This window comes from Vreelandella sp. DA03-1M (assembly GCF_055725665.1).
In genome coordinates, this window is sequence record NZ_CM146798.1 from 1198255 (window position 1) to 1659627 (window position 461373).

Annotated in this window: 397 protein-coding genes, 10 tRNA genes and 6 pseudogenes (2 of these 413 cut by a window edge); 263 read left to right on the top strand and 150 right to left on the bottom strand. The window is 53.9% G+C overall.

Annotated features, from left to right (window positions below; translation table 11 throughout):
* Window positions 1–2979, top strand: partial view of an efflux RND transporter permease subunit gene (locus ACXUPB_RS05530; RefSeq protein ID WP_472955820.1) — the 3' portion only. 204 nt of this gene lie to the left of the window's left edge; 2979 of the gene's 3183 nt are visible here — the last part of the coding sequence; its start codon lies off the left edge, out of view; it ends in the stop codon at window positions 2977–2979.
* Here the strand turns inward: ACXUPB_RS05530 and ACXUPB_RS05535 are convergent.
* Window positions 2952–3911: a sodium-dependent bicarbonate transport family permease gene (locus ACXUPB_RS05535; protein WP_472955822.1), complete on the bottom strand. Its 960-nt coding sequence runs from the start codon at window positions 3909–3911 to the stop codon at window positions 2952–2954. The genes ACXUPB_RS05530 and ACXUPB_RS05535 overlap by 28 nt on opposite strands.
* Before the next feature lie 109 nt (window positions 3912–4020).
* Between ACXUPB_RS05535 and ACXUPB_RS05540 the strand changes: the two genes are divergently transcribed.
* From ACXUPB_RS05540 to ACXUPB_RS05550, 3 genes are all read left to right on the top strand, one after another.
* A complete protein-coding gene (locus ACXUPB_RS05540) occupies window positions 4021–4980 on the top strand; it encodes a LysR family transcriptional regulator (protein WP_472955824.1) in 960 nt (319 codons plus the stop codon).
* Window positions 4981–5185: 205 nt separating this feature from the next.
* Window positions 5186–5656 (top strand): GFA family protein, encoded by a 471-nt coding sequence (locus tag ACXUPB_RS05545; RefSeq protein WP_472955825.1) that lies wholly within the window; start codon window positions 5186–5188, stop codon window positions 5654–5656.
* 146 nt (window positions 5657–5802) lie between these two features.
* Window positions 5803–6132 carry a four-helix bundle copper-binding protein gene (locus tag ACXUPB_RS05550; protein WP_472955828.1) on the top strand — a complete coding sequence of 110 codons (330 nt, stop codon included), beginning with the start codon at window positions 5803–5805 and terminating at the stop codon, window positions 6130–6132.
* A gap of 104 nt (window positions 6133–6236) precedes the next feature.
* Here ACXUPB_RS05550 and ACXUPB_RS05555 read toward each other — a convergent pair whose 3' ends face one another.
* The 3 genes from ACXUPB_RS05555 to ACXUPB_RS05565 all read right to left on the bottom strand — a co-directional run bounded on the left by ACXUPB_RS05555 (window position 6237) and on the right by ACXUPB_RS05565 (window position 9139).
* Window positions 6237–6890, bottom strand: a complete 654-nt coding sequence (locus ACXUPB_RS05555; protein ID WP_339933987.1) for a phosphoribosyltransferase — start codon at window positions 6888–6890, stop codon at window positions 6237–6239.
* Between the two features lie 25 nt (window positions 6891–6915).
* On the bottom strand, window positions 6916–8253 hold the full coding sequence (locus ACXUPB_RS05560) for an erythromycin esterase family protein (RefSeq protein ID WP_472955831.1): 1338 nt from the start codon (window positions 8251–8253) through the stop codon (window positions 6916–6918).
* Window positions 8254–8410: 157 nt separating this feature from the next.
* Window positions 8411–9139, bottom strand: a complete 729-nt coding sequence (locus ACXUPB_RS05565) for a CDP-alcohol phosphatidyltransferase family protein (protein WP_472955833.1) — start codon at window positions 9137–9139, stop codon at window positions 8411–8413.
* On the opposite strand from ACXUPB_RS05565, the gene ACXUPB_RS05570 reads away from it, so the two are divergent.
* The 5 genes and pseudogenes from ACXUPB_RS05570 to ACXUPB_RS05590 all read left to right on the top strand — a co-directional run.
* The gene (locus ACXUPB_RS05570; protein ID WP_472956779.1) at window positions 9111–9293 is read left to right on the top strand and encodes a hypothetical protein; all 183 of its coding nucleotides are present in this window, start codon (window positions 9111–9113) and stop codon (window positions 9291–9293) included. The genes ACXUPB_RS05565 and ACXUPB_RS05570 overlap by 29 nt on opposite strands.
* Before the next feature lie 208 nt (window positions 9294–9501).
* Entirely contained in the window at window positions 9502–10557 is a 1056-nt protein-coding gene (locus tag ACXUPB_RS05575; protein ID WP_472955835.1) for a zinc-dependent alcohol dehydrogenase, read from the top strand.
* A gap of 33 nt (window positions 10558–10590) precedes the next feature.
* On the top strand, window positions 10591–10989 hold the full coding sequence (locus ACXUPB_RS05580; RefSeq protein WP_035559443.1) for a 6-pyruvoyl trahydropterin synthase family protein: 399 nt from the start codon (window positions 10591–10593) through the stop codon (window positions 10987–10989).
* Window positions 10986–12950 carry a glycosyltransferase gene (locus ACXUPB_RS05585; RefSeq protein ID WP_035559446.1) on the top strand — a complete coding sequence of 655 codons (1965 nt, stop codon included), beginning with the start codon at window positions 10986–10988 and terminating at the stop codon, window positions 12948–12950. Before ACXUPB_RS05580 ends, ACXUPB_RS05585 begins: the two co-directional genes overlap by 4 nt.
* 4 nt (window positions 12951–12954) lie before the next feature.
* Window positions 12955–13875, top strand: a pseudogene (locus tag ACXUPB_RS05590) (lysylphosphatidylglycerol synthase transmembrane domain-containing protein); the annotation flags it as partial.
* 60 nt (window positions 13876–13935) lie between these two features.
* Here ACXUPB_RS05590 and ACXUPB_RS05595 read toward each other — a convergent pair.
* On the bottom strand, window positions 13936–14802 hold the full coding sequence (locus tag ACXUPB_RS05595; protein WP_472956693.1) for a RibD family protein: 867 nt from the start codon (window positions 14800–14802) through the stop codon (window positions 13936–13938).
* 139 nt (window positions 14803–14941) lie between these two features.
* Between ACXUPB_RS05595 and ribA the strand changes: the two genes are divergently transcribed.
* Entirely contained in the window at window positions 14942–16045 is a 1104-nt protein-coding gene (gene ribA / locus ACXUPB_RS05600) for a GTP cyclohydrolase II RibA (RefSeq protein ID WP_472955837.1), read from the top strand.
* Between the two features lie 48 nt (window positions 16046–16093).
* On the opposite strand, the gene ACXUPB_RS05605 is transcribed toward ribA, so the two are convergent.
* The 3 genes from ACXUPB_RS05605 to ACXUPB_RS05615 are packed head-to-tail and all read right to left on the bottom strand — an operon-like array spanning window position 16094 to window position 19252.
* Window positions 16094–16867 (bottom strand): creatininase family protein, encoded by a 774-nt coding sequence (locus tag ACXUPB_RS05605; RefSeq protein ID WP_472955838.1) that lies wholly within the window; start codon window positions 16865–16867, stop codon window positions 16094–16096.
* A 21-nt stretch (window positions 16868–16888) separates the two neighbouring features.
* On the bottom strand, window positions 16889–17695 hold the full coding sequence (locus tag ACXUPB_RS05610) for an FkbM family methyltransferase (RefSeq protein ID WP_035559456.1): 807 nt from the start codon (window positions 17693–17695) through the stop codon (window positions 16889–16891).
* Window positions 17696–17743: 48 nt separating this feature from the next.
* Window positions 17744–19252: an OpgD/OpgG family glucan biosynthesis protein gene (locus ACXUPB_RS05615; protein WP_035559696.1), complete on the bottom strand. Its 1509-nt coding sequence runs from the start codon at window positions 19250–19252 to the stop codon at window positions 17744–17746.
* A gap of 307 nt (window positions 19253–19559) precedes the next feature.
* Here ACXUPB_RS05615 and ACXUPB_RS05620 point away from each other — a divergent pair, with 307 nt between their 5' ends.
* Together ACXUPB_RS05620 and ACXUPB_RS05625 are read left to right on the top strand one after the other, a co-directional pair.
* The gene (locus tag ACXUPB_RS05620) at window positions 19560–21236 is read left to right on the top strand and encodes an alkaline phosphatase family protein (RefSeq protein ID WP_035559458.1); all 1677 of its coding nucleotides are present in this window, start codon (window positions 19560–19562) and stop codon (window positions 21234–21236) included.
* A complete protein-coding gene (locus ACXUPB_RS05625; protein WP_035559460.1) occupies window positions 21233–22642 on the top strand; it encodes a mannose-1-phosphate guanylyltransferase/mannose-6-phosphate isomerase in 1410 nt (469 codons plus the stop codon). The genes ACXUPB_RS05620 and ACXUPB_RS05625 overlap by 4 nt, the downstream gene beginning before the upstream one ends.
* Before the next feature lie 18 nt (window positions 22643–22660).
* Here the strand turns inward: ACXUPB_RS05625 and ACXUPB_RS05630 are convergent, their stop codons facing one another.
* From ACXUPB_RS05630 to ACXUPB_RS05645, 4 genes are all read right to left on the bottom strand, one after another.
* On the bottom strand, window positions 22661–23011 hold the full coding sequence (locus tag ACXUPB_RS05630; protein ID WP_035559462.1) for a DUF4870 family protein: 351 nt from the start codon (window positions 23009–23011) through the stop codon (window positions 22661–22663).
* Between the two features lie 12 nt (window positions 23012–23023).
* Window positions 23024–23959: a lysophospholipid acyltransferase family protein gene (locus tag ACXUPB_RS05635; RefSeq protein ID WP_035559465.1), complete on the bottom strand. Its 936-nt coding sequence runs from the start codon at window positions 23957–23959 to the stop codon at window positions 23024–23026.
* A gap of 2 nt (window positions 23960–23961) precedes the next feature.
* Window positions 23962–24351 carry a DUF4870 family protein gene (locus tag ACXUPB_RS05640; RefSeq protein WP_035559468.1) on the bottom strand — a complete coding sequence of 130 codons (390 nt, stop codon included), beginning with the start codon at window positions 24349–24351 and terminating at the stop codon, window positions 23962–23964.
* Window positions 24352–24461: 110 nt separating this feature from the next.
* Window positions 24462–24845: a VOC family protein gene (locus tag ACXUPB_RS05645; RefSeq protein ID WP_035559469.1), complete on the bottom strand. Its 384-nt coding sequence runs from the start codon at window positions 24843–24845 to the stop codon at window positions 24462–24464.
* On the opposite strand from ACXUPB_RS05645, the gene ACXUPB_RS05650 reads away from it, so the two are divergent.
* The 13 genes from ACXUPB_RS05650 to ACXUPB_RS05710 all read left to right on the top strand — a co-directional run bounded on the left by ACXUPB_RS05650 (window position 24844) and on the right by ACXUPB_RS05710 (window position 37307).
* Entirely contained in the window at window positions 24844–25530 is a 687-nt protein-coding gene (locus tag ACXUPB_RS05650) for a class I SAM-dependent methyltransferase (RefSeq protein WP_082072615.1), read from the top strand. The genes ACXUPB_RS05645 and ACXUPB_RS05650 overlap by 2 nt on opposite strands.
* 181 nt (window positions 25531–25711) lie before the next feature.
* Window positions 25712–27085 carry an MFS transporter gene (locus ACXUPB_RS05655; protein ID WP_035559473.1) on the top strand — a complete coding sequence of 458 codons (1374 nt, stop codon included), beginning with the start codon at window positions 25712–25714 and terminating at the stop codon, window positions 27083–27085.
* A gap of 123 nt (window positions 27086–27208) precedes the next feature.
* On the top strand, window positions 27209–28996 hold the full coding sequence (locus ACXUPB_RS05660; protein WP_035559476.1) for an acyl-CoA dehydrogenase: 1788 nt from the start codon (window positions 27209–27211) through the stop codon (window positions 28994–28996).
* A 137-nt stretch (window positions 28997–29133) separates the two neighbouring features.
* Complete coding sequence (locus ACXUPB_RS05665) at window positions 29134–30762, top strand: acyl-CoA synthetase (RefSeq protein WP_035559479.1); 1629 nt, start codon at window positions 29134–29136, stop codon at window positions 30760–30762.
* A 70-nt stretch (window positions 30763–30832) separates the two neighbouring features.
* Window positions 30833–31681 (top strand): 3-hydroxybutyryl-CoA dehydrogenase, encoded by an 849-nt coding sequence (locus tag ACXUPB_RS05670; RefSeq protein ID WP_035559481.1) that lies wholly within the window; start codon window positions 30833–30835, stop codon window positions 31679–31681.
* A gap of 117 nt (window positions 31682–31798) precedes the next feature.
* Window positions 31799–32572 (top strand): enoyl-CoA hydratase-related protein, encoded by a 774-nt coding sequence (locus ACXUPB_RS05675; RefSeq protein WP_035559484.1) that lies wholly within the window; start codon window positions 31799–31801, stop codon window positions 32570–32572.
* 100 nt (window positions 32573–32672) lie between these two features.
* Window positions 32673–33290, top strand: a complete 618-nt coding sequence (locus ACXUPB_RS05680; protein WP_035559487.1) for a LysE family translocator — start codon at window positions 32673–32675, stop codon at window positions 33288–33290.
* A 50-nt stretch (window positions 33291–33340) separates the two neighbouring features.
* A complete protein-coding gene (locus ACXUPB_RS05685; RefSeq protein WP_035559491.1) occupies window positions 33341–34036 on the top strand; it encodes a glutathione S-transferase family protein in 696 nt (231 codons plus the stop codon).
* 69 nt (window positions 34037–34105) lie between these two features.
* Window positions 34106–34645 carry a YaeQ family protein gene (locus tag ACXUPB_RS05690; RefSeq protein WP_035559495.1) on the top strand — a complete coding sequence of 180 codons (540 nt, stop codon included), beginning with the start codon at window positions 34106–34108 and terminating at the stop codon, window positions 34643–34645.
* Window positions 34646–34895: 250 nt separating this feature from the next.
* Entirely contained in the window at window positions 34896–35888 is a 993-nt protein-coding gene (locus tag ACXUPB_RS05695; protein WP_045812155.1) for a lipid A deacylase LpxR family protein, read from the top strand.
* A gap of 60 nt (window positions 35889–35948) precedes the next feature.
* Complete coding sequence (locus ACXUPB_RS05700) at window positions 35949–36269, top strand: hypothetical protein (RefSeq protein WP_035559498.1); 321 nt, start codon at window positions 35949–35951, stop codon at window positions 36267–36269.
* A 100-nt stretch (window positions 36270–36369) separates the two neighbouring features.
* On the top strand, window positions 36370–36891 hold the full coding sequence (locus ACXUPB_RS05705) for a DUF421 domain-containing protein (RefSeq protein ID WP_035559501.1): 522 nt from the start codon (window positions 36370–36372) through the stop codon (window positions 36889–36891).
* Between the two features lie 101 nt (window positions 36892–36992).
* Entirely contained in the window at window positions 36993–37307 is a 315-nt protein-coding gene (locus tag ACXUPB_RS05710) for a DUF6693 family protein (RefSeq protein ID WP_035559504.1), read from the top strand.
* 74 nt (window positions 37308–37381) lie between these two features.
* Here the strand turns inward: ACXUPB_RS05710 and yghU are convergent, their stop codons facing one another.
* Window positions 37382–38254, bottom strand: coding sequence for a glutathione-dependent disulfide-bond oxidoreductase (gene yghU, locus ACXUPB_RS05715; protein WP_035559507.1), 873 nt, complete (start codon window positions 38252–38254; stop codon window positions 37382–37384).
* Between the two features lie 106 nt (window positions 38255–38360).
* Here yghU and ACXUPB_RS05720 point away from each other — a divergent pair, with 106 nt between their 5' ends.
* A complete protein-coding gene (locus ACXUPB_RS05720) occupies window positions 38361–39050 on the top strand; it encodes an aspartate/glutamate racemase family protein (protein WP_035559510.1) in 690 nt (229 codons plus the stop codon).
* Window positions 39051–39072: 22 nt separating this feature from the next.
* Here ACXUPB_RS05720 and ACXUPB_RS05725 read toward each other — a convergent pair whose 3' ends face one another.
* Together ACXUPB_RS05725 and ACXUPB_RS05730 are read right to left on the bottom strand one after the other, a co-directional pair.
* Window positions 39073–39504: an organic hydroperoxide resistance protein gene (locus tag ACXUPB_RS05725; RefSeq protein WP_035559514.1), complete on the bottom strand. Its 432-nt coding sequence runs from the start codon at window positions 39502–39504 to the stop codon at window positions 39073–39075.
* 142 nt (window positions 39505–39646) lie between these two features.
* Complete coding sequence (locus ACXUPB_RS05730) at window positions 39647–40090, bottom strand: MarR family winged helix-turn-helix transcriptional regulator (RefSeq protein WP_035559517.1); 444 nt, start codon at window positions 40088–40090, stop codon at window positions 39647–39649.
* Window positions 40091–40325: 235 nt separating this feature from the next.
* On the opposite strand from ACXUPB_RS05730, the gene ACXUPB_RS05735 reads away from it, so the two are divergent.
* The 6 genes from ACXUPB_RS05735 (at window position 40326) to ACXUPB_RS05760 (ending at window position 45909) form a co-directional block, all read left to right on the top strand.
* The gene (locus tag ACXUPB_RS05735; RefSeq protein WP_035559519.1) at window positions 40326–41399 is read left to right on the top strand and encodes a TRAP transporter substrate-binding protein; all 1074 of its coding nucleotides are present in this window, start codon (window positions 40326–40328) and stop codon (window positions 41397–41399) included.
* Window positions 41400–41469: 70 nt separating this feature from the next.
* Window positions 41470–42063, top strand: a complete 594-nt coding sequence (locus ACXUPB_RS05740) for a TRAP transporter small permease (protein ID WP_035559522.1) — start codon at window positions 41470–41472, stop codon at window positions 42061–42063.
* Between the two features lie 2 nt (window positions 42064–42065).
* Window positions 42066–43346: a TRAP transporter large permease gene (locus ACXUPB_RS05745; RefSeq protein ID WP_035559525.1), complete on the top strand. Its 1281-nt coding sequence runs from the start codon at window positions 42066–42068 to the stop codon at window positions 43344–43346.
* Window positions 43347–43375: 29 nt separating this feature from the next.
* Window positions 43376–43903 (top strand): gluconokinase, encoded by a 528-nt coding sequence (locus ACXUPB_RS05750; protein WP_035559529.1) that lies wholly within the window; start codon window positions 43376–43378, stop codon window positions 43901–43903.
* Between the two features lie 91 nt (window positions 43904–43994).
* Window positions 43995–44990: a gluconate operon transcriptional repressor GntR gene (gene gntR, locus ACXUPB_RS05755; protein ID WP_035559532.1), complete on the top strand. Its 996-nt coding sequence runs from the start codon at window positions 43995–43997 to the stop codon at window positions 44988–44990.
* A gap of 70 nt (window positions 44991–45060) precedes the next feature.
* Window positions 45061–45909 (top strand): MOSC domain-containing protein, encoded by an 849-nt coding sequence (locus tag ACXUPB_RS05760; RefSeq protein WP_035559537.1) that lies wholly within the window; start codon window positions 45061–45063, stop codon window positions 45907–45909.
* Here ACXUPB_RS05760 and ACXUPB_RS05765 read toward each other — a convergent pair.
* Window positions 45863–46768 carry a DMT family transporter gene (locus ACXUPB_RS05765; protein ID WP_035559540.1) on the bottom strand — a complete coding sequence of 302 codons (906 nt, stop codon included), beginning with the start codon at window positions 46766–46768 and terminating at the stop codon, window positions 45863–45865. The two genes, ACXUPB_RS05760 and ACXUPB_RS05765, sit on opposite strands and share 47 nt — an antisense overlap.
* Before the next feature lie 208 nt (window positions 46769–46976).
* On the opposite strand from ACXUPB_RS05765, the gene ACXUPB_RS05770 reads away from it, so the two are divergent.
* Window positions 46977–47399 (top strand): OsmC family protein, encoded by a 423-nt coding sequence (locus tag ACXUPB_RS05770; protein WP_035559544.1) that lies wholly within the window; start codon window positions 46977–46979, stop codon window positions 47397–47399.
* Between the two features lie 182 nt (window positions 47400–47581).
* Here ACXUPB_RS05770 and ACXUPB_RS05775 read toward each other — a convergent pair whose 3' ends face one another.
* Window positions 47582–48007 (bottom strand): PRC-barrel domain-containing protein, encoded by a 426-nt coding sequence (locus ACXUPB_RS05775; protein WP_035559548.1) that lies wholly within the window; start codon window positions 48005–48007, stop codon window positions 47582–47584.
* Window positions 48008–48430: 423 nt separating this feature from the next.
* Between ACXUPB_RS05775 and ACXUPB_RS05780 the strand changes: the two genes are divergently transcribed.
* Window positions 48431–49387 carry a L,D-transpeptidase family protein gene (locus tag ACXUPB_RS05780; protein WP_035559552.1) on the top strand — a complete coding sequence of 319 codons (957 nt, stop codon included), beginning with the start codon at window positions 48431–48433 and terminating at the stop codon, window positions 49385–49387.
* Between the two features lie 3 nt (window positions 49388–49390).
* Here ACXUPB_RS05780 and ACXUPB_RS05785 read toward each other — a convergent pair whose 3' ends face one another.
* Entirely contained in the window at window positions 49391–50059 is a 669-nt protein-coding gene (locus ACXUPB_RS05785; RefSeq protein WP_035559555.1) for a 2OG-Fe(II) oxygenase, read from the bottom strand.
* Window positions 50056–50727 carry a CoA pyrophosphatase gene (locus ACXUPB_RS05790; protein WP_179915240.1) on the bottom strand — a complete coding sequence of 224 codons (672 nt, stop codon included), beginning with the start codon at window positions 50725–50727 and terminating at the stop codon, window positions 50056–50058. The genes ACXUPB_RS05785 and ACXUPB_RS05790 overlap by 4 nt, the downstream gene beginning before the upstream one ends.
* A gap of 94 nt (window positions 50728–50821) precedes the next feature.
* Between ACXUPB_RS05790 and ACXUPB_RS05795 the strand changes: the two genes are divergently transcribed.
* Window positions 50822–51379 carry an NUDIX hydrolase gene (locus ACXUPB_RS05795; protein ID WP_035559562.1) on the top strand — a complete coding sequence of 186 codons (558 nt, stop codon included), beginning with the start codon at window positions 50822–50824 and terminating at the stop codon, window positions 51377–51379.
* Window positions 51380–51407: 28 nt separating this feature from the next.
* On the opposite strand, the gene ACXUPB_RS05800 is transcribed toward ACXUPB_RS05795, so the two are convergent.
* Complete coding sequence (locus ACXUPB_RS05800) at window positions 51408–51719, bottom strand: YqfO family protein (RefSeq protein WP_035559567.1); 312 nt, start codon at window positions 51717–51719, stop codon at window positions 51408–51410.
* A 128-nt stretch (window positions 51720–51847) separates the two neighbouring features.
* Between ACXUPB_RS05800 and ACXUPB_RS05805 the strand changes: the two genes are divergently transcribed.
* The 12 genes from ACXUPB_RS05805 (at window position 51848) to ACXUPB_RS05860 (ending at window position 64410) form a co-directional block, all read left to right on the top strand.
* On the top strand, window positions 51848–52798 hold the full coding sequence (locus tag ACXUPB_RS05805; protein WP_035559572.1) for a sugar-binding transcriptional regulator: 951 nt from the start codon (window positions 51848–51850) through the stop codon (window positions 52796–52798).
* Between the two features lie 159 nt (window positions 52799–52957).
* On the top strand, window positions 52958–54280 hold the full coding sequence (locus ACXUPB_RS05810) for an ABC transporter substrate-binding protein (protein ID WP_035559575.1): 1323 nt from the start codon (window positions 52958–52960) through the stop codon (window positions 54278–54280).
* Between the two features lie 109 nt (window positions 54281–54389).
* Entirely contained in the window at window positions 54390–55280 is an 891-nt protein-coding gene (locus tag ACXUPB_RS05815; RefSeq protein WP_035559578.1) for a carbohydrate ABC transporter permease, read from the top strand.
* Window positions 55281–55309: 29 nt separating this feature from the next.
* A complete protein-coding gene (locus ACXUPB_RS05820; protein WP_035559581.1) occupies window positions 55310–56176 on the top strand; it encodes a carbohydrate ABC transporter permease in 867 nt (288 codons plus the stop codon).
* Window positions 56177–56188: 12 nt separating this feature from the next.
* Window positions 56189–57340, top strand: coding sequence for an ABC transporter ATP-binding protein (locus tag ACXUPB_RS05825; RefSeq protein ID WP_035559584.1), 1152 nt, complete (start codon window positions 56189–56191; stop codon window positions 57338–57340).
* A complete protein-coding gene (locus ACXUPB_RS05830; protein ID WP_472955857.1) occupies window positions 57337–58047 on the top strand; it encodes an HAD family hydrolase in 711 nt (236 codons plus the stop codon). The genes ACXUPB_RS05825 and ACXUPB_RS05830 overlap by 4 nt, the downstream gene beginning before the upstream one ends.
* 2 nt (window positions 58048–58049) lie before the next feature.
* A complete protein-coding gene (locus ACXUPB_RS05835) occupies window positions 58050–58835 on the top strand; it encodes an L-iditol 2-dehydrogenase (RefSeq protein WP_176303761.1) in 786 nt (261 codons plus the stop codon).
* Window positions 58836–58842: 7 nt separating this feature from the next.
* Window positions 58843–59463: a nucleoside/nucleotide kinase family protein gene (locus ACXUPB_RS05840; protein WP_176303760.1), complete on the top strand. Its 621-nt coding sequence runs from the start codon at window positions 58843–58845 to the stop codon at window positions 59461–59463.
* A 71-nt stretch (window positions 59464–59534) separates the two neighbouring features.
* Window positions 59535–61022, top strand: a complete 1488-nt coding sequence (locus tag ACXUPB_RS05845) for a mannitol dehydrogenase family protein (RefSeq protein ID WP_176303759.1) — start codon at window positions 59535–59537, stop codon at window positions 61020–61022.
* Window positions 61022–62509: a xylulokinase gene (gene xylB, locus ACXUPB_RS05850; protein WP_176303758.1), complete on the top strand. Its 1488-nt coding sequence runs from the start codon at window positions 61022–61024 to the stop codon at window positions 62507–62509. Before ACXUPB_RS05845 ends, xylB begins: the two co-directional genes overlap by 1 nt.
* 20 nt (window positions 62510–62529) lie before the next feature.
* Window positions 62530–63483 carry a transaldolase gene (gene tal / locus ACXUPB_RS05855; protein ID WP_176303757.1) on the top strand — a complete coding sequence of 318 codons (954 nt, stop codon included), beginning with the start codon at window positions 62530–62532 and terminating at the stop codon, window positions 63481–63483.
* 87 nt (window positions 63484–63570) lie between these two features.
* Window positions 63571–64410 (top strand): fructosamine kinase family protein, encoded by an 840-nt coding sequence (locus ACXUPB_RS05860; protein WP_176303756.1) that lies wholly within the window; start codon window positions 63571–63573, stop codon window positions 64408–64410.
* A gap of 28 nt (window positions 64411–64438) precedes the next feature.
* Here ACXUPB_RS05860 and cynS read toward each other — a convergent pair whose 3' ends face one another.
* Window positions 64439–64879, bottom strand: coding sequence for a cyanase (gene cynS, locus ACXUPB_RS05865; RefSeq protein WP_176303755.1), 441 nt, complete (start codon window positions 64877–64879; stop codon window positions 64439–64441).
* Window positions 64880–64938: 59 nt separating this feature from the next.
* The gene (locus tag ACXUPB_RS05870) at window positions 64939–65751 is read right to left on the bottom strand and encodes a formate/nitrite transporter family protein (protein WP_008958187.1); all 813 of its coding nucleotides are present in this window, start codon (window positions 65749–65751) and stop codon (window positions 64939–64941) included.
* Window positions 65752–66125: 374 nt separating this feature from the next.
* Here ACXUPB_RS05870 and ACXUPB_RS05875 point away from each other — a divergent pair, with 374 nt between their 5' ends.
* The 5 genes from ACXUPB_RS05875 (at window position 66126) to ACXUPB_RS05895 (ending at window position 75207) form a co-directional block, all read left to right on the top strand.
* On the top strand, window positions 66126–68096 hold the full coding sequence (locus ACXUPB_RS05875) for a sigma-54 interaction domain-containing protein (RefSeq protein WP_472955859.1): 1971 nt from the start codon (window positions 66126–66128) through the stop codon (window positions 68094–68096).
* A 242-nt stretch (window positions 68097–68338) separates the two neighbouring features.
* Window positions 68339–69811: a TolC family outer membrane protein gene (locus ACXUPB_RS05880; protein ID WP_295708668.1), complete on the top strand. Its 1473-nt coding sequence runs from the start codon at window positions 68339–68341 to the stop codon at window positions 69809–69811.
* A gap of 76 nt (window positions 69812–69887) precedes the next feature.
* A complete protein-coding gene (locus ACXUPB_RS05885) occupies window positions 69888–71159 on the top strand; it encodes an efflux RND transporter periplasmic adaptor subunit (protein WP_295708666.1) in 1272 nt (423 codons plus the stop codon).
* Window positions 71159–74347 carry an efflux RND transporter permease subunit gene (locus ACXUPB_RS05890; RefSeq protein ID WP_472955862.1) on the top strand — a complete coding sequence of 1063 codons (3189 nt, stop codon included), beginning with the start codon at window positions 71159–71161 and terminating at the stop codon, window positions 74345–74347. Before ACXUPB_RS05885 ends, ACXUPB_RS05890 begins: the two co-directional genes overlap by 1 nt.
* Before the next feature lie 173 nt (window positions 74348–74520).
* Window positions 74521–75207 carry a hypothetical protein gene (locus ACXUPB_RS05895; RefSeq protein WP_339934024.1) on the top strand — a complete coding sequence of 229 codons (687 nt, stop codon included), beginning with the start codon at window positions 74521–74523 and terminating at the stop codon, window positions 75205–75207.
* A gap of 21 nt (window positions 75208–75228) precedes the next feature.
* Here the strand turns inward: ACXUPB_RS05895 and ACXUPB_RS05900 are convergent, their stop codons facing one another.
* Together ACXUPB_RS05900 and ACXUPB_RS05905 are read right to left on the bottom strand one after the other, a co-directional pair.
* Complete coding sequence (locus tag ACXUPB_RS05900) at window positions 75229–76164, bottom strand: alpha/beta fold hydrolase (protein ID WP_339934025.1); 936 nt, start codon at window positions 76162–76164, stop codon at window positions 75229–75231.
* A 75-nt stretch (window positions 76165–76239) separates the two neighbouring features.
* Window positions 76240–76851 (bottom strand): TetR family transcriptional regulator, encoded by a 612-nt coding sequence (locus tag ACXUPB_RS05905; RefSeq protein WP_472955863.1) that lies wholly within the window; start codon window positions 76849–76851, stop codon window positions 76240–76242.
* Window positions 76852–77066: 215 nt separating this feature from the next.
* On the opposite strand from ACXUPB_RS05905, the gene ACXUPB_RS05910 reads away from it, so the two are divergent.
* Window positions 77067–78098, top strand: coding sequence for a succinylglutamate desuccinylase/aspartoacylase family protein (locus ACXUPB_RS05910; RefSeq protein WP_472955864.1), 1032 nt, complete (start codon window positions 77067–77069; stop codon window positions 78096–78098).
* 206 nt (window positions 78099–78304) lie between these two features.
* On the top strand, window positions 78305–79777 hold the full coding sequence (locus ACXUPB_RS05915; RefSeq protein ID WP_339934027.1) for a catalase: 1473 nt from the start codon (window positions 78305–78307) through the stop codon (window positions 79775–79777).
* 62 nt (window positions 79778–79839) lie between these two features.
* On the opposite strand, the gene dusA is transcribed toward ACXUPB_RS05915, so the two are convergent.
* A complete protein-coding gene (gene dusA / locus ACXUPB_RS05920) occupies window positions 79840–80853 on the bottom strand; it encodes a tRNA dihydrouridine(20/20a) synthase DusA (protein ID WP_339934028.1) in 1014 nt (337 codons plus the stop codon).
* A gap of 722 nt (window positions 80854–81575) precedes the next feature.
* On the opposite strand from dusA, the gene ACXUPB_RS05925 reads away from it, so the two are divergent.
* Entirely contained in the window at window positions 81576–82931 is a 1356-nt protein-coding gene (locus ACXUPB_RS05925) for a ParB N-terminal domain-containing protein (protein ID WP_144408604.1), read from the top strand.
* Here the strand turns inward: ACXUPB_RS05925 and ACXUPB_RS05930 are convergent.
* The 4 genes from ACXUPB_RS05930 to ACXUPB_RS05945 all read right to left on the bottom strand — a co-directional run bounded on the left by ACXUPB_RS05930 (window position 82928) and on the right by ACXUPB_RS05945 (window position 85901).
* Complete coding sequence (locus tag ACXUPB_RS05930; RefSeq protein WP_035559709.1) at window positions 82928–83788, bottom strand: DNA adenine methylase; 861 nt, start codon at window positions 83786–83788, stop codon at window positions 82928–82930. The two genes, ACXUPB_RS05925 and ACXUPB_RS05930, sit on opposite strands and share 4 nt — an antisense overlap.
* 546 nt (window positions 83789–84334) lie before the next feature.
* Window positions 84335–84505: a hypothetical protein gene (locus tag ACXUPB_RS05935; RefSeq protein WP_158414217.1), complete on the bottom strand. Its 171-nt coding sequence runs from the start codon at window positions 84503–84505 to the stop codon at window positions 84335–84337.
* Window positions 84486–84989, bottom strand: a complete 504-nt coding sequence (locus tag ACXUPB_RS05940) for a hypothetical protein (protein WP_339934030.1) — start codon at window positions 84987–84989, stop codon at window positions 84486–84488. Before ACXUPB_RS05940 ends, ACXUPB_RS05935 begins: the two co-directional genes overlap by 20 nt.
* Before the next feature lie 105 nt (window positions 84990–85094).
* On the bottom strand, window positions 85095–85901 hold the full coding sequence (locus ACXUPB_RS05945) for a sulfite exporter TauE/SafE family protein (RefSeq protein ID WP_035563041.1): 807 nt from the start codon (window positions 85899–85901) through the stop codon (window positions 85095–85097).
* A gap of 146 nt (window positions 85902–86047) precedes the next feature.
* On the opposite strand from ACXUPB_RS05945, the gene ACXUPB_RS05950 reads away from it, so the two are divergent.
* The gene (locus ACXUPB_RS05950; protein WP_035563044.1) at window positions 86048–86644 is read left to right on the top strand and encodes a hypothetical protein; all 597 of its coding nucleotides are present in this window, start codon (window positions 86048–86050) and stop codon (window positions 86642–86644) included.
* A 5-nt stretch (window positions 86645–86649) separates the two neighbouring features.
* On the opposite strand, the gene ACXUPB_RS05955 is transcribed toward ACXUPB_RS05950, so the two are convergent.
* Window positions 86650–87174: a helix-turn-helix domain-containing protein gene (locus ACXUPB_RS05955; RefSeq protein WP_035563045.1), complete on the bottom strand. Its 525-nt coding sequence runs from the start codon at window positions 87172–87174 to the stop codon at window positions 86650–86652.
* A 309-nt stretch (window positions 87175–87483) separates the two neighbouring features.
* On the opposite strand from ACXUPB_RS05955, the gene gltX reads away from it, so the two are divergent.
* The 3 genes from gltX (at window position 87484) to ACXUPB_RS05970 (ending at window position 89346) form a co-directional block, all read left to right on the top strand.
* Window positions 87484–88968, top strand: coding sequence for a glutamate--tRNA ligase (gene gltX / locus ACXUPB_RS05960; protein WP_179915251.1), 1485 nt, complete (start codon window positions 87484–87486; stop codon window positions 88966–88968).
* A gap of 160 nt (window positions 88969–89128) precedes the next feature.
* Window positions 89129–89204, top strand: a tRNA-Ala gene (locus ACXUPB_RS05965).
* A gap of 66 nt (window positions 89205–89270) precedes the next feature.
* Window positions 89271–89346: transfer RNA gene (locus ACXUPB_RS05970), tRNA-Glu, on the top strand.
* A gap of 671 nt (window positions 89347–90017) precedes the next feature.
* On the opposite strand, the gene gltA is transcribed toward ACXUPB_RS05970, so the two are convergent.
* A complete protein-coding gene (gene gltA, locus ACXUPB_RS05975; RefSeq protein ID WP_035563050.1) occupies window positions 90018–91304 on the bottom strand; it encodes a citrate synthase in 1287 nt (428 codons plus the stop codon).
* Window positions 91305–91815: 511 nt separating this feature from the next.
* Here gltA and sdhC point away from each other — a divergent pair.
* From sdhC to sucD, 9 genes are all read left to right on the top strand, one after another.
* Window positions 91816–92193, top strand: coding sequence for a succinate dehydrogenase, cytochrome b556 subunit (sdhC, locus tag ACXUPB_RS05980; RefSeq protein ID WP_200897104.1), 378 nt, complete (start codon window positions 91816–91818; stop codon window positions 92191–92193).
* Window positions 92187–92534, top strand: coding sequence for a succinate dehydrogenase, hydrophobic membrane anchor protein (gene sdhD, locus ACXUPB_RS05985; protein WP_035563055.1), 348 nt, complete (start codon window positions 92187–92189; stop codon window positions 92532–92534). Before sdhC ends, sdhD begins: the two co-directional genes overlap by 7 nt.
* 4 nt (window positions 92535–92538) lie before the next feature.
* Complete coding sequence (gene sdhA / locus ACXUPB_RS05990) at window positions 92539–94311, top strand: succinate dehydrogenase flavoprotein subunit (protein WP_035563058.1); 1773 nt, start codon at window positions 92539–92541, stop codon at window positions 94309–94311.
* Between the two features lie 27 nt (window positions 94312–94338).
* On the top strand, window positions 94339–95049 hold the full coding sequence (locus tag ACXUPB_RS05995; protein WP_008958564.1) for a succinate dehydrogenase iron-sulfur subunit: 711 nt from the start codon (window positions 94339–94341) through the stop codon (window positions 95047–95049).
* A gap of 350 nt (window positions 95050–95399) precedes the next feature.
* Window positions 95400–98234, top strand: a complete 2835-nt coding sequence (locus ACXUPB_RS06000) for a 2-oxoglutarate dehydrogenase E1 component (RefSeq protein WP_035563102.1) — start codon at window positions 95400–95402, stop codon at window positions 98232–98234.
* Between the two features lie 38 nt (window positions 98235–98272).
* The gene (odhB, locus tag ACXUPB_RS06005) at window positions 98273–99865 is read left to right on the top strand and encodes a 2-oxoglutarate dehydrogenase complex dihydrolipoyllysine-residue succinyltransferase (protein ID WP_035563063.1); all 1593 of its coding nucleotides are present in this window, start codon (window positions 98273–98275) and stop codon (window positions 99863–99865) included.
* A 122-nt stretch (window positions 99866–99987) separates the two neighbouring features.
* Window positions 99988–101427 (top strand): dihydrolipoyl dehydrogenase, encoded by a 1440-nt coding sequence (gene lpdA / locus ACXUPB_RS06010; RefSeq protein WP_035563066.1) that lies wholly within the window; start codon window positions 99988–99990, stop codon window positions 101425–101427.
* A 177-nt stretch (window positions 101428–101604) separates the two neighbouring features.
* Entirely contained in the window at window positions 101605–102771 is a 1167-nt protein-coding gene (gene sucC / locus ACXUPB_RS06015; protein ID WP_008958560.1) for an ADP-forming succinate--CoA ligase subunit beta, read from the top strand.
* A complete protein-coding gene (gene sucD / locus ACXUPB_RS06020) occupies window positions 102771–103643 on the top strand; it encodes a succinate--CoA ligase subunit alpha (protein ID WP_035563069.1) in 873 nt (290 codons plus the stop codon). The genes sucC and sucD overlap by 1 nt, the downstream gene beginning before the upstream one ends.
* An 81-nt stretch (window positions 103644–103724) precedes the next feature.
* On the opposite strand, the gene ACXUPB_RS06025 is transcribed toward sucD, so the two are convergent.
* Together ACXUPB_RS06025 and ACXUPB_RS06030 are read right to left on the bottom strand one after the other, a co-directional pair.
* Window positions 103725–104747: a lysylphosphatidylglycerol synthase transmembrane domain-containing protein gene (locus ACXUPB_RS06025; protein WP_045812153.1), complete on the bottom strand. Its 1023-nt coding sequence runs from the start codon at window positions 104745–104747 to the stop codon at window positions 103725–103727.
* Window positions 104725–105843 carry a glycosyltransferase family 4 protein gene (locus tag ACXUPB_RS06030; RefSeq protein WP_035563072.1) on the bottom strand — a complete coding sequence of 373 codons (1119 nt, stop codon included), beginning with the start codon at window positions 105841–105843 and terminating at the stop codon, window positions 104725–104727. Before ACXUPB_RS06030 ends, ACXUPB_RS06025 begins: the two co-directional genes overlap by 23 nt.
* Window positions 105844–106038: 195 nt before the next feature.
* On the opposite strand from ACXUPB_RS06030, the gene ACXUPB_RS06035 reads away from it, so the two are divergent.
* The 7 genes and pseudogenes from ACXUPB_RS06035 to ACXUPB_RS06065 all read left to right on the top strand — a co-directional run.
* The gene (locus tag ACXUPB_RS06035) at window positions 106039–106455 is read left to right on the top strand and encodes a CopG family transcriptional regulator (protein WP_035563075.1); all 417 of its coding nucleotides are present in this window, start codon (window positions 106039–106041) and stop codon (window positions 106453–106455) included.
* 58 nt (window positions 106456–106513) lie between these two features.
* Window positions 106514–107731: an extracellular catalytic domain type 1 short-chain-length polyhydroxyalkanoate depolymerase gene (locus ACXUPB_RS06040; protein ID WP_035563078.1), complete on the top strand. Its 1218-nt coding sequence runs from the start codon at window positions 106514–106516 to the stop codon at window positions 107729–107731.
* Window positions 107732–108057: 326 nt separating this feature from the next.
* Complete coding sequence (locus ACXUPB_RS06045) at window positions 108058–108903, top strand: ABC transporter ATP-binding protein (protein WP_082072613.1); 846 nt, start codon at window positions 108058–108060, stop codon at window positions 108901–108903.
* Window positions 108900–109736 carry an ABC transporter permease gene (locus ACXUPB_RS06050; RefSeq protein WP_035563081.1) on the top strand — a complete coding sequence of 279 codons (837 nt, stop codon included), beginning with the start codon at window positions 108900–108902 and terminating at the stop codon, window positions 109734–109736. The genes ACXUPB_RS06045 and ACXUPB_RS06050 overlap by 4 nt, the downstream gene beginning before the upstream one ends.
* A 64-nt stretch (window positions 109737–109800) precedes the next feature.
* A complete protein-coding gene (locus ACXUPB_RS06055; RefSeq protein ID WP_035563085.1) occupies window positions 109801–110781 on the top strand; it encodes an ABC transporter substrate-binding protein in 981 nt (326 codons plus the stop codon).
* Between the two features lie 117 nt (window positions 110782–110898).
* On the top strand, window positions 110899–112170 hold the full coding sequence (locus tag ACXUPB_RS06060) for an amidase (RefSeq protein ID WP_035563088.1): 1272 nt from the start codon (window positions 110899–110901) through the stop codon (window positions 112168–112170).
* Window positions 112171–112307: 137 nt separating this feature from the next.
* A pseudogene (locus tag ACXUPB_RS06065) lies at window positions 112308–113262 on the top strand (IS3 family transposase); the annotation flags it as partial.
* A 95-nt stretch (window positions 113263–113357) separates the two neighbouring features.
* On the opposite strand, the gene ACXUPB_RS06070 reads toward ACXUPB_RS06065, so the two are convergent.
* From ACXUPB_RS06070 to ACXUPB_RS06100, 7 genes are all read right to left on the bottom strand, one after another.
* On the bottom strand, window positions 113358–114248 hold the full coding sequence (locus ACXUPB_RS06070) for a nitrilase family protein (RefSeq protein ID WP_082072611.1): 891 nt from the start codon (window positions 114246–114248) through the stop codon (window positions 113358–113360).
* 23 nt (window positions 114249–114271) lie between these two features.
* Complete coding sequence (locus ACXUPB_RS06075; RefSeq protein ID WP_045812152.1) at window positions 114272–115672, bottom strand: amidase; 1401 nt, start codon at window positions 115670–115672, stop codon at window positions 114272–114274.
* Window positions 115673–115990: 318 nt separating this feature from the next.
* Entirely contained in the window at window positions 115991–116665 is a 675-nt protein-coding gene (locus ACXUPB_RS06080; RefSeq protein ID WP_035563093.1) for a cysteine hydrolase family protein, read from the bottom strand.
* Between the two features lie 376 nt (window positions 116666–117041).
* A complete protein-coding gene (locus tag ACXUPB_RS06085; RefSeq protein ID WP_045812151.1) occupies window positions 117042–117776 on the bottom strand; it encodes an ABC transporter ATP-binding protein in 735 nt (244 codons plus the stop codon).
* The gene (locus ACXUPB_RS06090) at window positions 117773–119602 is read right to left on the bottom strand and encodes a branched-chain amino acid ABC transporter ATP-binding protein/permease (RefSeq protein ID WP_082072610.1); all 1830 of its coding nucleotides are present in this window, start codon (window positions 119600–119602) and stop codon (window positions 117773–117775) included. Before ACXUPB_RS06090 ends, ACXUPB_RS06085 begins: the two co-directional genes overlap by 4 nt.
* Window positions 119595–120431: a branched-chain amino acid ABC transporter permease gene (locus ACXUPB_RS06095; RefSeq protein ID WP_035563099.1), complete on the bottom strand. Its 837-nt coding sequence runs from the start codon at window positions 120429–120431 to the stop codon at window positions 119595–119597. The genes ACXUPB_RS06090 and ACXUPB_RS06095 overlap by 8 nt, the downstream gene beginning before the upstream one ends.
* A gap of 87 nt (window positions 120432–120518) precedes the next feature.
* Window positions 120519–121679, bottom strand: coding sequence for a substrate-binding protein (locus tag ACXUPB_RS06100; RefSeq protein ID WP_218927572.1), 1161 nt, complete (start codon window positions 121677–121679; stop codon window positions 120519–120521).
* Window positions 121680–122257: 578 nt separating this feature from the next.
* Between ACXUPB_RS06100 and tnpA the strand changes: the two genes are divergently transcribed.
* From tnpA to tnpC, 3 genes are read left to right on the top strand one after another with little or no spacing between them, the layout of a single operon-like run.
* Complete coding sequence (tnpA, locus tag ACXUPB_RS06105) at window positions 122258–122575, top strand: IS66 family insertion sequence element accessory protein TnpA (RefSeq protein WP_035565170.1); 318 nt, start codon at window positions 122258–122260, stop codon at window positions 122573–122575.
* Window positions 122575–122943 carry an IS66 family insertion sequence element accessory protein TnpB gene (tnpB, locus tag ACXUPB_RS06110; protein ID WP_035565167.1) on the top strand — a complete coding sequence of 123 codons (369 nt, stop codon included), beginning with the start codon at window positions 122575–122577 and terminating at the stop codon, window positions 122941–122943. The genes tnpA and tnpB overlap by 1 nt, the downstream gene beginning before the upstream one ends.
* A gap of 45 nt (window positions 122944–122988) precedes the next feature.
* Window positions 122989–124623, top strand: a complete 1635-nt coding sequence (tnpC, locus tag ACXUPB_RS06115) for an IS66 family transposase (protein WP_035565164.1) — start codon at window positions 122989–122991, stop codon at window positions 124621–124623.
* 143 nt (window positions 124624–124766) lie between these two features.
* Here the strand turns inward: tnpC and ACXUPB_RS06120 are convergent, their stop codons facing one another.
* Window positions 124767–126707 carry an exoribonuclease II gene (locus ACXUPB_RS06120; protein WP_035555970.1) on the bottom strand — a complete coding sequence of 647 codons (1941 nt, stop codon included), beginning with the start codon at window positions 126705–126707 and terminating at the stop codon, window positions 124767–124769.
* 173 nt (window positions 126708–126880) lie between these two features.
* On the opposite strand from ACXUPB_RS06120, the gene ACXUPB_RS06125 reads away from it, so the two are divergent.
* From ACXUPB_RS06125 to ACXUPB_RS06165, 9 genes are all read left to right on the top strand, one after another.
* A complete protein-coding gene (locus tag ACXUPB_RS06125; RefSeq protein WP_035555967.1) occupies window positions 126881–127678 on the top strand; it encodes a Cof-type HAD-IIB family hydrolase in 798 nt (265 codons plus the stop codon).
* A gap of 319 nt (window positions 127679–127997) precedes the next feature.
* Window positions 127998–129749 (top strand): KAP family P-loop NTPase fold protein, encoded by a 1752-nt coding sequence (locus tag ACXUPB_RS06130; protein ID WP_082072609.1) that lies wholly within the window; start codon window positions 127998–128000, stop codon window positions 129747–129749.
* Window positions 129750–129777: 28 nt separating this feature from the next.
* Entirely contained in the window at window positions 129778–130347 is a 570-nt protein-coding gene (locus ACXUPB_RS06135) for a hypothetical protein (protein ID WP_035555965.1), read from the top strand.
* A gap of 197 nt (window positions 130348–130544) precedes the next feature.
* Entirely contained in the window at window positions 130545–131270 is a 726-nt protein-coding gene (locus ACXUPB_RS06140; RefSeq protein ID WP_035555963.1) for a response regulator, read from the top strand.
* Window positions 131267–132778 (top strand): ATP-binding protein, encoded by a 1512-nt coding sequence (locus tag ACXUPB_RS06145; RefSeq protein WP_035555961.1) that lies wholly within the window; start codon window positions 131267–131269, stop codon window positions 132776–132778. The genes ACXUPB_RS06140 and ACXUPB_RS06145 overlap by 4 nt, the downstream gene beginning before the upstream one ends.
* Before the next feature lie 111 nt (window positions 132779–132889).
* Window positions 132890–134149, top strand: coding sequence for an ABC transporter substrate-binding protein (locus ACXUPB_RS06150; RefSeq protein WP_472955876.1), 1260 nt, complete (start codon window positions 132890–132892; stop codon window positions 134147–134149).
* Window positions 134150–134284: 135 nt separating this feature from the next.
* Complete coding sequence (locus ACXUPB_RS06155; protein WP_101146077.1) at window positions 134285–135211, top strand: carbohydrate ABC transporter permease; 927 nt, start codon at window positions 134285–134287, stop codon at window positions 135209–135211.
* Window positions 135204–136082, top strand: coding sequence for a carbohydrate ABC transporter permease (locus ACXUPB_RS06160; protein WP_290696493.1), 879 nt, complete (start codon window positions 135204–135206; stop codon window positions 136080–136082). The genes ACXUPB_RS06155 and ACXUPB_RS06160 overlap by 8 nt, the downstream gene beginning before the upstream one ends.
* Window positions 136083–136119: 37 nt before the next feature.
* Window positions 136120–137241, top strand: coding sequence for an ABC transporter ATP-binding protein (locus ACXUPB_RS06165; protein WP_472955880.1), 1122 nt, complete (start codon window positions 136120–136122; stop codon window positions 137239–137241).
* 97 nt (window positions 137242–137338) lie between these two features.
* On the opposite strand, the gene ACXUPB_RS06170 is transcribed toward ACXUPB_RS06165, so the two are convergent.
* From ACXUPB_RS06170 to ACXUPB_RS06190, 5 genes are all read right to left on the bottom strand, one after another.
* The gene (locus ACXUPB_RS06170; RefSeq protein WP_472955882.1) at window positions 137339–138979 is read right to left on the bottom strand and encodes a BCCT family transporter; all 1641 of its coding nucleotides are present in this window, start codon (window positions 138977–138979) and stop codon (window positions 137339–137341) included.
* Between the two features lie 108 nt (window positions 138980–139087).
* The gene (locus tag ACXUPB_RS06175) at window positions 139088–140125 is read right to left on the bottom strand and encodes a YcjF family protein (protein ID WP_295708572.1); all 1038 of its coding nucleotides are present in this window, start codon (window positions 140123–140125) and stop codon (window positions 139088–139090) included.
* Window positions 140122–141525, bottom strand: coding sequence for a YcjX family GTP-binding protein (locus tag ACXUPB_RS06180; protein WP_472955885.1), 1404 nt, complete (start codon window positions 141523–141525; stop codon window positions 140122–140124). Before ACXUPB_RS06180 ends, ACXUPB_RS06175 begins: the two co-directional genes overlap by 4 nt.
* A gap of 109 nt (window positions 141526–141634) precedes the next feature.
* Complete coding sequence (locus ACXUPB_RS06185; protein WP_035555947.1) at window positions 141635–141826, bottom strand: hypothetical protein; 192 nt, start codon at window positions 141824–141826, stop codon at window positions 141635–141637.
* A 61-nt stretch (window positions 141827–141887) separates the two neighbouring features.
* Window positions 141888–142757 (bottom strand): D-hexose-6-phosphate mutarotase, encoded by an 870-nt coding sequence (locus tag ACXUPB_RS06190; protein ID WP_472955888.1) that lies wholly within the window; start codon window positions 142755–142757, stop codon window positions 141888–141890.
* Between the two features lie 174 nt (window positions 142758–142931).
* Between ACXUPB_RS06190 and ACXUPB_RS06195 the strand changes: the two genes are divergently transcribed.
* From ACXUPB_RS06195 to ACXUPB_RS06210, 4 genes are all read left to right on the top strand, one after another.
* The gene (locus ACXUPB_RS06195) at window positions 142932–143174 is read left to right on the top strand and encodes a GlsB/YeaQ/YmgE family stress response membrane protein (protein ID WP_035555944.1); all 243 of its coding nucleotides are present in this window, start codon (window positions 142932–142934) and stop codon (window positions 143172–143174) included.
* A 154-nt stretch (window positions 143175–143328) separates the two neighbouring features.
* A complete protein-coding gene (locus ACXUPB_RS06200) occupies window positions 143329–145794 on the top strand; it encodes a DUF1266 domain-containing protein (RefSeq protein WP_472955890.1) in 2466 nt (821 codons plus the stop codon).
* 93 nt (window positions 145795–145887) lie between these two features.
* A complete protein-coding gene (locus ACXUPB_RS06205; protein WP_472955893.1) occupies window positions 145888–146520 on the top strand; it encodes a C40 family peptidase in 633 nt (210 codons plus the stop codon).
* 26 nt (window positions 146521–146546) lie between these two features.
* A complete protein-coding gene (locus ACXUPB_RS06210) occupies window positions 146547–147737 on the top strand; it encodes an MFS transporter (RefSeq protein ID WP_335597462.1) in 1191 nt (396 codons plus the stop codon).
* Here the strand turns inward: ACXUPB_RS06210 and ACXUPB_RS06215 are convergent.
* The 5 genes from ACXUPB_RS06215 to ACXUPB_RS06235 are packed head-to-tail and all read right to left on the bottom strand — an operon-like array spanning window position 147734 to window position 152602.
* Window positions 147734–148348, bottom strand: coding sequence for an ABC transporter ATP-binding protein (locus tag ACXUPB_RS06215; protein WP_339934047.1), 615 nt, complete (start codon window positions 148346–148348; stop codon window positions 147734–147736). The two genes, ACXUPB_RS06210 and ACXUPB_RS06215, sit on opposite strands and share 4 nt — an antisense overlap.
* On the bottom strand, window positions 148341–149174 hold the full coding sequence (locus tag ACXUPB_RS06220; RefSeq protein WP_472955895.1) for an ATP-binding cassette domain-containing protein: 834 nt from the start codon (window positions 149172–149174) through the stop codon (window positions 148341–148343). Before ACXUPB_RS06220 ends, ACXUPB_RS06215 begins: the two co-directional genes overlap by 8 nt.
* Before the next feature lie 34 nt (window positions 149175–149208).
* Entirely contained in the window at window positions 149209–150045 is an 837-nt protein-coding gene (locus tag ACXUPB_RS06225; RefSeq protein WP_472955896.1) for an ABC transporter permease, read from the bottom strand.
* Complete coding sequence (locus ACXUPB_RS06230) at window positions 150042–151022, bottom strand: ABC transporter permease (RefSeq protein ID WP_472955897.1); 981 nt, start codon at window positions 151020–151022, stop codon at window positions 150042–150044. Before ACXUPB_RS06230 ends, ACXUPB_RS06225 begins: the two co-directional genes overlap by 4 nt.
* Window positions 151013–152602 carry an ABC transporter substrate-binding protein gene (locus ACXUPB_RS06235; protein ID WP_472955898.1) on the bottom strand — a complete coding sequence of 530 codons (1590 nt, stop codon included), beginning with the start codon at window positions 152600–152602 and terminating at the stop codon, window positions 151013–151015. The genes ACXUPB_RS06230 and ACXUPB_RS06235 overlap by 10 nt, the downstream gene beginning before the upstream one ends.
* A gap of 101 nt (window positions 152603–152703) precedes the next feature.
* Here ACXUPB_RS06235 and nikR point away from each other — a divergent pair, with 101 nt between their 5' ends.
* On the top strand, window positions 152704–153105 hold the full coding sequence (gene nikR, locus ACXUPB_RS06240) for a nickel-responsive transcriptional regulator NikR (protein ID WP_179915270.1): 402 nt from the start codon (window positions 152704–152706) through the stop codon (window positions 153103–153105).
* Between the two features lie 69 nt (window positions 153106–153174).
* Here the strand turns inward: nikR and ACXUPB_RS06245 are convergent, their stop codons facing one another.
* A complete protein-coding gene (locus tag ACXUPB_RS06245; RefSeq protein WP_008958526.1) occupies window positions 153175–153657 on the bottom strand; it encodes an FKBP-type peptidyl-prolyl cis-trans isomerase in 483 nt (160 codons plus the stop codon).
* A gap of 176 nt (window positions 153658–153833) precedes the next feature.
* Between ACXUPB_RS06245 and ACXUPB_RS06250 the strand changes: the two genes are divergently transcribed.
* Entirely contained in the window at window positions 153834–154115 is a 282-nt protein-coding gene (locus ACXUPB_RS06250; RefSeq protein ID WP_035555924.1) for a hypothetical protein, read from the top strand.
* A 102-nt stretch (window positions 154116–154217) separates the two neighbouring features.
* On the opposite strand, the gene ACXUPB_RS06255 is transcribed toward ACXUPB_RS06250, so the two are convergent.
* The 9 genes from ACXUPB_RS06255 to ACXUPB_RS06295 form a co-directional block, all read right to left on the bottom strand.
* Window positions 154218–154688 (bottom strand): outer membrane lipoprotein, encoded by a 471-nt coding sequence (locus ACXUPB_RS06255; protein ID WP_035555921.1) that lies wholly within the window; start codon window positions 154686–154688, stop codon window positions 154218–154220.
* 292 nt (window positions 154689–154980) lie between these two features.
* Complete coding sequence (locus ACXUPB_RS06260) at window positions 154981–156579, bottom strand: isocitrate lyase (RefSeq protein ID WP_472955901.1); 1599 nt, start codon at window positions 156577–156579, stop codon at window positions 154981–154983.
* 393 nt (window positions 156580–156972) lie between these two features.
* Window positions 156973–157398 (bottom strand): GNAT family N-acetyltransferase, encoded by a 426-nt coding sequence (locus tag ACXUPB_RS06265; protein WP_472955903.1) that lies wholly within the window; start codon window positions 157396–157398, stop codon window positions 156973–156975.
* Complete coding sequence (locus ACXUPB_RS06270) at window positions 157398–158588, bottom strand: JmjC domain-containing protein (RefSeq protein ID WP_472955905.1); 1191 nt, start codon at window positions 158586–158588, stop codon at window positions 157398–157400. The genes ACXUPB_RS06265 and ACXUPB_RS06270 overlap by 1 nt, the downstream gene beginning before the upstream one ends.
* 63 nt (window positions 158589–158651) lie before the next feature.
* The gene (purB, locus tag ACXUPB_RS06275; protein WP_472955908.1) at window positions 158652–160037 is read right to left on the bottom strand and encodes an adenylosuccinate lyase; all 1386 of its coding nucleotides are present in this window, start codon (window positions 160035–160037) and stop codon (window positions 158652–158654) included.
* An 81-nt stretch (window positions 160038–160118) separates the two neighbouring features.
* Window positions 160119–160760, bottom strand: coding sequence for a high frequency lysogenization protein HflD (gene hflD, locus ACXUPB_RS06280; protein WP_035555910.1), 642 nt, complete (start codon window positions 160758–160760; stop codon window positions 160119–160121).
* Window positions 160757–161887 carry a tRNA 2-thiouridine(34) synthase MnmA gene (mnmA, locus tag ACXUPB_RS06285; protein ID WP_339934053.1) on the bottom strand — a complete coding sequence of 377 codons (1131 nt, stop codon included), beginning with the start codon at window positions 161885–161887 and terminating at the stop codon, window positions 160757–160759. The genes hflD and mnmA overlap by 4 nt, the downstream gene beginning before the upstream one ends.
* A gap of 73 nt (window positions 161888–161960) precedes the next feature.
* Window positions 161961–162401, bottom strand: coding sequence for an NUDIX domain-containing protein (locus ACXUPB_RS06290; protein ID WP_035555906.1), 441 nt, complete (start codon window positions 162399–162401; stop codon window positions 161961–161963).
* The gene (locus tag ACXUPB_RS06295) at window positions 162398–163021 is read right to left on the bottom strand and encodes a pseudouridine synthase (RefSeq protein WP_035555904.1); all 624 of its coding nucleotides are present in this window, start codon (window positions 163019–163021) and stop codon (window positions 162398–162400) included. Before ACXUPB_RS06295 ends, ACXUPB_RS06290 begins: the two co-directional genes overlap by 4 nt.
* A gap of 214 nt (window positions 163022–163235) precedes the next feature.
* Here ACXUPB_RS06295 and ACXUPB_RS06300 point away from each other — a divergent pair, with 214 nt between their 5' ends.
* The 3 genes from ACXUPB_RS06300 (at window position 163236) to clpA (ending at window position 168505) form a co-directional block, all read left to right on the top strand.
* On the top strand, window positions 163236–165470 hold the full coding sequence (locus ACXUPB_RS06300; protein WP_035555902.1) for an NADP-dependent isocitrate dehydrogenase: 2235 nt from the start codon (window positions 163236–163238) through the stop codon (window positions 165468–165470).
* Between the two features lie 310 nt (window positions 165471–165780).
* Window positions 165781–166089, top strand: coding sequence for an ATP-dependent Clp protease adapter ClpS (gene clpS / locus ACXUPB_RS06305; RefSeq protein WP_008958433.1), 309 nt, complete (start codon window positions 165781–165783; stop codon window positions 166087–166089).
* A gap of 139 nt (window positions 166090–166228) precedes the next feature.
* On the top strand, window positions 166229–168505 hold the full coding sequence (gene clpA / locus ACXUPB_RS06310; RefSeq protein WP_035555901.1) for an ATP-dependent Clp protease ATP-binding subunit ClpA: 2277 nt from the start codon (window positions 166229–166231) through the stop codon (window positions 168503–168505).
* Between the two features lie 197 nt (window positions 168506–168702).
* On the opposite strand, the gene infA is transcribed toward clpA, so the two are convergent.
* The 3 genes from infA to aat all read right to left on the bottom strand — a co-directional run bounded on the left by infA (window position 168703) and on the right by aat (window position 170571).
* Window positions 168703–168921: a translation initiation factor IF-1 gene (gene infA / locus ACXUPB_RS06315; RefSeq protein WP_007111068.1), complete on the bottom strand. Its 219-nt coding sequence runs from the start codon at window positions 168919–168921 to the stop codon at window positions 168703–168705.
* Window positions 168922–169053: 132 nt separating this feature from the next.
* Window positions 169054–169788: an arginyltransferase gene (locus ACXUPB_RS06320; RefSeq protein ID WP_035555898.1), complete on the bottom strand. Its 735-nt coding sequence runs from the start codon at window positions 169786–169788 to the stop codon at window positions 169054–169056.
* A gap of 36 nt (window positions 169789–169824) precedes the next feature.
* A complete protein-coding gene (aat, locus tag ACXUPB_RS06325) occupies window positions 169825–170571 on the bottom strand; it encodes a leucyl/phenylalanyl-tRNA--protein transferase (RefSeq protein ID WP_035555895.1) in 747 nt (248 codons plus the stop codon).
* Window positions 170572–170741: 170 nt separating this feature from the next.
* On the opposite strand from aat, the gene ACXUPB_RS06330 reads away from it, so the two are divergent.
* On the top strand, window positions 170742–173918 hold the full coding sequence (locus ACXUPB_RS06330) for a DNA translocase FtsK (RefSeq protein WP_472955915.1): 3177 nt from the start codon (window positions 170742–170744) through the stop codon (window positions 173916–173918).
* A gap of 251 nt (window positions 173919–174169) precedes the next feature.
* Window positions 174170–174835, top strand: coding sequence for an outer membrane lipoprotein periplasmic chaperone LolA (gene lolA, locus ACXUPB_RS06335; RefSeq protein WP_179915280.1), 666 nt, complete (start codon window positions 174170–174172; stop codon window positions 174833–174835).
* Between the two features lie 71 nt (window positions 174836–174906).
* On the opposite strand, the gene ACXUPB_RS06340 is transcribed toward lolA, so the two are convergent.
* Window positions 174907–176241, bottom strand: coding sequence for a replication-associated recombination protein A (locus tag ACXUPB_RS06340; RefSeq protein ID WP_035555889.1), 1335 nt, complete (start codon window positions 176239–176241; stop codon window positions 174907–174909).
* 237 nt (window positions 176242–176478) lie between these two features.
* Between ACXUPB_RS06340 and ACXUPB_RS06345 the strand changes: the two genes are divergently transcribed.
* From ACXUPB_RS06345 to ACXUPB_RS06365, 5 genes are all read left to right on the top strand, one after another.
* On the top strand, window positions 176479–177024 hold the full coding sequence (locus tag ACXUPB_RS06345; protein ID WP_008958426.1) for a hemerythrin domain-containing protein: 546 nt from the start codon (window positions 176479–176481) through the stop codon (window positions 177022–177024).
* A gap of 151 nt (window positions 177025–177175) precedes the next feature.
* The gene (gene murI / locus ACXUPB_RS06350) at window positions 177176–177973 is read left to right on the top strand and encodes a glutamate racemase (protein ID WP_339934058.1); all 798 of its coding nucleotides are present in this window, start codon (window positions 177176–177178) and stop codon (window positions 177971–177973) included.
* Window positions 177974–178023: 50 nt separating this feature from the next.
* Complete coding sequence (trmA, locus tag ACXUPB_RS06355) at window positions 178024–179145, top strand: tRNA (uridine(54)-C5)-methyltransferase TrmA (RefSeq protein ID WP_339934059.1); 1122 nt, start codon at window positions 178024–178026, stop codon at window positions 179143–179145.
* Between the two features lie 172 nt (window positions 179146–179317).
* Window positions 179318–184141: an NAD-glutamate dehydrogenase gene (locus ACXUPB_RS06360; RefSeq protein WP_472955917.1), complete on the top strand. Its 4824-nt coding sequence runs from the start codon at window positions 179318–179320 to the stop codon at window positions 184139–184141.
* Between the two features lie 134 nt (window positions 184142–184275).
* Window positions 184276–185292, top strand: coding sequence for a quinone-dependent dihydroorotate dehydrogenase (locus tag ACXUPB_RS06365; RefSeq protein ID WP_339934061.1), 1017 nt, complete (start codon window positions 184276–184278; stop codon window positions 185290–185292).
* A 123-nt stretch (window positions 185293–185415) separates the two neighbouring features.
* Here the strand turns inward: ACXUPB_RS06365 and rmf are convergent, their stop codons facing one another.
* Window positions 185416–185625: a ribosome modulation factor gene (rmf, locus tag ACXUPB_RS06370; RefSeq protein WP_007111057.1), complete on the bottom strand. Its 210-nt coding sequence runs from the start codon at window positions 185623–185625 to the stop codon at window positions 185416–185418.
* A gap of 351 nt (window positions 185626–185976) precedes the next feature.
* On the opposite strand from rmf, the gene rlmKL reads away from it, so the two are divergent.
* Window positions 185977–188214, top strand: a complete 2238-nt coding sequence (gene rlmKL / locus ACXUPB_RS06375) for a bifunctional 23S rRNA (guanine(2069)-N(7))-methyltransferase RlmK/23S rRNA (guanine(2445)-N(2))-methyltransferase RlmL (RefSeq protein WP_472955920.1) — start codon at window positions 185977–185979, stop codon at window positions 188212–188214.
* A gap of 27 nt (window positions 188215–188241) precedes the next feature.
* Window positions 188242–188577: a glutaredoxin family protein gene (locus tag ACXUPB_RS06380; protein WP_472955922.1), complete on the top strand. Its 336-nt coding sequence runs from the start codon at window positions 188242–188244 to the stop codon at window positions 188575–188577.
* Between the two features lie 42 nt (window positions 188578–188619).
* Here the strand turns inward: ACXUPB_RS06380 and ACXUPB_RS06385 are convergent, their stop codons facing one another.
* On the bottom strand, window positions 188620–188901 hold the full coding sequence (locus ACXUPB_RS06385; RefSeq protein WP_472955923.1) for a hypothetical protein: 282 nt from the start codon (window positions 188899–188901) through the stop codon (window positions 188620–188622).
* 99 nt (window positions 188902–189000) lie between these two features.
* Here ACXUPB_RS06385 and pdxB point away from each other — a divergent pair, with 99 nt between their 5' ends.
* Entirely contained in the window at window positions 189001–190143 is a 1143-nt protein-coding gene (gene pdxB, locus ACXUPB_RS06390) for a 4-phosphoerythronate dehydrogenase PdxB (protein WP_472955926.1), read from the top strand.
* Window positions 190144–190315: 172 nt separating this feature from the next.
* On the opposite strand, the gene htpX is transcribed toward pdxB, so the two are convergent.
* From htpX to ACXUPB_RS06430, 8 genes are all read right to left on the bottom strand, one after another.
* On the bottom strand, window positions 190316–191221 hold the full coding sequence (htpX, locus tag ACXUPB_RS06395) for a protease HtpX (RefSeq protein WP_035555870.1): 906 nt from the start codon (window positions 191219–191221) through the stop codon (window positions 190316–190318).
* Between the two features lie 117 nt (window positions 191222–191338).
* Window positions 191339–192586 carry a pyridoxal phosphate-dependent aminotransferase gene (locus ACXUPB_RS06400; RefSeq protein WP_035555868.1) on the bottom strand — a complete coding sequence of 416 codons (1248 nt, stop codon included), beginning with the start codon at window positions 192584–192586 and terminating at the stop codon, window positions 191339–191341.
* A gap of 106 nt (window positions 192587–192692) precedes the next feature.
* The gene (gene ylqF / locus ACXUPB_RS06405) at window positions 192693–193649 is read right to left on the bottom strand and encodes a ribosome biogenesis GTPase YlqF (protein WP_035555865.1); all 957 of its coding nucleotides are present in this window, start codon (window positions 193647–193649) and stop codon (window positions 192693–192695) included.
* A 66-nt stretch (window positions 193650–193715) separates the two neighbouring features.
* Window positions 193716–194114 carry a peptide-methionine (R)-S-oxide reductase MsrB gene (gene msrB / locus ACXUPB_RS06410; RefSeq protein ID WP_035555862.1) on the bottom strand — a complete coding sequence of 133 codons (399 nt, stop codon included), beginning with the start codon at window positions 194112–194114 and terminating at the stop codon, window positions 193716–193718.
* A 136-nt stretch (window positions 194115–194250) separates the two neighbouring features.
* Window positions 194251–195837, bottom strand: coding sequence for a gamma-glutamyltransferase family protein (locus ACXUPB_RS06415; protein ID WP_035555860.1), 1587 nt, complete (start codon window positions 195835–195837; stop codon window positions 194251–194253).
* A 40-nt stretch (window positions 195838–195877) separates the two neighbouring features.
* The gene (locus ACXUPB_RS06420) at window positions 195878–197203 is read right to left on the bottom strand and encodes a TRAP transporter large permease (RefSeq protein ID WP_035555858.1); all 1326 of its coding nucleotides are present in this window, start codon (window positions 197201–197203) and stop codon (window positions 195878–195880) included.
* A 3-nt stretch (window positions 197204–197206) separates the two neighbouring features.
* Window positions 197207–197716, bottom strand: a complete 510-nt coding sequence (locus ACXUPB_RS06425; RefSeq protein ID WP_035555856.1) for a TRAP transporter small permease subunit — start codon at window positions 197714–197716, stop codon at window positions 197207–197209.
* A gap of 1 nt (window position 197717) precedes the next feature.
* Window positions 197718–198821: a TRAP transporter substrate-binding protein gene (locus ACXUPB_RS06430; protein ID WP_035555854.1), complete on the bottom strand. Its 1104-nt coding sequence runs from the start codon at window positions 198819–198821 to the stop codon at window positions 197718–197720.
* A gap of 333 nt (window positions 198822–199154) precedes the next feature.
* Here ACXUPB_RS06430 and ACXUPB_RS06435 point away from each other — a divergent pair.
* From ACXUPB_RS06435 to ACXUPB_RS06505, 15 genes and pseudogenes are all read left to right on the top strand, one after another.
* Window positions 199155–199230, top strand: a tRNA-Glu gene (locus tag ACXUPB_RS06435).
* An 86-nt stretch (window positions 199231–199316) separates the two neighbouring features.
* A tRNA-Gly gene (locus tag ACXUPB_RS06440) sits at window positions 199317–199391 on the top strand.
* 95 nt (window positions 199392–199486) lie between these two features.
* Window positions 199487–199562: transfer RNA gene (locus ACXUPB_RS06445), tRNA-Glu, on the top strand.
* 46 nt (window positions 199563–199608) lie between these two features.
* Window positions 199609–199683: transfer RNA gene (locus tag ACXUPB_RS06450), tRNA-Gly, on the top strand.
* Between the two features lie 101 nt (window positions 199684–199784).
* Window positions 199785–199860 (top strand) — tRNA-Glu (locus ACXUPB_RS06455).
* A gap of 27 nt (window positions 199861–199887) precedes the next feature.
* Window positions 199888–199962: transfer RNA gene (locus ACXUPB_RS06460), tRNA-Gly, on the top strand.
* An 810-nt stretch (window positions 199963–200772) separates the two neighbouring features.
* A complete protein-coding gene (locus ACXUPB_RS06465) occupies window positions 200773–202164 on the top strand; it encodes an NAD-dependent succinate-semialdehyde dehydrogenase (protein WP_035555850.1) in 1392 nt (463 codons plus the stop codon).
* Between the two features lie 386 nt (window positions 202165–202550).
* Entirely contained in the window at window positions 202551–203519 is a 969-nt protein-coding gene (locus ACXUPB_RS06470) for an ABC transporter ATP-binding protein (protein WP_035555846.1), read from the top strand.
* Window positions 203516–204289, top strand: coding sequence for an ABC transporter permease (locus ACXUPB_RS06475; protein WP_035555844.1), 774 nt, complete (start codon window positions 203516–203518; stop codon window positions 204287–204289). Before ACXUPB_RS06470 ends, ACXUPB_RS06475 begins: the two co-directional genes overlap by 4 nt.
* 36 nt (window positions 204290–204325) lie before the next feature.
* Complete coding sequence (gene queF, locus ACXUPB_RS06480) at window positions 204326–205159, top strand: NADPH-dependent 7-cyano-7-deazaguanine reductase QueF (protein WP_035555842.1); 834 nt, start codon at window positions 204326–204328, stop codon at window positions 205157–205159.
* A gap of 73 nt (window positions 205160–205232) precedes the next feature.
* Window positions 205233–205793, top strand: coding sequence for a nitroreductase family protein (locus ACXUPB_RS06485; RefSeq protein WP_035555840.1), 561 nt, complete (start codon window positions 205233–205235; stop codon window positions 205791–205793).
* A gap of 2 nt (window positions 205794–205795) precedes the next feature.
* Window positions 205796–206304: pseudogene (locus ACXUPB_RS06490) on the top strand (YiiD C-terminal domain-containing protein).
* A 106-nt stretch (window positions 206305–206410) separates the two neighbouring features.
* A tRNA-Ser gene (locus ACXUPB_RS06495) sits at window positions 206411–206498 on the top strand.
* Window positions 206499–206652: 154 nt separating this feature from the next.
* Window positions 206653–206850: pseudogene (locus tag ACXUPB_RS06500) on the top strand (helix-turn-helix domain-containing protein); the annotation flags it as partial.
* 137 nt (window positions 206851–206987) lie between these two features.
* The gene (locus ACXUPB_RS06505) at window positions 206988–207116 is read left to right on the top strand and encodes a hypothetical protein (protein ID WP_374730585.1); all 129 of its coding nucleotides are present in this window, start codon (window positions 206988–206990) and stop codon (window positions 207114–207116) included.
* 90 nt (window positions 207117–207206) lie between these two features.
* Here ACXUPB_RS06505 and ACXUPB_RS06510 read toward each other — a convergent pair whose 3' ends face one another.
* Window positions 207207–208571, bottom strand: a complete 1365-nt coding sequence (locus ACXUPB_RS06510) for an aminotransferase-like domain-containing protein (RefSeq protein ID WP_179915283.1) — start codon at window positions 208569–208571, stop codon at window positions 207207–207209.
* Between the two features lie 235 nt (window positions 208572–208806).
* On the opposite strand from ACXUPB_RS06510, the gene ACXUPB_RS06515 reads away from it, so the two are divergent.
* The 5 genes from ACXUPB_RS06515 (at window position 208807) to ACXUPB_RS06535 (ending at window position 213676) form a co-directional block, all read left to right on the top strand.
* A complete protein-coding gene (locus ACXUPB_RS06515) occupies window positions 208807–209568 on the top strand; it encodes an SDR family NAD(P)-dependent oxidoreductase (protein ID WP_179915284.1) in 762 nt (253 codons plus the stop codon).
* Window positions 209569–209590: 22 nt separating this feature from the next.
* A complete protein-coding gene (locus ACXUPB_RS06520; RefSeq protein WP_179915285.1) occupies window positions 209591–210451 on the top strand; it encodes an isocitrate lyase/PEP mutase family protein in 861 nt (286 codons plus the stop codon).
* 185 nt (window positions 210452–210636) lie between these two features.
* On the top strand, window positions 210637–211749 hold the full coding sequence (dctP, locus tag ACXUPB_RS06525; protein ID WP_472955932.1) for a TRAP transporter substrate-binding protein DctP: 1113 nt from the start codon (window positions 210637–210639) through the stop codon (window positions 211747–211749).
* A 98-nt stretch (window positions 211750–211847) separates the two neighbouring features.
* Window positions 211848–212351 carry a TRAP transporter small permease subunit gene (locus tag ACXUPB_RS06530; protein ID WP_179915287.1) on the top strand — a complete coding sequence of 168 codons (504 nt, stop codon included), beginning with the start codon at window positions 211848–211850 and terminating at the stop codon, window positions 212349–212351.
* The gene (locus ACXUPB_RS06535; RefSeq protein WP_179915288.1) at window positions 212348–213676 is read left to right on the top strand and encodes a TRAP transporter large permease; all 1329 of its coding nucleotides are present in this window, start codon (window positions 212348–212350) and stop codon (window positions 213674–213676) included. The genes ACXUPB_RS06530 and ACXUPB_RS06535 overlap by 4 nt, the downstream gene beginning before the upstream one ends.
* 223 nt (window positions 213677–213899) lie before the next feature.
* Here the strand turns inward: ACXUPB_RS06535 and ACXUPB_RS06540 are convergent, their stop codons facing one another.
* The 4 genes from ACXUPB_RS06540 to ACXUPB_RS06555 all read right to left on the bottom strand — a co-directional run bounded on the left by ACXUPB_RS06540 (window position 213900) and on the right by ACXUPB_RS06555 (window position 217934).
* Window positions 213900–215363, bottom strand: a complete 1464-nt coding sequence (locus ACXUPB_RS06540) for an alpha/beta hydrolase (RefSeq protein ID WP_246361703.1) — start codon at window positions 215361–215363, stop codon at window positions 213900–213902.
* 287 nt (window positions 215364–215650) lie between these two features.
* Window positions 215651–216397 carry a Crp/Fnr family transcriptional regulator gene (locus ACXUPB_RS06545; protein WP_035559758.1) on the bottom strand — a complete coding sequence of 249 codons (747 nt, stop codon included), beginning with the start codon at window positions 216395–216397 and terminating at the stop codon, window positions 215651–215653.
* 386 nt (window positions 216398–216783) lie between these two features.
* Window positions 216784–216984, bottom strand: a complete 201-nt coding sequence (locus tag ACXUPB_RS06550; RefSeq protein WP_144408599.1) for a hypothetical protein — start codon at window positions 216982–216984, stop codon at window positions 216784–216786.
* A 50-nt stretch (window positions 216985–217034) separates the two neighbouring features.
* The gene (locus ACXUPB_RS06555; protein WP_052703778.1) at window positions 217035–217934 is read right to left on the bottom strand and encodes a LysR family transcriptional regulator; all 900 of its coding nucleotides are present in this window, start codon (window positions 217932–217934) and stop codon (window positions 217035–217037) included.
* 149 nt (window positions 217935–218083) lie between these two features.
* On the opposite strand from ACXUPB_RS06555, the gene ACXUPB_RS06560 reads away from it, so the two are divergent.
* From ACXUPB_RS06560 to ACXUPB_RS06575, 4 genes are all read left to right on the top strand, one after another.
* Window positions 218084–219841 (top strand): acyl-CoA dehydrogenase family protein, encoded by a 1758-nt coding sequence (locus ACXUPB_RS06560; RefSeq protein ID WP_472956696.1) that lies wholly within the window; start codon window positions 218084–218086, stop codon window positions 219839–219841.
* A complete protein-coding gene (locus tag ACXUPB_RS06565; protein ID WP_179915290.1) occupies window positions 219834–221030 on the top strand; it encodes a CaiB/BaiF CoA transferase family protein in 1197 nt (398 codons plus the stop codon). The genes ACXUPB_RS06560 and ACXUPB_RS06565 overlap by 8 nt, the downstream gene beginning before the upstream one ends.
* A gap of 100 nt (window positions 221031–221130) precedes the next feature.
* Window positions 221131–222258, top strand: coding sequence for a TAXI family TRAP transporter solute-binding subunit (locus ACXUPB_RS06570; RefSeq protein WP_035559752.1), 1128 nt, complete (start codon window positions 221131–221133; stop codon window positions 222256–222258).
* Window positions 222259–222291: 33 nt separating this feature from the next.
* On the top strand, window positions 222292–224205 hold the full coding sequence (locus ACXUPB_RS06575) for a TRAP transporter permease (RefSeq protein ID WP_045812147.1): 1914 nt from the start codon (window positions 222292–222294) through the stop codon (window positions 224203–224205).
* Between the two features lie 60 nt (window positions 224206–224265).
* On the opposite strand, the gene ACXUPB_RS06580 is transcribed toward ACXUPB_RS06575, so the two are convergent.
* Both ACXUPB_RS06580 and ACXUPB_RS06585 read right to left on the bottom strand, forming a co-directional pair.
* Window positions 224266–225045: a CLCA_X family protein gene (locus ACXUPB_RS06580; protein WP_035559749.1), complete on the bottom strand. Its 780-nt coding sequence runs from the start codon at window positions 225043–225045 to the stop codon at window positions 224266–224268.
* Entirely contained in the window at window positions 225035–225166 is a 132-nt protein-coding gene (locus ACXUPB_RS06585; protein WP_281372546.1) for a hypothetical protein, read from the bottom strand. The genes ACXUPB_RS06580 and ACXUPB_RS06585 overlap by 11 nt, the downstream gene beginning before the upstream one ends.
* Before the next feature lie 73 nt (window positions 225167–225239).
* On the opposite strand from ACXUPB_RS06585, the gene ACXUPB_RS06590 reads away from it, so the two are divergent.
* Window positions 225240–225926, top strand: coding sequence for a type 1 glutamine amidotransferase domain-containing protein (locus ACXUPB_RS06590; protein ID WP_472955937.1), 687 nt, complete (start codon window positions 225240–225242; stop codon window positions 225924–225926).
* A 154-nt stretch (window positions 225927–226080) separates the two neighbouring features.
* Window positions 226081–226818: a MauE/DoxX family redox-associated membrane protein gene (locus ACXUPB_RS06595; protein ID WP_035559742.1), complete on the top strand. Its 738-nt coding sequence runs from the start codon at window positions 226081–226083 to the stop codon at window positions 226816–226818.
* A gap of 107 nt (window positions 226819–226925) precedes the next feature.
* Here the strand turns inward: ACXUPB_RS06595 and ACXUPB_RS06600 are convergent.
* The 4 genes and pseudogenes from ACXUPB_RS06600 to ACXUPB_RS06615 all read right to left on the bottom strand — a co-directional run.
* Window positions 226926–227150: pseudogene (locus tag ACXUPB_RS06600) on the bottom strand (MipA/OmpV family protein); the annotation flags it as partial.
* Window positions 227151–228189: 1039 nt separating this feature from the next.
* Entirely contained in the window at window positions 228190–228405 is a 216-nt protein-coding gene (locus tag ACXUPB_RS06605) for a hypothetical protein (protein WP_472955939.1), read from the bottom strand.
* A gap of 388 nt (window positions 228406–228793) precedes the next feature.
* On the bottom strand, window positions 228794–230149 hold the full coding sequence (locus tag ACXUPB_RS06610; RefSeq protein WP_472955941.1) for a M20/M25/M40 family metallo-hydrolase: 1356 nt from the start codon (window positions 230147–230149) through the stop codon (window positions 228794–228796).
* A 106-nt stretch (window positions 230150–230255) separates the two neighbouring features.
* A complete protein-coding gene (locus tag ACXUPB_RS06615) occupies window positions 230256–231140 on the bottom strand; it encodes a LysR family transcriptional regulator (RefSeq protein WP_335597715.1) in 885 nt (294 codons plus the stop codon).
* 159 nt (window positions 231141–231299) lie between these two features.
* Between ACXUPB_RS06615 and ACXUPB_RS06620 the strand changes: the two genes are divergently transcribed.
* The 6 genes from ACXUPB_RS06620 to ACXUPB_RS06645 all read left to right on the top strand — a co-directional run bounded on the left by ACXUPB_RS06620 (window position 231300) and on the right by ACXUPB_RS06645 (window position 238834).
* Window positions 231300–232265 carry a TAXI family TRAP transporter solute-binding subunit gene (locus ACXUPB_RS06620; protein WP_008957253.1) on the top strand — a complete coding sequence of 322 codons (966 nt, stop codon included), beginning with the start codon at window positions 231300–231302 and terminating at the stop codon, window positions 232263–232265.
* A gap of 21 nt (window positions 232266–232286) precedes the next feature.
* Window positions 232287–234197: a TRAP transporter permease gene (locus ACXUPB_RS06625; protein ID WP_246362423.1), complete on the top strand. Its 1911-nt coding sequence runs from the start codon at window positions 232287–232289 to the stop codon at window positions 234195–234197.
* Window positions 234194–235600, top strand: a complete 1407-nt coding sequence (locus ACXUPB_RS06630; RefSeq protein WP_035555340.1) for an acyclic terpene utilization AtuA family protein — start codon at window positions 234194–234196, stop codon at window positions 235598–235600. Before ACXUPB_RS06625 ends, ACXUPB_RS06630 begins: the two co-directional genes overlap by 4 nt.
* The gene (locus ACXUPB_RS06635; protein ID WP_008957250.1) at window positions 235587–235940 is read left to right on the top strand and encodes an AtuA-related protein; all 354 of its coding nucleotides are present in this window, start codon (window positions 235587–235589) and stop codon (window positions 235938–235940) included. The genes ACXUPB_RS06630 and ACXUPB_RS06635 overlap by 14 nt, the downstream gene beginning before the upstream one ends.
* A 138-nt stretch (window positions 235941–236078) precedes the next feature.
* Window positions 236079–237302, top strand: a complete 1224-nt coding sequence (locus ACXUPB_RS06640; protein WP_035555343.1) for a YbfB/YjiJ family MFS transporter — start codon at window positions 236079–236081, stop codon at window positions 237300–237302.
* A gap of 68 nt (window positions 237303–237370) precedes the next feature.
* Window positions 237371–238834 (top strand): sodium-dependent transporter, encoded by a 1464-nt coding sequence (locus tag ACXUPB_RS06645; protein WP_472955945.1) that lies wholly within the window; start codon window positions 237371–237373, stop codon window positions 238832–238834.
* On the opposite strand, the gene ACXUPB_RS06650 is transcribed toward ACXUPB_RS06645, so the two are convergent.
* Together ACXUPB_RS06650 and ACXUPB_RS06655 are read right to left on the bottom strand one after the other, a co-directional pair.
* A complete protein-coding gene (locus tag ACXUPB_RS06650) occupies window positions 238796–240151 on the bottom strand; it encodes a Y-family DNA polymerase (protein WP_179917284.1) in 1356 nt (451 codons plus the stop codon). The two genes, ACXUPB_RS06645 and ACXUPB_RS06650, sit on opposite strands and share 39 nt — an antisense overlap.
* A 485-nt stretch (window positions 240152–240636) precedes the next feature.
* Window positions 240637–241548, bottom strand: a complete 912-nt coding sequence (locus ACXUPB_RS06655) for a LysR family transcriptional regulator (protein ID WP_034821484.1) — start codon at window positions 241546–241548, stop codon at window positions 240637–240639.
* 118 nt (window positions 241549–241666) lie between these two features.
* Between ACXUPB_RS06655 and ACXUPB_RS06660 the strand changes: the two genes are divergently transcribed.
* The 5 genes from ACXUPB_RS06660 (at window position 241667) to ACXUPB_RS06680 (ending at window position 246197) form a co-directional block, all read left to right on the top strand.
* The gene (locus ACXUPB_RS06660; protein ID WP_007105035.1) at window positions 241667–242488 is read left to right on the top strand and encodes a DODA-type extradiol aromatic ring-opening family dioxygenase; all 822 of its coding nucleotides are present in this window, start codon (window positions 241667–241669) and stop codon (window positions 242486–242488) included.
* Between the two features lie 42 nt (window positions 242489–242530).
* Complete coding sequence (locus ACXUPB_RS06665) at window positions 242531–243328, top strand: SDR family NAD(P)-dependent oxidoreductase (RefSeq protein WP_007105034.1); 798 nt, start codon at window positions 242531–242533, stop codon at window positions 243326–243328.
* Between the two features lie 63 nt (window positions 243329–243391).
* Window positions 243392–244342, top strand: a complete 951-nt coding sequence (locus ACXUPB_RS06670; protein WP_007105033.1) for an aldo/keto reductase — start codon at window positions 243392–243394, stop codon at window positions 244340–244342.
* 18 nt (window positions 244343–244360) lie between these two features.
* Window positions 244361–244960, top strand: a complete 600-nt coding sequence (locus tag ACXUPB_RS06675) for a cytochrome b (RefSeq protein ID WP_013786621.1) — start codon at window positions 244361–244363, stop codon at window positions 244958–244960.
* Window positions 244961–245090: 130 nt separating this feature from the next.
* Window positions 245091–246197 (top strand): FUSC family protein, encoded by a 1107-nt coding sequence (locus ACXUPB_RS06680; protein ID WP_007105030.1) that lies wholly within the window; start codon window positions 245091–245093, stop codon window positions 246195–246197.
* A gap of 401 nt (window positions 246198–246598) precedes the next feature.
* On the opposite strand, the gene ACXUPB_RS06685 is transcribed toward ACXUPB_RS06680, so the two are convergent.
* The 8 genes from ACXUPB_RS06685 to ACXUPB_RS06720 form a co-directional block, all read right to left on the bottom strand.
* Window positions 246599–246739 carry an ATP-binding cassette domain-containing protein gene (locus tag ACXUPB_RS06685; RefSeq protein WP_013786620.1) on the bottom strand — a complete coding sequence of 47 codons (141 nt, stop codon included), beginning with the start codon at window positions 246737–246739 and terminating at the stop codon, window positions 246599–246601.
* Between the two features lie 582 nt (window positions 246740–247321).
* Window positions 247322–248484, bottom strand: a protein-coding gene (locus tag ACXUPB_RS06690) for an IS3 family transposase (RefSeq protein WP_472955951.1) whose coding sequence is annotated in 2 segments (ribosomal slippage) — window positions 247322–248229 and window positions 248229–248484 — 1164 coding nt in all. Because the reading frame shifts where the segments join, the coding sequence is not laid out codon by codon here.
* A 128-nt stretch (window positions 248485–248612) separates the two neighbouring features.
* A complete protein-coding gene (locus ACXUPB_RS06695) occupies window positions 248613–250607 on the bottom strand; it encodes a hypothetical protein (protein ID WP_013786618.1) in 1995 nt (664 codons plus the stop codon).
* 141 nt (window positions 250608–250748) lie between these two features.
* Window positions 250749–251911, bottom strand: a protein-coding gene (locus tag ACXUPB_RS06700) for an IS3 family transposase (protein WP_472955951.1) whose coding sequence is annotated in 2 segments (ribosomal slippage) — window positions 250749–251656 and window positions 251656–251911 — 1164 coding nt in all. Because the reading frame shifts where the segments join, the coding sequence is not laid out codon by codon here.
* A 62-nt stretch (window positions 251912–251973) separates the two neighbouring features.
* Complete coding sequence (locus ACXUPB_RS06705) at window positions 251974–253599, bottom strand: hypothetical protein (RefSeq protein WP_472955953.1); 1626 nt, start codon at window positions 253597–253599, stop codon at window positions 251974–251976.
* Window positions 253586–254878: a tyrosine-type recombinase/integrase gene (locus ACXUPB_RS06710; protein ID WP_013786616.1), complete on the bottom strand. Its 1293-nt coding sequence runs from the start codon at window positions 254876–254878 to the stop codon at window positions 253586–253588. The genes ACXUPB_RS06705 and ACXUPB_RS06710 overlap by 14 nt, the downstream gene beginning before the upstream one ends.
* Before the next feature lie 395 nt (window positions 254879–255273).
* Window positions 255274–255417 carry a CppA family protein gene (locus ACXUPB_RS06715; RefSeq protein ID WP_472956698.1) on the bottom strand — a complete coding sequence of 48 codons (144 nt, stop codon included), beginning with the start codon at window positions 255415–255417 and terminating at the stop codon, window positions 255274–255276.
* 167 nt (window positions 255418–255584) lie between these two features.
* Entirely contained in the window at window positions 255585–256028 is a 444-nt protein-coding gene (locus ACXUPB_RS06720; RefSeq protein WP_472956700.1) for a LexA family protein, read from the bottom strand.
* Window positions 256029–256213: 185 nt separating this feature from the next.
* On the opposite strand from ACXUPB_RS06720, the gene ACXUPB_RS06725 reads away from it, so the two are divergent.
* From ACXUPB_RS06725 to ACXUPB_RS06775, 11 genes are all read left to right on the top strand, one after another.
* A complete protein-coding gene (locus ACXUPB_RS06725; protein WP_045812105.1) occupies window positions 256214–257263 on the top strand; it encodes an IS110 family RNA-guided transposase in 1050 nt (349 codons plus the stop codon).
* 460 nt (window positions 257264–257723) lie between these two features.
* Entirely contained in the window at window positions 257724–258989 is a 1266-nt protein-coding gene (glyA, locus tag ACXUPB_RS06730) for a serine hydroxymethyltransferase (protein WP_035555357.1), read from the top strand.
* 518 nt (window positions 258990–259507) lie between these two features.
* Window positions 259508–260449, top strand: a complete 942-nt coding sequence (locus ACXUPB_RS06735) for an HAD-IIB family hydrolase (RefSeq protein WP_035555360.1) — start codon at window positions 259508–259510, stop codon at window positions 260447–260449.
* 50 nt (window positions 260450–260499) lie between these two features.
* Entirely contained in the window at window positions 260500–261720 is a 1221-nt protein-coding gene (locus tag ACXUPB_RS06740) for a glycosyltransferase family protein (RefSeq protein ID WP_035555363.1), read from the top strand.
* 268 nt (window positions 261721–261988) lie between these two features.
* A complete protein-coding gene (locus tag ACXUPB_RS06745; protein WP_035555366.1) occupies window positions 261989–262855 on the top strand; it encodes an MBL fold metallo-hydrolase in 867 nt (288 codons plus the stop codon).
* A gap of 29 nt (window positions 262856–262884) precedes the next feature.
* On the top strand, window positions 262885–263352 hold the full coding sequence (locus tag ACXUPB_RS06750) for a YeeE/YedE family protein (RefSeq protein WP_179916259.1): 468 nt from the start codon (window positions 262885–262887) through the stop codon (window positions 263350–263352).
* Window positions 263353–263363: 11 nt separating this feature from the next.
* Window positions 263364–263783, top strand: coding sequence for a DUF6691 family protein (locus ACXUPB_RS06755; RefSeq protein WP_179916258.1), 420 nt, complete (start codon window positions 263364–263366; stop codon window positions 263781–263783).
* A 125-nt stretch (window positions 263784–263908) separates the two neighbouring features.
* A complete protein-coding gene (locus tag ACXUPB_RS06760) occupies window positions 263909–264625 on the top strand; it encodes a response regulator (RefSeq protein WP_035555376.1) in 717 nt (238 codons plus the stop codon).
* A complete protein-coding gene (locus tag ACXUPB_RS06765) occupies window positions 264622–265941 on the top strand; it encodes an ATP-binding protein (RefSeq protein WP_035555378.1) in 1320 nt (439 codons plus the stop codon). The genes ACXUPB_RS06760 and ACXUPB_RS06765 overlap by 4 nt, the downstream gene beginning before the upstream one ends.
* Window positions 265942–265968: 27 nt before the next feature.
* A complete protein-coding gene (locus tag ACXUPB_RS06770) occupies window positions 265969–266634 on the top strand; it encodes a c-type cytochrome (RefSeq protein ID WP_035555381.1) in 666 nt (221 codons plus the stop codon).
* Window positions 266631–267641: a c-type cytochrome gene (locus tag ACXUPB_RS06775; RefSeq protein WP_035555383.1), complete on the top strand. Its 1011-nt coding sequence runs from the start codon at window positions 266631–266633 to the stop codon at window positions 267639–267641. The genes ACXUPB_RS06770 and ACXUPB_RS06775 overlap by 4 nt, the downstream gene beginning before the upstream one ends.
* 89 nt (window positions 267642–267730) lie before the next feature.
* Here ACXUPB_RS06775 and dsbG read toward each other — a convergent pair whose 3' ends face one another.
* From dsbG to ACXUPB_RS06790, 3 genes are all read right to left on the bottom strand, one after another.
* Window positions 267731–268513, bottom strand: coding sequence for a thiol:disulfide interchange protein DsbG (dsbG, locus tag ACXUPB_RS06780; RefSeq protein ID WP_035555386.1), 783 nt, complete (start codon window positions 268511–268513; stop codon window positions 267731–267733).
* Window positions 268514–268578: 65 nt separating this feature from the next.
* Window positions 268579–269394: a TlpA family protein disulfide reductase gene (locus ACXUPB_RS06785; RefSeq protein WP_281662372.1), complete on the bottom strand. Its 816-nt coding sequence runs from the start codon at window positions 269392–269394 to the stop codon at window positions 268579–268581.
* Window positions 269395–269513: 119 nt separating this feature from the next.
* Window positions 269514–271280, bottom strand: coding sequence for a sugar phosphorylase (locus ACXUPB_RS06790; RefSeq protein WP_035555392.1), 1767 nt, complete (start codon window positions 271278–271280; stop codon window positions 269514–269516).
* Between the two features lie 211 nt (window positions 271281–271491).
* Here ACXUPB_RS06790 and nrdR point away from each other — a divergent pair, with 211 nt between their 5' ends.
* The 11 genes from nrdR (at window position 271492) to ACXUPB_RS06845 (ending at window position 284316) form a co-directional block, all read left to right on the top strand.
* Window positions 271492–271995, top strand: coding sequence for a transcriptional regulator NrdR (gene nrdR, locus ACXUPB_RS06795; RefSeq protein ID WP_035555395.1), 504 nt, complete (start codon window positions 271492–271494; stop codon window positions 271993–271995).
* The gene (gene ribD, locus ACXUPB_RS06800) at window positions 271992–273158 is read left to right on the top strand and encodes a bifunctional diaminohydroxyphosphoribosylaminopyrimidine deaminase/5-amino-6-(5-phosphoribosylamino)uracil reductase RibD (RefSeq protein WP_035555398.1); all 1167 of its coding nucleotides are present in this window, start codon (window positions 271992–271994) and stop codon (window positions 273156–273158) included. The genes nrdR and ribD overlap by 4 nt, the downstream gene beginning before the upstream one ends.
* 110 nt (window positions 273159–273268) lie before the next feature.
* Window positions 273269–274435 carry a bifunctional 3,4-dihydroxy-2-butanone-4-phosphate synthase/GTP cyclohydrolase II gene (gene ribBA, locus ACXUPB_RS06805; protein WP_035555401.1) on the top strand — a complete coding sequence of 389 codons (1167 nt, stop codon included), beginning with the start codon at window positions 273269–273271 and terminating at the stop codon, window positions 274433–274435.
* Window positions 274436–274508: 73 nt separating this feature from the next.
* Window positions 274509–274997: a 6,7-dimethyl-8-ribityllumazine synthase gene (gene ribH / locus ACXUPB_RS06810; protein WP_035555404.1), complete on the top strand. Its 489-nt coding sequence runs from the start codon at window positions 274509–274511 to the stop codon at window positions 274995–274997.
* A complete protein-coding gene (gene nusB, locus ACXUPB_RS06815; protein ID WP_007114491.1) occupies window positions 274994–275488 on the top strand; it encodes a transcription antitermination factor NusB in 495 nt (164 codons plus the stop codon). Before ribH ends, nusB begins: the two co-directional genes overlap by 4 nt.
* A gap of 36 nt (window positions 275489–275524) precedes the next feature.
* Complete coding sequence (gene thiL / locus ACXUPB_RS06820; RefSeq protein ID WP_179916250.1) at window positions 275525–276526, top strand: thiamine-phosphate kinase; 1002 nt, start codon at window positions 275525–275527, stop codon at window positions 276524–276526.
* Complete coding sequence (locus ACXUPB_RS06825) at window positions 276523–276996, top strand: phosphatidylglycerophosphatase A family protein (protein ID WP_035555410.1); 474 nt, start codon at window positions 276523–276525, stop codon at window positions 276994–276996. The genes thiL and ACXUPB_RS06825 overlap by 4 nt, the downstream gene beginning before the upstream one ends.
* 99 nt (window positions 276997–277095) lie before the next feature.
* Window positions 277096–278349: a DUF945 family protein gene (locus ACXUPB_RS06830; protein ID WP_035555413.1), complete on the top strand. Its 1254-nt coding sequence runs from the start codon at window positions 277096–277098 to the stop codon at window positions 278347–278349.
* 223 nt (window positions 278350–278572) lie between these two features.
* Window positions 278573–281071: an endopeptidase La gene (gene lon, locus ACXUPB_RS06835; RefSeq protein ID WP_179916249.1), complete on the top strand. Its 2499-nt coding sequence runs from the start codon at window positions 278573–278575 to the stop codon at window positions 281069–281071.
* Between the two features lie 287 nt (window positions 281072–281358).
* Window positions 281359–283203: a dihydroxy-acid dehydratase gene (gene ilvD, locus ACXUPB_RS06840; RefSeq protein WP_035555418.1), complete on the top strand. Its 1845-nt coding sequence runs from the start codon at window positions 281359–281361 to the stop codon at window positions 283201–283203.
* Window positions 283204–283257: 54 nt separating this feature from the next.
* Window positions 283258–284316: an oxidoreductase gene (locus ACXUPB_RS06845; protein WP_035555421.1), complete on the top strand. Its 1059-nt coding sequence runs from the start codon at window positions 283258–283260 to the stop codon at window positions 284314–284316.
* Between the two features lie 187 nt (window positions 284317–284503).
* Here the strand turns inward: ACXUPB_RS06845 and nudE are convergent, their stop codons facing one another.
* The gene (gene nudE, locus ACXUPB_RS06850; protein WP_035555457.1) at window positions 284504–285145 is read right to left on the bottom strand and encodes an ADP compounds hydrolase NudE; all 642 of its coding nucleotides are present in this window, start codon (window positions 285143–285145) and stop codon (window positions 284504–284506) included.
* 77 nt (window positions 285146–285222) lie between these two features.
* Here nudE and yrfG point away from each other — a divergent pair, with 77 nt between their 5' ends.
* The 5 genes from yrfG (at window position 285223) to ACXUPB_RS06875 (ending at window position 290590) form a co-directional block, all read left to right on the top strand.
* Window positions 285223–285912 (top strand): GMP/IMP nucleotidase, encoded by a 690-nt coding sequence (gene yrfG, locus ACXUPB_RS06855; RefSeq protein WP_008959675.1) that lies wholly within the window; start codon window positions 285223–285225, stop codon window positions 285910–285912.
* Window positions 285912–286301 (top strand): ribosome-associated heat shock protein Hsp15, encoded by a 390-nt coding sequence (gene hslR / locus ACXUPB_RS06860; protein ID WP_008959676.1) that lies wholly within the window; start codon window positions 285912–285914, stop codon window positions 286299–286301. Before yrfG ends, hslR begins: the two co-directional genes overlap by 1 nt.
* A 98-nt stretch (window positions 286302–286399) precedes the next feature.
* On the top strand, window positions 286400–287275 hold the full coding sequence (gene hslO, locus ACXUPB_RS06865) for an Hsp33 family molecular chaperone HslO (RefSeq protein ID WP_008959677.1): 876 nt from the start codon (window positions 286400–286402) through the stop codon (window positions 287273–287275).
* A 310-nt stretch (window positions 287276–287585) separates the two neighbouring features.
* Window positions 287586–289139, top strand: a complete 1554-nt coding sequence (locus ACXUPB_RS06870; protein ID WP_035555426.1) for a phosphoenolpyruvate carboxykinase — start codon at window positions 287586–287588, stop codon at window positions 289137–289139.
* A 206-nt stretch (window positions 289140–289345) separates the two neighbouring features.
* Window positions 289346–290590 carry an alpha-hydroxy acid oxidase gene (locus ACXUPB_RS06875; RefSeq protein ID WP_045812146.1) on the top strand — a complete coding sequence of 415 codons (1245 nt, stop codon included), beginning with the start codon at window positions 289346–289348 and terminating at the stop codon, window positions 290588–290590.
* A gap of 140 nt (window positions 290591–290730) precedes the next feature.
* Here ACXUPB_RS06875 and ACXUPB_RS06880 read toward each other — a convergent pair whose 3' ends face one another.
* Complete coding sequence (locus ACXUPB_RS06880; RefSeq protein WP_035555429.1) at window positions 290731–291387, bottom strand: histidinol-phosphatase; 657 nt, start codon at window positions 291385–291387, stop codon at window positions 290731–290733.
* A 217-nt stretch (window positions 291388–291604) separates the two neighbouring features.
* Between ACXUPB_RS06880 and rppH the strand changes: the two genes are divergently transcribed.
* Both rppH and ptsP read left to right on the top strand, forming a co-directional pair.
* Window positions 291605–292096, top strand: a complete 492-nt coding sequence (gene rppH / locus ACXUPB_RS06885; RefSeq protein ID WP_008959681.1) for an RNA pyrophosphohydrolase — start codon at window positions 291605–291607, stop codon at window positions 292094–292096.
* A gap of 88 nt (window positions 292097–292184) precedes the next feature.
* Window positions 292185–294446 (top strand): phosphoenolpyruvate--protein phosphotransferase, encoded by a 2262-nt coding sequence (gene ptsP / locus ACXUPB_RS06890; RefSeq protein WP_035555432.1) that lies wholly within the window; start codon window positions 292185–292187, stop codon window positions 294444–294446.
* Window positions 294447–294453: 7 nt separating this feature from the next.
* Here ptsP and ACXUPB_RS06895 read toward each other — a convergent pair whose 3' ends face one another.
* A complete protein-coding gene (locus ACXUPB_RS06895) occupies window positions 294454–295245 on the bottom strand; it encodes an NRDE family protein (protein ID WP_035555436.1) in 792 nt (263 codons plus the stop codon).
* A 207-nt stretch (window positions 295246–295452) separates the two neighbouring features.
* Between ACXUPB_RS06895 and ACXUPB_RS06900 the strand changes: the two genes are divergently transcribed.
* The 28 genes from ACXUPB_RS06900 to ACXUPB_RS07035 all read left to right on the top strand — a co-directional run bounded on the left by ACXUPB_RS06900 (window position 295453) and on the right by ACXUPB_RS07035 (window position 327268).
* A complete protein-coding gene (locus tag ACXUPB_RS06900; RefSeq protein WP_035555438.1) occupies window positions 295453–296652 on the top strand; it encodes a response regulator in 1200 nt (399 codons plus the stop codon).
* A gap of 177 nt (window positions 296653–296829) precedes the next feature.
* Window positions 296830–297624 (top strand): prolipoprotein diacylglyceryl transferase, encoded by a 795-nt coding sequence (gene lgt / locus ACXUPB_RS06905; RefSeq protein ID WP_035555440.1) that lies wholly within the window; start codon window positions 296830–296832, stop codon window positions 297622–297624.
* Window positions 297625–297741: 117 nt separating this feature from the next.
* Window positions 297742–298560, top strand: a complete 819-nt coding sequence (locus tag ACXUPB_RS06910) for a thymidylate synthase (RefSeq protein WP_339934449.1) — start codon at window positions 297742–297744, stop codon at window positions 298558–298560.
* Window positions 298557–299096, top strand: coding sequence for a dihydrofolate reductase (locus ACXUPB_RS06915; RefSeq protein WP_472955968.1), 540 nt, complete (start codon window positions 298557–298559; stop codon window positions 299094–299096). The genes ACXUPB_RS06910 and ACXUPB_RS06915 overlap by 4 nt, the downstream gene beginning before the upstream one ends.
* Before the next feature lie 20 nt (window positions 299097–299116).
* Window positions 299117–299908, top strand: a complete 792-nt coding sequence (locus tag ACXUPB_RS06920; protein WP_472955969.1) for a ProQ/FINO family protein — start codon at window positions 299117–299119, stop codon at window positions 299906–299908.
* A 264-nt stretch (window positions 299909–300172) separates the two neighbouring features.
* The gene (locus ACXUPB_RS06925; protein WP_179916238.1) at window positions 300173–301246 is read left to right on the top strand and encodes a porin; all 1074 of its coding nucleotides are present in this window, start codon (window positions 300173–300175) and stop codon (window positions 301244–301246) included.
* A 259-nt stretch (window positions 301247–301505) separates the two neighbouring features.
* Window positions 301506–302525: a porin gene (locus tag ACXUPB_RS06930; RefSeq protein ID WP_281662371.1), complete on the top strand. Its 1020-nt coding sequence runs from the start codon at window positions 301506–301508 to the stop codon at window positions 302523–302525.
* A gap of 355 nt (window positions 302526–302880) precedes the next feature.
* Window positions 302881–303969, top strand: a complete 1089-nt coding sequence (locus tag ACXUPB_RS06935) for a Wzz/FepE/Etk N-terminal domain-containing protein (RefSeq protein ID WP_281662139.1) — start codon at window positions 302881–302883, stop codon at window positions 303967–303969.
* A gap of 44 nt (window positions 303970–304013) precedes the next feature.
* A complete protein-coding gene (locus tag ACXUPB_RS06940; RefSeq protein WP_035566840.1) occupies window positions 304014–305297 on the top strand; it encodes a flippase in 1284 nt (427 codons plus the stop codon).
* An 11-nt stretch (window positions 305298–305308) separates the two neighbouring features.
* A complete protein-coding gene (locus ACXUPB_RS06945) occupies window positions 305309–306250 on the top strand; it encodes a nitroreductase family protein (RefSeq protein WP_350359578.1) in 942 nt (313 codons plus the stop codon).
* Window positions 306251–306264: 14 nt separating this feature from the next.
* Window positions 306265–307365: a polysaccharide pyruvyl transferase family protein gene (locus ACXUPB_RS06950; protein ID WP_035566836.1), complete on the top strand. Its 1101-nt coding sequence runs from the start codon at window positions 306265–306267 to the stop codon at window positions 307363–307365.
* A 131-nt stretch (window positions 307366–307496) separates the two neighbouring features.
* Complete coding sequence (locus ACXUPB_RS06955) at window positions 307497–308738, top strand: hypothetical protein (RefSeq protein ID WP_035566834.1); 1242 nt, start codon at window positions 307497–307499, stop codon at window positions 308736–308738.
* Window positions 308735–309982: a glycosyltransferase family 4 protein gene (locus ACXUPB_RS06960; RefSeq protein WP_052703774.1), complete on the top strand. Its 1248-nt coding sequence runs from the start codon at window positions 308735–308737 to the stop codon at window positions 309980–309982. The genes ACXUPB_RS06955 and ACXUPB_RS06960 overlap by 4 nt, the downstream gene beginning before the upstream one ends.
* 14 nt (window positions 309983–309996) lie before the next feature.
* A complete protein-coding gene (locus tag ACXUPB_RS06965; RefSeq protein ID WP_179916234.1) occupies window positions 309997–310917 on the top strand; it encodes a glycosyltransferase family 2 protein in 921 nt (306 codons plus the stop codon).
* Between the two features lie 58 nt (window positions 310918–310975).
* The gene (locus ACXUPB_RS06970) at window positions 310976–312358 is read left to right on the top strand and encodes an undecaprenyl-phosphate glucose phosphotransferase (RefSeq protein ID WP_179916233.1); all 1383 of its coding nucleotides are present in this window, start codon (window positions 310976–310978) and stop codon (window positions 312356–312358) included.
* A 645-nt stretch (window positions 312359–313003) separates the two neighbouring features.
* Window positions 313004–313420 carry a DVU3141 family protein gene (locus ACXUPB_RS06975; RefSeq protein WP_179916232.1) on the top strand — a complete coding sequence of 139 codons (417 nt, stop codon included), beginning with the start codon at window positions 313004–313006 and terminating at the stop codon, window positions 313418–313420.
* Entirely contained in the window at window positions 313420–315147 is a 1728-nt protein-coding gene (locus ACXUPB_RS06980; protein WP_472955973.1) for a polysaccharide biosynthesis/export family protein, read from the top strand. The genes ACXUPB_RS06975 and ACXUPB_RS06980 overlap by 1 nt, the downstream gene beginning before the upstream one ends.
* A 150-nt stretch (window positions 315148–315297) precedes the next feature.
* Window positions 315298–316107 (top strand): ABC transporter permease, encoded by an 810-nt coding sequence (locus ACXUPB_RS06985; protein WP_472955976.1) that lies wholly within the window; start codon window positions 315298–315300, stop codon window positions 316105–316107.
* A gap of 3 nt (window positions 316108–316110) precedes the next feature.
* Window positions 316111–317208: a KpsE/RkpR family capsule polysaccharide export protein gene (locus ACXUPB_RS06990; RefSeq protein ID WP_472955977.1), complete on the top strand. Its 1098-nt coding sequence runs from the start codon at window positions 316111–316113 to the stop codon at window positions 317206–317208.
* Between the two features lie 120 nt (window positions 317209–317328).
* Window positions 317329–318720, top strand: a complete 1392-nt coding sequence (locus ACXUPB_RS06995; RefSeq protein ID WP_339934441.1) for an MBL fold metallo-hydrolase — start codon at window positions 317329–317331, stop codon at window positions 318718–318720.
* Between the two features lie 67 nt (window positions 318721–318787).
* A complete protein-coding gene (locus ACXUPB_RS07000) occupies window positions 318788–319954 on the top strand; it encodes a nucleotide sugar dehydrogenase (protein ID WP_472955979.1) in 1167 nt (388 codons plus the stop codon).
* Window positions 319955–319988: 34 nt separating this feature from the next.
* Entirely contained in the window at window positions 319989–321152 is a 1164-nt protein-coding gene (locus ACXUPB_RS07005; RefSeq protein ID WP_472955981.1) for an ABC transporter ATP-binding protein, read from the top strand.
* Window positions 321149–322216: a dTDP-glucose 4,6-dehydratase gene (rfbB, locus tag ACXUPB_RS07010; RefSeq protein ID WP_472955983.1), complete on the top strand. Its 1068-nt coding sequence runs from the start codon at window positions 321149–321151 to the stop codon at window positions 322214–322216. Before ACXUPB_RS07005 ends, rfbB begins: the two co-directional genes overlap by 4 nt.
* Window positions 322217–322316: 100 nt before the next feature.
* A complete protein-coding gene (gene rfbD / locus ACXUPB_RS07015) occupies window positions 322317–323207 on the top strand; it encodes a dTDP-4-dehydrorhamnose reductase (protein ID WP_472955985.1) in 891 nt (296 codons plus the stop codon).
* A gap of 419 nt (window positions 323208–323626) precedes the next feature.
* The gene (gene rfbA, locus ACXUPB_RS07020; protein WP_472955988.1) at window positions 323627–324517 is read left to right on the top strand and encodes a glucose-1-phosphate thymidylyltransferase RfbA; all 891 of its coding nucleotides are present in this window, start codon (window positions 323627–323629) and stop codon (window positions 324515–324517) included.
* A gap of 207 nt (window positions 324518–324724) precedes the next feature.
* Window positions 324725–325273, top strand: coding sequence for a dTDP-4-dehydrorhamnose 3,5-epimerase (gene rfbC / locus ACXUPB_RS07025; RefSeq protein ID WP_472955991.1), 549 nt, complete (start codon window positions 324725–324727; stop codon window positions 325271–325273).
* Window positions 325274–325306: 33 nt separating this feature from the next.
* On the top strand, window positions 325307–326179 hold the full coding sequence (locus ACXUPB_RS07030) for an NAD-dependent epimerase/dehydratase family protein (RefSeq protein WP_472955993.1): 873 nt from the start codon (window positions 325307–325309) through the stop codon (window positions 326177–326179).
* A gap of 3 nt (window positions 326180–326182) precedes the next feature.
* Window positions 326183–327268, top strand: coding sequence for a hypothetical protein (locus ACXUPB_RS07035; RefSeq protein ID WP_472955996.1), 1086 nt, complete (start codon window positions 326183–326185; stop codon window positions 327266–327268).
* Between the two features lie 3 nt (window positions 327269–327271).
* On the opposite strand, the gene ACXUPB_RS07040 is transcribed toward ACXUPB_RS07035, so the two are convergent.
* Window positions 327272–328434, bottom strand: a protein-coding gene (locus ACXUPB_RS07040) for an IS3 family transposase (RefSeq protein ID WP_472955951.1) whose coding sequence is annotated in 2 segments (ribosomal slippage) — window positions 327272–328179 and window positions 328179–328434 — 1164 coding nt in all. Because the reading frame shifts where the segments join, the coding sequence is not laid out codon by codon here.
* A gap of 90 nt (window positions 328435–328524) precedes the next feature.
* On the opposite strand from ACXUPB_RS07040, the gene ACXUPB_RS07045 reads away from it, so the two are divergent.
* Window positions 328525–330504, top strand: a complete 1980-nt coding sequence (locus ACXUPB_RS07045; RefSeq protein ID WP_472955998.1) for a rhamnan synthesis F family protein — start codon at window positions 328525–328527, stop codon at window positions 330502–330504.
* A 5-nt stretch (window positions 330505–330509) separates the two neighbouring features.
* Complete coding sequence (locus ACXUPB_RS07050; RefSeq protein WP_472956002.1) at window positions 330510–331532, top strand: hypothetical protein; 1023 nt, start codon at window positions 330510–330512, stop codon at window positions 331530–331532.
* A 324-nt stretch (window positions 331533–331856) separates the two neighbouring features.
* Here ACXUPB_RS07050 and ACXUPB_RS07055 read toward each other — a convergent pair whose 3' ends face one another.
* The 4 genes from ACXUPB_RS07055 to ACXUPB_RS07070 all read right to left on the bottom strand — a co-directional run bounded on the left by ACXUPB_RS07055 (window position 331857) and on the right by ACXUPB_RS07070 (window position 337413).
* Window positions 331857–333218: an IS1380 family transposase gene (locus ACXUPB_RS07055; protein ID WP_074210231.1), complete on the bottom strand. Its 1362-nt coding sequence runs from the start codon at window positions 333216–333218 to the stop codon at window positions 331857–331859.
* A 702-nt stretch (window positions 333219–333920) separates the two neighbouring features.
* Window positions 333921–334766 carry a TolC family protein gene (locus ACXUPB_RS07060; RefSeq protein WP_197746125.1) on the bottom strand — a complete coding sequence of 282 codons (846 nt, stop codon included), beginning with the start codon at window positions 334764–334766 and terminating at the stop codon, window positions 333921–333923.
* 284 nt (window positions 334767–335050) lie between these two features.
* Window positions 335051–335779 carry a TorF family putative porin gene (locus ACXUPB_RS07065; RefSeq protein ID WP_062363658.1) on the bottom strand — a complete coding sequence of 243 codons (729 nt, stop codon included), beginning with the start codon at window positions 335777–335779 and terminating at the stop codon, window positions 335051–335053.
* Window positions 335780–336219: 440 nt separating this feature from the next.
* A complete protein-coding gene (locus tag ACXUPB_RS07070) occupies window positions 336220–337413 on the bottom strand; it encodes a transposase (protein WP_172416275.1) in 1194 nt (397 codons plus the stop codon).
* Between the two features lie 131 nt (window positions 337414–337544).
* Here ACXUPB_RS07070 and ACXUPB_RS07075 point away from each other — a divergent pair, with 131 nt between their 5' ends.
* Entirely contained in the window at window positions 337545–338666 is a 1122-nt protein-coding gene (locus ACXUPB_RS07075) for a hypothetical protein (RefSeq protein WP_472956005.1), read from the top strand.
* Between the two features lie 2 nt (window positions 338667–338668).
* Window positions 338669–339931, top strand: a complete 1263-nt coding sequence (locus tag ACXUPB_RS07080) for a hypothetical protein (protein ID WP_472956007.1) — start codon at window positions 338669–338671, stop codon at window positions 339929–339931.
* Window positions 339932–339933: 2 nt separating this feature from the next.
* On the opposite strand, the pseudogene ACXUPB_RS07085 reads toward ACXUPB_RS07080, so the two are convergent.
* Window positions 339934–340116, bottom strand: a pseudogene (locus ACXUPB_RS07085) (IS30 family transposase); the annotation flags it as partial.
* A gap of 847 nt (window positions 340117–340963) precedes the next feature.
* Here ACXUPB_RS07085 and ACXUPB_RS07090 point away from each other — a divergent pair.
* From ACXUPB_RS07090 to ACXUPB_RS07160, 15 genes are all read left to right on the top strand, one after another.
* Window positions 340964–341335 (top strand): hypothetical protein, encoded by a 372-nt coding sequence (locus tag ACXUPB_RS07090; RefSeq protein ID WP_472956010.1) that lies wholly within the window; start codon window positions 340964–340966, stop codon window positions 341333–341335.
* A gap of 5 nt (window positions 341336–341340) precedes the next feature.
* A complete protein-coding gene (locus ACXUPB_RS07095) occupies window positions 341341–341712 on the top strand; it encodes a hypothetical protein (protein ID WP_472956012.1) in 372 nt (123 codons plus the stop codon).
* A 284-nt stretch (window positions 341713–341996) separates the two neighbouring features.
* Window positions 341997–342941: a sulfotransferase family 2 domain-containing protein gene (locus ACXUPB_RS07100; protein ID WP_472956014.1), complete on the top strand. Its 945-nt coding sequence runs from the start codon at window positions 341997–341999 to the stop codon at window positions 342939–342941.
* Window positions 342942–343192: 251 nt separating this feature from the next.
* Window positions 343193–345286 (top strand): glycosyltransferase family 2 protein, encoded by a 2094-nt coding sequence (locus ACXUPB_RS07105; protein ID WP_472956016.1) that lies wholly within the window; start codon window positions 343193–343195, stop codon window positions 345284–345286.
* A gap of 108 nt (window positions 345287–345394) precedes the next feature.
* Entirely contained in the window at window positions 345395–346498 is a 1104-nt protein-coding gene (locus ACXUPB_RS07110) for a glycosyltransferase family protein (RefSeq protein WP_246361974.1), read from the top strand.
* 213 nt (window positions 346499–346711) lie between these two features.
* Entirely contained in the window at window positions 346712–347671 is a 960-nt protein-coding gene (locus tag ACXUPB_RS07115; protein ID WP_052703773.1) for a glycosyltransferase, read from the top strand.
* Window positions 347664–348464: a beta-1,6-N-acetylglucosaminyltransferase gene (locus tag ACXUPB_RS07120; RefSeq protein ID WP_472956019.1), complete on the top strand. Its 801-nt coding sequence runs from the start codon at window positions 347664–347666 to the stop codon at window positions 348462–348464. The genes ACXUPB_RS07115 and ACXUPB_RS07120 overlap by 8 nt, the downstream gene beginning before the upstream one ends.
* Before the next feature lie 7 nt (window positions 348465–348471).
* A complete protein-coding gene (locus ACXUPB_RS07125) occupies window positions 348472–349506 on the top strand; it encodes a hypothetical protein (protein ID WP_472956021.1) in 1035 nt (344 codons plus the stop codon).
* 67 nt (window positions 349507–349573) lie between these two features.
* Window positions 349574–350695, top strand: a complete 1122-nt coding sequence (locus tag ACXUPB_RS07130) for a polysaccharide pyruvyl transferase family protein (RefSeq protein ID WP_472956023.1) — start codon at window positions 349574–349576, stop codon at window positions 350693–350695.
* A 24-nt stretch (window positions 350696–350719) separates the two neighbouring features.
* On the top strand, window positions 350720–351727 hold the full coding sequence (locus tag ACXUPB_RS07135) for a glycosyltransferase family 2 protein (RefSeq protein ID WP_350359591.1): 1008 nt from the start codon (window positions 350720–350722) through the stop codon (window positions 351725–351727).
* Between the two features lie 2 nt (window positions 351728–351729).
* Window positions 351730–353871 (top strand): beta-1,6-N-acetylglucosaminyltransferase, encoded by a 2142-nt coding sequence (locus ACXUPB_RS07140; RefSeq protein ID WP_350359592.1) that lies wholly within the window; start codon window positions 351730–351732, stop codon window positions 353869–353871.
* Window positions 353872–353918: 47 nt separating this feature from the next.
* Window positions 353919–354914 carry a UDP-glucose 4-epimerase GalE gene (galE, locus tag ACXUPB_RS07145; RefSeq protein ID WP_281662163.1) on the top strand — a complete coding sequence of 332 codons (996 nt, stop codon included), beginning with the start codon at window positions 353919–353921 and terminating at the stop codon, window positions 354912–354914.
* 47 nt (window positions 354915–354961) lie between these two features.
* On the top strand, window positions 354962–356542 hold the full coding sequence (gene pgm / locus ACXUPB_RS07150; RefSeq protein ID WP_035566772.1) for a phosphoglucomutase (alpha-D-glucose-1,6-bisphosphate-dependent): 1581 nt from the start codon (window positions 354962–354964) through the stop codon (window positions 356540–356542).
* 173 nt (window positions 356543–356715) lie between these two features.
* On the top strand, window positions 356716–358392 hold the full coding sequence (gene pgi / locus ACXUPB_RS07155) for a glucose-6-phosphate isomerase (protein ID WP_179916203.1): 1677 nt from the start codon (window positions 356716–356718) through the stop codon (window positions 358390–358392).
* 31 nt (window positions 358393–358423) lie between these two features.
* Window positions 358424–359278 carry a sugar phosphate nucleotidyltransferase gene (locus ACXUPB_RS07160; RefSeq protein WP_179916262.1) on the top strand — a complete coding sequence of 285 codons (855 nt, stop codon included), beginning with the start codon at window positions 358424–358426 and terminating at the stop codon, window positions 359276–359278.
* A 12-nt stretch (window positions 359279–359290) separates the two neighbouring features.
* On the opposite strand, the gene ACXUPB_RS07165 is transcribed toward ACXUPB_RS07160, so the two are convergent.
* Window positions 359291–361018 (bottom strand): SLC13 family permease, encoded by a 1728-nt coding sequence (locus ACXUPB_RS07165; protein WP_035566768.1) that lies wholly within the window; start codon window positions 361016–361018, stop codon window positions 359291–359293.
* A gap of 140 nt (window positions 361019–361158) precedes the next feature.
* Between ACXUPB_RS07165 and ACXUPB_RS07170 the strand changes: the two genes are divergently transcribed.
* From ACXUPB_RS07170 to cysQ, 4 genes are all read left to right on the top strand, one after another.
* Window positions 361159–361929 carry a helix-turn-helix domain-containing protein gene (locus ACXUPB_RS07170; RefSeq protein ID WP_179916202.1) on the top strand — a complete coding sequence of 257 codons (771 nt, stop codon included), beginning with the start codon at window positions 361159–361161 and terminating at the stop codon, window positions 361927–361929.
* Window positions 361930–362015: 86 nt separating this feature from the next.
* Entirely contained in the window at window positions 362016–362918 is a 903-nt protein-coding gene (gene cysD / locus ACXUPB_RS07175) for a sulfate adenylyltransferase subunit CysD (protein WP_179916201.1), read from the top strand.
* A complete protein-coding gene (gene cysN, locus ACXUPB_RS07180) occupies window positions 362918–364822 on the top strand; it encodes a sulfate adenylyltransferase subunit CysN (RefSeq protein ID WP_035566760.1) in 1905 nt (634 codons plus the stop codon). Before cysD ends, cysN begins: the two co-directional genes overlap by 1 nt.
* Before the next feature lie 91 nt (window positions 364823–364913).
* Window positions 364914–365681 (top strand): 3'(2'),5'-bisphosphate nucleotidase CysQ, encoded by a 768-nt coding sequence (gene cysQ, locus ACXUPB_RS07185; RefSeq protein WP_472956030.1) that lies wholly within the window; start codon window positions 364914–364916, stop codon window positions 365679–365681.
* Between the two features lie 36 nt (window positions 365682–365717).
* On the opposite strand, the gene rfaH is transcribed toward cysQ, so the two are convergent.
* From rfaH to ACXUPB_RS07220, 7 genes are read right to left on the bottom strand one after another with little or no spacing between them, the layout of a single operon-like run.
* Window positions 365718–366236 (bottom strand): transcription/translation regulatory transformer protein RfaH, encoded by a 519-nt coding sequence (gene rfaH, locus ACXUPB_RS07190; RefSeq protein WP_179916199.1) that lies wholly within the window; start codon window positions 366234–366236, stop codon window positions 365718–365720.
* 42 nt (window positions 366237–366278) lie between these two features.
* Entirely contained in the window at window positions 366279–367604 is a 1326-nt protein-coding gene (locus ACXUPB_RS07195) for an aminotransferase class I/II-fold pyridoxal phosphate-dependent enzyme (RefSeq protein WP_472956033.1), read from the bottom strand.
* Window positions 367601–375013: a type I polyketide synthase gene (locus ACXUPB_RS07200; RefSeq protein WP_472956036.1), complete on the bottom strand. Its 7413-nt coding sequence runs from the start codon at window positions 375011–375013 to the stop codon at window positions 367601–367603. The genes ACXUPB_RS07195 and ACXUPB_RS07200 overlap by 4 nt, the downstream gene beginning before the upstream one ends.
* Entirely contained in the window at window positions 375010–376644 is a 1635-nt protein-coding gene (locus ACXUPB_RS07205; protein ID WP_472956038.1) for an LTA synthase family protein, read from the bottom strand. The genes ACXUPB_RS07200 and ACXUPB_RS07205 overlap by 4 nt, the downstream gene beginning before the upstream one ends.
* Window positions 376637–377434: an SDR family NAD(P)-dependent oxidoreductase gene (locus tag ACXUPB_RS07210; RefSeq protein ID WP_472956040.1), complete on the bottom strand. Its 798-nt coding sequence runs from the start codon at window positions 377432–377434 to the stop codon at window positions 376637–376639. The genes ACXUPB_RS07205 and ACXUPB_RS07210 overlap by 8 nt, the downstream gene beginning before the upstream one ends.
* 20 nt (window positions 377435–377454) lie before the next feature.
* On the bottom strand, window positions 377455–378696 hold the full coding sequence (locus ACXUPB_RS07215) for a capsule biosynthesis protein (RefSeq protein ID WP_335598517.1): 1242 nt from the start codon (window positions 378694–378696) through the stop codon (window positions 377455–377457).
* Window position 378697: 1 nt separating this feature from the next.
* Window positions 378698–380704 carry a capsular polysaccharide biosynthesis protein gene (locus tag ACXUPB_RS07220; RefSeq protein ID WP_035566745.1) on the bottom strand — a complete coding sequence of 669 codons (2007 nt, stop codon included), beginning with the start codon at window positions 380702–380704 and terminating at the stop codon, window positions 378698–378700.
* A gap of 517 nt (window positions 380705–381221) precedes the next feature.
* Here ACXUPB_RS07220 and ACXUPB_RS07225 point away from each other — a divergent pair.
* The 14 genes from ACXUPB_RS07225 to ACXUPB_RS07290 all read left to right on the top strand — a co-directional run bounded on the left by ACXUPB_RS07225 (window position 381222) and on the right by ACXUPB_RS07290 (window position 397556).
* Window positions 381222–383135 carry a sensor domain-containing diguanylate cyclase gene (locus tag ACXUPB_RS07225; protein ID WP_246361751.1) on the top strand — a complete coding sequence of 638 codons (1914 nt, stop codon included), beginning with the start codon at window positions 381222–381224 and terminating at the stop codon, window positions 383133–383135.
* Window positions 383136–383281: 146 nt separating this feature from the next.
* On the top strand, window positions 383282–384229 hold the full coding sequence (locus ACXUPB_RS07230; protein ID WP_035566740.1) for an AEC family transporter: 948 nt from the start codon (window positions 383282–383284) through the stop codon (window positions 384227–384229).
* 65 nt (window positions 384230–384294) lie between these two features.
* Window positions 384295–384371, top strand: a tRNA-Arg gene (locus tag ACXUPB_RS07235).
* A gap of 794 nt (window positions 384372–385165) precedes the next feature.
* Window positions 385166–386104, top strand: coding sequence for a sugar ABC transporter substrate-binding protein (locus ACXUPB_RS07240; protein ID WP_035566738.1), 939 nt, complete (start codon window positions 385166–385168; stop codon window positions 386102–386104).
* A gap of 235 nt (window positions 386105–386339) precedes the next feature.
* Window positions 386340–387287, top strand: coding sequence for an ABC transporter permease (locus tag ACXUPB_RS07245; protein WP_218927602.1), 948 nt, complete (start codon window positions 386340–386342; stop codon window positions 387285–387287).
* Between the two features lie 16 nt (window positions 387288–387303).
* The gene (locus ACXUPB_RS07250) at window positions 387304–388263 is read left to right on the top strand and encodes an ABC transporter permease (protein WP_179915489.1); all 960 of its coding nucleotides are present in this window, start codon (window positions 387304–387306) and stop codon (window positions 388261–388263) included.
* The gene (locus ACXUPB_RS07255) at window positions 388260–389816 is read left to right on the top strand and encodes a sugar ABC transporter ATP-binding protein (protein ID WP_179915488.1); all 1557 of its coding nucleotides are present in this window, start codon (window positions 388260–388262) and stop codon (window positions 389814–389816) included. The genes ACXUPB_RS07250 and ACXUPB_RS07255 overlap by 4 nt, the downstream gene beginning before the upstream one ends.
* Before the next feature lie 72 nt (window positions 389817–389888).
* Window positions 389889–390968, top strand: coding sequence for a maleylacetate reductase (locus tag ACXUPB_RS07260; protein ID WP_035566731.1), 1080 nt, complete (start codon window positions 389889–389891; stop codon window positions 390966–390968).
* Window positions 390965–392350 (top strand): amidohydrolase family protein, encoded by a 1386-nt coding sequence (locus ACXUPB_RS07265; protein WP_035566728.1) that lies wholly within the window; start codon window positions 390965–390967, stop codon window positions 392348–392350. The genes ACXUPB_RS07260 and ACXUPB_RS07265 overlap by 4 nt, the downstream gene beginning before the upstream one ends.
* On the top strand, window positions 392347–393285 hold the full coding sequence (locus ACXUPB_RS07270; RefSeq protein ID WP_045812141.1) for an NAD(P)-dependent oxidoreductase: 939 nt from the start codon (window positions 392347–392349) through the stop codon (window positions 393283–393285). Before ACXUPB_RS07265 ends, ACXUPB_RS07270 begins: the two co-directional genes overlap by 4 nt.
* A gap of 1 nt (window position 393286) precedes the next feature.
* Window positions 393287–394150 carry an intradiol ring-cleavage dioxygenase gene (locus ACXUPB_RS07275; RefSeq protein WP_035566727.1) on the top strand — a complete coding sequence of 288 codons (864 nt, stop codon included), beginning with the start codon at window positions 393287–393289 and terminating at the stop codon, window positions 394148–394150.
* Between the two features lie 59 nt (window positions 394151–394209).
* On the top strand, window positions 394210–394800 hold the full coding sequence (locus ACXUPB_RS07280) for a malonic semialdehyde reductase (protein WP_179915487.1): 591 nt from the start codon (window positions 394210–394212) through the stop codon (window positions 394798–394800).
* Between the two features lie 123 nt (window positions 394801–394923).
* Window positions 394924–395661: a sulfite exporter TauE/SafE family protein gene (locus ACXUPB_RS07285; RefSeq protein WP_179915486.1), complete on the top strand. Its 738-nt coding sequence runs from the start codon at window positions 394924–394926 to the stop codon at window positions 395659–395661.
* Window positions 395662–395774: 113 nt separating this feature from the next.
* Window positions 395775–397556 carry an ABC transporter substrate-binding protein gene (locus ACXUPB_RS07290; protein ID WP_472956050.1) on the top strand — a complete coding sequence of 594 codons (1782 nt, stop codon included), beginning with the start codon at window positions 395775–395777 and terminating at the stop codon, window positions 397554–397556.
* Window positions 397557–397629: 73 nt separating this feature from the next.
* Here the strand turns inward: ACXUPB_RS07290 and ACXUPB_RS07295 are convergent, their stop codons facing one another.
* Entirely contained in the window at window positions 397630–398433 is an 804-nt protein-coding gene (locus ACXUPB_RS07295) for an SDR family NAD(P)-dependent oxidoreductase (RefSeq protein WP_179915484.1), read from the bottom strand.
* 394 nt (window positions 398434–398827) lie between these two features.
* On the opposite strand from ACXUPB_RS07295, the gene ACXUPB_RS07300 reads away from it, so the two are divergent.
* Entirely contained in the window at window positions 398828–398929 is a 102-nt protein-coding gene (locus ACXUPB_RS07300; protein ID WP_235272397.1) for a 3-keto-5-aminohexanoate cleavage protein, read from the top strand.
* A 189-nt stretch (window positions 398930–399118) separates the two neighbouring features.
* Window positions 399119–399607 carry a CreA family protein gene (locus ACXUPB_RS07305; RefSeq protein WP_472956053.1) on the top strand — a complete coding sequence of 163 codons (489 nt, stop codon included), beginning with the start codon at window positions 399119–399121 and terminating at the stop codon, window positions 399605–399607.
* A 15-nt stretch (window positions 399608–399622) separates the two neighbouring features.
* Here ACXUPB_RS07305 and ACXUPB_RS07310 read toward each other — a convergent pair whose 3' ends face one another.
* Entirely contained in the window at window positions 399623–399946 is a 324-nt protein-coding gene (locus ACXUPB_RS07310) for a CAP domain-containing protein (protein WP_472956056.1), read from the bottom strand.
* Between the two features lie 610 nt (window positions 399947–400556).
* Between ACXUPB_RS07310 and ACXUPB_RS07315 the strand changes: the two genes are divergently transcribed.
* Both ACXUPB_RS07315 and ACXUPB_RS07320 read left to right on the top strand, forming a co-directional pair.
* Window positions 400557–400745 (top strand): hypothetical protein, encoded by a 189-nt coding sequence (locus ACXUPB_RS07315; protein ID WP_179915482.1) that lies wholly within the window; start codon window positions 400557–400559, stop codon window positions 400743–400745.
* Between the two features lie 198 nt (window positions 400746–400943).
* The gene (locus ACXUPB_RS07320; protein WP_179915481.1) at window positions 400944–401204 is read left to right on the top strand and encodes a putative hemolysin; all 261 of its coding nucleotides are present in this window, start codon (window positions 400944–400946) and stop codon (window positions 401202–401204) included.
* A 46-nt stretch (window positions 401205–401250) separates the two neighbouring features.
* Here the strand turns inward: ACXUPB_RS07320 and ACXUPB_RS07325 are convergent, their stop codons facing one another.
* Complete coding sequence (locus ACXUPB_RS07325) at window positions 401251–401568, bottom strand: hypothetical protein (protein WP_179915480.1); 318 nt, start codon at window positions 401566–401568, stop codon at window positions 401251–401253.
* A 185-nt stretch (window positions 401569–401753) separates the two neighbouring features.
* On the opposite strand from ACXUPB_RS07325, the gene ACXUPB_RS07330 reads away from it, so the two are divergent.
* Complete coding sequence (locus ACXUPB_RS07330; protein WP_179915479.1) at window positions 401754–402722, top strand: GlxA family transcriptional regulator; 969 nt, start codon at window positions 401754–401756, stop codon at window positions 402720–402722.
* A 105-nt stretch (window positions 402723–402827) separates the two neighbouring features.
* On the top strand, window positions 402828–403784 hold the full coding sequence (locus tag ACXUPB_RS07335; protein WP_045812140.1) for an ABC transporter substrate-binding protein: 957 nt from the start codon (window positions 402828–402830) through the stop codon (window positions 403782–403784).
* Between the two features lie 71 nt (window positions 403785–403855).
* Here ACXUPB_RS07335 and ACXUPB_RS07340 read toward each other — a convergent pair whose 3' ends face one another.
* Genes ACXUPB_RS07340 through ACXUPB_RS07355 form a run of 4 tightly spaced genes read right to left on the bottom strand, consistent with a single transcriptional unit; the run spans window position 403856 to window position 406987 of the window.
* Window positions 403856–404674: an alpha/beta hydrolase gene (locus ACXUPB_RS07340; protein ID WP_281662173.1), complete on the bottom strand. Its 819-nt coding sequence runs from the start codon at window positions 404672–404674 to the stop codon at window positions 403856–403858.
* Between the two features lie 14 nt (window positions 404675–404688).
* Window positions 404689–405144: a thioesterase family protein gene (locus tag ACXUPB_RS07345; RefSeq protein WP_281662174.1), complete on the bottom strand. Its 456-nt coding sequence runs from the start codon at window positions 405142–405144 to the stop codon at window positions 404689–404691.
* Window positions 405144–406097, bottom strand: a complete 954-nt coding sequence (locus tag ACXUPB_RS07350; RefSeq protein ID WP_179915476.1) for an L-carnitine dehydrogenase — start codon at window positions 406095–406097, stop codon at window positions 405144–405146. The genes ACXUPB_RS07345 and ACXUPB_RS07350 overlap by 1 nt, the downstream gene beginning before the upstream one ends.
* Window positions 406094–406987: a beta-keto acid cleavage family enzyme gene (locus ACXUPB_RS07355; RefSeq protein ID WP_179915475.1), complete on the bottom strand. Its 894-nt coding sequence runs from the start codon at window positions 406985–406987 to the stop codon at window positions 406094–406096. The genes ACXUPB_RS07350 and ACXUPB_RS07355 overlap by 4 nt, the downstream gene beginning before the upstream one ends.
* A gap of 272 nt (window positions 406988–407259) precedes the next feature.
* On the opposite strand from ACXUPB_RS07355, the gene ACXUPB_RS07360 reads away from it, so the two are divergent.
* Both ACXUPB_RS07360 and ACXUPB_RS07365 read left to right on the top strand, forming a co-directional pair.
* On the top strand, window positions 407260–408537 hold the full coding sequence (locus ACXUPB_RS07360) for a PQQ-dependent sugar dehydrogenase (RefSeq protein WP_179915474.1): 1278 nt from the start codon (window positions 407260–407262) through the stop codon (window positions 408535–408537).
* Window positions 408538–408636: 99 nt separating this feature from the next.
* On the top strand, window positions 408637–408954 hold the full coding sequence (locus ACXUPB_RS07365) for a c-type cytochrome (protein WP_179915473.1): 318 nt from the start codon (window positions 408637–408639) through the stop codon (window positions 408952–408954).
* A gap of 69 nt (window positions 408955–409023) precedes the next feature.
* On the opposite strand, the gene hutC (ACXUPB_RS07370) is transcribed toward ACXUPB_RS07365, so the two are convergent.
* From hutC (ACXUPB_RS07370) to hutH, 9 genes are all read right to left on the bottom strand, one after another.
* Window positions 409024–409779: a histidine utilization repressor gene (hutC, locus tag ACXUPB_RS07370; protein WP_179915472.1), complete on the bottom strand. Its 756-nt coding sequence runs from the start codon at window positions 409777–409779 to the stop codon at window positions 409024–409026.
* 70 nt (window positions 409780–409849) lie between these two features.
* Window positions 409850–410968 (bottom strand): histidinol-phosphate transaminase, encoded by a 1119-nt coding sequence (gene hisC / locus ACXUPB_RS07375; RefSeq protein ID WP_179915471.1) that lies wholly within the window; start codon window positions 410966–410968, stop codon window positions 409850–409852.
* Window positions 410968–411834 (bottom strand): amino acid ABC transporter ATP-binding protein, encoded by an 867-nt coding sequence (locus ACXUPB_RS07380; RefSeq protein WP_246361749.1) that lies wholly within the window; start codon window positions 411832–411834, stop codon window positions 410968–410970. Before ACXUPB_RS07380 ends, hisC begins: the two co-directional genes overlap by 1 nt.
* A 13-nt stretch (window positions 411835–411847) precedes the next feature.
* The gene (locus ACXUPB_RS07385) at window positions 411848–412510 is read right to left on the bottom strand and encodes an amino acid ABC transporter permease (RefSeq protein WP_179915470.1); all 663 of its coding nucleotides are present in this window, start codon (window positions 412508–412510) and stop codon (window positions 411848–411850) included.
* The gene (locus tag ACXUPB_RS07390; protein WP_144814498.1) at window positions 412507–413166 is read right to left on the bottom strand and encodes an amino acid ABC transporter permease; all 660 of its coding nucleotides are present in this window, start codon (window positions 413164–413166) and stop codon (window positions 412507–412509) included. The genes ACXUPB_RS07385 and ACXUPB_RS07390 overlap by 4 nt, the downstream gene beginning before the upstream one ends.
* 79 nt (window positions 413167–413245) lie before the next feature.
* Entirely contained in the window at window positions 413246–414079 is an 834-nt protein-coding gene (locus ACXUPB_RS07395; protein ID WP_035578074.1) for a transporter substrate-binding domain-containing protein, read from the bottom strand.
* A 219-nt stretch (window positions 414080–414298) separates the two neighbouring features.
* Window positions 414299–415687, bottom strand: coding sequence for an FAD-binding oxidoreductase (locus tag ACXUPB_RS07400; protein ID WP_218927601.1), 1389 nt, complete (start codon window positions 415685–415687; stop codon window positions 414299–414301).
* Entirely contained in the window at window positions 415684–416952 is a 1269-nt protein-coding gene (locus tag ACXUPB_RS07405; RefSeq protein WP_179915469.1) for an alpha-hydroxy acid oxidase, read from the bottom strand. Before ACXUPB_RS07405 ends, ACXUPB_RS07400 begins: the two co-directional genes overlap by 4 nt.
* A gap of 1 nt (window position 416953) precedes the next feature.
* Window positions 416954–418486 (bottom strand): histidine ammonia-lyase, encoded by a 1533-nt coding sequence (hutH, locus tag ACXUPB_RS07410; RefSeq protein WP_179915468.1) that lies wholly within the window; start codon window positions 418484–418486, stop codon window positions 416954–416956.
* A 455-nt stretch (window positions 418487–418941) separates the two neighbouring features.
* Between hutH and ACXUPB_RS07415 the strand changes: the two genes are divergently transcribed.
* The 3 genes from ACXUPB_RS07415 to hutC (ACXUPB_RS07425) are packed head-to-tail and all read left to right on the top strand — an operon-like array spanning window position 418942 to window position 421273.
* The gene (locus ACXUPB_RS07415; protein ID WP_179915467.1) at window positions 418942–419913 is read left to right on the top strand and encodes an isopenicillin N synthase family dioxygenase; all 972 of its coding nucleotides are present in this window, start codon (window positions 418942–418944) and stop codon (window positions 419911–419913) included.
* Window positions 419914–419936: 23 nt separating this feature from the next.
* On the top strand, window positions 419937–420524 hold the full coding sequence (locus tag ACXUPB_RS07420) for a HutD/Ves family protein (protein WP_179915466.1): 588 nt from the start codon (window positions 419937–419939) through the stop codon (window positions 420522–420524).
* Between the two features lie 35 nt (window positions 420525–420559).
* Entirely contained in the window at window positions 420560–421273 is a 714-nt protein-coding gene (gene hutC / locus ACXUPB_RS07425) for a histidine utilization repressor (RefSeq protein ID WP_179915465.1), read from the top strand.
* Between the two features lie 18 nt (window positions 421274–421291).
* On the opposite strand, the gene ACXUPB_RS07430 is transcribed toward hutC (ACXUPB_RS07425), so the two are convergent.
* Window positions 421292–422653, bottom strand: a complete 1362-nt coding sequence (locus ACXUPB_RS07430; protein ID WP_179915464.1) for a formimidoylglutamate deiminase — start codon at window positions 422651–422653, stop codon at window positions 421292–421294.
* Between the two features lie 260 nt (window positions 422654–422913).
* On the opposite strand from ACXUPB_RS07430, the gene hutU reads away from it, so the two are divergent.
* The 6 genes from hutU (at window position 422914) to hutG (ending at window position 429359) form a co-directional block, all read left to right on the top strand.
* Window positions 422914–424581 carry a urocanate hydratase gene (gene hutU / locus ACXUPB_RS07435; protein WP_179915463.1) on the top strand — a complete coding sequence of 556 codons (1668 nt, stop codon included), beginning with the start codon at window positions 422914–422916 and terminating at the stop codon, window positions 424579–424581.
* Window positions 424582–424614: 33 nt separating this feature from the next.
* Window positions 424615–425268: a flavin reductase family protein gene (locus ACXUPB_RS07440; protein ID WP_179915462.1), complete on the top strand. Its 654-nt coding sequence runs from the start codon at window positions 424615–424617 to the stop codon at window positions 425266–425268.
* 61 nt (window positions 425269–425329) lie between these two features.
* Window positions 425330–426658, top strand: coding sequence for a YjiH family protein (locus ACXUPB_RS07445; RefSeq protein ID WP_179915461.1), 1329 nt, complete (start codon window positions 425330–425332; stop codon window positions 426656–426658).
* A gap of 12 nt (window positions 426659–426670) precedes the next feature.
* The gene (locus ACXUPB_RS07450) at window positions 426671–427324 is read left to right on the top strand and encodes an aromatic amino acid lyase (protein WP_179915460.1); all 654 of its coding nucleotides are present in this window, start codon (window positions 426671–426673) and stop codon (window positions 427322–427324) included.
* An 8-nt stretch (window positions 427325–427332) separates the two neighbouring features.
* The gene (gene hutI / locus ACXUPB_RS07455; RefSeq protein WP_179915459.1) at window positions 427333–428541 is read left to right on the top strand and encodes an imidazolonepropionase; all 1209 of its coding nucleotides are present in this window, start codon (window positions 427333–427335) and stop codon (window positions 428539–428541) included.
* Complete coding sequence (gene hutG / locus ACXUPB_RS07460; protein WP_179915458.1) at window positions 428538–429359, top strand: N-formylglutamate deformylase; 822 nt, start codon at window positions 428538–428540, stop codon at window positions 429357–429359. The genes hutI and hutG overlap by 4 nt, the downstream gene beginning before the upstream one ends.
* 32 nt (window positions 429360–429391) lie before the next feature.
* Here the strand turns inward: hutG and ACXUPB_RS07465 are convergent, their stop codons facing one another.
* The 7 genes from ACXUPB_RS07465 to cysP all read right to left on the bottom strand — a co-directional run bounded on the left by ACXUPB_RS07465 (window position 429392) and on the right by cysP (window position 437787).
* Window positions 429392–430579 (bottom strand): lipocalin-like domain-containing protein, encoded by a 1188-nt coding sequence (locus ACXUPB_RS07465; protein ID WP_179915457.1) that lies wholly within the window; start codon window positions 430577–430579, stop codon window positions 429392–429394.
* A 10-nt stretch (window positions 430580–430589) separates the two neighbouring features.
* The gene (locus tag ACXUPB_RS07470) at window positions 430590–433070 is read right to left on the bottom strand and encodes an ABC transporter permease (RefSeq protein ID WP_179915456.1); all 2481 of its coding nucleotides are present in this window, start codon (window positions 433068–433070) and stop codon (window positions 430590–430592) included.
* A complete protein-coding gene (locus tag ACXUPB_RS07475) occupies window positions 433067–433732 on the bottom strand; it encodes an ABC transporter ATP-binding protein (protein ID WP_179915455.1) in 666 nt (221 codons plus the stop codon). Before ACXUPB_RS07475 ends, ACXUPB_RS07470 begins: the two co-directional genes overlap by 4 nt.
* 245 nt (window positions 433733–433977) lie before the next feature.
* A complete protein-coding gene (locus ACXUPB_RS07480) occupies window positions 433978–435072 on the bottom strand; it encodes a sulfate/molybdate ABC transporter ATP-binding protein (protein WP_179915454.1) in 1095 nt (364 codons plus the stop codon).
* On the bottom strand, window positions 435069–435896 hold the full coding sequence (cysW, locus tag ACXUPB_RS07485) for a sulfate ABC transporter permease subunit CysW (protein WP_179915453.1): 828 nt from the start codon (window positions 435894–435896) through the stop codon (window positions 435069–435071). Before cysW ends, ACXUPB_RS07480 begins: the two co-directional genes overlap by 4 nt.
* Window positions 435896–436750 (bottom strand): sulfate ABC transporter permease subunit CysT, encoded by an 855-nt coding sequence (gene cysT / locus ACXUPB_RS07490; RefSeq protein ID WP_179915452.1) that lies wholly within the window; start codon window positions 436748–436750, stop codon window positions 435896–435898. Before cysT ends, cysW begins: the two co-directional genes overlap by 1 nt.
* A 26-nt stretch (window positions 436751–436776) precedes the next feature.
* Window positions 436777–437787, bottom strand: a complete 1011-nt coding sequence (cysP, locus tag ACXUPB_RS07495) for a thiosulfate ABC transporter substrate-binding protein CysP (protein ID WP_179915451.1) — start codon at window positions 437785–437787, stop codon at window positions 436777–436779.
* A 253-nt stretch (window positions 437788–438040) separates the two neighbouring features.
* On the opposite strand from cysP, the gene rpe reads away from it, so the two are divergent.
* Window positions 438041–438733: a ribulose-phosphate 3-epimerase gene (rpe, locus tag ACXUPB_RS07500; protein WP_281662176.1), complete on the top strand. Its 693-nt coding sequence runs from the start codon at window positions 438041–438043 to the stop codon at window positions 438731–438733.
* 14 nt (window positions 438734–438747) lie between these two features.
* Here the strand turns inward: rpe and ACXUPB_RS07505 are convergent, their stop codons facing one another.
* Entirely contained in the window at window positions 438748–440046 is a 1299-nt protein-coding gene (locus tag ACXUPB_RS07505) for an NAD(P)/FAD-dependent oxidoreductase (protein WP_281662177.1), read from the bottom strand.
* A gap of 103 nt (window positions 440047–440149) precedes the next feature.
* Here ACXUPB_RS07505 and ACXUPB_RS07510 point away from each other — a divergent pair, with 103 nt between their 5' ends.
* Window positions 440150–440875, top strand: coding sequence for a phosphoglycolate phosphatase (locus tag ACXUPB_RS07510; RefSeq protein ID WP_281662197.1), 726 nt, complete (start codon window positions 440150–440152; stop codon window positions 440873–440875).
* A gap of 32 nt (window positions 440876–440907) precedes the next feature.
* On the opposite strand, the gene ACXUPB_RS07515 is transcribed toward ACXUPB_RS07510, so the two are convergent.
* Window positions 440908–441828 (bottom strand): metal ABC transporter substrate-binding protein, encoded by a 921-nt coding sequence (locus ACXUPB_RS07515; protein ID WP_472956072.1) that lies wholly within the window; start codon window positions 441826–441828, stop codon window positions 440908–440910.
* Between the two features lie 381 nt (window positions 441829–442209).
* Between ACXUPB_RS07515 and ACXUPB_RS07520 the strand changes: the two genes are divergently transcribed.
* Genes ACXUPB_RS07520 through trpC form a run of 3 tightly spaced genes read left to right on the top strand, consistent with a single transcriptional unit; the run spans window position 442210 to window position 444744 of the window.
* Window positions 442210–442845: an anthranilate synthase component II gene (locus ACXUPB_RS07520; protein WP_045812138.1), complete on the top strand. Its 636-nt coding sequence runs from the start codon at window positions 442210–442212 to the stop codon at window positions 442843–442845.
* 37 nt (window positions 442846–442882) lie between these two features.
* Complete coding sequence (gene trpD, locus ACXUPB_RS07525; protein WP_281662179.1) at window positions 442883–443902, top strand: anthranilate phosphoribosyltransferase; 1020 nt, start codon at window positions 442883–442885, stop codon at window positions 443900–443902.
* A 38-nt stretch (window positions 443903–443940) separates the two neighbouring features.
* On the top strand, window positions 443941–444744 hold the full coding sequence (gene trpC / locus ACXUPB_RS07530) for an indole-3-glycerol phosphate synthase TrpC (RefSeq protein WP_281662180.1): 804 nt from the start codon (window positions 443941–443943) through the stop codon (window positions 444742–444744).
* Window positions 444745–444756: 12 nt separating this feature from the next.
* On the opposite strand, the gene ACXUPB_RS07535 is transcribed toward trpC, so the two are convergent.
* The 4 genes from ACXUPB_RS07535 to ACXUPB_RS07550 all read right to left on the bottom strand — a co-directional run bounded on the left by ACXUPB_RS07535 (window position 444757) and on the right by ACXUPB_RS07550 (window position 453046).
* The gene (locus tag ACXUPB_RS07535; RefSeq protein WP_472956076.1) at window positions 444757–447900 is read right to left on the bottom strand and encodes an efflux RND transporter permease subunit; all 3144 of its coding nucleotides are present in this window, start codon (window positions 447898–447900) and stop codon (window positions 444757–444759) included.
* Between the two features lie 18 nt (window positions 447901–447918).
* Window positions 447919–448977, bottom strand: coding sequence for an efflux RND transporter periplasmic adaptor subunit (locus ACXUPB_RS07540; RefSeq protein WP_281662182.1), 1059 nt, complete (start codon window positions 448975–448977; stop codon window positions 447919–447921).
* 250 nt (window positions 448978–449227) lie between these two features.
* The gene (ydiJ, locus tag ACXUPB_RS07545; protein WP_281662183.1) at window positions 449228–452329 is read right to left on the bottom strand and encodes a D-2-hydroxyglutarate dehydrogenase YdiJ; all 3102 of its coding nucleotides are present in this window, start codon (window positions 452327–452329) and stop codon (window positions 449228–449230) included.
* 126 nt (window positions 452330–452455) lie between these two features.
* Window positions 452456–453046 carry a DUF4202 domain-containing protein gene (locus ACXUPB_RS07550; RefSeq protein ID WP_281662184.1) on the bottom strand — a complete coding sequence of 197 codons (591 nt, stop codon included), beginning with the start codon at window positions 453044–453046 and terminating at the stop codon, window positions 452456–452458.
* A gap of 184 nt (window positions 453047–453230) precedes the next feature.
* Here ACXUPB_RS07550 and serS point away from each other — a divergent pair, with 184 nt between their 5' ends.
* The gene (serS, locus tag ACXUPB_RS07555) at window positions 453231–454508 is read left to right on the top strand and encodes a serine--tRNA ligase (protein ID WP_281662185.1); all 1278 of its coding nucleotides are present in this window, start codon (window positions 453231–453233) and stop codon (window positions 454506–454508) included.
* Here serS and ACXUPB_RS07560 read toward each other — a convergent pair.
* Window positions 454453–455307 (bottom strand): SIMPL domain-containing protein, encoded by an 855-nt coding sequence (locus ACXUPB_RS07560; RefSeq protein ID WP_281662186.1) that lies wholly within the window; start codon window positions 455305–455307, stop codon window positions 454453–454455. The two genes, serS and ACXUPB_RS07560, sit on opposite strands and share 56 nt — an antisense overlap.
* Before the next feature lie 217 nt (window positions 455308–455524).
* On the opposite strand from ACXUPB_RS07560, the gene ACXUPB_RS07565 reads away from it, so the two are divergent.
* Window positions 455525–456628, top strand: a complete 1104-nt coding sequence (locus ACXUPB_RS07565; protein ID WP_281662187.1) for an AI-2E family transporter — start codon at window positions 455525–455527, stop codon at window positions 456626–456628.
* A 66-nt stretch (window positions 456629–456694) separates the two neighbouring features.
* Here ACXUPB_RS07565 and trxA read toward each other — a convergent pair whose 3' ends face one another.
* A complete protein-coding gene (gene trxA / locus ACXUPB_RS07570) occupies window positions 456695–457018 on the bottom strand; it encodes a thioredoxin (RefSeq protein ID WP_008959554.1) in 324 nt (107 codons plus the stop codon).
* Between the two features lie 372 nt (window positions 457019–457390).
* Here trxA and cysB point away from each other — a divergent pair, with 372 nt between their 5' ends.
* Window positions 457391–458365 (top strand): HTH-type transcriptional regulator CysB, encoded by a 975-nt coding sequence (gene cysB / locus ACXUPB_RS07575; RefSeq protein ID WP_281662188.1) that lies wholly within the window; start codon window positions 457391–457393, stop codon window positions 458363–458365.
* Window positions 458366–458378: 13 nt separating this feature from the next.
* Here the strand turns inward: cysB and ACXUPB_RS07580 are convergent, their stop codons facing one another.
* The gene (locus ACXUPB_RS07580; protein ID WP_179915438.1) at window positions 458379–459011 is read right to left on the bottom strand and encodes a phosphoadenosine phosphosulfate reductase domain-containing protein; all 633 of its coding nucleotides are present in this window, start codon (window positions 459009–459011) and stop codon (window positions 458379–458381) included.
* A gap of 115 nt (window positions 459012–459126) precedes the next feature.
* Entirely contained in the window at window positions 459127–460482 is a 1356-nt protein-coding gene (gene pabB / locus ACXUPB_RS07585; protein WP_281662189.1) for an aminodeoxychorismate synthase component I, read from the bottom strand.
* 233 nt (window positions 460483–460715) lie between these two features.
* Here pabB and ACXUPB_RS07590 point away from each other — a divergent pair, with 233 nt between their 5' ends.
* A protein-coding gene (locus tag ACXUPB_RS07590) for a GntR family transcriptional regulator (protein ID WP_472956085.1) crosses the window boundary here: on the top strand, window positions 460716–461373 show its 5' portion. It continues 83 nt past the right edge of the window; only the first 658 of its 741 coding nucleotides appear in the window; the start codon lies at window positions 460716–460718; the stop codon falls past the right edge of the window.

Sequence of the window (461373 nt, forward strand, 5' to 3'; positions counted from 1 at the left end):
GAAGCCATCAATGGGGTCGAGGACATGATGTACCTCAAGTCCGTGGCGGGTTCTGATGGCGTGCTGCAGATGACCGTCACCTTCCGTCCCGGTACCGATGCTGAGCAGGCCGCCGTTCGCGTACAGAACCGCGTTAGCCAGGCAGAGGCTCGGTTGCCGGAAGCCGTGCGCCGTCAAGGTGTCACCACCCAGAAACAGTCGCCGACGTTTCTGATGGTCGTTCACCTGACTTCTCCCAGTGGTGAATACGACACTCTCTACCTACGTAACTATGTGCGGCTGAATGTTCGTGACCGCCTGGCCAGGCTCGAAGGGATAGGTGATGCACAAATCTTCGGCGGCGGGGATTACGCCATGCGGGCCTGGCTGGACCCTGACCGCATAGCCGCCCGTGGCTTAACGGCCAGCGATGTGGTGGGGGCTATGCGAGAGCAGAATGTCCAGGTGTCCGCTGGGCAGTTGGGCGCCGAACCCATCGCGGATAGTGATTTTCTCACCCTGATTAACGCCCGTGGGCGGCTTGAAACGGTGGAAGAGTTTGGTGACATCGTGCTGAGCCGCGGCGACAGCGGCGAGATACTCAGGCTTGCGGATGTGGCCCGGCTGGAAATGGGCGCCGGGGACTATACGCTACGCTCGCAGTTGGACGGCAACAACGCGGTGGGGGTGGGCATATTCCAGGCACCGGGTGCCAATGCGCTGGATATCCGAGAGCAGGTAATCGCCACCATGGAGGAGCTGTCTGAGCAGTTCCCTGAAGGCGTTGAGTACGAAGCCGTCTACGACACTACGATCTTTGTTAACGACTCTATAAAGTCAGTGATAGCCACTTTACTGGAAGCCGTGCTGCTGGTGGTGTTGGTGGTCACGCTGTTCCTACAGACCTGGCGTGCTTCCATCATCCCATTGCTTGCGGTACCGGTCTCTGTAATAGGCACCTTTGGCGCGCTCTACCTGCTGGGTTACTCCATTAACACGCTGACCCTGTTTGGTTTGGTGCTCGCCATCGGTATCGTGGTGGACGATGCGATAGTGGTAGTGGAAAACGTGGAGCGGAACATCGAGGAGGGCCTAAAGCCCCAGGCCGCCGCGCATCAAGCCATGCGGGAAGTCTCCGGCCCTATCATCGCCGTGGGGCTGGTGCTGTGTGCGGTGTTTATTCCCATGGCCTTCCTGTCGGGGGTGACCGGTCAATTCTATAGCCAGTTCGCGGTGACGATTGCCATCTCCACGGTGATCTCAACCATCAACTCGCTGACCCTGTCGCCCGCACTGGCCGCGATGTTGCTCAAGCCGCATAACGCGCCCAAAGATCGCCTCACCCGTGTGATTGATGCGCTGTTCGGCTGGATTTTCCGTCCCTTCAACCGTTTCTTCAATGCCAGCTCCCACAAGTACCAGGGCGGTGTGGCCCGCTCCCTGAAGCATCGTGGCGCGGTGTTTGTGGTCTACGCGCTGTTGCTGCTGGGTACCGGCGTGATGTTCAAGGCGGTACCGCCTGGCTTTATTCCAGTGCAGGACAAGCTTTATCTGATCGCGGGCGTGATTCTGCCGGAAGGCGCGTCGCTGGAGAGAACCGACCAGATGCTTCAGGACGTGGTGGACATCGCCATGGAGACCGAAGGGGTGGAGCACGCCATTGCCTTTCCTGGCCTGAACGCGCTGCAGTTCACCAATACTTCCAATACCGGGGTGGCCTTTCTTACCCTCAGCGCCTTTGGTGAGCGCAGCCTTAGCGCAGCGGAGATAAACGCCCGCATTAATCAGGGCATTGGCGGCCTGAAAGAAGGCTTCGCATTCTCCTTCATGCCACCGCCGATTCTGGGGCTAGGCAATGGGTCGGGCTTCCAGCTGTTCATCGAGGATCGCGGCAATCTTGGCTACGGGGCGCTGCAGCAGGCGGTTAACCAACTCCAGGGAGCGATTGCGCAAACGCCAGGGATGGGCTTTCCGATCAGCAGTTATCAATCCAACGTGCCGCAGCTGGATGCCGAGGTGGATCGGCTGAGGGCTAAAGCCCAAGGTGTCCCGTTGACCGAACTGTTCGACACCCTGCAAACCTACCTTGGCTCGACCTATGTGAATGACTTCAACCGCTTTGGCCGCACCTGGCAGGTGATCGCCCAGGCGGACGCCCCCTACCGGAGCAGCGTGGAAGACATCGCCCGCCTGCGCACCCGTAATGACCAGGGGGAGATGGTGCCCATCGGTACGATGGTGGATATCCGGCAAACCTTCGGCCCGGACCCGGTGCTGCGCTACAACGGCTATCCGGCAGCGGACCTGGCTGGCGAATTTGAGCCCCGCGTGCTCTCTTCCACACAAGCAATGGATACCATCAGCGCCCTCGCCGAACAGATACTTCCTCCGGGCATGGCGCTGGAGTGGACCGACCTGAGCTATCAGCAATCCACCCAGGGTAATGCGGCGCTGGTGGTCTTTCCGCTGTCGATCCTACTGGTATTTCTGGTATTGGCGGCCCTTTACGAGAGTTGGACGCTACCGCTAGCGGTGATTCTGATCGTGCCCATGTCGATGCTCGCGGCGCTGATCGGTGTTTGGTTTGGTGGGGGTGACAACAACATCTTCGTACAGGTGGGTCTGGTGGTGCTGATTGGCCTGGCGTGTAAGAACGCTATCCTTATCGTGGAATTCGCCCGCGAGCTGGAAATGCAGGGCAAGGGCATAGTGGAAGCAGCCCTGGAAGCCTGCCGGCTGCGGCTGAGGCCGATCATCATGACTTCGATTGCTTTCACGGCGGCAGTGTTGCCATCGGTGGTTGCCACCGGCGCAGGCGCCGAGGTACGCGCGGCGCTGGGTACGGCGGTGTTCGCGGGTATGATTGGCGTCACCCTGTTTGGCTTGTTCCTCACGCCGGTGTTCTACGTGGCGCTGCGTAAACTGTCTGGCCCATTGGTCAGCCATCACAGCGCTACGTTGGATACTTCACCTCATCCCACCAGCCATGCCCAAAGTTGATGATAGAGCGGAATGCCGATTAGCACGTTAAAGGGGAAGGTCAGTCCTAATGACGCCAACATGGCCAGGCCAATGTTGGCGTCTGGGATAGCGGCGCGAATGGCAACGGGGGCGGCAATGTAAGAGGCACTGGCGGTAAGGCTTGCCAGAATAACCGCTGAGCCAGCGGGTAGTCCTAGCCAGTACGCCATTAGCAGGCCAAAGCAGGAAAGCACGATAGGTGCCGCTAGCGCGAATATAATCAGACGGCTGTGCCCCCAGCGCAGGCTGCGCAGTGTTTCTGCCGCGACCAGGCCCATCTCCAGCAGGAACAGCGCCAGAATGCCATGGAAGGCGTTGGTGTATAGGCCAGTGACAGACTCCCCTGCGTTCGGGCCGTATAGCCAGCCAATCAGCACACCGCCCACCAACAGGATCACGCCGCGATTGGTCAGAGTCTCGTGCCACAGCCCGGACGTTTTGATCGGCTCTGACGTTGTGTCAGCGGTCTCTTTACGGCTGAAGCGCCGGTAGAGCAACAGGCCCAGCATGATGGCCGGGAGTTCGAGCAGTACCAGGTAAAGTGTCACCTGGCCACCTGTTATTAGGTTATGCGCTTCGGTATACGCCAGGGCCACGGCGAACGTGCCGGCGCTAACTGAGCCGTAGTGGGCCGCAAGGCTGGCGCTGTCGGCAATGGATAGCCTCACCAAATAGTGAACCACCGGAAAGATAATCAATGGAATGATGATCCCCAGCAGAGTGACACCAGCTAACTCGACCAGCAGCGATAAGCTCAAACTGCCATGCAGCGCCATGCCGCCTTTAAGGCCAATGGTCAGCATCAGCAGCAGGCTCAATATGTCATAAGCGGCTTTGGGAATACTGAGATCGGAGCGCACCACACCGGCAACCACACCTAGCACAAAGAACATGACCACAATATCCGGCACGGAAGATCTCCTTTACAGGGTTTTAAAGCGGCTACTTTAGCGACCTAAAGAGATTGATGAAAACAAATAAACTTTATACAGTCATAGATAATTATCTATGGTGCTGGTTATGAAAGTACGACAACTCACTTTTCGCTTGCTACAGGTCTATGCCGACGTGGTTCGTACAGGCTCACTGACGGCCACGGCAAATCGACTCCACCTGACCCAACCCACGGTGTCTCAGCAGCTAAAGCGGCTGAGAGAGATTGTCGGTGAACCGATTGTGCGCCACGAGGAAGGGCGTTTGGTGCCCACTGAGGTTGGTCAGGCGCTTTATCAACTCAGTCAGGACTTGCTGAGCCGTGCCGATGTGTTTAGTCAGTACCTGGAGGAGTACAACCGCGGAGGGCGCGGACACTTCAGTATCGGCTTGGTGAACACCGCGCAATATGTACTGCCACGGCTGTTAGGGCCGTTTGGTCAGGCTAATCCCCAGGTAGATGTCACGGTGGAGATAGGTAATCGCCAGCAGATGCTCAATCGTTTTGAGCGCCATGAAGATGATATCTACGTATTTAGCCACCCGCCCATTGATGACGATGTGTTAGCCGCGCCTTTTCTGAGCAATCCATTGGTAGTGGTGGGGCCGCAGCATTGCCGCTGGGCAGGCGTAGAAGGTCTCAGCATGGACGCACTCAAAGAGGAGCGATTTCTGCTGCGCGAACCGGGCTCAGCGACTCGGCATACCTTTGAAGCCTGGCTGTACAGTGCGGGTATCGAGCTACGCTCTACCCAGCAGATCGCCAGTAACGAGGCGATTCGGCTAGCGGTGGCGTCAAACATGGGCCTAGCGGTGCTGTCTCGCCACGTTGTTGCGGATTCGCCCAACGGCGTCCAAGAGCTGCCGCTGCAGGGCTTTCCGCTGAAAAGTCGTTGGCACTTTGTGGTCAGACGACAACGCCGCTTACCCCCCGCCGCCATTCGTTTTTTGAGCTATGTACAAAGTTCGCTGGCACAAGCGTTTGACGAGCCCGAAGGGGAGGTGGCCGTGGCTGAATTGCTCCAAGCCTTAAAGGCTGAACGCTGATGCATTGACTCACAAACAGCGTCAATTATCCCCGTTGAAAGCGACGTAGATCCTATGCGCTAAGCTAAGATATTAAGATAGAGCTTGAGCGAGAACTTAAGAGCGTACTTAAGGGGGCACTTAAGAGAGAACTTAAGATCGCACTCGGTTCATGCAGTCGCGCCTCGATATTCGTCTTGGGTAACCGCTGCAAACGGAGGTAACTATGCTGCTCAAAGGATCATGCCACTGCCAGGCAGTGACGTTCAGTGTGAAGTCAAACTACCCCTATCCTTTTAATCGCTGTTACTGTTCTGTGTGCCGCAAAACGGCTGGCGGGGGTGGGTACGCAATCAACCTCAGTGGAGAAAGCAAAACGCTCAACGTTAGCGGCGAAGAGCATATTACTGTCTACCGCGCCTTTATTAAGGGGGAGCAGAGCACGGGAGAGCGGCATTTCTGCAAGCACTGCGCATCGTCGCTGTGGGTTTATGACCCCGAATGGCCCGAGCTGGTACACCCTTTCGCTTCGGCGATTGATACGGACTTGCCGACCCCTCCCCGGAAAACGCACATGATGCTGGGAAGTCGGGCCGACTGGGTCGAGGTCAATGGGCAGTTCCAAGATAAATGCTTCGACGAATACCCCGATGAAAGCCTTGCTGAGTGGCACCAGCGCCTGAGGTTGGAGTGTTAGAGTTAAGTGACGCCGCTTGCTGCGCTTGTGTTGCAAGCTCTCTGTTCTACTCTATTAGACGAGTTCTTCAGGAACTCAACATAAGGCTTGTCACGCCTGTGCAGGAGTAGGCCGAGTGCTCGTTTGATGACAAGGAGGGTAGAAAGATGGAATTTGAAAAATATAAGCCATGTATTGAAGCGTGCAATGTATGTGCGGTTTATTGTGACTCTTGCGCAACGGCCTGCTTGCAGGAAGATGATGTGAAAATGATGGCTGAGTGCATCCGTTTGGATCGTCAATGTGCACAGATATGCCGCTTGGCAGCTTCCTTCATGGCCCAGGGGAGTGAATACGCCAAGGACATCTGCCGAGTATGCGCTGATATTTGCAAAGCGTGCGGTGATGAGTGTGCCAAACACGATGCCGAGCATTGTCAGGAGTGCGCTAAAGCGTGCCATCATTGCGCCAATGAGTGTGCTGCGATGGCTGCCTAAGCCCGCGTAAAAGCCTAGATTAAACAAAGCCAGCTTTCATACGTCGTGAAAGCTGGCTTTTTTGTATTTTACTCTATATCACAGAGAGCGTTAAAAAGAGGGTATTAAAAAGAGGGAGCCTTCTGCAAAAGGGTGATCACTTCGTCATCGCTGGTTTGGGTAAAATCGTGATAGTGAAGGCCAACGGCGATAAAAGGCTCGGGAGTAGCTAAACAGACCAAATCGTCAACCTCGGTAGCTAACTCATCCAGTGTGGACTGCGGGGCGACAGGCACAGCCAGAGTAACGGTAGCGGCGCCTGCCTGGCGTAGCGCCCTGGCGGCTGCTTTGGCGGTTCCGCCGGTGGCGATACCATCATCCACCAATAATACATGACGTTCGCTCACGTTAATGGGCGCCCGGTTACCAATATAAGCCTGACGGCGGCGGGTTATCTCGCTTAGCTGGCGCTCTACTTCAGCTTCAAGATAACGTTCAGAAGGCTGAAAAACCTGCAGCACATCCGCGGTCCATACCACCTGAGGTGGGTCGCCATCGACGACAGCGCCTAGCCCAACCTCGGGTTGCCCAGGTGCGCCAATCTTACGCACGATGACCACATCCAGCGGAAGTTTAAGGGCTATCGCTACCTCGTAGGCAACGGGCACACCCCCACGAGGTAGTGCCAGCACTAGGTCATATCGCGCCCCGGATAATGCGTGGGCAAGCTTTTGTCCTGCTGCTCGTCGATTATCAAAAAGTGCTTGTTGCGTGTGCATGTGTGGCTCCTAAGCGCCAAGCGGCCTAAACCCCAAAAGGATAAGTGTCAGGTACTCCCTGGGGTCTGGCGCTCGGCAGTGGCGTCACGGCGGTGGTCTCATCGAACCACACATAGGCATCAAACTGCTCCGCTAGCGAGGCCTTGAAGTAATGGCTGTAGTACTCGCTTTCCGGACGATAGATAACGCCAATAGCACGCTCCAGGCGTTTTTGGGTTAGCTGTTCTCGAACCTCAGAGTGTTGAGGGTTGCGCAGCTCAATTAAGGCGCGTGGCAGCTGCGTTTCATGAAAAATTCGTTCGAAGGAGTCTGCCCGTGACGGCACAATCTGCTTGATTTTCATTGGCGAATCCCAGTTGTCAGCCGCTGCCACATTCCCCGCGTGTGTGCCGAAACCGATTAAAACAGCTTGTTCGCCATAGGCAGTGCGGCACAGCTCGCCGATATTGAATTGACCCTGCCAGCCCATTTCAGTGGCAGACGCATTACCGATATGGGAATTATGCGCCCAGACCACCACCTTAGCGTCTGCTCCTTTGGCTTCTATCACCTGCTGCAACGTATCAAACATATGGCGATCTCGTAGGTTCCATGACTGGGTGGAACCACGGTACATAAGGCGATAATACTGTTCGGCGGCTCTCACTACGCGGGCGTTCTGAGTGGCATTGAAATAGGCTTCTTCGCTCTCCTTGGCCATGTACTCAATGCGGTGTTCCAGTAGCGCCTGAAGTTGCTCAACCACCGCCTCTTCGCACGTATCTTGTTTTTCTTGCAATACGGCGTGACCGTACAAGGCTGGTTCGCTTTGCCAGGGCGTTAAACAACCATAACGTTGACGGGCCGCTTTAGCGGCTTCCGGGTCGATTCGATCCAGGTAATCAAGCACGGCGAAAAGGGACGCGCGCAGTGAGTAGATATCCAGCCCACGAAAGCTGGTATGTTGGCTGAAAGGCAGCTCGGCATTGTGTTGGCGCAACCATTCGGTGAAAGTCGCCACCTCTTCGTTGTGCCACATCCAAGCGGGAAACCGTGTGAAAGCCTGTCGGTCGTCACTTGTTGCAGCGCGATGCCGAACATAGCGGTCGATATAGGCAGCATCCGGCCAATCCGCTTCAACCGCTACAATATTGAAATTGTGCTGTTCGATAAGTCGTCGCGTAATGGCGGCCCGGGCGCGATAGAATTCAGAAGTTCCGTGGGACGCCTCGCCTAGCAGCACAATCTTGGCATCGCCGAAGCGATCAAAATGGGCGCCGAATGCGTCTTCCTCTTGCAAACTTGGCAGCGGTTCACAAGCAGCAGCGATGGCCTTGGCTGTTTGCTGAGCGGACGCATAGGGTGCTGTTGTCGAGTGATCCATAGGAATCTCCCAGGACACGAATAGGCGAAAAAGCAGCTTAAAAATACTTAAAATTTGAAGTTACGAATATCTTGAAAGTAACTATAGTAAGGAAGAAACAGCTTATCCAAGCGTTTATCGCTAAGCTGCGAAGCGGTTCGCTATAAGACGCAGTAGGTTAGGAGCGGTGTGTTTTTCGAGATAGCCACCAAACGTCAATGCCAAACGAATATAGCAATGAAAGCAACGCACTAATGGCCAGCAGGCTGGCAGTAAGGTGGGAGGTAAGTGGCGTTAACGCCAACAGCAGCGCAACCACCTGCCAGACACATACGGCTTTACGGCGAAAGCTTTCGAACAGCGGTTCTGCAAGCCAGGGGAACGGCCAACTGGCGGCCACAAACAGGTAGCGCATCCCCCCAATCATCAGCACCCACAGGCCCAGAGACTCTAACCGCAATAAGCCCGCACACAGCAGCAATATCAGTAGGGCATCCAGCTCCATGTCAAAGCGCGCGCCGAACAGGGAGTGGCTTTTGGTGCGCCTGGCAATCCAGCCATCAACGCCATCCAACAGTAGAGCGATCACCGCAATTGCCAACCATTGCCAGATGACCTCTACAAACGCATTGGCGGCGAGCGCACCTGCCAGCAGCGCGACTAATACCGCGCGGGCCAGCGTTACCCGGTTTGCCCAACCCAGTGAACCGTGGGGCCAGAACACCATCACTAAGATAGATATAAACGTGTAGAAGGCCAAGGCAACCCACCAATTGGCCGAGGTAGCCATTAATTGAGGTAATCCTTTACCTACAGTCATTAGCACCAAGCCGCCCAGCAGTAGCTCTGCAGCGCTATAAAGCCGTTTGGGTAGTGTCATGGATGAGGCATTTGAAAAAAACGGCATGGTGGCTCACGAAGCGGCATCGCTGTCCGCAGTTGAAATAAATGATGCAAGTATTTTTATATGTACCATTCTTGTAGAAGAAGGTAGGGTTGTCTATATGATCAAGAAAAATAGCCTAGTTAGCTTCAAGTGTTGCACATTGTTAATCGAATAATTTCTCTTCAACCGCTACGCTAAAGATGGTGAGCCATTAATGACTGTTCTGCATGAGGCCATTCAAGAGGTGGCCGTCCAGTTTGGTAAGGGGCCAAGTCACATAACGACCAACCTCGCCTTAATGTGCAGCGCCATGGCCCCACACTACTTTCAATGGAATGAAATAGAGCTCGGTTTAGTTGAGCTTGTAACGAAAAGGATCGCTCATGTCGACGCCTGACGATGTTGGCAAAAATCTATACGCTGGCAAAAACCTATACGTTGGCGAAAGCCCGGACGCTGGCAAAAACCGCTGCGCCACTGCCTTCTGGGTGACCAGCCCAGCCCAAGGCGAGCTGCGGGGTGAGCCTCTGGCGACGCCCGCTCAGAATGAAGTGCAGGTGCGCACCTTGTACAGCGGTATTAGCCGTGGCACCGAATCGCTGGTGTTTAACGGTCGCGTGCCTGAAAGCGAATTTTCGCGCATGCGCGCCCCTTTTCAGTCGGGTGAGTTTCCCGCCCCGGTCAAGTACGGTTACTGCAGCGTTGGTCGCGTTGAACAAGGGCCGGACGCGCTGTTAGATAAAACCGTCTTTTGCCTGTTCCCCCACCAAGACTACTACACCGTGCCTGCTTCAGCGGTGCTTGAAGTGCCCGCCAATGTGCCCGCTCAACGCGCTGTATTGGCCGCCAATATGGAAACGGCCATCAACGGCGTGTGGGATGCCGAGCCCATGCTGGGCGAGCGGATTTGCGTTATTGGTGCCGGTGTCGTCGGTGCGCTAGTGGCGTACCTGTGTGCCCAGGTACCCGGCGTCGATGTACATTTGGTCGATATCAACCCAGCGCGCCGTCAGCTCGCCGAGCAGCTCGGCGTTGTCTTCGCCACACCTGAACAAGCCCCCCATGATCAAGATTGCGTGATCCATGCCAGCGGCCACTCGGCTGGCTTGCGCCAGGCCTTGGAGTTAGTGGGTAGCGAAGGGCGCATTATCGAAATGAGCTGGTTTGGCGAGGGCGACGTCTCGATTCCTATGGGCGGCGCTTTTCACTCCCAACGGCTGACGCTTAAAGCCAGCCAGGTAGGCCAACTGCCACCAAAACTTCGCCCTCGTTGGGACTACCAGCGCCGCCTTAGGCTCGCGTTGAGCTTACTGGTGGATGAGCGGTTGGATGCACTGATCAGCGGTGAAAGCGACTTTAAACAATTGCCTACGCTTGCTAATACGTTGTTTGGGCGCGGTAGTGTTGAGCTCTGCCATCGGCTGCGATATTCCGCATAACTTGTGTTTTTAAAATTTTAATCAGGAGTTTTTATGTTTCGTTTATGCGTTCGTGACCATTTTATGATTGCCCACAGCTTTAACGGCGAGATCTTTGGCCCCGCCCAGCGTACCCATGGCGCCACTTATGTGGTGGATGTGGTTTTCCAGCGCCCTGAGCTGGATGAGGATGGCTTAGTGATCGATATTGGCCTTGCCAGCGAAACTGTCAAAGAAGTATTGGCAGGCTACAACTTTCAAAACCTGGATGAAGTAAGCGAATTTAAAGGTAAAAACACCACCACCGAATTTATGGCTAAGGTGATTTTCGACCAGCTAGCCAAAGCGATCGGCGAAGGCAAAATGGGCACCACCGCCCAGGGCATTACCCATATGGAGATCAAACTGCACGAGTCTCATGTGGCCTGGGCTAGTTACGAAGGCGCGCTATGAGTCGGCGTTTTACTCTGATCGTTGCCGGTGACCCTGCTCAGCGCACCGGTGGCTATATTTACGATGCGCGTATTGTCTCGGCCCTACGTGACCAGGGTTGGGAGATTGACGTCGTGGGCCTTGCAGGCGTGTTTCCCGATGCGGACGCCGAAGCGGCAGCGGCCCTAGCTCAAGCGCTTGAGACACTTCCCGACCATGCGGCGGTGGTGATCGATGGCCTGGCCATGGGGGCGTTGCCTGACGTAGTTGCCCAGCATGCGACGCGGCTGGATATTACCGCGCTGCTGCACCATCCCTTAGGCGATGAACTGGGCCTTGATGAGGCTGATCAGCAGCGCTTTCATCGCAGCGAGTTAACCGCGCTTGCTTCTGTGGCGCGCATTATTGTCACCAGCCATTTTACCGCTCGGCGTTTGCCGGAACTGGCGGCGCACTACGCCATACCCATCAATGCAAGTGTCACCGTAGTGGAGCCGGGCGTGGCCCAGGCACCGGTTAGCCCAGAAGCTGAGCCAGGTGGAACACTGCGCCTGCTGTGTGTGGCAACGCTAACGCCGCGCAAGGGGCAAGATGTTCTGGTTCAAGCGCTGGCAGGTGTGGCCGGTGATCACTGGCAGTGCGACTGCTATGGCGGCGCGCGAGACGCGTCGTTTACGCAACGCGTGCAGCAGCTGATTGATCAGAACGGTTTGCAAAGCAGCGTGTATCTCCGTGGCGAGTGCGATAGCGAGACGCTGGAAGCGGCTTACCAACACGCGCACGCGCTGGTGCTGCCTTCCTGGTATGAGGGCTATGGCATGGTGGTCACCGAAGCCCTGGCCCATGGTCTGCCGGTGATTACCACCACCGGTGGCGCGCTACGCGACACCTTGCCAGAAGGTGCCGGGATAAGCGTTGAGCCGGGCGATGTTGCGGCACTTCAAGACGCGTTGAGCCAATTTTGTAACGATGCAGAACTGCGCCAGCAACTGCGTCATGGCGCTGCGCAGGCCCGTGGCCAGTTAAGCGATTGGCAGGCAGCGAGCGAGGCCTTCGCCGCGGCGTTAACAGCGCAAAACCATGCCGCCAATGATTCGCTAACCTTGCGCGCTGGGAGTCAGTTTGAATCCGATTGGCTAACGCTGCGCGAGGCCGCTGATTTCGCTTCTCGCAGTCAGCGGTTAGCTACGTTCGCCGCTGAGTGGCTGAGCCCACTTAGCTCAGCGCCGGTAATAGCGGATCTTGGCTGTGGCCGGGGGAGCAATATGCGCTTTCTGGCTCCGCGCTTTTGCGCTCACCAGCGCTGGGAGTTGATTGATCACGATGCCCTCTTGTTAGCGCAGGCGCGCCAGTGTGCCGCCGGGTTAAGCGATAGCCAAGGGCAGCCTGTGGCCGTTGAAACGCACTGTGTATCGCTGGAGCCGATTACCGATTTACCGCTGGGCGATGCGCACCTAGTGACGGCGTCGGCGCTGCTTGATCTGGTTTCTCAGCAATGGATCGAGGCATTAGTGGGGCGCTGTGCCGAGCGGCAACAAGCGCTTCTAATCGCGCTGAGCGTGACCGGAGAGTGGCACTTTATCGATGCCCAGGGCGAGCCGGTGCTGGATGACGAAGACCACTGGCTGTTGGCTATGTTTATTGCCCACCAACAGCGCGATAAAGGCTTGGGCGATGCGCTGGGCGGTCAGGCTCAAGAGGTGTTAGTAGCTACCCTTGAGAAGGCCGATTATCGCATTGAGCAGGACGATACCCCATGGCAGCTTGCTGCTGGCAACCATGACCAGCAGCCGCTAATGATGGCGCTGTTGGAAGGTTGGGCCGAGGCCGCCACCGAACAAGCCCCTGACGCCGCGGCACGCATTGCCAGCTGGTTGGAGCAGCGCCAGCAGGCGGTGGCCAACGGCGAGCTGGGGATTTGGGTGGGGCACCGTGATCTCTTTGCCATCCCCCCGTTTGCCAAGCCTCAGGAAGAGGCCTAAGCCGATGGGGTTTGCTCAGACGTTGTGCACCCGGCTAGGCGCGTACATTCGCCCATGCCTGCAAAGCCCATGGCTACGGCGGGTGGTGCTCAGTATTGCCTTGCTGGGGGCCGTGTTGTTGTGGGTCGACCCCCGGGCCATCGTGGCGGAAGTGCAGCGCTTCTCGGCTGGGTGGGTAGTGCTGGCGTTAGTCATCAGTACGCTGCAGATCATGCTCTGCGCTTGGCGTTGGCAGTTTACCGCTGGGCTGATTGATGTACCGCTGCGGTTTGCTTATGCCCTGCGAGAGTACTATTTGGCGCTGCTGGTTAATCAGCTGTTGCCCGGTGGAGTACTGGGCGACGCCGGGCGGGCACATCGTCATGCTGCTCAGGCGCAGTCACGCGGTCGCGCTTGGCGAGCGGTAATTATTGAGCGCGCCTCGGGCCAGGTGGCTGTGGTCGTGCTAACGCTCGCGGCATTACTGCTATCACCGCTCTGGCATGCCGCGTTGGGAGTGTCAGTGCTTACTGCGGTGGGCTTAGGCGTCGTGGCTGCTCTCGCGGTGATTATCGCCAGCGGCCTGCTGTTACGCCAACATATAAGCCATCGGTTGGCACGGCTGCCGCATTGGTGCCAAGCCCTGGCGCGCGATGTTAAACGTGGCTTATGGCGGCGTAATGTATGGCCTCAGCAACTATTCTCGTCGCTGGTCATTGTGCTGAGCTACGGCCTAGTGATGGTGTGTGCGGCGCGGGCAATTGGCGTTGAGCTAGCGGCATTGGATGTGCTGGCGCTGGCACCGGTGCTGCTGTTGGCGATGTTGGTGCCCTTTTCCGTGGCCGGATGGGGTTTACGGGAGGGCGCTGCGGCTGGTGTTTGGGCGCTGGTAGGACTGCCGCCCGCCCAAGGCGTGGCGGTGTCGTTGGCCTACGGTGTGCTGGTGCTGCTGGCGAGCCTACCGGGTATTTGGGTGGCGCTGAGCCGTCGCGAGAAAGCGCAGCCCTCAGGCGGTGGTATCCCGCAGATGCAGGTCGAACAGCGTGTCGTCTCCACAGCGGAAGGTGCGCGTGGGCGGGCGCAGCGCACTCTCAAGCGTCTGGATGGGCGTCATTTGAAGCCCTGGCCTGCCGGAGCCGATCAGCAGCGGGGCGACCAGCAGGTGCAACCGGTCAACGGCGCCTGCTTCGATAAACTGAGATACCGTGATGCCGCCGCCTTCAATCAGCACACGGGGCAGGCCTTTATCGGCCAGCAGGGTGATGACATCAAGCGGCGTGAAGTGGCCGTTGGCACCCAGTGGCAGCACGCAACGTTGAACGTGGGCAGGCAGCGTCGTGTTCGCTACCCCAGGCCCCACAATCAGCAGTGTCGGCGCGGCACTGTTACACAGCAGCGCCAAGTCATTAGAGATACGGCCGCGTGGGTCCAGCACCACCCGCGTCGGGTTAGTACCGCTTACGTGTCGCACGGTCAGTTGAGGATTATCGGCGCTGGCGGTACCCGCGCCCACGACCACCGCGTCGACCAGGGCGCGCAGGCGGTGCAGGTGAACCAAACTTTCATGGCCATTGATGTAATGGGAGTGGCCGCTTTCCGTCGCGATGCGACCATCAAGGCTTTGGCCCAACTGAGCCACGACCCAGGCCGGGCAACTGGCCAACGGGGTCAGGCAGTCGAGCAGCTCACGCGCCTCAACACTGACCGGCTGATCCGTTTGCCACTCACCGCTTGGCGTCACGGTGAGCGCCACCTCGCAAGGGCGCCGATGACGCAGAGCCGAGAGCCATTGCCAAGCATCGGCCAGCGAAATAGTGCCGCTAGTATTCATAACACTGCTATTAACACCCGTATTGACATGGGAGTCGGGCATGACGCCTCCGCGCTAATAAATCCGCTTCATCATGCGGGCTCTACTTGGTCTAGGGCAAGTAGTTCAGAACCAGTAGCCCGAGCAACTCGTTCAGCGCGAGCGCGTAATAACCCCCACGCCAGGAAGCCAGGAGGCCTACATGTACCAGATTGAACGAGCTATTTTCGATATCCGTCGCGGATTGCCAGTGGTGGTAAATGCCGGTGAGCAGCGTTTGCTAGTGCAGGCACTGGAAGGCAGTGAATCAGTCGAAGCGCTTGCTCGGTTAGCGGGTGAAAGGCCTTCGCTGGTGCTTACCCGCCACCGCTTGGCAGCCATGGGCGTAACGTTAGCCGCTGAAGCAGCCAGCTTGCCGCTCGCGACCAGGATAAGCACCAATGAGCTGCATGGCTTAGCCACGGCGGAGGCGCTTTCACAACCTGCGGGTGGGCTGCTAAGCGGCTTAAAGCCAGCGGGGTTAGCCGAGCTAGGGGCCGTTACGCTGATGCGTCGTGCGCTGTTAATTCCAGCAGCGCTATGTGCTTTTGTCAGCAAAGAGGCCGCTGCGAATATTGAGCAACAGCTAGCAGAAGGGCAGCTACTGCAAGTCACCGCTAAAGATGCTGAACACTGCTTGGCCGGTGCGCCGGGCATGCTGAAGCGCGTTAGCGAAGCACATATTCCCTTGGAGGATGCCGCTGAAAGCCGCTTTGTGCTTTTCCGTGAGCCGGACGGCTTACGCGAGCATGTTGCCGTCGTTATTGGTAAACCGGAGAGGTGGGAAGGTGCGGTGCCATTGCGCATGCACTCGGCGTGTTTAACTGGAGACCTGTTTGGCAGTTTGCGCTGTGACTGTGGGGAGCAATTACGCAACGCAGTCGCCGATATTCAGGCCATGGGCGGCGGAGTGCTGCTTTATTTGGCGCAAGAGGGGCGGGGCATCGGTTTAGCCAATAAGCTGCGCGCTTACACCTTACAAGATGGTGGCCTGGATACGGTGGATGCCGACCAAGTGCTCGGTTTCGGGGACGATGAGCGCCAGTACGCGGTAGCGGTGGATATGCTTAACGCCCTCGATATTGAGCAAGTGCAGCTGCTGACCAACAACCCGCTGAAAATGGAAGCGCTGCGCCAGGGCGGTATCGAGGTCGTCTCGCGCCAGGCGCTGTACGGCAGCGTTACCGATCACAACCAGCGCTATCTAAATGCCAAGGCCACCCGCGGCGGGCATCTGTTAGAAGACGTACTAAGCGGGCAGCGCTAACCGCCGCAAACGGTCGCAAGCTCAAGCTGCTCCAATCGTGAAGTAGTTTTAATTAGTTAGCGGCGGTAGCTGGGCAGTTTCTGTCACGACTGCCGCTAACTGGCGGGCATAATGCATCACCAGCCGCTCACCTAATTCGGCGCTGGCGTGGCTGGCATCACCGGCCACGCCATGGGAGCTTAAATCCTCCGCTAACCAGGCAAACGCTGCTGCACCCTCTGCACTCACTAAGGCATCGCCAGCGGGCGCCGCAGGCGGTGTGGCTTGATAGTTATCTAGCTGGACAAGCATTGGTGCCAAATAGCGCATCATGGCAGTTTCGAGTAGCCCACCGTGTAACCCGTAACGCAGCTCATCGGCCTCAATGGCGCCTTCCAGTGCGGGTAGTCGCGTGTAAGTGGCTTTGACCACACGCATCCCGTGGCGTCGCCGCAGGGTTAGCCCGGCTAAATCCATCACCGCTTTATTGCCGCCATGGCTGTTAAGCAGCACCAGTCGACGTATGCTGGCGCGAGCCAAGCTATCGCCATAAGCCTCTAACGTGGCAATGGCCAGCGGCGCTGGCAGGCTCAGCGTGCCTGGGAAACTGGCATGCTCGTCGCTTGCGCCGACGGCAATGGCGGGCAGGCAGATGACATTAAGGCTCGGATCAAGCTCCTCCAGCATGGCGGCTTGCAGGCCTTCACCAATCGTAAGGTCGGTCGCCAAAGGAAGGTGAGTGCCGTGTTGTTCAATGGCGCCGAGTACCAGCACTGCTACCGGGTCGCGTTGGGCGAACTCGGCTAACTGCGGTGCGGTGAGCGTTTGCCAATGGTGAATCATGAAATGATAAGCCTTTAGGGTTTAAACATTGTTGTGGATATTGTTGTGAACATTGTTCTGAAGTAACCGATGATCCGAGCGGCAGGCGTAAAGATCGCCCGAAGGTAACGCTTCGGCACCCGCATTGAGCCACTCGGTCATCGCTTGCGGCGTTTGCCACTCGGCCCAGCGGAAATGGCGCTGCTCACCAGCGACGATGTTGTAGCGATACTCGCCAAGACGACTCAAATGGTTGATGCAGCTATGATTAACCTCTAACGCACCGGATACAAACTCTACCGAAAGCGCGGCCACCGGGCTGCTTAGTCCTGCCAACACCTCAGCTTCAAAGCCCTCTACGTCAATTTTGATAAAGCTGGGCTCACCATACTCTTCAATTAACGTATCCAGCGTGGTGACCGGTACCCGCAAGCGCTGTTCCCAGCGCACTTGGCTAAAGCCTGCATTGCGCTCGCCAATCTGCTCGCGCCATTCAGTGGCCAGGGTGGAAAGCGTCGGGTTGCCGGGGCTAATAGCGATGTCGGCAAAGCCCTCCGTTGGGCCTGCTGCCATGGGGAGCAGCGTGATGCTGGTGGGCCGAACCAATCGCTTGAACCACTTGGCGAGATCGGGCTGGGGCTCCAGGGCAATTACTTTTGCGCCTAGCGCATGAAAAGCCGCGCTGCGGTCACCTAAATGAGCGCCAATATCGAACGCGGCAGCACCGGGCTGAATAAACGGCTGATAAAGTCGCTGGAGCCCTCGCTGACGACCCGGTCGCCAATAGATGAACAGTGAGCGGGCAAGCCCGCCCACGCTACGCAGCCGTTGTAACGCCATGCGCCGCATTAATTGGGTTTCCTTGACGCTGGGGGGAAGAGGTTTGCTTTAACAGCGTTATTTTGCATCGGGATACCACACGTAATTCCATGTTTCACTCACCGGTTCATGGTTTAAGGTGAGCCTTAAACGAACATCGCTGGGTTGACCGTTAGCGGGCACCCGGAAACTCGCACGCCAGCCATTATTGGGCAGCGCGGTGACCTGGGGCAGCAGCACCTCGCCTAACTGAGCGCTAATATCTAATTCGACGGGTTGATCTGCGGCGATCTCATCTAACGCGCCCCCTTGGAAATCGACAATAAATTGACGTTGCTCGCTGGCCGAGGAATCGGTTTGCCCTGGCCCCGCTGCACTGCCATGCCGGGTACGAATTGCACGCCCCAGCGTATGAGCTTCTGGGTCATTGTTCAGGGTATGGGTGAGGTAATGGAGGCGGCGTGACTCACCAGCCTCTAAAGCATCGTCCGCTACCCAGTAGGCAACGATATTGTCGTGAGTTTCATCGGGGGTAGGAATTTCGACAAGCTCTACGTGCCCTGGGCCCCACTCATCCAACGGAACCACCCACTGGCTTGGACGCCGGTGGTATTGAGCTTCGGTATCCAGGTAACGGTTAAAATCTCGCTCTCGTTGCATCAAACCAAAGCCTTGCGGGGAGCTATCCGTAAACGTTGAGATGCGTAGCTGTTCAGGGTTGGTTAACGGCCGCCAGAGCCACTCGCCGCTACCGGTGTGCATTAATAGGCCATCTGAGTCGTGCACCTGGGGGCGAAAGTCGTCCGGGCGTTGGCGGCTTGCTTCACCGTAGGTGAACATGCTGGTAAGCGGTGCGACACCCAGCTTGGCAATATCTTCCCGCGCAAATAGCTCGGCTTCTACTTCAACCTCTGTATCTTCACCGGGCTGGATGATAAAGCGATAAGCGCCGCTGACGGAGGGGCTGTCCAGCAGTGCTAACAGCTCAAACTGTTCGGCATTGGCGTCGGGTTTATACATCCAGAATTCACGAAACGCCGGAAACTCTTCGCCATCGGGCGAGGCGGTGTCGATCGCCAGCCCGCGGGTGGATAGTCCGTACGCTTGGTCTCGTCCCACAATACGGAAGTAGCTGGCACCGAGAAAAACCGCAAACTCGTCAGCGTACTCTGCATTGTTGAGTGGGTAGTGGAGACGAAACCCAGCGTGATCACTACCGGAAAGATCGTACTCTTTCAGCTTTTCGGCATTGCCATCATAGGAGTAGTTTTCTGACGAAAAGGGCAGCGGGGTGGCGGTGTCGTTTTCAATCACGTTGAGCGCAATCGGTGTTTGAAACAGAAAGCCGCTGTGAAATAGCTGGAGGCTAAACGGGCTTTCATCTTTCCAATAGGCGTGGTCGGGATCAAAGCGAATTTGCCGGTAGGTATCGTAGTTGAGTTCACGTAATACCTCAGGCAGTGATTCTTCAGGGGCTTGATAAGGCGTTTCTGCAAGCTGTTGGGCGCGTTCAATGACCGCATTGAAATGTTTATCGTCTTCAGCAAAGGCGGTAGAGGCGAGCATCGAATAGCCAAGTAAAACCATCCACCTACCAGCATGCCCTTTATTGGCATGCCCTCTGTTGAAATAGTTGAAATGCATGGGCGAGATCCTTTCGAGTGAAGACCTGCTAAACGCATGGCATTAGGCCAGGCAAAACGTGAAATTTTTGAACAATAGCTATACGATTGATCGCAACAGTACATGATTATTGCGTTTTTCAGCAGCCTTATTCCTTGCTCTCTTCTCTTTAAAACGTCAATAGCTTCTCTTCGAGGCTGAGCACTGACAGGCCTTAACTAACACACTACCTAAGACACTGTAAGCTAAAGCAGGTACCAATGAGAATGCGATGAGTCGATTATTATTAACGTTGCTAATGCTGAATTTCCTGCTCGTCGCGCCGCTATGGTGGCGGTTTGGAGATTTGAGTGCGCATTTGATCGCTTGGGAAGCGTTCATCATTGCGCCTCTTATGCTGCTGCTTCCGGCCGGCCAAGTGCGCCGCTTAGTGGGGATTGGATTAGTCAGTTGGGTCATGCTGGCAACCGCGGCTAACCTGGGGACAGCGGCAACCCATATGGCATTTGCTCGGCCACTCAACCTCTATCTCGATGTACCCTTGCTGCGCTCTATTTATCACCTGCTAGTCGGTAATGTTGGCCAGTTATTGGCCGTCTTCGCCATGCTGGCAGGCGTTGCCTTACTGCTCGGCATTACCCTGGGTTTAACGCGACTGCTGCTTCCCCCGGTAAGTTACCCACTCAAACGGCTGCCCGGCATAGTGGCTTTTACGCTGTTGATCGTTGCCACTACCTGCGCGGTGCTCGAAATTAACGGCGTTCGATGGGTGGATAGTGCCCGTTTGCCAATGGTAAACAGCACGCGTTTTCAGTGGCAGCAAATTACCGATACCCACGCCGCACGCCTTGCCTTTACCGCTCAGTTGGAGGCTGCGCCATTAGAGCGTCAGCCGCTACCGGGGCTTGAAGGGCGCAATGTGTTGCTAACCTTTGTCGAGTCCTACGGTGTCTCGGCACTGGATGATCCGCGTTATGCAAGCATCCTCCAGCCCACGCTGGCCGATATGCAGCAGCGGTTAGCAGCGCGCGATCTCCACGTGGTATCCGGAATGTTGCAGTCGCCGATTCGGGGCGGACAGTCCTGGCTGGCCCACGCAACGGCGCTAAGCGGGCGATGGATCGATAATCAGCTGTGGTATCAATTGATGCTAGACAGCAGCCACTCCACGTTGATCGACGACTTCAGCGCCACCGGGCAGCGCACGCTGGCCGTGATGCCGGCTATCTCTATGGCATGGCCGGAAGGGGAGGCTTACGGCTTCGATCAAATTGCAGCGGCAAAGGATATCGACTACGCCGGGCCTGTACTCAACTGGGTGACCATGCCCGATCAATTTACCCTCGATTACACTCAGCGCCATTTGATCGGTGATTCCCCCCTGTTCGCCCAGTTGGCGCTGATCTCCAGCCACGCCCCCTGGACGCCCATTCTGCCCGTGTTGGATGATTGGTCATCCATCGGCGATGGGCGTATTTTTGCGCCTTGGGAAAAGGCCGGCGACCCGCCAGAAGTGCTATGGCAGGACATCGAGCGCATTCGTGATCACTATGCGTGGTCGGTGGACTACGCTGTTAAGGTAACGGGACGCTGGGCTGAGCGCGTAGTGGACGACAACACGCTATTGATAGTGCTTGGCGATCATCAGCCAGCGCCGTTGATCACCGGCGACAGTGCCAGTGCGGCGGTGCCGGTGCATATTATCAGCGGAGATCCAGCTTTATTGGCACCATTTTTGGCACGCGGTTTTGTTAATGGCACGCTGCCACCGCTCGCCCAAGCGCCGAACGCTCCCAGGATGAGCCAACTGCGCCACTGGCTGCAGGAGGATTTTGGCGAGTTAGCGACTGAACTAAGCGTTGATGAGCAAACAGGGACGACGTTTGAGACAGAAATTCCCCCAGATTTAGGGGCCGTGACAAGGACTATGACAAGGACGCAGCAATGATTCAGCCAGTGATTTTAAGCGGCGGTAGCGGCACGCGGCTCTGGCCGCTCTCGCGAGAGCAGATGCCTAAGCAGTTTTTGCGCTTAACCTCTTCACAGAGCCTGCTGCAGCAAACCCTCGGCCGCCTAGCCGGATTAACCGATACCGCACCGATGCTGATGGGCCACCATAGCCACCGCTTTTTAATGGCCGAGCAGCTACGGGAAATCGATCAAGATGCCACCATTGTGCTCGAACCCGAAGGTCGTAACACTGCCCCGGCCATTGCCTGTGCGGCGCTGTTAGCCCGCCTTTCGGGAGAGGATCCGCTACTGCTGGTGCTTCCCGCAGACCATGCTATTGGAGATGTCATGGCGTTCCAACATAGCGTGTCACTTGCCCAGCCGCTAGCCGAAGCGGGTTATCTTGTTACCTTCGGAGTAGTCCCGACCCAGCCTGAAACCGGTTATGGCTATATTGCCTGCGGCGAGCCGCTGGAAGGCGGCCATCATCTTGCGGCTTTTATTGAAAAACCGGACGCCAAGCGTGCTGCTACGCTAGTCGAAAGCGGCGATTACCTGTGGAACAGCGGGATGTTTTTGCTGCGTGCCTCAAACTATCTGGATCAATTACAGCGGCTACAGCCGACAATGCTGAAAGCCTGCCAAGAAGCGGTTAACAGCGCGCACCGTGACTTGGATTTTCTGCGCCTGGGCGAAGCAGCGTTTGGTCGTTGCCCGACTGACTCCATTGACTACGCGGTGATGGAGCATTGTGATCGCGCCGCCGTGGTGCCTTTGGCCGCCGAGTGGAGTGATATCGGCAGTTTTGACGCGCTGTGGGCTACCGTTGAGCCTGATGCGGCGGGCAATGCCAGCAAAGGTGATGCCTGGCTAACCGATACCCAGGGTTCACTGGTGTTTGCCGAGCACCGCCTTGTGGCGACGCTAGGTGTGCAGAATCTCATCGTCGTTGAAACATCGGATAGCGTGTTGGTGGCCCATCGTGATCAGGCGCAGCAGGTCAAGCAACTGGTGGCTTCGCTTACTCAGGCGGGGCGCAGCGAGCCCTGCTCGGCGCCTCAGGTGCAGCGCCCTTGGGGCAGCTTTCAGGCGATGGACAGCGGCGAGCGCTATCAGGTCAAACACATTACCGTGAAGCCCGGCGGGCGGCTCTCGTTGCAGCGCCATCATCACCGCGCTGAGCACTGGATTGTGGTGAGGGGAACCGCGCGCGTAACGCTTGAGGAGCGCAGCTTCCTGGTGAGTGAAAATCAGTCGACCTATATCCCCATTGGCGCGCTCCATCGTCTGGAAAATACCGGCAAGATTCCTCTTGAGCTGATTGAAGTGCAGTCGGGTAGCTACCTGGGTGAAGACGACATCGAGCGCTTAGATGATGTTTACGCCCGACATAGCAGTGAATGACGCCTAGCTCACCAGCACTTACCAGAGCCAGCTGGCAGGGCGCGCCGGTGGGCGGCCTTTGCGTACATCGACCCAGCCGAGCACACAGCGCACGCCCAACCATACCGCTAGCAGTGGCCAAAGCAGGGTGCCAACGATGACAATGCTGAGCAAGAAGGCAATGCAGGCGTACAGCGTGCCGATCCAGAACGTGCGGATTAGGTAACGGTAGTGCGGCTGTAGCCATGGCGCTGCATCTTTGCGGTAGACGTAGGCAATCACTACACCGATCAGCAGGGTGATATTGGCGGTCACAATGCCCGCCAGGTAGAGCGCGTAAATAATTTGCGGCGGGCGGGTCTCATCGCCGGGTAGGTCGTTTTGCATCATAAGTAAGCCTTGTTAATAAAGCCGATAGTCGCGGTAGTTAGCTAATTTCTGCTGCTCCTGAACCACTTTACGGTAGCGCTTGTACTCCCACTGATACTGGGCAGGGTCCAAGCTGATTGCGGCCTCCACACTGGCGTTGACCCCCGTCGCAGACTGCACATCATCGTCGCTATACACGCGCTCATCGGCTTCCAGGAAATGAATCTCGAACCCTTTGCCAGGTACCCGCAGCGCCACGCCGGTGACTACCCTTGCCTGGGTACGGGCTACCAGTTTCGGCAGTAGTGTGGCGGTATAAGCGTCGCGGCCAAAAAAGGGCGCGAAAACGCCGCTGCCCCAGTCGGGCTCCTGGTCGGGCAGCATGCCAATCGCTTCGCTGCGTTTAAGCGCTTTGAGCAGTGCTGCCACCCCGCGCGGGTTGGTGGGCACCAGACTCGCCCCCATGCGCTCGCGGCCATGTCGAATCACAGGATCGAGATCAATGATTTTGGGTGGTTCGTACATGGCGGTAAACGGGAAGTGGCTCGATAGCCAGAAGTTAAGCACTTCCCAATTGCCAAAGTGTGGCGCGAGCACAATCACGCCGCGGCTCTCGGTGCGGGCGTTGTCGAGTTTGTCGCGACCGTATACCGCTAAAATATTGGTTTCTACTTTTTGTGGTTCCGCCATCCAGGCGTGACCCAATTCCAGCATGGTAGCGGTCGAATGTTTCAAGCTCTGCTTTGCAAGAGCTTGACGTTCAGCGTTAGAGAGAGCTGGATAAACGGCCGTAAGATTGCGCTCGGTTACCCAACGCTCACGCTTATTGAGACGGTAAACGACTGGGCCCAGCACCGAGGAAATGCGCCATAGGCGCGTGACTGGCCAGCGTGATAACTGACGCCACAGCCAACTGATGGCACTGGCCTTGGAAAAAAGCCTGCTGGTGTTACCCGTTGGTTGCGTCATCACTAAAACAGCCAGGAATCTACGTTGGAGGGCGCGCGCTTCTCCTGCAGCCCTTTGAAGCCTTTAACGCAGCGGATAATTAGCCAGACAGCAAGGGCCAGGAGTAGCGGGAAACCGATTAGTATCAAGGTCAATATCGAAAACACAATGCCGTAGACTAATCCTATCCAGAACGTACGAATCTGATAGCGGTAGTGCTCGTCTAACCAAACCGGACCTTTGTCTTTATAAACGTAGGCGATGACCACGCCGATAATAGACGTAAAGCCGAGGATAAAACTGGCTAGATAGAGCGCATAGATCACCATCGCCATCGTGGTGTCCGGCTGTTGGCTTCGCTCTTCGCTAACAACGTCGCCTTCTAGTGGCGCATCATGGGCGTTATCACGCATAACGGTTCCTTTCGATAAATCCTGTATTGGCGCTGGTACGCCTCGATAGGCGCTTCATGTGCTCTATGACAGCGTGCGCTCTTCGCCATCTCATTAATGGCCACGGGGTGTTAACGAGCAGCGGGGCGGCATATTTCCAGCAGGTTGCCGTCTGGGTCGCGCAGGTAGATTGATTCGATCGGCCCATTAGCGCCTTGGCGAGCAACGGGGCCTAGCTCTATATCAATTGCCAGTGCCTCCAAGTGCTGTTTGAACTCATCAAGCGGTAACTGGCAACGCAGGCATAAATCCAGGCTGCCAGGGGTAGGCGTCGCAGAGATGGGGGCGATGTCGGTATCGGTTTGATGCAGGCGTAGCGCCGTATCACCGAGCATTAAATCGACCCGCTGGGCGTCGCGGTAACGTACGTCTAACCCTAACACCCGTGAGTAAAAGTCGACGGCGCGACCCATGTCGGTCACGGTAACTACAAGATGATCCAGACCTGATAGCATGCCACTTTCCTTAATTCGTAACGATAAGCCAGAGAATACGATGATGCGCCGCTGTCCGCTCTGCGCGGAATCCACTATTGCGCTCTACCACCGGGATCGGCGTCGTGACTACTACCAGTGTGCCACGTGCAAACTGGTATTTGTCCCCCCTGAGCAGCATTTGAGCGCCGCTGCAGAAAAGGCCGAATATGATAAACATCAAAACTCGCCGCATGATACGGGATATAGACGCTTTCTAGGGCGTTTATTTACCCCGCTGTCGGCGAAGCTCGCTCCTAATGCGCGTGGGCTTGATTTTGGTTCCGGGCCGGGGCCGACGCTGTCAGTTATGTTTGCCGAGCAAGGTTTTCAGGTGGTGATTTACGACCTCTTTTATGCCCCTGATACCGCGGTGCTTACTCAGACGTTCGATTTTATCACTGCCACAGAAGTGGTGGAGCATTTGTCGCAGCCTGGCCAAGTGCTGGCTCAACTGGCCGGACAGCTCGCGCCCGGTGGTTATCTTGGGCTGATGACCAAGCGCGTTTCCACCCCTGACGCTTTTGCTCGCTGGCACTATATTAGCGACCCCACCCATATCAGCTTTTTTAGCGAAGAGACCTTCCGTTGGTGGGCTCAAAAGAATAATTTAGTAGTGGAATTTCCTGGGCCAGACACGGTTATTCTACACAAAACGCTAAGGTGAATAATTGTAACCTTAGAAAAGCATTGACTTTGCCCCCTTGAGGGCAATAATTGCGCGCCGCTATCCCCGCCTGACTCGCTGTGCCAGGTGAGATAACGGATCTTGAGAAGTCGCTTGGAGGCGTTTCTCTCAACTGTTTTCCGCCCCTGTTTTCAAAACGTTAAGTCAAGACGAGGTTTTCATGTCGCGGCAACTGCTAGCCATGGCGCTGGCGCCCCTTTTAGGGCTCTTCATTCTCGGGATAGGCAACGGTTTTCTTGCCACCTTAATTACCGTGCGCCTCGATGCCGCCGGTGAGTCAGCCACGGTGATCGGGATTGTCTCGTCGGCTTACTTTATCGGCTTAGCCTTAGGCGCAATGGTGAATGACCGCCTGCTGCTGCGCATTGGCCATATTCGCGCCTACGGTAGTTTTGCCTCTTTGGTGGCCGTCACGGTACTGCTGCAAGGCTTGTTTTTCGACCCCTGGGCGTGGTTTGCGCTGCGCTTGGTCGGCGGCTGGGCCACGGTCGGGGTTTATCTGGTCATTGAAAGCTGGCTGCTCACTTCGGGCGACCAGAAGGTTCGTGGCCGCCTGTTGGCGCTGTATATGATTTCGCTGTATGCCGCCGGTGTATTGGGCCAACTACTACTCGGTGTGACCAACGCCATGGGCGTCACTGCGCCCTTTATGGTGATTGGCCTACTGGCTTCGCTCTCTGTGCTGCCCATGGCGATGATTCCCCGCGTATCACCGATTATGGAGCACGCCGAACCGCTGCCCCCGCATCGTTTGATTACCCTGACGCCCACTGGCGTGATGGGTAGTTTAGGCTCGGGTATGGTTGTCGCAGCGGCCTACACGCTGTTGCCACTCTATCTGCAGCGTAATGGTATGAGCGTGAGTCAGGTGGGGCAGATGATGGCGGTCCTCATCATGGGGGCCATGTTGCTGCAATACCCCATTGGCCGCTGGTCGGATCGCCATGACCGCCAGATGGTACTGATCGCCATCAGCGGTTTCTGTGTGCTTATCTCCGCGGCGATGCTCTGGCTACCCCTTTCGACACCGCTATTGGCAGTGCTGCTGTTCCTGCTCGGCGGTGGCGTCTTTGCTCTTTATCCAGTGGCCGTAAGCCACGCCGCCGACCGTGCGCCCGCAGGGGCGCTGGTGCGCATGAGCCAGGGCCTGCTGTTGATTAACTCGATTGGCGCCACGATCAGCCCGCTGATGATCTCCCCGGTGATGACCGTAATGGGCGATGCGGGCCTGTTCTGGGCTTTCGGCTCACTAAGTCTGTTCTTTGTGATGTTCTTCTCCTGGCGCCGTAGCGTGCGCCCAGCGCCTGTGCCCGTGGCGCCCTTTACACCGACTACGCCAATGACCGCCGCCGGTGCCGAGCTAGTGGTCACCGAAGAGTTGATGCAGGGGGCACTGGAGCACGAGCACTTGGAGGATCTTTCCGATGCCGTATGGGACGTTGACGCCGCCGAACCGGTGGTAGGGCCGCCCGCTGAAGATGAGAGCCATATCACTTATTATGATGATGTGGAGCAAGCAATTGAGCGAAAATAAAACGGCGTGGAGACGTTATCGGTAACGGGTGATACCTTGGGCTAATGGTGTAGGCAGGAGAGTGTTACTACTATCTATGGCACACTTTCAAACAATTGTTTAATTTTCAGCCCGAGGTTCGCCATGAATGTTTACGCCGCGCCGGTACGCGATTTGCGCTTTGTGCTCGAAGAGCTGCTAGCGCACCGCTCGCTTAGCCTACCGGGCTTTGAAGAAGCCACGCCCGATTTGGTCGAGGCGGTACTCGAAGAGGCCGCAAAGCTGGCCGGTGACGTCTGGGGGCCGCTAAACAAGAGTGGTGATCTGCAGGGGGCCAAGCGCCACGCCGATGGCAGTGTGACGACACCGGAAGGCTTCGCAGCGGCTTACCAGGCGTATGTCGAGGGTGGCTGGAACGGCATCGGTGTATCAGAAGCGCTAGGCGGTCAGAACCTGCCCGAAGTGGTGGCTAGCGCGGTTCAGGAGATGCTTCACGGCGCCAATATGGCGCTGGGGCTCTGCCCCATGCTGACCGCTGGTGCTATCGAAGCACTGGCGCATCACGGCAGCGATACCCTCAAAGCGACCTACTTGCCCAAGCTGGTGGAAGGCACCTGGACGGGCACCATGAACCTCACCGAATCCCAAGCGGGGTCGGATCTCTCCCAAGTGCGCACCCGCGCAGTGCCTGAAAGCGACCACTACCGCATCAGCGGCCAGAAGATCTATATCACCTGGGGCGAGCACGACGCCGCCGAGAATATTATCCACCTGGTACTGGCCCGCAAGCCCGATGCACCGGCAGGCAACAAAGGCATCTCCCTATTCTTGGTGCCCAAGTTCCTGGTCAATGACGATGGCTCATTGGGCGAGCGCAACGATGTCACCTGCGCCTCTATTGAGCACAAGCTGGGCATTCACGGCTCGCCGACATGCACCCTCAGTTTTGGCGAAAATGGCGGCGCGATTGGCTACTTGGTCGGTGAAGAGGGGCGTGGTCTTAATCACATGTTCACCATGATGAACGAGGCGCGCCACAAAGTCGGCATTCAGGGGATAGGCGTGGCCGAGCGAGCCTGCCAGCACGCCTTTGCCTATGCGTTGGAGCGTCGCCAGGGTCGCTCTCCAAAATCGCGTGGCGGCGCTGAATGCACCATCAGCGATCACTTGGACGTACGCCGTATGCTGCTCTCCATGCGTGCCCGCACTGATGCGCTGCGCGCCCTGGCGTTATACTGCGCCGCCGAGTTGGATGCCGCCCGCCACGCTGAAAGTAATGAAGCCCGCCAAGTCGCCCAGGCCCGCGCCGATATCCTGATTCCGGTGATCAAAAGCTTCTCTACCGATCAAGCGGTGGAGATTGCCTCCATGGGCATTCAGGTACACGGCGGGATGGGCTACGTGGAGGAGACCGGCGCGGCACAGCTGCTGCGCGATACCCGCATTGCCCCCATTTACGAAGGCACTAACGGTATTCAGGCGCTCGATTTGGCGGGGCGGAAGCTTCAGCGTGACAACGGCGAAGCGCTCACCGCGTTGCTTCACGACGTTGCCGCCACTGTGGAGCAGCTAAACGTCGACCCCGCACTAAAAGCGTTGGGCCGTGGCTTGGCCGCGGGCTTAGAAGACCTAAAAGCCGCCCAAGCGATGGTGCTGGAACAAGGCCGCGACCCTGGAAACGGGGCAGATGCGGTGCAGGCTTATGCTACGCCGTTCCTTAACTTGGCGGGCCACGTGCTGTGTGCTTGGCAGATGGGGCAGGCGGCGCTTAGCGCCCAGGCAGCCCTTAACAACGGAAGCAATGATCCCTTCTATACTGCCAAGATGCGCAGCGCCGAATTTGCCATCACGCAATGGCTGCCGGTAGGCCGCGCTCAACGCGCGGTGATTGAAGCAGGTATGCAGTGTTTAAGCGAATTTGAGGTTCACTAACGTTAATTTCAGCCCGTATCGCCGCCCCTTTGGGCGGCGTTGTTGTTTCTAGGCGATCAAAACAACTATTTTAAACGAACCCTTAAAACGAACGCTTTCAATAACAATGTCCTCAATAACAAGACCAGGAGCCGATTATGACCGCTATCTTTGAGCAAGGCTTGCCCAAAACCGTTGCCAACCACGTGCCGCTTTCACCGCTGACCTTTATCGAGCGCTCGGCCTCTATCTATCCTGATTACCCAGCGGTGGTTCATGGCCGCACGCGCCGCACCTGGGGAGAGACCTGGTCGCGTTGCCGCCAGCTTGCCTCTGCGCTCAAGCAGCGAGGCATTCAGCCGGGTCAAACGGTGGCGGCGATGCTGCCTAATATCCCGGCAATGTTTGAGGCGCACTTCGGCGTGCCGTTGGCGGGCTGCGTGTTGAACACGCTGAATATTCGCCTGGACGCCGAGGCGATCAGCTATATGCTGGAGCACGGCGAGGCGAAAGCCATTTTGGTCGATCCCGAGTTTGCTGAGGTCATCCAGCAAGCCGTTGCCAAGCTAACCCACAAGCCGCTGATCATTGATGTTGCCGATGTAGAGTTTCTCGGCGACACGCAAGGCATTGGCGAGATTGAGTACGAAGCGCTGCTTAACGAGGGCGACGCCAATTTTGCCTATCAACTGCCAGCGGATGAGTGGGACGCGATCTCGCTTAACTACACCTCTGGCACCACCGGTAAGCCCAAGGGCGTGGTTTACCACCACCGCGGCGCTTATCTCAATGCGGTGAGCAATATTATGGAGTGGGCAATGCCCCACCACCCGATCTACCTGTGGACGCTACCGATGTTTCACTGCAACGGCTGGTGTTTCCCCTGGACCATTGCCGCCAACGCCGGAGTTAACGTGTGCCTGCGTCGCGTCGACCCGAAAAAGATCATGCAGCTCATTGCCGAAGAGAAGGTCACTCACTTCAGCGGAGCGCCTATTATTCTTAATGGCTTAGTGAACCTGCCCGCGGAAGATAAGCGCCAGTTCGATCACCCCGTCAAGGTCACCACCGCCGGAGCCGCGCCGCCAGCCTCTGTAATTGCCGGGGTCGAGAAGCTGGGCATTGAAGTGACCCACGTGTATGGCCTAACCGAAGTGTACGGGCCGGTGACCGTATGCGCCTGGCGGGAAGCGTGGGATGAATTGCCGCTGGAAGCACGGGCCAAAATCAAAGCCCGCCAGGGGGTGCGTTACCACATGCTCGAAGCGCTGTGCGTGGCAGATCCGCTCACCATGGAACCAGTACCCAAGGATGGCCAAACCATGGGTGAAATACTGATGCGCGGTAACAACGTCATGAAGGGCTATTTAAAGAACCCGGAGGCCACCGAGCAAGCGCTGGAGGGCGGCTGGTACCACACCGGCGATTTGGCGGTTTGGCATCCGGATGGCTATATCGAAATCAAAGATCGCTCGAAAGACATCATTATTTCCGGTGGAGAGAATATCTCGACCATCGAAGTGGAAGACGCTATATACGGCCATCCCGCCGTTGAAGAGGCAGCAGTGGTCGCCAAGCCAGACGAGAAGTGGGGCGAAACGCCCTGTGCGTTTGTGAAGCTCAAGGTGGGCTACGGCGAAGTCACCGAGGCCGATATTATCGCCCACTGTCGCGAACATTTGGCGGGCTACAAAGTCCCTAAAACAGTCATTTTCAGCGAGCTACCGAAAACATCAACGGGCAAGATACAAAAATTCGTCTTGCGTGAAGAAGCTAAAAATCATTAATCATTCCTAATAGTAATAAGCACTAGCGGTGATAACCGCCAGTAGTGATAATCAATAGGGGAGAGCGTGCATGAGTGACCAACAAATTGGCGTGGTGGGAGCCGGTACCATGGGGCAGGGGATTGCCCAGGTAGTGGCTGCCAGTGGCTTTAACGTGCGCCTTTACGATGTGGCCGAAGAGCAGCTTGGCCGCGCCAAGGCGAATATCGATAAAGGCTTGGGTAAATTGGTCACTAAAGAGAAGATCAGCGAGGCGGATAAAAGTGCCGCTCTCGCCCGTCTATCGACCACTACCACACTCAATGACCTAAGCGACTGCGCGATCATTATCGAGGCGGCCCCCGAACAGCCTGAACTCAAAGAGAAGCTGTTTCGTGATCTTAGCCAAATGAGCACCACGGCTATCTTAGCCTCCAACACCTCGTCGCTGTCGCTCACCCGGCTGGCGGCGGTGTGCGAGCATCCCGAGCGCGTGGTAGGCATGCACTTCTTTAATCCGGTGCCGGTGCTCAAACTGGTGGAAGTGATTCGCGCCGAGCAAACCTCGGACGCTACCGTGGCCGAGATTGAAACGCTAGCAAAGGCGCTGGGCAGAACTGCCGTGCCGGTAGGCGATGCGCCGGGCTTTGCTGTGAACCGACTGCTGGTGCCAATGATCAATGAGGCAGCGTTTATCGTGCAGGAGGGCACCGCAACGCCAGAAGCGGTTGATAACGCTATGAAACTAGGCGCGGCTCACCCCATGGGGCCGCTAGCGCTGGCGGATTTGATTGGGCTGGATGTGTGCCTGGCGATCATGGAAGTGCTTCAAGAGGGCTTTGGTGACCCGAAATACCGTCCCTGCCCACTGCTCAAACGCATGGTCGCCGCGGGTTATCTAGGCCGTAAAAGTGGTCGCGGTTTCTATCACTACGACTAACTTGCGCTGACGAAATCAGCTCGGCATAAAGAAGTCATTGCCACTCAACCAAGCGTTCGCTAGGGTTGAGTGGTATTCACTTTCATATTCAATAATAAATCGAATAAGGAGTCCGCCATGAGCGAAGCAGTGATCGAGAAGGTTGATAACGATGGGATGGTGCGACTGACCATCAATCGTCCTAAAGCGCTGAATGCCCTTAACAGCGAAGTGCTTGCCGCGCTGGAAGCGCATCTGGTTGAGCTTGAAGCCCACCCGAACCTACGCGCCGTACTGATTACCGGTGCGGGCGAGAAGTCCTTCGTGGCGGGTGCGGATATCACTGAAATGCGTGAAAAAACACCCGAAGAAGCGCGGGCCTTCGCCAGCCAAGCGCTGCGTACCATTAAACGCCTAGAGACACTTCCCGTGCCGGTGGTCGCGCTGGTGAACGGGTTTTGCCTTGGCGGCGGCTGCGAACTGGCACTGGCCTGCGACTGGGCTGTAGCCAGCGACAACGCGGTGTTTGGTCAACCGGAAGTGCTGCTGGGCGTCATTCCTGGCTTTGGCGGCACCCAGCGCCTACCGCGCCGCGTTGGCCCTGCGATGGCGATTGATCTGGTTACTACCGGGCGCAAAATCGATGCCCAAGAAGCGCTGCGTATCGGCCTAGTGAACCGGGTAATGCCGCAAGCGGAGCTCGAGAGCTACGTTGAAGAGCTCACTAAGCAACTCAAAGGCAACGGCCCACAGTCAGTGCGCGGCGCCAAGCAGGCAGTTCACGACGGTATGGATCAAGACCTTGATAGCGCACTAGCGCTGGAAACCAGCCTGTTCGCCTTCTGCTTTGCCGGTGACGAGCAAAAAGAGGGCATGGCGGCATTTGTCGAGAAGCGCAAACCGAACTTCTAAGGTTTGATTAATTACAGTTTTACTTATTTAGGGGGTGGCGCTTGCGTCACCCCCGTTTTATTCTCGAAAACTAACGATTACCTTCAAGAGAACTGCCACTATGCAATGGGCCGCTTTTATCCTCGCTGCGCTTGGTTTCGCCTATTTACCTGGGCCTGCAATGCTATATACCGCAGCGCAGACGTTGGGGCGCGGCCGACGGGCTGGGTGGCTAGCGGTCATCGGTGTGCATATGGGGTGTTATGTGCATGTGGTGGCCGCCGCGCTAGGATTAGCGCTGCTGTTTGCAGCGATTCCACCTGCCTACATCGCCATGAAAATCATCGGTGGGCTCTACCTGCTCTGGATGGGGCTGCGGCTATGGCAGCAGGGCATTCGCGCCCACGGCGAAGAGGTGCCGCTGGCAACCACGAAACGCGTGCTGCGCGACAGCTTTCTGGTGGAGATGCTCAACCCTAAAACCGCGCTTTTCTTTGTCGCGTTTCTGCCTCAATTTGTGCAACCCGAGAGCGCTATGCCCGTAGCATGGCAGCTGCTCTGGCTGGGTATCGCCACCAATGCGCTGTTCTCATCGGCGGATGTCGTGGTGGTGCTGCTGGCCAGCCCGTTGCGTGAGTGGTTACAAAAATCCCATGGCTCCTCCCGGCTCATTCAGCGCATTGGGGGCAGCGTATTAATGGGACTAGGCGGTAATACGCTGGCTCAGGCAACACGTTAAGGGTGCTTACTTACACCGGCTAATCCAATTCCCCACATAAGGAGCGCTGCATGTTTGATCTCTATATTGCCAACAAGAATTACTCTTCTTGGTCGCTGCGCCCTTGGGTGTTGATGAAAGCGCTGGAGATTCCGTTTAACGAACACCTGATGCCGTTTGAAGGCGGCTTTGGCGCTAGCCATGACGTTTACACCCGCTTTTCGCCATCGGGCTTAGTGCCTTGTTTAGTGGATAGGGAGAGTGATCTGGCGGTGTGGGATTCGCTGGCGATTGTTGAATATTTGGCCGAGCAACATGCCGACGTATGGCCGAGTGATAAAACCGCCCGCGCCTGGGCGCGCTCAGCTACTGCTGAAATGCATAGCGGCTTTGGCGCCCTGCGTGATGATTGTTCAATGAACTGCGGTGTGCGGGTGGCATTGAATAGTTTATCGTCCAATCTCAAGGCCGATGTGAACCGCTTAGATGCGCTATGGCAGCAGGGGCTTGAGCGCTTTGGCGGGCCGTTTTTAGCGGGTGAACAATTCTCAGCGGTAGATGCGTTTTATGCCCCTGTGGCGTTTCGCGTACAGACATTCAACCTGCCGATAAGTGAGAAATCCCAGTCCTATGTCGAGCGCCTGTTAGCACTGCCTGCCATGCAGGCCTGGTATCAAGCCGCGCTAGCAGAAACGTGGCGCGAACCTATGCACGAAGCTGAAACGCTAAAGAATGGCACGCTGGAAGTTGATTACCGCACGTCTTAACCTTGGGACAATTCACCAGCGACACTCGGCATCGGGTACACTAGCGCAAATTTTCGTTTGGAAACGTCCATGGCTCTTAGCGCAACGCCCTACAAAGTTGATATTAATCTGACCGACCTGGATCGCGGGGTATATGAAACGCTGCGCTTTACCGTGGCTCGTCATCCCTCAGAGACCGAAGAGCGCATGACCGCCCGCTTACTGGCTTATGTGCTGTGGTACAGCGAAACGCTGGCCTTCGGGCGCGGGCTTTCCGATGTGGACGAGCCAGCGCTATGGGAGAAAAGCTTAGATGGGCGTTTGCTGCACTGGATTGAAGTAGGCTTGCCGGATGCTGAGCGTATCACCTGGTGCTCGCGCCGGGCCGAGCGCGTGACGCTGCTAGCCTACGGTCGGGTAGACCTATGGGAGAGCAAAGTACTCGCCAATGTGGCATCGCTGAAAAATGTGCACGTGGCGGGGCTGCCCCAAGAGGCGCTCGCAACCATCGCTAAAGATCTGCCACGGGCTATCAATTGGGCGGTAATGATCAGCGAAGGCTCGCTGTTTATTACCGATGAAAACGGTCAGCATGAAATTACCCCGCAGTGGCTGCTGCGTGACAGATAGTGATTATTCTTGATCATTAGCCTACCAACTTTCGTCTAGTCGACTACGCTATAAATCTAAGCAATCAACAGCATAAGGGTGGCCTATGAGCCATCCTTAATTTTTAGTGTCTTAGCCTTTTTGTGTAGAAATTTGCAAAAGTATGCTTGCTATCTTTTTGCACAATTACATACAATCAACAATGTTTGTTGATGTTCATCAAAAAGCAGCCTCCAAAAACGCTCCCTAGAAAAACCTCAAGGAACGAGTAATGAAAGCAATGACCCCTTTACGATGGCAGCTCTTCCCGCTAGTGGCTGTCGTAAGCTTGCTGTCGACGCTGGCGCAGGCCAACGATAGCGTCCTCTCGATTAAGCACGAAAATGATGGCATGGCCAGTAGTGATGATGGCCACTTTACCAGCGGTTTTGAGCTCAATTGGGCGTTTGAACCCGAAGCGCAAAGCTGGACACAGCGCCTGGCGACTGCTTTGCCCGATAGCCTGATAGGCAACGCTGATATGGCCGCTTTCCGGCTCGTGCATCAAATTTATACGCCCAACAATATTGAGCAGCGTGGGTTGATAGAAGATGATCGCCCCTACGCAGGGATTGTTTACGGCGGTATATCGCTCTATGAAGATGTGCCCATGGGGAGCTGGCGACAAGCGACTGACCTGCATCTGGATATTGGTTTGGTTGGGCCCTCGTCACTTGCCGATAGTATTCAGCGTGAGGTACACAGGGTGACCGATAGTGATCGCCCCAATGGCTGGAAGAATCAGCTTGGCGATGAAGCGATCGTCAACGTAGCCATGCGGCGCCAGTGGTGGCACAGCTCCCCATTAATCGGCAAGCAGTTTGCCCATGGCCCTAGTGTCAGCGCCGCTTTGGGCAACCTCTACACCTACGCAAGTGCTGGGTATAGCGTTCGCTGGGGCGATGAGGCGCCCGGCATACCTACGCTGACCCCAAACCCTAGTAGTCGCTACCACATGACTGGAAATAATGGCTGGCAGTGGTATCTGTTTGCGAGCGTAGACGGCTATTACATGGCACAAAATCTGACGCTGGATGGCAATACGTTCAGAAATAGCCGCCACTCGGTTGATCGTAAAGAGTGGGTAGGTGACGTTTCTGCAGGACTGGCGCTGGCTTGGGAAGATTGGCAGGTTACTTACGCCGCAGTGCAGCGCTCGCGTGAATTCGACGGTCAGGAAGAGCAGGATAAGTTTGGGTCCATCACGCTATCTAAGCGCTTCTAAAATTAGTTAAGCTTTGGGCGCCTTTCAGAAGGAAAGTGTGTAGGTGGGAGGAAACAATTCATGGCCAAACAATATCCCCATACCCCTGATGGGCGCTACTTTGTGGCCAAAAATCGCCTGTGGCGCTGCACTGATCCGCGCTTAGATGAAGAGCAAAAGCGCACTCATATCAAAGAGTTGATGAAAGCACGTCGAGCCGTCAGAACGGCCCAGCAGCACGGTGATGACGACGCGCTTCGTCAAGCCCGTGACGCGGTTCAGGCTGCTAAAGAAGCATTAGGTGAGCGTGGCCCGGTGTGGTGGGATGATAATGCCCCTGATGAAGGCGGCTTTGCGCCCCATAACAGTTCCTATGCCAAGTGGTGGGAGAGCCAACTCTAAATATCTTTCTAGCGTACACAATAGGCTCGGAGCTGTTAGCCTAAGCAGGGCGGCAAGCAAACTCTTTGCCTATCGCTAAGTGACCAAGGATAAAGCGCATATGGAAATGGTATTTTTTAATGGCTGGGGCAGCGTGTTACGTATTCTGATTATCGGATTATTGGCGTACGCCACGCTGATTCTCTTCTTACGCCTTTCAGGCAACCGCACGCTGTCGAAAATGAACGCCTTCGATTTAATTGTCACGGTGGCACTGGGTTCCACGCTGGCGACCGTACTGCTGTCTAAAAATGTGGTATTGGCGGATGGAGCTGTCGCGTTAGCGCTGCTGATTTCACTTCAATTTATAATTACGTGGACCAGTGTGCGGTTTCGATGGGTACGTCGATTAGTGACCGGTGAGCCACTGATGCTGCTCTATCAGGGTGAGTTTCTATTAACTTCACTGCGAAAAGCGCGGGTAACCCAAGACGAAGTGCTTTCCGCTATCCGTAGTAGTGGGCTTAGTGATGTAGCCGACGTAGAGGCCGTTGTTATAGAAACAGATGGCTCACTAAGCGTTGTTAAGCGTCATGCAGAGAGCAGTCATTCGAGTTTAGAGGGTGTTCGTGGCCCCCGGTGAAGCCCATGCAAAACTCATTTTTCTAAGTTAAATTAATTTTTACGTTCACGTTTGTGCCTGGCAGTGGTATTCTTCGCCACTGTTAATTTTAAGGACGCAAAGTGAATATCAAAGCAGATCTTTCCATTCTTGATATTATTGGCCATCTGATTATTTGGGTGGTACTCAGTATCGTTACTTTTGGTATAGCGCTATTTTTCTTCCCTTATTCGTTTTCGCGGTTTGTTATTAACCGTACTTCGGTAGTGGATGCTGCTGGGGTAGAGCGAAAAATGGTTTGCGATATCAACCTGTTCAGCAACATCGGCCACATTATCCTCTGGATGTTGATTTCGCTGGTCACCTTTGGGCTGGGATATATTTTCTACTTCTACCGGGTATGGAATTACGCCTTGAATAACTCACGGGTTGAATAATCTTAGCCTTTGAGTTGAAAGCGACCAAGAGCCTACGCTGAGAGATCAAGCGTAGGCTCTTTCTTAGCGGTTAATTACTCGTTATCAGCCAGTTTATCTTGAGTACGAAGCTCAAAGTCGCTGGCATCATGACGTTCGTGCAGCTGCTCGTGAGGTTCGCCCCAGGTGCGATTTACCATGCGCCCGCGTTTAACGGCGGGGCGCTCATCGAGCTCTTCGGTCCAGCGTAGAACGTTTTTGTAGGTGTGTGCCTCCAAAAACTCCGCCGCTTCGTAAACGCGGTTTTTCACTAGCGCGCCATACCATGGATGAATCGCCATATCGGCAATGGTGTACTCATCGCCTGCCATAAAGCGGTTATCCGCCAAATGGCGATCAAGTACATCAAGCTGACGCTTCACTTCCATGGTGTAGCGGTCAATCGGGTACTGGTACTTTTCAGGTGCGTAGGCATAGAAATGACCAAAACCGCCGCCTAACATTGGCGCGCTGCCCATTTGCCAAAATAGCCAAGAGAGGCATTCGGTCCGTTTCGCGGGGTCATGGGGTAGGAAAGCGTCAAACTTCTCAGCCAGATAGAGCAGAATCGCCCCCGACTCAAATACCCGCTGGGGTGGAGTGGTCGAGTGATCCATCAGTGCGGGAATTTTAGAGTTGGGGTTCACCTCGACAAAGCCGCTGCTGAACTGATCGCCTTCGCCAATTTGAATCAGGTAAGCGTCGTATTCGGCGCCCGTTATGCCTTTCTCCAGCAACTCTTCCAGCATCACGGTGACTTTGACACCGTTGGGTGTGGCGAGGGAGTAAAGCTGAAGAGGATGTTTGCCCACCGGCAGGGCCTTGTCATGAGTAGGGCCAGCAATTGGGCGATTGATATTGGCAAACTTACCGCCGTTGCCAGGTTCCCATTTCCAAACGCTCGGGGGAGTATAGGTGTTGTCGCTCATTCGTTTCCTCGCTATAAATATTTTATCGGTGTCAAAGCGGCTACTAGATTTGGCTGGTGATTAGCCTGTTAATAAAGTAGTCCATTTTCCTAAATTGAGGTGGCGGATGCGTATCATTGGTGTGCTAGGTGGTATGAGCTGGGAGTCGACCCAAGGCTACTACCGAGCCCTAAACGAGGGCGTAAAAGCGGCGCTAGGTGGTTTTCATTCGGCTAAGATCGTGATGGTTAGCGTCGATTTTGCCGAGATTGAAGCATTACAGCAGCAGGGCGATTGGCAGACCGCTGGCGAACTGCTGGCCAACGCTGCCCAAAGCGTCGAGCGAGCGGGCGCAGACTGCCTGTTGATTGCCACCAACACCATGCATAAGGTGGCGCCCGCTATTGAGCAGGCGATTACCATTCCGCTGCTGCATATTGCCGATGCTACGGCTGAGCAGCTCACCGCCGACGGTATCACGCGCGTCGGCCTATTGGGTACGCGCTTTACCATGGAGCAGGACTTTTATATCGGCCGCTTAAAGCAGTTCGGTATTGAGGTCGTGGTGCCCGATCAGTCTGAGCGCGACACTATCCATCGGGTGATCTTTGATGAACTTTGCCAGGGCCGTGTAGAAGCTGCATCGCGGCAACGCTACTTAGCAATCATTGATTCTCTGCATGCTCATGGCGCCCAGGCGGTGATTTTAGGCTGTACTGAAATTGCCATGCTGGTAAGCCAGCAAGATACCGCGGTGCCGCTTTATGACACCACCGCTCTGCATGTGGAGAGAGCGGTGGTGTGGGCACTAACATGATGACTTAAATGAATAACGACGCTTAGACCAACGTCAGAGTGACATTGATGTTGCCACGGGTGGCGTTTGAGTAGGGGCATACGATATGGGCTTTATCGACCAACTGCTGAGCGACTTCCTGCTCTAGGCCTGGAAGGCTGATTTTTAGCTCAACTTCAATGCCAAAGCCGGTTGGGATGGCGCCAATACCTACATGCCCATCAATTTTGGTTTCTTGGGGCAGTTTTACTTTTTCCTGGCTCGCCACGTGCTTCAGTGCGCCTAGAAAGCAGGCAGAGTAGCCTGCTGCGAAAAGCTGTTCGGGGTTAGTGCCATCACCGCCAGCACCGCCTAACTCTTTCGGCGTGCTGAGTTTGACATCGAGTGCGCCATCAGAAGATTTGGCATGGCCTTCACGGCCGCCAGTAGCGGTTGCGTGGGCACGATAAACAACGTTTTCGATAGTGGTCGTCATATTGATTCTCCTGTCAGCGTTATTAATTATGAACCTACGCTTTTAATTTAGTGCAGCTTTATTTTGTGCGCAAGATAAATGGCGAATTAATTTGGTTGCACTTTGCCAAAGACGAAAATCGAATGACGCCAAAGGCAAAGGGCTACTGACTTTTTTGTAAGCTATCGCGCAGTCGCACCAGATCTTCTTTTAGCGTGGTCAATGCTTCGATTGATTGTTCGCTCGCATGCACCACGCAGCTAGGGATGTGGTAAGCCTGTTCACGCAGCTCCTTACCTTTATCGGTAAGGTAAAGCTCTACTACACGCTCATCATGATGACTGCGTTTGCGATTCAACAAGTGGTCGGCTTCCAGGCGCTTAAGGAGCGGCGTAAGCGAACCAGGATCAGTGAGTAGGCGCTTACTCATCGTGCCAACGGTAATGCCATCGTTTTGCCATAAAACAAGCATGGCAAGGTATTGCGGGTAAGTAAGCCCCAACTCTTTGAGCAGAGGTTTATACACCTTGGTCATCATTAACGAAGTTGAATAGAGCGCAAAGCAGAGCTGATGATCAAGTTCTAGTTCGCTACAAGATGGTTGCACAAGTATGGGTTCCGATCCGAAATATGTAGGGTAATGTAGCGCGCGAAGCAGTAAGTGGCTATCCCTAGACGTTGGTCGTAAGTTGGCAGTTTTGTTTTGACACGCACTTGGCAGCTAGCTAGCCTTCGCATCATTAATGTTACCGGTAACAATTTGGTGCTCATTAAATTAGCCAGTAACAACTCAATTCTTACCCATTCACCGTTAACAACAACGAATATTTGGAGATCACGCGATGACAACTATTTGGCGCAGCACGCTAACCCTGGTCGGTGCGACCACACTGACGTTTGGTATGGCGCATGCTCAAAGCCCAGAACTCTCTGATCCGCCTGAGATCGAGGGCGAGGTAGTCGGCGATCATGGCTCGCATACACTACGTATGGGCATCGGCCTTGCGGAAAGCTCGCCACAGTTCTTGTCTAGCCAATATTTTGGTGAGATTTTGGAGCAGCGTACCGACGGTCGCATTAAGGTTAACGTTTTCCCTAACAGCCAGTTAGGTGACGACGTTCAGATGTTGGAAATGCTGCAAACCGGCACGCTGGATATGACTTACCCGTCTAGCTCCGCCACTACTGGCTACGTTGAACAGCTTGCCGCTTTTGACCTGCCGTTCCTGCTGCCTAGCCGTGAAGCCGCGGTAGCCGTTATGCAGAGCGATGTGGCCCAAGGCATGCTGGACGCCTTTGATGGTACCGGCCTGAAAGCACTTGCGTTCTCTGAGAATGGCTATCGCCAGCTCTCTAACAGTGCTCGCCCGGTGGCAAGTCCTGACGACGTAGCAGGTCTTGATGTGCGCGGTTTAAGCGTTCGCACCATGGAAAACCCGGTGCATCTAGCGATTTGGGAAGCCTTAGGCGCTAACCCAACGCCGATGGCTTTTGGTGAGCTTTTCTCGGCGATGGAGCAGGGCGTGGTAGATGGCCAGGAAAACCCTTGGAGCACCATCCTGACCTCGAATTTTAATGAAGTACAGGATTATGGCACCGAAACACGCCACGTCTATACTCCCTTTATCATGATGCTTTCTGAGCGTACTTGGGAGCGCATGGCACCCGAATATCAGGAACTGGTACTGGAAGCAGCGCGTCAGTCAGCCGACTATGAAATTCAGCTGTCAGCTGAGTACGATGACTGGTCACGTGATCAGTTGGCAGAGCGTGGTATGGAAATTACCCGCTTGGACGATGAGCAGTTAGCCGCTTTCCAAGAAGCCACTCAGCCGGTTTATGAAGAGTGGGCGCCGCGCATTGGTGAAGACCTGATCGCGGACATTCAGAAGATCGTTGAAGAGAGCAGCAACTAAACCTTACGTTTAGCGCACCGTTGGGCAGGCCATCGAGCCTGCCCAACGTGTCAGTGCCCCTGGAGCTCCTATGTCACTCTCCTCTACACCCCCTAATACTCCTACGCCGATTGAAGATCCCTCGGTGTATCTGGACGACCCAAATCGCAAGTTGCTGGAAATCGATACCGATACCCGCCAAGGCCCAGTAGTGTTCCGCTGGCTGACCTTAGGCATGGAGTATCTGATCGGCGCCATTTTAGTGGCGTTGATCGTGTCCGTTTCATGCAACGTGGTGGGGCGTGCGCTGTTTAATTACTCCCTGCCCTGGGCAGATGAGTTGGCTCGTATGCTGTTTATATGGCTGGTATTTATCGGTGCCGCTGCAGCATTTTCCCGTTACGAGCACATTGCCGTTGATGCTTTGGTGCGGCGCTTGCCGCTGCGCTTGGCGCACATGCTCTATTTGCTGCAGCACCTGATTATCACCGCCCTCATGGTGGTCATGATTTGGGGTGGCTACCAAGTGCTGTCGCGTTCAAGCGGGCGCTCAGCGATTATGGATGTGCCATTGAGCTTCATTAGCCTTTCGCTGGTGTTGTGCGTCATCTTTATTGCGGTGGTATCGAGTTGGCGGATGTGGGTCAGCCTAAACGTTATTCGCCATCCTGAGCGGGAGCGCTAATCATGCTATGGATTTTTCTGGCTATTTTATTGGCCTCTATCGTTATTGGGTTACCTATTGCCTTTGGCTTGGGCGTGGCGGCGCTGGTCATGGCGGTGCTATCTGATATTCCGCTGTCGATCATGATCGAGCAGTCGATTCGTGGTGTAAACAGCTTCCCGCTGCTCGCTATCCCGTTCTTTATTTTAGTCGGTGAGGTGATGAGCAATGGCGGTATCGCTCGTCGCTTGATGGAGCTGGCTGGCGCTTTGGTCGGCTTTATGCGCGGCGGGCTAGGGCAGGTTGCCATTACCGGTTCGATGTTCTTTGGTGGCATCAGTGGGTCAGCGGTGGCCGATACGGCTGCTACCGGCGCGATGATGATTCCCTCCATGAAAGAGCAGGGCTACACCGCGGCTAATGCTACCGCGATCAACACCGTGTCCTCGGTGATCGGGATCATTATTCCGCCCTCCATCCCGCTGATTCTGTACGGCATCGTCACTGAAACCTCGATTAGCCGCCTGTTTATCGCCGGTATCATTCCGGGTCTGTTGATTGGCTTTGCGCTGATGGTGACCACCTATATTCTTGCTAAAAAGGATGGCGGCGGTGTGCAGCAGTTCCGCTGGGATCGCCTCTGGAAAGCCTTCAAAGATGCCTGGCTTGCGCTGGTACTCCCGGTCATCGTAATTGGCGGTATTATTGGAGGTGTATTTACCGCAACCGAAGCGGCCGTAGCGGCATTGCTTTATGCGCTGGCTATTTCGCTGGTGGTTTACCGTGAGTTCAAGCTCAAAGAGCTCGGCGGTATGCTGATTCGTACTGCTCGTTTGACCGGTATGGTGATGATGCTGCTAGCGTTTGCGACGGTGATTGCTTGGTTCCTAACCATTAATATGGTGCCGCAAACCCTGGTCAGCCAAGTGCAGGCGATTACCCAAGACCCGTTCCTGTTACTGCTGATTGTGGCAACGTTGCTGTTGTTGGTGGGCTTTGTCATGGACTTGACTCCGGCCATGGTCATCATGGCGCCGATGCTAGCGCCTATTGTCACCTCGGTGGGCGTTGATGCGGCTTACTTTGGCGTACTAATGGCCTTTGTATTGGGCATCGGGCTGCTAACCCCGCCGGTTGGCACCTGCCTTTACGTCGGTTGTGGTGTGGGCAAAGTCTCCATGGAGTCTTTGGTCAAAGCGATGCTACCTTACTACGTAGCGCTCCTCGTCGTGCTGGTGATCCTGATCGCCTTCCCGGGTATCGTTACCTGGCTGCCTGATCTTACCGCTGTGCGCGGCAACTGAGGTTCTTGGTAATGAATAGGAGAGCTTCTGTGAAGACCCTCTCGCATCGTATTTTAGTGATGGGTGTGTCTGGCTCTGGGAAGTCGCACATTGGCCGCCAGTTGGCCCAAACCGTAGGGGCGACGTTCATTGATGGCGACGATTACCATTCGCCCGCCAATGTAGCCAAAATGGCCAGCGGCACACCGCTCAATGACGATGACCGGAGCGAGTGGCTCGATACGTTGGCAGCGCTATTCGCCGAGTATCGGGCCAGAGATGCGTCGTTGGTGATTGCCTGCTCAGGGTTGAAAAGGCGCTACCGTGACCGGCTGCGCCAAGGCGACTCAGCGCTGCAGATTCTCTACTTAGAGGGCACGCAAGAGCTGCTGCTTGAGCGGCTAGAAACCCGAGCAGGGCACTTCTTCAAAGGCGATACCATGTTGGCCAGTCAATTGGCTGATTTAGAACCGCCTGATGAAGAGGAGGCGTTTAACGCCTCCATTGCCCTGTCGCCCATGCAAATCGTCGATCAATTTGCTGCCACGCTGCCGCTACCCAGCCGCACACTAAGCTAACGCTCACTAGGCAAAAGAGTTAATAGGTATTGAGGCCGCTGATTGAAGGGGCGGCCTCAATGCTCCCCCACTGCATAAGGCAGTTACCCCTTTGAAGAAAAAACGCCCCACCCTACAGGACATTGCCGACCACGTAGGGGCTACCAAAATGACGGTAAGCCGCTGCCTGCGTGAACCTGAAACGGTTTCGGAAGGGCTTCGTGAGCGCATTTTCTCGATTGCCGAACAGATTGGCTATATTCCCAACCGTGCGCCCGATTTACTTTCCAGGGCCACCAGTCATTCGATTGGCGTGCTGGTGCCGTCGCTGACCAACCAAGTGTTCGCCGATATCATTGTCGGCATTGAGGCGTTAACGGAACCAGCGGGCTATCATTTAATGCTCTCTCACTATGGCTATAGCCCTGAGCTTGAAGAGCGCAGCCTAGCTTCATTGCTTTCCTATAACGTCGATGGCGTTATCCTTTCTGACCGTGATCACACGCCGCGTAGCCTGCGTATGCTGGAAACCGCCGGGATCCCGATTGTCGAAATCATGGACACCCATCGCCCTCCGCTACAACAGACCGTGGGCTACGACAACGTACAAGCCGCCTATGACATGGTGAGTGAGATGATCCGCCGCGGCCGTCGCCAAGTGATTTATCTGGCGGTTCGTTTGGATGAACGTACCCGGCAGCGTGAGTTGGGCTACCGCCGTGCCATGGAAGAGCACGGATTGCCGCCGGTGACGCTGCAAAGCACCCAACGCTCTTCTTATAGTGTGGGAGCAGCCCTACTCAAGCAGGTGTTAGTCGACTACCCAGCAGCGGATGGCCTGTTTTGTACCAATGACGACGTTGCCGTAGGCGCTTACTTTGAATGCCAGCGACGCGGTATTGAGGTGCCTGGGCGCATGGCCTTGGCGGGCTTTCATGGCCACGATGTGGGCCATGTGATGACACCACGCTTGGCCAGCGTGGTGACACCGCGCCAGGCCATCGGCGAAGCAGCAGCGGGGCAGCTGTTAGCGCGTATTCGCGGTGAGCCACTGACCCAGAAAGTGGTGGATTTAGGCTACCGTATCGAAACAGGCATGACGCTATAGGCCATGCTTTTGAGTAGCGATCACCATTGTGAGTGGCTAAAGTAGCCTTTTTACTTGTCGCGAGGCTGCCGTGCAGATTACCCAACTCAACATCTACCCCGTAAAGTCGCTAAAAGGCATCAGCGTTAATCACAGCGAGCTACAAGAGCACGGGCTCGCCTGGGATCGCCGCTGGATGTTGGTGGACGCCCAGCAACGCTTTATTACCCAGCGACAACTCCCTGCGCTCGCCACCATTGAGGTCGCTCTCACCGATGAGTACTTGGTGCTATCTCACCCTGGCGTTGACCCAATGAACATACCGCTGGCAGAACCCGCCGGTAATTTGCGCCTGGTCAGCGTGTGGAATGATCACTGTAAAGCTCTGCCGGAGAGCGAAGATGTTTCTCGCTGGTTAGTCGCTGCCTTGGGCGCACAGGCCCAAGGGCTGAGTTTGGTGCGTTTTGCGACTGAATTTACCCGGTCAGTCGAAGAGGATTTTCTTGACGGTGGAGCGGCGCATACCTACTTTTCCGATGGTTACCCGTTTCTGATAACGTCCACGGGCTCGTTGGACGCACTTAATCAAGCGTTGGTGGCAAAAGGGGGCACGCCAGTGCCCATGAACCGTTTCCGGCCCAATATTGTGGTAGAGAGCGATGAAGCGTGGGCTGAAGACCGTTGGGCGACGCTTTCTGAACAAAAGGGAGCTTTCCAACTAGCGTTGCGCAAGCCCTGTAAGCGCTGCAAAATCACTACCATCGATCAGTATACGGCGACAGTACCAGCTCCTGCTGAGCCGCTAAAAACCTTGATTGAGCTTAATACTCAGCCCGCCTTGAAAGGCGCCCACTTTGGCCAGAACGCCACATTGCTCGAAGGCGCAGGCAGCATTATTCGTGTGAAGGATAGACTGGCGGCGGCGTCTCGCGACGCTTGACGCGTAGCAGTTTAGTGGCGATTGCCGTGCCGATCAGGGTAATGACCATACCCGCGATAATCTGAACGTTTAGCGTCTCTCCCAGCAGTAGATAACCCCATATTAGCGCGCTCACCGGCACCAGGAACGTCACCGTTGAGGTGGCGGTGGCGCCCGCGCTGGCGAGTAAGCCGAAGTAGAGCAGGAAGGCCAGGGTGGTGCTTAGCGCTGCCAGTGCCAGTGCGTTTCCCCAGGCCAGAGTGCTAATGGGCTCGCTTGGCCATAATAGAATGCCAGGAATCAGCAGCACTAACGCTGACATGGCACTGCTGCCTGCGGCGAGTACACGTGTGGGCAGATGGCCAAGGCGCGTTTTCGAGTAGTTGCCTGCAATGCCATAGCAAAAAGTGGCGCCTAAGACAGCCAAAATAAACCAGCCGTCACCGCCCAGGGCGAAATCAAGTCGATCCGCTGAGAGCACATAGACTCCCAGCAGTGCCAGGGCGAGGCCTAAGTACTGCTGGCGCTGTATGGCGGTAGCGAAAAACAGTGCGCCGATCAGTGCAGTAAAAATCGGCGTGGTAGCGTTAATTAATGAGGTAAAGCCCGCCTCTAGTCGCGTAGTGGCAAGTGCCAATAACGAAAAGGGCAGTACGTGATTCACAATACCTAAAAAAAGCAGCGGGCCCTTATGCTGCCAGATCAATCGCAGGTAATGCAGGCTGATCAACAGCGGCATCAATAGCAGTGCGCCAATTCCCATACGTACCAACACTAACGGTACCGCCCCGAATTCGGGGGCGGCCACGCGCATAAAGATAAACGAAAGGCCCCACAGGGAAGAGAGCAGAATCAAGCGCAGCGCATCAGCTGATGACATGGCGTGTCCTTAACAGTAACGCAGTTAGGTAGCTAACTAGCTTACGGCTGAACGAGAGTCGATGGAAGCGATGGAAGTACGGGGGCGGCAGAGAAACAAAAAATCAGCTACGCTGGTGAGGTGGTCAAGCGGCAACCGTCGCCGGGCCCACACAGACATTTACACTTGACAATATGTTTACGCATATTGGCACACACAAGGAGTTGTTATGGATCGTACAGCTAGCGCACGTTGGGAAGGTGGTCTTAAGGATGGCAAAGGCACCATTTCAACCGAAAGTGGCGTTTTAGATGCCAGTTACTCCTTCAGCAAGCGCTTTGAAGATGAAAAAGGCACTAATCCTGAGGAACTGATTGGTGCAGCACACGCCAGCTGCTTCTCCATGGCGCTCTCCATGATTTTAGGTGAGAAAGGCTATACTGCTGATTCTATTGAGACCAGCGCTAAAGTAACCCTTTCCCAGAGCGATGTAGGGTTTGATATTTCTAAAATCCATCTGGATGTAGTCGCTGCCATCAGTGGCGCCGACGACGCAGCTTTCCAGGAAGCAGCGGAAACGGCGAAAGCTAATTGCCCTGTTTCCAAAGTCCTTAATGCGGATATCAGCATGACGGCCAAACTGAAAGCCTAATTTTTATTTAGGCTATAGTTTGCTCATAAGTAGGTGGTTTTCTTAACATAGATGGCTTGCGTACAAGCAGTGTGCGCGAGCCATTTTGCTGCCTGAGTTGATTAGAATCTTTTAAATATTTTTTAATGGCAAACATTAAAAAGCCTTGGCCATTGCCAAGGCTTTTAGTAACTAATGAGCGCTTATTCGTCGTTATCGTTGTCGCGGTTATACTCTTCAGCTGCTTCAAGCGCATCTTCTGACGCATTAACGGAAATGACATAGTCTTCGCCATCTTCGTCTTTTGTCAGCTCAAGTGAGTCCCATTCGATAGCGACGTTTTTCTCGCCCATACCGAGGAAGCCACCAACGCCCACCACGACAGCGTTGATTTGACCGTCTTCATCAATTACTAGATCGGTGATGGTGCCGATATCTTCGTCATCTTCAACGCTGCTTTTGACTTGATTGCCAGTTAAGGCATCAGCATGGAAAGTGTTTTCTGGCGCTTCTGTTAAGTAAGTCGCTTCCATGGTGGTGGTATTCTCTTCAGCATTCACACTGCCAGCGGCAAACATAAAGGCTGGAACCATGAGAGTACCTAGAATAGCGGGTTTAATATTTTTCATTTTGCTTGCTCCTTGCGATTTTATTGAGCTTAACGACTCCGCGTAACAACCCGAATAAATCAATAGTGTCGATTTTGGCTTCGTTTAAAATAAACGATAGCTACCCCGATACTATTATTCCTGAGTGTGTTAATTATCCTGGCGATGTAATGCATCAGGATAATTGACGCTATCTTGCGCTTCACTGCGCTAAGACAGCTATCAGGTTAGTTGCTGTGTTCAAAAATACAACCTTTCAATTGAAACTTTTAGGTAACACGATCGTTTCAGTTTCACGCCCATTGGCCTAGGCCCGTGCCCTAGTGCGACAGTCTGTCGAGTTGACCCGCTCCCGCCCAGTGTTCATATTCGTCTCCAAATGACTCGCTTTTTGTCCACGGTTTGATAAAAAGCGAGGTCGCATAAAAAGGAGAATCCCTGACCATGACATCTCGCCCTTTGCAGTATTTAAAGCAGTTCTGCGTCAGCAGCGTTGCGCTAGGCGCTTGGCTATTAGCCTCAAGCGCTGTAGCCGATAGCAGCGAACTGCCCAAAGGCCATTTTCTGCTGCCTGAAGAGGGCAATATGGTGGGCCAAGTGTATACCGTTACGGCAACCGAAGAGGATACGCTGCTGGACATTGCCCGGGCGCACAACGTGGGCTACGAAGAAATTCGTATGGCCAACCCGGATACCAGCCTCTGGGTACCGGGAGAAGGTACCGCGGTGACGATCCCTGGGCAGTATATTCTTCCCGATGAGGCGCGCAGCGGCATTGTGATCAACGTAGCGGAGCTGCGCCTTTACTACTACCCCGAGGTAGCCGAGGGCGAGACGCCGCGGGTCGAAACATACCCTATTGGTATCGGCAGGGATGCTTATAACACCCCGCTGGGCATTACCGAAACCACCATGCGGCTTGAAAACCCTGCCTGGTATCCACCTGAGTCTATTCGCCGTGAAGCCGCTGAACGGGGCGACCCAGCCCCTGCAGTGGTTCCCCCTGGTGCCGATAATCCCTTGGGTGAATACGCTATTTTGCTGGATATTCCCGGTTACCTGATCCATGGCACCAACCAGCCCGATGGTATTGGTATGCGGGCTAGCCGAGGCTGTATCCGCATGCACCCGGAAGACATCGAGTCGGTCTTCTGGCGGGTGCCGGTAGGCACTCAGGTCAACATTATCGATTCGCCGATCAAAGTAGGCTGGGGTGAAGGGAAAGAGAGTTACATACAGGCCTTCACAGCAACGGATGAGCAAGCATTTGGTATGGAAACGCTGTTAAACGTTGTTGGTTTAATTGAACAGCATGACGGTGGAAACACTGCCAGCATCAACTACGAGCAGGTAAGTGAAATATTAGAGCGAGCGAATGGCCAGATCGTGCCGATTAGCTAAATGCTAGCGTGCTGGATCCAGCACCCCACCCAGTGATGCATTGCTCCGAAACCAGCCCGCAATGCTAGTACGCGGGCAGCGGGTAGGTAGCACTTCGTGGGGAATGGTTTCAGATAAGAAGCAGGCGAAGGTGCCTGCTTCGGGTACCACCCGGGCGACCTCTTGGCTGGGGTCGTCAGGGTGGTAGATCACCATCTCACCGCCACCGTCGCTGGGCCAGTCTGGCGTCAAATAGCCGACCGTAGATATCACGCGGTTGGCACGGCCGCGAAAGCTATCCAGGTGACGTTGATAAAAAGCCCCCGGTGGATAGTGGGCAAAGTGGGCCTCGTACTCAAATAAGCCCAAAAACAGCGCGTGGTTAAGCGCCTGCTGTAGCTCGCTCATGGCGTCTAAGTATCGCCGTTGGGCAGCGCTTTCTCGATCGAGCCAATGAATAGCGTCACCGCGGATATCTTTACGCAGCAGGTGCTGTTGGCCGCGACCAATGCCCGCTTCATCCAGTCCATTATAGGCCGCCCGGTGTAGAAGCTCATTATTTAGCGCGTCGCACAGTGCCAGGTCAATAACTCCGCGGCCCACATACCAGCCCTGTTCAACCAGCGCATCGACAAGAGCGACCTGCGTCGCGGGCTGAAGCGCAGGTGATGACGTAGCAACACTGGGAGTCATTGGTTGGATCTCGATGGCGCCGAACTGGAAACGGTCGTAGAGGATGTAGAAAGACGGTTTTTGCGCTCAGGGTGGTGGCGCAGCGGCCCCTGGGGGCGCTGATATAAATCAATTGGCATGCCAAAGCCTTCCGCCAGCAATTCCACCAGCATCATCGCCGAAAGCCCCCAAATCACATGGCCGTCCACATGATAGCTGGGCACGTAGTGGGCAACGCCATCCACGGTAATTACGTCGGTATGCGTACGGTGATCGTCTAGAAAGTGACTTAGCGGCACTTCAAAAATAGCGTCTAGCTCGCCGGGGTCGGCAATCAGCGGTAAATCCGGCGGAATAATGCCCACCCAGGGGGTAACGCGAATACCGTGCAGGGAAATAACGTCCGACAGCCGCCCCAGGGGTTGCACCAGAGCGGGGTCGAGGGCAATCTCCTCTTCTGCCTCGCGCAGCGCGGTGGCGTAAAGGTCGCTATCAAAGGGCTCGCGCTTGCCGCCTGGGAACGCAACCTGACCGCTATGAGTGCTCAAATGGTTGGCCCTGCGGGTAAACAGCAAGGTAGGCGCTGGGCGTTCGACAATCGGCAACAGCACGGCGGCCTCGGGCATCACGATGTGATCCAAGCGTTGAGGGGTTAGCTGTTGCAGCTGTTTACGCAGTTTCTCTAACATGGGGCATCCCGTTACTTTGTTCTCTTTTACCCAGCAGCGGTCGTTGACGTCAAGCGCGTCGAGGCTTCTATTCACTAGCCGTTGAGAATACGCGATGAACTTTTGCAGCCAGTGTGGTGATAAAGTACGTTTTGCCGTCCCTGAAGGCGATGACCGCCCGCGCTACCTGTGCGATGCCTGCGGCACGATTCACTATCAAAACCCACGCATTGTGGCCGGTACGCTGCCCGTTAGCGGTAGTAAAGTGCTGCTCTGTAAGCGGGCGATTTCACCGCGCAAAGGCTACTGGACGCTGCCCGCTGGCTATATGGAAAATGCCGAATCAACCCAGCAGGCAGCTTCTAGAGAGACACGTGAAGAGGCCTGTGCCGAAGTCGAACTGGCCAACCTCTACACCTTGATTGACCTGCCGCATATCAATCAGGTGTATATGATTTTCCGTGCCGAGCTAGTCGGTGGCTTCAGTGCCGGGCCGGAGAGCCTGGAAGTCGCGCTATTTGAAGAGCATGAAATCCCCTGGGATGAATTGGCTTTCACCACCATTGAGCGCACCCTACGTCACTTTTACGCTGATCGCGCCCTCAATGAGTTTCCGCTGCATATCAGCATGGTGACCCCAGAAGACCGCGAACGCTATTTTGGTAGCGCGTGAGTCATTCATGCCCCGTCGAAAAATCCACTTACAGATCGGCCAACTGCCATACATCATAAGCGACTTCTTCGTAGGGGTGAGCAAGCTTCAAGGCCGCGATGGCGCCGTGAATATGCGCTTCATCGCAGAGCAGCTCGACTTTAAACTCTTCGACCTTTTCCAAGCTGCCCACTGAGCCGATATGCGGGTGGGCGCCCTCCGTTGGGCGGAACTGCCCCGTACCACGAGTTTGAAAACAGACATTTTCGTATGCCCCGATCCGGCCAGCACCGGCTTCAAACACCGCCTGCTTAACGCTTTCGGCATCTTCTATGGGGACAAAAAAAGCGAGTTTATACATGCTGTCTCTCCAAGCAGTCTATCCATTGTGAAACGCTGAACTCAGGCTATGTTAGCGGATAGACGACTACTGGTCGCGGGCTTAGCTTTGTATGATGATGTTTCAGTACTCATTAAGTGAGCCATTGTATGGATAAATTTGAGGTAAAGCTGGACCAGGCGGCCAGAGCCGCCTGGATGTCTTACGTGGGGGGAATGACCCAAGATGAGATCGCCAGCCAGTTGGGTGTTTCACGGCCAGGCGTGCAGCGCTTGTTGGCCTTGGCCCGCCAAGAGGGCCTGGTTAAAGTGCATATTGATCACCCAATCTCTAACTGCATGGCGCTGGGCAGCACGTTGCGTGATCACTTTGGTTTGACCTACTGCGACGTGGTTCCTGCCGATAACCACGCCGCCGAAAGTGCCGCTTCTTACCTAGCCGTGGCAGCCGCTGAGCGGGTGGCGCAGTTGGTTGAACGCAGCGAGCCGTTGACGCTTTCGCTAGGCACCGGGCGTTCGGTGCGGGCAGCGGTAGAAGCGCTTAGCCGACTTGAACGACCCCAGCATCGCTTTGTATCGCTAGTTGGTAATGTCGCCCGGGATGGTTCGGCTAACCGTTATGACGCGGTGATGGTAATGGCGGATAAAACCGGCGGTGAGCGTTTTTTACTGCCCGCGCCAGTGGTCGCTGAATCGCTGGCTGAAAAAGAGGCGATGCTGGCGCAGCGTCTTTTTAAGGCAATTGCCGATGTGGCACGGGAGTCAGAAGCGGCGTTTATTGGCATTGGGCGCATCGATCGTCAGGCCACGCTGTTTCAAGATCATTTCATTAGTGAAAGCGAGCTGAATGAGCTGCTGGGCCTGAAAGCGGTGGGTGAACTACTGGGTTGGCCACTGAACCGAGACGGCGAAGTGATCGACTGTTCGATTACGCGTCGTGTCACGAGTCTTCCCCTTGAGCGCTTTGGAAAGCACCATATGGTGGCGATAGCGGGTGGCCGCGATAAAGCCCCGGCGATACATGCGGCGTTGCGCGGCCGCTGGCTGAAAGGGTTGGTTACCGACGAAGTGGCCGCCCGCCAGATAGTGGAAGCACTCTAATTGCGTGCGCTGCAACATGCAGTAAAAGAGATAAGTTAGCGTAAAGTCTAAGTTAATCGGCTTTGCTTTTTTTTGGCTTACGTACGATCATTTGTTCGATAGGTGATCAATAAGATCAAGGCGACAACAATGCCAATACCAGCCCACTAGGAGTTCTTTATGCGACTCGCACGTCACTTGCCCGTCTCAACGCTAGCGGCCGCCATTGCCATGTCAGGCCACGCCCAGGCGCAAACTGAAATTACCGTGGCCACGGTTAATAACAACGACATGGTGATAATGCAGAGCCTCACCGATGCCTTTGAAGAAGCGCACCCCGATATCACTCTGGACTGGGTGGTGCTGGAAGAGAACGTGCTCCGCCAGCGCATGACGACTGATATTGCCACCGGTGGTGGCCAGTTTGACGTCATGACCATTGGTACTTACGAAGTGCCTATCTGGGCAGAGCGCGGCTGGCTTTCACCGCTGGATAACCTGCCCGACGACTACAATGAAGACGACCTGCTAGCCTCTGTTCGCGATGGTTTAAGCTACGACGATACGCTTCACGCACTGCCGTTTTATGCTGAAAGCTCAATGATGTACTACCGCACGGATCTATTCGAAGAAGCGGGCATTGAGATGAGCGAGCAGCCCACCTGGGAAGAGGTACGCGAGTGGGCAGGCGAGCTGCACGGCAGCGAAGAGGGGTTGGCGGGTATCTGCCTGCGCGGCAAACCCGGCTGGGGCGAGAACATGGCCTTTGTTTCCACCCTAGTAAATACCTACGGTGGCCGCTGGTTTGACGAAGAGTGGAATCCCGAGCTCAACTCTGAGGCGTGGGTTAACGCTATCCAGTTTTATGTCGACTTGCTCAATGACTACGGCCCGCCAGGCGCAAGCTCCAATGGCTTTAACGAGAACCTGGCGCTGTTCTCCCGTGGCAACTGTGCGATGTGGGTCGATGCCACCTCCGCAGCGGGCAAACTGTATGACGGCAATGAATCCGCTGTGGCGGATAGCTTAGGCTTTGCTCCAGCACCCGTGGCCGAAACACCGAAAGGTTCACACTGGTTGTGGTCCTGGGCATTAGCGATCCCGGCTTCTTCAGAAAACCAGGAGGCAGCGCTTGAGTTTATTACCTGGGCCACTTCGCAAGAGTACATTGAGCTGGTCGGTGAAACCCAAGGCTGGACCAGCGTGCCGCCAGGCACCCGTGAGTCGACCTACGCCAACGAGCAGTACACCGAAGCAGCCCCCTTTGCTGACTTCGTGCTAAAAGCTATCCAGGACGCCGACCCCACCGATTCGACTCTGGAACCTAACCCCTATGTTGGCGTGCAGTTCGTCGGTATCCCGGAGTTTCAGTCGATAGGCACCCAGGTTGGCCAAACCATTGCCGCGGCGCTAACCGGTGACACCACGGTGGAGCAGGCATTAGACAGTGCCCAGCGTGCCACCGAACGCACCATGCAGCGGGCGGGCTACATCGAACGATAAACGAGACCAGCGCCTGCTTGTTCACTTAGTTACTAACAGTGAGGGCAGGCGCTTTATCGATGTTCTCTAGCCGTTTTCGTATCAAGCCTCGTATTTCGCAGGTAATCCCATGAATAAAACCCGTGCTTCCGGCCGTACTGTTGGCGGGCTGAGAACGCTTGCACTTCAAGCACCAGCCGTGACGCTACTGTTGCTCTGGATGATTGTGCCGTTAGGCATGACGCTATGGTTCTCCTTCCAGTACTACAACCTGCTAATGCCCGACATGACCGGCTTTGCCGGGGTGGAAAACTACGAGTACCTTCTCACAGACCCAGCTCTGTGGGCTGCCATGGGCAACACGCTGCTGCTGGTAGGTTGGGTGCTGGCGATTACCGTGGTGGGCGGCACCCTGCTGGCGGTGCTGTTCCAACAGGAGTTCGCGGGCCGCGGGATCGCCCGTGTGCTGGCGATCTCACCGTTTTTTGTGATGCCCACCGTTAGTGCTCTGGTGTGGAAAAATATGATGATGCACCCTTCAAACGGGGTGCTGTCATGGCTGTTTGAGTCCGTTGGGCTGCCTGCGTTGGACTGGTTTTCTGCGCTACCGCTGACCTCGATTGTAATCATCGTCGCGTGGCAGTGGCTGCCCTTTGCACTGTTGATTCTTCTGACGGCGATGCAGTCGTTGGATGAAGATCAAGTCGAAGCCGCCCGCATGGATGGCGCAGGCCCTATCGCCATCTTCTTCTTTATTACCCTGCCGCATTTAAGGCGCGCGATCAGTGTGGTGATCATGATTGAAATGATCTTCCTGCTGACTATTTTCGCGGAAATTTTTGTGACGACGTCGGGGGGGCCTGGTTTAGCAACAACGAACCTGGCCTATCTGATTTACATCCGTGCGCTACTCGATTTTGACGTGGGCACTGCGTCCGCCGGTGGGGTGATAGCGATCATCCTAGCCAATATCGTGGCGATCTTCCTGGTCCGTATGGTGGCCAAAAACTTGGAAGACTAGACCGGCACTTGTGTCCTGGGAGCACTTCGATGACAACTTTAGGTTCCAAAACAGCTGCACCACGCTCGGTAACGGGGTGGCGGTCAGCACAGGCCAAACGGGCCATTATCACGGTGCTGGGCTGGTCGGTTGCCCTGGTCATCTTCTTTCCGATTTTCTGGATGATATTGACTGGGTTTAAAACGGAAACGGCGGCGATCGCTGACCCAACGCTGATTTTTTCGCCCACTCTGGAAAGCTACCAAGCAGTCCACGAGCGTTCGGGCTATGCGCGGTTTGCGCTTAATAGCGTTGCGGTCGCCTTTGGCTCTACCTTCTTCGCGCTGTTAATTGCCATTCCCTGCGCCTACGCCATGGCCTTTTTGCCGACTAAACGTACCAAGGGTACGCTGCTATGGATGCTTTCCACCAAAATGCTGCCCTCAGTGGGCGTACTGGTGCCGATTTATCTGATCTTTCGCGATGTTGGCCTATTGGATACCCGAACGGGGCTGATTATCGTCTACACATTAATGAACCTGCCGATTGTGGTGTGGATGCTCTACACCTTCTTCAAGGATATGCCCAAAGATATTCTTGAAGCAGGGCGTATGGACGGCGCCTCCACGCTCCAGGAAGTGTTTTTTCTGCTGTTGCCACTCACGCTGCCGGGCATCGCCTCAACGGGCCTGCTCTCGGTCATTTTGAGTTGGAACGAGGCGTTCTGGAGTCTCAACCTGACGACCTCAAATGCAGCGCCGTTAACCGCTTATATTGCCTCATTCTCAAGCCCAGAGGGGCTGTTCTGGGCCAAGTTGTCCGCTGCTTCCACCATGGCGATTGCGCCGATTTTGATACTCGGTTGGATGACACAAAAACAGATGGTGCGTGGCCTGACCTTTGGTGCCGTCAAGTAAAGGATCTTCCTCATGGCAACACTACAACTACACAATATTACCAAGCGTTTCGGCGACACCGAGGTCATCAAGGGTATCGACCTTGAGGTGAATGACCGAGAATTTGTCGTTTTTGTTGGTCCTTCTGGCTGCGGTAAATCTACCCTTATGCGCATGATCGCCGGGCTGGAGAGCGCTACCGACGGCGATATTTTGATCGACGGTCAGCGTATTAATGACGTTGGCCCAGCGGACCGCGGCCTCGCCATGGTGTTTCAGAGCTACGCGCTTTATCCGCATATGACGGTGGAAGGCAACATGGGCTTCAGCATGCGCCTGGCGGGGGTTCCCAAAGAGGAGCGCCGCGCCAAGGTGCTGGAAGCAGCCAAGATTCTGCAGCTAGAGCCGCTGTTAGACCGCAAGCCCAAAGCGCTCTCCGGCGGTCAGCGTCAGCGGGTGGCGATAGGGCGTGCGATTGTACGTAACCCCAGCATCTTCTTGTTTGATGAGCCGCTCTCCAACCTGGATGCCGCGCTGCGTGTGCAGATGCGAATCGAGCTGGCGCGTCTGCACGATGAGCTGGATGCCACCATGATCTACGTCACCCACGACCAGATCGAAGCGATGACCATGGCGGATAAAATCGTCGTGCTCCACGACGGTGTGGTCGAGCAGGTGGGCTCGCCCATGGCGCTCTACCATCACCCCTGCAATCGCTTCGTGGCGGGGTTTATTGGCTCACCGAAAATGAACTTCCTGCCCGTAACGCTGACCGGCGTAACGCCTGGCGGGGTGGCTATTCGCTTGCCCGGTGGCGGTGAGCGCAGCGTGCCCGTTGACGGACAGCATCTGGCGTCCAACGCCGCCCTTGAGCTGGGTGTTCGTCCCGAACACTTGTTGCTCGATGAACAGGGACCGCTGAGTGGGCAGATCAAAGTGCTTGAGCGCCTCGGCGGCCAAACTTCGCTCTACGTTCAGATGGATGACGAGCTCATTACCATCATGGCCGATGGCGACGTGGCTTACCGGGTTAACGATACCGTGCGTTTCGGTTTCGCCCCTGAGCGTGCCCACCTGTTTGACGCAGGCGGTCTGGCGCTGACGAGCTTGCAGCAGCATCCGCTGGCAGGGCTGACGCGCCATGATAATCGCGCGCCGGGTTCGCCTGCCGAGGAGCCTGCATGAGGACACTCATCTTTGACTGTGATGGTGTGCTGGTTGATAGCGAAGCCATCGCTGAAGGCACGCTGATGGAGTACCTCTGCCGCTGGCTGCCCGATCTAAATATCGACCAAGAGCTTGGCCAAGCCTTGGGCATGACCACTGAGGATATCCTGCATCATCTCGAAGCGTTAAGTGCCCACACGCTGCCAACCGACGCCACAGAGCAGGTGGACACCGCCATTGAAGCGCGTCTGGCACGGGAGCTTAAAGCCATAGACGGTGCCGATAAGGCGATTCGAGGCATCAGCTTGGAGAAGGCGGTGGTTTCCAACAGTCGGCGCAGTCGCGTATTGGCGTCACTGGCAAGTACGGGGTTGGCCAAAGCCTTAGGTGAGGTGCCTATTTTTACCGCAGATCAGGTGGCGCACCCAAAGCCGGACCCCGCGCTCTATCGCTTGGCAGCTTCCCACTTAGGCCAAGTGCCGCGGGACTGCCTGGTGGTGGAAGATAGCGTTGCCGGCGTGACTGCCGCCCATGCCGCAGGCATGTGCGTGATCGGTTTTGTCGGCGCCAGCCACTTGGATGCTGAACAGTCGGCGCGCCTTACCCAGGCCGGTGCCTGGCGCATTTTAGAGCACATGCACGGCTTGGCAGCGTTGGTGGACGAATGGCAGACCCATGGCGCCAGCTTGCCACATGCTAACGGCGTGCCTATTCATCGGAGATAGCTATGAAACTGATCGATAAAACCGCAGTGATTACCGGTGGCGCTCGCGGCATCGGCCTGGCCATTGCCCAGCGTTACCTTTCAGAAGGCGCCAATGTCGTGGTGGCCGATATTGACCGTGGCGCCATCGACGATGCCGTAGCGACACTGCAGCAGCTGGGGCTCGCCGAGAAGGTGATGGGAGTGGCACTAAATGTCTGCGATCAGAGTTCGATTGATGCCATGGTAGAGGCGGTGATGCAGCGCTTCGGCGGTATCGATATTTTGGTCAATAACGCCGCGGTATTTGATATGGCGCCTGTGCTTGAGGTGACCGAGGCGAGCTTCGACAAGCAGTTTGCGGTTAATACCAAGGGCATGTTTTTTACCCTGCAAACGGTTGCCCGTTCCATGGTAGCCCGTGGCCAAGGCGGGAAAATTATCAATATAGCCTCCCAGGCGGGGCGTCGTGGTGAAGCCCTAGTGAGTGTTTACTGCGCCAGCAAGGCAGCCGTCATCAGCCTCACTCAATCCTGCGGGTTGGATCTGATCAAACACGGCATCAACGTCAACGGCATTGCTCCCGGTGTGGTGGATACGCCGATGTGGGAGGAAGTCGACGCACTCTTTGCCCGTTACGAGAACCGTCCGCTTGGCGAGAAGAAACGTCTGGTAGGCGAAGCGGTTCCATTTGGGCGCATGGGCCTGCCGGAAGATCATACCGGCGCAGCGGTGTTTCTGGCCAGCCAGGACAGCGATTACGTAGTTGCCCAGACGCTTAATGTCGATGGCGGCAATTGGATGAGCTGAGGTGGCCATGACGCCTGATCTTGATGCCTTAGCACAACAGATTATTAGCGCCGCTGACGGTGCATCGCGCTACTTGGTAGCGCTGGCAGGGCCGCCAGGGGCGGGGAAATCCTATCGCAGCGCCCAGCTCTGCGATGCCATTAATCAGCGTTTGCCGGGCCAAGTCGGTCTGGTGCCCATGGACGGCTATCACTTCGATAACGCCGTGCTGGGCGAGCAGCAGGTGCCGCTTAAAGGCGCGCCTCACACCTTCGATGTGGAGGGGCTGCGCTGCGACCTTGAACGCATCCGTCAGGCTATCCATCCGGTAGCGGTACCGGTCTTTGATCGCCCGCTGGATCTCGCTCGTGCAGGTGGGCGGCTGATCACGCTTAAGCAGCGCATCGTGATCGTCGAAGGCAACTATTTGCTGCTGGATCGCACTCCCTGGCGCGACCTGCGCCCACTATTTGATTGGACGCTATTTATAGACGTCGATGACGACGTGTTGGTTGAGCGATTGATCAATCGCTGGCTTGAGATGGGCCAGGACCGCGCCGGGGCGCTGGAGCGGACCCACCACAAAGATATGCTCAATGCGCAATTGGTAAAACGCTGCTGTTTAACGCCTGACCAGCGCTGGCGCTAGCGTTTTTGTAACCGTTTTAGTCACTTTTATTATCCCCATCGCGCCAAGTAGGCCTTGGCTGGAGAGTACCCATGACCCAACTTAACAATCACAACCTGGGCAATCTAACCGCCGATGTTGCTGTGCCTCACTATGACCGCAAGGCGCTCACCCCCGGTATTGTGCATATCGGCGTAGGCGGCTTTCACCGTGCCCATCAGGCGATGTATCTGGATGCACTGATGAACCAGGGCGAAGCGCTGGATTGGGGGATTGTTGGCGTGGGCGTGATGCCCGGCGACAAACGTATGCAGCAGGCCTTGGCAGCACAGGACTATCTCTACACCCTGGTGGTCAAGCACCCTGACGGCCAGTACGAGCCGCGGGTCATTGGCAGTATGGTGAATTACCTGTTTGCACCGGACGATACCGAGGCGGTGATTGAGCAGATGGCCGACCCGGCGATTCGTATCGTGTCGCTGACAGTGACCGAAGGCGGCTACAACTTTCATCCGGTGAGTGGCGAGTTCGATCTCGATAATCCTCAGGTATGCGCCGACCTTGCTAACCCCACCCAGCCGACCACCAGCTTCGGGCTCGTGGTGGAGGCGCTGGCCCGCCGCCGTGCACGCGGCATTGCACCCTTTACCGTTATGTCCTGCGATAATATTCAAGGTAACGGCGATGTCGCTAAACGTATGTTCGGCGCCTATGCCCAGGCGCGGGATTCCGAGTTAGGTGCCTGGCTGGAAGCCGAGGTGGCGTTTCCCAACGCCATGGTGGATCGCATTACCCCAGTGACATCACCTACCGATATTGATGAGCTTAATCAGCGCTTTGGCGTCGAGGACGCCTGGCCAGTGGTTTGCGAACCCTTTACGCAATGGGTGCTGGAGGACCACTTTCCCCTTGGCCGCCCAGCGTTTGAAAAGGTAGGCGTTCAAGTTGTTGAGGATGTCGAACCCTACGAGCTGATGAAGCTGCGCCTACTCAACGCCAGCCATCAGGCGCTGACCTACTTTGGTTATTTAGCGGGATACCGCTACGCCCATGAGGTATGCCAAGATCCGCTGTTTGTTGATTTTCTCTTGGGCTATATGCGCGAGGAGGGCACACCAACATTGGCGCCAGTGCCGGGGGTTGATCTTGAAGATTATCGCTTAACGCTGATTGCGCGTTTTGCCAACCCGCAAATCAAAGATACCCTGGCACGGCTCTGCGCCGAGAGCTCTGACCGGATTCCCAAATGGCTAGTGCCGGTGATTCGCCAGCAGTTGGCCCAGGGTGGCGAGATAGAGCGCAGTGCCGCCGTGGTGGCCAGTTGGGCGCGCTACGCTGAGGGGGTGGACGAGCAGGGCGAGCCGATTGAGATTGTTGATCGTTTGAAGGCACCGCTAATGGCCATTGCCGCTGAGAACCGCACTCGACCCACGGCCTTTATCGAAAACCGCGAGTTGTTTGGTGATTTGATCGACAGCGCCCGCTTTGTTGAAGCCTATATAGCAACTCTAAGTTCACTGCACGAACGTGGCGCACGCGCTACGCTAGAGGGTCTGGCGTCATCCAAAGGAACAGTGTGATGTATATCGGGGTAGATTGCGGTACCCAAAGTACCAAGGTGGTGGTGGTCGACGTTGAACGAGGCATGATTCTGTCGGAAGCAAGCCGCCCCCATCGCTTGGAAGAGGGCGAAAATGGCCGCCGCGAGCAGGTACCGGCCGAGTGGTTGGCGGCCCTGAAAGGCGCATTCTTTGCCGCCCTCGATAAAGCCGGGGTCTCGGCGAGTGAGGTGCGTGGTATCGGCGTTTCCGGCCAGCAGCACGGCATGGTGGCGCTCGATGCGGATGGTGCGCCGGTCTACCCCGCCAAGCTGTGGTGCGATACCGAAACCAGCGCGCAGAATGCCGAATTAGTTGCCCGCCTGGGCGGTGAAACGGGCTGCCTGGAAAAACTGGGGTTAGTGCTGCAAACCGGCTATACCGCCTCAAAGGTTGCCTGGCTGCGTGAGCATCACCCAGATGCGTACCACCGCATCGAAAGCCTGCTGCTACCCCACGACTATCTCAATTTCTGGCTTACCGGCGAGCGGGTCACCGAAGCGGGCGATGCCTCGGGTACCGGCTACTTCGATACCCGCAAACGCTGCTGGCAGTTGCAGGTATTTGAGGAAATAGCTCCCGAGCTAGACCCAGCGCGGGTGCTGCCCCGTTTGTTGGAAGCCCATGAGCCGGTTGGCGTGGTGCGCCAGGTAGTCGCACGTGAGCTGGGCCTTGGTGATCAGGTTGTTGTCTCTTCCGGTGGCGGCGACAACATGCTGGGCGCCATTGGCACCGGCAATATTACCCCAGGGTTGATCACGCTGAGCTTGGGCACCTCCGGCACCGTTTGCGCTTACTCGGCCACCCCCGTCGAGTGTGACAACGCCATGGTTGCGAACTTCTGCTCCAGCACCGGTGGCTGGCTGCCGTTGATCTGCACCATGAATGTCACCTCGGCCACCACGCGGGTACGCGAGCTGTTCGGCCTGGACCTAGCCGCGTTTGGCGAAAAAGTAGCCAGCGCGCCCATCGGCGCCGAAGGCGTTACCGTGCTGCCTTTTTTCAATGGCGAGCGGGTGCCAATGTTGCCCAACGCCTCAGCAGACTTTCTTGGCCTGACCAGTTTGAATACCACCCAGGCTAATTTATGCCGCGCCGTGGTGGAAGGCGCCACTTTCGGGCTACGCTATGGGCTGGAATTATTGGGTGATTTAACCGCAGGGGCTAGCCAGATCCGCCTGATCGGCGGAGGTGCGAATAGCCCAGTATGGCGACAGATGGTGTCGGACATTACCGGTACCCAAGTGATTTGCCCCGAAATTACCGACGCGGCTGCCCTAGGGGCGGCGATACAGGCGGCCTGGTGCGACCAGCGTGCAGAAGGCGTAACCCTGGAAGCGCTGTGTGAGAAATTAGTTCACCTGGATGCCCAGTCACTGGCTGACCCCCATCCTGACCGTGTGGCCGCGTACCAACCGATTTATGCACGTTATTGCGCAGCACTTGAACAACGCCATGGCGGCGCTTAAAAGCATATCAAGGAGATTTTATGACCAGCCAGCTGCAACAGTTAAAGCAACATTCGCTTGTCGTCGCCGACACCGGCGATCTTGAGGCCATTCGTCGTTATCAGCCACAAGATGCCACGACCAACCCCTCACTGCTGCTCAAGGCATTTAGTTTGTCCGGTTATCAAGCGCTAATCGACGAAGAGCTGAGCACTGTAAAAGCCTCTGGCGGCAGCCGTGAAGAGCAAGTCAAACACGCCGTTGACCGCCTGGCGGTGGCCATGGGCAGTGAGATTTCAGCGGTTGTGCCGGGACGTGTTTCCACCGAAGTGGCTGCTCGTTTGTCGTTTGATACCCAGGCCAGTATCGCCAAGGCCCATGAACTCATCGAGCTGTACGATGCCCGTGGAGTGTCACGCGATCGTGTGTTGATCAAGCTGGCATCTACCTGGGAAGGCATTCGTGCCGCCGAGGTACTTGAGCGTGAGGGCATTCAGTGCAACCTGACGCTGCTGTTTAGCGATGCCCAGGCCCAGGCATGTTTCGACGCTGGCGTGTTTCTCATCTCACCCTTCGTGGGCCGAGTGACCGATTGGTACAAAAAAGAGACCGGCAGTGAGTACACGCCAGAAAACGACCCGGGTGTTCAGTTTGTGCAGGGCGTGTGTGAGCGAGCCAACCAGGGTGGTTACGACACTGTGGTAATGGGTGCGAGCTTCCGCACCACCGGCCAAGTGCTCGCGCTGGCAGGTTGCCCACGGCTGACCATTTCGCCGGCGTTACTGGAAGAGCTAGAGGCGACGGAAGGCAGCGTTACTGCGCAAATCCGTGCCGGGGAAGGTGCGGGTAAACCCACTGCGCCGCTTAACGAAGCCGCTTTCCGCTGGGGGCATAACCAGGATGCCATGGCCAATGACAAGCTAGCTGAAGGTATCCGCCGCTTCCACGACGACCAGCTGGAACTTGAATCGTTGATTGATAAACGGCTAGGCTGAAATATACGTTAGTCATGGTTTAAGTGCGTCGGGGTTAGGGTAAGCCCTGACGCTGGCGACGTTATATTCAGATATGGGGAGTGTGTCATGGATGCCACTCTGCGGCAGTTGCTGGAGTCTATTAAACTGACCCCGAGCGGTGATTTGCAGCCGCTAAGTGGCGGCGATATCGCTGCTGTTTATCGCCTTGAGACGCGCCAGGGGCAGGTGGTGATCAAGCATGACGACGCTGCTCGGTTGCGTGGTGAAGCAGAAGGGTTGCGTACCCTGCGCAATGCCTGTGCGAAGCTAGTGGTGCCGGAAGTGCTCGGACTGGCAGACGGCTGGCTGGTCATTGAGTCGTTAGACACGGTGCCCGGGCCGCAGAACGCAACTGCGCTTGGCGAAGGGCTGCGCAGCTTGCACGAAGTGATTGGCGATGCCCACGGTTGGCATCAGGATAATGCCTGTGGGCTCACTCCCCAGCCTAATGCGCCGCTTAGTGATGGGCGGGCTTTCCAGCGTGAACGCCGCCTGCTCCCCCTTAGCGAGGCGTGCTACCAGCAAGGGCTGCTGGATAGCCAGCTGCGCGAGCGCATCGAGCGCTTGGCCGAAGATCTAGAGCGCTGGCTGCCCGATGCACCACCCAGCCTGCTGCATGGTGATTGTTGGTCGGGGAATGTACTCACCACCCCGCAGGGGCCCGCTCTGATAGACCCCGCGGTATATCGCCACTACCCGGAAGTGGATTTAGCGATGCTGACTCTGTTTGGCTCGCCCGGCGAGGCGTTTTTTGACGCCTACTGGAACGGCGACGCCCCGACCGACTGGCCGAGGCGTGAAGCGCTGTTTCAGCTTTATCCGCTGTTGAATCACCTGCTGCTGTTCGGTGCCGGTTACCGGTCAGCGGTTGAGCGCAGCGTGGCGAGGGTCGAAGCTTCCACCTAATGCCTTAACAATGCTTAGGTCTTACGTTTTACCAGGATTTATAAGGTAAAAATTTGCCATTCAAGGTGAGTAATACCCGATCACCTTTGGGGTCTTCGATTTTGTCGACTTCCATGGTGAAGTCGATGGCGCTCATGATGCCGTCGCCAAACTTCTCCTGCACGACGTCCTTCAAGGTTTCCCCATAAACGCCGACCACTTCATACAGGCGGTAGATGAAGGGGTCCTGGGGAATTGCTTCGTCCCAGGCTTTGGTGGGAAACGCCACTAACGCTTCGGCGACGTCGCTTTCCACGCCCAGCGTATCGCATATTTGATGAGCCACATCGCTGCTGGCGCTATTCATGCCGTAGCAGGCGGAAGCGACCCAGACCGGCGACATGCCAACCGTTTTACCAATGTCGTCCCAGCTCATTTTTTTACGCGCTTTGGCGGCGAGCAGAGTATGACGCATTTCGAGCTTATCCATGATGGTTCTCCTTTAGAGTTAAGGGCGTTTGACGCCCTTTTTTGCCTAATAGGCTGCGATCAAGAAAAGACTTTTTTGGCCTGAGTGCGGACGTGGGTGGTGTAGAGAACCAAGCCAACCAGCGTCAAACCGCCTACCAAGTTGCCTAGTACGGTGGGGATTTCGTTCCACATAATGTATTGATACAGAGTGAAGTCAGCGCCCATCATCAGACCAATCGGGAACAGGAACATGTTGACAACGGAGTGCTCAAAACCGAGATAGAAGAAGACAATAATCGGCATCCACATGGCCATGATTTTGCCGGAAACCGTTGTAGAGATGGCAGCACCCACCACGCCCATGGACACCATCCAGTTGCAGAACATGCCTCTTAGGAAGAGCACGATCCAACCGGCAATGCCGGCATCCTGATAACCCACCGTTCGGCTTTCACCGACGGTCATCATCGTTTGGCCGACAGCGTTGATCTCTTCAGTGCCGCCCATGGTGAAGTTCAAGTAACCGAAGGTGGCGATAAATAGGGCACCCCCAAGATTGCCGAGCCCTACCAGCCCCCAGCACTTCAGCATTCGGGGTAGTGTGACGCCAGGCCGCTTGTCGAGCCATGCAAGAGGCACCAGTGTGAAAACACCAGTGAGCAGGTCATAGCCCATCAGGTAAAGCATCACAAAGCCGACCGGAAAGAGCAGCGCCCCTATCAAGAAGTTGCCTGTTTGTGTCGCTATGGTAATGGCGAAAATAACTGCCAACGCCAGGGTAGCTCCCGCCATAAAGGAGCGAATAAGTGTATCCCGGGTGCCCATATAGATTTTTGATTCACCCTGATCCACCAGCTTGGTGACAAATTCACTGGGCATTAGATAAGACATAAGCATGTCTCCTGTGTCATTTCGGTTAATTAACGCTTAACCCAAGAGTTTTAGAGTTTCCTGCTAGGAGCAATAAATAGGAGCAATAAAACCGATGGCTGCGCCTTCCTGGTGCAAAAGAGATTAAGCGTGTGGCGCTATCGCACTATCACTGTTTGTATTGCGATTTATGTGCCAACTCTTGATTGTGCTGATTAACCGTTTGTTTTTAATTGATTAATTTATTTTTTTGGCATTGGTTTTGAATCACTCGAATAGTTACGAAAAATCGTAAATAACGATATTTCGTTGTTTTATTAACGAAAAATCGTAACTGGCGTGGGAATTGAATGGTTCATTAGTGAAGATCACCTTGAATCCTGAGGTAGTAGCTAATGCTTATGCAGGAAACCAAGCACGCCACAGCCTCTGCACTCATGGGCGGCTACTCACCGCTTGCCATGATTGTGATCGACCCCTTTACCGATCAGCTATTGGCTGCCAATCCGGCTGCCTGTGAGCTGCTATGCATTGAACAGCTATGTACTGAGCAAACAGGTATTGAGCAAGGCATGCCTCTAGCGGCTCCCTTTAGCCACCGTTTGAGTGCGTCACTGCCGCTATGGGTGAGCTTTACGGATGAGGCGCTGGTGCAAAAAACCGCCTGGTCGGATGATTTGGTGATACTCGATATGCTGCGCCAGCCCTACCGGGTAGAGGTTTATGCCCAGTGCATTGAAGACTCTGAACAGCTTCTGTTAACGCTGATTGATCGTAATAAAGCCGAGCAGCGACGTGCCAAGGCAGAGCTTGGTCGCCAGCACCGCCAGGGTGAAGTGGGCTGGCAGCGTGTCGAGCAGGTCTTCGAGCGCATTGAGAAGCAGAACCAGCTGATTCTCGGCGCGGCAGGCGAGGGCATTTATGGCCTGGATGCCGAGGGTAAAACCACCTTTGTTAATCCCGCCGCGGAGCGCATTTTAGGCTGGAGTACCGAGGACATGGTGGGCCACGACGCGCATCTGATGTTCCATCACACCCACGCCGATGGCAGCCAATTTCCGGTGCAGCAGTGCCCGATTCATGCCTCGTTTAGTGATGGCCAGGTCCATCACGTCGATAACGAAGTGTTTTGGCATAAAAACGGCGAAGCGATCCCGGTCGAGTACACCAGTACACCGATTTTCGAGATGGGCCGTTTGGTCGGGGCAGTAGTGTTGTTTCGTGATATTCGTGAGCGTAAGCGCGCCGAGCAGCAGCTGCGCGATGCGCTGGCTGAGGTGGAGTCTCTCAAGCAGCGCCTAGAGCTAGAGAACGAATACCTCCAAGAAGAGATAAAAGCGGAGTTAAATCACCGCGATATCGTGGGTAATAGCCCGGCGGTGGCACAACTGATTAAACAGATAGAGATGGTCGCGCCCACTAGTGCCAACGTCTTGATTAGCGGCGAATCCGGTACTGGCAAAGAGCTGATCGCCCGGGCTATTCATGCGGGCAATGCGCGCAGCGATCGGCCGCTGATCCGCGTGAACTGCGCCGCTATCCCGCGAGATCTTTTCGAGAGTGAGTTTTTCGGCCATGTCAAAGGCGCCTTTACCGGTGCCGTTCAGGACCGGCCAGGACGTTTTGAACTCGCCCACGGCGGTACGCTGTTTTTAGATGAAGTCGGTGAAATTCCCTTGGAGCTGCAGAGTAAGCTGCTGCGTGTATTGCAGGACCAGCAGTTTGAAAGGGTGGGTGACAACCGCACACGGGAAGTCGACGTGCGGGTCATTGCCGCGACCAACCGTGAACTGCGCGACATGATTGAGGTGGGGCATTTTCGTGAAGACCTCTATTTTCGCCTTAACGTTTTCCCCATCGATTCGGTGCCCTTGCGCAAACGGATTGAGGATGTGCCACTGTTGGCTCGGCATTTTTTGCACCGAGCCTGCCTTAAATTCAATAAACCGGGGGTGCGTATCCCACCCGCGCAATTAGAAATTCTCCAGCGTTACCCATGGCCCGGCAATATTCGTGAGCTTGAAAACGTCATCGAGCGTCAGGTGATCGTCACCCAGGACCGGCGTCTGGTGTTCGATGATCTCCTGCTGGGGGAGCCGCCCCGCTCGTTAAGCCGCATAAGCAACGAGCCCACGGCGGCCCATGACCGCGGCCAGCAAAATGAAACGACGCTGCTGACCGAGCATGCGCTGAGCCAGCGCCAACGCGAGAGCACGCTAGCCGCGCTCGCCCAGGCAGGCGGCAAAGTGTCGGGGGCGGGTGGCGCTGCGGAGCTGCTGGGGATCAAGCCGACGACGTTAGCGTCACGGCTAACCAAGTGGGGGATAGATCCACGCGAATTTCGTAAAAGAAAACCGAGTGGATAGTCGTCCCTTCCTGCATTGGACTAAGGTAAGCTGGATGCGGCTTGACAATAGGCTGTACACACATTTTTAGATTGTTCAAGGCTAGCATACATACATGAATGTAACTATAATGCTCATCTTTCTGAGTGGCTCAATGCACCAAGTGTCTTTAAAAGCTGAGAGACTTTGTAAGTTGATCGACCTGGCAGACAGATAAGCTTAGTTCGTTCGCCATCCTGACGCTGATACTGAGAGGCAATCCCATGCGACTGGCACACTGGGCAGTCAATGCCCCTTTACGACCCTTACTGGTAGCGGTATTCACAGCTTCATTTGTGTTGCCTGCTCAAGCGGCTGACCTCCTCACGATTACCCGTGACGCATTAGACAATAACGCGGCGTTAGCGTCGGCACGCGCTGAGTATTTAAGCGTTGAGGCTAGCCGAGATGTGGCACGCAGTGGGTTGCTTCCCCAAATCAACGCCACCGGTAATGTTGCCCACAACCAGCAGTACGAAAGCCAGACATCCTCGCGAGTGGGCACTGGTGCAGGAGGGGTTAACAGAAATTTTAGTAGCGCAAGCGATGACCGCTACAACACCGTATCGCTCTCTTTAGAAGCCACTCAAGCGCTCTACGATGAAGTAACGCGTCGGGAGGTCACTCAAACCGAACGCCAAATTGACCAGCAGGTGTATCTGCTTGCGGCCACCGAACAGCAACTGCTGATCGACACTGCCAGCGCTTATTTCGATATTCTGCGCGCTCACGAAATCCTAGAGGCCCGTCTTGCTCAAGAGCGGGCGATTGGGCGCCAGCTCGAACAAGCGGGCGAGCAGTTTGAGGTCGGCTTGATTGCGATTACAGAAGTCGAGGAAGCGCGCGCGACCTTCGACCAATCACGAGCTGATCGCATTGCCGCAGAAAGTAACCTTCAAGTGGCTTTCGAGGCATTGGAGCAGCTGACCGGCCAACGCTATGCCAGCATTGAAGCACTTGGCGACAGCATGCCCGTTGGCCTTCCCGAACCCAGCAGCCGCGACTACTGGGTGGAACAGGCTCTTGAGCTCAACCCGCAGGTATTGGCTCAACAGGCCGGTATCGAAGTAGCGCGCACCGGTGTGGAAATCGCCCGTGCAGGCGGCCTGCCGACACTTCAAGCGTTTGGTAATTATCAATACGGCGACAGTGATATCGATAACACCGCCGGTGAATACTCCTCGAGCCAGGTGGGCTTGAGCGCTAACCTGCCCATTTACACCGGTGGCCGCACCAGCGCAAGCATCCGCCAAGGGACCTATCAACTGGAAAGTAGCCAGTACGATTTCGAGTCCCAGCGTCGCTCCTCCATCCAGCAGGTTCGCTCGCTGTACACCCAAGTGAGCAATGACGTGGAAACCGTCGAGGCGCGCCAGCAGGCCATCGTCTCCAATCGCAGCGCTTTAGAAGCCACCCGTGCAGGGTATGAGGTAGGCACCCGTAACATCGTGGATGTGTTGAACGCGGAGCAAAACCTTTACAACGCGATCGCCAACTACGCCGAAGCCCGTTACGACTATGTGGTGAACTTGCTTTCGCTGCGCCAGCAGGCCGGGCGCCTGGACGTCGACGCCATCGAGGAAGTCAACGCGTGGTTAACCGGCGATGAGGTGAACTTTATCTTGCCCGAGAATGACGGCGACGACCGTTATGACAGCGCTCTCGACATCGGTGCTCCGCCCCAGCCTGGCAGTTAATGGCTGCCAGTGGGGGATGACCCAGGTGCGCACGTGCTACCAGCCGACTTTTAAAAGATACATGGGAACTCAACGTATGAAGAAAATGATTCACTCACCGCGAGCGAGTCTAGTGACGCTGATAGCCGCGCTAGCACTCACGGCCTGTGGTCAAGAGGAAGCGGAGGCACCTCAGGAAGGTGCTCAGCAGGAATCCCCACCTCATAAAGTCGAAGTGGTTGAAATGTCGCGTCAGGACATACCGCTGGATAAATCCTACCCTTCCTTACTCCGCAGCGATGATGAAGTCACCCTGGTGGCGCGTGTGAATGGCTTTCTGGAAGAGCGCCACTTCGAGCCCGGCCAAATGGTCGAAGAGGGCGATCGGCTCTATACCATCGAACCGGATCTTTACCAAGCAACCGTTAACCAGCGTGAAGCTGACCTGCAAAGCGCACGGGCTGAGCTTTCCCGCGCCCAGCGTGATGCGCAACGTTTCGAGCAACTACTCAGCCAAAACTCGGTGAGCCGCCAGCAGTACGACCAAGCGCTGGCTGACCAGCGCGTCGCCCAGGCAAGCGTAGCGCAGGCAGAGGCGGCATTAACTAGCGCTAACCTGGACTTGGGGTATTCACAAGTTACTGCACCTGTCTCTGGAATGATCGGTTTAAGCCAAATTAATGTGGAAAATTTGGTCACTTCCGGTACCGAGCTGGCCACGATTACACCACTAGATCCGTTAGAGGTGCGTTTTCAACTGCCTCAGCGCGATGCCTTTGAGCTGCGTCGCCAACTGAGCAATGGCACTGAACCATCGGATATTCGTGCTCGTTTGAGCATACCTGGTGTCAGCGGAGGTGGCGATTCTGAGCTAGAAGGGTACTTAGACTTTCTGGGCTCTAGCGTTGATCGAGACACCAGCACCGTGCAAGCCGCTGCGACGTTTGAAAACCCTGACGCTACCGTACTGCCGGGCCAATTTGTGCGCGTACGTCTTGACGGCTTGAAGCGTTTTGACGTAATGGCGGTGCCAGAGATAGCGGTGACGCAAGGCCTAATGGGCCCCCAGGTGTTTGTCCTGGATGAAGAGAATAAGGCTCGTGAGAAAACTATCTCACTGGGTGAGATAGCGGGGCCGTGGCAGATCATTCGTGACGGCCTGGAGCCGGGTGACCGGGTAATTGTCGGTGATCCAGCCGGTTTAGAGCCAGGCATGACGATTGATCCACAGTCGTTTGATGGCAACGCGGAGGCTGTTAACGAAGGTGTCGAGCAAGAAGAGGCGGAAGAACAGGCCGAGGCGGCTCAAGCAATGGAAGAGGGGGCTGCCGATGGCCAGCCCGCTGAAGGAGAAGAGGGTGCACCATAATGAACTTCTCTAATTTTTTCATCAGCCGCCCGATATTTGCCACAGTGTTGGCGATTATCGTGACGCTAGTGGGCGTGATGTCGATGCGCATTCTGCCTATTGAGCAGTATCCCAGCGTAGTGCCGCCCACCGTGTCGGTTCAGGCGACGTTCCCTGGAGCGGATGCGGAAACCGTCGCACAAACGGTGGCGGCCCCAATCGCGGAGGCCATCAACGGCGTTGAGGATATGCTGTACATGACCTCTAACAGCGCTGATAACGGCAGTATGAGCCTGAGTGTTGCTTTCAATATCGGTACCGATGGCGATATCAATACCATCAACGTCAACAACCGGGTGCAAGGGGCGCTGTCGCAGTTGCCTGAAGCCGTCCAGTCCCAAGGTGTTACTGTTTCGCTACGTTCTGACTCTATTTTGATGTTATTAGCGTTGACCTCACCGGACGGCGACTACAACAACGTCTATATGCAGAACTACGCCACCCTGAACGTGCTTGACGCACTGCGCCAAGTGCCCGGGGTAGGTAACGCCGAAGTACTAGGCGGCGGCGAGTTTGCCATGCGTATCTGGATGGATCCGGATAAGTTGGCACAGTACGACCTGACGCCCAGCGAAGTGGCCAGTGCGATCAGGGCGCAAAATACCGAGATTCCGGCGGGTAGCCTTGCTTCTACGCCTCAGAGTGAACCGCGCGCCTACACCTATACCATGACCGCAGGCGGTCGACTGAATGATGTCGATGACTTCCGTGAGATTTACTTACGTACCAATAGCGACGGTTCATCACTACGTTTGGAAGACGTTGCACGTATCGAACTGGGGGCATCTTTTTACGGTATCGACGCGCGGTTGAACGGTTCCACCATGACGCCGATTATTATCAATCAACAGCCTGGGGCTAATGCCTTAGCAACGGCTAATGCTGTGCGCGCGACGATGGATGATCTGGAAAGCCGCTTCCCTCCAGGGCTTGAATATGTCTCCCCTTACGACACCACGCTGTTTATTGATGCTTCGGTAGAGACGGTGATTAAGACGTTTATTGAAGCCTTCCTGATCGTTATCGTCATTCTGTTTATCTTCCTGCAGAACTGGCGCTTTACGGTGATCGCCATGTCGGTCGTGCCCGTTGCGGTGGTGGGGACGTTTGCCGGCTTTTACCTGTTTGGGTTTTCGATCAACCTGCTAACGCTGTTTGCCTTGGTGCTCTCGATAGGGATAGTGGTCGATGATGCCATACTAGTGGTGGAAAACGTCGAACGCGTGCTGAGTGAAGAGGATGACATCAGCGTAATGGATGCCACCATCCGAGCGATGAAAGAAGTCGGTGGGCCGGTTATTGCGACCTCACTGATTATGGCGGCGGTGTTTGTTCCAGTGGCTTTCTTGGGTGGCTTCACGGGGCAGATTTATCAGCAGTTTGCGATTACCGTGGCGATATCGGTAGCCCTCTCGGCGGTAATGGCGTTGACCTTTACGCCTGCTCTGTCAGCGATTTTTATCAAGCATAAAATTGCCGGCGCCGGACAGTCTAAGTTCAAGCGTGCCTTGCATACCCCGCTACGCCTGTTTGACCGCATGTTTGCAGGTATTACTGCGGCCTATATGTGGGTAGTAAAGGGCTTAGTGCGTTTTTGGGTGTTAGCGTTAGCGTTAACGATAGCTACAGGGGCGGGCTCTTTCTGGTTATATGCCAATACGCCTTCAACGCTGGTACCCGAGACTGATCAGGGCATCGTGTTAGTGAGCGTTTCGCTGCCGGATGCGGCCTCACTTGACCGTACCCAGCGCTATATGGAAAAACTCAGTGCTGAGGTTGAAGCAATTCCCGGTGTGGAATACTCCTCGGCTATTGCCGGTTACGATATTCTCTCAGGCGCTGTTAATACTGCGCGCGGGATTATGTTCGTCAATATGCATCCCTGGGCAGAGCGTGATCTGACGGCTAGCGATCTCGTAGGCCAAATTATGGGTTTGGGCGCGAGTATTGATGGTGGCTCCGCAATGGCCTTTAACGTGCCGCCCATTATGGGGCTTTCGACGACGGGCGGTTTTACCGGTTATTTGCAGTCTTTTGAAGGGGCAACGCCGCGGGAGCTGTACGAAGCGTCGCTGCAAATTATGCAGCAGGCTAACCAGCACCCTGCGTTAAGTCGGGTTTTCACCACCTTCAATGTCAATGTACCCTCTTACCGGGCTAACATCGACCAGCAGAAAGCGCTGAGTTACGGCGTTGGGCTTGAAAACATTAACTCAGCCCTGGCCAATACGTTTGGTAACGGCTTTGTGAACTACTTTAGCTATCAAAATCGTAACTTCCAGGTGTACCTGCAAAACGAGGATGAATTCCGTAAAACGCCGGAGGACGTGAGCCGCGTTTATGTTCGCGGCGGTAATGGCGAGCGTATTCCGCTTTCGGAGTTTGTCGAGCTTGAGCGTCAAACGGGACCAGCCGTGGTATCGCGCTTCGGTGTTTATGCCGGTGCACAGTTCCAGGGTAACCCGGCTGAGGGCTATAGTTCCGCTCAGGCTATTGAAGCGATGGAGCAGGTGGTCCAAGAAACGTTGGGAACCAACTGGGGCATGGGCTGGACCGGTACGGCGTATCAAGAGTCGAACCTGGGTAATGCTGCGACCCTGGCGATTGTCTTCGGGCTATTGATGGTGTTCCTGATTCTGGCGGCTCAGTATGAAAGTTGGTCTTTACCGCTGGCGGTACTGACAGCAACGCCCTTTGCTTTCCTCGGTGGTATAGGTGGCATCGTGCTGCGCGGGCTGGACACCAGTGTGTATGTACAGATCGGTATGCTAGTGGTGGTCGGGCTTGCCGCGAAAAACGCTATTCTGATCGTAGAGTTCGCCGAACTTCAGCGTAAAGAGCAGGGTAAAACCATTCGCGAAGCGGCAGTTACCGCAGCAGAGCTACGTTTCCGCCCCATCGTGATGACCTCTTTAGCGTTTATCTTCGGTACCTTGCCGTTGGCTTTAGCGACCGGCGCCAGCGACATTAGCAGCCATCACATTGGTACCACGGTGGCGATGGGTATGTTCTCTGTTGCCACTTTGGGCAGCCTGTTTATTCCCAGTTTTTACGCCATGATTGCGACAGCTTCTGATTGGTTAGCTCGCAAAATGAAGGGGAAAAAGCATGCTTCTAACCAGCCAGCGCTGGAGCATGATCACCACTAAGGTTTACGCCTAAGCCGATAAACCAACGTGTAAAGAAACGGGTGCTCCCTGCGGGGAGCACCTTTTTTTGTCGTGATAATTTAAATCAAAGTAAAATTGGTGCAGAAAGGCTAACGTCGACTAAGCTAAAAGAATAATACATCGTCGGCTAAGTACCGATGGAGGAGGACGTCATGAACGAGCTACTGCACGCAGCGATGCAATTCCCAAGCGTTGTGTTTACGTTTCTACTCGGGCTGTTAGCGCTCTACTGGCTATTAGTTATTATCCGTTTAGCCCCCTTGGAACTGTTTGAGCGCGATAGCCTAAAAGAGGATCATCTGGCAAGTACGTTAGTCTCTTTAGGCTTTGCGGGCGTACCCGCGACGCTGGCATTAACGGTCATCCTGGCGATTGCTGCAGCACTCACCATCGCGATCGAACTGCTGGTGTTGCGCTGGTTGCCGCTGGGTTTAATACGTATTCCTGTCGGCGTGCTGGTGCTCTGGGGTTCGCTGGTGATTGCTTCGCCCGTGTCAGCTGGGCTTTGCCACGTTTTACACCGCGGACTACATCGCTATCACCCCTTTACCCGGCGGTGTTTGCTGGGCCAAACGGTGGTGGTGACCGAGCGCCAAGGCGAGGGCGAACAGGCTTATGCAGTGATCGACAATGAGCCCAGTAGCGCGGTGAAGCTGCTAAGTAAGCAAGATGCACTGCCTGCAGAGGGCGAGCGTCGGGTGCTAGTGAAGTACTTACCTGAAGAGGGGGCATACCGCAGTGTTTCTGAGCAAGAGTACCTGGAGGCACGCATACGTTTGAACAGACTGCGGTTAAGCAAAAAGCGTCACACTACTAGCCATTATTCGGCTTCTCACTGAGGAGACACGCGCAGAGAGTGTTTACTTCAATCGCCGCCACTGCTGAGCCAGCCACTGCACCACGTGCTGCCAGCCAGTGGCGGTGTGTGTTGAACTGGCAAGAGGGGAAGAGGAGCCTGGATTGGGGCGTTTTAAAAAGTGCCGAATAGGGTTTACCTGGGCAGGCTTATCCAGCATGGGCGCATGACCACAGTTAGGCACGGTCAAGGTGACAAGCGTTGGCTGTGTTTCAGCCATTCTCGGCAGTGTTTCTGCATCTAGCAGCGTCGATTCCTCGCCACGAATAACCATCACTGGGCAGCGAATGTTGGCCCAATCGCTCCAGGTGTCGCGTGGTGTATCATGCACAAACTGCTCGCCAATACGCGGATCAAAGTGATAAGTCCAACTGCCGTCAGGTAGTCTACGGGCGCTACTGAGCGCGAGTTCGCGCCAAGCGGCTTCACTGGTAATCCCAAAGCTGGCGTAGTGCTGATTGAGTTCTTGCTGAAGTTCGCTAAAGCTAGAGAAGCGATGTGCAACGCCAAAGTAGCTGGAAAGCGCCACCAGGCCCTGTTTGTTCAGTTCAGGCCCTACATCGTTCAGGATTAGCCGAGAAATGCGCGCGCTGTGTTCTGAATCAGCAGCGATCAGCATGCCTAAAAGGCCACCCATCGAAGTACCCAACCAATCAACATGGTCGAGGTTAAAGTGATCCAATAGCGCAATGGCGACCGTTACGTAATGGCTATAAAGATAGTCGTGAGCCGGGAATAACGACCAGCTTGATAACCCGCGGCCTGGCGTGTCTGGGGCAAGAATACGCCATTCGCTGCCCAGTTCACGCGCCAGTGCACTAAAGTCGCCGCCGTGGCGAGCAAGACCATGCCAGGCGATAAGCGTGCGGGGGGCAGAGGGGTTCCAGATGCGTACGGCGACTTCTAATTCGCGTACGCGGACAAACTCCAGGGCATCCATAGTGTGCTCACACGTCTATCAATAGTGCCAGTATTAGCATACTTGCTGCATTGCAGCGATAGCGTGATTAACTTTTTAGCGCTGCATCATTCGGATGAAGGTGTCGATTAGTTCTCCGCCGCGTTCACGAATGGAAAAGGCCTCGGGATTGCGCAGCCAGTCATGGAAAAGTCCCCCCAACATCGATTGCATTAGCCGTGTTGCGACTTCTGGGCTTAGATCTTCACGCAATAGTTGCTGCTCTTCAGCCAGTACAAAGACCAGCAGCATTTCCTGGAAACACTCGTTGCCGATCTCTTCTTGCATATCAAGCGGATTAATGTCGCTGAAGAACTCGCAGCGGTGCAGTAAAATCGACAGTATCCGTTGGTACGACGGTTGTTCGAGGCGCACTAAGCCCGCATGGCAGGCAAGACGTATCGCTTCTAACGGTGATAGGGCGGTGTCCGTTTTGTCGACTTCATCCATTAACGACTGGAAGGGCATGCGTACCTGTTCAACCAATGCCATGAACAGGTCGCCTTTATTCTTGAAATGCCAATAGACGGCACCGCGGGTGAGGCCCGCATGGCGAGCAATTTGCTCAAGCGATGTGCGTGCCACGCCTTTGGCAAAAAATACCTCTTCTGCAGCTTCAAGCAACGCTTCGCGAGTAGCGGCGGCTTCAGCTTTGGTCTTTCTTGCCATGTAAACGCAACCTCTTGATTGACACTGTATGGTCACATTTTAACCTAAGCGCGTGCGTATTTACATTCAAAACTGTATGGATAAATGACTCAACGCATAACGTAAGTTAACAAATTCGTCATTTTGCCAGTGAAAGCGTATAAACAGTCATTGACACTAGGCGCTAATCGCACGAACGTCGCGAAGATAAACGATTAAAAAACAGGACATAAAGCATGGCGCGAGCTCCTTTTCAGTTGGGCGAACATACCATCATGCCCGGCCAACGCTTACAAGTTGATGTACCGGTCGCGCGTTTATATACCCATACGCCGCTGCACATTCCTGTGGAAGTGGTTCATGGTCGTAAGGATGGCCCTGTACTGTTGGTATGTGGCGGCATTCACGGCGATGAAATCAACGGGGTGGAAATTGTTCGCCGGGTGCTACGCGCGAAAGCGATTAATAGCATTCGCGGCACTTTAATCGCTGTGCCGGTGGTGAATGTGTTTGGTTTCTTACAGCAAACACGCTATTTACCCGATCGGCGCGATCTCAATCGCTGCTTTCCAGGCAGTGAGTCGGGTTCGCTAGGCGGGCGCATTGCCGCGCTGTTTCGCGAACAAATCGTCGATCACGCCACCCATATTATTGATCTACACACAGGCGCCATTCATCGCACTAACCTGCCGCAAATCCGCGCTCAATTGCGTCCAGGCAGTGAAACCGAGCGTATGGCCGATGCCTTCGGGGCGCCCGTGGTACTCAATGCTGAACTGCGTGAAGGCAGCCTTCGCCATTACGCCCAGACTCGCGGCATTCCGGTATTGACCTATGAAGCAGGCGAAGCGCTGCGTTTTGACGAGTGGGCAATTGCCCCCGGGGTGCGCGGCGTACTGCGGGTTATGCGGCGCCTAGGCATGCTGACCGGCGAGCAGCGCCGGCGCACGCCAGCACCCGCGGAACTGGCCAATGGTTCAAGCTGGGCGCGGGCGCCGATCGATGGCATTTTGCGCCCCAAGGTGCGCCTGGGCGCGCGGGTTGCCAAAGGCGAAGTGCTGGGCAAAGTGGCAGACCCCTTTGGTAATGACGAGGGCGAAGTTCGCTCCGTTGCTGACGGTATCGTGATTGGTATGAGCCGTTTGCCGCTGGCTAATGAAGGCGAAGCGCTATTTCACATTGCCCGTTTTGATGAAATTGAAGAGGCCGAAACCGCCGTTGAAAGCTTTAATTCCAGCTTAGTGCCACCCACTGATTCGTTCTCTTAATGCCTGTTAATAAGTGAAAACTATTGAGCTAATAGGCAAGCGATAGCCTTTGCGAATGGCAAGTTAGCGACTCGTTGACTATACCTATGATGGGCTTTGTTAGCGGCTATGAAAATGACAACAATGAGGATAAATAGCCAAGCTTTCATCGTACTAGAACGAGTGGCGATCATATGCCACGTCTACCGTGACATGGAGGAAAAGCGATGACGAGCGATAAACCAAAACACACCACAACGGATGCGGGTATACCGGTTAGCAGTGATGAACATTCACTTTCAGTAGGCCCCGATGGGCCGATCGTTCTGCATGATCACTATTTGATGGAGCAGATGGCTGCCTTTAACCGGGAAATGATTCCGAATCGTCAGCCCCACGCAAAAGGGAGTGGCGCCTTTGGTCACTTCCAAGTAACTCACGACGTTAGCCAATACACCAAGGCGGACTTTCTCCAGCCGGGCAAGAAAACCGAGATGTTGGCTCGTTTCTCGACGGTGGCCGGTGAGGCAGGTAGTCCGGACACTTGGCGCGATCCTCGTGGCTTCTCGCTGAAGTTCTACACCGAAGAGGGCAACTTCGACATGGTGGGTAATAATACCCCTGTGTTTTTCGTTCGCGATCCGCTCAAATTCCAGCACTTTATTCACTCACAAAAGCGTCGAGCGGATAACGGCTTGCGTGATCACGATATGCAGTGGGACTTCTGGACGCTTTCGCCGCAATCTGCCCACCAGGTGACCTGGCTAATGGGCGATCGTGGTATCCCTGCCAGTTGGCGCCACATGAACGGCTATTCAAGCCATACCTATATGTGGGTCAACGCTGCAGGCGAGCGCTTTTGGGTGAAGTACCACTTCAAGACGGACCAGGGCATTAAGTGCATGACCCAGGAACAGGCCGATAAGATGGCGGGGGCGGATGCCGACTACCATCGCCGCGACCTGTTCGATGCCATCAAACGCGGGGATTATCCCACCTGGACGCTGCAAGTTCAGATTATGCCGTTTGAAGATGCCAAGACCTACCACATCAACCCCTTCGATTTGACCAAGGTATGGCCGCACGGCGACTACCCGCTGCAAGAAGTCGGTAAGATGACGTTGGATCGCAACCCCGTCGATTTCCACAGCCAAATCGAACAGGCAGCGTTTCAGCCCAGCAACTCGGTACCGGGCACCGGTTTCTCGCCGGATAAAATGCTCTTGGCGCGGGTAATCTCCTACGCTGATGCGCACCGCGCGCGTTTAGGGGTGAACTACCAACATATTCCCGTTAACGCACCCAAGGTCCCGGTTAACAGCTACAGCCAAGGTGGTCAGATGCGTATTGCCCACTCCACCGACCCGGTGTACGCACCTAATAGCAAAGGGGGCGCGCACGCCAATCCGGAAAGGTATCCGGAAGAGGCGGTTTGGGAGACGGACGGCGAGTTGGTTCGCGCCGCGTACACGCTGCGCCCGGGCGATGGCGACTTCAATCAAGCCAATGACCTAGTCAATAAGGTAATGGATGATGCTGCCCGCGACCGATTGGTAAACAACATTGTGGGTCACGTTTCCGATGGCGTTGAAGAGCCGGTGCTATCACGGGTATTTGAGTACTGGAAAAACGTCGACCAAACGATCGGCGAGCGTGTCGAGCAGGGCGTAATGGCGAACCGCCGGGAAAACGGTCAGTAAGCTTACGCTAGTAGGAAAACGAACCCGCTACGCTTGCGTAGCGGGTTTTTTATACAATGCACTTATACAACGCACTCGGGCTCGTTTACCAAGCTAAGCGCGTCATCAAATAGGCGCAATCCTGCGCCCTCTTTATGGGCGTGTTCCGACAAATGACGCCGAAAGCGCCTGCCGCCAGGGCAACCCTGAAACAATCCCAGCAGGTGGCGGGTAATATGATTCAGCTTCGCGCCTTCATCCAAGCGCTGCTGAATATAAGGCCGAAAAGCCTTCGCGGCACCCAAGCGGCTCGCTGCCGGGCCTTGCTCACCAAACAGCTGTTCATCGACGCCTGCCAGTAGCCAAGGGTTTTGATACGCCTCACGCCCCACCATCACGCTATCCACCTGGGTGAGCTGTTCACGGCACTCGGCCAGCGTTTTAATGCCGCCGTTAATACCGATATGTAGCTCGGGCCGGCTCTGCTTTAAACGATGAACGCGTGGGTAGTTAAGCGGCGGCACATCGCGGTTCTGCTTAGGCGACAACCCCTGTAGCCACGCCTTACGGGCGTGAACGGTAAACACCTCACAGCCTGCGTCCGCGACGATCGCGATAAACCGCTCGAGGTCAGCGTCCTCATCCTGGTCATCGATGCCAATACGGCACTTCACCGTGACCGGAATAGACACCACCGCCTGCATCGCCCGCACTGCATCCGCGACCTTTTCGGGGTAACCCATCAAGCATGCGCCAATCATATTGTTCTGCACGCGGTCGCTCGGACAACCCACGTTCAGGTTGACCTCGTCATAACCCCACGCCTCGGCAATCGCCGCGCACTCCGCCAGCTCACCGGCATCGCTGCCGCCCAACTGCAGCGCAAGCGGATGCTCCACTTCGCTGTAGCCCAAAAAGCGCTCACGGGGCGTTCCGTGCAAAATAGCACCGGTCGTCACCATCTCGGTATACAGCAGCGTCCGCTTGGTTAAGGTACGTGCGAAAGCTCTGTAGTCGCGGGTCGTCCAGTCCATCATCGGGGCCACAGAAAAAAGCCGCCCACGATCTTCACTATTTTCTTTAATTAAATTAGTCATTTAATAACACTGTTGGCTGCACTGGATGCAGCCCTATTGCCTCTTAAAACCGTAATTAACGCACCTGATGTACCAAGCAGTGAGGGCAGCTGATGCCTAAAAAACCTAGTACACCTTGAGAGCTTTCTCACAAGTAGCGTGTTGTATGCGCGCTATTGTACGTAAGAAAGGGCGCCCAGCACATAGCAGGGTAGTTGCCAGAGCGCTTGCGCCGCAGATTAGGTTGGTTATCACCCAGCAATGCCATGAAATAGCGCTGTAAATGTGCCTTTGGAGAATGGTGCTAGCCTTATTGATGGGTTAGGCTTTCTTAAGGTTAGTAAATGGTTGGTACAAAAATGCCGCGTCCCAAAATAGGAAGGCGTGTTCATACTGCTGGTAAGTGGCGAGCGACGGATCTGACGAGTACAGCGCCTGGCGGGCGGTGCGCTGTACCTAATCAGCGTCAACGACCACTACCAGCCGGAAATTATCAAGCCGCCTGGATATGCATAATATGGAGATTCTGGGGCGGTGTGAGATTCGGATTGGGCGGGTGGTTTGATAAATAACCGTTGAGCAAGTCTCAAAGTCTATTTTAATCATTATATTAAAAATATCGGGGGCAAAGTGAGTAGACGTAATTTTACTAATAAAGAAATTTCTGTTGATGATTTGTTGCTAGACGTTGGAAATGCACGTATCAGAACCGGAGCTGATCAGCGAGACTGTATTGAAAAATATTGGCCAAAGAAGAGCAAATGCTTACGCTGATACAGGATATCGCTGAAAATGGATTAACAACTATGCCCATTTTGGTTCAGCCTTTAGATAATGGGGAGTGGTTAGTATGGGATGGTAATAGGCGTACGACAGCACTTAAGCTGCTAAGGCACCCTGAAAGATGCCCTGTAGAATACTTGAAGCTGAAAATAAAAAGAATTGCAGATGAATTCAAAGATAACATATTAGATAAAGTTGAGTGTCTTTCAAGTGGTGATATACAGTCTTTAGAGAAGGAGGTTATTGCAAGACACTCTGGAGCTATGGGAGGAGCTGGGCAACTCTCTTGGGCTGCTTATATGAAAGCTGTTTTTTCGTTGAATCATAATGGTTCAACAGATTATAGACGAGCTGGAAAATATTTACTTTGGGCCGAATCCAAGGGCTTAATTGTTGAGGATGATTTTCCAATAACTAGTTTGCACAGGTTTTTTACAAAAGAAAATATGAATTTTTTAGGCTTTGAAGTGCAAGATGATGATGCTTTAAAGCTGATGGTTCCAGAAGCTACTGCAAAGTTAATGGCAATTAAAGTTATTTCGGACTTTAGTAGTGGTAAGCCTGTAAGGGATGTTTTTTCACCAGACAGTGCTAAATCATACCTATATGAAGTAAGAGGAAGTGTTGGCCTAAACGCTAATTTAGAAAATGAAGCTGATAGCAATTCTAATACGGGAGCAAGAGCAGAAGGAGAGTCAGAGATAAATAATCAAGAAAGTTCAGACTCAAATGAAGCAACAGGTAATAGTCGCGAAAGTGCATCTAATAATAGTCAGTCTACTAGCTCTGATGATGCTGAAATTGAAAAGCCAGCTGGAACCGGTTCACAAGTTAAAGGTACTCGTTCTGCCTCATGGGAACGCCCCGGGCTGTTTCCGAGAGGGAAGGATGGAATCCCAATTCCTACCGTTAATACAAAGGCTAAGAATATCGTAGCGGAGCTTCGACGTTTAAAAACTAACGGTAGCAGAAGTACCCCGGGAACGCCAATTGCAGTTGCAATGCTATTAAGGGCTTTAATTGAAATTAGTACAGAAAATTATTGTAATAATTTTAGTGATGTTAAAAAAGATCAAGATTTTCATAAGCAAGTTGCTAAAGTCGCTGACCATATGCTGGAAAATGGGTTTATAGCTAAGGATGAGTATGAAGTTGTGATGCGTCAAACCCGTACTGCCGAAAGCATGCTCCACATAAAAACTATTCAGAAGTATGTTCATTCAGAATCATTTCATCCCACGGGACAAGTTCTAAATAGTCTATGGGATGAAGTTTCATTTTATATAGGAATTTGTTGGAGGGCTAAGCCTTCCTAACGACGGAGTGTAGGGCTGTTGTGCAATGTTAAGTTGTCATAAAACATGATTTCAGTTGCATTTGGTCTTGATAAGTGCGTAGAATAATGTAGCGAAAATTCAACATTCCGTTCTTGAGAGTATAGAGCCCTTATAGGATCGCAGTTGTCATAAGTTACTAGCCAGGGATGGCGGATTTTTCTTACTGTGTCTGCAATTTTAGCGTGATCTTCAGGTTGATAATGGTTTCTATATAATTGACTGCCCTTGACATAATAAGGGGGGTCGAGATAAACAAGGCATTTGCTGTTTTCTTCATGGAGTTTTTTTGTTACTAATTCTAACGCGTCCAAGTTGTAAACAGTTATGTGATTTTTGAGGGAGTTTATGCTCTTTATTCTTTTCAAAAGCTTTTCTTTGTTATAACGAGCGTCAATCTTATATTTTCCTTCTTGTTTTTTTCCCCCAATGACACCTGCTGATATTATTCCAGACCTATTGGTTCTGTTTAGAAAAAAGGTGGCAAATCCGAGTTCGGTTATACTATGTTCATCCGGATTGTTAACTATATTTTTTTGCTGATACCAACTTTCCATGTTGATTTCAGTTTTCTCAAAAAGATCGAAGAAAAACTTGTCATCATTTAAGATCGACCACCAGAAGGCATAAATTGCTGGATCAGCATCATTTATAATTATGTTGTTAACATAACCATGTGTTAACAAGTAGATAGCAGCACCTGCACCCCCTGCATAAGGCTCTACATATGAACCGCCACTGATGCCATTGTGCCGCATTAAACTACCCAACCATTCACCAAGGCGAGCCTTTCCTCCCGGGTAGCGTAGGGGAGTAACGAATGAGCGGGGCGAAGACATATTGACTCTCAATTTAGTGTATTTGGCAATTTCGAATTTGAAGCCCATTTTCACGGATTTTTATGCAAAATAATAGGTGTTTCATTGTTATAGCCCAATCTAGATTTTTGCAACTTGATGTTTTTTCAACTAAATATTTCTTACTGCTTGTTTCGCCGCCCCCTCATTCGTATACGCCACCATCAACTCATCCCAATTCGTCGTATAGCGCGTCCATGGTGGCCATTAGCTGTTGGCTGCGCTGGCGTTCCTCTTCCATTTGTGGTTTGTCTATCTGGTTGGGCTTCCGTTGCCGCCAATTGTCGGCCGAGGTAGTTAGGGCTGTTTTGCGACTGTGCAGCAGTTTAAGGGGGGAGTTAGGCAGGCGAGGCGTTGGATGGTGCAGGTGGTCATTACATTGCGTAACGGGAAATAACTTGCTGGCAACTTTGCCATATTGAAGGTGTCGCCTAAGAGCACGCGTTGCGGAAACGTTTCGCCAGATTAATGCGGCAATAAAAATCCCCGACCATGTGGAGTGGTCGGGGGGGGGGTTGAAGCTAACAATTAGGACAGGCGAAAAACGGACTTCTGAGCGCGTTTCTGCGCTTCCTCAGCGCTCAGGCTGATTTTTACATTGCCTTGCCGTTGTGCGGCAAGATAGCGCTTACGTGCGGCCTCAATGGTTGCTGCCTTGCGCTGCTGCTGTGTGATGTGTTCATCCGCGTATAAATGCATAGCATGTTCCTCTCTGGGAGGTATAGGGCGTTAGACCGCTAGCTAGGAAATAAGCTCCATAGCGTCGATAAAGCCTTCTGTAATAGTGGCACAGCTGAGTATTGTCATCAACGGCACAGCCATAATAGCCCGAGCCATGCATATCATAATCAAACAGGCTAATGGACTCTAGCAAGCCAGAGCCGAGTAGATTCAACTCAGTTAAGGAGTAAGGGGCTAGACCTAACTGATATCGAGTACGGTAGCCATGGGCTGGGTTGTCATCCAATAGGCTATCAAGCGTATCAAATTTGATCTCGTAGGCATCTTCTGGGATCTGAACGCCTAGTTCCTGGGTCACTTTAAGAGCGGTGTTATCGTCCCATGCGGGACGAGGAATAAATAACGCGCCGTAGTTAGTCCCAGCTAGCGAAAAATGCTGAACCTGTGCCCCTGGGAGAGTGGTTTCGTCAATAAATTCCCGATTACCAAAAATAATGCCCATGCCGCCTCCTACAAACGGGCCGAATATTATGGCACGGAAATACGCTGCTTTCCTTTCATCTGGCAATGCCTTACAGCGTCTCTATCCTAATACTGCAGGTATAGCTCACGCCGTAAACACCGCATACACCATCTGCAGCGCCAGTCCCATCAACATAAACGCGAATACGCGCTTGAGTAGCGCGACGGGCAGCTTGTGGGCGAGCTTGGCACCAATCGGAGCGGTTATAATGCTGAACGGCGCCATTAGTAGAAACGCGGGAAGATAAACATAGCCTAGCGCGGCACTAGGCAGCCCGGCTGTACTCCAACCATTAATGATGTAACCCAGCGCCCCAGCGACGGCAATGGGTAGCCCAACGGCTGCCGAGGTGCCAATCGCGCGGGGGAGTTTGACGTTGCACCAGGTGAGGAAGGGCACGGTTAGTGAGCCGCCACCAATCGCCACCAGCGCTGAAATACCACCGATGCCCAGGCCCACACCGCTTACTCCCATTGGGCTAGGTAGGCCGCGGTTCGGTTTGGGCTTGATGTTTGCCAACATCTGGAGCGACATTAGCACCATAAAACAGGCGAAAAAGATGGCTAGGCTACGGGTGGGGATCAGCGCGGCGATAAAGGTAGCTAAAAACGTGCCGACTAAAATGCCGGGGGTAATATACCGCACGATGTCCCAGCGTACCGCCTTGTGCCGATGGTGGGAAAGCAGGCTGGCGGTAGACGCAGGAATAATAGACGCCATGGCAGTGCCTAACGCCAAGTGGGCGAGATGTTCATGGGGCACACCTTGAAGTACAAATAGCGACGTTAAAATCGGCACCATAATGCCACCGCCGCCAATCCCTAATAAGCCTGCCATCAAGCCAACAAAGCCGCCCAGTGCTACATATGCCAACCACCAGATGATGTCCAAATCCGCTGCTCCTAAAAGTGTCTTGTTAGCACGATAAGCACATTGTACCGGAAGCGGCGCGTGTAGCGGGACCAAAGTCGAGTATTCGACTGTGGTAGCGGCGATGCAGTGGTAAGCTGCAGGACAAGTAATGTTTCGGAGTTCGTATGCGCAAGGTAATAGGCAATGTTGGCGTTTTGGTAGTGGTAGTTGCGCTATTGGCAGGCTGTAGCGACATGGAGGAGCCGTCAACTGACACAGTTTCCTCCGCGCAACCTGAGGCCACCCCTGAAGCCCCGGTGACTGAGTCGGAAATTGCTGAGGTGGAAGTAGAGCCGCTTGTTGTCGAGATATCGACGCAGGTCGCCTTACGCAGCGATCGGCGCTTAATGGTGGAAGGTAAAAGCAACTTACCGGATGGCACCCAGGTACGCATTGTAGTCGAGCGTGAGATCAGCCGGGTGCGTTGGCAGGCAAGAACGCAAATCGAAAATGGCCAGTTTGCAGCCGGCCCGTTTGGTTCTGGCAGTGGGCTGCCCGATGGCGGCTACGATGTCCGCGTGGAAGTCTCGGAAGGCAGCGTGCAGCCAGTCGCCGTGCAGGCGCGTATTGGCCACGAGGGCCAGCACCTGGCGGGAGAGCTTGTCAGCCAATCCCGCCATGGGCTGGGCCAAGTGGCCACCTACTCACAGCGTTTCTTGGTGGGGAGTGAACCAAGGCAAACGCGTGACCAGGTGGAGGTGCTAGAGAGTCCGGGGAGGTAGACGCTTTAGGCAGGATGCCAATGGGCTAATAGTACTGCATGAATCGATGTGTCACTGGGGGCTTTGGCGAAGTGCTCAATGACGAAACGATCATCGCGTTGCACCACGTAGTGGCCCGCTTTATGAAACACATGGGTAGGCCCGAGCAGCAGTAAATCACCAGCGTTAACGGGCGAAAAATCCGTACCTTGGCCAGGGGTTGCCATCACACATGGTGCTTTCCAGTCGATGTTCAACGGCAAATGGCTGGGCACTTTAATGGTGGTTGCCTGTACCTGTTCCCAGGGGAGGGGACCAGTATGAGTCAACGTTAATAGCTCGGGTGCGCTATCACCTTCCAATAGTGTTGCCAGGGAACAGTCGAGGGCGTCAGCGAGCGCAACTAAGCGTTCGTGACCGATCTGTTTGATCGCCCCGGATTCCCAATAAGAAATGGTGACATCTGACACGCCAACTTTGCGTGCAAGGGCAGCTTTGTTGAGCTTGGCCCTAAGCCGCAGTTGCTTGATCCGTGAGCCTAGCGATTCCATTTCGTTTTCCTGATGATGAGCTAAAAAGCTCGTGAATGTCTTCCACTATAGTCGTCTTTTTCAATATAAAATATAAATAGTGGCGCTACGAACATACGTTATTGCTCTGCTTCAGTCTTGAGGTATGCGCTCAAGGGGTTGCTACAGTGCCATACTAAGCGATTGTGCTTTAGCGCGCATTAGTGGACAAATAACGTTGAGTTAATTTCTCTGACGCTTTCTTGCGCGAGTTGTTCCCTGGGTGCCGCTGTTGGTTGCGCCTAAGGTGCGTATAATAACGCTATGCATTTTTGCCAATAGGACGTTTTCATGACCGTACGTACTCGCATCGCGCCTTCTCCGACAGGGGACCCCCACGTTGGTACGGCTTACATCGCGCTTTTTAATCTATGTTTTGCTCGTCAGCATGGCGGCCAATTTATCCTTCGTATTGAAGACACTGATCGGGTGCGTTCTACGCCTGAATCAGAGCAGATGATTCTTGATTCATTGAGCTGGCTGGGTCTTGAGTGGGATGAAGGCCCTGATGTGGGTGGCCCCTATGGCCCATATCGGCAAAGCGAGCGTGGCGACATTTATGCCCAACACGCTCAACAACTTTTGGATGCCGGTCATGCGTTTAAGTGCTACCGCACCAGTGAAGAGCTGGATGAGCTGCGTGAGACACGCAAAGCCGCAGGATTGCAGCTGGCCTTAAAACCTGCAGATTTAGCGCTGGATGCACAAGAGCAAGCGCGCCGTGAGCAAGAGGGCTGGCCTTATGTAGTGCGCATGAATGTGCCCGCCGAAGGCGTGTGCGTTGTTAAGGACATGCTGCGTGGCATAATCGAGGTGGAGTGGGCGCAGGTAGACGCGCAAATTTTGCTCAAATCAGATGGCATGCCTACCTACCATTTAGCCAACGTGGTCGACGACCATTTAATGGCAATCACTCATGTGTTGCGTGGGGAGGAGTGGATTAACTCCGCACCAAAGCACCAGTTGCTGTATGAGTATTTTGGTTGGGAAATGCCGCAACTTTGTCATATGCCGCTGCTGCGCAACCCGGATAAATCCAAACTCTCCAAGCGCAAGAACCCAACGTCGATCAACTATTACCGTCGAATGGGCTTTTTACCCCAGGCCGTCACCAACTATTTGGGGCGGATGGGCTGGTCAATGCCCGATGAGCGCGAGAAATTCAGTCTGCAAGAAATGATGGCAGAATTTGATGTGCAGCGTGTCTCGTTAGGCGGCCCTGTATTCGACCTGGAGAAGCTGACCTGGCTGAACGGCGTCTATATTCGTGAAGACCTGGACGACGATGCGCTGTTAAGCGCGCTGCGTGAGTGGGCCTTCAATGAAGCCTATATTAAGCAGATTCTGCCGCAGGTACGGCCGCGGGTAGAAACGCTCTCCCAGGTCATGCCGTTGGCAGGGCACTTCTTCTCGGGCTTGCCAGCACTGACTAAAGAGTCGTTTGAGAGTGTGAAGCTTGAGGAAGAGGAGCTGGTAAAACTGCTCCAGTTCCTTGTTTGGCGATTTGAAGGCGTCTCCGCTTGGAATAAAGAGGCGCTACTGAGCGAAGTTAAGCTGCTGTCCGAGCATTTTGATTTGAAAATGAAAGCGTTCCTGGCGCCGGTGTTTATTGCGATTACCGGCAGTACGTCCAGCACCTCGGTTATGGACGCCATGGCGATTCTTGGCTCCGACGTTACCCGGGCTCGCCTGCGCAGCGCGATAGAGGTGTTGGGTGGCGTCTCTAAGAAACAGGCGAAGCGCTTTGAAAAAGAGTTTCGTGAAATAGCTTCGTGAAAGAGCTCTGTGAAAGAGCTCTGTGAAAGAGCTTAGTAACATCAGCTAACCGCAATTGAGATAGTGCTAGCGCCAATTTCTTATCTTTAAGTAATTGGCGTTTTTCATGTTGACGAAGGCCAGGGGAATCAGTATTATACGCTCCGTCTTCGCGACATGTGGGGCCTTAGCTCAGCTGGGAGAGCGCAACACTGGCAGTGTTGAGGTCAGCGGTTCGATCCCGCTAGGCTCCACCAATTCAGCAGCATGTGAATAGTTGCTCGGGAAGACACGCTTTTAGCGTTATATGTCTAGTGTTATACGTCCCATTCGTCTAGTGGTCTAGGACACCGCCCTTTCACGGCGGTAACAGGGGTTCGAACCCCCTATGGGACGCCACTACTTACTACTCCCTTTCTAATGTTTTTTCTGGCAATGAGTCTTCTCATCTGCTGGATTTCTGCGTTCCTGCCGTTCACAAAAAAGCTACAAATCGCCACTTTTTGGGCGATTTTATGCTTGACTTGTCCACTTTTGCGATTCTGATTTCAAGGTTGTGCACAACCCCTTGTTGTTGACGCAAAAAATATTGAACAGAACTTAAATCATTAAAAAACAATGACTTACATTAGATCAAAAAATGACCAATTTAAGGCTGGCCCACTGCCCATGGCGATTGTGGGACGTTTTGAAGTGGTTGTGAACAGGGTTATCCACAGATAGTGTGGAAAACCCTGAGCGAAGCCGAGAGGCAAAAATGTCAAGCGATATTAGGGGTGCTCAGGTGTTTTAATGGTGGTGATTTAGCGCAATGGTTGATTCAAAATTGACTAAGTAATGGAGATACCCAGCGAAGTCAGCTGGTGTTGGTTGCACGGGCATTATAGTAGCCCGTCAGGCGGTGAACTTGCTCAAGCCCTCGTTGGTGTAGCGGTGCGAACGACAGGCGAGTAGAGACCTTTGTTGGCTCAAGTCGCTGGCAGGTGACTGGCGTAATGCCAGCCCAGCGTGAAAGGGACCTTACGCAAAAGGCCACCCGAAGGTGGCCTTTGATCAAGCGGGGTGTTGATTTATTTTTTCGGGTAGTCGCGCTGGTCATGACCAATATAGAGCTGACGCGGACGGCCGATTTTGTAGCTTTCGCTGAGCATTTCGTGCCAATGAGAGATCCAGCCAATGGTGCGCGATACCGCGAAGATCACGGTGAACATATTGGTGGGGATACCCATCGCTTTCAGGATGATGCCTGAATAGAAGTCTACGTTCGGGTATAGCTTACGCTCGATGAAGTACTCGTCTTCAAGGGCGATCTGCTCAAGACGCTTGGCGATTTTAAGCTGTGGGTCGTCGGCCATGCCGAGTTCTGCAAGTACTTCGTCGCAGGTCTCTTTCATTACCTTGGCGCGCGGATCGAAGTTGCGATATACGCGGTGGCCAAAGCCCATTAGCTTGAATGGGTCGTCTTTGTCCTTGGCTTTATCGACAAAGTGCTGGATGTTCTCTTCGGAGTCTTCGCCGATTTCGTCGAGCATCGCCAGTACGGCTTCGTTAGCGCCGCCGTGAGCGGGGCCCCAAAGTGCCGCGATACCAGCGCTGATACAGGCGAATGGGTTAGCGCCCGTGGAGCCTGCAAGGCGTACCGTAGAGGTAGAGGCGTTCTGCTCGTGGTCCGCATGTAGCATAAAGATGCGGTCCATGGCTTTCGCGAATACCGGGTTAATTTTGTACTCTTCGCACGGGTTGCTGAACATCATGTAGAGGAAGTTCTCTGCATAGCTCAGGTCGTTGCGCGGATAGTTGAACGGCTGCCCCACATTATACTTGTGCGACATGGCCGCCAGCGTCGGCATTTTAGCAATCAGACGGATCGCACTAATCACACGATCTTCTTCTTGAGTAATGTCCATATGGTCATGATAGAAAGCGGCTAGGCCGCCGACTACGCCACACAGGATAGACATCGGGTGCGCGTCGCGGCGGAACCCTTTAAAGAAGTTGTTGATCTGATCGTGAACCATGGTGTGGTTACGAATGCGCGATTCAAAATCTGCGTATTGCTCGTCGTTAGGTAGCTCACCAAATAGCAGGGTGTAGCACACTTCTACGAAATTAGACTCTTTGGCCAGCTGGTCGATGGGGTAGCCGCGGTGAAGCAGTACGCCCTTGCCGCCATCAATATAGGTGATGGCAGATTGGCAGGAAGAGGTGGCCATAAAGCCGGGATCGTAGGTGAACAGGCCTTCAGCGCCTAAGCCGCGTACGTCGATGACGTCGGGGCCAAGTGTGCCGGAATACATGGGTAGCTCGATCGGTTTATCAAGACCGTCTACCGTCAATGTCGCTTTCCTGTCAGCCATGCTGGCCTCCTTTCGAATTCGGGTTGGGACGTAAAGTCGTTGCTGCGCATACCGCGCCGGCGAAAAGGCCTGCCCACTATAGAAGTGTGCGACATTTTGTCAATTAGCCTAAGCGCTAGCTGTGTATTGTACAAAAATTGTTATTATGATGAGTGTTGTATAAGATTTAAAAGTCTACAATATGACAAAGCGTTAAAAGACCGGCGATATTTTAACAATAGTTTAACATGAGATGTTAACAGGCTTATCAAATTGCTACTCTATCGTCACTATAGCGATGCTGCAGCGCAAAATCGAATCCGAATGATGGTAATTTTCTTGCACCATAGTCGAGTTAAGCCTGAGTTCGGTTTGTAAGCGAGGGCGAAGGTTCTTATAATCCACGGCGCGCGACCGGCAGGTAGGTGGTCGTGCCCGACTTGGCAACGGCCGAGCCCCTTCCAGCAACCACCGCCCGCTCGGGCCATGCCCGACCTGTCGCAGAGCGGGCCAAGAGAGTGTGTACAAAGCCGTGAATAGCAAACGACCCGTAAACCTAGACCTTACTACGATCCATTTCCCACTGCCGGCCCTGACGTCGATCGCACACCGTATTACGGGTGTCATCCTGTTCATTGGCCTGATTTTCGCTTTTTGGGCGCTGGGTAAATCCTTGTCATCTCCGGCGGGTTTTGACGCCGTTAGCGATGTGCTGGCCAATAATTTCTTGGCTAAGTTAATCGCTTGGGGGCTGTTGTCCGCCCTGGCATTCCACTTTGTAGCAGGCATTAAGCACCTGCTGATGGATGCCGATATTGGGGTAACCCTTGAAGGTGGCGTACAAAAAGCGCAGATCACCGTCGTGGTCAGTGCCGTTCTGATTATTCTGGCAGGAGTTTGGGTATGGTAACTAACATCACAAGTTTTGGCCGTAGTGGGCTTTCTGACTGGCTGATGCAGCGCGTTTCGGCGGTAATTCTGGCCATCTACACGGTCTTTATCGTTGCCTTCCTGCTGTTTAATCCCGATCTCGATTACTACGCGTGGAGCGGCCTGTTCAACCAGACGTGGATGCGGATTTTCTCGCTACTGGCGTTCGTCGCCTTAGCCGCGCACGCCTGGATCGGCCTATGGACCGTCACCACCGACTATCTCAAGTCCACTCGCCTGCGCGTGGGTGTCCAAGCTGTCATCATCCTGGGCATTTTCGTGTACTTGGTGTGGGGCATTCAAATTCTGTGGGGAGCTTGATTACATGTCTAATCTGCGTAGCCTGACGTTTGACGCCATTATCATTGGTGGCGGTGGTGCTGGCCTGCGAGCCGCGCTTGAACTTGCCAAGTCCGGCAAAAAGACGGCCGTGTTATCGAAAGTTTTCCCGACCCGCTCTCACACCGTTTCTGCTCAGGGTGGTATCACCTGTGCAATCGCGTCTGATGACCCGAATGATGACTGGCGCTGGCACATGTACGACACCGTTAAAGGCGGCGACTATATCGCTGACCAGGACGCGGCTGAGTATATGTGTTCTGAAGGCCCGAAAGCGGTCTTTGAGCTCGAACACATGGGCCTGCCGTTCTCGCGTTTAGATAACGGCCGTATTTATCAGCGTCCGTTCGGTGGTCAGTCAAAGAACTTCGGTGAAGGTGGCCAGGCGGCACGTACCTGTGCGGCGGCTGACCGTACCGGCCACGCGCTGTTGCACACGCTTTATCAGAATAACTTGAAGAACGACACCGTGTTCCTCAACGAGTGGTACGCGGTTGATCTGGTCAAAAACGCCAGCGGTGACGTGGTCGGTTGTATCGCCATGTGCATCGAGACGGGCGAAGTAGTTCACGTTAAATCGAAGGCCACGGTACTCGCGACCGGTGGTGCAGGCCGTATTTACGCCTCCACGACTAACGCCTTGATCAATACCGGTGACGGCATCGGTATGGCGCTGCGTGCGGGCTTCCCGATGCAGGACATGGAAATGTGGCAGTTCCACCCGACCGGCATTTACGGTGCGGGCACGCTGGTCACAGAAGGCTGCCGCGGTGAAGGCGGCTACCTGATCAATAAAGACGGCGAGCGCTTTATGGAGCGTTATGCACCGAACGCCAAAGACTTGGCCGGCCGTGACGTTGTTGCTCGTTCAATGGTCATGGAAATTCTGGAAGGTCGTGGCTGTGGCGAGAAGGGCGATCACGTCTTCCTGAAGCTTGATCACCTGGGCGAAGAAGTGCTTGGTAAGCGCCTGCCCGGTATCGTTGAGCTTTCTAAGACCTTTGCTCACGTTGACCCGGCAAAAGATCCAATCCCGGTCGTGCCGACCTGCCACTATATGATGGGCGGTATTCCAACCAACATTCATGGTCAGGCGATTACCATGGACGAAAGCGGTAACGATCATATCGTTAACGGACTGTTTGCCTGTGGTGAAGCGGCGTGTGTATCGGTTCACGGTGCCAACCGCTTGGGCGGTAACTCACTGCTCGATCTGGTAGTGTTTGGGCGTGCCGCGGGTATGTTTATCGAAGGCGCGCTGAACGCAGGCATTGAGTACCTGGACGCTTCTGAGTCTGACATTGAGTCGGCCATGAAGCGGATCACGCGCTGGAATGAGTCTGAGGGTGGTGAAAGTATTCCTGAGCTGAAGGCTGAGCTTCAGGACATCATGCAAACTTCCTTCGGCGTATTCCGTGAAGAGAAAAACATGCTGGAAGGCGTCGACAAGCTAGCGCTACTGCGTGAGCGTATCGCCAATGCCCACCTGCCTGACAAGTCCAATGCCTTTAACACTGCCCGTGTAGAAGCGCTGGAACTCGATAACTTGATGGAAGTGGCTGAAGCGACGGCGATCGCTGCCCTTGAGCGTAAAGAGAGCCGCGGCGCCCACTCGCGCTACGACTATCCAGACCGTGATGACGTCAACTGGCTGAAGCACTCGCTGTTCTTCCCTGCGACGAAAGAGCTGAAAAAACGCGACGTTAACTTCAAGCCGAAAACTGTTGATACGTTCGAGCCTAAGGTTCGTACCTACTAAACGCCGCATAGACGAGAGGGAGTCACTATGTCCAATCTTCAGGTATCCGTATACCGCTACAATCCGGAAACCGACTCCGCACCTTACATGCAGGAGTTTCAGGTCGATACCAAAGGCCGCGATGTGATGGTGCTGGATGTTCTTCATATGATGAAAGAGCAAGACAGCGGTTTGGCGTTTCGCCGTAGCTGCCGTGAGGGTGTTTGCGGTTCTGACGGCATGAACATGAACGGCAAAAATGGCTTGGCGTGTATTACGCCTTTGTCAGACGTTGTGAAGAACAACAAGCTGGTGCTGCGTCCGCTGCCAGGCTTGCCGGTTATTCGCGATATGGTGGTCGATATGGGCTTGTTCTATAAGCAGTACGAGCGTATTCAGCCGTATCTGCAAAACGACACGCCGCCGCCTGCCATTGAGCGCCTGCAGTCGCCGGAAGAGCGCGACAAGCTTGATGGCTTGTATGAGTGTATTCTGTGCGCCTGCTGCTCAACGTCTTGCCCGTCGTTCTGGTGGAACCCAGAGAAGTTTGTTGGCCCAGCCGGTTTGCTGCAGTCTTACCGTTTCCTGGCCGATTCACGTGACACGGCTACCAGCGAGCGGTTGAGCAATCTGGAAGATCCGTTCTCGGTGTTCCGTTGCCGTGGCATAATGAACTGTGTGGCGGTTTGTCCAAAAGGCCTAAATCCCACTCGGGCGATTGGTAAAATTCGCGAAATGCTTCTCGCTGATGCTACCTAAGTTCATGACATTTGAGTAAAAAAGCGTGTGCCACTTAAGTTGGGTAACAATGCCACTTAAATCATGGCGCTTCGCTTGTTATCATAGGGTTTGTCACGTGGTGCGGCGTCACGTCGCACCGCTGGTCAGACAAGTTTGAAAGCCGGTGCCTTGGGTACCGGCTTTCGAGCATGAACTGAAGACGAAACACCGTATGACGCGTTAGATAATGAATAGTTAGATGAATAGGGTTTCCGGCCGTTGGCCGGCGCCGCCGGCAAACGTCCCGCCCCGCCGGCAGGGCAATAGCGATGTCGCCGCACGTTTGCGACGATACCGATACCACCCCATCAGTGCAGGGTGACCGAGAGATGCAACAAGGCATAATGGAGTTGATGTGGCGTTCCTCTCACGTTAGTGGCGGCAATGTTCACTACGTGGAGGCGCTTTACGAGCAGTACCTCGCCGATCCTGAGTCTGTCCCTGACGAATGGCGCAGCTATTTTGATGAGTTGCCGCGTCCCGAGGGCAGTGCCTCCCACGATGTTCCACTAAGCCCAGTCCGTGATCAGTTCTACCAGCTGGGGCGCGAAAGTCGTCCGGGCCGTGTAGTCGCCGCTGCCGATAGCGGTGAAAACAAAAAGCAGGTAAAAGTCCTGCAGCTGATTAACGCCTACCGCTTCCGTGGCCATCAAAAGGCCAATATCGACCCGCTAGGACTGCGTAATCCCACCCCCGTCCCCGATCTTGATCTGTCCTTTCATCAGCTCTCAAAAGCTGATTTGGACACCGAGTTCCAAACCGGTTCTTTCTTTTTAGGTATCGACAAAGCGCCACTGCGTGACATCGTTGATGCGTTGGAGCGCACATACTGCCGCTCCATCGGCTGCGAGATCATGCATATCGTCGATACGGAAGAGAAACGTTGGTTACAGCGACGTTTCGAGTCGGTACGCAGTGCGCCTGATTTCAGTGCTGATGTGCGTAAGCACGTACTGGAGCGTTTGACGGCCGCTGAAGGTTTGGAGAATTACCTGGCATCCAAGTATCCAGGTACCAAGCGCTTTGGTCTTGAAGGCGGTGAAACGTTTGTGCCAATGATGGATGAACTCATCCAGCGTGCCGGCGGTTATGGCACCAAGGAAGTGGTCATTGGCATGGCACACCGTGGGCGACTCAACCTATTGGTCAATATTTTGGGTAAAAACCCAGCTGACTTGATCGATGAGTTTGACGGCAAGAAAGTGATTGAGCGTGGCTCAGGTGACGTGAAGTACCACCAGGGCTTCAGTTCGAACGTCATGTCCCCGGGCGGCGAAGTCCATTTGGCGATGTCGTTTAACCCATCGCACCTGGAAATCGTTGCACCCGTCGTGGAAGGTTCGGTGCGTGCCCGCCAAGATCGCCGTAACGACGAAGAGGGTAGCAAAGTGCTGCCGATCAACGTCCACGGCGATGCAGCGTTTGCCGGTCAAGGCGTGGTGATGGAGACATTCCAGATGTCCCAGACCCGTGCTTTTAAAACCGGTGGCACGGTCCACATTGTGATTAACAACCAAGTGGGCTTCACCACCTCGCATCCGCTGGATGCACGCTCCACAGAATACTGCACTGATATTGCCAAGATGGTTCAAGCGCCTATTTTCCATGTTAATGGCGATGACCCGGATGCAGTGCTGCACGCCACTCAAGTAGCCCTTGATTACCGTCAGCAGTTTAAGAAAGACGTGGTGATCGATCTGGTCTGCTACCGTCGCCGTGGCCACAACGAAGCTGATGAGCCGTCAGGCACGCAGCCGATGATGTATGCCAAAATAAAAGATCACCCCTCTGCGCGCTCGCTTTATGCCAAGCGCCTGGTTGATCAGGGTGTGCTCTCTGAAGAGTCCGCCAAAGCGATGATAGAGACCTATCGTGATGACCTGGTGGCGGGTAACCACGTAGCCAATGCGTTGGTGCAAGAGCCCAATGCCTCTCTATTCGTTGATTGGGCGCCTTACCTGGGCCACGAGTGGACCGGCGATGCAGACACGACGATTGATATGAAGCGTCTGCAGCAGTTGGCTGCCCGTATGTGCGAGGTGCCGGATGGCGTCGACGTTCAGCGTCAAGTCGCCAAGATTTATGAAGATCGCCGTAAAATGCAGGCCGGTGGTTTGGCACTGAACTGGGGCTTTGCGGAAACGTTAGCCTACGCCACGCTGTTAGAGCAGGGTCACCCGATTCGGATTACCGGGCAAGACGTGGGCCGCGGCACTTTCTCCCACCGCCATGCGGTGGTGCATAACCAGAAAGATGGCACCACTTATGTTCCGCTGCAGAACATGGCCGATGGTCAACCGCGCTTTACTATTCATGACTCCTTCCTCTCGGAAGAAGCCGTGCTGGCGTTCGAGTATGGCTACTCCACCACAGCACCGAATGATTTAGTGATCTGGGAAGCCCAGTTTGGTGACTTCTTTAACGGCGCACAGGTCGTCGTTGACCAGTTCATCTCCTCCGGTGAGACGAAGTGGGGCCGGGTGTGTGGTTTGACCATGCTGTTACCACACGGCTACGAAGGCCAGGGTCCGGAGCACTCTTCGGCACGCTTGGAGCGTTTCCTGCAAATGTGTGCTGAGCACAATATGCAGGTGTGCGTACCGACGACCCCCGCGCAGATTTATCATCTATTGCGTCGTCAGGTGATTCGTCCGCTGCGTAAGCCGCTCATCGTAATGACGCCTAAATCGCTGCTGCGTCATAAAGAAGCGACGTCGAGCCTTGAAGATCTGGCCCACGGCAAGTTCCATATGGTGCTCGCTGATCAAGCCGATCTTGCGCCGGAGAAGGTCACCCGCGTTGTACTTTGTGCTGGCAAGGTCTACTACGACTTAGCCGCTTGGCGCGCCGAGAATGAGCGCCATGACACGGCAATCTTGCGTGTTGAGCAGCTTTATCCCTTCCCGAAAGAAGAGCTTCTGGAAGCGCTGCAAGGCTATACCAATGTAGAAGACATTGTGTGGTGCCAGGAAGAACCGCTTAATCAGGGCGCTTGGTACTCCAGTCAGCACAATATGCGTGCAGTGGCCGATATGCTGAAAGATGGCTTCGGACGCGAGTTGAAATTTGCAGGACGTCCTGCCTCTGCTGCACCAGCAGCTGGCTATATGTCCGTCCATACTGAACAGCAGCGCCAGCTGGTGGAAGACGCTTTTAATTTATAAGCGGCCACCGGATTTAGAGAACACATAAGGGAAACGACATGGCTACTGAGATCAAAGCGCCAACCTTTCCGGAATCCGTTGCCGAAGGCACAGTGGCGGCGTGGCATAAAAAGCCGGGTGACAGCGTTGAGCGTGACGAGCTGATTGTTGAGATTGAAACCGACAAAGTGGTGCTTGAAGTCGTCGCACCGGAAGCGGGTACCCTGACCGACGTCATGGCCGAAGAGGGCGATACCGTTCAGTCAGAGCAGGTGCTGGGCAAAATCGGTGAAGGCAGTGCGTCAGGCAGCAAGGAAGAGAAATCTTCTAGCGATGATAGCGCTGAAAAATCCGAAGAGAAGTCTGACGTTAAGGCGTCTGAAGAGAAGCAAGAAAAGCCTGCCAGTAGCGGTGGCGGCAAGCAGCACGACGTAAAAGCCCCGAGCTTCCCTGAGTCGATTCAGGAAGGCACCGTGGCCACTTGGCACAAAAAAGTCGGCGAAGCGGTCAAGCGCGATGAGGTGCTGGCCGACATCGAAACCGATAAAGTCGTACTGGAAGTGGTTGCGCCGGCCGATGGCGCCCTGGCTGAAATTAAAGCCGAAGAGGGTAGCCAGGTCGAATCCGAAGCGATTCTCGCGACCTTTACCGAAGGCGCCGGTGGCGACAGCAGTGGTAGCGAAAGCGGCGGCGATGCAGCGCCTGCTAAAGCTGACACCAGCAGCGACGACGATGGCGCCGATGAGAAAGTCGGTGACAAGATCCTCGCTCCGGCTGCGCGTAAAATGGTGGCTGAGCACGACCTGGACGTTGCCAAGATTAAGGGCACCGGAAAAGGTGGCCGCATCCTGAAAGAAGACGTACAGAAAGCGGTCAAAGACGGTTCCGCCAAGAAAGCAGCCAAATCAGCGGCACCGGCGAAATCGGCTGCTGCACCGGCGGCCGAGGGGGAGCGCATCGAGAAGCGCGTGCCGATGAGCCGCCTGCGTCAAACCATCGCCAAGCGCTTGGTTCAGGCGCAGCAAACGGCGGCGATGCTGACGACCTATAACGAAGTGGACATGACCGAGATCATGGCCCTGCGTGCGCAGTACAAAGAGACGTTCTTAAAAGCTCACGATATCAAACTGGGCTTTATGGGCTTCTTTGTCAAAGCAGCTTCAGAAGCGCTCAAACGTTATCCGGACGTGAACGCCTCTATCGACGGCACCGACATCGTTTATCACGGTTACCAGGATATCGGCGTTGCCGTTTCCACCGACCGTGGTCTGGTCGTGCCGGTACTGCGCGACACCGACAGCATGAAAATTGCTGACGTCGAGCGCAAAATTGTCGATTTCGGCAAGCGTGGTCGTGACGGTAAGCTGGGCATGGACGACATGATCGGCGGCACCTTTACCATCACCAACGGTGGTACTTTTGGCTCGTTGATGTCGACCCCGATCATCAACCCGCCGCAAACCGCCATTCTGGGCATGCACAAAATCCAGGATCGTCCGATGGCAGTTAACGGCAAGGTCGAGATTCGTCCGATGATGTATCTGGCGCTCTCTTACGACCACCGTATGATCGACGGCAAAGACGCCGTTCAATTCTTGGTTACCTTGAAAGAATTGCTGGAAGACCCGGCTCGTCTGCTGCTGGATGTCTAAAGTATAAGCGTCATCTTTATTGAGTACGCTACTGCTTAAACCAGGATTTAACTGCACTCGCACACAGCCTCCCACCCAGTCGCGTTAAAATGGGGGGAGGCCAGCAAGCTAAAGGAGCCAACATGGCTGATAAGTTTGATGTGATCGTTATCGGTGCCGGCCCTGGCGGTTACGTTGCCGCCATTCGTGCTGCACAGATGGGCCTGAAAGCGGCCTGTGTTGAAAAATGGATTGGTAAAGAAGGCAATGTCGTTCACGGTGGCACCTGCTTGAACGTGGGCTGTATCCCGTCTAAAGCGCTGCTTGAAGCCTCCCACAAGTTCGTTGAAGCCAAGCACGATTTCGACGATATGGGTATCCAGGCTGGCGACGTTTCCATGGACGTTACCAAGATGATGGCCCGCAAGGACAAGATCGTTAAGAACTTGACCGGCGGCATCTCTGGCTTGTTCAAGGCCAATGGCGTAACCGCCATCGAAGGTACCGGTAAAGTGGTTTCCGGCAAGCAGGTTGAAGTCACCGATACCGATGGCAACACCACTACTTACGACGCCGACAACATTGTGATTGCAGCGGGTTCAGTGCCGGTAGAAATTCCGCCGACGCCACTGACTGAAGGCCTGATTGTTGATTCAACCGGCGCGCTTGAGTTCACTGAAACACCCAAGCGTTTGGGTGTGATTGGTGCCGGTATCATCGGCCTTGAGCTGGGCAGCGTATGGAACCGTCTCGGCTCTGAAGTTACCGTACTTGAAGCTATGGACTCGTTCCTGCCCATGGTGGACACCACCGTCGCCAAAGAGACGCAGAAACTGCTTAAGAAGCAGGGGCTGGATATCAAATTGGGCGCTCGCGTGACCGGTTCTGAAGTCAAAGGCGACGAAGTCGTTGTGAAGTACAGCGATGCCAACGGCGAACAAGAGATGACATTTGATAAACTCATCGTTTGTGTCGGCCGTCGCCCATACACCAAAGGCGTGATTGCCGACGGTGTTAGCGTTGAACTGGATGAGCGTGGCTTTATCTTTGTTGACGACCAGTGCCGTACCAACGTCCCGGGCGTTTACGCCATTGGTGACTGTGTACGCGGACCAATGCTGGCGCACAAAGCCTCTGAAGAGGGCATCATGGTGGCGGATATCATCGCTGGCCATAAAGCCGAGATGAACTACGACGCGATTCCTAGCGTCATTTATACCTACCCGGAAGTGGCATGGGTCGGTATGACTGAGCAAGACGCTAAAGCGAAAGGCATCGAAGTCAAAACCGGTACCTTCCCGTTCGCGGCAAGCGGCCGTGCGATGGCTAACAACGCCACCGAAGGCAGTGCCAAAATTATCGCCGATGCGGAAACTGACCGTATTCTCGGTATGCACATCGTGGGTCAACACGCTGGTGAGATGATCGCCCAAGGCGTGATTGCCATGGAATTCGGCTCTAGTGCCGAAGACCTGGCCCTGACCTGCTACGCGCACCCGACCATGTCGGAAGCTGTTCACGAAGCAGCGCTTGCGGTAGATGGCCATGCGATTCATATGGCCAATCGCAAGAAGCGTAAGTAATTTAGTTAAACAACGAAGCGCCACCTTTTATGGGTGGCGCAAACTTTCGGCTTTGTGGTAACAAACAAAGATCGAAAGAACGGGGATGACCAGTTCTTTTAAGACCGTTTTTGTAAGACTGCTCTTAAAAAAGAACTGATCATCGTTCGAGTCACATGCAACCAATGGCATGAATCGATGAATCTTCACGAGTATCAAGGTAAACAGCTGTTTGCCGATTATGGTCTACCAGTGTCTAAAGGCTTTGCAGTCGACACTCCCGAAGAAGCGGAAGAGGCTTGCAAAAAAATCGGTGGTGACATGTGGGTGGTTAAAGCCCAGGTGCACGCCGGTGGCCGTGGTAAAGCGGGTGGCGTTAAGCTGATCAAAGACCCGGCTGAAGCCAAAGCATTTGCTGAAAAGTGGCTAGGCAAGAACTTGGTCACCTTCCAGACTGACGAAAAAGGTCAGCCGGTTGCCAAGATTTTGGTTGAGACCTGCACTGACATCGCCGACGAGCTCTATCTCGGTGCCGTTGTCGACCGTACTACCCGTCGTGTGGTCTTCATGGCCTCTACCGAAGGTGGTGTAGAGATCGAGACGGTTGCAGAAGAGACGCCGGAAAAGATTCTCAAAGCTGAAATCGATCCGCTGGTCGGCGCACAGCCGTACCAAGCGCGTGAGCTAGCCTTTGCGCTGGGCCTGAAAGGCGACCAGATCAAGCAGTTCACCAAGATTTTCTTAGGTCTGTCTCAGTTGTTCCACGACAAAGACCTGGCCCTGTTGGAAATTAACCCGCTGGTCGTCACTGAAGAAGGCAATCTGCACTGCCTCGACGCCAAACTGGGTCTGGATAGCAACGCGCTATACCGTCACCCTGACCTGCAGGCCATGCGTGATCCTTCGCAAGAAGATCAGCGTGAAGCCGATGCGGCGAAGTGGGAACTTAACTACGTAGCGCTTGATGGCAACATCGGCTGCATGGTGAACGGCGCAGGTTTGGCCATGGGCACCATGGACATCGTCAACCTGAGCGGCGGCAAGCCCGCTAACTTCTTGGACGTTGGCGGCGGCGCCACCAAGGAGCGCGTGGCAGAAGCGTTCAAAATCATCCTGTCGGATGACAATGTTAAAGCCGTACTGGTTAACATTTTCGGCGGTATCGTACGTTGCGACATGATTGCTGAAGGCATTATCGGTGCCGTTGAGCAAGTGGGCGTCAATGTGCCGGTAGTCGTACGTCTGGAAGGTAACAACGCCGAACTGGGTGCTGAAAAACTAGCATCTAGCGGTTTGAACATTATCGCGGCTACTAGTCTGACCGACGCGGCTCAGCAGGTCGTTAAAGCGGCGGAGGGCAAGTAATGAGCATCCTGATCGATAAGAACACCAAGGTCATCTGCCAGGGCTTTACCGGTGGCCAGGGCACGTTCCACTCCGAGCAGGCGATTGCCTATGGCACGAAAATGGTCGGTGGTGTTACACCGGGCAAAGGCGGCCAAGAGCACCTCGGTCTGCCCGTTTTCAATACCGTGAAAGAAGCGGTAGCGAAAACCGGCGCGGAAGCCAGCGTTATCTACGTACCGGCGCCGTTCTGTAAAGACTCAATCCTTGAAGCGGCGTTTGCCGGTATCAAGCTAATTGTGTGCATCACTGAAGGCATCGCTACGCTCGACATGCTCGAAGCGAAAGTGAAGTGTGACGAGCTGGGCGTACGCCTGATCGGCCCGAACTGCCCGGGTGTTATCACTCCTGGCGAATGCAAAATCGGCATCATGCCGGGTCACATTCACCAGCCGGGCCGCGTAGGTATCGTATCTCGTTCTGGTACCTTGACCTATGAAGCCGTTAAGCAGACCACTGATCACGGTTTCGGTCAGTCTACCTGTGTGGGTATCGGCGGTGACCCGATTCCGGGCTCTAACTTCATCGACATCCTCGAAATGTTCGAGAAGGACCCGAAAACCGAAGCCATCGTGATGATCGGTGAAATCGGCGGTACGGCTGAAGAAGAAGCGGCAGCTTACATCAAAGCCAACGTTTCCAAGCCCGTGGTTTCCTACATTGCCGGTGTGACTGCACCTCCTGGCAAGCGTATGGGCCACGCGGGCGCCATCATCTCTGGCGGTAAAGGCACCGCTGACGAGAAGTTTGCGGCCCTGGAAGACGCCGGTGTTAGAACCGTGCGCTCTTTGGCTGAAATCGGTGATGCGCTGAAAGAAGTGACTGGCTGGTAAGCCATGAACGTTTAGCTGCACGCTATAAGGGCGCCCCTCGGGGCGCCCTTATTTATTTCTGCGTGCTATTTAATAATACTGCTATGGCGCCGAGCGACGCAGCATTCGGTAGCTATACAGCACAAACAGCGGTGCGCCTGCCGCCAAGTAAAGATGGTAGCTGACCAATCGCCACACCAATACCGCTGCGGCGGCCTGTTCGCGCTCCATTAGCGGCAGCAACAGACCACCCACGCCCACCTCCGCAGCGCCCGCGCCACCAGGCAGAAAGCTAAGCTGACTCGCGGCCATCGCCAGCATTTGAGTCAAGAAGGTCCACATCCAGTCTGCATGGCCGCCTACTCCCAGAACCGCCAAATAGAGCAAGCTGTAGCGCATCAGCCAATGGGCGGTGGTCAATAGCATCATCGCAAGAAGCGTCGTGCGCGGCAGCTCTAGCGTCACCTTGAGTGCATGCCGACAGCGCAAAAGGCGCCGTGCAAGCCAACGTCGGCGATACTGGCTTGGCCACGGCGTGTTCACGCCGGGTGAGCGCAGTAGACTTGGTAGATAGCGCATGACCACACTCACCAGCGTCGCCATGAACGCTAACCCCACCAGCGCCCATTGTACGAGAGATTGGTGTGGCCACTGGGTATCGCTGAGCGCCGAAAAGAGCACCAGGCCGCTCAACATGGCCAGGAAAAACAGTAAGTCACAGCCTTGATCAATCAGAAACACTGCCGCGCCTTTGGCAGGCGGAAAGCCGCGCCGTGCAAGCAGCAACAGCAGGGTCGCTAGGCCACCGCTGCCGCCTGGGGTGGCGCACAGCGCAAACTTAGAAGCTAGTTCAATCCCTAGCGCGCCGCGCTGGCCGAGCCTGCCTGCACGGCCCCCCAGCATCAAACGTAGCCTAGCTGCATTCAGGTTCCAGCACAGAACGGCCATCACCAGCATCAATAGCAGCAACCCCAGTGGGAAGTGTTTGACGCGCTGCAGCGCCTCGGCTCCACCCAGCCAGGCGGTGAGCACCAGCGGCGCAATCAGCGCCAAGGCAATCATTACGCCGTGGATAGGCCGCCACTTCAGTAGCTGGCGACGACTAGTGGTGTTGGTGGAGTGCATAGGGTTGGCTGCCGTGGCAAAGCTGCTGATAGTGCTCAAGCAGCGAGTGCATAACACCATCCCAGTTGAAATGGCGCTCGACATGGCGACGCGCATAGCGCCCGCTAGCAGCGATATCATTACTAAACAGCGCTAGACAGGCCTCAGCCATGGCAGTGGGGTCGAGCGGTTTGCATAAAATACCCGCTCCCAACGGCACGTTTTCGGCCAGCGCCCCGGCCCTGACTGCTACCACTGGAATGCCGCAGGCCATGGCTTCCTGGGCAACTAAGCCGAAGGTTTCGCGGGTGCCTGCGTGCAGCAGAGCGTCGCTACTGGCCAGTGCTTTGGCGACCTCGTGGGCACCACAGCAGCGATCCACAATGGTGACATTGCTGGGTACGTGATGCGGCATACCGGGGCCCATCAACAGCAAATGGTAATCGCTGTCTAGCTGACGCATCGTTGAAAGCAGTACATCAAGATTTTTCTCGCGTGAGTTACGTCCCACAAAGATCAGCAGCTTTTTATCGCTGGGTATGCCCATGGTCTGGCGGAACGTCGGGTCACGCTGCTGGGGATTAAATTGCGCTAAATCGACACCCAACGGCTGCACGCGAACATTGTCGACGCCCCAGTCGCGCAGCCGATCTGCCATCGCGTTACAGGGCGCCAATACGCTATCGAACCGACTATAAAGGTCCGCTACATAGCGGGTTAAGCGCTTCTCAACGTAGCGCCCTAAGCGATCACCCATCAAACGTGGAAGATCAGAGTGATAGAAGCCGACCACCGGCACGCCGAGTCGCTGCCCCGCGGCTAACGCCGCCCATGCGGTTACGTACGGGTCGCCAGCCTCAATAAGATCAGGCTTTAGATCAATCAGGGCATCCCGCCAGGGGGAGCCACGTAGTGGGAAACGATAGCCCTGGCCTAGAGGCAGGTGTAGCGCCGGTAAGGTGTGGTGGTCACCCAGGCTATCGCGCTCCGCCCCCGGCACCAGCAGGCTGGTACGCAGCTGTGGGATACGTGAAAAAACACGGTGTTTGGCCTGTAGATAGGTACGTACACCGCCGCTGGCGGGTGCATGGAACATCGTCACATCGGCAATGTGCAAGCTAACCTCCAACCACAAAGAGTGTCATCGTTTCACCATAAAGGAGAAATAAGTCAGTTCAGCGACAGTGGCTTTGCAGGGGGCGGGGTGAGCGTTTATTTACGCTATTAGCTGGACTATTGCTGATTAATGTCTATTATTACCATCCATATGGATGGTGTATGGATTATTTCGCTGCAAAAGAGGCAATGACACATGAGCGTGCATGAACTGCGTCGTAAAAGCGGTGACTCCAGCGAGAAGATCACCATTAATCTGGGCTTGGTTGACTTAGGGCAGATCGACCTGCTGGTGCAGGAAGGGTTTTACTCCAACCGAACGGATCTAATCCGCACGGCCATTCGTAATCAACTGGCGACTCATGCGGAGGTGGTCAAGGAGACCGTGTCCCGAAAGTCGTTTGTACTCGGGCTTGAGCACTATAGCCGTGCAGATTTGGAAGCCCTGCAAGCGACAGGCGAGACGTTACAAATCCAGGTGCTGGGCATGGCCAGCATAGCCGATGACGTAACGCCTGAGCTGGCTCTCGCCACTATCGAATCCGTGGTAGTTCTGGGCGCCTTGCACGCCAGTAAAGCGGTTAAGGCCGCTCTGGCAGATCGCATCCACTAAGGGCTCAGGCTCACTCAATAAACACTGACTACGCAATCATTGAATAAGGATATTGAAAATGATCGATGCCACGATGACTAAGCGAATGGAAGAAGCGACGCGGCTAACCCGTGCGGGAAAACTGCAAGAGGCGATGGCGGTTCTCCAGGGTAGCGCACCCGAATCGAGCGGCGTTGAAACGCCGAATACATCCTACCAGGAAGGCAATACCTTCGACGGTACCTACGAGGTCATCGACGAAGAAGCCTCCGAATCAAAGCCAGAGCCTGCTGAGGCGCCAGCCGGCGCATTCTTGCCCGGCGCTATTAAGGTGCCTGCTGCATGGCGGGATAAGTGGATGAAGTTTCGCGGTGGAATGGCGCAACCCGAGCAAGCACCGAATACCAGCGAGGAGCCACAGCCCGGGGCGTTTACTGCAGGCCGGTTTACCAACCCTGTGGGTTCGCGTGATTACAAACTGTATATCCCTAGCGGCTATACTGGTCAAGCGCTGCCGCTGGTAGTGATGCTGCATGGCTGCACACAGAACCCTGATGACTTTGCTGCCGGAACCGAGATGAACCGGCTGGCCGAAGAGCAGCTGTGTTATGTGCTCTATCCAGCCCAGCCGATGACCGCTAACAGCTCGAAATGCTGGAACTGGTTCAAAGCCGAAGACCAGCAGCGCGAGGGCGGTGAACCCGCGATTATTGCGGGCATGACCCGCCAGATCATTGATACCCATGGCCTTGATGGAACCCGAATCTATGTCGCAGGCCTGTCGGCAGGCGCCGCCATGGCAACCACTCTGGCGATGACCTACCCGGATCTATTTGCGGCGGTGGGCGTGCACTCCGGGCTACCCCACGGCGTGGCCCAAAGTCTTCCTGATGCCTTAGGCGCCATGCAAGGAGGCACAGGGCCTCTTGGCGGTGGTAAAGCGAAAGGGGCCGGTTGGGCATCGGAAGTGCCCGCGATTATCTTTCATGGGGATCTTGACACCACCGTGCACCCCAGCAATGCGGATCGCGTGGCCGCCCAGTACAGCACATCGCGTCAAGAAAGTGCGACGGTAGAGCAGGGAAAGGTGGCTAATGGCCATGCCTATACGCGTACCACGCATCACAACGAGAAGGGCGAACCACACATGGAGCAGTGGCGCATTCATGGAGCTGGCCACGCCTGGTCGGGCGGCAGCGCGAAGGGAAGCTATACCGATTCCAAGGGCCCCGATGCCACCAAGGAAATGCTGCGTTTTTTCTTACAGCATCAGCAGTGTGAACGTGACATGAACTGAGGTGTGACTTGTCGGGCGGCGAAAGCCCGACGCTTCTAGCTGGTACCCCCAGCGCCGCCACGGTCGATAACCGTGGTGGCGTTCTTACTTTTCAAGCGGATACAAGGTTAAGGTGGTAAGAGTGTATGTAACAACAAAGTGCAAAATGCATTCATTATGGTGCATACAATTAATAGTGAAGGTGGTTTCACAACGCTGTTAACAAGATAACTAAAAAATAGCGCTGCTCGTTTTTCTGGAATCATATTGATTTTTTATAATTAAATCGATTTTTGGCACATTAAATGCAGTTGCTAGGGGACCCAGGCAGCCCAAAGGCTCTAACGATGAACTCGTCAATCGCCGTCCCCATCTCTCCAAACGCTAAGCTGAATGACCAAGAAATGCTCCGTCAGAGTGTGATTTCTCTGAGCGGTGTTAAAAAGGCCTTCACAAGCCCCAGCGGTGAATCAATTCCTGTTATCGAAGATATCACTTTAGACATCAAGCAAGAGGAGTTCATCAGCATCGTAGGGCCAAGCGGCTGTGGTAAGAGCACGATGTTCAATATTATCGCCAGTTTGCTCGAACCCAGCGATGGCAGTATTACCTTACGTGGTCGAGATCCAGCATGCGGTGCGCGTATTGGATATATGTTGCAGCGTGATTTGCTCTTTCCATGGCGCACCATTATCGACAACGTGTGCTTGGGGTTGGAAATTCAAGGTGTAGCCAAAGCCAAGCGTTATGCAATGGCCCGCGAACAGTTGGCTCGTTATGGTCTTGCTGATTTCGCTGATCAATACCCCAGTACGCTGTCAGGTGGTATGCGTCAGCGGGTGGCACTGATTCGTACGTTAATCACTGATCCAGACCTTATTCTGCTTGATGAACCATTCTCAGCGCTCGACTACCAGACACGTTTGGTGCTTGAAGAAGAGATCGTCTCAATTCTTAAAGAGCACCATAAAACGGTGGTGTTGATTACCCACGATATTGGCGAAGCTATTGCTATGTCAGATCGAGTGGCGGTAATGACACAACGTCCTACGTCAGTAAAGAAAATCTATGATGTAGGCCTATCCCGCGAGCTCGGTTCCTGTTTAAAAGCGCGAAGTGATACCCGTTATCAGCGCTACTTTGACAGCATTTGGGATGATTTAGATATCCAAATTTCGGGGGCCGAGCAATGAGCGAAGCACAGTTCTATACCCATACCATTCGTGCCGGGAGTATTAAAGAGAACGATGAGCAGCGCACACGAAGTAGCTTTATCACTGACAATTTATGGCGTGTGACTGGCATAGGGTTAGTGGTGGTCCTATGGCAGATAGGCGTTATGACTGACTGGATTAATCCCTTTTTGATGGGGTCCCCTGTTGGTATCGCGGGCGAAGCTTGGCGGCTGATTCAGTCTGGCCAGTTACTAAATGACACCATTGCGACGGTTTATGCCACCGTGGTGGGGTTTCTGCTAGGCAGTATTCTCGGTTCTATCAGTGGGTTGCTGCTGTGGTTCTCGCGGACTACCGCTCGTATTATTGACCCCTTCATGGTGGCACTTAACGGCCTACCCAAGATTGCTCTGGCGCCGATGATTATCATCTGGTTTGGCTCCGGCATGCTGTCCAAAATTGCTCTTGCCTTTGTGGCCACCTTTGTTGTCGCTCTGCTCTCTGCCTATCAAGGGACGCATCAAATAGATCGCAATCTTATTAACTTGATGCGCTCGATGGGTGCCAGTCGCCGTGAAGTGTTTACCAAAGTAGTTGCGCCAGCGTCGTTGCCTTGGATCATCTCTGCTTTCCGCTTAAATATTGGATTTGCCTTGATTGCTGAAATTGGCGGTGAGTTTATCTCTTCCGATCGGGGGTTGGGCCGCATGATTTTTGTCGCCGGCAACCTGTTTAATCTTAACGTCGTTTGGGTGGGCGTAATCACACTAATGATTGTGGCCATCGTGCTGTACGTCATCGTATCTCAGGTTGAGAAGCGCTTATTGCCATGGGAACAAGGCCAACGATAGATGCAGCGAAGTAGGTAGTGCATCACCACTGTTCGTCAATCGATAACCTCAAGAGGCAGACAAGATGAAATTTTCTTCCGTCTATAAGCATGCTGTTTTCGGTACTGGGCTACTCGCACTAAGCGCAGCGGCTCCGCTCCACGCCGATGATATGGACACTATTTTAATTAATGAAGCCTTCCATTCGCTGCTCTATTTACCAGTCTATGTCGCTAAACATGAAGGCATTTTCAATAATCATAATATTGATGTGCCAGTGGTGCGCTCAGCGGGATCGGGACCTGCTGCGTTAGCATCAGTATTAGCGGGAGAATCACAGTTTTCAGTTCATGGTCCTGAGCACGTTGGTTTTGCTCAGGAGCAGGGGGGCAGCGGAAAAGCCATCAGTGCCGTAGCCAACAGTGCGCCTGTATGGGTTTTGGCTCATCCAGATCTCGACTACGACTCTCCTGCGGATTTGGCAGGCAAAGAGGTGGTCGTTGGGTTGGCGCCTGGTACCTCGAATACACTGATACGCAGATTGATCGCCGATGCAGGTCTTGAAGGGGAAGTGGATGTCACCGAAGTACAGAATGGCTCTGAGTTGGGCCCTGTGCTCTCAGGGCGCGGTGATATTGCGGTTGCTTATCAGCCACAGGTTGAGCAAGGCATATCTCAAGGTTTGGAGATTATTCATGCTTTTACCGATGACTATCCTGAGTATGCCTTTTCAACTATTAACACTTCTCAAGAGATGATTGATGAAAACCCTGATTTAGTAAAACGATTTGTGATGTCGATTAATGATTCACTGGCGTTGATTCACTCTGATGCCGACATTGCAAAAGCAGTCGCGCGGCTTGAATTTGGTGACTTGCAAGGAGAGGTGGTGGATGCGGCCGTCCAGCGTATGATTGAAAATAGTGTCTACCCTGAAAGCGTAATGATTACTGAAGATGCTTTTACCAACGCGATTGAAATGCAGCAGTTCGTAGGCAATATTAAAGGCGAGATGTACTACGAGGATATTGTGGACGCCTCATTTGCCAATGAAGTAGTCCAATAGTTTTATTATTTATAAAAAGGATAGGGGCAATCAAGTAGTGCTAGCGTAGTGCCACTTGATTTGTTTACAGGTGTGAATTGTTAGTCATAGTCTTTGATAGTTTTACAGGAGAGTGTTGTGACCCTTGATCCCCATTTGACCATCGAGAACTATCAAACTGCTTTAAAAGAGGGCAGTGCCGAGCCTTATGACTGGTGGCATTACTGCGCGGCCTGTATAGAAAAACGCGAGCCCGAGGTACAAGCCTGGGAGGCGCTGGCACCACGCTTGCCAGCGTTGCCTTCAGAGGTAGATGTTGGCAGCGTGCCACTATATGGAGTGCCGGTAGGTATTAAGGACATTATCGACACCACGGATATGCCCATTACCTGGGGCACTCGCGGTTATCTTAGCTCTCCTGGTGCACAACTAAATGCCGCGCTGGTCACGCTGTTGGAGGAAAACGGGGCATTGATCATGGGTAAAACGGTGTCCACGGAGTTCGCCTATTTTACGCCGGGCAAGACCCATAATCCCCATGACCCGACGCGCACCCCCGGAGGTTCTTCAAGCGGTTCGGCTGCGGCCGTGGCGGCTGGGATGGTGCCGCTGGCGTTTGGTACACAAACGGCGGGTAGCATGATTCGGCCAGCGAGTTATTGTGGCGTGTTTGGCTTTAAACCCACCTTTGGCACGCTTAGCTGTGACGGTGTTAAACCCTTTGCAGCCTCATTAGACACGTTAGGCTGGTTTGCCCGCCATATCGACGATGTCTGTACGACATTCTCGGCGCTGACCAAGGCGCCCCCCATCCCCGCGCTGGATAACCTCAAAGGCGTTCGCGTCGGTATACGTAGCTTGCCGGTGGATGAACCACTGGCACCGGATGTTAAGCAAGCCCTGGCAAATGCCCAAGAACGCTTTGAAAACGCGGGGGCTGAGATAGTGCCATTAAGCCTGGATGCGCGCTATGAAGCGCTAGTGGAGCACCAAAAAGTAGTCATGGCTTATGAGGCATCTCAAGCACTGGCGAGTGAATATCACCACTACGCTGCGCAGATGGGTATCAAGCTGGTTGAGCTAATCGAGGAGGGTAGGGCGACAAGCTTTGAACGCTATATTGAAGCCAAGCGCGCCACCAGTCAGATGCAGCAGACGCTCTCGCAGGTATTTAGCGAGCAGGTAGATATCATCCTCGCCGCTAGTGCTCAAGGCGAAGCGCCGAAAGGCCTCGATGCAACTGGCGACCCGATTTACTGTCGGGCATGGACACTGTTGGGAGTGCCGTGCCTCAATTTACCGTCGAGCCAAGGTAGTGCCGGCATGCCGGTCGGTGTCCAGATAATCGCCGACCGCTGGCAGGATAAGAAGCTTTTACAGGTCGCACGTACGTTGATGAAGATGAGCTAATCCTCACCCGCACAATCGAAACAACAACGGCGCCCTAGGGCGCCGTCAAGACTGCTGAAAAAGCACTGGCTTTTACAAGCGCTTTACTTTTATTGGCACGAGCTAAAAGATCCTTCCCCCACCACTTTGAGCTTGATATGAACCGTCCCCGTTACACTGAAGAATTCAAATTCGAAGCCGTTAAACAGGGGGAATAGCGCGGCCATCGCATTGCAGCAGTCTCTGAGCGTTTAGGCGTGACAGGCCACAGCTTGTAACACTGGATCAAACGCTACAATAAGCCGGTAGAGCAGCAGCAAGAAGATGACGATCTCCAGCGGAAAATCGTCTTTTGAAGGCTGAGCTAGTACGCATATCAGAAGAGCGAGATATATTAAAAAAGGCTACCGTCGGAATGCCGCCCAGAACTTCGCCAGGGAATCCGACTGAGGTACGCGTTTATTCAAAAGCATGCGAGCCAATATCCGGAACGTCGCTTGTGTCAGATGATGGCTGTGCATCCCAGCGGTTACTACTCATGGTGTAAAAAGCGATTTCTAATCGAGCTCGGGAAGATAAGCGCCTGCAGGGATTGATCAAGCATTCCTGGCTTGAGAGCGGTGGTGTATACAGGGCTATCGCAAGATCCATCAAGATTTGCGTGAGGCTGGTGAAACCTGTGACAAACACCGTGTGGCCCGTCTAATGAGTAGGGAAGGCCTACGTTCTCATACAGGCTATCAACGACGCCCTGGCTGCTATGGTGGTTTAAAACCGGCTGTTGTATCACCCAACCATTTAGATCGTCAGTTTATAGTAACAGTGCCAAATGTTGCTTGCGTGACGGACATTACGTACCTCCGAACCTACGAAGGCTGGCTTTACTTAGCGGTAGTTATCGATCTGTTTTCTCGTCAAGTGGTTGGCTGGTCGATGAAGTCTCGTATGACCACGGAGTTGGTGCTTGATACTTTGTTATCAGCAGTCTGGCGACGCAAACCACAAGGATCTGTGATGGTACATTCGGATCAAGGAAGCCAATTCAGCAGCGGATATTGGCAAAGTTTTCTGAAAGCCAATCACTGGGTGGGCAGCATGAGTCGTTCAGCCAACAAAGTAGCCCTGGAATGCAAAATGCAAATTCAATAGCTATAAATCTGAACGCCATTTACAGTGATTATTCGCGATGACTATTTGTTACAGTGAAACTAATGCCAGCCAACAGGGTGCTGACTTCCCAGCATCCTGCCATAAAAATCGTCTCTACGGTCCCTGAGGGGTTGGTTGTATTCGTTCCAGTTTCGCTTTCGCCGGGCGTCAGCAAGGTTCAGATCGGCATATATTATTTCCTCTTTGTCCGGGCTGGCTGGGCCGCCAATTGGCCAACCCGTATAGCTGACAATCAGGCTTTGGCCAATGAATGGTTGCCCGCGCTCGGTACCGACTCTATCCGCTGCAGCGATGAAAACAGAGTTGCTATGTGCTGATGCCATACACAGAATGTTCGCCATGGCTTCCCGGTCTGGATCCTGGCCGGGAATCGGTACCCAGTTGGTAGGAATGCATATGATGTCTGCACCCTGGAGGGCCGCGATCCGAGAACTTTCAGGGAACCAGAGGTCGTAGCAAATGCAGCTGGCGAGGCGTCCCAAGGGGGTATGCCAAACGGGGAAACCTAGATTGCCAGGTTCAAAAAATAGATTCTCTTCATTCCAAAGATGCATCTTGCGGAAGGTGCCTACATGGCCATTTGGGCCGAAGCACACAGAGGCATTGTAAAGTCTGTCTCCATCTCGTTCTGCCATGCCTGCGATAATCCAGCAGTTATGCTCTTTACATAATTTCATCCAGGCGACTGACGCAGGGCCAGTACCGACTACTTCTGCGCATGAAAAGGCTTCCTCTCTCGATTTGAATACATACCCTGAATTGGCTAATTCAGGCAGTACAATAAGTCTGGCTCCCTGATTAACTACGGCCTCCTCAATAAGTGCGATACTTTTATTTATGTTGCCTGAGATATCCCCTACATGAGGCTCCATCTGTATGCAGGCAACTCTTACCAAGGATTCCTGTCTGTTATTTCGACCGTTGCTCATTTATTTTTCCCGTTTGGCTAAATTTAATTGAACCCAACTGGCTTATCTTCAGCATGTGGGTGCTCTGCCTCAAAAGCAGCGGCAAATGTAAGCACTTTTCGTTCGGACAGGGGAGGGCCTGCAATCTGTAGCCCTATTGGTAGACCCTTTCCGTCAAACCCCGAAGGCACACTAATTGCCGGCATGCCGGTTAGGTTGAAGGGGTAGGTAAAGCGCCATGAAGCGGCGAGGACACTTTCTAGGGAACCTTCAATATCTAATTCCCATTGGCCTGAGTTCCATGCGGTGATTGGGCTAGTTGGAGAGATTACCAAATCCACCGTATTGAAGATTCTTGCGAAATCCTTACATAGCTCAGAGCGTAGCTGTTCCGCATGTAGGTAATCCACAGCGGAAACCAGTCTACCCATTTCTACTAGATCTCGTACGTCACTTTGGAAGCCGCTTGTCAAGCCACTCTGTAACGCCTGTTCATGATAAGCTGAGGATGACGCTAATTCGATGGCGAAAATTGCTCCCAAGCCATAGTCTAGATTAGGGACATCGAATTCCTGAATCTCCACCCCCTTGTGTTTTAGCCACTCTTGTACCGTGGCAAAGTTGTCTGCCACGTCAGCGGAGATGCGCTCCGAGAAATGATTGCGGATCACTCCTATGCGAAAGCCTTTTATTGTGGGGTTAGCTGACGGTTGATATCTGATCTCTGGAGCACTCAATGAGGCAGGGTCATCGGCATCACTTCCCACCAACGCTTCGAGAATCAGGGCTGCATCGGTTACCGTTCGGGTTAGAGGTCCGGCATGGTCTAATGACCAGCTATGCGGAACAATCCCCGTTCGACCAACTAATCCGAAGGTAGGCTTGAGCCCCACAGTGCCGCATAGAGTGGCAGGAATGCGCACTGAACCACCGGTGTCGCTGCCCATGGCCGCGCTACAGAGCCCAGCTGCTACGGCTGCGGCAGAGCCGCCACTGGAACCTCCGGGAACGCACTGAGTATTCCAAGGGTTTCGGGTTGGTGGAGTGATATTACCCCATGCGAACTCGTGCATCCGAGTCTTACCCAGGATGATGGCCCCAGCTTTGCGCAGCTTAGCCACCACATGGCTGTCTGTCTCAGGAAAAGATATCTCAGCGACGTCAGTGCCTGCCCGTGTGGGCATATTATGAGTCAGGTAGTTATCTTTGACTGAAATACAGGCGCCTGCCAAGGGGCCGAGCTTTTCCCCCCTGGCGAGCGCTTTGTCGATTGCCGCGGCTTCTTCCAGTGCGGAGTTGCTAAGAGTTACATGGGTTGCTAACTGACTGTCATAAGCTTCAAGACGCTCGGTGTAGGCAAGGACAAGATCACGTGCGGAGAGGTCGCCGCTGGCTATTGCCGCCACTTGTTGGTGCAACGGCCAGTAGCTAGGAGAGTTACTCATTGTTTTTATCCTCTGCGCTATAGGCGGCTAGTGGGCTAAAATGGACAGCTGGGTAGGTTGAATTGAGATTAAGCGTGCGCAGTTTTTCAATCTCGTTCAGGATTGGTCGGTAAGCGTTTATAACATGCTCTAAGCGCTCGTCGTCTAGTTGAATTCCGGCAAGAGTACGTACAGTGTCCATAAGCAAGCTTCCATAGTGGCGTTTGAAAGTTGGGATCCGCATCATCTCGGCGAATAATTTTCGAACTATAAGTAATGCATCACTTGTATCAATTTATGTTTTCGCAAAGTCAGTTGTAGGAAAGAGAAAACATAAGTTCATCGGTTAATCTGATATATGTGATCAACCACCTTTTTAGTTGATTCAACACAGCAGTAAATGCCTTCTAGTATCTCCACAGATGCTTGATGCAACGACTCGTGGAAAGCTGCACAGGCATCCGTAACCAGTACCACGTCATATCCACGGTCGGCTGCATCTCTGACAGCAGTATCAACACACTGGTTGGTTAGTACACCAGTTATAATTAAGTTATCTATTTTGAGATTTCTTAATTTCTGGTCTATATTTGAACCATTAAAGACCCCTGAGCAGGTCTTCTTGAAAACCATTTCATCATGCATCGGTCTTAATTCTTCAATCACTTCACCCTCTTTAGAGTTGGGGCTAGCATGAAGGTTTGCTTTTTTATGTTCTTTGCTTCTGTCACGCCCGTCCTTTGTCATAGATTCAATGGTACAATAAATTACTTCCAGGCCATTTTCGCGACATGCTTTCAGTAAGAGTTGTATGTTTTTAATGGCTACCTTGAGGCGGTCTTCATAATATTTTGTGTCAATTCCATGCTGTTTTGCAATTTGGATAAGCCCATATTCAGGGTGAGCGTCTAAATACTGCATATCAACAATTAAAATTGCAGAGTTGTTGTTATGCAGTTGAGCCATCTTTAGGGGTGAAAGTATTTGTTTTAGTGGGTCGGCTACGAGGCTCATGCGTCCAGTCCTTGATGTAAATAATGTTATTATTAAAGAGTAATATGCGCATATAAGTTTCGCTAAATTATATGCCGAGATTTCAGATAGCTGCCTATGAAAACTTTAAGATGTTTAATTACTCTCGGTGAACACTAGAACATCGCATTAGGTATTGATACCTTTCGCTCCGCCTTTTCTTGGCAGCCTAAAAGCTGAAGTAGACGAACAGGGATGTAGTCAATAGCGCCAATATCCCTAGCTTTTTGAATTACACGTAGGGGTAGTGGGTCTTCGTTAATTGATTCGTTACGGCCTAGGAGGCCGTCGTCCGGCAGGAGATGGGAAAAGATGCGTAGAGTATTCATTAACGAGTCTCCTTTCGATGTGGGGGTGATCAGACGCGCATCATCTCGGTCAGTGCTAGCTCGTTGTCAGCCCCATCATCTAGCTGCATTTCTTGCACGATGCGGCCAATCTCCAGTAACGCCACCGAATGAGCAACGCGAGTGACCAATCGTACATTCTGCTCCACTAAAAGAACGCTAGTATTTTCTTTCGCCGCCACCTGTCCGAGAACCTGCGTGATATTCTCCACCATAGTGGGTTGCAGCCCCTCGCTGATCTCGTCTACCAGCATCAGCTTGGGATCGCTCATGAGTGCCCGGGCCATCAGCAACATCTTTTGCTCGCCACCACTTAAGGTGCCTGCAAATTGCTTGCGTCGTTGGGGGATAATAGGGAAATAGGCAGCAACCTTTTCCATACCGCTTGGCAGCAAGCGATCACTCGGCAGGCCAAGGCGGAGATTTTCCTCTACGGTCAGATCCTGGAAAATGGCGGCTTCCTGAGGAATGTAGGCGATGCCACGCCTTGCGAGCACTTGAGGCTCTAAGCCGCCTATGGGCTGATCAGCATAATAGATTTCCCCATTTATGGGTTTAAGAAAGCCCATAATGGTCTTTAGCAAGGTGCTTTTGCCCATGCCATTCTTGCCTAGAATGCCGAAGACTTGGCCCTCGGTGATTTGAATGTTGATATTGTCGATGACAGTCGCATCATCGTAGCCGCTACTCAGTTGACGGCACTCCAGGACAGTAGCTTTATCGGATTTCTTCGTATTTTCGCTCATTCGACATGCCCCGAATAAATCTCTTGTACTAGGTCAGAGTTGACTACCTCCTGAACCTCGCCATCTAAGACCAGTTCCCCGCGGTGAAGCACTACTAGCCGCGAGCAGACCTGTTTGACGAAATCAAAATCGTGTTCAATTAGCACGATAGCGAGACCGAGTCTAGTCTGTAAATCCGTAAGAATGTTGCCAATCATGAGGCGGTCTGCTTTTGTCAGTCCGGCCGTAGGCTCATCAAGCAGCAGTACGTTTGGCTCTAAAGAAAGTACCATCGTCAGCTCTAAGGCACGCTTCATGCCGTGAGGGAGGTTGTTTACTTTTCCGTCCAGCTGTGAAGTCAATCCAGTGCTCTCTAAAACCTCCATCGCAGCGGTGGGTAGCCCGATGCGGTCTGCCGTATCAGTTTTTGATGGCTGCCAATGTCGGTAGCGAGCAAGACGCAAACACTCGGACACGCTAAGACTTTCAAATAAGCTAGTATTTTGGAAGCTTCGCCCAAGCCCCAGTGTCGTAATGGCTGCGGGTGATTTTTGGCCAATATCCTTGCCGTTGACCTTGATGACTCCACTGCTGCGCTCCAGCCCATCGCTGATACAGCGCATTAGTGTTGTCTTACCTGCGCCATTGGGGCCTACAATACCCACAAGCTCTCCCGGCATTACGGCAATATCGATGCCCTGCAATACCTTCAAGTGTCCGTAGCGCTTGGTAACACTGCTCAAATCAAGTGCGGGCTGGCTCATGTTGGCTGGAAAGGTCTTAATGTCACTCTCAGCAAGCGGGTAGAATGTGATTGCTCCCTTACCTTTAGCAGCTTTAGCCAAACGAGATGGTAGCTTTTTCGACAGTGTCCGCCAGATTGGAGGAAGCAGCCCTTCTGGCATAATTACGATAACTACAACGAATATGGTCCCGATGATGATGGTCCATACAAACGGTAGAATGCTACTGATATAGGCACTAGCCCACTCCAGCCCAATAGTGCCTATGACGGGCCCCAGGACCGTGCCGCGTCCACCTAGGGCGACGTAGATCACCAATTCGGTACCAAAGACGAAGCCGGCATGTTCTGGCGCAACAATAGTGCCCACACAGGCATAAATGAAACCTGCCATTGAAGCCAGCGCAGCCATGGCCATCATCAGAGTGATCTTTATGTGACTTGTTGGGATGCCTAGGTAACGGTTGCGTGTTTCGTTATCACGTATTGCATTTAGCATGCGGCCGTAATCACTGCGGATGAAAACCCAGGCGCAAGCCGTCAGCAAAACCATCAGGGTACCGGTAAACCAGAACCAGCCACTCATGGATAATGATGGCGCATCAAAACCTACTAGCCCGCTACTGGAGCCGGTGAAAGAGCCTCCAGAATAGATTAACTGCACCACGACTATCGGCAATACAAGTGTGACTACCGCCACATAAAGTGAGGTTGCACCTTGCCAGAAGGCTAGCCAGCCTACAAAGGCAGCAACCAGCATAGATACGGTAATTGCCGCCAACAAGGCAAACAATACTGTCCCTGCTGTGTAGCCGACATGGGTAAACATGAGTCCGGCTGCATAGGCGCCGATGCCGAAAAACGCGCCTTGAGCGAAAGTCAGGATCCCGGTTGTGCCCCATAGCAGATCTACGGTTAAGGCAGTCACTGCTAGCAGGAAAGCTCTTACCAGGACACTCTGAGTATAGGGATCCAGAACAAACGGGCCGATGAGAACGACTATCAAGGCCAGGGCCGTCAATATACACACTGCTCTGAAGCGAACATGAAGTGGCAGAACAAGATAACCGTGGTCGGCTTCAACGCCGCCGATAAACCTAGTCATATGCAAACCCCTTGGGACGAAGCCTTAACAGGAGGGCGGCCAGGACGGCGATTGTCAAACCACCTATGATTGGGTTGATGTAGGTACTTGCCAGCACTTGGGCGCCCCCAAGCACTAGGCAGGCAATAGCCAAGGCAAGGAATGAATTGCCGGATACCAGAACCAGCATAAAGGCGCTAACTAGCCATGGCAGCCCCATGTTGGGGTCTACGCTGGACAATGGCGTTATAAAAGCACCCGCTAGACAGGCCAGGCCAGCCCCAAATGAAAAAGTGATCAGGCGTACACGCGAGCTATTGATTCCCAGACCACGCGCCAAGGGTTCATTCATGATGACAGCGCGGGTTTGCAAACCAATGCGAGTACCCTTCAGAAGCAGCCACATGGCTGCAGCTACCAGCACTGCGAAGATAATCAAGAGTAGTCGGTATTGCGAATAAAAAGCGCCTAGCAGCTCCACGGCCCCAGACACTGGTCTATCGGCAAACTGCACCTCGCGACCGAAGGCGATGATGATCAACTGTCCTAGAACGATACCAAGTCCCCAAGTCGCCAAGATGGCATCTAAGGGGCGATGGTAAAGAAAACGCAGTATAGCGCGCTCTATGAATGCGCCGAGTAGGCAACCGACCACAAAGGCCAACGGCATGCTAAACCAAGGGTCCCAGTCGAATCGAGTCACCACCAATGATGAATAACCGCCAATGGTGAGGAATACACCATGTGCGAAATTAATGACTTTCATCACACCAAAGATAATGAGTAAACCAGAAGATATAATGAAGAGGATCGCTGCGGTGGTAATGATATCAAGAAACAGATAATTCACTTTTTTTGTTCCTTGCTGGCGACCACCACACAGTCACCCAAACCTCGGGGTTAGCTGGTTGTGACGGTCGCGTGGGCTAAAGCGTGATTAGCTGGTCGGGCACTGCTCGCCGGGATCTACGCCCTCGAATATTTCTACCACTTCTACACTACCGTCACCTTGGACCCGGCCGAGATGCATAGTGAGTGGCGCATGGCGTTGAGCGTTCATCTGCACGGTCCCACGAGGACCGTCATATGAGACTTCCGCCAGTGCTTCGATAACCGCGTCAGCATCCGTGGTGCCAGCCATTTCTACAGCGGCTTTGTAGAGATAAATGGCATCGTACTGTGGTACAGAAAGGTCGTTTGGGGTGCGAAGATCGCTCCCGAAGTGAGTTTCTATACGCTCAAGGAAGTCTCTATTAGCCGCGCTATCAATGGCCGTAAGATAAGAGGCTGAAATATAGATTCCCTCAGCGTCCTCGCCCATACTCTGTGCGGTTAACTCATCTACGCTCAGATTGCCCACCAATGCTTGCATACCTGCCGCCTTGTACTGGCGCTGCAAGGTAACATTTGGTGCTCCTCCGGCGGTGGACATGATGACTGCATCGGGATTATTACGACGCATCTGACTGATGATGGATGTCCAGTCGGTTGCGTCCATAGGTTGATACTCCTCAGCGACAACTTCTCCTCCACGCTCTTCAATATAACTGCGCGTAAACTCAAGCATGCCTCGCCCAAAAGCGTAGTCACTGCCTACTAGGAAGAAGCGTTCTGAACCTTCTTCATCCATGAAATAGTCCACGATAGGACCTACCATCTGCTCTGGTACAGCACCGTTGGCATACAGGTAAGGGCTGCAGGAACGACCTTCGTATAGCGAGGTATATATGTAAGGCACTTGATGTCGTTCGACGATGGGAATGCCAGCATTCCGAGCGGCACTGGTTTCCATAGTGATTATAGCGTCAGCATTTCGGTTACTGATCAGGTCGTCAAAAGCGCGTTGAGCACCGGAAGCACCACTGCCATCATCTGCAATTTCCAAAACTACTTGGCGTCCTAAAATACCACCGCTGTCATTTATCTCCGCTACCGCCAGTTCAGAGGACTGAACCACTGCGGGTGCTACGGTGCTGTTTGCTCCACTTAGACCCGTCGGGACGCCGATTATTATTGGTTCGGAAGCCGTAGCCGATGATGTGATCGCCGATAGGCAGGCTGCACCTGCCATCGCGGCAACTTTTTTAGAAATATTCATGCATGTTTCTCCAACTTTTTTGTTTAAGAACGTGGTGAAGGCATCAATAGTCTATTGATCAAAAAGGTAGCAATTTCCGGAATACTGTTAATATTCTGCAAAAGTCAGTCCATTTTTTAAAAAAAATATTTAAAACAGTTATTTGAGTTTGATTGTTTGCATTAGAAAAGAATATTGTATTCATATTGAGATTTTATTTGCTCCATATTGAGGCAAAATTCATCATTAGCCATCCGAGTTTTCTCTAATAGAGGTATTACGACAAAATAATTATTTCCTGCAGACTTCGCTGATTGAGTAGGGAGGGATGATGAGTATTAATTTATTTTTAGAAGCTAAGCGTGCTACCCAATAGATGTGCCAGGCGCTCTCAGATTTTCAGGCCTACCCTCTCCCCGTTATTGGTTGGCCGTTTGTAAATTTGCTGTTAAGCCAACGTGGCGTATGAAAGCCATTAAGAAAAATTAGTCGTAGGATGAGAAGCGTGTTTTAGTTGTAAGCGCCCATAAATCGGCACCTACAGCCACGCCCTGAAATTGCCCACACTGATTTCCTCATAAACACCAGGAGGAATCAGCATGACACACGCCGAACGCAAACGTCTCTGGCAGCAGCATATCGAGGACTGGCAGGCGTCGGGTTTGTCCGGCATGGCCTACTGCCAGCAGCAATCACTGACTTATTGCCGCTTTGTTTACTGGCGCAAAAAGCTGGCCGAACCGGAGACAGCGGTTCCGGAGCAACCCGTGTCGTCGCCTGGGTTTGCCAAGGTATCGGCAGTGCCTGGTCCGGAGTCGTCAGAAGGATTAACGGTGTCATTGCCCGGCGGCGTCTCGATCACCGGCCTGCACGCTGGCAATGTGGAGTTGCTCGGTGCCGTGCTGAGGCAACTGTAATGCGCCACCGCTATCTGCGCCCCTCCTGGGACCTGCCGGAGATATACCTGTATCGACAGCCTGTCGATTTCCGCAAGCAGGCCAATGGGCTGGCGCTGATTGTCGAGCAGGAGCTGGGGCACAGCCCGTTCTCCGGCGCGCTTTATGCGTTCACCAACCGGCAGCGCAACAAGATTAAGTGTCTGATGTGGGAAGACAACGGCTTTGTGCTTTACTACAAGTCTCTGGCCGAGGAAAAATTTAAATGGCCGGGCCCGTCGGATGAGCTGATGCCGCTGAACGGCGAGCAGATCAACTGGTTGCTGGACGGCTACGACATCACCCTGCTGCAGGGCCATAAAACCCTGCATTATGAGAGCGTTGGGTAGCACTTTTTAAGTGTGTCAGGGCGTTGTTTTTGCTATCATTTCGCCATGAAAACAATGCCTGATAACACGCCCAAAACACCCGATTTCAGCGGTCTCTCGCCCGCTGAAATGGCGGCGGTTATCAACGATTTGCAGGAACAACTGGCCGCGAAAGAAGCGGCTCTGCAGAGTCAGTTGCAGCAGCATGATGAGGCCCTCCGGCGTCGCGACAATTACATCGCCATTCTCGAAGAGCTGCTGCGTCACAAGAAGATCCAGCAGTTCGCCGCAAGCAGTGAAAAACAGCCCAACCAGATCGTGTTGTTCGATGAAGCCGAGCTGGAAGTGGCGATTGACGAACTACGCGACGAACTCCCTGACGATGTGGAAGAAGCCGATGCGCCGCCTCGCTCCCGCAAGCGCCGCCAACGCGGCTTCTCCGACACGCTTTTGCGTGAGCGTATTGAGCTGACCCTCAGCGACGACGAGAAAGCCGGCGCCAGCAAGACCTTCTTCACCAAAGTGAAAGAAGAGCTGGAGTATATCCCGGCCCAACTGAAAGTCCTGGAGTACTGGCAGGAAAAGGCGGTGTTCGAACAAGACGGCCAAGAGCATGTCATTGCGGCCGCCCGGTCCAAGCACCCACTGGGCAAGTGCATTGCCACACCGTCACTACTGGCTTACCTGATCACCTCCAAGTACGCCGATGGCCTGCCACTGTACCGGCAGGAGCAGATGTTCAAGCGCCTGGGTCATGACCTGAGCCGCACCAGCATGGCCCACTGGATCATCCGCCTGAACGACGTGTTCAAACCGCTGATGACCCTGATACGTGAAACCCAGAACGGCAGTGACTACCTGCAGGCCGATGAAACCCGGATCCAGGTGCTCAAGGAGGATGGCAAAAAAGCCCAATCGGACAAGTGGATGTGGGTGACCCGGGGTGGTCCACCGGGAAAACCCTCGGTGCTGTTCGAGTATGATCCATCACGAGGTGGCAAGGTGCCGGTGCGCCTGCTGGATGACTTCCAGGGCATCCTGCAAGCCGATGGCTATTCCGGCTATGGACAAGTCTGCCGTGAAAACGGCCTGACCCGCATCGGTTGTTGGGACCATGCCCGACGCAAGTTCGTGGAAGCCTCCCGGGCCGCGCCAGCCAAGGGCAAAAAAGGCCAGCCATCGAAAGCCGATGTGGCCCTCAGCCACATCCGCAAACTGTACGCCGTCGAGAAAGCCGCGAACGAACTGAGCGACGCCGAGCGCTATCGCGTGCGCCAGGAAAAAAGCCTGCCGCTGCTGAATGCCTTCAAGGCCTGGCTGGATAAAAACACCAGCAAAGTACTGAAGGGCTCGCTCACCCGCAAGGCGATGGATTACACCCTGAACCAGTGGGATACCCTGGTGGGCTACTGTGAACGTGGCGACCTGAAAATCAGCAACGCGGGTGCCGAGAATGCCATCCGCCCGTTCGCTCTGGGAAGAAAAGCCTGGCTGTTCGCCGATACCTCGCAGGGCGCGAAAGCCAGCGCCACCTGTTACTCGCTGATCGAAACGGCCAAGGCCAACGGACTGGAGCCGTCGGCTTACATCCATCATGTGCTGACGCACATCGCCGATGCAGTTACCCTCGAACAACTCGAAACGCTCTTACCCTGGAATGCAGAGCTGCCAGCTTTAAAAAATGTGGCTCAATACGGTTAGGGCAAGTGGGTCGGTTTAATGGCGCTTACTTTTAGTTCGCCCGCAACATGAGTAAGGCTGAGTAGATAACTTATGCCCGCACAAAAACAACAACGGCGCCCAAAGGGCGCCGTTGTTAACGATTACTAATGGTTTAGTGAGGACTAAACTGCTGGCTTTGCTACCAGCGAGCGGGTCTCTTCGCGGGCTTCGGTCAAGATGACGCGAAGCGGGTCGCCTAGCTTGTAACGCTCTTCGCCTTCTATCTGGATACGTCCCTCTTTATCATCAATCACCACTTTGCTGCGGTCACTGTGCATTAAAGGGGCTGGAACAAAGGCGGTCGCGCCATTTTCCAGCAGACGAACGCGCATACCGCCACGGTTGATGGCCATGATTTCGGCCTCAAACGTATCCTGGTTCTGCGCGGCGGGTGTTAGGTAGCGCACGTAGAGCCAATCTTTCACATCGCGCTCGGCCATACGATTCAGGCGGCGACGCTCCGTCAACTGCTCGGTGAGCTGCTGGGTAGCTTCGGCGGGCGCCTGTTCGCCTTTCAGCACGCGTTTGATCAGGCGGTGGTTGACCATATCGCCATACTTACGGATTGGCGAGGTCCAGGTGGCGTAGGCGGCCAGACCCAAACCAAAGTGCGGGCCAGGCTGTGCGGACATCATGGTGAAGCCCTGGAAGCGGCGTAGGCGCGCATCCAGCCAAGCGTCGTCGCGGCTTTCCAGTGCACGCTTCAGCTCGGTGTAGCGGGCAAGCTCAGTCAGCGCTTCGCGTTCGACCACAATCTCCTGGCCTGCCAGGAATTCCTGGGCAGCTTCGGCTTTCTCTGGCTCGAAGGCGCGATGCACGTTAAAGATACCGTGACCGATATGCTGGGCCAGGAAATCCGCGCAGCAGGCGTTAGCCACAATCATCGACTCTTCGATCATGCGGTTGGCAATGCGGCGCTCTTCGGTGCGCACGGCCAATACGTTGCCAGCGGGATCGAGATCAAACACGTAGTCAGGGCGGTCTTTAAACACCAACGCGTGTTCGTTGCGCCAGGCGGTACGTGCCTCGGTCAAATCACGCAGCGCGGTGAGCTGCTCGGCAATCTCATCTGTGGGCGCCCAGTCGCCTTGACCTTCGATCCAGTCGGAGACGTTGTCATAAACAAGCTTGGCGTGAGACTTAACGTTCGCCGCAAAAAAACGATACTCGCCCAGGCTGCCGTCGGCATTGATATTCAGCGTACAGGCCAGCGCGGGGCGATCCTTGCCTTCCCATAGCGAGCAGAGATCATCCGCTAGCTGCTCGGGCAGCATGGTGACGTTCTGACCGGGCAGGTAAACGGTGAAAGCACGGGTGCGGGCTTCTAAATCAGCCGCATGGCCCTCTTCCACATAAGCGGTGGGGTCGGCAATCGCGACACTCAACTGCCAGCCGCCTTCAGCGCGAGGTGTGATGTGCAGCGCATCGTCCATATCGCGGGTCTTCTCGCCATCGATGGTGAAGAAGGGCGTGGCGGTTAAATCTTCGCGAGCCAGGCCTTCATCCATCAGCGGCCAGTCGGTGCCTGCATCGGGGCACTCTTGCTCCAGCGCATGGCGGGCAAGCGTGACGCGCCATGGTACCGCCGGATCATCACTTTTAGCGACCAGCTCATCAATCTGGGCAAAGAAAGCGCGGTCATCGGCTTTTAGCGGATGACGCACCAAGCGGGCAACGACCCAGTCGCCGTCAGCAATGGTGTCTTCATCAAGGCTGTTCTTAATCCGTGCCTTGATCACATTTTTAATCGACGGATGGTCGGGTACGACGGACAGGCGGCCTTCGCGCTTCTGCACGCGGGAAACAAACCGATCCAGCCCCGCTTCAATCAGCTTTTCAGGCTCAACGGATTTTTTGTCACCGTTCTCGTGGATAACCGCTTCCACACGATCACCATGAAGCACTAACTTCATGGCGGGCGGCGGCACGAAATAGGATTCACCGTCGTCAGTTTCGAGAAATCCGAAACCTTTGTCGGTGGCTTTGATCACCCCTTCAGCACGGGGGGTGGTTTGACGAATCTGTTGCTTGAGCTGGGCAAGCATGGCGTTATTCTGAAGCATGAGCTCAATCAGTTGGCGAGAGTTAGGGTGCCACTATACGGATTCCCGCTTGCCACGCCAATTGCCGCCATGCGAAGTCGGCCCTAATGTTAGCGTTGGTAACGGCACGTCAAAGGCTTACATGCGTCCAAAAGAATCGGTTAAGCTAAACGCCCATGGATATGGAGCGCGTTATGACACCCCGCCTGATTGTTTCTGACCTGGATGGCACTCTTTTAGGAAGCGACCATACCCTGCACGAAAGCACGGTTGAAGTGCTGCGGGTGCTGGCGAAGCAAGGCCACCATGTCGCGCTTGCCTCGGGGCGCCACTATCACGATATGAAGGTATTTCGCGATCAGTTGGATATACCAGCGCACTTGATCAGTACCAACGGCGCCTATGTGCACGACCCGAAAGGCACCTTGCTGGCCGCTACTCATGTTGACCCTGAGCATGCAAAAACGTTGATAAATCTCCCGCGTCCGCCTCAGGTGCGCTTGAACCTCTACCGTGAAAGCGGCTGGCATATTGATGCCGAAGCCCCACATCTATTATCTCTTCACGCCTCTACCGGGTTTAGTTATGACGTCGTGCCGCCTGATCAGATGGACATTAACGGCGTGGGTAAAGTGCTTTATCTAGGCGACCCGGAGGCGCTGAAACAGCTGGAAGAGCAGGCTCATAAGGCCCATGGCGCTGCGCTGCATATCACCTACTCGACGATTGACTCCCTGGAGATCATGGCCGGTGGGGTCAACAAAGGTGTGGCGCTGTCATCACTGCTTGAACGGCTGGGCTTAACGCCCGCAGATTGCCTAGCATTTGGCGACAATCTTAACGATACCGAAATGCTCGTTTTAGCCGGGGAAGCCCAGGTAATGGCCAACGCCCACCTTGATCTATTCGACCGTATAAAAGGCGCCGAGCGTATCGGTCATCACGGTGAAGCGGCTGTTGCCGAATGGTTGAAAAAACGGTTTGGACTGTAACGCTTACCTCAACCAGCCTAGTAGACAGCTGTTCGCGTTAGGTAGGGCGCTCCACTTCACCTTTATCTAGCTACTATAAAAGATAATAACTTAGTGGACGCTTTTCACGATGACAATCACGCTTGCTACCATTGTCGCCGATGATGGGTTGGACGATCTTGAGCTACTGGCGATTTACCCAGGTCAGCAACTAACTCACATACCTTTATCAATAAGGTAGCCCCAAGTACTGAAGTTGTTCTATGAGCCTCGGTAAATTATAGATAGCTCCGATAACAAGCGATATAGATTGTTTGAGCGAACTTGACTGGATGACAAAATGACAACGCAATTGGACTCTGATCGAGCACTGGAGAACGAAACAAAGGACAAATTTGGTTTTGCTGGTATGGCAGAGAGGCTGGCTCCTTCACTCGTTGAGGCATCGAAAGGTGATGGCATAGTCATTGGATTGGAGGGGAAGTGGGGTTCAGGTAAGACTTCGCTTCTAAATTTTCTTCGGCATGAGCTTGTTGCCGCTCAAGATGAGGAAATTTATACCATCACAATTGCCCCTTGGTTAAATGGAGATACATCATCATTAGTAGCTTCATTGTTGGAGCCGATGAGTGGGATATTAAATAAGAAAGAATATGAGATAGCTCAAGCTCATAGCGGGCAGGCCAGAGAAACAAGGGAAAGGATGGCTGAAGTCAGTCAATTGCTCCGTAACTACGGCCCAAAGACAGCGCGAAGAGCCGCATCAATTGCAAATGTTGTAGGGTACCTTGTCCCAGGAGCTCAGCTTGTTGGCGGTGCGCTTGAAGCAGGTGCAAACGCGGCAGAACAGGTGTTGCCGACAGAAAAGACACCTTCAGAACTAAAGCAAGAAATAGGGCAAAAAATCCGAGATTTGGATATTGGGTTTGTTGTCATCCTAGATGATCTTGATCGTCTTGAACCGGCACAAGCAGTTGAGGTAGTGCGCTTAGTTCGTTCTGTCGCTGATTTTCCAAGAGTTGCTTATTTAATGTGCTATGACCGGGAAGTATTGGCACAAGCACTTAAAACCGGCCTGAAAATAGATGATGGTGATCTTTTCTTACAAAAAATTGTGCAACTCACATTCAGTATACCACTTCCAGAGCCATTTGATCTTCGAACACAATTCTTAGAGGAAGCGCAATTAATCTATGAAGAAGTGATGGGTAACAAGATCGCAGGTGAGTTACTTGTTGACTTGAAAACTGCTGTTGACCGGCAAGGAAGCAAGCTATCTACTCCACGTGAAGTAAAGCTCGCTCTGAACGGTATTCGTTTTGTGTTTCCTCAGATTAAAGACGATGTATATTTTCCTGATTTCTGTCGCCTACATTTGATCAAAACTACACATTATAAATTGTATCAATGGTTGGAGTCATACCTGTCTGTACGTTCAGTTTTAGTGACCGGTGATGCAACTGTTGCAAGTGATGAAAGAGCTGAAATGGGTAAAGTTCTAAAAAAACTTTTACCGTCAGAGGGCGTTGGTTCAGCTCAGTCAATTTGGAGCTTGCAACGATTTGTTCCCGGTGTGTCTAACCAAAAAAAGCCTGAAGAGAGTGTTTTTAATCGAGCTGGCACCATGTCGGTTTCAAAGACCATAAGCTTAAAAAGGCTAGGTAGCCCGCTACATTATAGGTTTTATTTCGCTCTCACTGGCCCAAAGACTGTCATGTCTGATAATGATTTCAATAGCCTTTTAGAGTTGGCAAGATCTGATGTTGAAAAACTGGTATCACGCCTTTCTGAAGAAGTTGAAAAACGGCGGGGCTCTGGTAAAACTTGGTTTGAGCATGTGTTAGATAGACTGGATGATGGGTGCATATCAAATCTTGATGAGAAGCAGTTGGAGGGGTTCCTTCTAGCATTTGCCGATATGATGGACACTGCAATTTCTGTTGGGAATAATCAAGATTTCTTCTTTGTTACAGTAGATCAGGCCGCTGATTCTGCTGCACAGTGTTGTCTTAGGTTTTGTACGAAAAGTCGGCGAGCGAAGACTAGACAAGGCAAAATTAACGAGAAAGCGGAGTTTACGAGGTGTAAATGAGCATTTCGAGGCGATTTTTAACGCCGTATTGTCGAGCGCAGGCAGTTTTCGTACAAAGCCTAGTCGGTTACAAGTCTTAAACCCTGATAAGCAAGCTGAAACTGTTCGAAAAATCGCAAGTGACGGAAAAGCCATAAACTGGTTAGTTGGCTATTTTTTTCGAAACCAGCTTTTTCGCCACGGTAAGGTAGGCGATAAGGCTGAGCATCCAGATCAATGGGAAATTTCGGAAAAGGTGCTTGATCAAGCAATCGAAATTCTGAGAGAGCGCGTTCGTCAGCCAGATATTAAAGAGATCATACCAAGCTTGCCTGATGTTTCAGCCTATCTATATGGCTGGATTAACATATCTGAAAATGATGATGCCGTCGCGTGGGTACAAAAATACTGCGAAAGTGACGAAGGATTTCTCAAAATTTTGGATCACCTTAGAGGCTGGGCGATGAGTGATAGGGTTTATTATCCTCTGTCAGCCGAATCCGTTTCACGATTTCTTGACTGGAACGAAACCACTATGCGTTTGAAACAGTTGAAAGATGGTGAATTCAGTGAAAAAGTTGCTGAGCTGGAAATGGCAATTAAGCAGTCCCGACACTAATTTCTAACTTATACGTTCAATTGATGTTACTGCGAAGCCTGCATTGCCGCATGGTTAAAAACGCGGTTTGATATCCTGAATTCATTTTAAATTGCGACACTAATGCAACCTTGGTCGTAGCGGTATTGCTACTGCCTAGCCCCTCGACCATCATCAAGGCCCAATAAAGACAACAATGTAGGGCTGAACCCGCTGCGATGACGACAACCCCTGCTACTTTGATTGTGGTCGACGATGACCCGGAAATTTGTGAACTGCTCGCTGACTACCTGGGGCGGCACGGTTACCGGGTATTGACGGCGGATGGTGCCCAAGCGCTGCATTCGCTGCGCGCTGAACATACCCCCGACTTGCTGATAGTCGATTTAATGCTCCCCGGTGATGACGGCTTTACCATCTGCCGCGACGTCCGAAAGCACAGCGATGTGCCGATTATCATGTTGACCGCCAGTGCCGATGAGACCGACCGTATTCTAGGCCTTGAACTGGGTGCGGATGACTACTTGGGCAAGCCGTTTAATCCCCGCGAACTGCTGGCGCGCATCAAAGCGGTGCTCCGCCGTACCCGCAGTGCTCCGCCAGCGTTGCCCGCCGGGCAGGCGCGCTGGGTCACTTTCGGCAATTGGCAGCTCGACCGTATGACTCGCGAGCTGATTGACCTGGAGGGCGAGCGCGCCGCGCTGTCTGGGGCTGATTTTCAGCTATTGCAGGTGTTTTTAGAGCATCCGGCGAAGGTGCTCACTCGGGATGATCTCTACGCGCTTACCCGTGGGCGGGACGCGCCGCCGCTTGATCGCTCCATTGATGTCCACGTTTGCCGCCTGCGCCAACGGCTGGGGGAAGATGCTCAGCACTCGCAGTTAATTCGAACGGTGCGCGGGGCAGGCTATGTGTTAACCGCTCAGGTCGATGCATTAACGTGAAACAAGTGGGCTGGGCCGAGACCAGGCGGCGTTTATCCAGACGAGTAGCCCGCTGGCTGCCGGCGTCGCTGCGCGGGCGCTTCGTGATCATCATGATCGCCGGAGTGCTGGTCGCCCAAGGGGCCAGTTACGCGATCTGGACTTCTCAGGTGCGCTCCAGCCACTTGGCTCAGTTGGATGAGCTGTCCACCAATATGGCGTTTAGCATCGCCTCCACCATGAAGTTTTTCCGCTCACTGCCCGTTGACTACCGCCACATCGTGCTGGATCAGCTGCGTAATATGGGCGGCACGCGCTTTTTTGTCAGCGTCAACGAACGCAGGCTCACTATCGACGATATCGGCTCGGGGCCGGAAAAAGAGGTGGTGGTAAACAACGTGCGTTCGGTGCTCACCCAGCAGCTCAATATTAACGATGTGATTGTCGAGTTCTCCCGCCCGGAAAACCTGCGGGTGCTTAATAACGAAGTGCTGCTTTACGACCTGCCGCCCCGCTGGGGGCAGCACAGCCTGCTGATGGAGCCACTCTCCCCACCGATTTTAGTGGTTCAACTGGAGCTTGCCCCGGACACCTGGCTGTATGTCGCCACGCTGCTAGGCGTACCGGATATTTTCAGCGGCTATCGCTGGCTTTCTGAGGAGCGTTTGCTGGTCGGGTTACTGGTGCTGCTGAGTGTGCTGGCGCTTTCGCTATTGGGCATAACCAGCGTGACCCGGCCATTGGCGCGGCTTTCACGGGCAGCGAATCAGTTGGGCGATGATTTGGATATGCCGCCGCTAAAAGAGAGCGGCCCCAAAGAGGTCGCTGCCACTGCGGCGGCGTTCAACCGTATGCAGCGGCGCATCCGCGAGCAGATTGAGGAGCGCGAGCGGCTGTTTTCGGCGATTTCCCATGATTTAAAGACCCCCTTAACCCGCATGCGCCTGCGCGCTGAAATGCTCGAAGACGACTATCAGCGCGAGCGTTTTTGCGCCTCACTGGATGAGCTGGATAGTTTGGTTAAAGGCGCCTTGGCCTCAGTGAAAGGCTTGGATCTGCACGAAGAGCCCGCGCCCGTTGATCTAACGAACATGGTCGAAGAGCTGGCCGAGGAGCTTAGCCTTCAAGGCGGTAAGGTCACTATCGAGACTAAAAGCGGTAACCCTATTCCACCGCTGATTGCCAAACCGCTGGCGCTTAAGCGCTGCCTGGCAAACCTGCTTGAGAACGCGGTGTTCTATGGAAAGCAGGCCGATGTGCAGCTAATCGATCACGGCAATGTTGTCACCATGCGTATTCGTGACCACGGCCCAGGTATACCCGAAGAGCAGCTGGGGCGGGTGTTTTCGCCCTTTGTGCGCTTAGAACCCTCACGCAGTCGACATACTGGTGGTAGTGGCCTCGGGTTGGGCATTGCCCGGCATATTGCCCGTGCCCATGGCGGCGATATCACGCTCGCCAACCATGCTGATGGTGGGCTGGTGGTGACTCTCTCGCTACCCCGCCAGGAAACTATTACAGGTTTGTAATAAAACCCCAACACTATGCAGTACTCGGTAACTCCCGTTGACGCACACCTTGGCGTAACCTCTTGGATGTCGCACGTCCGAGAGGACAATAACAATATAAGGAGTGACTCCATGTCGACGTTTAAGAAGACAACCCTCGTGCTTGCTCTGGCAGGAGCCTCGCTCGCCAGTACCGCCCAGGCCAATGAAGTCGAAGTGCTGCACTGGTGGACGTCCGGTGGTGAAGCTCGCGCTGCCAACGTGCTTAAAGAGTTAATGGAAGCTGAAGGCTACGGCTGGCAGGACTTTGCCGTGGCCGGTGGCGGCGGTGAAACCGCCATGACGGTGCTTAAATCTCGTGCCATGTCGGGCAACCCACCCTCTGCCGCCCAAATCAAAGGCCCCGAAATTCAGGAGTGGGGTGAGCTTGGTTTGCTCGGTGACCTGAACGGCGTTGCCGAGGCGGAAGGCTGGGATGAGCTGCTGCCGGAAGTCGTGGCCGATATCATGCGCCATGATGGTCAATACGTGGCGGTACCCGTCAACGTACACCGGGTAAACTGGTTGTGGGCCAACCCCGAAGTGCTCGAAGCGGCAGGGGTAGAGATGCCTACCACGCTAGATGAGCTATTCGAGGCAGGCGAGGCGATCCGCGAAGCGGGCTTCGTACCGTTGGCTCACGGCGGTCAAGCTTGGCAGGACGCGACCGTATTTGAAAGCGTGCTGCTGGGTGGCCAGGGCAGCGAGTTTTACCAGCAGGCATTGGTAGATTTGGATCCTGAAGCCCTGGGTGGCGAACAGATGATCGATGCCCTTGAAGACTTCAAGCGTACGCGTGAACTGATGGATGAGGGCATGCCAGGACGCGACTGGAACATTGCCACGGCCATGGTGATCGATGGAGTGGCCGGCTTTCAGCTGATGGGCGATTGGGCGAAAGGCGAATTCACCGCGGCAGGGCTGACCGCCGGGGAAGATTACCTGTGTGCAGCAGCGCCGGGCACCGAAGATGCGTTCACCTTCAACATCGATAGCCTGGCCATGTTCCGGGTCACCGACGACGAAGAGCGCGAAGCGCAGCAAGCGTTAGCCCGACTAGTGCTTGAGCCTACCTTCCAAGAGGCGTTTAACCTTGCCAAGGGCTCAATTCCTGCGCGGCCTGATCTGGACATGAGCGAATTCGATAGCTGTGCCCAGCAGTCGTTGGCTGATTTCCAGCGCACCGCCGAAGAGGGTGGCTTAGTGCCCAGTATGGCTCACGGTATGGCCGTACGCGCGGATATTCAGGGCGCCATTTTTGACGTGGTGACTAACTACTTCAACGACGCCGATATGCCCGCTGAAGAAGCGGCAGAACGTATGGTGAGCGCCGCCGAAGCGGCCTCTTTCTAGGCTTTTCTAGCGTTAGCGTTCTCCAGGCGCCGCCGCAACGGCGGCGCCTATTTTGCTTAGCAAAGACACTATGTTGCTTAGCAAGGACACTATGTTGCTTGGCAAGGATACTTCTCCATGAGAGATTCCCTCCCCATGAAAAATACCTCTGCGACGCCTTTAGGGGCTGGCGCTAAGCGGTCGACGCCCTCCGGTGGTTTGCAGGCGTGGCTGCCTCGCCTGGTGCTGGCACCGTCGGTGGCCATTTCGCTGTTCTTTGTTTACGGCTTCATGCTGTGGACGTTTGTGCTCTCGCTAACCAGCTCGCGCATGCTGCCCAGCTACGACTTTGTCGGCTTTGGCCAGTATTCACGCCTGATGGCCAATGAGCGCTGGTGGGTCGCCTCGACCAACCTGATGATTTTTGGCGTGCTGTTCGTGGTGATATGCCTGGTGATTGGTTCGCTGCTGGCCATTCTGCTCGACCAGAAAATTCGCCAAGAGGGGGCGCTGCGCACGATCTATCTCTATCCCATGGCGCTGTCGTTTATCGTGACCGGGGTGGTGTGGAAGTGGCTACTCAACCCGCAGTTGGGTATCCAGGCCATGGTCCAGAGTTGGGGCTTTGAATCGTTTCGCTTTGATTGGATCACTGACCCGGATATGGCGATTTATACCCTGGTGATTGCTGCCGTATGGCAGGCGTCAGGCTTTGTGATGGCGCTCTTTTTAGCCGGTCTGCGGGGCATCGACGACAGTATTGTGAAAGCAGCCCAGTTGGACGGTGCCAGCCTGCCGAGGATTTATTGGCGCGTAGTGATGCCTTGCCTTCGCCCCGTGGTGTTCAGCGCGGTGATGATTTTGGCCCATATTGCGATTAAGAGTTTTGACCTAGTCGTCGCGCTCACTGGCGGCGGGCCTGGCTACGCAACCGACTTACCCGCCACCTTTATGTACGCTCATGCCTTTACCCGGGCGCAGATAGGTTTGGGCTCTGCCAGCGCCATGCTGATGTTGGGCGGCGTGTTGGCGATTCTGATTCCTTATCTCTATTCCGAATTAAGGAGCCGCAAGCATGGCTAATGTGATTCGTCGTCAGACGCCCGCTGCGCGGCTTTTTCGTGGTCTGCTTTACGGCGTGCTGATCCTCGCCGCGCTGTTCTATATCTTGCCACTGGTAGTCATGCTGATGACCTCGGTGAAGCCGCTGAGCGAAATCAGCGCCGGGTCGCTGCTCTCGTTTCCGCAAAATCCGACCCTGGCGCCATGGACGAAAGCCTGGGGCGAAGCCTGTACCGGCATGCGCTGTGATGGCGTCGGCGGCTACTTCTGGAACTCCTTTGCGATTGTGATTCCCGCGGTGCTGATCTCCACCACTATCGGAGCCCTTAACGGCTATGCACTGACCAAATGGCGCTTTAAAGGCTCTGAATTAGTCTTCGCGCTGATGCTGTTTGGCTGCTTTATTCCTTTTCAGGTGGTGCTGCTGCCCATGGCGCAAACCCTCGGCTGGCTGGGGATCTCCAGCTCCCGCGCCGGGTTGATCCTGGTTCACGTGGTCTTTGGTATCGCTTTCACCACGCTGTTTTTCCGCAACTTCTACGTGGGTATTCCCAATGAGCTGGTCTCTGCTGCCAAGCTGGATGGTGCCGGATTCTTCCGCATCTTCTGGCGCATTCTGCTGCCGGTTTCCGCGCCTATCATCGTGGTGTCGGTAATTTGGCAGTTCACCCAAATCTGGAACGACTTTCTGTTTGGCGTAGCGTTTTCAGCCCACAACACCCAGCCCGTTACCGTGGCGCTTAACAACCTGGTGAATACTTCCACCGGCGTTCGCGAGTACAACGTGGATATGGCGGCGGCAATGATTGCCGCGCTGCCTACCCTGGTGGTGTACGTGCTGGCGGGAAAATACTTCGTGCGCGGGCTGACAGCGGGTTCGGTTAAAGGTTAGTTATTTTAAAAGCCTAACAAAAATAGGGTTCCTTATTATGGCAGCGTTAGAAATCCACAATGTACGCAAAGAGTTCGGCAGCGAGCGGGTGCTCAAAGATGTCAGCATTTCGATCGATTCTGGCGAATTCCTGATTCTGGTTGGCCCCTCGGGCTGCGGCAAGTCCACGCTGATGAACGCCATTGCCGGGCTAGAGCCGGTGACGTCCGGCAATATCTATATCGATGGCGAAGACGTCACCTGGCGCACCCCCGCGGATCGGGACATCGCCATGGTGTTTCAGTCCTACGCGCTTTACCCCAGCATGACCGTACGCCAGAACATCAGCTTCGGGCTTGAGATACGCAAGGTGCCCAAACCCGAGCGGGAAGCAGCCGTGGAGCGGGTAGCCGACTTACTGCAAATTACCCACCTGCTGGAACGCAAGCCTGCGCAGCTCTCCGGCGGCCAGCGTCAGCGGGTAGCCATGGGGCGGGCGCTTGCTCGGGAGCCCAAGGTCTACCTGTTTGACGAGCCGCTCTCTAATCTGGATGCCAAGCTGCGTGTGGATATGCGTACCGAGATCAAAAAACTCCACCAGCGCCTGGGTACCACCATCGTTTACGTTACCCACGACCAGGTCGAAGCCATGACCCTGGCCGACTGCATTGCGGTGATGCGCGACGGCTATATTCTGCAGCTCGGCTCCCCGGATGAGGTCTACAATAACCCGGTGGATATGTTCGTAGCAGGCTTTATGGGGTCGCCATCGATGAACTTCATTCGCGCCACGCTGGAGGATGACAATGGTGGGTATCAACTACGTATTGCTACACCGGAAGAGGCGGACTTGGTTCTGCCCTGGCCGGAAGCGCGTATCGACGCAGACATGGCTGAACGGCTTAATCAGCCGGTCATCCTGGGGCTGCGCCCAGAGCACTTCAGCGAAGAGGATGAGCGGTTAACGTCCCAAGCCGAAGGAACGCTGCTGAGCGCTAGTGTGGCGGTAGTCGAACCTACCGGGGCGGATATCCTGCTGCGTTTACCCCTGGGCGAACAGGAAGTAACAGCCCGTGTTGGGCCGAAATGCGCGGTGGCTGCTGGGGAGCGACTGGCGCTAAGGGTAGATATGGGGCGGGCGATCTTATTCGATGCTGAGACCGAGCAGCGTATTGCGTAAACCACGTGGTTCGAACCTGTTGTGAAATAGTAAGGCCCTCTGCTGGTTTCAGCAGAGGGCCTTTTTTACAGTTGCCTAAAGGTTTTAGCGGCAGGTATCACTTTCGGATAAGCCGCAACTCGCCATTGAGCGCCTTGATGATCGAGTAGCACATTAGCAACATCACAATCGAGAACGGAATAGCGGTGGCGGTGACCCCTGCCTGAAGCGCGGTCAGACCCCCACCGATAAGCAGCACAATCGCGATGAGGCCCTCGATGACCGCCCAGAACATCCGCTGTGGCCGCGGAGCATCGATTTTGCCACCGGCCGTGATGGTATCGATGACCAGGGAGCCGGAATCCGAAGAGGTGACAAAGAAGATTAGCGCCAGGATGATGCCCAGGGTCGACATCAGGCCAGTCAGCGGTAGCTCGTTCAGCATGCCGAACAGCGAAAGCTCGGGTCTGTAGTTGTCGATGACATACTCTTTCACCAAGCTGCCCGCCGGGTCAGCGTAAAGCTGCTCAAGCGCCGTCGAGCCAAACACGCCCATCCAGACAAAGATAAACAGGCTAGGCACCAGCAAGACGCAGAGGACAAACTCACGCACCGTACGGCCCCGTGATACGCGGGCAATAAACATCCCCACGAAAGGTGCCCAACTGATCCACCACGCCCAGTAGAAAATCGTCCAGGACTGGCGATAGGCATCGTCGTCACGACCGAAGGGCGCGGATAGAGGAATAAAGTCCGTCACATAGGTAGTAAGCCCCGACCAGAAGCCGCTTAGTGCCAAAAGCGTGGGGCCAGCGAAGAGCACGAAAAAGAAGAACAGAACGGCCAGAATCATATTGATCTCGGAGAGCTTCTTCAAACCGCCCTCAAGACCGCGCCAAACCGACACCAGCGCCACTGCCGTTACCAGAATGATGACGATGACCTGGGTTAAGGTGCTGACTTCCAGGCCGAAGACAAAGTTCATCCCCGCATTGGCCTGCTGAGCACCCAGCCCAAGGGAGGTCGCCAGCCCGAAGAGGGTGGAAAACACCGCCAATATGTCGATGACGTGCCCCCACCAGCCCCAGACTCGCTCGCCGAGAATTGGGAAAAAGGCCGAGCGGATCGAGAACGGCAGTCCCTTGTTATAAGTAAAGATGCCCAGCGCTAACGCCATGACCACATACACTGCCCAGCCATGGATCCCCCAATGGAGGTAGGTGCCAGCCAGTCCTAAGGCACTGGCATCGGCAATAGCGGCTGGATTTAACTCACCGTCAGCACCAAACGGAGACTCGACGCCTAAGGGCAGCGAGACGTTGGCGTGATAAACCGGTTCGAGTACACCGAAGAACAGCAGGCCGATACCGATGCCCGCCGTAAATAGCATCGCGAACCAGGAAAGATAGCTGTGATCCGGCCGGGCATCGGCACCGCCCAGCCTGACTGAGCCATAAGGCAGCACCACCAGTGCCAAGCAAAACAGAATAAAGAAATCGACCAGAATCATGAAATACCAGTCCAGTGTTCCCGTCGAGAAAGAAACAATGGACTGAAAGGTGCTCCCCGCCTGCTCTGGGAACAGCAGGGTGAGAACGATGAATATGGCAGAGGCAAGCGCGGAGACAACGAACACACGGTTGTGGATATCGAAGCCGATGGGGCCAAACTGGCCCTTGATATTGTCCTGACCGACGACATAGTCGGTCTGCATGTCGCTCCCTGCCGGGGGCGACTCTGACTCATTGGGGTGATTCATGCACTACGTCTCCTCATTGGAGAATGCTATGTTAAACCCCCATCATGAGCATAATCAGCGTTGAATCCCATCTTGTGATCAAAAAGAGCGCCGCCACCGTTTACACGCTTAGCGATTCTGCGGCACTTTATCTTTATCCAACTGTTTGATTTGACGCCACAAATCTTGACGCAGATCGGCGATCTTGGGTTGCTCATCGGCAGTGAAGGGCACAGGTCGGCAGAGGCGCTGGGCGCGTAATCCAAGGCGGGCGCTAAGCAGCCCGGTGGCGAGCCCTTGGCCTGCACGGGCGGAGAGACGCCCGGCCAAATCGAGCGAGAGCATGTCCATGCTGGCGTCGGCGGCCAGTTCACTGGCACCGGCAAAGGCCATGTTGTGCAGCACGTTACGAAACAGCCGCAGGCGGCTGGCATAGCCCAGCTCAAGGCCGTACAAGCGGCAGAGGCGATCTACCATCGCCAAACTACGCCAGGCCACCAGCGCCATGTCCACCAGCGTTAGCGGGCTGATGGCGACCATGATCGCGGTTTCCCCGGACATGCGGGTAATCAAGCGTTGGGCTTCGCGGTCGCGTGGTGCCAGCAGGTGATAGCGCAGCAACGTTTGAATCTCTTCCCCGCTATGGTGCGGCTGGCTGGCGCGTTGAAAGGCTAGCCAGTGGGGATCATCGTCGGCGAGCTTTAGCTGGCGCCTGAGTTGCTCGGCCATCGCCCGAGCCTGTTTGGGGGAGCGCAGCGGCAGCTCGGCGAGATTGCCGCGCAACTTATCGTGGCGTTTCAGGCGGCGCAAACGTCCCAGCTCTTTGAGCAACGAGAAAGCGCCCAAGCCAATCAAACTGATCCCGAACAGCTGCCAAGCCATCTCGAGCCAGTGAGATTGTGCCAGTGCGTCGGGTATTCCGGTCACCAGCTCAGCGGTGCCCAGGGCCGCGCCCCCTGCCAGGGCGAACAGCAGCCCCCAGCGGCGCTTGCGTGGCGCGCCTAGGCTGGCGGCGGGCAGCGCTTTCTCTTCGGCCAGCGGTGCCAGGGGATGGTGCTCGCTGGTGCCTGCAAACGCTTCCCGTTGGCGCAAGGGCGCCTCGGCATCCACCGCCGCTTCCGGTGTGTCATCCAGCGTAAAGTGGCGCCGTGGCTGTGGGGTGGTCATGTTAGTTTGTCTCCAAGCAGCCAGTCGATGGCGGCGTCCATGCGGATATGATCAAGCGCTTCCGAAGTGGCTTGCATCGGGCGAAAACCAGGAAAATCGAAACCTTGCTGCTGCCAAAAATCGGCAGTGGGGAGCCGGGCAGGCACATCGCCTGGGTAGACCAACACCTCTTCGCCTTCCAGTGTCGTACCGCGCAGTGCGGGTGAGCGCTTACCTTCGTGTGTTACTTCGCGAGCTTCAGTGGCGCGAATCGAGGCCAGTGAGAGCGCTTTGACCGGAACATTGGCAAAGCGTAGGTCTTTCAAGGGCTCCGCCAGTAAGGCTTCCAATAGCTGCACCACGTTGCCGTGTTGGTCGGGGGTGACATGATCGGCTTTGGTCGCCGCAATCGCCAAGCGGTCAATCTTGGGCGCGAACAGCCGTGTCAGCAGGCTGCGCTTGCCGTAGTCGAAGCTGTGCATTAACTGGCGCAGCGCACGGGAAAGGTCTTCAAACCGTTCCGGCCCGGCGTTTAGCGCCCCCAGCACGTCGACCAGTACGATCTGGCGGTCAAAGCGACGGAAGTGATCGCGGTAGAAGGGCTTGACGACCTGTTGCTGGTAGTAGCGAAAGCGCGCGGCCAGCGTGGCGTAAAGGCTGTTGGCAGGTAACGCGTCCAAGGCTTCTTTCGAGGTGGCGTGATGGGAAGAATTCAGCTGTGGCAGCGGGAAAAACTGCAGCACCGGCGCGCCTTCGAGCTCGCCAGGCAGCAAAAAGCGACCCGGCTGTAAGTCGGAAAAGCCGGCCTGTTTAGCGCGCCGTAAACCTTGGGCATACTCTTCTGCCAGGGCAGCCAGTTGAGCCTCATCGGCTTCGCCTGCCGGGTCGAGCTTCTCCACCGCCGCTAGCCACTCGCTAAACAGGCCACGGCGCTGTTCGCCTGCGTACAGCGCCTGAGCCTGGCTCCAGCTATAAAAGTCGTGCTGCAGTAGTGGCAAATCGAGCAGCCACTCGCCGGGGTAGTCGAACAGGTCGAGAGTGAGGTGGGCAATTTCTGGGGTTAACCAGCCGCTGCGGGCAGGGCGGTAGCGTAGCTGTAAGCGTAACTCGCTGATCCCGCGGGTGGGCTCCGGCCAACGCGGGGGCGTATCGCGCAGTGCAGCCATGCCGGGGTCGTAGGGAAAACGCGGCACGCCCAGGTCGGGCTGGTTAAGCCGCTGGGCGCCGAGCAGGCGGCCTTCCCTGGCAGCGGGCAGCAAATCGAGCCGCGCCTCAACGCCAGCGTGACGCAGTTGATTGACCAGCGAGGTCAAAAAAGCGGTTTTGCCTGCTTGCGAGAGGCCCGTTACCGCTAAGCGCAACTGGCGATCCCGCCCCCGCTCTAACAAATTGCTCAGTTCGCGACTTAACGGCTGACGCATCCTTTCGATCCTTTTATGGCTCTTGCCAACTTAACGCGGTCCCGTCTCTATTCAAAACTGGGTCTCTTCATAATCAGCCCAGTTCAAAACAAGCCGGGCTGTATGACCATTACTGGCGAAACATTAATAGTAGCTGTGAAAGCATCGGTAGGGTGGCAATCAAAAAGCCGATCCCCGCCAACGTGTAGCCCGGCCAGCGGCGAGTCATTTTTTGCGCCAAGGTAAGACCCACTAAACACACCACCATGCCGATTAAATTAAAGGCTAGCGTAGCGGCCTCTAGCCATTGCTGCGGATCCATTGGATCTCCCTAGCTCAAATGAAAGTGAGCGCATGATAGCAAAATATTGATGAACCGAAGGTTAACCGCGGCTGAGGGTGGTGCCTAACAGGTGCTGTGCTCCGGGCACCAGCCAGACCGGGTCTAGGCGCGTATTGGCCGCTTCAACGCAGATAAACTGGCGTGCTACCTCGGCGGGAGTGTCGCTGGGCAGGTCGTGGTTGGGATGCCACACCACGGTGGAGTCGCTGGACTGTTTGCCGATGCGCAGGCTGCGCTCGCCATCGTTGAGCAGCACGGCTTCATTGGTGTGATAAATGCGGTCAACGGCGCCCTGAACGGCCAGCGTGCCCTGCTGCTCACTCTCAGCAAAGTCGCGTAGTTTGTCGAGATAGCGGGCGCCGGAAAGGCCTTCCAAGCGGCACTGATGGGTGTCAGCAACGGCTAAATAGGTGTGCAGCGCACCGCTGGTTTTGATCGGCGTTTCGCCGATGTTTTCGCTAATCAGCTCAACGTTTAAGCGTTGGGCGTTGGCTTGTACCACCAGGCGCGCGGTGAGCATTGTATGCAGGGGCTGCGCCGGGGAGAGGTGGAGTTCAATTCCCTCGGCGTGCTCATCGACGGCGTCCAAATGCCATTCAGCGTGGCGGGCAAGGCCATGGAAGGGACCGTCGTGGTTGGGGCTCTCATCGGCATAGCGCTCGTCGGCGAACCACGGCCAGCAGAGCGGAATACCGCCCCGGATAGCGCCTGGCAGCGCCTGGGGCGTTGGCGTCAGCCATAGCCAGTCGGTGTCGCCTACAGGGCAGAAGTGCAGTACTTGAGCGCCCTGGAGGCTAATTACCAACTCGCCCCACGGCATATTGAAAAGCACCACGTCTCGGCCTTCCCACTGGGCCGTTTGTTGCCCTTGAGTGCTTTTAACCAGTTGATTGAGCGAGTCGGGGATCATGAATTTTCCTTTAAGAGTTGCCAAGCAGCTATACCGGTAGGCGCCGAACACTAACGCTGTGTGCTATGGTAGAACAAGCGTGACTAGTAGGTAAAACGCCTACTAACATACGTAGTGGAGATACATAGCTGAAATACGTACTTGAAACCCGTCATTAAATAGTAAGGAGACTATATGGGCTTTATTGCATGGTTAATTATTGGTGGTTTAGCTGGTTGGATTGCTGGCAACATCATGCGCGGCGGCGGTTTTGGCATCCTGGGTAATATCGGTGTCGGTATCGTTGGTGCGGTCGTGGGTGGTTTTTTGTTCAGCCTTCTTGGCCTCTCTTCCGGTGGCTTTATCGGTTCGCTAGTCACCGCGACCGTGGGTGCTGTGGTACTGCTTTGGGTAATCAGTAAGGTTAAAAAAGCGTAGCGATTGAGTTGCTACCTGTAAAACACCGCCCGGCCTTGTGCCGGGCGATGTCGTTTTATACTGACGCTATCGGTGTTTCGCGCCACTTCCGTTACACTGGGCGGCCTTATTCCGGCGCTTTGTCGGTGCCACTGTGTTTTTTTCGAGGTGCTTCTTGATCGACGCGTTAAATGCCTGGTGGGCCCAACAGCTCGTGCTGTGTGATTGGGCGTTTACTCCTCATCCGCTGGCGGTCGATGCAGGCGCTGCTGAGCAGCGTTTGCTGCAACTGGGAATTACCGATCGGGGAGAGCTGGCCGAACAGCTGTTTCACGGCCTGGGTGCACCTGCAGGTCGTGCCGATCGTCTATTAGGCGCGCTCGAGTGGGCTGCGCTTGCCGGAGCAGCGGGTTGGTTAGAAGCAGATCAGTCACGCGCCTGGGCGCACCATTTAACACGTCGTATTACCAGTGATTACAGCGATCTGCGTGCATGGCTCGCCGATCTGCGTCGTGCCTTGGGTGCCAGAGGCTGGGAAAGTGGCGCTGATGATCGCTTTATCGATGCCTGCCAGGCGCTGGCCAATCTCGAAACCGATGGCGAAGGCGTTACCTGGGAAGCACTTGAAAATGCCCTGGCTAAACTGCCTGCCCCTGCTTCCCTATGGCCGCAACAGCCAGCGGCTCAGAGCTGGCGACTATGCGCGCTGTTTCGGCCGATCATCGTCTATCCTGCAAGCCAAACCGACTGGCCCGACGCCGCTGAGTGGCTGGCCCACGTGTGGGATGTCCACGACCGCGATGCGCTGCTGGGGGTAATGTTGTGGCTAGGCGCCCAAGGCGAGCGCCAGCGCTGGGATATCGAAGCCCGCGAACTATTGAGTATGGACGGCGCTCAGCGTATGGAGTGGCAGCGTAGCGTAGTAGAAGAGTCGCCCTATGCGCCCGTATTGAATAAATTTGTGACTCAGGGTGAGCCGCTGGAGTGGGCCGCCTGGGATTGGCTGCGGCTTGTCGAGCTTGCCTGGGCGGGCGCCTGCTGCGGTTGGCTCAGCCAGGACGAAGCCGATGACTTGGCGGGGCACGCCGCCGATTTGATCAGCCGTCGCTACCATGACTGGTACGCGGTCCTTAACGCCTACGGTCGGGGGCAAAGCCTGTTTGATGGCATTGACCGGCGAGGCAAAACACCCAGCGAGCGGCATCAGCTACTGCTGCACAGCACTTACAGCCCCTGGAAACGGCCGCCGGGCGAACTCTTGGACGAACCCACGCGGAAGGCCTCTCAAACGCGTATTCGACAATGGCGCAACACGTCCCATCACTGGCTGTTGGCCTTGGCCAGCGTTCGCGAACCGGATGTAATGTTGCGTCAAATAGACCCGTCAGCTGCGCTTCCAGAAGAGCAGCGTGCCGATGCGGCGCTCTATTTGCAGGAGTCGCTGGGCCTGCACGCCGATGAAGGTGCTCATGCGTTGGCGCGCTACTGGCTACCCGCTCAGGCGCATCATCTTAACCAGCTGGCGGCTGACGCGGTACATGGCGTTTTGCCACCCTCGCAAAGTTGGTTTGGCCAACCGACTCCGGAAGAGCTTAAACAGCGTAATGCGGTTAAAGGGGTGAGCCGCCATGCGGCCACTATCCATATGGCCGAAAAATTCGCTTTCTATCTGCATATGTCCCTCGATAGCGGCTTGCTGGATCGTGGGCCATTAATGGAGTATGCCAGCGCGCTGCGCAGCTGCCTGTGCCGGTTTTACCCCAATCCCAAGCGCTTGTTAGACGCCTGGTTTGCGTGGGAGAGCTGCCTGCCTGAGCCCGAGCATGCATCGCTAATTAACGAAATTATTTGGCATATCGAAGACCCCGGTAGCCTGTTCCACTGGCTGGATTGGCGCCACGATGCTTGGCGTGAGCCGGGCAGTCGGCCCACCTTAAGCCACTTCACGGCCATGTCACTGGTCGGGCCTTTAAACAGTGCCGTATGGAGTGAACCACAGCCCGAAAGCGCCCGTGAGTGCGCTGAAATCCGCGAGTGGGTAGAGAGCCATTATCACTTGAGCAGCGCTGGGGATATGCAGGAATTTTTGACCTACATGCTCGAGGCGGGGGATCGCCAGGAGTATCAGATTAACTACGCTCCTTACACCCTCAATACCGAACGTTTAAGCGCTGAAATCGCCATTCTTGAATCTGGCGATTGTGCTGAAGACGAGCGCCACCATCTGCTTCGTTTACGTCGGGTACGCGACAACGAAGATGGCTGTAATGAAGTCGATATGGCGGCCTGGGATATTGCCCAACTGGTCGATCTGGCGATTGCCGCGCGGCAGCTAGGCTGGCTGGATAGCGCTGCTTTCGCTAAGGTGCTGGATCGTGCTTACCAATTGGCGGCGGATCACTACGCCGGATGGCAGGAGTACGCCATGGGCATGTACGCTGGCTTCTCGTTTTTTATGGGCGAAACCCCAGAGCGGGAAAGCTTTTTAGCCGGTTTTCGGCAGGCGCTGGTGGCCTGGATATGCGGCGCGCCGGTCTTGGCCGGGCCGTGGGTTAGCATCGATTTTCCAGGCAATAAACCGCGCCATTTTGCGCCACTGCATATTGATACCCTGCCGGGCGATCAGCGCACCTTACATTAGGCTCGCCAAACATAGGATAACTAGCTTATAGTCGTGCGTGGAAAAATGAGTTTTGTCATACCGACCCCTTATCAATGTCACGAGGTTAATCGCATGGTTGCGTTGCCACGCCCCGCTGTGACCGCTGTTCGTGTTGTAAGTGTTTGTTTTATAGTTACATTGGTGGCTGGCTGCGCAGGTTCTACTCGACAGAGTAATATTCAGGCCCCAGAGAACTACTTCTCAATGACGTTGCCGGGAATGGGGGCGAATCCGCAAATGTCCCCGGTTGATCCCATCGATGCGCATCTGCGCAGTTTGCAAGTACCGCCGCCAACAGTGATTCGCGAGGCGCTGCTGGCCCAGCACCAGCGCTGGGCAGGAACGCCATACCGAATTGGCGGCACCTCTGAGAGAGGAATCGATTGTTCGGCCCTGGTTCGCAATGTTTACCGTGACACTTTCAATTTAGAGCTTCCACGCTCCACTCGTGGGCAAATACACGAGGGACGCTCGATCGACCGCCAAGAGCTGCAGGCGGGCGATCTGGTGTTCTTCAGCCCCCCAGGTCGATATAACCATGTCGGCATTTATGTCGGTAATGGCTATTTTCTGCATGCCTCGACCTCGAAAGGGGTGATTATTTCCAGCTTGGATAATAGTTACTGGCGGCGTTACTACTGGCAGGCGCGTCGCGCGCTGGAGCCAACGCATCTGGCCCAACTGGGCGGTAGCGTTTTCCAATAGCCAAACCGACCACTTTTAGGAATGGCATGATCGAAGCCAAAACGCGCGCCTGGTGGCGCGCCACCTTGGCGCTTTGCCTCGGCTCATTTCTTGTTTTTATTAATCTCTATGCACCGCAGCCGCTGTTGCCAGGGTTAAAGGAGACTTACGATGTCTCGACCCTGGGTGTCAGCCTGCTCATGTCGGTCTCGACCCTCTCCTTAGCCATCGCGCTGCTGGTTTTCGGCCCGCTTTCGGATGCCATTGGTCGCGAAGGCATTATGCGTATTACGCTACTGCTGGCAGGCGGGTGCTCCCTTGCCTTGGCCTTTGCGCCCACGTTTGAAAGCCTGTTACTGCTGCGCCTTGTGCAGGGCTTCGTGTTGGGTGGCTTGCCAGCAGTGGCTATCGCCTGGATGGGGGATGAGTTTGAGAAGCCAGCGCTATTAAGTGCGGTAGGGCTCTATATTGGCGCTAATTCGCTCGGCGGAATCAGTGGGCGTATTGTCGGTGGGGCCGCTGCCGAAATAGGTGGCCCCACCGCGGCATTTCTAGCGGTAGGTATCATGACGCTAATCGGCTGCGTGATATTTTGGCGATTGTTGCCCAATAGTCGCGCCTTTACTCCCCAGCGCTTCGAGCTGCGCAAAGCGGCAAGCGATTTAGGCAATCATCTGCGTAACCCGGTGCTGCTGGCCGCTTACTGCTTGGGCGGCATCAACTTTCTGATCTTTATTAACCAGTACAGCTATATCACCTTCCGCTTAGCGGCGGTGCCATATCAACTGGCGGCCAGCGGTTTGGGGCTGATTTTCTTAACTTATCTAGGCGGCACTTTTGGCTCGATGATTTCCGGTCGGTTGGCAGGACGTTTTTCGCCGGCGGCATGCATGATGGTGGGGGTGTTAATTTTAATGCTGGGCACGGCGATCACCTTATCTGAGTCGCTAGTGCTGATTATTGTCGGCTTAACTGTCAATGCCTTTGGCTTTTTCCTGGCGCATTCGTTGGCTTCCAGCTGGGTCGGTCGTTATGCCCAGGGGGCACGGGGCAGTGCCTCGGCGCTCTATCTGGTGTTCTACTATATGGGCGCTAGTTTAGGTGGCTTCTGGCTGGAGCCTTTCTGGCAGTGGGCTGGGTGGTCAGGTGTGAGCATTGGTTCTTGGCTACTGCTAAGCATTACGCTAATGATCGCCTTCGGCCTCTGGCGCTTTGAACGTCGCCAAGCGGTTAGTTAGGCGCGCATCAATTTGCCCTTACTTAAGTGCAAGCGCTTTGGGCAAAGCCGTTCTAGCAGTGCGCTGTCGTGACTGATCACCAGCACGCCCAGCTGGCGTTGTTCCGCCTCCCGTTTTAGCGCCTGCCACAGCTCAAGTTGAGTGATGGGGTCGAGCATCGTTGATATTTCATCGGCGATTAGAAAGCGTACCTCTGGTGCAAGGGCACGCAATACGCAAACGCGCTGTAGCTCTCCCCCTGATAACGATTGTGGAAAACGAGATAGCCAGCTTGGCTGCACGCCAAATGCTTGGCACTGCGCGTTAGAAGGCGTCCACGCTTCGCGTAAAATCTTGCCGACTCGCCAGCGGGGGTTAACCGCCAGCTCCGGCGATTGCGGCAGCCATTGAACGGGCTGTAACCCGCTTTTCGGCAGGGCCATACCATCTAAGCTTACCTCTCCTTCAAACGGAGCTAAGTAGCCTGCCAGTAGTTTTCCCAATGTCGATTTGCCTGCCCCTGAGTCACCGCTCAATCCTACCCACAGGCCCGCGTTCAGCGTGAGTGAAACGGAATCAAACAAAGGCGCATCGGGTGAGAAATGAAAGCTAAGTTGGCGCGCTTCAAGCAACGGTGGCCTCCTGTTCAGTCTGTGGAGCATGGCTTACCGCGTGGCTCGAAAAGCCATTGTCGGGCAGTGCTAACCACAATGCCTGGGAGTAAGTGTTGGTAAGCGAAGCGCCGCCGTCTTGAAAGGCGCGGGCCGGGGCCGTTTCGACCTGCTGGCCGTCACGCATAATGGTAACGCGATCAGCAATCGGCAGGGCGTGGCGCAGGTCGTGGGTAATTAATATCACCGTTTTTCCTTGGTCGGCCAGTCCGCGCAGTGCATCTAAAACACGCTGGCGCTGGAGAGGGTCTAGGCCCACGGTGGGCTCATCTGCAATCACTAACGGTGCCTGACTAACATGAGCCATCGCCGCCAGTACGCGACGTGCCATGCCGCCGGAAAGCTCATGGGCGTAGGCCTGCTGGGCGCGAGCATCTAGCTGGTAGTGGTCTAAGGCACGTTGGGCGGAGTGTCGAGCGTGACGTGACGAGTGTCCGGCGCGCTGGGCCGCCCAGGCCACTTGGCGTTTGGTGCGCGCCAGTGGGTCTAGTGCGTTAAGCGACTGAGGAATAAGCGCCAGCTCCCGGCCGCGAAGCTTGCGTTGACGTGATGCATTCAGCGGTTCGCCCTTGTAGCCAATTTGCCCACTCAAACGAGCAGGTGTTGGTAGTAACCCCATCACTGCGTAGGCCAAGAGACTTTTTCCAGCTCCTGAAGCGCCGACCACTGCATGCACTTCACCCGCGGAAAATTTTAGTGAACATTCATTCAGGCAGGTGGCCCATTCACGCTTCCACCAGGAGACATATAACGGTAGCTGTAGCGACAGCTGATCAATCGTTAACACGGTAAACCTCCCATCAGTAATCTCCTTGAAAGCGCTAAAGGGCTCGGCGTAGATGATTGGAAAGACGCTCGAATCCCAGCACCATCAACAGCAGCCCCAGGCCGGGAAATACCCCCAGCCACCAGTAGCCGCCGCTTAAATAGCGCATTGCATCAGCCAGCAGTACGCCAATAGCGGGCTGGCTGGGGCTCAAGCCAAAGCCCAAAAAGGTCAATGCCGCTTCGTGGAGGATGGCGTGAGGGAACAGCAGCAGGGCACCGACTAAGCAGTGGGGAACAAGATGGGGTAATAGATGGCCGTGGAGCACAAACCAGCGTGATTTACCTAGCGCCCGGGAGATTCGCACATAGGGGGCCTGGCGTAACTGCCATAGCTCGGCGCGCAGCACTCGGGCAAGGCTTGGCCAGTGGGTCACCGCCACGGCAATAATCACCGCCTGGGTGCCGCCGCCCAGCGCAAAGGCGATCAGTATTAATAAAATGAGATGCGGTACGCTAAGCAACGTATCAATCAGTAAGCTCACCAGTGCATCCAGCCGAGACGACAGCGAGGCTAGGACGGCCAAGCTCAGCGCAATCAGCGTGCTCAGTAGAGCGGCCAGGCAGCCCACCCAAAAGCTAAGTGCTAGCCCTGCCAGTGTGCGCGCCCAGAGCTCCCGGCCTAACGCGTCAGTGCCGAGCCAGTGATCAACGCTGGGCGGCGCTAGTCGAGCATCAAACTGCATCTGCTGGGGCGAATCGCCCAGCAGCCACTGGCTAGCGATTAACCCCATCACCAGCAGGGTGGTAACGACCAGGCTGAGTGCGGCACGAAGACGTGGCTGTGAATAGATACTGGGTGGTGGATAGCTGGGTGGTTGGCCTGAGTTCATAGGCCACCTGACGTAATGCGCGGGTCGATAGCGCTATACAGGCTATCGGCGATCATATTGCCGACGCTAACAAACAGCGCGGTAAAGAGCGCAATACCCAGCAGTAGGGGAACGTCGCTACGCAAGCCCGCTGCTACTGTGGCTTGCCCTAAACCGGGGTAAGCAAAGACTTGCTCGATTAGAATCGAGCCGCCAAAGAGCTCGCCCAGCGAGGCAAACGCAAGCGTAATCGCCGGTAAGCTGGCGTGACGGAGGCCGTGCCGCCACGCGATATCAAACCGGCTAGCGCCCTGGGCGAAGGCGTGGGTCGCCACCTCAGAGCGCATTAGTTCCAGCATGCGGGCACGGGTATGCAGAGTGATATTGGCGATGCCCAGCAGTGCCAGAGTGATGACGGGCAGCAGCAGATGATGCAATCGGGAGGCGAGGGTGACATCTTGATTCAAGACACCAGCGGGGCCCGCGCAGCAGGTGGGCGTCCAGCCCAGGGTCACCGAAAATAGCAGCACGGCGACTATTGCCAGCCAAAAAGCAGGCGTGGAGGCGGTAATATAGGCGTAGGTACTAATAAGGTTATCCAGCGTGGAGTTCTCTTTAACACCTGCCACAACGCCGAGACTAAATCCGAGCAACGCTGCGAGTAGCCAGGCACTGCCCAGCAGCATGATTGAGCGCTGAAATCGCTGACCAATAACCTCGCTGACCGGCTGGTTATACACATGGCTCCAGCCTAAATCACCGCTTACCAGCTGGCGCAGCCAGTGGCCAAACTGAACGGCGGGTGGCGCATCGAATCCCCAGCGTTCGGCAATCAGTGCACGCTGCTCAGGGCTTACCTGCGCCATCTGCGGGCCGAGGTAGGCATCCACAGGGTCGACGGGCGAGACCATCATCAGCCCAAATGACACCAGGGCGACGCACAGCAGCACCAGCGTCAGGCGGCCCAAGCGCCTTGCAATACGCAGGATCAGTCGCACGTCCAGCGCCACTCAAGCAGATTAGCGGTGATGGGCCAGCCGTGACCATGGGGCGCTACGCCAAGCTCGCCAACGTCTAAACAGGTGTTGGCGAAGTAAACGTGTTCAAGGTTAACCAGCCACGCCCAGCTGCTATCGCCGCGTACGCCATAGCCAGTGGTGCCATCCCACTGGGCAGCGCGCCAGTACTGGTTAGCAGTTTCGACACTCTCCGCGGCCTGAGCGGCATCTAAGTGTGTATCCACTTCAGCGTTGGCGTAGAGGCCGCTGTTATAAAAACCGTTGCCCCCATGCTGGCTGTGAAAAAGGTAATAAACCTCTTGGGGGCTGTGACTGCCAAAGCCGAACATGATGGCGTCCTGGTGAATCGCTTCACGCTGGATTTCATCCCAGTGGCGGCCTGTCGGCTGCATCTCGATGCCCAATGGGCGAACCATCTCGGTACTCACTTCCGCAAGCAGTTGTCGGGTGGTATCGCTTGAGGGGTAGGTAAGCCGAAAGCGAGCGGGCAGGCCATCTTTATAGCGCAGGCCATCGTCCCTCAGTTTCCAGCCAGCGGCGTCAAGTAGCTCATTCGCCTGGGCAAGGTCAGGTGCGTCTATCCGCTCTTCATCACTACTCCAGGGAAGGCCGTCTGCCGGGCCAAAGGCGGGGCGACCAAAGCCGTGCAGTGCTACTTCCACCAGCGTATCGCGATCAACGGCCAAATTGATCGCTTGACGAATGGCGGGGTCAGCCGTGACATCGTTGCCAATCGGTGCGCCGGAAGTGGCATGCTCGCCGTTGGCTGGCTGCATGGGAAAAAGAATGCCACGATTATCGACACTCTCCATTATCACTCGTTGCATGTGCGCCGGTATATTGGCCGCCAATGCTGGCGGAATGGCGGCAATATCAACCTGACCTGCGTAGGCAGCGCTGAGCGTGGCGTCTTCGCCGGTAAATAAAAACACCAGACGTTCAAAGGCCGGGGCAGGGCCGTAGAAGTAGGGATTGCGTTCAACAATTAGCTGTTCGCCTTCCTGCCACTCCACCAGTTGATAGGGCCCAGAGCCTAAGGGGTGTCGGCCGTATTGCTCGTTATAGCCGTTATCCCGCTCGGCGTGGGGCACAATGCCCAGCGTCATCAGTTGGTCTATAAAGGTAATTCGCGGGGCGTGAAGGCGAAGGGTGACGGTCTGATCATCAATGGCGCTCGCCTCGGCAAGCGCGCTTAAGTCTGCCCGCCCACCTGCCTCTGCCGCGGTATTAAAGGTGTAGGCCACGTCTTCGGCGGTCAACGAGATACCGTCGGCAAAGCGGGCGTCTTCACGTAGCGTTAGCGTCCAGGTGAGGCGATCTTCAGAGAGCGACCACTCAGTGGCTAATTCTGGCTGCGGCGCAAGATCTTTTCCCCGCGAGAGCAGCGTCGACTGAAACAGCGGAGTGCCATACTGCCCCCAACCCAAAAGTGGATCGAAGCCCTGTTCGGGTTCGCCACCAATGGCCAGAATTAACCGCTCTTTTGCCTCGGCGGTGCTGATGGCAGCTAAACAACTTAGCGCAATACCCAGTAAGATAGGCCGAGTTGGTGGAGCCATCGCTTTATCCTTTACGCTATTTAGTATGATGTTTTTACAATAACATCATACTAACGGTGGCGGCAGCACATGGAAAGCAGGTCTTATGAGAGGAGGCGTGAATGCAGCGTGTAACGGTAACGCTTGATGAGGAACTGGTGGCAGAGGTAGATGCGTTGATGCATGAGCGTGGCTACCAAAATCGCTCAGAAGCGATTCGTGATTTAACCCGTAGTGGCTTAAAGCAGGTGAGAGAAGAGGCTGCACCGGATTCGCCCTGCATGGGCGCGCTGGTGTATGTCTACGATCATGCCGCTCGTGAGCTGTCCAAGCGCTTGACTCGCCATTCCCATGACCATCATGACCTCACGCTTTCGACCCTGCACGTGCATATCAATCATGACAGTTGCCTGGAAGTAGCGCTGCTCAAAGGTCGGGGGCGTGTGCTTAAGCAGTTCGCCGCTGAAGTTACCTCGTCGCGAAGCGTGCGCCACGGGCAGCTAGTGCTGATACCCGATGAATAAGCCCGCTTTTCGGATGCCAAAAAAAAGGTGACCCGGAGGCCACCTTTTTTGATCGGTAGCGTGAGCGTCTTAGTGCTCTACGCCGCCTTCGCCGTGCACGTGGCCGTGCTCAACTTCTTCACTACTCGCTTCACGTACTTCAGCGATCTCAACGTCAAAGTTGAGCTGCTGGCCAGCCAGCGGGTGGTTGCCATCGACAACAACCGTATCGCCTTCGACTTTCTTGACGGTAACCATTAGCGGGCCACCTTGCGTCTGGGCTTGGAATTGCATGCCCGGCTCAATGCTTTCAACGCCCTGAAACGCATCGCGCGGTACTTCTTGCATTAGCTGCTCTTGCAGCTCGCCATAACCTTCTTCAGGAGAAACGCTAACGTTCAGCTTTTCGCCAGCAGCACGACCTTCCAGCTCTTTCTCAAGGCCCGGAATAATGTTACCGGCGCCATGGAGGTAGGTAAGCGGCTCACGGCCTTCGGAACTGTCTAGCACTTCACCTGCATCGTTGGTCAGAGTGTAGTGAAACGCGACAACCGAGTTTTGCGCAATTTGCATGGAATAACCTTTCGGTGAGTGCATGTTCCAATATGGTAACGCGTGTAGGCTGACTTGTCAGGGGGGGTAGCGGCGCTTTTTCCTACCCACCACTTTCGGCGGTATTGCGCGCCAGGGTGACCAGGGATACCCTACGGCCATCACTTTTTCTTTGCCCTATCATTTTGGAGCATGCAATGACGATCTTGATTATTTGGCTTATCGCCTTTTGCCTGATTGCTTATTTTGTCAATGACCGCTGGAACAAGGGTGTTAGCCAAGGGTTGGATAAGATGTTGCCCAGTGTGCTGAAGAGCCATGGCAACAATCGCTACTTATGGGTGATTTCGCTGGCAGTACTGGGAGCCACCACTCTGATCCAGCCCGTAGAGATGCTGTTGGTGGTCATTCTGCTAGCTCTTATTGGCTGGGCCATCATGGCTCTAGCTAATTGGGCAAGTAACAAGACTCATCATTAAGTTATCCGCCATAAAAAGTCAGTTGCCATAAAAAAGCCCGGCCATCTAATAAGATGGCCGGGCTTTTTTGATAACAAAATACTATTGAACGATAGCAATCAATTAATAAGGTGCAACACTCATGCTGGCGCCGCTACCGATTAAGCGTACCCGCTGACCAGCCTGGAACTGGCGGTCTGCACGTTGTACAACGATAACGTCGGTACCGTCGTCACGACGAATTTCCATTTCCAATGCGTCAACGCGGTTAGTCGCGTCTTCAGCTGCAGTGCCAGCTACGGCACCACCGAGAGCGCCTGCCACGGTTGCTAGCTGGCGACCTGAACCACCACCCACTTGGTTACCCAGAAGGCCGCCGATAATGGCGCCACCGCCGCTGCCTAAAAGGCCTCCAGCGCGGCTATCGGCTTGAATCTGTACCGGGCGAACCGCCACGATAGTGCCGTAGGTAACGCTTTGGCCGGTTTTTGCTTGGTTGCCGCTATAGACATCACCCGAGTATCCCGAGGTGTTGGCACATCCAGCCAACGTGAGAATACTTAAAGCTACAGCCGGTAGAAGAAGACGTTTCATTAAAACCTCCAGAGTGTCTATTGAGTTAACTGTCGCCCACACTGCCGTCGTTAAAAGCAAAGTGAAGAGCGATTATAGTTATAGAACGGTGTTCGCTAAAGATAGCTGATGTAAAGCGTTTTGACCAGCAATCAATGGAAAAGGTCAAAGCTGACAAAAAAGTAGTCAAGAAATATCATAACGGAGAGTGTAACAGCGTATTAAGAAAACAGTGTGCAAATACTCAGAGCGAACCAAAACAGGAGGCCGTTAGGCCTCCTGTGCAGGGATCAGAAAGTAACGTGGGCGATTACTAACCAAATTGATTCATGGTGTTGTCTTTGCCCCCGGCTTTGAGCGCGGCATCACCGTGGAAGAACTCTTTATGATCATCACCGATATTGGAGCCTGCCATATCCTGGTGGCGAACCGTGGCGATGCCTTGACGAATTTCCTGGCGCTGTACGCCTTTCACGTAAGCCAGCATACCTTCATCGCCAAAGTAGCCTTTCGCCAGGTTGTCGGTCGAGAGGGCGGCCGTGTGGTAAGTCGGCAGCGTAATTAAGTGGTGGAAGATGCCTGCGTCGCGAGACGAATCGCGCTGGAAGTTGCGCGTCCACTCATCGGCCAGCTGACCCAGTTCGGTTTCGTCGTACTCGGCGCTCATTAACTTGTCACGCTGGTAGGCAGAAACATCCTTACCCTCTTCCTGCCATGCATCGAACACCTGCTGACGGAAGTTCAGCGTCCAGTTGAACGACGGTGAGTTGTTGTAAACCAATTTGGCATCCGGCACGACATCGCGAATCCGGTTAACCATGCTGGCGATCTGGCCAACGTGGGGCTTCTCGGTTTCGATCCACAGCAGGTCGGCGCCGTTCTGCAGGCTGGTGATGCAGTCAAGAATCACGCGATCTTCACCAGTGCCGGGTTTGAACTGGTAGAGGCCCGAAGCGAGACGCTTGGGTTTCACCAGCTTGCCGTTCTGCTTGATGACCACGTCGCCGTTGTTGATGTCGGCGGCATTTTCGATCACATCCCCGTCGAGGAAGCTATTGTACTGATCGCCGAGATCGCCCGGTTCATTGGTGACGGCAATTTTTTGCGTCAAACCCGCACCGAGTGAGTCGGTACGCGCAACGATAACGCCATCTTCAATGCCGAGTTCCAAAAAGGCATAACGTACGGCGTTAATTTTGGCCAGGAAGTCTTCATGGGGCACGGTGACTTTACCATCCTGGTGACCGCACTGCTTCTCATCGGAGACCTGGTTTTCCAGCTGGATACAGCAGGCGCCCGCTTGAATAAACTTCTTGGCTAGCAGGTAGGTGGCTTCTGCGTTACCAAAGCCGGCGTCGATATCAGCAATGATCGGGACGATATGGGTTTCGTAGTTATCGATTTTACTGATCAGTTCCTGCTCTTTGCCGCTGTTACCAGCCTCTTTGGCTTCGTCCAGGTCGCGGAACAGGTGGTTGAGCTCCCACGCATCGGCTTGCTTCAGGAAGGTGTAGAGCTCTTCGATCAAATCCGCGACGGAGGTTTTTTCGTGCATTGACTGGTCGGGCAGCGGGCCGAATTCGGAGCGCAGCGCGGCGACCATCCAGCCTGACAGGTAGAGGTAGCTACGTTTGGTGGTGCCAAAGTGCTTTTTGATCGAGATCAGCTTCTGCTGACCAATAAAGCCGTGCCAGCAACCCAACGACTGGGTGTACTGTGAGGTATCAGCGTCATAGGCGGCCATATCCTCGCGCATGATTTTGGCGGTGTAGCGAGCGATGTCCAGGCCGGTGTGGAAGCGGTTTTGTGCACGCATACGGGCGGCGTATTCCGGTTTGATGGCTTCCCATTTGCCGTCTTGAGCTTCGCGTAACTGGGCCATTGCTTTGATATCGTCGAGCAGTCCTGTCATGAGCTTATCCTCTTCGGTCGTGAACGTATTTTGCAAATCAGCACTTGCTTATGCTGCACCTGCGAGGTTGTATTTAGCATTATTGAATTTCGTGATTGTGTCTCTAGGCCAATCGTCTCTCATGCAAACGTCTTGAAAGCTGGAAGCTGTAACGCTAGAGACCTCCGCTACAGCGTTGAGCGGGCTTTATGGATTGACCAAATCGGCTTAACGCTGCAATGCAATAACTATCCACGAGGATGGCGCCTTCAACAATTGACACTTGGGGGCAGAGGCCGTTGTAACCCGACGACAGGGAGGTAGAGGAAGGGAGGGTTTGTGTAGTGGTTTTTCGTCAAACAGGCATAAAAAAGCACTGCCGAGGCAGTGCTAGAGAACCATTAAGAGGGCTTATTAATCGAGCGAAAGTGTCATTTCTCGATGGGGAATGCCCGCATCCAAGAATTCATCGCCATGAGCGACGAAGCCCAGCCGTTCATAAAACGCCAGAGCATGCACTTGAGCGCTGAGGGCGACCTGGAGGTGGCCCGCATGACGTGCCGCCTCAATCGCAGCCTGCATCAGCAGTACGCCAATACCGGTGCCGCGGGCAGTAGCGAGTACAGCGACACGGCCAATGTGCGCATCGGGTAGCAGGCGTGCGGTGCCCACTGGCTGGCCGTCAAGCATAGCGAGAAAGTGCTGGCACGCGGGGTCCAGTCCATCCCACTCCTCATCCTGAGGCACGTTCTGCTCGTCGATAAACACCTGGCGGCGGATCTCGCTAGCCGCCGAGCCAAGTATCTCCCAATCGCCAGTGCTAATGTGGGTTATGGCCATTAATACTCCTCGTCGTCCTCACCCTCATCACTCATAAAGCCCAAGCTGCCGGTGTTGACTAACTGGGTGATGAGCGCTGCGGCACCGTCAAGCTCAAGGTCTTCGGTGTAAAGGGGCTTGGTGTCGGCTAGGCGCTTGGCTAATTCAGTTGAACAGGCGTGGCCGTCACCATCCACAAATAGCGTGGTACCGCTGGCGTCGTGTCGCCAAGCGAAGCGTGAGCCAGGCATATGGTAGAGCGGTTCACCCTCTTGTAGTTGAGCAACAAGCGCCGCTTCGGTTAGCGGTGTTTCAAGCGGCACTACTTGATCCACATACTTTGGCTGGGTCATCACCCGACCAAACCACTGGGCAACCTGGGTTGGGTTATCCAGCGTCGACATGATCAACTGGCGCATACGCTCAACGGCGGCATCGTCCAGCTCACCGACCTGCTCGGCAGGCGCCATGCCCGCATCACTGTAACGCTGTGAGGCAGGAAGCTGCTCGCCCAAATAATCCGCATAGGAAGTAATCGCCTCATCAGCGGAGGGCGCGCGGAAGCCAATCGAGATGGTCATGCAATCATCGCTTTGGCTCACACCGTGATGTGCCCAGCCGGGGGGGAGATAGAGCATGTCGCCAGGGTCAAGCACCCAATCCGAATCTGGTTCTACGGTGAATTCTTTCAGGATGCGGAGATCGATACCTTGGATGATCGGCGCATCTTCCGTGAGCTTGCCGCCCAACTGCCAGCGTCGATGGCCGCTGGCTTGGAGTAAAAAGACATCGTATTGGTCGATATGCGCGCCCACATTGCCGCCAGGAGGCGCGTAGCTGATCATCACGTCATCGAGCCGCCAACGCGGCAGGAAGTCAAACTCGTCCATTAGCGCGGCGACCGCAGGCACGTAATGGTCAACGGCCTGCACGAGAAGACTCCAGTTGTTCTCTGGCAGCCGTTCAAAGGTGGCTTCATCAAAGGGGCCGTGGGAGACCTGCCAAGGCCCATCGGGGCCTTCTTCTTCGACCAGGCGCGCCTCTACGCCAGGCTCGCAGGCGAGTCCCGCCAGCTCATCAGCTTCAATCGGGCTAATGAAGTCGGGCATTGCGCCACGAATCAGCAGCGGCTTTTGCTGCCAATAATTGGCCAGAAAGTCTGCGGCGGTAAGATCACCCAGCAGTGTTAGCGGCTTATCGTGATGGTTCATGGCGTGTCCTGGTGTAGTGGTCGCAGCAACGTTGGTTACAGCAAGTTGGTCACAACAAATGGGTTACAGCGAGTTTAGCTGATGCGTCAGTGCTTCGGCTTGTGCCTGGGCATTACCAATATAGTTGGCCGGTGAAAGCGCCTTCAATTCGGTTTTGACGTCGCTGGGTAGTTCAAGGGTATCAATAAACGCCGCAAAGCCTGCTTGGTCAATACGTTTGCCCCGGGTCAGCTGCTTGAGTTTTTCGTAGGGCTTCTCAATGCCGTAGCGGCGCATTACCGTTTGAATCGGCTCGGCGAGCACTTCCCAGCTGTTATCCAGATCAGCGTCTAAACGTTCAGGGTTGGCTTCAAGCTTGCTGATGCCTTTGAGGCTGGCGTGATAAGCAATTAAGCCATACGCCAAGCCCACGCCTAGATTGCGCAGCACGGTGGAGTCAGTCAGGTCGCGCTGCCAGCGGGAGATCGGCAGTTTTTGCGCTAGGTGGCTAAGCACTGCATTGGCCAGGCCCAGGTTACCCTCGGAGTTCTCAAAATCGATTGGGTTAACTTTATGCGGCATGGTGGATGAGCCAATTTCGCCCTCGACCGTGCGCTGCTTAAAGTAGCCCAGTGAGATGTAACCCCATACGTCGCGATCAAAATCGATCAGGATCGTATTGAAGCGGCAAATGGCATCAAACAGCTCGGCGATATAGTCGTGAGGTTCGATTTGAGTCGTGTAAGGGTTGAACGTTAACCCCAAGCCTTCCACAAAAGTGCGCGCATTGGCTTCCCAGTCGATCTCTGGGTAGGTAGTCAGGTGGGCATTGTAGTTGCCCACGGCGCCATTGATTTTGCCGAGCACTTCCACCGCTTCAATTTGCTTGAGCTGGCGCTTGAGGCGGTAGGCGACGTTGGCCATCTCTTTGCCTAACGTGGTCGGGGTGGCGGTTTGACCATGAGTACGCGACAGCATTGGCTGGGCGGCATGGGTAATTGCCAGCTTGGCGATTTCGTCAGCCACTTCATGCATGGTGGGCAGCATGGCTTTTAAGCCGTCGCTGAGCATCACACCGTAAGAGAGGTTGTTGATATCTTCGCTGGTGCAGGCAAAGTGAATGAACTCGGTCACTGCGTGGAGCTCGGCCTGACCTGCGATCTTCTCTTTCAGGAAGTACTCAACCGCTTTGACATCGTGATTGGTGGTGCGCTCGATCTCTTTGATCCGTTCGGCATCGGCAATCGAAAACTCACGAATCAACTGTTCAAGAAACGCCGTCGCTTCAGCGGAGAGGGGCGGCACTTCGACGATTTTCGTGTGCTCGGCCAAGCGCTGCAACCAGCGAACTTCCACAATCACACGGGCGCGGATCAGGCCGAATTCGCTGAAGTGTTCGCGCAGGGCGGCGGCTTTAGAGGCGTAGCGGCCGTCAACGGGGGAGAGGGCGGTCAAAGCAGAGAGTTGCATGGCATCTTTTCCAGGAAGTTCGAAAGAAAATTAGTCGAGAGCAGATTAATCGAGAACAAGTCGGTCAAATAGATTGGCGGACTAGTTGAGGCTGTCCAGCGCCCGGCGTAGCGCTTTGCGCTGGAAGACCAGCTTCCAGCGCCGCCCGCCTTGCTGGTGCCACAGGAGTCCAAAGCGAATGCCGGCCATTAAACAGGCGCGAACGCGTTCAGGCATCATGCGGCTTTGCAGCAGGGATGGGTCGCCTTGTACCACAATGCGGGTTTTAAAGGTGGAGATCGTCTCTTGGTACGCTTCCCCTAGGCTGGCGACCACGTTTTCATGGGTGGGACCGAAGTGCTCGGCCTGACCCTGGATACGGGTAAGCTTTTGGCCCAGGGAATCCATCATGTTGGTATTGGTGCGCAACTTGTTCATCAGCATGAGCAGCGAGAAGCCGTAACGCAGCACCACCGGGTTCGCCTGTTTGCGCCCTACTAAGGCTTCCAGCGTATCCAGGCCGCGGCGCAAGTTGTTGGGGTGGCCACCATAGATGGCTTCGAAGCTTGCCGGATTGGTATCCACGGTGGCTTCAATCAACGTTTCCCAGGCGCGCGGGTCTACCTGACCGGTGCGGGCGAGTTCGTCCACCAGACTGGCGGCTTGAAACACACCGGCCAGCGCCAGCGCTTGGCGAGCTGCCGGGGAATCAGGCGCGCGATGAATCGGCGTAGTGGGGTTCATGCAGCAGCCTCCGCGGCTTTCTTCCAGGTGGCGCGAATAACGCCGCCACCCAAGCAAATGTCGCCATCGTAAAGCACCAGCGACTGGCCAGGCGTGACTGCCCACTGAGGATCATCGAAGGTGATCTCTACGCCGCCGTCGGGCAGCGCGCGCATTTCACAGCCGCAGTCACTTTGCCGGTAACGCGTTTTGGCGGTAAAGCGGCCCTGCTGAACCGGCGGCTCGCCTGCCACCCAGTCCATCGCCTCGGTGGCCAAGGTGTCGGAGTAAAGCAATTGATCGTGCTTACCCTGCACCGCGATCAGTACGTTGCGATCTAAGTCTTTCGCCGCCACGTACCAGGGCTCTTCTGAGTAGTTGGCAAGCCCGCCAATGCCTAGCCCCTGGCGCTGGCCCAGGGTGTAATACATCAGGCCCATATGTTTGCCGATGACATCGCCATCCGGCGTTTCAATGGTGCCGGGCTGGGCGGGTAGATATTGCTGAAGGAAGTCGCGAAAGCGCCGCTCGCCGATAAAGCAGATACCGGTAGAATCTTTTTTCTTGGCGGTAATCAGTCCATGCTCTTCTGCCAGCGCACGCACGGCAGGCTTTTCCAGTTCACCCACGGGGAACAGAGTGCGGGCAATGGCGGCTTCCGGCACCGCATGCAGGAAATAGCTTTGGTCTTTATTACCGTCGAGCCCTTTCAGCAGGCGCGGTCGGCCTTCACGAACCCCTTGTCGAACATAGTGGCCGGTAGCGATTTTGTCGGCCCCAAGCATTTCGGCGTACTCAAGGAACACCTTAAACTTGATTTCGCGGTTACACAGAATATCCGGGTTGGGCGTGCGGCCCGCTTTGTATTCGGCTAAAAAGTGCTCAAATACGTTATCCCAATACTCGGCGGCAAAATTAGCGGTGTGCAGCTTAATGCCCAGCTTTTCGCAGACAGCCTCGGCGTCGGCGAGGTCCTCTTTGGCCGTGCAATATTCGGTGCCGTCGTCTTCATCCCAGTTTTTCATAAACAGGCCTTCCACCTCATAGCCTTGCTGCATGAGGAGAAGGGCAGAAACAGATGAGTCAACGCCGCCGGACATACCGACAATCACTTTGCCGTTAGCGTTTGGCGCAGTAGTGGATGGCATAAGCATCCTCAGTAGATGTAGTGTGCAATTGGGGAAGGATTATACACGATGGGGGGTAATGGCTTCGAGTGCTTCACTCGCGAATCACCGTCAGCGGATAACACGGCCCGCTGAGGGCATCTTCGATACGTTTGAGTACCAGTGGGCTACGCAGGCGTGACTGTTGATCTAATTCGCGCAGTTGCTCAAGTGTCAGCCAGTGTGTGGCCATGATGTCGGGGTCCAAAGCAAGGTCGAGTTGACGCAGAGGCGCGGCACTAAAACCGTGGCTATGAAACGTTTGTCCGGCATCGGTATGAAAAATATATAGCCCAAGGTAGCTGGTAAGCGACACGCGCCAGGCGGTCTCTTCCTGCACCTCGCGCAGAATGGCTGCGATGGGTCCCTCACCGGGCTCGATATGTCCGGCGGGCTGGTTGAACACGCTATGCGGCCCGCCGCGCTGCTCTTCCACCATTAAGAAGCGCTCGCCTCGCTGTATAACACAGGCCGCCGTGCTGTGAATAAGGCTCATGATGGCTTCCTGCGTTTAGCGGCGGGTCGCGCTCGTTGAGCTGTTCGCTTATTTGCAGCTGTATTCGCCGGTCGGGGTGCGTGCAGGGTCTCTTTACGCCACTCGCCAGGCGCTAACCCTTCCAATGTCCAGGGGCCAATGGAGACGCGAATCAAGCGCAGCGTAGGAAAGCCTACGTGAGCGGTCATGCGGCGAACCTGGCGATTGCGCCCTTCGCTAATGGTTAGCTCCACCCAGCTAGTCGACGGGTGGCGCTTGGGGTCGATAGGAGATTGGCGCAAGGCGGTGGTGGGAGGCTCCATTTGGCGAGCCTTCGCTGGCTGGGTCGGGCCATCTTTGAGGGTAATGCCCTGACGCAGCGCCTTGAGGGCCGTGTCATCTATTTGCCCTTCGACCTGCGCCCAGTAGGTTTTGGGCTGTTTGTGGCGTGGATGAGAGATGCGATGAATCAACTCGCCGTCGTCGCTGAGCAGCAGCAGGCCTTCAGAGTCGTAGTCAAGCCGCCCTGCGGGGTAAATGTCTTTGACATCAATATATTGAGCCAGTGTTTGGCGCCCTTCGCGGTCGCTGAACTGGCTTAATACTTGAAACGGCTTATGCAATAAATAGAGGCGGCTCATGACATCTCGTTACTCTTTTTACTTTTTATGCGCTCTTGGGACGGGACATGTCGACAATGCGCATGGCGGACAGCGCTGGTATACTCCGGCCTAGCTGCTGGGGCGCGCTGGGGGCGTCATCGTTATAAAACAGGCTAGAGACCCGGCCATTAGTGAACTCGCGCTCCGCTCAAGATTTCTTGCAATCGTAGTGACAAGAGAGGTTAACGCAAAAATGACCAAAACGCCGAAGATCATCTACACGCTCACCGACGAAGCCCCCGCGCTTGCGACGTACTCCCTGTTGCCGATTATCGATGCCTTCACCGATTCAGCGGGTATTCAGGTAGAGACGCGCGATATTTCGCTGGCCGCTCGGATTATCTCTCAGTTTCCTGATTACCTGAGCGAAGAGCAACAGATCGGCGATCACCTGGCCGAGCTTGGCGAACTGACCAAGACCCCAGAAGCTAACATTATCAAATTACCCAACATCAGTGCTTCACTGCCCCAGTTGAAAGCGGTGATTAAAGAGCTGCAGCAGCAGGGCTACAAGCTTCCCGACTACCCGGAAGCGCCCCAGGCTGACCAAGAGAAAGACATTCAGGCGCGTTACGACAAAGCCAAAGGCAGTGCCGTTAACCCGGTGTTGCGTGAAGGTAACTCAGATCGCCGCGCACCGCTGTCGGTTAAAAATTACGCACGCAAATATCCGCACCGCATGGGCGAGTGGAGCAGTGACTCCCAGTCCCACGTGGCGCATATGAGTGAAGGCGATTTTTACGGCAGTGAGAAGTCGGCGCTGATTGAAAAAGCCACTGATCTTAAGATTGAGCTGGTCGCTAACGATGGCAGCACAACAGTGCTCAAGCAGAAAACGCCAGTACTCGAAGGCGAAGTGGTTGACGGTGCGGTCATGAGCCGTAACGCGCTGCGTCGTTTCGTGGCTGACGAAGTTGCTGACGCCAAAGCGAAAGATGTACTGTTCTCGCTGCACCTCAAAGCGACCATGATGAAAGTCTCTGATCCGATTATGTTCGGCATGGTGGTTAGTGAATTCTATCAGGACGTGTTGAGCAAGCACGCTGATGAGCTGAAGCAGGCAGGCTTTGATCCCAATAACGGCATTGGCGATCTCTACTCGGCGATCAAGTCGCTGCCGGAACAGCGTCAGACTGAGATTGAAGGTGAGATCCAAGCGCTGTATGCCGAGCGCCCACGCCTTGCAATGGTGAATTCTCATAAAGGCATCACCAACCTGCACGTGCCCAGCGACGTGATTATTGATGCTTCTATGCCGGCGATGATTCGTGACTCTGGCAAGATGTGGGGCGCCGACGACCAGCTGCACGACGTCAAAGCGGTAATTCCTGATCGCTGCTACGCCGGTATCTACCAAACGGTGATCGAAGACTGCAAACAGCACGGTGCGTTTGATCCGACCACCATGGGCAGCGTGCCTAACGTCGGCCTAATGGCGCAGAAAGCTGAAGAGTACGGCTCTCACGACAAGACCTTCCAGATTCCCACCGACGGTACCGTGCGGGTCACGGATGCCGACGGTAACGTCGTGCTTGAGCACAGCGTAGAGCAGGGCGACATCTGGCGTATGTGTCAGACCAAAGATGCCCCGGTTCGCGATTGGGTGAAGCTGGCGGTGAACCGCGCCCGTGAAAGCGGCACTCCGGCTATTTTCTGGCTGGACGCGCAACGCGCCCATGATGCTCAGCTGATCCAGAAAGTAGAAAGCTACTTGAAAGATCACGATACCGTTGGCCTGGATATTCGCATCATGACGCCGGAAGACGCGATGCGCTTCTCGCTGGAGCGTATTCGCAAGGGCGAAGATACTATCTCCGTTACCGGTAACGTATTGCGCGACTACCTGACCGATCTGTTCCCGATCATGGAGCTGGGTACCAGTGCCAAGATGCTTTCGATCGTACCGTTAATGAATGGCGGTGGCCTATTTGAGACTGGCGCAGGCGGCTCTGCCCCGAAGCACGTTCAACAGCTGTTGGAAGAGAACCACCTGCGTTGGGATTCCCTGGGTGAATTCCTTGCTCTGGCGGCTTCCCTTGAGCACCTGGGCAGCACGTTCGATAACGCCCGAGCGAAAATGTTAGCCAAGGCGCTCGATCAGGCCAACGGTAAGTTCTTGGACAGTAACAAGTCGCCTTCACGTAAAGTGGGTGAACTCGACAACCGCGGTAGCCATTTCTATTTAGCGCTATACTGGGCAGAAGCCTTGGCTGAGCAGAGTGGTGATACCGAGATGCAAGAACTGTTCGGTCGCTTAACCGAAGCGTTAAAAGCTAAAGAAGCGACGATTGTCGATGAGCTTAATAGTGTGCAGGGCCAGCCTACCGATATTGGTGGCTACTACCACCCTGACCACGAGTTGACGGACAAAGTGATGCGTCCCAGCAAGACCCTCAACGAGACATTGTCCATCGTCGCAAAAGGCTAATCGCTCCCGTATTCGATTAAGCCTGAACCCCCGCCCGCTTGGCTTGGTAGGCGGGGTTTTACACTGCCTTCACTATTGCATCCTGTGATATTTTACTTTTTCCATGAACCCTTACTGATCAGCAGCGTCTTACGTTCTAGTAAATTCGTTATAGCTGTAAATTCGCCATCGCTGTGGATTAGCTATAGTGAAACGTAAGCGATGCTTACATCGGTCAGTCTTGAGACAACCAACCGTGCTGCTTATGTCCAACCTAGAGAGTTCATACCTGGTCGATTTTCCCGTATACGCGGGAATGACACGTCCAGATATGCCCGATGAAGATGGCGATATAGCGGTGCAGCCGGCAGAACCAGCGCTGGCGCAACCGCCACTTTATAAGGTGGTGCTTCATAATGACGACTACACGCCGATGGAGTTCGTTATTGAAGTACTACAAGGTTTTTTCAACATGGATAGCGAGACTGCCGTTCAGGTTATGCTCGCGGTACATACCCAAGGAAAGGCCACTTGCGGCGTGTTTACGCGGGATATAGCGGAAACCAAAAGCTATCAGGTAAACGAGTACGCCCGTGAGTGTGAGCACCCGTTGATAAGTGATATTGAGGCCGCCAATTAAAAGCGTTGAGAAATAATTGGTGGTGAGGCTTGCAACCGTGCCATTTGTACCCGATGTTGAGAGTGCCGGTCGATTAAACTGATCCGACGCAAGCCCTAGGTGGCGATACGCCCTAGGTAGTAGCGAAAAGGGGACTGCCATGCTGAGCAAAGAACTTGAAATGACCCTGAACACGGCCTTTACCGTGGCCCGCTCCAAGCGCCACGAGTTTATGACCGTTGAGCACCTGCTGCTAGCGTTGCTGGATAATGCCTCAGCGGTAGACGTACTGAAGGCATGCGGGGCTAACCTCGACAAGCTGCGGTCCGATCTGCAGGATTTTATCAACTCGACCACCCCGCTGATCCCCGAGGGTCAGGGTGATCGTGAAACACAACCCACGCTCGGATTTCAACGCGTTTTACAGCGTGCGGTTTTCCATGTTCAGTCATCGGGTAAGAGCGAAGTATCCGGCGCGAATGTGCTGGTGGCTATCTTCTCTGAACAAGAGAGCCAGGCGGTTTACTTCCTTAAACAGCAAAACGTAGCCCGCGTTGACGCGGTGAATTATATTGCCCACGGTATCTCAAAAGTGGCTGGTCATGGCCCATCTCCTTCGCCCTCTTCATCAGAAAATGAAGACGCGGAAGAGGGAAGCAACGAAGGTGCTGCACACCCGCTTACTGGTTATGCCACTAATTTGAACGAGCAGGCGCGGCTGGGCAAAATCGATCCGTTGATTGGCCGGGATCACGAGCTTGAGCGCGTCGTTCAGATACTGGCGCGGCGGCGCAAAAATAACCCGCTGTTGGTCGGTGAGGCGGGCGTAGGTAAAACCGCGATTGCTGAAGGTTTGGCCAAGCGTATTGTTGAAAAAGACGTGCCCGATGTCATTGCCGATGCAGTGGTTTACTCGCTCGATATGGGCGCGTTGCTAGCAGGCACCAAATATCGCGGTGATTTTGAAAAACGTCTTAAGAGCCTGCTGGGTGAGCTGCGAAAGCAGCCCAATGCGGTGTTGTTTATCGATGAAATTCATACCGTCATTGGTGCGGGCGCCGCCTCCGGCGGTGTGATGGATGCGTCGAACCTGCTTAAGCCGCTGCTCTCTTCGGGCGAGCTACGCTGCATTGGTTCAACCACGTTCCAGGAATTCCGCGGTATCTTTGAAAAAGACCGTGCGTTAGCGCGCCGCTTCCAGAAAGTGGACGTAATGGCGCCGTCGGTGGATGACACCATCAAGATCCTCAAAGGTCTACGTTCACGCTTTGAAGAGCACCATGAGCTTAAATACACCGACGGTGCATTAGAAAGCGCAGCGCGGTTGGCGGACCGCTATATCAATGATCGCTTCCTGCCTGACAAAGCGATTGACGTGATTGACGAGGCAGGCGCTCACCAGCGGCTATTACCGCCGGAAATGCGCGCTAAAACGATCGACGTTGAACAAGTAGAAGCCGTTGTGGCCTCTATTGCGCGTATTCCACCGAAGAGTGTTTCAAGCTCTGATCGTAAGCTGCTTGAAAAGCTCGACCGTGACCTGAAAATGCTAGTGTTTGGTCAGGATGAAGCGATTGATAGTCTCTCTGCGGCTATTAAGCTGTCCCGGGCAGGGCTTAAAGCGCCCGACAAGCCGGTGGGTAGCTTCTTGTTTGCTGGCCCCACTGGGGTGGGTAAAACCGAAGTGGCCAAGCAACTCGCGCATATTATGGGCATTGAGCTGGTTCGCTTTGATATGTCGGAGTACATGGAGCGTCATACCGTATCGCGTCTGATTGGTGCGCCCCCAGGTTATGTTGGTTATGACCAAGGTGGCCTGTTGACTGAAGCGGTCACTAAACAGCCGCACTGTGTGCTGTTGTTAGATGAGATTGAAAAAGCGCACCCGGAAGTCTTTAACCTGCTACTGCAGGTGATGGATCACGGTCGCTTAACGGATAATAACGGGCGCGAAGCGGATTTCCGCCACGTTATCCTGATTATGACCTCTAACGCCGGTGCCGAGCAGGCCTCGCGTCGTTCGATTGGTTTCCAGCATCAAGACCACTCGACCGATGCCATGGAAGTAATCCGTCGCACGTTCTCGCCAGAGTTCCGCAATCGCCTGGATAGCATTATCCAGTTCCACTCACTGCCGGTTTCTGTTGTACGCAACGTGGTCGACAAGTTCTTGATAGAACTGCAGGCACAGTTGGATGAGAAGCGTGTTCAGTTGGATGTGGACGACATGGCGCGGGATTGGCTGGCTGACAAAGGCTATGATCCTGATATGGGTGCACGCCCAATGGCGCGCCTCATTCAAGAGAAGCTGAAGAAGCCATTAGCCGAGATGATTCTGTTTGGTGAGTTGGCTGATCAGGGTGGCATTGTTCATGTCAGCCTGGAAGAAGGCGAACTGCATCTTGCCACAGAAACGGAAATGGCTGATGCGCCCTGAAAAGGGCGCTAAGGCGCTCTAAAGTCAATCACGCTTGTTTACAAGCAGCCAAAACGCAGCGCCCTGTCATTGACGGGGCGTTGTCGTTTTTAGTGAACAGCCATTGACGCTGATCGGCGCTGTCGTTAAAAGCTGTCATTAAAGACAGTCTAGCGGGAACAGTTGAGATCAGCCGAACGCGTTAACGGTGCAACGACTTAGCGCGAACGGTATACGATACGGCCTTTAGAAAGATCGTAAGGTGTTAGCTCTACTTTTACCTTGTCGCCGGTCAGAATGCGGATGTAGTTTTTGCGCATTTTGCCAGAGATGTGAGCGGTAACAACGTGACCGTTTTCCAGCTCAACACGAAACATGGTGTTCGGAAGGGTATCGACGATAACGCCTTCCATTTCAATATGATCTTCGCGTGCCATATAGGCATGTCCTCACTTATGAGTTAGTAATGTAATAATCGGTCAGAAATTGAGGGCCGCATAGGTGGGCACCCAAGAAACAGCGCTATATTGTGCCGTAAGCCTGCCGTCAAGGCAAAAAAGCTGACGTCTTTAGCGAATTAATTGCCGCCAATGGCGCCCATCAAGAATTTCTAGTGGCGCAAAAGCCTGTTTGTAGCGCATCTTACGGCACTCTTCGATCCAATACCCTAAATATAGGTGCGGAAGCGCTTTTTGTCGGCTGAGCTCTACCAGTTGGAGAATGGCAAAAGTACCGAGTGAGCGCTTATCCAGTTCCTCGCTAACGGCAAAGAAGGTGTAGATGGCGGATAGGCCATGTTCCAGTTGGTCAAAGGCAGCCACGCCCACCAGTTCGTCGTGAAGGTACATTTCCATGAGATGAGCATAGGGCTCATCAAGAGTGAGAAACGTGCGGTACTGTTCACGACTGGGCGGATACATATCACCGTCAGCATGGCGCTGACGAATATAATCAGCGTAAAGCGAGTAGTGGGTGGATGCAAAGTAAGCGGGCATGATGCGGATGCTAATATCGGCATTGCGACGCCAGATTTTACGCTGTGTGCGATTGGACTCAAACTGCTCAACCGGAATGCGCACCGAGCGGCAGGCGTTGCATCCTTCGCAGTGAGGACGGTATAGATGACGCCCGCTGCGACGAAATCCTAGCAGTGCCAGCGAGTCATAGACGCCAGGCACAGGTGACTCCTGAGGGTCGAGGAACAGCGTCGTCGCTTCTCTGCCGGGTAAATAGCTGCAAGAATGAGGCACGGTAAGGAAGAAGCGCAAATCCCGCACCGGGCGACGCGGAGTGTTACTACTCACAGCTTGCCTCCTGGGTGAAACAGAATGAGTTCATCTCTAATCGTTAGCCTCAGTAGCAATCGCCTTCAGCCACAGCGATGCAGGAACAGGCGGTATTTCAACGGGTGATGAGGGTAACGTAAACGCCTTATCGGGTAACCAGTTTTTAAGATAGTTGATGAATGCCTCGCGAGCGACTGTAATAGCGCCCAGGCTGGCCAAGTGAGGGGTATGCATTTGGCAGTCGATGAGCTTACCATCATGCTCGCGCATTGCTCTGGCTAGGTGGGCTAGCGCTACCTTGGAGGCATCTGGCGCGCGGGAGAACATCGATTCGCCAAAAAACACCGGCCCCATTGCGATACCATACAGGCCACCTACCAACTGTCCGTTTTGATGGACTTCAATGCTATGGGCAATGCCGAGCGCATTTAGCTGGCTGTAAGCGTCGCGCATTTCGGCAGTGATCCAGGTGCCGCCTGCTTCTTCGCGTGGGGCGGCACAGGCATGAATAACCTGATCGAAGTGTTGATCCAGGGTGATATGGAAGCCACCATGGCGTAATCGCTTGGTCAGGCTACGACGCTGCTTAAATTGCTCGGGTAGGAGTATCATGCGCGGGTCTGGACTCCACCATAAAATGGGGTCGTTGTCGCTGAACCACGGAAAGATTCCCCGCCGGTAGGCTTCTACCAGCCAAACGGGGGAAAGCTCTCCACCGGCTGCCAGCAGGCCGTTGGGGGAATCCAGGGCCTTAGTGGTGGTTGGAAAATTAGGATATGGCGAGGAAAGCCAAGGTAGCATTACTTGCTCCTGTTGCTACGTGCTTTTACTAAGCTCTTGAGATGAGTTCTTGTACTGAGCTCTTGTATTGAGCGCTTAGATAACAGCTCTGTGACGGCGGAAGGATGCTCGGTATCATGCAAACTCGCAAGTGGATTAAAGACGCCATTGAGGTGTAAAGGGAGAGTCGCTTGAAAGTGAATAAAGCAGTCAACAAGCGAACGCAGCGTAGCGCGCGTCAAACACCACCATCGGCTTCTTCTGCGCGTGTTAACGCCGCAAAGGATCAGGCTCGCCGTTTTGGTCTGCGCTTACAAGGCTCCGTGCGCGAAGGCGTAGTGGTGTTACTGCTAGCGCTGTGTGTGTTTTTATTATTAGCCTTATTTAGTTACCACCCCTCTGATCCAGGCTGGTCTTACCAAGGGCCGGAAACGGAAATCCGTAACTGGATGGGGCAGGTGGGGGCCTGGTTAGCCGATGTTCTCTATTCACTACTAGGGGCCAGTGCGCTGTGGTGGCCGGGGATGTTTGGTTTTGCCGCCTGGTGGCTGATTCGCTCACGTCAGGTGCGCTTTGAACTCGACCCGGTCGCGATTGCTGTGCACGCGGGTGGCTTAGTACTCCTTATTTTTGGCACCACCATGTTAGGTGCGCTGCACTTTTATCATCCTGACAGCATGCTGCCCTATGCCTCTGGCGGCATTTTAGGGGAAGGCTTGGTCGGTGCATTAAGACCTTTAGTAGGCAGTGGCGGCGTTGGGTTAATCGCCGCGGCGCTTATTTTAAGCGGCTTTCCGCTGTTTAGTGGCGTGTCATGGTTGCAGGTGGCGGATGAGCTCGGTAAGCGTATATGTTGCCTGGGCGGCTGGCTATCGGCTCGTCGGCAGACAAAACGCATGCGCGCAGCGCAGCGAGCGGCCGCGAAAACCGCCCCTGCGGCGAAGTCTCAAGTAAAACCCGAGCTAGCTCCCAAAGCTTCATATGTTGAGGATAAACCTGCTGAAGCCAAGCCTGCTGACGTTAAGCCTACGGAAGCTAAGCCGACTGCTGAATCGGTAGGTGTAGGTAAAAGTGCCACGGGTCGCGAACGGCGCGAGCCAGGTTTCTCCATGCCGTTTGATAACAGTGTCACCGACCATTCAGCCGCTACTGAACACAGCAGCGAGACCACCGATACCTCGATTCCCTGGGAAGCCGCGGCTTTTTCAAGCAATAAGCACGTGCCCGCTAAATCACCGGCCGCTACCGAGGAGCCAGCAGTGTCGGCGCCTGCAAAGGCGTCAGTGCCGCCAGTAGATAAATCCGCAGAAGAGGCGGAGGTGCCGGCACCCCCTGCGCCGCGAGAAAATGCCTTTGTCCAGGCAGAGGAGCCGGCAGCAGTGCCTGAGCCCGTTCCCAAGGAAAACGATGAGCCCAAGGAAGCCGACGTCTCCTTCCCACTACGCGCCTCGCGTCAGGAAGAGTCGCCAGCATCTGCTGCAAGTAACTTCTTTGTCAGCGACGAAGCGCCTGATGAGAAAACGCATACTCAGTCAGCGCCTGCTGAACGCCGCAGTGAGCCGACACTCAGCGAGTCACCTGAGCCTGTTTCTAGGCGCGCCATGGAGCCTGAGCCCGCACGTAAACCGGAGCGTGTGGCTGAAGTCGTCCCGGAGCCAGTGTGGGACGACGAAGAGCTGGACGACGAGTTGTACCAGCCAGAGGAGCCAAGCGAACCAGCACCAGTGCCTACGCCAGCAGCACGCCAAGAGCCCACTTTCTCGCCCGATGTTCAAGCGCAAGAATCTGACGAAGGCCCCGCGCTGTGGACCGTGGAGCATTTGCAGAGCCAGCGGCCTGCCTTTGAGACCCTGGACGAGCCCGAAGGCGATGTACCGAGCTTACAACTGCTGACTCCTGCTGAACCGCATCAGCCTAATTACAGCGATGAACAGTTGGCCGACATGGCCGAGCTGCTTGAAGTGCGGTTGCGCGAATACGGTGTTAAGGCGGAAGTCGTCGATACCTGGCCTGGGCCGGTGATTACCCGCTTTGAGATTAAGCCGGCGGCGGGTGTGAAGGTTTCCAAGATCAGCAACCTTGCCAAAGATTTGGCGCGTTCGCTGATGGTCAAGAGCGTGCGAGTGGTCGAGGTTATTCCTGGCCGTCCCACGGTGGGTATTGAAATACCTAACCCCAATCGGGCCATGATTCGTCTGCGCGAAGTGATCGATTCTGACCGCTACCAGCAGGAAACCTCGCCGCTGACCATGGCGCTGGGTCAGGATATTGGCGGCAGCCCCGTGGTGGCCAACCTGGGTAAGATGCCTCATTTATTGGTAGCCGGTACCACTGGGTCAGGTAAGTCAGTGGGCGTTAACGCCATGCTGATCTCGATGCTGCTCAAGGCGAAGCCCAGCGAGCTGAAGCTGATCATGGTCGACCCCAAAATGCTGGAGCTGTCGGTCTACGATGGTATCCCCCATTTGTTGGCGCCAGTGGTCACCGATATGAAAGAGGCGGCCAACAGCCTGCGCTGGTGTGTGGCTGAGATGGAGCGCCGCTATAAGCTGATGGCGGCGATGGGGGTGCGGAACATCGCGGGCTTTAATGGACGCTTGGATGAAGCAGAGCGCGCTGGTGCCCAGGTGGCGGATCCTTTATGGGAGCCACAGCCCTGGGAAGTGCACCAGCCGCACCCCGTGCTGGAAAAGCTGCCCTATATCGTGGTGGTAATCGACGAATTTGCTGACATGTTCATGATCGTCGGCAAAAAGGTCGAAGAGCTGATTGCCCGCCTGGCACAAAAGGCGCGAGCCGCGGGTATCCATTTGATTCTGGCTACCCAGCGGCCCTCGGTGGATGTTGTAACGGGTCTGATCAAAGCCAACATTCCTTCGCGGATGGCGTTTCAGGTTTCCTCGCGCATCGATTCGCGCACCATTCTTGACCAGGGCGGTGCTGAAAGCCTGTTGGGGCATGGTGATATGCTCTACCTGCCTGCGGGCTCTGGGCCACCTAATCGTATCCACGGAGCCTTTGTCGATGATGATGAAGTGCACCGGGTGGTCGATGACTGGAAGCGTCGGGGCGCACCGGAGTATATCGAAGAGATCCTCTCAGGGGGCGTCTCAGCCGATGCCTTGACCGGCCTTGAAGCCGAAGGGGGCGATAGTGACGATGCCGAACAGGATGCGCTTTATGATGAAGCTATCCAGTTTGTCACTGAAACACGCAAAGCCTCGATTTCTGCCGTCCAGCGCCGCTTCAAGATCGGCTATAACCGGGCCGCTCGTTTAGTGGAGGCGATGGAGGGTGCCGGTGTGGTGACCTCCATGGGCTCTAACGGCGCACGCGAAGTACTTGCGCCGCCGCCGGTAGGCCACTAGGCCAGCCGAATGGTCGCGAGCCAATGCTACCTCCCAAGGGTGCAAGTGGCTGGTTTTAAACGCCGGGTTGAATGGTGACAATTATGCAATAAGCGTGAAAGCCTTGCCGCGGGTGAAACCCTGCGGCGTTTTTTACGTCTTAACAACACATGGATGGTTAAGCCGACCTCACTGCTTGATTATTGAGCACTAATTTTTGAGCAACCGTTTTGAATAGCCGTAATTTGGCAACGGTTGCCTAGGGAGATCACATGCGCGATACGCAAACAAAACGAACTTCATCGCTGGGCGCTTCACCCCTGGCATTAGCGGCAAGCGCCTTGGGTCTAACCTTTGGCGCCCCCGCATGGGCGGATGATGCAGCTGAGCGTTTGACCGAGCGATTAGATCCGCTTGAGCGTTATCAGGCCAATTTTGAGCAGCAGATTTTAGATGGCAGCGGCGATCGTCTTCAAAGTGCGCGCGGTGAAATGTGGCTTTCTCGCCCTGGTATGCTGCGCTGGGAAGTAGAAGCACCCTATTCCCAGACTGTGGTTTCCGACGGAGACGATGTTTACATGTACGATCCCGACCTTGAACAAGTCACCGTTCAAGAGATGGATGATCGCGTCACCCATACCCCTGCGTTACTGCTGTCAGGAAGCGTGAACGATTTAACCGAAAGCTATGAGGTGTTTTACGAGCAGGAGGGGGGAGAAGATGTGTTTACCCTGGTACCTATCTCTGCCGATACGCTGTTTGAAGAGTTAAGCATGGTGTTTGATGCTGACACGCTAACCGAACTATGGATGATGGATAGTACCGGCCAGCGTACCGCGATTACCTTTAGTAATATTACCCTCAATGGGGAGATTGCTTCAGACGTGTTTGATTTCGAGATTCCCGAAGGCACTGACGTTATCCGCGAAGAGCTTTAATGGTGAAGGGGTAGTGGTAAAGAGTCAGCGGTTGATTGAGATTCGTAGTTAGGTAATAACCATCAGGCGCCTTAGGGCGCCTGATCTGCTTCCTGGTCACGATTTTCCCGCCACGCCATAATTTCACCAAAGCGTTTCTCCTGACCAAAAGGGCTCGGCTTGAAGAAAGTAGTTTTAGGCAACTCTTCAGGCCAGCAGTCGTGGGCGCTACCTGCCGGGTAGCCGTCTGGCTCGTTGTGGGCGTAGCGATAGCCTTCACCATGCCCCAGCTGCTCCATTAGCTTGGTGGGGGCGTTGCGAAGGTAAGTTGGCACCTCCACCTGGGGTTGCTGGCTTACAAACTTTTTGGCCTCACTCCAGGCGCGATCAATGCGGTTGCTTTTGGGCGCCACCGCCAAGTGTATCGCTGCATGGGCAATTGCCCGCTGGCCTTCGTAATCTCCTAAACGCAGGTAGGCGTCCCAAGCGGCAATGACCAGCGGTAGGGCGCGCGGGTCGGCATTGCCGACGTCTTCTGAGGCAATGGCAGTCAATCTGCGTACCACGTCCAGCGGGTCGCCACCGCCCTGCATAAAACGCGCCATATACAGTAGTGCGGCATTAGGGCGTGATGAGCGTATCGATTTATGAATGGCCGAGAGCAGATCATAATAAGCGTCACCCTGCTTATCGAAAGCGCTGGCTTGGTGGCCAATCACATCCGCCAGTACGTCCTTATGGAGTACTTCACGGCCCGCTTCCTGGGTGGCGAAATCACACGCCGTTTCTAATAGCCCCAGCGCCCGACGGGCATCGCCTGCGCTGGCATGAGCCAACGCGTTTAACACCTCATCGTCAACGTGAATATCGCGTTTTCCCAGCCCTCGCTCAGCGTCATTAAGCGCTTGACGCATCACTGTAATCAACTCATCCTGAGTGAGAGATTTCAACACGTAAACCCGTGCACGGGAGAGCAGCGCCGAGTTGACCTCAAACGACGGATTTTCGGTAGTGGCACCAATCAGCGTGAGCAGCCCCGACTCTACATGGGGCAGGAGGGCATCCTGCTGGCTCTTGTTGAGGCGATGGATCTCATCTAAAAAGAGGATGACCTTGGATGACATTTGCTGGGCACGTTCTACGACGGCACGAATCTCTTTCACCCCGGCCATCACCGCGCTGAGGTGCTCCAGGTGGGCTTGAGAGGCCCGGGCTAAAAGCTCTGCCAGCGTGGTCTTGCCCACCCCCGGCGGCCCCCATAGAATCATCGAACGCACAACGCCTGATTCCGCCATACGGCGTAGCGGTTTATCCGGCCCCACCAACGCCTGTTGGCCTACGTAATCGTCCAATTGGCGTGGGCGCATACGAAAGGCTAGCGGGGCGTCTTCTGAAGGTGCTGCGTGGGCGCTATCAAAAAGGTCCATGTAAACTTCCGTTGTCAATCGGGGCGTAGAACTACTTATTGGTTACAAGTGTCTGTGGTAAAGCGCAGCTTGTCGAACTACCTTTGGCGTAACCTAACAGAAAGATGCGCTTGCTAGGATAACGCCATAGAGGCATTGTTAATGATAACCCCTGTTAGTTGCTATGCCCCTATGATTGCATGCCGTCAGCTTAATTAGGCAAAACGGCAGGCATGACACGATAAAGGAGACGGCTCAATGTTAAACCAACTGCGTCTAGATCATGCCAACATGGCCCGGATGCTTCATGTGCTACAGCTGAAGCAAAAAACGTTAGCACAGGGAGAACGGCCCAATTTCAAGCTGATGCGTGAGGTAGTCGATTACATTTTATCTTATATGGATGGTTTTGCCGCCCCGCTGGAAAAGGTCTGCGTTGAGCGGTTGCAGGCTAAAGCGCCCGACCATAGTGCGCTTACCGAACAGATGGCCAATGATTATCGTGAGTTAAAGCCTCGTCTGCAGCGTCTCTCCAGCGATATCGATATGATTCTGATGGACAATGTGCTGCCCATGGATCGTTTTGCTGAAGATCTAAAAGATTATTTAGAGGCGCATCGGGCCTACTTGCGCCACGAGCGTGAAGGGCTGTTCCCGCTAATTGATGAGCACTTTAGTCAAGAAGATATGGAAAAGCTTCGCGAGGCGCTTCCCGCCGGTGCGGAACAAGAGTTAGAGCGCCTGCAGCAAGCCTACCCCGAACTCTACGCCGAACTGCGAGGGGCTGATGTGCCCGCGGTATAGCCAGGAAAAACGACTTAAGCGGGTAGCGACAATCAATAAATTCATAGGCGGGGCATGCTAAACTGGCGGCCCCGTTTTTATTGGGTGTCAGTTTAACCATCGACCAGCTCGGCGCTGATGAATGAAGCAGGATAGTGATGCAAAGAGAGTCATGAAAGGCCCCGTATTAGTTTTTGATTCCGGTGTCGGCGGCCTGTCGGTGGCCCAATCGCTGCGTCAACACTACCCTGATGCTGCTATGTGCTACACCTGCGATAATGCTTGGCTGCCTTATGGGCTTCGCGAAGACGCCGCACTAACCGAGCGTATCGTGTCGGTCTGTCAAGCGGCTGTTGACGCTTGCCAACCGAGCGTGTTGGTTGTCGCCTGCAACACCGCAAGCACCTTAGCGTTGGAGCATCTTCGCCAACAGTTAGCTATTCCTGTGGTAGGTACCGTGCCTGCTATCAAGCCTGCGGCTGCGATTAGCCAAACGCGGCATATCGGTTTGTTGGCCACCAGGGCCACGGTGGCGCGGCCCTATACCCAGCGCTTAATTGATAGCTTCGCCAGTGACTGTGTCATCACGCGCGTTGCCGCCGATGCCTTGGTGGTGGAAGCAGAAGCCTACCTGGCTGGCATCACGCCCAATACAGAGCGTATGCAGGCGGCATTGGCACCGTTATGGCAAGTCGTCACTGCTCCTACCGAGCATTCCAAACTAGATACCGTGGTGCTCGGCTGCACCCATTTTCCGCTGTTAAAACCCTGGCTAGAGCAACTTGCCCCTGCGCCTTTATATTGGATTGATTCTGGTGATGCTATCGCTCGGCGTGTGGCGCAAGTGGTTGCTGAGCTATCCAGCGATCATCACGATGGTCGCTGTTATACGACTGCGCCCGCTGCGAATCTGACCGCGGGTTTAGCGCGCTACGGGTTTAAAGCGCCCCAATTGCTAAACGTGCGTTAATAAACATTATTTGTCGCTACTATTTCTGAACCCATTCAAGAGGAGCAGCTTTGGCTATCCCCGTCGTAGAACCTGAACGTTATGCCGAGCAGCTAGCCGCCAAACGCGACTATCTGGAGAGTACCTTTGCCGCTTTTAAGCCACCGGTGCTGGAGGTGTTTGAATCGCCGCCGGGCTACTACCGCCAGCGCTGCGAGTTTCGCATATGGCACGAAGAGGATGATCTCTTCTACGCCATGTTCGAGGTTGATCCCGAGAACCCGAAAAATAAGCGTGTGATTCGCTTGGATCAGTACGCTGTCGCCAGCGAGCGAATTAATCAACTCATGCCGCAACTGCGCAAGGCCTGCCTTGAGTCTGATGAGCTGCGTCGTAAGCTGTTTCAGGTTGAATTTTTAACCACGCTCTCCGGCGAAGCGCTGGTCACGCTGATTTACCACCGCCCGCTAGGCGAAGAGTGGGAACACGAAGCACGAGCGCTTGAAGCCGAGCTCGGCATCATGATTATTGGCCGTTCCCGCAAGCAGCGCATCGTGCTGTCCCGTGACCATGTCTGGGAGCGCCTAGAGGTGGATGGCCGCACGTTGCACTATCAACAGGTCGAAAACAGCTTCACTCAGCCCAATGCGCATATCTGCCAAAAAATGCTCAGCTGGGCGCGGGAAGTGACCGCTAAGCAACAAGATGAGGGTGCGAAGAAAGATCTGGTCGAGCTCTACTGCGGGAACGGCAATTTTACCATTGCCTTAGCCGAGAACTTCCGCCGCGTGTTGGCCACGGAAATTTCCCGCACGTCGGTAGCCAGTGCCAACGTCAACTTAGAGGCCAATGGCGTCACGAACGCGCAGATTGGTCGCATGTCAGCAGAAGAGTTTGCGCAGGCGCTGAAGGGCGAAAAGGCCGGGCGTCGCGTGGCGGAAATGGGACTGGATGATTACGATTTTTCCACTGTGCTGGTAGACCCGCCCCGCGCCGGGCTAGATGAACAGAGCTGTGCACAGCTCAGCGAGTACGCTCAGATCGTCTATATTTCATGCAACCCGGCCACATTGGCTGAAAACTTGACCATACTGACCAACACTCATCGGATAGAGCGCTTTGCGCTATTTGACCAGTTTCCGTTTACCGATCACTGTGAATGCGGGGTGTTGTTAACGCGGCGGGATGTTTAAGCAAAAGTTAATGTTCTAACGGCCTAATGCGTAAACGGTATGTGCCATGAACAACTTGTCATGTGATTAGGGACGCGACGATAGGTAGCGTAAGCTAGCCGTTATGTTGGCCTAAAGGCCTATTGTCCTTCGTTTTTTGGCCGATTAATGGCCTAGGCAGTCGAGGTGATGGATGCACTACGTTGCGATTGAAGAGAGTCGTCAGGATCTTTTGAAGCAGCTTCAGGAGCGATTATATGCGCGTCTGGAGCCTGCTCGAGCCGCGACAATTGACGCCTTTGCTCGACACTTTTATGCCACCGTGCCGGTGGAAGACCTTGTGGATCGTCGCCTGGACGACCTGTATGGTGCAACGCTGTCAATCTGGCAGTTTTTACAGCACCACGACCCAAAAAGCCCTAAAGTGCGCGTTTTTAATCCAGATTTTGAAGAGCATGGCTGGCAATCAACGCATACCTTTGTGGCCGTGCTGCATGAGGATATGCCGTTTTTGGTCGACTCGGTGCGTATCGAGCTCAACCGTCGCGGTTTAACAGTACACGCGATTCAAAACGCCGTGCTGGCGGTTGCTCGTGATGACCGCCACCAGTTACAGGCGCAGACCTCACCTCGCGATGAGAACGCGCCGGAAGCCCGCGAGTCGCTAATTGTTATTGAAGTCGATCGACACACCGACGTGGCGTTGCTTGAGAAAATCGAAAGCAACCTGAACGACGTACTACGTGATGTGCGCACCGCCGTGCGCGATTACGACGCTATGTGCGCGCAAATTACCGCGTCGATTCAAGAGCTTGAAAAAAATTGCCCGCCGCAGATCGACCCTGACGACCACGAGGAAGCGATTGCCTTTTTAGAGTGGATGCTCAAGGATAATTTTACCTTCCTGGGTTACGACGAGTACCTGCTGGAAGGCAGTGAACTACAGCGCGATGCCGAGAGCGTGCTGGGCGTGTTCCGTCTGGATCAGCCGCGCTACTGCGAGCGGATCCGCACTGAAGAGGGCGTGGATGAGCACAATGAGTATGTGCTGGTGCCGCAGCTACTATCGTTTGCCAAGAGCGCCCATCACTCCCGCGTGCATCGCCCCACTTATCCCGATTACATCACCGTTGATCGCTACGATGACGATGGCAATGTGATTGGCGAGCGGCGCTTCTTTGGTTTGTTTACCTCCACGGTCTATAACGAGTCGCCGCGCAATATTCCGCTGCTGCGCCGCAAGCTCAAAGCGGTGATGGATATCGCTGGGTTTAATCCCCAGGGCCACAACGGCAAGCAGTTGCTGCAGGTGCTGGAAGTTTACCCCCGCGACGACCTGTTCCAAATCGATACCGAATCGCTGGCCAGTACCTCGCTGGGCATTCTCAATATCCGCGAGCGCCGTCAGGTGCGGCTGTTTATCCGCGCCGATATCAGCGGCAAGTTTTACTCCTGCTTAGTATTTGTGCCCCGCGACGTATTCTCGACGGACCTGCGTCAGCGAATTCAAAATGTGCTGTGCGATGAGTTGGATGCCCACTTTGGCGATTTCAATACCTACCTATCCGAGTCGGTACTGGCGCGCATTCAACTGATTCTGCGCTTCAATGGCGATGCGCCCAGCGATTACGATCTTAAGCGTCTGGAAAGCAAAGTGGCGCGGCTGGCGCGTAGCTGGCGCGATGACCTGCACAACGCCATGGTGGAAGGGTTTGGCGAAGAGCGTGCCAACCACCTGATGGATCACTTCCGCGAAGCATTCTCAGCAAGCTATCGTGAAGACTTTTCCGCACGCACCGCGGTGTTTGATGTGCAGCACTTGTTAACGCTGAACAACGGCGACGACTTATCGCTGTCGCTCTACCGTCCGCTGGAAGAGCAGGGCGGCGGCGTTAATCTAAAGCTGTTCCATCGCGGCACCCAGATTCCGCTTTCCGACGTGCTGCCGATGATGGAAAACCTCGGCCTGCGCGTGATTGGCGAACGCCCCTACGATATTAACTCCCCTGAGCAGCGCTACTGGATTCACGATTTTGAGCTAGAGCATAGCGGTGCGGATGTCAGCCTGGGCGATATGCGCGATGTATTCACGGAAGCCTTCAAACGCATCTGGACCGGCGAAGCCGATAACGATGCCTTTAACCGCCTGATTATCGGCGCAGGTCTGGATTGGCGTGAAGTGGCGATGCTGCGTGGCTACGCCCGCTACCTCAAGCAGATTCGCTTTGGTATGTCTCAAGACTATATTGCCGCGACGCTGGCCAACTACCCGGCCATCACCCGCGAATTAGTTGAGCTATTCCGCCTGCGTTTTGATCCTGAGCAGCAGGACCACGCCACCGATGAATGCATCGCTAGCTTAAACGAGCGACTGGAAGGCGTTGCCAGCCTTAATGACGACCAGCTGCTGCGTCGCTTTATGGAGCTGATTCTCGCTACGCTGCGTACCAACTATTACCAGCTCGCCGAGGGTGGCCGCTTTAAAGACTATATCGCTTACAAACTCGAGCCTTCCAAAGTGACCGGCATGCCCAAGCCGCGCCCGATGTTTGAGATTTTTGTCTGCTCTCCGCGCGTGGAAGGTGTCCACCTGCGGGGCGGCAAAGTGGCACGCGGTGGTCTGCGCTGGTCGGATCGCTTTGAAGATTACCGCACCGAAGTGCTGGGGCTAGTGAAAGCCCAGCAGGTGAAGAACGCGGTTATCGTACCGGTCGGCGCCAAAGGCGGTTTCGTGTGCAAGCGCATGCCGGAAAACGCCAGCCGCGATGTGGTGCAGAAAGAGGGCATCGCCTGCTATCAAATTTTTATCCGCGCGCTGCTGGATGTTACTGACAATCTGGTGGGTGGCGATGTGGTGCCGCCGGAAAACGTTGTTCGCCACGATGAAGATGATGCCTATTTGGTCGTGGCTGCCGATAAAGGCACGGCGACCTTCTCGGATATCGCCAACGAAATTTCCATCGAGTATGGCCACTGGCTGGGCGATGCCTTCGCCTCTGGCGGTGCCAACGGCTACGACCACAAAAAAATGGGCATCACCGCCCGCGGTGCCTGGGAGTCGGTTAAACGCCACTTCAAAAACCTCGATGTGGATACCCAGCGCGACCTGTTTAGCGTGGTGGGAATAGGCGACATGGCCGGCGATGTGTTCGGTAACGGCATGCTGTTGTCTGACAAGATTCAGCTGGTGGGCGCCTTTAATCACCTGCATATCTTTGTCGATCCCAACCCGGATGCAGAGGCCTCTTTTGCCGAGCGCAAACGGTTGTTCGCACTGCCACGCTCCAGCTGGGAAGACTACAGCCAGGAGTTGATCTCTGCCGGTGGCGGTATCTTTAGCCGCAGTGCTAAATCAATCGCTATTACCCCGGAAATGCAGCAGGTGTTTGGCATTCAGGAAACCCGCCTGTCGCCGAACGAATTGATCCGCGCGATGCTCAAATCCAAGGTGGATTTGATCTGGAACGGTGGTATCGGTACCTATGTGAAGGGCTCCGATGAAACCGATGCCGATGTCGGCGACAAAGCCAATGACACCCTGCGTATCAATGGCAACGATCTTAACTGTCGCGTGGTCGGTGAAGGCGGTAACCTCGGTTTGACCCAGCGTGGCCGTATGGAAGCCGCCGCCAAAGGCGTGCGTGTCTACACCGACTTTATTGACAATGCCGGTGGGGTGAACTGCTCCGACCACGAGGTCAATATCAAGATCCTGATCGATGAAGTGGTCAAGCGTGGCGACATGACCGACAAGCAGCGTAATCAGCTGCTGGCGGAAATGACCGATGAGGTGGGCGATCTGGTGATCCTGGATAACTATCGCCAAAGCCAGGCGCTGGATCTGTCGGCTATCCTGTCCAATCAGGCAATGGGCCCTTACCGCCGCTTTATTAGTGAGCTGGAAGCCTCAGGGCAGATTGATCGTGAGCTGGAGTTCCTGCCCACGGATGATGTGCTCAAAGAGCGAGCCAGCAACGATCAAGGTATGCGCCTGCCTGAGCTGTCGGTACTGATCTCTTACGCCAAGAGCACCTTGAAGGGCGACTTGATCACCTCTGACGTGCCAGATGACCCGTATATTCACCGTCATCTGGAGCGGTTGTTCCCCTCGGTGCTGGTGGAGCGCTTTAAAGACGAAATGTACGAACACCGTCTTAAGCGAGAAATCGTCGCTACCCAGGTAGCCAACGATCTGGTTGATCACATGGGTATCGTCTTTGTACGTCGCCTGATGGACTCCACTGGTGCCGGGCGTGCCGACATCGCTCGCGCTTATATTGTGGCCCGCGATAGCTTTAACTTGCCCGGTCTATGGGCGCAAATTGAAGCGCTCGATAATCAAGTACCGAATCGCATCCAGTACTCAATGATGCTTGACCTGATGCGCCTGATCCGTCGCGCCACGCGCTGGTTTGTGCGTCAGCATTTAGGGCTCTCGACGCTGGACACTATCGAGTATTTTGCTCCTCGCCTGGCGCAGCTGCAGGAAGGTATTGGTGAACTGCTCAGCGGTGAGGAGCTGAGCGCTTGGAATAGCCGTCGTGACGAGCTGCTGGAAGCAGGTGTGCCGGAAGCCTTGGCGTCCACTGTCGCGGCGTCATCCAGCCTTTACGCCGGGCTAGGTATTATCCAAGCGGCACGCCTGACCAATGAAAAACCGCAGCGAGTGGCAGAGGTGCTGTACGAAATTGGCAGCCGCCTGGAGCTGCCGTGGATGATTCAGCAGGTAACCCATCTGGAAGTGCGCGACGCCTGGCAGGCCCAGGCGCGGGAAACCTTCCGTGACGACATTGAGCGTCAGCAACTGGCACTGACCACTAGCGTATTAAAGCTCGACGCCGGCAGTCGCGATACCCAGGAGCGGGTGGCGCAGTGGTTGGATCAGCATGCCGATTTGCATCGCCGCTGGTGTCGTTTGATTGAAGAGGTGCGTGGCGGCAGTGAAGGGGGCTTTGCGCTCTTCGCCGTAGCGGTACGCGAACTGGTAGATCTGGCTGAAAGCGATAGCGAAGCCTAAACGTACCTAGGCTGATTAAAGCGGGTCTATTTAATTAAATAGGAGTATGAAAGCGCGTCCTGGTTCTCCACCAGGGCGCGCTTTATTGCGTTATACTGGCGCCCGTTTTCAGCCTCCGCTTCAAGAGACCCGCTATGTACAACCTCGCCCGCTCACTGTTCTTTCGCGTTGACCCAGAAACCTCTCACGGTATGGCGCTGGGTGCGTTGGATGCACTGCATCGGGTCGGGGGCGTTACACGGCTATTTGGCCAGCGGGTTGAGGACCCCGTCGAACTGATGGGGCTTCGCTTTGCCAATCGAGTAGGTCTCGCCGCCGGGTTGGACAAGAACGCCGATCACCTCGATGCGCTGGGCGCGCTGGGGTTTGGCTTTGTCGAAGTGGGTACAGTGACGCCTAAGCCGCAGTCAGGCAATCCTAAGCCTCGGCTATTTCGCTTAGCGCAGCATGAGGCGATCATCAACCGCTTTGGTTTTAACAACAAAGGGGTTGCGCACCTGGTTCAGCAGGTCAAGCAGCGTCACTACGGTGGCATTGTAGGCATCAATATTGGTAAAAACCTGACGACGTCCGTAGAGGACGCACTGGATGACTACCTGGTATGTCTAGATGCGGTGCACCCTTATGCGGATTACATTGCCGTGAACGTCTCTTCACCAAATACCCCTGGGCTGCGCACCCTGCAGTTCGGCGAACAGCTGGACGCGTTGCTGGGGCCTATTCGTGCTCGCGCCAACGAGCTTGATGCCCAAGCGGGCCGAAAAATTCCATTACTGATTAAGATTGCCCCGGATATGAGCGCGGAAGAAGTGGCGTTGATGGCAGAAAGTATTGAGCGCAATGCACTTGATGGCGTGATTGCTACCAATACGACGGTTTCCCGCGCCGGAGTAGAGGGTGACTCACAAGCGGAGGAGGCGGGCGGGCTTTCTGGAAAACCAGTTTTCGAGGCATCCAATCGCGTTATTCGCCAACTGCGTGACCACTTACCATCGCTACCTATCATCGGTGTCGGTGGAATCGATAGTGCCGCTGCTGCCCAGGCCAAAATCGCGGCGGGAGCAGATTTAGTGCAACTCTACTCGGGGTTGATCTATCAAGGGCCTAAATTGGTCGGTGAATGCGCAAGGGCACTGAAAGCTAACGGTTGACGTGCAGATGATTAGCGAAGCAGTATGGGTATCAATGCGCACTAAAAAGCCCACTTGAAAAAGTGGGCTCATTGAAAACCTCTCGTTTAAAATCTTTCTTTTAATACCTTGAAAAATAAAACGTTAGGCCATGACTAAGGGGTTTTTGTGGATGCCCGAGATGCCGGTCATCCCATCCCACTGGTCACCGCGGCCTTCACGCCAACCGCTCATCCAGTATTCACGTAAATTGATATCTTGACTGGGACAGTCGTCACGAGAACGACCCGATACACCCGCTTTGTAGCCGTGGACATAAGCCCGCTGGAAGCGATCACGTTTTTGCCGTTTCATTGGCTAACCTCTTTTCACGAAAGCCTTTGATAAGAAATAGGGTGTTATCGACTTATGTTATCAACAACAGCCACTATTCCGAGAGCTTGCTTCAAGAGCGAGACGCCGCTCCAACCCTTTTGTTTGGCACTCACGGGCTGAACGAGCCGAGCGGCAATCTCTTACAAAGAACACTTGTAGTCCATAGGTCTAGTTTTGAACCGACCCTGACAAGCAACGCATGCGTTTTTCAGTAGCTACTCTCTTATTGTTAGACCATGATGGTGTCATCTGTCGACTATCAATTTGTCATAAAACGTAAACTCATTTGCTATATATAGGAATTTCGCGCCTTTACGCGCCGCTATTATCATGACCGAGTCGAATCAAAACGCCCCCTTGAGTCTGCTAGCCACTTGCCCGAAAGGCATTGAAGGCTTGCTCCACGATGAACTAGTGGCACTGGGCGCCACGCCGGGCAAAACCACGGTGGCGGGTGTTTACTTCACCGCCAGCCAAGCCATCGCCTACCGGGTATGCCTGTGGTCGCGATTGGCCAACCGGGTTATCTTAACCCTGGTACGCGAGTCGATGATCGATACCGCCGAGCAAGTGCGTGATGTGGTTGCCCGCATTGCCTGGACTCAGCACTTGGCGCCGGGCAATACGCTGGCAGTTGATTTTCACGGCCGCAGCGAACATATTCGCCACACCCGTTTTGGTGCGCAAACCGTTAAAGACGGCGTGGTTGATGCACTCCAACTGGCGGGGCAGGAACGCCCCAATGTGGATACCAAAACGCCACATTTGCGCATCTACGCCCACCTGCACCGGATGAATTTAACCATTGGGTTGGACCTCTCTGGTGAAAGTCTCCACCGCCGTGGTTATCGTCGTGACGTTGGCCACGCGCCGCTAAAAGAAAATCTGGCGGCGGCACTGCTGGTGCGCGCAGGCTGGCCCGAGCGCCTCAAGGCCGGTGAACCGTTGATCGATCCGCTTTGTGGTGCAAGCACGCTGCTGATTGAAGCCGCCATGATGGCCGCTGACCAAGCGCCTAACCTGAACCGTGATCGGTTCGGCTTTCACGGCTGGGCAGGGCACGATGATCTCGCTTGGCAGGAACAGAAGCGCGAAGCCGACGCGCGCGCGTCGATTGGCCGCAAGCGCTGTAAAGCCCAGCTACTCGGCTTTGATCAGAGCCCTGCAGCACTGACGGCAGCGAAATCCAATGCCATGCGCGCGGGTATTCCAGCCTTGATTAGCCTGCATGGTCAGAGCCTTGCCCAGTTAACCCGACCCGAAACACTGACGGCTGAGAGCGGGCTGTTGATCACCAATCCTCCTTACGGCGAGCGGCTGGGTGAGTTACCGGAACTGGTGCGTCTATACGCCCAGCTTGGTGAGAAAGCCAAAGCGCTATTCCCCGGCTGGACCCTGGCGGTATTTACCGGCAACCCGGATCTAGGCCACCGGCTGGGCATGCGTGCGCACAAGCAGTACGCGCTTAAAAACGGTGCGCTAGATGCCAAGCTGCTGCTTATGGAGATTGGTGGCGCTGAGCATCCGCCTGCCGAGAGCGATACAAAGCCCGTCCAGAGCGAGAGCAGTGCAGTGGTGACGCCTAGTGAAACGGCGAGCGAAGAGCAAGCCGCCCACAAAAACCAAGACAATGCGCAGATGTTTGCCAATCGACTGATTAAAAATCAGAAGCGCTTGAAGAAATGGCTGAAGCAGAGCGGTGAAACCAGCTATCGCGTTTATGATGCCGATATGCCGGAATACGCCCTGGCGGTGGACCGCTACGGTGATCGGGTACATGTACAAGAGTACGCGGCGCCTAGTTCGATCAATCCGGCCCAAGCGCAAAAGCGCTTGTACGACGCCTTGGAAGTCATGCCCGAGGCGCTTAACGTTGACGCCAGCAAAATCTATATCAAACGGCGCGAACGCCAAACCGGCAGCGCCCAGTACCAGAAGCGGGCCGCCAGCGGCGAACGCTTTGAGGTGCAGGAGGGCGCAGCACGGCTATGGGTCAACCTGCGTGACTACCTGGATACCGGGCTGTTCCTTGACCACCGCCCGGTACGGCGCATGCTGGGCGAAATGGCCGGCGGTAAGCGCTTTTTAAACCTGTTCTGTTATACCGCCACAGCGACCGTACAGGCGGCCTTAGGTGGCGCCAGTGACAGCGTGAGCGTGGATATGTCCAACACCTACCTCGAGTGGGCCAAGGACAACTTTGCGCTGAACAAACTCGATACACGGCTGCACCGTGTGGTTCGTGACGACTGTTTCCGCTGGCTGGAAACGGCCAACGCTGAATTTGATCTGATCTTTATGGATCCGCCGACCTTTTCCAACTCCAAGAAGATGCGTGACACGCTCGACGTGCAGCGAGATCACCCGCGGTTAGTGGAGCTCGCCATGGCGCGCTTGGCACCCGGTGGCACGTTAGTGTTTTCTAATAACCAGCGGCGCTTTAAACTCGATGAAGCACTTAGCGAGCACTACGCGATTGAGGATATTACCGGGCGCAGTTTTGACCCCGATTTCCAGCGGCGCACTAACCTGCACCACGTATTCCTACTTCGTCATAAGGTGTCATAAGAGAGCTAGTATGAAGAGAGCTTCAGCATGATTCAGCTATCGCTATACACAACCATGGGCTGCCACCTGTGCAGCCAATTAGAGGCACTGGTGACAGCGCTGGCAAATCAAAAGGTGTGGCTGCACCACATCGAGATTAGCGAAGATGATGCGCTGGTGGAGCGCTACGGCGTGAGGATACCGGTGCTGGTGGATAGCGACGGCAATGAGCTGGATCGTGGCTTTGAGCTTGAGCGATTAAGCGCTTGGTTGCGCGAACGCGGCTGGCTGGATGAAGCGGCACTGGCGGGGTTTACTGCCCTGCCGGACACCACAGCACCCATAGGCGCCTATGAGCGTGGTGGAAGGCGCTTCTTAAGTTAATAAGTGCATGGTTAGCAAAAAAGCATGGGGCCAGCGCGAAGCTTAAAGCACATCCAGTAGCGATAGTTGGCGCATGGCTTCCTTGCCTTCGGGAGTGTGGTCGGCCACTTCCAGCACCTTGCGAAACCCCCGCGAGGACTGGATGGTGGTTTCGTCCTCAAGCCACATATGGGCTTGATCCAGCGTATCGGCTAGCTGATGTTTCAGGCCGCCAAATTGGGTGCCGATTTGGCCCCAGGCGCGGCTGAAAATCCAGTCACCAAACATATCCTGGTGAATATGAACCAACACATAGTCATGGTTGGTTTCCCAGCGTACGATCACAACACTCTCCTTACTTAGCCTTTAAAAGATAGCCTTTAAACACGCCTGCCCATCAAGCCGTCGCGGGCGGTATTGTAAAGCCCGGATACCCAAACGCCTATGAAACTTGTCATCGACGCCAATATCCCCGCTGCCGAGCACTGCTTCGGCCATTTCGGTACGCTCACCCGCGTGCCAGGGCGGGAGATCCACGCCTCCCACCTTCAGGATGCCGACGCGCTCATCGTGCGCTCCATTACCCAGGTCAATGATCAGTTGCTTGCCGATAGCCCCGTTCGCTTTATCGGCACCTGCACCATCGGCACCGATCATATTGACCAAAAAGCGCTTGCCCAGCGTGATATCGATTTCGCCAGCGCGCCAGGCTGCAACGCCGAAGCGGTGGTTGATTATGTGCTGAGTAGCCTGCTAACGCTGGCGGAGCGCAATGGTTGGGTGCTTAGTGAGCGCACCGTGGGTATTGTGGGGGTGGGCAATGTCGGCAGCCGACTGCAGGCGCGGTTAACCGCCATGGGCGTGTCAACGCTGGCCTGTGATCCGCCCAGAGAAGAAGAGGGGGCTGAGGAAGGCTTTCACTCCTTAGACGCTCTGATCGAGCGCTGTGACGTGCTCTGTCTGCATACACCGCTAACCCGCGAAGGCCCCCACGCGACGTATCAGCTACTCAACGATCAACGTATCGAGGAGCTGGCACCGGGGTGCGTGCTGCTCAATGCCGGGCGCGGCGACTGCGTGGATGGTTTAGCGCTACGCAGCCGCCTTGCGGGCAAGGGCGATATCAGTGCCATATTGGACGTGTGGGAGGAAGAACCCGATATCGATGCTGGGCTACGTGATCTGGTCTCCTTGGCAACACCGCATATTGCCGGGCATAGCCTGGATGGCAAGCTGCGCGGCACCTGGATGATTCAGCAGGCGATAGCTCGCCACTGCGGACAGCCTAGTGGCCTAACATTCGCCGATATTTGCCCGCCACCTGCGCTGGCGTCCCTGCATTTGCAGCACGCACTGCCTCCTGAAGATGCGCTAAGGCTCTGCATGAGAGCGGTGTATGACGTACGCCGCGACCACGATGCGCTACAGCGCCAAACCCAACATCACGGAATGCGCAAAGGCTTTGATGACTGCCGTGCCAACTACCCGCTGCGGCGTGAATTCGCCACCCTCAACGTGCAGCTGTCAGGGGAAGCGGTAGCGCTGGAAAGCGTATTACGTGGGGCAGGGTTTTCCCTGCAGTCATAGTGAGGATCTCTGACTATTGTCATTGGAGACGCCCCGTCTCATGTCATAACGAGGAGCCCCTCTTGTCATTGAGAGGAGCGAAGCGACGCGGCAATCTAAAACGACCCCAGATTGCTTCACTACGCTCGCCATGACATAAAAAAGCCACCGGCTCGCGGTGGCCCCAAGCGACTTACTGACGATAAGCGGCTTCTTTCAGCGCGCGGATGCGCTCATCCAACGGCGGGTGGCTGGCAAATAGCTTTTCCACCAGCGAGCGCGTTTGGCCTTTGGTGATGGCCATGGCGCGCAGCGTGTCTGGCATTTGATCAGGCATTTCAGTTTCGGTTTTCAAGCGCGCCAGTGCGCTGACCATGGCATTAGTACCCGCTAAGCGTGCACCGGCTTCATCGGCGCGGTATTCGCGGTAGCGCGAGAACCAGGCGACGATAGCCGAGGCCAAAATACCAAACACAATCTCAGCAACCATCACCACTGCAAAGTAGCCCATAAAGCCTAGACCGCCGCCGCCATCGCTGCGGCTGCGTAGGAAATTATCAACTAAATGCGCCACTACCCGTGCAAAAAACATCACAAAGGTGTTCACCACGCCCTGAATTAGCGCCAGGGTGACCATATCGCCGTTAGCGACGTGGCCAATTTCGTGAGCCAGAACCGCGCGCACTTCTTCTGGACGCATGCGGTTGAGTAGGCCTGCCGAGACGGCCACCAGCGCATCGTCTTTGTTCCAGCCTGTGGCAAAGGCATTGGACTGCTGAGCCGGGAATATGCCCACTTCCGGGGTTTTGATGCCTGCCTCGCGGGAGAGCTCAGCGACCGTCTCCAGCAGCCACCGTTCGGTGGAGTTGGAGGGCGTTTCGATAATCACCGTGCCAGTGCTGCGTTTGGCCATCCATTTGGAGATAAACAGCGAGATAATGGAACCTGCCATACCGAAAATAAAGCAGAAAATCAGCAGGCTGGTGAAGTTGATGCCCTGGCCGCGCAGATAGCCCTCTACGCCTAGCAGGCGCAGGGTAATACTGGCGACCAGCAAAACCGCTATGTTGGTACCTAAAAACAGCAGAATTCGCATCATGGTGCAGGTTCTCCCCTAAAGTTCATCGAAGCATTACTAGATTAATGGCTTAGATACGTGCTGTTCATGGCAGTTTCAAGTCATGGCGGTGTCAATGAGTCGATTTAATTACCGGACTCACTGGCGATAGCGCGACAAGAAATTGGCAAAGCGGTCGAGTGCATCGCCTAGCTGGTCTGCCCAGGGCAGTGTCACAATGCGCACATGGTCGGGTTCTGGCCAGTTAAAGGCAGTGCCCTGTACCAGTAATATTTTTTCCTGCAGCAGCAGATCCAGCACCATCTGCTGGTCGTCTTTGATATTAAAGACCTTGGGGTCGAGCCGCGGAAAGGCGTACAGCGCGCCTTTCGGTTTCACGCAGGAAACCCCGGGGATCGCATTCAACTTTTCCACGGTAATATCGCGCTGGGCCAGCAGCCGCCCGCCGGGCAGGATTAAATCGTTGATCGATTGATAGCCCCCCAGCGCGGTTTGAATCGCGTGCTGGGCGGGCACGTTGGCACATAGCCGCATGGAAGCCAGCATATTCAGCCCCTGGATATAGTCCTGGGCGTTTAGCTTGGCCAAGTTGCCGGAGATAATCATCCAGCCCGAGCGGAAGCCGGCGCAGCGATAGCTTTTGGAGAGCCCGTTCATGGTGATGACTAATTGGTCATCGTCCGCCAGCGCGCCCGTGGCGGTGTGCTCGACGCCGTCATACAAGATCTTGTCGTAGATCTCGTCAGAGAACACCACCAGGTTATGCTGCTTGGCGATCGCCAACACCTCTTTCACCACGGCAGGCGGATACACCGCGCCGGTCGGGTTGTTGGGGTTGATCAGCACAATGGCCCGCGTGTGGCTGGTGATCTTGGCGCGAATATCCGCCATGTCAGGCGTCCAGTCGGCCTGCTCGTCGCACAGGTAGTGCACCGCGTGGCCACCGGAAAGGTGAGCGGCTGCGGTCCATAGCGGGTAGTCCGGCGCTGGAATCAGTACCTCATCGCCGTCATTCAGCAGCGCCTGCATGGCCATGACGATCAGCTCAGACACACCGTTGCCGATGAAGATATCCTCAATCCCCACGCCGGGAATCTGCTTGCGCTGGCACTCCTGCATAATCGCTTTACGGGCGGAGTAGAGACCTTTGGAATCGCAGTAGCCCTGGGCCGTTGGTAGGTTACGCATCACATCCTGAAGAATCTCTTCCGGCGCCTCGAAGCCGAAGGGCGCGGGGTTGCCGATATTCAGCTTGAGAATTCGTTGGCCTTCCTCTTCCAAGCGCTTGGCGTGGTCGAGCACCGGGCCACGAATGTCGTAGCAGACATTGTGCAGCTTATGAGATTTCTTTAACGGTTGTGATTCGTGCGACTGCAGGGTATCCATGAGGTGTCTGTCCAAAAGTAGCTAGAGGCCCAAAAGTGTCCAAAAAAACATGAGTGCTTAAAAAATGTCCGTAAGCCGTGTCTTTGGCTAAAGAGCAGTCAGGCCATTATGCGTCGGAAAGCGCTTGATTGTCTTCGTCGTTTTGCACGGGCGGCGGAGGAATATCCGCAGGAGTTTCAAGCGTTAGCCTGCCCAGCTTGCCGTCGCGTAGTTCGTGAAGCAGTACTTCGGCGCCACGGTGCAGATCCACCGCGCCACCAGGGCGCAGGCCGCCTCGGCGGGCAGCAATATCTTTTAAGATGGCGTTGCCGTCAAAGCCAGCAATAGCGAGAAAGTCAGGCTTTTTGGGGCCGTCCGCATCAATGTCGTGGGGAATGTCGGGTGCCGCGTAGGGCGGCAGCTCTTTGAGCTTATAGCGCTCGATGAGCGCTTCAGGGTAGCGTTTGGCAAGCTCCGCGCTGGTCACAATCGCCACGTCCGTGTATTCAATGGCCGTGTCGCGAATGGCACCGGTGGCGGCGAGGCGATAGGCGCTGGCCTGGTCTTCGATTTTGGGCCACAGCACGCCTGGGGTGTCGGTAAGGGCTACACGCCCATCAATACGCACCTTTTGTTGGCGCTTGGTCACCGCAGGCTCGTTGCCGGTTTTGGCGATTTTTCGCCCTGCTAAGCCGTTAATCAGCGTGGACTTACCGACATTCGGTATGCCCATTACCATTACGCGGACATCGCGATCAGCACGCACGGCACCGGCCAGCTCATGGCATAGCTTGGGGATTTTCTTTAGTTCGCGGGTATTGGTGGTGGTGACAGCTAGAGCGCGCATATTCTCTTGGGCATCGAAAAAAGCCACCCACTCGGCCGTTCGCTCAGGGTCGGCGAGATCGGCGCGGGAGAGAATTTTCAACACCGGCTTATGGCGGGTTAGCTCGGCCAACATCGGATTGGCGCTGGAGTAGGGCAGACGCGCGTCGAGTACCTCGATCACGACATCGATCTCTGGCAGCACCTCCGCAATCTGGCGGCGGGCCTTGTTCATATGTCCTGGAAACCAGCCGAGCATGAATCTCTCCTACAAGCACAAAAAAAGCGGGCTGCCATTATAGCAGCCCGCCGGACTTAACGCTGATTACTCGTCGGGGTGAAACTCCAACGACACCGAGTTGATGCAGTAGCGTAAGCCGGTGGTATCGGGTGGCCCATCGGGGAATACATGACCCAGGTGGGCATCGCAGTGGGAGCAGACCACCTCGGTGCGCTGCATGCCGTGCGTGGTGTCGGTATGCTCCTCCACACAGCGGGTGCCCAGCGGCCGGTCGAAGCTTGGCCAACCGCAGCCAGCGTCAAACTTGTGCTCGTTCTCAAACAGTGGCGCATTACAGCACACACAGTGGTAAATGCCCTGCGCATCGCGCACCTGATAGTCGCCGGTGAACGGTCGTTCAGTGCCTTTTTCACGCGCAACACGGTACTGCTCTGGGGTTAGCTGTTGTTGCCATTCGTCGGGGGATTTTTCTATTTTCGCCATGGGGTTCTCCTTTCCCTCTGGTTTCAATCATTCAGAGGCTTATTAGGCAGACTAGCTTATCACTTGTGTAAGTGACAGCTAGCCACCTGCCCAAGTTCAGCCTGTGCGAAGGCTGAGAAAGCCGCCAGTCTGCTTCTTATAAGCTTGCCGCCCCGCCATTACTGCGCGGGTCGTGGGCGCTTTCTATTAATCCATCGGGGTGGTGCACAATCCCACCTGCATGCCCCATGGTGTCGCTGAATGCCTCTGGGAGTACTTCCACATCATGGCCCGCCGTGACTAAGGCGGTGATCAGCGCGTCGTCAAAGCGCGCTTCCAGCTTTAAGTTAGTGCTGCTTTCACCCCAGGTACGACCCAGCAGCCAGCGGGGGGCGGTAATCGCCTGCTGGAGCGGCATGTCGTGCATTGCATAGCGTGAAAATACGGCCGCCTGGGTTTGCGGCTGGCCTTCACCGCCCATAGTGCCATAGACCATGGTGCGGCCATCGTTAAATTTGGCCAGCGCCGGGTTTAACGTGTGGAAGGGTTTGCGACCAGGGGCTAAGCCGCGCAGGTCGTCGGGGTTAAGCGAGAAGCTGATGCCGCGGTTTTGCCACAGCACGCCGCTTTCCGGCAGCACCACGCCGCTGCCAAACTCCCAGTAGATGCTCTGAATAAAGCTCACCGCACGCCCTTCGCTATCCACGGTGCCCATCCAAATGGTGTCGCCCGGCGCTGGTTTGTGGGGCCAGGGTAGGGCGTGCTGCGGGTCGATCTGAGCCGCTTCTAAGCCAATGTTCTCTTCGCTGAGCAAATTTTGCAGCGGTGTTGGCACACGGCCGGGGTCGGTGACGTTTTGGTCGCGCAGGATAAAAGCGCGTTTGGTGGCTTCGATGAGCCCGTGCAAGTGGTCAAAACCGTTTGGTTTGTCGGCCTTCAAGCGCTCGTAAATAGCTAAAATCATTAGCGACGCCATGCCCTGGGTCGGCGCCGGCAGGTTATACAGCGTGGCATCTTGCAGCGTTACTTCCAGCGGCGTGACGCGCTGGGCGCGGTAGGCGTGAAAGTCAGCCAAGCGCAGGGGGCTGCCCACTGCTTCCAAGTCTTTCGCCATGCTAGCGGCCAGTTTGCCGCGATAGAAATCATCTAATCCGGCTTCCGCCAAGCGCTTGAGGGTGGCCGCTAAACGTGGCTGACGCAGCCGCTCACCTTCCCGGGGCAGCTGGCCGTTAAGCAGCAGGGAATCACTAAAGCCAGGGCTTTGAGAAAGGCGCTCAACGTGTTTGGCGGTGAGGGCTTCCTGGCTTTGTGTGACCGAAATGCCCGCTTCGGCATGACGAATAGCGTCGGCCAGCAGCGTGGTGAGGGGAAGCTGTTTACCCCATGTTGACGCTACCTTCAGCGCTTCATGCCAGCCGCCAATGGTGCCCGCCATGGTGAGGGCGGCCTTTGGGCCTCGCTCAGGTATGTGCGATTCACCGGCGTAGAAATCCGCGTTGGCCAAGCCTGCCGCCGGGCCGCAGGCGTCGATGGCAATAGGCGCTTTGCCCGGTTCATGAATCAACCAAAAGCCATCGCCTCCCAGGGCGTTCATATGCGGATAAACGACCGCAATAGCGGCAGCGGCAGCGACCATGGCCTCCACCGCGTTGCCGCCCTGCTTAAGCACATCGCGCCCGGCGCTAGCGGCTAGGTGGTGAGGAGCGACGCAGCTGCCGCCGTAACTACGTTGAGTATGAAGCATCTTTGATTCCTTATTATTAAGTAAGTGCTAAAGCAGGTCGTTACCAGCCAATGGCTTGGGGCAACCAGGTAGCAATGCTGGGAAAGATAAATACCAGCGCCACGGCAACAAACTGGAGGCCGATAAACGGCAGCGCACCTTTGTAAATATCCAGCGTCGAGACTTCTTTCGGCGCCACGCCCTTGAGGAAAAACAGCGACCAGCCAAAGGGTGGGGTAAGAAACGAGGTTTGCAGCACCAGCCCCACCAGAATGCCCAGCCACACCATATCGACGCCCATCTGGACAAAGAAGGGCAAAAACAGCGGTAGGGCAATATAGCTGATCTCAATCCACTCAAGAAAGAAGCCCAGCACAAACATCAGCAGTAGCATAAACAGCATCGCGCCTAACTCGCCACCGGGCACCCAGTCGAACATACGGGCCACCAAGTGCTCGCCGCCCAAGCCACGAAATGCGAGACCAAATACCTGCGCGCTGATCAGAATAAAGAACACCATGGCCGAGATCACCAGCGTGGCCTTGGCGACCTCTTTGAGTAGCGCAAAGGTTAACCGGCCGGAGCAAGTCACAATTAATAACGCCCCTAGTGCGCCCATGGAGGCCGCCTCAGTTGGCGCGGCAATGCCGCCAATAATCGAGCCTAATACCGCAAACACCAAGCCCACCGGCGGGCCCACCACGGTGATGACTTTGCGAAACAACTGGCGCCGCCCCATATCCGCACGCTCTTCAGCTGGAATGGGAGGCATCAGGTGAGGATAAAGTTTAGCGATCACCAGAATGGCAATAATATACACCGCCGCCAGCGTCAGCCCCGGCACCATGGCCGCAGCGAACATGGTGCCGACCGATTCACCCAGGATTTCAGCGAGTAGAATCAGCACTAGGCTGGGAGGAATAATCTGTCCCAAGGTGCCAGAGGCGCAGATCATGCCGGTGGCCAGGGTCTTGGGGTAGCCGCGGCGGAGCAGCGTGGGCAGGGTGAGTAAGCCCAGGGTGACGATCGTGGCGCCGACAATGCCCGTAGCGGCGCCTAACAGCACACCAACCAAAATAATCGCCACGCCCATGCCGCCTGATAGGCCGCCGAACAAGTGGCCAATCACATCAATCAGTTCTTCGGCCAGCTTCGACTTTTCCAGCATCACCCCCATAAATACAAACAGCGGAATAGCCATAAAGGTGTAGTTGGTCACCACCCCATAGATGCGGGATGGCAGCAGGTTAAACAGCATTGGGCCAAAGCCAATATAGCCAAAGAAAAAAGCCGTGGCCGCGATGCTGATACCCACCGGAATACCAATCAGCAGGAACACGAAAAAAGCCACGATCATGCCGATCGCTAGCCATTCATTGGGAGACATGCGTTATTCACCTCGTGTGGGTAGGGCAAACGCTTGACGCAGCGCGTGGGCCAACCCTTGCAGCGCGAGAAGGACAAAACCGAACGGAATGAGCGACTTGAGCAGCCAGCGAAGGGGGAGTCCGCCTGGGTTGGGCGATGCTTCGCCGCGGGCGAACGACTGGGCGATCCAGGGCAGCGTCAGCCAGGCGATATACAGCCCCATGACTAGCAGTAATAGCCCGCCGATCACCTCAATTACTCGCTGCAGATTCGCGGGGAAGCGTTCGTAGAAGACGTCTACGCGAACTTGCTCACCCATCAGCAGTAGATACGACATGCCAAACAGTGCGATAGGTGAGATCAGGTGCCACTGCAGCTCCTGCAGCCATACCGCGCCAACGCTAAATGCATAGCGCATCAATACGTCACCAGCGACTAATCCGACTAATACCACGCAGGTCCAGGCGGCGATCCAGCCAAAAAGCCGAACCACCGCCTCAACTCCGTGGACAAAACATGCCACGGCGCGCATATCAGACTCCGATAATGTCGTTTAACCAGGCGCGTTCACTGGCGCCTGCCCAGCGGTCATGATTGGCTTTAAACGCCATATAGCTATCGTGCACTTTGCGCACCAGCGGATCGGCGTTGGCCTCTGTCGCCAGGGTATCTTGAGTGGCTTCACGCAGCGCATCGACAACGGGGGTGGGGAGCATGCTGGCAGTGACGCCTTCGTTCTCAACCAGATCGGTCATGGCTTCACCGTTAACGGCTTCGGACCAAGTGACGCTCTCCAAACAGGCCGCCATACAGGCGGTTTTGACAATCATCTGCAGGTCTTCCGGCAGGCTATCCCAGTGGGTTTTCGAGATCAGCAGTTCGCCTGTGGTGGAGGGTTCGTGCCAGCCAGTGGTGTGGTAGAACTTGGCAGCGTTATGCAGACCCATGCGACGGTCTTGGAAAGGGCCAACGAATTCAGCTGCGTCAATCACGCCACGCTCCAACGCTGGGAATATTTCGCCACCGGGCAGGACGCGGGCATCCACACCAAGCGAGGAGTAAACCTGACCCGCTAGGCCAGGAACGCGCATGCGCAGCCCGTTGAGCTGGCTAATATCTTCAATGGGCTCGCGGAACCAGCCGGTCATCTGCACGCCGGTATTGTTCAGCGGGAAGGCCACCATGCCGTAGGGCTCATACACTTCGTGCCACAGCTCCAAACCACCGCCGTGGTAAAGCCACGCCATATGCCCCATAAAGCTCATACCAAACGGTACGGTAGTGAAGTATTGGGCAGCAAAGGTGGTGCCTGACCAGAAGTAACTGTTAGCGGCGTTCATCTCAATCGTGCCGCTTTGAACGGCTTCGAAACCTTCAAAGGCTGGAATCAGCTCGCCGGAAGAGAAGTGCTGAATATTGAGGCGTCCGCCGGACATGGCGTTGATTTTGGCGATTACATCAGTAGGGCTGCCAGGCCCTTCCACGTAAAAGGGTGAGCCAGGCGGATAGGCATTGGTCATACGCCAGTTGAAGCTCTCGGCGGACTGCGCACGGGCGATAGAGGGGGCGCCCAATATAAGGCCAGCAGTGGAGGAGACGGCTGCCGTGGTGAGAAACTTGCGGCGGGATAAGGACATAGCACACCTCATTAAGTGGGAAGTAGTCAGCAAGGGAACACAATGAGGTAGCAAGGGGTGTGCCATAAAAATCGATTTTATTGTAAATAAAAGATTTTTAACGATTTTATAGGTGGGTGGGGGAGGGCGCAGCACTAAGCGAAATAAGCGTTTGCACCGGTATGACGCCGAATTATAATGCTGAGCACTTTCAGCGTGCATGGCTATGTCGTAACCCCCACGCTTTGCTTGCAGGTAATTGAAAGCTAGCCAATTAGATTGGTGAAGGTAGAGAGCTTGACAGCTCAATAAGGTCTGAGTAACATACGCGCCACCTCGACGAGGCATTGCAACGTCCCATTCGTCTAGTGGTCTAGGACACCGCCCTTTCACGGCGGTAACAGGGGTTCGAACCCCCTATGGGACGCCACTTATTTTTGAGGCCCAAGTCCTTTAAAGGTAAGTCCTTTAAGGAAGAGCGTTTTTAAGAGTAAGCGGTCGTCAGGTTATCGGAATGCGGGAATAGCTCAGTGGTAGAGCATCGCCTTGCCAAGGCGAGGGTCGGGAGTTCGAATCTCCTTTCCCGCTCCAATTAGGTGTGTGGTAAGTCAGGCGAGGTCGGGAGCTGGAACGCCAGCCCGGTCGAATCTACTTTCCCGCTCCAAAGTAGTTGAAGTAATTACAGTGTCCCATTCGTCTAGTGGTCTAGGACACCGCCCTTTCACGGCGGTAACAGGGGTTCGAACCCCCTATGGGACGCCACTTCCGATAGATTAGGTAAAAAGCTAAGTAAGCAAGTGTTCTATAAGCGGGAATAGCTCAGTGGTAGAGCATCGCCTTGCCAAGGCGAGGGTCGGGAGTTCGAATCTCCTTTCCCGCTCCAGTTTTGATGGTGTGGTAAAGAGTATTGCCTTATCAGGGCGAGGGTCGGGATCTGGTGCGCCAGCCCGGTCGAATCTCCTTTCCCGCTCCAGTTTTGATTTAGTCCCATTCGTCTAGTGGCCTAGGACACCGCCCTTTCACGGCGGTAACAGGGGTTCGAACCCCCTATGGGACGCCATCTAGCGTTACACGTCGTTTTTGCGTTGCGGGAATAGCTCAGTGGTAGAGCATCGCCTTGCCAAGGCGAGGGTCGGGAGTTCGAATCTCCTTTCCCGCTCCAGTTTTGATGGTGTGGTAAAGAGTATCGCCTTACCAAGGCGAGGGTCGGGATCTGGTACGCCAGCCCGGCTGGGGGCAGCCCCGTCAATCTATTTCCCGCTCCAGTTAAACAGTATCAGGTAGCTATGACAGCGTCGGGAACTGGAATGTCAGTCCTGCAATATGACAGCCTATAGCTCACCTTCTCCGCTAAGCTTCTAGTATCCAAAACTTCTTCCATTTCACTGCTTTATATGCAGTTTTCGTCTATGTTCTTTTTGCTGATACTGAGTCAGTGGCTTTTAGCCTAATAGGGCTCTGGCTAAACGTCTTGGATGACCACGGGCTGGTTTTCTTTGGTTTTTTGTCCAAGCTCAGCTGGTTCGTCAGTGCTCCCTCCCGTCAGGCTATCATCGTCGTTCTAAATCATATGAAGCTTGCCGCTTTCATATTGGCAGTTAGGCATCTTATTAATTTGAAGATAAGCCAGTAACTGACGCTGTCACTTACTATTAGCGCACGTAGACGTGACCCACGACAATATGCAAATGCGTAACCTTAGCTATGATGGTGACCCAACGGTGCATGGCCTTGGGTACATTTGCCACTCAGATCGCGATGACCAATGCGCGCTGGCTTTGATTCCTACATGCAGCGAGGCTTCGATGACCGACGATCACAGGCAGCTGCCGGGCGCTTGAAGGCTAGGACGGGGATGCCTACCAGAACGGGGGTAGCCCTGGGTAATCGTTTCTTTTCACAGTGATTTAGGGTGCCCTGCGCGCGCGAAACTGATGCCACACAGATAACCCGGTTAACAGAGGATTAAAAAATGGCTTATGCAACGACCAATCCCTATACCGGGGAGACGATCAAAAATTTCCCCAACGCAACCGATGCAGAGGTTGCTCTGGCGCTGGATAGCGGCGATAAAGCATTCCGCAACTGGAAGAACACTCCCGTCCAGCAGCGGGTCACTATCCTGCAGAAAGCGGCCGACTTGCTGCGAGCCAATAGCGAGGAGTATGCAAAACTGCTGACCCTGGAGATGGGCAAGCTGCTGGGCGAGGCGCAGGCGGAGGTCGAGCTGTCAGCTGCGATCTTCGAGTACTACGTCGAGAACGCCGAGCGGCAGTTGGCACCTGAGAAGCTGCCGTCCAAGGATCCGGTGGTGACCGAGGCCTGGCTGGTGCACGAGCCCCTGGGCATTATCCTTGCGATAGAGCCGTGGAACTTCCCCTATTATCAGATCGCCCGCATCATCGCTCCTCAGCTTGCCGCCGGTAACGTGGTCGTGCTCAAGCATGCATCCAACGTCCCGCAATCGGCTGCGCTTTTCGAGAAGCTGATGCTTGACGCTGGCTTGCCAGTTGGCGGATTCAAGAATCTCTATGCAACGCGCGAGCAGCTGGAAACCATCATTAACGATCCACGCGTTCACGGTGTTGCTTTGACCGGTTCTGAAGCAGCTGGCGCGGTAGTTGCTGCACAGGCTGGCAAGGCGCTGAAGAAGTCAACGATGGAATTGGGCGGCGCCGACGCGTTTGTCGTGCTGGATGATGCCGACATCGACAAGGCCGTGAAATGGGCCGTGTTCGGCCGCCACTGGAACGCTGGGCAGGTATGCTGTTCGTCCAAGCGGATTATCGTCGTCGAGGAGGTCTATGACGCCTTCCTGGAGAAGTACAAAGCCAGCGTCGCCGTGCTCAAAGCAGGAGATCCCATGGATCCGACGACGACATTGGCGCCTTTGTCGTCTCAGAGCGCAGCGGACGATGTCCAAAAGCAAGTGGAAGATGCAATTAAGCATGGTGCTACGGCGACCGTAATCGGCGCCGCAATACCCGAGCGCGGTGCATTCGTACAGCCTGTGCTGCTGACGGACTTGACGAAGGACAATCCTGCTTACTACTGGGAGTTCTTTGGTCCGGTATCTCTGGTGTTCAGAGCCAAGAGCGAGTCCGAAGCCATCGAGATCGCCAACGATTCTCCCTTTGGGTTAGGCGGATCAGTGTTCACGCAGAACATTGAGCGAGGTCGCCAGGTGGCGGCTCAGATATCCACCGGCATGGTTTACATCAATCACCCAACGGCAGTGAAGGCCGACTTGCCTTTCGGCGGCGTTCGTCGCTCCGGCTATGGTCGCGAGTTGATTGGCCTCGGACTGAAGGAATTCGTCAACCACAAGTTGATTGGCGTTACCGACATCGACGGTCAGTTCTGACCGTCATGCTCGGGAGTACATTGTTAATGTGAGTTTTCTTGCCAGCACGCACGAAGTTGGGTTCTCGGCCACAGCCTGTTTTCAAGGTTTTGAAACAGGCTCTAAACGACTCTCAGGGGCATGCGACTGTTGATCTTGCACTCCGCAGGGCAGACGAGCTAACGCACGACTGCTGTATCATTGAAAACCTTGTTGAGGGGGGGCCGCAAAGGTTCCCTTTCCCACTCAAAGCGCTTCTAGTCTCAATTGCTTCCCTGATGCATCAGCTATTGCTGGACGCTATTTTTCTGCGTGTCTAGCGCTCGGCTCGATTGTTCGCCTTGAAAAAAGTCGTTTGCGCCCTAATGTTTTACCTTCTCTTCTTATTTTGCTGACAGGACATGTTCATGGCCGAACCGGCATTGTCGATCCGTGGCCTTACCAAAGTGTATGGCAACGGCTTTCAGGCGCTCAAAGGTATTGATTTAGACGTCCAGCAGGGCGATTTTTTTGCTCTCTTGGGACCCAATGGCGCCGGTAAATCCACCACCTTGGGGGTGGTTTGCTCGCTGGTGCAAAAAACAGCGGGCAAGGTCTCCATCTTTGGCATTGATGTCGATAAAGATTTCGCCAAGGCCAAATACCAGTTAGGTGTCGTGCCGCAAGAGTTCAACTTCAATCAGTTTGAAAAAGTGCTCGATATCGTATTGGCCCAGGCGGGTTACTACGGTATGACGAGCCGCGAAGCCTTGCCTCGCGCTAAACAGCTGCTAACTGATCTGGGCCTATGGGAAAAGCGCAACGGCAGCGCGCGGATGCTCTCCGGCGGGATGAAGCGCCGCCTGATGATCGCCCGGGCGCTGATGCATCGCCCCAAATTGCTGATTCTGGATGAGCCAACCGCTGGGGTGGATATTGAATTAAGGCGCAGCATGTGGGAATACATGCGGCGGATTAATCAGGATGAAGGCACCACTATTATTCTTACCACTCATTATTTGGAAGAGGCCGAGAGCCTTTGCCGCAATGTGGCGATTATCAATAATGGCGACATAGTGCGGAATACGAGTGTGCGAGGCCTGCTGGCTGAACTGAATACCGAGACCTTCCTAATTGATACCTCAGAGGCCATTACAGACATACCCAAGATAGAAGGGTTTGAGGTAAAGCAGCTGGAATCTACTCAGCTATCACTCGAGGTGCACCGCGGGCAACGTTTAAATGATGTGTTTAGTGCGCTGAGCGAGCAGGGCATCCAGGTGGTTTCCATGCGCAACCGGGCCAATCGCCTAGAGGAGATGTTTGTGTCAATGGTGGAAGGGAGTGGTCAAGGGGCGATAGACCAGCGCGTCGAGAAGCAGGAGGAGCGCGTATGAACGCTACGCAAACATTGATCGCTCTATGGACGCTGGTGCTCAAAGAGATCAAACGCTTCACCCGTATTTGGCCGCAAACGCTGCTGCCACCTTCGATCACCATGGCGATGTACTTCATCATCTTCGGTAATCTCATTGGTTCGCGGATTGGCGACATGGACGGCTTCAGCTACATGGACTTTATCGTCCCGGGGCTGATCATGATGTCGGTGATTACCAATAGTTACTCCAACGTGGCGTCGAGCTTCTTCTCTAATAAATTCCAGCGTTCGATTGAAGAAATGATGGTTTCGCCAATGCCCAACTGGGTCATTTTAGCCGGCTTTATTCTAGGCGGCATGGCCCGTGGTCTGGGCGTCGGGCTGATTGTGACCATCGTTTCGCTGTTCTTTACCCGTCTCACCATGGAGCATCCACTGCTCACCGTGTTGGTGGTGGTGCTCACCTCGGCCCTGTTCTCCATTGGCGGGTTTATTAACGCTTTGCTGGCCAACAAGTTCGACGATATTTCTATCGTGCCGACGTTTATTCTCACGCCGCTGACCTATCTGGGTGGGGTATTTTACTCTATCTCGATGTTGCCCGAGTTCTGGCAGGGCGTTTCCATGCTCAATCCGATTTTGTACATGGTTAACGTTTTCCGTTACGGCTTCTTAGGCGTGTCGGATATTCCCGTTGGCTGGGCGCTCGCTGCTATTTTTGCCTTTATCATTGTGCTGTTTAGCATTGCGCTTGCGATGCTGGAGCGCGGTAAAGGTATCCGCAGCTAGACGCATCAATCCGCTTGAAAAGAGAGCTTTTATCACATGGTACATCGCCCAGACACGTTAGAGCACGCGCCGTTAGGGCGCGATTCTGCCTACCCTGAGCAGTACGATGCGGGGTTGTTATATCCGATTCCCCGCGCAGCCAACCGGGTGCCACTGGGTATTGAAGAGGGCGCTTTGCCGTTTGAAGGCGAGGACGAGTGGCACGCCTTTGAAGTCTCCTGGCTGAATAGCCGCGGCAAGCCCATTGTCGCCGTGGCGCGCTTTCGGCTGCCCGCGCATTCGCCCAACCTGATTGAGTCCAAATCATGGAAGCTCTATCTCAATAGCTTCAATCAAACCCGCTTTTATAGTCGTCAGGAAGTGATGGAAACGCTTGCCAATGACCTCGCGGTAGCGGCAGGGGCTGAGGTGAGCGTTGAGTTGTTTGATGTGGATGCCCCCGAGCTTTCAGCACAGCATTTGCCGGGCGAATGCTTGGACGATTTGGATATCGCAGTAAGCGATTACACACCTAGCAGCGCACATCTCACGGTGGGGGAAGAGGTCGTAGAAGAGACGCTTTACTCCCATCTATTGAAATCTAACTGCCCCGTTACCGGCCAGCCGGATTGGGGAAGCGTGTTAATTCGCTACCAAGGGCCCAAAATCGATCGCGAAGGGTTGCTGCGTTACCTGATTGGGTTTCGTCAGCATCAGGATTTTCACGAACACTGCGTTGAACACATTTTCACCGACCTAATGACCCATGCAAAACCAACGCAACTGCTGGTGCTGGCGCGTTACGTGCGTCGCGGTGGATTAGACATTAGCCCCTGGCGCGCAACGCCGGGTCTAACGCCGCCCACACCGCTGCGCCTAGCAAGGCAGTAAGAGGCAGTGTTATAAATGGCGATGCTATCAATGGCGGTACTAAGTAGCCCACCGATTGAATTTGGAGTTATTAATGGATGCACTCACGCTACTTCACGAACGCAGCTCGATGGGCAAGCTGATTGAGCCAGCGCCTAGCAGCGAACAGCTAAGCGACATATATCAAGCTGCGTTGCGGGCGCCTGACCATAAAGAGCTGCGCCCCTGGCGCTTTATAGAGTTCAGCGGGGAAGGGCGTGAGCGTCTGGGCGAACTATTTGCCGAGGCGGAGTTCCAGGAAAATCCTAGCGCCGACGACGATACGCTCAATTCCGCGCGCAAAAAGCCGCTTCGTGCACCGATGATTATCGCGGTGATTGCCAAGGTCACGCCTGAGCTCGCTAAAGTGCCTAAAATGGAGCAAGTGATTTCTGCTGGCTGTGCCGCCCACGGCATTCTACTGGCCGCTCACGCACTCGGCCTGGGGGCTATGTGGCGCAGTGGAAAGTACGCGTTTGACCCGGTGGTACGCAAAGGGCTAAGCCTGGATGAAGATGATGAAGTCGTTGCCTTTATCTATCTGGGTACCCTGGGTGGTCGTCATAAACCGGTGGCGCAGCATAACGTTGCTGACTTTGTGGAGCGTTGGGACTAACCATGAGCGTATCCCGTCAACCAGGTTCCCCTCACCCACGTTTGCCGTTGCCAGAAGGCCAGCCAGACGACTTGGCCGCTTTCCAGCAGTGGCTGAGGACGCTATTCCCATGGTAAGTGCGTTAGGCATTAGCGAGATGACGCGTCACGACGATTCACTCACGTGGCAGTTGGCACTTGAACCCAACCTAAACGATAAAGGCACAGGCTTTGGCGGCGCTCTCTCGGCGCAAACCACGCTGCAAGGCTGGTGCTGGGTAACGCTATGGTTACGTGAAAGAGGTCTGGCAAGGGATGTGGTGGTTGCAGAAGCCAGTCAGCGCTTTCTTGCGCCAGTAACCAACGATTACCGTCTAGTGTGTAAGCCAACAGAGCTAAATGGGCCTGAGCAACTTGCCAACAAGCTCGCTGACCGCGGTAAAGGGCGCATTGCGTTAACCCACCAGCTCTATTGCGGCGAGACCCTCTGCCTGGAAGCCAGTGGCAATTACGCGGTGTTGCCGTCACGCTAACCGAAGGGATAATCGGCCTGAAAAGGCTTGCTATTTCGAGGCTTAGCCAATAGTATATGCGCCGTTCTGTTGCGAAAGGTTTAGCCTCTCAACAGAGCTAAAACGCGGAGGGGTGTCCGAGTGGTCGAAGGAGCACGCCTGGAAAGTGTGTAAGCCGCAAGGCTTCGAGGGTTCGAATCCCTCCCCCTCCGCCAAGAATTTAGATTAAGCCGCTGATTTCAGCGGCTTTTTTGTGTCTGTATTTTGAGCAGCCCATACTTTGATTTTGGCTTCCCCTGAAATGTATGGGATGCCTGTGGACAATCTTTCCCTGACTAGCTGGGCTACCAGAATTTTGACGCTAAACATGCTCGCGTGCCTCGTACGACGTGTCCTGAACATGGCGTCAAACGTATAGAGGTGCCCTGGGCTCGGCCGGGCAGCGACTTCACCCTGCTGTTCGAGCAAGCGGCCATGTCACCGGTCAAGGAGAAGCCGGTGCTGGCCGTCTCACGGCAGTTGGAGATTTCCGGCAAACGACTATGGCGCATTGTGCATCACTACGTGGGCCGCATGCTCAAGGCCATGCAGGCGGCGGTTTCTGAAAAGCCATTACTGAAGCCAATGGAAAAGGCCCTGGCAACGCTTGAGCTGCATGCCGACGCGGTGGTCAGAGCTGCCTGACGAACGCAAGACTGGAGGGGATGAACGGCCTGTTTCAGGCGGCTTGGTCACGCGCACGCGGCTACTGGAACGAGGCTAACTTCATCGCCATGATCTACCTGATTGGCAGCCCGGCGGGCCGCCTGTTCGATCAGGCTAAATCTACATGAAGTGACGAAGGACCATAAATATCAGGTTAAAAGTTGTAATGTTTGAAAAACGGTTTTCCCTGCTCAATATTTCTTAATTTCTGTTTTTAATTATTGAGAGAGTGTAGCTAGCCATTCAATGAAGCGTGGATCACTTCCGTATGCGACGTTCACACGCATACCTAATGCCGGGGCATCTGAGGTCGTAAATGCTCCTGACGGTGCTATAAAAATGCCTGTTTGAGCGGCTTCGGCTACAAGGTCTCTTTGCTGCATTGAAGGCGTAAGTTGTATCCAGACGTAATAGCCGCCACCCAGTGGGCGCGGCACGCTGTAACCGATGTTTTCCAGGCAGCGTACCGTCTCCGCCGTTGCTTCATGAATGCGGTCATGTAGCCGACGAAGATATTTCAGGTATTGGGCTCCCTCAATCAGCGAATGAACCAAGCGCTCATTTTGTGCTGATGTAGAGACAATGGAGATAACTTTCATTTCGTTCAGCTCCTGCGCCAGCTCAGGTGCCGCAGCGATATAACCGACCCTAACGCTACCTGGCAGTGTTTTCGAGAAGGAGCCGATATAAATAACCCGATTTAGTTGATCCAAAGCTGCCAGCCGGGGAGCGGTATAGGGAAGGATGTCGGCAAAAGGATCGTCTTCAACGAGAAGCATGTCATGCTCTTCAGCGATTTTCATGACCCCATACGCGATGCCTTGCGTGATTGATCCCCCGGTGGGGTTGTGCGCAAGAGATTGAGTGAAGAAAAGCCGGGCACCGGTTAGACGTGCTTTTTCACTAAGGTCTTCAAGATCAGGACCATCATGACGTCTACGGACACCTACAATGCGCGCTCCCGCCACACCGAGTTTCCAAAACAGCGGGTAATAGCCGGGGTCGTCAACGAGTACAGCGTCACCTGGCCTGACATAGCAACGTATAACTAGATCCATGCCGTGGTTTCCGCCGTAGGTCGTGAGTACCTGGTTAGGTTGACACTGAATGCCGCGTTCGGCGAGCGTGCCGCACAGGCGTTCACGTAGCGGTAATAATCCCCAGGCCGTGTTGTACGTATCGTCGGCATTCATCCGAATGACTGAAATGGGGCGCCGCATCTCATTAGACTCTAGCCAGTCAGGGGGTAACCGGCCATCACCAGGTCGAATCGGTAAGCGGCGCTCGAGCTGCTCAGTGAGGAGTTCTGTGGGTCTGACCGCACCAGGGATTGAAGGAAGAGCAGGGCTTTTCTTCCGAGTCGACGTGCGAGACACATAGTATCCCGACCCTGGACGAGCAACGACTACACCTCGGGCCACGAGGCGAAGGTATGCCTCCACCACCGTGTTCTTGGACACACCCATGACGGTCGCCTCTTCCCGGATCGAACGCAAACGGTCACCGGCTCGCAGGGTGCCATTGTGCATCCGTGCCATCACCCCATCGATAATACACTCAATCTTCGAATCGGAATTTTGCATATTTTACTGTACCACCCTGCCTACTGGTACGGTAACTAAAAAATTGTCCGTAATTGTACCATCTAAGTGCGGGCTTAACCCGCTATAGTCAAAAACAGGTGGAATCAAAAGCAGTGAATAAAAAAATAAATGGATAGCTTCTGGTGACCGGAAGTCATCATCAAAATAGAGTCGAGACGACTAGGTAGAGCGCCCAAAAGTTTGCTTCAACACAACAATAAAGGATGCCAGTTTCATGAACGAGACAGTACGCAAATTGGACGGACAAACAGCCGTTGTGACGGGTGCCGCGCATGGTATCGGCTATGCAATCGTGGAACGTTTCGCAAGTGAAGGCGCCAATATTGTACTGGCGGACATTGATATAGACGGGGTCGAGAGTGCAGCGACAGACGTTGCCATTCGTTTTGCTGTAGACACGCTACCAATGCAAATTGATGTTGCATCCGAAAACGATAATGCGCGCATGATAAATGAGGCCATCAAGGTATTTGGCCGGCTCGATATTCTTGTGTGCAATGCGGGCATCGTCAGACCAGCCTGCCCGATTGAAGACATTAAACCTGACCAGTGGCGACAGGTCATTGATATCAACTTAATGAGCTGTGTCTACGCTACGACAGCATTTATTCCTCATGCAAAGGCCAATCGTAGCGGTCGCATTATTTACATGGCCTCGGTGGCAGGACAGGTTGGGGGCGTTGCCTCAGAGGTAACCTATCCGGTAACGAAGGCAGGTGTCTTATGCCTTACCAAAGCTGTTGCGCGACAACTTGGGCCATTTAACATCACGGTCAATGCAATCGCGCCAGGTGCTATCCAAACGGCAATGACCGAGATTCTACAATACTCACCTGAAGTCAAAAAAAGTATCCCACTCGAACGTTACGGTGATGTCTCAGACATCGCTGCTGCTGCCCTTTACCTCGCGAGTGAGGATGCTCGCTATGTGACGGGCTCCACCCTTGATGTCAATGGCGGCATAGCAATGCGCTAACAAAAAACCAAAGAGAACAATTATGGACATGTATGAAAAACGGCTTCGATTACGCGAGCTTCTTCACGAGACAGGCTGCACGCCCCTGATGGGTGCCTACGACCTGCTCAGTGCGAAAATTATTGAGCAGACTGGTTTCCCAGCGCTCTATACCGGCAGTTTCGTGACAGGCGCTAGTGCTTATGGACTTCCCGATGTAGGGCTCGTTCAAATGCATGACCTGCTTGGCTTGGCTCGGGAGATCGCCAAGGAGACAAACCTTCCCCTAGTTTGTGACGCAGATACAGGCTGGTATCACGCTGCCAATATTTGGCGAACGGTTCACGAGTTTGAGTCGGCCGGTGCCTCTGCAATACATATTGAAGATACTGTGTTTGGGAAACATACCGAACACCCAGCCGTATTACTCGACTCAACAGTCATGTGTCAACGCATCAAGGCATGTGTAGACGCACGCAAAGACCCTAACTTCCTCATCTTCGCCCGCACTGATGCTATATATCTAAAAAATGATCCCGAAGAAGCCATCTCACGAATCAACGCCTATCTAGCCGCAGGAGCCGATGCTGGTTTTATACCCTTTAAAGGGTCGGTAGCTGCGCTAGCTGAATTTCGGAAAAGAATTAACGGCCCTTTGGTTGTAACCAGCGTTGACTTCCAAGATTCGGTGGCAGAAGAGGCTGTAGCAGGGGCAAACATGTCAATTTATTGGCCTTTGACTCTTTTCGCTGCATTTAAGGCGGTTAAGCAGGTATGTGAGGAGTTTTACCAGCATCAGGACGCGACCAGGCTTCATGAGTTCTGCTTTGATGAAGGGTTGATCAACAAGACCATTTCCTACGATCGATTCGAAGACAACCTTCGTCGGTTTGGTGCCGTATAGCTTTAAAGAAGGTGTACGTAACATTCATATAACGATTAGTGGCAGCTTTCCACTGATGGTAGAAGTTTTAGATCCCACTAAGTGTGAAAAGCAAAAAGCCTCAATGTAATGGTCTGGTCACTTAAACTTGTTCTTAAAAAGTTTTACCAACTAACTATTAAATAACCGTAACAGGAATCATCGCCATGTCTTACAAGTCTAAAAAATTTTTCGGTGGAATCGCCATTTCTCTTACAGCCATGGGAGCTCTCAGCTCACAAGCTTTGGCCCAACAGAGCTGGACAATGACATCTACCTGGCCAGACAGCATCTCCCTTGTTGAAATCGATCGTCGCTGGGCAGAGACCGTAAATAAGCTGGTTGGGGATGAGCTGCAAATCAACTTCCGAGCTGGTGGCACGTTAATGCCCAGTACGGAAGTATTCGACGCTATTGAGACTGGCGGCATCGAGGCTGCAGGTGACTCGCCTGTCTATTGGGCCGGAAACAGTCCCGCATTTTCGCTATTAGGTACGACCCTTAGCCTGTTCACTGCGGTCGATTATCTCAACTGGATTCAAGAGCGGGGTGGGTTCGAGCTCTACCAGGAAGTCTATGGTCAATATGGCATGGTGTATTTGCCACATGGCGTCGTCAATAACGAGGCTGGCTTCATGGGGCGTACCGAGATCAAGAGTCTGGCAGACCTTGATGGCAAGCGCTTGCGTATCTCTGGGCGGGATCAAGGTCGTGTACTGGAGCAGCTGGGGGGCTCCCAAGTCACCCTAGCTGGTGGGGAGGTCTACCAGGCGATTGAGCGTGGCGTGGTCGATGCAGCTGAGTTCTCTACTCCGGGTGTCAACTATAGTGCTGGTTTTGAAGAGGTAGTGGAGCACTGGGCTGTGCCAGGCTGGCATCAGTCGGCCAGTGTGGTTGGCGTTATGATCAACAAGCAGGCGTGGGATGCCTTGTCCGAAGAGACCCAGGAAATCTTAAAGATTGCCGCCGAGTCCAACTTAGCTTGGTCGCTATCACGCTCAGAGATGGAGTCCACAGAGGCAACCGCCAAATTCTTAGAGTCTGGTGTGACTATTAATCGGTATTCGGACGAGGATCTAGAGAAAATCCAAAACGTCGCCAATGAGGTGTTTTTACGTGGCGCCTGTGAAGACCCCAGCTATGCCAAGGTTATCCATTCCATGATCAAGTATGTTGATGAGTATGCGGTTTGGCGGGATGTCTCGGTGCCCTTTAATATGAGTCGCGTCAATAACAACCTTCCGTCATTAGAAGAAATCGAGTCCTGCATGGATCAATAAGCATGTCAGGGGTGGGTTCGGCATGGATCCACCCTTCGAACTAACTGAAGACAACCAAGCCATGCTGTTATGGTTCCGACCGCCTCGAGATACTTCCTATGAATGCTATTGTCAGAACTATTGATGCCCTTAATGAGGGATTTGGACGCCTAATTGCACCACTTCTTGCGATAATTACACTGATTGTAATCTATGACATCGCTATGCGCTTTTTCATTGGTCGACCTAGTGACTGGGCCTTCGATGTTACCAAGATGTTGTTTGGAGCCCATTTTATGCTGATGGCGGCATACGGGCTGCGTCATCACGTCCATGTTGAAGTCGATGTGCTCAAACGCCTGCTATCCCGTCGCAAGCAGGCAGGATTGGAACTTTTTGGTTACCTTTTCTTCTTTTTACCCTTTATCTGGATGCTGGGCACGCTGGGCTGGAGCTTTTTTATCCGCTCCTTGGGTCGTGATGAGACCACATACGGCATGGTGTCATTGCCTGTTTACCCAGTGAAGGGAGTCATTGTTATCACTGCCTTTCTACTTCTGCTGCAGGCCATCGTTATTGTTAGCCGTGCCGTGCAGCAACTGCACCAGGAAGAAGCCGTATGAGCCCCGAATTACTCACCCTGTTCATGTTCGGTGGCCTGTTGATCGGTTTGTTTATGGGGCATCCGCTGGCCTTTGTACTGGGCGGTATTGCCGTGCTCGGTGCTTGGCTGGGTCCAGGCGCGAACACATTAAGTCTCCTCATTAACAACATCTACGGCAATTCCATGGACAACTATGTCCTGGTGGCTATTCCACTGTTCATCCTAATGGCGCGCTTTCTCAACGACTCGGGCGTTACTGAGAAAATGTTTGAAGCGATGCGTTTACTGATGGCAAACCTGCGCGGTGGCCTGGCTTTGACAGTCGTTGTTGTTTCGGTATTGCTCGCCGCCACCACCGGTATTGTCGGTGCCTCCATCGCCGTGATGGGAATGATCGCGCTGGTGCCTATGCTCAACTATGGCTATAACAAGCAACTGAGCACCGGTGTCATTATGGCGAGTGGCTGCCTAGGCATCCTTATCCCACCGAGTATCATGCTTATCCTCATGGCTAGCTACTCGCCGGTTTCAGTAGGATCACTGTTTGCTGGTGCCTTAGTTCCGGGCCTGATGTTGGGTATGATGTATGCTATTTACGTGCTGGCGATTTGTCATTTCAAGCCAAGCTATGGTCCACCGGTACCGGCCGAAGAGCGTGCCAAGGTCTCTACTCGCCAATTGCTGGGGATGCTTGGCAAGTACGTTTTGCCGCCAATGTCCTTGATTCTCGGTGTGCTGGGATCGCTGTTCACTGGCATTGCTACCGCCACGGAAGCATCCGCCATTGGTGTAGCCATCGCCTTCCTGCTATTCCTTATCTTCGGTGATCGCAAGCTTTCGACGTGCTATTGGACTCTGATCGAAGCCAGTAAGACCACCACTATGGTGATGCTAGTGCTGGTCGGCGCCACCGCCTTCACCGGCGTGTTCTCAATTGGTGGAGGCATGCAGGTCATCCACGAGGTCGTGATGGCCATGCCGGGCGGCACCACCGGAGCGCTGATCTTAATGTTCTTCTTGGTCTTCATCTTGGGCATGTTCTTAGACTGGACCGGCATCGTGCTGCTCAGCTTCCCGATCATGTTGCCTATCGTCGATAGCATGGGAGTCGATGTGCTGTGGTTCGTGGTGATGGTTGCCGTGGTGTTACAGACCTCGTTTCTGACGCCCCCGTTCGGCTATGCACTTTTCTATCTCAAGGGCGTATCACCCAAAGGCGTTGAGACTGTTGATCTCTATAGGGCCGTAATTCCTTTCTGCGCGCTGATTGTACTCGCCTGCATATTAATGGCACTGTTTCCTGTATTGATAACCGGCCTGCCGTCACTGCTATTAAATAGCTGACATTTGGCCAACCACGAGCGTTTGCGGTTCCCTTAAGACGGGCATTAACCTATGTTAGAAGAAAGGGGTAAGCAATATGGTGCATTGCCTTAAACTAAGTTTTGTTAAATTAAAATTCTCAACCTAAAAAAAGATATTTACTAATAATGTAGCTGCCCACTTGGGCAGCCTGAAGCCCGCCGAAGGGGGCTTGGATCTATCAGTTCATGAGAAAGCGAGTAGATTATTCCAACTGCCATTCAGCAAGCGGTACTTCGTTTTGGCAGCTGGTGTCCACCTGCGCGAGTGGGTCGCCAAGAAATTCGTTAATCACGGTGGATCGACACTCATTGACCGGACTGTGCCCCAAGGCCTGCATCTCAATAGCCTGGAGGTTAGGCATTGTTTCGGCAAGTTCTTCACTCCAGCGAGTACCGCAGCAAGGGTCCATCTGACCATGGATCGCCAGTGCGGGCGTTTCTGCAGTGACTATGTCGTTATGTTCGGGGGGCACATCGCCATCTCCACCCCACCAGGCACAAAGCCAGATAGGTTCAAAACCAATAATGGCGGGTTCTCGTTGCACTGCTGCAATCGAGTCTTGTGGTGTCGGGCGGTTGGTTCCCATGTCGTTACAGGCCTGAGCCAGAAACGCGCCCATGGCATAGTTGGGTGCTTCGGTAACCGGGTTATATTCGTCAATCATGAAGAAGTCATGAAGCGACGAGTAGTCACCCTCAGACACTTCGGAAACAATGCGGGGCAGTTCGCCGTAATATTGCGGTAGCATCAGGTAGAGCGTGTCGAGGAAAGCGGCACCGTCAAAGTATAGCGTTTTCTGCTCAACTCCTGATTCAACCTGGGCAATATAGGGTTTGTTGTCCAGTGCGCGACGCGCTCTATCAATGGCCAAGAACCATGCCGGGATCTGTTCTCGGCAAGCTTCACTCTCTTCAACGCACATGGCCAGGACGTCGGTGAATCGACGTTTTAATGTATAGAACTCATCTAACGGGGCTCTATTGCGAAGGCTGGCGTACCAGGGCCAACCAAGAATGGCGGATCTCACACTGTCGGGGTAATAGCGAACATAAGACAGCGCTGTGCCACTGCCGGTCGAGGAGCCGAATATATTCACGTTATCGTAATCAAGCAGGTTACGAATTTCTTCGAGGTCGCGTGAGGTGGCGCTTTCCGTATATTGGGAAATCTCAACGCCCTCATCTTCAAGCTTTTGATAGCAGGCGGCTACTTCTTCAGTGATGTGTGCCATCCGCTCCATGGGATCGAGCGAAGAGGTTAGCGCCGGTGTATGAATAATATTGTGGTATGGCGACACGGCTGCGTAGCCAGGACACTCCAATGAAGGGGTGGAATGCTTAAAGCCGCGAGGATCAAACACCACTAACGAGCGGTTGCCAATATCCTTACGCAGTTGTTCTATGTAATCAGCATTACCGAGGATGGAGTATCCTGGGCCACCGGGGAAAAAGACCACGGGATCACTTTCTGTATCGGCTTCATTTTCAGTCTCGGGATCGATGACGCCTACGGGGAGTTCAACTGTATTCCCGTTTGGATCGTCCCAGTTTTCTTGACCGTAGAAGGTGTAGCAACTGGCATTGAGGTCTTCGAGCACTTGAGTTGCGCAGGCTGTGCTTTCTAGCCGAGGGATCGTGTCTTCATCTTGGTCTTGTGCGTGAGCCATTCCAGCACCTAATGCAGCCATAAGGCATAGGCTCCTCAGTGCTTTATGCTTGTTGGGTGGCATGACATCTCTCCATTCACAGATAATTTTGTTAGCGAGAAAGACAGCAAATGCTTTACCGTAAAACCACTATTACACCCCGTAAACTCCGTTTTCTCGTTAATTTTTGCCTTGTCTAGTCTTCGCTCGCCGACTTTTAGTACAAAACCTAACGAAAAGGTTTACAGGTCAGGTTTAACTCTTGAATCCGCCTTTCATGGCTATTGCATCAAAAGTAAAAAATTACTTTACCCTATGACTTTTTTATCAAGATGAAGGTAAAGCGAATCAAACTCGCCAGCCTCCTTTAGTTTCTGCCAGTCAGGTATGGTTACCTTTCTTTTGTTCGTAATTATCAAGCCATCGTTACGAAGGGCCTGTAGTACTCGGTTTACGTGTACTGGGGTCATCCCCGTTGCATCTGCCAGCTCTGCTTGGGTGATAGGCATATCAAAAATGTTTTCATTTTCTACCAATCCCACCGCTTTAAGGCGTAGCAAGAGCTCACAGATAATATGAGCGATCCGTGAATAGCCTTCACGTTGCCCTACATTCAACAACCATTCCCGGAAAATGGAAGCATCCACCAACGTCTCATGCCAGAAACCCGCAGTGAGCCGAGGGTGACGCTCAAATAAAAGCGATAAATCTTGGTGCTGTATGAAGCCGAGTTTGCATGGGCTGAGTGATGCAATATTGATATCAATAACTTGCAAGTGCAGGCTTTGCAAATCTGGCATATCGCCAGGAATATGCAACGCCATTATTTGCCGTTTGCCCTCAAGGGTTAATTTGTAGACACACGAAAAACCTTCCAGCAGTAAGCAACATTGACGAGGTTGGTCGCCCATTTTAACGATGTCTTGGTTAGACTTGACGTCTTGTGTTTGTACCGGTAATTCCTGGAGCGCCCGCTTTTCCTCGGCAGTAAGGGTGAAGTTACTTTCTAACTTGCGAATCATCAGGTGGGTATGAGGAAGCAGGGCAGTCGGCATGTTTGCTCCAGATTTGGCAGGAATGAAGCCCTTCGCAACAGTGTCTCTGCTTGAGTGCTAATAAAAATAATGTTTAGACATATAAGTAGATCTTCTTGACAAGAATATTTTAAATACGAAATTATAAAAAGCTTATTTAAATTATTTAAGAAAATAAAAATTACCCAGCCGCCTAGAGCGCTTAGATAAAATTAACCATATGATTTTGGTGCCTGTATCTAATTGAAAATAATAATTATTTTATTTGTTTTTTGTGCATGACATAAAACTAGCCTTTGGTAGGCTAGTTTTTAAACTTAAGGTTTTAACTTTTGTTAAATTCTTGCGAGCTGGGCATGGGTGTGATGCGCGCTTAGGCACCCTACGTTAACCACTTCTACGAGCGATTAAAAAGGCAGCACACCGCCGAAGCCAATACCCAGCACGGCAACGATAACAACAACGATAACGACGATAGTGGTAGTAGACATATTCTCTTCCTTTGAATAGTGAGCGTTGCTATAGCGTAGTCGCGAAAGCGCTATTTCGCACGTTGGCGAAAACGACTGCCCTACGGTTTCCTCACGACGGAATGAAGTGACCAGCATGCGCCAGCAGGAGTAGGGCCGGTAGGGGGCTGCTGGGCTTGTCGGCGTGCTTACCTGACGTGCTGTTGTTCTTTTAGGCAGTTAAGCAGCAACTGACGGATTTCTTCATGTGTCTCCGCGTCGCCGCGCCATATGCAGTGCGACTGATGGCGTGTCGTTGAATCGGTCAGAGGAAGAAAGCTCACATTGGAAAAACCGGCTTTGGCAAGTGATTGGGGAACTAGAGCAACCCCCATCGCATTAGCTACTAGAGCAAGAATGGTCAACCAGTGGGAGACTTCGTGGCAGATATGAGGTTTAACATCGGCGTGGTGAAACAGTCCGATGATCCTATCGTAATAGTGAGGGGCAAGGTCGCGACCAAACAGGATGATGGGCTCATTGGCCAGTTCCTTGACCGCCAACTCGCGTCGGCCTGCCAGGTGGTGATGCGCTGGCAAGCAGCACAGGAAGGGTTCGTCCGATAGGATGACCGACTCGATTCCCACGGGTAACGGCATTGAGTGGATGAAGCCGATATCAAGTTGCTCTTGCATCACTGCTTCTACTTGATCTGCCGAGTTGCGTTCGATCAATTGTATTTCGATGCCGGGATAGCGGGATTGCAGGCGTTTGAGCAGTTCCGGCAGGCCGCGAAAGAGCATGGCAGGCGTAAACCCGACGCGCACCAGGCCGGTGGCGCTTGAGGCAATGCGCTGCACCAGCGTTTGCGAGTCTTCTAGCTGCTCGAGAATCCGGCGTGCCTGGCGCTGGAAGGCTTCTCCGGCAGGCGTGAGGGTAACGCGTTTGCTATTGCGCAGCAGCAGCTTGACCTTTAGCTCCTCTTCCAGTTGACGCAGGCTGGCACTTAGCGGTGGTTGAGAAATATGCAGGCGCTGCGCTGCTCTGCCGAAATGCAGCTCCTCCGAGAGCACCAGAAAGTAACGCAGCTGTCGAAATGTCAGTGCCATTGGCTTCGTTCCTTATTGTTTCTTGTTCTTCAATCATACATAAAACTGAATCAATGAATCCTAAAACAGTATTGGAGACGGCCTCTATACCCGCCTAATGTGACGATAAAACATATAATAAGTCCAAGAGGTACGCCGTCGTGAATGACATGATACACCGCAATATCCCCGATTCCTGGGGGCAGAACAGTTACCATAACGACCCCACCCTTTCCCAGCTTCTGGATCTCTATTTGCCGACGGCGCTACGTCAGCACCTGGAGCACCACTTCAACGAGATGGGAGCCCTTGCTGGCGGTGAACTGGAAACGCTGGCCATCGAGGCTGACAAGCATCCGCCTGAACTTGCCCTGCGCAGCCGAAATGGCACCGAGCGTCAGCAGATTCTCAAGCATCCCGCCTATCAACGCCTGGAAGCGTATGCCTATGGGCAGTTCGGGCTGGCGGCCATGTCGCACCGCGGTGGCGTGCTTGGCTGGTCGGAACCCATGCCGCCGGTAGTGAAGTATGCGCTGACGTACCTGTTCGTACAGGCAGAATTTGGCCTTTGCTGTCCGCTTAGCATGACCGATGCACTGACTCGCACGTTGCGCAAGTTCGGCGACGACGCCTTGGTGAACCGCTACCTGGAAGCGTTGACCTCACAGGATATGGATCTGGCCTATCAGGGAGCCATGTTCATGACCGAGCAGGATGCAGGCTCTGATGTTGGGGCGATTACCACGGAAGCGAGGCAGGAAGAGGGCAAGTGGCGCCTTTATGGCGACAAATGGTTTTGCTCTAACCCCGATGCCGCGCTGGCGATGGTATTGGCGCGCCCCGAGCAGGGGGAGCGGGGCACTCGCGGCCTCACGCTGTTCCTGCTGCCCCGGTATCTGGAAAATGGTGATCTTAACCATTACCGCATCGTACGCCTGAAAGACAAGCTGGGTACTCGCTCCATGGCGAGCGGTGAGATCCTGCTCGAAGGCGCCGAAGCTTATGTGGTGGGAGAGCCGGGGCAGGGCTTCAAGCAGATGACAGACATGATCAACATGTCTCGTCTCTCGAACGGGGTGCGGTCGGCGGGGTTGATGCGGCGCTCACTCAATGAGGCGCTTTTCATTGCCCGCCACCGTCAGGCGTTTAGTAGCCAGCTCATCGATCTGCCGCTTATGCAGCGTCAGCTCAGCAAGATGATGCTCACTGCCGAGCAGGGGCGCACGATGGTCTTCCACACGGCCGAGTGCCTGCGGCGTGCCGATGCGGGGGATGCCCAGTCAGCCAAGCTATTGCGTATCCTGACGCCTATGATCAAGTTCCGTACCACGCGGGATGCACGCAAGGTGGCTGGGGATGGTATGGAAGTACGTGGTGGATGTGGCTACATCGAGGAGTGGTCGGATGCCCGCGTGCTGCGCGATGCCCACCTTGGCTCAATATGGGAAGGCACCAGCAATATCGTTGCCCTGGATGTTTTCCGGGCGGTTCGGCGTGAACAGACCTTGCCGGTACTGGCTGACTACTTGCACCAGCAGTTGCAAGCGTCCGCCCTTGAGGAGCACGAGCGCCACCTGTTGCAGGTGCTCCTCGACAAGGCAGTGGCGAGCGCGAATGCACTGGCAGAGGATCCTGCCTGCGAGCACGACGCGCGGCGGATCGCCAGCGGTCTCTATCACATTACCTCCGCCATTCTTATGGCCTGGGAGGCGTCCAGGATCACGGGAGACAGGCGGCGTTTGGCACTCGCCTGGCTGGTGGTACACCACAAGTTACTACCCCCCGATCCGCTATCGGTCAGTCGCGCGTCGCCGGAAGCGCTGGCGACGCTGCTCAGCGAAACGCCGATGACCGACGAACAGGTCGCTGCGGTGGTGAATACCCAAGCACTGGCGCGTTCCCACGGGCTGGAGGTGGGGCATGGATAAGCCCAATGGCGCACTGAGCGGAATCAGGGTGATTGATCTTAGCCGTGTGTTGGGAGGCCCGTACTGCACCCAGGTGCTGGGGGACTACGGTGCGGATGTGATCAAGATCGAGCCTCCCGGGGGGGATGAAACCCGCGGCTGGGGGCCTCCTTTCGAAGGCGATGCAGCTTCCTATTTCCACGGTTTGAACCGCAGCAAGCGCGGGATGGCGCTGGATCTTCGTCATCCTGACGGCAAGGCACTGCTACTGCAGTTGCTGGAGGGGGCCGATGTGCTGGTGGAAAACTTCAAGCCGGGAACCCTGGAAAAGTGGGGGCTGAGCTATGACATTCTCAGCGCGCGCTTTCCCCGTCTGATCCAGTGTCGAATCAGTGGATTTGGTGCTGATGGTCCGATGGGCGGTTTGCCTGGCTATGACGCCATCATCCAGGCAATGGCAGGGCTGATGAGTGTCAACGGTGAGAAACAGGGGGAGCCACTGCGAGTGGGGCTGCCCATTGTCGATATCGTGACTGGCCTGAATGCCGTCATCGGTATCACCTTGGCTCTCCATGAGCGTACGCGCAGCGGACGTGGGCAGTTTGTCGAGACAGCACTGTTCGACTCTGGGCTGTCCTTGATGCACCCCCACTTTCCCAACGTATTCTACGGTGGGCCGCCGCCGCGCCGCACGGGAAATGAGCATCCCAATATTGCCCCTTATGAGGTCTACCGGACGGCGACACAGCCGATTTTTCTGGCAGTTGGCAATAATGTGCAGTTCGCGCGCTTATGCGAGTTGCTCGAATGCCACGACGTTAGCCAGGATGAACGCTTTGCGACCAATGGTGCCCGTCTGGGTAACCGCGATGCACTGCGTGATGTGCTGGAGAGTGCCATGGCCAGGTGGGAAGGGGACAAGCTCGCCGACCGGTTGATGCGTATCGGCGTTCCCTGCGGGCCCGTACTCGATACCACGCAAGCGCTGGCGCATCCGCATACCCAGCACCGCGATATGATCGTCAAGATCGGCCATTACAAGGGCACTGGCTCGCCGATCAAGCTAGCTCGAACACCCTCGCGCTATGAAACGCCACCGCCACGCTTTGCCGAACATACCAATGCAATCCTTCATGAAGCAGGGTTGACTGAGCAACAAATAGAGCACCTGAGAGCGAAAGGCGTGCTGCCGGATGTACCGGTGGCTTAGCCCCAGTGCACCATTGTGTGCCTGACTGCCCAGCCGAATGGGCTGATAACAATCACCAATGACGTTGATGCCAATAACAACACAACATGAGAGCAAAACCATGAAACGCACGCCCCTGGCCACTGGCCTTATCTCCACCGTTTTTGCCGTACTAGCCAATACGGCCTCGGCCGCAGAGCTTCCCAGCACCATGACATGGACCGCCTATGATGTGGGCTCGCAAGGGCACTCGGAGGCCTCCGCCATCGCCGATGCCTTTGGCAAGGCCTACAACACCCGCATCCGTATCCAGCCTGCGGGATCGGCCATTGGGCGGCTGCAGCCCCTGGTGAGTGGCCGGGCGGACTATGCCTACCTGGCCACGGAGTCCTTCTTTGCAACGGAAGGAATTTACGACTTCAGCGAGCGCCGCTGGGGGCCCCAAGACCTCAGAGCCGTTGCCGGAAGACCATCTACCTTTGGTGTGCCATCGGCTGCCGACGCCAATATCCACACGCTTGATGACTTGCGGGGGCAACGGGTTGCCTACGTGGCAGGCAACCCTTCGGTCAATGTGAAATGTGATGCGATCTTGGCCTTTGCAGGGCTGAGGCGCGACGATGTGGAGGCGGTGATGTTCCCGACTCACGGCGCCGCCATGAGTTCGCTGGTCGAGGATCGGGCCGATGCTACTTGCACCACCACCACCGCCAGCCAGCTTTATGAGCTGGAAGAGTCGTCTCGTGGTATTCGCTGGGTAGATATTCCTGCCGATGACGAAGAGGGCTGGGCGCGCATGAACCAGGTGGCCCCCGTCTTCCAGTCATTCCGTGAAACCATTGGCGCCGGGCTAAGCGAAGAATCTCCCGCCAACATGCTTGCCTACCGTTACCCGATCATCGTGGCCATGGCTGATCGTGACGAAGAAGAGGTCTACCAGTTCATCAAGAGCCTGGATGAGAGTTATGACCTTTACCGTGACGCGACCGCTGCCATTCACCGCTGGGCAATCGAGGACGCCGGTGTGCCGCCTATCGATATACCTTTTCACCCTGGGGCTATCCGCTACATGCAAGAAAAAGGGCTATGGAGCGAGGAGATGCAGACATGGAACGATAACCGCCTCGCCCGCCTGGAAGCACTGAAGCAAGCTTGGGATGGCCTGCTGAACGAGGAGCCAGACCTCGAAGGGGAGGCGCTTGCCGAACGTTGGGAAGCTCGCCGGCAAGAAGTGATAGGCGCGCTTTGACCACGGGGTGGATATGTCACTGGGAGCGACAGCATGAGCAATTCAAGTCAAGAGCGATTGGAAGGTTCGGCAAGGTGGATAGTGATGGGGCTGGGGGCCGTCGGTCTGTTGATGACGATCAACCAAACCTTTGCCCTCAAGCTGTTGGGGTTCTATCCGATCGGTAATGCCTTCATCTACTATCTGATAGGGCTGTTCCTATCGGCGGCACTACTGATCTTTCCGGCTCGCAAGGCTGATACCGAACGCCTCCCCTGGTATGACTGGGTGCTGGCGGGGGCTGCTCTTGGTGGCGCCATCTACCTTGGCCTTAATGGCCTGCGCATGACCCAGCAAGGGTGGGAGTATTTCGCCCCGCTCGAAGCAACGCTGGTGGCAACGATGATGCTGCTACTGGTGCTGGAGGGCGTTCGCCGCTGTGGTGGCTGGGCGATTTTTGCCGTGGCACTGCTGTTTGGGCTCTATCCGCTCTATGCAGGCCACATGCCTGGTTTCCTGTGGAGCAATGGCTTTGGCTTGGGGGAAACTATTCGAGCCCATGTCATGGGGGCGGAGAGCATTGTGGGCGTGCCGATGCAGGTCGTCGCCAACCTGATTATCGGCTTTGTCGTGTTCGGGATAGCGCTGACCATCACCGGTGGCGGTGAGTTCTTTATGAATTTCGCCACTGCATTGATGGGCCGAAGCCGCGGCGGGCCTGCCAAGGTGGCCGTCGTTTCCAGTGCCTTCATGGGCAGCTTATCCGGTAGTGCGGTATCCAACATCCTGACCACAGGGACGATTACCATTCCTGCCATGAAGCGCAGTGGCTATTCCCGCGAGTATGCCGCCGCCGTAGAGGCGTGCGCCTCCACGGGGGGTACCTTGATGCCGCCCGTTATGGGGGCCGTTGCCTTCATCATGGCTTCCTTCCTAGGCGTCAGTTACGGTGAGGTCATGATGGCGGCGCTACTGCCTGCGTTGCTCTTCTACCTGGCCCTGCTGCTTCAAGTGGATAACTATGCCGCCCGCAAAGGCCTCACGGGTATGCCCGCCAAGGATATCCCCAGAGTGCGTGAAACGCTGCTTTCTGGCTGGCCGTACCTGCTTAGCCTGAGCGTGTTGATCTATATGTTGCTTGTCATGCGCCTGGAAAGTCAGGCGCCTTACTATGCCACCCTTATGCTGCTGGTGATTTCGCTGGTTCGCCGTCAGCAGCGCCTGCGTATCAGTCAAGTGCTGGATTTTTTCTATCAGCTGGCACATGGGGTAGGGAGTCTTGTTGCTGTGCTAGCCGGTATCGGTTTGGTGGTCGGTGGGCTTTCCTATACGGGGGTTGCAGGGGCTTTCTCTCGCGAACTGCTGCTGTATGCAGGTGATAGCATTCCCCTAATGCTGGCGGCGGGGGCGATTACCAGCTTTATCCTCGGGATGGGCATGACGGTCAGCGCGTGCTACATCTTCCTGTCGATCCTGCTTGCGCCAGCGCTGGTGGGGGCTGGTCTCAATCCTCTTGCCAGCCATCTGTTCATTCTTTACTGGGGAATGCTCTCCTATATCACGCCACCCGTGGCGCTGGCGGCCATTACTGCGGCCGGTGTTGCCGGTGCCAACAGTACCCTAACAAGCCTGCATGCCGTGCGGCTGGGAGCCGTGCTGTTCGTGCTGCCGTTCCTGTTTGTGCTCAACCCATCGCTGATTTTGCAGGGCCCCCTGTTGAGCGTGATAGCCTCCGCTTTTACCGCCATGACTGCGATCTGGCTGGTGGCAGCGGCGATGGAAGGATATCTTTATCGGATAGGTTCGGTGGGAGTGCGCATGCGTTGTGCGCTGCTGATACCTGCCGCGCTGATGATCTATCCCGAATGGATCAGTGACCTACTGGGCTTTCTAGCGCTTGCATTGTGCTATCTGATAGCGGTGATGCGCACTACGAAATGCGCAGGTATTACGAAGTGCTCTACCTAGGTTAATCTGCTTTATAAGCCCACGGTGTTCGGCAGCAAAGCCTGTCGAGCGCCGTGATGCTTACTCTGCATCACGCAACGCTTTCCCCAGCCCGCCAAAATAGTCGCTAAATGCCACGTTAATCCGTTCCCGCTGCTCACCCTGGGGATAAAGCCCGCGTTCGGCCTCGGGTGAAGCTTTGGTGCCTTTGACCAGGAAGTGATTAGTGATGTCCGCATCCTGCACAAACGCCTCAAAGGCGCGTGCACAGAGTTCTTCGGGTTTGCTGTAATAGAGCTGGCCAAGCTTTTTATCCATCTGCACCGAGCTTTGAAACAGATCGCTAGGCTGGTCGCCTTCGGGCTGCAGTAATACGGCTTTGAAACAGCGCATAAGCAGTTGATTCAGAGGGTGGGCGATGGGCGTTGCATCGGCAAGCCAAGCAGTAGAGGCGAACATACCGGCAGGCGTGCCGCGAAAACACTTACTGGCGATATAGTGGTCGAAAGCATGAAACCACTCGTGGGCAATGCTGCCGGGGCCTGCGTTTTTGGCCAGCGCAAAACTGCGTTGGCTGGGGTCGTAGTGGGCAGAAACGCCAGGTCGGCCACCGCTGCCGTATTGCAGGGCGATTGAGCCGCGTAACGAAATCAGCGCCTCTGGCCCCTGTAGAATCACCATTAGATCGCACAGCGCATCGTGAAACAGCTCGGCGGCACGGTCGCGCTCAGCGCTGGTGACCCAGCGGCCAATCTCAATGGAGCGAAAATCAAACTGACGCCGGATCAAGGCAAAGCTGCTGGCTTGCCCTTGGCGGTGATCAGGGCCGCTGCGGTAAAAATCCCGCGCTTCAATACTCACTGGTCGCTTCACCTGGCAATGACTGAATGACGCCATGATAAAGCGCCATTAACGGATTGACACTACTGGTGATCAACTGCCGTTTGAGCCAGTGATGACGATCTTGGATATCTCCTTGCATTCCACCTCAGAGGCCCCACTAAGAAACAACAAGGACTTTTAATCGCCTCCTTTTCCACCGCCAGGAGAAAGATATGAGCAAGCGTATTTTAGTGGTACTGACATCTCACGATCAGCTGGGCGACACCGGTAATAAAACCGGCTTTTGGCTGGAAGAGTTGGCCGCCCCATACTATGTCTTCAACGACGCAGGGGCCGAGGTAACCCTGGCATCGCCTCAGGGTGGCCAGCCGCCGCTGGACCCCAAGAGCGACGCTGAGGATAGCCAGACCGATGAAACGCGCCGTTTCAAGCAAGATGAAAAGGCCAATGCTGAGCTTGCAGCGACCCATCGTTTGGGCGATATGAAGGCCGATGACTTTGATGCGGTGTTCTACCCCGGCGGTCATGGTCCGTTATGGGATCTTGTTGACGATAAAGACTCCATTCGCCTGATCGAAACATTTATTGCTCAAGGCAAGCCGGTCGCTACCGTTTGCCATGCGCCAATTGTCTTAGTGAATGCCAAGAACAGCGAAGGCGAGCCGCTCGTTAAAGGCCGCCAAGTAACAGGCTTCACCAATGGCGAAGAAGATGCGGTTGGCCTGACTGACATCGTGCCGCATCTGGTCGAAGATGCGCTGCAACAGTGTGGCGGTATCTACACCAAGGCAGAAGATTTTACCCCTTACGTGCGTGAAGATGGCCAGCTGATTACCGGGCAAAACCCGCCTTCTTCAGCGCTAACGGCTGAGACGCTGATGGCGTGGCTGGAGAAATAACCGCTAGGTGGTAACGCAGGCTCAATGATAACGGCGAGGCTATCCTCGCCGTTTCTATTTTGGTCACAGACCATATTCTGACTACCTTTATAAGGTAGAGAGGGGAATTTGCTTAATAGGTAGTTTTCAGACACGCATCAAGGAGGTGGTTAACATGGAGACGGCACATGTTTATCGGATGAAGACGGCAGAGCACCGTTGCCCGTTTGGTATGAAAACGGTCGATTTGTTAAAGCGTAAAGGATATGAGGTTGACGATCACCCGTTAACCTCCCGAGATGAAATAGAGGCGTTCAAGGCTCAGGAAAATGTCGATACCACGCCGCAAACCTATATCGGCGATAAGCGTATTGGTGGTTATGAAGAGGTGCGCAAGCATCTTGGGATGAGCGTGCCGAATGCAAAAGAGACCACATATCGACCGGTAATCGCGATTTTTGTTACCGCCTTGCTGATCGGTCTGGCGGTTAGTTGGGTCGCCAATGGTACCTTGTTGGCCGCGCGGATGCCTGAATACGCAGTGGCAACGGCGATGGTGCTGTTGGGGTTACAGAAACTTCAGGATGTAGAGAGCTTCAGCTCTATGTTCCTTAACTACGACCTGCTGGCTCAGCGCTATGTCCCCTATAGTTATGTATATCCTTACGCTGAAACCCTGGCCGGGGTATTAATGCTGGCAGGCGCTTTGATTTGGCTGGCGGCGCCGTTGGCACTGTTTATCGGTACGGTGGGGGCGGTGTCGGTGGTTAAAGCCGTGTACATCGATAAGCGTGAATTGAAATGCGCGTGTGTTGGCGGTAGCAGCAATGTACCACTAGGCTTTATATCGTTAACGGAAAACATTGCAATGATACTGATGGGGCTATGGATGCCGCTTAAAATGTGGTTTTGAGCAGCACTGCCAGAACAACATCACTAGAACCATCCACTAAACGCAAAAGCGCCCTAAACGTGAAGGGCGCTTTTATGTTGTCCAGGCTTTCTAGCGGCTTAATACGGCTAGAAATGATAATTGAGCGATACACCCGTCACGGTCTGCCATTCGCTGCCTAAATCGTCAACGATGGGGCTGTCAGACGCATTGTCAGTCAGGTAGCCGGTGCCAACAAAACCAGTGGCCGACCATTGCGGCGTTAGCGCATAGGTTAGGCTGGTGCTAACCCCTAAACGCCAGGAGCCGCCATCAGGGTTATAGCTGGCAATGCCGCTACGTAGGCTGTCACGTGTAGAAACCCCACTCTTCGTCGGTTAGGCCACATTCGGGGTAAGGGTAAAGAATGTACGCTCATTGAGAGGCAATCGCCAAGCAGTCGATGCTTCCAACTCGGCGCCATCCACATCGCCCGTTACCGGCGTGCTTCCCGCCAAGCTTGGAAGCTTGGCAAGCCGCTTGATAAAATGGCAAACGAACGTTTAATAATAATTTATTTTCTATTAACTAACACAGGTTAAATAAACATACTTCTATAAGGCTCATTGTGTGCTCAGCGAAAGGAAATCGCGAAAAGGAAGACCAAGCAAGGATTGCTTGAGCAGTACAAGGATGCACAAATAGGATATTTGTAGTGTGCGGTTATGGAAGACCTAATAAGGCTCAGCCAAAAATGGTTGAGCTTTATTTTTTTGCTGAAGATAGTAAAAAAATTAATCAATCGTTTGTTTGACTTTTCATGGGTAGCTGGCTAGTTTTAATTGCTTTCCTATAAATATCAGGAATTTAAAATTTTTTATAACCGCTATGCAAGCTTAAGTCAATGACGAATTTGCTTTTTATTGAAAGTTGGATTTACCTAACGTAAGGCCAGTGTTGCTTGGGTCCTTTAATCAAAAATGCCTCAATTTAGAGGGCTATATGTCGTTTTTGTAACATAGCGATGACAGGTTAAGAATAGCCTTAAAGCGCGTAGTCGTCACTAAAAAACACTTAGCTTAGTGTAAAAACTATTTTCTCATTAAATAACCTAGGTTAGGTAAAATCGTCGTTAAAAGGCGCATCCTAATCATCAAGCACAAGGATGTGGTGACAAGGAAGATAGTGCCAGGACGGCTTAAGCTCTCATGGACGCGCAAACAGGATGTTTGTGAGGAAGAAAGATGCGGTAATTAAGCCCTAGCCAGGGAATGGCTGGGGCTTTTTATTCGGTAATAAATGACGTGAAAGTGACAGAATTGTGTATTTTTCATTTATTTTAAATAGCTTGCTAAGAAAAAGGGCAGATGTGTTAGCCATCTACCCCTTCTTTTTTATTAACCAGCCTGCCCATTAACACGCATGGTGATAATAGAGCGTGCTTAGTTCATTCAAGGGCACTTCAACTGCTGTTTGGCAGTTAAGGCAGCGCACCGTCGCCGTGTTTTTCCCTGTGCCTTCTAAACGAAAGCGATTAAAAAATGGTGACTTGGCTGTCTCTGAATTGCCGCAATGACGACAGATGATATCTAATTCATTGATTTTATTGCTGATTATAATGTCGCGCACGCTGACCTCCTACCATTAGGGTTGATGATGGTTCAGGCGTGGTAACCTCCCTGTTGATCCGTGTCGTTACCGACACGGTTTAAGTATAAGTGTCAATTCATATATTCGCCATGCGAAACGTATTGCAAACGTGCATTAAATCGACGCAACAAGGCTGTTTTAATATTAAACCAATATTTTTTTGATTTAATAACCTGGGATAGATAAACACAGCGCTATAACGTCCATTGTGGGCATACACCACAAGGAAGTGGAAACAGGGAAGGCAACGCCAGGAAGGCTAAACGCTCTCAGGGAAGCACAAACAGGATGTTTGTGAAGAAAATCAAGGAAGGTTTGATAAAGCCCCGGCCAAGGAATGGCTGGGGCTTCTTTTTATACGCGTGTTTTATTTTTTCGCTTTTTTCTTGGTTTTCTTACTAGCAACTTCATTGCTGTTGGCACTGTTTTCCTTACTTTCCTTACTCTCTTTGCTTACCTGGCTCTCTTTGCTGTCATCACCCTCACTGTCGGGCTTGTCGCTGCCCTGGTGGGTCAGTGGGCTCGCTTGGTCTAAGCGTGGATGATTATCCAGGAACTCACGCGGTAGATCCGGCATGGCATCCATGGCTTGCAGGGTTTGGGTGAGGGCGTGAATAGCTGCCAGCACATCCTGGGTATGGCCGGTTTCCGAGATCGTGTGCATGTTGCGGATAGGGAAGCCGATCGAGGTAGCAGCACTATCGATAGACGCCAATACACCCGCCATACCATCGGTACCGGTGTCCACGCCCACGATATCGCGCTGTAGCGGAATATCCTGCTCTTTAGCGGCTGTCGCGATAATCCGGTTGAGCTGTTCGCTGGCAATCGAACCCACCGCCATGGTGAAGCCCTTGCCCATTTCCAGCGGCTGCATGCGCTTGTCGCCGATGCCTGGCGCGCCCACGTAGTCGTGATTGACGTCAACGCCAATCAGCGCATCCGGCTTCATTTCCCCGGCCATCACGCGGCTGCCGAAGCGGCCAATTTCCTCATAGCTGGCAATCGCAAACAGTACGCGCACGTTTTTAGTGCCGCCTGCTTCAGCGATCAAACGCGCCACTTCGGCAGCCACAAAGCAGCCTAGGCCGTTATCCAGGTAAGCGCCATAGAACGTATTAGGGCTAAAGCCCGGGCGGATAGGGCGGTCAAAGATAATCGAATCACCAGGGCGCACGCCCAGATTCAACACCTGCTGTTTCTTGTTGTCGCCGTGAATCTGTAGATCCAGGTAGATCTGCTCTTTCTTGATCCCTTTGCTGCCATCACGCTGGGCAGGGTCAGAGAAGTGGATCGCGCCAAGTGCTTCTACCGTGCCGCCTTCAATGCAGCGATAGCTGCCAGGGGCATCCGGGTCTTCGCTGAACAGCTTCACTTCATGGCCGATCAGTACGGTGGGCAGGAAGGAGTCGGTGTTGATCCAGATCTTGCCGTCTTCACCAATCGAGCGCACCTGCATACGGATTTTATCCGCATGGCCGATCAGCATGACCTTGAACATATCGTCACGGCCGGGGTGGGTGTCCAGCACAACACCAGCGTTGCCCTTGAACTGGTGCAGGTGCCAGCCTTTAGGCGCAAAGCTTTCAAAATGCGGCTTGAGCACACCGTAGGTCATTGCGGCTTCAAGGCCCACGGGGCTAGGCGCAGCAAGAATATCGCGCATCAGTTTGAACTGCGCGTCGGGCATGGGTTGTGTCCAGGGTTTTGCTGTATCGCTCATCGTATCGCTCACTTAGTAAGGTGGATGTTCATCGCCTCTAGTCTGCCAGATTCCCACCCCAGGTGTAGAGAAAGCCGTACCGAAAACGCTTATTTGTGGAAAGTCCTCATTCGTGCTCACGAATCAGTTGGCACAGGGCGCTGGCGGCGGCGGAAGGGGGGTGGCGTCGGCTCAATATCATGCCCAGCTCGCGACGGATAGTCGGTTCGACCAGCGGGCGGTGTTCAATGCCATCGGTGGCAATCTGGCGAAAGCTGAGCGAGGGCAGCACGCTAATACCCAAGCCCGCCGCCACCATGCGGCCGACGGTAGCGATCTGGCGGGCATCGCACAAGATATCCAGCCGTTCCCCGACGCTCTGCATAATGCGGTCAATATCCTGGCGTGAACTGGAAAGACGATTGATGCCGATAAACGGGTAGGCGGCGAGCTGCCCCCACGCCACAGCCGGTTGTGCCAGCAGTGGGTGCCCGCAAGGGAAAACCGCCACGTAGCTATCTTCGAGCACGGGTTCAAACGTGAGGTCGTCTGCGTCACCGGGAGGTACGGAAAGTCCCAGGTCGGCACGGCCTTCGCGCACCATCTGGTTGATCTGTTCGGCCAGCACATCGTGCAGGCTGAGGTTGATGCGAGGGTAAGCCTCGTGGAAAAGCCGGATGACCTGCGGGAACAAGCCCGCCGCCAGGGTGGGTAAGGCGGCGATCGTTACCTTGCCGCGCTGCTTGGAAAACTGGTCGTTGAGATCCTCAAAAGCTTCGTTCCAGTCATTTAACAACCGCACGGCAACCGGTAGGAAAGCGTCGCCTTCCGGGGTCAAGACAAGCTGGCGTGATGTGCGGGCAAATAGCGCACCGCCTACGTTCTCTTCCAGCTTGCGTAGTGCAATCGAAATCGCCGGTTGGGAAAGGTGTACTCGCTCGCTGGCCTCCGCAAGGCTGCGGGAGTGGGCGACGGCAACAAAAACACGCAACTGCTGGATGCTTGGATTCATTTAGAAAGTAAAACATAAATTAAAAACTATTCAATATACAAAATTAAAATGGCAGACCATGCTTGTTTTATCGCATGCAAACCGCGTCGCGATCACCGTTATAGATAAAAAAACCGCTCTACAATAACAATAGCTCGCCTTGCGAGCTTCGGAGACACGATGAAAACGCTACTTACCGCCATGGTGGCAAGCGCCGCGGTGCTGGCTGCTGCCACTTCCCATGCCGATGAGCGCCTGCTGATTGGTTCTACCTCCAGCTCCTCCAGCCACTACAGCTACTTTGTTGCGGTTAATCAGATCATCAACAACCAGGTCGAAGGTGTGAGTTCTTCTGTCGCTGAAACCGGCGCTACGGTAGATAACCTGCGTCGTTTGGGGCGCGATCAGATTGATATGGGGCTGGTGACGACCAATACCGGCTATCACGCCTACGCCGGTGAGGAAGATTTTGAAGGCCGCCCAGTGGATAACCGCCTGCTGTGGGTCTACACCGTGGCGCCCCAAAACGCAGTGATGCGCCAGGATGCCAACGTCGCCACCTTCGCTGATTTGGATGGGGTGCGTTTCAACCCCGGCATCACCGGCTCAGCCACTGAGAAAACCACTGAAGCAGTGATGCGTACCCTCGGCATAGAGCCGGATTACGTGCGTGGTTCCACCACCGATATGGTCGACGCCATGAAGGATGGCCGGGTGATGGGCTCGGTGAAATCGGGCGTCGGCGAGCGTCTGGATGGCTCCTCTATGGATATCGCGACATTTACCCCCATTAGCGTGCTGTCTCTCGATGACGCGCAGGCCGACACGCTGCGCAGCGAAATGCCCGACGTGGCGATTGTCGATGTGCCCGAAGGTGCCGCAGACGGTATCCCCGCCTATACCACCTGGGCGTTTGGGGTTGCCGTACATGCGCACCCGGATATGGATGAAGAGACCGCCTATCAAATCGTCAAAGCCGTGATGGAAAACCCCGAACCGCAGGTTAACGCCTTTGCCGCGATGAAAGATGCCGATATGGCGAAGATGACTCTGGAAGTTGGCACTGTGCCGCTGCATGCCGGTGCGGCGCGCTATTTCGAAGAGCAGGGGTATGACATCCCTGATGCCTTGCAGCCTGTCCAGTAGGGCCATTCGGAGAAGATGATCATGCGCGAGACAGTCACCAAAGGCTTGGCGCTGCTGTTGGGCGGTCTAATCCTTTATACCTCCGCCACTGGGCCGTTTGAGAGCTTGATTCAGCGGAGTATCTTTCTCGCGCTGGTCATCCTGCTAGGGCTTGCCGTCTACCCATTAGGGGAGGGCAAGCGCTGGCGGCCGCTGGGCATCGCCATTGATGTCGTACTTGGAGTAGGTGTGTTAGGCGCCTGCGGCTATGTGGCACTTAACCATGAGCAAATCCTGGTGGAGCTCCCCTGGGCTACGCCCCGCGACATGTTGCTAACCGGCGTGCTGTTAGTGGCGATTTTGGAGCTTTCGCGACGCGCTATCGGGGCTATTTTCCCACTGCTGGTAGTCGCGGGGTTAGCCTACGCGTGGTTCGGGGCCGCGATTCCAGGGCCGCTCGGCCACCGGGGGTTTGATCTCTACTACATGACCGAAACCATCTACCTGGGTGATCTAGGCGTGTGGGGCATGCTGGTCGGCGTTGCCGCCACTACCATTGCGGCTTTCGTGCTTTTCGGCTGTTTGCTACTGCACACCGGGGGCGGCAATACCTTTATGGATTTGGCGCTGCGTATTAGCGGCCGTTCGCCGGGCGGTGCAGCCAAAGTAGCCACGGTAGCCTCCGGGCTGTTTGGTATGGTCAGTGGCAGCGCGGTGGCCAATGTCGCCACGACGGGCAATTTCACCATTCCCATGATGAAACGCTTGAACTACCCAAGCCCGTTTGCGGCTGGGGTAGAAGCGGTCGCCTCCACCGGCGGTCAAATCGCACCGCCGATCCTGGGCGCTGCGGCATTTATCATGGCGGAAATTCTCGGTGAGAGTTACCTGCGTATCGCCTTGGCGGCCTTGCTGCCGGCGATACTTTTCTACCTGGGTGTGTTTGTCACGATTCACCTGGTGGCCAAGCGCCGTCAGTTGCAGGTGGTACCCGATGACGAGCTGCCCAGCTGGTCAGACGTGATACGCGCTGAACGGATCATTCCCATTCTGGCTGCGTTGGGTGGGCTGTTTTACGGTGTGCTTAGCGGCCGTTCGATTCAGATGTCCGCTTTTTACGGCATCCTGATGACCGTGCTGACCTTTGTACCCTTTGCGCTAATGGCCAAGATGCCGTTGCGCGAGATTCTCGGCAAGCTGGTGGCGGGCCTGGTCGATGCCGGTAAAGGCATGGTGATTATCGGCGTGCTGCTGGCTGGGGCGCAGATTCTGGTGGCGATGATTGGCATGACCGGCATCGGCGTAACGCTGGCGAGCTTGATCGTCACGGTCGGTGGAGAGTCCCTTTTCCTGGTCGCCTTTATCGTTGGCGGCGTCTGTCTGATTCTGGGCATGGGTATTCCGACCACGGCAGCGTATGTACTCGTCGCCTCCGTATTGGCTCCGGCGCTTACCACCATCGGTGTTGAGCCACTGATTGCCCACTTGTTCGTTTTCTACTTCGCGACACTTTCAGTCATTACACCGCCTGTCTGTATTGCGGTATTCGTGGCCTCAGGCATTGCCGACACCAACTGGCTGCCTGCCGCCGTCGAATCGGTGCGTTTGGCAGCGGCGATCTATGTCATTCCTTTCCTGCTGCTGATCTACCCAGCCCTGGCGGGGTTTGGGACTCCCCTGGAGATCGTCTTGGCCAGTTGTCAGGGTGTCGTGTTCGTGATGGCCTTCGCCGCGCTGATGTCTCGGGTCGCCATGACGGGTAAGCGCGTGATTGATGTGGTGGCGCTGATCGCGGTGATTGGGCTTGCGCTGACGCCAGGCTGGCTGACCACGCTGGCAGCGCTCGTCTTGATCATTGGGCTATTTATACGCCGCCGCTCGCTGCTGGATGACGAGCCGGTAGTTGCCTCCGGCGACCACCACTCCCTTCAGGCCAAGGAGACACATTTATGAGTTTTTTACTGGGCAGCGGGGCAGGCTTTTCCGGTGACCGTACCGATGCGGCCGTGGCGGTGGTGGCAGAGTTGATCAAGCGACAGCAACCCTCTGCCTTGGTATTCGAAACCCTGGGTGAGCGGACATTGGCGGCCGCCCACCGGGCGATGCGTGAGGACCCCGAAAGCGGGTTTGAACCGCTGCTGGACGAGCTGCTGGCGCCAGTGCTTCGCGATTGCCTGGATCACGGCATTAAAATTCTAGGCAACTTCGGTGCAGCGAACCCTGGTGGCGCGTGCCAGGTCATTGCGGAGCTAGCCGCACAGCTTGGTCGTCCAGAGGTGCGGATTGCCCAGGTGCATGGCGATGATATCCGCCAGCAACTGCATGGCCTGGACTTGCAGCGTTGGGAGGCCGAACGGTTGGAGATGCCGGGCGATGACGCCTTGATTTCCGCCAATGTCTACCTGGGCGCCAAGGCACTGGCCGAAGCGTTAGCCATGCAAGCCGATGTCGTGGTCACCGGGCGGGTAGCCGATCCGGCACTGTTCTTAGCCCCGCTGATGCACCACTTCGATTGGCGTTGGGATGATTGGGACCGCCTGGCTTGCGGCATGATGGCCGGACACCTGGCCGAGTGTGGCGCCCAGGTAAGCGGCGGCTACTTTGCCGACCCAGGTTTTAAAGACGTACCAGGCCTCGCCACGGTGGGCTATCCGATTATTGAAGTGGAGCAGGATGGCAGCCTAATCATCACCAAGCCTGCCAATACCGGCGGCTGTGTTACCGAGCAAACGGTGAAAGAGCAGCTGCTCTATGAGGTCCATGACCCAGCCAATTACCTGACCCCGGATGTCACGGTGGATCTTACCCACGCCGAGGTCCGCCAGCTCTCACCTAACCGCGTAGCGGTAACGGGCATTCGCGGCAAGCCCGCCCCCGAACGGCTAAAGACCACCGTCTGCTACGAAGGGGGGTGGCAGGGTGAAGCAGAAATTTCCTATGCCGGGCCCAATGCGCTAGCAAGAGCCCAGCTTGCCGCCCAGGTACTGCGTGAGCGGTTGGTATTTCGCGCCCCGGCTGAGCTGCGGATCCGCTTGGATATCATTGGCCTCGCCAGCGTATTCGATAGTGATAGCGGCGAGCTTCAGCGTAGCGCTTCAACGTCTGTCAGCGGCGATTACCGGCTGCGGTTGGCAGCGGAGCACAGCGAGCGGCGCTGGGTAGCCCGCGCCACCCAAGAGCTACTGGCGCTTTACTGTGCCGGGCCTGCCGGCGGCGGCGGGGTGCGACGTCAGTTTCAACGGCGGGTATTTACCGCCTCATATCTAGTCAAGCGTAGCGACATTTATGCCCATGCCACGCTATTTGAGTCGCCGACCCAGGAAGCCCACAGGAGCGAACGCTATGCTGCAAGCTGAACCCACACAAACGTCAATGCGTGCGCCCGCCTCGATCTCTCTTCACCAGCTGGCGCACGCCCGTGCGGGGGATAAAGGCGAACGCCTCAACGTGGCGCTGTTTGCCTATGAGGCGGATCACTACGCCACCTTGCTGGAACAGGTCACCGAAGAACGAGTGCTGGCGCTATTCTCCCATCGCGGCGCTAGCCGGGTGCGGCGCTACCCTCTACCTAACTTGGCAGGCATGAACTTCGTGATCGATGATGTGCTTCAAGGCGGCGTTAACGGGGCACTCAATCTGGATGGCCATGGCAAAACGCTGTCGTTTTTGTTGTTAAGCCTGGAGGTTCACCTCTAGCCAGTTTTTTAACCACGCACTCGACCTAGGTGGTCATGACGCGCTGCTCAAAACGCCCTACTATGCATGAACTTGCATGCGAGCTAATCAATATAGTGATAGCTAATATAATAAAAGTGGTGTTTAAGGAGCAGCCCGATGACCGCAGCAACGCTAGGTTCCCAGCGCTTTAGAGTGCTATTGGCGGGCGTTTTCAGCCAGGTATTGTGTGTGGGTATCGCCCGCTTTGCCTATACGCCGTTGCTGCCAGTCATGCAGCAGCAAACCTGGATGGGGGACGCCGATGGCGGCTGGCTGGCGGCGCTCAACTACGCGGGCTATATGCTGGGGGCGGTGTTGGCCGCCACTATCCGCAGTCTCTATATCAAAGACCTCCTATTTCGCTGTGGGTTAATCCTGGCAGTGCTTACCACCGCGGGCATGGCGCTCACCGAGCACTTCTGGGTATGGGCGGGGCTGCGTTTTCTGGCGGGTCTTTCCAGCAGTGGCTCAATGTTGCTAGCGTCCGGGTTGATTCTTCACTGGCTAATGCAACACCGTCAGCGCGGAGAGCTGGGCATCCACTTTGCTGGTTTGGGCATTGGTATGGTGGTGGTCTCCGTCGCGGTTGAAATGATGCTGCAGCTTTCGTTTAGCTGGCAGACCCAGTGGTGGGGCTTTAGCCTGCTGGGCGCAGCTCTACTCGTGCCCGCGTGGCAGTGGTTGCCGCGCCCGGAGAAACCGGTCGTCGGTGCTCCCGCGGCTAACAGCCAACCCGCGATGCCGCCCACACGCACCTTTATGCGCTGGATGCTGGCTGCCTATTTTTGCGCCGGTTATGGCTATGTGATCAGCGCTACCTTTCTTGTCGCGATTGTCGAGCGTGAGCCGCTGCTGGCGGGGCTGGGTAACTGGACCTTTGCCCTGGCCGGTTTAGCCGCTGCCCCGGCGGTGATGCTGTGGGATCTAGTCGCCCGCCGCGTCGGTTACCTGGGGGCGCTGATTATTGCCATGTGCATTCAGGTAGTGGGCATTCTACTGCCTGCGATTACCGCGAATGCAGCGGCGGTGTTGCTCAGCGCCGTGCTCTACGGCGGTACCTTCCTCGGCTGCGTCAGTCTGGTGCTAACCATGGCAGGGCGGCTTTATCCTTCAAGCCCAGCGCGGTTAATGGGGCAGATGACCCTGGCCTACGGCGTTGCCCAGATATGCGCCCCGGCCTTGACCGGCATGCTGGCCGAAGCCTCTGGCAATTACAGCCTAGGGCTTTGGTTGGCAGGCGGCTTTGTGGCCCTCGGCGCCGTGCTGCTGGTCTGTTTGCGCCGGGTGGATCAAACCGCCCAGCGTCTGGATGCTGCCGCCAAGGCCGCCGTATACGCCTAGACGCTGTTGGGCATTGCCCGCAAAATCCTATAGGATGAGCGCCTTTTTCTGACAGGGTAACTGGGCAAATGACCTCTTCTGGGCAACCTCGCACCCAGTGGCTAGGCCGCTGGGGGTTTATGTTGGCAGCAACCGGTTCGGCGGTTGGGCTGGGCAATATCTGGAAATTCCCCTATATCACCGGGGAGTTCGGCGGCGGTGCCTTCGTACTGGTGTACCTGGCCTGTATTTTTGCCGTGGGTGTGCCGGTCATGATGACCGAGATCGCCTTTGGACGGCGCGGCCAGGGCAGCCCAGTGGATGCCATTCGCCGCGTGGTCAATGAATCAGGCCGCTCGTCGGTGTGGTCGCTGATTGGCTGGATGGCCATGCTCTGCGGCTTTATGGTGCTGTCGTTTTACGTCGTTGTGGCGGGCTGGTCGTTCTCGTATCTGTGGAAGATGCTGACCGGTGGCTTAGCAGGCAGCAGCGTCGATGAGATGGCCGCCGTGTTTGGCGCCAACAACGCTAATCCGCTGAATCTCGGTTTCTGGAGTACCTTGGTGACGCTGCTCACCATGCTAATTGTGGGCAAGGGCGTACAGAAGGGGATCGAGAAGAGTGTCAGTTGGATGATGCCGGGCTTGGTCATCATGCTGGTGATCCTGATTGGCTTTGGCCTGTTTTCCGGCGGCTTTGGCGCGGCGGTTAACTTCCTGTTCTCGTTCAACGCGGGCAGCCTCTCCAGCGAAGGGCTGCTGGCAGCGCTGGGGCATGCCTTCTTTACCCTCTCGCTGGCCTCCGGGGCGATCCTTACCTACGGCAGCTATTTACCCAAAGGTGCCTCGATTGGTCGCACCACGGTTAGTGTGGCCGTGGCGGATACGGTCGTGGCGTTGATGGCGGGGCTGGCGATCTTTCCGGTGATCTTCGCCAACGGCATGGACCCCGGCGAAGGCCCAGGGCTTATTTTCATGAGCCTGCCCCTGGCCTTCCAGGCGATGCCGCTGGGGACGCTGTTTGGCATTTTGTTCTTCCTGATGCTCTCCATGGCCGCGTTGACCTCTGCCATTTCCATGGTCGAGGCGACGGTTTCCTGGCTGTGCGATAACAAAGGCATTTCGCGCCCGGCAGCCGCTTGGGGCACGGGCATTGTGCTGTGGTTGATTAGCACCCTGGCGATGCTGTCATTCAATCTGGGCGCGGATTGGACGCTGGCAGGCAAGACCTTTTTCGACTGGCTGGATTACCTGACCTCACGCTGGATGATGCCGCTGGGCGGCTTAGGCATGGTGGTGCTGGCAGGCTTTATACTGAAGAGCGACACTTTCCGCGAGGAGCTGGGGCTTGCGCCGCTGCCCTACGCCTTGTGGCTGACCATGGTGCGTTACGTTAGCCCGCTCGGCATCGTGGTGATTTTTGTCGATGCCCTGGGCGTCTATCAAGTCTCGTTCGCAGCGCATTGGCCGTGGCTGCTGGGGATTCTGGTTACGATGGCGGCGCTGGGGGAAAGTCTAAGCCCGCGGCTGCGTTCTGCGCTTCGCACTGGCTAGGGTGTGTTGCTCGCGCTGCTTTGCCTTTTCCTTCGCCTCGGCGGCGGCCACCGCGCCGGGGTGAGTGCCCACTTTCATCAGCTCATCCCAGCGCGTGGTAAAGCGGTTGGAACGGTGAGCGCAGCGTAGCTGCCAAGCCGCGGGAGCATCGGTCATGCCAAAGCTAATGGTGCCTTGCCCCATCTGCTGATTGATCTGATCGACGGTGGCCATCAAAAACGGATGCCGATCACGGGCCGGGGGATGCAGCAGCGAAAGCTGGTGCTCTTTGGCATCGACCAAATCTAGCAGCATTACACCGGCCTTCATAAACCGAAAGCGGGGCCGGTGAATCTGCTCAAGCCCTTCGCGTACGGCATCGAGAATCACGCGCGTATCGTCGCTGGGCGAGTGCAGGGGTATCAGCGCCTGCGGGAAATATTGCGGTTGGTCGCGGCGGTGGCGATTGGTGTTCAGAAACACCATCACTGCACGCGCCATGCTGCCCTGTTCACGCAGTTTTTCAGCGCTACGCTGGGCGTGACGGCGCAGCGCGTTGTGCACTTCAGCAAACTCGCCGGTCGGTTGGCCGAACGAGCGCGAGGTCATAATGCGCTGGCGCGGTTGGTCCAGCGCGTTCATTTCCAGGCAGGGCGTGCCGCGCAACTCCAGCGCCGTGCGGGCCAGCACCACCGAAAAGCGCTTACGCAGCCATTTTTCATCGCTTTCGCGTAAATCCCAGGCAGTGTTGATGTCGCCAATGGCCAAGCGCTCGGCCAGCCGACGCCCGACGCCCCACACACTGCCCACCGGGGTGCGCTTTAACAGCGCCTCGGTGGTGTGGCCCTGCCCCTGCAATAGGCAAACGCCTTCGTAGAGGGGGTCTTGTTTAGCTAAATGATTGGCCAGCTTGGCCAGCGTATGGGTCGGGGCCAACCCCACACAGACCGGCAGGCCCAGGTGGCGGTGAATACGCTGGCGCAACTGCTTACCCAGCGCCTCACACTGCTGGGAGGTAAAGCCGTCTAAATAGATGAACATTTCATCGATCGAGTAGGGCGCGATCTCTGGGCAGGCGTCACGCAACAACTGCGCTAACCGCGCCGACATATCGCCATACAGCTCGTAATTAGACGAGAGCAGATGAATCTCGCCACGCTGGCGCAGCCCTTCCAGTTTGAAGGCGGGCGTTCCCATGGGAATATCCAGCGCCTTCAACTCGGCAGAACGGGCGATCACACAGCCATCGTTATTCGACATCACGCCCACCGGGCGGCCTTCAAGGTGAGGCTGAAACACCCGCTCGCAGCTGACATAAAAGTTATAACTACGAATGATCCAATTATGGACATGACTTTAAACTGAGCATAACAGGGCTTTCACTATATGGCCTCGTGTCCATGGCGAACGTCGATATAAGGCCCTCTTCATACACTTTTTTGTCCATGCCATTGATGGATTGGTATTTCGTACCCCAAAAACGTAGCCCACTATTGCGGTCTAAAGGCACTGCCTGTTAGAACCATCAATTGACAGCTACGAGGAAAATAAAATGTCCGGGCCTAAACAAAAGGAAACACTCAATGGACTTATGGCCTCGATCCCATTTCGGTTCCGCAAATGAGATTTTCCTTGTTGACGACAATATTTGAACAACCATTGGTTTCGGGATCTTAAAAAAGCAGATGGAAAAGGAGAAGGTGGCCGCGATCCAGAAGCCGACATAAAGCTTTTGGCCTGGAGCGGGCTAACTTCGAACTAAGCCTGACTGTTGGAACAGTTTACAGGTGTAGAGAGGGGGCCTTGGTAAGAAAGGATAAAATTTACGACGGTCTACATGGCGAATTCTCAAAAACCTCAACCAAATAGTCGATCATCGCTCTTACTTTGAGGGGTAACCGACGATCCGGCGCGAACAGCACATGCAGGCCGCCGAGATCCAGTGGAGGGTGATCCAATTCGAAAGCAACCAGAGCGCCACTGGCCAATGCCTCGGACACGATAAAGTTGGGCTGATATATGATCCCTTGGCCCTTAACGGCGGCAGCAAGAAGTGCGTCGCCATTGTTGGACATGAGGTTGCCTGTTACGGGCACCTGGATCTTACCATCTTGGCCGAATGCCCAGGTGCCGCCGCGTTGCGCTGAGGAAAGGCTGTAGCTCAGGCAATTGTGGTTTGAGAGCTCGGCAACACGGTTAGGGGTTCCATGTTTTTTCAGATACTCAGGCGAGGCACAAAGTCGCATCGGGCAATTGCCGAGACGGCGGGCCCTGAGGTCGCTGTCAGCGAGGTGTCCGATGCGGACAATCAGGTCCCAGCTCTCTTTCAGCAGATCCTGTTGAGTGTCGCTCAGGCCAAGATCCACCTCCACCAGTGGGTAACGATGGGTGAATTCCGGTATTAACGGTGCAATGAAGCGTGTGCCAAAGGATAGCGGTGCATTCAGACGTAATCGACCCATGGCCTGATGCTGCTGGGAAGATACTTCGGACTCCGCTTCTTCAAGATCCTGAAGAATGCGCTGACAGGCCTGCAGGTATTCCCGTCCGGCATCTGTCAGTGATAACTGTCGAGTGGTGCGATGAAGCAGTTTCGTGCCGAGCCTGGTTTCCAGTGAATCCACATGTTTTGTGGCCATTGCCGGCGACATGTTCAGCTCCCGGCCGGCGGCAGACAGACTACCTCTGGACGCTGCCTGAACGAATACCTGCATGCTTGTGTATCGGTCCAGCATTTTATTTCCTACCTTTAGTTAAAACAGTTCCTTTTTTAAGTCCGTTCTCCTTTCCTGAGTATCAGTATAACCTGTTCATTGTGATATCTGAACTATTCAAACCTATGGAGGTATGTCGATGTCCACGCAGCCAAGAGTGCCTACCAGACAACCGGTATTTTTTATTCCCCACGGCGCTGGCCCTTGTTTCTTTATGGACTGGAGTCCCCGCAATACGTGGGACGGTATGGCCGACTTTCTTCGAAGCGTCATCGGGCGTTTGCCAGAAAAGCCGACGGCCATCCTCCTGGTATCCGCCCACTGGCGCACTCAAGAGTTTAGTGTGACCGCCGGCAGCCAGCCCGATCTCATTTATGACTATTTCGGTTTTCCGGACCACACCTATAAATTGACTTATCCGGCTCCAGGAGCGCCGGCATTGGCGCATCGCGTGAGTCGTCTACTGGTTGGGGCACAACAGAACACCCTGGAGGATTCCGGGCGTGGGTTTGATCACGGTATGTTTATTCCGCTCAAGGTGATGTTCCCCGAGGCAGACATTCCTGTGGTTCAGCTGTCGTTACGGCAGGACCTGGACCCCGAAGCACACCTGCAGGCAGGCAGAGCTCTGGCGCCACTGCGTGACGAAGGTGTGCTGATTCTCGGCAGTGGCATGAGCTTCCACAACATGCGTGGCTACGGCGACAAGCGGTTTACACCGCTCTCCGAGGCGTTCGATGACTGGCTGACGGACACTGTCGAAGGTGACTCCGGAATTCGTTATCAGCGATTGAGGAAATGGGTTCAGGCACCCCACGCCCTCGATTGTCATCCGCATGGAGACGAGGAACACCTGATTCCATTGCTCGTGGCAGCGGGTGCAGCGGGCGAGGAGCCCGGCAAGAAGGTTTATTCCGAACGGGTGATGGAAACCCAGTTATCGGCGTTTCAATTTGGTTGAGTGGGTGACGTCCCCTCAAAAATCAATGGCAAGAGGAATTAAATGATGAAAATTGAACTCACGGGCAAACAGTCGTTGGTCACCGGCTCTACCGCGGGCATCGGTTTGGCCATTGCCCAGGGGCTGGCCGAGGCCGGTGCCTCGGTAACTATAGTGGGTCGTGACCAGGCCAAAGTGGATAAGGCGCTGGCCGAGATAGCCAATGCCAGCGGTCGGGACGATGCAAAAGGCATTATCGCGGACCCGGGTACCGCGGAAGGTTGCCGGACCATCATCGAACAGCTGCCCGAGGTGGATGTTCTGGTCAACAACCTGGGTATTTATGGCGGCGTTCCATTCTTCGATATCGACGATGCTGCCTGGGAAGAGATTTTCCAGGTCAACGTGATGAGCGGTGTTCGACTTGCCCGGCATTACGCAACTGGCATGAAGGCTCGGGGCTGGGGGCGTATCCAGTTCATCTCTAGTGAATCGGCGTTGAATATTCCATCGGAGATGGTGCACTACGGGGTGAGCAAGGCGGCGCTTCAAGGTGTATCCCGGGGTCTCGCCAAGGTTCTTGCCGGAACCGGTGTGACCGTGAACAGCATCCTTCCCGGTCCGACCCGTACTGAAGGAGCCAAAGCCATGATGGCTGACCTGGCGGCTGAGCGGGGAGTCTCCCCGGAAGCAATGGAAACCCTGTTCCTGGACGAAAACCGGCCTTCCACGCTGCTCCGACGTTTTGCCGAACCGGAAGAGGTCGCCAGCCTCTGTGTCTACGCTGCGTCTCCCCAGGCCAGTGCCACCACAGGCGCCGCCCTGCGTGTTGAAGGTGGCATTGTGGAAAGCATTGCCTGAAATCGCCGGCCGGGACCACCCGGCCGACTCACCCACTGACAGTTGTTTTTTGAGGGAGGCATCATGAGTCTTCAGAAGAAACCCCTTGGGAAGTCCGGTTTGGAGATAGCCCCACTGGTATTTGGCGGAAACGTGTTTGGCTGGACAGCCGATGATAACCGCTCTTTTCAGCTACTCGATCGGTTTGTGGAGCAGGGCTTCAGCGCCATTGACACGGCCGACGTATATTCTGCGTGGGCACCGGGCCTTGAAGGTGGCGAGTCGGAGGCAGTTATCGGACGATGGCTGAAAAAGCGGGGACGTCGTGATGACGTCATTCTCATGAGCAAAGTCGGTATGCTGGAGCGTCGTAAAGGGCTATCTGCAGCCAACATCGAAGCTGCAATTGAGGATTCCCTGTCACGTCTGGGCACCGATTACCTCGATGTATACTTCGCCCACATTGATGATCAGGAAGTCCCCTTGGAGGAAACATTGGGCGCGTTTGACCGGCTGATCAAGGCCGGTAAGGTGCGGGCCATCGGCGCCTCCAATTATTCGTCCGATCGATTGGAACAGGCGCTGGCCGTGTCTCGTGATCATGGGTTCGCGCGCTATGAGCTGATCCAGCCCCTCTACAACCTGCATGACCGGGCCGATTTCGAGTCGTCGCTGGCGAAAGTCGCCAGCGAGCACAATCTTGGCGTGGTGAGCTACTTTTCTCTGGCCAGTGGATTCCTGACTGGCAAATACGCTCAGCTTTCAGACCTGGAAGGCAACCCTCGGGCTGACTTTCTCAACGGTTATTTCAGCGATCGTGGTCAGCGCATTCTGGATACCCTGATGGCCGTTTCGCAGGAGGCTTCAGCAAAACCATCCCAAGTGGCACTGGCCTGGCTGCTCCACCAGCCAGAACTGACCGCACCGATTGTCAGTGCAACATCGCTGTCTCAACTGGATGAGATATTGGCTTCGGTGAAATTGTCACTACCGGAAGAGATGCTTTCCAGGCTGGACGCCGCCAGTAGGCAGTGATATGAAGATGAGGCTGGAATGAGTGTGCATTCTGGCTTCATCCTCTTTGGTAACACCTTCAATGGTAATGAAACCCGCAATACGGAGAACCCAATCATGATCCACGATTCTCGTGAGCGGTATGGCGCTCTCACCAAACTGCTGCACTGGTCGATGGCCCTACTGGTGTTCTGGCAACTGCTCAAGTTTGGTGATCGAATCTTCGACGGAGAACACTGGGTCGGACAAACGCTGGTGCCCTGGCATGTCTCTATAGGTTCGCTGATGTTGCTGCTGATTCTGGTACGCTTGGCCTGGGCCGCTGGCCAGCGTCATCAGCGCCCGCAGCAAGATCCGGCGCAGGCTCTGCTGGTCAAGGCCGGTCATGGGGCGTTGTATCTTGGCCTGTTGCTGATGCCGATAACCGGGGTAATGGTCATGCTGGGTGGTGGCCACGGGATTACGGCTTTCGGTATCGAGCTTTTTGCTGAAGGCGAGGAAATTGCCTGGGCCCAAGCCCTGGGACAGCTCCATTCGCCAATCGCATGGATTTTGACCGTTTTGATTGTTGGTCATATTGGTATGGCACTGATTCATCACTTCGTGAAAAGAGACGATACGCTTAAACGTATGGTGTGATGAGGCAATCTCCAAAACCAAAAATTCTCGTTATTTCGCGACTTGATTGCGGAAACTCCGAATAGATCAATGAGGCAAACGGTTATTAGGCTAACTATATCTTAAGCTATCCAATTTTGTCGGAGGTCAAGTGCATCAGCGCTTATCCAGAGTAAAAAGTCGATCAGCTGCAATCCGGTTTCTGCTATCGCGGGCACAGTTCAAAGAGTGCTTTGCCGTAGTTAATCAGCCTGGCTTCAGGAACTCGGCACTGGCCGGACTACAGGTGGCTATCGCGGCGCTGGTTGTGCTTCCGCTGATCGAGCTATCCGACTTTTCGCACCTGATTGGATTTGCTTCGCTGGGTACATTGGTGGCTTTGTTTGGCCGTTTTGCGGCCCCGGAACGCCGGGGCTTTACGGTTTTCCTTTGTTTGCTCTGCCAAACCGCAACCGTTTTTGTGATGTCCCTGGTGGCCTGGCTGGAGTTGCCCATGGTTGGTCAGCTGGCCATTCTGGCGCTGTTGTGCGGTACGCTGTTTTACATCGTCACCGTTGGTGATTTCGGTCCGCCAGGTGCATTGATCTTCATATTCGCCGCCAGCGTTTCAATGGGCCAAGTGGATACCTTTGCCTCTGTCCTCGAACGTACGACTGCGACCGCAGTGGCCGCTGCTCTTGCCTGGCTAGTGGTGATGATCACCGACGTGTTCCGCCACGATACACCGGCGGCACAGGATTGGTTCAAAAGCCGGCCCGCCAGTCACAAGTTGATCGCCGTCGCGCGCATGGTGTTGGGCTCTGCCGTGGCGGCTTATGTTGCTTATGCGTTTGGCGGTCAGCACGCCGGTTGGGCGGCCATGGGCGCTGTCGCCGTGTTACAGGGTAGCCATTTGCATATCAGTATGAGCCGAGCCCTACAGCGCACCATAGGCAACGTACTCGGCGCTCTCCTTGTGGCTTTGGTGCTGCTAAGCCAGCCCTCTGTGTGGACCATTATTGGGCTGGTGGCGTTACTGTCGTTCGCTACCGAGACCATCATCGGATCGAATTATGGACTGGGCCAGGTTCTGGTTACGCCCATGGCTCTGTTTATGAGCTATCTGGCGGCACCAGACCTTGCTGGCATGGCGATGGTGCAGGAGCGGGTAGTAGATACCCTCATAGGGACCGCTGTCGGGATCTGTTTTGCGATTCTGTTTTCGACCCTGGACGACCGAGCTCATTTGCTAACTCATCACATAAATCGCGGAAGGTAAGTTGCAGTCACGGGCTGTTGGTTCTCGAACGCCTATCAAAACCTTGGTCTGTCCCAGATGCAAGAGAGCCAGTTTATGGGTAGTTCATAGGCCCTGAGTATCACTGAGAATGAATCGGACGCGGCGTTTTGGATTAGAGACCGCAATACGAGTGTGGGTTTAAGAATACGAGCGGGAGTGCCAGTTACTGGATCGGGAAAGAGATCACGGCGGCTTCAGTTGACCGATTCAATAAGCTCCCTTGTCACCACATCTTGGGGCTGATCTCAGCATAAATACAACCTTCCCTCATCACTACAATGTGGTTGGCACAGCGACAGGCGTTGGCGAGATCGTCGATAGCTATGGCAATGGTTTTGCCCCCGGCGACTCAGTTCCCGGATAAGATCGAACCCCTCGACCTAGCGGCCAAGATCCAGGGCTAAGGTCGGTTCATCGGGAAGGACCAATTGCGTTTCCTCGACAACGGTCATGGTAATCCAGACCCTTTGCTTCGGGCCTCCGGATAGCGCGTCCAAAGGGCGCTCTATCGGTTCTGACATGTTCACAACCCCGACTGAATCCGAGAATTACCCCTTTAAGCACGACATGCCCCTCAGCCTCAATGGACTTACCCCGATGCGTGTGACACACCGTAGCCTCAAATTGAACCCCTCGGACTCGGCCCTGAATGTTCGCTTTGCGACCCGAGCGGCCAAATTGTGGTAGCATCATTTGGGTAGCAAATCGGAAAAGCGTAACCTGCTATGCGTCATTGAATATCATGAGCTTACCGGAATATTACGTGTAACCGGAGGGCTAAAAGCGTGACACCCTCCCGGCCTTCAACCGCTCAATCTCATCCAGAAGCTCTTCGATAGTCGAATTCTGCGCCGCCACAATAGAACTCAGGCGATCAATCTGCTTGCGATAGTCTGCGATCTTCTGCTTATCGGTTCTTGCCCTGTTGTCTGTAGTACGCTTGCTGCTCCTCTTTTGCTCCGACTTAGAAGTTATGTAGGCTTGAACCTCAAGTATCAGCAAAGGGTACCTGTCCTTTTTCAAAGCTGAGGGATCTCGTCCCGCTTCTCTCGCAACGTTGTTTTGGGTAACAGCTGCCCCCAAAGGAAGGCGGATTGTAGTGGTCAACTAATCCCGGACAGTAATTTAAGATTTTCCTCAGCCACAACGGGAGGCATGCCACCGTTAAACGAATGAGGGCGCTGCTGGTTGTAGTAACCCATCAGATATCCACTAACGTCTTTCTTGGCCTCAGGTAGATTTCGATATCCCAAAGCCGGTATCCACTCCGATTTCAGGCTCCGGAACAGCCTTTCCATCGGCGAGTTGTCCCAGCAGTTGCCACGTCGGCTCATGCTTTGTTTAATTCGATAGCGCCAAAGTCTTTGGCGGAACTTGCGGCTTGCATACTGACTACCCTGATCGGAATGGAACATGACGCTCTTTGGCTGACCACGTTGCTCCCAAGCGTGATCCAGCGCTTTCACAACAAGATCTGCATCTGGGCTGGACGACATGGCCCAGCCAACAACACGACGAGCATAAAGATCCAACACAACGGCAAGATAGCTCCAACGCTGGCCACTCCAGATATAAGTGATGTCACCACACCAGACCTGATTGGGCTGGTCTGGTGTAAATTTGCGGTCAAGATGGTTCGCAATATCCGGTCGCTCAACGGTCGCCTGCTTGTAAGCATGAGGGCCCGGCTGCTTACAGATCAACCCCATTTCGCTCATCAAACGCCGAACCTTGAAACGACCAATGGTGACGCCTTCTTCGTTGAGCAAACCCTTGATCGAGCGGCTGCCAGCTGAGTTGCGACTCTTTTTGAAAAGGCGGTTTACCTGAGCTTTTAAGGCCAGACGCTCAACGTCCACGCGGTGCCGCCGCTGGCGGTACTCGTAGTAACTGGAGCGGCTAATATCAAACGCGTTACAGACCATTTCAACAGGCATTTGCTCACTCAACTGGTCTATCAGCGCGTACGATTCATGTCGTCCGACATCAAGAGAGCAGTAGCCTTTTTTAGGATGGTTTTTTCCATCTCAAGGCGTTTGCAGCGAGCCTCAAGCTCCTGAATGCGCTGCTGTTCTGGGGTTAACGCTTTGCCCTTAGGCGTTACTCCCTGACGCTCGTCCTCAAGCTGGTGAACCCAGCGTCGAAGGGCGCTTTCACCGACACCCAACGAGGTACAAGCTTGGGGATAGCTGTACCCTTGATCTAGTACTAGGCTGGCAGCTTCCTGCTTAAATTCAGGCGAAAAAGTACGTCGTTTCTTGGTCATCAGACACCTCGCTTATGGTGGCAATATTACCACCTACGTTGGTGTCCGGTTTTATTGAACCACTACAGATTGTCTTACCTTTTTTCAGCCGATCAAATGCATCCCTGAACTCTTGCTCTGCCGATTTCTTAACCGTTGACGACACTGAGATACACCTCTATCGCATAGATTTCTTTTTTCAAAGCGTTGAAACGTGGACTCTCGGAGGTCAGCGACTCGATTTTCTTTTCGTGAGCAGCCTTTAGTCGTCTCAAGGCTGGCCCATTTTCACGCTTAAAAATCGCATCTGTGCAGATGCCTCCGCCATCAGCCCCAGCACACTGCGCCATTGACTCAATACCACCATACTCACAGACCCCAGCCTTCATGCAGAATCCGGCCAGTGTGCGCCGACAACCAATATCGCCTTTGGCTATTAACTTCGTAAGCTGTTTTTCCTCCCCAGCTTCTACAAGATTGACAACCTTAATCGGGATCATCTGCTTAGAATGAGGGCGCACATTCTCAAAGCTATCTTCCACCACACTTGCAATCTGCCGGTAAATTGCCTTGTAGGACTCGACTATGACGGAAGTTTCAGCATCCGAGTTGAGTCTCAAATTAGTGAAATTGCGGCCATAGTAAAGCGTCATTTTTTGACTCACATGCTTCATGAGCCACTGTAAGCTTTGATCAGAAACCATGTTGGAGGCGAACATATTGACGTTGGTGGTGCGTCGCAACTGATGCGCCGCTAAAGGCCATTGAAGCCCGATGCCAAATCCTTCTCTATTGCCAATATTCGGGGTCATAGACACCGCAATTTTCCAATCCTCTTCTGTCACTGCCATCTCTTCTGGATCGAAAAAAAGCGGATAGCGATCAATGAAGGGACCCAGCCTTAATTGCCCTATAAGTTCGTTCTTGGAGTTTCGGTTGTTACCCTTTACTGGAAGCCACGGCTCCGTTCCGGCCAACGCGAGCGGCACAGAAGAACTATCCCATTCAGGCGCAGACTCACCCCCTGGGAAATACTTCAGCCTCCATTTAGCAATGGTGCTCGCCGCATCAACAGCCTTCTTAACGGTGCTGGGCACAACCCATCGAGCATCATCATCAGGATCAGTTTTCGTGGTTTCCCCAACCAACATTGCGATATCCCCCAACCTCTCGTCACGCTCGATGAGAAAGCAATCAGACCTGAGCGAGTTCACCTCATTCAGGCGCTGAAGGGAGAAGCTCATGATGTAAAATAGAGCCGCCTCTTTAACCATATTGAGATAGGCCGTAAAGCGGGTACTCCTGTAGATGAGAGGCGGTACGCCCAGCCATTTCTCGAAAAGCCCTGAAAGTCCATACTCCACAGAAAATCCTTCAAACCCTCCTGCAAACAGCACTCTTTTTTTGTAAACGTGCGGCTCATAAAAGGGTGAATGGTATTTAACATCCTTTACGCAAGAGGCGTTATACGTATACGCTTCTGATAACCAGCTGAATGCGCTTCCCAGCGCTTGCTCATGCTCGAAAAAATCGTCCAGGCACTCATTCAACCTCTTAACCTGGTACGCCCATATTCTGGGTGGAATATATGGAGTTTGAACCTTCTCATGACCTTTTATCTGCGACGCCAGGAGCGCCAAACCTCTCCCTCCGAATACCTCAAAGCCAAGAACATCTGATTGCAATCTCAATCTATGTAGAAAGTTGACGTAAACCTTAAAACTGGCGCACTGAAGAGCATCAGCAATCTCCTGATGAATCGCCGGAAACCTCTCAACGTCCGAGATCAGCACTCCCTTACTATCGCAGACGCTTGCAATCTTTGTCAGGGCTCCAAACGAGTAAACACAACTCCTAATTCGCCCAGGAAAAAGTCGCGGATGATAAAGCACCAAGAGCACAACCTGCTTGACAAGAAAGACATTCTCATCAGAAATCCCGTCCTTTTTAAAATTGAAGGTCGCAGAGCGCTCGAACGCCCGAAAGTCCCAGAAATCATCACCATATAGGGACAGCGGGGCACCTTCGCTGTCGACCGATACCGCCCAATCTCTGGGTGGCGGAAAGCATGGCGGTCGATACAACGGCGAGTCGACCGTAACCAACGTGGATGGCGACATAAAGCGCAAAGTGTCAGCGTTCATTACTGCTCCAGAAGCTCAATAATTGGGGCCCAATTAGGGTGGTAATCACCCTCTTCAATCCGCTCCTGCGCTTCTGACACCCAGCCAGCACGCCTGGAACTAGAGTTCTTAAACCACGACAATTTTTCGGATATGTAGTGGTCAACTAATCCCGGACAGTAATTTAAGATTTTCCTCAGCCACAACGGGAGGCATGCCACCGTTAAACGAATGAGGGCGCTGCTGGTTGTAGTAACCCATCAGATATCCACTAACGTCTTTCTTGGCCTCAGGTAGATTTCGATATCCCAAAGCCGGTATCCACTCCGATTTCAGGCTCCGGAACAGCCTTTCCATCGGCGAGTTGTCCCAGCAGTTGCCACGTCGGCTCATGCTTTGTTTAATTCGATAGCGCCAAAGTCTTTGGCGGAACTTGCGGCTTGCATACTGACTACCCTGATCGGAATGGAACATGACGCTCTTTGGCTGACCACGTTGCTCCCAAGCGTGATCCAGCGCTTTCACAACAAGATCTGCATCTGGGCTGGACGACATGGCCCAGCCAACAACACGACGAGCATAAAGATCCAACACAACGGCAAGATAGCTCCAACGCTGGCCACTCCAGATATAAGTGATGTCACCACACCAGACCTGATTGGGCTGGTCTGGTGTAAATTTGCGGTCAAGATGGTTCGCAATATCCGGTCGCTCAACGGTCGCCTGCTTGTAAGCATGAGGGCCCGGCTGCTTACAGATCAACCCCATTTCGCTCATCAAACGCCGAACCTTGAAACGACCAATGGTGACGCCTTCTTCGTTGAGCAAACCCTTGATCGAGCGGCTGCCAGCTGAGTTGCGACTCTTTTTGAAAAGGCGGTTTACCTGAGCTTTTAAGGCCAGACGCTCAACGTCCACGCGGTGCCGCCGCTGGCGGTACTCGTAGTAACTGGAGCGGCTAATATCAAACGCGTTACAGACCATTTCAACAGGCATTTGCTCACTCAACTGGTCTATCAGCGCGTACGATTCATGTCGTCCGACATCAAGAGAGCAGTAGCCTTTTTTAGGATGGTTTTTTCCATCTCAAGGCGTTTGCAGCGAGCCTCAAGCTCCTGAATGCGCTGCTGTTCTGGGGTTAACGCTTTGCCCTTAGGCGTTACTCCCTGACGCTCGTCCTCAAGCTGGTGAACCCAGCGTCGAAGGGCGCTTTCACCGACACCCAACGAGGTACAAGCTTGGGGATAGCTGTACCCTTGATCTAGTACTAGGCTGGCAGCTTCCTGCTTAAATTCAGGCGAAAAAGTACGTCGTTTCTTGGTCATCAGACACCTCGCTTATGGTGGCAATATTACCACCTACGTTGGTGTCCGGTTTTATTGAACCACTACAATAACCGATCAACTACGACGTCAGAGGGCACCTCTTCACGACTCAGCGTCATGCTTGCCTCAATCGTCTTGAGATGCCGAAAGGAGGAAATGGACCAGATATAGTCTTCACTATCTACATCGCGATGATGCTTGCACCACAGGCAACCAGATGGATTGACACAGTTAGGTTCAACTATCCCCCCAGGTCTATCGGCCACCGATTCTGGGTCACCATTGCAACTGCTGGAAATCACCGACGCCTTGAGATCCTTTTGCTTGATAGGGTCGTGCTTGCTCCAAAACCGGGCAACCTCAACCATAGCTCGCTGCTGACTAGGTCGCTCGTATTGGTCCTTTAACACCTCCCGAGTATGCTGAGCCATATCTGCCGTTAATTCAGGGTCTCCTGAGCGGCGCAAAAGCCAATTCACCCTGGTGTTTCTCAGTTCTCGTGGTGTAACCCAAGCAAGTCCATGTGCTTCAAATAACTGCCGAAACGCCACAAAGTGAGTAAGCCCCGTTCTCGACACACTCTCTCCCTTGCCATAATTATCAAACTGAGGGAAAAAGTTTGGAGAATCAGGAAAGAAATGGTTCACAAAGGCTCGAAATCGCTCAAGAAAGGGCTTGTAAGACTTGTAAATTCGAAAGCTTACCTCACCTCCTCTCCTGTTCTTGTAACACCTTACCTGCCAGCTATCGCCGAGCGGCTTATACTTCAAGGCTCCGCGCCCCAACTCTCTAGCCTGAGTCAAATTCATGCCTGTCTGAGCAAGGAAAATCAGAAACTCTGCCTGGACTCGCAGGTTCACCAGGTGCCACCTTTTCGCTCCGCCCCTCCGGGGAGAAATATCACTGACCGCCTCTCGTCGCTTTAACGCTTCCCGATAGAGGACCTTTTTCTGATATGCCCAGCCAGGCTTGGGAGTAGCTGCCAACTCAAGCTCTTGCAATCCCGCATGGAGCAACACCTCATTGCCCTCAACCAGACCGGCTCGGATTGGGATCTCTAGGGGCAGGGGCCCATAAACAGCTTCCTTAGACAATCCTTCCGCGATATCGACCAGGAAATTCCCCTGCTTGAAGGTAGCCTCCAAGTTTTGCTTCTCAGCAATCCGACTGACCGCTTTTGGCGCTTCCTTGACGGCACGAAGGCGAGTCCTATTAATGAGGCGGACGGTTTCCGGTATGGAAAGAATGGAACCAAAAATCGACGACAGCGTCGCAGCCTTTATGTAGGCTGACTTCGGGCTCAACTTCGAACCCTTCTTCCTAGACTTAATGAACAAATACTCGGCGTACTCCAGGAAGTTGAATTCCAGCTTTGCAAGACTGAACGAGTGCTGGCCCTCATCCAGGAATCTCATAAATCCCACGAACGTAGCAAGGTAATGAGGCACCGACTTCTCCGATCGGCCAGCGTAAAGTCTATTCTCAAGCTCTTCTTTAACAGCTTGTAAAAGCTCCAACCTCTCTGTTCGAATCGCCCCTAGCGCTCCCACGGCAATTTTTTTGAACGCCAAATCCGCTCTCAAGCTCGCGCCGCCCCGATAAAGGAACCGTGTTAAATCTGACCTTGAACCATATCGGGGCGCATTCTCCTTATCTAGATACTGGATCAACAAATCAGGCGTCGTCATTGAATGTAACCTTATCGATTAATGTTTCGACGTTGCCAACTTTGCCGACATACAAATTGAAAAATTCGTCCGACAGCGCCTCCTTTACAGGCTCTTTTTCGATGAACTTCACATATTTCCAAGTTGTCGCCTCATCCTTGTGGAGCATGGCATCCCTAACAAAAACGATGGCATCGACCTGGCTCGGAAGGGCGCTCATTGCGAGTCGCATTAACTGGGTGCCAAAAGTGGCTCGTGTTTGGTGAAATTTAAAATCCCTAAATTGATCAAGCCCTGCCTCAGCCAGCTTTTCACGCAGGTAGCTGATTAGTTTTGTAAAGGACGTCTCGGAGTAGGCGTTTCCTCGCTCAGACAGAAACAGCAAGGTTCGATCTTCTTCGGAGGCCCTCGCCTGTCGACCAAGGCGTCGCGCTGAATAAGCATATCGCTCAAGCTGACGAACAAGCTCGGCAGGAAAGAGCAGCGCACCACTCACATCGTACTTGGTTTCAACACCTGTTCCAGGCCCCACCGCAATGCGCTTCATTGAGGGAATTGTCGGATCATCCAGGGCGTTATCGATGCTTGATAGACGCAGGGTGCGAATGGTCTCACTCCGAGCCCCAGTAAAGAAGCCAATCATGGTCATCAGGTAAAGCTCTACTTTCCCACGCTCGAAAAGAAAAGTAAGTAGCGCCGCTCGATTCTCATCCGTTAGAGGGGTCAGCCCATCCTCCAATGCCGCACCAACCCGCCTTCGATTCGGAATGGCCAACTCGCTTGAAGTCACAGACATCGTCCGAGAGAAGCCGACAGAGGTATAGAACTGGATCGTTTTAGACTGATCCTCCCACATGGACTTACGGTCAACCCAGCCATAAACCTGGGCCCAGCGGTAGAATTGAATGATCGCGCCCATTCTCGATGTGGCGGTGCTGGAGCTAACCAATCCGGCCTTCCGCTGTTCAATGAGAAATCCTCGGTACTGGAAAAGACAACGATCTTTCTTTCTCTTCGGAAAGTGTCGCCAATCCACCCCATGATCTTCTAGCCAGCAAGCGTAGGCTTTTAGGTGACTCATGTTTGAGGCCACTGTTTTGATATCGTTTCCTACAACGGAGTCTAACTTGTGGAGTGCATAAGCATTGGCCGCGAGCCAAGGCTCTCCGTCATCGAAGAATATGTGTGGCACCTTTGGCACTGGCTTTGAGCGACTGACCGGAACCCAAGAAACCTCCTGAGAACCCTTGTCGGTATCGAGAGCCATAGGCGTAATACTGACTCTTTCGAGCATCGCCATAATGAAGTCCTTGGTTGATCGATTGCCTACCCAATCCGGCTTGCAGCCAGAAATGTCGCATCCAGAGTCTTAAAAGTTCGCAGACTTACTCTTTGAAAGTCGAGCACCTCACAGCCGCCACCCTTTCGCGAAAATTGCAGCACCAGCCTTCAACCAGGGGCGCTCTGGTGATCATTACTGACTTCAGATTTCCGCAATCAAACAGCAACCGAATGTCCGCCTCTTGCATTTTCCCTATTTCGCCTCATCACTTTTCTGGTTTTGAATATTCCCAAGAGACGCCAACAGGCCCCGAATAGATCGAAGACCTAATCGCACCTCTCTATCGGCTCTGAGGTTTGCCTTAAGGTTGGGGAGATCACAGGGCTTTGGGAGCTGAACCCCAAGAACTCGGGCTACTTTAAGGGATAGGGTTTCCTGTTACCTGGCAGATCTTTGATAGCTTTTATAAGCCGTGACTCACCGAATCGCTGTAAAAGGTACAGCCACTCTCTTTGCCCTCTTTCATTGGTAATCAGAGCGGAAATTCTTCCTACCAGGGGCGGGCCTGAGGGCCCTCTGGCCGTGAGCGGCTAGCCCACTTCCTTGTCTATTTCTGGAAAGAAACTTAGGGTAGGCTCATTCCAATGTCAATAGTTACCACAGTATTTTGTATTCGTCATATGCTAGCATTCGTATGTAAAGTTATTGGCATCGACCAGGCCAATCATCGTACGTACTCGTGTATCACCGCGCGCACCACGCCCCACAGTTTGCAGTCAGTGCCTTCAAGGGGCAGGGGCGGGTAGTGTGGGTGAGTCGAGCATAGGTGAGGGGTGCCCTGGTAAAGCGAGTAGCGCTTAATCAACACTTCGCCTTCCAGCATCGCGACCAAAATATGCCCCAGCCGCGGCTCGATCCCCCGATCCACAACGAGAAGATCACCCTCAAAAATCCCCCAGCCCTCCATACTGTTACCGGTAGCGGTGACATAAAACGTCTGGGTAGGGTTTTTAACCAGCCGGGTATTAAGATCCAGCGTGCACGGCTCGTAATCCTGCGCAGGCGAAGGAAAACCACTAAAGCCAGCGCGGCCCAAAAAGCTTAAATACGGCAGCGGCTGGGCGCTTAACGGCAAGGCGGGGATAAAATGAGAAGACTGGCCCGGCATTGTCGGCATCCTGACTCTTAAAATGTTGTATGAATATACAGTATTTTTCAGAGTGAAGGAAAATGCAAATGGGCGGATAGTGTTGAGATTGCTTCACTGCGTTCAATGAAAGGGACTCCTCCCCTCTCGAAGCTTCAGAGAGCTACATTGATAGTTGAACCACTTCAATGCGGAGGGGAAGAGTCATGAACAAGCATAAGATAATCGGTATTGATCTGGCAAAGCGTGTTTTTCAAGTGTGTGTTGTCGACACACACTCCTCGCGTGTTCAGGTCAACAAAGAGCTTAAACGGCATCAGGTCTTGGATTTTATGCGCCGCCAACCGGCCTGTCGGGTGTTCATGGAGGCGTGCGGTGGATCGCATTATTGGGCGCGACAGCTGCAGGCCCTCGGCCATACCGTTGCCCTCATTTCGCCCCAGTTTGTGACGCCTTTTCGCAAGGGGCACAAGACAGATGCCAATGACGCTCTCGCTATTGTAGAGGCGGGTTTGCGCCCAGACATGCGCTTTGTACCGCTCAAAAGCGTCGAGCAGCAGGATATTCAGAGCCTGCACCGCATTCGGGAAAGGTACATTCATCAGCGCACCCAGTTGATCAATCAAGTTCATGGACTATTACAGGAATACGGTGTGATTAGCGGTCGTGGTCAGAAGGCATTAAAGCAACGTGTATGGCGCGCCCTAGAAGATGCCGACAACGAACTCTCAATGCTGATGCGTGACTTACTCGCTGAACAAATGACGGAGCTGGATCGGCTCAATGAGCGTATTCAGTCACTGGATAAACGGGTGGAGCAGATGAGTCACGCCGTGGGGCCTTGTCGCCAACTCCTGGCGATAGAGGGTGTGGGGCCGGTGGTCGCCACCCAGCTCTATAGCGCCCTCGGTAACGGCGACGCGTTTAAGAAAGGTCGCCAAGCGTCAGCCTATCTGGGGTTAACGCCGACACAACACAGCAGTGGTGGCATCGCGAAGATCAAGGGCATTGGCCGAACGGGTCAAGTCTCCCTGAAAGCTGCCCTGATACGTGGCGCACACTCGGTCATCAACACCGTGGGTGACAAACAGGATGCTAAAAGTCGTTGGCTACGATCCCTGGTCGCTCGCGTTGGCAAGAACAAAGCGGCTGTTGCGTTAGCGAACAAGACAGTACGAACCGCCTGGGCGGTTCTGCACAGCGGTCAGTCCTATTGTAGAGAGTTTAACGACGGTTCAGCGCTGATGGTGAGCTAAGCGGTAGCACCATCAGCGCCTAAGCGCCGACAGGCGGCTACCTTGTTGCTGAGCAACGATGGATGAAAAACAGGTCAGACCGGCCTTCTCGAAACCTGATCATTGCGATGGCTGAAAAAGCCTATCGTTCGTTGAGGAGAGAAGGTGCGCGACGTTCATCAGGGTCAGGGGATAGCGTCCCCATTAAGAGACCGACTATACGCACGCATCGGCTTATGTTGTTCATCATCGGAGCTTGCAACCGGGGAGGAGTCCCTATACGCAATGACAAAGAAGAGGCTATTCGGAATGACACCGAAAAGCGTTATTGCCCAATCGGTCAACCTTTGCTGGCTCGCACAACATGAAGCACGCTCATGCACGACCTGACGCGGATGCGATGAAAGTAGTGACAGGCTGCGTTATGATACCGGCCTCGCTTCTTCCATGATGATCCTTTCTCGTTACGAGGTTCCCGCCGATGTTCAGCCGTGATATGTCAATTGCCGGATTCGATGATGTGCTGTTTGATGCCATGCAGAAAGAAGTGGCGCGCCAGGAAGCCCACATCGAACTGATTGCTTCCGAAAACTACGCCAGCCCCCGCGTACTCGAAGCCCAGGGCAGCCAGCTGACCAATAAATACGCCGAAGGTTACCCCGGCAAGCGTTACTACGGCGGCTGTGAATTCGTCGATATCGCTGAAAACCTAGCGATTGATTACGCCAAAGAGCTGTTCGGCGCTACCTACGTCAACGTACAGCCCCATTCGGGCTCGCAAGCCAACAGCGCCGTTTTTCAGGCACTGGTTAAGCCAGGCGACACCATTCTAGGCATGAGCCTGGATGCTGGCGGTCACCTGACTCACGGCGCCAAGCCGAGCTTTTCGGGCAAGCACTACAATGCCATTCAGTACGGCCTCAATGACCAAGAGCTGATCGATTACGACCAAGTGGCCCAGCTTGCTCGTGAGCACAAGCCCAAAATGATCATTGCCGGTTTCTCTGCCTATTCGCAAATTGTGGATTGGGCCAAGTTTCGCGAAATCGCCGATGAAGTGGGCGCTTACTTACTGGTCGATATGGCGCACGTCTCAGGCTTGGTAGCGGCGGGTGTTTACCCGAGCCCCTTGCCCCATGCGCACGTGGTCACGTCTACCACCCATAAAACGCTGCGCGGCCCGCGTAGTGGTGTGATTCTCTCGGCAGAAAACGACGCGGATATCGAGAAGAAGCTGCAGTCGGCGGTATTCCCCGGTGGCCAGGGCGGCCCCTTGATGCACGTGATTGCTGCCAAGGCAGTTTGCTTCAAAGAAGCCATGGCGCCTGAGTTCAAAACCTACCAGCAGCAGGTGGTGAAAAACGCCAAGGCCATGGCCAAGGTGTTTATCGACCGCGGTTACGACATCGTCTCCGGCGGCACTGAAGACCACCTGTTCCTGCTCTCGCTGATCAAGCAGGGCGTAACCGGTAAAGACGCCGATGCGGCGCTTGGCCGTGCCCACATCACCGTCAACAAGAACGCCGTTCCTAACGACCCGCAAAGCCCGTTCGTCACCTCCGGCCTGCGTATTGGCACGCCGGCAGTCACCACACGCGGTTTCGGCGAAGAAGAGTGTACCCAGCTGGCTGGCTGGATCTGCGACATTCTGGACGTCCTGGCCAAAGGCGAAGACACCAGCGCCATTGAAGCGAAGGTGCTGGATAAAGTGGCTGACGTCTGCGCACGGCTGCCTGTTTATAAGTAGTCGCTATAGCGATTCTCCTGGCTAAGGACAGCCCAAAAAACGGGTGACCCATGCGGGCCACCCGTTTTTTGTCTCTGTTGTGGTAGCGCATAAAAAAACCCGCCGGGGGAGGCGGGCATGAAAGGGCTTGGTTCACTGCAGCCCACTGGCATCAGGTGAGGGGTATACAAGACCACCAGTGGTTACAATTTGAGTATAGCTATTTATGAGGCGTTGCCAAGTACTGTCTCAGTTTTTTAAAGTTTTGTCTCATTTTTTTAATGGGTATCGGTGCGACAGTGCACTATTGTGTTCCATGCATTATTTTGGTGCATTCAGGCTGCTTCCTTTTGGTGCTTGGGAGTGTGGTGCGCCATAAAAATCTAAAAATCCCCGGTAACCCCCTGCTAAAGCTACACTTCTCTGATTTGGCTTATAACTTGCTATCCTTTTCATAGCCAACTACTCGTTGGTCATCGCCATAGGGCATCGCAGGCTACTGTCTTGACGATGTGCTAAGACCGAATAGAGGTAGTGCCATGCCGGAATCCAATCATTTTTCAGCGCCGCTTTCTCCGTCGCCTTCTCCGTCACCATCGCCGGTAGACCCAGCGTTTCAGCCGCGTCTGGTAGTGACCGATTTAGATGGCTCGCTGCTGGATCACCATAGTTATGACTTTAGTCCCGCCGCGCCGTGGCTTGCTCGTTTAAAACAAATGGGTGTGCCGGTCATTCCGGTCACCAGTAAAACCCGTGCGGAGTTGATTCCGCTGCGCGAAGCGTTGGGCCTGACGGGTACGCCTTTTATCGCTGAGAATGGAGCGGTGATTGGCCTGCCGCCAGGTTGGTGCCATGCGCGGTTAGACCGCCCTGGTAGCGGTCGCGATGGCGTTGTGATTAAACACCCAGGGGTGGATGTTGGCTTTATTCGTGCGCGCTTAAAGGTGTGGCGCGAGCGCCTGGGGTTTCAATTTACCCGAATGGGTGAGCTGAGTGTGCAGGACGTCATGGAGCTGACTGGATTGGACGAGCCCCGCGCCCGTGATGCGCGGCAGCGGGAAGGCAGTGAGCCGTTGTTATGGAAAGACAGTGACTCAGCATTAGAGACGTTTCGTGCTGCTCTGGAGGGGGATGGCCTACAGCTAACGCAAGGCGGGCGTTTTTGGCATGTCATGGGGCGCTCGGCGGATAAAGGCAGTGCAGTAGAGTGGTTAGTGAAACGTTTTACGGCATTAAGAGGCCGCACGCCTCTCTCGTTAGGGCTGGGTGATGGACCGAACGATATCTCTATGCTTGAAGCGGTTGATCAAGCCGTCGTCATCCGCGGTTGTCACAACTTAGTCGTAGAGCCGCGTAATACTTCGCTATATCGCACGGAAGCAACAGGGCCGACCGGCTGGGCAGAGGGGGTTGCCCACTGGTGGGGGCGAGACGACCGCCGTTTAGCGACGGCGGAGAAAGATGATGCTGTTGTTATTTGAGAACAGTTCGGTATTTGAGAACCGTTCCATGAATCCAGGGAGGCAAGCGCATGAGTGACTTTCATCAAAATGGGATTATTACCGACTTCCATAACCTGACTAAGCGTTCAGTCGAGGCACTTGAAGAGGAGCTATGCCAATTTTCCCGACGGCGGCCGATGGGCTTGATTCTACCGTCGCTTTTTTCCGAATTGGAAGGACCTGCGCTTTCAGCGATTGTTGATGAACTGGTTAAGGTCCCTTACCTCAATGAGATTGTTATTGGTCTGGATCGCGCCGACCGCGAACAGTTTTTATACGCACGCGAATTTTTCTCGCGTCTGCCGCAGCATACGCGCATTTTATGGAACGATGGCCCGCGCCTGAAAGCGCTCGATGCGGAACTGGAAGAGCATGGGCTAGGGGCGTTGGAGCCAGGCAAAGGACGCAATGTGTGGTACTGCGCAGGTTATATGTTGTCATCTGGGCGCTCGACGGTGGTCGGGCTGCACGATTGCGATATTCTCACCTACGAGCGTGGCCTGCTGGCGCGGTTGATGTACCCGGTGGCCCACCCCAATTTCAACTACAGTTTTTGCAAAGGCTATTATCCCCGCATTGCGGAAGGCAAGCTAAATGGCCGGGTTTCTCGGTTGTTAGTTACGCCGTTGCTGCGGGCGCTGAAAACCGTCTGTGGGCCGCTGCCCTATCTTGACTACTTGGATAGCTTCCGTTATCCACTTTCAGGTGAGTTTGCGATGCGTAGCGAAGTGCTGGAAGGCATTCGTATCCCCGCTGATTGGGGGCTGGAAATCGGTGTGCTATCGGAGCTGCAGCGTAACTACTCACTGCGCCAGCTCTGCCAAGTCGATATTGCCGATGCCTACGACCACAAGCATCAACCGGTTAGTGAAGATGATCCCAACGGTGGCTTAAACCGGATGAGTTTGGATATCTCAAAAGCGCTGTATCGAAAATTAGCCACTCAGGGTATTACCTTTAGCAGCGAAGATTTCCGCACGCTCAAGGCGACTTACTACCGCTTCGCATTGGATTTGATCGAGGCCTACGACCACGATGCCACGATGAATGGTCTGAGCCTTGATCGCCATAGTGAGGAGCAGGCGGTTGAGCTATTTGCCAGTAATTTGCTCGAAGCAGGCAACCTTTTCCTGGATAACCCCAGAGAACGGCCCTTTATTCCCAGTTGGAACCGGGTACAGGCGGCCGCACCTGACTTACTTACCCGCATGCACGAGGCGGTCGAGCTGGATAATCAAGGTAAGGTTTAACCCCACAGACTGCATAATGAAAAAAAGCCAGCTACCCACCGGTAGCTGGCTTTTTTGTCATTGAAGAGTTCTGCCCCTATGTCGTTACTATCGGCCTAAACAGGATAGAGATGAGCGAAATGTCTCATAAATGCTGTTTGGTGTATCACTCTTATTTTTTTGAATAGTAGCTGCTGTAATATTCAAAAATAGTCTAACGATAGAACCTGTAATGCACTATGCTGTCTTTAAAGCATGAGAATGCGATTACCACTAATGGGAGGCAGCAATGCAACGCCCAATCGTTACACCCTTTTTTGATGAGCCCACGAACACCTTTAGCTATGTCGTTCAAGATCCCGACAGCCGCGCCTGCGCGATCATAGATTCGGTACTCGACTTTGATTATGCCGCAGGGCGAACGGATGTGCGTTCAGCTGACAACATCATCGCCTTTGTTCGCGAACACCAACTCGACGTCGCCTGGATTTTGGAGACTCATGTGCATGCCGACCACCTCTCGGCAGCCCCCTATCTGCATGAGCAACTAGGGGGCAAAACCGGTATTGGTGCAAAAATAGTCAAGGTGCAAGAGATCTTCGGCAAGGCGTTCAACGCGGGTACCGAATTTGCTCGGGATGGCAGCCAATTTGATGCGCTGTTCGAAGAAGGGGATACGTTCACCATTGGCCAATTACAGGGCCATGTGCTGCACACCCCAGGGCATACGCCCGCCTGTTTAACCTACGTAGTGGGCGATGCCGCTTTTGTAGGCGATACGCTGTTTATGCCGGATTATGGCACCGCGCGGTGTGACTTTCCCGGCGGCGATGCGCGCACTCTTTATCACTCTATTCAAAAAGTGCTGGCGCTTCCCGAGCAGACGCGGCTGTTCTTATGCCACGACTACAAAGCCCCCGGCCGCGATACCTTTCAGCATGAAACCAGCGTAGCGGAACAGCGCAGTGAGAATGTCCATGTTCATGAAGGCATCAGCGAAGACGAGTTTGTGAAGATGCGCACCGAGCGCGATGCCACCTTAGGCATGCCACGGCTCATCATTCCTTCGGTGCAGGTCAATATGCGTGCAGGGGAGCTGCCTCCAGCGGAAGAGAACGGCACTGTCTATCTCAAAGTGCCGATTAATTTTTTCTAACGATTTAAATGCGATCTAAGGAGTCACCAGTGGATTGGACAGCAGGTTTACAAGGGCTGGTTGGGGGTGTGTTGATCGGACTTTCCGCTACCTGGCTGATGGCAACGCTGGGGCGTATCGCGGGCATCAGTGGCATCGTGGGCAACTTGATAACCCAACGCCCCAAGGGCGATAGCACTTGGCGAGTGGCTTTTCTATTAGGGCTGATTAGCGGCCCGCTTTTGCTTATGGCGTTAGGTGGCGGCTTGGGAAACGTGGCAGGAAGCCCGGGTGAGGTGATTGGCGCGCCAGCCGGTGGTGTCGGATTGATGTTGGTGGCCGGCTTGCTGGTGGGTGTGGGCACAGGGCTTGGCAGCGGTTGCACCAGTGGGCATGGCGTATGTGGTCTGGCACGCTTGGCGCCACGCTCCATGGCAGCCACCGGTATGTTTTTGCTGACGGCGCTAGTGACCGTTTATATCTCGCGCCATCTGTTAGGCCTAGGCGGTGTGCAATGAACAGGAGTGTCATGAACAGGAACGCGATGAAAACAGCGGCTGGTTATGCGGCGGGGCTGATGTTTGGTTTGGGTTTGGCAATTTCCGGCATGACCGACCCAGCACGAGTGCTGGGGTTTTTAGATGTAGCGGGCGCCTGGGACCCGACGCTGATGTTTGTGCTTGGCGGGGCCGTGGTGACCACCTTTATCGGCTATCGGCTGGTATTCAAGCGTTCGGCACCCCTGTTGGGTGGCGTCTTTCAGCTACCGACTAAACAGGAGCTGGATGGCAAGTTGCTGGGCGGCGCAGCCCTGTTTGGCATTGGCTGGGGGCTTTCCGGCTACTGCCCTGGGCCTGCGATCGCCTCTATTGGCGGTGTATCACTACCGCTAGCGGCCATGCTGGTGACGATGGTGCTGGGGTGGTTTGCCGCCAAAAGGCTCGGCTAATATAAGTCGGACTTATATGGCCGCTGCTGCTAACGCCCTTGCCTTTACTGCAAGGGCGTTTTGTTTTCTTAACGCTGGGTTAATGCGTGGCCGTCATGCTGTCAGGTAATAAAAAGGAAACCGTTATGCACGTCTTGCTGATTGAAGATGACCCGCTGGTGGCATCGGGTATCCGCTCTGGATTAATGACCTTCGATTTTGTCGTCGACCACGTCTCCACGCTCAACGCTGCTCGCCAATCGATGCGAACAGTCACTAGTGATGTGGTCATCCTTGACCGTGGCTTGCCGGATGGCGATGGCTTGCAGCTGTTGGCCGAGTGGCGTGAGCAGGGCGTCGATGTGCCGGTGCTGGTGTTAACCGCAAGAGATACCGTGCGAGACCGGGTGGATGGCCTGCAGGGCGGTGCCGATGACTATCTGGTCAAGCCCTTCGATCTGGATGAATTAGTTGCGCGCCTGCACGCTCTGCTGCGCCGTGTGGCAGGGCGCAGCAGCGGCATGATTTCCCATGGAGCCCTCGCGTTAGATCCCGCCGCCCGCGAAGTGTATGTCGAAGGGCAACTGATCTCACTGTCTCGCCGTGAGCTGGTGCTGCTGGAAACCTTCCTACAATCGCCGCGTAGCGTACTGTCGGCCGATCAGCTCAAAGACAGCCTTTATGGCATGAATGATGATGTCGAGAGCAATGCGCTGAATGTGCATATTCACCATCTGCGCCGCAAGCTCGGGAGCGGAGTGATCGAAACGGTGCGCGGGCTTGGCTATCGGCTGGGCAAGCCTGAGGCGGTGCACTTGGCGGGCACGCCTTATAAGGGTCGGCTATATAAGGACCAGCTATGAGTTTACGCGCGCGCTTACTGCTCACCCTGGGGCTAACCCTGGCGTTGCTATGGGGTATCGCCGCGGCGTGGCTGATGCGTGACCTGGAAGACAAATTTGTAGAAACCCTGGACCAACGCCTGGCGCAGTCGGCACGGATGGTAGCTGGGCTGGTTTTGCAGCTTCCTGTTGACGTTTGGGCGAACGCCGAGCATCCGGTGCTCTCCATTCCTTCTATTGAAGGGCTGGCCTGCCAGGTGCATTCACCCCAAGGCGAGGTCATGGCGCGCACCCATGCCGATATGGACGATGTGCTGGCGCCGGGAGAGAGCGGGCACACTTATCGCCAGGCTGGCGATGTGACCTGGCGGGTCTTCACCTACGAGCGCAATGGCATCGTGATTACCACCGCCGACCGGATGGATGAAAGGAACATACTGCTCAACGGTGTTATTCGGGTGGCGGTGGTGCCGTTTGTGGTGGCGCTGGTGGGCAGCATGGTGGCGCTGTGGCTAGGTATCTGGCGTGGGCTGGCACCGCTGACACGGCTGCGAGAGTCGCTTGCCAACCGCCATCCGGATGCGCTGGCCCCGGTGGCTACCTACGGCTTGCCAAAAGAGATCCGGCCTCTCATCACAACGCTTAACGCGCTGTTGGCACGGGTGCAGCAAACCATTATCCGCGAACAGCGCTTTACCAATGACGCCGCGCACGAGCTGCGCACGCCGCTGACGGCCATCAAGACCCACCTGCAAGTTGCCCGCCGCGTTGACGGGGAAGCGGCGAAGACATCGCTCAATCAGGCGGAAGAGGGCGTGGTGCGGCTGAGTTCAACTCTTGATCAGCTGCTGACTCTGGCACGGGTAGAAGGGCGTGCGCGGTTTGATGATGGCGAGGTAAGCCGTGTTGCGGATGTTGCCGAGTGTGCCCTGGCGGATTGCCACCACAGTCACTCTGGCCGCTTTGTGGTGCCCGTTGGCTGGCCAGAGACCACCCTGGCCATGCCTCGTGAGCTAGCGATTACCGCGCTACGCAATTTGCTCGATAACGCGCTGCACCATGGGCCGCCGGAAACGCCCGTAACGCTGGAGGCGCAGTGGGAGCACGGGCAGCGCTTTCTTACCTTCAGCGTCAGCGACCAGGGCTCTGGCGTCGATGACGCGACGCTCAAACAACTGACACAACGCTTCTGGCGCGCCAGCAAACAGCAGGGAAGCGGGCTGGGGCTGGCGATTGTCGCGGCAATCGCTGAACGATTCGATGGCGAAGTGGCGTTTGCCAGCCCGGCAGGGGGCGGGTTTACCGCTCGCCTGATGGTGCCAGTGGCGGACAGCTAAAAAAGATAACGCAAGGGAGAAACCGATATGAATAACAAATACGTCAGCAGGGTTGGTCTCTGTGTAGGTATCACCCTGTTCGCCGCAGGGGCGGTGGCCCAGGAGGGGGATGTGGAGCGGGGTCAAGCCGCCGCGGCCAGCTGTAGCGCCTGCCACCAGGCCGATGGCAGTGGCATGAATGTGCCTGATGGTGAGTCCTGGCCGCGGTTAGCTGGCCTGGATGCCGACTATATCGCCAAGCAGTTACATGATTTTAAAGCGGGGCGGCGTGAAAACGCGACGATGGCAACATTTGCCAATATGCTCAACGACCAACAAATCGCCGATGTGGCCGCCTACTACAGCCAGCTACCCGCTACCCAGGGACAAGGCGGCGATGAAGCCGACGAGACGCTACTGGCCCGCGGGCAGCAGCTCGCCGAACGTGGCGATTGGAACGCCTACATTGTTTCCTGCCAAAGTTGCCATGGGCCTGGGGGCAAGGGCGTAGGTGACACCTTCCCAGGCATTGCAGGCCAGCATGCCGGCTACATCCGCACCCAATTGTCGGCGTGGAAAAACGAGACACGCAGCAACGATCCGCAAAACCTGATGGGCGCCATTGCCAAGCGCATGAGTGATGACGACATCCAGGCTGTCTCCGCCTGGTACGCCAAGCAACCCGCCTCCGCCGACCAGGAGTCAACACAATGATAACCTGTCCACGCCCTCTCGTTTTAGCGCTTACTGGCTGTTCATTGACAGTCGGCATCGTTATGAGCGTTTACGCCACCAGTGTCTTTGCTCAGGAAGAGCGGGCGGATGCAGCGCTGAACCAACTGGTGCACGAACCGCCCACCATGGAAGATCTGGAAAGTGCCGATATTCATCCAGAACTGAAAAAAGTCATCCGCTACGGTCATGATCTATTCACTAATACGCAGCAATTGCGTGGTGAGAACGTCTTCAATGACATGAACTGCTCCAGTTGCCATCTGGGGGAAGGGCGGGTGCCGTTCAGTGCCCCGGTGTGGACAGCGGCCATTACACTGCCGGACTTCCGTGGCAAGAACCAGCATGTGAATAACTTGGAAGAGCGTATCGCCGGCTGCTTTGCCTACTCCATGAACGGCGTACCACCGGAGTATGGCAGTGATGAAATGTTGGCACTCAGTGCCTATCACCAGTGGCTGGCCACCGGCGCACCGATGTATCCCGACAAGCCGATTTATGGTCGTGGCTTCCCAGCGCCAGAAGAGCCGACCGAAGAGCCCAGCTACGCTAGAGGGGAAACTGCCTACCAGGAAAACTGCTCGATATGCCACCAGGAAAATGGTGCCGGGCACTATGAAAATGATGAGTACGTGTTTCCCCCGCCCTGGGGTGACGGCTCCAATAACTGGGGAGCAGGCATTGCGCGGCTGGAAACCATGGCGGGCTTCATTTATCAAAACATGCCGCTTGGCCAGCCCCGCTCGCTCAGTGATCAACAGGCCTGGGATATTGCCTATTACATCACCAGTCAGGAGCGTCCTCAGGACCCACGCTATACAGGGGATGTCGCCGAGACGGCTGAACGGTTCCATGGCCGTTCACTCTATGGTCAAACCCGCGAGCATGATGGTCATGTGCTGGGAGACCATGACAACTTCGGAGAGAAAGGCGATATCAAACCCTGGAATGTAGGCATGCCGAGGTTTGAAAACTTATCGGAGGAGTGAAAGTGGTAATCGGTTGCAACACTGCAGGATGTAACGTCAGCTCGCGACCACGGTGTCGCGAGCTGACGTTGAAGAGTGACGCCGCGGCTTCAGGGCGCTTCACTGCCCATCATGTCGATCAGCCGATCGTCACTGGGCATACCCTGAATGCGGTCAAGACGCACGTTTCCGTTCCCTGTTTTCCGCTGAAAAACCGAGGTGGGGGTAGCATACAGCCCCAGCTCCTCGAACAGCTGGTTATTGGTATACACTTGTTCTTCAATTTCCCTTGGTTGGGCGCTAGCTTCGACTTCCTGCTGGCCACTTTCATGGGCATGCAGCGTCGCAGCCGGGTCACCGGCTCCGAGTAGGGCGGCTGCTTTTCCAGGGCTGTCGGGCGCTAAGATTCCGACCATGATATGACGTAGCTGTACCTTACCTGCTTCCACCCAGGGGCGAACGTCTTGCCAAAGCTGGCGGCAATAGGGGCAGTTGGCGTCCGTGAAGGTGTAAATCACACGGGAGGCATCCACGTCACCATCCTGAATCCAATGACTTTCGCTCAGAAGCTGCCAGGTCTGTGCTTCTAAAGGCGCACGCACGTGCTCGTCCAGTTGCGCTTCAGTGAGGTCGTTACCCTCGCTGTCCGTCAGTGTCCCCACCACCGCGTGCTCGCCATCTGGGGTCAGGTAAATGGCCATGTCCTGGCCCTGAACGCTGGCGCCATAGCCGCGCAAACCGCCAGGGGCGTCAAACTGGCCATGAATTTCCAGGCCCTGGTCGGCCAGTGCCTGTACTGGGGTAGGGAGATCATCGGCGTAGCCTATGGATACTCCTCCCAGCCCTGCCAGGAGAACAAAACGGCTGATAGTGGTGTAGTGGTTCAAGCGCATTGCAACATCCTGTTGAGTGAGTTGACGTTAGCCAGGCGAAAAAAGGTGGTCGGCTCGTGCAGCAATCAGCGTAAACGCTCCAATCCTTGCTGCAGGGTGGCGCTGGAAAGTTCGCCAAAATGAGTGCTGACGAGTTGGCCGTCGGCATCATAGTAAAGTGTGGTAGGCATCGCGTTGGCGCCGGTAGCCTGGCCAACGGCATTGCGTGGGTCTTGCCAAACGTTATCGAGAAAAAAGCCGTACTCATCCATAAAAGCGTTGATCTGGCCGAGCGACTCCCCTTGGTTAACGAACACAAAGGTGATGCCGGGTTCATTATCCTGCGCTTGCGCAAACACCGGCATTTCACGGATACAGGGCGGACACCAGCTGGCCCATAAATTGACCACCATGGGTTGCTGGGTCGAGCGTGACAGGTGGGGAAGGTCAATGGGCTCGCCTGAACGGGTAGTCAGCGCCACCTCCGGCAACGGCCGGGATTGATGCTCTATCATGGTGGCGCTAGCGGCGGTCAATCCCCAGACAAAGCCGCCCGCCAGTAGGGCACCGGAAAGTGGCACCCGCTGGCGAGGGGAGCGCCACAGCGTCCAGCCGGCGTACGCCAGTGCCGCGACAAGACCACCGACAATATCAAAGCCGCCATCTCGAATATCCAGGCGGGAAAGTAGCCCCTCGTATTCGCCCCAGTAACGCAGGACAAAAACCAGGCGCGCGCCGACAAGGGCAACCAGCAGCAGGGTAAACAGCGTATCGCTGACGGCTACCCGATGGCGCCTTCCCAACAGCGCGCCAGCCAGCAGTGCCAATAAAAAGGCCAGGCCGATCAATAGCTGGTGAATACTAAAGCCCATCGGGCCAAGGGCGATGCTTTGTTGCAACATAACCAGTAACGATCCTTCATGTGATCTTGGACTGGCATCATCGCAGTACTGGATTATTTAAGGATTATGTTAGTTGCCCCTGGGGCGTTATGTCGCAACTGGCGGGGGAGGCGCCGCGACTAACCGGTGGCCACCAGCCAGCGCACCGCATAAGGCGGCAGGGCGCCTTCGGCCACCCACGGGTTGCTTGGGTCAAGCGCCTGCCATGCGTGTTGGTTCAGCGATTGGGTTACCGCCTCACCCACATTCGCTAAGGGGAGCGGCAGGTCGGTGACGTTATATAGTGCCAGCAGACGACGGCCATCATGCAGGGGGCCACGTTCCACCGCCAGCAATTCTGGGGGCGATTCCAACACCCGCTGAGCAGCACTGGGGTGAAAACAGGGTTCTTGACGACGCTGATCCAGCAGCCGGTTTAAGGCATGAAACACATCGTGGGTAGGGGTGGAAGGACTATCCAGTAGCAGATCCAGCTCGCTACGCTGCCAGCGCCGCCGGTTGATCGAGCGCAGGCGACCACTGCGCTCAACGCCTTCTACATCGTTGAGTGTGCCCGTCAGCGTATGAATATAGAGGGCTGGTATTCCCTGCAGGCTGAGCATGATCGCTTGGCTGCAGAGGAAGCGGGCTATTTGCCATGGATCCGGGCCACGGCGGGTGCCGCGCATGGCTTCAAACCAGGTGATGTTGATCTCGTAGGGCGTGTCGCTGCCATCCGGGTTGCTGCGCATGCTGACAAAACCGCCGAATTTGTGCATCAGCTCCAGCAGTGCATCGCGCTCGTGATCGGGCAGTAGGCCTTCCAGTGGGCGCACACCAATACCGTCATGGCTGGCGGTAAAGTTCAGGTAAGTACAGTGGTCAGGCAGAACCGGCAGGCTGGCAAGCCAGGTTTGCAGCGTGCTGGCCTCGCCACGGGTTAAGGTATGGAGCAGCAGCGGCGGCAGCGTGAATTGATAAATCATGTGCGCTTCATCGGGCGGCCCCTTGGGGAGCCGTTCAAGCCCGAAATAGCTGATGTTCTCTTGGTGCGGCACGTTGGTTTCGGTAATCAGCAGAGTGCCGGGGGCGACATGGTCGACAATCGCGCGAAGCAAACGCACCACGGTGTGGGTTTCCGGCAGGTGAATACAGGAGGTGCCCAACCGCTTCCATAAGAAAGCCACCGCATCCAAGCGGATAATCCGTGTGCCCTGCTCCAGGTAGAAGAGCAGAATGCCGACGAACTCCAGCAGAACATCGGGATGTTCAAAGTTTAGATCGAGCTGGTCTTCGGAGAAGGTTGCCCATAGATAACGGGTGCCGCGCCGGGTTGAAATAGGTACCAGCAACGGGTTGCTGCGGGGGCGAACTACCTGAGAGACATCGGTGTCAGGGTCAACTTCGATGAAGTAGTCGCGGCCGGGCAGGCTGCCGCTCAGGTAATCCACAAACCAGAGCGACTCCCTGGAAACATGGTTGAGCACCAAATCGGCCATCAGGTCGTAATGACCGGCGAGCTCGCGGATATGCGACCAGTTGCCAAGCTCACTATTCACTTCCCGGTAGTGGATCACCGAGAAGCCGTCGTCGCTACTCCACGGGAAGAAGGGCAGCACATGCACGCCGCTGATACGCTCGCCCAGCCGCGCTTGAAGAAAATCGCTAAGGACTGCCAGTGGCGGCACACCCTCTTCTATAATGGAGTCACCATAGCTAATTACCCACTGATCTTTTTCGCTCCATGAAGGTGCTTTTTTGGAAGGAGCATCGCCGGAGGCGGACGAAAAAGGGGCAAGCGACAGAAAATGCTCAAGGTGTTGATTTAAGCGGCGCTGCACTTCGCCAGCACGCGGCCCGTATAGGTGGCTGAGGTAGCCGTGCACGGTCTGCTCAAAGGGGGACATGGGTGGCTCCTGATAAACAATCTGCCACAAACGCTGCAGCATGTGTGCCAAATCGTTACAATGCGAGGTTGATAGCGCGTTTAAACGCTAACATCCATTAGCTTAAGACGTTGATGCCGGTTTAAACGCCATTAATAGCATATTCATTGCCAGGTTATAACACGCTAACTCGTGCGGCACGCCAGCACGAGCTGACAACAGGTTGACCGCTATGCATTGCCCTTTTTGTGGTGCAAACGATACTCGAGTGACCGATTCGCGATTGGTGGCCGATGGCGATCAAGTGCGCCGTCGTCGCCAGTGTGCGAGCTGTCAGGAGCGCTTTACCACTTACGAAACTGCTGAACTCGTAATGCCTCGCGTGGTGAAGTCAGACGGTTCCCGGGAAAGCTTTCATGAAGCCAAACTCCGGGCGGGCATGCTGCGTGCGCTTGAAAAGCGCCCGGTCAGCGCGGAAGCCATTGAAGCGGCCGTCGAGCGCATACGTCAAACCCTCCGTGCGCGAGGCGATCGTGAGATCAACGCCCGTGATATTGGTGAGTCGGTGATGCAGGCGCTGAAAACCCTCGACCATGTGGCTTACATCCGCTTTGCCTCGGTGTACCGCAAGTTTCAGGATTTGGATGAATTTCGTGCTGAGATTGATCGGCTTTCCCAAGAGCCCAATCAAGCGTCCTCTTCTACAGTGAGACACACTAGCGAGCCGCCAAAATGAGCGCTCTGTTTAGCCAAGACGATTACCGTTATATGGCGCAGGCGCTTAAGCTGGCGCGCAAAGGGCTTTACACCACCGATCCTAATCCTCGGGTCGGTTGTGTGATCGTGCGCGATGAGCAGATCGTTGGGGAAGGCTTTCATCGGCGAGCCGGTGAGCCGCATGCGGAAATCCATGCCTTAATCGCAGCCGGTGAACGGGCCCAGGGCGCGACGGCTTACGTCACTCTTGAACCTTGCTCGCACACTGGGCGTACCGGCCCGTGTGCGGTTGCTCTGCAAAAGGCCAAGGTGGCTCGGGTAGTGATTGCGATGCAGGACCCCAACCCCCAGGTCAGTGGCCGGGGTATTCGCTTGCTTGAAGAAGCCGGTATTGAGGTGGCAGTAGGCCTGCTTGAGAGTGAAGCGCGGGCATTGAACCCTGGCTTTATTGCCCGAATGACCACACAGCGCCCCTTTGTACGCCTGAAAATGGCCATGAGTTTAGATGGACGTACGGCCATGGGATCCGGTGAGTCTCAGTGGATTACCGGTCCCGAAGCGCGAACGCAAGTGCAGCGGCTGCGAGCGCGCTCCAGTGCGATATTAAGCGGCGTTGAATCGATTATCATGGACGACTCGCGGCTTACTCTTCGCGCCGAGCAGTTGTCGCTTGCCAATGCCGATGAGGTGGTGCAGCGCCAACCACTAAGGGTGGTGTTAGATACCCATTTGCGCTTGCCCTTGGCGGCCGCCTGTTTAAGCGAACCGGGGCGAACCTTGGTGGTGACCACCCCAGGCCATGTGGCTGAAAAGCGCGAACGGTTAACCAAAGCGGGTGCTGAAGTGCAGGTGTTGCCTGCCGGTAGTGATGGCCGCATTGATTTAGCCTTGATGCTGAATTGGTTAGCCGAGAGCGAACAGGTTAATGAGCTGCTGGTAGAAACCGGCGCGACCCTGGCGGGTGCTCTGCTTGATGCGGGACTGGTCGATGAGCTGCAGCTGTTTGTTGCCCCCACGCTGTTAGGTGGCGAGGCACGACCGCTATTTGCGCTGCCAGGACTCTCACGCATGGCCGATCAGCGACGTTTAACCATTCATGATATGCGAGCGGTGGGGCGCGATTGGCGCATTATCGCTTCCCCTCAGTCGACTAGCGCAACTGGCGATAGCAAGGTACCCTGACGCGCGAAATCGCAGCTAACGTGACAACCTTATTTCGTGACGACTTTTCGTTACAAGCTGGCGCAACAGCTTTTTTGCGGCAACGTTACGCGACAACTTTTGGAGATTCCATGGCGCACTCCTCCTCTAGAGGCTTAGCCCCTATCGCCGAGCTGGTGGAAGATATCCGCCAGGGCAAAATGGTGATTCTCATGGACGATGAGGATCGCGAAAACGAAGGTGATATCATCATGGCCGCCGAAAAAGTGCAGGCCGAGCATATCAACTTCATGGCCCGTTTCGCCCGTGGTCTTATCTGTATGCCGATGACCCGTGCCCGCTGTGAGCAGCTTAATTTGCCGCTTATGGTGCGTGACAATGGCTCCGGCTTTGGCACCAAATTTACGCTCTCGATTGAAGCGACCGAAGGCGTTACCACCGGTATTTCAGCCGCAGATCGCGCGCGCACGGTCCAAGCGGCAGTGGCGCCCCATGCCAAGCCCTCTGATATCGTTCAGCCGGGGCATATTTTCCCGTTGATGGCAGAGCCCGGCGGCGTGCTTCGCCGTGCGGGGCATACCGAAGCAGCGTGTGATTTGGCGGCGCTGGCAGGGTGTGACCCCAGCGGGGTGATCTGCGAGGTCATGAACGACGACGGCAGTATGGCGCGTCGCCCCGAACTGGAAGCGTTTGCTCAACAGCACGGCATAAAAATCGGTACCATTGCGGATTTGATTCACTACCGCATCGTCAACGAGCAGACCATTGATCACCTGGAAGCCTCAACGGTGATGACGGCGCATGGCGAACTGACGCTGCACGTTTTCCGTGACCGCATCCAGGGCGCTCACCATTTGGCGCTGGTGAACGGTCAGCCCACCCCAGAGGAGTCCACCACGGTTCGCGTGCATCTTACCGATACGCTGCGCGATGTGATGGGCCTGATGAAAGGCGACCAGTGCCGCTGGGATGCCCACCGGGCGCTGGAGGAGATTGCCAGTTCAAACGCAGGGGTGTTTGTGCTGATTGATGACGGTCGCCCCCATCAGGATTTAAAAGATCAACTGGATATCTTTTTGGATCGCGTTCGCCAGCCGCGGACCAGTGATTCTGACGGCGCTGGCAACTATTTAACCATCGGCACCGGCTCGCAAATCCTGCGCTATTTAGGCGTGGGTAAAATGCGATTATTGAGTTCACCGTGGAAGTTCTCCGCGCTATCCGGCTTTGATCTCGAAGTCGTTGAGCGTCTAGGGCCTAATGACACGGCGGATGAGCCAACCTTTCAGCAGGAGTGATCCAGCAGGGTCACTCCAGCAGGACTAATCTAGCAGTACTAATCCAGCAGTACTAAGCAGCAGGAATAAATTGATGAACTCCCTTTCTCAAGTTGAAGGTACTTTTGTTGACGTCGATGGGCATTATGTCATCGTGGTCGGTCGCTTTAACCATCACGTGGTGGATAGCCTGGTGGAAGGGGCGGTCGACAGCTTGACGCGTCATGGCGTCGATGCCGAGCATATTCATATTGTTCACGTGCCGGGTGCCTGGGAACTGCCGTTAGCAGTTAAGCGCGTGCTGAAGGTGATGAAGCCTGATGCCGTCATCGCGCTAGGCGCGGTGATTCGCGGTGGAACGCCGCACTTTGAATACGTGGCGGGCGGCTGCAACACAGCGATTAATCACCTGCAGCTTGAGTTTGAAACCCCGGTCGCTAACGGCGTGTTAACCGTTGAGACGATCGAACAAGCGATTGAGCGTGCGGGGACCAAAGCCGGTAATAAAGGCACCGAAGCGGCCATGGCCGCCATGGAAATGGTCTCACTACTACGCGCGCTGCCGTTAGGAGATACCCAATGAGCGAGCGTAAACCCTCTGCCGCTCAGCAAGGCCGCCACGCGGCGCGTGAGTTAACCGTGCAGGGGCTTTATCAGTGGCACATGACGGGTAAATCCATCACTACCATTGAAGCTGAGTTTCGTAGCCAGGTAGCCGATGACGACCTGGAAGACCACGAAAACTGGGTCAAGGTGATGGAGATCGCCGACAAAGCGCTGTTTCACGAATTGCTGCACAACACCGTACGTTTTAAAGCGGAACTGGATCGTGAAATCTCTCCATTACTGGATCGCCGCCTGGAAGATCTCGATGCCGTCGAGCTGGCAATTCTTCGCTTAGGCGCTTACGAGCTATCCCGACGAATGGAAGTACCCTATCGTGTAGTGATTAACGAAGGCGTTGAGTTGGCTAAGTCATTTGGCGCCACCGACGGCCATAAATACGTGAACGGCATTCTAGACAAGCTGGCGATTCGCCTGCGTAGTGCCGAGGTCAGCGCTCGCCGTCTCTGAACGCGAGTGTCATGACAATGCGTTTAAGGGGCCTTTGTGCTTGCCGAATTTGATTTGATCCGACGCTATTTCATGTCGTCGCAGGAGGCGTCGACCGCGTCAAATGGCGTCACACTAGGATGTGGAGACGACGCCACGCTATTGATGCCGCAAGCGGGCCAACAGTTGGCCGTGAGCGTTGACACCTCGGTGGTGGGTGTTCACTTTCCCCGCGAAGCGCCAGCCTTCGCGGTGGGCCATCGTGCCTTGGCGGTCGCGCTTAGCGATTTGGCCGCCATGGGGGCCAAATCCCGCTGGTGCCTGATGGCATTAACCTTTGATCAGCGCCAATTTGCCGATGATGAAGCAACGCATCTTTGGCTTGCTGACTATGCGCGTGGCTTTCATACACTCTGCCAGCAACACGCCACCACGCTGGTTGGCGGGGACGTCACTTCTGGCGCGCTTTCGATTGGCGTGACCGTCATGGGCGAGGTGCCGGTGGGCGAAGCGCTGACCCGCAGCGGTGCTCAACCTGGCGACCTGATTGCCGTTACCGGTGCATTAGGCGGCGGGGGCGGTGGGCTAGCGCTCTGGCACAAGGGTGAGCGTGACTTGGCGCACCCATTGCTGCGCCGCTATTTGCTGCCTGAGCCGCGTTTGGTGGCGGGCGTGGCACTGCGTGGATTAGCCACCGCGGCGATGGATATTTCTGATGGCTTAATGGCCGACCTGGCGCATCTTCGCGCGGCTTCGCAGGTCGGGGCAGTCATCGACATAGCCGCTTTACCGCTGGCAGAAGAGCTGGAAAACACGCTGGGTCGGGAGGCTGCACTAAAGGCGGCGCTGTCCGGTGGTGATGATTATGAACTGCTCGTCACCTTACACGCTGACGATATAGCCAAGGCTCAGCAGCGTCTGGCGTCATTAGGCTTGACGCTAACGGTGATTGGTCGCTGTTGCGAGCCGCTAGGCATTAGTGCTTCTGACCAGAGTGATCTGAGTAGTTATGTCAATGGCTATGCCGGTTGGCAGCATTTTAGTGGGGACACGCCATGAATCGTGCACCGAAAAGTGTCTGGCGTCGCCCAACACATTTTTTTGCCTTTGGCTTAGGTAGCGGCACGGTGCCGTGGGCTCCCGGCACCTTTGGCACGCTGGCCGCCATTCCGTTCTACTGGATGATGGCGGATTTGCCCTTAGGCTGGTACCTAAGTATTTGTTTCGTCGCTTTTGTTGTTGGCGTTTGGCTATGCGATAAGACGTCACACGACTTAGGCGTACACGACCACTCAGGGATTGTGTGGGATGAATTTGTTGGCTACTGGCTCACTATGGCCGCGGTGCCCTTTTCATGGGAAGCTGCGCTATGGGGGTTTGTGGTCTTTCGTATCTTCGATGTTTTTAAGCCCTGGCCAATACGTTGGGCTGACCGCCGTGTAGCCGGTGGTTTCGGTATTATGATTGATGATGTGATGGCAGGGGTCTACGCCTGGAGTATTATGCACTTGTGGTTCTGGCTGCATTAAAAAATTCATTAGGAAAACGGTACGGATACTAGGTATTACAGATACTAGGCATTGTCGGTAGCTTTCGCCATTTAAGTGCGTTGGCACCAAGGAGGCAGCATGCGCAAGGAACGTCTGATTGTCCCTACCCTGGCGATAATCGCCGTGGTATGGATGGCAGCGCAACTTCTCTCAAGCGTGCTCTTTGAGCGCAGCCTGCGTCAGGCGCTAGAAGATCTGGAAGCGCGGGGCGAATGGCGTGTCAACAGAACTGAGAGCCGCCAGGGTTGGCTAAGTTCCCAAGGGCGGCTGATACTTTCACCGCTATTGGGTCGCCCCTGGCGGCTTGAACTGACCTATAGCGCCCGCCACGGCATTTTAAGCACGGATGTAGAAGGCACCGTATTACCTCGCCTGGATACCGTATTGCAGCAAGCAGTGGGGGAGGTTACCGCCCCTTCGGTGCCTCGCTGGCAGGGGCGTTATCACACCCTTAGCGGCCACAGTGAACTACGCCTTGCCCTGGCGCCTTTTGTCATTCAACAAAATGGTCGCGAGTTAGCCGTCCGTGGTGGTCGGCTGCGCCTCGAAGGCGTCTTTGGTGATTGGCGCCTGCGTGGGTTATTGGATCAGCTAACGCTGACCGATGGCTTGGCCCAGCTTGCATTAGGCCCCACGGTGCTTGAAAGCCGCTACACCTATACCGATGGTGCTTACCACTTTGCCCAGCGCGATCATCTGCATATTGAGACACTGACGCTTAGTTATCCCTCCTATGACATCCAACTGGCGCCGCTCGATTTAAATAGCCATATGGTGCTGGATGAAAGCGAACTGCGCATTAACGGCGATTTAGAAGTGGGGGAGGTGATGGTTCCCTCAGAAGCGCCCGATACGCCGTTGCTTAATGGGCGAATAGAGATGGAGCTTTCGCGCATCAACGCCGATGCGGTTCGCCACGCCATTCGCCGTTTACGCCAGGAAGCCGCTTGGGGCGATGCCAGCCTGCCCATGGCTGAAGGGTTGCTGGCCCGTCTTGAGCCTGATTTTCGGAATATGCTCAGTGACTCGCCGCGCCTAGATGTGCCCACAGTGGCGATAGACAGCCCGCTGCTAGGGATTCGTCTCGATGCGGATGGCGCGCTGTTTTTTGACGCCCGCGCCTTGGATGAGCTGAGCGTGGTTAATCTCGACGAAGAGGAAGAGCAGGCGAAATGGCGGGAGCGTATTGATGGTGACTTTACCTGGTATGATGCGCCCACCGTTGCCGCGCTATGGTTAGGCTTGCCGCTTGGCACCCGTGAATTGCAGTTTGATGTAGTGCGCGGCGTCTGGCGTGTTAATGGTCGCCCCATGCCCGAATTATGGCCTTAGGCCTGTCATTGCGAACGCCCTGACGCAATCTGGGGTTGCCCTTATTTGTCATTGCGTATGAGAAAGCTCCTCTAAATGATCGAACTAGGCTCCTTCGCAGTGCAAAAGGGACTAGCATTTTGTCATCTAACCTCCCTAAGGGTTGAAGTTTCTGCTATGTGCCCGCATTCCATGAACAAAGCTAGGCGGTTCTCACCGCCGGTATCGGTTCATTGGAGGACGCATGAGCGACCAGGATTACGAACGCGATCAAGAACACCTCGATTGGCAAATTGACGATGAAGAGTCATCCTCAAATACCGATAAATCCCACGACGTTGATGATAAGAGCAGTGACGAGAAGAGCAGTGAAGAGTATCGCTCTGACGGCGAGCGGGTGAACTCTCTAGTGCCCGCCAGCGACATGCTGCCCGAGCGCATTTATCTTCTCCCTATTCATAATCGTCCTTTCTTCCCCGCCCAGGTTCAGCCTTTGGTGGTTAACCGTGAGCGCTGGGAAGAGACCATGCGCCGCGTGGGTAACACGCCGCACCACACCCTGGGCGTCGCTTATGTCGGCGAGCAGGGCGTTACCTCTCTTGATCACGAAGGTTTTCCTGAGATTGGTACGGCGGTGAAGGTGCATAAACTCAAGGGCGAAGACGACCAGATCCAGTTTATCGCTCAGGGCCTGCAGCGCTTTAAAATTACCCGTTGGCTCTCCAAAGAACCGCCTTATCTGGTGGAAGTCACCTACCCGAAAGAGCCGGTTGACGCGGAGAACGAAGAGACCCGCGCCTATGCCATGGCGATCATCAACGGCATTAAAGAGCTGCTGCCGATCAACCCGCTGTACGGTGAAGAGCTCAAGCACTACCTCAACCGCTTTAGCCCGCACCAGCCGGGCCCGCTGACCGATTTTGCCGCCGCTATTACCTCCGCCAAAGGCCCAGAGCTTCAGGATGTGCTGGCCACCCTGTCGGTGGAAGAGCGGATGCAGAAAGTGCTGCCGCTGTTGCGTAAAGAGATCGATGTAGCGCTGCTGCAGGGTGAGATCAGCGAGCAGGTCAACGCGCAAATGCAGGATCGCCAGCGCGAGTTCTTCCTGCGTGAGCAGCTCAAGGTTATCCAGCGTGAATTGGGTATCTCCAAAGATGATCGCGAAAATGACGTGGATACCTTTAGAGCGCGTTTGGAGTCGTTGGTTGTGCCCGAACGGGTTCAATCGCGTATTGACGATGAGCTCAATAAACTCAGTGTGCTGGAAACCGGCTCGCCGGAATATGGCACCACGCGCAACTATCTGGACTGGTTAACCTCGCTGCCTTGGGGGGTGACCAGCCAGGATCAGCTCGATCTACCCCACGCGCGGCAAGTGTTGGATCGCGACCACGACGGTTTGAAAGACGTTAAAGAGCGTATTATCGAATTTCTGGCCGAGGGCACGTTTAAAGGCGACGTAGGCGGCTCGATAGTGCTGTTGGTCGGCCCGCCAGGGGTAGGTAAGACCTCCATTGGGCGTTCGATCGCTGAAGCCCTGGGACGTCAGTTTTACCGCTTCTCTGTTGGGGGCATGCGCGACGAAGCGGAAATTAAAGGCCATCGGCGTACCTATGTCGGCGCGATGCCGGGCAAGCTGGTGCAAGCCTTTAAAGAGGTCGAGGTCGAAAACCCCGTCATCATGCTGGATGAGATCGACAAGCTAGGGCAGTCCTTCCAGGGCGACCCTGCTTCGGCGCTGTTGGAAGTACTCGACCCCGAGCAGAACGTCGACTTCCTCGATCACTATCTCGATGTGCGTATGGATCTCTCCAAGGTGCTGTTTATATGCACCGCTAATACGCTGGATTCAATTCCAGGGCCGTTGCTAGACCGCATGGAGCAGATCCGTCTTTCCGGCTATATCGCCGAAGAGAAGCTGGCAATTGCCAAGCATCACCTGTGGCCGAAGCTGCTCAAACGCGACAACCTAACGAAAAAGCGTATCAGTCTGTCCGATGCGGCCTTAAAGCAAGTGATTGAAGGCTACGCCCGTGAAGCCGGTGTTCGCCAGCTTGAAAAGCAGCTGCATCGTATTGTGCGTAAATCGGCCGTCAAGCTGCTCGAAGAGGAGCCCGAAACGGTCAAGATATCGGTGAAGAATCTGGAAGAATTCTTAGGCGCACCGATTTTCCGCAAGGAAAAAGTGCTGACCGGCGAAGGGGTGGTGACCGGCTTGGCGTGGACCTCCATGGGCGGGGCAACGCTACCCATTGAAGCGGGCAAGGTACACTCGCTGGATCGTGGCTTTAAGCTGACTGGCAAGCTCGGCGAGGTGATGCAGGAGTCAGCCAATATCGCTTACAGCTATACCCTGGGCCACCTGCAGGAGTATGGCGCCGATGCCGATTTCTTTGACTCGGCATTTGTGCACTTACACGTGCCCGAAGGGGCCACGCCGAAAGATGGCCCTTCGGCCGGCGTTACCATGACCACTGCGCTGCTGTCGTTGGCTAAGCACCATGCCATTGATCGGCCCCTGGCGATGACCGGCGAACTAACCTTAACCGGCCAAGTGCTGCCGGTTGGCGGTATTCGCGAAAAAGTGATTGCCGCGCGGCGCAGTGATATTTTCGAATTGATCCTGCCCGAGGCCAATAAACGTGATTACGAAGAGTTGCCGGACTATCTGAAAGAGGGCATGACGGTGCATTTTGCCAAACGCTACCGCGATGTAGCCGATGTGGTGTTTGGTCGCGGGTAGGTTCAACCGTTACACCCATGACGTAATTAAAGCGCTGTACGTAAGTACGGCGCTTTTTTACATTTGTTTACTGAATTACCAAATAATCCTGCATCAGCCTTACAGTTAGTAAGGACAATTACCCTTGCTCGCTGTGTTTTCAGAGTGGGCCTAGTCTCTGTGTAAAGCGCATGCCACAATCCAAGGTTGCTGATATTATTCAGAATAGCTTGGCCTGCGGCCATCCTTGCCGTGGGCTAATAAAAATAGTGAATCGTCTTTGAGATAGACATCAAGAGAGAGACGCCATGCCAGAGTATCGCTCACGAACCACCACCGCTGGTCGTAATATGGCCGGTGCACGCGCCCTGTGGCGCGCCACTGGTATGCAGGATGGTGATTTTCAAAAGCCGATTATTGCCGTCGCCAACTCCTTCACCCAGTTTGTGCCGGGCCATGTTCACCTAAAGGACATGGGCCAGCTAGTGGCGCGGGAGATTGAGAAAGCGGGTGGCGTAGCGAAAGAGTTCAACACCATTGCAGTGGATGACGGCATCGCCATGGGACACGACGGCATGCTCTACTCGTTGCCTAGCCGTGACCTGATTGCCGACAGCGTTGAGTACATGTGCAACGCCCACTGTGCCGATGCGCTGGTATGTATCTCCAACTGCGACAAAATTACCCCAGGGATGTTGATGGCCGCGCTGCGCCTCAATATCCCGGTTATCTTTGTTTCTGGCGGCCCCATGGAAGCGGGTAAAACCAAGCTGCTTAACCACGGATTGGACCTCGTCGATGCCATGGTCATGGCCGCCGATGACAGCGTGGATGATGAAACGCTTGCCGAAGTCGAGCGTAGCGCGTGCCCCACCTGCGGTAGCTGCTCGGGTATGTTCACCGCCAACTCGATGAACTGTCTGACCGAGGCGCTAGGCTTGGCTTTGCCCGGTAACGGCACCGTGCTGGCCACCCACTCTGATCGTCGTCGCCTATTTGAAACAGCCGGTCACCGCATTGTCGAGCTGGCCAAACGCTACTATGAAGGCGATGAAGCGCACCTGCTACCCCGTGCCATTGCCTCCAAAGCAGCGTTCAAAAACGCCATGACCCTGGATATCGCCATGGGTGGCTCTACTAACACTATTCTGCACTTCCTAGCGGCTGCCCAGGAAGCCGAGGTGGACTTCACCATGGCGGATATCGACCGCCTCTCCCGTGAAGTGCCCCAGCTCTGCAAAGTAGCGCCCAACACTCAGAAATATCATATCGAAGATGTCCATCGTGCGGGCGGTATCATGGCGATTCTAGGTGAGTTGGATCGTGCCGGTGTGCTGGATACCTCGGTACCCACCGTGTATGGCGACAGTCTCAAAGCCGCGCTGGATGAGTGGGACATTATGCGTTCGCCCAGCGCCGAAGTCGTTGAGTTCTTTAAAGCTGGGCCGGGCGGTATCCCCACCCAGACTGCCTTTTCCCAAAGCGCCCGCTGGCCGAGTTTGGATGGCGACCGCGCCACCGGCTGTATTCGCGATCTTGAGCACGCGTTCTCCCAGCAGGGCGGCTTAGCCGTACTGTATGGCAATATCGCGCTGGATGGTTGCGTGGTGAAAACCGCCGGGGTCGACGAATCAATCCTGGTATTCGAAGGCCCCGCCCATGTGGTTGAGTCTCAGGATCAGGCGGTTGCCCATGTATTGGCGGATAAGGTCAAAGCGGGCGATGTCGTCGTGATCCGCTACGAGGGGCCTAAAGGTGGCCCCGGTATGCAGGAGATGCTTTATCCCACTTCGTATCTCAAGTCTAAAGGGTTAGGCAAAGCCTGCGCGCTGCTCACCGATGGTCGCTTTTCGGGCGGCACCTCTGGGCTTTCGATTGGCCATGTGTCGCCGGAAGCCGCAGCTGGGGGCGCCATTGGCTTAATTGAGCAGGGCGATATCATCCGTATTGATATTCCTAACCGGACGATCAACGTCAACCTGAAGGATGCTGAGCTGGCGGCTCGCCACGAGGCGATGGAGGCAAAAGGCGTCACCGCCTGGAAGCCCGTTGAACAGCGCCCCCGCAAGATTACCCCAGCGCTGAAAGCCTATGCGCTATTGGCGACATCTGCCGACAAAGGGGCCGTTCGGGACCTAAGCAAGCTGGATTGATAGGGCACTAAGTGCAGCAATCATCAGTCGCAGTAACAAACCTGAAGGAATCAAATGAAGGCAATTATTAACGTTGGATTAGTCGGCTACGGGTTCGCTAGCCAAACCTTCCACGCACCGCTGATTCAGGCCACGGACGGCCTGGATTTGGTGGCGGTATCCTCAAGCGATGCTGCTAAGGTGCAGGCGTCACTTCCTAGCGTAGAGGTGGAGGCCCAGGCGTTGGCGCTTTGCAAGCGCAGCGATATTGATCTGATTGTTATTCCGACACCCAACGACACGCATTTTTCGCTCGCGAAAGCGGCACTGTCGGCGGGCAAGCACGTGGTGGTCGATAAGCCATTCACGGTCACGCTGTCTGAAGGAAAGTTGCTCAAAAAGTTGGCGGATGAAAAAGAGTGTCTTTTGTCGGTATTTCACAACCGCCGTTGGGATAGCGATTTCTTAACCGTTAAAGCGTTGCTTGAAGCGGGGACGCTAGGGCGACTGGTGAATTTTGAATCACATTTTGACCGCTTTCGCCCGGAAGTGCGTGATCGCTGGCGCGAGAAAGCGACCCCCGGTGGTGGCATCTGGTACGATTTGGGCCCGCACCTGCTGGACCAAGCCTGCGAACTGTTTGGCATGCCTCAGGCAATCTTGCTGGAACTGGACGCACTACGTGACGACTCCCAGGTCGACGACGATTTCCTGGTACTGCTCGATTACGAAGGCTTTCGCGTTACCTTGGCCGCTGGCACATTGGTTGCCGATCCAACCCCCCGTTTTCGGATTCATGGCACCCAAGGCAGCTTCGTTAAGTACGGTCTGGATCCCCAGGAGGATCGCCTGAAAGCAGGCGAAGTGCCCGCACCACAGTGGGGCGAAGATAGCCAACATGGCACGTTAACGCTGCGTGAAGGAGAGGGTGAAAACGCGCCGCTGATGCGCCGTGAACTTCCGACGCTACCGGGTGATTACCTGGCTTATTACCAGGGCATTACCGCCGCTATCCGCGATAAAGCGCCGCTACCGGTAAGCGTCGACGATGCCCTGCGTTCGATGGCTCTGCTGGAAGCCGGCCTGGACAGCCACCGCCAGCGGCGTTGGATTACATTGAAAAATCATCTTTAAATAAGTAAGAGAAGCCGAACGCGAGCTTCATGTCATTGCAAACGCAGGCCTTCTGTCATTGCGAACGCAGTGAAGCAATCTCGGGTTGGTATGCCGCCGTGGATTGAGATTGCCGCGTCGCTGCGCTCCTTGCAACGACATCAGGAAAATATCTGCAGTGACGGAAGGAAAGCTTTACGTTATTACCTCAAAGCAAATCCGTCGCACTATTGCGTTTCTCTTCCCGCAACCGGTCTCGGGCGATATAGAGTGCTGCGATCGCGCGGGCTTCGTGAAAATCCTCGCGCAATAGCAGGGCAGGGAGCTCCTCAATGGCGTGGGTTTCCACAATCAATGGCTCGGGTTCATCCCCTGGCAGTCGCTTGGGGTAAAGGTCGGTGGCAAGCAGCACCTGCATGCGGTGGCGCATATAGTTCGGCGCCAGGGAAAGCTCAACCAACGGCTCGATGCGGTGCGCACCCACGCCACACTCCTCCATCAACTCGCGATTGGCAGCGGTGATAATGTCTTCACCGGGGTCGACCAACCCTTTTGGCAAGGTGAGCACATAATCTTCAAACCCGGCGGCGTATTCGCGAATCAGTAGCACGTGCTCCGGGTCAGGCATTGCCACCATCATCACCGCGCCCCGGTCCGCGCCGGTTAAACGTTCAAATTGGCGCTCTTCGCCATTGGAAAAACGCAGATCCAGTGACTCAATCTGGAATAAACGGCTTTGGGCAATCTGCTTACGCGCCAGAATCTGTGGTTTTTGCTGGTAACCCGAGCGGTTAACGCTGCCATCTTCAGGGTGATTAAAGGTTGGGCGAGTAGGGGGGAGCGTAGACATAAACATGTGCCTCCATGGCTGGTAAAAGGCGGTTAAGCTACAATAGCACGCTTACTCCTAACGTGACTGGAGCGGCAATGATTGATTGGCGCGAGATAGACACTGTCCTCCTTGATATGGATGGCACGCTGCTGGATTTACATTTCGACAGCCACTTTTGGCTGGATCATTTACCGCGACGTTACCGCGAATTGCACCAGTTGGATGAAGCCTCCCAGGAAGCGCTGCGGGCGCGTATTATCGGCGAGCAGGGTACTTTAAACTGGTACAGCCTAGCGTACTGGAGCCGCGAGCTAGGGGTAGATATCGTTGCCCTGAAGCGGGAAGTGCAACATCTGATAGGCCTGCGCAGCGACGCACTGGATTTCCTCAAATGGCTTAAACTAGCACACCCACGGGTGGTGCTTGCCACCAACGCTGATCGCGCCAGTCTTGCCTTGAAACTGCCCCTCACCGGCCTGGAAAGCTACCTGGATGCTATCGTCTCTTCCGAGGACGTGGGGGCTGCTAAAGAGGAGCAGGCGTTCTGGTTTGCGTTGCAGGAAATCGAGCCTTTTGACCCGGCACGAACACTATTTATTGATGACAATGCCCGCGTGCTGGAAAGTGCTCGTGAGTTTGGCATTAAGCATTTGCTGGGCATTAAACAACCTGACAGCCAGCGGCCTGAAAAAGAGCTACAGGAGTTTATAGCCCTGGATCGGTTCGCTCATCTGTTTCCCGAACAACTGCCGGAACAGCTGTCAGAATCGCAAGGAGAGCGTTAATGAGCGAGAGCGTACGCTTAGATAAATGGCTCTGGGCAGCGCGTTTCTTTAAGACCCGCGCGCTGGCTAAAAAAGCCATTGAAGGTGGCAAGGTTCACTACGACGGCGGCCGCGCTAAAACCAGCAAGCAGGTCGAGTTAGGTGCGCTTATTCGGGTGCCCCAGGGCTGGGAGGTCTTAGAGGTAGAGGTGATATCGCTTTCGGATCAACGGCGCGGTGCGCCAGAAGCGCGCACGCTCTATGCAGAAACAGACGCAAGTGTGCAGCGTCGTGCCAAGGAAGCCGAAGCAAGGCGTCTCACTAACGAGGCGATGCAGCATCCGCTCAAACGTCCTGATAAAAAGCAGCGCCGCGATATTCAGCGCTTCCAACGCAATCAGGGTGAGTAGCCCACACGGCTATTCACTCAGTGCAGCAGCACCAATAGCCCAGTTAAAGATGAGTCGCAGCTAAACACCCGCCGTCCTTTATAGTAGGTTGCCAAATTATGTCCGATCAAATTCAACGTTTTATGTTCGATCACACCAATGTCCGCGGCGAGATCGTCACCCTAGCGGCCGCCTATCACGAAGTGTTGGATCGCCACGCCTACCCACCCGCGGTCAATGAGCTACTGGGCGAGCTGTTAGCTGCCGTGGCGCTGCTCACCGATACCGTTAAGCTGGATGGCACGCTAAGCATCGAAGTGCGCGGCCGCGGCGTTCTGTCATTACTAATGGCTGAATCCAACCCCGGTGGTGAATTGCGGGCGATTGCCCGTATCGCGGAAGACGCCGACCTGCCTAGCGAGCATGCCTCTTTCCGTGAACTGGTCGGTGAGGGCCAAATCGTCATCACCCTCGACCCCCGTGAAGGCCATCGCTATCAAGGCATTGTCGCGCTGGATCAGGAGACGCTAGGGGGCTGCCTGGAAGCCTACTTTACGCAATCCGAGCAGCTGCCAACCCGCCTATGGTTAGCGGCGGATGAGAAGCGCGCAGGTGGGTTGTTGCTCCAACGCCTCCCCGCAGAGTCACAAAACCAGGATGTTGATGCCTGGGACCGCAGCGTGCAGTTAGCCGATACGATTAAAACAGAAGAACTGCTCGGGCTTGAGCAGCGCGAAGTGCTGCACCGCCTTTACCATGAAGAAACCGTGCGCGTTTTTGAACCCAAAGCCCTGCGCTTTGGCTGCACCTGCTCCCGCGAACGAATGAGCCATGCACTGCACACGCTAGGCAAGGAAGAACTGCGAGATATTCTTCACGAACAGGGCGCTATCGACACCCAATGCCACTTTTGCCATACGAAATATCACTACACGGCGGCGGATATTGAAACTTTGTTAGACGACCCCGAAGCCCCATCGCCCACAATTCACTAGGTATGTAGTCGCAGCTGTACAGTCGGGCGTTTTTAAGTGTCGCTAAGCGAGCCAGTAGAACCAATGAATTTGGCCATTATTGCAAACGACTGTTTTAATTTTTACTGCGCTGCAGCACAAAATGTAGTGTCTTTGTAGTAGTTTAACTACAAGATATTTGGTCTTAGTCCCCGTTTCCTGGGGGCTTTCTTTTTGCCATAATGCGCCGGACTTCAGCGTGCCCAGCCGATTTAGCAGGACTGGGATGACATTTAAGGCGTCGGTGACGCCCGGTAACGAGATATAACGGCCTCAAGGCCCAGGAATCGACATGACCACGACTCAAGCTCCCCAAGCCCACGTCAATCTCAGCAGCGCCGAACTCATCGAGCGCGCCGTGGCACGTGGCGAAGGCCGCCTCTCGGCCCACGGTGCTCTGGTAGTAAATACCGGCTTGCGTACCGGGCGTTCACCGAAAGACCGTTATATCGTTGACGAGTCCTCCACCAGCAGCCAAATCGATTGGGGCAACGTTAACCAGCCTTTCGACGCAGACAAGTTCAACGCCCTATGGGATCGGGTCAATGACTATCTGGTCAGCCAAGACCATTTTGTTTCTGAGTTGCATGTGGGCAGTGATTCCGCTCACTACCTACCAGTGCGCGTCACCACCGAAACCGCTTGGCAAAACCTGTTTGGCCGTACCATGTTTGTGCGCCCCCTGGCTTATAACCAGGCTGTTAAAGGGGAATGGACAATTCTCAACGCCGCAGGCTTTGAGTGTGACCCTGCTCGCGATGGCACTAACTCTGATGGTTGCGTGATCATCAACTTTGCCGAGAAAAAAGTGCTTATTGCGGGCATGCGCTATGCCGGTGAAATGAAAAAAGCCATGTTCTCCGTGCAGAACTTCCTGCTACCCGCCGCCGACGTACTGCCCATGCACTGCTCCGCGAACGTGGGTGAAGATGGCGAAACCTGTCTCTTCTTCGGTCTCTCGGGCACCGGTAAAACCACGCTTTCCGCTGACCAGGCGCGCTTCCTGATTGGTGATGACGAGCACGCTTGGGGCGACGGTATCGTCTTCAACATGGAAGGCGGCTGCTACGCCAAGTGTATCGATCTTTCCGAGAAGAACGAGCCGGTCATCTGGAACGCTATTAAGTTCGGCACCGTGCTGGAAAACGTGGTGTTGGATGATCGTCGCGAGCCCGACTACGCCGACGATAGTCTGACCCAGAACTCCCGCGCCGCGTACCCGCTGGAGCACGTTGAAAAGCGCGTAGCGGAAAACCTGGCGGGCGAGCCGAATGCCATTGTGTTCCTGACTTGCGATATGTCTGGCGTACTGCCGCCCGTGTCGATTCTTTCCAAAGAAGCCGCGGCCTATCACTTCCTGTCAGGATACACCGCTAAAGTGGGCTCCACTGAAATGGGCTCTGCTGAAGGTCTAGCTGCCACATTCTCCACCTGCTTTGGTGCACCGTTCTTCCCGCGCCCTGCACGCGAATACGCTGACCTGCTGATCAAGCGTGTCGATAAGCAGGATGCTCAGGTTTACTTGGTCAATACCGGCTGGACCGGCGGTGCTTACGGTGAAGGCGGCTCGCGCTTCTCTATCCCGACCACCCGCGCCATCATCAGTGCTATTCAGTCTGGTGTGCTGCGCGACATTGACACTAAACATATCGATGGGCTTAACCTGCAAGTGCCGGTCGCTGTGCCGGGCGTCGATTCCAGCCTGCTCGACCCGCGTGAAACGTGGCAGGATCGCGATGCCTACGACCGCCACCTCAAAGAGCTGGCGACAAAATTCGTCGATAACTTCAAGAAGTTTAAAGGCGTTAACGAAGCGATCATTCAGGCTGGGCCTCAGTTGACCTAAGACGCTGCTGAGCTAAGTAGTTAGAATGTGACTAAGTAGTCAACATGGGACAGTGCCAAGGCACTGTCCCATTTTTATTGGCTGCTTGAGCTAACGTATTTGAGAGTGATTTAGTAACCTAGTGATTTATTAATAACCTAGTGGGTTGGTAAACACGGGTTAACTGTCCAAATAGCTTAAAATAAAATAATCATTAGGAGTATTGCGTGAAAGGTTGGCTCCAACAACGCTGGACTCGAAACAAACTCGCCAGCATCCGTAATTTGCACGATGTAGAGCGTTTAGCACGTCGGAAGTTGCCAAGGCCTATTTTTGGTTATATCGACCATGTCGCAGAGGATGGACGAACCCAGCGCGCTAATCTCACCGCTTTTGATGATTACCGCTTTTTGCCCAAGGCATTTGTCAACGTCTCGCAGATTGATCTGCAAACGGAGCTGTATGGCAAGCGTTATGCCGTGCCTTTCGGTATCGCCCCCATGGGCATCAGCGCCCTGTCGGCTTATCAAGGCGACCTAGTGCTGGCACGCGCAGCGGCGAAACGTAATCTGCCGATGATAATGAGTGGGTCGTCTCTAGTGCCGATGGAAGAGGTGGCAAAGGTTGAGGGCGCCGACTGGTTCCAGGCGTACCTGCCCGGCACACCGGAAGGTATCGAAGCCCTGCTCGAGCGGATCAAACGAGCAGGCTTCAAAAAACTGGTGGTAACGCTTGATTATCCGGTGCCGCCCAATCCCGACAATTTCCGCCGTTCGGGGTTTTCATCCCCGCTTGAGCCAACCCTTCGCTTGGCAGTCGATGGTTTGATGCGACCCGGCTGGCTGTGTAATACCTTCCTGCGCACGCTCTTAAAACATGGCATGCCGCACTTCGAGAACAACCATGCCGAGCGGGGAGCCCCCGTCATCTCCCGCCAAGCCGCGCGGGACTTCTCGGGGCGTCGCCATTTTGACTGGGATTATCTCGATCTTGTGCGGCGCTTATGGCCTGACACATTGATCGTCAAAGGTGTGCTGAACCCCGAGGATGCGGTGCGTGCCCGTCAGGCAGGCGTGGACGGCATCATCCTGTCCAATCACGGCGCTCGACAGCTGGACTGCACGATCTCTCCACTTGAGGTGCTACCCGAGGTCAAACGCCGTATCAGCGATATCCCCATCATGATCGACAGTGGCTTCCGGCGTGGCACCGATGTCATCAAGGCCTTGGCGCTGGGGGCCGACTTCGTCTTCATCGGACGCCCATTTAATTACGCGGCCGCCTGTGCAGGCCAAGCCGGTGTGGAGCATGTCGCCGATCTCTTGCAGCGCGAGATTGAGCGCAATATGGCGCTGCTGGGCCTGACCAGTCTTTTCCAATTGAATCACTCCTGTCTATATCAGCCCATAGAGAACCAATCGCAACAGCCGGTGGTGGCTGCAAAAACGACTGACACTGCACCCATAAAATAATGAAATGAGCGAGTCTTGCTATGGTCTTTTGCAGGTAGACAAGCATTTCTTCAATGGAACGCCAGAATCGATAGAGGAAGTAATTTCACCAGGCCATGCCGTTCATGGTTACCGTACTGAGGCCTAGCGCCTTCACCAATCTAATCCCTCAAGCTCATAATTCGCCACTGGCGCTCTTCGGCGACGTTGCGTAGGGTGTCGTCAGGGTCAACGGCGACAGGGTGCTCGACTATTTCTAATAGCGGTAAATCATTGTGTGAGTCGCTGTAGAACCAAGCGCCTTCCAGGCTTAAGTCTTGCTCTTGAAGCCACTGCTCTAGGCGGGTGACTTTGCCTTCGCGGTAGCTCAGCGTGCCGGAAACACGGCCGGTGTAACGGCCCTGTTTCACTTCCGGATTCACCGCGATCAAGTGATCGACACCCAAGCGCTCCGCAATCGGCGCGGTAATAAAGCGGTTAGTGGCGGTAATAATCAGCAGCGTGTCGCCTTTAGTGCGGTGACGGGCCAGCAGCTCTTCCGCTTTGGGTAGAATGCTGGGCTCGATTTTGCTGACCATAAACTGCTGATGCCAGGCAGCAAGCTGCTCAGGGGGGTTATCGGCTAGCGGCTTAAGCGCCATCTCTAAAAAGGCGGCCATATCCAGAGTGCCCGCGTTGTAATCGGCCATAAAACGCTCATTGGCTTCCCGGTAAGCGACCGGGTCGACAGCCCCTTGTTCGAGTAAAAACTCGCCCCAGGCATGATCGCTGTCGATGGATAGCAGCGTATTATCCAAATCGAATATGGCCAGACTCACGGCGCTCCCCTTTTTTAGTCAGTGATAATAGTAGGCGAATAGTAGTGGTGAAATAGGCGCTAATTAGGCAAATAGCGGAGGCGGATTATCGCAGAGTCGCCACCTCATTCCCACCAACGCGCCGCAACCATTCATCACTTAGCGTTATATTGTATTGATACGCTTGTCTCCCTTGTGGAAAAATGGGGACAACTGAAAATTTATGAAGGTGATGTCCGTGATCGACGCTGACGGCTTTCGCCCCAATGTTGGCATTATCATTGCCAACAGCCAGGGGCAGCTGCTTTGGGCGCGTCGGGTAGGACAAAATGCGTGGCAATTTCCCCAGGGGGGCATCAATGCAAGCGAGACGCCACAACAAGCACTTTTTCGTGAGCTTTACGAAGAGATCGGCTTAACCGCCGGTGATGTTGATATTGTTGCCTGCACCCGGGGCTGGCTACGCTACCGTCTGCCACGACGCATGATTCGCACACATTCGCGTCCGGTCTGCATAGGCCAGAAGCAAAAGTGGTTTTTACTTAAAATCCGTTGCCAGGAAAGCCAAATCTGTATGACGGCAACCCCAACACCTGAATTTGATGGGTGGCGGTGGGTGAGCTACTGGTACCCGCTAGGGCAGGTAGTACCTTTTAAAAGAGAGGTGTATCGGCGCGCGTTGCGAGAATTGTCTCCCCGCGCTCAGCGCCTGGCACAGGATGACGATTAGGGTGAAAAGCCGTTGCCCAAGGCAGGGCAGCGGCAGTTTGCCAAGAAATTCCTCAGCGAGGCAAATAACAGTGAAAAGTAAAACGTCCATGCTTGAGGTGTTGCGCCGGGTGATTCAGGAAGTGAACGGCGCGCGCAACCTCGATGCCGCGCTGTCCACAATGGTACGTCGAATTCGTAAAGCAATGCAGACCGACGTGTGCTCTTTCTACCTGTACGACAAAGAGCTTGAGTCGCTGGTATTAATGGAGACCATTGGTCTGCGCACTCAGGCCGTTGGGCGCGTTGTACTGCCATTAGGTGAAGGTCTAGTAGGCTTAGTAGCCAAGCGCAGTGAGCCGCTTAACCTCGAAGACGCCCAGACCCACCCGCAATTCCGCTATTTTGAAGCCACCGGTGAAGAGCGCTACTCCAGCTTTTTGGGGGTGCCGATTATTCATCAGCGCCATATGCTGGGCGTGCTGGTGGTTCAGCAAGCCGAAAAACGCCGCTACGACGATGAAGACGAAGCCTTTTTGGTGACCATGGCCGCTCAGTTGGCAGGTGTATTGGCCCATGCGTTGGCGACCGGCAACCTAATGCGTCCGGCGCTTGCGGGGGGGCAGGCAATGTTTAAAGGCGTTGCCGCCTCGCCAGGCATGGCCATGGGTGAAGCGGTAGTGATTACCCCGCCTGCTGACTTAAACAGCGTGCCTGATTTGGTACCCAGCGACCTGGATTATGAAGTTGCACGCTTAAAAGAAGCGATTGGCAAAACCCGTAGCGAAATTCGTGCGGCGGCCGAACGTTTGGCCAGCCGTATCTCCGCCCAGGAGCTGGCGCTGTTTGATGTGTATCAGCAGATGCTTGGTGAAGCGGCATTGGCCGATGAAGTCGAAAAGCGTATTCGTGAAGGGCAGTGGGCCCCAGGCGCACTCGCCGATGTAGTGCGACGCCACGTACAGTATTTAGAGCGGGTTGACGATAACTACCTGCGTGAGCGAGCGGCGGATATTCGTGATCTAGGCCGCCGTGTGCTCGCCCATCTGCAGGAAGACACACCATCCACGCCGGAAACCTACCCTGATAACGCCATCCTGGTCGGCGATGAAATTAGCGTGGCCATGCTGGGTGAAGTCCCCCGCGACAAGCTCAAAGGGCTCGTCTCGGTGCGCGGCTCCAGCACGTCCCACGTGGCGATTGTCGCCCGCGCCATGGGTATTCCTACCGTGCTGGGCATGGTGGATTTACCGCTGCCACGCCTAGGTGGTGCACCGGTGGTGTTGGATGGCCACCGTGGCCGACTGTTTGTGCGCCCAGCGCCTGAACTTACTGCGCGTTATGCCAGTCTGATCGCCGAAGAAGAGGCGCTCAGCGAACTGCTTGAGCACGAACAGGATCTGCCCAGCGCCACACCCGACGGCCACGCCATGCCACTAATGGTCAATACCGGTTTGGCGGTAGATGCCACTGCGTTGCTAAAAAGCCGTATCGGTGGGGTGGGGCTCTACCGAACCGAAGTGCCGTTTATGATTACCGAACGCTTCCCCGGCGAAAAAGAGCAAACCAAACTCTATCGAGACCAGCTTGAAGGCTTTGCGCCGCTGCCGGTGGTGATGCGTACCCTGGATATTGGCGGTGATAAAGACCTGCCCTACTTCCCGATTGAAGAGGCCAATCCGTTTCTAGGCTGGCGCGGTATGCGCGTCACGCTGGATCACCCGGAAGTGCTGATGGTGCAACTGCGCGCCATGCTCAAAGCCTCGATCGATCTGGAAAACCTCTACGTACTGTTCCCGATGATCACCAACGTCGAAGAGGTTGACGAAGCGCTGCGCCTGCTGGATCGCGCCATTCTGGAATTGGGTGAAGAGGGCATTACTGTCGTTAGGCCCCAAGTGGGCGTGATGATCGAGGTGCCCGCCACTATCTACCAAATGGATGCGCTAGCGAAACGCGTCGATTTCTTCTCAGTGGGCAGCAACGATCTCACTCAGTACCTGCTGGCGGTGGATCGCAATAACCCACGCGTATCAAGCCTTTACGACGCGCTTCACCCGGCGCTGCTGGGGGCGCTGCTTGAACTGGCCAACGATGCCACGCGGTTGAAAAAGCCTATTTCGCTATGCGGTGAATTGGCCGGCGACCCAGCTGGGGCGTTGCTGCTCATGGCCATGGGCTTTACCAGTCTCTCCATGAATGCGCCTAGCCTGCCCAAAGTGCGCGCGGCCATTCGCCGGGTTCCGCTTAGCGATGCCGAGAAGTTGCTCAAAGAAGTGATGGAGCTGGATACACCTGCCCAGGTGCATACCCATTTAGAAGGGCGTATGGATGAGTGGCAGTTGTCGCACCTGATGCCACCCCGTGACTAGGCAAACCCTAGAGCGTTGATGCTAGCGAATCGTTGGCCAGCGCCAGGGTGGTTTCACCCTCAAAGCGTCCCCGCGGCCCAAAGCGCTGTTCGGTAATCTTGATGTGCCCGTGGCTATCCAGGGTTAGCCACGAAGTGGCGCGGGTGCCGTAGTGCTCGCCAACTATAAACGCCGCCGAAAGCTGGCGCTCCAGCTCAAGGCCAACGCCGGTATCCGGTAATGCCTCGACAGCCGCTTCTTGCGGGTTCTGCATTGCGCGCTGAACCGCGGTTGGCCAGCATCCTGGCTGCAAAATAGCGTCCTCAAGCGCCCTACGCACATCTAAAAGCTTTGGCCAGGGGGAGTTAAGATCGGCGTTGGATAAACCATGCACGCCGGGGGGCACTTCGCTGAGAGCCAAGCGATCGCGGCCCCGGTGCAGGTGCCAAAGCCGCTGTGGGGTCGCGACTAATAAATTAAAGCCAGCATAGCGCAACGCCTCTCCCTGGCTAAGCTCCCTTAACCATGCTTCAATATTGCCACACTGCAAGGCACCAGCGACCAATTCGCCTCGGCTAGGTGCACCGGGTGGCACACTTAGTTGCAGGTCACGCACATTGGTTAAGGCCGCCAAGACACCGCCACGCCTGGCCGCCATCCATGAGCCACCGGCCTCTAAATCACGCCCACCGACAACGTAAGGGCTATCTTGCCACTCACCCATGGGCGCGGTGGGGCGAGCATAAAACTCATCACGGTTACCCATCAGCCGCAAAGGCGTGGGTGTGCCGGGTTGCCAAGCAAACGATATCAAGCACATAACAAACTCGTAGACAAAAAGGGTGGAGAGCGTTCAACGCAACAGCCGCATGACAGTAACGAAGTGTAGACGTACACTTACATCGGTATCATATTTGTAGCATAAATCATCACACAGAAAGGGGTGATTTATGAGTGTCGGCAGTTCGCGCAAAGGTTAAAGCGGTCACGTTATCAGCGGCCATGCGGCTAATAGGAAGGCGAGATCATGCAGCACTATCAAAGGGAGCACTTTTGGAACGCCATTGTTTGGCCTCTGCTGTGGCCTCTATTGCTTGTACAAGCAGCACTAGTTGTGCTCTGTCTGGTGGTTGGCGCAATGGTGTGGGGAATGTCGCCCAGTTACGCTTCCTGGAGCACCATGCTGTGGTTAATGGCGGCCCTGCTTGTCGGCAGTAGTTTAAACGTTGGCGCCTTTCTTATGCTGGTGAAAGCCCGCGCTCGGCGCAAAGATAGCCGTTTTATGCAAGAGCTCACCGAACTTGAACGGCATAGTCAGGCCCTGTGCGCCACCGCTGCACGTTCGTTACCCGAACATAAATGTTCTCCTCCGGATGCTGCCGACGAATCCCATCTACCTCTTCAGCGTTTGGCCAACGTTAATGAAGTGCTAGCCGGTCTTGAGCGCTGCATGCACTGCTCGCAAGTAGCCACTGCCGCGACTAAGAATACCCAGCAGGAGCATGAGCAAACCCTGTTGGACGACCTTCAGCATCAGCAGCGTCAGCTCAAACTGTTAATGGCAGGGCGCGAAAGAGCGCGGGAAGAGTCGCGTTTGAAATCAGGCTATTTAACGTTGCTGCAGCGTGAAACGGATAACTTGTTAGATCATTTAAGTGCGATGGCTGAAAAAGAGATTACCGATAGCTTTCGACAAAATGTCATGGAAGTGTACGAGCACGTCTCGGATATCCGTGCGCTATTGGTGAACCTCGTTCAGCAAGGTGCTGAGCAGGATGCTGGACAAGCTGCTGTAAGCAGTGCAACAGAGGTGGGGGGCGGCGAGCACACAGGGGACCAGCGCAATTTACGTGTATTAGTCGTCGACGATGGTCCGGTCAATTTGATGTTGGCGCGGCAAATGCTGGAATCCCAAGGCCTAAAGGTGGAAGGCGTCAGCAGCGGCGAGCAAGCGTTGGAGCGCCAAAAAAACACCCGCTTTGATCTGGTGTTTATGGATATCTTTATGCCCACTCTGGACGGGCGTGAAACTACCCGGCGCTGGCGCGAGTACGAGCGCAAAAGTGGCGGCAGTCCAAGCGTGCTGGTCGCGTTAACGGCCAATATCGACAATGCCGGGCGCGATGCCTGTTTAGCTGCCGGTATGGATGACCTGCTCGCCAAGCCCTATCAACCTGAAACTCTTCTTAATATGATTGTCCGCTGGTTTCCAGGTGCGCAGGATTAAAGCGCCGCCGCCTAAATGACGATAAAGGTGGCTTTCTGAGTATGCCGACTTATCATTGCCCCCGTGACATTGGCGCACGCCTCGTGGCGGTGGCCTGTGGTGACGATGTACGGTTGCTAAATGCCTACCTCCGCGAGAAGGCCTCATTAATTCCTTTGGTCAGATTAGAGAGTTTAAATGATTAATTACCCAACGATTGACCCAGTGGCAATCTCCTTAGGGCCACTGCAAGTCCATTGGTATGGCCTGATGTACGTTGTGGGTTTTGTAGCGGCCTGGTGGCTCGGCTGTCGGCGCGCATCGCGTATCGGCCTCAATAATGACGATATCGGCGATTTACTCTTCTATTGCGCGATCGGTGTCGTGGCCGGTGGGCGTTTAGGGTACGCGCTGTTTTATGGGCTAGGGCAATGGACAGCAGACCCGCTCTGGATCTTCCGCGTATGGGATGGCGGCATGAGCTTCCACGGTGGCCTGCTCGGCGTATTGCTCGCTGCCTGGATATTCGCCCGTCGTAAACAGCTGGCATTTTTAACCCTTACCGATTTCATCGCCCCGTTAGTGCCAATTGGCTTAGGTGCCGGGCGTATCGGTAACTTTATTAATCATGAGCTACCAGGTCGCGTGACTTCGCTACCCTGGGGCATGCCATTTCCCGGTATGGGGCCTGAAGCGCGTCATCCATCAGCACTTTATGAAGCCCTGTTAGAAGGCGTCGTACTGTTTGCTATTCTGTGGTGGGTCTCGGCTAAGCCAACATCCCGTGGCTTTTTATCCGGGCTATTCTTAGTCTGCTACGGCGTATTCCGATTCATGGTCGAGTTTGTCCGCATGCCCGACGCCCATATCGGCTTTATCGCCTTCGGCTGGGTCACCATGGGCATGCTGCTCTCACTACCGATGATTGCGCTGGGCCTAGTCATCATCGCCTGGTCACGTTCCCAGCCAGTAGATGTAAAAGTCGCAAATTAAGCAGCGCGCAGCGGTGCCGGGGTTGGTCGAATAACGCTAACCAGCCGGCACCGCTAGACCGAGCCGCTATGGGCGCCTAGAATAAACCGCTACATCGCCTGTTAATTTGGAAATTCTGTGACTGCTACAACGCCCGCGCTTGAGCAACCCTATTTAGACCTGATGCAAACCGTTTTGGAGCATGGTGTTGACCGCCACGACCGTACAGGCGTAGGCACGCGCTCCGTGTTTGGCCATCAAATGCGCTTTGATTTGTCGCGTGGTTTTCCGCTACTGACCACCAAAAAACTCCACCTGCGCTCTATCATTCACGAACTCCTGTGGTTCCTGAAAGGCGACACCAACATCGCCTATTTAAAAGAGAACGGCGTGCGGATCTGGGACGAGTGGGCGGATGAAAACGGCGACCTAGGCCCCGTGTATGGCTACCAGTGGCGCAGTTGGCCCGACCCTAAAGGCGGCAGCGTTGACCAAATTTCCAAAGTGCTTGGCCAAATTCGCACCACGCCCCAATCGCGGCGTTTGATTGTCTCGGCCTGGAACCCAGCCCAGGTCGATGAAATGCAGCTACCTCCGTGCCATTGCCTGTTCCAGTTCTACGTCGCCAATGGAAAGCTGTCATGCCAGCTCTATCAACGCAGCGCCGACATTTTCCTCGGAGTACCGTTTAATATCGCCAGCTACGCCTTACTGCTGACCATGGTTGCCCAAGTGACTGGCCTACAGCCGGGCGAATTTATCCACACCCTAGGCGATGCCCACCTGTACAGTAATCATCTTGAGCAGGCCAAAGAACAGCTAACGCGCACCCCCAAAGCAGCGCCTAAGCTGGTGCTTAACCCCGAAATAGACGATCTGTTCGCATTCCGTTTCGAAGATATTCACATTGATGCTTACGAGGCGCACCCGCACATCAAAGCCGAGGTAGCGGTATGAGCCAGCAGAAAGATGCCTTTGACTCCTTGGTACCTGTAGCAATGATTGTCGCCATGGCGAAAAATCGAGTGATCGGCGTAGAGGGCAAGCTACCCTGGTACCTGCCCGAAGATTTAAAGTTTTTCAAACGCATGACCCAGGCAAAACCGTTGGTAATGGGGCGTAAAACCTACGCATCCATTGGCAAGCCGCTGCCGAATCGGCTTAATGTGGTGGTGACGCGCAACACCGAGTTTTCCCACGAAGGTATACGCGTATGCCACGACCTGCCCGCAGCGCTAGAACTAGCTGACCAGCACGCCACTATAGAAGCAGCAGAAGAGATCATGGTCATGGGAGGCGGAGAGATATACCGCCAGGCGTTACCCTTTGCCCAGCGGCTCTACATAACGGAAGTGGATATAGACGTAGAAGGCGACGCCACGTTTCCTGACTTCGACCCCAGCGAATGGCAAGAAGTACAGCGCGTAGCAGGGCAGCCAGCAGCAGGGCAGCCAAGCTATGATTTTGTGGTCTACGAGCGTATCGCTGACTGAAAAGGTCAAAGGAGAAGGCTATGGCCGCCAGCTTAATGAATATGTTGGATGACTTAGAAACGCGTCTTGAACGCACACAAGCTGAGCTACAAGCCCTGCGTGAAGAAAATCAGCGGCTAAAACAGCAATTGGCGCTGAAAGACGCCCAAGCCCAAAGCGTGCCAAGCTCAGAATCCGCGACGACAATAGAAACTGAAACGCATAACGAAGATGTGCTCAGCGACGATGCGCCAGAGGCGGCAGCTCAAGACACTAAAGCCTTCGAAGAAGAACCAGCTGAAGAGCAAGTCCCTGAACCTGAAGAAGTCTCTGCACAAAAAGCGCCCAGCAAAGCTGCTAGCGACCCTAAAACAGCGTCAGTGCCTTCGCCGCACGCCCTGCTTAATCAATGGTATGAGCGCTACCCCAAAGCGTTTTTTAAGGGGCACACCAAACCGCTAAAAGTAGGCATTCACCAAGAGCTTGCCGAGCGCGAAGAGTGGCCAAATAAACTGATTCGCCGCGCCTTAGCCAACTACGTGAACCTTCCTCGCTACATAAAAGCCGTGCGAGAGGGTGTTGAGCGGGTAGATTTAGATGGTCAGCCTGCCGGCAAGGTTGATAAGCAATCGGCACTGCATGCAGCAGAAAAACGTGGTGATCAGAAAGGGCCGCAGCCGTCCAAGAAAGCGCCACCTAAACCGAAGCCTGTTGCGCATAAACCCCGCCAAGAGGCGGCAGAGCAGGCAGAAAGCGAAAAAAGCGAGCCGCGTAAGCCGCTTAGCATGGAAGACAAATTGTTAGGCCTACAGCAAAAATTCAAAGGCCGCTGAGACCAGGTCAGTAGGCAGGGGTTCCATAAAAAAGTACAAATAGTAAGAAAACACTGTTTTTTTCTATTGCGTTCCCTTGAGTCCCGGTATAGAGTTTGTTCTGCGAGCATTGGACTATAACAAGGCTTAGTTGAGGACATGCCGCATACCACTGGGAAAAACCGGTGGATGGCAAAAGAGCATGGCCCGCAAAAGCCAACTGCCAACTTATTAAGAGTTGAGCAGCAACGATCGAAACAGTATACGAGTTAAGGAACTTACATCATGAAAAAAACACTTTTAGCGACTGCTATCGTTGGCGCCCTGGGTGCCTCTGCTGCAGCACAAGCAGCAACCGTTTATGACCAAGACGGCACTCGGTTAGATGTTTATGGCCGTATCGCCATGGGTGTCGCTGGCGGTGGCCCCGAGTTCAATAACGCTGGTCAGAAAATCGATGACGGCGCTGAGTTTGTAGACGTTTATTCGCGTCTTGGTCTGCGTATGAGCCACGAAGTTTCTCGCGATCTGACTGCGTTCGGTCGTGTTGAGTGGCGTTTCAGCGGTGACGAGCGTACTGGTCCAAGCGGCAATGGTAACAGCGGCTTCAATGAAGTTCGCCAAAGCTACCTTGGCCTGCAAAGTGACCAGTTCGGTACTTTTCAAGCAGGTAACTTCGACAGCTTCTACAACCAGTTCGTTTCTCTTCCGTTCTACTGGGAAATTGATCGTGGTTTAGAATTTGCTGGCCATCCGAAACAGTCACGTGGTGACTCTATCGGTTACTACACGCCTAACCTGCAAGGCTGGACTGCATTCTTGCAAGCTAAGCACTACAGCGAGCGCGGCGAAGTTGAAGGCGTTGGCACTACTGAAGAAGGTGCAGTTGTAGCACCACAAGGTGGTGTTCGTTACGCACAAGGCCCGATCACTGTTGGTCTAGGTTTTGTTGAAGATGTTGAGCGTGGTGGCGGTAATGGCGAAATGCTTTACGGCCTGATCGGTTCTTACGACTTCACTGACCAGTTCACTGCACGTCTGGGTTATGAAACTCGTGACAACAATGATAGCTATGACCTTCGTGGTGCTAACGACGAAAACGGCTACGATAAAGTTGGTGTAGGTGGTACTTTCACCACTGGTCCTTGGGCATTCGCTGCTGACTATTACAACGTAGACCGCGAAGAGTTAGACGACAGTAACGCTTGGGTTCTAGGTACTTATTACAATGTATCCAGTAACTTCGACGTGTTCCTCGAGCTTAACGATGGCGACGCACCAACTGTTGATCGTGACGTTACCCTTGGTGACCTGACTGACGACGTATACTGGCTGACAGGCGCTCGTTACCACTTCTAAGCCTGGTTTAAACACCACGCTTAAAGGGTAACTGCCTAGCAGAACCAAATAGAACCGGCCTCTTAGAGGCCGGTTTTTTTTGCCTGTTTTTTCTATTGATAAATAGTCATGGTTGTTTTACCGATAAATTAACAGCCTAGGAGCATTGGGAAGTGAAATCACCTTCCTTTATTTATTGTTATCTTATAACATTGCATAAGATGCATAAGCCAATAGCATCCTATAGGTAGGTTTATAAAATAAAGGTAAGGGATTAACGATGAAAAAAACGCTGTTAGCAGCCACTGTTAGCGCCTCACTGTCTGCATCGGTAGCGCAAGCCACAACACTCTACGACCAAGAAGGAGCGAAGTTTGATATTTACGGGCGCATTGCCATGGGCATTGCTGGTGGTGGCCCCGAGTTCGATAGCGCAGGTAACGAGGTAGATGACGGTACAGAATTTGTCGATGTCTATTCACGGCTTGGCTTTCGCATGAGCCATGATGTCACGTCAGATTTATCTGCTTTCGGGCGTCTAGAGTGGCGTTTCACAGGCGATGAGCGCAATACCGATCAGGGTTTTAATGAGATCCGCCAAAGCTACATTGGCCTGGCCAGCAAGCAGTACGGCACCGTTCAAGCTGGGAACTTCGATAGTCTTTATTACCAGTTTGTATCAGCCCCCTTTGACGTTTACCTAGATCGCGGACTGCTCTTTAACGCGACTGGTTTACAATCCAGGGGGGATTCCATTGGCTACTACACGCCAGAGCTAAACGGATTTACCAGCTTTGTGCAGCTAAAACAGTACAGTGAGCGTGGATCAACCCCAGCTGAGCAGAGTGAAGAGGGCGAGGTGATTGCCGCACAGGGCGGTGTTCATTATCAGCAAGGTCCCTTCAAAGTCGGGTTTGGCGCGGTTGAAAACGTAGTACGCGGCGGCGGGAATGGTGAAATGCTCTATGGGCTGATCGGTTCCTATGCATTGAGTGACCAGCTAACCATGCGTTTAGGGGCAGAAACGCAAGATAATAGTGCCACCTATGGTGGAGGATTCGATACACTTGGCCTAGGCGGAACCTACACCACTGGTCCATGGGCATTTACCGCCGACTACTACAACGTAGACCGTGACGAGAGCGAGGAGAGCAGCGCCTGGGCAGCGGGTGCCTACTACAAGATCTCCAGCGCGTTCGATGTGTTCGTAGAGCTAGCCGACGGCAACGCACCCAGCGTCCGACAAGAAAGTACAGCTAATAGAACGTATTGGCTGTCCGGAGCCCGCTATCATTTTTAAGATGGCTTGGTGATAAGCTGCTTAAGTGCTAAATATTTAACTTTCTTAAGACTTTCATTTAATAATGAAGGTCTTTTATTTCATATAGGGAAAAGAAAATTCATAAGCAGCGCAATATCAAAAAAAAGATGGTAATGATTTTTGTTTACTAAGTGCTGGCATTGCAAATTTCCCTATCGCTAAGTGAGTTCCGTATTATTGTGTTATCTAGCAGATAAATATAAAATCAACTGTTTTGTCAATTAAGGTGTCATACTCCGCCCAAGTGGGCAAAAATAAGATATGGTTATTTATACATTACGATCAATAGTGATTTTCTATTAATGAATAGAATAGGGAAAAAACGGAAATGGCAATGGAATCAGATGCTCAAGTTGCAAAATCATATGAAATTGATTTGAGAGATTTAGCTATAGCTATTTTAGGTTCTTGGTATTGGATAATCGGTACTTTATTGCTAAGTGTATCTCTATGTCTAGTGTATTTATGGTTAGTAACACCTGTCTATGAAGCCCGTTTTCGAGCTGCTCCTCCAGCGGCATCAAATTTTGCAGTATTCAATCACTTCAATGATTTTCAAATTTCTCCAGAAGATGCATATAGAGCATTAGGGAATAGGTTAACTAGTTTTCAGAACTTTGAAGCCTTTATTGAAGAAAGAGGGGATGAGTTATCCTTTGATAGTGAAGAATCTTTAATAGAGCTTTTTCAAAACAGATTTACCATTGAAGGTCTTGTTGCAGACCGGGCTGGAAGTATGACTATGAGTATTAAGTATCGCTACCCAGAAGGTGAAAATGGTGATGAACTCTTAAATTCTTACATAGCAGAAACTTCAAGTACGGTTTGGTCTAGGCTACATGCAAGGTTTGCTGCTTATAACCAAGCTCAATTAATGCGTTTGGATATAAACCTTAACTTAGAACAAGCTGCGCTTCGCACAGAGCGCGAAGAAGAGATATTTGAAGTTGAACGTGCAATAACAGTTGCTCGTAACTTGAATATTCAAACACCAACGATGCCTTATCAACTCGATGGCGAACAGCGCGGTAGCCAAATAATTTATTCTAACGTTGGAAATTTGCCTAAATATTTTATGGGTTATGAAACGCTTGAGTCAGAGAGAGACGCATTGATTAGCTCATTAGATAAAGGGTTAAGTAATCAAAATGTTAGAGATAATCAACAAAGTATAGATGCAAGACAACAGATTAGTGACTCAATAAGCGAAGATGAATCTTCTAAAAACGGGTTAGATGATTTTATAGTAACTGAGAGGGTAGTGGACGTAATTGAGTATGCTTTTCCAGGAGAGCGAACGGTATCACCTAACAAGCCCCTAATATTAGCACTGTCTATTGTTATAGGTAGTATCTTTGGGCTCGTTATCGCATTGATGTCAGTATCATTTAAAAATATGAAACGCCGTGATTTACAAGAATAGTAAAGAATGGTTTTGATTAGCGTAAGCCGAGCTTTAGGAGCGGAATGAGTTTATTAAAACGTGAAGCAATAAAAGCCGTTTCTTCACTTTGGCTTGCAACCCTGGCTGGTGCAGGATTGGCTTTCATTACGCAAGCTATTCTTGCTCGCCTGTTGCTTCCAGAAGCGTACGGTGTTTTTTCATCTTCTTTGTCTTTTGTAATGCTGTTCGTACCTCTTGCTGGTTTTGGAGTTGCCCAATTCTGGCTAAAAGCGTTTGGTCAAGAAGGCTGGGCAGCAAGGCGATGGTTAAGCGGTTCCATGAGGTTTATTTCATATTCTACAGGGCTCGTGTTTTGCGGATTAATAGCTTGGGCTATGGTGGGGCCGCATAATCAACTAACAACCTTGGTATTATGCTTGTTAGCTTTTCATGTGCTAGCGCAAGTGATTCTAGAGCTAGTGAGTAGCCGATTACAGCTCGAGGAAAGATTTTTATCTTTAGCTATGTGGCAGCTTTTTCCGCATTTATCACGATTCTTATTGGTAGCCGCATTAGCTTTATTTTTAAGTAAAAATGTTAACGTAGTGCTAGGATCTTTAATGTATGCAGCTGTGGCAGTATTAATGATTCCAGTAGGCTATTACATGTTAAAACCGATGTTTAATAGAACATTTTGTCTAGTCGGACACGAAAATTACACTAATGTTTTTAACGGTGAGAGAAAAAATTGGAAAACGGTAATTAATCTATCATGGCCATTCGGTTTAGCTGCGTTTGCTCATTTAATATATTACCAAAGTGATATAGTATTGCTTAAATATTTAGACAGCGATACTAGTGCAGGCATTTACAATATTGCCTTCCTGGTAATCTCGGCTATTTATCTTTTGCCTGGGGTTATATATCAAAAATATTTTTTACCTAAAATACATCGCTGGTCAATACAGGAACCTGCAAGAGTAAGGGAATTGTTTGAACAAGGCAATATTGCTATGCTGTTTTTGGGTCTTATTTTTCTTATTGGCATTTGGATAACAGCAGATTGGATGGTCTCAATACTATTTGGCGATCACTATGCTCAAGCAGCTTTTATTTTAAAAATACTTTCTTTTTCTGTTCCCTTCATGTTTGTTGCTTTTAGTTCTGGTGCTGTTCTTGTTACCCAAAATAACATGAAACTAAAGGTAAAACTTATGATTTTAGTTGCTCTATTAAATATTTCTCTTAATTTAGTGTTAATACCGCTTTATGGAATGGTGGGTGCTGCTACTGCAACAATCATAAGTAATGCTCTTCTTGCATTACTATATTTCATTACTGCTAAACGGCTGGTTATCAAAAATTGATGGAGATTTTGGTGAGTATATTAAAGTCATTTGGTCGTCTGGTTTTTTGCCTCTTATGTATGTTCTATGATTTTTTTCGGTTTACTCGTTACGGCGGATGGCGCCAAAATATGCGTAATAAGCAGGAAAGAAATTACGCCTCTGTTCGCGTTTATCATAGTTTAGAGAAAAGCCTTAGCTTAACTGAAAGAAACCCATCTGCTGGTGGAAAGAACGCAAAATTGCTAAAAGCTATTTTAGATAGAGCGAAAGAGGCAAATGATTATGGCTTTCAGGATCGAGTAGCGTTGAAAGTCTTGAGTGATTTTACAGCTCAAATCGTAGACAAAGGTGAAGGAATGAAATTGCATAGGGAGTTGCAACACATTTCTGATGAAGCTAGTAAAGAGGGTGGAATACTAGAAATTAAAAACTCTATTTTAAATTTAGAAAATCCTGAAGAGTTTTTTTTAGGGCGTCATTCTATCCGTGAGTTTAGTGACCTCGGTATTAAAGACACTGAATTAAAACGTGCTATTCACATGGCTATGAAAGCTCCATCGGTTTGTAACCGGCAAGCATGGTATATCTACGATCTTGAGAACCCGGAAGTTATCAGTGCTGCATTATCATTGCAGAATGGAAATCGTGGTTTTGGTCATAAAGTTAAAAGACTTTTAATTATCTGTAGTGATTTAGAAGCCTTTGTTTCATACAAAGAGCGCTATCAGCACTGGATTGATGGAGGCATTTTCTCAATGTCCATGATCCTGGCATTGCATTCAATCGGCATAGGTTCTTGTTGTCTTAACTGGAGTCAGGATGCAGCAACTGACCTAAAATTGAGAAAACTATTGCCTATTAACCCAGAACACTCTGTAATTATGATGCTTGCAATCGGCTATCCCAATGACACTAGTAAGGTTTGTCAATCGCCACGCCGGCCTATCGAAGAAATTTATACAAAACTTTAGTAAAGGATTACAAGATGAAAAAGATAGCTCTTATCACGATACATTATGCCAATAGCTATGGTGGTTGTTTACAGGCGTTAGCTACTCAAACGATTCTTTCTAAATTTGGAAAAGTTTCGATAATCGACTATAAAACGCCACAGTTAGAAAATACAATGAAGCTTTTACGGTTTAGTAAAAGTCCACGTTCCGCTTTGCACTTAATTAAAGATATTAGTCGTTATTTTCCTCGTAAAAGGTTGTTAACCAGATTTCATCATTTTATGAAAGAAAATTATAATTTAACTCAACCCTGTCATACAAAATTTGAACTTGAGAAATTAAACGATGATTTTGATGTTTTTGTTTGTGGTAGCGACCAAATTTGGAATCCAGTAATTATTGGTTCTTTTGATAAAAACTATATGTTGGATTTTGTTGAAGGTAAGCCAAAAGTGGCGTTTTCAACAAGTGCAGGATCTTATATACATGAAGGAGATGAAAGTGATTATCTTCGAGATGCTCTTAATAGTTTTTCCTCATTATCATTTCGCGAAATTGATACGGCTGAACGCATGAAAACCTTATCAAAGCGTGATGATATTAGCTGTACCTTAGATCCCACCTTATTACTAACTCGCCAAGAATGGTCTGAATTGCTGAAATTGCCAGAGCAGCAAGCTCCTACGGAGCCTTATATATTTGTCTATACACTTAAAAAAGATCGTTTAGTATACGAAATAATAAATAAAGTTGCCAAAAAATTCGATTTAAAAATTATAGCTATCGATCAAGATCCTTTCTTACTTTATAAAACAGATCGTCATTATCGTGATGCTAGCCCACTGGAGTATATGACACTTATAAATAACGCTTCATTTGTAGTTACAAACTCTTTTCATGGGACTGCATTTGCAGCAAATTTTGGAGTTCCTTTTATATCAATCAAACCTGAGTCTGGAACTAATCGAATCAAGTATTTTTTGAATGGGCTAGGGTTAGGAAATCGTCTGGTTGAAGACAGTCAAGACTTAGACGCAGCACTGCTTACTGAGATTGATTTTAAATCTGTTCATCTTGAATTAGATAAGCAAAAAGAAAATACAATGAAATATTTAGAAGTCGCCATGTCATAATTTTATGGTAGCTAATGGAAGAAACGAAAGTAATATAAAAAAATGCTTCTTTCTGATAAAGCATACTGTATTTTGATTTTCAGTTTAAAGAGTGGGTTTATTGTCAATTTTTATAAATAGAGTAATTGGATATGCATCTAAGTAATACTAAGCTTGATGTAAGACTGCTATTGTTGTTTATGTCAATATTGCTTATGCCAAGCCTCGTTTTTGTATTACTGGAGGCTAGCTCGTTAGCGGTGGGGATGCTTTTTTCATCACTGCTAGTACTGCTATTGTTATTTACTAGCAAGGGAGCATTTAAAGTTGATACTGAATTTTTATTTATATTCACCGTTGTATTATTGGTGGTCACTATTAACTGTGCTGTAATTTGCTTTATTTATCAAGATATTAAGCCTCTGCTTTCCCTTGTTTGGTTTTTTGTCGCGTTTTCAGCAGTAATTTTTGGTCGTTACATGCTTTATTTACCCTTTGAAAAAATACACGCTACGTTATTTTACGTTATCATATTGTTGTTGCTTATTGGATGGGTTGAAGTTTTAGTGGGTATGCATTGGGGAGGATATGGTGAATTGGAAAAATCTGTATTTCCATTTTCTGAAGAAAGTCATTATGCACTAGCATTGAGCATGGTAATTTTACCCTATGTTCTTACAAGTAAAAATTTCAAAACGGTTTTTGCTTTTTTATTAAATATACTGTTGCTAGCTATTTTATTTCCTAATCTTACAATGTTAGTTGTTTTTAGTTTATCGTGTTTAATGTATGTATTACGAATGAGGCTTGCTTATTTGGTTTTATGTGCTACTTTCTTGTTTACCATTGGTATGGTTTTTTTTATTTTTCTACTAGACTATTTTCCTTATTTTCAAAGCAGGCTGGCGTTTGAAGACTCAAACAACCTAACCACATTAGTATTTCTTCAGGGCTGGATGATGGCCTATACTAATCTCATCGAGACCTATGGACTAGGCATAGGTTTTCAGATGCTTGGTACTGAGGCTACGTATTTTCCTGATGTTACTGAAAGAATATATGTTTTAACCGGAAAGTATTTTAACACATATGATGGCGGTTTTTTATTGGCTAAAATTGTTGCTGAATTCGGTATTTTGGGTGTCATTTTAGTTGTTTTTTATTTATTTTCCCTAGTTAATATGTTTTTTTACACCAATCGTTATTTTAGTAGTTTGAAAGGTAATACTATTCAAGATGATTTTTTGAGAAAAAGAATACTAATGTACGGGTTTTTTATGGGCTTTTCTATTGAGTTTTTCCTTAGAGGTTATGGCTATTTTTCTCCTGGAGTGTTTGTAGTCATTGCTGCATGTTATGTCGCATTTTTAAATAAAAGACGAGTATTAGTATGAATGCTAGCAAGCTTAAAAATATAATCATTATTAATGACTATGCTAGGGTAGAGGGTGGGGCAGCGAAAGTAGCAATTTCAAGTGCTCTTGGTCTTGCGTTGGCTGGATACAAAGTCTCTTATGTTTTTGCAGTGGGACCCGCTAGTAATGATTTGATTCATCCTAATATTCAGTTAATTGATCTAAAACAGTATGACTTGCTAGATAATCCTAGTCGTAAGGATGCCGCTATCAGAGGTGTTTGGAATAGTCAGTCTTATAAGGTAATAAAACAGTATCTGAATAATATAAGTCCATATGATACTGTCGTGCATATTCATACGTGGGTCAAGTCATTGAGTATTAGTGCGGTAGCTGCTGTTGTTAATTCTAAAATCCCCAATGTCTTAACGCTACACGACTATTTTTCTGTATGTCCTAACGGTGGCTTATATGATTATCAAAAAGAAAGCATATGCCATAAAAAGCCAATGTCACTAGATTGTGTCACTACTAATTGTGATGCTCGTAGTTATTCCCATAAGCTTTGGCGAGTTATCAGACAACTAGCATATAAGCGAGCAGGGTTTAAAAATGGTATTAAAAATTTTATTAGTGTATCGGATTACAGTGAGTCAATACTGAAACCTTTGCTTCCCAGCACCGCTTTGTTTTGGAGGGTGGGAAATCCTATTGATATAAAAAAAGCGTCACCTACAACACCAGGCAACTCACGTTATTATACTTATGTGGGTCGCTTGTCGGCCGAAAAGGGGGCTTTGCTTTTAGCGAAGGTGAAAAGCATTACGCCTGATAGATTGCGTTTCATTGGAAAAGGAGAGGTCGAAGAGGAGTTGATGGAATTGTTGCCCGAAGCTGAGTTTTTAGGTTGGGTAGACTCAACTCAAATATCAAAATATTTATATGATACACGTGCATTGTTATTTACTTCTAGGTCGTATGAAACTCAAGGGCTTGTTGTTTTAGAGGCTGCTGCTGTAGGTGTGCCTGCCGTTGTAGCTTCTCAAACATCAGCGACTGACTATGTTACACATAATAAATCTGGATTATTATTCTCCACTGGTAATAGTGCTAGTCTGGATGATCAGCTTGCTTTGTTAGAATGCGATGATACTGTTAATCGCCTTGGGGCTCAGGCATATGATGATTTTTGGAAAAAACCGCCTACTTTAGAAAACCATGTAAAAGAGCTTGTTATTTGTTATTCGGATATTTTAAACCAACACACGGATTGTTTTAAATAGGTAAGGAATACCATATGGTAAATAGTAAAAGGGTTGCATGCGTCATACCAGTTTATAATGGCAAGCAGGACTTGCTACGGTTATTTGACTCTTTGGATCAACAAAAAGCTCACTTTGATGTTCTGGTCGTTGATTCGTCATCGTCTGATGGATCTCAGGAATTAGCTGAAGAAAGGGCAGATGAATTAGTCGTTATAAATTCTAGTGAGTTTAATCATGGCGGCACTAGACAGAAAATTGTTAATGATTATCCGCAGTATGATGTTTTTATATTTTTGACTCAAGACGCATATTTGGATGATCCTTCCGCTATTACTAACATGGTTAAGTATTTTGACAAAAGTACTGTGGCTGCAGTATGTGGAAGACAGCTGCCACACGATGATGCTAATCTATTAGCCGCTCATGCACGGATATTTAATTACCCATCAGAATCTATTTATAAGTCTTTAGAGGATGCCTCGTCATTAGGTATAAAAACGCCCTTTATGTCTAATTCATTTGCTGCTTATCGTAGGGAATCGCTTATTAAAGTAGGTGGGTTTCCTGATGATGTTATTTTGTCAGAAGACATGTTTGTAACTGCCAGAATGTTGATGGCAGGTTATGAAATTGTTTACGCAGGCGATGCCTGTTGCCGACATTCTCATAACTATACAATTATAGAAGAATTCCGTCGTTATTTTGATATTGGTGTGTTTCATGCTAAAGAGCCATGGATTAGAGATAATTTTGGAGGAGCGGGGGGAGAAGGGTTTAAGTATGTAAAGTCAGAGATTAAGTATATTGGGTTAAGACGTTTTTATCTTTGGCCGTCTAGCTTGATCAGAAATGCTTTAAAATTATTTGGTTATAAATTAGGTCAGCGGTCAGAAAAACTACCAGTGTCTATAAAGCAAAAATTGTCGATGCACTCACATTATTGGAGTAAGTGATTTTTGTCTATTGACATGTTTTATAATGGTAATGAGTATCTGGGAAAGGAAAGTTTAAATGTTTAAGCAAACACAAGGCCTAACTGAACGGTATCCTGCCCAGCTGATAGTGCCCGTTTTTGATTTTTTCGCAATTGTTTGCGCCTGTGTTATTGCTTTTAAATTTCGTTTTGGAACTTTTGATTTACATGAGCGCTATGTTTTAGCGACTGCTCTCATCGCTCTGTTTGCCATCCTATTAAATAGTATGTTTGGTGGTTACAGTCGATGGCGTACTACCCCCGTTTCTACATTGGTGGCCCGACTTTTAATGGTGTGGGTAGCGGTTGGATTGTTGGCAACATCATTGATCTTTTTGGCAGATGCTTCTGTTCGTTTTTCGAGGTTGTGGGTAGCCTCCTCGTTGCTCCTCTCTTATATCATAGCGGCGGGAGGGCGTGTACTTGCACAAATTATTTTGAGAAAAGCTCGCATGAAGGGGCGTGCGAGGCGATCCATATTTTTGGTGGGCCCCAGCAGCCAGTTGCTACAAGTGGCAAGAAGCATGCGTGCCGCTAAGGGGGAAGGCTACTCTATTGTCGGTGTTGAGAGGCTGTACTCTGGATTCAACGAACAAAGCTTGCCCAATATTGCGGCACGAATTGAAATGTCTGGTGCACGTGAAGTATGGATTTGTGTCCCTTTAGAAATGGGGGGGGCTGTTCGTTCCATTTTTTATGCTTTAAGAAATCACACTGCGGAAGTACGTTTTATCCCTGATTTCCAGGGTATGCAATTGCTTAACCACAGATTTAGCGAGGTGGCGGGGCATTTTGCTATTGATCTAAGCGTTACGCCACTCAGCGGCATGGCGCGTATTATCAAGCGTGCTGAAGATCTAATGGTAGGGAGCCTTATTACGCTATTGATTACCCCCGTTTGTCTATTGATTGCTGTCGCTATCAAGGTTACCTCTCCAGGCCCCATACTGTTTAAACAATATCGTACTGGTGCAAATGGACGACGGGTGAAGGTATATAAATTCCGGTCCATGCGTGTCCATAAGGAAAAAGAAGGTCAAATTACCCAAGCCACCAAGAACGACCAACGAATAACGCCAATAGGTGCTTTTCTGCGTAAGACATCTCTTGATGAGCTACCCCAATTTTATAATGTACTTCAGGGTCGTATGTCGATCGTTGGTCCGCGTCCCCATGCGTTAGCTCATAACGATTACTATAAAGATCTTGTTGAGTCATACATGCGACGCCATAAGGTAAAGCCAGGCATCACAGGCTGGGCCCAAGTGAATGGTTTGCGGGGGGAAACAGATACCCTGGAGAAAATGGAGCGTAGGGTCGAGTATGATCTTTGGTACATCGACAACTGGTCCCTGTGGTTGGATTTACGCATTATTATTTTGACAGTTTTTACAGGGTTTACTAACAAGAATGCCTACTGAAATATTAGCAAAAAAATGAGAGGCGAAGAGGACTATTCTAGAATAATGTTCTTATAAATCAAATTTTTAATTTACAGCTGATGAGGAAGATGGTCACATGCATGTTTTCCAATTGACCATGTCAGCTGGGTGTTGAAAGTGCATTGTGGGTATGGTTTGGTTCGATATTGTTCAGTGTCGCCACCGCCATGGCCTGTCCAGCTTCGCGTTGTGATGCCGCTGACAGGCTTAACGTTGTGGCCATGTTGGTGAGGTATAAGCGTTTATCGAGGCCTTTGCTAAGCATGGATTTTGAGGCCGACCGTGCCTATGATGTTGTACCTAGCGCCTCTGAGTCTTAAGGCGCTAGGTTTCAAAGAAGCGCTTGCTTCTAGGTGCCTTTGGGTTGCGGTGGGCATACCGAATGTCATCAGCAGTAGGGTTGAAAAAGCGGCTGGCTCAGAGAGGTTGAATGACGAAAATGTTGAATAAAATTATCCCCATGTACAAGGTTTGTCTATGTAGAGTGGCGGCAATGAATACCTTACAATCGAAACTAATTTTGAGTAGCGTGGATTAATTACTTTTTCATCCGTTTAGAGTAGGGCATGGGAACACGCCCTTCAAAACTCCTGGGCGGTAGCGTACCTTTTTTTAGGAAATATCATGTCAAATACCCCATTCTCGATAGCGCGGCCAGCTCGTATGCTATTGGCGGCGCTAAGTGTTGTCGTGGTAAGCGGCTGTGCCAGTTACCCAAATAGCAGCACCCAACAACAAGCGCAGTACGTGTTGAATAACGACCCGGCAACGCTCCTGGAAGATGTGGCGCTTAATGAGTTCCTATCCAAAGCACCCGCAGGCTCTGTTCTCAATCTCGCACGCACTCCTTGGGGGGATAACGTTGAAATTGTTGCCGATGCGCCTTACCTAGCCGCCAGTGGCAGGGAGTGTCGTCGGTTACGCATTGTCGACAGTGCAGGGGCAGCTGCACCCAGTGCACTTACTTGTGAAACACCTGATGGCTGGGTGAATCAACGTGTATTCGCTAACATGGATTCAACAATGGAAGGGCGCTATTAATGAATGTTTCATGCATGCTTCAACGGCTATCGATCAAGCGCCCCATCGCCGTTGCTTCATTTCTGCTACTAAGCGCTCTCACCAGTAGCACGGCACTGGCACAAAGTATTAGTCTCCCGAATAGCATCCTGCCTGAAGATCAAGAGGGCGGAGACCAGCAAGAGCAAGTAGACGATACCCCTCGAGCTGATTGGCGTAGCGGCACCTATGGCCCCGTTGCTATGGAAACCGCCGATCCGGATACCCTTCCCCCTTTTGGCGCTAACCTATTTACCGGCGGGTTTCGAGGGGCGATGGGGGATGGCTTAAATGCAGGCTATCAAGTCAAACCCGGTGACCAAATCACCGTGCGTGCATGGGGGGCGTTTGAGTTTGACCGAATACTGCCAGTAGATGCCCAGGGCAATATTTTTATACCAGGCTCTGGCCCATTGTATATAGAGGGGCAAAATAGCCAGCAAGTTGATAACAGTGTGCGAGGGGCCATTACCTCGGTGTACCCTGAAAATGTTGAGGTATATACCAATATACAGGGCGTACAGCCGGTGGCGGTATTTGTAACCGGTTACGTAGAAAACCCTGGGCGTTATGCAGGTACTCCTAACGATTCCTTGCTCTATTTCCTAGACCAGTCAGGAGGTATTGACCAAGACTTAGGGAGCTATCGGCAAATTCGGGTGGTACGTGATGACCAAACGGTGGCCACGGTAGACCTTTACGACTTTCTGATTAATGGCAGTATCCCCCGTCCGCAGTTTCAAGATGGCGATACTATTGTGGTGGAAGAGCGTGGTCCGGCGATCGCCGTAGGTGGCGATGTCCATCGTGAGCACCGCTATGAGCTAATGGGTAATCAGCTGAGCGGCGCAGAACTGATTAACCTAGCTCGTCTAAAAAGCGGTGTTTCCCACGTCCTATTACGTGGTAACCGTGAAGAAGGTCCCATTGCCCAATATTTCCCAATTGAGCTATTTTACGGGCAAACTATACGTAGCGGTGACGAAGTCCTCTTCAGTGCCGATCAGCGCAGCGAAACTATCGTAGTAGAAATAGAAGGAAGTTATTACGGCCCTTCGCGCTATGCACTGCCACGTGATGCGCGTTTGAGTGAGCTACTTGATGCGATACCTGTACCTGAAAACATGACAGCCGTTGAAAGTATTTCGCTCCAACGTGAAAGCGTGAGAGAGCAGCAGCAGCAATCAATGGAAGACAGCCTACGTCGCTTAGAAACGACTTATCTAGGGGCCGAGTCAAGTACCAATGAAGAAGCTCAAATCCGCGTTCAAGAAGCCGAACTCATTCAAAATTTTATTGAGCGCGCGCGCGAGTTAGAACCGAGTGGGCGCTTAGTTGTCGCTTATAATGATCGAATTTCCGATATTCGTCTGCAAGATGGCGACATAGTGACGATTCCTGAAATTAGCGACTCTATGTTGATCAGTGGTGAAATATTAGTGCCCCAGGCCGCAGTGTATCGCCCTGGTATGAACGTGATTGATTACATTGAAGGTGCTGGAGGCTTTACCGAACGTGCCGACGAAGATCACATCTTGGTGGTTCGTCAAAATGGTGCAGTTGAAAATGCCCGAGACGTTAATCTACGGCCAGGTGATGAGATCCTGGTAATGCCGGCGGCTCCTACGCATAACCTGCAGCTAGCGTCCACTCTAACCCAAATTCTTTTCCAAATAGCCGTTGCAACACGCGTTGCGGTGGATCTGTAGCGGATGGTTGACAATAAATGAAGACCAAGTTGTGAGGTGGTGAATAAGCACGGGTGAGAGGTAAGGCTAATACTCGCCTGTATCTCTCATCTGAACCTGTATCTCACACCTCAAAGAGAACGATTTGCTTCACTTTCAAAAAGTTGAACTATGGAAAATATAACCAGTGGTCCAAAGGGTGCCCGCACTCCATGGCAAGTGACCCGGAGTGTGTGGTATGCCATGTTTATGCGTGAAGCCATATCACGCACAATGGCAGACCGCATGGGCTGGTTCTGGATGCTTTTTGAGCCAGCGGCCTTTATTGGCATTATGGTGGCCATTCGCGGTTTCATACGTAGTGATCGGCTAATTGTTAATGCTGAGTTTATTCCGTGGATGATTGCCGGGTTAATGGGCTTTTTCCTGGTACGCGAGGGTATGCTTCGAGGGATGGGCGCTATTGAAAGTAACAGTGCACTATTCGCATATCGTCAGGTACACCCAGTTGACCCAGTCATCGTGCGCAATTTTCTAGAAGGCATGTTGCGCTCATTGATTTTTCTGCTATTTATTCTGGGCGGCTTGATGCTCGGATTGGATATGTACCCCGATAACGCTATTCGGGCGATGGCCGCATGGTTATCGCTATGGAGTTTAGGGCTTGCACTCGGGCTATTAACCTCGGTGGTAGCAACATTAGTTCCAGAAGTGGGCCGTGTGGTCCGGATGCTCTCGCTGCCGCTTTTGATTCTTTCAGGTGTTATGTTTCCACTCAATCAGCTTCCCCACTGGCTGTTGGAATATCTCATGCTTAATCCGATTCCGCATGGTATAGAAGTGCTCCGATTAGGGTTCTTTGAAAATTACCAAACGGTCCATGGCACTAGTATGCTTTATTTTTGGATGGTAACACTCTCTATAAGTGCGCTAGGGCTACTAATGCACCTACGTTTTGTTGACCGGTTAAAGGCCAAATAACCTATGCCTGTTTCGTTACGTCATTTTGTAAAAAAATCGCCGCAATGGGCGGTTGCTATCATCGCGATTATTCTCGTCTCTTTCTATTGGTTTATATGGGCAGAAGACCGTTATGTATCGCGTGCCACAGTGGTGCTCGAGAGCCCCCAGGTGGCTTCGCCTGAATTCTCCCTTTCATCGTTAATGAGTGGAAGCAGTGGCGATACGCATGATCTGCTACTGCTACGTGAGCACTTACTTTCGGTTGATATGTTACGCCTGCTGGATGAACAGCTAGGTATTCGTCAGCATTATAGCGAGAATGGCGACTTTTTTGCCAAGCTACGCGATCCCAACGTACCCATTGAAGATCTTCACAAATACTACTTACGGCGCGTAGAGATTGAGTTAGATGAATATGCTGGTGTGCTAAATATACATGTGCAGGGCTACACTCCAGAATTTGCTCATGATATGGCCGCGTTACTGCTTGAGGCCGGTGAAGACCACATGAACGAAATGGGTCACCGTCTAGCTGATGAGCAGGTGCGCTTTTTAGAGCAGCAAATGGTACGTTTAGAAGAGCGCTTTGAAGAAACCCGTGGCAAGCTGCTTGAATACCAAAATGAGTTTGGCCTTGTGTCGCCTACCTCAACGGTAGAGAGTATTAATCAAGTGGTGGCCACGCTAGAAGGTGACTTGGCCCGCTTGCAAGCACAGCGCAATGCCCTGGCAAGTTTCCAAAGTTCGCAATCCTCTGAGTTGCGACAAGTCGAGCGAAGTATTTCAGCGCTACGCGATCAAATTGTGGTGCAGCGTGATCGCCTGGCTCAAGCCACTGGTGATTCCCTTAACCGCGTTTCTGCGGGATATGAAACCTTAGAGCTACAGGCCCAATTCGCTCAAGAAACCTACTCAAGCGCGCTTGCCTCGTTAGAAAATACCCGATTAGAAGCTGCGCGGCAGCTAAAGCAAGTAAGCGTATTGCAAAGCCCGCTGTTCCCAGAATATCCAACGGCGCCTAACCGTCTCTATAACAGCAGTGTTTTTGCAATCTTGACTATTTTTATCGCGTTTATTTTTAGCATGATGGCAATGATTGTCAAAGATCACCGAGATTGATAAAAGAGTAACAAGGGAAGGGTGGTGAGGTGTGACACGTAAGGAGTGAGTTAACACGCGGAGCAACGCGTCTGCAAAAGAAGTCATGAAATGGCTCCCAATGCTAGAGGACACAAGTCAGTGCTGAATATCATTCATCACGGTGGCGCCACTGGCGTCACTGGAAGCTGTCACCAGCTCATATTAAATAGTGAGCACTCACTGCTAATTGATTGCGGCCTATTTCAAGGTGAAGATGAAGCGGGGAACAGCTTTGAGCAATTACAAATTGAATTCGATATCAGCACTGTTCAGGCATTAATAATCACTCATGTCCATATTGACCATATAGGGCGCCTGCCCTACCTACTGGCGGCGGGGTTTAAAGGGCCTATTATCTGCTCCATCCCTTCTGCCAAGCTGCTCCCCTTAGTAATTGATGATGCGTTGAAGATTGGGTTTACCCGTAACGCAGAGCTAATTAACCGCTTCCAAGAGCAATTAAAGCATCAGCTCATCAGTGTTCCCTATGGAAAATGGCGAAGTGTCGTACCTAACTCAGAGGCGGGCACCACCCGTATAAAACTCCAGCGGGCAGGTCACATTCTGGGTTCCAGTTACGTAGAAGTTGACCATCAATTGCCTACTGGCGAGAAAGAAAGAGTCGTATTCTCTGGCGATTTGGGCGCGCCTTATGCCCCGCTATTGCCAGCGCCAAAATCGCCCTATGGTTGCGACCAATTAGTACTTGAAAGCACTTACGGTGACCGCCATCACCCTAAACGCCGAAACCGCCGTGCCACCTTGAAAGCTGCCGTTGAACAAGCACTCACAAACGGCGGAACCGTCATGGTACCCGCCTTTAGTATTGGGCGTACTCAAGAACTGCTTTACGAATTAGAAACCATCATTCATCAAGCACACTCATCAATGTGGGAAGAACTTGAAATTATAGTTGACTCCCCCCTGGCCGCACGCTTTACCAGTGTATATAGGGAACTAAAACCCTACTGGGATAAAGAAGCCCAGCGTCGCTTAGACAGTGGACGCCACCCGCTTAACTTTGCCAATCTCTACACTATTGAGCGTCATGAAGAGCACTTAAGGGCAGTGACCTATTTGGCTAAAACAGGCCGTCCGGCGGTGGTGATTGCCGCTAGCGGCATGTGTACAGGTGGACGTATTATTAATTACCTCAAAGCCATGCTAGGGGACGAACGTCATCAAGTGCTATTTGTCGGCTACCAAGGTGCTGGTACGCCTGGTCGTGATATACAGCAATATGGCCCACGTGGCGGCTGGGTTGAGATTGAGGAGGAGCGAATTGATATTAAAGCAGGCATTACCACGCTGAGTGGTTACTCCGCTCACGCGGATCAAAAGGATTTACTTAACTACGTAAGGCGGATGCATCGCTGGCCAGCTATCATACGTCTGGTGCATGGTGAGCACGACGCCCGAACGGCACTCAAACAAAAGCTAGCAGAGTTGTATCAGCAGGCGGGAAAATCATTAACGGTAGTGAGTGCATAATGAACTGTATAACGTATATAGCCGCGATACGCTATTCCCTTTGTATTATTTTAAAAGTAGGTATGTCATGAAAATTGCGGTTGCAGGCACCGGTTATGTCGGGCTCTCCAATGCAGTACTTCTCGCTCAGCACAATGATGTCGTAGCGGTTGATATCGTCAAAGAAAAAATTGGCCTACTGAATAGCCGTCAGTCGCCGATAGAAGATAAAGATATTTCAAAATACTTAAGTAATACAGCGCTTAATTTTGACGCTACTTTGGATGCTGAACACGCATATTCGCAGGCAGATATTGTCATTATCGCGACGCCTACCGACTATGACCCCATCACTAATACATTTAATACTCAAAGCGTTGAAGCAGTCATCGAGCTGGTAATGAAGGTTAACTCATCAGCCTTGATGGTGATTAAATCCACGGTGCCAGTAGGTTATACAAAACAGGCGAGCGAGCGCTTTGGTACGCAAAATTTAATATTCTCTCCTGAGTTCTTACGGGAGGGCAAGGCGCTACACGACAATCTTTACCCCTCACGGATTATTGTTGGCGAGCGCTCGGAACGCGGTGAAATGTTTGCTGCGCTCCTTGAGCAGGGCGCGATCAAAAAAGAAGTTCCTATTTTACTCACGAACAGCACAGAAGCAGAGGCGATTAAACTTTTCGCCAACACCTACTTGGCCATGCGCGTCGCTTATTTTAATGAGCTGGATATGTACGCCGAAAATCACGATTTGGATTCTCGGCAAATAATTGAAGGCGTTAGTCTAGACCCCCGTATTGGTAATCACTATAACAACCCCAGCTTCGGCTATGGCGGGTACTGCCTACCTAAAGACACAAAACAGCTGTTGGCAAACTATGATCAAGTGCCCAATAACATCATAAAAGCCATTGTCGATGCTAATCGCACGCGTAAGGATTTTATTGCTGAATCGGTTCTTAAGCGTAACCCACGTGTGGTGGGCGTGTATCGGCTGATCATGAAATCAGGCTCTGACAATTTCCGCGCCAGCGCCATGCAAGGGGTAATGAAGCGACTCAAAGGCAAGGGGGTAGAAGTCATTGTCTACGAACCTACTTTGCAGGAGGAGCGCTTTTTTAACTCTCGTGTGATTAGCGACCTAGAAGCCTTTAAGCAAGAGGCCGATGTAATATTGACTAATCGCATGGCCCCCGAGCTCACGGATGTCTCAGCAAAGGTATACACACGCGACCTGTTTGGGAGCGATTAAACAGATCTTTTAAAGGCTTACAGCGTGCTTATTCATGATTGAAATTCGTAATCTCTACAAGCGCTACCACAATCATCATGGTAGTGACTGGGTATTGAAAGATATCAACCTCACCATACCGCGGGGCGTCAGTGTGGGCCTAATCGGTGCTAACGGGGCTGGTAAGTCGACCCTGTTACGCTTGATTGCCGGTATGGATACGCCAGAGCGTGGCGAAGTCGTGCGCAGCAGCCGGGTTTCCTGGCCGGTGGGCGTGACGGGCGGCATGCAAAACAACATGACAGGACGGCAAAACGTCAAATTTGTCGCTCGCGTGCAAGGGTCAAGGTCGCAAGAAGTCCAGCGAGTGATTGAGTTTGTTGAAGACTTTGCCGAAATTGGTGAAGCCTTCGACGAGCCCGTCAAGACGTACTCCTCCGGTATGCGCTCACGCGTATCGTTTGGGCTTTCGCTAGCATTTGATTTTGATGTGTATATTTCAGATGAGGCCACCGCCGTTGGCGACCGGGCGTTTAAAGAAAAGGCCAAGGCCCTGTTTCGGTCCAAGGTAGGTAAATCGTCGCTTATCATGGTGTCGCACTCAGAAGGCATCTTAAAAGACCTATGCCAGGCAGGGGTATATATAAAAGAAGGCGAGGCCTTCTGGTTCGATGACATTAACGCTGCTATTAAAACCTACCACCGTGATAGCGACGCCAAAAAAGCAGCAAGAGCTAGCAAACTCGCAAAAGCCCCCGCGACTGCTAACCGTGTAGCGAATGAAAGTATTGCTAATAACAGTAATGCTGATAGTAAAGTCGCTAATGGCAAAGTTGCTAATGACAAAGATGCTAGTGGCAAAGCCTCGGCAAGTACCTCTGCCGCTGGCGGCCAGGCTGCTAAAAAGGCCGCACCTACAAAGGCGGTACCAGGAAATACGGCAACGGCTGAAGCTGATGAGCCATTACCCAGCGATATCCCCAGCGCAAAACGGCATCTTCAGCAGTGTCGCCAGAAACTCAAAAAAGCCAAAGAGGCTCAGGCAACGGCCGAAGAGCAGCAATTTTTGCCTCATATCCAACAGCTTATAAAAAAAGATGTAGCCGATCGGCACCGCAAAACAGTTAAAGCTCGCAAGCATTTAGAAGCACTGGAACAAGCACCGCAGCATGTTTCTGATGAAGTCAATAACTCGCACATAGAGGAAGGGAACCGATGAATCAAAAAACATTTCTTGTTACCGGAGGAGCAGGCTTCATCGGCTCGGCGGTAGTCCGTGAATTAGTTAACAATACCTCACACCATGTTATCAACGTTGATAAGCTGACTTACGCTGGCAATTTAGAATCGCTAACGAGTGTAGACAATAATGAACGCTACACCTTTATCCAGGCGGATATTTGTGACGCGCGTGCCATGCAGCAGCTATTTGAAGACGTTAAGCCTGATGTCGTCATGCATCTTGCAGCAGAAAGTCACGTTGACCGTTCTATAGATGGCCCCGCTGAGTTCATACACACCAATGTAGTAGGCACGGCAGTGCTGCTGGAAGCTGCTCGCGGGTACTGGAAACAATTGCAGCAGCAAAGCGCCAATAAAGCGCAACAATTTCGCTTCCACCACATCTCCACTGACGAGGTATATGGCGATTTAGAAGGTGTTGATGATCTTTTTACAGAACAAACGCCTTATGCCCCTAGCTCACCATATTCAGCCAGCAAGGCGAGCTCGGATCATCTAGTGCGGGCATGGCAGCGTACCTATGGCCTACCCACACTGGTGACCAACTGCTCAAATAATTACGGGCCGTATCACTTCCCTGAAAAGCTCATCCCGCTGATGATCCTCAACGCGTTATCGGGGAAAGCCTTACCCGTATACGGCGATGGCCAGCAGATTCGTGATTGGCTGTATGTCGAAGACCACGCACGGGCGCTAATTAAAGTAGCAAGCGAAGGGCAGGTGGGTGAAACCTACAACATTGGTGGGCATAACGAAAAAGCCAACCTCACCGTAGTAGAAACACTGTGCGACCTCCTCCAGGAGCTAGTACCCAAAGAAGCATCCTACCGCGAACTCATCACCTTCGTCACCGACCGTCCTGGTCATGACGTACGCTACGCCATTGATGCTAGCAAAATTGAACGCGAGCTGGGCTGGACTCCCCAAGAAACCTTCGAGACCGGCCTGCGCAAAACCGTCGAATGGTATCTCGCCAACGAAACATGGTGGAAACGCGTTCAAGACGGCAGCTATAAAGGCGAGCGGTTAGGCGTAAGTTAACGTTGATTTTAATTGGTCACGAAAAGCACTGACAAAAAAGTTGTGTACTTTTGATACTGTCTGTATTTTAGTGTGAGCTCGTGGCAGGAAAGGTTACTTTATGAAAATTCTAATTACCGGTAGTAACGGACAAGTTGGCTTTGAGCTTCAACGTCAATTTTCTCTCTTCGGTGATATCCTGACACCGACTCGGCAAGAGCTTGATCTTCGCGATGAGCAAGCGGTTGAGGCCTATCTCAGCCAGCATAGCCCTGGCTTGATCCTCAATGCCGCAGCGTATACCGCAGTTGATAAAGCCGAAAGCGAACCAGACCTGGCTAAGCGGCTGAATGCGGGCTTACCTGCACAGCTAGCCCAATACGCTGCTCGCCAAAAAATTACCCTAGTGCATTATTCAAGTGATTATGTTTACCCAGGCGATGGCGAAATTCCGTGGCAGGAAGATAGCCCCACAGGGCCGTTAAGCGTTTATGGGCAAACTAAGCTCGAAGGTGATTTGGCAGTGGTCGAAAGTGGTGCAAGCTACCTGATTTTTCGCACCAGTTGGGTATATGCCGCGCGTGGTAGCAACTTTATGAAGACCATGCTGCGTCTTGGCCAAGAGAAAGAAGCGTTAAATATTGTTAACGACCAAATTGGCGCGCCTACTCCCGCTCGCTTGATCGCCCAGGTCACGGCGCTCGCCTTTACACCTCACGGCTCATCTCTTGAATCACGTGTTTCATCAGGTATTTACCACTTGGCGCCTGCTGGAGCTACCAGTTGGTATGGTTTTGCAAGCGAAATTTTTCAGCAGGCAATGCAAGCGGGTGTGCCTCTTGTCATAAAACCTGAAAACACCCAGGGTATACTCACTGCGGAATACCCAACGCCTGCAAAACGCCCATTGAATTCACGCATGTCACTCGTTAAGCTAGAAGCTGAATTAGATTTAACACTGCCATCTTGGGAAAGTCAGTTGGCACTAACTTTGCAGGAATATTTGGATTAATGAAAAATTTGGCGGATAGGTATTTGGTAGTTGTGTATTTATATTGACAAACCACTTCATTGGTAATTATTAGCCTGCTAGTAAAATAATTAAATGGTAGTGAAGTATATAGGAACTATATTAGGCTTTAAGCGTCAATTCAGTGCTGGTCTATGAGAAAATTAGCAGGCTAAAGGGAAATGAAAAGTACTGTGCAGATAATACGAGAGAAAAGTACGATGAAAAAGGTACGAAGAAAAACGTACTAAGGAAAAAGTACGAAGAAAAAAGTACTAAGGGAAAAGTACAGGGGAGATAGTACGTAAAATTATTGAACGGCGATTGTAATATTAAAATGAGAAAATCGATTTTTTCTCATTATGGCGTAGTTCAGTCGTTATCCTATCAAGCTTATTGAAAAACTTATTAAGGGGGTAAATGTGAGTAATATACCTAAACGGAAGGGCATTATTCTCGCAGGCGGTTCAGGTACACGTCTTCACCCGATCACCCGAGGAGTGTCCAAACAACTACTCCCGGTTTACGACAAACCGATGATTTATTACCCGGTTTCAGTACTGATGCTGGCCGGTATTCGCGAAATACTGATCATTTCAACCCCAGAAGACCTTCCACAATACCAGCAATTGCTTGGCGACGGCGCATCTTTTGGTATTAGGTTTGAATACGCAGAGCAACCCAGCCCCGACGGCCTCGCACAAGCCTTTGTTATTGGCGAAGAATTTATTGGCGATAGCCCCGTTTGTCTTGTATTAGGCGATAATATTTTCCATGGTCAGCACTTTTCAGAACAGCTAAAGCGGGCGGATACCCAGCCAAGTGGCGCCACTGTGTTCGGCTACCTGGTGAAAGACCCAGAACGGTTTGGGGTCGTTGAATTCAGTGAAGATGGCAAAGCAATTTCCATTGAAGAAAAGCCCAAAGTGCCTAAATCAGCGCATGCCGTCACCGGCCTCTATTTCTACGATAATGATGTAGTGGAGATCGCTAAAAACGTTCAACCCTCAGAGCGGGGCGAGCTGGAAATTACCAGTGTTAATAACACTTATCTTGAGCGTGGCGACCTGCGCGTTGAGCGCTTAGGTCGTGGGTTTGCCTGGCTAGATACCGGCACCCACGACAGTCTTCTAGAAGCCAGCCAATACGTGCAAACGATTGAACACCGTCAAGGCTTAAAGGTGGCTTGTCTTGAAGAAGTTGCATGGCAGCAAGGTTGGATCAACGATGAGCAACTCTCTGAACTCGCCAAACCACTTGCAAAAACGCAGTATGGCCAATACCTGCAACGCTTAATCAAACAAGCGACTTAATCAAACAAGCGACTTAATCAAACAAGTGTATTAAATAAGTAGGTGACTTAAATAAAAAGTGTTAGGCACAGGTTCTCAGTGAACGATGCTTTTAGACTTTTTTAAAGGCTGCTTCAGTGAGTGCCTAGTGTAGTAAGCATAACGCTAGCCACTGGCCCTATCACTGGCACTTTTCCATAGATGCCGATGGCAATAAAGGAACTATCCATGCATTACGAAAAGCTTGCTATTCCTGATGTAGTACTGCTTACCCCCAAGGTCTTTGGCGACGAGCGCGGTTTCTTCATGGAAACATTCCGCCAGAACGAATTTGAGCAGCACTGCGGTGATTATCAGTTTGTACAAGACAACCACAGTAGGTCTTCCCAAGGAACACTCCGCGGCTTGCATTATCAGTTGCAAACCCCGCAGGGCAAATTGGTGCGGGTTAGCCGTGGTGAGGTTTTTGATGTAGCGGTAGACCTTCGCCAATCAAGCCCCACCTTTGGTCAGTGGGTGGGTGCGATATTGACCGAAGACAATAAGCGCCTGCTCTGGGTGCCGCCAGGGTTTGCCCACGGTTTTTACGTTATGAGTGAAAACGCGGAATTTCAGTACAAATGCACCGACTACTATGCCCCAGGTGATGAACACTGCATTCGTTGGGATGACAGTTCGTTAGCGATTGACTGGGGAATTATTGACAGCGTTGAGCTGAAGGTTTCTGAAAAGGATGCTCAAGGCATACCCTTTGATGCCGCACCTAAGTTCAATTAATATTGTCGGGGGGATTGGGAGAGGTGAAAAATTATGGCCAGTGTGCTACTGCTTGGGTCAACAGGGTTTATAGGATCAAGTATTGGGAACGAGCTTGATAAGCAAGGTATTGAATGGGTTGGGGTGGCGCGAAATATCCGCGGCGGCGACAAGCCAACCATTGCGTTAACTGATGCACCATCAGTGACAAAGGTATTGCGTTCAAAGCCTATTATTATTAATGCGTTAGGGGGGCTGAAACCAAGAAACTTCAATGAAAATTTCACGGCAGCCATGAACGAATTCTGGGCTAGCCTCGAACGTTTTATACGCTATCTTCAGAACCATCCGCCTGCAGGGCTGTTGCATATTTCTTCAGCGGGGACGGTGTACGGTGAAGCAGCCGAGCGGCCCAGCTGTGAGACTGACCCCGTTCGGCCCCGTTCGTGGTATGGCCGTATGAAGGTGATGGAAGAGTCGATGTATCGCAGCTATGCACAGGATTACAACGTGCCTTTCGCCTGCGCCAGAGTGTCCAACCCTTATGGTAACCCTACCGCTTCGAACCATGGGCTGATTGATGTATTAATAACACAGCTAAGTAAGAATGAGCCTTTTGTAGCCGCTTTCCCACAAGAAGCGATGCGTGACTTTATCTATGCCCCCTGCATGGCCAAAATACTGGTGCGTATGGCGCTGGAAGGGCATACCGGTATTTACAATGTAGGTAATGGAACGCCAACATCACTGCAGTGGATTATTGATTATGCCCAAGAACTAAAACCCTCCGCGGTGATTGTAGAGCGAACGGCGAGCCCTTCCGATATCGTCAATAGCTCTATTTCAACTGAAAAGCTTGAGGCCGCATTGGGCAAACCTGAATGGGGTATGACGATAGAGCGCTATATGCAAAAGAGGCTTGGCTAATATATGAAATCCCTTTTTAGTAAGGTTCTGAAACCTCAACTAAACACGGAGTCGAAGTTTAAGCGGCTACTGGCAGTTTCCAAAGTTGATTGGCAGCGGTATGCCGCCCAGCTACCGCCAGATGTAGAAGACCCTATAGAATTTTTTCTTGAGCACTTTTACGACTACCCGGTAGTGGAGCCAGAGTGGTTTGACTCAGCCTACTATCTGGAAACCAACCCAGATGTAGAAATGGACGGTGCCAACCCCCTGGTGCACTATCTGCTATACGGAAAGAAAGAGGGGCGGCTCGCCTGGCCAAATAGTATTTCAGAGGGGCAGTCGATAATATCAGTTCCTGAAAAACAGCCGGAAAAGTCGCTAAAATCACAAGATCCCCCAAAACAAAAACAGCTGCCTAGTGAAAAAAAGCCCTTATCTAAGTTGGCGTCTTCCTCATCACCGGGAAAGGTATCTTCTACGCCACAGTCGTCAATTCCCCTTAACGTAGAAGGGGGTAAGGTAGAAAATGTTGAAGTAGAAGAAGTAGAAGAAGTAGAAGAAGTAGAAGAAGAAAACGTTGAAGTGCAAGACATCGAAGCTGATACTGAGGTGAGTGTTGCTCAAGCTATTTACTCGCCAAGAGACCAACGCTTGCTAAAAGAGCTAGATAATGTAGCAATTAGTTGGGATCAGGTGATTGACGAGCTAGAGGTGCCCAATAAGAGTGCTGCTATAGAGTTTTTGCTTAACGCACCAACCGAAGGCATTCCGAAAATCACTGGTTTTTTTGATCCTGGGTTATACCTTTCCATCTATCCAGATATACGCTTAGCTAAGGTCAACCCGTTAGACCACTTTTTGTTTCATGGCAGGCAAGAAGGGCGAATGGGTTGGCTCAGTCCTGATGACTACATAACAGAAGGTGGTCGGGAGTATCAGAGTGACCTAAAGACACTTTTACTGGTGAGTCACGATGCTAGTGCAACCGGCGCCCCGGTGGTAGCGCTTGAAATTGCTAAGCGTCTTGCGCAAAAGCATAATATTATTACGGTAATACTTAGAGATGGTGTCTTGCGAGAGAGCTTTGCTGAGGCGGGCGTTTTGTAGTGGTCAACTAATCCCGGACAGTAATTTAAGATTTTCCTCAGCCACAACGGGAGGCATGCCACCGTTAAACGAATGAGGGCGCTGCTGGTTGTAGTAACCCATCAGATATCCACTAACGTCTTTCTTGGCCTCAGGTAGATTTCGATATCCCAAAGCCGGTATCCACTCCGATTTCAGGCTCCGGAACAGCCTTTCCATCGGCGAGTTGTCCCAGCAGTTGCCACGTCGGCTCATGCTTTGTTTAATTCGATAGCGCCAAAGTCTTTGGCGGAACTTGCGGCTTGCATACTGACTACCCTGATCGGAATGGAACATGACGCTCTTTGGCTGACCACGTTGCTCCCAAGCGTGATCCAGCGCTTTCACAACAAGATCTGCATCTGGGCTGGACGACATGGCCCAGCCAACAACACGACGAGCATAAAGATCCAACACAACGGCAAGATAGCTCCAACGCTGGCCACTCCAGATATAAGTGATGTCACCACACCAGACCTGATTGGGCTGGTCTGGTGTAAATTTGCGGTCAAGATGGTTCGCAATATCCGGTCGCTCAACGGTCGCCTGCTTGTAAGCATGAGGGCCCGGCTGCTTACAGATCAACCCCATTTCGCTCATCAAACGCCGAACCTTGAAACGACCAATGGTGACGCCTTCTTCGTTGAGCAAACCCTTGATCGAGCGGCTGCCAGCTGAGTTGCGACTCTTTTTGAAAAGGCGGTTTACCTGAGCTTTTAAGGCCAGACGCTCAACGTCCACGCGGTGCCGCCGCTGGCGGTACTCGTAGTAACTGGAGCGGCTAATATCAAACGCGTTACAGACCATTTCAACAGGCATTTGCTCACTCAACTGGTCTATCAGCGCGTACGATTCATGTCGTCCGACATCAAGAGAGCAGTAGCCTTTTTTAGGATGGTTTTTTCCATCTCAAGGCGTTTGCAGCGAGCCTCAAGCTCCTGAATGCGCTGCTGTTCTGGGGTTAACGCTTTGCCCTTAGGCGTTACTCCCTGACGCTCGTCCTCAAGCTGGTGAACCCAGCGTCGAAGGGCGCTTTCACCGACACCCAACGAGGTACAAGCTTGGGGATAGCTGTACCCTTGATCTAGTACTAGGCTGGCAGCTTCCTGCTTAAATTCAGGCGAAAAAGTACGTCGTTTCTTGGTCATCAGACACCTCGCTTATGGTGGCAATATTACCACCTACGTTGGTGTCCGGTTTTATTGAACCACTACATTTGTTATCTTCAAGCACCAGCGATGAATAACCCCGGTATAATGCGGCTGATACTTCAGCATCTAATGAGAAAATATCAGCCCGATGCAGCATTGCTGAACTCGGTGGAGTCCTATAGCTGCCTAGCTGCTGCAGCAAGTTTAGGCTTGCCAACGGTAAGCCTACTGCATGAATTCGCTGAATATACACGTCCTTCAGGCAAAATGGGGCGAACACTAATAGCGAGTGATATTGCTGTTTATCCTGCTCAGTCTCTTAAAGAGTCAGGCTTAAGAGAGCTACACGAGATGTGGGCATCTAAGATGGTGCCGAACAGTATCCAGATACAGCCTCAGGGGTATCTTGGCTTTAATGGCAAAGCTCAAAAAGATAATGACTGGTCGTTAAGACAATTACTCAAGCTTGAGGACGAGGCAATTGTGATAGCGGGAGCTGGCCATGTACAGCCTCGTAAGGGAGTCGACTGGTTTCTTGAAACCTGTTACTACTTTAAGCAATTGCTGCAAAAACGGGGTGATGCGCGTGCCGAGAAATTACAATTCGTGTGGTTGGGCGACGGTTTTCATATAGACGATATTCAGGTATCTATCTGGTTACAAACGTTTATGCAGAAAACAGGCATACGCGGCCAGTGTTACTTCCCTGGCGCCGTCGATGACGTGCAGGTTGCATTAGCCGAGGCCGATATTTATCTGCTTACCTCTCGACTTGATCCTTTCCCCAATGTGGCTATTGATGCTTTACAAGCTGATTGCGGAATGGGGACATTTGACGGCTCAAGTGGCATTGCCGACTTCTTGGTAGAGAAAAAGGCTCGAGCAGTTACAGCACCTTATGGCGATACCCATGAACTCGCACAGCAGCTGGCCGATAACCTAGATATATTGTTAGAACGCGATGGGCGTAACCTCGAGATTTGTAAGCGTCATCTCTCTTTTGAGCGTTATGTTGAGCAAATTGAGTTGACTCTTGAAGATGCGGCGCAGCGTCAGCGCGATATACAGGAAGTGATAGCGAATTCAGTGATTTTTCAGCAACGCTTTAACCCTCGCTTTTACTCGCTTGATTTTGATGATGCTAGCAACATAGGAACTGCTACTCACTTCCTCAGCTTACTCTATAAAGGGCTCGTACATGCGAAGCCCTTCCCAGGCTCAGATATTCAAGCGCTAGTGAAAGACCAACCCTACCAGCTTGGTAGTTCTTTTGCTGACTATGTCGAGAGGGCGATGCAGCAAGTGGTTGAAGATATGCCGGTGACAGTTTTACGCGGAGCAGGTAACAAGCCCTATGCTGGAAAAATCGCTTTACAATTCCATATTTACTATAATGATCTAATACCTGAATATTGCAGTTATTTCAAAACATTAGCGGATCACGATGTAGATATTTTTGTTAGCCATGTTAATGAATTGACCAGCGAAGAAAAGACTCTGCTTAAGGAAACTGTTAGTGGTGAGCTTTACTGTTTGCCAGTAGGCAACGAAGGCCGGGACGTCTATCCTTTCCATCAGCTATTTGTTGCGAAGATTGTAGATAACTATGATGTAGTAGGACACTTTCATACTAAAAAGTCGCGTGACAGTGGCGGTGGAGTGGGAGAGCGCTGGCGGCGCTATTTGCTGGGTAACTTAGCAGGCTCTCCGCCTGCATCTCAGGAGATTCTCGGCTTATTCGAAGATGAGAAAGTAGGGCTTGTATTTGCTGAAGACCCACACTGCATTGATGAATGTGCAAATGGCGAATATATTGAAAAGTTATTAGCTCCACTAGGGTATGCAAAACGTAATCGCTATCACGACTTTCCCTTAGGAACGATGTTCTGGGCGCGCACTGAAGCACTGAAGAGTTTGACGTATCTTGATTTGGCGACTTTCAAGCTATCTGAACCTATTCCTTATGATGGCTCAGTACTCCATGCTTTTGAGCGTGTGATTCCGCAACTGGTTCAAGAAGCAGGTTTTACCGTTAAACGTGTCTACACCCCTAATACATATTGGTGATAGCAATGAAGCGAAAATTAATTATTCATATTGGTATGGGTAAGACAGGCAGTACGTCTATTCAAAGGACATTGAACAGAGGACATAATGTTCTTAAAAATGCAGGTGTTCATTACCTTGGCTTGATGCTTGAAAATGCGCCGAATAGGAAGTTCTACCACTGGCAAGTAGATTCAGGTTGGGCTACCTATTTGCAAATGGAAAATGGAACAGCTAATGAGCAGCTAGCTAGTGCGCTAATGGAAATTGATCAGCAATTACCAGCTGATATACACACATTAGTGTGGTCCAATGAATCTTTGTTTGACAGTCCTAACCGTGTTCGAGGGGCTATTGAGGCGGTCATTGATCGTTTTGAGATCGAAATAGTTGGCTATATTCGTCGCCCTGATACATGGATTACTTCAGCTTATCTACAGTGGGGAATTAAACATAAAACCTATGATGGCCCCCTTAAGCCTTTTCGGAACTGGGCCAAAACGATGAGGTATGTTGTAACCTCGAAGATAGAAATCTGGGAGGCATTGTGTGGTAGCGTCAAGTTTTTTAACTTTGATGCTGTTGAGGATATATCGCAACATTTTATAGCAGGCTACTTGCCTCAAGTAGTTGGTGAGATGGTTCCTTTGCGTGCAAATGAAACACCATCTTCAGTAGCTATGGCAATGTTTGCTTATTACAACTCGCTCTCAGAAGGGCAGGTGTTACCTAATGAGCTGGAACCTTTGCTTAATCTTAGTGGGGTTCTGAGTAAACAGCAGCCTGTGCGTGCATACAACAATTTATTGCCCGATGAAAAAGATATTGGTAGCTATCTTGAAGAGAATCAATCAGAAATTACACAAGTTAATGCCTTTTTTGATTCTCACGGTGAGCCTGCTTTTGACCTTTCCGTGCCAAAGGTGAAAGATCATGCCACAAACCAGCACGAGATCAACCGCGCGCTCTTGCAAATGATTAAGCATCTTTCGCTGGAAGTAAATGCTTTAAAAAAACAGCTGGCAGGTGTGAGGGCTGACAATGATTGAAGAAGCTATCGTGCATGTGGGTATGCATAAAACTGGATCATCTTCGATTCAAGAAACGCTAGGTAACATCCAGATGAAGGAGGTTGAATACCTCCTGAATCCGTGAAGCCGGCGCCGACACTTTCCCTATCACCGCCAGCGAGCACTTTTTGATCATTCGCCCCGTGCAAGTTGGCTTTCGCAAGCCCGTTATTGCCAAAACCCACCGTGCTGATCGGTGCTGACGGCCCGTTTTGTCATGCCTTTCCACCCGCCAGGCACGACATATCTGGCGATCGCGTGTCGCTTGGAACTGCTTGTGGATAGAGTGTCGCCGATTGACGGTCAGCATGGCGTTCCTCGTGGATAACGCAGTCGGCTCCGCAGCGTCTTGAGCACCGTCATGCGCCCGATATCCTGCCCGAAGTCGAGGATGATCTGCCGTGCCTTGTGAATCACGAGAGCCGCACGGTGCACCAACTCTTGTAGCACGGTGCGCAGCCGGCGCCGCTTGGCCGGGTGGCGAACCGGGCTCAGCTCGCCGGTCATGCCCAGCTGTCCCATCAGGCGCAGGATGTTGTAGGCCAACTGGGCGAGATGCAGGATCAGATCGTTGGTGGCGAACTTGCCGGACGGCAAGCGCTCCAGGTCGAGATCGGTCTTGATCTCGCTGTGAAACTGCTCATGGGTGGCATGCGCCTGGTAGCGCTTGATCACCGCCTCCGGCGCCTCGTCCAGGCTGGTCCACCAGCCTTCCAACTCATAGTCCGGTTCGAGCAGCAACTGGCCATCGCGATCGGCGGTGCGCTCGACCAGGCGCATCACGCGTTGGACGACGTATTCGGTCTTGTTGTCGTCGTGGATCGAGACGGTCTGCGTCCACAGCGCCTGGCGCTTGCCAGGACGCAGCTCTTCCCAGTAGTCCGCCGCCACCGCCAGCCAGGTATCTCGATCAGCCGTGGCCGAGCCACGCGGGTTCCATTTGACGACATAGTCGAGCCGGCGCCCCTCGTCGGCAAAGACCTGGCGTTGCTGTTCGAGAAGCGCCAGGTGCGCCTGGCTGTCGAAGCCGCTGTCCTCGCGTAACAGGATCGGTTGCTTGGTCAAGCATTGGGCGCGAGGCAGTACCCGCTCCAGGAAGGCGTTGCTCTCCTTCATGGTGTGCTGCTTGCCAGGCCGCAGTTCCAGACCCAGGCACCACCCTTCGTTGCCCAGATAGGCGGCGATCGGGGTGTAGCCATCGACCTTCTGGTAGGTCCGCGAGACGCCTTCCTTCTTCGAGTTGCTGTTGTCCATGACGAAGGTGTCGATGTCCAGGCAGACGTGCGTCGTCTCGGCGGTGATCGGTGCTTCGATCAGTGACAGCAGGGTCGTGGACCAGGTGGCGGTGCGCGCCTGCAGGTCGTTGGCGGCAAGTTTCTCCAGCCGCTGTCGCAGCGTCGCCGCGCTCGGCACCTTCTGCAGGGTCAGCAGTTGTTGGAAGGGCTTGTCGCGGCGGAAGTTCTCGACAGCGTCATAGTCGCTCATGCCCAGACACAGCAGGCCCAGGTAGCTCTTGATCACGTCACTGGTGCGCATGCCCAGCGTGGTGGGGAAGCGGCTGTCGATGCTGTCGACGCCAGCGATCTCGAAGCATTGCCCGATGATGGACAGCCCGGCGTGGCTGGTGAGGGTGCGGCGACTGGCGCGGAACTTTATGTTGGGCATGGCACTGTCTGGGCGAATGGCGATAATGGCTATATTGCCATGCAGGTCAGTGGGTTAGAAGTGCTTCCGGGGGCCGGTCTCACGGATTCAGGGAAAGGTCAACGGTGCCTTGATGCTCCTGGGAATGACCTAAACTTCCGTCAGCGTACTTAACCCAGCCCTCCCATCCAAGGACTCTCGTAGTCTTTCCTCTAAGAATACGAAGCAATTCCATTGCATCGGCATACCCGACGACTATTTCATCCTCTACCGCTGATCTGTTTATTATTTCTTCGTAGCTATACATGACGGGGACACATTAACGCTTAAGCACAGCGGCGCGAGTTTACGAGCGTCCGGCGCCCGGTAGGGCGCGAACTGGTGCGTATGGTTACGTGTTTAATCACGACTCCGCCTCCCGTGCTTAATGTAATAATGAGGTATCGCTACTGCGCCTAAAAGCACCATGTACGATATCCACCAACCTCGGTTTTGTAGCTTCCGAAGACCGCTATCACGAATGCAAACTGCCAGTGTGATGACGGACATTAATAGCACTACTACCCATAAAGCATCTACTATTCCCTTTGGGACTACCCTTTCTCCCGAACCCCAATAATAGGGCACGTTCATATTGAAAGCGACAATATATGCTACCGCCAAAACGATCGTAACAATCAGTATCGTCTTCTCAAGCTTACTCATAGATACACGTAACAGTGATTATACGCCCTTCAACATAACACTATTTTCATCCGCTGCAATTCTGGCGGCCGCCGCTTTCAGGTCCGCTCTCTGACTCTGTGCCATCTCGACAAGCTGGCTGGTCGGAGGCAGGTCTTCGAGCGTCACATCAAGCTCGCCGGTCACCCCAACGGCATCGGAGGGGGACACCCCGAGCACTTCGGTAAGGTCAATTTTTGATTGCTCGAGCTTTTGTTCCGCCGAGGCTTTTTGATTCCGGGCCCTGGCAAGCCCAATGACTGCGGTATTGAGATCAATCCGGGTTTGTTTACCCTGTTTTACGGACATTTCAACCAGGTCTTTGGTGCGTTGCATAAGTTCAACGGCACGGGTTGCGGTTTCCAACTCTTTCTGAGCCAGCAGTATCCGGAAATAGGCGGCCCGCACCCGCGCCTTGGTGGCTACCTTCAGGTATTCAAGCTCCTGTTGCCGGGACGTGAGATTACTCCGGGCACGCGACTGCCCAAGGTCGCCGCGATTACCCATCCAGATCTCCTGAGTAACCCTCACCCCATATTCCAGGGACTCGTCGGCCTGATCCGGGGCCTGACGGGCCCCCAACTCAAACTCTGGATTGCTCGGCGCCCAGCGGCTGGCATGATCAAGCTGTCCCTGCTGTATCGAGACCGCGGCCCGCCTCAAAGCCAATACCGGGCTATTCTCGAAAGCCATCACCATGGCCTGGTTCAGGGAAACAGCCTGGCTGGCTTTGGCCTGCTGATATTCTTTCAGCGACACACTCTCTTTTGCCTGGGCCGACACCATAGGAGAGACGGCCAAGGCTCCCGGAACTATCATCGCGCACAACAACAATCGTTTGTTCATTCAGTATCATCCTGGCTGTTTGACTGAGGTCAGTGAGTCAGCATTTTTGCGTGGGAATCTGGAACGACCTTACAGACAAACCTTTAATACAGTTTGAAATTCAGGCACCGGATAAGAAATGAGCTTTGGCGGCAGGGGGGGCAGAGGTAAGGGCGAGGATGTCGAGTCACCGGGCGTCAAGGCAGGCGCACGATGGTGGGTTCTTGCATGATAAATAAAAACCGGCCCGTCATTTGGGCCGGCTTTTTATTCTGGATCTGAATTGCTTGTGATCACTTGGCCGATCAGAAACTCCTGCTCCAACCCAGCCAGAACTTCGGATCATCCGAGTTGACAGAGCCAAGCGCGTCGGTTGACTCAATGTCCGCGTACTCCACGTTAACACTGAAAGAACCGAAGTTTCCCGCATCCTTTGTAACGTTGGCGGCGACGTGTGAATAACTTGCCTCGCCGACAGAAGCCTTGCCGTCATCAGCGAAGTCGTAATAGCCAAGCGTCACACCGGCACTGTAGCTGTCCTCCAGAGGCACCCCAACAGAGGCGTAGTAATAGGCATCCCCCTGCACGAACACCCCATCACCACTGGTGTCGCTGTTGATCGTGTAGGCCAGGCCGATGGCCGCAATGCCATAACTGATCTCGCCGTACAGTTCGCCGAAGTCGATGGAGTCCGGCGCGTCAGGATACGCATAATAAATGTACCCAACGTCATAACCCAGTTCTTCCACAGAGCCGGAGAATCCGGCATAAAGATCAAGCTCATAGCTGGTGCCGTCACCAAAATCGACATTGGAACCCCAACCACCGGCGTAGAAGCCCGACGCATGCTCATAATCCAACCCTCCCTGGACAGCCGCAGCCCCGTCTGTCTGGGTGACGCCCCGGAACAGATAGTTGCTGCTGGCGCTCACATTTGAGCTGACGTCAGCGCTAACAATGGCGGGCGCAGCCTGAAGTGCTGCAAGCAAAGTGATACTGATAAATCCGGATTTGGTGAAAAACTGCTTCTTCATAATGGATACCTTCGGTTGGGTTTCATTGCTCCAAATATGATTTAGCAAAAGTCTTGCCACATCTTATTTATTCTTGTTTATCATTATTATAGAGACAAATCGGCACATTCTGAGCTTGCCCCCGAAAAACGACCCAACACCTAGCGCCCCAGAACCTGTCACCGGCCCGGACCAGCGCCCTGTTTTGATGCATTCTCTGTAACCATTCTCCTGAATCCGTGAAGCCGGCGCCGACACTTTCCCTATCACCGCCAGCGAGCACTTTTTGATCATTCGCCCCGTGCAAGTTGGCTTTCGCAAGCCCGTTATTGCCAAAACCCACCGTGCTGATCGGTGCTGACGGCCCGTTTTGTCATGCCTTTCCACCCGCCAGGCACGACATATCTGGCGATCGCGTGTCGCTTGGAACTGCTTGTGGATAGAGTGTCGCCGATTGACGGTCAGCATGGCGTTCCTCGTGGATAACGCAGTCGGCTCCGCAGCGTCTTGAGCACCGTCATGCGCCCGATATCCTGCCCGAAGTCGAGGATGATCTGCCGTGCCTTGTGAATCACGAGAGCCGCACGGTGCACCAGCTCTTGTAGCACGGTGCGCAGCCGGCGCCGCTTGGCCGGGTGGCGAACCGGGCTCAGCTCGCCGGTCATGCCCAGCTGTCCCATCAGGCGCAGGATGTTGTAGGCCAACTGGGCGAGATGCAGGATCAGATCGTTGGTGGCGAACTTGCCGGACGGCAAGCGCTCCAGGTCGAGATCGGTCTTGATCTCGCTGTGAAACTGCTCATGGGTGGCATGCGCCTGGTAGCGCTTGATCACCGCCTCCGGCGCCTCGTCCAGGCTGGTCCACCAGCCTTCCAACTCATAGTCCGGTTCGAGCAGCAACTGGCCATCGCGATCGGCGGTGCGCTCGACCAGGCGCATCACGCGTTGGACGACGTATTCGGTCTTGTTGTCGTCGTGGATCGAGACGGTCTGCGGCCACAGCGCCTGGCTGTCGAAGCCGCTGTCCTCGCGTAACAGGATCGGTTGCTTGGTCAAGCATTGGGCGCGAGGCAGTACCCGCTCCAGGAAGGCGTTGCTCTCCTTCATGGTGTGCTGCTTGCCAGGCCGCAGTTCCAGACCCAGGCACCACCCTTCGTTGCCCAGATAGGCGGCGATCGGGGTGTAGCCATCGACCTTCTGGTAGGTCCGCGAGACGCCTTCCTTCTTCGAGTTGCTGTTGTCCATGACGAAGGTGTCGATGTCCAGGCAGACGTGCGTCGTCTCGGCGGTGATCGGTGCTTCGATCAGTGACAGCAGGGTCGTGGACCAGGTGGCGGTGCGCGCCTGCAGGTCGTTGGCGGCAAGTTTCTCCAGCCGCTGTCGCAGCGTCGCCGCGCTCGGCACCTTCTGCAGGGTCAGCAGTTGTTGGAAGGGCTTGTCGCGGCGGAAGTTCTCGACAGCGTCATAGTCGCTCATGCCCAGACACAGCAGGCCCAGGTAGCTCTTGATCACGTCACTGGTGCGCATGCCCAGCGTGGTGGGGAAGCGGCTGTCGATGCTGTCGACGCCAGCGATCTCGAAGCATTGCCCGATGATGGACAGCCCGGCGTGGCTGGTGAGGGTGCGGCAACTGGCGCGGAACTTTATGTTGGGCATGGCACTGTCTGGGTGAATGGCGATAATGGCTATATTGCCATGCAGGTCAGTGGGTTAGAAGTGCTTCCTGGGGCCGGTCTCACGGATTCAGGTACCTGTCTTTGGGGTCAGTCAACCACTCTGGTTTCTTGATGACGCTACTTTCTGATAGTCCACAGAATTATCATACTCATGCGCGTAGTGGTCGCAGTGCGGCACAAGTACAGTCGCTAAAAGAATCTTATACTCAGCGGCTACACAGTGCCTTAAAAAATACAAATGCTAAGAGAATACTAATATCGGCAGAAGATTTGTCCCGTGCTGGTGAGGGTGAGCTTGAATACTTGAAAGAAATCATCCTGGGATATTGCCAGCGTATTAAGGTTATCGGTTATGCGCGTCCACCTGTTGGCTTTATGCAATCCGCTTTCCAGCAACGCTTGAAAGGGGGGAGCAACCTTACCTTTAACCTGCAATCGTGTTATCCAAATTATTGTAAGCGATTTGCTAAGATGGATAATGTCTTCGGTAAAGATAATGTTGAACTGGTGGCGTTTAAAAAAGATTACTTGCATAATGGCGATGCCGTGCAGGATTTTGCCCACCGTATTGGTGTTGAGCTATTGCCAGGAGAAATTGCACGAATTAATGAGGCATTATCGCTCGAAGCTACTGCGCTACTTTATACCTTTCGTCGTTTTACCGAAAAGCCGGCAGGGTATGAAGAGTTTAGAAGAGATAATAATCGCCTGATTGCTGCTCTATCGGAAGTGGGAGATCAGAAACTAGTATTTGCCGATGCGGCAGTGGCTTCAGTACTCGATGATAACCGTGAAGATATCGACTGGATGTCAGCACGATTGGGTCAATCCATTCTTGATCAGCCCAGTGACTCTCCTCAAGCCATTGGTAGTGAGGCAGACCTTCTTAATATAGCCTACGAGAGCCGCTTAGCTCTCTGGGAGTTGCTGGAAAAGGCGGAGCCATTAAACCACGATACTACAGGTCTGGCCAGGTTGGTGGATCGTTTGCACACTCTATATGCCCGCGAAATACCCCCTTTGCAGTCACCTGGTTTAACTTTATTCAGCCGTGAGCAGATGGACGAGATAGCCTCTTCAACTAGTGATCCAGCTTCATTGCTCACTGCTCTTGCGGAAGCACTGACGACTAGTGGTGAGCAGTCTGCTGCACGGTCGGTGCGCAATGCCTGTAAACGCGTCTCTAATAGCAGCAAAAGGATAGTTTCACGACCTGCCACTGGAGGTAACTGAAGATGTCTCGGCTTATTATACATATCGGCATGCCGAAAACAGGTACCTCATCAATACAAGAGACTTTGTTTAATCTTGGTGTGTTGGGAGCGTATCGCTATGCGGATCTTGGGGTAGCAAACCACGGTGGGATAATTACCTCGGTATTCGCTGAAGACCCCAGGGCATGGCATGGGCATAGAGTGGCGGGGAGCAGCCCTAAAGATGTGGAGCGCTATTATCAAAAGGCGCTAGCCAGTCTTGATGCTGTTCGCAATGCTCATGGCCAGCAGATTATTTCCGGCGAAGGTATTTGGCATATGTCAGAGATGGCACTTGTTAAATTACGTGATTATTTTGCCAGCCACTTTGAATATATTAAGATAGTTGGTTACGTTAGGCCGCCTATTACTTTTATGGCCTCATCTTTTCAGCAGTTGGTTAAAAACCACGGGTTGTCAAAATTAAGTGTGGGTGCGCACTACCCACCGTACCGTGGAAAGTTTGAAAAGTTTGACCGTGTATTTGGAAAAGAGAATGTAACGCTGCGCCTATTTGATTCTAAGTGTCTGGTGGGGGGGGATGCGGTAGTTGATTTTTGCCAGCTATTGGGTGAATCGATATCACCAGAGCATATTCAGCGAGTCAATGAGTCTCTTTCGTTAGAGGCCACGGCCGTGCTGTTTGCTTATCGTCGTGAAGGCCCAATTTATGCTGCTTATAGATCGAAGGGGAGGGACAACAATAACTTGGTCAAAAGCTTGGTCGGTTTCGGATCAACCAAATTAAGCTTTGCCGATCCTTTGGTTGCTCCAGTGCTCGAACAGCATCGCGCCGATATTGAGTGGATAGAGCAGCGTCTTGGCCAGCCTATTATCGATCAAGGTTCTAAGAATGCCGAGGCCATTACTAGCGAGGCCCAGCTATTGGAAGTTGCCCTCAATCAGTTTGATGCACTAGAAGCCCATGTTAACAAACAGCTGGAGCAGGCAGAACCGACGCCGAAGCAGCTAGCCCACTGGGTAGAAAAGCTGCGCACTGTCATAGCGAGTCGCAATTCTAATGGGCAGGTACCTATTTATGGTAGCCAAGGCTTTTTTACGGAAGAGCAGATGGCTTTACTAGAGGACGAAAAGCTACGACCAGTAATTGCTCTCCGTGAGCTGGCACTAGGATTTGAACGGCATGGGCAGATAGATGAGGCCAGCAGCGTAATAGATGCAGCAATAACCCTAAGGCCAGATGCGAAAGGACTGCTGGCATTGAAGAAGCGACTAAATCCCTGAATTCAACTAATAAGTGCAGCACCCGCGGTTTCTAGTGCTCCTGAATATTCTCCTAAGAAAACCTGGGCTGGGGTTCGGTATCCCAGCCGCTTGCTGGGTCTATCGTTCAGCTTGTGAGCAACGCGTCGCAGCTCTGCATTAGTCACCTTCCGGAAGTCTGTACCTTTCGGAAAATACTGTCTAACCGGATTAAATCTGACGCTTTCTATCAAGCTACGTCACCTTGTGGCGAAGTCGCCGCGCAAGCAATGGTAGATCATCATGTAGCCAACGGCGGGGTATTACGCTACAAGAAGTTTGCCTACTTTCTTGAAAACATTATCGCACCTACTCAAGCTGGCCCAGACTTAGAAGCTTTGCTGAATGCCTACGCTAGCCATGTACGTGAAGGCTTACTCAGTTGCTCTATTGCTCCTCCTGGAGGCCCTGCGTCAGAAAGTACCTGACGCTCGCTGGTTAATTATCTCTGGTGGTGATCAAGCCGAGCTGCGGGAGGTGTTTTTCCAGAGAAACTTGGCAGATTTTTTGATGGCAGTATTTTCGGCAGCCCGGATACCAAAGATGAAATCCTTGAACGGGAGCTGGCTAACGGGAACATCACGCAACCGGCGCTGTTTCTAGGCGACAGTAAATATGACTATCAAGCTGTCAGTGGTGCTGGGCTCGATTTTTTGTTCGTTAGCGGCTGGAGTGAGGTTGAAGGTTGGCATGCGTGGACCACTGCAGAAAACATAAATGGTTGTCGCAATATCCACGATTTGTTGCAACAGTAATTCTAAGCTTACTGACCGTAATCCGTCCTGCATGCTCTTGTGATGGTGCACCTATTGCTGACTTTCGTTGCTGATTCTGCTCAGGACGTTAAGCGAATACGGTCGCTTAGTGAGGTGAGTCAATATAGGCGATGAGCAACACAAGCGTCTTTCTGATGAGTTCAAAGCTGAGACTTTTGTATAATCTCAGGTTTTATTTGACAGCCTTAAATTCGGGCAATATATTGTCCATAGGGCTTCACGAGATAGGCACGTTTAAATGCATTTCCGAATCCGCCGACATGTTGTTCAATTGGTCAGGATGACCTACGACTCCGCCATTAAGCGGGGTAGGGCTGAGGTGGTGGGCAGCGTTAAGCTTGTTGATCCCGTACTTCCTGATGCACTGCGAGAAAAATTGACAAGTGCTGAGCAATTAGAGTTTGAAGCTTGGCTTGGGACACGCCACCGTACTGATCAGCTTAAGCAAGAACTGGCGGCATTAACGCTCGCTGAGCAAATGGCGCAGGCGCAACGTTGGTTTGAACGGCAGGGAGAAAACCAAGAGGAGGCACAGCTTGTGGCGGATGGACTGCTGCGCAGCTGGCAGCCTTTACGTAAAGTGCTTAAACAGCACGGCCTACTGGAGTAACTCTGATGTTTAACTTAAAAAAAGGGGATAAAGATATGATAACTTCAACTAAACCTGATGCTAACGATGCTGCCAAATCCAGCAGTGCCGCACAGACTGTTGATATTATAAGGGTTGAGGCAGAAGGACTTGTTAAGCGCATGGTGGCTTTAAACCCCAATATAGTGGGGAAGTTGCCTGACAAGCGAGTGCAGGCTATTGTGCGAAGCACTATGATGGCATTGGCGCAAGAGGTGAATGAGCGCGAGGAGGGGCAGCTACAAGTAAGTGGCTTGGGTCGCATCACCATCCGTCAGTTTGAGACAGAAAAAGATGGCTCACCTGCTACTGTAAAACGGGTCACGTTGAATCCTGCTAAGCCTAAACCTAAAGTGTAATAAGGTTGACCTTTGTTAAATTATTAGTTGGATAAAGCGAATTTTTCGCGCTAAATAAGCGGAGTTTCTCAAAAAAATGTGGTGCTGTTTAACTCCGCTTTTTTGTTTTTTTTGCTTAATTTTTTTATTAAACAGTCTGGTAACTAATATTACTACAATATAAGCTTAAGCTTCCAGGAAGGGAAGGTGCATTTCATATTGCAAGAAATTATTGCTTAACTAATTACGTAATAATTTCTGAGAGTGATAATTAATAGGCTGGTGATAACCAGGACGTTTCATTTATGCCCCCGATTTTTTTTGTTCATATCCCCAAAACAGCTGGCACCAGTTTTCGAAAGGCGGCTGAAGATTTCTATAGTGCATCAAGAGTCATTTACGATTATTCCCCTGGCTCTGAAGAAACGTCGCCGCTTATTCTTGAGTGGGTCTACGAAAAAAGCGATTGGCTGGGCTGCTACCATGCGTTAGAACAGGCGAATATTGCTTTTCTAAGTGGCCATGTGCATGCCAAGAAATATGTGCATCTATTTGGGATTGGCCAAACAGTGACTTTTTTGCGTGAGCCGGTGCAGCGCCTTGTATCTGAATACAATCACTTTGTACGCCACCATGGCTACCAGGGCGATTTAGCTTCGTTTTACCGTAAGCCGCAATTTATTAACCGCCAAACCAAAATGCTTCAAAAGGTGCCTTTGGAGGGCATCGGTTTTTTGGGGTTGACGGAAGAGTACGAGGCCAGTTTGGCTATTCTTAATAAGATTTACGAGGTGGATATACCCTCGGTTGCTATGAATATGGGCCGTGAAGACACACAGAAGGGCTATGAATTGCCTGACGCTCAGCTTGAAGAGATACGCGCACTCAATCAAGATGATATCAACCTTTACCGTAAGGCAGTGAAGCTCTTTATTCAGCGGCAAAAGCTATTTGAAGCTGGCAAGCCTTACGTGCATGGTAAAATGCAGCCGCTTTCCGGTAAGATATTGAGCGGTTGGGCTTGGTATGCTGGCAATAACGACGCTGTGATGGTGAATATTCTTGTGGATGGCCAGCTAGTCGATACGGTCGAGGCAAAAGATCTACGCCCAGCGCAGTTGAGCCTCGCGCCGCCACGGCATGGCTATGTAGGATTCCAATATAGTTTTGCTAAGCCTCCGGCTAAGGGGACTAAAATTCAAGCCGTCGCGGCGGAAACAGGGCAGGTGCTTGGGCAAAAATGCGTATAATTGTTTATGAAATTTCGTTCCAAATGTAAGTAAATTTAATGCTTTTGTAAGTCAATGGTACGCAATGTATGGAAGCTTATGCGCCAGTTTAATATGACGAGTACCCTGTGAATTTTTTTGTCTGTACACCCCGTTACAAGCCCAACAGCCAATTACGGCGGCTAAGCAAGGATGTTAAATATGAGTGGCTATCGACCGGGGTTGATCCGCAATTCAAGTTATTAAATAAACCGCTGTTACCGGGTTGGCACATGCTTGAAATAGCCATGGTGCACGACCAACCCAGTGCTGCCGTAAAACTGTATGTGGACCGTGGTGACGGCTTTCATGAAGACAACTGTGTTTACCTGCCGCTAAAAACCGGAGTGGTCACCAAGCGCCTGTTTTGGATGTCTACCAAAGTGCGCGGCCTGCGACTAGACCCCCTTGAAAGTGAAGGCCGCTTTGCTATTAAACACCTGCGTTTTTCCTGGCTAACACCGTGGTTTGCCCACGACCGTTTAGCCCAGCGGTTAGTCAATATGCACTTCAAGTGGCGCGATATGCCGCCCAAAAAGGTGATTGGGGAGCTTAAGCGCAAAGCGGCTGCTTCCCATCGTCACTGGCGTCATGTTGCCCTTGAGACCTACGAAGCGACTTTTGAGCGTTTTTCTGCGCAACGCAGTTATGCCGATTGGCTAGATCAGCAACCCGCGCTAACCTCGGAAGTAGTGAGTGAACGGTTGGCGCAACTGTCGTTCACGCCCTTAGTGTCCATCCTGGTGCCGGTTTATAACCCTTCACTTGAGCACTTAAAAAGCTGCTTGGATTCGGTGCTAGCGCAGCACTACCCGCATTGGCAGCTGTGTATTGCGGATGATGCATCGACAAACCCTGGTGTGGCCGCTTTATTAGCGGAGTATGTTGAGAAAGATCGACGCGTTAACGTCGTTAGCCGTAAAACCAACGGGCACATTTGTGCGGCCAGCAACAGCGCCCTGGCGCTGGCAAACGGGGAGTATGTGGCGTTATTGGATCATGACGACTGCCTGACCCAAGACGCGTTACTGGCCATGGTGACGGCCATCAATGAGCATCCCCGCGCGCGCTTTTTATATAGTGATGAGGATAAAATCGATGAGGATGGCTATCGTTTTGATCCTCATTTCAAACCAGGCTGGAACCCTGATTTATTATTGGCTCAAAACTATATCTCTCACTTGGGGGTATATGAAACGGCGCTTGTGCGCGAGGTGGGTGGTTTCCGGGAAGGGTTTGAGGGCAGTCAGGACCACGACCTTGTGTTACGCATTAGCGCCGGCTTGCAAGCTGATCAGATCTTCCATGTTCCCCAGGTGCTTTATCACTGGCGTTCGGTGGTGGGCTCTACCGCCAAAGAGAGTTCAGCTAAAAGCTATACCACTGAGGCGGGGCTTAAAGCGGTATCCGACTATGTGGCGGCGCATCATAGCGGCGCCGAGGTAATCCCAGGCAATTATGCCAATACCTATCGGGTTCGCTGGCCGCTTCCTTCGCCACTGCCATTGGTTAGTTTGATGATACCTACGCGTGACCGGGTTGAGATCCTCAAGCCGTGCGTTGAGGCTATTCTGTCGCGAAGTGATTACCACCATTTTGAGCTGCTGATTCTGGATAACCGCAGCACCTGCCCCCATACCCTTGCTTACATGCAAGAAGTGCAGGCACGAGACCCCCGTGTGCGCGTACTGCGTTGGGAGCACGCGTTTAACTATTCGGCGATTAACAACTTTGGCGCGCAGCACGCCAATGGTGAGATTATCGGCTTGGTCAATAATGATATTGAGCCGATTAATGAGAGCTGGCTTACCGAAATGGTGCGCCAAGTGTCCCGGCCTGAGATCGGTTGTGTGGGGGCCAAACTCTATTACCCGAACGATACTATTCAGCATGCCGGGGTCATCCTGGGGATTGGAGGTGTCGCTGGGCACGCCCATAAGTATTTTACGCGCAGTGCTCACGGCTATTTCACCCGGTTGCATGTTGCTCATAATCTTTCGGCGGTGACGGGGGCCTGTTTGCTGGTTCGCCGCGCTGTGTTTGATGAGGTTGGTGGGTTTAATGCTACACATCTTAGTGTGGCGTTTAATGATGTGGATTTTTGTCTTAAGGTTAGAGAAGCTGGTTACCGTAATTTATGGACACCTTATGCGGAGCTTTATCATCATGAATCGATATCTCGCGGGGCTGATGACAATGCTAAAAAGCGTGCTCGCGCGGCCGCCGAGGTGGCCTTTATGCGCAAAACCTGGGGAGAACAGTTAGATAACGACCCTGCATATAACCCTAATTTAACGCTTATACATGAAGATTTTTCACTGCGTTAAACGTTTTTTGTGTCACGGTAGTGATATCGACATTATTGAGCGTTTTTATAGGGAATAGGGATGCTCATACTGCTTGAGTGTAAAAAGGATAAATAAAGGGCCAGTGTATTGATTGAATATGATCAAGAACAGCAGGGAACGCAGCAGGGCCGATGGATTATGCTGGTGGACCGTGTTCGTCCAACAGAGGATATTTATTTTTTAGTCTCGGTAGCGCCGGTACTGAGAAATCAGGGGATGTATGTCAAAGAAATTGATACGCGGCGAAACTGGTGCCCTTGGTGGCGCTCTGCTGAGTTGCCCAGCTTGTTTGAAGGCGCCAACGTGCTTATATGCCGTTCTCTGCCCCGCGCTTGGTTACACTGGTTGTTTCAGCATAAGGCTATCATCGGGCGGATTATTTATTTAATCGACGATAATATAGAAGCGGCTAGTAATGATACCACCTTGCCGATCGCTTATCGTCGGCGCATGAGGCGTGTGGCCAAGCTACAGCCTTCGATGATCGCACTCGCCGATGAGGTTGTGACGCCCAGTCAGCAGTTAGCGGAAACGTTAAGACTTAAGCATGCTCATGTCTCTGTTTTGCCCCCGCCGTTGCTTGCCCCTCTGCCACCTTTGCTCCATTTTAAGGAGCCGCCTAACGAAACCAGACCCTGGCAAGTGGGCTTTCATGGTACTCGCTCACACGTGGCTGATTTAGCGCAAATTGCTCCCGCTATTATCCAACTGCATGACCAGCGCGAGGATGTCATGTTCGAGGTGATGTTGGGTGAGCACACGCCCGAAGCGCTCAAACTATTGCACCGCTGTGTTACGCCAGCCCCACTGCCGTGGAAAGCCTTTCATGAATATCAGCGTCAGCGGCGAATACATATAGGCTTGGCACCGCTGCTACCCACTGCGTTTAACCGCGGGAAATCTTATATTAAGTTTTTGGATATTGCGGCGATGGGAGGGGTGGGCATTTTTAGCAATCGTTACCCTTACGATGAAATCATAGAGCACGGCGTAGATGGCCTATTAGCGGATGACGATCCCGCCGACTGGCTACACTGTATGCAGGTGTTGCTTGATGACCCAGAGGCGACCTTAGCCATGGCAAGGGCGGCGGCTAAAAAAGCCGCTGCCATCGGTCACCATCAGCATGCACTCTCCTTCTGGCTAGCACGTAGTACCGCCATTTCTCACTCACCGAGTACGGGTTCCTAAGTATAACCACGTTTCTCTAGAGCTTATCCTCGAAGTTGCCTACAATGATGTGCGCGATCTGCGCACAATTTCGAGGCATTCTTAGTCTTTGTTGCGTTTATTAGGGTGCTGGCTGAACAATCTGGGTAACATGTGTTCTCAGTGGTGGTAACGATGCTGTGAATACTGGTTTACAGGTGTGCAATTTGAATACAGTTAGGCCCAGAGGGTTTTATGGTTGAGTTGCAACGTAACAGCTGTTTCGATGCAGCAATTATTATACCGCTGCGCGCTAAAGCGGTTCGGCAGCCTGAAATGGTGCGTTTAATTCAGCTAGTGGAAACGCTGCCTGAGGGCTATGAGGTGATCATCGTCGATGATGGCAGCCCTCAGGCTGTTAAGCAGTGGCTCACCCATTTGGTCGAGGAGTGGCAGCACCATTCGGGTGGCCATACTCGCCGCTTTAAGCTTGTTTCCCTTGCTACCCGCTTTCGCCGCTTTTCGCTAGCCCGCGCACGCAATGCGGGGGCACGGGCAGCGGCAGCGCCCGTCGTGTTGTTTCATGATGTGGATTTTCTGGCGGCACCTTCTGTCTATCAACGTCTTCTACGGCATATTAAAACGCAGCAGTTGGCCGCTAAGCCTGAAAACTTTTTTTGTGTACCCGTGGCCTTTCTTACGGAAGCTGCAACGGTACATTTTATGCAGGCATTTAAACGCCATCAGGAAGCGTGGTGTTTCCGTGATCGGCGTCAGTTACCTTTGGAAAGTTTGCAGTTCCTGGTTCAGGGCAGTTCATGCATTGTCATGAACCGCAAAGACTTGCTGAGTATCGGTGGCCACGATGAGGGGTTCAAAGGCCACGGCGCAGAAGATTTCGAGCTACTTCACCGGCTAGCATGCCGTTTTCCCATCGCTGAAAAGCCACCAGAGTATGAGCGCAATATGGGCAGCGGCACTGTCACAGAGTACCGTGGTTTTCGTGCCTACTTCGCGTTATATGGCGAGCAGTGCCGCCAAGCAGGATGTACGCTAGTACACTTATGGCACCCCAAGCGTAAAGGGTTTGGTTACTATCGTCATAAGCAAAACTTTAAACGCTTACAGCAGGTGATGACCAATCAATTACCTGTTGAACGCCGGCCTCCTACTATTTCGCCCGCCGTTCTGTTGGATGAAGCGACTCATGGTTGATGTTTCGCTTACCTATTTAGTCCTAGCACACAACAGCACCGAACGGGTGGCGCGCTTGGTTGATCAGCTGTTGGCGCAGGATCTTAGTGGGCGGGTGATTATTCACTTTGATAAAAAATCGGGTGAGGCGCCCTATCAGTGGCTATGTGAACGGTACCATTCGCAAGCGCGCTGCTATGTTTTACCGCAGCGGGCGTACTGTGGTTGGGGGCAATGGAGCCTGGTAGATGCCACGTTGCGAATGCTCCGCCATGCCCAGTCAACCTGTAAAACCGATTATTATTACCTAATGAGTGAGTGCTGTTACCCCACGCAGTCGCTCAGTGCCCTGAAAAGCTATTTGGTAGCAAATAAGGGTACGAATTTTATTGAATGCGAAGATAGCCGCTGGATAAAAGGGGGGATCCGAGAGGATCGCTACCTGTATCGCCACTTTCTCAATAAGCGGAATTACCCACGCCTACATCGTTGGACATATAAAGTGCAAAAATGGCTGGGGCTGAAGCGAAAAGTGCCTCAAGACCTAACTATCCGTTTTGGCAGCCAGTGGTGGTGCCTAACACAGGAAGCTGTAGCGTATGTACTGGAGCAAGAGCCCATCTATCGCTCTTTCTTTAAATGGGTATGGATACCTGATGAATGTTTTTTACAAACATTTATTTATAAAAAAGAATTTAAGAATTTAAGTAAGCCATTAACGTATTATACTTTTTCAAGTACAGGTGAGGCTGCTACCTTCTCGACGGTTTCAGGTTCCTATCCTGGTTTCTTCTTTTTAAGAAAATTAAAGTAAGAGTCAAATGATTTTATTTAGCAAACGAAAAATTGAAATGGCTAACTTTGATAGATGTGAGGACAAGGTTTTCTTGTTTGGAGACATTTATGTAAAAATTTATATTTATGATATCAGTAAGGCATTAGTTTTTGCTTTTGCAGGTGCTGGGCATAGTGTGACAAGAGAAGACGTGATGAATGAAGTATCTCCGTGGGGGTATGATTATTTAAAAAAGAAAGGCTTGAATGTGATTGGGTTTACCAATATTAAAGGAAGTTATAATTATTATAGGGATGCTGTTTTTTTTAAATGTCTTAAAGAACTTGCGAAAAAACTGCCTGATTTTAAAGAAAGGCTAGCGTATGGCGGCAGTATGGGAGGATATGCTGCTTCAGCATTTTCCAATGTACTTGGTGTCGATCGGTTGCTGTTGCTAAATCCAATCTCGACGCGAAACAAAGAAATAGCATCATGGGATTATGAAGCGAAAAGGGCACTCAGCTCTTTTCACTTTGATTGGAAGGGAGAGTTCGCTGATGGAGCAGACACGAATGCTTGTGGGTATGTAGTTTATGACCCGCTCTACGAGCTCGATAAAAAACATGCTATAAGATATTCGACCCTTGAAAAACTAAAGGTACCTGGCCTTGGCCACTCGATAGCAACGTATCTTCATGAGATGAAGATGCTTAATTGGCTTGTTGATTCATTTATTGAAAATTCAATTGATATAGAGAAGTTTCATGAGCTTGCGCGTAGGAAAAGAAAAATTAAGCGTTACTATGATTGGATGCTGAGTGACGAGAATAAGTATTTAACGGATAGAAGAGCCAAGGTTTTTTTGCGCCATTGCAACTCTCTCTTTTCAAAAGGAAAAACGTCTGAAAGATTGTCTAATGCGGATGTGGAAATGGCAATGTCTATTGCAGATATTTTGTCCAAGACTGACTTGGTTGACTCTATCAAATTCTTAAAGATAATACACGGCAATCGACCCGACATAAAGGCTGTTAGATTAAAAATACTAGAGTATAGAAGTCTGATTAAAGTGCTAGAATGAAGTAAAGCAGTCTCTTTTGGGATGCGGCTTTTAAAAGTATTTTGGATTTCATGTTGGGAGTTAAGTTTTGAATATTGTTCTTATCGGTGGTGCCGGTGCGCCCAATTACGGTGATGAGTTGATTGTTAAAGGTTGGATAGACTTTTTCAAAGAGCATCTACCTGGGTCAACGGTTACGTTATATGAAAATATAGCGGATAAAGAAAAGAAACTACACGGTGAAACAAGAAATATTAAATTTAAAGATGACTTGGTTAAAGTGGCCAAAAGCTTCTCTGAAATAGGTTTTTGGGAACAGGTGCTTCGGGGCTACCATTTTATCGATAATGGTGGCGTCGAGAAGTATCACCAATATGATCTTAAACCGTTTTTTGAAGCTGACATAGTTCACCTTCACGGTGGGGGGTATTTGAATAATTATGATCCTGAGAAGGGCTTTTACATCGGCTTTCTTGCTTCTTTAAAAGAAAAATACGGAAAAAAAATAGTCGCTACAGGGATCGGTTTTGGCCCTGCACCAGAGCCAAAGAAAGAACAGCTAGAGCTGCTAAATAACATCTTTGCACATTATCATGCTTTCGAACTACGCGATGTTGACAATTTTAGATGGCTTAAGAGTAAATTTACTAACGGTCATTTTGTTAATGGTTTGGATGATTGCTATTTGTATGCCATTACCGATATTGTCAAAAAGGATAATTCAAAAAAGAGGCTCTATCTTTCTTTTCTTGCGTATAATTTGAATAAAGTTACTTCAGAGTATTGGGATAATTTGCAGGCATTTTCTGCTACGTTTGATGAGGTTTTGTTTTTCGAAAGCTACCCTTGGCAGGATAATGAGGTTTTTGACATTGTTAAAAAGAAAATTCCAGCCGCCCAAAAGCTAGTAATTAAAGATTCGCTCTATAAAAAAATTAACGTCGGTCCTGATGATTTCGCTATATGTGCTCGCTTCCATGTGCACTTTATACTGGCTAGAGCGGGTGTTAATGGTATCTACTCAAAAGATAGCAAGTATTATAACGTGAAGCATCAGTCGATTGTTGACCGTGGATCTGACATGAAGTTTACTGATTTTGCTCAGTTTTCGCCCCCTGTTGTGACTGAAAAGGAAGCATATATTGCTCAGCAAGACGTATGCTTGCATGAGCAGAAATTAGGTTTCTGCCAATCACTTTATTTGCCATAAATTTTAGTAACTGTCGGGGCGATCATGTTTAAGATTTTTAAAAAGCAATGGAGTTGGTTAAGTGAAATTTACCCCTATGCTCGTGCAGCCTATTCCTGCGGAAAAAGTCTGACACGAGTTAAAAAAGGGAGTGCTAGTTATTCCACAAAAAGTATTCTTCTATTCTCAACAATGAAAAATGAAGGGCACCGGCTTGTCTTCTTTTTAGATTATTACCGTCGTCTTGGCGTTGATCATTTTTTTATTGCCGATAATGGTTCTACTGACAATACCGCTGCGCTATTGGCTGAACAGCCGGATGTTACCCACTATTATACTGAGGGCAGCTATAAAGACTCCAATTTTGGAATGCACTGGCTTAATAATTTGCTTTTCCGTTATGGCCGTGGGCACTGGTGCTTTACTTGTGATCCTGATGAATTTTTTGTTTATCCGCATATGGAAACGCGCGATCTGCGAGATCTTACTCAGTATTTGGAGGCTATAAAACAGGACTCATTTTTTACTATCATGCTTGATATGTACAGCGATAAAGCTGTTGCTGAAACTTTCTATGAAGAAGGGTCAGACCCACTAAACGCCTGCCCTTATTTCGATGGTTATGGCTATTCAAAACAGTACAATGGAAATTATCGAAATTTGTATGTGCAGGGTGGCGTTAGGCGTCGAGTGTTTTCTAAACAACAACCAGCTAGTTCGCCAGCATTGAATAAAGTACCTCTTGTTAAATGGAAATGGAACTATGTCTATATTTCCTCTATGCACATGATGTTGCCACGTCGCTTAAATCGCTGCATAGATGAACGTATGGTAACGGGGGCGCTGCTGCATTTTAAATTCATTAGTCAGTTAAATGATAAAGTAAAGCAGGAAATGATTGCTAAGCAGCATTATAACGATTCTGCTGAATATAAGCAGTATGGCGCTGTGATTGATCAGAAAGATATACTCTATGATCAGAATGTATCGGTACCTTTTAAAGGATGGAAAGATCTGGCTAAACGCGGGCTAATAAATTTAGGAGGTTGGTAATAGTGAAAGTGTCATTCGTTTTGCTCGCACATGAGAAGCCAGAACAGCTTAAAGATTTATTAGGGTCGCTACTGAGCGCTGGTAGTAACGTGTTTGTGCACCATGATGCCTCTAGTGGGGGCGATTTATCAGCTGCTGTGGCAGATTGGGGCTACGATCAACTGCCCGGCAATATTTATTTTGCTGAGCGTGTAAAAGTGGTGTGGGGTGAGTGGTCTATTGTGCAGGCTACCCTTAATTGTATGGCTGCCATTCAACAGCACGATGTGGACAGCGATTATTTTATGCTGATTTCTGGCTCGTGTATGCCGGTTAAACCGATACAGTTGCTTGAACACTTTTTAGCGGAAAGTGGCCAGGATCACATTGAAGCTGTCAATGCGGAAAAAAATAAATGGGTGACCGCAGGGCTTCAGAAACAGCGTTGGTCGAAGTACCATTTTTTTAACTGGCGTTACCAAACATTTTGGTTTGATTGGTCGCTTAAGTTACAGCGCAAGCTGAAAATAAAGCGTGCGATACCGCTGAATCATACGGCTCATATGGGGTCGCAGTGGTGGTGCTTACGGCGAAGTACTGTATTTAGCGTTCTTGATCTTTATCGCAGTCATCCGGCATTGAAGAAATTTTATCGGCGCACTTGGGTGCCCGATGAGCTTTTTTTTCAAACCATGGTGGCTAATCTCATACCCAATGAGCAAATTAGTGATGAATTAATCACTCGCTATAAGTTTAATAACTGGGGGGTTCCAAGGGTTTATTATGATGATGACTATCCCGAGTTATTAGGCGAAAATCGCTTTTTCGTTCGTAAGGTCAGTTATCGCGCTCACCAGCTTCGTGATCGCTTAGCTAGGATTGCGCCACTTGACATTAGTGAGTTTGCTAATTTGCTTGAAGGTGCTGAAGCCGAACGTCTCTACTTGGAAGAACGCTCTGCAATGTTGAGGGGAATTGAGCAGCATCGTTGGCATAGTCTTGATTCCAGCTATGAAAACCCCTATGACTATGTAAAATCTATCCCTAACCCGATGTTGATATTAATCGGATCTGAGCCCGAAACCAAATACCAAGCTTTGCTAGAATTAAATAAACTCCAGCACACCGTGGTATATGGAGACTTATTTGATAATACGGAGGTCGGTGCTGGTTATAGTCATCGGCATGGTTTGATAGCTGAGCCCGATGCGGTAACGTTAATGCAGCATCAGTGGCACCAGCAGTTAGGGGATATTGCTTTTCAGAATCCTGGTAAAACAATTATTTTCTCCCTTGGCGATAATGCTTTAAGATATTTGGAAATACTGCGCTGGAACAGTGACTGTCATGTAATAATGATAGACCGAAGTCGTGTTGCACCTATTAATAAAGCGCTTATGGAAGATCTTTATTTAAAAAGTAAAGTTCTTCATCTTTTGCAAAATAGAAACTGTGAATTGAGTCGTTTGTCACTACCATTAGTGGGAGAGCTTGTTGCTTCCCTTGATGGTAAATACACGACTTCTCGTTCCTTCAATAGCTTTCTGCGCTTTTATCAAGCCAAAGTCCGTTGGCCAGCGTTGCTTTCAGCTGAGCATAATCATTGGGATTTTTTAAAATCTATTTACTCAAAAATAGTTGTATTTGTCTATGATGAAGAGCATGCCTTAGAGGGCGTTCAAGAATTTTTAAAAGATAAGCTTGGTTCAGAGCTTTACCATGACCCATTCTCAGTTGCCTCCCAAGACGATAACTCTTTAGATTGGCACTATTACCTTGCTGATTTATCCCACTTGAATGCTAAAGTGAATCAAGGAGTGTTGGCATTCGCTTTAAATGTTTCTTCCATTGGCTACCTTGATACCTTGCGTTGGAAACGGAATCTAATGGTGGTGGCTTTAGAGGATGAAAAAGTACAGGATAAAAGTGCCAGTCAGCTGACGTTTACCCTCCGTGGTGCCCAGCAGGTTTATCAACGGGCCGCTAGTGGCCATGCGTTCCGGCGCTTGGATGTGTTAATGCGTGATAGGCGCTGCAGTTATGCGGCAGTCCCTCCCTTTGAGCAGCGTTGGATTGAGGAGGAACTGTATAGCTTCTTACAATTTTCACCCTTAAAAGTTAATGCTCCGTTAGCTGGTGATCCGATTAAGTTCTCTGCTTCTTAATATTTATTAGATGTTTTATTTTTTATACTGAAATTAATAGGTGAATCGTGAATTTATTAATTGTTGGAGGCGCTGGCTATATTGGTTCACATATGGTGAAGCAACTTAGTTTAGAGGGGCATAATGTTGTTGTACTGGATAACTTAACCAGTGGTTTCCGTGAATTGGCGTGTTACGGCGAGTTGGTGGTCGGTGATTTAGCCGATATTGTCTTGCTGGAAAATTTATTTAATCAATATGAGTTTGATGGTGTCATGCATTTTGCTGCCTGCAGTTTGGTGGGAGAGTCTGTGCAGCACCCAAGTAAATATTATCGCAATAATGTGGCTAATACGCTAAATTTGCTTGATGTCATGGTGCGCCACGGTGTGAAGCAGTTCATTTTTTCGTCGACAGCGGCTACTTTTGGTGAGCCTCATTATCTGCCTATTGATGAAGCTCATCCACAGCAGCCGATCAATCCATATGGTATGTCTAAGCTGATGGTTGAACGCATCTTAAGCGACTATGCCGCTGCCTATGGACTTAATTCCGTGTCGTTACGCTATTTCAATGCTTGTGGTGGGGACCCTGGTGGTGAGATTGGTGAATGTCATGATCCTGAAACACATTTAATTCCTATTATTCTACAAGCGGCTTCAGGTCGGCGTGAGGCTGTTACCGTTTTTGGCCGTGATTATGCGACAGAGGATGGTACCTGTGTCCGCGATTATATCCATATTGAAGATTTATGCTCTGCTCATGCTCTTGCCTTAAAGGCACTGTTGAATAAACAAATTATAGGGGCGAATGCTTATAATTTGGGCAATGGAGCGGGATTTTCTGTGCAGCAGGTGATCGATGCGGTTAGGCGTGTGGTGGCAGACGATGGCCGGGATATCGTGGTGCTTGAGGGGGAGCGGCGCTCAGGAGACCCGGCAACACTGGTCGCAGATTCAGCCCTTGTGCGAAAGGTGCTTGGTTGGTATCCCAACTTCTCGGCGTTGGACACTATTATCCAACATGCATGGGCATGGGAAAAAAAATTGGCTAAATTAGACTAGGAAAGCGATAGTTTTGACAATATCTTTAAGCGAAAAGGGCGGGTGTGATGAGCGATATAGTTGAGGCATTTTTTAGTGAGCAGCCGGATGTAAGCGTTATAAAGGAACGCGTCGCGTTCGGTACGTCTGGTCATCGAGGGCGTGCGACAGAGCGAACGTTTAATGCGGGACATATTATCGCCATTACTCAAGCTGTGGTCGACTATCGCCGAGAAGTGGATTATCAGGGGCCCCTTTTTTTGGCATTTGATACGCATGCGCTTTCCAGACCCGCGTGGCAGTGCGCATTACAGGTGTTAGCTGCGAATAAAGTGCCTGTAATGATTGAAAAAAATCATGGCTATACCGCTACTCCGTTAGTGAGCCGAGCGATTTTGCAGCATAACGCTATGCTAGGCGCCTCCTTGTCAGACGGTTTGATCATCACGCCTTCCCATAACCCGCCAGAAGATGGCGGGATTAAATATAATCCTCACCATGGCGGCCCTGCTGATACAGGCGCGACGGAATGGATTGAACAACGTGCGAATGCCTATCTATTGCGCCGGTTAAGCGATATCTCCCCTGTGCCCGTTGAAAATATGCTCGACTACGCACAGGAGTATGACTTTACCTCACATTATGTCGCTCAATTAGGGTCTGTCGTCGATATAACTGCGATTAAAAAAGCTAACCTGACTCTGGGTGTGGATCCTATGGGGGGGACTGCTTTGCCTGTTTGGCAGGCGATAGCCGAACATTATGGCCTGAACTTAGAAGTGGTTAATACCACTTTGGACGTCAATTTTGCATTTATGCCGCCAGATCATGACGGCAAAATTCGAATGGATTGCTCTAGCGCGGCGGCAATGGCCAACCTGCTTGAAATTAAAGACCGTTTCGATATCGCCTTTGGTAATGACCCTGATGCTGATCGGCATGGCATTGTTGATGCTAATGGTTTGATGAACCCTAACCATTTTTTGGCGGTGTGTGTGGATTACCTTATGGGGCATCGACCTGAATGGGCGGAGTCGCTAAAAGTAGGTAAAACATTAGTCTCTTCTTCAATGATTGACCGAGTGGTCGCCTCTCATGGGCGGGAGCTTTATGAGGTACCCGTGGGCTTTAAATGGTTTGTTGATGGGCTGCACGAAGGGTGGTTAGCGTTTGGTGGGGAGGAGAGCGCAGGGGCTAGCTTGCTTACTCGTGATGGTAAACCTTGGTCGACAGACAAAGATGGTATCGCGTTGTGCTTGTTAGCGGCAGAGATCACTGCGGTAACGGGGAAAACGCCTAGTGAGTATTACCGTTCGCTGACTGAGCGTTTCGGCGAGCCTTTCTATAAGCGAGTAGATACTGCTTGTACGCCTGAGGAAAAAGCAGCGTTCAAGCAGTTAAGTGCTGAAAGTGTCACAGAGACGATGCTAGCGGGTGATCCTATTACGGCGGTGTTGGTAAAAGCGCCTGGCAATGATGCCTCCATTGGTGGTCTTAAAGTAACGACCGATAATGGTTGGTTTGCCGCCCGGCCTAGCGGTACCGAATCGCTTTATAAAATATATGCGGAAAGCTTCAAAGGCCCTCAGCATTTAGATGAGCTAATTGAAAGTGCTGCCCGGCTACTTTCCGGTGTTTTGAGAGGATAAAAGTCTTATTAGTCTTCGATTATGGCAGGAGCTTAAAATTTATTTGGGCTTCTGCCTTTTTTGTCATCACGTTGTAAAACATAAGATTAAATGTTGAGAGGGTGGAAATGGCTCATCGCTTGCTTCATAAAATGAGTAGTTATCTGTTTATTTAGTCTATTAAGGAAGACACCATGGATGCCCCACTATCAGCGGTAAACCAACGTCTTTACACGCCTGCCAATGAACTAGCAGTTCACGCCATGAGGCTGCAGGCTCAGTCTCTACGCGACCTCATTGGCAATGGCCCAACGGCGAAGCAACGTGCTAAAGCACTGGCGTTTACCTTTGGCTCGCTTCATGTTGACTTCAGCAAGCAACGGCTTACCCAAAAAACAATAGCACTATTGATTGAATGGGCGCGCAGTTGCGGTATTGAAGCCAGGCGTCAAGCATTCTTCGCTGGGGAGATGGTTAACCCTTCCGAGCAGCGTGCCGCTTTGCACATGGCCGCAAGGTGGCCTGAAACGGCGACCCCTCCAGCAGGAATGGAGTACGCTGCTGCTTTTTGCCAGCAGCAGCGGGCGCGTATGGCTAAAATGGTTAAGCGTGTTCATGCAGGCGAATGGTTTGGGGCCACCGGTCAAACAATCACCAATATAGTGCATATTGGTGTTGGAGGTTCTGATTTGGGGCCAAAACTGATCAGTGAGTCATTAGCCGATCTTCCTAGTAGTACGAAGGTGGGCGTGCATTATGTTTCAACGATGGATGGGTCGCAGATTCTGCCTTTAATGGAGCGTTTGAATCCAGCGACTACCCTTATCGTGCTTGCTTCAAAGTCGTTCACTACGGCCGATACACACTTTAATGCGCGTACCGTGTTGGCTTGGCTAAGCAGTGCACTTGAGGTAGACGAGGCTACTATCTGTCGCTACCAGTTGATCGGTGTTTCTTCCAAGCCTGAAAAGATGACCACCTTTGGTATTCCTGAGTCTCATCAGTTGGTATTTAAGGAGTGGATAGGAGGGCGCTTTTCACTTTGGTCGCCTATTGGTATTAGTGTCGCTATGCAGCTGGGTACGGAATGTTTTGATGCATTATTAGATGGCGCTCATGCAATGGATCGCCACTTTATAGACACGCCATTGGCCACTAATTTACCTGCTTTGTTGGCATTAGTCGGCGCTTGGAATTGTCAGTTCCTTAATATTCCTACGCATGTGGTCTTACCCTACGATGGTCGTCTAAAAAGCCTGTCTGCTTATTTACAGCAACTAGAAATGGAGTCTAACGGGAAAAAGATTGGCTTAGATGGTCGTTCCGTTAATCATGCTACATGCCCCATTATGTGGGGGGACGTTGGGCCCAATGCGCAGCATGCTTTTTATCAACTGTTGCATCAGGGGGGGCATACGGTGAGCGCAGACTTTGTCGCTGTGGCTACGCGTGAAGTGAATGCGCCTGATAAAGTACAAGAGTCGTTAGCCTCTCAAGAGCAGCTAACACTAGCAAATTGCTTGGCACAAGCACAGCTTTTTGCGTTAGGGGATGAGGCTATTCCCGTAGCGCTCAAGGGACAAATTGCGCAAGGTTATCGTGGTAATCACCCTAATTCCTTCCTACTATTGAAGCAGCTAGATCCTTGGTCAATTGGTGCACTATTAGCGCTCTATGAGCATAAGGTGTTTGTTCAATCAGTTTTATGGAACTTGAATCCTTTTGACCAACCTGGTGTAGAGCTCGGTAAACAGTTAGCGACCAGTCTTTATCAAACGCTTGCTGATAAATCTGTTGAGCAGGAGAATGTAGAAGATCCCAGCACTACTCAACTTTTGGCTAAATTGAATGATTGGAAAAAAGCAGGGTAGCTTAAAATGTATTTTGAAAAGGAAGCCATTCGTGATGCAGGTACGCAAAGCAATTATACCCGTAGCCGGGTTTGGTACTCGTTTGTTGCCGATTAGTAAGGCCATTCCGAAAGAGATGGTACCCGTTGTTGATCGGCCATTGATACAACACGTAGTAGAGGAGGCGTTGGCAGCGGGTATCAATGAAATTATTTTGGTGACTCGAGCAGGAAAATCGGCCATTGAAGATCATTTTGATGCGCATTTTGAGCTTGAGCACTCGCTGGCCAGCAAGGGCAAGGATGCCCAGTTGCAAATCCTTTCGTCTATTTCCCCTAAAAAATTAAAGGTAACCAGTGTTCGCCAGCCGAGCGCAAAAGGCTTAGGTCATGCGATTTTTTGTGCCGCTTACCTGCTGGATAAGGATGAGCCGTTTGCGGTTATTTTGCCGGACGTACTGGTGAAGCCTCAAATTTCCTGTAGTACATGCGATTTAGGCAGCATGGTTGAACGTTGGAATGCTAAGCAGGTGGCGCAAATTATGGTGGAAGCTGTTCCCCATGAGGAGGTGTATCGTTACGGTATTGTAGACTGTGATGAGCCAGCCCCTGGTGAGAGTGCTGCTATGCGTGGTGTGGTAGAAAAGCCAAAGCCTGAAGATGCTCCCTCGCGTCTTTCGGTGATAGGCCGTTACGTATTGCCTTATCGCATTATGCAGCTGTTGGATGGCTTACCTCCAGGTGCTGGAGGCGAAGTCCAACTTACTGATGCTATCGATAGCTTAATGCAAGAAGGTGGATCCGTGGAGGCCTTTCGGATGTTGGGTCGTACTTTTGACTGCGGGCACATTGATGGGTGGCTAAAAGCCAATACCATGCTGGCGCGAGAAGCTGGCTATAAGGTTTAAGCGTTTTACTTACTAAAATGGGAACACGAGTGGCGTGATGATCAACACGGCAGCAGAGTAGGTGATACTGACAGGCAGCCCAATTTTGAGGAAGTCAGCCACTTGATAGCGTCCTGGTGAGTACACCATCAGGTGAGTTTGATAGCCAAAGGGAATCAAAAAGCACGCGCTGGCGCCATAGGCTACCGCCATTACAAAGGGGAGTGGGTCCGCTCCAAACGCTTGGGCAGTGCTCCAGGCGATGGGGAAGGCCAGGGCGGCAGCGGCGTTGTTTGTGACTGTTTCTGTCAACAGCAGCGTTAATAAATAGCACCCTATAAAAGCGGCGTAGATACCATAGCCACTGAATAAAGCCTGCATGCCGGTCACTAGCAGGCCTGCGGCGCCGGAATTTTCAAGTGCTTGGGCAATCGCTAATGCTGAGCCAATGATTAGCCATAACTCAAACGGGAAACGGCGGCGTAGTTCCGCGAAACTGATGACTTTCATGACGAGTAGCCCGCCTAAAAGCATCAACAGCCCATGAAATAAGGGCAGTAAATTGGCGGTGGCAAAGATGATAACCGCAGCGAATCCGCCTACCGTGAATAAGCTCTCTTTGTTGCTCAGCCGCGGCCGTGTGAAGCTGCCACTGAGCAAGTGGAAGTTGCGGTCTAGATTGCGGTGCTGCCGAAAATCAGCACTTACGGCCAGTAGTAAGCAGTCACCAACGCGGAGCGGGATTTTCCCTAGTTGCCCTTCCAGGCGTTTTTCCCCTCGTCGTATGCCCACCACGCCTGCACTGAACATGCTGCGGAAATCCACATCCTGCAGTGTTTTTCCGGGAAGCTCTGATTCATGAGAAATAACGACTTCCACGAGGTTTGTCGCGAGTAGGTTGTCAGCTTGATGTCCGAATAGCTGTAACCCTGGAAAGCGCTGTAAGGCCTGTACCTTGCCTGTTTCACCGGTGAAGACCAGCATGTCATTAGCCTGCAGCAGCTCGTCTGGAGCGACGGGGCTTATAAGCCTTCCTTGGCGTTCAATTTCTAGTAAATAGAGTCCCTCTAAACTGCGTAGACCGTTATCTTCAATGCTTTTACCGATCATCGGTGAGCTGGGATCAAGGTCAGCGGCTAAGAAGTAGGCAAGCTTCTCATTGGTATCTTCCAACCGGTGGTGTGGTAATGAATTGGCGCGCCACATCAGCACACATAGAGAAATTAAAGCAACGGGTATGCCGACTAGGCTAAATTGAAACATGCTCAACTCAGTACCGCTGGCACTAACATTGAAAGAGTTAACCACTAAGTTAGTGGAGGTGCCTACTAACGTTGTGATGCCGCCTAATATCGAAGCATAGGAGAGTGGAATTAACAGCCGCGAAGGTGCGATGCGTTGTTGGCGTGAAACCGCGCCTAAAAAAGCAGCCACCACGGCGGTGTTATTCAAAAACGCAGAGAGGATGGCGGTACTTCCCATCAGTCGCGCGGTGGCGAGACGAGGGTGGCCGCTCAATAAGTGCCGAGAAAGCCAGTCCAGTAAAGGTGAGCGCTCTAGTGCAAGCGAAACGAGCAGCAGCAGCAGTAATGTTGCAAGCGCTGGATTGGAAAACTGCATGAGTAGCGTGTTGGTATCTACAAAGCCTAGCACTAGAAAAATACCTGCTAGCGTAACAAAGGCAATGGCCGGTTTTACCTTGCCACTAATGAGTAACGCAAGTAAGGCAATAATCGATACGAGTACAGTCCAGGGGGTCATGGTGGGTCCTTATGAACCAGTAAAGACGTTGTGTACTTGATGGATTTTACGCAGGCTTATATGATGGTGTCTAATGATTGATAAAAATAGTATTTTATTTTGCCTTTAATTTGTTTTAAAACAAAAGGTTATGATAAATTTTGAATGCAAAACATTTATCGCCTGGATCGTTGAATGAGCGCCGAAAACAAGCGGTTCGGTTGCGTTTAGATGGGCATACTGTCTTGAAAGTTACTCAACAAACAGGGCTTTCTGCGCCCACTGTGTCGGCTGCGTGGAAAGCTTTTCGTGAGGGCGGGTGGGCGGCAGTGCCAGTCAAAACACGCGGGAGGTTGAAGGGGCAGGCGAATGTACTCGATGCTTCTTTTCAGGAGGTGCTTTGGCAGGTACTTAACCAAGCACCTCCTGATGACGCGCCTGCCTGGAGCAGTGCCGGGTTGGCTGATTGGTTAAAAGAAAATCACAATCTTGAGCTGACACAGCGTGCGATAGAGCACTGGTGGGAAAGCGAAGGACTAAAACATGAGCCTTGGCCGTTGGTGCGTTTTGCAAAGCAACGTTCACAGCAGGGGCGGTGGTATCGTCAGTCCGTAGAGCCGCTATTTTCTAAGACCAAAGAGGCTACCCAGCGTTGGCAAGTTGGTGTACGGCGAATCGCACATCCCTCTCGGTCGGTATATCAATTTTATTTGCATGGAGTTCGTGGTCGGTTACTGATGCGTTGTTTTGAACGACCGCCGGTAGCAGCCGACTATGTGTCTTTATTTAAAGCGTTGAGCCGGCAGGGTCCCGGGGTGGTGGTGTTTCATGGGGCGTTGCTTGAGGTAAGTCCTGAAGTTAAACAATGGCTAGCAGAGCAGCCTGCGTTTTGGCTAGTACCAGTGCCGAGAAACTTGGCAATAACAGCTTAAACACTCAGCACTTTTACCATGGGTTTTTAAGACAGTGCCGCTATGGCTTCTTGAGAACAAATTTTTAAACAACATTGGGACAGATGATGACATCACTTACCCATCTACAGCGTCTGGAAGCAGAAAGCATTCAGATTATGCGCGAAGTGGTTGCCGAGACTGAAAACCCGGTAATGCTTTATTCCGTTGGGAAAGATTCAGCGGTTATGCTGCACTTAGCGCGTAAAGCGTTCGCTCCTGCTCCGCCACCGTTTCCGCTCCTGCATGTAGATACGCGCTGGAAGTTCCGTGCTATGTACGAATTCCGTGACCACATGGCGGAAGATATTGGCATGGATCTGCTGGTGCATATCAACCCGGAAGGTATCGAAAAAGATATTAATCCGTTTACCCACGGCTCGGCTATTCACACTGATGTGATGAAAACTGAAGGCTTGAAGCAGGCGTTGGATAAATACGGATTCGACGCGGCCTTTGGTGGTGCTCGTCGCGATGAAGAGAAGTCGCGTGCCAAAGAGCGCATTTTTTCATTTCGCACAGCTCAGCACCGTTGGGATCCGAAGAATCAACGCCCAGAGTTGTGGAAGCTTTACAACACACGTAAACATGCCAAAGAATCGATTCGCGTTTTTCCGATCTCCAACTGGACCGAGCTGGATATTTGGCAGTACATTTACCTCCAGAACATTCCTATTGTGCCGCTTTACTATTCAGCCGAGCGTCCAGTAGTAGAGCGTGATGGTGCGCTCATTATGGTGGATGACGAGCGTATGCCGTTAGAGCCTGGTGAAGTGCCTATGATGCGTAAAGTACGTTTCCGTACCTTGGGTTGCTATCCGCTGACGGGGGCTATCGAATCCGAAGCTGATACCTTGCCGGCAATTATTCAAGAAATGCTGTTGACCAAGACGTCGGAACGTCAGGGCCGGGTAATTGATAACGATAGCGCGGCATCCATGGAGAAGAAAAAGCAAGAGGGGTATTTTTAATGTCTCACTCATCTGACCTAATTGCCGACGATATTGAAGGTTACCTGAAAGCTCATGAGCATAAAGGGCTGCTACGCTTTATTACCTGTGGAAGCGTAGATGATGGTAAAAGTACGCTTATTGGTCGCTTATTGTTTGAGTCAAAGCTGCTATTCGAAGACCAGTTAGCGGCGATTGAAGCAGATTCCAAGAAATACGGCACTCAGGGCGGCGATATGGATTTCGCGCTGCTCGTAGATGGCTTGGCTGCTGAGCGTGAACAGGGTATCACCATTGATGTGGCGTACCGTTTTTTCTCTACTGAGAAGCGGAAGTTCATCGTAGCGGATACCCCAGGGCACGAGCAATACACCCGTAATATGGTGACGGGAGCTTCGACGGCGGACGCGGCTATTTTGATGGTCGATGCGCGCTACGGTATTTTGACGCAAACTCGTCGACATAGCTTTTTGATGTCAGTAATGGGCATGCGTCACGTGGTTGTTGCCATCAATAAGATGGACTTAGTGGACTACTCAAAAGCCCGCTTTGATGAGATCAAAGAGGAGTACATTGCGTTTGCTAAGCAGCTTGGTCTAGAAAATATCACTTTCATACCAATGTCGGCTTTAAAGGGTGATAACGTTATTGAGCAGAGCGCGAAGATGCCTTGGTATCACGGCACCACGCTCATGGGCTATCTGGAAACGGTTGAGCTAGATGCTGAACACCTTCAGCGTTCCCCTTTCCGTATGCCTGTACAGTGGGTTAACCGTCCTAACCTCGACTTCCGCGGTTTTAGTGGCATGGTTGCTAGCGGAGTGATTCGCCCCGGCGATGAGATTCGTGTTCAGCCATCGGGTAAAAGCAGTACCGTGGCAAGTATATACACGATAGATGGTGATTTGGACGAGGCGGTCGCAGGGCAGTCAGTGACACTGTTATTGGAAGATGAGATTGATATCTCCCGTGGCGATGTTATTTCAGGCGTGGATCACCCCGCTCATACTGCTGACCAGTTTGAAGCGACTCTAGTGTGGATGCATGAGTCACCGCTTTTAGCAGGTCGTCCTTATTTAATGAAGCTGGGGACTCAGACGGTGTCGGCTACCGTTACTGATATTAAGTATCAGATTAACGTCAATACCCTTGAACACATGGCCAGTAAGCAGCTTGATTTAAATGGTATCGGCATATGTACACTGAGCCTGAATCGTGCGGTAGCTTTTGATGCCTATAAAGATAATCAGGATACCGGTGGTTTTATCCTGATTGACCGGATGACCCACAACACTGTGGGTGCTGGTATGCTGCATTTTGCTTTGCGCCGCAGCCAAAATATTCATATGCAGCATGTGGATATTGATAAAGAAGCGCGCGCGTTAGCGAAGGGCCAGAAACCGGCCGTACTATGGTTTACCGGGCTATCAGGGGCAGGTAAATCTACCATTGCTAACCTTGTAGAGAAGAAGCTGTTTGCAAACGGACAGCATACTTATCTGCTGGATGGGGATAACGTACGTCATGGTTTAAACCGTGACTTGGGCTTCACCGATGCTGATCGTGTTGAGAACGTGCGCCGCGTTGCTGAAACCACTAAGTTGTTGGTTGATGCTGGGCTAATCGTGATGTCCGCGTTTATTTCACCTTTCCGCAGTGAGCGCCAAATGGCGCGTGACTTGCTGGACGAAGGTGAGTTTATCGAAATTTATGTTGATGCTCCTCTTGGTGTTGTTGAAGCGCGCGATCCTAAAGGCCTTTATAAAAAGGCGCGACGTGGTGAGCTTAAGAACTTCACGGGTATCGACTCTGTATATGAAACGCCTGAAGCCCCCGATGTTCACCTTAAAACATCAGAAATGAGTGCTGAAGAAGCAGCCGACACGGTGATTGATGCGCTGCGTCAACGGGGCTTGATTAGTTAAATAAACGCACGCGATTTGTTGTCATATATTGGCTGCCAAGTGTCGGAGAACCATCCTTCACTTGGTGGCCTTTTTATAAGGGATTGAGGACATGATTGATCAAACTTTGCTAAACGATGTTGAGCAGATTGCCCGTAATGCGGGTAGTGCGATTATGAAGGTCTACGCTCGTGAGTTTAGCGTGGAAGAGAAGGAGGATAAAAGCCCGTTAACTGAAGCCGATAAAGCTGCTCATGAGATTATTATGCGCGGACTTGAATCTCTATCGCTTCAACTTCCTATCCTTTCAGAAGAGGACGCAGAAGCTTTTACTGGCGTGGATAGCGATGGCCGTTATTGGTTGGTTGATCCACTGGATGGCACTAAAGAGTTCATTAAGCGTAACGGTGAATTTACCGTTAATATTGCGCTGATTGAGAACGGGAAGCCAGTGTTAGGTGTTGTTACAGCGCCTGCGCTAGATATAGCGTATGTAGCGGCAGAAGGAATAGGAGCATTCAAAATCGATGCTGATGGCCAGCGAGAAGCCATTCAAGTAGCAGGTCAGCCTGACCCACAAACTATCTGGCGTGTAGTGGGAAGTCGCTCACATCCAAGCCCAGACTTAGCCGAGTGGTTGGAGCAGCTAGGAGAGCATGAGATGTTGCCGATGGGTAGTTCTCTCAAGCTGTGTTTGATCGCTGAAGGTAAAGCCGACGTCTATCCACGTTTAGGACCTACTTGTCTTTGGGATACAGGTGCTGCACACGCTGTGGTGATTCAGGCGGGTGGGCGTGTAGAAACGTTGGAGAGCGTGCCACTAAGTTATGCGACTCCAAGTGAAAAGCTCAACCCCTATTTTATTGTATGGGGGCACTAAACTAACTTGGCAGCGGGCGCTTGCTCTGAAGGGTCTTTACTTTTTACTTATACTTTTAATTGGTAGAACAAGGTGTTGAGTGCGGTTAAGTAGGTTGAGCAAGACAATGGCTCGCTCTTCACCTTTGCAGCGTGTGAATACCGCCTCTATATCTTTGAAGGGACCTTCATTGATGGTGATTTCCTCACCGGCCCTAAAATAGGTGTGAATGCCTTCTAGATGATGTGGCTGAGAACGCAGTGTTTCGACGAGCTGTGAAGGAATCGTAGCAGGTCTGTCGCCAAAGGTGAGTAGGCGCAGGACTCCTCGGGTGGAACGAATAGGCCGCCAATTGCTGACCACTTGATCTAAACAGATAAATAGGTAGTAGGGAAATAGGGGCTGGGTCACTTCTTTGAGCCTGCCCTGGTGTTTGCGTTGAATAGTTAGAACCGGGTGGAAAACCTCATAACCTTGATTGGTGAGATGTTCGGCGGCGCGAAATGATTCGCCTCCTTTGCATTGTATAACATACCAGCAAGCTATAGCGCCTTGCTGGTTGCTGACAGCGTCCATACATCTCCTTAGGGCTAGCCAAATTTAATATAGTTAAAGAGATTACGGTAACACTGCGGTTAATGCATCTAGCGTTTGGTCAATGTGTGCTTGGGTGTGGTCACATGAAAGGAAGAAGCGCAGCCGCGCGCTTTTTTCAGGCACTGCCGGGTGCAGGATCGGTTGCACGTTGATCTGCTGTTCCAATAGCCCGTGGGAGACCCTTGCTGCTGCCGCAGAGCTGCCAATAATCACCGGCACGACGGCAGCCCCGATGCTTTGGCCAGTATCCAAGCCGCGGGCGGTGGCCTGCTCGAGGAAGTAGCGCGAAATAGCGTGCAGACGCTGAACACGCTCGGGCTCTTGCTGCATGAGTTGCAGCGCCGCCAGCGAAGGGGCTGCCACTTGCGCGGGCATGCCTACGCTGTAGAGAAAACCGGGCGCCAGATAGCGCAAGGTCTCCACCAGTGGCTTGCTGCCAGCGATATAGCCGCCGCAACCTGCCAAGGCCTTGCTCATGGTACCCATCCAGATGTCCACATCGCGCGGGTCGATATTGAAATACTCGCGCAGACCCAGGCCAGTGTCGCCCATGACCCCAAAGGAGTGGGCTTCGTCGACCATCAGCCACGCTTGGTAGCGCTGCTTTAGTTCGATAAAGCGCGGCAGCTCCGGGATGTCGCCATCCATGCTGTAGAGCCCTTCGATCACCACCAGCACGCGTTCAAACTGATGCCGATGACGGGCCAGCAGGGCTTCCAGGGCGGCCGGGTCGTTATGGCTAAACGACATGCGCTTGGCGCCAGAAAGCTGTGCGCCGACGAGGGAGCTGTTATGGATATACTCGTCGTGGAGCACTAAATCTTTAGGCCCCAGCAGGTGCCCTAGCGTGGAGACGTTAGTGGCGTGACCGCTCACAAACACCACCGCATCTTCAACGCCGTAGGCCGTAGCCAGGGCCTGTTCCAGCTCTTGGTGGATAGGCCGTTCGCCGGATACCACGCGACTGGCGGAGACCGAGGTGCCGTAGCGGGCCACGGCATCGCAGGCGGCCTGATTGATACGCGGGTCGCCTGAGAAGCCGAGGTAGTTATAGCTGGCAAAGTTGATGCAGGTCTGCCCATTAATCACGCTGGTCGCCCCAGCGGTGCCTTCGTGTACCTTGAAGAACGGGTCGACCAAGCCGAGCTGATCGGCGGCCTGACGCATCATGGCAATTTGCTGATAGCCGGGTTGTGCATCAAAGCGTGTAAAGCGCTCAGGCACTGAGCGCTGCTCAGCCCCTTGCCCATTGGATGACACCGTGGTGCTGCTGGCAGCACGCGGCGCGGTGCGTTTGCGTGCTTGTTCCAGAAGCTGCTGTTTCAGTTCAGAGCGCTTGGCGGTCATAGTGTCTCAGTTGCAGATAATGAAGAAGCAGACGCAGTGTTTAATCCTTCGGTGCCGTGCTGGGCTGCCAGTGCGGCTATCGCATTTTGCGGAGGTTCTTCAACATCGTCGTGCTGATGCATTTTCTGAATAAGCACGCCCGCGAGTTTGTCGAGCGTCGATGCTTCGCTGAGCACCATGACTGACACCTGAACGCCCAAGCGGTTCTCGATGGCGGTCATTAGCTCGACGCCCATTAGGGAGTCAAATCCCATGTCGTAGACCGAACGGTGGATATCGAGCTTCTCTTCATCAATTAGTAAAATGCTGGCCAGTTCGGCGCGCAGTAAGTCGGTGATCGTACTGTGTAGCTCCTCTGGCGAGAGGTTGGCCAGCAGGGCGCTGATGTCGTCGTCGGCATCGACGCTGCTAACATCGTCGCTGGCACGGGCAATTTCATTAAAGCGGGGCGCTTCAGCGGTGGGTAGGAAGCGAGCAAGCGCCCCCCACTCCAGCTCCAGAACGCCCAGGCTTGGCCCTGGGGTCAGCAGCATTTGCTCGAGCACATTCAGCGCGTCATCCGAACGTAGTGCCGAGCCGCCCAGACGCTCTTGCAGCGCATCCCGGGTGCGGGTGTTGCGAGCCAGGAAACCGACATCTTCAATGGCGCCCCAGCGTACGCAGGTCGCCGGTAAGCCAGCGGCGCGGCGGTTAGCGGCAAAGGCTTCTAGCCAGTGATTGGCGGCGACGTAGTTAGCCTGACCGGGGTTACCGAACAGCGTGGTGGCCGACGAGTAGAGCACGAAAAAGTCCAGCGCCGTTTCACGGGTTAGCGCATCAAGGTGGCGGGCACCGTCGATTTTGGGCGCCAACACTTTCTGAATACGTGCGGCATCCAGGTTGCGGATTAGACCATCGTCGATCACCGTGGCGGCGTGCACTATGCCGCGTAGCGGTGCGAGTTCAGTCTTGGCACGCTTCAGTACCGCGGTTAGAGCCGCGCGGTCGGTAATATCGCAGGCCGCAGCCACTACCTTGACGCCCTGCTGCTCGAAGGCCGCCATGGCTGCTTGGGCTTCTTCGCTGGCAGGGCCGCTGCGGCTAAGCAGAATCAGCTGCCGCGCACCTTTCTCTACTAACCATTGAGCGGTTCTTAACCCGAAGCCACCCAGGCCGCCGGTCACCAAGTAGCTGGCATCCGCTGAAAGCTGTATCGCTGCCGTGCCCAATACGTCGTTCTGGGGTGGCGCGATGGGCTGTTCATAGGTCACCACGACCTTGCCGATTTGACGCGCTTGCTGCATATAGCGGAAGGCGTCGATCACTTGCGTGTGGCTGAACGAGGTAAACGGCAGCGGGCTCAAGGTGCCGTCGTTAAACAGCGCCATCATTTCGCCAAACAGGCGTTGGGTGAGCGCGGGCTGCACCTTCATTAGCTGATCGGAGTCGATACCGAAGTAGCTGAGGTTATTGCGGAACGGGCGCAGGCCAATATGGGTGTTTTCGTAGAAATCGCGTTTGCCCAGCTCCAGGAAGCGGCCGAACGGGCGCAAGGCGCGCAGGTTCTGGTTGATCGCTTCTCCGGCGAGCGAGTTAAGCACCACATCCACGCCTTCGCCCTGGGTGTCTTCCAGGATCTCTTCGGCAAAGGTGAGCGAGCGCGAGTCATAGAGCCGATCGATGCCCATCAGACGCAGGAAGTCGCGCTTCTCTTCGGAGCCCACCGTGGCGTAAATTTCCGCGCCTAGCCACTGGGCGATTTGCAGCGCGGCGATACCTACGCCACCCGCGGCGCCGTGAATCAAGACTTTTTCGCCGGGTTCTAAGCGCGCCAAGTGCTTAAGCGCGTAGTAGACCGTGAAGAAGGTGGTTGGGATCGTGGCGGCCGCGGCAAAGCTGATGCCTTCCGGCAGCGGGGCAACGGCGTGCTGGCTGGCGATCACCTTATCGCTAAAGCTGGCAGGGCCGAAGCCGACTACCGCCTGGCCAGGCGTCACGTGGGTGACGTTGCTACCCACGGATTCGACCACGCCCGCAAATTCGAGGCCCAGGGTCGGCCCCGCGAAGCCGTTCTCAATCGCTTCATCGGAGAGCAGGCCCAGGGTGTACATCACATCGCGGAAGTTAAGCCCGGTGGCTTTAACGCTGATGGCCACTTCGTCAGCATTGGCTGGCGGTAGCGGGCGAGGGCGCCACGTTAACTGGCGCAGCTGCCCAGGCATGGTAAAGCCTAGCGTCATCGCTTGCTGTGGCTGTTGGGTCTGCTCGTTAGTCGGTGCTACCGCCGCCGGGCGCGGCGCGGGCAGGGTGCGCAGCCGAGTGGCAAAGCGGTGGCCCTGATGATCGATCAGCGCTTCGTTTTCGCTATCCGGCTGAGCCAGCAGCGTGGCCCAGGCGTTTAGCGCTGGCTCGCTGATCGTTGTCGGTACATCCAGCAGATAGACGTTATGGCCGACGGCTTCGTTGGCCAGCGAGCGGCCAAAGCCCCAGAGCGCGGCATCGCCGGGCGCCTCGTTAGCGCTAGTGGCGGGCGTTGCCTGCCAGAGCGCACTAAGGCCGTGGGTTACTAGCCATAGGGAGGCGGCCAGCGACTGCTGCTCTAACGCCAGCGTCCACTTAAGGGCGTGATTACAGCGGGCGGTTTGCGCTTCAGTGCTGTTAGCCCCCAGGCCACGCAGGTCAATGACATTGAGCGTTTGCTCTGAGTGATTAGCCAGTGCCGGTTGCGTTAATGCGTGAGCCAGCAGTTCAGCGGGTTCGCTCTGGCTAATGCTGAGCAGCGCGGAAGCGTCGTGCGATTGCAGTGCCTCGACGAGAGTGGCCGCCAGCGCTTCATTGTTTTGATCGGCGACCACCAAGTGACGCCGTTGAGTCACGGTGGACTCATCTTCGTCCGCGGCTAACGGATAGTGGGCGTGGAGCAGGTAGGCACCGCTCTCGCTCTCTTCCAGCGCCATGGGCGTGGAAACCACAAAGCCTTGATCGTTTAGCCAGCCGATCAGCGTCGCTTGCTCCAGCGCGGTTTGATCGATGCCGGGTGTGGCCAGCAGGTCATCCAGCCAGCGGCTCGGGGCGATACCAATCAGCATGACCTGGGCGCCTGGCGCTAGCTGCGCGGGCAGTGCTTCTACCAATTGGCGCGTGGCGGCGGGATGGGTGATATCCACGCTGACAAACGCTACTTGGGCTTTTTCAACGCCCGTGGGGGCGGTTAACGCTGCAGTATCGTTTTGGTCAAGGTGCTGCATATCCATCAGCGGGAAGCGTTCTTGCAACTGCTCCACCTGATGACGCGTGCTATCGAGGGTGGTGATCACGCGGTAATGGGTAAGGTCGTGGTAAAGCGCTTGGGTGCTGCGTTCCAGTAAGCGTTCGCCCAACGCAGGCGCACTGGGGCCCGCTTCAAGGAATTGCAAGCGCTGCCCACCGGGGAGCTCTGTTATCAGCGCATCTATTAACTCGCCTAGCTCGCCTGCCAACGCCTGCCAGCCACTTTCGCCCACCAGTACGCGGTTCAAGCGCGCAAGGTGTTCCTGGCTAATGCCCAGCGTTTCAAGATCGCTGCTGCCGCTGCGCAGCGCTTGTTGGTGAAGCCCTAAACGGCCCACCAGATGGATAGGCGCAAAGTAATCGGGGTAGTCCTGCACCAGCAGTTGCCAGATAACGTCAGGCGAGTGCTGTGCGCCTTCTGAATCAGTATCGGTTTCTGCGTCCGGGCGCTGCTGAGCAAAGGCTTCACTGAGGCTGTCCAGCAGCGGGGCGACTTCGTTGCCATAGCGATGGCCGGTGCCCTTACCGTAAATAGTGGCAATATCGGCTAGGCGGGCCAGCGCCTCGGCGGGCAGTGCCAGTGGTTCTGAACGCAGTGGTGCCGGGGTCAGTTCCACATCCAAGTAGCTGAAATGCTGATGATGCGCGCGGTTAAGACGAATCGCTTTGAAGCGGGTTTTACTCAATACCGCAACCGCATTGCCGGCGGCGTCATACAGCTCGAAATCGGCGGTAAAGGAGTGCGGTGCGCGCTTGCCCATCACCGCACGGGCGATCACCGGCGCGCCCGCCTGGGTATTGACTTGAATGCGTCCCACACGCACCGGTACAAAGGCCAACTGGGCGGCGAACTCGCTATGTTGGGCCAACAGCGGGATAAACATCTGGAAGGCGCTATCCAGAATGCCGGGATGTACGTGCAGCGTGCTGAGTTGCGCCTGTACATCATCCGACAAGGCGATTTCACCTATGACCGCATCGCCCTCAATCCAGCCTTTGGAAATGGCCTGGAAGGCGGGGCCGTAGTGCAGGCCGATACGCTCGGCCATCTGCAGGTGCTCTTCGAGCGTGTAGTCCGGCGCGCGGGAAGGTAGCGGTGGGGCCTTACGGTTAAGCAGGAACCCCCGGCTTTCGCGCATGGTGCGGGCCACGGCGTTCAACTGCCACTCACTGCCGCTGGCGGGCTCGCGGGAGTGGATCTCCAGGCGGCCATCTTCCGGCAGGTAGGTTAACCGCATGGCACGGCCATGGGGACCGTCCAGCAGCAGCGGGGCGCGAATTTCCAGCTCTTCGATATCCAGCAGTGGGCTGTCTTTTAGCTGTAGTGCTGCGGCCAGGGTCAGTTCCACAAAACCGGCACCGGGGAAGACGGCGCCTTCACCCACCACGTGATCCGCCAGCCAGGGCTGTCGCTGGGTATCGAGCTGACTTTCCCAGGTGTGTTCGTGCTGCGCCAGCGGGTAGCCCAGCAGCGGGTGCTGGTAGTAGCGCGTAAGCAGCCCTTGACCGTCGTTAGTGCCTTGTACCCAGTGATGACTACGCTGCCAGGCATAGCGTGGTAGCGGCACGCGTTGTCCTACTACTGGCAGGTGGCGGCTAGCCAAATCAAGACCGCTAAGCAGCAGTTGGCCTAAGCAGCGTTGCAAGCCTTCAAAGCCCGGTTTATGGCGTTCAATGGTGCCGAATACCAGACCGGGGCGCTCCAGCTGGCGCAGTGACTCATTGAGGTAGCGGCGCAGAATGGGGTGAGCGCCAATCTCTACAAAGACATTATGACCTTGCTCCATCAAGGCGCTAGCGGCAGCGTCAAACAGCACCGGCTCACGAATGTTTTTCCACCAGTAGGTGGCATCCAACTCAAGCCCGTCGCTTAGTTCGCCGGTCACGGTGGAGTAGTAGGGGATCTGTGTCGTGCGTGGCGTGATATCTGCCAGCGCGTTGATCACGCCTGCTTTAATACTGTTCATTGCTGGACTGTGGAAGGCGTAATCCAGCGGTAGGCGCTTGGCAAAAATGTCTTGCCCACTTAGCGCGGCTTCCAAGGCACTCAGTTGCCGGCTATCGCCCGCCAGGGTAATGCCTTTAGGGCTGTTGATGCCGGCCAGGCAAACCTTGCTGTATTCGGGGTTTTCGAGCCACTCGGCGATGTCGTCGGCGCTCATGGCCACGGCGGTCATTTCGCCTTGGCCGCGGGTTTTGCCCTGATAGTCGCTGCGGTAGAAAATCACTTTCACCGCATCTTCCAGGCTCAGCGCACCGCTGGCCCAGGCGGCGGCCACTTCACCTACGCTATGGCCGAACACCGCAATGGGGGTAATGCCTTGCTCACGCAACCACTCGGTCAGCGCTACTTGCAGGGCAAACAGCGCGGGCTGGGCAATCTCGGTCAGCGCGAAGCGATTATCGTCGTCTTGCCCATTACGGCCTTCCAGCTCGGCGCGCAGCGAGAAATCACCGTGCTGCTGAAAGAGGGTGTCGACGTGGTCAATCGCGGCGGCGAAAGTCGGGGACTCGCTGAGCAGGTCGCGGCCCATGGTTTCCCACTGGCAGCCGTTGCCATCGTATACAAATACCGGCCCGACCGCGTTAGGCAGGCGCTCGAGGGTGGTGATGTCGTTATTTTCACCGCCAGCAAATTCGCTGAGCAGCGTGGCCGCTTCGTCCGCGGTTTGGGCAAACAGCAGCGCGCCATGGCGATGGCGTTCGCGGTGGTGGAACAGCGTATAGGCGATGTCGTATAGGCTGATCTCGCTACTTTTGTGTGAGGCGTTCTCACGCAAATAGTGGGCGAGCGTTTCGGCACTTTGGGTAAGCGCTTCAGCGCTGCGGGCACTAAGACGAATCGGCAGCGTCGAACCAGGTGCCTGCGGCTCGGGTTTGCTCCGCTCGGGCGGGCTTTCCAGAATCACGTGGGCGTTGGCCCCGCCGAAACCAAAAGAGTTAATGCCGATAACGAGGCGGCCCTCTTTTTTCAGCGGCTGGCCTTTGGTGACGACTGATAAATTCAACTCATCAAACTTGATGCGCGGATTAAGCTTACGAATGCCAATGGTGGCAGGCACTTCGCGGTGCTGAATGCTGTAGAGCGCCTTGGCGAGACCCGCTACGCCGGAAGCCGTTTCCAGGTGGCCCAGGTTACTTTTCACCGAGCCGATCAGCAGCGGTGTTTTACGGTGCTGGCCGAGCGCTTCGCCAATCGCACGGGTCTCTATGGGATCGCCCACGGCGGTGCCGGTACCGTGAGCTTCCAGGTAGTCGATCTCGTCCGGCGAGATGCCCGCCTGCTGGTAGGCGCGTTTCATCAGGTCAATCTGAGCGCTGGGGTTAGGTACCGTCAGGCCGGATTTATGGCCATCCGTATTGACCGCCGAGCCTGCCACGACGGCAATAATGTTGTCGCCGTCGGCGACCGCCTGGTCGTAATCCTTGAGCAGGAAAATGCCAGCCCCTTCCGATCGCACATAGCCGTCACCCGCTTCGTCAAATACCTGGCAGCGGCCGGTGGGCGAGAGCATGCTGGCTTTGGAGAAGATGATAAAACCGTAGGGGTGCAGGTGAAGGCTGATGCCGCCCGCCAGCGCCATGTTGGTTTCCCCACTGCGAATCGATTGGCAGGCTTGGTGAAAGGCCACCATGGAAGACGAGCAGGCGGTATCCAGCGACATGCTGGGGCCATGCAGGTCAAACACGTAAGACAATCGATTCGAGGCGATGCTGGAGGTATTGCCGGTGGCCGTGGAAGCGTCAATGGCCGACATGTCGTCCGCTAAGCGGTACGAGTAGTCGAGACTGGCGACACCTAAAAATACCCCACACTGGCTGCCGCGCAGGGAGCTGGGCAGAATGCTGGCGTCTTCCATGGCTTCCCAGGTGAGCTCCAATAGCATGCGCTGCTGGGGGTCCATGTTGGCCGCTTCACGGGGTGAAATACCAAAAAACTCAGCGTCGAACCCGCTGATATCGCCCAGGCTACCGGCGGCAAAGGTCACGCTGGTGCCAGGATGGCGTTTATCCGGGTGCAAATAGGCCTCGTGGCTCCAGCGATCGGCGGCCACTTCGGTCACTAAATATTTTTCGGCTTGCAGGTCCTGCCAGAACGTTTCAGGGGTGGTGCCGGGGAAACGATGGGCGGCGCCGATGATGGCAACGCGTTTAGTCATTCTTGCTCCTGAGGTTCTGGTTCTGCCTTGATCACATCGCTATTCATAGCATGTCCAAACACCTGTTTGAACAGTTGGACACCAAGCTCGTTTGCGGCTAGCTCAAATGGCTCTCTCGCTGCTGCCAGACTGGCCGTTGCCATCTGTTCAGTTGACCATATCATGTAGGGGGTGCGGCTATCAGGGGGCGTAAAGTGTGTGTACGCCTCCGGTAGAATCGGCACATGATCCCCATACCATCCTAGCAGCCCCGGTCGCTTTGCCGTATTTAGCGAATTTTTAACGCTGGCCAACATCTTGTCGGATTCACTTAAATGGTGCAAATAGACCGCGAGGTCACGCAGATGACCGGGCAGTGGCCAGGGCGCATTGGGCAGCGTGTTAGCTAACGTCGTCTGGTTGGGTGCTTCCAAATGTAGCGGACCGTGATTTTCCATGGTGATGACAAAGATAAAGAGCGGCCTATTATCGTCATCTTCAAGCAGGCGTCCAATCTTTCGTGCAACTGCTAAGTCGCTAATGTAATGGCCGCTTTTATCGCAGCTCTCGAAAGCATTGATATCTATAAAGTGATCAAAGCCTAATAGGGGGATTACCTTGTGACGAAAATAGAAGCTCGCCAGGTATGGGTGCACACACACGGTGCGGTAACCCGCCGCTTTCAGCGCACTCGCCAAACTGGGTCGCGGATGGCGTGAAAGGGTGCGATAGGGATTGAATTGGCGTGCGCCCCACTGGTCGGGGGGGATGCCGGTTAATACCGCGCACTCGGTACGCACGGTATTGGCGCCCCACGCGGGCACATTCAGTGCGCCGTGTTGTAGGGCTTTGGTGCGGGTATTGTCATAATGGCGAAGCAGATTGGCATCGACCTCCTCACACCAAGGGCGCGGGTCGAAAAACGATTCACTCTGCACCAGTACTATGTTTGGCAATGTCTGGTTTGGCAGTGTTTGGTTAGGCAGAATTTGCTCATCTTTAGATGCTTTAGCCACCTCGGTTAAGTGATAAAAAGGCGACTGTTCTGGCGTTGGAATAGGTGAGCGCATCAGCGCCATACCGTATGCCCATAGGCTGGCAAACAGTCCTAGACGCTGCAGGTCTTGAGTGGGTTGCAGGGTAATGGCGGGCAGCTTGGGTGTGCTGAAAGAGAGCAGCAGTACGCCGATGGCGATGACCTCAAACGCGCTGATTAAAAAGCGGCTAGCGCCCTCGCTCGTGACGAGCGAGGTTTCCCAGTAGAAAAAAGCTCCAACGGCAACGGCCGCCGCGCTGCTGGCAGCAATCGCCAAGCCAACTCCGAAAAAAGGCACGTATAAGCGCGGATGCAGAAGGGCGTCCCAGAAGTATTCAAAGTCGTGGCAAATAAACGGTTCGTTGAGGGTGTTCGACTTGGTGTTGCTCGACTGTACGACGACGAGCTGTAGCGAGAGGAATACCATGACCGCGAACCAGGGACGCTGCAGCAGCAACACTAATAGACCGAACAGCAGCACCCATGAGCCCGCATGCACGCCATTAGCCGCCACGCCGCGCTGCCAGAAGGGGCGCGGCCGCGGTTTGAGCAGGGCTTCGAATCCACCGCTTAGTAACAGGCCGATTAGCAGTGGCCACATCAGCGCGCTAATCATGGGGCGTGCCTGCTGAGTGATTAAAGCCCAGGCGTTTAATTAGCCACTGCGAAACGGCGGCGGGTAGCACCGCTAACCACCAGGTGCCGAAATTAAGCGGAAAGGGGAAGCTTACCCGTGCGCGGTTAGCGGTAATGCCGCGCTTGATGACGTTGGCGGCGCGCTCAGGCGGCCACTCCCACGGTTTGGGGCCGGGCATGGCGTCGCACATGGGCGAGGTCACATAGCCGGGCATCACGACAGTCACTCCAATGCCATGGGGGGCGAGCAGCCCGCGCAGCCCTTCGCCGTAGGCTTTAATGCCTGCCTTGCTGGCGCTGTAGCTGGGCGTGGTGGGCAGGCCGTGCCACGCGGCAAGCGAGCTGATCAACACCAGTTGGCCGCTGCCGCGAGCCTGCATGGCGGGCACTAGGTGTTGCACCATGGCGATGGGCGTTTTCAGGTTAATATCCAGCAGCGCCTGCACGTCTGCCCAGGGCTCTAAAATAGCGGGGGCTTGGGGGTGGGTGTTTTTGCCCGCATTGGCAATCACGATATCCGGTACCTGCCCGGCGCAAAGGTCGTCTAGCCAGCTTTTTAAAGCGTGGTCATCGGTTAGCGTAATGGTCGAGAGTGTGACCTGGGCACCTTGCTGGCGACAGATCGAAGCCAGCGCTTCAAGCGTTTCTAATTGCCGGCCGTGCAGTACGAGATGGGTGCTGGGGGCGGCATAGGCGCGGGCTAGCGCCCCGCCAATCGCACCCGTAGCGCCAGTGATCAGCACGCAGCGTGAGCGTTGAGATTGGCTCACAGCCTCTTTCACACCAACATTCACAACAACTTCTCCAGCGGCGAGGGGCAGGCTTCGAGTATGCGGGCGGCGTTATCTACCGCTAAATCAATACCGGGTTGGCAGTAGTAACCGCCATTGACCTGCACAGTGTGCATCACCGTTTTTCGAAAATAGCCAAATAGCTCTCTGTTAGGCGGCTGCGGCTGCTGCCAAAAATCCGCTAAGTCACCTTGGTAGGTTAACCCATCCAGATTATAGATGGGATCGCTAAGCGCAAAGGTTGGACAATTCTTTTCCAGCGATACGATGCCCACGGTACTGTTAACGGTTACATTGCCTCTAGCATGTTTGAGCAGGGCGTTGAGATCCCCAGACTCTAAATAGACGATACGCCCTTGCAGGCCGTGGCATTCAGAAAGCTGTTGAATGATTTTGGGGTAGTTGACCAGCCCCATATCCAGTGGGTGGTTCTTAATACATAGCTGTGAATCGCTGGGCGCGTGTTTAGCAAACGATGCCATCACATCGTCCATCACTTGTTGCATATTGGCGTAGGGTGAGTGATCGCGAATTTGCGCATCGCTATTTAACTGTAGCGGCAGTATAAAATAGGGGCGGCCACTTTCTATCAATACCTTGATGCGTTCGGCATCGCGTTTTTTCCAAACGGCTTTTAACTGGGCGAAGCGCTTCAGGTAGCCCGCGTACTCAACAGGGGCCGTGATCGGCGCGTGATTGCGGTAGCGCGGTGCAATAAGTGGATTGGCCAAACCAGCCAAGTGGTAGCCAACATCATGTACCGCACGGATTTTGAAAGAAGACCGAAAGTGCACGGGTGCTGATGGCTTGGGCAGCGCTTTGCCGGTTTCATAAAACCAGCTTGGGTCACGGGGCAGCAGCGAGTGGCCGTTAACGCCTTCGCGCTCCAGGGTGATCCAGAACGGGCGAAAGTAGCCCTCTTCAAATACATGGGTGCGTACGCCTGCGGCGGCGGCATTATCGACGGCGGGGCGGTGAATGGGGCGGCGGTCACCGAACACGACTTGGTCGGTAATTGCGTACTGCTGCCACAGATGTTGGATATAGCCGGGTAGTTCGGCCAGTGGGCCGCGAAACAAGTGGCTTTCGCCATGGGTGCGCTGCCAGTAGGCGATATCGCCAGCATTGAAGTTAACCTTAACGACACGGTGCCCATCGTTGACCAAACGCTTGGCCAAGCGCTGGTAAAACGGTGAGCAAACGCCCTGCAAAAATAAGAATGCACGCTTCTGATGCTTCAACTCAATGCCTTCCGATCAACAAATTACGATAACAGCGGTAGAGATGCTGTTTCCATGTAAGGGTGTTTTTTTGTGTTCTTGCCTGTTCCAACAGGCTGACGACGGTTTCAGCATTGCATAGCTGGCGGGTCGTTGGGTCTACATAGCCGGGGTAAAGAATCAACGTGCCAGCCACCAGCGCATCCAACGAGAGTGAGCGCATGCGGCGTGGGCAGCTAAGCGCATCCTGGGTTAGCCCCCAGCCCGCATAAAATGGCAGGCCGTAGGTGGTGACTTCCCGCTTGCGTAGCAGTGCTTCAAAGCCGGTTAAAGAGCTCATCGTATGAACCGCATCGACGCGCTCTAGCAGGGTTGCAATGTCAATATCACTGGCGTCTAGATCATACAGGCGTTTTGCGTTGGTATCGAGTGCTCCAATACGTGCACCGCTTACTACATCCGGGTGGGCTTTGTAGACAATAAAGGCATCTGGATGCGCGCTCCGGACGGCACTAAGCAGCCCGCTATTGGTATTAATGTGCGGGGAGCCGGTAGCAATCGAGGCGTCGCTTTCTACTTGGCCGGGCACCAGTATGGTGTGGCGCCCTTTGGGCAGCCTAATAGTAGCCTGACCACCTACGTTGTACTTTGAGAGCTTGAGCGCCACTAGCCGTTTACGCAAATATTGGGCACGCAGCAGCAGGTCGTTGCTAAAGTGAGCATGATTAAGCTGGGTTTCTAAATCACTGGGCTGACTGGGGTCGTAATAGATGCCTTGGGAATCAATCACCAGCGACAATGGCTGGGTGAGGTCGACCCCGAGTCCCACCGAGCGGATGAAGCCATCTTCCATGCGCCATAGTTTGGCCATGTGTTGGGAGTGCTGATGTTTAAAATCAGCATCAATGCGGCTTGACCATACCAGCAGATGCTCTTCGGGCTGTTCGCTGGCGGGTAATTTAGCATGATAATTTACTTGAGCGGCGGGGCCTAAAAAATCGCCGATAAAGCGCCGTTTCCATGAGGAAAACCCGCATGCCCGCCAGTTTCCCCGGTAGCGCTCCTGCTGGCGCCTTTGGTCGGCGATCAAGGCGATGGTCTCTTCTAGCGTGACAGATTGTCGAGTGTAAGGATTAACGTAGCGACAATAGCGTAAATAAGCAGCGGCAAACACTTCAACTAATGGGCGTTTAATGCGGCGACGGTGGCAGGCCACTTGATCATGGGTGAGGCCCCAGCCTGAATAAAACGGAATGCCAAAGCAGTGTACCTGCTTACCAGCAAGCAACGCTTCAAAGCCCAGTTGGCTGGTCACGACGTAAACGTGATCAACTTGGTCAAACAGTGTCCAGGGATTAAGGTCTTCACTGATTACCCGGCAGCGGGGGTGGTCAGCGGCATTAAGCAGATGGCCCTGTTTTTTGCCCGCGATAACATCGGGGTGGATCTTGACCAAAATGTCGCTTTCGGGATGCGCTTCTAACGCGGCTTCCAGCATTTTCTGAAAACTTTCCGCTTGGGCGCCGCCGTAATAAATAGAAGCATCTCCAGCGGTTTGGTCAACCACTAATACGCGGGCTCGGCTCGAGACCTGAAGCGGCTGGTCGGGGGCATGGTTATATTTGGAGAGACGATAGCGGGTGATCAGCGCCATGCAGCGTTCTGCTTGGACTAACTCTTCATCGTTGAAGCTGGCTGTGTTGAGCCAGTTTTCCAAATCAGAAGGGCGTGACGCATCGTAATAAATGCCGGTTTCATCGACGACCAAGCTGTGCGGTTGAAAGCCGTCTACACCCAAACCTAGCGAGCGTATAAAGCCATCCTCTAGCGCGATATAAGGTAACTGATGTCGTTTTGCATACTGTCTGGCACGAAGGCTGGTGGGCTTTAACCCCCAACCAATGACAGCATTCGGCTTCGGCTTCAATGGGTTGAGATGGACAAAACGATCAAATTCGGGCAGCAGCGTGGTCAGGGCGACCAGTTTGCGAATACCCGAGGATGTATAACCGGCTGTTCGTTTTGCCATCAGTAAGGCCGCAGTAATGTAGCAGGATGAAGGATAGGTGGGCGAACATACGTGAATTGGCTAGGGTTATCAATTCACAACTCCCTGAAAAGCCATGGAAGGAAGTGCCAATAGGGCGGGCTGAGCCGCGAACCTATATTGTATTTATAATATTTTATAGTTTTTCCATGAAAGGCTACTAAATTGCTTATCAGTCAATAAAAAAAGTACCCAGGAGGCGGGCCCATCTCGGTACGCTTGTCTTTACGCACTCTCCAGCTCGGGCGTTAACAAAAGCTATGTATGGTTGATGTACATCAACGATCACATAGGTAATACTTTCTATAAGTTGGTTGTTGAAAGTATTTAGGCGATACTTGCCTGCCCATCTCAATAAATGAGTTTTAATGCATATCAAGTTCGCTAGGTGCGTACAATTGTTCCCATGAAAGTCATACTCCTCCCTCGCTCATTAAGAGGCAGACTACTGCTGGGGCTAGCGCTTACTTGGGTTTTAGTCGTGACATTGGTGTTGGGCATGTCATGGCAGCTTGGTAAAGCGATGGTGCATCAGACGAATATGACCCATCTGCGTTATGAGGCCTCTCTTCTTGCTAGCGAAGTTACCCAGCAAGTTGAGTTGCGTATTCATGCACTTGAAAGGCTCGATGTCATTCTTGGTGACAATAATGATGCTGAGGCACTACTCAAGGTCTTGCGTGATAATGATGCTTTAATGACATGGTTTGAGACGCTTATAGTCGCCGACTCTAGTGGACGCGTGTTAGTTGACTGGCCGGAGGTAGAAGGTCGTGCTGGCCTTGAAACCGGGCATCTTGAGTACTTCGATGTGCTGCGAGGCACTCGAAAAAATTATGTTAGTGAACCATTTGTAGGACGGGTGACTGGTATGCCAATGGTGCTCATTGGTGTGCCACGAACTGATGTATACGGTCAGTTTGCCGGGTTTGTGGGTGGCGTGGTGGCCCTAAACTCTAGCGGTTTATTCGAACGTATTGCAAAAATACGCTTGGGGGAGAATGGCTACGCGAGTATTGCAACGGCGTCTGGCAAAATCTTATATCACCCAGATCGTGCGTTAGTTAACTTAGATGTGCCGAACAAGGCGTTAAATCCTTGGTTAGACTTGGCGTTAGATGGCTGGGAAGGAGATGGCTTCGGTGAGCTTTTAGACGGCCAAACCGCACTACAATCCTATGCACAAGTGTGGCCTGCCGGTTGGATTATTGGGCTGTATTTGCCGGTTGATCAAGCACAGCTGCCACTGGCAGACTTTATTCAGCAGCTATGGTGGCTTTGGATCGCATTGATTTTGCTGATGTTCCCTTTAATATGGTGGATGTTAGGCCATGTCCTTTCTCCTCTTAAGCATTTAGAAACCCAAATTGGAGAAGTCGGGATAGGGCATCGTGAAAGCGTCAGTCTTGCCACCAACATGCTCGAGTTACAGCAAGTGGCATATACCTTTAACCGGGTCGATAATGAGCGCCAGCTATTGATGAGTAATCTTCAGGAGCGGGAAGCTTTTCTTGATTCTGTTTTAAACACGGTGCCCCAAGGAATGTTTGTTGCTGACATTAATGGCGATATTACCTATATGAATCCAGCACTTTTGAAATTGTTGGGGTTTTCTTCTTATCTACCTTTAGAAGCATGGTTTGAACAGATTCAATTAGAAGATCGCGCCGGGGCTAGAGACCTCTGGCGTCATAGTTTACGCACGGGGAGTGATTTTGTGCGTCAGTTACGCTTTTTACGCAGCGATCAAGAGCTGCTGTGGCTGGATATTCATGCTCGTGTGGTCATGCTTTCCCAAGATGGTCATACACTTGGGTTGGTAGGAGTCGTTAAAGACATCACAGAGCGCCGGGAGCAGGAGGCTATTCAGCGTTGGGAAGCGGAACATGACCCGCTAACTGGCTTGTTAAATCGTCGAGGTTTTGAGCGCCGCCTTGAAGAAGCCTTTGCCGATTTCCAAAAAACCAGCACGCCTTCGGCTCTTTTGCTGTTCGATTTAGATCACTTTAAGCCCATCAACGATGAAGGTGGACATGCCTTGGGAGATGAAATGTTGCGTCGTATTGCTCAGGTAGTCGCCCGGGAAGTGCGTCGTAGTGACCATGCCGCTAGGCAGGGCGGTGATGAATTTGGCGTGCTGTTGCCCAGCTGTACTTTACTCCAGGCGCAAAGAATAGCTGAATCATTGCGCAAAGCGGTAGGTGAAATCTCGGTTGAACATGAAGGTAAAGAGTACGTCGTCACTTTAAGCATCGGCGTTACCACTTTTGATGAAGACGACACCAATGTGATGGATATCTTAGCGCGGGCCGATGCCGGCAGCTATGCAGCCAAACGCCAAGGGCGAGATGGGGTAGTGGTCAATCCGCCCCAAAGTCATGATGATGTCATGGAACTTTTCGATCGGTTTTAATAGTTATCGCTATGCACCAAGCCGTTTTGATGCCTGTGGTGTGCTTAACAAGTCGACAAAACTTGCCCAGCAGTAGAATATAAGCAAGTGCTGAATTTGTTATTATAAGCCAGTTTTTTAAAATCAAGGCTGATCGAGATACTGTTGTGAACCTAATTGAACTGTTTGCTCGCACGCTGGATATTACGCTGCCTGTTTTTGCGATGGTGTTTATAGGCCTGGGCCTTAAGCGCTTGAAATGGATCGATAGCGCTTTTGTCTCGACCGCTTCCGCACTGGTATTTAAAGCAACGCTCCCCACGCTGATCTTCCTTAGTTTAATCAAAGCCGATCTAAGCGTTGCGCTAGACGTATCGCTGATGGTGTTTTTTGCCGTGGCTACGTTGGGGCAGTTTTTATTGAGCTGGGTATGGGCGCGATACCGTGTCGTGCATCAGGATCGCGGCATTTACGTTCAAGGGGCGTTTCGCGGCAACTGCGGGATAGTGGGGCTGGCGTTGGCCGCGGGAATGTACGGGAACTACGGGCTTTCTGCGGGTAGCCTGCTGCTGGGTGTGGTGATTGTGACGTATAACGCGCTTTCGGTTGTCGTGTTGGCCTTCTACCAACCGGGCCAGTCCACCGATTGGCGCAGCCTGCTTAAGCATGTCGCCAAAAATCCGCTGATTATTTCTGTGTTTGCGGCGTTACCCTTTACGGCACTGTCGATCCCGCTACCCAGTTGGGTGATTACCTCTGGGGACTATTTTGCCTCGTTAACACTGCCGCTGGCGTTGATTTGTATTGGGGCGACGCTCTCCGTGTCGAGCATGCGCGACAGCAGTCAGGTGGCTCTCGGCGCTAGCTTGATGAAAATGGTGACGCTCCCGATACTTTCTACTGTGGCGGCTTGGCTAATGGGGTTTTCAGGCGAACAGCTGGGCTTGCTGTTCCTGTTCTTCGCCAGCCCCACTGCCGCGGCGAGCTTTGTAATGGTGAAAGCGATAGGCGGCAATGTGGCCCTGGCAGCCAATATCATCGCCATCACCACGCTAATGGCGAGCATTACTGTCACGCTAGGCATCTTCGCGCTGCGTTTGCTGGGCTGGATATAGCCATTCGGTTGGCCCTACCTAAGTCGACGCGTTATACTACGCGCCCGCAAGTTAAGACCACGTTTGTCCCTGTAGCTCAGTAGGATAGAGCAGCCGCCTCCTAAGCGGCAGGTCGCAGGTTCGACTCCTGCCAGGGACGCCAATTAAATCCATGGCTTAATGACGTAATTCTCTAGTGCGTTCCCCACTCAAGCCTTTAGTTCCCCCCCTAGTGGTTCCCCTAGTGTTCACAAGCACTGCATTGAAGCGGCTCTTTTCGCTTGCGCCCCAAGTTACGTGAGGATGGGCTTATGGCCCTGGACACGTGGATGATAGATGCCACTTCAGTGCGAGCCACACGCGCTGCCGCTGAAGGCGGCAAAAAAGGGGCTCGAAAGAACCGCTAGACCTCGCCCTTGGCCGTTGCCGCTTCGGTTTAACTCCCAATTCATTTGGTGTGTGATCGTCATACTTGGTCACTGCCATTAACCCTGCCCGCCAGCCAACAAGTAGCTTTTCGGCACTTCGCTTTCACGTTGAAGAGAATCTCTCTGCCACATAGTGTCAGGCGTCCTCACAGACGTAGTCGCTATAGAGTGGCTGATAAAGAAGGTGACAGCGGTGAGCTGCGCCATGACTGTGATAGGCACGACATGCGGTAGGACGCTGCTTTTGCTGGCTTAAAGAGTGACGCCGCATCGCCACACTCGACCATTAGTCAGCGCCTCACCATGCACTTATTGCTTGAATCCAGGCTTATAGCCGCTCCGAATTTCCGGAAGGATTGCTGATTCATCAATCTACCGCTTGATTCGGAACGAAAAGCTTAAAAAAACCAGTTTGGTCATTTCTCTACGGTGGTCATGTTGTGTGCAAACGAAGCGCGGCAGTAAGCTCCAATCCAAGCTTGCCTTGCAGGCTAAAAAAACAATTACTAAAAACGCTAGGAGAAACGCAATGTTCAAGAAAACCACTCTTGCCGCCTCTGTCATCATGATGTCCATCACAACAGCGCAGGCTGAAGGCCCTTACCGCATCGGCATTACTCAAAACAACGTGGGTGTGGATAGCTATCAAACGACCTATGAAAGTGCGTTTGAAGCTGCTGCTGAAGAGGCAGGCAACGTTGATATTGTGGTGTTAGATGCCGGCGGTGATGTCGCTCGTCAGATTGGTCAAATGCAGGATCTTATCCAGCAGCAAGTCGATGCCATTATCATTTGGCCAACCAATGGGCAGGCCGTAATTCCTGCTATTCGTCAGGCTCATCAGGCGGGCATTCCTGTCGTCGTGACTAATTCCAAAATTGCTGAAGCGGGTCTTGAATTCATCGCTGCCTTTTCAGGCCCAGATAATGTTCAGCAAGGCATTGCCTCTGCGGAAATGATGTGTGATGCCCTCGGGGGCGAAGGGCAGATCGTGCAGATTGCTGGCCAGCCGGGCTACACCACCGCCATGGAGCGAGCGACCGGTTTCGAGGTGCGTCTTGCTGAAGCTTGCCCTGGTGTAGAGCTGCTGGAAACGCAGCCCGGTAACTGGAACCGTGAGCGGGCTCAGCGGGTGATGGAAGATTTCCTGACTAAATATGACCGTATTGACGGCGTTTATTCCGGCGATGACAACATGGGTGTCGGCGCACTGAATGCGGCGAAAGGCGCTGATCGTGCCGATGAGATTATCTTCATTGGTGCCACGAATTTCGCCGTTGGTTACGACGCGATTGAGCGTGGCGAGTATTACGGTTCTATCTATCAGTCTCCCGTAGATGATGCGGAAGCCGCCCTACAAACGGCTTTGGATGTATTAGCCGGAGAAGAAGTGCCGAAGATGAACTTCTTCGAGACACCCAAGATCACTGCTGAAAACCTGAGCGAGTTCGATCGTCCCGTTTTCTGAAGCGAGGCATGCTGCTGCCCAGAGCGCTGCGTTTAGTGCGTCGTCTCTGGGAGCCAGCATGCACCTGAAAGTAGGGTTTCTGCACTGGATTTCACGGTAAGCGTCTATGGATGATGTCGTTGTCCATTGCGCTAACCGGGTGTTCCGGGGTGTTTTTATACAGGTGATTAGCATGGCTTTCGCAGAACAATCAAAATCCAATCTGCCAGCAGGAAAACTTAGCAAAGCAAGCGTCATGAGTTTTCTATCGGCCCAGGGAATTCTCATCTTTTTCCTGGTTGGCATGTTCGTTTTTTCTTTCTTTTCTGAGCAGTTTCTTTCCCAGTCAAACATCATGACCGTGGTTCGTCAGGCCTCGATTATTGGCATTATCGCCGTGGGTGTCACGGTGGTGATTATTGGCGGTAATCTGGATCTTTCCGTGGGGTCGATGCTGTCGTTTTCGACGGTATTGGTGGTGGATCTACACGATAAGGTTGGCCCCACCACGGCCATTCTGATGATGTTTGCATTAACGCTGATGTTGGGTGCCGTCAATGGCATTCTGATCGGGTTTTTGCGCCTTAACTCCCTGATTGTCACGCTGGCGATGTTGTCTGCTATTCAAGGCTTCGTGCTGATCTACAGCGGTGGCCAAAACGTTGATATCGCAAATCAGGACGGCACGTGGTTTGCGTTTTTTGGGCGTGGCTATTTGGGGGGTATTGCTGTCCCTATCTTGCTGTTTGGTTTGCTGGCCATTCTGGTTCAAGTGGTGATGAGCTACACAGGCTACGGGCGTCGCATCTTTGCTGTCGGTGGCAATCCTATGGCTGCCGTTTATTCGGGCATTCGCAAGAACTGGTGCGTGTTCAGCACCTATCTAATCTCAGCATTCTGTGTGGCGTGTGCGGCACTTGTTCTTGGCTCGCGGGTGATGGGCTCACAAAACAATGTTGGCCAAGGTTATGAGCTACTGGTACTGGCCGGGATCATCCTGGGTGGTACTAGCCTGCTGGGGGGCGCTGGCAGCATCTGGAAAACCGTGATTGGCGTGCTGATCCTGGGCTTTATTCAGAATGGCCTGCTGTTGATGGGCTACCCCTATTACATCCAGTGGATCGTGACCTGGGTCATCATCATCCTGGCCGTATGGCTGGACCTCGCTAACAAGCGTAAGCGCTTGCTAACGACCCACTCATAACGCGGAGGAGTAAAACATGACAAGTCTAAAAGGGTTCTTCCGTGGCAGAACGGCTATCCAACCGATCTGGGTGTTTGTTCTCGTCATCTTTATTTTCTTCAGCTTTATGTCGGAGTACTTCCTGTCATTTGGCAATATCAGCAATATTCTGGTGCAAACCTCCACCATTGGCCTGATCGCGCTTGGCATGACGCTTGTCATGATCAACGGCAATATCGATTTGTCGGTCGGTGCGACCTTGGGGCTAGCGGCTTCATTAGCAGTCGGGTTGCAAGAGACGAGCATGACACTGGCGATTCTTGCGGCACTCGGTTCCGGTGTGTTGCTGGGCGCGATTAACGGCCTGATTGTTTGGAAAACAGGCGTCAATGCGTTCATCGTGACGTTAGGCGCCATGCTGGGCATCAGGGGGCTGATCTTTCTATACACCGGTGAGCAGTCGTTTTATGCGTTGAATTTTGCCTTCTCTGACTTTGGTACCAGCACCATCGGACCTTTTCCAGTATTAGCCATTATCTTCCTTATTTGCACATTGATCATGCATCTAGTGCTGACTCGAACCGGCCATGGGCGTAACACCTATGCGGTGGGCGGCAACCCTGAAGCATCAATTGATGCCGGGATTCGGTTAGGGCGTCACATGATGATCAATTTCATTATCGTTGGCTTCTTTGCTGCCCTGGCGGGCGTAATGCTGGCCAGTCAGATGGGCGCGGCGACACCTAATCTAGGGCGTGACTACGAGCTCTGGGTGATTACCGCAGTGGTATTAGGCGGCACCAAGTTGACCGGTGGTTACGGCAGCATCGTTGGCACCCTAGGCGGGGTGCTGGCTATCGGTATTCTGCGTAACGGCATGAATTTAATGCAGGTGCCTGCGTTTTATGTGCTGGTCATTCTCGGCGCTATCCTCATCTCGGTGCTGGTTATCGACAAGAAGCTTAATGCACCCTCGGCTAAGGAGGTGCGGATATGAGCCCTTCACAACACGACTTTTCATCTAACAAACGACAGCCGATTAACGCTGAACCGATACTGCGACTTGAAGGTATCACCAAGCGTTTTCCTGGGGTGGTTGCCCTAAATAGTGTGGATTTTGACGTGCGGCCTGGGGAAGTGCATGCCCTGCTTGGCGAAAATGGGGCAGGCAAGTCGACACTAATGAAAGTGCTAGCGGGTAAGCACCAAGCGAATGAAGGAAAGATCATTCTTGCTGGCCAGGAAATGGCCTTTGAAAACCCCAAGCATGCCAAGCGGGCAGGCGTCGTGCTGATTCATCAAGAGCAGTCGCTGGTACCCGAAATGACGGTTGCCGAAAACATCTTTCTCGGCAGCCTGCCAAGAAAGCCGTTCAATCGCGTTGACTGGCGCAAGCTGCGCGAGGATACCAATAAGATTCTTGAGACGCTTAAGTGTGGTTTTCAACACGATGACTTAGTGGGATCGCTGTCGATTGCTAAGAAACAGATGGTCGAAATTGGCCGAGCGTTGGCGTTTACCCCGCGCGTAGTGGTGTTCGATGAACCGACGGCATCGCTCACTGACCATGAAAAACCAGTGCTCTATGACGTGATCAATTCGCTGTGTGAGCAAGGCGTGGGGATTGTTTATATCTCCCACCGCATGGATGAAATTTTTCACTTATCACACCGTATTTCCGTGCTGCGGGATGGTGAATACACCGGAACCGTCAATACGGCGGATACCAACGAGGACGAGATCACTCGAATGATGATCGGCCGTAGCTTGGAGCTCGATCATGCCAGCAAACCGAGTAACTTTGGCGACAATTTGTTGGAAGTGCGCAACCTCTCGGTGAAGCGCGTATTCGAGAACGTCAGCTTTAATGTTCGCAAGGGTGAAATTGTGGGCATGTACGGCCTGGTAGGCGCGGGCCGCTCTGAGGTCGCAGAAACCATCTTCGGCCTGCGCACGCCTTCCACTGGCGAGGTGGTGTTAGATGGCAAGGTGGTGTCCTTCCGTAACTCCCATGACGCCGTGGTTCATGGCGTTGCTTTGGTGCCTGAAGACCGCAAGGATCAGGGACTGATTCTGGGAATGAACTGCCGAGATAACATGACTCTGGCAAGCCTTTCTAGCGTGTCGTCATGGGGCTTTATGACGAGTGCCAAAGAGCGAGAGGTGTACGACAAATACCATCAGGCGATGAAAATCAAAACCCCCAGCTGGCGCCAAAAAGTGGGCAACCTGAGCGGCGGTAACCAGCAGAAGATCGTCATCGGCAAATGGCTGCATACCCACCCCAAGCTATTGATTCTTGATGAGCCAACCCGAGGCATTGATGTGGGATCCAAGTCGGAAATCCACACCCTGGTTAAAGACCTGGCCAAATCTGGCTATGCGGTGCTGGTGATCTCTTCCGAGATGCCCGAGGTGCTTGGCCTGAGTAACCGCATTATCGCTATGTATGACGGTCGCGTTACCGCTGAGTTTGATGGTGACAACGTCAGCGAGGACGAGTTGGTTCAGGCAATTACCGGAATGGGCAAGCAGGCGCAGGCGAGCTAGCACGCCGTTTTGCGACTGTTGTGCTCTGCAAAGAGCACATACAGACCACTTCAAACGTATAAGGAATGTTTTATGCAACCCTTTGTTTATGATGGCCTGCCATCCCGCGTGGTGTTTGGCCGAGGAACCTTGTCGCGTCTAAGTGAAGAGCTTGACCATCTAGGCTGTTCACGCGCCCTGGTGTTGGCCACGCCTCAACAGCACGAGCAGGCAAGCCGCGTACTAGCGCAGTTGGGTGAGAAGGGCATAGGCGTTTACGCGGACGCCGCCATGCACACGCCAGTCGACGTGACCGACAATGCCTTGCAGGTAGTGAAAGAGCTGAACGTGGATTGCACTATTGCCATTGGCGGTGGCTCGACGATTGGTTTGGGCAAGGCGATCGCGCTGCGCACCGGCTTGCCGCAGATCGCCATTCCTACCACCTATGCAGGCTCAGAAATGACCCCGATCCTGGGGGAGACCCGCGACGGTATCAAGACGACGCAGCGCACTTTAGATGTACTGCCGGAAACCGTCATCTATGACGTGGATCTCACCTTGACGCTACCCGCTGAGATGTCCGGAACCAGCGGCATTAACGCGATAGCTCATGCGGTAGAGGCGCTATATGCCCGTGACTGCAACCCAGTAATCGCGCTAATGGCAGAGGAGGGGATCGCGGCGCTGGCGAGAAGCCTGCCCGTGATTGCTAACGACCCCAGCAATGTAGAAGCGCGCTCTGATGCGCTGTATGGCGCTTGGTTGTGCGGAACGTGCCTTGGCTCGGTGGGGATGTCGTTGCACCATAAGCTGTGCCATACCTTGGGCGGCTCTTTTAACTTACCCCATGCGGAGACGCACACCATTGTGCTGCCCCATGCACTGGCTTATAACGCCCCTGCCGTGCCTGACGCAATGGCTCGCATTGGCCGTGCGCTGGGCTGTTCGGACGCCGCCGCTGGGCTTTATGACTTAGGCCGTGCAGTTGGCGCACCCAGTGGGCTTGCTGAACTTGGCTTTACCCCCGCCGATGTTGAGCGCGCCACAGAGATCGCTACTCAGAACCCCTATTGGAATCCGCGCGAAATAGAAGCCACGGGCATTCAGCAGTTACTCAGCGATGCCCAGGCGGGCCGTCGCCCTCACGCTCAACCTGGGGGTGCGCAATGAAAGTGCTCTTCATTAACGCTACCGTGATTACCATGGACTCGCAGTTGGGCGAGTTAAGCAACGGCCAGGTGCTGGTTGAAGATGATCGCCTTGCCGCCGTGGGCCATGGCCTGGTCGATGACCCCAAGGCGCAGGGCGCAGAGGTTATTGACTGTGCTGGCGGTATTCTCATCCCTGGGTTGGTGAATGCGCATATGCATACCTGGCAGACCGGGCTGCGTGGCGTTGCCGCCAACTGGACGCTGCTTGAGTATTTTCGCCACGTCCACCGCGGTCTGGCGGCGCTATTCACGCCCAATGACATTTATATTGCGACCCGTATGGGCGCGATTAATCAGCTTAACTGTGGCACCACCACATTAGGTGACTGGTGTCATAACAACCCTAGCCCAGACCACACAGACGCTGCCGTGAGTGGGCTAAAAGAGTCCGGAATACGGGCGCTGTTTATGCACGGCTCACCGAAACCGGACCCACAGCCTGGCCAGCCGCATTTTAGTGAGATCCCCCACCCACGCCATGAAATAAAACGGCTGTTAAAGGGTGAGCTGGCGAATCCAAAGGGGCTTGTCACTTTAGGCATGGCCATCCTTGGCCCTCACTATTCAACCCTTGACGTTACCTTGAAAGACTTTGCCCTGGCGAAAGAGTTTGGCCTTGTGGCTTCGATGCATCAGGGCGGGGGCGCGGCGGTAGCGCCGGGCGCCTGGGATGAAGTTGAAAGCCGTGGTTTGCTGGGGCCCGATATCAACATTGTGCATGGCCAAAGCCTGGATGACGGCCAGATGTCACGGTTCTGCGCCAGTGGTGTGACGTTCTCGATTGCACCGGAAAACGAGATGACCCAAGGCCACGGCTTTCCAGTCACTGGGCTGGTACGCCAGCACGGCGGGGTGGTGTCTCTGGGGGTTGATCTTGAGTCTGTACTTTCGGGTGACATGTTCAGTGTTGCCCGTGCCGCACTGGGGATGCAGCGTTCCCTGGATAACGATGCTTCACGTCGGGAGCAAGGCAAGATACCGGACACCTCGACTATTACTACCCGAGAAGCGCTTGGCTGGATCACGCTGGATGGGGCGAAAGCTCTTGGACTCGATGCCCGCATTGGCAGCCTTACGCCAGGCAAGCAGGCCGACTTGGTGCTGATCGACAGCAACAAGCTCAATATGCAGCCGGTCAATGACCCAGTTTCTACGGTGGTGATGCAGACAAGCCTAGCTAACATCGACAGCGTCATGGTGGCCGGGCAGTTCAAAAAGCGCAGCGGCCGCCTGTTGATTAATACCGAGCAAGGTATCGCTGAGCTTGCTAAGTCTGGCCACCGTATTCACGCCGAACTGCTGGCGCGTGAAGCCCACTCGACACAGGAGGCAAACCAATGACAACCGTTTCCACCACGCGCCCTTCGCCACCTAAGGTGGCTTGGGTGGGCTTGGGTAAGCTGGGCTTGCCCATGGCCGCCAGAATTATCCAGGCAGGAACCGCGGTACAAGGTTTTGACCTTTCCAGCGAGCGCCTCGCGTTGGCCGCAGCGTTAGGAGTCACCCCCCATCAGCAGCTTGCCAGTGCGGTGGCTGATTGTGATCTGGTGTTTGTCTCGATTCCCGACGACCGCGCTTTAATCGCGCTTTGCCTTGAAGCGGGCGAGCTGGTTCGTCATATGATGCCCGGGAGTATCTTGGTCGAGACCAGTACGGTGAGTGTTGAAGCGTCTGCCCGCGTGGCCGAAGCGGCCAAGGCTCATGGCATCTCGTATTTGCGTAGCCCCGTGTCGGGGAACCCCGTGGCGGCTGAGGCAGGCACGCTGTCGGCGATGGTATCTGGCCCCCGCGATGCACTGGCATCCGCCAAACCCGTGTTTGAAGCCTTTACCAAAGCACAATATTGGCTGGGCGATGAAGAGCAGGCTCGGGTCGCCAAGCTGGCGATTAACCTGATGATTGCCGTCAGTGCCGGAATGATGAGTGAAGCGCTGACCCTGGCGCGCAAAGGCAACATTGAATGGGACGCCATGTTGACGCTTATTTCCGACAGCGCGGTGGGTTCACCGATGGTGAAGTACAAGGTGCCGCCACTTTCCCAGCGCGATTTCACCTCGACATTTTCCGCTGCCCAAATGGCCAAAGATCTCGATCTGATACTTGATTGCGCCCACACCTCCGGGGTCACAACGCCACTGGCCGCCCAAATGCGCGAAGCCTATACCGCGCTTATCGCCACCGGCCATGGCGATGATGACTATATCGCTACCGTACACCACACCGAGCGACTTTCGGGGCTCGGTGAGCCGACACCCGCACCGCATAGGGGGCAATAAGATGCGCAACCTGACGACCGACAATATCACCGCGGCGGTAATTGAAGAGTTCTCTAGCTGTGAAGACGCACGGCTAAAGACGCTGCTTAATGGTTTGGTCAAACACCTGCACGCTTATCTGCGTGAAGTACAACCCACAGAGCAAGAGTGGACCCAGGCGATTGAGTTTCTGACCCGCACGGGGCAAATGTGCGATGACGAACGCCAAGAGTTCATTCTGCTTTCTGACACCCTTGGTGTGACCATGTTGGTGGACGCCATCAACCACTCAAACAGTGACCCGAACATTACCGAAAGTACCGTATTGGGGCCTTTTTATGTGGCGGACCCTCCCCAAGCGAATCAGGGTGATGCCATTAATTGGGGGGTTGAAGGCGAGCCGCTATTCGTTGAAGGCCGCGTGCACGATGCCCAGGGTAAGCCATTGGCAAATGTCACTATTGATGTATGGCAGTCGGACAGTGAAGGTTTTTACGACGTGCAAAAGCCTGAGCTTGAAAGCGCTTCATTGCGTGCTCGCTTCCATACCGATAGCCAAGGCGGTTACGCCTTCTGGACCGTCACCCCTTCGCCTTATCCGATCCCAACAGACGGGCCAGTCGGCAAAATGCTCGACATTACCGGGCGGCATCCTTATCGCCCGGCGCATGTGCATTTCATGCTGATGGCGCCGGGGTACGAAACCTTGGTCACCCAAATCTTCGCCGAAGACGACCCCTACCTTGATTCGGATGCGGTATTTGGTGTGAAGGATTCACTGGTGAAGACGTTTGCTCAGCAGCCAGCAGGGCAAGCGCCCGATGGTCGGCAGATAGAAACGCCTTACCGCTATTTTCATTACGACTTCGGCTTAAAGACGGCCTGAGCGTCTCAACCTGAACGTCCGGCTCGAACTGAGCTGGTTAAACCGAAAGAGGAAACGACATGACCACGATCGATCAAACCGCTATCGCAACGCTATTTACTGAAGCACGTACCCACAACGTTTGGCAGGATCGTGACGTTAGCGAGGAAACGCTGCGCGAGCTGTATAACCTAATGCATTTCGGCCCCACCTCGATGAATTGCCAGCCAGCGCGGATTCTGTTCCTGACCACAGATGAGGCCAAAGAGCGCCTGAAACCCGCTCTGATGCCAGGCAATCAGGAAAAAACCATGAAGGCACCGGTGGTCGCCGTGCTTGGTTTCGACACAGAGTTCTATGAGCATCTGCCGCGCATGTTCGCCCATAACAAAGACGCAAAATCGCTGTTCGAAGGCAAACCGGACTTTATTCATTCCACTGCATTTCGTAATAGCTCCATTCAAGGCGGCTATCTCATTTTAGCGGCTCGCGCGCTAGGGTTGGACGCTGGCCCTATGTCTGGCTTCAACAATGCGGCTGTGGATGAAGCGTTCTTCCCAGATGGCAAAGTGAAGAGCAATTTTCTGTGTAACTTAGGCTATGGCGATACGAGCGCGTTGTTCCCTCGTGGCGACCGCTTCTCCTTTGATGAAGTGTGCAAAGTGATGTAACAAACTTTATGGCTAACGCTTGCTGGTATGCCTAAACGTAAGGGGGCCGTGACTGTCATGGCCCCCTTTTTCGCTTGCATCGCAGCAAGGGGAGCCTCGGCGCAAAACTAATGAGGCGTTGAGATGGTTGTTGACTGGGTATTCGTGGCGTTAATGGTAGTGGCTGTGCTGCTGACTGGTATTTCCAAGTCAGGATTTGCCGGTGGGGTAGGGGTGGTGGCCGTGCCGTTAATCTCGTTAAAGGCAAGCCCGACGTTCGCTGTCGCGGTGATGCTGCCGCTACTGATTGTAATGGATGTGTTTAGTCTCAAGGCGTGGTGGCACCAGCGGGTAGGCCGTCTATTGTGGCTTATGTTTCCGCCCGCGGTGCTAGGGGTGGTGGTGGGTTACTTCACCTATGGCTGGTTTGATGAAGCGCTGCTGACATTGCTGTTGGGGGTGTTTTCGGTACTGTTTGGCCTGTGGGGGTTATTCAAACCGCTCCGTGGCAAATTAATGCCTGGCTGGGTAGGGCGCCTGTGTGGTGGCATTGCAGGATTTACCAGTTTTATTGCCCATGCGGGCGGCCCACCGCTGAATTTTTACCTGCTGCAATGCCAGCTGACAAAACAGCAATTCCTGGGGACGGCAGTGGTTTTTCTGGCCATTACTAACCTGGTGAAGCTGGTTCCCTACACCCTGCTGGGCTTGGTTAACCTTGATAACCTGACCATAGCGATGTTGCTGATGCCTGTTGCATGGCTGGGGGTTCGGTTGGGGCTGGTTATTCAAAAACGCATCAATGGCGAGCTGTTTTTCCGGGTGATTCTTTGCCTGCTTATTCTGCTGGGTATCCGCTTAATTATGGACGGTATAGGCTGACACTTAATGGTAAACTTTTTCATAACTGTTCTTTTTTTAATAGCAGCCCCATCGCAAAAAGTGTTTACCACCACGTTGGCGGCCTGATGGTTTGGTGATGTGTTGGAGTTGTCATGAAAGAAGGTCGTGCTGAGATAAACGAAACAAACCCAGAAGGGCCTTACGATAAGTTATCGCAAATGCCCTCCTCCAAAATCTCGAATACAGAGTTCGCACGATTTATCGACTTCATTGAAAAATTTGAAGATGAAACTGAAAGTTCGCTCTCTATGGCGCTTGGCTATCGAGAGATGCGTATGTTGCTGCACGTCATGCGTAACCACCTTGCGGGTAGGTTAACCACCCCCACGTCTCTTGCCGATGCGTCTGGCCTCACCTATGGTACGGCAAAGCGCGGCATCGAGAGTATCATGCAGCGCGGTTTGCTTATCTCACGGCCACGAACTAAGTCGGGTAAGACGGTTTCGTTGCATCCTTCCCCTCAAATGATCCAGGAGTGGGAAAGCTACGCCGAGCGTATTAAAGGGCTCCTCGGCCCGTTGTTCGGTATAGACCCAACATCAGATTCAGCCAGTAAGATCTTTCTGGGGATGTCGTCATCTGAGCGGGTGATATCGACCCCGGCAGTGCTGTCTGCGCGGCTTGAACTTAAGGGTGGATTACGTGTGTTAGCGCATGCTGACCCAACGTTCATGGCCATGCACAATCTTAAACGTCAGTTGGAGTCGATCTTTGGGCTGGAAATACGTAACAAGGCAAGGTCAATCGATAATCTGTTAGATGAGATTCTAGACAATGCTCGTTTAGCCAAGTCGCGCTATGACGTAGTGGCCTGTGACTTACCCTGGTTTGGTGAGTTGGCGGCGGATGGTGTTCTGATGCCACTTGATGCATTAATTAAACGCGACGATTATGATCTTTCTGATTTTCATCCAATGGCTATACAGAGCTCAGGGTATGCGGGCAGTCAGTACGGTATACCCGTTCAAACAACACCAGAACTGCTCTGCTATCGTCAGGATGTTTTCGAGGCGTTGCAGTTGACGCCTCCAACCACAACAGAAGCGCTTGTCAAAGTCGCTAGACAGCTACATAAGCCTGCCAAAGGACGTTACGGCATTGCTTGGAATGCAGCGAGAGGCACGCCACTCGGGCATACCTTTAGTTTTCTTATGGCGAAGTTCGGTCAGCCGCTCCTTAATCTATCGAGTTGTCAAGGAGGTTATGACTTTCAGCAAGCCAGAGGCGAGCAGCTACGTCCTATGTTTCAATCAGATGCCGCTTATAGGGCCTGCGAATATATGCTGGATATACTGAAATATTCACCGCCTAATATCCTCAGTATGTCTTGGTACGAGCGTGCGCAGTCGTATGCATCGGGTGAAACCAGTATGGCCTACTGCTACACGCTACTCGCCCCGCTGTTTGAGTTGAATCGGCACTCACCTGCTTATGGCAATACTCGCTATCTTCCCCATCCTGTTGGAAATCATGGCCGTGCCATAACCCCAATAGGAGGTTATGCCCTCGCCATTCCGGCCAACTTAGCACCAGAGCGGGTTGAGGCAGTGTGGACGGCTTTACGGCATCTGACATCTGCAAACATGTCCAAACTCTACATTATGAATGGCAGCCTAGTGACGCCCCGTTTCAGTGTTAGCCAAGATCCTGAAGTCTCTGCATTGTCACCCCTCATAAAAATTGTCGACGATATGGCACAAAAGGATATTTTACAGGCTTGGCCACGCCCACCCGTGCCGGGAATTACCGACCTAATTAGTATTGCAGGCAATGAGATATTCGAGGTACTAGATGGTAGGCGTTCGATTAAGAAAGCCTTGTCGATCGCCCAGGAACGGGCGGACAAAGTGATGCGAGCCAAGGGGCATTATTGAGTGAGGCGCGAATAGTAAGGAGTGTGGCATAACCCCATGCCTGAGAGTCAGGCATGGGGACGGGGAGTGCCGGTTACTGCATGATCATGCCGCCATCGATCATCAGCAGCTGGCCCGTCATATAATCGGATTCTGCGCTGGCCAAGAAAGACGCGGTGCCGACCACATCTTCAGGGTAGGAGTAACGCTTCATAAGTATCATCTTCTCCGCCAGCTCATCCATCGACTGCCCCTGCTTAGCGAACTTGCCGATGCTGACCAAGTCTTTGTCGAGCTGCTCCCAAAGCTCAGTACGTACGACGCCAGGGCCATAGCCATTAACGGTAATATTGTGATCCACCAAGGCCTTAGCGCCACCATTAATCATGGCGAGCACGGCGTGCTTGCTACACGAATAAGGCACCACGTCATCAAAAGCCTGACGCGATAGAATTGAGCCAACGTTAATGATTTTGTAAGGCCCGTTATCTTTGCCTTGATTGATCATCTGCTTAGCGGCTTCCTGCATGCCGAGTAGGCACCCTAACGCGTTAACATCCATGATCTGATGCCAGTTTTCCTCGGTAATATCCAGGAACATTAATGGCTTGTTAATACCCGCATTATTGACCATCACGTTCAAGCTACCAAAGGCATCAACCGTTGCTTTAACCGCGGCCTGCACTTCGGCACGGTCGGTAACGTTGAGTTTGACCGCAATGGCGTCGCCGCCGTTTGCTTTGATGCGCGCAGCGACTTCCTCGCACCCTTCAATATTGATATCTGCTACGCACACCTTGGCGCCTTGAGCCGCATAGTGTTCGGCAACGGCGGCGCCCATGCCACGTGCGGCGCCTGTAATTAAGCAGTTTTTACCTTTGAGTCGAGTGTTGTCCATGAGGTCACCTTAGAAATCTTATTGTGGGTCTCTCTCCGCCACCAAGATAAATAGTCTTTGTTGTTGGACGTAGGGAGTCTGCGTTAACAAGGGCATCCGTCGTTTATCCTGCATTGCTAATGACAAATTTATAACCTTGTGATGGCATATTCTCGGTATGTCACACAGGCAATGACAGGTTGGTCAGTCGTTAATATGACCAGATTGGACTTTTCTACGGGCACTGCGTTATGAGAGGGGATATAGCTAGTGTTTAATATCAGCTTTATCGCTTTAGTTTAAATAACAGCGTTTTATTATTTTCAGGTTCTCGCCCAGTGAAAGTTCCTGAAAGTGGGTTTGATGCTAAAAACTTCAAGCCTATTTATTCGCAATAAGAACAAAGAGAGTGTTTATGTCTCAGCCCTGTATTATTTGTGTCGCTATCACCGGCAGCCTGCCGCGCAAAGAGAACAATCCTGCCGTGCCGATTACGAATGATGCAACCTGCCGGTAACATGGCAGGGCATTGTCGTCAATATTGACTCATCTTTGTAACATTACAAGGACGTTCTGGTACTATTTTATAGACTGCTCTTAGAGGTTATCTGAAGACATAAATTTGGTCCGACGTCTCCCCCTGATTGAGTAATGATGCTCTCTTCGATTGCCCCCACGCGGCTGACTATTGCCAAGGAAGTTATCCATGTTTTTCCCAAAACGCGTTGCCTTCACGTCGCTCATTGCTATGTTTGCGCTGCTGCCGCCCGCGCTGTTGGCTCAGGATGCCCATATTGGCAGCGTGCGTACCGAGTTCAAGCTGCTGGGCCCGAACAACACCATTGAAGTGGAGCGCTTCGATGACCCGGACGTTCAGGGTATCTCCTGTTATCTCTCCTACTCACAGATTGGCGGGATCACCGGTGCGGTGGGGCTTGCTGAGGAGGCCAGTGAGGCGAGCGTGGCCTGTCGGCAGACAGGCGAGATCATCTTCGACCTTGCTGAAGTAGAGGAGCAAGAGGTAATTTTTACTCAGCGTCGCTCGGCGCTTTTCAAAAATATGCGCGTCGTTCGCATGCATGATGCTGAAACCCAGACCTTTGTGTATCTGACTTACAGTACCAAGCTGGTAGATGGCTCGCCTAAAAATGCGATTACCGCCGTCAACTATGGTGCGGTAGGGGGCGACCAGTAAGTGATTCGTGGGCGCTTAGCGACGATTGCCGAGTGTTTGCGTCCAGTAGGTTGAATAGCGCGATTCTGAATCCTCGGCTTTCGCCATGCCCATCTCGGTAAAGGTGTCATTCATGATGTGGCGGCAGTGGCCGGGGCTCTCAAGCCAGCCTCCCACCATGGCGGAAACCGAGGTGTGGCCAGCGGCGATATTCTCACCCACGGCTTGCCACACGTAATCCTGATTATCCACACGCTGCTCGATACCTGCACCATTAGGGCCAGTGTGGCTAAAGTAGTCATTTGCGGCCATGTCCTGGGAGTGGCTCTCGGCCGCTGCTTCCAGCTTGCAGCTCCACACTAACGCTTCCACGGCCTCAAACCGTTGGTCGCCGTGTCGGTAAGCAATGGGGAGGAACCCATCCCATTGCTTACTTAATTGGCAGTGGATGAAATATACTTAGTCTCAGTGCGTATTTTAAGCTTGATTACTTTTGTGAGGAGGTTCAACGCTTGCGATGAGCCTATAGAGGTGAGTACGTGATTATTTTTTAGGTACCCACTTATAAGCTAGCCCCATTGCTATAACTATTTCATAGATAAGCCATTGTTTATTAGATTGGCTAATAGCCTTTTATTTTATCTTAATTTTTTAAGTAATTGTTTTTAATATATTTTTGTCGGTGTTGTCGGTAGGTCAATATTTTTTGGAGGGTTATTAACACTCTACGTTGGAGCAAGTTCGTGGCGAGGCCAGCTGTCAGATCAGTTTTACCATCAAATGTAAGCATTATGTTACATTCGTGATGTATTGATTACTTATTGGTTACTTATTGTTACGTATTATAATGAGTGCGCGCAGCATACGTAGGATGGGGGCCTGTCCATGTGCGCATGTCCAAATATCATTAAAAAACAGTGGGATTGCGTCTGCATGGCAAAACTCACTCATGGCCATAAGGATATTCTCGATGTCTCTAACACCTTTACAAAAACAAGCGCTAGCCGATGACCTGGTCAATTTAATGGAGCGCTTTCAGCGTTACGTAGACCATCACCCTGATACTTATGAGGCAGTCATTACTCAGCCTTCATCAGATCACTTGGTCATTAAAATTCAGCCGGCCCATGATTCGGCAGATCTAATTTTCCATAGGTGAACAAGACTTAATGGGAGGTACTCAAGTAGAGTAGCCCCCAACAGGTAGTGCGGAATAAAGGCAAGTTTCATGGGCGGATTGCTCGCTTTCAGTGCGGGTAGCAAGCCCGTAAGGTGATGTTTAGGGATTGGCGAATTCGCTTTGTTCTACGAGTATGTAGGGTAATGGATAAATGGCATGCTACGCAGGGAAACCGCAATGTTAGGAAATGTCGCTCGCGTCTATCGCAGTTTAACGATTCCAGCAGTAGTGCTGTTGGTCGGTTGTGCTAATAGCGGAGTAGGCCCGGTTTCTGAAAATCAGATGACGTCATATGCCGCTGAATATTGTCGGAGCCTCGGCGGGGAGAATGAAATTCGCGAAAGCAGCCTAGGCACTGGCCGCTACTGCCGCTTGCCTGATGGCCGGGTCGAAAATGAGTGGAAGCTATATCGTACCGAGCATCTCGATAATGACTAGCTGCCACCTTTGATGCCGCTGAGGTCAGTCACTGGATGTAAAGGGCCTAGCTGCTTTTGGTTGTATGCTTTTTCTTAAAGCCAACCATAACCGCTAGCAGCCCACACGCCAGTGCTGGCAGCAGCACATCAAGCACTGAGTCTAACGTCCACCCACGCCAGACACCCTCAAACATACCGACCGGTAGCGTTTCGCCCCATTCCCAACCACGCTGGATGCCTAGCCTGTATTCGTGCTGTGCGATCTCGCGGCCAAGCAGTATCGCCACCGGTATAACACCCGCCACGCGAGCTGAAGCGAACGGTAACAGTGATAGCTGGATGATCAGGGCGATTATGATGTGCTCCAAATGTGTGATGTTCATATGCCGTGCTTCCACCATGTGCACCACAGCTTGTGGCGGAAGTATTAGTACTGATGGCCTTGGTCAACGTCAACTCGGTTGTTGGTTTGCGCCGCGTGCATATTTTCTAGCAGGCTGGCGACCTGGAGGGTGTAACACGCTAGGCTAGTGTCGGTTTAAAAAACGTAACAACCTTAGGTATTGTGATGCGTTTGAATTACCAGGGCCCGTTGCCTGAAATGGTAGGGTTTTTGCTACTGCCGCAGTATTCGATGATGGCCTTCTTTGCGGCGGTAGAGCCACTGAGAATCGCCAATCGCATTGCCCATCGCCCGCTGTTCGACTGGACGTTGATAAGCGCTGATGGCGGGCCGGTGACGGCGTCTAACGGCATGACCCTGATGGCGGATCAAGCAACGGCGGATGTCCATCACTTGCCTTCGCTGGCGGTATGCAGTGGGTTTACGCCGGAAGCCCATCTCACTCGACCATTAATGGCCTGGCTTCATCAGTTGGATCAGGCGGGCTGCTGCTTGGGCGGTATTGATACCGGGGCATTTTTGCTCGCGGCCACCGGGTTGCTAAAACACGAGCGGGTGGCGCTGCACTGGGAGAGTCTGCCCGCTTTTCGTGAGCGCTTTCCGGGCATTGAGACCACGGATGAGCTGTATGAGCTGGGGGAGCGGCGTTTCTCCTGCGCGGGCGGGGCGGCAGCCATGGATATGGCGTTGGAGGTGATTGCGCGGCGGCATGGCGCGAAGCTGGCCATCGATGTGTCTGAGCAGCTCATCCATGACCGAATCCGTACTCGCAGCGACCAGCAGCGCATGGCGCTGGTGAAACGCCTAGGCACCCATAACCGCCGCGTGGTCGAAGCGGTGGCCCTGATGGAGCAGAACCTTGAAGAGCCGCTTCCGCTTGAAGAGGTCGCGAGCCGGGTAGAGGTATCGGTTCGCCAACTTCAGCGCTTATTCGAGCAGGAGCTTAACGAGACCCCGCGGCAGTGGTACTTGCAGCTTCGCATCAAGCGCGCCCGGCGGCTGTTAGCGGAGACCGATTTAGCAGTGTTGGCGGTGGGATTAGCCTGCGGCTTTAGCTCGTCTTCCAGCTTTGCGCGTGCTTTTCGTGCGCATTACGGCTATTCGCCGCGGCAGGTGCGGGAGAAAAGTGTTTAAGGTTTGGTAGTGTCGTGTAGTGGCTGGTAAGCGTCGCTTATCGCCTAGTAGTGGGGAGGCAGCCGCGCATACTAACTAAACCCAACTAATAAGAGGTTTAGCCATATGATGTCTATCACTCCTAGCGCTACCACCACCAAGTCACTATCGCTAAAAGCGGGCTTTTTATTCGCTGCCTTTGCTGCCACGCCCGCCATGGCAGAGCTTGATGAGCTACGTTTTGGCGTGCCGCCATGGCCTGGGGTCACGGTAAAATCAGAAATCGCTGCCCAATTGCTGGAGACCATGGGCTACGAAACCCGCCAGCAAGATTTAGCAGTCAGCGTTATTTTGGAAGGCTTGTCGCGTAATGACCTGGAAATCTATCTAGGTGGCTGGTACCCGGTACAGACTGATATGGTCGAGCCGCTGGTAGCGGATGGCAAAGTCGAGAAGGTGGTTTCCAATATCAGCGGGGCCAATTCTGGGCTGGTGGTTCCCCAGTATGTTTACGATGCCGGCGTGACCACGGTCGCTGAATTGGCTGAGCACCATGATCGCTTTGATGGCGAAATCCAGGGCATTGAAGCGGGTACTGGCATTAACGATGCGATTCTCAACGCCATCGATAACGACCTTGCAGGTCTAGGCGATTGGGAACTGCGCGAAAGCTCGACCTCAGCAATGCTGGCCCAGGCTGAGCAAAAAATGGCCGACGAAGAGTGGGTGACATTCGTCGGCTGGGAGCCTCACTGGATGAACGTGAGCTTCGATTTGGCCTATTTAGCCGACAGCGATGATGCGGGCGTGGCGACCATTGAAAGCACGGTGTGGACCATTACCCCCGCCAGTCTCGCCGAAGAGGCCCCGCAGGTTCACCGCTTCCTATCGCAATACGTGATCGATATTGAAGACCAGAACGAGTGGGTGCACGAGTACAGCTACGAAGAGCGCCCGGCAGATGAAGTGGCGAACGAGTGGATTGGCAACAACCTGGATACCGTTGCCGAATGGTTAGACGGCGTTGAAACCCGCGATGGCGAATCCGCTATTGAGCAAGTGCGGGCCCAATTTGACTCTTAATAGCTTGATTCTTAATAGCTCGACTCTTAAAAGCACATTTTTTACGAACTGAACGACGAAACGGCGCCTTATTAATTAAGGCGCCGTTTTAATGTGTGGCAAAAGTCCTGCCAAGCGGCACTCATGTCGGGTAACTGGGCGTGGGCGTGAAGCGCGCCATGCACCATCTTCGGCGCGCAGCGATAGCCAATGGATGCCCCCGCTTTTTGCCATTGCGCCCCCGTCGTTTCGACAGGCCTTGTTAACGGGTCGTGCTCCACTGTAAGCACTTCGATGCTGCTAGCAGGAGCGCTTTGATCCCTCTGGGTGGCGATAATCTCAGGGCACTGTTGACGAATACTGAGCACGTCGCTGCGTGACAGCAGGGGTGCATCCTCCCCAAGGCATTCAGGCGATAGCTCGCCGACCGGTGGGTAGATCAAGCCAAGCGGCGGTGCGTCACTATGCTGATGGGCAAGGTCGATAGCCAATCGCCCGCCCGCGCTATCACCCACCAGCGCGACCGGATGAACCGCTTCTAATACCTTACGGCAGTCTGCCAACATGGTGGGGTAATCTACCTCTGGTGCCAGCCGATAGTTAACGCTTACCACTTCACGCTCGAGCAGTTGGGCCAAGCTGGCGGCGGGGCCGTGGTGGCTCTCCACTGAGCCGATCGTAAAACCGCCGCCATGGATAAACAGCACGCAGCCTGGCGTTCGCCGCTGGGGGATAAAGCGGCGCAGGCTAATACCATCATAAACGCTATTGTCGATCCGCATTCCCGCCGGGTCGGGTGGGGTGAAGGTGCGGCAAAGCTTATCGTAGGCGCGCCGCGCTTGAGGCAGGGGAAGCTCCTCCATCACGGCCAGCCCTGCGCTAAAGCGCTGAATAAAGGCGTCTACGTTCATCTTTGAAGTCTCCCTTAGCGTCGAATACCGATGGTGCGGCCAGCAAGCTCCGGCCAGGCATCGCCATTTGCCTTTGGCAGCGCAGCTACGCGATTCGCGACCGGTTCTGGAAACGGGCTTGGTCGTCCTGACGCTTGTTTCATGCCCATCAACATTTGTTCGCTGGTCGCCAGCAGGTTGCCTTCGTCATCGAACATGGCGAAAAACACGTGCAGACGTTTGGCATCGCTATCGAGCAGCGTGAGATCAATAGTGAGCGGCTGGCCTTGGTGCGCCTCGCGGCGATAGCAGAGATGAGTTTCCAGCGTATAGATCGTGAAGCCATAGTGCTCACGGCCCGCTTCGTCTAAGCCTATCTGGTCAATCAGCGCTTCGCAGGCCTGGGAAAAGACGCGGGCGTACTCCGCGTCGTTCATGTGACCGTTGTAGTCGACCCACTCGGGGGCGACGTGGGTTTCATGGATAATCATCAAATGCGTCCCTTTAAACCTTCGGCTTCCGGCCAGTATTTCTGCACTACTTCCAGCAGCTCGACTAAAAAGTCATCCCGGCGCCGGTCCAGCGTGGCCACTGAACGCCCCGCGGCCTGATGCTCACAGCCTTCGACCACTTTGTCGATGAGCTCGTCGGTGAGTTCTGGCGCTTCCAGCTTGGTCCAGGGGAGTTTTAACGCGGGGCCAAACTGCTCCAGCATATGGCGCATGCCAGGCTCGCCGCCCGCCAAGTGGAAGGTTAAAAAGGTGCCCATCAAAGGCCAGCGTAGCCCGCAGCCGTAAACCACCGCCGCGTCGATCTCTTCGGTGGTGGCCACGCCATCGTTGACCAAGTGCAAGGCTTCCCGCCACAGCGCCTCCATCAAGCGGTCGGCGATATGCCCTTCAATTTCACGGCGCACCACTAGCGGCCGCATGGCGAGCGACTGATATAACCCTTGAGCGCTGGCGATCTGGGCGGGCTGGGTGGCCTCACCGCCAACAAGCTCCACCAGTGGCAGTAAATACACCGGGTTGAAGGGGTGGGCGACGATCACGCGCCCAGGGGCTTGTTGGCACTGCTGTTGCAGGTCGGTGGGTTTGAAGCCGGAAGTCGACGAGCCGATGATGACGTCCGGTGCGGCAGCGGCATCGATAGCAGCTAAAATTTCTTGCTTTAGCGGTAGACGCTCGGGCACGTTCTCCTGAATCAGGTCAACGCCGTTTACGGCCTCTTCGATCGTGGTCGCAAAGGTTAACCGCTCAGGGCTAGCATCGGGCGCAAGGCCAAGCTGGGTTAACGAAGCCCAGGCATTGTCGATAAACGATTGCGTGCGCGCTGGCGCGTTGGGATCCGGGTCGAAGGCGACGACGTCCCACCCTTGGGCGAGGGCGCGGGCAATCCAACCGTTGCCAATCACGCCAGTACCAATCACGGCTAAGCGGCTCATACAACATCTCCTGACGGGTTGCGTAACTTCAAATGGGCGCGGGTTTCTGCCGGTGTCATTACTCGGGCGCCGAGGTTTTCAATAATGGTCGACGCTTTCTCGACCAGTTGGCCGTTGTTAGCCAGCACGCCTTTCTCTAAAAACAGGTTATCTTCCAAGCCAACCCGAGCGTGGCCACCCAGCAGCACGGCTTGGGCAACCATGGGCATTTGATGGCGACCGATACCAAAGGCGGCCCAGTTAGCGTTGGTGGGTAATTTGTTGCGCATGGCCAGCATGGTTTCGGTGTCCGCTTCGGCGCCCCAGGGAATACCCAGGCAGAGCTGATAAAGCGGGTCGCCGTCGATCAGCCCCTCTTGCTGAAGCTGGCGGGCAAACCACACGTGGCCCAGGTCAAAGCACTCCAGCTCGGGCTTAACGCCTGCGGCTTGAACGAGGCGGGCGTGTTCGCGCAACCAATCAGCCGGGTTGACGTACACCATATCGCCAAAATTGAGGCTGCCGCAGTCCAGCGTGCACAGCTCGGGGAGTAGTTCGCCGACTGGGGCGTGACGCTCGGCGGGCGTTTGAATATCGGTGCCGGGGCCGCCTCGAGTTGGGTCTGTGGCATCGGGTATCCAATCGCCGCCGCCGCCAGCGGTGATGTTCATGACGATATCCACATCCGCTTCACGTACGCGCTCCATTACTTCGCGGAACTGCTCAGAAGAGTGGCTGATGCCGCCGGTCTCCGGGTCGCGAACGTGAATATGCGCGATGCTGGCGCCGGCGCGGGCGGCTTCGATGCAGGACGCCGCGATGGCCTTGGGTGTCACGGGTACGTTGGGATTCTTGGCGGTGGTGTCGCCTGCGCCGGTAACGGCACAGGTGAGAATGACATTGCGATTCATGGCGTGCTCTCTACTCAGCAGTTTATTCGCTGACTAGTGTGTCGCGCTGAGCCATAAAGAGTTGTCGAAAAGCGACATTCAATATACGTAACAGGCATTTTTAGCTGTGCGCTTATTACTCATCGTTACCCGCCGTGATGCTGCGTGTAGGAAAATTTTAGACAAGCAATTATTGACAAAGAGTATTGACCGCCCTGATTGGCGACCTAAACTCAATAAGCGCGTGCAGTGTTGATAACAATTACAAACAACGTCTGGAAGGAGTGCCTGCCATGTCCCATAAACTCGTTATGCGGCCGCTATGTGCGGCCATCGCCTCTGCGGTGATCATAGGCTTACCCGCCGTTGCTACTGCCAATGAGCCTGAACTCAGCCAGTCTGAGGTGTTATCCGGTCTTGAGAACCCTTGGGATATGGCCTTTCTGCCTGATGGGACGATGTTTTACACCGAACGCTGTCTTGGACTTTCGGTACGGCTCCCCGATGGTGAAGTAGAGCACCTGCTGGGGATGGAAGGTACGGATGACTATGCCACCACCGCCGATGATCTTGTCTGTGAAGGACAGGCGGGGATGAATGGTGTGGCGATCGATCCTGATTTTGAAGAAAATCGCACAGTCTACGTCTACTCAGCCTCCAACATGTCCGAACCACGTACTAACCGTGTACTGCGCATGACGGTAAATAGCGATTTTAATGACGTGTCGGATCGCACTGATATTGTCGAGGACATTCCCTACAAGCCCGCTGCCACCGACCATCCGTTCGGCGACGCGGGGGCTCATAATGGTGGCCGTATTCGCTTCAGCCCAGAGGATGGCTACCTCTATGTAACCACGGGCGACAACCATAATAGTGAGATTCCGCAGTCACCAGAGCTGCTTGGTGGCAAGGTGCTACGTATTGACCGGGATGGCGAGGCTGCCGAGGGTAACAAACCGCCTGAGGGCTTTGATCCTCGCATCTATACCTATGGTCACCGCAACGTACAGGGCATCACTTTCCACCCTACGACTGGCCAACCCATCGTGACGGAGCACGGCCCCTGGCATTCGGATGAGATCAATGCACTGGTCAATGGTGGCAACAGTGGCTGGGATCCGAAACCCAACATGGCGGGCCGTGGTGATTGCCCGGACGATTACTGTGGTTATGAGCCCAATCAGACCGAGGGGATGGATCCAAAAGAGCGGGCGGCCTATATGCCGGTGACCGACACCGAAACCTACCCGGACGCTATGCAGCCTGCCTGGAAAAACGATGGGCTTTCTCAGGGAATCTCGTCTGCCGAGTTTCTAGTCGGCGAGCAGTGGGGCGATTGGGACGGCCGTCTGGTTGTTGGTTTTATGGGCATCGGTTTCGGCGGTACGCCGGTGGGGCAGCGCATTAACCTGATTGATATCGCCGAAGATGGTCTTTCGGTCAATGACGTTGCCGAAATGCCGGTACCCATGGGAGCTGCTCGCTTCCGTTCATTGGTACTGGGCCCGGAGGGTGATCTTTATACGGCGGTTGATGAAGGAAGCATTTACCGCATCACTCCCGAATAAGCGACTGGCAGCCGCCCTAGCGTATGCCAGTGCGGCTGCGATCTCTTCAAGCCGTCTTAAGCTTTTTGATCAAGACCACTCTGCTGGGAAAAGGCCACTATGAAGGTATCACTGTTGTTCGTTATTGCGACGGCGCTGACGATGGGGTCAGCTACTCTGCAAGCGGTAGATAAGTCGGCTGGAGAAGCACTCTACAAGGACGCTTGCGCTCAGTGTCACGGCCCAAATGCACAAGGAATGGCGAGCTTTCCATCGCTTAGCGGACGGGACGCGGAGTACATTACCTCCCGCCTTGAAACATACCGGGCTGGTGAGAAGGTGGGTTCAAACTCCTTTCTGATGATCCCCAACGCCACCGGTTTATCGGATGATGATATTGCTAATCTTGCCGCTTTTATCACAGAGAGTGCCGAGTGACTCTCTGCTTTGTACATCAGCTTCTAGGTTTGATTTGTGTATTCATGGTGTAACTCATCGGGTACAGGGTCAGCCCGCTCGGGAACTGGCATCGACAGAGAATCGGCTACCCAGACGATAGCGCATTGAGGGATGGAGAAATTTAACGTAGGTGACGACATGTGAAGCACTCCAGGTGCGGCGCATAAGTGCTAAACAGGGCTCGTTGACATCAATATCTAGCGCTTTGGAATCTTCTTCCGAGGGCAATAGCGCATCGACGATATGTTCTATTTCGTCTACGGGGATGGTGTTCAATAAGTAGCGTGAAGGCTGCAATGTGTCATCAAATTGCTGGTGAATAAAATCCGGGGCCATGGCAGGCGAAACGTAGCGGTCCTCAAGCTGTACAGCGAGCTCTTCCTCGTAGTGAACACAGCGCAGATGATAGACCGAGCTACCGGTGGTCAGCTCAAGCGCTGAAGCAATGGAGAACGGTGCGGCCACACGACCAAGTTCAAGTACTTCGCAATGGTAACGATGGCCACGGGAGGCTATTTCGTCAGCAATATTGGCTATCTGCAATAAATTGGAGTGTGGCTTGCGCTCAGCAATAAAGGTACCTACACCGCTGGTACGTTCTAAGAAACCCTCGTTAGTCAGTTCCCTCAGCGCCCGGTTTATCGTCATACGTGACATGCCGAGCTCATTAACTAATTGATTTTCAGATGGAATCATGTCGCCAGGTTTCCAAAAACCTGAGGCGGCGCGTTCCAATACAAACTGTTTGGCCTGTAAATAAAGTGCTTTTGGTGCGGTGACGCTATCGGTGCCGGATTTTTTCATCCACTACTCCAGTGATGACTTAGAGCTAGTCGCTAATGTCGTCATAATAAGGCAATCAGCTAGGGCTAGGTTAGTGTGGCATTGAAGCCGCTAGCGCGGCCAAGAACTGGTCGTTCTCCTCTCGGCTGCCGATCGAAACACGTACCCAATGGGTGTATCCAGGCTCTAGCCAAGGTTTAACGATCACTCCGTGAGCCAGAAGCGCCTCATGCACCTGCTCTGATGGCTGGGTCGTTTCGAAGAACAGAAAATTAGCCAGTGACGGTACCACTGTTAGCCCCATATCCTTCAGTGCTTGCGCCACGCGACTGCGCTCGCTCGTTGTCAGCTCAAGGCTTGTTTCAAGGTGCGTCGTGTCCTGGAGTGCTGCCACCGCCGCCACTTGCGCGAGGCGGTTGACGTTGAATGGCGTACGCAGGCGGTCGATTAAGTCGGCAAGGGCGGGGCTGCTAACAATGCCATAACCAATCCGCAAACCAGCGAGTGCGTAGGCTTTTGAGAAGGTGCGCAGTACGATCCAGGGACTTTGCTGGTGAGCCAGCTGGGCCAGCACGTCTGGGTAATCGGGGCTCGTTTTGGCGTATTCATAATAAGCTTCGTCGAAGACCAGCAGGGTGGAGGGGGTGAGCGCATTAAGCAATTGATCAAGCTGAGCGGCGGATAAAGCGCTGCCAGCCGGATTGGAGGGCGACGAGAACATCAGCACGCGTGGCGGCTCGACCAGTGCCTCCAGCAGCCCATCGATATCGAAACGCCCCCCATCAAGCAATGGCACCGAGTGGATATGGGCCCCTAGCGAGTGCGGGTAGAGTGTATGCAGGCCAAAGGCGGGGGTGATCGTCACCAGGCTGTCGCCGTGGTCGAGAAATACCCGGCACAAAATCGCAATCAGATCCTCAGAGCCATTGCCAAATACCAGCCGTTCAGGGGCTATATCCAGTTGCCCCGCGAGCGCTCCACGTAACAGAGTGCAGGATGCATCGGGATACAGGCCGCTATCCATCAAGGCTTTAGAGAGCGCAGCGGCTACTTGTGGAGAGGGGCCGTGAGGGTTTTCGTTGCTACCCAGTTTGGTGATACGTGTTACGCCGAAGCGCTTGCTGACCTGCTCGCTTGAGAGTCCGGCGTTGTAACCCTTGAGTTCGCGAACTTCCCGGCGCGCCAGATGGGTCGGGTCGAGGTTGGGCATCAGCTCGTTTTCTCCGGGGTCGTATGCCAAAAGGCGTTGCGGTCAAGGTAGTTCTGTAGGAACTGGCGTAGACGTGGATGGTTGGTATCACGAAATACTTCATTGGGGGTGCCGCGGGTAACGATGCTGCCTTGATCCAGGAAAACGACGCTGTCGGCAACTTGGGCCGCAAAGCCCATCTCGTGGGTCACCACCACCATGGTCATGCCTTCCTGGGCGAGCTGCTTCATCACGGCCAGCACTTCACCCACCAGTTCCGGGTCGAGGGCCGAAGTGGGTTCATCAAACAGCATGATTTTGGGTTCCATCGCCAGCGCCCGGGCGATCGCCACGCGTTGCTGTTGGCCACCGGAAAGGCGTGCGGGGTACTCCTTTGCTTTTTCACTGAGGCCAACTTTGTCTAACGCCTTCATCGCCTTTTTTTCAGCCTCCTGTCGCGGTAAGCGCCTTACCCTCACTAACGCTTCCGTGACATTGCCCAGCGCAGTCATATGAGGCCATAGATTGAACTGCTGAAAGACGATGCCTAGATTGCGTCGAGCCTGGTTAAGACGGTTGCGCCCCGCGTGTTTACGGTGTCCCCGATCATCAATCTCCCAGCCCAGCAAACGCCCCTCAATATGAATTTCGCCGTCGTCATACTCCTCAAGGAACGCCATGCAGCGCAGTAGGGTGCTTTTGCCGGAACCTGAGGGGCCGATCAAACAGACCACCTCAGAGTGGTGTACGTCTAGGTCAATATTGGCGAGCACTTGATTTTTGCCGAAGCGCTTGCCGACGGCTGAAAGATGGATGATTGGCGCTATCTTCGAGTTCTCAGCCGGGACTGCTGAGATAGCGTTAGTGGGGGATAGGGAAAGCGACATAGCTAGCTCCTGTTCAGCGCTGCAAGTAGATGCCGACGCGGTGCTCAAGCCACCTGCCTGCGCGTGAGGTGATCTCGATCAGTAATAGATAGGCGATGCAGAGCACTAATAACGTTTCAATAAAGGTAAAGGTGCGGGTGCCAATACCGGTGAGCACCGCGGTTAGCTCCGGCACAGTGATAATCGACAGTACGGCGGTTTCCTTGCACAGAATGGTCAGCATATTGAAGATTGCTGGCAGGATAAGGACGAGCATCTGCGGTAGTTGTACGCGCCACAGTAGCTGAAGGCGGCCAAGCCCCAGGCACTCGCCTGCTTCCAGCTGCCCACGTGGCACCGCGGCAAAACCGCTACGAAAAATTTCCGCAAAATAGACACTGCTATAGAAGGCGATGCAGAGCACCCCAGCCGTCATCGCGCCGAGCCGCAGGCCAAATGAGGGGCCGCCGTAGTAGACCAGGAACAGGATCACCAGAAAGGGGGTGCCGCGTACCAGCTCAATGAATACTCTTAGTAACAGCTGTAATGGCCGCCCACCAAAGAGCATCAGCGCAGCAATCAGTAATCCCGCCATAAGGCCCAGCACGCTACCTGCCAACCAGGTATAAATGGTGACTAAAAATGCGTTCCAGATTGCTCCGGCATTGGCAGTGATAATGGATAGATCGAAAGTCACGCCAGACTCCTCTCTAAATGACGCTCAAGTCGGCGCCCGAACATGGTCAGCGGTATGTTAATCAGGCAGTAGATCCCCGCTAGCACCAGGTAATGCTGGAAGAATAAGTAGTCTGACGAGGCGAGGTTCTGGGCCACCCGGGTAAGGTCCGCCAGGCCGACCACCGACACTAACGCTGAGGCCTTAATCAGCAATACCAGCTCGTTGACCAGTGAAGGGAGGGTGCTTTGAACCGCTTGGGGCAGCTCAATACGCAGCAAAATAGCCGGACGGCTCATGCCTAGTAGATGTGCCGCTTCACTCTGCCCTGAGGGGATTGCCATCAGGCCACCGCGTAATATTTCTGCGATATAGGCGCCTGAGCAGAGCGAGAGCGCCATCACCGCGGCAACCATTGGGGAAAGGTTGGGTAGGCCAAACATAGGCGCCAAGTAGTAGATGACCAATAGCTGCACGAGCAGCGGTACACCCCGAAAGATAAAGATATAGCTGCCACCGAGGCGCCGTAGTAGTGGCATTTTTGCCAGCTGCATGCTGGAAATAAGTATCGCAATGACAAAGCCAAAGGCATTACCCAGCAACGACGTCTGTAGCGTGATAAGCAGTGCCTTGCCAAGCAACGGAAGGCTGAAAAGAAAGGTTGGCCAGTCAAACATTGGCAATATCCCTGGAGGTGAGGGAGAGCATACCGGGCGGTATCTAGCTCAATGACCGCCCGAACACGTCACAAGCTGATTAGATCTCCGGTTCAAAATCTTCGCTGGGAACATCCATCGGCTCGCCGAACCATTTGGTTTGCAGCTCAGCTAGGCTGCCATCCTCGTGCATAGATAGCAGCACCTCGTTGATGGCTTCCACCAGTGAGGCGGACTCCTCATCGTTGCGCGCCATATAGCCGAAGTAGGCGGGTTGCCCAAAGGGGGGATGGACCACCTCAAACATTGGTCGTTGGGTAGCGGTGTAGGCAATATTGGGGAGTGAGTTGGCTACTGCATCAATCCGACCCGCGGCAAGATCAGCGTAGGTTTGGCTATAATCAACGTACTCGGTAATCGTTGGGGGCTCGGGCAATTCAGCGGCAAACGCTTTTAGCTGCTCAAGCTGCGCAGTGCCGCGACCACCGCCGGCCGCTTTGCCGGAGATATCTTCGGGGGTTTGTATAGAGTCGTCGTCAGCACGCTTTAAGATGGCGACGGTGGCATCAGCGATAGGCAGGGTGAAGTTGTAACGTAGCTTGCGCTCTTGAGTAATCATCGCCGGGCCAGCTACGAAGTCATAGTTTCCAGCCTCAAGGCCTGGCAGTACGCTGGGCCAGGGCAGATCGATCCAATTAATACTTACCTCTAGCTCTTCAGCCACACGCTCCATAAGTTCAAGGTTGAGTCCGCTCTGCTGGCCATTGTCTAGATAAGCGAATGGGGCGAAATGAAATTCAGTACCTACATTGAGAACGCCCCGTTCTTGTACCTCTTCAAGCAGATCCGCAGAGGCGGTGCTGGCTGCAAAAGAAGTACCAAGGCTTATCGCCAGGTAAGAGAGTGAATGCTTGAGTAGATTGGATTTTTTCATCGAGTCATGACTCCATCGGGATGATTAAGAAACTGTCAGGGCGCCTGGATCTGTTGGGGGCGAAACTGACAGTGCGTACCAGTACGTCAGCTTTATAAAAGCAAACTGCATGCCAGAAAGTACTTACCTGTATATACATAATGGCTTTGCAAATTTTGGCACTAAAGGGCGAATTAACTTCGCCCTGTTTGAGTGCGGTTGTTGGTGAATAAAGGTGGCTTAACTGAGCACCTTGCCGGGATTGAGAATGTTGTTTGGATCAAATGTTTGCTTGAGGGCATGCATAACGTTCAACGCTTCGGGGCGGACACTGTGATGCAGGAATTCACGCTTAAGCAGACCAATGCCATGCTCGGCAGAAATGGAGCCGCGGTATTCACCGACCAGCCCGTAGATATCGGTTTCGATAGCGTGGTGAGTCGCCGAGGTGTTCTCAGTTAGCGAGTTACTATCTACAGTGAGATGCAGGTTGCTGTCGCCAATATGGCCGAAATTGACGATGCGGATTCCTGGCCAGCGGTGCGTGAGCAGCTTGCCTGCCGCTTCAACAAAGTCGCCAATTTTTGCAATGGGTAAACTGATGTCGAAGTTGATCGGTGCCAGCTTGACGGGAAATTCGCCAGTCGCCTCCCGAATTGCCCATAGTTCTTGGGCCTGTTTGATCGTGCTTGCCATGACGGCATCTTGCACTTCGCCAGTTTCCAGAGCGGCTGCCAGGACCATCTCCAGGTGGCTTGCATCGCCTTCGACCTCACACAGCACGTAAAGAGGGTAGCTTGGTGGGAGAGGCGACTGGTTGCTCTGCCACTCGCAACTCATCGCATAGAAGTCCTGCCACATCACCTCGAATGCCTCTAGGGCTAGTCCGGTGCCACGCAGTCGATGCAGCAGACTGACCGCCGCCGGGTAGTCGCGTAGCGCGCACAAAAGCGTGCGGGACTCCCTCTGGGGCGGGGCAAGACGCAGTACAGCGCGGGTGATGACGCCTAGTGTTCCCTCGGCACCGATAAAACAGTGCTTAAGGTCGTAGCCGGTATTATTTTTGATCATGCTGTTCATCAAATCGAGAATCCGCCCGTCGGCTAGCACTACTTCGAGGCCGAGCACACGGTCACGTGTCATGCCGTGACGAATCACGCCATGGCCGCCCGCATTGGTGGAGAGGGTGCCGCCGATCTGGCAAGAGCCTCGGGCGCCAAAATCAATTGGATAGCAAAAGCCTGCTTCTATAGCCGCGTCTTGGACGGCCTGAAGTGTAGTGCCCGCTCGCACCGTCAGTGTGGCGGCATCTTGGTCAACGTTCTCCACGCCGCTGAGCTTGATTAATGACAGCGCGACACTCTCAGCCGTGGGTACGGCGCCACCGGCTAAACCCGTCATGCCACCCTGGGGGACGACGGCGCGGCGGTGCTGGTTGCAAAGTTGCAGCAGCTTGGAGACTTCCTGTGTGCTGGTTGGACGTACCAGCGCCAGTGGACGACAGGCGGCGTGGCCGGTCCAATCGCTATGACAAGACGCCGGGATTGACTCGCCCAGCAGCACGCTGTCGCCAAAGGCGCTTAGCAACAGATCTAGGAAGGCATCGTCTTTACTGGGTTCAATGCTCACGATAGATCTCCCATAGTCGGCTGCACGGTTTGTGTGGGCGAATCCACCGAATTAGCCGTGAGGTAATGTGAGTTGTCGTGTGAAAGATGGAGGGGAAGACCCAGACAGTCGCGGTCGAGTTGGGACACGCATGGGCGACCCAGCAGAGCAAGCGTATTGTGTAACTGTTGCTGGAGTAGCGTCAGGGCATGATTAGCGCCTGCCTCGCCGCCAACCGCGAGACCATATAGCGTGGCCCTTCCACTGAGTACGCCATTGGCGCCTAGAGCTAGCGCTTTGGCAATATCGCTACCTCGGCGAATGCCGCTATCGAGCAGAATCTCAAGTTCTTTTCCCACCGCATCGACGATGGGTGGCAAGCAGTCGAGGCTGGCAGGCGAGCCATCCAGTTGGCGTCCACCATGGTTGGTAACCACGATGGCGTCGGCCCCTAGCCGCTGGCAATGGCGGGCATCCTCAGCATTGAGAATACCCTTGATGATCAGCTTGCCCGACCACTGCTGGCGAATCTCGGCTAGCGCTTCCCACGTTAAGTCGGTCGCCATTTGTTGACTGATGTAGGTAGCTGCGCTGGCCGCACTGTGCTCCCCTGCGGGCAAGTATTTGAGCAGGTTGCCCAGTGTCGGTAGGCCGTTGGGCCAGAGTGCCTGGGCGGCCCAGCGTGGGTGGCACAAAGCATCTAGCGTATGGCCCATGGTCAGGCGTCGAGGGTTCAGGTAGCTGCGGCTGTCCCACTCGCGTCGACCGAGCACCACTGCATCGGTAGTGACTACAAGAGCCTCTGCATTAGCTGCTTGAGCGCGTTCGATCAGATCCTGGGTCGCTGATTTATCGCGTAGTGGATAGAGCTGAAACCACAGCCGACCGGTTGGGACAGCGGCGGCAACCGCCTCAAGGCTATTGCAGGATACGGTACTCAGCGTGAAGGGCACGTCGTGACGTTGCGCCGCTCGGGCTAGGGCGATATCAGCGTCACGCCACAGCATGCCGTTGTAGCCGGTGGGGGCGATTGCCAGGGGTATTGCGCACTCCTGGCCCAAAAGGGTGGTGCGGCTGTCGATCTCGCTTAGGTCAAGCAGCGTGCGTGGTCGCCACTGCCAGCGTTGAAATGCTCTGCGATTGTCGTTGAGGGTGTGCTCGTCCTCGGCACCTGCATTGAGATATTCCCAGGCAAAGGCGGGCAGTCGGCTACTGGCCATCGAGGCCAGTTCATCGATACTTTGGGCGTGTCGCCAGCGGTGGCTTGGGGCGTAGCGTCGTTTCATATCAACCTTCGGCGTAGAGGCGTGGGCGGGGCAGCAGTGGTTCGAAGATAGCCTCGTCAACAAAGCGCTGGGCGGCAACGAGATCGGGGGCAAAGTAGCGATCCCGGTCGTAATGTTTAACGTCGCGCCGAATCAGTGCCAGCGCTTCTTCGAGGGAAGGTGACGTGGTCATGGGGCGGTGGAATTCCACCCCTTGGGCCGCCGCCAGTAGCTCAATGGCGACTACCGCGCTGGAGTTAAACGCCATGTCGGCCAGTCGCCTTGCGGCAAACGTCGCCATTGATACGTGGTCTTCTTGATTGGCGGAGGTCGGCAGGCTGTCTACTGAGGCGGGGTGGGCCAGGGTTTTGTTCTCGGACGCCAGTGCCGCCGCACTAACTTGGGCAATCATGAAGCCAGAGTTAAGGCCACTGTCGTTGACCAAGAACGCCGGTAGCCCTGAGAGGGCGGGGTCGACGAGTTGGGCGATGCGTCTTTCCGACAGCGCGCCGATTTCTGAGATCACCAGCGCCAGCACATCGGAGGCCATGGCAACCGGCTCAGCATGGAAGTTGCCGCCGGAAAGGACGTCACCGTTGTCAAAGATCAGCGGATTATCAGAAACGGCGTTAGCTTCACGTAGAAATACGCCCGCTGCAAAGCGTAAGTGGTCGAGGCAGGCGCCCATCACCTGGGGCTGGCAGCGCAGCGAGTAGGGATCCTGAACCCGCGGGCAGTCGCGGTGGGATTCGCGCACCCGGCTGCCCGCTAGCAGCTCGCGGTAGAAACCAGCGACATCACACTGACCGGGGTGGCCGCGAACGGCCTGGATGCGCTCGTCAAACGGGGTGTCTGAGCCTTTTAAAGCATCCACTGTCAGGCTACCGGCGAGCACGGCAGCGGTGAATAGTTTTTCGGTGGCGAACAGGCCGCGCAACGCAAGTGCAGTGGAAACTTGTGTTCCGTTGATGAGTGCCAGCCCCTCCTTGGGCGCTAGTGTCAGCGGTGCCAGACCCGCTAGGGCAAGTCCTTCAACGGCTGGTATCTCGCGTCCCTTATGGCGCATGCGGCCTTCGCCGAGCAGGGTGGCGGCTAAATGCGCTAGCGGCGCAAGATCCCCTGAGGCGCCTACTGAGCCTTTAGCGGGAATACAGGGGTAGACCTGGGCGTTGTAAAGCGCCAGCAATGCGTCAATGATCAGCCAGCGTACGCCGGAGTGGCCACGGGCCAGCGAGGCGGCCTTAAGCGCCAGTATCAAACCAACGGTGGCTTCGTCTAAGTTGTCACCAACCCCTGTGCTGTGTGACAGCACTAAGTTTCGCTGGAGCTCTGTGAGTGACGCGCGTGGTATTGAGGTCTGGGCGAGCACGCCAAAGCCGGTGTTAATACCGTAAACGGTGCGGCCACTATCCAAAATGTCGCTAACCGTTGCTTCGGCCCGAGCGACTCTAGCCCTGCTCTCCTCATCGAGCTCGATAGTGGGGCTGTCCTCAAAAAGCGCGCGCAGTGTGGCAAGCGTAAGTTGGCCGGGGGAGAGTCGTTGTACTGATGTCATGGTGACCTCTGAAGTGCTTTACGGGCATCATTTGGGAGCATCTAAACAGTCTTTTTCTCACTCAGCGGGTGTTGAAAATGGTTTTTAGATCTTCCCAGCTGTTGTTGTGAACCTATAGTTGTGAATCTGTGGCTATGAAATCGAGCGTTGCTATTATGTATATACAGGTAGGTGGTATTTATGCAAGTTCTATTGGTTAAGTTTCCTGGCGCTGTTAGATATTATTTTAAAATGATAATTTTTAGTGCATAAATGGTGATTTTTGTGTGATTTTGGTGCGTTTTAGGCGAAATTTTATAGGATTTGTTTTAATAACATGGATAGATAAAAGCATTTTTATATGTATATACTTATTGCTTGTGGCTGTTCTTGTTTATAGCCGCTACCGATAGCCTAAGTGGACTAACACGGGTAAGGATTGGGCTGGCTTTTCGTTGACAGTGGAGACTCAAGTAATGACAACTTCAGCAATGACCATACCGCTGGTTGATATGCAGGGCGTGCGTGAGGGCGACCCTGATAGCCTCGCGCGGGCGGGGGAGGCGATACACAACGCCTGTACCCAGGTGGGGTTCTTTTACATCATCAACCATGGTTTATCACAGGCAGTAATAGACGATGCTATGCAGGCCGCCCAGCGCTTCTTTGCTGAGCCACTGGAGCGCAAGGCGCAGGTGGCGGTTAATAAGCACCACCGTGGTTTTCATCGGCGCGGTGGTGCCACTATGTATCAGGCAACCCGACCTGATGAGAAGGAGTTCTATGGTTTTGGGCTGGACTTGGCCGAGGATGACCCAAGTGTACTGGCAGGCGAGGCACTGCGTGGGCCGAACCAGTGGCCAGACTTTATGCCGGAGTTTCAGCCAGCCATGGATCGCTACTTTGTTGAGGTAGGCCGCTGCGGAGCGGATCTGCTGCGTGCCATTGCCATGAGCCTGGATATTGATCCTGAGTTCTTCGCTGACAAGTACACCAAGCCGTTACAGCGCACTCAGGCGGTCTATTATCCCGTCCAGTCTGATGATCGGCCAGCCGATCAATTTGGCGTTGCCCCGCATACCGATTATGGTTGCGTGACGTTGCTTTACCAAGATGCCGTCGGTGGTTTGCAGGTGCGTGAGCTGGGCAGCGAGCGTTGGATTGACGCGCCTTTCATTGAGGGGTCGCTGGTCGTCAATGTCGGTGATCTGCTGGCGCGGTGGTCTAATGACCGCTTTCGCTCTACCCTGCATCGGGTTATCAACACCAGTGGCCGCGAACGTTATTCCATCGCCACCTTTTATGATCCTACCTATGCTGCGCTGGTTGATCCTGTCGATTTGGGTGTTGCTGCTGACGAGGCGATTTACCCGCCAGTCGCCGCGGGCGACTATATCCTGGGTCGTATTGATGCTTCTATGAGCTATCGCAAATCTGCGGCGCCTTGACGGGCATCTTTATGGGCTCATGGATGACATATCGCTTTGCCGAGCTGGTGCCCGTTGCTTGGCGCAATGGTGGCGGCGTTACCCGTGAAGTGGCCCGCCAAGCCAGCGTTGACTCACCGGGGTGGCGGGTGTCGATGGCGGAGCTGGAAAGGCCGGGGCCATTCTCGGTTATGGCTGGGCTGAAACGTCATTTCACCGTGGTTGGCACGCATCCGGTCACGCTGATACTGCCCGATCAACGCACTAAGTTAGTGCCTCGACAAAGCGTTGTTTTTGATGGTGATACGGCGGTGGAGTGCTTGCTACCTGAAGGGGCGAGTCGGGCGCTGAATTTGATGTACAATCCACTTCAATGGCAGGCCCGTGTGGCTTGGCTAACCCAGGGAGAGCCGCTACAGCGACACCCAGGTGCTGAGACACTGGTAGTGGCTGTGGGTGGGACTGCGTGGATGTCCAGCCGACCAGCGCAGTCGCTCAATGATTGCGACCTGTGGTATTGGCCTGGGCAAGAGCCTCTCTTGGCGCCGGTTAACGCTGCCTGCGAGACGATCAAATTTGAGACGATGCCTGGAACGCACCTGCTTAGCATCGACCTGAGGGCGATGGGTTGATAAGCCGGGCGATAAAAGGGATTTGAGGAGAGCACGTGGGACGCCAACCGCCCCGATATCAACAGATCAAGCACTACCTGCTGGATAACATCCAAACGGGTCACTTTCCCGTCGACCATAAAATCCCGCCTGAAGAGCAGCTGGCGGTCACCTTTGGGGTCAGCAGGATGACAGCTAATAAAGCTATTCGTGATCTGGTGCAGGAGGGTTATCTGGTGCGTCAATCGGGGATCGGCACCTTTGTGACTGATCGCCGCTCTGAATCGCCGTTGGCGGAAGTCAATAATATCGCTGATGAAGTACGCAGCCGTGGCCATGACTACACAAACCGTGTGTTGCGCTGTGAGCCGCTTAATGCCGACGACGAGATCGCCCTGCGTATGGGCGTGCGTATTGGCACTAAGCTATTCCACTCCATTCTGATTCACCTCGAAAATGGCCTGCCCATTCAGCTTGAAGACCGTTACGTTAATCCGCGCTGGGTGCCCGGTTATCTGGATGCAGACTTCTCCAAGCATACTCCGAATGAAGTACTGGTCGCTGCTTGCCCCATTACGGATATGGAGCATATCGTCGAGGCCGTGCTGGTCGATGCTCAAACCGCAGAGTGGCTAGAAGTTGACTCGCCTCTGCCGTGTCTCAGCGTGCACCGCCGTACCTGGTCGGGTGATCGCCTGATTAGCTATGCCCATTTGCTTCACCCAGGCGACCGCTACAAGCTGCGCTCAATGGCGCACTCCCCCCATTAGTCGCTCTCGCTCAACAGCTTAGTCAATCTCTCGAAACAGGCCTGCCAGTGCGGTGCGGTTAACGTCGTCGAGGGCATGGCGTCGCGCCTGAATGACCCAGCGGCCTGCGACCATGACATCGCGTATCTGCTGTTTGGAACCGCCAAATAGCCAGCGCCCCAGACGGGTGTCGTCTGCGCTAGTGGCAAGGTAGGGGTCACTGCCATCCAGTACCACCATGTCGGCGCGCTTGCCGACTTCCAGGGCGCCGATGGGCTGGCCGGAGGCTTGGGCACCGCCAGCCAAGGCGCTGCGGTAAAGCCAGTCAGCCACCGGGCGTATGTCGCTATTGTGCAGGCAGTTGCGCTGTTGGGTGGCAAGGCGCTGGCCGTACTCAAGCAGGCGTAGCTCTTCAACCACATCGAGTGAGACATGGCTATCAGAGCCAATGCCTAAACGCCCGCCCTGGGCGGCATACTCCACTGCGCGGAAGAGTCCGTCACCCAGATTGGCCTCCGTGGTCGGGCAGAGCCCCGCCACCGCGCCGCTAGCAGCAAGGTCACGTACTTCTGAGTCGTCCAGGTGTGTGGCATGGATCAAACACCAGCGCTCATCCACCTCAACGTTATCCAGTAGCCAGCGCACAGGGCGTTTGCCTGAATAGGCGAGGCTGTCTTCCACTTCGCGTTGCTGCTCGGCGACATGAATGTGGCGTGGCCCGACAGGGTTCGTCGCCAGCACCGCCTGGATCTCTTCCAATGTCACCGCGCGCAGGGAATGAAACGCCATGCCTAGTGCCTGTGTGGAGTGGTCGGTAAAGCTTGGCTTCAACGTCTCAAGCAATTTCAAAAAATCTGGTACGGCGTGGATAAAACGTCTTTGCCCATGATTGGGTGGCTGGCCGCCAAAGCCGCTGTGGGCGTAAAGCACCGGTAGCAAGGTAAGCGCAATGCCACTGCGCTCGGCCGCTTGGCTAATCGCCCAGGCCATTTCAGCCGGATCGCTATGGGCCTTGCCCGATAGATCGTGGTGCAAATAATGAAACTCGCTGACCTGGGTATAGCCGCCCTTAAGCATTTCGACATACAGCGATTGGGCAATAGTGCCCACTTGATTCGGTGTCAGGCGGTCCACCAAGCCGTACATGCGGTCTCGCCAGCTCCAGAAGCTGTCTGGCTGGGGGCTACCGATTTCTGCCAGGCCCGCCATGGCGCGCTGAAAAGCGTGTGAATGTAGGTTAGGCATACCGGGTAGCGCTGGCCCGGCTAAGCGCTGGGCGTTGCCGGGCGAGCTGTTGGGCAGTACCGATATCAGCATGCCGGTGGCATCGACTTCGAACAGCACCTGAGAGGCCCATCCAGTCGGCAGTAGGGCATGATCAGCAAAATAGCAATGGGTCATCGGGGCTCCTTTTTGTTAACGAATAACGGCTAATGTATATACATATAGCGAAGTCCGCTTCTTAGGTAAAGAAGAGAGTTGGAATTTCCTCGTAAAGTCCATTTTGGTGCGTAATTTCGCCCTATTGTTGGCGTTTGCACTATGTTGGTGAATATTTAGGACTGAGTTTTTTTTTGCTAAAAAGGGCGATTTAGGTGATTGCGCAGAAGCGTTTGTTGCCATAATGTATATACAAACTTTGACAACAAACAGGAGTTACCATGTCTCTTTCACGCTTTCGCGATACCGAAATTCGGGCACCTCATGGAGTCGAGCTCTCCTGCAAGAGCTGGCTGACTGAAGCACCGCTGCGCATGCTGATGAACAACCTAGATCCAGATGTCGCCGAGAATCCCAAAGAGCTGGTGGTCTATGGCGGGATTGGCCGCGCCGCCCGCAATTGGGAGTGTTTCGATACCATCGTTGAAACGCTCAAACGTTTAGAAGATAACCAGTCACTGCTGATTCAGTCTGGTAAGCCGGTGGGGATATTTGAAACCCATAAAGACGCCCCGAGGGTGCTGATTGCCAATTCCAACCTAGTGCCAGCCTGGGCTAACTGGGAGCATTTCAATGAACTGGATAAGAAAGGCCTGATGATGTACGGCCAGATGACGGCTGGCTCATGGATCTACATCGGCTCTCAGGGCATTGTTCAGGGTACTTACGAAACCTTTGTTGAGGCTGGTCGCCAGCACTACGACGGCAAACTGGCCGGGCGCTGGATTCTGACGGCCGGTCTTGGCGGTATGGGCGGGGCGCAGCCATTGGCGGCAACGCTGGCGGGTGCCTGCAGTCTGAATATTGAGTGTCAGCAGAGCCGCATTGATATGCGTCTGCGTACCCGCTATGTGGATGAGCAGGCGAGCGACCTCGACGATGCTCTGGTGCGCCTGGAGCGCTACACCTCAGAAGGTAAAGCCGTTTCGATTGCGTTGCATGGCAATGCCGCTGAAATACTGCCGGAACTGATTAAGCGTGGCGTCAAACCGGATATGGTGACTGACCAGACTAGCGCTCACGACCCGCTGCACGGTTATCTGCCCGCAGGCTGGTCATGGGATGAGTATTTGGCACGCGGGAAAACCGAACCCGAGGTGGTGGTCAAGGCGGCTAAGCGCTCCATGGCGGTGCATGTGCAGGCCATGCTCGACTTCCAGGCAATGGGTATACCTACCTTCGATTATGGCAATAACATTCGCCAGATGGCTCAGGAGGAGGGCGTTTCTAATGCTTTCGACTTCCCCGGCTTTGTGCCTGCCTACATTCGCCCACTGTTCTGCCAGGGAATTGGCCCATTCCGCTGGGTCGCGCTCTCCGGTGATCCAGAAGATATCTATAAAACCGATCAGAAAGTCAAAGAACTCATCCCAGATGATCCGCATCTGCATAACTGGCTGGATATGGCCAAGGAGCGTATCAGCTTCCAGGGCTTACCGGCGCGCATCTGCTGGGTTGGCTTAAAGGATCGTGCTCGCTTGGGGCAGGCGTTTAACGCCATGGTCGCCAGTGGCGAGCTCAAAGCACCTATTGTGATTGGTCGCGACCACCTGGACTCCGGCTCGGTGGCCAGCCCCAATCGCGAGACTGAATCAATGCAGGATGGCTCGGATGCCGTCTCCGACTGGCCGCTGCTCAATGCGCTGCTCAACACCGCCGGAGGCGCCACCTGGGTCTCCCTTCACCACGGCGGCGGGGTGGGCATGGGTTACTCCCAGCATTCGGGCGTGGTGATCGTCGCCGACGGTACCGATGATGCCCACGCACGACTTGGCCGCGTGCTGCGGAATGATCCGGCTACTGGCGTTATGCGCCACGCTGATGCCAGCTATGAGATCGCCAAGAACTGTGCCCGTGAAAACGACCTTGATCTGCCGATGGTCAAGTGAACGGCCTGACTCCAACAAACAAGAGGACATGACATGAAATATATGCCGAACAGCGAGAAGTGCCCGCTGCCTTACTCACCCTTCAAGAGCTGTACTGTTCCACGCCCGATCGGCTGGCTCTCTTCCATCAGTCCTGATGGGGTAGAGAACCTGGCACCATACAGTCAATGGCAGAACCTGACGTTTGACCCGCCGATGGTAATGTTTGCTGCCAACCAGTACCCCGATGGCAGGCGAAAAGATACTGTCATCAACGCCGAGAAGACCGGCTGGTTCGTCTGGAATATGGTGACCTGGGACCTCAAGGACGCCATGAACACGTCCGCCATGGCAGTGCCGTATGGTGAAAGTGAAATCAGTCTTGCCGGACTGAAAACGGTCAAGGCAGACCTTTCAGATGTGCCGATGGTGGCGGATAGCCCCTGTCATTTCGAGTGCAAGTACATTTCGACGCATCGCCTAAAAGGCAACTCGAACGTGGGCACCATCGATATTGTCTTTGCCGAGGTTGTGAAGATTCACGTCAGGGATGAGTTCATCACCGAAGAGGGCAAGATCGATATCATGAAAGCGCGCCCCATCGCACGAATGGGCTATCACGATTATACGGTGGTAGATAATCGCTTCGAGATGAAGATTCCGAAGGCCTCTGCCAATGAAGCAGACGGTCTTGAAGGTCGCCCTTGATAACTTACTGACGGGGGAGGTCTGCTCCCCGTCATCATCTTAGACTCAGAGGATGTGAGAAATGAAAGATAGCGCCGTTGAAAACAATGCTAAAAGAAAACATACGCTTGCAGAGGTTCTGAGAGTGGCGATCCCGAGCTTCCTTGGGATCATGGTTTTCTTCGTACCAATAACAATAGCTGATAAGAATACTATCCTTCTCGATCATCTGGTTATCTGGTGCGAGAACCTTCTGGGTGAAAACAGCCAGTGGTATGCCTTGCTGCTTATCATAGGTGGCTCGGTGTTACCCATCATGCAAAAGTTTTGGCGACAGGGCTTCGGCATTATCGTGTTCACCCTCTTCAAGTTCATCGGCTTGATACTTGCAGGAATGGTGATCATCAAGGCCGGCCCAGCGGCACTCTATGAACCCTTCATGCTTGAGTTTCTCTGGAAGGCTCTGGTCATTCCAGTCGGTATCCTGGTGCCTATTGGTGCTATCTTCATGCCGCTTTTGGTCAACTATGGCCTGGTGGAGCTGGTCGGTACATTGACCCAGCCCTTCATGCGCCTGGCGTTCAAGGTCCCCGGTCGTTCTGCTGTCGATGCGGTGGCGTCATTCATTACCAGCTTTGCCGTTGGGCTCCTGATTACTAACAAGGCCTATCTTAGAGGGGAGTACTCAGCGAAAGAAGCTGCCATCATTGCTACTGGGTTCTCCACGGTGTCTGTCGCCTTCATGGTGATCGTGGCCAGGACACTTGGACTGATGGATATCTGGGTAGTGTTCTTCCTGGCAACACTGTTCACTACCGTTGTAGTGACAGCTATCAGTGCACGCATCCCTCCCATCTCCAACATGGATGATCACGCTGAGAATCGGGAGGCGACACCGGATAAGGGCAGCCGCGTGGCAACGGCAGTGGCTGAGGCCATTGGGGTTGCCAACAGCCCGAAGAGCTTTCTTAATCTGGTCAAGGATAACCTCAAGGATGGTATTGTAATGACGATGACCATTCTTCCCACTATCCTGTCGGTCGGCACCATCAGTCTGCTGATCGAGAAGTACACGCCAGCTTTTGACTATATCGGTTATATTTTTTACCCCATCACCCTGCTCTTTGGCATGGAAAATGGGCTGGAACTCTCCTCAGCGGTATCGACCAGCTATTCAGAGATGTTCCTTCCAGCATTGATCATGGCAGAGGCTGATGTTGTCTCGAAGCTGGTGGCGGGGATTACGGCCATCTCTTCTATTCTCTTCGTATCTGCCTCAATTCCTTGCATCATGGCGACCAATATCCCGATTTCATTCTATGGACTGACGGTCGTCTGGGTGGTCAGAACAGCCCTGACGATGGTGATAGCCATTCCGCTGTCTATGGGTATTGCTTCATTCATAATGTAGTGTTTATTTCAGATGGAAGAGAAGAAACTCCGCTCTGCTACTGATAACCCGTTAGTGGTTCCAGTTGAAGATGACAACCAGACTGTGACCCAGGCTAATCCTCACGGCGCCTCGGTGGCGATGGCCTGCGATCTGTTGGCCATCGCGGCCTGTGAGTGGAGTTCGATCTCCGAGCGGCGCGCCTACCGTTTAGTGACCCCCCAGGCGAATCAGCTGCCACCTTTCTTGACCACTGAAAGCGGCGTCAAGTCCGGCATGATGATCGCCCACTACTCGGCGGCTTCCCTGGTGGCGGATAACAAACGTCTGGCGCAGCCCGCAGTGACCGACAATTTTATCACCTCAGGCCTCCAGGAAGACCATCTAAGCTTTGGCGAAAGTGCTGCCCTGAAACTGGACAAGACCCTCGACAATGCTTTCTACGTTCTTGCGATCGAATATCTACTGGCCTCTCAGGCCCTTGATTTAATTGGCAGCGATGAGTTTGCCAAGGGCACGTCGCTGGCTTGGAAATCACTGCGAGAAGTGTTGCCTACATACCAGGAAGAGCATGCGCTGCACCTGGATATTGAGGCGGCTTACCAGCGCCTAAAGGAGACTCAAGTGATCGATAAGCTCCTGTCTATTGCCCCGAACTTACTGCCGAATCGGCAGCCTAGCGATTAGGAGGAAGCATGAAACAGCTATGGCACCACTGCCATGCGGTGACCCTGGCGGGTGGCCGCTACGGAATTGTGCGCGATGCGGCGCTGATTATAGACGCGGGGCGCATTGCCTGGATTGGCACTGAGGCGCAACTTGACCGCGATGCTGACTTCGATGAAGTGCGTGACTTGGGTGGGCGCTGGCTAACGCCGGGGTTGATCGACTGCCACACGCACCTGGTGTTTGGCGGTGACCGCAGTAATGAGTTTGAGCAGCGCCTGGAGGGCGTGAGCTATAGCGAGATAGCTAAACAGGGCGGTGGGATTGTCAGCAGCGTGCGGGCAACTCGCGAGGCCAGCTTTGACGAATTATTGGCCAGCGCCGAGAAGCGCGCCAAAGTACTGCTGCGCGAAGGCGTCACCACGCTAGAGGTCAAGTCGGGGTATGGGCTTGATCTCGAGAGCGAGCGCAAAATGCTGCAAGTCGCCCGGGCGCTGGGGGAACGGCTACCTGTCGAGGTGCTCACGACGTGCCTTGCGGCCCACGCGCTGCCGCCCGAATACCGCGAACGTAGCGATGAGTATATTGATCTAGTCTGCGAGGAAATTCTGCCGAAGCTGGCGAAGGAAGGCCTTGTCGACGCCGTCGATGGCTTCTGTGAGGGTATCGCCTTCTCTGTGGAACAGATGCGGCGCGTATTTGAAACTGCAAAGCAATTGGGCCTGCCGCTCAAGCTACATGCTGAGCAACTGTCGCACCTTGGTGGTTGCCAACTGGCTGCGGAATTCGGCGCGCTTTCCGCTGACCACGTCGAATACGCCGATAAAACGGATGCGCGTGCGATGGCTCAAAGCAGCACGGCAGCAGTGTTACTTCCGGGGGCTTTTCTTACCCTGCGTGAAACCCAGCTACCGCCGATTGCAGCCTTTCGTGAGCAGGGCGTCACCATGGCGCTGGCCAGCGACCTTAATCCTGGTACGTCGCCGGTGCTGTCGTTACGCTTGATGATGAATCTTGGCTGCACGCTGTTCCGCCTTACCCCTGAAGAAACGCTGGCAGGCGTGACCATCAATGCCGCTAAAGCGCTGGGCATTGATGCCACTCACGGTTCGCTAGAAGTAGGTAAATGGGCAGACGCGGTCGTATGGGATATTACCGGGCCAGCGGAGCTTAGCTACTGGCTGGGCGGGCAATTGCCGGTCAAGGTATTCAAAGCAGGTAAGGAGCTAGAGGCATGATCGAAAGTTACCAACTCACCCAGGGCGATACGCCGCTATTGATTTCAATGCCTCACGCAGGCACCGCGCTAACGCCGGAGGTAGAGGCGGGGCTCAATAAAGCTGCGCTCAGCCTTGCCGACACCGACTGGCATATTCCCAAGCTTTACAACTTCGCCGCCGAGCTTGGGGCGAGCCGACTTGAGGCGCGCTATTCGCGCTACGTGATTGATCTTAATCGGCCGGAGAATGATACGCCCCTCTATGCTGGCGCGACGACCGGGCTGTTCCCGAGTACCGACTTCGACGGTGAGCCGCTATTTGAAGCGGGCCAGGAACCCACTAAGGCACAGCGCGACTGGGCCAAAGCGTATATTTGGCGCCCCTACCACAACGCCCTGGCAGGAGAGTTGGCGCGGATAAAAGAACGCTTTGGCTATGCGCTGCTCTTTGATGCCCACTCTATCCGTTCAAAGATACCGCGGCTTTTCGACGACCAACTGCCTGATATCAACCTGGGTACCTTTGACGAGCAAAGCTGCGATCCTGACCTTAGTCAGACCTTACAGGCGGTGTGTGCTGCTCAATCGCGTTTCACTCACGTGATCAATGGCCGTTTCAAAGGGGGGCATATCACCCGGGGGTATGGGGATCCTGCTAATCATATTCACGCCGTACAGCTCGAACTCTCCCAGCGCACCTATATGAACGAACCAAGCGACGAACAACCGATCTTTGCCTATCGCGAAGACCGTGCCACTGAGGTGCGCCCACTGCTAAGTGGGCTACTTGAGGCCATGCAGCGGTGGGGAGAAGTTAGCTACAATAAGGGTAAATAAATCGATTTTGCTCTACGCTACTCAATATCCAGTCAATACCCCGTCATTTCCAGATATCCCTCGCCAAGCGGCTCGCCGCTGGCGCGGTCGCTGATCTGCACTTCGCCCTCCCAGTACGGCACGCTGGTGGTCATCCAGCGGTTGGCGTAGGGCGCTTCGATGTTGATATCGATACCTGCTGATGGCACTTCCAGCCGCCAGCGGGTGGGGATTTCGCGCCCGGCGACAGCCGACGTTGCCAGCGGGGTCATAATGATGTCGGTATTTGCTAAAGGAGTGGGTTTTCCTTGCGGGGTGATCCAGGTGCCCGAGCGATAATCAGCGCCTTGCTCTTGATCAGTGTCGTCACCACCGCCGCGTAGCTGAAACGCCATCAGCTTGTGACCATCATCGAAATGCAGCGATAGCCAGTCCCAGCCTGACTGACGGGCATCGAGTAGCTGGCTGCTCCATTCGCGATCGAGCCAGCCCCGCCCGCCGACGGCTTGGGTCTCGCCGTTAAGGGTAACGTTGCCGTCTATCTGCCAGAAGGGCTGGCTGTAGTACATAGAGCCCTGGCCATTGGCGGCTTTCTGGCTGAACCCTTTTTTTCCATGCAAAACCAGCGGCCCTTGGGCGGTAAGCGTTAACGAATAGCCAAAGCGCGACTTGCCTTCGCCGCTATAGGCGGTGAGCGTTAGAGGGCTAAAAGCGCCGCTGGCGGCTTCTTCGCTCGCTTTAAGCTGCCAATCATCTAACCAGGCATGGAAGGGGCTGGAGATGACGCCCGCTTGGCTATCCTGGGGGACGCTCAGGTCGGCCTGAGAGTGGCTGCGCCCGAAACGCTCGGCAACTTCGTGCTGTTCGCCTTGGGAGATCGCCATATGGGCCATCCAGAGTTGGTCAGCCGCCCAGGGGGTAGGCGCCGGGCGTTCGCTTGGCGACATTAACGCTTGGCGAAATAGGGTCCACTGCAGGCCAAGTGGCTCGCCAGAGGCGTCTTCAAGATTGGCGGTTAAGTACCACCACTCAATACGGTAATCCGGATGGGCGGCGTGATCCGTTGGGAACGTAAGCAACTGGTTTTGCTCGGCATGTTGAAAGCCATCAGCCTCCTGGCCCAGCCCGGCAAAGCCTGTGTTAGCAGACGACGTGGACTCTTCTGAACTGCAGCCGTAAAGCATCAGCGTCGCGGTGAACGCCAGTAGAAGACGGAAGTTTTGCAGTCGGCTTAAGCTCATTGATTTAGGCTCACTGATTGGCTTCTTCTGCTAGTAACGTGCGCGGTGAGGCTCGCCAAAAGCGCAGCGCAGGCAGTGCTGCAGATAACAGCGCCACGGCAATCGCGGTCGCCAGGGTGACAGCCATTTCCCAAGGGAATAGATAGAGCGGTAGGCGCCAACCAAAGGCGGCCACATTAATGATCGCCACCAAGCCCCAGGTGATCGCGATACCCAGTGGCAGTGCCAGCAGGCCGGTGACCAATGCCGCGCCCCCCAGCTGTACCAAGCTGAGTTGGGCCAGCTGTGCTCTGGGAACTCCTATTGCCCAGAGCGGTGCTAGCTGTTGGCGTCGGCTGCGGGCCTGGGCAAGCAGGCTGGCTAGCAGCGCCAGGGCTGCTACCACTAAGGTCAGTACATTTAGGGCACGGGTAATGGTAAAGGTGCGCTCGAAAATGTCAGTAGCAACACGCTTGATCTCGCGTTGATCGCTTAGTGCATCACTGCCCAGGCCAAAGCGTTCGTTAAGTGCTTCACGCAGGGCATCCACATCGGCGTTGGGATGCAGCACGACGCCCATCGAGCTAGGCGGAGCATCAAAGCGCGCGGCAAGCTGGGGCGATGCCATAAGAATCTGCCCGCTGGGATTGCCGTAATCAGGGTAAGTCGCGGCGATTGTCAGCGTTTCATAGACACCCGGCGCGCGAAGGTTTAGCTGGTCGCCGGGGGAGAGATTCTCTGCGGTGGCGAGTTGTTCGTTAACAAAAGCTGCGCCATGGTCAAAGGCTGCCCAGGCAGCTTCGCGATCTTGTTGGTTAGCCAAGAGCGGCCAATGAGGTATCAAAGATTCGCCGGGCGTAATGCCATAAAGTTCGATAGGGGTGCCTAAAGCGCGACTGACATCGGGCGTGATGATGGACTCAAGAAGGGCCTCGCTTCGCCGAGTGAGCAGGCGTTCTGATACGTCAGGGCGGTCAGCCAGCCAAGCATCAATGTCCGCATATTGCTCGGCAGGAGCATTCAAATAGAGGGGGGCGACCAAGCGCTGATCCAGCCACTCTAAAAAGGTGAGGCGAAAACCACCGACCATACTGCCGACCCCTAGATTGGTCGCCAGGGCGATGAGTAGGGCCATCATGGCAAGCGAGATCTTGGGTAGCTGTAGCTGCATATCCGCCAGTGCCCAGTGAACCAGCGGGCGTCGTCGGGCGAGATGTGTCAGCACTTTCAACGCGAGGGCTAGCAAAGGGGGGAGCCACAGGGCGCTGGCCAGCAGTAATGCGGCAACCAGCGCAAAGCCTGCCACTAAGCCATCACCTGGGGGCTGAAAGCGAAGCCAAACATACAGTGCTACCGCAACGCCCACCGCTAAAGCGCCGCCGGTACTCATCAACATTAACTGCCGACGGTAACCACTGCGCCAGGCCTGCATCTGGCCTAATTCCAGCATGTTTAAGCGCGCAGCGCGCCACAGCACGCCGCCGCCCGCCAGCAGTAGCCCACCAAGGCTAACCGCTAGCCCGCCGACCCAGTAATGCCACGGTAAGTTGAGCTCTCTACCAACGCCTGCGTCATACAGTGAGCCTAGGGTGGCCGCGACATCGGGCAGTAATAGGCGTGCCAGCCATACACCGCTGGCGATGCCAGCAGCGGCACCTATCAGGCCAAGCAGGAGTAGTTCTAGGCTGAGCGCTAGAACCAAACTACGCCCTGAGACCCCGAGTACGCGTAGGGTGCGCAGCATACCCAGGCGTTGCTCTAAGGCCAGGCCTAGCGCTGCCTGCACGATAAATAGCCCTACGACCCAAGCGAGTAGCCCCAACGCCGTAAGATTTAAGTGAAAACTTTCGGTCAGTTGACCGGGGGTAGCGATGCGTGTGGCACGGGTGAGCGTTAATCCGGTGGGAGCTTCGTTTAGCGTTCCCCGTGCAGCCACGAGGCGTGTTATTTCTTCACCGCTTTCAAGCAGTTGCGCTGCGGCGGCGATATCCATGACTAGCGTGTCCGGGGGTAGCGCTGGCGCTAATGCAAGGGGCGGGAGTGATTTGCCGTTCGCCAGGGTCGTGGTGGTCGTTAAGACATCGGGGGCTGCACGTGTTTGCCACGGCGGGGTCAGGAAGTCCGTTAACGATCTTGAGGTGTCTGCTTGGGCCAGCGGGTTATCATTGGCAAGGGTCAGCGGATCAATGCCGATCAATGTTAGCCGGGTGCCATCTTGAGTGACAATTTCACCCTCCAGCATGGGCGAAACGGGCAAGCCAGCTTGGCGTAGGGCATGATACTCCGCGCGGGTGATGGGAGCGCCATCGCGTCGCTCAAGCTGATCTAACTGGGTATCAAACATGGCATCCGCGCGGGCGTAGCTATCGCGAGCTGTGGCGTTGATGGCTTGAATGCCACTCCACAGAGCGCTAGCTACCCACAGGCCGAGCAACAGCATGGCTAATTGACCAGGATGACGTCGATAGTGGGCAAGCAGCGTTGCCACCACCGTGGGCAGCGATTTGATCATATCGCGGTGTTAATCAGTTTGCCGTGGCGCAAGCGCAGGCAGCGATCTAGCGGCGCGGCAACCTTGGGGCTATGGGTGACAACGAGTAGGGCGCACTGGGTTTCATGCACTAGGCTCAGCAGCAGTTCCAGCACTTCACCCGCGGTGGTTTCATCCAAATTGCCCGTGGGCTCATCGGCGAGTAACAGCGAAGGGCGCGGGGCTAGCGCGCGGCCAATGGCTAAACGTTGCTGCTGCCCGCCAGAAAGCTGCTCCGGGTAACGCTTTTCAAGTCCCTCAAGCCCTAGTCGCGCGATTAAGTAGGCTGTCCATTCGGTATCGTCACGGCTAGCCAAGCGCGCCTGTAGGCGGAGGTTATCGATGACCCTTAGACTGGGGACTAAGTGAAATTGTTGAAATACTAAACCCAATTGCTCGCGGCGTAGCTTGGCACGGGCGGGTTCAGCTAACGTCGCTACGTTTTGTCCTGAGAGATTGATACTGCCCTGATCGGGCAGGTCGAGCCCAGCGGCGAGATGAAGTAACGTTGATTTACCGCTTCCCGATTCGCCCATTAATGCAAGACTTTGTCCCGGTGCTAAGCGAAGAGAGACATCATCGAGTACTTTTAGCGCGCCTTGAGGCGTCGTATAGGTTTTATGGACCTGATGAAGTTCCAGCATGGGCTGCTCTTTTTGCTGAGGTAGGTCACTAATCGCAAACGGGCACTAATCGCAAACGCAGCAGACTAGTCATCAATAGGCGTAATCGGTGCGCCGCGCTCACCATACATTGCTATGTCGCCGCGCCTTGCTCGCTTGATGAAAGACATGCATGGCAGTCTGTTGACTATAAAAGGTGCCACACAAAGCTTGTTACCTAGGCAGTCGCGAGCTAAAGCTACCTCCTCCCGTTGCAGTTAGCAGGTCTAAGCGACACGGGTTTGCTCTGCTGCTTTCGATTCCGCCTTGGGGAAGCGTCGCCAGTGGCGGGGGTGAGCGAATAAGCGTTGCCCGCGGCGTAGCGCCAAGTGCTCAAAGTCAGTGTGGCGCACGGTAGCAAGCCAAGGCTGGGCGAGCCAATCAGCCTCTAGCTCCACGCGCACTTCGGCGCCCACCGGCGAGATCGCCGTGATGGTGACCGGTAGATGGCTCTCTGAGGTAGGTTGCTCGGTTAACCGCACTTCATGGGGGCGGAGCAGCAGCTCTGCATGGCCATCGGGTAGATCAACGTGCCAATAGGCGTCGCCGCAGGTGAGTACGCCGTTGGTCACTTTGCCTTCCAAATGGTTCACATCACCTAAAAACTCAAACACAAAGCGATTTTTCGGCGTGCGGTAGAGCTCATCGGGCGTATCAACCTGTTCGATGCGACCGTTGCTCATCACCACTACGCGGTCAGATAACTCCAGCGCTTCTTCCTGGTCGTGGGTGACAAAAACGCTGGTGAAATTGAGTTCATCGTGAAGATGACGCAGCCAGCGACGTAGCTCCTGGCGCACTTTGGCATCCAGTGCGCCAAACGGCTCATCCAGCAGCAATACTTCAGGCTCCACGGCCAGGGCACGGGCTAGCGATACCCGCTGCTGCTGGCCGCCCGAAAGTTGGGCAGGGTAGCGATTGGCAAGGTGCTCCAGCTTGACCATTTCAAGCAGTCTAAACACCCGGGCACGAATTTCTCCACTGCTCGGGCGGCGTTTACGCGACAGTACGGTCAGGCCAAAGGCCACATTGTCGTAGACGCTCATATGGCGAAACAGCGCGTAGTGCTGGAAAACAAAACCAATCCGCCTGTCGCGTACATGCACGTTGGTTACGTCGCGGTCGCCAAACAGGATTTTACCCGGCTGAGCGGTGCGGTCGGCATTTTCCAAGCCGGCGATAATCCGCAGCAGCGTGGTCTTGCCCGAGCCCGAAGGGCCGAGTAAGCCTACCAATTCCCCTTCGTGAATATCCAGGTTGATCGGCTCTAACGCTTGGGTATTGCCGAAGTGCTTAGCGATGTTGTGTAAGTGAATGCTCATGCAAATGCCTCCCGGCGCGCTGCGCGCCATTCCAGCCCAGCCTTGGCGGAGAGCGTCAGTAGGGCAATAAAGGCGAGTAGGGCCGCGCAGGCAAACGCCCCCACGGCGTTATAATCCTGATACAGCTGCTCAAGGTGCAGGGGTAGCGTATTGGTTTTACCGCGAATAGCGCCGGAAACCACCGAGACAGCGCCAAACTCCCCCACTGCGCGGGCGTTAGTCAGGATAACGCCATACAGCAGCGCCCAGCGGATGTTGGGCAGCGTAACGCGACGGAAGGTCGTCCAGCCGGAAGCACCCAGCGTCACGGCCGCCTCCTCTTCACGGGAGCCTTGGGCCTGCATCAACGGGATCAGTTCCCGGGCCACAAAGGGGCAGGTAACGAAAATAGTCACCATGAGGATGCCCGGCCAAGAAAACATCAGCTGAATATCATAGCCGTCCAGCCAAGTACCGATCCAGCCGTTGCGGCCATACAGCAGCAAGTAAATCAGACCCGCCACCACAGGCGATACCGCAAAGGGGATATCGATCAACGTTTGCAAAATACGCCGCCCAGGAAAGCTGAACCGCGTGACCAGCCACGCCAGGGCTACACCAAACACCAAGCACACCGGGATAGTGAGTAGCGCAATCATCAGTGTTAAGCCAATCGCGTGCAGGGTGAAGGTGTTACTAACATTGGCCCAGAAGACCATGACACCCTCAGAAAACGCCTGAGCAAAAATGGCCACCAACGGCAACAGCAAAAACAGCGCTGACAGTACCAGGGCGGCTCCTATCAGCAGGCGCCGGACAACCGGTGCATCACCAATTCGACGCATTACCCCTTACCTCCATGCAGGCGGCGCACAAAGCGGCCCTGCCAAACATTAATCGCCAGTAGCAGCGCCAGTGATACGAACAGTACGACCGAAGCGATCGCCGATGCGCCCGCATAGTCGTACTCTTGCAGCTTGACGAAGATCATCAGCGCGGTGATCTCTGTTTCATAAGGCATATTGCCAGCAATAAAAATGATCGCCCCGAACTCGCCTAACGAGCGCACAAACGCCAGCCCGGTTCCAGTCACCAAGGCAGGCCAGATATGCGGCAAGATCACGCGGCGAAAGGCGACCCCGTCAGTGGCACCCAATGACATAGCGGCTTCATCGACCTCAGCGGGCAAGTCTTCCAGTACCGGCTGCACCGTGCGCACTACAAAAGGAATGCTGGTAAACGCCATGGCCAGGGCTATACCCACCCAGGTGTAAGCGACTTGAAACCCTAGCGGCTCCAATAAACCACCCATCCAGCCACTGCTGGCGTACAGCGTTGCGAGCGTAATGCCCGCCACCGCGGTGGGCAGCGCGAAGGGGAGGTCCATTAAAGCATCGAGTAAGCGCTTGCCAGGGAAGTCATAGCGAACTAGCACCCACGCCAGTAATAAACCAAATATGGCGTTGATAATCGCTGCAACGGCTGCCGCGCCAATGGTGACCATATAGCTGGCGACCACGCGCCCTTCGGTAATGATCGCCCAGTATTCGGCGAGGCTAAGCCCTGCTAACTGGCCAAACAGGCCGGTAATCGGCAGCAGCAGTACCAGCGAGATAAACAGTACGCTGATACCCATAGAAAGGCCAAAACCCGGCAGCACGCGTGTGCTGCCGGTTCGCCAGGTGGCAAGTTGACTCATAGTTCAGGCTGGCTCATGAGTGAATATTAGCGGCGCTGTAGCTGATCAAGAAGGGCGCCACCCTCAAAGTGGGTTTCCATCGCCTCGTCCCAGCTACCAAATACTTCATCTACCTCAAGTAGTTCGGTTTCCGGGAACTGGTCGGCGAACTCTTCAACCACGGTCTCGTTATGCACCCGGTAGTTGAAGCCTGCCAGCAGGCGCTGAGTCTCTTCCGTGTAGAGGTACTCAAGATAGCTTTGGGCCAGATCGCTGTTACCGTTGCGCTCAGCGTTTTCGCCGACTACTGCAACAGGGAACTCAGCCAAGATGCTGACCGGTGGCACAATCACTTCGTAATCGTCGCTGCCGTACTCGCCGCGGATGTTATTAACTTCAGACTCGAAGCTAATCAGCACATCGCCAATTTCACGCTCGATAAAGCTGGTGGTGGCACCACGACCGCCGGTATCAAACACCGCTACATTGGCTAAGAAGGTACGCATGAATTCTTCAATTTGCTCTTCATCGCCATCGAACTCGTTCTCGGCAAAGCCCCAGGCGGCTAAGTAAGTATAGCGCCCGTTACCCGAGGTTTTCGGATTGGGGAAGACCATCTGCACATCTTCTTTGACTAAATCGTCCCAGCTCTCAATACCTTTAGGGTTGCCCTTACGCACTAGGAAAGCAGTGGTGGAGTAGTAGGGCGAGGCATTATTTTCAAAGGCATCTTGCCAATCTTCGGCTACCAGCCCTGCATCGGCGAGTACCTGTACGTCGGTCACCTGATTAAAGGTCACCACATCGGCACGCAGGCCCTGAAGGATGGCACGCGCTTGGGCTGAAGAACCGCCGTGAGACTGGCTAATGGCAATCTCCTCACCATGCTCTTCCTGCCACCAGGCTTGAAACTCTGGGTTGATCGCGGCAAACAGCTCGCGAGCGATATCGTAAGACGAGTTCAGTAGCTCCCGCTCTTGGGCGGCGGCGGTTCCACTCACCGTAACGCCTAATGCAATGGCAATCAGGCTGCGGCGGAAAATTGTTGGCAGTGCCATAGAGAAACTCCTTAAAAACAGTCGGCGCTTAATGTCGCAATATTGGCAAGATTAAATCTATCAATGTGGAATTACAATCATGTTTTATATTCTATTTAAGAATATGTGTGTGATGAGTTGCGCAGACACTGATACGTGGTTCTGCTAAGCGGCTCTGATAAGATAGCGGCCTGACTTTGCTCTCTTGCCTGCATACTCGCGGGTGTGCCGAGTGACTACTCTTCGTCTAATGATTAATAAGCAGGAATGGAATATGACCGCTGCGCAGGATTTCTTGATTGCTCCCTCGATTTTATCGGCTGACTTTGCCCGGCTGGGCGAAGAAGTGGATAACGTGCTGGCTGCAGGTGCGGATGTGGTGCACTTCGACGTCATGGATAATCACTATGTTCCCAACCTGACCATTGGCCCCATGGTGTGCAAAGCGCTGCGTAAGCACGGAGTAACGGCACCGATTGATGTGCATTTGATGGTTAAGCCGGTAGACCGCATGATCAGCGAGTTTATTGAAGCGGGCGCCAGCTATATCACCTTTCACCCCGAAGCGTCTGAGCACATTGACCGCTCGCTGCAGCTAATTCGTGATGGCGGCTGTAAAGCAGGTCTGGTGTTTAATCCCGCCACACCGCTCTCCTACCTCGACTATGTGATGGATAAGATCGATATGGTGCTGCTGATGAGCGTTAACCCAGGTTTCGGTGGGCAATCCTTTATCCCCGGCACGCTCGACAAGCTGCGCGAAGCGCGGGCGAGGATTGATGCGTCAGAATTTGATATGCGCCTGGAAATCGACGGTGGGGTGAAAGTGGATAATATCGCGGAGATCGCCGCAGCGGGCGCTGATACCTTTGTGGCGGGCTCCGCCATATTCAGTGCCCACCAAGCCAGCGACCCGCACGGCTATGACACGGTGATCAAGCAGATGCGAGCGGCGCTGGCCAGGTAATAAGCACGTGTCGTTTAGTGAAGTTTCATGCGCGGCTTTAAATAGCGATTAAGCTTATCGACCAGCCACGCAAGCCCCGTCTTCGGCGCCCCATGAATAGAGAGCTGGTGCATGCGGTAGAGCGACGCATAGGCTTGGCGAGCCAGCCAGCCCTCTAAAAACAGGCCGCGGGAGGCGGAGCTGCGCATTAAATTGCCCACCGCATCGTAGCGGGCCAGCGATACCAGTGAACCATGGTCACGGTAGCGAAAATCGACGAGCGGTTTGCCTTCTAGTTGATTGACCAGATTTTTGGCGAGCAACTTAGCCTGCTGGTGAGCCGCCTGGGCGCGAGGCGGCACGGTGCTATCTTCCCCCATCGGGCAGCTGGCGCAGTCGCCAAGGGCAAAAATCTTCTCATCGTCGACGCTCTGCAGGGTGCTGTTTACTTCAATTTGGTTTTTCTTATTCGTCGTTAGGCCTAGCTCAGCCAAAAACGGTGGCGCTTTAATACCTGCTGCCCATACGTTGATGTCGGTCTTGATCACTTTATCGTCACCGGTGACTAACTGATGCGCCTGAGCTTCTTTAACGGCAGTATCGGTGTGGATGGTGACGCCCATGCTCTCAAGCTCTGTTTTAACGGTTTCGCTGACCCGCTCGGAAAGCCCCGGCAACAAGCGCGGCGCCGCTTCCAGTAGGTGTACACTGATTTGCTGGTTATCTAACGACGTCACCCCATAGGCGTTGAGCATGCGCGAAGCGTCAAACAGTTCGGCCGCAAGCTCTACTCCCGTCGCACCGCCGCCGACGATCCCAATGGTCAACTGAGTATGCTGGCGTAGATTGGGGTCGGTATAGCGCAGAAATGTGTTGATCATATCGCGCTGGAACGCCTTGGCCTGCTCGGGCGAATCAATAAAGTGGCAGTGCTCCGCCACGCCGGGCGTGCCGAAATCGTTGGAAACGCTGCCTATCGCCAGTACCAGATAGTCATAGGCAAGCTCGCGGGCGGGTAGCACCTCTTGCCCATCTTCGTCATAGATCGGCGATAATTGCAGCGTCTGCTGCTCACGATCTACGCCGGTGAGCGAGCCACGCTGATAGCGGTAGAAGTGGGCCGATGAGTGTCCGCGAAGATCCACCTCGTCCATGCTGGAATTGAGTACGCCGGTGGCCAGTTCGTGGAGCAGCGGTTTCCACACGTGGGTGGTGTTGCGATCCAGCAGCACAATTTCTGCGCGTTTTCGCTTACCTAAAGTGCGGCCTAACCGCGTGGCGAGGGCTAAACCACCCGCGCCGGCGCCGACAATCACGATTCTGGGAGTGGGCATATCACTACCTCCTTAACTAAATTAGCCCCAGCATAGAAGGTTCTTACGCTGCTGACTAATGCGAAAGTTTGCTTTAAGCAGGTAAGATGGTTTTCTAATGAAAATGAGGCAGAGAGCATTGAAAGTGCATCCCATAAACTATTCAGAGTTACACACAATACTACAGGGTAAACGGCTGATTGCGTTCGACTTGGATGGCACGTTGATTGATTCAGTGCCAGACCTTGCCGCCGCAGTGGTACGCACCTTAAATGGGCTGGGGTTGCCTGAGCCAGATGAAGCAGAGGTGCGGAATTGGGTCGGCAACGGCGCGCCGGTATTAGTGGAAAGAGCTCTGAACTGGGCGTTGCAAGCCGTGCCAGATTCTAGCCTGCAACAGCGTGCCTATGATGCGTTTATGGTGCACTACGGCGCTGCACCCAATACCCTGACAACGCTCTACCCTGGGGTAAAGCAAGCACTACGGGCGCTGCATCAGCAGGGTATGACGCTGGTGCTGATCACCAATAAGCCAGAGCGCTTTATTGAGCCGCTGCTAAAGCACTTTGAGCTGCGGGACTTTTTTACCCTATGGGTCGGCGGAGATTCGCTAGCCGAAAAGAAGCCCCACCCTTTGCCGCTGCTGCACGCTGCGCAACACTGCCAAATACCGCCAGCGGAGTGTGTGATGGTCGGCGATTCACGTCACGATATTGCTGCCGGTAAGGCGGCGGGCTTTACCACCCTGGCGCTACCTTACGGTTATAATCACGGTGAGCCGATTGAAAACAGTCACCCCGATTTAGTGCTCGGCTCGTTAACCGAATTGTTAATAACCACTCCCAGATAAGCCAGGCGATGGTTGAATCGGCAAGGGCCTGGTTACTCAGCTGTAGCGCCCCCTAGAGCGGTGTGCATGACCTCTGCATTATGGTGCAGCATATCTGCGTAGTTGGCCGCCGGGCCGTCTGCACCGCTCAGCGAGTCGACATATAGCGGGCCTGCCAGGGGAAGCGATGCTTCCCGTGACAGGGCGTCCATATGAATGCTGGGCGTGGTGCTTTCAAAAAACAGCGCTGGAGGGCGAGGGCGATTATTAGCAAGATATTCGCTCATCTTGGCCATGGCCTCGGCGCTGCCTTGGGTTTCGTGATTAACGCCCCACACCCCCTGGGCTTCAAAGGCGTAGGCTCGGGCGAAATAGCCAAAACCTGCTTCGCTGGTCAGTAACGTGCGGTTAGTTTGTGGAATCCCCTCGAGGCGCTCTTTCACCGCTAGATTAAGATTATCCAGCGCCTGGCGTGCCTCTTCAGCCCGGCTATAAAACTCGTCGGCCTGGTCGGGAAGATGCTTGGCCAGGGTCTCGGCAATGACATCAATGTAGGCCGCAGCTCCCTCTGGATCCATCCACATGTGTGGGTCTGGCTCGCCCTGATGCGCGCCAGTCGAGATCATCAGCGGTGTGTAGTCGGCCTTTCTGGCCACTTCCACGAGCGTAAGCTCATCGTCAGACATCGCTTCAATATGGCGTATCCATGGTTCAAGCCCAAGTCCGTTATAAAACACGATATGGGTCTCTTCGAGTGCCAGAACGTTGGGCGGGGTTAGCTCCCAGCGGTGAACATCTTCTCCGCGTGGAACGATGACGTTGACGCTTACCGTATCGCCTGCCACGCGTTTGACCAATTCCTCCATGACTGAAAAAGAGGCAATAACGCGTAATGTTGTGTTGGCATAGGCTGGCGCAGTGCTTATCAGCGCGACGAATAAGAGCGTACACACCCAGGTAACCCGCTTTGACATCCCACGCTCCTAACTGGCTAAAAAAAATCGAAAAAAGACGACAGATAATAAAGACTGCGGTAGCCCGTTGCCAGTTCCAATGCAACGACAGGCTGCAGGAGGTATTACCCAAGGGAGGATTCCCTACAGGGAAAAGTGCCACTATGCTGAACAGTTTTACACTCCTAAGCATAGCGTGCCTAATGACTGAGCGAACGGTTTCTTCTGTCGCTGTTGGTGAGCCCCTTTTATGGGGCGGTGCGCAAGCTCGCTGGGAGAACTTCTTACCATTCCTACCCGGCGCGGCACTTAACCCCTGCAACGCAGCGCCCGGTTGCGGTATCATCAAGTCATTAGCGGTTTCATCTGTGATCTGAATGACGCAACGGAGTAAGTGGGGCAATGGCGCAAGCTCAGTGGGTGCAGAAGCTGTCAGCGCAGAATCAGCCAGCACGTAAAGTGGTCATGATCGATAATTATGACAGTTTCACGTTCAACATCGTCCAGTACCTGGGTGAGCTGGGCGCGGAAGTGATCACTCACCTCAATGACGACATCACCATTGAGCAAATCGAAGCGCTGGTGCCGACTCACTTGGTGGTATCACCAGGGCCATGCACGCCCAACGAGGCGGGAATCTCCATGGCCGCCATCAAACACTTTGCAGGCAAGCTACCTATTTTAGGTGTCTGCCTGGGCCATCAGGCCATTGGGCAGGTATTTGGTGGCAAAGTCGTGCGCGCCCCACAGGTCATGCACGGCAAAACCTCTGCTGTGCTGCACGCTAACCACGGCGTATTTGAAGGGCTGGATAACCCGGTTGAGGTTACCCGCTATCACTCTCTGGTCGTCGATAAAGCGAGCCTGCCTGACTGTTTGGAAGTCACTGCCTGGACAGGTGATGACGACGTGACTCCCGGTTTAGTCATGGGGTTTCGTCACCGCGAGCTGGATATTGAAGGGGTGCAGTTTCACCCTGAGTCGATTCTTACCCGCCAAGGCCATGAGCTGTTGGCCAACTTTTTAAAACGCGGCTAATGGCCGGTTTCACACGCTTTTAGGGGCCCCTCTGCTCATGCAAATGCGAGATGCGATTAATGCGGTGATGCGCCGCGAAGACCTCTCTTTCGATGCCATGCACGCCTTGATGCGCCAGATCATGACCGGCGATGCTTCTGACGCGCAAATTGGCGGCCTGCTGGTCGGTTTAGCCATGAAGGGCGAAAGTGCCGTTGAAATTAGCGCCGCCGCGCAGGTAATGCGCGAGCTAATGAAGCGCGTTGAACTGAATGCCGAAAACATCGTGGATATCGTCGGCACCGGTGGTGATGGCGCCAACCTGTTTAACGTTTCCACCGCTGCCAGTTTTGTCGCCGCGGCCGCTGGTGCCCATGTCGCTAAACACGGTAATCGTAGCGTTTCGTCGTCGTCGGGCAGCGCGGATCTGTTCGATGTGGCGGGTATCTACCTGGATCTCAAACCTGACCAGGTAGCGCGCTGTATTGAGCAGGTGGGCGTAGGCTTTATGTTTGCACCTAATCATCATCCGGCCATGCGCTATGCCATTGGCCCACGCCGGGAAATGGGCGTGCGCACACTATTTAATATTTTGGGCCCGCTGACCAACCCCGCTGGCGCACCCAACCAGGTGCTGGGTGTTTACGCGCCGGAGCTGGTGCCGCTGATGGCGGAAGTGCTGAAAACCTTGGGCAGCCGCCACGTGATGGTGGTGCATTCTGAGGACGGCTTAGATGAGATATCTCTGGCCAGCCCCACCTTGGTCGCTGAGCTAAAAGAGGGTGAGATTACCCAGTACACCGTTACGCCTGAAGAACTGGGCATTGAGCGCCAGAGCCTGGCAACGCTAAAAGCCGCCACTGCCGAAGACAGCCTGCGCTTGGTCAAGGCCGCGCTTTCCGGTGAAGGTGCCGCTGCCGATATGGTCGCGCTTAACGCCGGGGCCGCGCTCTACTGTTCAGGCGTCGCGGATACCTTAAAAGAGGGGGTGATGGTGGCTCAGGATGCGCAAGCCTCCAAACTGCCGCTTGAGAAGCTTAAAGAGCTTTCGCACTTCACCAGCGTTTTTAAGCAGTAGGTTCTTAAACAAGATAAGTTTTAAAAAAAGAGATCACCATGACTCAACAGGCAACGCCAACTATTTTAACGCGCATTCTGGCTCGCAAAGATCAAGAGGTGGCTGAGCGTCGTCAAGCGGTCTCGGAATCCGATCTGCTCGCCCTCGGGGAGCAACAGAGCGCCCCGCGCGGCTTTATTGAGGCGCTTAATACGCGCATCGCGGCGGGTGATCCGGCGATTATCGCCGAGGTCAAAAAAGCCTCGCCCTCAAAAGGGGTGATTCGTGAAGAGTTTCACCCCTCGGATATTGCTAAAAGCTATGCGCAAGGGGGCGCTGCCTGTCTCTCCGTGCTTACCGACGCCGACTTTTTCCAAGGCCACGAAGACTATCTCATTGCCGCTCGTGATGTCTGCACGCTGCCGGTGATTCGCAAAGACTTTATCACCCACGGCTATCAGGTCTCGGAAGCACGCTCGATAGGGGCGGATTGTATTTTATTGATAGTGGCCGCCCTGGACGACGCACAGCTGCGTGACCTGAATCAGCAAGCCATTGCACTTGGCATGGACGTGCTGGTCGAAGTCCACGATGCCGATGAGCTTGAGCGTGCCCTGGCGCTGGATCTAAAGCTGGTGGGCATCAACAACCGCAACCTGCATACCTTTGAAACCAGCCTGAATACGACCCTGGATCTGCTGCCGCGCATTCCTGAGGGTATAACGGTGATTACCGAATCAGGTATTCACACCCGCGATGACGTTGAGCTAATGCGTGACCACAACGTTAACGGGTTCCTGGTTGGCGAAGTCTTTATGCGCGAAAGCGATCCAGGCTTGGCACTGAAGCGGTTATTCTTTTAACGCCGCAGCTTGTTAGCTCGCCGACCGTTTGGTTCTCCAACTGAGCACGGCAACGGTAAGGGCAGGCAGGAAGGTAACGGTGACAATTGCCGTACCGAGCAGCCCAAATAGCACAATGGCACCGACGCCGCGGTAAAGCTCGGTGCCTTCCCCGGGTAGAAACACCAGCGGTGAAAGGCCGCACAGGGTGGTAAGAGTCGTCATGGCAATCGGCCGTAAGCGACTCTCTACTGCCTGTTGAACGGCCTCGCGAACGCCCATCGACGCCGTGCGTAGATTCTCCCTTGCCTGATGAACCACCAGTATTGGGTTGTTGACCACCGTCCCCATCAGAATCAAGAATCCCAACATGGTGATCATATCAAACGGCTGACTGATGGCATTTAAGCCAATTTTCGGCAACTGAGCGCCCACGGTATTCATCAGCCATAGCCCCACAATCCCCCCAGCGGCGCCTAATGGAATAGTGGCAAGAATCAGTAGCGGGTAACCCCAGTGGGCAAAAATCGCCACCAGCAGCAGATACACAATCGCCAAGGCTATTAACGCATTGCCGGTAAGCGCTTGGCGGGTGGCGTCTAACTGATCCCCCGCGCCGGTCACGCTGACATTAATGTTGGCGGGTATGACGCCCTCATCGCGCAGTGGGTCGATTACCTCGCGCTGCATCTGCTCGATACCAGCTTCCAATGCCACGCTGCGGGGTGGGATGACGTCTAGCGTAACACTGCGGCGACCGTCTACCCGCCGCAGCGTAGCCGTTCCCACCGTCTCGCGAATCTCGGCAAGGGTATTGAGCGGAACGCTTATCCCCGAGGGTGTATAGATGGGTAGGGTGGCGAGGGCGTCCAGGTCGATATCGCCCGCCTCGGGGCCATAGCCGTAAAGGTCGATTTTCTCGTCGTCGAGATAGAAGTCATCCAGGTAGGCGCCGTTGGTGAGCACCGCGACGGTGGTGCCCAGGGCGTTGGTATCCAGGCTGACTTCTGCGGCGCGCTCCCAATTGGGATACACCTCAATCAGCGGCTGGCCAAGATCCAGGGCGGAGGGGCGTGACTGGATACGCGGGTTATCGAAAACGTCTTGCGCACGTTGGTAAATCGCATTAGCGGTGGTGTAAAGCTCGTTTAGATCGTTGCCGGCAATATCCAAAGTGATACTGCGCGTTCCGCCGTCATTGCTGGAGATAATCGAGCCACGGGCGGCAAAGGCGCGCATATCTGGGTATTTCTCAAAGCGCCGGGTGAGGGCGTCCATCAAAGCCTCAATATGGGTGGGGTCGATGGTTTCCGCAATGATCCGCAGGCTCTGCGCTTCGGCTTGAATGCCCATGGTGCGAATCGGCGGGATGTCGGTATCGCCGCCCTCGAAGCGCTCAGGATCCGCACCTACATGAGGCTCCAGCTCCTGCTGCAGGGTTTGGGCAATGGCATCCATGGTGGCCAGGTTGTAACTCGCCGGGGCGTTCATGCTGGCAAAGGTTTTGGCCTCTTCGCCTTCGGGCAGGTACTCGGCCGGGGGCGTCAGCCAGACAAAAATGCCGATACCCCCCACAATGCCCAGCACGATAGCGAGAAAGCGCCGGGAAGCCGTGCGAATCATGCCATCAACCACCCACAGGCAGCCGCGTACCCAGCGCGGCGATGACGTTGAAGCGCTCTCCTTACCACGAAAATCGATATGCGCGCCCAGGGTGGGAATAACGGTAATGGCGACCACCATGGAGACAATAATCGAGGTCGAGATGGCCACTGCAATATCGGAGTAGAGCTGCCCAGCTTCCTGCTGAATAAAGAAGATCGGCACAAAGACTAAAATAGTGGTCAGCGTTGAGGCGAGCACAGCGGGCCATACTTGCTTGACGCCCTCGAGAGCCGCTTCAAAGCGCGCCAAGCCACGGCGGCGCTGGGTCTCAATACTCTCCAGCACGACGATGGTGTTATCGATGGTCATGCCAATGGCGAAAGCGACACCCGCCAGCGAAATAACGTTGAGCGTGCGGCCCGCTAGCAGCAGGCCTAAAAAGGCGGCGATGGTGCAGATAGGAATGCCGATGACCCCGGCCATGGTGGCGCGGGCAGAGCGCAGGAAAGCGTACATCACTAGGGTGGCAAACAGCGCGCCCAGCCCAAGGTTGACCCAGACATTGGCAATCGATGACTCCACGTAGCGCACGTCGTCGCTAGAGAGCGTCATACGCATGCCCTGCTCGGCTAGCAGACCTTCATTAAGCGCCGCGACTTCGTCGAGCATGGCGCGCTTGATGTCGATCACATTGGCGCCCGGTTCACGGCGCACTTGCACGCTTAATACCGGCTGTCCGTCCGAGCTGTAAGCGCGAGAAGTGAGCTCGGCGTAGGATTGGCGTACTTCAGCCACATCGCTTAGCCGGGTGACCGCGTCGCCGTCGCGGATGAGGATCAGCGCTTCAAGGCTCTCCACATCCTCAAAACGGCCCACGGTACGCAGCAGGTAGCGGCGTTTGCCGCTCTCGAGGTTACCGCCGGAGACATCCTGGTTGCGGGCCTGAAGGGCGGCCTGAATATCAGCGATACTTAGTTCACGGGCGACTAGCGCTTCAGGGTCGATCAGCAGCTGCACTTGCCGCTCGGCACCACCGGAAACCGTGACTTCCGATACGCCGGCAACGCTCTCCAGGCGCGGGCGGACATTATCTTCCAGGTAATCGCGCATGGCGGGCATATCGAGCTGGCGCGGGTTACCCTCCCGAGGGCCAACGTTAAAGTACATAAAGGCGTTGGCGGAAAACGAGTTGGCGACGATGCGCGGCTGGTCGACGTTGTTGGGGTAGGAGTGTACTTGGCTTAGCGAGTTGTTAACCCGAATCAAGGTTTCGGTGAGATCGACGCCAAACGGGAACTCCAGCTCGATTTCGGCGCTGCCGCTGCTGGCGGTGGACTCCATGCGCTGCAGGTTGGGCACATTACGCAGGAACTCCTCCTGCTCGATCAAGATATCCTTTTCAATATCCTGCGGCGTGGCACCCGGCCATTGGGTCTCGATACCCACCACGCGGGTTTCCAGGTCGGGGATCATCTGTACCGGCATGCGCCAAATGGCGGCGATACCCAGAATCAGCAGGATCAGCGTAATAACGCTAACCAAGATGCCGTGACGAATAATGGCGGCAAACATACGGGGGGGCGGGCTCCTTTAGTCGTCGCTCAGGGACACTTCTTGCCCCTCTTCAAGCCGCTCATTACCGACGACGATCACGCGGTCTCCCGCTGATAGGCCCTCATTGACGGCGACCTCTCCCTGGTAGCTACTGCCGATCTCAACCCGCTGCTCGAACGCCTGCCAAGTATCATCACTCTGGCGGGCTAGCCAAACGCTGACGCTGCCATCCGGGCGGCGAATGAGGGCATCCCGCGGCACGCTGGGTCCGCTTTCGCCGTTAAGCTGCAAACGGCCTTCCACCGCCATACCCGGTAGCATTTCAAGGGGTGTTTCAGGTGCCGCTCGCAGCAGAAACTGCCTTGAGCTGGCATCGAGGGGAATACGCGCGAGGGTACGCGCCGGGTGCCATTGATCGCTGCCTTCTAAGCGTACCTCTAATTGAGAGCCCTCAAAGCGCTGGTAGGCAGAGAGCGGCACCGAGAAATCCAAGCGTAGAGACGCTAAATCGACCAAGGTAAGCAGGTTGTCACCGGGGTTGACCCACTCACCGATATTGCTCTCCCGGTGAGTGACCATGCCGTCAAAAGGGGCGCGTATTTGATGACGCTCCAACTGCAACTGGGCCAGCTCGTAGTCGGCTCGGCGCGCTTCAAGGGTGGCCTGGGCCGCCGCCAAAGCGCCTTCACGCTGACGGCGCTGGCTGGCGGCAAAATTTTGCGCCGAAAGCTGGTTGGCTTCGCTCACTAGGCGTTGCGCTTCGTCGCGTTCGGCTTCGGCCTGGGCCAGATCCGCGCGGGCACGCTGGCTTTCCAGGCTAATATCGCGGGTATCCAGTGAGAGCAGCGGCTGGCCTTGAGTGACTGTGTCGCCCATCTCAACCGTTAGCTCGCTGACCTGACCCGCTTCAGCGCTAGACAGCTGGGAGGTTTGTGGGGCGCTAACGCTGCCGGTCAATGGCAGCACCTCTATCCGAGGAGAGTCCGCCACCACCTGCGTCTCAACACGGTTTTCCTGAGCGATAGCGAGGGATGCTAGGCTCAGGGTTAGAACAGCGCCTGCGCCTAGGCGAGTCAGGGAAGAAAATAGAGACAACAAGGCAGCTCCTGAAAAATAGGAAACCTCTGATTAACTATTGCGCTTGCCCATACGGCGTTAAAAATCACCTCAAAATGCTCATTTACAATTCGTAAACTCCGCTTTTTCGTTGATTTTTGCCTTGTCTGGCCTGCGCTCATTACGTTAATAAGAGGCTCCCTGCAGTCAATGAACAGCGTGACAGCTTTTTGCACTGCACGCCGTTAGCTCCCTCAACGTTATACAAGGTTTAGTGTTTGTACAAATTTCAGCTGCGCTTTAGGGCAATGAGTAGCGCCTGCAAAGGGTGTTGCAGTACTTGATTCGAGTAGCGCTTCACCTGGCTGCGGCAGGAGTATCCAGTAGCCAGTAGCTTGCCTGCGTTTTCTTCGGTTTCCACCTGGGGTTGCCACGACTGGGCGTAGATGGTTTCTGACGTAGCGGCATTGCGGGTTTCATGGCCGTAGGTGCCGGACATACCGCAGCAGCCGGTGGTCATCAGCTCAAGCTCTAACCCAAAGGCCGCAAACACCTGCTGCCACGCTTTAGGGCTACCCGGTGCGTTGGTTTTCTCGGTGCAGTGGGAGAGCAGCTTGAAACCTGGGTCGGTTAGCTTAAGCGGGGTGGGCGCCAGCGTATTGATGCGGGTTGCCAGCCACTCTTGCAGCATCAGCACCTCGGGGACGGCCTCATTGCCTAGCGCTTTGACGTACTCCTGGCGATAGGTGAGGGTCATCGCCGGGTCGATGCCTACCAGGGGGATATCAAAACGGGCCAGGGTGCGTAGCCGTTCGGCCTGCTTGGCGGCGGTGCGCTCGAAGGCGCCCAGAAAGCCCTGCACCTGGAGCGGTTTGCCGTTCGGCGAATAGGGCATCACGAACACGCGTAGATTGAGGCGCGAGAGTAGCTCTACCACGTCCATGACCAGCTTGGCTTCAAAGTGGGTGGTGAAGGCGTCTTGCACAATAATCACGCTGTTGGCGCGCTGCTGCTCGGTTAACAGGGCCAGCGAGAGCGGCGTTGCCTCGGCAACGCCCCAGGCCTTCAACTGCTTTTTTACACTGGCCCGTGAAAGCGCCGGAGAATCGCTCATGCCCAGCGTGCGGCGCATCAGTTGCTCTACCCAACGTTGGCCAATCACGGCGTTATACAGCGGCGCGGCTTTGGCCAGGGTGGGCAGCATAAACTCGGTGCCGCCAATCACGTAGTCACGAATCGGGCGCAGGTAGCGGCCGTGGTAGACCTCTAAAAACTGTGAACGAAACTGGGGGACGTTGACCTTAACCGGGCACTGCCCCGCGCAAGACTTACACGCCAGACACCCCGCCATGGCGTCATAAACTTCGTGGGAGTAGTCGTGGTGCTGCTTGCGGCTTAGCGTGTTCGCCACCCGCAATGGAAAGCGTTTAATAAAGCCCCAGCCGCCTTCGGCTTTCTTCTTGCGTGACTCTTCAACGACGTCGATCCCCGCCTGGGTCTGCAGCCGCAGCCACTCACGGATCAAGCTGGCGCGGCCTTTGGGCGAGTGGCGTCGATCCCGCGTCGCCTTCCACGAAGGGCACATGGGGTCGTCAAGGTCGTAGTTGTAACAGGCGCCGTTGCCGTTGCAGTACACCGCGGCGTCATAGGCCTGCCAGGCACGCTCATCGATGGTGCGATCAAACTGGCCGCGCATGGGCACGCCATCGACCGTCAACAGATCGGGGTCGCTATCCTTCGCGATTAGCTCGCCGCTTTCGGCGGGCGAAGCGATCTTGCCAGGGTTGAGCTGGTTATAGGGATCGAAAGCGGCTTTTACTCGCTGTAGGCTGGGATAGAGTTCGCCAAAGAACTTAGGCGAATATTCGGAGCGTACGCCCTTGCCGTGTTCGCCCCACAGCAGGCCGCCATAATGCTGGGTAAGCGCCGCCACTTCATCGGACACCGCGCGAATAAGCTTTTCCTGCTCGGGATCCTTCATATCGATAGCGGGGCGCACGTGCAGTACACCAGCATCTACATGGCCAAACATCCCGTAAGAGAGCCCTCGGGCATCCAGCGCGGCGCGGAACTCGGCGATAAAATCGGCCAGATGCTCCGGCGGCACGGCGGTGTCTTCCACAAACGGAATCGGCCGCTTCTCGCCCTGCACATTGCCGAGCAAACCCACCGAGCGTTTGCGCATGGCGTAAACTTTCTGGATCTGCCCATGCCCCTCGGCCAAGGTGTAGCCTAGGCGCTCAACGGTGCTGTCTTGGCTTAAATGATCAGTGAACGCCCGTACTCGCTCGGCCAAGTGCTCAGGATCATCGTCATTAAACTCAATCAGGTTGATACCGCGAATCGGCGTGCTACCGGTCGCCGGGAAGAACTCCGCTGCGCTGTCCCAGACGAAGTCCTCCATAGCCAGTTGCAGCACGGTGTCGTCGATGGTTTCAATCGAGGTAGGCTGCGCGCTGGCAGTCATTAATGCTTTGGCATCCCGCAACGCATCCATAAAGCTGGTGTATCGCACATTGACCAGGGTGGAGTGTTTGGGGATCGGCAATACATTGAGGACGGCTTCGTTTAAAAAGCCCAGCGAGCCTTCCGAGCCGCACAGCAGGCTGTTGAGGTTGAGCTGTCCCTCGCCGTCGCGTAAATGGGCCAAGTCGTAGCCGGTCAAGCAGCGGTTGAGCGGCGGGAATTTGGCTGCAATCAAGTCGCGCTGCTGGTCGATAATGTCGGCGGCGGTGGTGTGTACGCGGCCAAGAATACCTTCCTGTTGGCACTCAGCCTGCTCTTCGTCCGATGATAAAGCGCGGCTGTGCAGGTGCTTTCCACCGATCAGAATCGTATCGAGTTCCAGCACGTGATCACGGGTTTTGCCGTACTCGCAGCTGCCCTGGCCGCTGGCATCGGTAGAGATCATGCCGCCAATAGTGGCGCGGTTGGAGGTCGAAAGCTCCGGGGCGAAAAACAGCCCATGGGGCTTGAGCGCGGCGTTAAGTTGATCCTTGATTACCCCGGCTTGCACGCGCACCCGCCGTGCTTCCACATCGACCTCTAGGATCTGATTCATGTGGCGGGAGACATCCACCACGATGCCGTCGGTGAGCGACTGGCCGTTGGTGCCGGTGCCACCGCCCCTGGGCGTTAACACAATACTGCGGTGAGTGGTTTGCGCGGCCAGCCGGGTGAGACGCTCTATATCTTCGGCATGCTTGGGGTAGACCGCCGCCTGGGGTAGGCGCTGGTAAATCGAGTTATCCGTCGCCAGCACCGTGCGGTTGGCGTAATCGGGCGCGATTTCGCCTTCAAAGCCGCGCGTTTTGAGCGCCTGCAGAAAACGTACATACTCATTGCCCAAGCGTTCGAACGGGGCGGTACGGGTGTCCAAGGATGCAATCATAGTTGATCAAGCCGTCAGTGCCGGGGGCGCAATAAAAGAAGACCGCTACTTTACCGCAGCGGCTGCCCCGCTGCATCTTACGGTAGCGTTTTGCTCTGTCGCTTGCCCCACACCTGACTCCTCTCCTTAATCCACTCCCAGAGCCTCTTTTACCAATGCAGCAGAGGCGTCCGACATGGGCAGTGTTAGGGCAAGATCGTGGGCGCGGGGCGACATTTTGCGCCAGGTCATTTGCACGATCCGAACCATATGGTCGTGCTCGATCTTGCGCGAAAAGTCGGCAAAGTAGTTCTCTAGAAATACCAGGCAGGCGCAATCTTCCAGCGCTTGCACATCGGGGTCTCGGCCCAGGCCTTTCTTGCCAATAATCGCTGCGGCGCGCTCGGCTTCTTTGTCACTGTAGCCTGCGTCGCGCATTAGCTGGACGGTGGTATCGCCTGCGCGCTTGCCCTGGTCGCGCCGCCAGGTTAAGTAGCCCACACGCCCTTCGGGGTACTCCTCACGCGGCACTAACCAGCGCTGTAAGTGCTGTGCGCGTACGGCTAAGCGCAGCACGTCATCGGGCGCGTCATGCACGCGGTCTAGCCAGTCGCTCATGCGCTGGGCATAGGCCAGTTCCTGAGGCATGGATGTGCCATCGGCAAGCGTCGTGGAACGCGGATCCTCGGCGTGAAGAGCATCAATGGCGGCAAGCGTTTGATCAAAAGCGGTAGGCATGGCAACGGTGCTCGGCTAGAAGTAATGCTAATAGGTTGCCGAGAAACCGTACGAATCACAACACTCTACGTACGCATCTGACACCGCCCATGGCCCACCGCCACGCTTTTGCCTACAATAGCTCTTTTTATGCACGCGCATCAGCGCGTTGCTCTTATTGTTTTCAGGCCAAGGGACAGGATTCATGCTCGATCCGAAACTGCTGCGTGGTGATCTTGACACGGTTGCTCAACAACTGGCCCGCCGGGGCTTTGTGCTTGATAAAGCGGGGCTGCAGGCGCTGGAGTCGCGTCGCCGCGAACTGCAAACGCAAACCGAGCAGCTGCAAAACGAGCGCAATATGCGCTCCAAGGCGATTGGTAAAGCCAAGGCCAACGGTGAAGATATTCAACCGCTGCTGGATGAAGTCAGTGATTTAGGCGATCGCCTGGATAAAGCCAAGCGCGAGCTGGCCGACGTCCAGGAAGAGTGGGACGACGCTATCAGCGGTATTCCCAACCTGCCCCACGAAAGCGTGCCGGAAGGCAAAAGCGAAGCCGATAATGTTGAGCTGCACCGCTGGGGAACGCCGCGGGCGTTTGATTTCGAGGTGTTGGATCACGTTGATCTGGGTAAAAAGTCGGGTTATCTCGATTTCGAGCTGGCGGCGAAAATCACCGGTGCCCGCTTTGCGGTCATGCGTGGGCCGATTGCGCGCCTGCACCGGGCGTTGGCGCAGTTTATGCTGGATACCCAAACCGAACAGCACGGCTACGAAGAGTGCTACGTGCCGTATATGGTCAACCGCGATTCGCTGATGGGCACCGGCCAGCTGCCGAAGTTTGGCGAAGATCTGTTCAAGCTGGACGATGAGCGCGATTACCATCTGATCCCGACCTCCGAAGTGCCGCTCACCAATTTTGTGCGCGATGAAATCGTTGAGCTGTCGGCCTTGCCGATGAAGCTTACCGCGCATACGCCGTGTTTCCGCTCTGAAGCGGGCTCACACGGGCGCGATACTCGCGGCATGATCCGTCAGCATCAGTTCGATAAAGTCGAGATGGTACAGATTGTGGAGCCGGAGAAAAGCTACGCAGCATTGGAAGAGATGCGCGGTCACGCCGAGGCGATTCTGCAGGCGTTGGAGTTGCCTTATCGCGTGGTAACGCTGTGCACTGGGGATATGGGCTTTGGGGCGACTAAAACCTACGATTTAGAAGTGTGGTTACCCAGCCAGGAGACGTACCGGGAGATCTCGTCGGTTTCTAACTGCGAGGATTTTCAGGCGCGGCGTATGCAGGCGCGTTATCGCCACCCGGACTCTAAAAAGCCATTGCTGCTGCATACCTTGAATGGTTCTGGACTAGCGGTGGGTCGTTGCCTGCTGGCAGTGCTTGAAAACCACCAGCAGGCGGATGGCTCTGTAACTATTCCTGAGCCGCTACGTCGCTACCTGGGCGGCCTGGAGCATTTGGCCCTTTAAGCGCCCACTCAACGCTAACCCCGGCATCAATACGAATGGTGCCGGGGCTGTAATCAATGGCGGCACCCGATTGGTTGGCAGCAGAATCGCTTTCTGCCCGCATTGCCATCATGCGCGGCTGGAAAATAGGCGATTGCGTTTCTTCAATGCGCTGCACATGGCCAAGTTCGGCATCTAAGCTGTCGGCCATCAAATTGGCCTTGTGCTGCGCTTTCTCTAGCGCTTTTACCAATGCTTCATCGGTGGCGGCATCACGGTCCTGTAGATCGAATTGCACGCCGTCCAGCGAGTTAACACCTGCGGCAATCAGTGCGTCTAACACTTCGCTTAACTGCTTAAGATCGGTAAGTTCGACGGTGATTGGGCGCTCCAGTCGCGTGCGCTGGAGTGTTTCATGCTCGCCGTCTTCGTTGCGCGGTCCTTGAATATGCTCAGGATAAACATTGAGCGAGCCAGCGTTAATGGCGGTGCGCTCAAGGCCCGTAGCTTCCATTTTTTCGATTAATTCGCTGGCGCGGGTCTCTAAACGCTCGCGCGCATCACTAAGTGCGCTACTATCGCTCTCTTCCAAGGTGGAAAGGGCGGGAGTGTTTTCCCATAGCCGCGCATTTAGGGTGGCTTTGTCGGGTTCTACCTCAACCCACGACTGCGCTTGAACATGCAGGCTGGGTTGGGGCGGGGTTGATGGTGAAGCGTGAGCAAAAGGAACGCTAAGGAGTGTCAATAGAGCACCACCTAGTAGGCCATTACGTAAACGTTTAGAGCCTGGTGTTTGAAGGTTTGCCGGTATTGCTTTCATAAATGTTTTCCTTAGAGAACAGGCAGTCGCGCCGCCAAGTTAAACCCTGATTTTAAAAGCTGTTTTAATAAGTTAGGGCAGACTCAGCTTGGAAGCGAAGTAGGAGAGAAAGTTCAGTACGGAAGAGTAGACGCAAAACAGTTACTTATTAATTGCACGGTTTGTGCAATATGCCGAATGTAGCCATTATATATGGATAACAAGCTAGGGATGGATTATGTCGAAAGTGTCTGATGAGGATTACCGTAGTATTCCACTCAATGCCACCTTGGCGCTTGCCGCGTTGGTAGTGATTATCGCTGGAATGAAAGCAGGCGCTGATTTATTAGTGCCACTTCTGCTGGCGATATTTATCGCTGTCGTGTGCACCTCACCGGTACAGTGGCTGCATCGCTGTGGTTTAAGCATGCGGATGTCGGCATTTCTGACCTTGATGGTATTACTGGCGTTTATATCGCTGATTGGCCTGCTGGTCGTTAATAGCTTTAGTACCTTTGTAACAGCGTTGCCGGAGATAGAGTCGCGGCTTTATGAGCAGTATTGGAACTTGCTTAATGCGCTCTCGTCACGGGGACTAGCCATCAATCCCGACCAGATCAACTCGCTGTTCGAAGGGGAAGATGAAGGCTCCTGGATGCCGGCGTTATTGGGTCAGCTCGGCAACCTCTTCATGCAAAGCATTATTGTTGGGCTGCTGGTCATCTTTATGCTGTTTGAAACGCTTAATGTACGCGACAAAGTCTCGCGTGCATTGGAGAATCCGGCCCCCAGCCTGAAACGCTTTAGTGAGTTCAGCTTAACGCTGAAGCGCTATCTAGCTGTAAAAACCATGATTAGCCTAGCTACCGGGGCGCTGGTATGGCTCTCTTGCATGATCGTAGGCGTGGATTTTCCGCTATTGTGGGGCGTGTTGGCCTTCGCACTCAACTTCATCCCTAATATTGGCTCCGCGTTGGCCGCGATACCTCCCGTGCTGTTACTGCTGGTCGCTCAAGATGGCGGTGCTTTTCAGGCGCTGCTACTTGCCTCCGCTTATTTAGTCATCAACTTTGTGCTCGGCAACCTGATTGAGCCGCGGGTAATGGGGCAGGCGCTGGGACTTTCCACTTTCGTAGCGTTTTTATCGCTGGTGGTTTGGGGGTGGATATTTGGTGCGGCGGGGATGCTGCTTTCTGTGGTGCTGACGATGACGCTGAAGATTGCCCTCGATAGTCATCCACAAACACGTTGGATCGCACGACTGTTAGGGCCTGGGAAGCGTCGCGTTAAAGATGGCCGGGCGAGTGATGCAAGTTTGCCGCCGTGGAAGCGCAGAAGCTAGGGTAGGGAGTACTGGCTAATGCTACCGCCGACAGAGTCGGCGGCTGTTAGAAGTGCTACACATTCATCAGGCGTTTTGTTCGATGAACTGCGTCAGTTGCGACTTAGATTGCGCGCCGACCAGTGAGGCGACTTTGGTGCCAGCTTTAAACAGCATCACGGTAGGTACACCGCGTACGCCTTGCTCGGCAGCAATTTCAGGTGCATCGTCAACATTGACACTAACGACTTTCAGGCTGTCCTGACGCTCTGCAGCTACTTCATCAACGACCGGGGCCATGACTTTGCATGGGCCACACCAGGGCGCCCAGAATTTCATTAGCACAGGCTGTTCAGCGTTGAGGACTTCTTGCTCAAAATTGGCGTTGGTGACATCAACATTATTAGCCATTTGCTTCTCCCGTTTGCGTTGCTCTTACTGTTTCGTTGCCTCAAATGGAGCAACGGTCATTACGCGATCAATTGGCGCTCGTTCACCGCGCCTCATCTCTATCACGATAAGCGTGGGCAGATGTTAGCGGGCGCGGAGGTTGCTGGCAAATTTCCCGTGTGGTGATTTATCTGAATAGCAGAAATTAATGGATGCTGGTAGGAAGATTTTTTTATAATATAAAAGTATTATTCATTTGTTTTTTATTCTATCTGGTGCTGTAAAGTGCGGCACCAGCGCCGCTTTCCATCAAACGCATCGTAGTAGCTGCGCAAAGATGTGTTTCAGGCGCGTCCTACATAGATCTGTTTAGAGAATAAATAAGGTGAGGATATGAAGCTACAACAGCTACGCTATATCTGGGAAGTCAATCGACATAACCTAAACGTCTCAGCCACAGCGCAAAGTCTATTTACCTCACAGCCAGGGATCTCCAAACAGATACGGTTGTTGGAAGATGAGCTTGGCGTCGAAATTTTTGCCCGCAGCGGGAAGCACCTGACGCGGGTTACGCCGGCCGGGCAGTCGATTATTGACCTGGCCGGGCAGGTTCTGCGCCTCACCGAAAACATCAAGCAGGTGGCCCAGGAGCATAGCGACGAGCGCCGCGGTAGCCTAGCCATTGCGACGACTCATACTCAAGCTCGCTACGCGCTGCCGCCCATTATCAGCGAATTTACTCTGAAATACCCTGATGTGGCGCTGCATATGCAGCAGGGTACGCCTAAGCAGATCGCGCAGATGGTCAGTGAAGGTCAGGCAGATTTCGCTATTGCGACCGAATCGCTAGAACTATTTACCGATTTAGTGCTGTTGCCGTGCTATCGCTGGAACCGCTGCGTATTGGTGCCTAAGGGGCATCCTTTGGCAACCCATAACGGCCCGCTGACCCTAGAGGCGCTCGCTGAACATCCGTTGGTGACCTATGTGTTTGGATTTACCGGCCGCTCGCAGTTAGACGATGCCTTTAAAGCCAAGGGCCTAACGCCCAATGTAGTGCTAACCGCCGCTGATGCTGACGTGATCAAAACCTACGTGCGGTTGGGCATGGGGGTTGGCATTGTGGCGCATATGGCCGTGGATGAAGCGCTTGATGATGATTTGGTAGCGCTCGATGCTAGCCACTTATTTGCTAGCTCCACGACCAAGATTGGTATTCGTCGTGGCACTTTTATGCGCGGCTATATGTATGACTTTTTAGAGCGCTTTGCGCCTCACTTAACCCGTGACCGTGTAGATGAAGCGCTAACAGCAGGCCCACGTCATGAACAGTCGCTGTTTGAGGACTTAGACCTGCCCGAGTATTGATTATTGGCGAGTATCAGTGCTGTAAATGCAGTCCGCATTCGCGCTTCTCTTCCACTTTGGTGGGGTCAAAGTAGTCGAAGTTGTTGGGTAGGTTATGCGCCTGTAGGTACTGATACATATCTTTAGCGCTCCACTGTAGCAGCGGGGCCACTTTTAACAGGCCGTTGCTGTTGCGGCTAACCGCCTGCATTTTGGCGCGTTCGGGGGTGTCTTCAGCGCGTAGCGCGGTGAACCATACGTCGGGCTGCATTTCACGCAACGCACGCTCGAAGGGTTCGAGTTTAACTTCCTGAGTAAAGGCTGCATGGCGCGGGTCGTCAATGCCCGGCATGGGGCCGTCCAGCGCTTCGCGGTGGGCGCGGGTACGACGGGGCACGAAGCTGACGATATTGAGGTTGAGCTGTTTTATCACCTCGTCGGCGAATTGATAGGTCGCCTCGGTGTTGTAACCGCTGTCCATCCATACGATGGGTATATCCGGGCGTACCTGGCTGACCATGTGCAGAATCACCGCCTCAAAAGGGCGAAAGTTGGTGGTGCAAATAGGCCGTGCGCCTTGCGCCAGCGCCCACTCAATCAAGCCTTGAGGGTTTTTGTTACCGTTGTTTGCAAATTCTTTATTGATCGCTTCAAGCTCTGAGGACATGCTGCCACCTGTTCGAGTGTAGATATGGTGACTAGGTTATCAAACCCGACCCGTGACTCCCCAATACCGTTTAGTTAGGTTTTTATATTCCTTTTTGATATAGAAATTTAATTTCTTATTCCAGCGCGCCAATCAGATGACGAATCTTATCCAGTGTTTCGGTGTGCTCTTCGTCCGCTTGAGAGTCTGCCACTAAGCCTCCGCCTCCCCATACGTGCAATCTTCCCGCCTCGGCGACCACTGTCCGAATAGCGATGGAGGTATCCATACTGCCGCGTACATCGACATAGCCTAAACTGCCGCAATAGACGCTGCGCTGGCAGGGCTCTAATTCATCAATGATCTGCATGGCGCGAATCTTGGGTGCGCCGGTAATTGAGCCGCCGGGAAAAGCTGCCTTAAGCAGTGCCAGTGGTGTGTCGTTATCGGCCAGTTCCCCCTGTACGACGCTAACTAAATGGTGAACGTTGGGATAGCTCTCTAAGTGGCACAACTGCGGCACGCGAATGGAGCCAGGCTGACACACACGACCCAGGTCGTTGCGCATCAGGTCAACAATCATCACATTTTCAGCGCGATCTTTAGTGCTGCTCATTAGCTCTTCAGCCAGCGACTGATCCTCTTCTGGCGTCGCGCCTCGCGGGCGGGTACCTTTAATCGGCCGTGTTTCGACCTCGCCATTGCGGCACTGAATAAACCGCTCGGGCGAAAGTGACAGTACGGCCTTATCGCCCCAGGCCATAAAACCTGAATAGGGCGTGGGGGTCGCTTTGCGTAACTGCAGGTAGGCCTGCCACTCATCCCCCTGGTAATCGGCATAAAAACGCTGAGCCAGATTGATTTGATAGCAGTCACCCGCTCGAATATAGCGCTGCACGGCGTTAAAGCGTGCGACGTATTGGGCGTGGCTAAGTTCTGCTTTAAAGCTATTGGTTAATGTAAACGCACTAGTTGGCCCTGGCGACTGGGTAAGCCAGCTCTCCACCTGCTCCCGGCGCTGCGGGGTGGCGATTAACCACGCCTGTTGGGCCATGTGATCCAGTGTGATACACCAATCGTAAAGCCCTAAGCGGGCTTGCGGTAACGTTACTGGGCTTGCCTGAGCGCTCGGTATCGATAAGGTTTTTCGCCCTAAATCGTAGCCCCAGTAGCCTATTAACCCACCTAAAAAAGGGAGTTCACTGTTTTTATCAGGAATATCCAGTTGATCCAGTAGCCACTGCTGCAGGGCAAACGCATCACTAGCTATGTGCGCCGGTAGGCTAAGCTGATCTGACGCAATACTCGCTTCGCCATGGTGAGCAACTTCCAGCGTAGCAAGCGGGTCGCTGCTGATAATATCAAAGCGACCGGTGGCGATAGGGCGGCCACTATCGAGCAGCACTGCGCCGGGCCTGGCACGTAGGCAGGCGAATATTCCCAATGGGTCGGGTGAATAGGGCAGGGCAGTTATCGTCAACGCCTGGTTCATTAAGCAAACGCCTGGCCGGTAAAAGGGCTGCATATGTTAGAGGTCGTTGAAGATCGGCACCAGTGGCACGATTGACGCATTTCTCACGCTCGAAGCGGGATTGTTGACACTTTTTTTGCAGCTAGACTTTTTGTCTACAACTAAAGATGCATAAAGTCGCTTTATAAGCAAGTTGACGGCTGTGGCTCGCGAGGCTAAAGTTTCGCTATGTTCCTAATTGTCGACAATTCGCTATGAGCTTACCCGTTTCTTCTTCTTATTCCGACACCTCGCTGCATGAAATGGCTGTACCCGAAGTACGCACGCTCGCCGAGCGGGTATTTCATCAGTTGCAGGATGCCATCGTACGCGGAGAGCTTGCTCCCGGCAGTAAGATCACCGAGCCGGGACTGTCTAAAACCTACGGTATTTCACGCGGGCCGCTGCGCGAGGCGATGCGCCGCCTGGAAGCACACCGCCTCATCGAACGGGTTCCCCATGTGGGCGCACGGGTGGTTAAGCTCTCGATGAAAGAGCTTTTAGAGCTGTTTGACCTGCGTGAAGCCTTGGAAAGTATGGCGGCGCGCCTCGCGGCGGAGCATATGTCGCCGGAAGAGGTCCAGGGCTTGCGGGATGTTCTGGCGCTACATGAAGGCCAGGCCGACCTGAAACGCGGCGAAGCTTACTACCAGCGCGAAGGTGATCTCGATTTTCACTACTGCATCGTTCAGGGCAGTCATAACAAAATGCTAATGAACCTGCTCTGCGACGATCTCTATTACCTTGTGCGTCTTTATCGCACCCAGTTCAGTGCCAGTGGCACGCGACCACAGCGCGCCTTTGTGGAGCACCATCGCATTGTCGATGCCATTGAGGCCGGCGATGCCGAGCTGGCCGAGCTGCTCATGCGCC

Bases quoted from the DNA above. Each gene is read 5' to 3' on its own strand.
- ACXUPB_RS05880 (WP_295708668.1), top strand. From the start codon at position 68,339: ATGCGACTGGCACACTGGGCAGTCAATGCCCCTTTACGACCCTTACTG.
- serS (WP_281662185.1), top strand. From the start codon at position 453,231: ATGCTCGATCCGAAACTGCTGCGTGGTGATCTTGACACGGTTGCTCAA.
- tnpC (WP_035565164.1), top strand. From the start codon at position 122,989: ATGAAAACAATGCCTGATAACACGCCCAAAACACCCGATTTCAGCGGT.
- ACXUPB_RS06845 (WP_035555421.1), top strand. From the start codon at position 283,258: ATGAAGGCAATTATTAACGTTGGATTAGTCGGCTACGGGTTCGCTAGC.
- ACXUPB_RS06900 (WP_035555438.1), top strand. From the start codon at position 295,453: ATGCAGCACTATCAAAGGGAGCACTTTTGGAACGCCATTGTTTGGCCT.
- ACXUPB_RS06920 (WP_472955969.1), top strand. From the start codon at position 299,117: ATGGCCGCCAGCTTAATGAATATGTTGGATGACTTAGAAACGCGTCTT.
- ydiJ (WP_281662183.1), bottom strand. From the start codon at position 452,329: ATGATTGCATCCTTGGACACCCGTACCGCCCCGTTCGAACGCTTGGGC.
- ACXUPB_RS05560 (WP_472955831.1), bottom strand. From the start codon at position 8,253: ATGGATCACTCGACAACAGCACCCTATGCGTCCGCTCAGCAAACAGCC.
- ACXUPB_RS05775 (WP_035559548.1), bottom strand. From the start codon at position 48,007: ATGAAAAATATTAAACCCGCTATTCTAGGTACTCTCATGGTTCCAGCC.
- ribH (WP_035555404.1), top strand. From the start codon at position 274,509: ATGAACTCCCTTTCTCAAGTTGAAGGTACTTTTGTTGACGTCGATGGG.
- ACXUPB_RS06590 (WP_472955937.1), top strand. From the start codon at position 225,240: ATGAGCAAGCGTATTTTAGTGGTACTGACATCTCACGATCAGCTGGGC.
- ACXUPB_RS07195 (WP_472956033.1), bottom strand. From the start codon at position 367,604: ATGACCGCCAAGCGCTCTGAACTGAAACAGCAGCTTCTGGAACAAGCA.
- ACXUPB_RS06575 (WP_045812147.1), top strand. From the start codon at position 222,292: ATGAGCAATTCAAGTCAAGAGCGATTGGAAGGTTCGGCAAGGTGGATA.
- ACXUPB_RS05620 (WP_035559458.1), top strand. From the start codon at position 19,560: ATGAGTCGATTATTATTAACGTTGCTAATGCTGAATTTCCTGCTCGTC.
- ribBA (WP_035555401.1), top strand. From the start codon at position 273,269: ATGGCGCACTCCTCCTCTAGAGGCTTAGCCCCTATCGCCGAGCTGGTG.
- ACXUPB_RS06670 (WP_007105033.1), top strand. From the start codon at position 243,392: ATGAGTCTTCAGAAGAAACCCCTTGGGAAGTCCGGTTTGGAGATAGCC.
- ACXUPB_RS07260 (WP_035566731.1), top strand. From the start codon at position 389,889: ATGCAACCCTTTGTTTATGATGGCCTGCCATCCCGCGTGGTGTTTGGC.
- ACXUPB_RS07350 (WP_179915476.1), bottom strand. From the start codon at position 406,097: ATGAGCCGCTTAGCCGTGATTGGTACTGGCGTGATTGGCAACGGTTGG.
- ACXUPB_RS06595 (WP_035559742.1), top strand. From the start codon at position 226,081: ATGGAGACGGCACATGTTTATCGGATGAAGACGGCAGAGCACCGTTGC.
- ACXUPB_RS05565 (WP_472955833.1), bottom strand. From the start codon at position 9,139: ATGCCGTTTTTTTCAAATGCCTCATCCATGACACTACCCAAACGGCTT.
- ACXUPB_RS06130 (WP_082072609.1), top strand. From the start codon at position 127,998: ATGACAACGCAATTGGACTCTGATCGAGCACTGGAGAACGAAACAAAG.
- ACXUPB_RS07070 (WP_172416275.1), bottom strand. From the start codon at position 337,413: ATGCCCAACATAAAGTTCCGCGCCAGTTGCCGCACCCTCACCAGCCAC.
- ACXUPB_RS06270 (WP_472955905.1), bottom strand. From the start codon at position 158,588: ATGAACCATCACGATAAGCCGCTAACACTGCTGGGTGATCTTACCGCC.
- rlmKL (WP_472955920.1), top strand. From the start codon at position 185,977: ATGACCGAGTCGAATCAAAACGCCCCCTTGAGTCTGCTAGCCACTTGC.
- ACXUPB_RS06415 (WP_035555860.1), bottom strand. From the start codon at position 195,837: ATGCTTCATACTCAACGTAGTTACGGCGGCAGCTGCGTCGCTCCTCAC.
- ACXUPB_RS06830 (WP_035555413.1), top strand. From the start codon at position 277,096: ATGCGCAAGGAACGTCTGATTGTCCCTACCCTGGCGATAATCGCCGTG.
- ACXUPB_RS06510 (WP_179915283.1), bottom strand. From the start codon at position 208,571: ATGCAAAATTCCGATTCGAAGATTGAGTGTATTATCGATGGGGTGATG.
- lon (WP_179916249.1), top strand. From the start codon at position 278,573: ATGAGCGACCAGGATTACGAACGCGATCAAGAACACCTCGATTGGCAA.
- cysN (WP_035566760.1), top strand. From the start codon at position 362,918: ATGTCTCACTCATCTGACCTAATTGCCGACGATATTGAAGGTTACCTG.
- ACXUPB_RS07090 (WP_472956010.1), top strand. From the start codon at position 340,964: ATGCATTTCCGAATCCGCCGACATGTTGTTCAATTGGTCAGGATGACC.
- ACXUPB_RS07550 (WP_281662184.1), bottom strand. From the start codon at position 453,046: ATGCCTACCGCTTTTGATCAAACGCTTGCCGCCATTGATGCTCTTCAC.
- ACXUPB_RS07465 (WP_179915457.1), bottom strand. From the start codon at position 430,579: ATGAGCTTAAGCCGACTGCAAAACTTCCGTCTTCTACTGGCGTTCACC.
- ACXUPB_RS05800 (WP_035559567.1), bottom strand. From the start codon at position 51,719: ATGTATAAACTCGCTTTTTTTGTCCCCATAGAAGATGCCGAAAGCGTT.
- rfaH (WP_179916199.1), bottom strand. From the start codon at position 366,236: ATGGACGCTGTCAGCAACCAGCAAGGCGCTATAGCTTGCTGGTATGTT.
- ACXUPB_RS06550 (WP_144408599.1), bottom strand. From the start codon at position 216,984: ATGCTGGTCACTTCATTCCGTCGTGAGGAAACCGTAGGGCAGTCGTTT.
- infA (WP_007111068.1), bottom strand. From the start codon at position 168,921: ATGGCACGCGAAGATCATATTGAAATGGAAGGCGTTATCGTCGATACC.
- trpC (WP_281662180.1), top strand. From the start codon at position 443,941: ATGACTCAACAGGCAACGCCAACTATTTTAACGCGCATTCTGGCTCGC.
- ACXUPB_RS05895 (WP_339934024.1), top strand. From the start codon at position 74,521: ATGAACGAGCTACTGCACGCAGCGATGCAATTCCCAAGCGTTGTGTTT.
- ACXUPB_RS06915 (WP_472955968.1), top strand. From the start codon at position 298,557: ATGAGCCAGCAGAAAGATGCCTTTGACTCCTTGGTACCTGTAGCAATG.
- ACXUPB_RS06785 (WP_281662372.1), bottom strand. From the start codon at position 269,394: ATGTTGCAACAAAGCATCGCCCTTGGCCCGATGGGCTTTAGTATTCAC.
- cynS (WP_176303755.1), bottom strand. From the start codon at position 64,879: ATGGATAAGCTCGAAATGCGTCATACTCTGCTCGCCGCCAAAGCGCGT.
- ribA (WP_472955837.1), top strand. From the start codon at position 14,942: ATGTACCAGATTGAACGAGCTATTTTCGATATCCGTCGCGGATTGCCA.
- ACXUPB_RS07335 (WP_045812140.1), top strand. From the start codon at position 402,828: ATGATGTCTATCACTCCTAGCGCTACCACCACCAAGTCACTATCGCTA.
- ilvD (WP_035555418.1), top strand. From the start codon at position 281,359: ATGCCAGAGTATCGCTCACGAACCACCACCGCTGGTCGTAATATGGCC.
- ACXUPB_RS06470 (WP_035555846.1), top strand. From the start codon at position 202,551: ATGGCCGAACCGGCATTGTCGATCCGTGGCCTTACCAAAGTGTATGGC.
- ACXUPB_RS05690 (WP_035559495.1), top strand. From the start codon at position 34,106: ATGGCTCTTAGCGCAACGCCCTACAAAGTTGATATTAATCTGACCGAC.
- sucD (WP_035563069.1), top strand. From the start codon at position 102,771: ATGAGCATCCTGATCGATAAGAACACCAAGGTCATCTGCCAGGGCTTT.
- ACXUPB_RS05695 (WP_045812155.1), top strand. From the start codon at position 34,896: ATGAAAGCAATGACCCCTTTACGATGGCAGCTCTTCCCGCTAGTGGCT.
- ACXUPB_RS06735 (WP_035555360.1), top strand. From the start codon at position 259,508: ATGCCGGAATCCAATCATTTTTCAGCGCCGCTTTCTCCGTCGCCTTCT.
- ACXUPB_RS06980 (WP_472955973.1), top strand. From the start codon at position 313,420: ATGAATGTTTCATGCATGCTTCAACGGCTATCGATCAAGCGCCCCATC.
- ACXUPB_RS06775 (WP_035555383.1), top strand. From the start codon at position 266,631: ATGATAACCTGTCCACGCCCTCTCGTTTTAGCGCTTACTGGCTGTTCA.
- ACXUPB_RS06040 (WP_035563078.1), top strand. From the start codon at position 106,514: ATGATCGATGCCACGATGACTAAGCGAATGGAAGAAGCGACGCGGCTA.
- hutC (WP_179915472.1), bottom strand. From the start codon at position 409,779: ATGAAAAAATCCGGCACCGATAGCGTCACCGCACCAAAAGCACTTTAT.
- ACXUPB_RS06870 (WP_035555426.1), top strand. From the start codon at position 287,586: ATGACCACGACTCAAGCTCCCCAAGCCCACGTCAATCTCAGCAGCGCC.
- ACXUPB_RS06960 (WP_052703774.1), top strand. From the start codon at position 308,735: ATGAATGCTAGCAAGCTTAAAAATATAATCATTATTAATGACTATGCT.
- ACXUPB_RS07005 (WP_472955981.1), top strand. From the start codon at position 319,989: ATGATTGAAATTCGTAATCTCTACAAGCGCTACCACAATCATCATGGT.
- ACXUPB_RS06160 (WP_290696493.1), top strand. From the start codon at position 135,204: ATGGCTAATGTGATTCGTCGTCAGACGCCCGCTGCGCGGCTTTTTCGT.
- ACXUPB_RS06970 (WP_179916233.1), top strand. From the start codon at position 310,976: ATGTTTAAGCAAACACAAGGCCTAACTGAACGGTATCCTGCCCAGCTG.
- ACXUPB_RS06710 (WP_013786616.1), bottom strand. From the start codon at position 254,878: ATGGCGATGCTCGAAAGAGTCAGTATTACGCCTATGGCTCTCGATACC.
- ACXUPB_RS07315 (WP_179915482.1), top strand. From the start codon at position 400,557: ATGTCTCTAACACCTTTACAAAAACAAGCGCTAGCCGATGACCTGGTC.
- trxA (WP_008959554.1), bottom strand. From the start codon at position 457,018: ATGGCTAATAATGTTGATGTCACCAACGCCAATTTTGAGCAAGAAGTC.
- ACXUPB_RS07470 (WP_179915456.1), bottom strand. From the start codon at position 433,070: ATGATCAAATCGCTGCCCACGGTGGTGGCAACGCTGCTTGCCCACTAT.
- ACXUPB_RS07165 (WP_035566768.1), bottom strand. From the start codon at position 361,018: ATGACCCCCTGGACTGTACTCGTATCGATTATTGCCTTACTTGCGTTA.
- ACXUPB_RS06720 (WP_472956700.1), bottom strand. From the start codon at position 256,028: ATGCCGGGCCAGTCTTCTCATTTTATCCCCGCCTTGCCGTTAAGCGCC.
- ACXUPB_RS05725 (WP_035559514.1), bottom strand. From the start codon at position 39,504: ATGACGACCACTATCGAAAACGTTGTTTATCGTGCCCACGCAACCGCT.
- ACXUPB_RS05745 (WP_035559525.1), top strand. From the start codon at position 42,066: ATGCTATGGATTTTTCTGGCTATTTTATTGGCCTCTATCGTTATTGGG.
- hutI (WP_179915459.1), top strand. From the start codon at position 427,333: ATGAAACAGCTATGGCACCACTGCCATGCGGTGACCCTGGCGGGTGGC.
- ACXUPB_RS06540 (WP_246361703.1), bottom strand. From the start codon at position 215,363: ATGGCTCACGCACAAGACCAAGATGAAGACACGATCCCTCGGCTAGAA.
- ACXUPB_RS06125 (WP_035555967.1), top strand. From the start codon at position 126,881: ATGACACCCCGCCTGATTGTTTCTGACCTGGATGGCACTCTTTTAGGA.
- ACXUPB_RS06235 (WP_472955898.1), bottom strand. From the start codon at position 152,602: ATGGCTCCACCAACTCGGCCTATCTTACTGGGTATTGCGCTAAGTTGT.
- ACXUPB_RS06085 (WP_045812151.1), bottom strand. From the start codon at position 117,776: ATGAGCGAAAATACGAAGAAATCCGATAAAGCTACTGTCCTGGAGTGC.
- ACXUPB_RS06205 (WP_472955893.1), top strand. From the start codon at position 145,888: ATGGTTGCGTTGCCACGCCCCGCTGTGACCGCTGTTCGTGTTGTAAGT.
- rfbD (WP_472955985.1), top strand. From the start codon at position 322,317: ATGAAAATTCTAATTACCGGTAGTAACGGACAAGTTGGCTTTGAGCTT.
- ACXUPB_RS05905 (WP_472955863.1), bottom strand. From the start codon at position 76,851: ATGGCAAGAAAGACCAAAGCTGAAGCCGCCGCTACTCGCGAAGCGTTG.
- ACXUPB_RS07415 (WP_179915467.1), top strand. From the start codon at position 418,942: ATGACAACTTCAGCAATGACCATACCGCTGGTTGATATGCAGGGCGTG.
- ACXUPB_RS06625 (WP_246362423.1), top strand. From the start codon at position 232,287: ATGCGCGAGACAGTCACCAAAGGCTTGGCGCTGCTGTTGGGCGGTCTA.
- gltA (WP_035563050.1), bottom strand. From the start codon at position 91,304: ATGGCTGACAGGAAAGCGACATTGACGGTAGACGGTCTTGATAAACCG.
- ACXUPB_RS06195 (WP_035555944.1), top strand. From the start codon at position 142,932: ATGGGCTTTATTGCATGGTTAATTATTGGTGGTTTAGCTGGTTGGATT.
- ACXUPB_RS07035 (WP_472955996.1), top strand. From the start codon at position 326,183: ATGAAATCCCTTTTTAGTAAGGTTCTGAAACCTCAACTAAACACGGAG.
- ACXUPB_RS06260 (WP_472955901.1), bottom strand. From the start codon at position 156,579: ATGACAGGACTGCTCGACGATATCAAAGCAATGGCCCAGTTACGCGAA.
- ACXUPB_RS06660 (WP_007105035.1), top strand. From the start codon at position 241,667: ATGTCCACGCAGCCAAGAGTGCCTACCAGACAACCGGTATTTTTTATT.
- ACXUPB_RS06555 (WP_052703778.1), bottom strand. From the start codon at position 217,934: ATGGCACTGACATTTCGACAGCTGCGTTACTTTCTGGTGCTCTCGGAG.
- ACXUPB_RS05635 (WP_035559465.1), bottom strand. From the start codon at position 23,959: ATGACGCAACCAACGGGTAACACCAGCAGGCTTTTTTCCAAGGCCAGT.
- ACXUPB_RS05670 (WP_035559481.1), top strand. From the start codon at position 30,833: ATGAGTGACCAACAAATTGGCGTGGTGGGAGCCGGTACCATGGGGCAG.
- ACXUPB_RS05765 (WP_035559540.1), bottom strand. From the start codon at position 46,768: ATGTCATCAGCTGATGCGCTGCGCTTGATTCTGCTCTCTTCCCTGTGG.
- ACXUPB_RS06790 (WP_035555392.1), bottom strand. From the start codon at position 271,280: ATGTCCCCCTTTGAGCAGACCGTGCACGGCTACCTCAGCCACCTATAC.
- ACXUPB_RS07565 (WP_281662187.1), top strand. From the start codon at position 455,525: ATGTCGAAAGTGTCTGATGAGGATTACCGTAGTATTCCACTCAATGCC.
- msrB (WP_035555862.1), bottom strand. From the start codon at position 194,114: ATGGCGAAAATAGAAAAATCCCCCGACGAATGGCAACAACAGCTAACC.
- ACXUPB_RS07285 (WP_179915486.1), top strand. From the start codon at position 394,924: ATGGTTGTTGACTGGGTATTCGTGGCGTTAATGGTAGTGGCTGTGCTG.
- tnpB (WP_035565167.1), top strand. From the start codon at position 122,575: ATGCGCCACCGCTATCTGCGCCCCTCCTGGGACCTGCCGGAGATATAC.
- ACXUPB_RS07000 (WP_472955979.1), top strand. From the start codon at position 318,788: ATGAAAATTGCGGTTGCAGGCACCGGTTATGTCGGGCTCTCCAATGCA.
- hslR (WP_008959676.1), top strand. From the start codon at position 285,912: ATGAGCGAGAGCGTACGCTTAGATAAATGGCTCTGGGCAGCGCGTTTC.
- ACXUPB_RS06725 (WP_045812105.1), top strand. From the start codon at position 256,214: ATGAACAAGCATAAGATAATCGGTATTGATCTGGCAAAGCGTGTTTTT.
- cysT (WP_179915452.1), bottom strand. From the start codon at position 436,750: ATGAGTCAACTTGCCACCTGGCGAACCGGCAGCACACGCGTGCTGCCG.
- pgm (WP_035566772.1), top strand. From the start codon at position 354,962: ATGAGCGATATAGTTGAGGCATTTTTTAGTGAGCAGCCGGATGTAAGC.
- ACXUPB_RS05585 (WP_035559446.1), top strand. From the start codon at position 10,986: ATGAGTCGGCGTTTTACTCTGATCGTTGCCGGTGACCCTGCTCAGCGC.
- ACXUPB_RS05570 (WP_472956779.1), top strand. From the start codon at position 9,111: ATGGATGAGGCATTTGAAAAAAACGGCATGGTGGCTCACGAAGCGGCA.
- ACXUPB_RS05890 (WP_472955862.1), top strand. From the start codon at position 71,159: ATGAACTTCTCTAATTTTTTCATCAGCCGCCCGATATTTGCCACAGTG.
- queF (WP_035555842.1), top strand. From the start codon at position 204,326: ATGGTACATCGCCCAGACACGTTAGAGCACGCGCCGTTAGGGCGCGAT.
- ACXUPB_RS06620 (WP_008957253.1), top strand. From the start codon at position 231,300: ATGAAAACGCTACTTACCGCCATGGTGGCAAGCGCCGCGGTGCTGGCT.
- ACXUPB_RS06685 (WP_013786620.1), bottom strand. From the start codon at position 246,739: ATGTCAGAACCGATAGAGCGCCCTTTGGACGCGCTATCCGGAGGCCCG.
- hisC (WP_179915471.1), bottom strand. From the start codon at position 410,968: ATGCCCAACCTCGACCCGACCCATCTGGCGCGCCGGGAAGTTCGCGAA.
- ACXUPB_RS05995 (WP_008958564.1), top strand. From the start codon at position 94,339: ATGTCCAATCTTCAGGTATCCGTATACCGCTACAATCCGGAAACCGAC.
- ACXUPB_RS06610 (WP_472955941.1), bottom strand. From the start codon at position 230,149: ATGAGCGATACAGCAAAACCCTGGACACAACCCATGCCCGACGCGCAG.
- ACXUPB_RS07080 (WP_472956007.1), top strand. From the start codon at position 338,669: ATGTCTCGGCTTATTATACATATCGGCATGCCGAAAACAGGTACCTCA.
- ACXUPB_RS05785 (WP_035559555.1), bottom strand. From the start codon at position 50,059: ATGACTCCCAGTGTTGCTACGTCATCACCTGCGCTTCAGCCCGCGACG.
- lolA (WP_179915280.1), top strand. From the start codon at position 174,170: ATGCGCGATACGCAAACAAAACGAACTTCATCGCTGGGCGCTTCACCC.
- ACXUPB_RS06965 (WP_179916234.1), top strand. From the start codon at position 309,997: ATGGTAAATAGTAAAAGGGTTGCATGCGTCATACCAGTTTATAATGGC.
- nudE (WP_035555457.1), bottom strand. From the start codon at position 285,145: ATGTCTACGCTCCCCCCTACTCGCCCAACCTTTAATCACCCTGAAGAT.
- ACXUPB_RS07280 (WP_179915487.1), top strand. From the start codon at position 394,210: ATGACCACGATCGATCAAACCGCTATCGCAACGCTATTTACTGAAGCA.
- cysB (WP_281662188.1), top strand. From the start codon at position 457,391: ATGAAGCTACAACAGCTACGCTATATCTGGGAAGTCAATCGACATAAC.
- ACXUPB_RS06925 (WP_179916238.1), top strand. From the start codon at position 300,173: ATGAAAAAAACACTTTTAGCGACTGCTATCGTTGGCGCCCTGGGTGCC.
- ACXUPB_RS06515 (WP_179915284.1), top strand. From the start codon at position 208,807: ATGAACGAGACAGTACGCAAATTGGACGGACAAACAGCCGTTGTGACG.
- sdhA (WP_035563058.1), top strand. From the start codon at position 92,539: ATGTCTAATCTGCGTAGCCTGACGTTTGACGCCATTATCATTGGTGGC.
- clpA (WP_035555901.1), top strand. From the start codon at position 166,229: ATGCTGAGCAAAGAACTTGAAATGACCCTGAACACGGCCTTTACCGTG.
- ACXUPB_RS07115 (WP_052703773.1), top strand. From the start codon at position 346,712: ATGGTTGAGTTGCAACGTAACAGCTGTTTCGATGCAGCAATTATTATA.
- ACXUPB_RS06560 (WP_472956696.1), top strand. From the start codon at position 218,084: ATGATACACCGCAATATCCCCGATTCCTGGGGGCAGAACAGTTACCAT.
- ACXUPB_RS05900 (WP_339934025.1), bottom strand. From the start codon at position 76,164: ATGGATGCCCTGGAGTTTGTCCGCGTACGCGAATTAGAAGTCGCCGTA.
- pgi (WP_179916203.1), top strand. From the start codon at position 356,716: ATGGATGCCCCACTATCAGCGGTAAACCAACGTCTTTACACGCCTGCC.
- dctP (WP_472955932.1), top strand. From the start codon at position 210,637: ATGTCTTACAAGTCTAAAAAATTTTTCGGTGGAATCGCCATTTCTCTT.
- ACXUPB_RS05645 (WP_035559469.1), bottom strand. From the start codon at position 24,845: ATGCTATCAGGTCTGGATCATCTTGTAGTTACCGTGACCGACATGGGT.
- ACXUPB_RS06190 (WP_472955888.1), bottom strand. From the start codon at position 142,757: ATGATCCCCGACTCGCTCAATCAACTGGTTAAAAGCACTCAAGGGCAA.
- clpS (WP_008958433.1), top strand. From the start codon at position 165,781: ATGCCCGATGAAGATGGCGATATAGCGGTGCAGCCGGCAGAACCAGCG.
- ACXUPB_RS06760 (WP_035555376.1), top strand. From the start codon at position 263,909: ATGCACGTCTTGCTGATTGAAGATGACCCGCTGGTGGCATCGGGTATC.
- ACXUPB_RS06895 (WP_035555436.1), bottom strand. From the start codon at position 295,245: ATGTGCTTGATATCGTTTGCTTGGCAACCCGGCACACCCACGCCTTTG.
- ACXUPB_RS06755 (WP_179916258.1), top strand. From the start codon at position 263,364: ATGAACAGGAACGCGATGAAAACAGCGGCTGGTTATGCGGCGGGGCTG.
- ACXUPB_RS05790 (WP_179915240.1), bottom strand. From the start codon at position 50,727: ATGTTAGAGAAACTGCGTAAACAGCTGCAACAGCTAACCCCTCAACGC.
- sdhD (WP_035563055.1), top strand. From the start codon at position 92,187: ATGGTAACTAACATCACAAGTTTTGGCCGTAGTGGGCTTTCTGACTGG.
- ACXUPB_RS06150 (WP_472955876.1), top strand. From the start codon at position 132,890: ATGTCGACGTTTAAGAAGACAACCCTCGTGCTTGCTCTGGCAGGAGCC.
- ACXUPB_RS05940 (WP_339934030.1), bottom strand. From the start codon at position 84,989: ATGGGCATTATTTTTGGTAATCGGGAATTTATTGACGAAACCACTCTC.
- ACXUPB_RS05770 (WP_035559544.1), top strand. From the start codon at position 46,977: ATGGATCGTACAGCTAGCGCACGTTGGGAAGGTGGTCTTAAGGATGGC.
- aat (WP_035555895.1), bottom strand. From the start codon at position 170,571: ATGCTACCTTGGCTTTCCTCGCCATATCCTAATTTTCCAACCACCACT.
- murI (WP_339934058.1), top strand. From the start codon at position 177,176: ATGAAAGGCCCCGTATTAGTTTTTGATTCCGGTGTCGGCGGCCTGTCG.
- ACXUPB_RS06075 (WP_045812152.1), bottom strand. From the start codon at position 115,672: ATGAGTAACTCTCCTAGCTACTGGCCGTTGCACCAACAAGTGGCGGCA.
- trpD (WP_281662179.1), top strand. From the start codon at position 442,883: ATGCAAATGCGAGATGCGATTAATGCGGTGATGCGCCGCGAAGACCTC.
- ACXUPB_RS05615 (WP_035559696.1), bottom strand. From the start codon at position 19,252: ATGGTTTTACTTGGCTATTCGATGCTCGCCTCTACCGCCTTTGCTGAA.
- ACXUPB_RS07055 (WP_074210231.1), bottom strand. From the start codon at position 333,218: ATGCCCAACATAAAGTTCCGCGCCAGTCGCCGCACCCTCACCAGCCAC.
- ACXUPB_RS05610 (WP_035559456.1), bottom strand. From the start codon at position 17,695: ATGCGGCGCATGGCGTTACAACGGCTGCGTAGCGTGGGCGGGCTTGCC.
- ACXUPB_RS07390 (WP_144814498.1), bottom strand. From the start codon at position 413,166: ATGTTTGACTGGCCAACCTTTCTTTTCAGCCTTCCGTTGCTTGGCAAG.
- ACXUPB_RS05540 (WP_472955824.1), top strand. From the start codon at position 4,021: ATGAAAGTACGACAACTCACTTTTCGCTTGCTACAGGTCTATGCCGAC.
- ylqF (WP_035555865.1), bottom strand. From the start codon at position 193,649: ATGCTCGGCTGGTTTCCAGGACATATGAACAAGGCCCGCCGCCAGATT.
- ACXUPB_RS07320 (WP_179915481.1), top strand. From the start codon at position 400,944: ATGTTAGGAAATGTCGCTCGCGTCTATCGCAGTTTAACGATTCCAGCA.
- ACXUPB_RS06100 (WP_218927572.1), bottom strand. From the start codon at position 121,679: ATGAATATTTCTAAAAAAGTTGCCGCGATGGCAGGTGCAGCCTGCCTA.
- dusA (WP_339934028.1), bottom strand. From the start codon at position 80,853: ATGACTAATTTAATTAAAGAAAATAGTGAAGATCGTGGGCGGCTTTTT.
- lpdA (WP_035563066.1), top strand. From the start codon at position 99,988: ATGGCTGATAAGTTTGATGTGATCGTTATCGGTGCCGGCCCTGGCGGT.
- ACXUPB_RS06535 (WP_179915288.1), top strand. From the start codon at position 212,348: ATGAGCCCCGAATTACTCACCCTGTTCATGTTCGGTGGCCTGTTGATC.
- ACXUPB_RS05705 (WP_035559501.1), top strand. From the start codon at position 36,370: ATGGAAATGGTATTTTTTAATGGCTGGGGCAGCGTGTTACGTATTCTG.
- ACXUPB_RS06045 (WP_082072613.1), top strand. From the start codon at position 108,058: ATGAACTCGTCAATCGCCGTCCCCATCTCTCCAAACGCTAAGCTGAAT.
- ACXUPB_RS06520 (WP_179915285.1), top strand. From the start codon at position 209,591: ATGGACATGTATGAAAAACGGCTTCGATTACGCGAGCTTCTTCACGAG.
- hutG (WP_179915458.1), top strand. From the start codon at position 428,538: ATGATCGAAAGTTACCAACTCACCCAGGGCGATACGCCGCTATTGATT.
- ACXUPB_RS06705 (WP_472955953.1), bottom strand. From the start codon at position 253,599: ATGACGACGCCTGATTTGTTGATCCAGTATCTAGATAAGGAGAATGCG.
- odhB (WP_035563063.1), top strand. From the start codon at position 98,273: ATGGCTACTGAGATCAAAGCGCCAACCTTTCCGGAATCCGTTGCCGAA.
- ACXUPB_RS07445 (WP_179915461.1), top strand. From the start codon at position 425,330: ATGAAAGATAGCGCCGTTGAAAACAATGCTAAAAGAAAACATACGCTT.
- ACXUPB_RS06140 (WP_035555963.1), top strand. From the start codon at position 130,545: ATGACGACAACCCCTGCTACTTTGATTGTGGTCGACGATGACCCGGAA.
- ACXUPB_RS05665 (WP_035559479.1), top strand. From the start codon at position 29,134: ATGACCGCTATCTTTGAGCAAGGCTTGCCCAAAACCGTTGCCAACCAC.
- ACXUPB_RS06290 (WP_035555906.1), bottom strand. From the start codon at position 162,401: ATGAGCCTTATTCACAGCACGGCGGCCTGTGTTATACAGCGAGGCGAG.
- ACXUPB_RS06180 (WP_472955885.1), bottom strand. From the start codon at position 141,525: ATGCGTCAGCCGTTAAGTCGCGAACTGAGCAATTTGTTAGAGCGGGGG.
- xylB (WP_176303758.1), top strand. From the start codon at position 61,022: ATGTATATCGGGGTAGATTGCGGTACCCAAAGTACCAAGGTGGTGGTG.
- ACXUPB_RS05955 (WP_035563045.1), bottom strand. From the start codon at position 87,174: ATGGAATCGCTAGGCTCACGGATCAAGCAACTGCGGCTTAGGGCCAAG.
- nrdR (WP_035555395.1), top strand. From the start codon at position 271,492: ATGCATTGCCCTTTTTGTGGTGCAAACGATACTCGAGTGACCGATTCG.
- ACXUPB_RS07480 (WP_179915454.1), bottom strand. From the start codon at position 435,072: ATGAGCATTCACTTACACAACATCGCTAAGCACTTCGGCAATACCCAA.
- ACXUPB_RS07125 (WP_472956021.1), top strand. From the start codon at position 348,472: ATGATTTTATTTAGCAAACGAAAAATTGAAATGGCTAACTTTGATAGA.
- cysW (WP_179915453.1), bottom strand. From the start codon at position 435,896: ATGCGTCGAATTGGTGATGCACCGGTTGTCCGGCGCCTGCTGATAGGA.
- ACXUPB_RS06120 (WP_035555970.1), bottom strand. From the start codon at position 126,707: ATGCTTCAGAATAACGCCATGCTTGCCCAGCTCAAGCAACAGATTCGT.
- ACXUPB_RS07340 (WP_281662173.1), bottom strand. From the start codon at position 404,674: ATGAACGTAGACGCCTTTATTCAGCGCTTTAGCGCAGGGCTGGCCGTG.
- ACXUPB_RS06300 (WP_035555902.1), top strand. From the start codon at position 163,236: ATGACCAAAACGCCGAAGATCATCTACACGCTCACCGACGAAGCCCCC.
- ACXUPB_RS07255 (WP_179915488.1), top strand. From the start codon at position 388,260: ATGAGCCCTTCACAACACGACTTTTCATCTAACAAACGACAGCCGATT.
- ACXUPB_RS06665 (WP_007105034.1), top strand. From the start codon at position 242,531: ATGATGAAAATTGAACTCACGGGCAAACAGTCGTTGGTCACCGGCTCT.
- ACXUPB_RS07420 (WP_179915466.1), top strand. From the start codon at position 419,937: ATGACATATCGCTTTGCCGAGCTGGTGCCCGTTGCTTGGCGCAATGGT.
- ACXUPB_RS06185 (WP_035555947.1), bottom strand. From the start codon at position 141,826: ATGGATCCGCAGCAATGGCTAGAGGCCGCTACGCTAGCCTTTAATTTA.
- ACXUPB_RS07580 (WP_179915438.1), bottom strand. From the start codon at position 459,011: ATGTCCTCAGAGCTTGAAGCGATCAATAAAGAATTTGCAAACAACGGT.
- ACXUPB_RS06265 (WP_472955903.1), bottom strand. From the start codon at position 157,398: ATGGCCATAACCCACATTAGCACTGGCGATTGGGAGATACTTGGCTCG.
- ACXUPB_RS06025 (WP_045812153.1), bottom strand. From the start codon at position 104,747: ATGCACTCCACCAACACCACTAGTCGTCGCCAGCTACTGAAGTGGCGG.
- ACXUPB_RS06175 (WP_295708572.1), bottom strand. From the start codon at position 140,125: ATGACCACCCCACAGCCACGGCGCCACTTTACGCTGGATGACACACCG.
- dsbG (WP_035555386.1), bottom strand. From the start codon at position 268,513: ATGCGCTTGAACCACTACACCACTATCAGCCGTTTTGTTCTCCTGGCA.
- ACXUPB_RS06210 (WP_335597462.1), top strand. From the start codon at position 146,547: ATGATCGAAGCCAAAACGCGCGCCTGGTGGCGCGCCACCTTGGCGCTT.
- ACXUPB_RS06745 (WP_035555366.1), top strand. From the start codon at position 261,989: ATGCAACGCCCAATCGTTACACCCTTTTTTGATGAGCCCACGAACACC.
- ACXUPB_RS06295 (WP_035555904.1), bottom strand. From the start codon at position 163,021: ATGAGCCGCCTCTATTTATTGCATAAGCCGTTTCAAGTATTAAGCCAG.
- ACXUPB_RS06165 (WP_472955880.1), top strand. From the start codon at position 136,120: ATGGCAGCGTTAGAAATCCACAATGTACGCAAAGAGTTCGGCAGCGAG.
- ACXUPB_RS06430 (WP_035555854.1), bottom strand. From the start codon at position 198,821: ATGTCCTTATCCCGCCGCAAGTTTCTCACCACGGCAGCCGTCTCCTCC.
- ACXUPB_RS07515 (WP_472956072.1), bottom strand. From the start codon at position 441,828: ATGTCAAAGCGGGTTACCTGGGTGTGTACGCTCTTATTCGTCGCGCTG.
- ACXUPB_RS06365 (WP_339934061.1), top strand. From the start codon at position 184,276: ATGTACAACCTCGCCCGCTCACTGTTCTTTCGCGTTGACCCAGAAACC.
- ACXUPB_RS06675 (WP_013786621.1), top strand. From the start codon at position 244,361: ATGAGTGTGCATTCTGGCTTCATCCTCTTTGGTAACACCTTCAATGGT.
- ACXUPB_RS05935 (WP_158414217.1), bottom strand. From the start codon at position 84,505: ATGCATTTATACGCGGATGAACACATCACACAGCAGCAGCGCAAGGCA.
- ACXUPB_RS07325 (WP_179915480.1), bottom strand. From the start codon at position 401,568: ATGAACATCACACATTTGGAGCACATCATAATCGCCCTGATCATCCAG.
- ACXUPB_RS07075 (WP_472956005.1), top strand. From the start codon at position 337,545: ATGACGCTACTTTCTGATAGTCCACAGAATTATCATACTCATGCGCGT.
- ACXUPB_RS06345 (WP_008958426.1), top strand. From the start codon at position 176,479: ATGTTAAACCAACTGCGTCTAGATCATGCCAACATGGCCCGGATGCTT.
- gltX (WP_179915251.1), top strand. From the start codon at position 87,484: ATGACCGTACGTACTCGCATCGCGCCTTCTCCGACAGGGGACCCCCAC.
- ACXUPB_RS05805 (WP_035559572.1), top strand. From the start codon at position 51,848: ATGGATAAATTTGAGGTAAAGCTGGACCAGGCGGCCAGAGCCGCCTGG.
- tnpA (WP_035565170.1), top strand. From the start codon at position 122,258: ATGACACACGCCGAACGCAAACGTCTCTGGCAGCAGCATATCGAGGAC.
- ACXUPB_RS06645 (WP_472955945.1), top strand. From the start codon at position 237,371: ATGACCTCTTCTGGGCAACCTCGCACCCAGTGGCTAGGCCGCTGGGGG.
- ACXUPB_RS06565 (WP_179915290.1), top strand. From the start codon at position 219,834: ATGGATAAGCCCAATGGCGCACTGAGCGGAATCAGGGTGATTGATCTT.
- ACXUPB_RS07200 (WP_472956036.1), bottom strand. From the start codon at position 375,013: ATGACTAAACGCGTTGCCATCATCGGCGCCGCCCATCGTTTCCCCGGC.
- ACXUPB_RS05780 (WP_035559552.1), top strand. From the start codon at position 48,431: ATGACATCTCGCCCTTTGCAGTATTTAAAGCAGTTCTGCGTCAGCAGC.
- ACXUPB_RS05545 (WP_472955825.1), top strand. From the start codon at position 5,186: ATGCTGCTCAAAGGATCATGCCACTGCCAGGCAGTGACGTTCAGTGTG.
- ACXUPB_RS06425 (WP_035555856.1), bottom strand. From the start codon at position 197,716: ATGCGCGCCGTGGCATGTTTTGTCCACGGAGTTGAGGCGGTGGTTCGG.
- yrfG (WP_008959675.1), top strand. From the start codon at position 285,223: ATGATTGATTGGCGCGAGATAGACACTGTCCTCCTTGATATGGATGGC.
- ACXUPB_RS07205 (WP_472956038.1), bottom strand. From the start codon at position 376,644: ATGATTAGCGCGCTGATGTGGCCACTGCTAATCGGCCTGTTACTAAGC.
- ACXUPB_RS07265 (WP_035566728.1), top strand. From the start codon at position 390,965: ATGAAAGTGCTCTTCATTAACGCTACCGTGATTACCATGGACTCGCAG.
- ACXUPB_RS07380 (WP_246361749.1), bottom strand. From the start codon at position 411,834: ATGTCGCTTTCCCTATCCCCCACTAACGCTATCTCAGCAGTCCCGGCT.
- ACXUPB_RS06615 (WP_335597715.1), bottom strand. From the start codon at position 231,140: ATGAATCCAAGCATCCAGCAGTTGCGTGTTTTTGTTGCCGTCGCCCAC.
- ACXUPB_RS05675 (WP_035559484.1), top strand. From the start codon at position 31,799: ATGAGCGAAGCAGTGATCGAGAAGGTTGATAACGATGGGATGGTGCGA.
- ACXUPB_RS06170 (WP_472955882.1), bottom strand. From the start codon at position 138,979: ATGAATCACCCCAATGAGTCAGAGTCGCCCCCGGCAGGGAGCGACATG.
- ACXUPB_RS07355 (WP_179915475.1), bottom strand. From the start codon at position 406,987: ATGAATCGCAATGTCATTCTCACCTGTGCCGTTACCGGCGCAGGCGAC.
- cysD (WP_179916201.1), top strand. From the start codon at position 362,016: ATGACATCACTTACCCATCTACAGCGTCTGGAAGCAGAAAGCATTCAG.
- ACXUPB_RS06475 (WP_035555844.1), top strand. From the start codon at position 203,516: ATGAACGCTACGCAAACATTGATCGCTCTATGGACGCTGGTGCTCAAA.
- ACXUPB_RS06640 (WP_035555343.1), top strand. From the start codon at position 236,079: ATGACCGCAGCAACGCTAGGTTCCCAGCGCTTTAGAGTGCTATTGGCG.
- ACXUPB_RS06765 (WP_035555378.1), top strand. From the start codon at position 264,622: ATGAGTTTACGCGCGCGCTTACTGCTCACCCTGGGGCTAACCCTGGCG.
- ACXUPB_RS05860 (WP_176303756.1), top strand. From the start codon at position 63,571: ATGGATGCCACTCTGCGGCAGTTGCTGGAGTCTATTAAACTGACCCCG.
- ACXUPB_RS06070 (WP_082072611.1), bottom strand. From the start codon at position 114,248: ATGAGCAACGGTCGAAATAACAGACAGGAATCCTTGGTAAGAGTTGCC.
- ACXUPB_RS07365 (WP_179915473.1), top strand. From the start codon at position 408,637: ATGAAGGTATCACTGTTGTTCGTTATTGCGACGGCGCTGACGATGGGG.
- ACXUPB_RS05885 (WP_295708666.1), top strand. From the start codon at position 69,888: ATGAAGAAAATGATTCACTCACCGCGAGCGAGTCTAGTGACGCTGATA.
- ACXUPB_RS07295 (WP_179915484.1), bottom strand. From the start codon at position 398,433: ATGGACAACACTCGACTCAAAGGTAAAAACTGCTTAATTACAGGCGCC.
- ACXUPB_RS05870 (WP_008958187.1), bottom strand. From the start codon at position 65,751: ATGTCTTATCTAATGCCCAGTGAATTTGTCACCAAGCTGGTGGATCAG.
- ACXUPB_RS05630 (WP_035559462.1), bottom strand. From the start codon at position 23,011: ATGATGCAAAACGACCTACCCGGCGATGAGACCCGCCCGCCGCAAATT.
- ACXUPB_RS05950 (WP_035563044.1), top strand. From the start codon at position 86,048: ATGCGCAAGGTAATAGGCAATGTTGGCGTTTTGGTAGTGGTAGTTGCG.
- ACXUPB_RS07520 (WP_045812138.1), top strand. From the start codon at position 442,210: ATGGCGCAAGCTCAGTGGGTGCAGAAGCTGTCAGCGCAGAATCAGCCA.
- ACXUPB_RS06585 (WP_281372546.1), bottom strand. From the start codon at position 225,166: ATGCAAGGAGATATCCAAGATCGTCATCACTGGCTCAAACGGCAGTTG.
- ACXUPB_RS06930 (WP_281662371.1), top strand. From the start codon at position 301,506: ATGAAAAAAACGCTGTTAGCAGCCACTGTTAGCGCCTCACTGTCTGCA.
- ACXUPB_RS07560 (WP_281662186.1), bottom strand. From the start codon at position 455,307: ATGAAAGCAATACCGGCAAACCTTCAAACACCAGGCTCTAAACGTTTA.
- ACXUPB_RS05595 (WP_472956693.1), bottom strand. From the start codon at position 14,802: ATGCCCGACTCCCATGTCAATACGGGTGTTAATAGCAGTGTTATGAAT.
- cysP (WP_179915451.1), bottom strand. From the start codon at position 437,787: ATGGCACTGCCAACAATTTTCCGCCGCAGCCTGATTGCCATTGCATTA.
- ACXUPB_RS07345 (WP_281662174.1), bottom strand. From the start codon at position 405,144: ATGATTATCCATGAAACCCACGTCGCCCCCGAGTGGGTCGACTACAAC.
- ACXUPB_RS06000 (WP_035563102.1), top strand. From the start codon at position 95,400: ATGCAACAAGGCATAATGGAGTTGATGTGGCGTTCCTCTCACGTTAGT.
- ACXUPB_RS07245 (WP_218927602.1), top strand. From the start codon at position 386,340: ATGAGTTTTCTATCGGCCCAGGGAATTCTCATCTTTTTCCTGGTTGGC.
- ACXUPB_RS07290 (WP_472956050.1), top strand. From the start codon at position 395,775: ATGAAAGAAGGTCGTGCTGAGATAAACGAAACAAACCCAGAAGGGCCT.
- ACXUPB_RS07220 (WP_035566745.1), bottom strand. From the start codon at position 380,704: ATGGCAAAACGAACAGCCGGTTATACATCCTCGGGTATTCGCAAACTG.
- ACXUPB_RS05580 (WP_035559443.1), top strand. From the start codon at position 10,591: ATGTTTCGTTTATGCGTTCGTGACCATTTTATGATTGCCCACAGCTTT.
- hflD (WP_035555910.1), bottom strand. From the start codon at position 160,760: ATGAACCCCACTACGCCGATTCATCGCGCGCCTGATTCCCCGGCAGCT.
- ACXUPB_RS05605 (WP_472955838.1), bottom strand. From the start codon at position 16,867: ATGATTCACCATTGGCAAACGCTCACCGCACCGCAGTTAGCCGAGTTC.
- glyA (WP_035555357.1), top strand. From the start codon at position 257,724: ATGTTCAGCCGTGATATGTCAATTGCCGGATTCGATGATGTGCTGTTT.
- rpe (WP_281662176.1), top strand. From the start codon at position 438,041: ATGACCGCTGCGCAGGATTTCTTGATTGCTCCCTCGATTTTATCGGCT.
- ACXUPB_RS06225 (WP_472955896.1), bottom strand. From the start codon at position 150,045: ATGAACTCAGGCCAACCACCCAGCTATCCACCACCCAGTATCTATTCA.
- ACXUPB_RS06245 (WP_008958526.1), bottom strand. From the start codon at position 153,657: ATGCAAATTGCGCAAAACTCGGTTGTCGCGTTTCACTACACTCTGACC.
- ACXUPB_RS05835 (WP_176303761.1), top strand. From the start codon at position 58,050: ATGAAACTGATCGATAAAACCGCAGTGATTACCGGTGGCGCTCGCGGC.
- cysQ (WP_472956030.1), top strand. From the start codon at position 364,914: ATGATTGATCAAACTTTGCTAAACGATGTTGAGCAGATTGCCCGTAAT.
- ACXUPB_RS07535 (WP_472956076.1), bottom strand. From the start codon at position 447,900: ATGTTTGCCGCCATTATTCGTCACGGCATCTTGGTTAGCGTTATTACG.
- ACXUPB_RS07100 (WP_472956014.1), top strand. From the start codon at position 341,997: ATGCCCCCGATTTTTTTTGTTCATATCCCCAAAACAGCTGGCACCAGT.
- ACXUPB_RS07330 (WP_179915479.1), top strand. From the start codon at position 401,754: ATGCGTTTGAATTACCAGGGCCCGTTGCCTGAAATGGTAGGGTTTTTG.
- rmf (WP_007111057.1), bottom strand. From the start codon at position 185,625: ATGAAACGGCAAAAACGTGATCGCTTCCAGCGGGCTTATGTCCACGGC.
- ACXUPB_RS05915 (WP_339934027.1), top strand. From the start codon at position 78,305: ATGACGAGCGATAAACCAAAACACACCACAACGGATGCGGGTATACCG.
- ACXUPB_RS06090 (WP_082072610.1), bottom strand. From the start codon at position 119,602: ATGACTAGGTTTATCGGCGGCGTTGAAGCCGACCACGGTTATCTTGTT.
- ACXUPB_RS06080 (WP_035563093.1), bottom strand. From the start codon at position 116,665: ATGAGCCTCGTAGCCGACCCACTAAAACAAATACTTTCACCCCTAAAG.
- ACXUPB_RS05625 (WP_035559460.1), top strand. From the start codon at position 21,233: ATGATTCAGCCAGTGATTTTAAGCGGCGGTAGCGGCACGCGGCTCTGG.
- ACXUPB_RS05735 (WP_035559519.1), top strand. From the start codon at position 40,326: ATGACAACTATTTGGCGCAGCACGCTAACCCTGGTCGGTGCGACCACA.
- ACXUPB_RS05660 (WP_035559476.1), top strand. From the start codon at position 27,209: ATGAATGTTTACGCCGCGCCGGTACGCGATTTGCGCTTTGTGCTCGAA.
- ACXUPB_RS05820 (WP_035559581.1), top strand. From the start codon at position 55,310: ATGACAACTTTAGGTTCCAAAACAGCTGCACCACGCTCGGTAACGGGG.
- pdxB (WP_472955926.1), top strand. From the start codon at position 189,001: ATGAAACTTGTCATCGACGCCAATATCCCCGCTGCCGAGCACTGCTTC.
- ribD (WP_035555398.1), top strand. From the start codon at position 271,992: ATGAGCGCTCTGTTTAGCCAAGACGATTACCGTTATATGGCGCAGGCG.
- ACXUPB_RS06770 (WP_035555381.1), top strand. From the start codon at position 265,969: ATGAATAACAAATACGTCAGCAGGGTTGGTCTCTGTGTAGGTATCACC.
- ACXUPB_RS05830 (WP_472955857.1), top strand. From the start codon at position 57,337: ATGAGGACACTCATCTTTGACTGTGATGGTGTGCTGGTTGATAGCGAA.
- ACXUPB_RS06380 (WP_472955922.1), top strand. From the start codon at position 188,242: ATGATTCAGCTATCGCTATACACAACCATGGGCTGCCACCTGTGCAGC.
- ACXUPB_RS06485 (WP_035555840.1), top strand. From the start codon at position 205,233: ATGGATGCACTCACGCTACTTCACGAACGCAGCTCGATGGGCAAGCTG.
- ACXUPB_RS07065 (WP_062363658.1), bottom strand. From the start codon at position 335,779: ATGAAGAAGCAGTTTTTCACCAAATCCGGATTTATCAGTATCACTTTG.
- rfbC (WP_472955991.1), top strand. From the start codon at position 324,725: ATGCATTACGAAAAGCTTGCTATTCCTGATGTAGTACTGCTTACCCCC.
- ACXUPB_RS06990 (WP_472955977.1), top strand. From the start codon at position 316,111: ATGCCTGTTTCGTTACGTCATTTTGTAAAAAAATCGCCGCAATGGGCG.
- ACXUPB_RS07360 (WP_179915474.1), top strand. From the start codon at position 407,260: ATGTCCCATAAACTCGTTATGCGGCCGCTATGTGCGGCCATCGCCTCT.
- ACXUPB_RS06505 (WP_374730585.1), top strand. From the start codon at position 206,988: ATGAACGGCCTGTTTCAGGCGGCTTGGTCACGCGCACGCGGCTACTGG.
- ACXUPB_RS07275 (WP_035566727.1), top strand. From the start codon at position 393,287: ATGCGCAACCTGACGACCGACAATATCACCGCGGCGGTAATTGAAGAG.
- ACXUPB_RS06155 (WP_101146077.1), top strand. From the start codon at position 134,285: ATGAAAAATACCTCTGCGACGCCTTTAGGGGCTGGCGCTAAGCGGTCG.
- hslO (WP_008959677.1), top strand. From the start codon at position 286,400: ATGTCCGATCAAATTCAACGTTTTATGTTCGATCACACCAATGTCCGC.
- htpX (WP_035555870.1), bottom strand. From the start codon at position 191,221: ATGATGCGAATTCTGCTGTTTTTAGGTACCAACATAGCGGTTTTGCTG.
- ACXUPB_RS06950 (WP_035566836.1), top strand. From the start codon at position 306,265: ATGAAAAAGATAGCTCTTATCACGATACATTATGCCAATAGCTATGGT.
- ACXUPB_RS06570 (WP_035559752.1), top strand. From the start codon at position 221,131: ATGAAACGCACGCCCCTGGCCACTGGCCTTATCTCCACCGTTTTTGCC.
- ACXUPB_RS06360 (WP_472955917.1), top strand. From the start codon at position 179,318: ATGCACTACGTTGCGATTGAAGAGAGTCGTCAGGATCTTTTGAAGCAG.
- ACXUPB_RS05650 (WP_082072615.1), top strand. From the start codon at position 24,844: ATGCCACTTTCCTTAATTCGTAACGATAAGCCAGAGAATACGATGATG.
- nusB (WP_007114491.1), top strand. From the start codon at position 274,994: ATGAGCGAGCGTAAACCCTCTGCCGCTCAGCAAGGCCGCCACGCGGCG.
- ACXUPB_RS07240 (WP_035566738.1), top strand. From the start codon at position 385,166: ATGTTCAAGAAAACCACTCTTGCCGCCTCTGTCATCATGATGTCCATC.
- ACXUPB_RS05700 (WP_035559498.1), top strand. From the start codon at position 35,949: ATGGCCAAACAATATCCCCATACCCCTGATGGGCGCTACTTTGTGGCC.
- ACXUPB_RS05825 (WP_035559584.1), top strand. From the start codon at position 56,189: ATGGCAACACTACAACTACACAATATTACCAAGCGTTTCGGCGACACC.
- ACXUPB_RS06695 (WP_013786618.1), bottom strand. From the start codon at position 250,607: ATGAACGCTGACACTTTGCGCTTTATGTCGCCATCCACGTTGGTTACG.
- pabB (WP_281662189.1), bottom strand. From the start codon at position 460,482: ATGAACCAGGCGTTGACGATAACTGCCCTGCCCTATTCACCCGACCCA.
- ACXUPB_RS06545 (WP_035559758.1), bottom strand. From the start codon at position 216,397: ATGCCGACTGCCCTGCTTCCTCATACCCACCTGATGATTCGCAAGTTA.
- ACXUPB_RS05795 (WP_035559562.1), top strand. From the start codon at position 50,822: ATGAACTTTTGCAGCCAGTGTGGTGATAAAGTACGTTTTGCCGTCCCT.
- ACXUPB_RS05845 (WP_176303759.1), top strand. From the start codon at position 59,535: ATGACCCAACTTAACAATCACAACCTGGGCAATCTAACCGCCGATGTT.
- ACXUPB_RS06985 (WP_472955976.1), top strand. From the start codon at position 315,298: ATGGAAAATATAACCAGTGGTCCAAAGGGTGCCCGCACTCCATGGCAA.
- ACXUPB_RS05655 (WP_035559473.1), top strand. From the start codon at position 25,712: ATGTCGCGGCAACTGCTAGCCATGGCGCTGGCGCCCCTTTTAGGGCTC.
- ACXUPB_RS07250 (WP_179915489.1), top strand. From the start codon at position 387,304: ATGACAAGTCTAAAAGGGTTCTTCCGTGGCAGAACGGCTATCCAACCG.
- ACXUPB_RS07505 (WP_281662177.1), bottom strand. From the start codon at position 440,046: ATGCCCACTCCCAGAATCGTGATTGTCGGCGCCGGCGCGGGTGGTTTA.
- ACXUPB_RS07270 (WP_045812141.1), top strand. From the start codon at position 392,347: ATGACAACCGTTTCCACCACGCGCCCTTCGCCACCTAAGGTGGCTTGG.
- ACXUPB_RS06050 (WP_035563081.1), top strand. From the start codon at position 108,900: ATGAGCGAAGCACAGTTCTATACCCATACCATTCGTGCCGGGAGTATT.
- ACXUPB_RS07225 (WP_246361751.1), top strand. From the start codon at position 381,222: ATGTCATGGCAGCTTGGTAAAGCGATGGTGCATCAGACGAATATGACC.
- ACXUPB_RS05685 (WP_035559491.1), top strand. From the start codon at position 33,341: ATGTTTGATCTCTATATTGCCAACAAGAATTACTCTTCTTGGTCGCTG.
- ACXUPB_RS07405 (WP_179915469.1), bottom strand. From the start codon at position 416,952: ATGAAACGACGCTACGCCCCAAGCCACCGCTGGCGACACGCCCAAAGT.
- ACXUPB_RS07095 (WP_472956012.1), top strand. From the start codon at position 341,341: ATGTTTAACTTAAAAAAAGGGGATAAAGATATGATAACTTCAACTAAA.
- ACXUPB_RS05875 (WP_472955859.1), top strand. From the start codon at position 66,126: ATGCTTATGCAGGAAACCAAGCACGCCACAGCCTCTGCACTCATGGGC.
- ACXUPB_RS07440 (WP_179915462.1), top strand. From the start codon at position 424,615: ATGAAATATATGCCGAACAGCGAGAAGTGCCCGCTGCCTTACTCACCC.
- ACXUPB_RS06400 (WP_035555868.1), bottom strand. From the start codon at position 192,586: ATGGATACCCTGCAGTCGCACGAATCACAACCGTTAAAGAAATCTCAT.
- yghU (WP_035559507.1), bottom strand. From the start codon at position 38,254: ATGAGCGACAACACCTATACTCCCCCGAGCGTTTGGAAATGGGAACCT.
- ACXUPB_RS06975 (WP_179916232.1), top strand. From the start codon at position 313,004: ATGTCAAATACCCCATTCTCGATAGCGCGGCCAGCTCGTATGCTATTG.
- sucC (WP_008958560.1), top strand. From the start codon at position 101,605: ATGAATCTTCACGAGTATCAAGGTAAACAGCTGTTTGCCGATTATGGT.
- ACXUPB_RS06825 (WP_035555410.1), top strand. From the start codon at position 276,523: ATGAATCGTGCACCGAAAAGTGTCTGGCGTCGCCCAACACATTTTTTT.
- ACXUPB_RS05840 (WP_176303760.1), top strand. From the start codon at position 58,843: ATGACGCCTGATCTTGATGCCTTAGCACAACAGATTATTAGCGCCGCT.
- tal (WP_176303757.1), top strand. From the start codon at position 62,530: ATGACCAGCCAGCTGCAACAGTTAAAGCAACATTCGCTTGTCGTCGCC.
- ACXUPB_RS07120 (WP_472956019.1), top strand. From the start codon at position 347,664: ATGGTTGATGTTTCGCTTACCTATTTAGTCCTAGCACACAACAGCACC.
- lgt (WP_035555440.1), top strand. From the start codon at position 296,830: ATGATTAATTACCCAACGATTGACCCAGTGGCAATCTCCTTAGGGCCA.
- ACXUPB_RS06955 (WP_035566834.1), top strand. From the start codon at position 307,497: ATGCATCTAAGTAATACTAAGCTTGATGTAAGACTGCTATTGTTGTTT.
- ACXUPB_RS05680 (WP_035559487.1), top strand. From the start codon at position 32,673: ATGCAATGGGCCGCTTTTATCCTCGCTGCGCTTGGTTTCGCCTATTTA.
- ACXUPB_RS07300 (WP_235272397.1), top strand. From the start codon at position 398,828: ATGTCTCAGCCCTGTATTATTTGTGTCGCTATCACCGGCAGCCTGCCG.
- ACXUPB_RS06340 (WP_035555889.1), bottom strand. From the start codon at position 176,241: ATGGACCTTTTTGATAGCGCCCACGCAGCACCTTCAGAAGACGCCCCG.
- ACXUPB_RS05930 (WP_035559709.1), bottom strand. From the start codon at position 83,788: ATGTCTTCGCCCCGCTCATTCGTTACTCCCCTACGCTACCCGGGAGGA.
- ACXUPB_RS06420 (WP_035555858.1), bottom strand. From the start codon at position 197,203: ATGTCTCCCAATGAATGGCTAGCGATCGGCATGATCGTGGCTTTTTTC.
- ACXUPB_RS07045 (WP_472955998.1), top strand. From the start codon at position 328,525: ATGAATAACCCCGGTATAATGCGGCTGATACTTCAGCATCTAATGAGA.
- ACXUPB_RS07305 (WP_472956053.1), top strand. From the start codon at position 399,119: ATGTTTTTCCCAAAACGCGTTGCCTTCACGTCGCTCATTGCTATGTTT.
- nikR (WP_179915270.1), top strand. From the start codon at position 152,704: ATGCAGCGTGTAACGGTAACGCTTGATGAGGAACTGGTGGCAGAGGTA.
- ACXUPB_RS06465 (WP_035555850.1), top strand. From the start codon at position 200,773: ATGGCTTATGCAACGACCAATCCCTATACCGGGGAGACGATCAAAAAT.
- ACXUPB_RS06740 (WP_035555363.1), top strand. From the start codon at position 260,500: ATGAGTGACTTTCATCAAAATGGGATTATTACCGACTTCCATAACCTG.
- ACXUPB_RS06035 (WP_035563075.1), top strand. From the start codon at position 106,039: ATGAGCGTGCATGAACTGCGTCGTAAAAGCGGTGACTCCAGCGAGAAG.
- ACXUPB_RS05575 (WP_472955835.1), top strand. From the start codon at position 9,502: ATGTCGACGCCTGACGATGTTGGCAAAAATCTATACGCTGGCAAAAAC.
- ACXUPB_RS05810 (WP_035559575.1), top strand. From the start codon at position 52,958: ATGCGACTCGCACGTCACTTGCCCGTCTCAACGCTAGCGGCCGCCATT.
- ACXUPB_RS06935 (WP_281662139.1), top strand. From the start codon at position 302,881: ATGGAATCAGATGCTCAAGTTGCAAAATCATATGAAATTGATTTGAGA.
- ACXUPB_RS06630 (WP_035555340.1), top strand. From the start codon at position 234,194: ATGAGTTTTTTACTGGGCAGCGGGGCAGGCTTTTCCGGTGACCGTACC.
- ACXUPB_RS07510 (WP_281662197.1), top strand. From the start codon at position 440,150: ATGAGGCAGAGAGCATTGAAAGTGCATCCCATAAACTATTCAGAGTTA.
- ACXUPB_RS07475 (WP_179915455.1), bottom strand. From the start codon at position 433,732: ATGCTGGAACTTCATCAGGTCCATAAAACCTATACGACGCCTCAAGGC.
- ACXUPB_RS06655 (WP_034821484.1), bottom strand. From the start codon at position 241,548: ATGCTGGACCGATACACAAGCATGCAGGTATTCGTTCAGGCAGCGTCC.
- ACXUPB_RS07430 (WP_179915464.1), bottom strand. From the start codon at position 422,653: ATGACCCATTGCTATTTTGCTGATCATGCCCTACTGCCGACTGGATGG.
- ACXUPB_RS05550 (WP_472955828.1), top strand. From the start codon at position 5,803: ATGGAATTTGAAAAATATAAGCCATGTATTGAAGCGTGCAATGTATGT.
- mnmA (WP_339934053.1), bottom strand. From the start codon at position 161,887: ATGCCATCCACTACTGCGCCAAACGCTAACGGCAAAGTGATTGTCGGT.
- ACXUPB_RS07395 (WP_035578074.1), bottom strand. From the start codon at position 414,079: ATGAAAAAATCCAATCTACTCAAGCATTCACTCTCTTACCTGGCGATA.
- ACXUPB_RS07050 (WP_472956002.1), top strand. From the start codon at position 330,510: ATGAAGCGAAAATTAATTATTCATATTGGTATGGGTAAGACAGGCAGT.
- ACXUPB_RS07030 (WP_472955993.1), top strand. From the start codon at position 325,307: ATGGCCAGTGTGCTACTGCTTGGGTCAACAGGGTTTATAGGATCAAGT.
- purB (WP_472955908.1), bottom strand. From the start codon at position 160,037: ATGCAACTCTCTGCTTTGACCGCCCTCTCCCCCGTTGACGGCCGCTAC.
- ACXUPB_RS07060 (WP_197746125.1), bottom strand. From the start codon at position 334,766: ATGAACAAACGATTGTTGTTGTGCGCGATGATAGTTCCGGGAGCCTTG.
- ACXUPB_RS07450 (WP_179915460.1), top strand. From the start codon at position 426,671: ATGGAAGAGAAGAAACTCCGCTCTGCTACTGATAACCCGTTAGTGGTT.
- ACXUPB_RS07135 (WP_350359591.1), top strand. From the start codon at position 350,720: ATGTTTAAGATTTTTAAAAAGCAATGGAGTTGGTTAAGTGAAATTTAC.
- ACXUPB_RS05720 (WP_035559510.1), top strand. From the start codon at position 38,361: ATGCGTATCATTGGTGTGCTAGGTGGTATGAGCTGGGAGTCGACCCAA.
- ACXUPB_RS06255 (WP_035555921.1), bottom strand. From the start codon at position 154,688: ATGAAACGTCTTCTTCTACCGGCTGTAGCTTTAAGTATTCTCACGTTG.
- ACXUPB_RS05815 (WP_035559578.1), top strand. From the start codon at position 54,390: ATGAATAAAACCCGTGCTTCCGGCCGTACTGTTGGCGGGCTGAGAACG.
- rfbB (WP_472955983.1), top strand. From the start codon at position 321,149: ATGAATCAAAAAACATTTCTTGTTACCGGAGGAGCAGGCTTCATCGGC.
- ACXUPB_RS05640 (WP_035559468.1), bottom strand. From the start codon at position 24,351: ATGCGTGATAACGCCCATGATGCGCCACTAGAAGGCGACGTTGTTAGC.
- hutH (WP_179915468.1), bottom strand. From the start codon at position 418,486: ATGACATCAGTACAACGACTCTCCCCCGGCCAACTTACGCTTGCCACA.
- ACXUPB_RS05740 (WP_035559522.1), top strand. From the start codon at position 41,470: ATGTCACTCTCCTCTACACCCCCTAATACTCCTACGCCGATTGAAGAT.
- ACXUPB_RS06250 (WP_035555924.1), top strand. From the start codon at position 153,834: ATGACGATCTTGATTATTTGGCTTATCGCCTTTTGCCTGATTGCTTAT.
- hutU (WP_179915463.1), top strand. From the start codon at position 422,914: ATGTCTCTTTCACGCTTTCGCGATACCGAAATTCGGGCACCTCATGGA.
- ptsP (WP_035555432.1), top strand. From the start codon at position 292,185: ATGCTTGAGGTGTTGCGCCGGGTGATTCAGGAAGTGAACGGCGCGCGC.
- ACXUPB_RS05910 (WP_472955864.1), top strand. From the start codon at position 77,067: ATGGCGCGAGCTCCTTTTCAGTTGGGCGAACATACCATCATGCCCGGC.
- ACXUPB_RS05555 (WP_339933987.1), bottom strand. From the start codon at position 6,890: ATGCACACGCAACAAGCACTTTTTGATAATCGACGAGCAGCAGGACAA.
- ACXUPB_RS07105 (WP_472956016.1), top strand. From the start codon at position 343,193: ATGCTTGAAATAGCCATGGTGCACGACCAACCCAGTGCTGCCGTAAAA.
- ACXUPB_RS06940 (WP_035566840.1), top strand. From the start codon at position 304,014: ATGAGTTTATTAAAACGTGAAGCAATAAAAGCCGTTTCTTCACTTTGG.
- ACXUPB_RS06635 (WP_008957250.1), top strand. From the start codon at position 235,587: ATGCTGCAAGCTGAACCCACACAAACGTCAATGCGTGCGCCCGCCTCG.
- ACXUPB_RS06530 (WP_179915287.1), top strand. From the start codon at position 211,848: ATGAATGCTATTGTCAGAACTATTGATGCCCTTAATGAGGGATTTGGA.
- ACXUPB_RS06055 (WP_035563085.1), top strand. From the start codon at position 109,801: ATGAAATTTTCTTCCGTCTATAAGCATGCTGTTTTCGGTACTGGGCTA.